Source organism: Rhizobium sp. CB3090, assembly GCF_029714285.1.
In the GTDB taxonomy this organism is placed as follows: Bacteria; Pseudomonadota; Alphaproteobacteria; order Rhizobiales; family Rhizobiaceae; genus Rhizobium.
This window is the reverse complement of sequence record NZ_CP121663.1, coordinates 346,030-807,402: the sequence shown is the minus strand read 5'-3', so window position 1 is coordinate 807,402 and position 461,373 is coordinate 346,030. Positions and strand designations below refer to the sequence as shown.

At 59.0% G+C, this 461,373-nt stretch carries 391 protein-coding genes, 12 pseudogenes and 1 riboswitch (2 of these 404 cut by a window edge); of the genes and pseudogenes, 219 read left to right on the top strand and 184 right to left on the bottom strand.

Annotated features, from left to right (window positions below):
• The 3 genes from QA646_RS22340 to QA646_RS22330 form a co-directional block, all read left to right on the top strand.
• Nucleotides 1–219 carry the 3' portion of a serine hydrolase gene (locus QA646_RS22340; protein WP_283060426.1) on the top strand. It extends 801 nt beyond the left edge of the window, so 219 of the gene's 1,020 nt are visible here — the last part of the coding sequence; its start codon lies beyond the left edge, outside the window; the stop codon is at nt 217–219.
• Between the two features lie 10 nt (nt 220–229).
• Nucleotides 230–1,345 (top strand): anhydro-N-acetylmuramic acid kinase, encoded by a 1,116-nt coding sequence (locus tag QA646_RS22335; RefSeq protein ID WP_283060425.1) that lies wholly within the window; start codon nt 230–232, stop codon nt 1,343–1,345.
• Nucleotides 1,346–1,453: 108 nt separating this feature from the next.
• Complete coding sequence (locus QA646_RS22330) at nt 1,454–2,059, top strand: flavin reductase family protein (RefSeq protein ID WP_283060424.1); 606 nt, start codon at nt 1,454–1,456, stop codon at nt 2,057–2,059.
• A gap of 56 nt (nt 2,060–2,115) precedes the next feature.
• Here the strand turns inward: QA646_RS22330 and QA646_RS22325 are convergent, their stop codons facing one another.
• A complete protein-coding gene (locus QA646_RS22325; protein WP_283060534.1) occupies nt 2,116–3,417 on the bottom strand; it encodes an MFS transporter in 1,302 nt (433 codons plus the stop codon).
• 189 nt (nt 3,418–3,606) lie between these two features.
• Between QA646_RS22325 and QA646_RS22320 the strand changes: the two genes are divergently transcribed.
• A complete protein-coding gene (locus QA646_RS22320; RefSeq protein WP_283060423.1) occupies nt 3,607–4,500 on the top strand; it encodes a LysR family transcriptional regulator in 894 nt (297 codons plus the stop codon).
• Nucleotides 4,501–4,622: 122 nt separating this feature from the next.
• Entirely contained in the window at nt 4,623–5,573 is a 951-nt protein-coding gene (locus tag QA646_RS22315) for a lytic transglycosylase domain-containing protein (RefSeq protein WP_283060422.1), read from the top strand.
• A 60-nt stretch (nt 5,574–5,633) separates the two neighbouring features.
• Here QA646_RS22315 and guaD read toward each other — a convergent pair whose 3' ends face one another.
• The 10 genes from guaD to QA646_RS22265 form a co-directional block, all read right to left on the bottom strand.
• Nucleotides 5,634–6,992 carry a guanine deaminase gene (guaD, locus tag QA646_RS22310; protein WP_283060421.1) on the bottom strand — a complete coding sequence of 453 codons (1,359 nt, stop codon included), beginning with the start codon at nt 6,990–6,992 and terminating at the stop codon, nt 5,634–5,636.
• A gap of 276 nt (nt 6,993–7,268) precedes the next feature.
• Nucleotides 7,269–8,885 (bottom strand): GMC family oxidoreductase N-terminal domain-containing protein, encoded by a 1,617-nt coding sequence (locus QA646_RS22305; protein ID WP_283060420.1) that lies wholly within the window; start codon nt 8,883–8,885, stop codon nt 7,269–7,271.
• 126 nt (nt 8,886–9,011) lie between these two features.
• Entirely contained in the window at nt 9,012–9,944 is a 933-nt protein-coding gene (locus QA646_RS22300; RefSeq protein WP_283060419.1) for a dihydrodipicolinate synthase family protein, read from the bottom strand.
• Nucleotides 9,945–10,057: 113 nt separating this feature from the next.
• Nucleotides 10,058–11,131, bottom strand: coding sequence for a sn-glycerol-3-phosphate ABC transporter ATP-binding protein UgpC (gene ugpC / locus QA646_RS22295; RefSeq protein ID WP_283060418.1), 1,074 nt, complete (start codon nt 11,129–11,131; stop codon nt 10,058–10,060).
• A 1-nt stretch (nt 11,132) separates the two neighbouring features.
• Nucleotides 11,133–13,064 (bottom strand): glycoside hydrolase family 127 protein, encoded by a 1,932-nt coding sequence (locus QA646_RS22290; protein WP_283060417.1) that lies wholly within the window; start codon nt 13,062–13,064, stop codon nt 11,133–11,135.
• A 24-nt stretch (nt 13,065–13,088) separates the two neighbouring features.
• Nucleotides 13,089–13,952: a carbohydrate ABC transporter permease gene (locus QA646_RS22285; RefSeq protein WP_283060533.1), complete on the bottom strand. Its 864-nt coding sequence runs from the start codon at nt 13,950–13,952 to the stop codon at nt 13,089–13,091.
• Between the two features lie 26 nt (nt 13,953–13,978).
• Nucleotides 13,979–14,896 carry a sugar ABC transporter permease gene (locus QA646_RS22280; protein ID WP_283060416.1) on the bottom strand — a complete coding sequence of 306 codons (918 nt, stop codon included), beginning with the start codon at nt 14,894–14,896 and terminating at the stop codon, nt 13,979–13,981.
• A gap of 65 nt (nt 14,897–14,961) precedes the next feature.
• On the bottom strand, nt 14,962–16,203 hold the full coding sequence (locus QA646_RS22275; protein WP_283060415.1) for a sugar ABC transporter substrate-binding protein: 1,242 nt from the start codon (nt 16,201–16,203) through the stop codon (nt 14,962–14,964).
• Between the two features lie 44 nt (nt 16,204–16,247).
• Nucleotides 16,248–17,267, bottom strand: coding sequence for a LacI family DNA-binding transcriptional regulator (locus tag QA646_RS22270; RefSeq protein WP_283060532.1), 1,020 nt, complete (start codon nt 17,265–17,267; stop codon nt 16,248–16,250).
• Between the two features lie 147 nt (nt 17,268–17,414).
• Nucleotides 17,415–18,245, bottom strand: coding sequence for a helix-turn-helix transcriptional regulator (locus QA646_RS22265; RefSeq protein WP_283060414.1), 831 nt, complete (start codon nt 18,243–18,245; stop codon nt 17,415–17,417).
• 120 nt (nt 18,246–18,365) lie between these two features.
• Between QA646_RS22265 and QA646_RS22260 the strand changes: the two genes are divergently transcribed.
• Entirely contained in the window at nt 18,366–19,562 is a 1,197-nt protein-coding gene (locus QA646_RS22260) for an MFS transporter (protein WP_283060413.1), read from the top strand.
• A gap of 342 nt (nt 19,563–19,904) precedes the next feature.
• Nucleotides 19,905–22,931: a glycoside hydrolase family 38 C-terminal domain-containing protein gene (locus tag QA646_RS22255; protein WP_283060412.1), complete on the top strand. Its 3,027-nt coding sequence runs from the start codon at nt 19,905–19,907 to the stop codon at nt 22,929–22,931.
• Between the two features lie 56 nt (nt 22,932–22,987).
• Here QA646_RS22255 and QA646_RS22250 read toward each other — a convergent pair whose 3' ends face one another.
• On the bottom strand, nt 22,988–24,172 hold the full coding sequence (locus tag QA646_RS22250; protein WP_283060411.1) for a DUF1501 domain-containing protein: 1,185 nt from the start codon (nt 24,170–24,172) through the stop codon (nt 22,988–22,990).
• 16 nt (nt 24,173–24,188) lie between these two features.
• Nucleotides 24,189–25,715, bottom strand: coding sequence for a DUF1800 domain-containing protein (locus QA646_RS22245; protein ID WP_283060410.1), 1,527 nt, complete (start codon nt 25,713–25,715; stop codon nt 24,189–24,191).
• Nucleotides 25,716–25,974: 259 nt separating this feature from the next.
• Between QA646_RS22245 and QA646_RS22240 the strand changes: the two genes are divergently transcribed.
• Nucleotides 25,975–26,187: a hypothetical protein gene (locus QA646_RS22240; RefSeq protein ID WP_283060409.1), complete on the top strand. Its 213-nt coding sequence runs from the start codon at nt 25,975–25,977 to the stop codon at nt 26,185–26,187.
• A 151-nt stretch (nt 26,188–26,338) separates the two neighbouring features.
• Here QA646_RS22240 and QA646_RS22235 read toward each other — a convergent pair whose 3' ends face one another.
• Nucleotides 26,339–27,241, bottom strand: coding sequence for a dihydrodipicolinate synthase family protein (locus QA646_RS22235; RefSeq protein ID WP_283060408.1), 903 nt, complete (start codon nt 27,239–27,241; stop codon nt 26,339–26,341).
• A 151-nt stretch (nt 27,242–27,392) separates the two neighbouring features.
• Between QA646_RS22235 and QA646_RS22230 the strand changes: the two genes are divergently transcribed.
• The 3 genes and pseudogenes from QA646_RS22230 to QA646_RS22220 all read left to right on the top strand — a co-directional run.
• Entirely contained in the window at nt 27,393–28,097 is a 705-nt protein-coding gene (locus QA646_RS22230) for a GntR family transcriptional regulator (protein ID WP_283060407.1), read from the top strand.
• A gap of 103 nt (nt 28,098–28,200) precedes the next feature.
• A complete protein-coding gene (locus QA646_RS22225; RefSeq protein WP_283060406.1) occupies nt 28,201–29,343 on the top strand; it encodes a Xaa-Pro peptidase family protein in 1,143 nt (380 codons plus the stop codon).
• Between the two features lie 138 nt (nt 29,344–29,481).
• Nucleotides 29,482–31,166 (top strand): annotated as a pseudogene (locus tag QA646_RS22220) (PAS domain S-box protein); the annotation flags it as partial.
• Nucleotides 31,167–31,191: 25 nt separating this feature from the next.
• On the opposite strand, the gene QA646_RS22215 reads toward QA646_RS22220, so the two are convergent.
• From QA646_RS22215 to QA646_RS22180, 8 genes are all read right to left on the bottom strand, one after another.
• Nucleotides 31,192–31,905 carry a DUF899 family protein gene (locus QA646_RS22215; RefSeq protein ID WP_283060405.1) on the bottom strand — a complete coding sequence of 238 codons (714 nt, stop codon included), beginning with the start codon at nt 31,903–31,905 and terminating at the stop codon, nt 31,192–31,194.
• 132 nt (nt 31,906–32,037) lie between these two features.
• The gene (locus QA646_RS22210) at nt 32,038–32,670 is read right to left on the bottom strand and encodes a J domain-containing protein (RefSeq protein WP_283060404.1); all 633 of its coding nucleotides are present in this window, start codon (nt 32,668–32,670) and stop codon (nt 32,038–32,040) included.
• Nucleotides 32,671–32,965: 295 nt separating this feature from the next.
• The gene (locus tag QA646_RS22205) at nt 32,966–35,122 is read right to left on the bottom strand and encodes a GGDEF and EAL domain-containing protein (protein WP_283060403.1); all 2,157 of its coding nucleotides are present in this window, start codon (nt 35,120–35,122) and stop codon (nt 32,966–32,968) included.
• Nucleotides 35,123–35,454: 332 nt separating this feature from the next.
• Entirely contained in the window at nt 35,455–36,954 is a 1,500-nt protein-coding gene (locus QA646_RS22200) for a DegQ family serine endoprotease (RefSeq protein WP_283060402.1), read from the bottom strand.
• 275 nt (nt 36,955–37,229) lie between these two features.
• Nucleotides 37,230–37,889 (bottom strand): DUF2161 family putative PD-(D/E)XK-type phosphodiesterase, encoded by a 660-nt coding sequence (locus QA646_RS22195; protein WP_283060401.1) that lies wholly within the window; start codon nt 37,887–37,889, stop codon nt 37,230–37,232.
• Nucleotides 37,890–38,037: 148 nt separating this feature from the next.
• Nucleotides 38,038–41,298, bottom strand: coding sequence for a cellobiose phosphorylase (locus tag QA646_RS22190; protein ID WP_283060400.1), 3,261 nt, complete (start codon nt 41,296–41,298; stop codon nt 38,038–38,040).
• Between the two features lie 130 nt (nt 41,299–41,428).
• Nucleotides 41,429–43,900, bottom strand: coding sequence for a glycoside hydrolase family 2 protein (locus tag QA646_RS22185; protein ID WP_283060399.1), 2,472 nt, complete (start codon nt 43,898–43,900; stop codon nt 41,429–41,431).
• 30 nt (nt 43,901–43,930) lie between these two features.
• Entirely contained in the window at nt 43,931–44,641 is a 711-nt protein-coding gene (locus QA646_RS22180) for an FCD domain-containing protein (protein WP_283060398.1), read from the bottom strand.
• Nucleotides 44,642–44,756: 115 nt separating this feature from the next.
• Between QA646_RS22180 and uxuA the strand changes: the two genes are divergently transcribed.
• Nucleotides 44,757–45,950 carry a mannonate dehydratase gene (gene uxuA / locus QA646_RS22175; RefSeq protein WP_283060397.1) on the top strand — a complete coding sequence of 398 codons (1,194 nt, stop codon included), beginning with the start codon at nt 44,757–44,759 and terminating at the stop codon, nt 45,948–45,950.
• Between the two features lie 69 nt (nt 45,951–46,019).
• Here uxuA and QA646_RS22170 read toward each other — a convergent pair whose 3' ends face one another.
• Nucleotides 46,020–47,324 (bottom strand): mechanosensitive ion channel domain-containing protein, encoded by a 1,305-nt coding sequence (locus tag QA646_RS22170; RefSeq protein WP_283060396.1) that lies wholly within the window; start codon nt 47,322–47,324, stop codon nt 46,020–46,022.
• Between the two features lie 452 nt (nt 47,325–47,776).
• Between QA646_RS22170 and QA646_RS22165 the strand changes: the two genes are divergently transcribed.
• The gene (locus tag QA646_RS22165; protein ID WP_283060395.1) at nt 47,777–48,208 is read left to right on the top strand and encodes a glyoxalase/bleomycin resistance/extradiol dioxygenase family protein; all 432 of its coding nucleotides are present in this window, start codon (nt 47,777–47,779) and stop codon (nt 48,206–48,208) included.
• A gap of 43 nt (nt 48,209–48,251) precedes the next feature.
• On the opposite strand, the gene QA646_RS22160 is transcribed toward QA646_RS22165, so the two are convergent.
• From QA646_RS22160 to QA646_RS22140, 5 genes are all read right to left on the bottom strand, one after another.
• Nucleotides 48,252–49,082, bottom strand: coding sequence for an alpha/beta hydrolase (locus QA646_RS22160; protein WP_283060394.1), 831 nt, complete (start codon nt 49,080–49,082; stop codon nt 48,252–48,254).
• Between the two features lie 36 nt (nt 49,083–49,118).
• Nucleotides 49,119–50,366: a kynureninase gene (gene kynU / locus QA646_RS22155; protein WP_283060393.1), complete on the bottom strand. Its 1,248-nt coding sequence runs from the start codon at nt 50,364–50,366 to the stop codon at nt 49,119–49,121.
• A gap of 16 nt (nt 50,367–50,382) precedes the next feature.
• The gene (locus QA646_RS22150; protein ID WP_283060531.1) at nt 50,383–51,306 is read right to left on the bottom strand and encodes an ABC transporter permease; all 924 of its coding nucleotides are present in this window, start codon (nt 51,304–51,306) and stop codon (nt 50,383–50,385) included.
• Nucleotides 51,307–51,313: 7 nt separating this feature from the next.
• A complete protein-coding gene (locus tag QA646_RS22145) occupies nt 51,314–52,093 on the bottom strand; it encodes an ABC transporter ATP-binding protein (protein ID WP_283060392.1) in 780 nt (259 codons plus the stop codon).
• An 87-nt stretch (nt 52,094–52,180) separates the two neighbouring features.
• On the bottom strand, nt 52,181–53,161 hold the full coding sequence (locus QA646_RS22140; protein WP_283060391.1) for an ABC transporter substrate-binding protein: 981 nt from the start codon (nt 53,159–53,161) through the stop codon (nt 52,181–52,183).
• 183 nt (nt 53,162–53,344) lie between these two features.
• On the opposite strand from QA646_RS22140, the gene QA646_RS22135 reads away from it, so the two are divergent.
• Both QA646_RS22135 and QA646_RS22130 read left to right on the top strand, forming a co-directional pair.
• A complete protein-coding gene (locus tag QA646_RS22135; RefSeq protein ID WP_283060390.1) occupies nt 53,345–54,106 on the top strand; it encodes a GntR family transcriptional regulator in 762 nt (253 codons plus the stop codon).
• A 121-nt stretch (nt 54,107–54,227) separates the two neighbouring features.
• Nucleotides 54,228–55,181 carry an NAD-dependent epimerase/dehydratase family protein gene (locus QA646_RS22130; protein WP_283060389.1) on the top strand — a complete coding sequence of 318 codons (954 nt, stop codon included), beginning with the start codon at nt 54,228–54,230 and terminating at the stop codon, nt 55,179–55,181.
• Between the two features lie 31 nt (nt 55,182–55,212).
• Here QA646_RS22130 and QA646_RS22125 read toward each other — a convergent pair whose 3' ends face one another.
• The gene (locus QA646_RS22125; RefSeq protein ID WP_283060388.1) at nt 55,213–56,421 is read right to left on the bottom strand and encodes a TIGR03862 family flavoprotein; all 1,209 of its coding nucleotides are present in this window, start codon (nt 56,419–56,421) and stop codon (nt 55,213–55,215) included.
• A gap of 236 nt (nt 56,422–56,657) precedes the next feature.
• On the opposite strand from QA646_RS22125, the gene QA646_RS22120 reads away from it, so the two are divergent.
• The 4 genes from QA646_RS22120 (at nt 56,658) to QA646_RS22105 (ending at nt 60,766) form a co-directional block, all read left to right on the top strand.
• On the top strand, nt 56,658–57,377 hold the full coding sequence (locus QA646_RS22120) for a TetR/AcrR family transcriptional regulator (protein WP_283060387.1): 720 nt from the start codon (nt 56,658–56,660) through the stop codon (nt 57,375–57,377).
• A 130-nt stretch (nt 57,378–57,507) separates the two neighbouring features.
• Nucleotides 57,508–58,665: a Gfo/Idh/MocA family oxidoreductase gene (locus QA646_RS22115; protein WP_283060386.1), complete on the top strand. Its 1,158-nt coding sequence runs from the start codon at nt 57,508–57,510 to the stop codon at nt 58,663–58,665.
• 13 nt (nt 58,666–58,678) lie between these two features.
• Nucleotides 58,679–59,854: a dihydrodipicolinate synthase family protein gene (locus tag QA646_RS22110; RefSeq protein ID WP_283060385.1), complete on the top strand. Its 1,176-nt coding sequence runs from the start codon at nt 58,679–58,681 to the stop codon at nt 59,852–59,854.
• Between the two features lie 87 nt (nt 59,855–59,941).
• Nucleotides 59,942–60,766 (top strand): sugar phosphate isomerase/epimerase, encoded by an 825-nt coding sequence (locus QA646_RS22105; protein ID WP_283060384.1) that lies wholly within the window; start codon nt 59,942–59,944, stop codon nt 60,764–60,766.
• 82 nt (nt 60,767–60,848) lie between these two features.
• Here QA646_RS22105 and QA646_RS22100 read toward each other — a convergent pair whose 3' ends face one another.
• Both QA646_RS22100 and QA646_RS22095 read right to left on the bottom strand, forming a co-directional pair.
• The gene (locus tag QA646_RS22100) at nt 60,849–61,955 is read right to left on the bottom strand and encodes a branched-chain amino acid ABC transporter substrate-binding protein (protein ID WP_283060383.1); all 1,107 of its coding nucleotides are present in this window, start codon (nt 61,953–61,955) and stop codon (nt 60,849–60,851) included.
• A 320-nt stretch (nt 61,956–62,275) separates the two neighbouring features.
• Nucleotides 62,276–62,980: an SDR family oxidoreductase gene (locus QA646_RS22095; RefSeq protein WP_283060382.1), complete on the bottom strand. Its 705-nt coding sequence runs from the start codon at nt 62,978–62,980 to the stop codon at nt 62,276–62,278.
• Nucleotides 62,981–63,082: 102 nt separating this feature from the next.
• On the opposite strand from QA646_RS22095, the gene QA646_RS22090 reads away from it, so the two are divergent.
• Complete coding sequence (locus QA646_RS22090) at nt 63,083–63,961, top strand: LysR substrate-binding domain-containing protein (RefSeq protein WP_283060381.1); 879 nt, start codon at nt 63,083–63,085, stop codon at nt 63,959–63,961.
• 17 nt (nt 63,962–63,978) lie between these two features.
• On the opposite strand, the gene QA646_RS22085 is transcribed toward QA646_RS22090, so the two are convergent.
• The 7 genes from QA646_RS22085 to QA646_RS22055 form a co-directional block, all read right to left on the bottom strand.
• Nucleotides 63,979–65,364: an FGGY-family carbohydrate kinase gene (locus QA646_RS22085; RefSeq protein WP_283060380.1), complete on the bottom strand. Its 1,386-nt coding sequence runs from the start codon at nt 65,362–65,364 to the stop codon at nt 63,979–63,981.
• Entirely contained in the window at nt 65,361–65,687 is a 327-nt protein-coding gene (gene rhaM, locus QA646_RS22080) for an L-rhamnose mutarotase (RefSeq protein ID WP_283060379.1), read from the bottom strand. The genes QA646_RS22085 and rhaM overlap by 4 nt, the downstream gene beginning before the upstream one ends.
• Nucleotides 65,684–66,697, bottom strand: a complete 1,014-nt coding sequence (locus QA646_RS22075; RefSeq protein WP_283060378.1) for an ABC transporter permease — start codon at nt 66,695–66,697, stop codon at nt 65,684–65,686. The genes rhaM and QA646_RS22075 overlap by 4 nt, the downstream gene beginning before the upstream one ends.
• Complete coding sequence (locus QA646_RS22070) at nt 66,694–67,698, bottom strand: ABC transporter permease (protein WP_283060377.1); 1,005 nt, start codon at nt 67,696–67,698, stop codon at nt 66,694–66,696. The genes QA646_RS22075 and QA646_RS22070 overlap by 4 nt, the downstream gene beginning before the upstream one ends.
• 10 nt (nt 67,699–67,708) lie before the next feature.
• Entirely contained in the window at nt 67,709–69,244 is a 1,536-nt protein-coding gene (locus tag QA646_RS22065; RefSeq protein ID WP_283060376.1) for a sugar ABC transporter ATP-binding protein, read from the bottom strand.
• Between the two features lie 72 nt (nt 69,245–69,316).
• Nucleotides 69,317–70,312, bottom strand: coding sequence for a rhamnose ABC transporter substrate-binding protein (rhaS, locus tag QA646_RS22060; protein WP_283060375.1), 996 nt, complete (start codon nt 70,310–70,312; stop codon nt 69,317–69,319).
• Between the two features lie 53 nt (nt 70,313–70,365).
• The gene (locus QA646_RS22055) at nt 70,366–71,178 is read right to left on the bottom strand and encodes a DeoR/GlpR family DNA-binding transcription regulator (protein ID WP_283060374.1); all 813 of its coding nucleotides are present in this window, start codon (nt 71,176–71,178) and stop codon (nt 70,366–70,368) included.
• Between the two features lie 205 nt (nt 71,179–71,383).
• Here QA646_RS22055 and QA646_RS22050 point away from each other — a divergent pair, with 205 nt between their 5' ends.
• Both QA646_RS22050 and rhaI read left to right on the top strand, forming a co-directional pair.
• Nucleotides 71,384–73,480, top strand: a complete 2,097-nt coding sequence (locus tag QA646_RS22050; protein ID WP_283060373.1) for a bifunctional rhamnulose-1-phosphate aldolase/short-chain dehydrogenase — start codon at nt 71,384–71,386, stop codon at nt 73,478–73,480.
• 236 nt (nt 73,481–73,716) lie between these two features.
• Entirely contained in the window at nt 73,717–75,009 is a 1,293-nt protein-coding gene (rhaI, locus tag QA646_RS22045; RefSeq protein WP_283060372.1) for an L-rhamnose catabolism isomerase, read from the top strand.
• Between the two features lie 89 nt (nt 75,010–75,098).
• Here the strand turns inward: rhaI and ggt are convergent, their stop codons facing one another.
• Both ggt and QA646_RS22035 read right to left on the bottom strand, forming a co-directional pair.
• Nucleotides 75,099–76,688, bottom strand: coding sequence for a gamma-glutamyltransferase (gene ggt / locus QA646_RS22040; RefSeq protein ID WP_283060371.1), 1,590 nt, complete (start codon nt 76,686–76,688; stop codon nt 75,099–75,101).
• 85 nt (nt 76,689–76,773) lie between these two features.
• The gene (locus QA646_RS22035) at nt 76,774–77,421 is read right to left on the bottom strand and encodes a TetR/AcrR family transcriptional regulator (protein WP_283060370.1); all 648 of its coding nucleotides are present in this window, start codon (nt 77,419–77,421) and stop codon (nt 76,774–76,776) included.
• 274 nt (nt 77,422–77,695) lie between these two features.
• Here QA646_RS22035 and QA646_RS22030 point away from each other — a divergent pair.
• Both QA646_RS22030 and QA646_RS22025 read left to right on the top strand, forming a co-directional pair.
• Nucleotides 77,696–77,845: pseudogene (locus QA646_RS22030) on the top strand (aldehyde dehydrogenase family protein); the annotation flags it as partial.
• A 29-nt stretch (nt 77,846–77,874) separates the two neighbouring features.
• Nucleotides 77,875–78,666, top strand: coding sequence for an aldolase/citrate lyase family protein (locus QA646_RS22025; RefSeq protein WP_283060369.1), 792 nt, complete (start codon nt 77,875–77,877; stop codon nt 78,664–78,666).
• Nucleotides 78,667–78,838: 172 nt separating this feature from the next.
• Here the strand turns inward: QA646_RS22025 and QA646_RS22020 are convergent, their stop codons facing one another.
• Nucleotides 78,839–78,988 carry a hypothetical protein gene (locus QA646_RS22020; protein WP_283060368.1) on the bottom strand — a complete coding sequence of 50 codons (150 nt, stop codon included), beginning with the start codon at nt 78,986–78,988 and terminating at the stop codon, nt 78,839–78,841.
• A gap of 95 nt (nt 78,989–79,083) precedes the next feature.
• Nucleotides 79,084–80,277 (bottom strand): Gfo/Idh/MocA family oxidoreductase, encoded by a 1,194-nt coding sequence (locus QA646_RS22015; protein WP_283060367.1) that lies wholly within the window; start codon nt 80,275–80,277, stop codon nt 79,084–79,086.
• A gap of 198 nt (nt 80,278–80,475) precedes the next feature.
• On the opposite strand from QA646_RS22015, the gene QA646_RS22010 reads away from it, so the two are divergent.
• The 8 genes from QA646_RS22010 to QA646_RS21975 all read left to right on the top strand — a co-directional run bounded on the left by QA646_RS22010 (nt 80,476) and on the right by QA646_RS21975 (nt 90,084).
• Complete coding sequence (locus tag QA646_RS22010; protein ID WP_283060366.1) at nt 80,476–82,170, top strand: dihydroxy-acid dehydratase; 1,695 nt, start codon at nt 80,476–80,478, stop codon at nt 82,168–82,170.
• A gap of 101 nt (nt 82,171–82,271) precedes the next feature.
• Nucleotides 82,272–83,333 (top strand): substrate-binding domain-containing protein, encoded by a 1,062-nt coding sequence (locus QA646_RS22005; protein WP_283060365.1) that lies wholly within the window; start codon nt 82,272–82,274, stop codon nt 83,331–83,333.
• A 213-nt stretch (nt 83,334–83,546) separates the two neighbouring features.
• Entirely contained in the window at nt 83,547–84,476 is a 930-nt protein-coding gene (locus tag QA646_RS22000) for a sugar phosphate isomerase/epimerase family protein (protein WP_283060364.1), read from the top strand.
• An 11-nt stretch (nt 84,477–84,487) separates the two neighbouring features.
• Nucleotides 84,488–85,609, top strand: coding sequence for a Gfo/Idh/MocA family oxidoreductase (locus tag QA646_RS21995; protein ID WP_283060363.1), 1,122 nt, complete (start codon nt 84,488–84,490; stop codon nt 85,607–85,609).
• A 215-nt stretch (nt 85,610–85,824) separates the two neighbouring features.
• Nucleotides 85,825–87,072 (top strand): ABC transporter substrate-binding protein, encoded by a 1,248-nt coding sequence (locus QA646_RS21990; protein ID WP_283060362.1) that lies wholly within the window; start codon nt 85,825–85,827, stop codon nt 87,070–87,072.
• 76 nt (nt 87,073–87,148) lie between these two features.
• On the top strand, nt 87,149–88,087 hold the full coding sequence (locus QA646_RS21985) for a sugar ABC transporter permease (protein WP_283060361.1): 939 nt from the start codon (nt 87,149–87,151) through the stop codon (nt 88,085–88,087).
• Complete coding sequence (locus tag QA646_RS21980) at nt 88,087–88,995, top strand: carbohydrate ABC transporter permease (protein WP_283060360.1); 909 nt, start codon at nt 88,087–88,089, stop codon at nt 88,993–88,995. The genes QA646_RS21985 and QA646_RS21980 overlap by 1 nt, the downstream gene beginning before the upstream one ends.
• 3 nt (nt 88,996–88,998) lie before the next feature.
• Nucleotides 88,999–90,084, top strand: a complete 1,086-nt coding sequence (locus QA646_RS21975) for an ATP-binding cassette domain-containing protein (RefSeq protein WP_283060359.1) — start codon at nt 88,999–89,001, stop codon at nt 90,082–90,084.
• A gap of 46 nt (nt 90,085–90,130) precedes the next feature.
• Here QA646_RS21975 and QA646_RS21970 read toward each other — a convergent pair whose 3' ends face one another.
• The 4 genes from QA646_RS21970 to QA646_RS21955 all read right to left on the bottom strand — a co-directional run bounded on the left by QA646_RS21970 (nt 90,131) and on the right by QA646_RS21955 (nt 94,607).
• Nucleotides 90,131–91,192, bottom strand: coding sequence for a class I SAM-dependent methyltransferase (locus QA646_RS21970; protein ID WP_283060358.1), 1,062 nt, complete (start codon nt 91,190–91,192; stop codon nt 90,131–90,133).
• Between the two features lie 181 nt (nt 91,193–91,373).
• On the bottom strand, nt 91,374–91,925 hold the full coding sequence (locus QA646_RS21965) for a glutathione peroxidase (protein WP_283060357.1): 552 nt from the start codon (nt 91,923–91,925) through the stop codon (nt 91,374–91,376).
• 94 nt (nt 91,926–92,019) lie between these two features.
• Nucleotides 92,020–93,462 carry a M81 family metallopeptidase gene (locus tag QA646_RS21960; RefSeq protein ID WP_283060356.1) on the bottom strand — a complete coding sequence of 481 codons (1,443 nt, stop codon included), beginning with the start codon at nt 93,460–93,462 and terminating at the stop codon, nt 92,020–92,022.
• Between the two features lie 8 nt (nt 93,463–93,470).
• Entirely contained in the window at nt 93,471–94,607 is a 1,137-nt protein-coding gene (locus QA646_RS21955) for an ROK family protein (RefSeq protein WP_283060530.1), read from the bottom strand.
• A gap of 373 nt (nt 94,608–94,980) precedes the next feature.
• Between QA646_RS21955 and QA646_RS21950 the strand changes: the two genes are divergently transcribed.
• Nucleotides 94,981–96,477, top strand: a complete 1,497-nt coding sequence (locus QA646_RS21950) for an MDR family MFS transporter (protein WP_283060355.1) — start codon at nt 94,981–94,983, stop codon at nt 96,475–96,477.
• Nucleotides 96,478–96,596: 119 nt separating this feature from the next.
• On the opposite strand, the gene QA646_RS21945 is transcribed toward QA646_RS21950, so the two are convergent.
• A complete protein-coding gene (locus QA646_RS21945; RefSeq protein ID WP_283060354.1) occupies nt 96,597–97,394 on the bottom strand; it encodes a FadR/GntR family transcriptional regulator in 798 nt (265 codons plus the stop codon).
• A 448-nt stretch (nt 97,395–97,842) separates the two neighbouring features.
• Here QA646_RS21945 and QA646_RS21940 point away from each other — a divergent pair, with 448 nt between their 5' ends.
• The 3 genes from QA646_RS21940 (at nt 97,843) to QA646_RS21930 (ending at nt 102,680) form a co-directional block, all read left to right on the top strand.
• Nucleotides 97,843–99,306 carry an MFS transporter gene (locus QA646_RS21940; RefSeq protein WP_283060353.1) on the top strand — a complete coding sequence of 488 codons (1,464 nt, stop codon included), beginning with the start codon at nt 97,843–97,845 and terminating at the stop codon, nt 99,304–99,306.
• Nucleotides 99,307–99,750: 444 nt separating this feature from the next.
• On the top strand, nt 99,751–100,797 hold the full coding sequence (locus QA646_RS21935; protein ID WP_283060352.1) for an NAD(P)-dependent alcohol dehydrogenase: 1,047 nt from the start codon (nt 99,751–99,753) through the stop codon (nt 100,795–100,797).
• Nucleotides 100,798–100,937: 140 nt separating this feature from the next.
• A complete protein-coding gene (locus QA646_RS21930; RefSeq protein ID WP_283060351.1) occupies nt 100,938–102,680 on the top strand; it encodes a cation:proton antiporter in 1,743 nt (580 codons plus the stop codon).
• 32 nt (nt 102,681–102,712) lie between these two features.
• Here QA646_RS21930 and QA646_RS21925 read toward each other — a convergent pair whose 3' ends face one another.
• Nucleotides 102,713–103,621 carry an acetamidase/formamidase family protein gene (locus tag QA646_RS21925; RefSeq protein ID WP_283060350.1) on the bottom strand — a complete coding sequence of 303 codons (909 nt, stop codon included), beginning with the start codon at nt 103,619–103,621 and terminating at the stop codon, nt 102,713–102,715.
• Between the two features lie 274 nt (nt 103,622–103,895).
• Between QA646_RS21925 and QA646_RS21920 the strand changes: the two genes are divergently transcribed.
• Together QA646_RS21920 and QA646_RS21915 are read left to right on the top strand one after the other, a co-directional pair.
• Entirely contained in the window at nt 103,896–105,629 is a 1,734-nt protein-coding gene (locus tag QA646_RS21920) for an adenylate/guanylate cyclase domain-containing protein (protein ID WP_283060349.1), read from the top strand.
• Between the two features lie 88 nt (nt 105,630–105,717).
• A riboswitch (Fluoride riboswitch) is annotated at nt 105,718–105,779 on the bottom strand.
• A gap of 221 nt (nt 105,780–106,000) precedes the next feature.
• Nucleotides 106,001–107,224: an SLC13 family permease gene (locus QA646_RS21915; RefSeq protein ID WP_283060348.1), complete on the top strand. Its 1,224-nt coding sequence runs from the start codon at nt 106,001–106,003 to the stop codon at nt 107,222–107,224.
• Nucleotides 107,225–107,500: 276 nt separating this feature from the next.
• Here the strand turns inward: QA646_RS21915 and QA646_RS21910 are convergent, their stop codons facing one another.
• Together QA646_RS21910 and QA646_RS21905 are read right to left on the bottom strand one after the other, a co-directional pair.
• Nucleotides 107,501–108,706, bottom strand: coding sequence for an MFS transporter (locus QA646_RS21910; RefSeq protein WP_283060347.1), 1,206 nt, complete (start codon nt 108,704–108,706; stop codon nt 107,501–107,503).
• 87 nt (nt 108,707–108,793) lie between these two features.
• Nucleotides 108,794–108,995 (bottom strand): annotated as a pseudogene (locus tag QA646_RS21905) (IS30 family transposase); the annotation flags it as partial.
• Nucleotides 108,996–110,173: 1,178 nt separating this feature from the next.
• On the opposite strand from QA646_RS21905, the gene QA646_RS21900 reads away from it, so the two are divergent.
• The 12 genes and pseudogenes from QA646_RS21900 (at nt 110,174) to QA646_RS21845 (ending at nt 123,389) form a co-directional block, all read left to right on the top strand.
• Entirely contained in the window at nt 110,174–110,764 is a 591-nt protein-coding gene (locus QA646_RS21900) for a YigZ family protein (protein ID WP_283060346.1), read from the top strand.
• 314 nt (nt 110,765–111,078) lie between these two features.
• Nucleotides 111,079–111,168 carry a K(+)-transporting ATPase subunit F gene (gene kdpF, locus QA646_RS21895; RefSeq protein ID WP_283060345.1) on the top strand — a complete coding sequence of 30 codons (90 nt, stop codon included), beginning with the start codon at nt 111,079–111,081 and terminating at the stop codon, nt 111,166–111,168.
• Nucleotides 111,169–111,199: 31 nt separating this feature from the next.
• Entirely contained in the window at nt 111,200–112,903 is a 1,704-nt protein-coding gene (gene kdpA, locus QA646_RS21890) for a potassium-transporting ATPase subunit KdpA (RefSeq protein WP_283060344.1), read from the top strand.
• 219 nt (nt 112,904–113,122) lie between these two features.
• Nucleotides 113,123–115,213 carry a potassium-transporting ATPase subunit KdpB gene (gene kdpB / locus QA646_RS21885; protein ID WP_283060343.1) on the top strand — a complete coding sequence of 697 codons (2,091 nt, stop codon included), beginning with the start codon at nt 113,123–113,125 and terminating at the stop codon, nt 115,211–115,213.
• A 12-nt stretch (nt 115,214–115,225) separates the two neighbouring features.
• Entirely contained in the window at nt 115,226–115,798 is a 573-nt protein-coding gene (gene kdpC, locus QA646_RS21880; RefSeq protein WP_283060342.1) for a potassium-transporting ATPase subunit KdpC, read from the top strand.
• Between the two features lie 61 nt (nt 115,799–115,859).
• Nucleotides 115,860–118,571 (top strand): sensor histidine kinase KdpD, encoded by a 2,712-nt coding sequence (locus tag QA646_RS21875; RefSeq protein WP_283060341.1) that lies wholly within the window; start codon nt 115,860–115,862, stop codon nt 118,569–118,571.
• Nucleotides 118,568–119,260, top strand: a complete 693-nt coding sequence (locus tag QA646_RS21870; protein ID WP_283060340.1) for a response regulator transcription factor — start codon at nt 118,568–118,570, stop codon at nt 119,258–119,260. Before QA646_RS21875 ends, QA646_RS21870 begins: the two co-directional genes overlap by 4 nt.
• Nucleotides 119,261–119,283: 23 nt before the next feature.
• Nucleotides 119,284–119,420 (top strand): annotated as a pseudogene (locus QA646_RS21865) (protein-N(pi)-phosphohistidine--sugar phosphotransferase); the annotation flags it as partial.
• A gap of 156 nt (nt 119,421–119,576) precedes the next feature.
• On the top strand, nt 119,577–120,605 hold the full coding sequence (locus tag QA646_RS21860) for a sulfate ABC transporter substrate-binding protein (protein WP_283060339.1): 1,029 nt from the start codon (nt 119,577–119,579) through the stop codon (nt 120,603–120,605).
• Between the two features lie 6 nt (nt 120,606–120,611).
• Nucleotides 120,612–121,469: a sulfate ABC transporter permease subunit CysT gene (cysT, locus tag QA646_RS21855; RefSeq protein WP_283060338.1), complete on the top strand. Its 858-nt coding sequence runs from the start codon at nt 120,612–120,614 to the stop codon at nt 121,467–121,469.
• Nucleotides 121,459–122,331 (top strand): sulfate ABC transporter permease subunit CysW, encoded by an 873-nt coding sequence (gene cysW / locus QA646_RS21850; protein WP_283060337.1) that lies wholly within the window; start codon nt 121,459–121,461, stop codon nt 122,329–122,331. The genes cysT and cysW overlap by 11 nt, the downstream gene beginning before the upstream one ends.
• Nucleotides 122,332–122,342: 11 nt before the next feature.
• On the top strand, nt 122,343–123,389 hold the full coding sequence (locus QA646_RS21845) for a sulfate/molybdate ABC transporter ATP-binding protein (RefSeq protein ID WP_283060336.1): 1,047 nt from the start codon (nt 122,343–122,345) through the stop codon (nt 123,387–123,389).
• Between the two features lie 49 nt (nt 123,390–123,438).
• Here QA646_RS21845 and QA646_RS21840 read toward each other — a convergent pair whose 3' ends face one another.
• Nucleotides 123,439–124,236, bottom strand: a complete 798-nt coding sequence (locus tag QA646_RS21840; protein WP_283060335.1) for an NAD(P)-dependent oxidoreductase — start codon at nt 124,234–124,236, stop codon at nt 123,439–123,441.
• Nucleotides 124,237–124,340: 104 nt separating this feature from the next.
• Here QA646_RS21840 and QA646_RS21835 point away from each other — a divergent pair, with 104 nt between their 5' ends.
• From QA646_RS21835 to QA646_RS21825, 3 genes are all read left to right on the top strand, one after another.
• Complete coding sequence (locus QA646_RS21835) at nt 124,341–125,090, top strand: FadR/GntR family transcriptional regulator (protein WP_283060334.1); 750 nt, start codon at nt 124,341–124,343, stop codon at nt 125,088–125,090.
• Between the two features lie 88 nt (nt 125,091–125,178).
• Complete coding sequence (gene kdgD / locus QA646_RS21830; RefSeq protein WP_283060333.1) at nt 125,179–126,084, top strand: 5-dehydro-4-deoxyglucarate dehydratase; 906 nt, start codon at nt 125,179–125,181, stop codon at nt 126,082–126,084.
• Nucleotides 126,081–127,214, top strand: coding sequence for a mandelate racemase/muconate lactonizing enzyme family protein (locus tag QA646_RS21825; RefSeq protein ID WP_283060332.1), 1,134 nt, complete (start codon nt 126,081–126,083; stop codon nt 127,212–127,214). The genes kdgD (QA646_RS21830) and QA646_RS21825 overlap by 4 nt, the downstream gene beginning before the upstream one ends.
• A gap of 241 nt (nt 127,215–127,455) precedes the next feature.
• Here the strand turns inward: QA646_RS21825 and QA646_RS21820 are convergent, their stop codons facing one another.
• From QA646_RS21820 to QA646_RS21805, 4 genes are all read right to left on the bottom strand, one after another.
• A complete protein-coding gene (locus tag QA646_RS21820; RefSeq protein WP_283060331.1) occupies nt 127,456–127,749 on the bottom strand; it encodes a hypothetical protein in 294 nt (97 codons plus the stop codon).
• Nucleotides 127,750–127,861: 112 nt separating this feature from the next.
• Complete coding sequence (locus QA646_RS21815) at nt 127,862–128,260, bottom strand: DUF1236 domain-containing protein (protein WP_283060330.1); 399 nt, start codon at nt 128,258–128,260, stop codon at nt 127,862–127,864.
• 250 nt (nt 128,261–128,510) lie between these two features.
• Complete coding sequence (locus QA646_RS21810) at nt 128,511–129,380, bottom strand: endonuclease/exonuclease/phosphatase family protein (protein WP_283060529.1); 870 nt, start codon at nt 129,378–129,380, stop codon at nt 128,511–128,513.
• A gap of 124 nt (nt 129,381–129,504) precedes the next feature.
• The gene (locus QA646_RS21805; protein ID WP_283060329.1) at nt 129,505–130,968 is read right to left on the bottom strand and encodes a phospholipase D-like domain-containing protein; all 1,464 of its coding nucleotides are present in this window, start codon (nt 130,966–130,968) and stop codon (nt 129,505–129,507) included.
• Between the two features lie 334 nt (nt 130,969–131,302).
• Between QA646_RS21805 and QA646_RS21800 the strand changes: the two genes are divergently transcribed.
• The 6 genes from QA646_RS21800 to QA646_RS21775 all read left to right on the top strand — a co-directional run bounded on the left by QA646_RS21800 (nt 131,303) and on the right by QA646_RS21775 (nt 134,060).
• A complete protein-coding gene (locus QA646_RS21800) occupies nt 131,303–131,593 on the top strand; it encodes a DUF2934 domain-containing protein (protein ID WP_283060328.1) in 291 nt (96 codons plus the stop codon).
• 264 nt (nt 131,594–131,857) lie between these two features.
• A complete protein-coding gene (locus QA646_RS21795; protein WP_283060327.1) occupies nt 131,858–132,010 on the top strand; it encodes a hypothetical protein in 153 nt (50 codons plus the stop codon).
• Nucleotides 132,011–132,086: 76 nt separating this feature from the next.
• Entirely contained in the window at nt 132,087–132,401 is a 315-nt protein-coding gene (locus QA646_RS21790; RefSeq protein WP_283060326.1) for a plasmid stabilization protein, read from the top strand.
• A 28-nt stretch (nt 132,402–132,429) separates the two neighbouring features.
• On the top strand, nt 132,430–132,720 hold the full coding sequence (locus QA646_RS21785) for a DUF3175 domain-containing protein (RefSeq protein WP_283060528.1): 291 nt from the start codon (nt 132,430–132,432) through the stop codon (nt 132,718–132,720).
• Nucleotides 132,721–132,747: 27 nt separating this feature from the next.
• Nucleotides 132,748–133,485, top strand: a complete 738-nt coding sequence (locus QA646_RS21780; RefSeq protein ID WP_283060325.1) for a glutathione S-transferase — start codon at nt 132,748–132,750, stop codon at nt 133,483–133,485.
• A complete protein-coding gene (locus QA646_RS21775; protein ID WP_283060324.1) occupies nt 133,482–134,060 on the top strand; it encodes an isoprenylcysteine carboxylmethyltransferase family protein in 579 nt (192 codons plus the stop codon). Before QA646_RS21780 ends, QA646_RS21775 begins: the two co-directional genes overlap by 4 nt.
• A 116-nt stretch (nt 134,061–134,176) precedes the next feature.
• Here the strand turns inward: QA646_RS21775 and QA646_RS21770 are convergent, their stop codons facing one another.
• The 4 genes from QA646_RS21770 to QA646_RS21755 form a co-directional block, all read right to left on the bottom strand.
• Entirely contained in the window at nt 134,177–134,971 is a 795-nt protein-coding gene (locus QA646_RS21770; protein WP_283060323.1) for an SDR family NAD(P)-dependent oxidoreductase, read from the bottom strand.
• 155 nt (nt 134,972–135,126) lie between these two features.
• Nucleotides 135,127–136,332 carry a 3-oxoadipyl-CoA thiolase gene (pcaF, locus tag QA646_RS21765; RefSeq protein WP_283060322.1) on the bottom strand — a complete coding sequence of 402 codons (1,206 nt, stop codon included), beginning with the start codon at nt 136,330–136,332 and terminating at the stop codon, nt 135,127–135,129.
• A complete protein-coding gene (locus QA646_RS21760; RefSeq protein ID WP_283060321.1) occupies nt 136,332–137,102 on the bottom strand; it encodes a CoA-transferase subunit beta in 771 nt (256 codons plus the stop codon). Before QA646_RS21760 ends, pcaF begins: the two co-directional genes overlap by 1 nt.
• A gap of 10 nt (nt 137,103–137,112) precedes the next feature.
• Nucleotides 137,113–137,964, bottom strand: a complete 852-nt coding sequence (locus tag QA646_RS21755; protein WP_283060320.1) for a CoA transferase subunit A — start codon at nt 137,962–137,964, stop codon at nt 137,113–137,115.
• A 292-nt stretch (nt 137,965–138,256) separates the two neighbouring features.
• On the opposite strand from QA646_RS21755, the gene QA646_RS21750 reads away from it, so the two are divergent.
• Complete coding sequence (locus QA646_RS21750) at nt 138,257–139,012, top strand: IclR family transcriptional regulator C-terminal domain-containing protein (protein ID WP_283060319.1); 756 nt, start codon at nt 138,257–138,259, stop codon at nt 139,010–139,012.
• Nucleotides 139,013–139,015: 3 nt separating this feature from the next.
• Here the strand turns inward: QA646_RS21750 and QA646_RS21745 are convergent, their stop codons facing one another.
• Complete coding sequence (locus QA646_RS21745) at nt 139,016–139,903, bottom strand: helix-turn-helix domain-containing protein (protein ID WP_283060318.1); 888 nt, start codon at nt 139,901–139,903, stop codon at nt 139,016–139,018.
• Nucleotides 139,904–140,016: 113 nt separating this feature from the next.
• On the opposite strand from QA646_RS21745, the gene pobA reads away from it, so the two are divergent.
• Entirely contained in the window at nt 140,017–141,189 is a 1,173-nt protein-coding gene (gene pobA / locus QA646_RS21740) for a 4-hydroxybenzoate 3-monooxygenase (RefSeq protein WP_283060317.1), read from the top strand.
• Here the strand turns inward: pobA and pcaQ are convergent.
• Nucleotides 141,186–142,112, bottom strand: a complete 927-nt coding sequence (pcaQ, locus tag QA646_RS21735) for a pca operon transcription factor PcaQ (RefSeq protein WP_283060316.1) — start codon at nt 142,110–142,112, stop codon at nt 141,186–141,188. The genes pobA and pcaQ overlap by 4 nt on opposite strands.
• A gap of 93 nt (nt 142,113–142,205) precedes the next feature.
• On the opposite strand from pcaQ, the gene pcaD reads away from it, so the two are divergent.
• The 13 genes from pcaD (at nt 142,206) to QA646_RS21670 (ending at nt 156,075) form a co-directional block, all read left to right on the top strand.
• Entirely contained in the window at nt 142,206–143,015 is an 810-nt protein-coding gene (gene pcaD, locus QA646_RS21730) for a 3-oxoadipate enol-lactonase (protein WP_283060315.1), read from the top strand.
• Nucleotides 143,012–143,416 carry a 4-carboxymuconolactone decarboxylase gene (gene pcaC, locus QA646_RS21725; RefSeq protein ID WP_283060314.1) on the top strand — a complete coding sequence of 135 codons (405 nt, stop codon included), beginning with the start codon at nt 143,012–143,014 and terminating at the stop codon, nt 143,414–143,416. Before pcaD ends, pcaC begins: the two co-directional genes overlap by 4 nt.
• 12 nt (nt 143,417–143,428) lie before the next feature.
• Nucleotides 143,429–144,178, top strand: coding sequence for a protocatechuate 3,4-dioxygenase subunit beta (gene pcaH, locus QA646_RS21720; protein ID WP_283060313.1), 750 nt, complete (start codon nt 143,429–143,431; stop codon nt 144,176–144,178).
• Nucleotides 144,179–144,180: 2 nt separating this feature from the next.
• Nucleotides 144,181–144,792 carry a protocatechuate 3,4-dioxygenase subunit alpha gene (gene pcaG, locus QA646_RS21715; RefSeq protein WP_283060527.1) on the top strand — a complete coding sequence of 204 codons (612 nt, stop codon included), beginning with the start codon at nt 144,181–144,183 and terminating at the stop codon, nt 144,790–144,792.
• Nucleotides 144,793–144,795: 3 nt separating this feature from the next.
• A complete protein-coding gene (locus QA646_RS21710; protein WP_283060312.1) occupies nt 144,796–145,845 on the top strand; it encodes a 3-carboxy-cis,cis-muconate cycloisomerase in 1,050 nt (349 codons plus the stop codon).
• Between the two features lie 151 nt (nt 145,846–145,996).
• Nucleotides 145,997–147,169 (top strand): ABC transporter substrate-binding protein, encoded by a 1,173-nt coding sequence (locus QA646_RS21705; protein WP_283060311.1) that lies wholly within the window; start codon nt 145,997–145,999, stop codon nt 147,167–147,169.
• A 108-nt stretch (nt 147,170–147,277) separates the two neighbouring features.
• Entirely contained in the window at nt 147,278–148,141 is an 864-nt protein-coding gene (locus tag QA646_RS21700) for a branched-chain amino acid ABC transporter permease (protein WP_283060310.1), read from the top strand.
• Nucleotide 148,142: 1 nt separating this feature from the next.
• A complete protein-coding gene (locus QA646_RS21695) occupies nt 148,143–149,147 on the top strand; it encodes a branched-chain amino acid ABC transporter permease (protein WP_283060309.1) in 1,005 nt (334 codons plus the stop codon).
• On the top strand, nt 149,144–149,908 hold the full coding sequence (locus tag QA646_RS21690) for an ABC transporter ATP-binding protein (protein ID WP_283060308.1): 765 nt from the start codon (nt 149,144–149,146) through the stop codon (nt 149,906–149,908). The genes QA646_RS21695 and QA646_RS21690 overlap by 4 nt, the downstream gene beginning before the upstream one ends.
• Complete coding sequence (locus tag QA646_RS21685; protein ID WP_283060307.1) at nt 149,889–150,605, top strand: ABC transporter ATP-binding protein; 717 nt, start codon at nt 149,889–149,891, stop codon at nt 150,603–150,605. Before QA646_RS21690 ends, QA646_RS21685 begins: the two co-directional genes overlap by 20 nt.
• A 147-nt stretch (nt 150,606–150,752) precedes the next feature.
• A complete protein-coding gene (locus QA646_RS21680; protein WP_283060306.1) occupies nt 150,753–154,379 on the top strand; it encodes a hydantoinase B/oxoprolinase family protein in 3,627 nt (1,208 codons plus the stop codon).
• 54 nt (nt 154,380–154,433) lie between these two features.
• Nucleotides 154,434–154,964, top strand: a complete 531-nt coding sequence (locus tag QA646_RS21675) for a winged helix DNA-binding protein (protein ID WP_283060305.1) — start codon at nt 154,434–154,436, stop codon at nt 154,962–154,964.
• 280 nt (nt 154,965–155,244) lie between these two features.
• On the top strand, nt 155,245–156,075 hold the full coding sequence (locus tag QA646_RS21670) for an MBL fold metallo-hydrolase (RefSeq protein ID WP_283060304.1): 831 nt from the start codon (nt 155,245–155,247) through the stop codon (nt 156,073–156,075).
• Between the two features lie 47 nt (nt 156,076–156,122).
• Here the strand turns inward: QA646_RS21670 and QA646_RS21665 are convergent, their stop codons facing one another.
• Both QA646_RS21665 and QA646_RS21660 read right to left on the bottom strand, forming a co-directional pair.
• Nucleotides 156,123–156,872, bottom strand: coding sequence for a polysaccharide deacetylase family protein (locus QA646_RS21665; protein WP_283060303.1), 750 nt, complete (start codon nt 156,870–156,872; stop codon nt 156,123–156,125).
• Nucleotides 156,862–157,965 carry a glycosyltransferase family 4 protein gene (locus QA646_RS21660; protein ID WP_283060302.1) on the bottom strand — a complete coding sequence of 368 codons (1,104 nt, stop codon included), beginning with the start codon at nt 157,963–157,965 and terminating at the stop codon, nt 156,862–156,864. Before QA646_RS21660 ends, QA646_RS21665 begins: the two co-directional genes overlap by 11 nt.
• 189 nt (nt 157,966–158,154) lie before the next feature.
• Here QA646_RS21660 and QA646_RS21655 point away from each other — a divergent pair, with 189 nt between their 5' ends.
• Nucleotides 158,155–159,879, top strand: coding sequence for an adenylate/guanylate cyclase domain-containing protein (locus QA646_RS21655; RefSeq protein WP_283060526.1), 1,725 nt, complete (start codon nt 158,155–158,157; stop codon nt 159,877–159,879).
• An 85-nt stretch (nt 159,880–159,964) separates the two neighbouring features.
• Complete coding sequence (locus QA646_RS21650) at nt 159,965–160,843, top strand: FkbM family methyltransferase (protein ID WP_283060301.1); 879 nt, start codon at nt 159,965–159,967, stop codon at nt 160,841–160,843.
• Nucleotides 160,844–160,846: 3 nt separating this feature from the next.
• Here the strand turns inward: QA646_RS21650 and QA646_RS21645 are convergent, their stop codons facing one another.
• Nucleotides 160,847–161,326 (bottom strand): class I SAM-dependent methyltransferase, encoded by a 480-nt coding sequence (locus QA646_RS21645; protein WP_283060300.1) that lies wholly within the window; start codon nt 161,324–161,326, stop codon nt 160,847–160,849.
• Nucleotides 161,327–161,462: 136 nt separating this feature from the next.
• Between QA646_RS21645 and QA646_RS21640 the strand changes: the two genes are divergently transcribed.
• From QA646_RS21640 to QA646_RS21580, 13 genes are all read left to right on the top strand, one after another.
• A complete protein-coding gene (locus QA646_RS21640) occupies nt 161,463–162,668 on the top strand; it encodes a DUF3095 domain-containing protein (protein WP_283060299.1) in 1,206 nt (401 codons plus the stop codon).
• Nucleotides 162,669–163,003: 335 nt separating this feature from the next.
• Complete coding sequence (locus QA646_RS21635) at nt 163,004–164,344, top strand: adenylate/guanylate cyclase domain-containing protein (protein WP_283060298.1); 1,341 nt, start codon at nt 163,004–163,006, stop codon at nt 164,342–164,344.
• 161 nt (nt 164,345–164,505) lie between these two features.
• Nucleotides 164,506–166,407 carry an ABC transporter ATP-binding protein gene (locus QA646_RS21630; RefSeq protein ID WP_283060297.1) on the top strand — a complete coding sequence of 634 codons (1,902 nt, stop codon included), beginning with the start codon at nt 164,506–164,508 and terminating at the stop codon, nt 166,405–166,407.
• Nucleotides 166,401–168,317 (top strand): ABC transporter substrate-binding protein, encoded by a 1,917-nt coding sequence (locus tag QA646_RS21625; protein WP_283060296.1) that lies wholly within the window; start codon nt 166,401–166,403, stop codon nt 168,315–168,317. Before QA646_RS21630 ends, QA646_RS21625 begins: the two co-directional genes overlap by 7 nt.
• On the top strand, nt 168,310–169,308 hold the full coding sequence (locus QA646_RS21620) for an ABC transporter permease (protein ID WP_283060295.1): 999 nt from the start codon (nt 168,310–168,312) through the stop codon (nt 169,306–169,308). Before QA646_RS21625 ends, QA646_RS21620 begins: the two co-directional genes overlap by 8 nt.
• Nucleotides 169,305–170,480 carry an ABC transporter permease gene (locus QA646_RS21615; protein WP_283060294.1) on the top strand — a complete coding sequence of 392 codons (1,176 nt, stop codon included), beginning with the start codon at nt 169,305–169,307 and terminating at the stop codon, nt 170,478–170,480. Before QA646_RS21620 ends, QA646_RS21615 begins: the two co-directional genes overlap by 4 nt.
• 98 nt (nt 170,481–170,578) lie before the next feature.
• Entirely contained in the window at nt 170,579–171,790 is a 1,212-nt protein-coding gene (locus tag QA646_RS21610; protein ID WP_283060293.1) for a glycosyltransferase family protein, read from the top strand.
• A gap of 17 nt (nt 171,791–171,807) precedes the next feature.
• Complete coding sequence (locus QA646_RS21605; protein WP_283060292.1) at nt 171,808–173,067, top strand: glycosyltransferase; 1,260 nt, start codon at nt 171,808–171,810, stop codon at nt 173,065–173,067.
• Entirely contained in the window at nt 173,064–174,227 is a 1,164-nt protein-coding gene (locus QA646_RS21600; RefSeq protein ID WP_283060291.1) for a glycosyltransferase, read from the top strand. The genes QA646_RS21605 and QA646_RS21600 overlap by 4 nt, the downstream gene beginning before the upstream one ends.
• 230 nt (nt 174,228–174,457) lie before the next feature.
• Nucleotides 174,458–177,172, top strand: a complete 2,715-nt coding sequence (locus QA646_RS21595; RefSeq protein ID WP_283060290.1) for an ABC transporter transmembrane domain-containing protein — start codon at nt 174,458–174,460, stop codon at nt 177,170–177,172.
• A 52-nt stretch (nt 177,173–177,224) separates the two neighbouring features.
• Nucleotides 177,225–177,701 (top strand): cyclic nucleotide-binding domain-containing protein, encoded by a 477-nt coding sequence (locus QA646_RS21590; RefSeq protein WP_104826668.1) that lies wholly within the window; start codon nt 177,225–177,227, stop codon nt 177,699–177,701.
• Between the two features lie 146 nt (nt 177,702–177,847).
• Complete coding sequence (locus QA646_RS21585; RefSeq protein WP_349254272.1) at nt 177,848–178,306, top strand: ATP-binding protein; 459 nt, start codon at nt 177,848–177,850, stop codon at nt 178,304–178,306.
• 148 nt (nt 178,307–178,454) lie between these two features.
• On the top strand, nt 178,455–178,967 hold the full coding sequence (locus QA646_RS21580) for a hypothetical protein (protein WP_283060289.1): 513 nt from the start codon (nt 178,455–178,457) through the stop codon (nt 178,965–178,967).
• A 77-nt stretch (nt 178,968–179,044) separates the two neighbouring features.
• Here the strand turns inward: QA646_RS21580 and QA646_RS21575 are convergent, their stop codons facing one another.
• From QA646_RS21575 to QA646_RS21545, 7 genes are all read right to left on the bottom strand, one after another.
• Nucleotides 179,045–180,187: a fumarylacetoacetate hydrolase family protein gene (locus tag QA646_RS21575; protein WP_283060288.1), complete on the bottom strand. Its 1,143-nt coding sequence runs from the start codon at nt 180,185–180,187 to the stop codon at nt 179,045–179,047.
• Nucleotides 180,188–180,366: 179 nt separating this feature from the next.
• Nucleotides 180,367–181,737 (bottom strand): alpha-glucosidase/alpha-galactosidase, encoded by a 1,371-nt coding sequence (locus QA646_RS21570; protein ID WP_283060287.1) that lies wholly within the window; start codon nt 181,735–181,737, stop codon nt 180,367–180,369.
• 19 nt (nt 181,738–181,756) lie between these two features.
• Nucleotides 181,757–183,427, bottom strand: a complete 1,671-nt coding sequence (locus QA646_RS21565) for an ABC transporter ATP-binding protein (protein ID WP_283060286.1) — start codon at nt 183,425–183,427, stop codon at nt 181,757–181,759.
• A gap of 13 nt (nt 183,428–183,440) precedes the next feature.
• A complete protein-coding gene (locus QA646_RS21560; RefSeq protein ID WP_283060285.1) occupies nt 183,441–184,571 on the bottom strand; it encodes an ABC transporter permease in 1,131 nt (376 codons plus the stop codon).
• A complete protein-coding gene (locus QA646_RS21555; protein WP_283060284.1) occupies nt 184,571–185,581 on the bottom strand; it encodes an ABC transporter permease in 1,011 nt (336 codons plus the stop codon). The genes QA646_RS21560 and QA646_RS21555 overlap by 1 nt, the downstream gene beginning before the upstream one ends.
• A gap of 155 nt (nt 185,582–185,736) precedes the next feature.
• A complete protein-coding gene (locus QA646_RS21550) occupies nt 185,737–187,824 on the bottom strand; it encodes an ABC transporter substrate-binding protein (protein WP_283060283.1) in 2,088 nt (695 codons plus the stop codon).
• A gap of 134 nt (nt 187,825–187,958) precedes the next feature.
• Nucleotides 187,959–189,425: an alpha-glucosidase/alpha-galactosidase gene (locus QA646_RS21545; protein ID WP_283060282.1), complete on the bottom strand. Its 1,467-nt coding sequence runs from the start codon at nt 189,423–189,425 to the stop codon at nt 187,959–187,961.
• A gap of 246 nt (nt 189,426–189,671) precedes the next feature.
• Here QA646_RS21545 and QA646_RS21540 point away from each other — a divergent pair, with 246 nt between their 5' ends.
• The gene (locus QA646_RS21540; RefSeq protein WP_349254273.1) at nt 189,672–190,541 is read left to right on the top strand and encodes an AraC family transcriptional regulator; all 870 of its coding nucleotides are present in this window, start codon (nt 189,672–189,674) and stop codon (nt 190,539–190,541) included.
• Nucleotides 190,542–190,547: 6 nt separating this feature from the next.
• Here QA646_RS21540 and QA646_RS21535 read toward each other — a convergent pair whose 3' ends face one another.
• A complete protein-coding gene (locus tag QA646_RS21535) occupies nt 190,548–190,967 on the bottom strand; it encodes a DUF983 domain-containing protein (protein WP_283060280.1) in 420 nt (139 codons plus the stop codon).
• 224 nt (nt 190,968–191,191) lie between these two features.
• Entirely contained in the window at nt 191,192–192,598 is a 1,407-nt protein-coding gene (locus QA646_RS21530) for a PLP-dependent aminotransferase family protein (RefSeq protein WP_283060279.1), read from the bottom strand.
• A gap of 225 nt (nt 192,599–192,823) precedes the next feature.
• Here QA646_RS21530 and QA646_RS21525 point away from each other — a divergent pair, with 225 nt between their 5' ends.
• Nucleotides 192,824–195,067: a glycoside hydrolase family 2 TIM barrel-domain containing protein gene (locus QA646_RS21525; RefSeq protein ID WP_283060278.1), complete on the top strand. Its 2,244-nt coding sequence runs from the start codon at nt 192,824–192,826 to the stop codon at nt 195,065–195,067.
• A gap of 17 nt (nt 195,068–195,084) precedes the next feature.
• Here QA646_RS21525 and QA646_RS21520 read toward each other — a convergent pair whose 3' ends face one another.
• The 3 genes from QA646_RS21520 to QA646_RS21510 all read right to left on the bottom strand — a co-directional run bounded on the left by QA646_RS21520 (nt 195,085) and on the right by QA646_RS21510 (nt 197,624).
• Nucleotides 195,085–195,894, bottom strand: a complete 810-nt coding sequence (locus tag QA646_RS21520; protein ID WP_283060277.1) for a PhnD/SsuA/transferrin family substrate-binding protein — start codon at nt 195,892–195,894, stop codon at nt 195,085–195,087.
• Nucleotides 195,895–196,016: 122 nt separating this feature from the next.
• Complete coding sequence (locus QA646_RS21515) at nt 196,017–196,325, bottom strand: type II toxin-antitoxin system RelB/DinJ family antitoxin (protein ID WP_283060276.1); 309 nt, start codon at nt 196,323–196,325, stop codon at nt 196,017–196,019.
• 69 nt (nt 196,326–196,394) lie between these two features.
• Nucleotides 196,395–197,624, bottom strand: a complete 1,230-nt coding sequence (locus tag QA646_RS21510; protein ID WP_283060275.1) for a glycosyltransferase — start codon at nt 197,622–197,624, stop codon at nt 196,395–196,397.
• Nucleotides 197,625–197,941: 317 nt separating this feature from the next.
• On the opposite strand from QA646_RS21510, the gene QA646_RS21505 reads away from it, so the two are divergent.
• The 8 genes from QA646_RS21505 (at nt 197,942) to QA646_RS21470 (ending at nt 209,821) form a co-directional block, all read left to right on the top strand.
• Nucleotides 197,942–199,279: a polysaccharide biosynthesis/export family protein gene (locus QA646_RS21505; protein WP_283060274.1), complete on the top strand. Its 1,338-nt coding sequence runs from the start codon at nt 197,942–197,944 to the stop codon at nt 199,277–199,279.
• Between the two features lie 32 nt (nt 199,280–199,311).
• Complete coding sequence (locus tag QA646_RS21500) at nt 199,312–202,581, top strand: Wzz/FepE/Etk N-terminal domain-containing protein (RefSeq protein WP_283060273.1); 3,270 nt, start codon at nt 199,312–199,314, stop codon at nt 202,579–202,581.
• Between the two features lie 4 nt (nt 202,582–202,585).
• A complete protein-coding gene (locus tag QA646_RS21495) occupies nt 202,586–203,872 on the top strand; it encodes a glycosyltransferase family 4 protein (protein WP_283060272.1) in 1,287 nt (428 codons plus the stop codon).
• Nucleotides 203,873–204,020: 148 nt separating this feature from the next.
• Nucleotides 204,021–204,713 carry a sugar transferase gene (locus tag QA646_RS21490; protein WP_283060271.1) on the top strand — a complete coding sequence of 231 codons (693 nt, stop codon included), beginning with the start codon at nt 204,021–204,023 and terminating at the stop codon, nt 204,711–204,713.
• A 538-nt stretch (nt 204,714–205,251) separates the two neighbouring features.
• Nucleotides 205,252–206,670 (top strand): oligosaccharide flippase family protein, encoded by a 1,419-nt coding sequence (locus QA646_RS21485; protein WP_283060270.1) that lies wholly within the window; start codon nt 205,252–205,254, stop codon nt 206,668–206,670.
• A gap of 52 nt (nt 206,671–206,722) precedes the next feature.
• The gene (locus QA646_RS21480; RefSeq protein ID WP_283060269.1) at nt 206,723–207,544 is read left to right on the top strand and encodes a methyltransferase, TIGR04325 family; all 822 of its coding nucleotides are present in this window, start codon (nt 206,723–206,725) and stop codon (nt 207,542–207,544) included.
• Between the two features lie 335 nt (nt 207,545–207,879).
• The gene (locus tag QA646_RS21475) at nt 207,880–209,064 is read left to right on the top strand and encodes a DegT/DnrJ/EryC1/StrS family aminotransferase (RefSeq protein WP_283060268.1); all 1,185 of its coding nucleotides are present in this window, start codon (nt 207,880–207,882) and stop codon (nt 209,062–209,064) included.
• Complete coding sequence (locus tag QA646_RS21470) at nt 209,051–209,821, top strand: 4'-phosphopantetheinyl transferase superfamily protein (protein WP_283060267.1); 771 nt, start codon at nt 209,051–209,053, stop codon at nt 209,819–209,821. Before QA646_RS21475 ends, QA646_RS21470 begins: the two co-directional genes overlap by 14 nt.
• A 52-nt stretch (nt 209,822–209,873) precedes the next feature.
• Here QA646_RS21470 and QA646_RS21465 read toward each other — a convergent pair whose 3' ends face one another.
• The 5 genes from QA646_RS21465 to QA646_RS21445 form a co-directional block, all read right to left on the bottom strand.
• On the bottom strand, nt 209,874–211,472 hold the full coding sequence (locus QA646_RS21465) for a hypothetical protein (protein ID WP_283060266.1): 1,599 nt from the start codon (nt 211,470–211,472) through the stop codon (nt 209,874–209,876).
• A gap of 49 nt (nt 211,473–211,521) precedes the next feature.
• Entirely contained in the window at nt 211,522–213,999 is a 2,478-nt protein-coding gene (locus tag QA646_RS21460) for a condensation domain-containing protein (protein ID WP_283060265.1), read from the bottom strand.
• Entirely contained in the window at nt 213,996–222,116 is an 8,121-nt protein-coding gene (locus QA646_RS21455) for a non-ribosomal peptide synthetase/type I polyketide synthase (RefSeq protein WP_283060264.1), read from the bottom strand. The genes QA646_RS21460 and QA646_RS21455 overlap by 4 nt, the downstream gene beginning before the upstream one ends.
• Nucleotides 222,113–224,023: a non-ribosomal peptide synthetase gene (locus QA646_RS21450; RefSeq protein ID WP_283060263.1), complete on the bottom strand. Its 1,911-nt coding sequence runs from the start codon at nt 224,021–224,023 to the stop codon at nt 222,113–222,115. The genes QA646_RS21455 and QA646_RS21450 overlap by 4 nt, the downstream gene beginning before the upstream one ends.
• 341 nt (nt 224,024–224,364) lie before the next feature.
• The gene (locus tag QA646_RS21445; RefSeq protein ID WP_283060262.1) at nt 224,365–225,105 is read right to left on the bottom strand and encodes a glycoside hydrolase family 16 protein; all 741 of its coding nucleotides are present in this window, start codon (nt 225,103–225,105) and stop codon (nt 224,365–224,367) included.
• A 258-nt stretch (nt 225,106–225,363) separates the two neighbouring features.
• Here QA646_RS21445 and QA646_RS21440 point away from each other — a divergent pair, with 258 nt between their 5' ends.
• From QA646_RS21440 to QA646_RS21425, 4 genes are all read left to right on the top strand, one after another.
• Nucleotides 225,364–226,800 (top strand): O-antigen ligase family protein, encoded by a 1,437-nt coding sequence (locus QA646_RS21440; protein WP_283060261.1) that lies wholly within the window; start codon nt 225,364–225,366, stop codon nt 226,798–226,800.
• Complete coding sequence (locus tag QA646_RS21435) at nt 226,797–228,059, top strand: polysaccharide pyruvyl transferase family protein (RefSeq protein ID WP_283060260.1); 1,263 nt, start codon at nt 226,797–226,799, stop codon at nt 228,057–228,059. Before QA646_RS21440 ends, QA646_RS21435 begins: the two co-directional genes overlap by 4 nt.
• 232 nt (nt 228,060–228,291) lie before the next feature.
• A complete protein-coding gene (locus QA646_RS21430) occupies nt 228,292–228,999 on the top strand; it encodes a Crp/Fnr family transcriptional regulator (RefSeq protein ID WP_283060259.1) in 708 nt (235 codons plus the stop codon).
• 360 nt (nt 229,000–229,359) lie between these two features.
• Complete coding sequence (locus tag QA646_RS21425; protein ID WP_349254271.1) at nt 229,360–230,046, top strand: response regulator transcription factor; 687 nt, start codon at nt 229,360–229,362, stop codon at nt 230,044–230,046.
• Nucleotides 230,047–230,108: 62 nt separating this feature from the next.
• On the opposite strand, the gene QA646_RS21420 is transcribed toward QA646_RS21425, so the two are convergent.
• Nucleotides 230,109–231,035 carry a GntR family transcriptional regulator gene (locus QA646_RS21420; protein ID WP_283060257.1) on the bottom strand — a complete coding sequence of 309 codons (927 nt, stop codon included), beginning with the start codon at nt 231,033–231,035 and terminating at the stop codon, nt 230,109–230,111.
• Nucleotides 231,036–231,274: 239 nt separating this feature from the next.
• Between QA646_RS21420 and QA646_RS21415 the strand changes: the two genes are divergently transcribed.
• From QA646_RS21415 to QA646_RS21395, 5 genes are all read left to right on the top strand, one after another.
• Nucleotides 231,275–232,780: an altronate dehydratase family protein gene (locus tag QA646_RS21415; RefSeq protein WP_283060256.1), complete on the top strand. Its 1,506-nt coding sequence runs from the start codon at nt 231,275–231,277 to the stop codon at nt 232,778–232,780.
• A gap of 47 nt (nt 232,781–232,827) precedes the next feature.
• Nucleotides 232,828–233,847 carry an aldo/keto reductase gene (locus QA646_RS21410; RefSeq protein ID WP_283060255.1) on the top strand — a complete coding sequence of 340 codons (1,020 nt, stop codon included), beginning with the start codon at nt 232,828–232,830 and terminating at the stop codon, nt 233,845–233,847.
• A gap of 229 nt (nt 233,848–234,076) precedes the next feature.
• Nucleotides 234,077–235,066: an ABC transporter substrate-binding protein gene (locus tag QA646_RS21405; RefSeq protein ID WP_283060254.1), complete on the top strand. Its 990-nt coding sequence runs from the start codon at nt 234,077–234,079 to the stop codon at nt 235,064–235,066.
• Nucleotides 235,067–235,170: 104 nt separating this feature from the next.
• On the top strand, nt 235,171–236,721 hold the full coding sequence (locus tag QA646_RS21400) for a sugar ABC transporter ATP-binding protein (RefSeq protein ID WP_283060253.1): 1,551 nt from the start codon (nt 235,171–235,173) through the stop codon (nt 236,719–236,721).
• A 29-nt stretch (nt 236,722–236,750) separates the two neighbouring features.
• Complete coding sequence (locus QA646_RS21395; protein ID WP_283060252.1) at nt 236,751–237,722, top strand: ABC transporter permease; 972 nt, start codon at nt 236,751–236,753, stop codon at nt 237,720–237,722.
• A 235-nt stretch (nt 237,723–237,957) separates the two neighbouring features.
• Here the strand turns inward: QA646_RS21395 and QA646_RS21390 are convergent, their stop codons facing one another.
• The 4 genes from QA646_RS21390 to QA646_RS21375 all read right to left on the bottom strand — a co-directional run bounded on the left by QA646_RS21390 (nt 237,958) and on the right by QA646_RS21375 (nt 242,294).
• Complete coding sequence (locus tag QA646_RS21390) at nt 237,958–238,959, bottom strand: acyltransferase (protein WP_283060251.1); 1,002 nt, start codon at nt 238,957–238,959, stop codon at nt 237,958–237,960.
• Nucleotides 238,956–240,248, bottom strand: a complete 1,293-nt coding sequence (locus QA646_RS21385; RefSeq protein ID WP_283060250.1) for an O-antigen ligase — start codon at nt 240,246–240,248, stop codon at nt 238,956–238,958. Before QA646_RS21385 ends, QA646_RS21390 begins: the two co-directional genes overlap by 4 nt.
• A 9-nt stretch (nt 240,249–240,257) precedes the next feature.
• Nucleotides 240,258–241,448, bottom strand: coding sequence for a polysaccharide biosynthesis/export family protein (locus QA646_RS21380; protein ID WP_283060249.1), 1,191 nt, complete (start codon nt 241,446–241,448; stop codon nt 240,258–240,260).
• A 165-nt stretch (nt 241,449–241,613) separates the two neighbouring features.
• A complete protein-coding gene (locus tag QA646_RS21375) occupies nt 241,614–242,294 on the bottom strand; it encodes a sugar transferase (RefSeq protein WP_283060248.1) in 681 nt (226 codons plus the stop codon).
• Between the two features lie 749 nt (nt 242,295–243,043).
• On the opposite strand from QA646_RS21375, the gene QA646_RS21370 reads away from it, so the two are divergent.
• Nucleotides 243,044–243,334 (top strand): exopolysaccharide production repressor protein, encoded by a 291-nt coding sequence (locus QA646_RS21370; protein ID WP_283060247.1) that lies wholly within the window; start codon nt 243,044–243,046, stop codon nt 243,332–243,334.
• A gap of 88 nt (nt 243,335–243,422) precedes the next feature.
• Nucleotides 243,423–244,433, top strand: coding sequence for a glycosyltransferase family 2 protein (locus tag QA646_RS21365; protein WP_283060246.1), 1,011 nt, complete (start codon nt 243,423–243,425; stop codon nt 244,431–244,433).
• Nucleotides 244,434–244,445: 12 nt separating this feature from the next.
• Here QA646_RS21365 and QA646_RS21360 read toward each other — a convergent pair whose 3' ends face one another.
• Nucleotides 244,446–245,390 (bottom strand): polysaccharide pyruvyl transferase family protein, encoded by a 945-nt coding sequence (locus QA646_RS21360; RefSeq protein WP_283060245.1) that lies wholly within the window; start codon nt 245,388–245,390, stop codon nt 244,446–244,448.
• 88 nt (nt 245,391–245,478) lie between these two features.
• A complete protein-coding gene (locus QA646_RS21355; protein WP_283060244.1) occupies nt 245,479–246,438 on the bottom strand; it encodes a glycosyltransferase family 2 protein in 960 nt (319 codons plus the stop codon).
• Nucleotides 246,439–247,198: 760 nt separating this feature from the next.
• Between QA646_RS21355 and QA646_RS21350 the strand changes: the two genes are divergently transcribed.
• The 8 genes from QA646_RS21350 (at nt 247,199) to QA646_RS21315 (ending at nt 255,844) form a co-directional block, all read left to right on the top strand.
• Complete coding sequence (locus tag QA646_RS21350; RefSeq protein WP_283060243.1) at nt 247,199–247,408, top strand: hypothetical protein; 210 nt, start codon at nt 247,199–247,201, stop codon at nt 247,406–247,408.
• A gap of 9 nt (nt 247,409–247,417) precedes the next feature.
• The gene (locus QA646_RS21345) at nt 247,418–248,221 is read left to right on the top strand and encodes a glycoside hydrolase family 16 protein (RefSeq protein WP_283060242.1); all 804 of its coding nucleotides are present in this window, start codon (nt 247,418–247,420) and stop codon (nt 248,219–248,221) included.
• Between the two features lie 107 nt (nt 248,222–248,328).
• Entirely contained in the window at nt 248,329–249,534 is a 1,206-nt protein-coding gene (locus tag QA646_RS21340) for a glycosyl transferase family 1 (RefSeq protein ID WP_283060241.1), read from the top strand.
• On the top strand, nt 249,531–250,556 hold the full coding sequence (locus QA646_RS21335; RefSeq protein ID WP_283060240.1) for a glycosyltransferase family 2 protein: 1,026 nt from the start codon (nt 249,531–249,533) through the stop codon (nt 250,554–250,556). Before QA646_RS21340 ends, QA646_RS21335 begins: the two co-directional genes overlap by 4 nt.
• Complete coding sequence (locus tag QA646_RS21330) at nt 250,553–251,467, top strand: glycosyltransferase (RefSeq protein WP_283060239.1); 915 nt, start codon at nt 250,553–250,555, stop codon at nt 251,465–251,467. Before QA646_RS21335 ends, QA646_RS21330 begins: the two co-directional genes overlap by 4 nt.
• Entirely contained in the window at nt 251,464–252,516 is a 1,053-nt protein-coding gene (locus tag QA646_RS21325) for a glycosyltransferase family 2 protein (RefSeq protein ID WP_283060238.1), read from the top strand. The genes QA646_RS21330 and QA646_RS21325 overlap by 4 nt, the downstream gene beginning before the upstream one ends.
• 4 nt (nt 252,517–252,520) lie before the next feature.
• Nucleotides 252,521–253,426 carry a UTP--glucose-1-phosphate uridylyltransferase gene (locus QA646_RS21320; protein ID WP_283060237.1) on the top strand — a complete coding sequence of 302 codons (906 nt, stop codon included), beginning with the start codon at nt 252,521–252,523 and terminating at the stop codon, nt 253,424–253,426.
• 84 nt (nt 253,427–253,510) lie between these two features.
• Nucleotides 253,511–255,844 (top strand): polysaccharide biosynthesis tyrosine autokinase, encoded by a 2,334-nt coding sequence (locus QA646_RS21315; protein WP_283060236.1) that lies wholly within the window; start codon nt 253,511–253,513, stop codon nt 255,842–255,844.
• Nucleotides 255,845–256,027: 183 nt separating this feature from the next.
• Here QA646_RS21315 and QA646_RS21310 read toward each other — a convergent pair whose 3' ends face one another.
• From QA646_RS21310 to QA646_RS21295, 4 genes are all read right to left on the bottom strand, one after another.
• Nucleotides 256,028–256,915, bottom strand: a complete 888-nt coding sequence (locus QA646_RS21310) for a DMT family transporter (protein ID WP_283060235.1) — start codon at nt 256,913–256,915, stop codon at nt 256,028–256,030.
• 128 nt (nt 256,916–257,043) lie between these two features.
• Nucleotides 257,044–257,604, bottom strand: a complete 561-nt coding sequence (locus QA646_RS21305; protein WP_283060234.1) for an NADPH-dependent FMN reductase — start codon at nt 257,602–257,604, stop codon at nt 257,044–257,046.
• 122 nt (nt 257,605–257,726) lie between these two features.
• A complete protein-coding gene (locus QA646_RS21300) occupies nt 257,727–258,041 on the bottom strand; it encodes a MocE family 2Fe-2S type ferredoxin (RefSeq protein WP_283059089.1) in 315 nt (104 codons plus the stop codon).
• Nucleotides 258,042–258,114: 73 nt separating this feature from the next.
• The gene (locus tag QA646_RS21295; RefSeq protein ID WP_283060233.1) at nt 258,115–259,200 is read right to left on the bottom strand and encodes a fatty acid desaturase family protein; all 1,086 of its coding nucleotides are present in this window, start codon (nt 259,198–259,200) and stop codon (nt 258,115–258,117) included.
• A 565-nt stretch (nt 259,201–259,765) separates the two neighbouring features.
• Between QA646_RS21295 and QA646_RS21290 the strand changes: the two genes are divergently transcribed.
• From QA646_RS21290 to QA646_RS21280, 3 genes are read left to right on the top strand one after another with little or no spacing between them, the layout of a single operon-like run.
• Entirely contained in the window at nt 259,766–260,287 is a 522-nt protein-coding gene (locus QA646_RS21290) for a DUF4142 domain-containing protein (protein WP_283060232.1), read from the top strand.
• A gap of 7 nt (nt 260,288–260,294) precedes the next feature.
• Nucleotides 260,295–260,624 (top strand): cupredoxin family copper-binding protein, encoded by a 330-nt coding sequence (locus QA646_RS21285; RefSeq protein ID WP_283060231.1) that lies wholly within the window; start codon nt 260,295–260,297, stop codon nt 260,622–260,624.
• A gap of 18 nt (nt 260,625–260,642) precedes the next feature.
• Nucleotides 260,643–261,401 (top strand): RNA polymerase sigma factor, encoded by a 759-nt coding sequence (locus tag QA646_RS21280; protein WP_283060230.1) that lies wholly within the window; start codon nt 260,643–260,645, stop codon nt 261,399–261,401.
• Here QA646_RS21280 and QA646_RS21275 read toward each other — a convergent pair whose 3' ends face one another.
• Nucleotides 261,402–261,686: a DUF6522 family protein gene (locus tag QA646_RS21275; RefSeq protein ID WP_283060229.1), complete on the bottom strand. Its 285-nt coding sequence runs from the start codon at nt 261,684–261,686 to the stop codon at nt 261,402–261,404.
• Between the two features lie 196 nt (nt 261,687–261,882).
• Between QA646_RS21275 and metB the strand changes: the two genes are divergently transcribed.
• Nucleotides 261,883–263,040: a cystathionine gamma-synthase gene (metB, locus tag QA646_RS21270; RefSeq protein ID WP_283060228.1), complete on the top strand. Its 1,158-nt coding sequence runs from the start codon at nt 261,883–261,885 to the stop codon at nt 263,038–263,040.
• 23 nt (nt 263,041–263,063) lie between these two features.
• Here the strand turns inward: metB and QA646_RS21265 are convergent, their stop codons facing one another.
• From QA646_RS21265 to QA646_RS21245, 5 genes are all read right to left on the bottom strand, one after another.
• A complete protein-coding gene (locus tag QA646_RS21265) occupies nt 263,064–264,065 on the bottom strand; it encodes an acyltransferase (RefSeq protein ID WP_283060227.1) in 1,002 nt (333 codons plus the stop codon).
• Nucleotides 264,066–264,173: 108 nt separating this feature from the next.
• Nucleotides 264,174–265,001, bottom strand: coding sequence for a galactosyl transferase (locus tag QA646_RS21260; protein WP_283060226.1), 828 nt, complete (start codon nt 264,999–265,001; stop codon nt 264,174–264,176).
• Nucleotides 265,002–265,104: 103 nt separating this feature from the next.
• Nucleotides 265,105–266,622, bottom strand: a complete 1,518-nt coding sequence (locus tag QA646_RS21255) for a lipopolysaccharide biosynthesis protein (RefSeq protein WP_283060225.1) — start codon at nt 266,620–266,622, stop codon at nt 265,105–265,107.
• A gap of 265 nt (nt 266,623–266,887) precedes the next feature.
• The gene (locus QA646_RS21250; protein WP_283060224.1) at nt 266,888–268,009 is read right to left on the bottom strand and encodes an HPP family protein; all 1,122 of its coding nucleotides are present in this window, start codon (nt 268,007–268,009) and stop codon (nt 266,888–266,890) included.
• Nucleotides 268,010–268,061: 52 nt separating this feature from the next.
• Nucleotides 268,062–268,967, bottom strand: coding sequence for a LysR substrate-binding domain-containing protein (locus QA646_RS21245; RefSeq protein ID WP_283060223.1), 906 nt, complete (start codon nt 268,965–268,967; stop codon nt 268,062–268,064).
• Nucleotides 268,968–269,102: 135 nt separating this feature from the next.
• On the opposite strand from QA646_RS21245, the gene QA646_RS21240 reads away from it, so the two are divergent.
• The 6 genes from QA646_RS21240 to QA646_RS21215 all read left to right on the top strand — a co-directional run bounded on the left by QA646_RS21240 (nt 269,103) and on the right by QA646_RS21215 (nt 274,259).
• Nucleotides 269,103–269,762 carry a 5-formyltetrahydrofolate cyclo-ligase gene (locus QA646_RS21240; RefSeq protein WP_283060222.1) on the top strand — a complete coding sequence of 220 codons (660 nt, stop codon included), beginning with the start codon at nt 269,103–269,105 and terminating at the stop codon, nt 269,760–269,762.
• A 198-nt stretch (nt 269,763–269,960) separates the two neighbouring features.
• Complete coding sequence (locus QA646_RS21235; protein WP_283060221.1) at nt 269,961–270,275, top strand: hypothetical protein; 315 nt, start codon at nt 269,961–269,963, stop codon at nt 270,273–270,275.
• 119 nt (nt 270,276–270,394) lie between these two features.
• The gene (locus QA646_RS21230; RefSeq protein WP_283060220.1) at nt 270,395–270,610 is read left to right on the top strand and encodes a DUF2945 domain-containing protein; all 216 of its coding nucleotides are present in this window, start codon (nt 270,395–270,397) and stop codon (nt 270,608–270,610) included.
• A gap of 515 nt (nt 270,611–271,125) precedes the next feature.
• A complete protein-coding gene (locus QA646_RS21225; protein WP_283060524.1) occupies nt 271,126–272,229 on the top strand; it encodes a flavodoxin family protein in 1,104 nt (367 codons plus the stop codon).
• A 5-nt stretch (nt 272,230–272,234) separates the two neighbouring features.
• Nucleotides 272,235–273,509 (top strand): cation:proton antiporter, encoded by a 1,275-nt coding sequence (locus tag QA646_RS21220; RefSeq protein WP_283060219.1) that lies wholly within the window; start codon nt 272,235–272,237, stop codon nt 273,507–273,509.
• A gap of 303 nt (nt 273,510–273,812) precedes the next feature.
• The gene (locus QA646_RS21215) at nt 273,813–274,259 is read left to right on the top strand and encodes a hypothetical protein (RefSeq protein ID WP_283060218.1); all 447 of its coding nucleotides are present in this window, start codon (nt 273,813–273,815) and stop codon (nt 274,257–274,259) included.
• 138 nt (nt 274,260–274,397) lie between these two features.
• On the opposite strand, the gene QA646_RS21210 is transcribed toward QA646_RS21215, so the two are convergent.
• Entirely contained in the window at nt 274,398–275,033 is a 636-nt protein-coding gene (locus tag QA646_RS21210) for an outer membrane protein (RefSeq protein WP_283060217.1), read from the bottom strand.
• A gap of 187 nt (nt 275,034–275,220) precedes the next feature.
• On the opposite strand from QA646_RS21210, the gene QA646_RS21205 reads away from it, so the two are divergent.
• Nucleotides 275,221–275,748 carry a DUF4142 domain-containing protein gene (locus QA646_RS21205; RefSeq protein ID WP_283060523.1) on the top strand — a complete coding sequence of 176 codons (528 nt, stop codon included), beginning with the start codon at nt 275,221–275,223 and terminating at the stop codon, nt 275,746–275,748.
• Between the two features lie 39 nt (nt 275,749–275,787).
• Here the strand turns inward: QA646_RS21205 and QA646_RS21200 are convergent, their stop codons facing one another.
• The 10 genes from QA646_RS21200 to QA646_RS21155 form a co-directional block, all read right to left on the bottom strand.
• Nucleotides 275,788–276,798, bottom strand: a complete 1,011-nt coding sequence (locus QA646_RS21200; RefSeq protein ID WP_283060216.1) for a GlxA family transcriptional regulator — start codon at nt 276,796–276,798, stop codon at nt 275,788–275,790.
• 39 nt (nt 276,799–276,837) lie between these two features.
• Nucleotides 276,838–277,836 carry a 4-hydroxyproline epimerase gene (locus QA646_RS21195; RefSeq protein ID WP_283060215.1) on the bottom strand — a complete coding sequence of 333 codons (999 nt, stop codon included), beginning with the start codon at nt 277,834–277,836 and terminating at the stop codon, nt 276,838–276,840.
• Between the two features lie 16 nt (nt 277,837–277,852).
• Nucleotides 277,853–278,710: an ABC transporter permease subunit gene (locus QA646_RS21190; protein ID WP_283060214.1), complete on the bottom strand. Its 858-nt coding sequence runs from the start codon at nt 278,708–278,710 to the stop codon at nt 277,853–277,855.
• Nucleotides 278,707–279,555: a proline/glycine betaine ABC transporter permease gene (locus QA646_RS21185; RefSeq protein ID WP_283060213.1), complete on the bottom strand. Its 849-nt coding sequence runs from the start codon at nt 279,553–279,555 to the stop codon at nt 278,707–278,709. Before QA646_RS21185 ends, QA646_RS21190 begins: the two co-directional genes overlap by 4 nt.
• Nucleotides 279,556–279,569: 14 nt before the next feature.
• Nucleotides 279,570–280,661 (bottom strand): glycine betaine/L-proline ABC transporter ATP-binding protein, encoded by a 1,092-nt coding sequence (locus QA646_RS21180; RefSeq protein ID WP_283060211.1) that lies wholly within the window; start codon nt 280,659–280,661, stop codon nt 279,570–279,572.
• A gap of 90 nt (nt 280,662–280,751) precedes the next feature.
• A complete protein-coding gene (locus QA646_RS21175; RefSeq protein ID WP_283060210.1) occupies nt 280,752–281,603 on the bottom strand; it encodes a glycine betaine ABC transporter substrate-binding protein in 852 nt (283 codons plus the stop codon).
• 78 nt (nt 281,604–281,681) lie between these two features.
• The gene (locus QA646_RS21170) at nt 281,682–283,028 is read right to left on the bottom strand and encodes an FAD-binding oxidoreductase (protein WP_283060209.1); all 1,347 of its coding nucleotides are present in this window, start codon (nt 283,026–283,028) and stop codon (nt 281,682–281,684) included.
• The gene (locus tag QA646_RS21165) at nt 283,025–284,542 is read right to left on the bottom strand and encodes an aldehyde dehydrogenase (protein WP_283060208.1); all 1,518 of its coding nucleotides are present in this window, start codon (nt 284,540–284,542) and stop codon (nt 283,025–283,027) included. Before QA646_RS21165 ends, QA646_RS21170 begins: the two co-directional genes overlap by 4 nt.
• Nucleotides 284,535–285,446 (bottom strand): dihydrodipicolinate synthase family protein, encoded by a 912-nt coding sequence (locus QA646_RS21160; protein WP_283060207.1) that lies wholly within the window; start codon nt 285,444–285,446, stop codon nt 284,535–284,537. The genes QA646_RS21165 and QA646_RS21160 overlap by 8 nt, the downstream gene beginning before the upstream one ends.
• Nucleotides 285,443–286,159 (bottom strand): GntR family transcriptional regulator, encoded by a 717-nt coding sequence (locus QA646_RS21155; protein ID WP_283060206.1) that lies wholly within the window; start codon nt 286,157–286,159, stop codon nt 285,443–285,445. Before QA646_RS21155 ends, QA646_RS21160 begins: the two co-directional genes overlap by 4 nt.
• A 390-nt stretch (nt 286,160–286,549) precedes the next feature.
• On the opposite strand from QA646_RS21155, the gene QA646_RS21150 reads away from it, so the two are divergent.
• Nucleotides 286,550–288,850, top strand: a complete 2,301-nt coding sequence (locus QA646_RS21150; RefSeq protein WP_283060205.1) for a cation:proton antiporter — start codon at nt 286,550–286,552, stop codon at nt 288,848–288,850.
• Between the two features lie 231 nt (nt 288,851–289,081).
• Complete coding sequence (locus tag QA646_RS21145) at nt 289,082–290,086, top strand: YihY/virulence factor BrkB family protein (RefSeq protein WP_283060522.1); 1,005 nt, start codon at nt 289,082–289,084, stop codon at nt 290,084–290,086.
• Between the two features lie 95 nt (nt 290,087–290,181).
• Here QA646_RS21145 and glgX read toward each other — a convergent pair whose 3' ends face one another.
• Nucleotides 290,182–292,257, bottom strand: coding sequence for a glycogen debranching protein GlgX (gene glgX / locus QA646_RS21140; protein WP_283060204.1), 2,076 nt, complete (start codon nt 292,255–292,257; stop codon nt 290,182–290,184).
• A gap of 87 nt (nt 292,258–292,344) precedes the next feature.
• A complete protein-coding gene (gene treY / locus QA646_RS21135) occupies nt 292,345–294,831 on the bottom strand; it encodes a malto-oligosyltrehalose synthase (protein WP_283060203.1) in 2,487 nt (828 codons plus the stop codon).
• Between the two features lie 128 nt (nt 294,832–294,959).
• Between treY and treZ the strand changes: the two genes are divergently transcribed.
• A complete protein-coding gene (gene treZ, locus QA646_RS21130; RefSeq protein ID WP_283060202.1) occupies nt 294,960–296,783 on the top strand; it encodes a malto-oligosyltrehalose trehalohydrolase in 1,824 nt (607 codons plus the stop codon).
• Here treZ and QA646_RS21125 read toward each other — a convergent pair.
• The 5 genes from QA646_RS21125 to QA646_RS21105 form a co-directional block, all read right to left on the bottom strand.
• On the bottom strand, nt 296,761–297,507 hold the full coding sequence (locus QA646_RS21125; RefSeq protein WP_283060201.1) for an ATP-binding cassette domain-containing protein: 747 nt from the start codon (nt 297,505–297,507) through the stop codon (nt 296,761–296,763). The genes treZ and QA646_RS21125 overlap by 23 nt on opposite strands.
• Nucleotides 297,500–298,564, bottom strand: coding sequence for a ribose ABC transporter (locus QA646_RS21120; RefSeq protein WP_283060200.1), 1,065 nt, complete (start codon nt 298,562–298,564; stop codon nt 297,500–297,502). The genes QA646_RS21125 and QA646_RS21120 overlap by 8 nt, the downstream gene beginning before the upstream one ends.
• 106 nt (nt 298,565–298,670) lie before the next feature.
• Nucleotides 298,671–299,660 (bottom strand): substrate-binding domain-containing protein, encoded by a 990-nt coding sequence (locus QA646_RS21115; protein ID WP_283060199.1) that lies wholly within the window; start codon nt 299,658–299,660, stop codon nt 298,671–298,673.
• A 231-nt stretch (nt 299,661–299,891) separates the two neighbouring features.
• Nucleotides 299,892–301,304, bottom strand: a complete 1,413-nt coding sequence (locus tag QA646_RS21110; RefSeq protein ID WP_283060198.1) for an ROK family protein — start codon at nt 301,302–301,304, stop codon at nt 299,892–299,894.
• Complete coding sequence (locus tag QA646_RS21105; protein ID WP_283060197.1) at nt 301,297–302,229, bottom strand: tagatose-bisphosphate aldolase; 933 nt, start codon at nt 302,227–302,229, stop codon at nt 301,297–301,299. The genes QA646_RS21110 and QA646_RS21105 overlap by 8 nt, the downstream gene beginning before the upstream one ends.
• A 238-nt stretch (nt 302,230–302,467) precedes the next feature.
• Here QA646_RS21105 and QA646_RS21100 point away from each other — a divergent pair, with 238 nt between their 5' ends.
• Nucleotides 302,468–303,373: a sugar-binding domain-containing protein gene (locus QA646_RS21100; RefSeq protein WP_283060521.1), complete on the top strand. Its 906-nt coding sequence runs from the start codon at nt 302,468–302,470 to the stop codon at nt 303,371–303,373.
• Between the two features lie 200 nt (nt 303,374–303,573).
• On the top strand, nt 303,574–304,608 hold the full coding sequence (locus QA646_RS21095) for a LacI family DNA-binding transcriptional regulator (RefSeq protein WP_283060196.1): 1,035 nt from the start codon (nt 303,574–303,576) through the stop codon (nt 304,606–304,608).
• Between the two features lie 19 nt (nt 304,609–304,627).
• On the opposite strand, the gene QA646_RS21090 is transcribed toward QA646_RS21095, so the two are convergent.
• Both QA646_RS21090 and QA646_RS21085 read right to left on the bottom strand, forming a co-directional pair.
• Nucleotides 304,628–305,581, bottom strand: a complete 954-nt coding sequence (locus tag QA646_RS21090; protein WP_283060195.1) for an alpha/beta hydrolase — start codon at nt 305,579–305,581, stop codon at nt 304,628–304,630.
• A 20-nt stretch (nt 305,582–305,601) separates the two neighbouring features.
• Nucleotides 305,602–306,744: a Gfo/Idh/MocA family oxidoreductase gene (locus QA646_RS21085; RefSeq protein WP_283060194.1), complete on the bottom strand. Its 1,143-nt coding sequence runs from the start codon at nt 306,742–306,744 to the stop codon at nt 305,602–305,604.
• A 178-nt stretch (nt 306,745–306,922) separates the two neighbouring features.
• Here QA646_RS21085 and QA646_RS21080 point away from each other — a divergent pair, with 178 nt between their 5' ends.
• From QA646_RS21080 to QA646_RS20995, 18 genes are all read left to right on the top strand, one after another.
• A complete protein-coding gene (locus tag QA646_RS21080; protein WP_283060193.1) occupies nt 306,923–308,257 on the top strand; it encodes an ABC transporter substrate-binding protein in 1,335 nt (444 codons plus the stop codon).
• 49 nt (nt 308,258–308,306) lie between these two features.
• Entirely contained in the window at nt 308,307–309,191 is an 885-nt protein-coding gene (locus QA646_RS21075) for a sugar ABC transporter permease (protein WP_283060192.1), read from the top strand.
• Entirely contained in the window at nt 309,188–310,024 is an 837-nt protein-coding gene (locus tag QA646_RS21070) for a carbohydrate ABC transporter permease (protein WP_283060191.1), read from the top strand. Before QA646_RS21075 ends, QA646_RS21070 begins: the two co-directional genes overlap by 4 nt.
• Nucleotides 310,025–310,028: 4 nt before the next feature.
• On the top strand, nt 310,029–310,847 hold the full coding sequence (locus QA646_RS21065) for a sugar phosphate isomerase/epimerase (protein WP_283060190.1): 819 nt from the start codon (nt 310,029–310,031) through the stop codon (nt 310,845–310,847).
• Nucleotides 310,848–310,857: 10 nt separating this feature from the next.
• A complete protein-coding gene (locus QA646_RS21060) occupies nt 310,858–311,934 on the top strand; it encodes a Gfo/Idh/MocA family oxidoreductase (protein WP_283060189.1) in 1,077 nt (358 codons plus the stop codon).
• Entirely contained in the window at nt 311,934–312,752 is an 819-nt protein-coding gene (locus tag QA646_RS21055) for a sugar phosphate isomerase/epimerase (RefSeq protein ID WP_283060188.1), read from the top strand. The genes QA646_RS21060 and QA646_RS21055 overlap by 1 nt, the downstream gene beginning before the upstream one ends.
• On the top strand, nt 312,752–313,579 hold the full coding sequence (locus QA646_RS21050) for an alpha/beta hydrolase (protein WP_283060187.1): 828 nt from the start codon (nt 312,752–312,754) through the stop codon (nt 313,577–313,579). Before QA646_RS21055 ends, QA646_RS21050 begins: the two co-directional genes overlap by 1 nt.
• Nucleotides 313,576–314,301, top strand: a complete 726-nt coding sequence (locus QA646_RS21045) for a ribulose-phosphate 3-epimerase (RefSeq protein ID WP_283060186.1) — start codon at nt 313,576–313,578, stop codon at nt 314,299–314,301. The genes QA646_RS21050 and QA646_RS21045 overlap by 4 nt, the downstream gene beginning before the upstream one ends.
• Complete coding sequence (locus QA646_RS21040; RefSeq protein WP_283060185.1) at nt 314,298–315,272, top strand: ROK family protein; 975 nt, start codon at nt 314,298–314,300, stop codon at nt 315,270–315,272. Before QA646_RS21045 ends, QA646_RS21040 begins: the two co-directional genes overlap by 4 nt.
• A 120-nt stretch (nt 315,273–315,392) precedes the next feature.
• The gene (locus QA646_RS21035; RefSeq protein ID WP_283060184.1) at nt 315,393–316,277 is read left to right on the top strand and encodes a dihydrodipicolinate synthase family protein; all 885 of its coding nucleotides are present in this window, start codon (nt 315,393–315,395) and stop codon (nt 316,275–316,277) included.
• Between the two features lie 19 nt (nt 316,278–316,296).
• Entirely contained in the window at nt 316,297–316,956 is a 660-nt protein-coding gene (locus QA646_RS21030) for a GntR family transcriptional regulator (RefSeq protein ID WP_283060183.1), read from the top strand.
• 50 nt (nt 316,957–317,006) lie between these two features.
• The gene (locus tag QA646_RS21025; protein WP_283060182.1) at nt 317,007–318,338 is read left to right on the top strand and encodes a sugar ABC transporter substrate-binding protein; all 1,332 of its coding nucleotides are present in this window, start codon (nt 317,007–317,009) and stop codon (nt 318,336–318,338) included.
• Nucleotides 318,338–319,267, top strand: coding sequence for a sugar ABC transporter permease (locus QA646_RS21020; protein WP_283060181.1), 930 nt, complete (start codon nt 318,338–318,340; stop codon nt 319,265–319,267). Before QA646_RS21025 ends, QA646_RS21020 begins: the two co-directional genes overlap by 1 nt.
• Nucleotides 319,268–319,275: 8 nt before the next feature.
• A complete protein-coding gene (locus tag QA646_RS21015; protein WP_283060180.1) occupies nt 319,276–320,097 on the top strand; it encodes a carbohydrate ABC transporter permease in 822 nt (273 codons plus the stop codon).
• Nucleotides 320,098–320,325: 228 nt separating this feature from the next.
• Nucleotides 320,326–320,571, top strand: coding sequence for a hypothetical protein (locus QA646_RS21010; RefSeq protein ID WP_283060179.1), 246 nt, complete (start codon nt 320,326–320,328; stop codon nt 320,569–320,571).
• Between the two features lie 346 nt (nt 320,572–320,917).
• On the top strand, nt 320,918–321,862 hold the full coding sequence (locus QA646_RS21005; RefSeq protein WP_283060178.1) for a substrate-binding domain-containing protein: 945 nt from the start codon (nt 320,918–320,920) through the stop codon (nt 321,860–321,862).
• Between the two features lie 87 nt (nt 321,863–321,949).
• Nucleotides 321,950–322,933 carry an ABC transporter permease gene (locus QA646_RS21000; protein ID WP_283060177.1) on the top strand — a complete coding sequence of 328 codons (984 nt, stop codon included), beginning with the start codon at nt 321,950–321,952 and terminating at the stop codon, nt 322,931–322,933.
• Between the two features lie 3 nt (nt 322,934–322,936).
• Nucleotides 322,937–323,704, top strand: a complete 768-nt coding sequence (locus QA646_RS20995) for an ATP-binding cassette domain-containing protein (protein WP_283060176.1) — start codon at nt 322,937–322,939, stop codon at nt 323,702–323,704.
• Between the two features lie 83 nt (nt 323,705–323,787).
• Here QA646_RS20995 and QA646_RS20990 read toward each other — a convergent pair whose 3' ends face one another.
• The 3 genes from QA646_RS20990 to QA646_RS20980 form a co-directional block, all read right to left on the bottom strand.
• Nucleotides 323,788–324,195, bottom strand: coding sequence for a helix-turn-helix transcriptional regulator (locus QA646_RS20990; RefSeq protein ID WP_283060175.1), 408 nt, complete (start codon nt 324,193–324,195; stop codon nt 323,788–323,790).
• A 503-nt stretch (nt 324,196–324,698) separates the two neighbouring features.
• Nucleotides 324,699–325,685: an AraC family transcriptional regulator gene (locus QA646_RS20985; protein WP_283060174.1), complete on the bottom strand. Its 987-nt coding sequence runs from the start codon at nt 325,683–325,685 to the stop codon at nt 324,699–324,701.
• A 189-nt stretch (nt 325,686–325,874) separates the two neighbouring features.
• Nucleotides 325,875–326,935 (bottom strand): IS630 family transposase gene (locus QA646_RS20980; RefSeq protein ID WP_283055739.1). Its coding sequence is split into 2 segments (ribosomal slippage): nt 325,875–326,443 and nt 326,443–326,935, totalling 1,062 coding nucleotides; the frame shifts between segments, so codons are not numbered across the junction.
• A gap of 553 nt (nt 326,936–327,488) precedes the next feature.
• Between QA646_RS20980 and QA646_RS20975 the strand changes: the two genes are divergently transcribed.
• Genes QA646_RS20975 through QA646_RS20965 form a run of 3 tightly spaced genes read left to right on the top strand, consistent with a single transcriptional unit; the run spans nt 327,489 to nt 331,207 of the window.
• The gene (locus QA646_RS20975; RefSeq protein WP_283060173.1) at nt 327,489–328,985 is read left to right on the top strand and encodes a sugar ABC transporter ATP-binding protein; all 1,497 of its coding nucleotides are present in this window, start codon (nt 327,489–327,491) and stop codon (nt 328,983–328,985) included.
• 15 nt (nt 328,986–329,000) lie between these two features.
• Nucleotides 329,001–330,071 (top strand): ABC transporter permease, encoded by a 1,071-nt coding sequence (locus tag QA646_RS20970; RefSeq protein WP_283060172.1) that lies wholly within the window; start codon nt 329,001–329,003, stop codon nt 330,069–330,071.
• Between the two features lie 41 nt (nt 330,072–330,112).
• The gene (locus tag QA646_RS20965) at nt 330,113–331,207 is read left to right on the top strand and encodes a substrate-binding domain-containing protein (protein ID WP_283060171.1); all 1,095 of its coding nucleotides are present in this window, start codon (nt 330,113–330,115) and stop codon (nt 331,205–331,207) included.
• Nucleotides 331,208–331,327: 120 nt separating this feature from the next.
• Here QA646_RS20965 and QA646_RS20960 read toward each other — a convergent pair whose 3' ends face one another.
• From QA646_RS20960 to QA646_RS20945, 4 genes are all read right to left on the bottom strand, one after another.
• Nucleotides 331,328–332,554 (bottom strand): dihydrolipoamide acetyltransferase family protein, encoded by a 1,227-nt coding sequence (locus QA646_RS20960; RefSeq protein WP_283060170.1) that lies wholly within the window; start codon nt 332,552–332,554, stop codon nt 331,328–331,330.
• 3 nt (nt 332,555–332,557) lie between these two features.
• Complete coding sequence (locus QA646_RS20955) at nt 332,558–333,571, bottom strand: alpha-ketoacid dehydrogenase subunit beta (protein WP_283060169.1); 1,014 nt, start codon at nt 333,569–333,571, stop codon at nt 332,558–332,560.
• A 2-nt stretch (nt 333,572–333,573) separates the two neighbouring features.
• A complete protein-coding gene (locus QA646_RS20950) occupies nt 333,574–334,806 on the bottom strand; it encodes a 3-methyl-2-oxobutanoate dehydrogenase (2-methylpropanoyl-transferring) subunit alpha (protein WP_283060168.1) in 1,233 nt (410 codons plus the stop codon).
• Nucleotides 334,807–334,870: 64 nt separating this feature from the next.
• Complete coding sequence (locus QA646_RS20945; protein WP_283060520.1) at nt 334,871–335,998, bottom strand: acyl-CoA dehydrogenase family protein; 1,128 nt, start codon at nt 335,996–335,998, stop codon at nt 334,871–334,873.
• A 410-nt stretch (nt 335,999–336,408) separates the two neighbouring features.
• On the opposite strand from QA646_RS20945, the gene QA646_RS20940 reads away from it, so the two are divergent.
• A complete protein-coding gene (locus QA646_RS20940) occupies nt 336,409–337,632 on the top strand; it encodes an AGE family epimerase/isomerase (RefSeq protein WP_283060167.1) in 1,224 nt (407 codons plus the stop codon).
• Nucleotides 337,633–337,665: 33 nt separating this feature from the next.
• Here the strand turns inward: QA646_RS20940 and QA646_RS20935 are convergent, their stop codons facing one another.
• The 5 genes from QA646_RS20935 to QA646_RS20915 form a co-directional block, all read right to left on the bottom strand.
• Complete coding sequence (locus QA646_RS20935) at nt 337,666–338,676, bottom strand: LacI family DNA-binding transcriptional regulator (protein WP_283060166.1); 1,011 nt, start codon at nt 338,674–338,676, stop codon at nt 337,666–337,668.
• A 133-nt stretch (nt 338,677–338,809) separates the two neighbouring features.
• Nucleotides 338,810–339,142, bottom strand: coding sequence for a hypothetical protein (locus QA646_RS20930; protein ID WP_283060165.1), 333 nt, complete (start codon nt 339,140–339,142; stop codon nt 338,810–338,812).
• On the bottom strand, nt 339,139–340,026 hold the full coding sequence (locus QA646_RS20925; RefSeq protein WP_283060164.1) for an NAD(P)-dependent oxidoreductase: 888 nt from the start codon (nt 340,024–340,026) through the stop codon (nt 339,139–339,141). The genes QA646_RS20930 and QA646_RS20925 overlap by 4 nt, the downstream gene beginning before the upstream one ends.
• Complete coding sequence (locus tag QA646_RS20920) at nt 340,023–340,565, bottom strand: gluconokinase (protein WP_283060163.1); 543 nt, start codon at nt 340,563–340,565, stop codon at nt 340,023–340,025. The genes QA646_RS20925 and QA646_RS20920 overlap by 4 nt, the downstream gene beginning before the upstream one ends.
• A complete protein-coding gene (locus QA646_RS20915) occupies nt 340,534–341,292 on the bottom strand; it encodes an SDR family oxidoreductase (protein ID WP_283060161.1) in 759 nt (252 codons plus the stop codon). Before QA646_RS20915 ends, QA646_RS20920 begins: the two co-directional genes overlap by 32 nt.
• Before the next feature lie 98 nt (nt 341,293–341,390).
• Between QA646_RS20915 and QA646_RS20910 the strand changes: the two genes are divergently transcribed.
• The 3 genes from QA646_RS20910 to QA646_RS20900 are packed head-to-tail and all read left to right on the top strand — an operon-like array spanning nt 341,391 to nt 344,325.
• Nucleotides 341,391–342,338 (top strand): 2-hydroxyacid dehydrogenase, encoded by a 948-nt coding sequence (locus QA646_RS20910; RefSeq protein ID WP_283060160.1) that lies wholly within the window; start codon nt 341,391–341,393, stop codon nt 342,336–342,338.
• Nucleotides 342,339–342,348: 10 nt separating this feature from the next.
• Complete coding sequence (locus tag QA646_RS20905) at nt 342,349–343,380, top strand: L-idonate 5-dehydrogenase (protein ID WP_283060159.1); 1,032 nt, start codon at nt 342,349–342,351, stop codon at nt 343,378–343,380.
• A gap of 54 nt (nt 343,381–343,434) precedes the next feature.
• The gene (locus QA646_RS20900) at nt 343,435–344,325 is read left to right on the top strand and encodes an SMP-30/gluconolactonase/LRE family protein (RefSeq protein ID WP_283060158.1); all 891 of its coding nucleotides are present in this window, start codon (nt 343,435–343,437) and stop codon (nt 344,323–344,325) included.
• Nucleotides 344,326–344,390: 65 nt separating this feature from the next.
• Here QA646_RS20900 and QA646_RS20895 read toward each other — a convergent pair whose 3' ends face one another.
• On the bottom strand, nt 344,391–345,332 hold the full coding sequence (locus QA646_RS20895) for a phosphatase PAP2 family protein (protein WP_283060157.1): 942 nt from the start codon (nt 345,330–345,332) through the stop codon (nt 344,391–344,393).
• A gap of 236 nt (nt 345,333–345,568) precedes the next feature.
• A complete protein-coding gene (locus QA646_RS20890; RefSeq protein ID WP_283060156.1) occupies nt 345,569–346,414 on the bottom strand; it encodes a sugar phosphate isomerase/epimerase in 846 nt (281 codons plus the stop codon).
• Nucleotides 346,415–346,642: 228 nt separating this feature from the next.
• Here QA646_RS20890 and QA646_RS20885 point away from each other — a divergent pair, with 228 nt between their 5' ends.
• Entirely contained in the window at nt 346,643–347,572 is a 930-nt protein-coding gene (locus tag QA646_RS20885) for a sugar ABC transporter substrate-binding protein (RefSeq protein ID WP_283060155.1), read from the top strand.
• 209 nt (nt 347,573–347,781) lie between these two features.
• Nucleotides 347,782–348,816 (top strand): sterol desaturase family protein, encoded by a 1,035-nt coding sequence (locus QA646_RS20880; RefSeq protein WP_283060154.1) that lies wholly within the window; start codon nt 347,782–347,784, stop codon nt 348,814–348,816.
• Between the two features lie 125 nt (nt 348,817–348,941).
• On the opposite strand, the gene QA646_RS20875 is transcribed toward QA646_RS20880, so the two are convergent.
• The gene (locus QA646_RS20875; RefSeq protein ID WP_283060153.1) at nt 348,942–349,979 is read right to left on the bottom strand and encodes a LacI family DNA-binding transcriptional regulator; all 1,038 of its coding nucleotides are present in this window, start codon (nt 349,977–349,979) and stop codon (nt 348,942–348,944) included.
• 213 nt (nt 349,980–350,192) lie between these two features.
• Here QA646_RS20875 and QA646_RS20870 point away from each other — a divergent pair, with 213 nt between their 5' ends.
• From QA646_RS20870 to QA646_RS20850, 5 genes are all read left to right on the top strand, one after another.
• Entirely contained in the window at nt 350,193–350,510 is a 318-nt protein-coding gene (locus QA646_RS20870; protein ID WP_283060152.1) for a MocE family 2Fe-2S type ferredoxin, read from the top strand.
• Complete coding sequence (locus tag QA646_RS20865; protein ID WP_283060151.1) at nt 350,507–351,748, top strand: FAD-dependent oxidoreductase; 1,242 nt, start codon at nt 350,507–350,509, stop codon at nt 351,746–351,748. Before QA646_RS20870 ends, QA646_RS20865 begins: the two co-directional genes overlap by 4 nt.
• A gap of 148 nt (nt 351,749–351,896) precedes the next feature.
• The gene (locus QA646_RS20860) at nt 351,897–353,903 is read left to right on the top strand and encodes an ABC transporter ATP-binding protein/permease (RefSeq protein ID WP_283060519.1); all 2,007 of its coding nucleotides are present in this window, start codon (nt 351,897–351,899) and stop codon (nt 353,901–353,903) included.
• 151 nt (nt 353,904–354,054) lie between these two features.
• Nucleotides 354,055–354,321, top strand: a complete 267-nt coding sequence (locus tag QA646_RS20855) for a type II toxin-antitoxin system ParD family antitoxin (protein WP_283060150.1) — start codon at nt 354,055–354,057, stop codon at nt 354,319–354,321.
• On the top strand, nt 354,318–354,614 hold the full coding sequence (locus QA646_RS20850; protein ID WP_283060149.1) for a type II toxin-antitoxin system RelE/ParE family toxin: 297 nt from the start codon (nt 354,318–354,320) through the stop codon (nt 354,612–354,614). Before QA646_RS20855 ends, QA646_RS20850 begins: the two co-directional genes overlap by 4 nt.
• 116 nt (nt 354,615–354,730) lie before the next feature.
• Here the strand turns inward: QA646_RS20850 and QA646_RS20845 are convergent, their stop codons facing one another.
• From QA646_RS20845 to QA646_RS20835, 3 genes and pseudogenes are all read right to left on the bottom strand, one after another.
• Entirely contained in the window at nt 354,731–355,156 is a 426-nt protein-coding gene (locus QA646_RS20845) for a hypothetical protein (protein WP_283060148.1), read from the bottom strand.
• A gap of 226 nt (nt 355,157–355,382) precedes the next feature.
• Nucleotides 355,383–355,667: pseudogene (locus tag QA646_RS20840) on the bottom strand (efflux RND transporter permease subunit); the annotation flags it as partial.
• An 84-nt stretch (nt 355,668–355,751) separates the two neighbouring features.
• Complete coding sequence (locus QA646_RS20835) at nt 355,752–356,300, bottom strand: cupin domain-containing protein (RefSeq protein WP_283060147.1); 549 nt, start codon at nt 356,298–356,300, stop codon at nt 355,752–355,754.
• 149 nt (nt 356,301–356,449) lie between these two features.
• Here QA646_RS20835 and QA646_RS20830 point away from each other — a divergent pair, with 149 nt between their 5' ends.
• The 7 genes and pseudogenes from QA646_RS20830 (at nt 356,450) to QA646_RS20800 (ending at nt 365,612) form a co-directional block, all read left to right on the top strand.
• Complete coding sequence (locus QA646_RS20830) at nt 356,450–357,784, top strand: aspartate aminotransferase family protein (RefSeq protein ID WP_283060146.1); 1,335 nt, start codon at nt 356,450–356,452, stop codon at nt 357,782–357,784.
• Nucleotides 357,785–358,063: 279 nt separating this feature from the next.
• Nucleotides 358,064–358,960 carry a sulfate adenylyltransferase subunit CysD gene (cysD, locus tag QA646_RS20825; RefSeq protein ID WP_283060518.1) on the top strand — a complete coding sequence of 299 codons (897 nt, stop codon included), beginning with the start codon at nt 358,064–358,066 and terminating at the stop codon, nt 358,958–358,960.
• Entirely contained in the window at nt 358,960–360,867 is a 1,908-nt protein-coding gene (cysN, locus tag QA646_RS20820; RefSeq protein ID WP_283060145.1) for a sulfate adenylyltransferase subunit CysN, read from the top strand. Before cysD ends, cysN begins: the two co-directional genes overlap by 1 nt.
• Before the next feature lie 335 nt (nt 360,868–361,202).
• Nucleotides 361,203–361,943, top strand: a complete 741-nt coding sequence (locus tag QA646_RS20815) for a capsular biosynthesis protein (RefSeq protein ID WP_283060144.1) — start codon at nt 361,203–361,205, stop codon at nt 361,941–361,943.
• Between the two features lie 121 nt (nt 361,944–362,064).
• On the top strand, nt 362,065–363,252 hold the full coding sequence (locus QA646_RS20810; RefSeq protein ID WP_283059954.1) for an IS701 family transposase: 1,188 nt from the start codon (nt 362,065–362,067) through the stop codon (nt 363,250–363,252).
• Between the two features lie 367 nt (nt 363,253–363,619).
• Nucleotides 363,620–364,307 (top strand): annotated as a pseudogene (locus QA646_RS20805) (transposase); the annotation flags it as partial.
• Nucleotides 364,308–364,586: 279 nt separating this feature from the next.
• The gene (locus QA646_RS20800) at nt 364,587–365,612 is read left to right on the top strand and encodes an IS110 family transposase (RefSeq protein ID WP_283059401.1); all 1,026 of its coding nucleotides are present in this window, start codon (nt 364,587–364,589) and stop codon (nt 365,610–365,612) included.
• Nucleotides 365,613–365,868: 256 nt separating this feature from the next.
• Here the strand turns inward: QA646_RS20800 and QA646_RS20795 are convergent.
• A pseudogene (locus QA646_RS20795) lies at nt 365,869–367,056 on the bottom strand (IS3 family transposase).
• 202 nt (nt 367,057–367,258) lie between these two features.
• Nucleotides 367,259–368,062, bottom strand: a complete 804-nt coding sequence (locus QA646_RS20790; RefSeq protein ID WP_283060143.1) for a hypothetical protein — start codon at nt 368,060–368,062, stop codon at nt 367,259–367,261.
• Between the two features lie 190 nt (nt 368,063–368,252).
• On the opposite strand from QA646_RS20790, the gene QA646_RS20785 reads away from it, so the two are divergent.
• From QA646_RS20785 to QA646_RS20760, 6 genes are all read left to right on the top strand, one after another.
• Nucleotides 368,253–368,954, top strand: a complete 702-nt coding sequence (locus tag QA646_RS20785; RefSeq protein ID WP_283060142.1) for a methyltransferase domain-containing protein — start codon at nt 368,253–368,255, stop codon at nt 368,952–368,954.
• Between the two features lie 323 nt (nt 368,955–369,277).
• Entirely contained in the window at nt 369,278–371,713 is a 2,436-nt protein-coding gene (locus QA646_RS20780; RefSeq protein WP_283060141.1) for a hypothetical protein, read from the top strand.
• Nucleotides 371,706–373,145, top strand: coding sequence for a D-glycero-beta-D-manno-heptose-7-phosphate kinase (rfaE1, locus tag QA646_RS20775; protein ID WP_283060140.1), 1,440 nt, complete (start codon nt 371,706–371,708; stop codon nt 373,143–373,145). Before QA646_RS20780 ends, rfaE1 begins: the two co-directional genes overlap by 8 nt.
• Nucleotides 373,142–373,777 (top strand): HAD-IIIA family hydrolase, encoded by a 636-nt coding sequence (locus QA646_RS20770; RefSeq protein ID WP_349254270.1) that lies wholly within the window; start codon nt 373,142–373,144, stop codon nt 373,775–373,777. The genes rfaE1 and QA646_RS20770 overlap by 4 nt, the downstream gene beginning before the upstream one ends.
• Nucleotides 373,777–374,895, top strand: a complete 1,119-nt coding sequence (locus QA646_RS20765) for an AGE family epimerase/isomerase (RefSeq protein WP_283060138.1) — start codon at nt 373,777–373,779, stop codon at nt 374,893–374,895. Before QA646_RS20770 ends, QA646_RS20765 begins: the two co-directional genes overlap by 1 nt.
• A 91-nt stretch (nt 374,896–374,986) precedes the next feature.
• Nucleotides 374,987–375,793, top strand: coding sequence for a sulfotransferase family 2 domain-containing protein (locus QA646_RS20760; RefSeq protein WP_283060137.1), 807 nt, complete (start codon nt 374,987–374,989; stop codon nt 375,791–375,793).
• 139 nt (nt 375,794–375,932) lie between these two features.
• On the opposite strand, the pseudogene QA646_RS20755 reads toward QA646_RS20760, so the two are convergent.
• A pseudogene (locus QA646_RS20755) lies at nt 375,933–376,514 on the bottom strand (integrase core domain-containing protein); the annotation flags it as partial.
• A gap of 92 nt (nt 376,515–376,606) precedes the next feature.
• Between QA646_RS20755 and QA646_RS20750 the strand changes: the two are divergent.
• The 4 genes from QA646_RS20750 (at nt 376,607) to QA646_RS20735 (ending at nt 379,316) form a co-directional block, all read left to right on the top strand.
• The gene (locus QA646_RS20750; RefSeq protein WP_145677531.1) at nt 376,607–376,987 is read left to right on the top strand and encodes a transposase; all 381 of its coding nucleotides are present in this window, start codon (nt 376,607–376,609) and stop codon (nt 376,985–376,987) included.
• The gene (tnpB, locus tag QA646_RS20745; RefSeq protein WP_104826328.1) at nt 376,984–377,331 is read left to right on the top strand and encodes an IS66 family insertion sequence element accessory protein TnpB; all 348 of its coding nucleotides are present in this window, start codon (nt 376,984–376,986) and stop codon (nt 377,329–377,331) included. The genes QA646_RS20750 and tnpB overlap by 4 nt, the downstream gene beginning before the upstream one ends.
• 63 nt (nt 377,332–377,394) lie before the next feature.
• The gene (locus QA646_RS20740) at nt 377,395–379,020 is read left to right on the top strand and encodes an IS66 family transposase (protein ID WP_104826329.1); all 1,626 of its coding nucleotides are present in this window, start codon (nt 377,395–377,397) and stop codon (nt 379,018–379,020) included.
• Nucleotides 379,020–379,316, top strand: coding sequence for a hypothetical protein (locus tag QA646_RS20735; protein WP_283060517.1), 297 nt, complete (start codon nt 379,020–379,022; stop codon nt 379,314–379,316). The genes QA646_RS20740 and QA646_RS20735 overlap by 1 nt, the downstream gene beginning before the upstream one ends.
• 12 nt (nt 379,317–379,328) lie before the next feature.
• Here the strand turns inward: QA646_RS20735 and QA646_RS20730 are convergent.
• Nucleotides 379,329–379,601 (bottom strand): annotated as a pseudogene (locus QA646_RS20730) (IS3 family transposase); the annotation flags it as partial.
• Between the two features lie 133 nt (nt 379,602–379,734).
• Between QA646_RS20730 and QA646_RS20725 the strand changes: the two are divergent.
• The 5 genes from QA646_RS20725 to QA646_RS20705 all read left to right on the top strand — a co-directional run bounded on the left by QA646_RS20725 (nt 379,735) and on the right by QA646_RS20705 (nt 383,626).
• On the top strand, nt 379,735–380,094 hold the full coding sequence (locus tag QA646_RS20725; protein ID WP_283060136.1) for an SPW repeat protein: 360 nt from the start codon (nt 379,735–379,737) through the stop codon (nt 380,092–380,094).
• A 378-nt stretch (nt 380,095–380,472) separates the two neighbouring features.
• Nucleotides 380,473–381,533 (top strand): IS630 family transposase gene (locus tag QA646_RS20720; RefSeq protein ID WP_283055739.1). Its coding sequence is split into 2 segments (ribosomal slippage): nt 380,473–380,965 and nt 380,965–381,533, totalling 1,062 coding nucleotides; the frame shifts between segments, so codons are not numbered across the junction.
• Nucleotides 381,534–381,816: 283 nt separating this feature from the next.
• Nucleotides 381,817–382,191, top strand: coding sequence for a hypothetical protein (locus tag QA646_RS20715; RefSeq protein ID WP_283060135.1), 375 nt, complete (start codon nt 381,817–381,819; stop codon nt 382,189–382,191).
• A 190-nt stretch (nt 382,192–382,381) separates the two neighbouring features.
• Nucleotides 382,382–382,684 (top strand): alkylphosphonate utilization protein, encoded by a 303-nt coding sequence (locus QA646_RS20710; protein ID WP_283060134.1) that lies wholly within the window; start codon nt 382,382–382,384, stop codon nt 382,682–382,684.
• Nucleotides 382,685–383,032: 348 nt separating this feature from the next.
• A complete protein-coding gene (locus QA646_RS20705; RefSeq protein WP_283060133.1) occupies nt 383,033–383,626 on the top strand; it encodes a hypothetical protein in 594 nt (197 codons plus the stop codon).
• Between the two features lie 149 nt (nt 383,627–383,775).
• Here the strand turns inward: QA646_RS20705 and QA646_RS20700 are convergent, their stop codons facing one another.
• Complete coding sequence (locus tag QA646_RS20700; RefSeq protein WP_283060132.1) at nt 383,776–385,467, bottom strand: PAS domain-containing methyl-accepting chemotaxis protein; 1,692 nt, start codon at nt 385,465–385,467, stop codon at nt 383,776–383,778.
• A 465-nt stretch (nt 385,468–385,932) separates the two neighbouring features.
• Between QA646_RS20700 and QA646_RS20695 the strand changes: the two genes are divergently transcribed.
• Nucleotides 385,933–387,465, top strand: coding sequence for an FAD-dependent oxidoreductase (locus QA646_RS20695; protein ID WP_283060131.1), 1,533 nt, complete (start codon nt 385,933–385,935; stop codon nt 387,463–387,465).
• Nucleotides 387,466–387,583: 118 nt separating this feature from the next.
• Here QA646_RS20695 and QA646_RS20690 read toward each other — a convergent pair.
• The 3 genes and pseudogenes from QA646_RS20690 to QA646_RS20680 form a co-directional block, all read right to left on the bottom strand.
• Nucleotides 387,584–388,933, bottom strand: a pseudogene (locus QA646_RS20690) (IS701 family transposase).
• Nucleotides 388,934–389,005: 72 nt separating this feature from the next.
• Nucleotides 389,006–389,769 (bottom strand): IS5 family transposase gene (locus QA646_RS20685; RefSeq protein WP_283060130.1). Its coding sequence is split into 2 segments (ribosomal slippage): nt 389,006–389,637 and nt 389,637–389,769, totalling 765 coding nucleotides; the frame shifts between segments, so codons are not numbered across the junction.
• 108 nt (nt 389,770–389,877) lie between these two features.
• The gene (locus QA646_RS20680; protein ID WP_283060129.1) at nt 389,878–390,792 is read right to left on the bottom strand and encodes an NmrA/HSCARG family protein; all 915 of its coding nucleotides are present in this window, start codon (nt 390,790–390,792) and stop codon (nt 389,878–389,880) included.
• A gap of 129 nt (nt 390,793–390,921) precedes the next feature.
• On the opposite strand from QA646_RS20680, the gene QA646_RS20675 reads away from it, so the two are divergent.
• The gene (locus QA646_RS20675; RefSeq protein WP_283060128.1) at nt 390,922–391,830 is read left to right on the top strand and encodes a LysR family transcriptional regulator; all 909 of its coding nucleotides are present in this window, start codon (nt 390,922–390,924) and stop codon (nt 391,828–391,830) included.
• A gap of 128 nt (nt 391,831–391,958) precedes the next feature.
• On the opposite strand, the gene QA646_RS20670 is transcribed toward QA646_RS20675, so the two are convergent.
• Entirely contained in the window at nt 391,959–392,291 is a 333-nt protein-coding gene (locus QA646_RS20670) for a DHCW motif cupin fold protein (RefSeq protein WP_283060516.1), read from the bottom strand.
• Between the two features lie 247 nt (nt 392,292–392,538).
• On the opposite strand from QA646_RS20670, the gene QA646_RS20665 reads away from it, so the two are divergent.
• Nucleotides 392,539–394,896, top strand: coding sequence for an Orn/Lys/Arg decarboxylase N-terminal domain-containing protein (locus QA646_RS20665; protein ID WP_283060127.1), 2,358 nt, complete (start codon nt 392,539–392,541; stop codon nt 394,894–394,896).
• Nucleotides 394,897–394,917: 21 nt separating this feature from the next.
• Nucleotides 394,918–395,478: a GNAT family N-acetyltransferase gene (locus QA646_RS20660; protein WP_283060126.1), complete on the top strand. Its 561-nt coding sequence runs from the start codon at nt 394,918–394,920 to the stop codon at nt 395,476–395,478.
• A 156-nt stretch (nt 395,479–395,634) separates the two neighbouring features.
• Here QA646_RS20660 and QA646_RS20655 read toward each other — a convergent pair whose 3' ends face one another.
• From QA646_RS20655 to QA646_RS20645, 3 genes are all read right to left on the bottom strand, one after another.
• Nucleotides 395,635–395,931 carry a hypothetical protein gene (locus QA646_RS20655; RefSeq protein ID WP_283060125.1) on the bottom strand — a complete coding sequence of 99 codons (297 nt, stop codon included), beginning with the start codon at nt 395,929–395,931 and terminating at the stop codon, nt 395,635–395,637.
• A gap of 77 nt (nt 395,932–396,008) precedes the next feature.
• Nucleotides 396,009–398,345 carry a PBP1A family penicillin-binding protein gene (locus QA646_RS20650; protein WP_283060124.1) on the bottom strand — a complete coding sequence of 779 codons (2,337 nt, stop codon included), beginning with the start codon at nt 398,343–398,345 and terminating at the stop codon, nt 396,009–396,011.
• A gap of 123 nt (nt 398,346–398,468) precedes the next feature.
• Complete coding sequence (locus QA646_RS20645) at nt 398,469–398,975, bottom strand: GNAT family N-acetyltransferase (RefSeq protein ID WP_283060123.1); 507 nt, start codon at nt 398,973–398,975, stop codon at nt 398,469–398,471.
• Nucleotides 398,976–399,435: 460 nt separating this feature from the next.
• On the opposite strand from QA646_RS20645, the gene QA646_RS20640 reads away from it, so the two are divergent.
• Nucleotides 399,436–401,487, top strand: coding sequence for a flotillin family protein (locus tag QA646_RS20640; protein WP_283060122.1), 2,052 nt, complete (start codon nt 399,436–399,438; stop codon nt 401,485–401,487).
• Between the two features lie 18 nt (nt 401,488–401,505).
• Here QA646_RS20640 and QA646_RS20635 read toward each other — a convergent pair whose 3' ends face one another.
• Nucleotides 401,506–401,670 carry a hypothetical protein gene (locus QA646_RS20635; protein WP_283060121.1) on the bottom strand — a complete coding sequence of 55 codons (165 nt, stop codon included), beginning with the start codon at nt 401,668–401,670 and terminating at the stop codon, nt 401,506–401,508.
• Nucleotides 401,671–401,937: 267 nt separating this feature from the next.
• Here QA646_RS20635 and QA646_RS20630 point away from each other — a divergent pair, with 267 nt between their 5' ends.
• A complete protein-coding gene (locus QA646_RS20630) occupies nt 401,938–402,528 on the top strand; it encodes a BA14K family protein (protein ID WP_283060515.1) in 591 nt (196 codons plus the stop codon).
• A 132-nt stretch (nt 402,529–402,660) separates the two neighbouring features.
• Here QA646_RS20630 and QA646_RS20625 read toward each other — a convergent pair whose 3' ends face one another.
• From QA646_RS20625 to QA646_RS20615, 3 genes are read right to left on the bottom strand one after another with little or no spacing between them, the layout of a single operon-like run.
• Nucleotides 402,661–403,596, bottom strand: coding sequence for a DUF3618 domain-containing protein (locus tag QA646_RS20625; protein ID WP_283060120.1), 936 nt, complete (start codon nt 403,594–403,596; stop codon nt 402,661–402,663).
• Nucleotides 403,593–404,012, bottom strand: coding sequence for a phage holin family protein (locus QA646_RS20620; protein WP_283060119.1), 420 nt, complete (start codon nt 404,010–404,012; stop codon nt 403,593–403,595). The genes QA646_RS20625 and QA646_RS20620 overlap by 4 nt, the downstream gene beginning before the upstream one ends.
• A 19-nt stretch (nt 404,013–404,031) precedes the next feature.
• Nucleotides 404,032–404,595 (bottom strand): nutrient deprivation-induced protein, encoded by a 564-nt coding sequence (locus QA646_RS20615; RefSeq protein WP_283060118.1) that lies wholly within the window; start codon nt 404,593–404,595, stop codon nt 404,032–404,034.
• 249 nt (nt 404,596–404,844) lie between these two features.
• Between QA646_RS20615 and QA646_RS20610 the strand changes: the two genes are divergently transcribed.
• Nucleotides 404,845–405,705 (top strand): tetratricopeptide repeat protein, encoded by an 861-nt coding sequence (locus QA646_RS20610; protein ID WP_283060117.1) that lies wholly within the window; start codon nt 404,845–404,847, stop codon nt 405,703–405,705.
• Here the strand turns inward: QA646_RS20610 and QA646_RS20605 are convergent.
• From QA646_RS20605 to QA646_RS20595, 3 genes are all read right to left on the bottom strand, one after another.
• Nucleotides 405,643–406,359 (bottom strand): hypothetical protein, encoded by a 717-nt coding sequence (locus tag QA646_RS20605; RefSeq protein WP_283060116.1) that lies wholly within the window; start codon nt 406,357–406,359, stop codon nt 405,643–405,645. The genes QA646_RS20610 and QA646_RS20605 overlap by 63 nt on opposite strands.
• A 262-nt stretch (nt 406,360–406,621) precedes the next feature.
• Complete coding sequence (locus tag QA646_RS20600; RefSeq protein WP_283060115.1) at nt 406,622–407,617, bottom strand: aldo/keto reductase; 996 nt, start codon at nt 407,615–407,617, stop codon at nt 406,622–406,624.
• Nucleotides 407,618–407,751: 134 nt separating this feature from the next.
• Nucleotides 407,752–408,951 (bottom strand): ROK family transcriptional regulator, encoded by a 1,200-nt coding sequence (locus QA646_RS20595; RefSeq protein WP_283060114.1) that lies wholly within the window; start codon nt 408,949–408,951, stop codon nt 407,752–407,754.
• A 183-nt stretch (nt 408,952–409,134) separates the two neighbouring features.
• Between QA646_RS20595 and QA646_RS20590 the strand changes: the two genes are divergently transcribed.
• The 6 genes from QA646_RS20590 to ugpC (QA646_RS20565) all read left to right on the top strand — a co-directional run bounded on the left by QA646_RS20590 (nt 409,135) and on the right by ugpC (QA646_RS20565) (nt 415,202).
• Nucleotides 409,135–410,373 (top strand): extracellular solute-binding protein, encoded by a 1,239-nt coding sequence (locus QA646_RS20590; RefSeq protein ID WP_283060113.1) that lies wholly within the window; start codon nt 409,135–409,137, stop codon nt 410,371–410,373.
• 75 nt (nt 410,374–410,448) lie between these two features.
• Nucleotides 410,449–411,333: a sugar ABC transporter permease gene (locus QA646_RS20585; RefSeq protein ID WP_283060111.1), complete on the top strand. Its 885-nt coding sequence runs from the start codon at nt 410,449–410,451 to the stop codon at nt 411,331–411,333.
• Nucleotides 411,333–412,178 carry a carbohydrate ABC transporter permease gene (locus QA646_RS20580; RefSeq protein WP_283060110.1) on the top strand — a complete coding sequence of 282 codons (846 nt, stop codon included), beginning with the start codon at nt 411,333–411,335 and terminating at the stop codon, nt 412,176–412,178. Before QA646_RS20585 ends, QA646_RS20580 begins: the two co-directional genes overlap by 1 nt.
• A complete protein-coding gene (locus tag QA646_RS20575; RefSeq protein ID WP_283060514.1) occupies nt 412,178–413,203 on the top strand; it encodes an SIS domain-containing protein in 1,026 nt (341 codons plus the stop codon). The genes QA646_RS20580 and QA646_RS20575 overlap by 1 nt, the downstream gene beginning before the upstream one ends.
• Complete coding sequence (locus QA646_RS20570; protein ID WP_283060109.1) at nt 413,203–414,132, top strand: PfkB family carbohydrate kinase; 930 nt, start codon at nt 413,203–413,205, stop codon at nt 414,130–414,132. The genes QA646_RS20575 and QA646_RS20570 overlap by 1 nt, the downstream gene beginning before the upstream one ends.
• Nucleotides 414,129–415,202: a sn-glycerol-3-phosphate ABC transporter ATP-binding protein UgpC gene (ugpC, locus tag QA646_RS20565; RefSeq protein ID WP_283060108.1), complete on the top strand. Its 1,074-nt coding sequence runs from the start codon at nt 414,129–414,131 to the stop codon at nt 415,200–415,202. Before QA646_RS20570 ends, ugpC (QA646_RS20565) begins: the two co-directional genes overlap by 4 nt.
• A gap of 6 nt (nt 415,203–415,208) precedes the next feature.
• Here the strand turns inward: ugpC (QA646_RS20565) and QA646_RS20560 are convergent, their stop codons facing one another.
• The 4 genes from QA646_RS20560 to QA646_RS20545 all read right to left on the bottom strand — a co-directional run bounded on the left by QA646_RS20560 (nt 415,209) and on the right by QA646_RS20545 (nt 418,477).
• Nucleotides 415,209–415,958: a 2OG-Fe(II) oxygenase gene (locus tag QA646_RS20560; protein WP_283060107.1), complete on the bottom strand. Its 750-nt coding sequence runs from the start codon at nt 415,956–415,958 to the stop codon at nt 415,209–415,211.
• Between the two features lie 139 nt (nt 415,959–416,097).
• Nucleotides 416,098–416,721, bottom strand: coding sequence for a hypothetical protein (locus QA646_RS20555; RefSeq protein WP_283060106.1), 624 nt, complete (start codon nt 416,719–416,721; stop codon nt 416,098–416,100).
• Nucleotides 416,722–416,805: 84 nt separating this feature from the next.
• Nucleotides 416,806–417,888, bottom strand: a complete 1,083-nt coding sequence (gene ada / locus QA646_RS20550; RefSeq protein WP_283060513.1) for a bifunctional DNA-binding transcriptional regulator/O6-methylguanine-DNA methyltransferase Ada — start codon at nt 417,886–417,888, stop codon at nt 416,806–416,808.
• A gap of 139 nt (nt 417,889–418,027) precedes the next feature.
• On the bottom strand, nt 418,028–418,477 hold the full coding sequence (locus QA646_RS20545) for an ester cyclase (protein WP_283060105.1): 450 nt from the start codon (nt 418,475–418,477) through the stop codon (nt 418,028–418,030).
• Nucleotides 418,478–418,733: 256 nt separating this feature from the next.
• Here QA646_RS20545 and QA646_RS20540 point away from each other — a divergent pair, with 256 nt between their 5' ends.
• The 8 genes from QA646_RS20540 to QA646_RS20505 all read left to right on the top strand — a co-directional run bounded on the left by QA646_RS20540 (nt 418,734) and on the right by QA646_RS20505 (nt 424,902).
• The gene (locus QA646_RS20540; RefSeq protein WP_283060104.1) at nt 418,734–419,036 is read left to right on the top strand and encodes a hypothetical protein; all 303 of its coding nucleotides are present in this window, start codon (nt 418,734–418,736) and stop codon (nt 419,034–419,036) included.
• 500 nt (nt 419,037–419,536) lie between these two features.
• The gene (locus QA646_RS20535) at nt 419,537–419,923 is read left to right on the top strand and encodes a cytochrome c family protein (protein WP_283060103.1); all 387 of its coding nucleotides are present in this window, start codon (nt 419,537–419,539) and stop codon (nt 419,921–419,923) included.
• Nucleotides 419,924–420,154: 231 nt separating this feature from the next.
• Nucleotides 420,155–420,970, top strand: coding sequence for a cytochrome c oxidase subunit II (locus tag QA646_RS20530; RefSeq protein ID WP_283060102.1), 816 nt, complete (start codon nt 420,155–420,157; stop codon nt 420,968–420,970).
• Nucleotides 420,971–421,026: 56 nt separating this feature from the next.
• Nucleotides 421,027–422,805: a cbb3-type cytochrome c oxidase subunit I gene (locus QA646_RS20525; RefSeq protein ID WP_283060101.1), complete on the top strand. Its 1,779-nt coding sequence runs from the start codon at nt 421,027–421,029 to the stop codon at nt 422,803–422,805.
• The gene (locus QA646_RS20520; protein WP_283060100.1) at nt 422,802–423,506 is read left to right on the top strand and encodes a cytochrome c oxidase subunit 3; all 705 of its coding nucleotides are present in this window, start codon (nt 422,802–422,804) and stop codon (nt 423,504–423,506) included. Before QA646_RS20525 ends, QA646_RS20520 begins: the two co-directional genes overlap by 4 nt.
• A gap of 12 nt (nt 423,507–423,518) precedes the next feature.
• Nucleotides 423,519–424,241 (top strand): heme-copper oxidase subunit III family protein, encoded by a 723-nt coding sequence (locus QA646_RS20515; RefSeq protein ID WP_283060099.1) that lies wholly within the window; start codon nt 423,519–423,521, stop codon nt 424,239–424,241.
• A gap of 10 nt (nt 424,242–424,251) precedes the next feature.
• Nucleotides 424,252–424,584 (top strand): cytochrome C oxidase subunit IV family protein, encoded by a 333-nt coding sequence (locus tag QA646_RS20510; protein ID WP_283060098.1) that lies wholly within the window; start codon nt 424,252–424,254, stop codon nt 424,582–424,584.
• A 144-nt stretch (nt 424,585–424,728) separates the two neighbouring features.
• A complete protein-coding gene (locus tag QA646_RS20505) occupies nt 424,729–424,902 on the top strand; it encodes a hypothetical protein (protein ID WP_283060097.1) in 174 nt (57 codons plus the stop codon).
• Nucleotides 424,903–425,004: 102 nt separating this feature from the next.
• Here the strand turns inward: QA646_RS20505 and groL are convergent, their stop codons facing one another.
• Nucleotides 425,005–426,633: a chaperonin GroEL gene (groL, locus tag QA646_RS20500; protein WP_283060096.1), complete on the bottom strand. Its 1,629-nt coding sequence runs from the start codon at nt 426,631–426,633 to the stop codon at nt 425,005–425,007.
• A gap of 55 nt (nt 426,634–426,688) precedes the next feature.
• Nucleotides 426,689–427,003: a co-chaperone GroES gene (locus QA646_RS20495; RefSeq protein WP_283060095.1), complete on the bottom strand. Its 315-nt coding sequence runs from the start codon at nt 427,001–427,003 to the stop codon at nt 426,689–426,691.
• A gap of 305 nt (nt 427,004–427,308) precedes the next feature.
• On the opposite strand from QA646_RS20495, the gene QA646_RS20490 reads away from it, so the two are divergent.
• Both QA646_RS20490 and QA646_RS20485 read left to right on the top strand, forming a co-directional pair.
• Nucleotides 427,309–428,292 carry an acetylxylan esterase gene (locus tag QA646_RS20490; protein ID WP_283060094.1) on the top strand — a complete coding sequence of 328 codons (984 nt, stop codon included), beginning with the start codon at nt 427,309–427,311 and terminating at the stop codon, nt 428,290–428,292.
• Nucleotides 428,264–428,356 (top strand): annotated as a pseudogene (locus tag QA646_RS20485) (esterase); the annotation flags it as partial. The gene QA646_RS20490 and the pseudogene QA646_RS20485, both read left to right, overlap by 29 nt.
• Before the next feature lie 31 nt (nt 428,357–428,387).
• Here QA646_RS20485 and QA646_RS20480 read toward each other — a convergent pair.
• Complete coding sequence (locus QA646_RS20480; RefSeq protein ID WP_283060093.1) at nt 428,388–428,579, bottom strand: hypothetical protein; 192 nt, start codon at nt 428,577–428,579, stop codon at nt 428,388–428,390.
• Between the two features lie 369 nt (nt 428,580–428,948).
• Between QA646_RS20480 and QA646_RS20475 the strand changes: the two genes are divergently transcribed.
• Nucleotides 428,949–431,285, top strand: a complete 2,337-nt coding sequence (locus QA646_RS20475; RefSeq protein ID WP_283060092.1) for a glucose/quinate/shikimate family membrane-bound PQQ-dependent dehydrogenase — start codon at nt 428,949–428,951, stop codon at nt 431,283–431,285.
• Between the two features lie 51 nt (nt 431,286–431,336).
• Here QA646_RS20475 and QA646_RS20470 read toward each other — a convergent pair whose 3' ends face one another.
• Complete coding sequence (locus tag QA646_RS20470; RefSeq protein WP_283060091.1) at nt 431,337–431,927, bottom strand: isochorismatase family cysteine hydrolase; 591 nt, start codon at nt 431,925–431,927, stop codon at nt 431,337–431,339.
• A 175-nt stretch (nt 431,928–432,102) separates the two neighbouring features.
• Between QA646_RS20470 and QA646_RS20465 the strand changes: the two genes are divergently transcribed.
• A complete protein-coding gene (locus tag QA646_RS20465; protein WP_283060512.1) occupies nt 432,103–432,495 on the top strand; it encodes a GFA family protein in 393 nt (130 codons plus the stop codon).
• A 69-nt stretch (nt 432,496–432,564) separates the two neighbouring features.
• On the opposite strand, the gene QA646_RS20460 is transcribed toward QA646_RS20465, so the two are convergent.
• The 4 genes from QA646_RS20460 to QA646_RS20445 all read right to left on the bottom strand — a co-directional run bounded on the left by QA646_RS20460 (nt 432,565) and on the right by QA646_RS20445 (nt 436,337).
• Nucleotides 432,565–433,503 carry an NADP-dependent oxidoreductase gene (locus tag QA646_RS20460; RefSeq protein WP_283060090.1) on the bottom strand — a complete coding sequence of 313 codons (939 nt, stop codon included), beginning with the start codon at nt 433,501–433,503 and terminating at the stop codon, nt 432,565–432,567.
• A 109-nt stretch (nt 433,504–433,612) separates the two neighbouring features.
• Nucleotides 433,613–433,828 carry a hypothetical protein gene (locus tag QA646_RS20455; RefSeq protein WP_283060089.1) on the bottom strand — a complete coding sequence of 72 codons (216 nt, stop codon included), beginning with the start codon at nt 433,826–433,828 and terminating at the stop codon, nt 433,613–433,615.
• A gap of 74 nt (nt 433,829–433,902) precedes the next feature.
• On the bottom strand, nt 433,903–435,183 hold the full coding sequence (locus tag QA646_RS20450; protein WP_283060088.1) for a DUF763 domain-containing protein: 1,281 nt from the start codon (nt 435,181–435,183) through the stop codon (nt 433,903–433,905).
• Between the two features lie 89 nt (nt 435,184–435,272).
• Entirely contained in the window at nt 435,273–436,337 is a 1,065-nt protein-coding gene (locus tag QA646_RS20445) for a glycosyltransferase family 2 protein (protein WP_283060087.1), read from the bottom strand.
• A 453-nt stretch (nt 436,338–436,790) separates the two neighbouring features.
• On the opposite strand from QA646_RS20445, the gene QA646_RS20440 reads away from it, so the two are divergent.
• Nucleotides 436,791–439,535, top strand: coding sequence for a glycosyltransferase family 39 protein (locus tag QA646_RS20440; RefSeq protein ID WP_283060086.1), 2,745 nt, complete (start codon nt 436,791–436,793; stop codon nt 439,533–439,535).
• A gap of 84 nt (nt 439,536–439,619) precedes the next feature.
• Here the strand turns inward: QA646_RS20440 and QA646_RS20435 are convergent, their stop codons facing one another.
• The 6 genes from QA646_RS20435 to QA646_RS20410 form a co-directional block, all read right to left on the bottom strand.
• Complete coding sequence (locus QA646_RS20435; protein ID WP_283060085.1) at nt 439,620–440,900, bottom strand: TRAP transporter large permease; 1,281 nt, start codon at nt 440,898–440,900, stop codon at nt 439,620–439,622.
• On the bottom strand, nt 440,891–441,469 hold the full coding sequence (locus QA646_RS20430; RefSeq protein WP_283060084.1) for a TRAP transporter small permease: 579 nt from the start codon (nt 441,467–441,469) through the stop codon (nt 440,891–440,893). Before QA646_RS20430 ends, QA646_RS20435 begins: the two co-directional genes overlap by 10 nt.
• A gap of 123 nt (nt 441,470–441,592) precedes the next feature.
• Complete coding sequence (locus QA646_RS20425) at nt 441,593–442,570, bottom strand: TRAP transporter substrate-binding protein (protein ID WP_283060082.1); 978 nt, start codon at nt 442,568–442,570, stop codon at nt 441,593–441,595.
• 242 nt (nt 442,571–442,812) lie between these two features.
• Nucleotides 442,813–443,694, bottom strand: a complete 882-nt coding sequence (locus tag QA646_RS20420) for an amidohydrolase family protein (protein WP_283060081.1) — start codon at nt 443,692–443,694, stop codon at nt 442,813–442,815.
• 35 nt (nt 443,695–443,729) lie between these two features.
• Nucleotides 443,730–444,635 carry a 5-dehydro-4-deoxyglucarate dehydratase gene (kdgD, locus tag QA646_RS20415; protein WP_283060080.1) on the bottom strand — a complete coding sequence of 302 codons (906 nt, stop codon included), beginning with the start codon at nt 444,633–444,635 and terminating at the stop codon, nt 443,730–443,732.
• Nucleotides 444,636–444,706: 71 nt separating this feature from the next.
• A complete protein-coding gene (locus tag QA646_RS20410; protein ID WP_283060079.1) occupies nt 444,707–445,447 on the bottom strand; it encodes a FadR/GntR family transcriptional regulator in 741 nt (246 codons plus the stop codon).
• Nucleotides 445,448–445,767: 320 nt separating this feature from the next.
• On the opposite strand from QA646_RS20410, the gene QA646_RS20405 reads away from it, so the two are divergent.
• Complete coding sequence (locus QA646_RS20405; RefSeq protein ID WP_283060078.1) at nt 445,768–445,914, top strand: hypothetical protein; 147 nt, start codon at nt 445,768–445,770, stop codon at nt 445,912–445,914.
• 92 nt (nt 445,915–446,006) lie between these two features.
• Here QA646_RS20405 and QA646_RS20400 read toward each other — a convergent pair whose 3' ends face one another.
• Nucleotides 446,007–446,153, bottom strand: a complete 147-nt coding sequence (locus QA646_RS20400) for a DUF1127 domain-containing protein (RefSeq protein WP_283060077.1) — start codon at nt 446,151–446,153, stop codon at nt 446,007–446,009.
• A 458-nt stretch (nt 446,154–446,611) separates the two neighbouring features.
• Here QA646_RS20400 and QA646_RS20395 point away from each other — a divergent pair, with 458 nt between their 5' ends.
• Nucleotides 446,612–446,938: a DUF6665 family protein gene (locus QA646_RS20395; protein ID WP_283060076.1), complete on the top strand. Its 327-nt coding sequence runs from the start codon at nt 446,612–446,614 to the stop codon at nt 446,936–446,938.
• Between the two features lie 85 nt (nt 446,939–447,023).
• Here the strand turns inward: QA646_RS20395 and yghU are convergent, their stop codons facing one another.
• Together yghU and QA646_RS20385 are read right to left on the bottom strand one after the other, a co-directional pair.
• Complete coding sequence (gene yghU / locus QA646_RS20390) at nt 447,024–447,899, bottom strand: glutathione-dependent disulfide-bond oxidoreductase (RefSeq protein ID WP_283060075.1); 876 nt, start codon at nt 447,897–447,899, stop codon at nt 447,024–447,026.
• 418 nt (nt 447,900–448,317) lie between these two features.
• Nucleotides 448,318–449,379: a porin gene (locus tag QA646_RS20385; protein WP_283060074.1), complete on the bottom strand. Its 1,062-nt coding sequence runs from the start codon at nt 449,377–449,379 to the stop codon at nt 448,318–448,320.
• Nucleotides 449,380–450,057: 678 nt separating this feature from the next.
• Between QA646_RS20385 and QA646_RS20380 the strand changes: the two genes are divergently transcribed.
• Nucleotides 450,058–450,885, top strand: coding sequence for a bifunctional allantoicase/(S)-ureidoglycine aminohydrolase (locus QA646_RS20380; protein ID WP_283060073.1), 828 nt, complete (start codon nt 450,058–450,060; stop codon nt 450,883–450,885).
• A gap of 127 nt (nt 450,886–451,012) precedes the next feature.
• Here QA646_RS20380 and QA646_RS20375 read toward each other — a convergent pair whose 3' ends face one another.
• The 4 genes and pseudogenes from QA646_RS20375 to QA646_RS20360 form a co-directional block, all read right to left on the bottom strand.
• Complete coding sequence (locus QA646_RS20375; RefSeq protein WP_283060072.1) at nt 451,013–452,284, bottom strand: TadE/TadG family type IV pilus assembly protein; 1,272 nt, start codon at nt 452,282–452,284, stop codon at nt 451,013–451,015.
• 193 nt (nt 452,285–452,477) lie between these two features.
• A pseudogene (locus tag QA646_RS20370) lies at nt 452,478–452,627 on the bottom strand (NADP-dependent oxidoreductase); the annotation flags it as partial.
• Nucleotides 452,628–452,692: 65 nt separating this feature from the next.
• Nucleotides 452,693–453,115: a DoxX family protein gene (locus tag QA646_RS20365; protein WP_283060071.1), complete on the bottom strand. Its 423-nt coding sequence runs from the start codon at nt 453,113–453,115 to the stop codon at nt 452,693–452,695.
• 55 nt (nt 453,116–453,170) lie between these two features.
• Entirely contained in the window at nt 453,171–454,010 is an 840-nt protein-coding gene (locus tag QA646_RS20360; protein ID WP_283060070.1) for a class III extradiol ring-cleavage dioxygenase, read from the bottom strand.
• Between the two features lie 153 nt (nt 454,011–454,163).
• Here QA646_RS20360 and QA646_RS20355 point away from each other — a divergent pair, with 153 nt between their 5' ends.
• Nucleotides 454,164–455,081, top strand: a complete 918-nt coding sequence (locus tag QA646_RS20355) for a LysR family transcriptional regulator (protein WP_283060069.1) — start codon at nt 454,164–454,166, stop codon at nt 455,079–455,081.
• A 49-nt stretch (nt 455,082–455,130) separates the two neighbouring features.
• Here QA646_RS20355 and QA646_RS20350 read toward each other — a convergent pair whose 3' ends face one another.
• From QA646_RS20350 to QA646_RS20335, 4 genes are all read right to left on the bottom strand, one after another.
• Nucleotides 455,131–455,532, bottom strand: a complete 402-nt coding sequence (locus QA646_RS20350; protein WP_283060067.1) for a response regulator — start codon at nt 455,530–455,532, stop codon at nt 455,131–455,133.
• 22 nt (nt 455,533–455,554) lie between these two features.
• A complete protein-coding gene (locus tag QA646_RS20345) occupies nt 455,555–456,778 on the bottom strand; it encodes a PAS domain-containing sensor histidine kinase (RefSeq protein WP_283060066.1) in 1,224 nt (407 codons plus the stop codon).
• A gap of 264 nt (nt 456,779–457,042) precedes the next feature.
• Nucleotides 457,043–459,658 carry a hypothetical protein gene (locus QA646_RS20340; protein WP_283060065.1) on the bottom strand — a complete coding sequence of 872 codons (2,616 nt, stop codon included), beginning with the start codon at nt 459,656–459,658 and terminating at the stop codon, nt 457,043–457,045.
• A gap of 401 nt (nt 459,659–460,059) precedes the next feature.
• Nucleotides 460,060–460,752: a hypothetical protein gene (locus tag QA646_RS20335; protein ID WP_283060063.1), complete on the bottom strand. Its 693-nt coding sequence runs from the start codon at nt 460,750–460,752 to the stop codon at nt 460,060–460,062.
• Between the two features lie 251 nt (nt 460,753–461,003).
• Here QA646_RS20335 and bioB point away from each other — a divergent pair, with 251 nt between their 5' ends.
• Nucleotides 461,004–461,373, top strand: the 5' end (the start) of a protein-coding gene (bioB, locus tag QA646_RS20330; protein WP_283060511.1) for a biotin synthase BioB. Its footprint extends 611 nt past the window's final position; only the first 370 of its 981 coding nucleotides appear in the window; the start codon lies at nt 461,004–461,006; its stop codon lies off the right edge, out of view.

The following is a 461,373-nucleotide window of genomic DNA, read 5'->3' as shown; positions in this document are numbered from 1 at the left end:
CATGGATGGGAGCGGCCCCATGACGGCTGGTCCGGCGGCGGGCTGTGCTCGCCGGGTACGATCGGCCATACCGGCTTCACCGGCACCGGTCTCTGGATCGATTTCGACAAGGGCAGGGCGTGGACCTTGCTCACCAACCGTATTCACCCGACACGCCATTTCGACAGCGGCATCGTGGCGCTTCGTCAGACCGTCGGCGATCTCGTCAACAGAGCTTAGGAGCTTGATCATGGAACCAATCTGGGCCGTCGGTCTGATGACCGGAACCGTTCTCGACGGCAATATCGATGTTGCTCTGCTCAAGACGGATGGCGAGCGGATTGAGGAGTTCGGTCCCTATGTGCTGGCACCCTATCCGGAATGGATCAGGACGCTGCTGGAAGAGACTCTGGCGCAGGCCCGGGTCTGGAATTTCAACGGGCCGGAGCCGGAAATCTTCAGAAAAGCCGAGGAAGCATTGACGCGTGCCCAGTCGGACGCGGTGAGGGACCTCGTTGAAAGCTATGGGCTGAGGATGGCCGATATCGGCGTGGTCGGCTTCCACGGTCAGACCGTGCTGCATCGCGCACCGCAAAAGGAACGCCGCGGCGATACGCGCCAACTCGGCGATGGCGAGCTGATGCGTTCCATCCTTGGCACCAAGGTCGCCTACGACTTCCGTTCTGCCGACGTGCGCGCCGGCGGTCAGGGCGCGCCCCTTGCTGCCGTCTACCATACCGCCCTGCTGCGACGCGCCGGCGCCGGAGACGATACCGCTATCCTCAATCTCGGCGGCGTCGCCAATATCACCTGGTCGGATGGCGAGGGCAATTTCGTCGCCTTCGACACCGGACCGGCCAATGCGCCGCTCAATGATTTCGTCAAATCCCACGGCCTTGGCGAGATGGACAGGGACGGCGCGCTCGGCAAAGCAGGCAAGGTGGATGAGGCGAGGCTCGCGAAGTTGCTGGAACACCCTTATCTCAGTGCCCCCTATCCGAAATCGCTGGATCGCTTCGACTTCGGCGCCTCCATGGCCGACGGCCTTAGCCCCGAAGACGGCGCCGCAACGCTTTCTGCCTTTACAGCGGCAGCGGTCGGCAAGGCCTTGGATTTGCTGCCCCGCCGCCCGAAGAAGCTGGTGGTCAGCGGCGGCGGCCGCCGCAATCCGACGATCATGTCGATGCTCAGGACCCGTGCAGGCGTCGAGCCGATTTCGGCAGAAACGCTCGGTTGGCGTGGAGACGCCGTCGAGGCCGAATGTTTCGCATTTTTGGCCGTGCGGGTACTCCGAGGCCTGCCGATCAGCTTCCCCGGCACAACGGGCGTCCCGACGCCGATGCTCGGCGGCCGCCTTGCGGAATAGGCAGGCAGCGGCATCCCGCTTTCCAATCACACTTCGATCGTAACCGAAGCATCCTCGCTGAAATTCATCTATTGATGATGTGAACCTGGTCCGGCTCAGGAGGATGAAATGAGAACCGTAGAGCCAAAGATCCTGTATTTCGGGACGCCGGTCGCACTGATCAGTAGCTTGAATGAAGACGGTTCGACGAATTTGTCGCCGATCTCATCATTTTGGGCGCTTGGCTGGACGATGGCGCTTGGTCTGCTGAATGATGCCAAGCTCGCAGAAAATCTCGCGCGGCATCCGGAATGCGTCGTAAACCTTCCTTCTCCCTCCATGTGGCAGATGGTTGAAAAGCTAGCGCCGCTAACCGGCAAAGACCCAGTACCCGAACTGAAGTCCAAACAATTCAAGACAGAGAAAGACAAATTTGCAGCAGCCGGATTTTCCAGGCTCGACAGTGAGATGGTTCGTCCGGTGCGCGCTGCGGAATGCCCGATTCAGATGGAAGCGCGAGTCTTGTCACGTCATGAGATGGGCGGAACGAAACTCGCTGAGCTTGGAGGCGGCCTCGTTGCCGTCGTCGAGATTTTGCGCGTGCATGCTAGCGAAGAATTCCTGAAAGACGAGAGTGATCACATCGATCCGAAGAAATGGTCTCCTTTGGTTTACAATTTTCGCCACTATTACAACCTTTCCGACACAGAACTCGGGAAAACATTCCGCGCGTGACATGCTGTTTAATGGCCCCGGTGCCGTTTGGGCACCGGAGGCTATAGCAATGATCTCTATCCGACGGTCTCATAACGCGCGCGGCTGAGGCTGACGCAGCTTGCGATCGCTGCGCAGATACCGGCCAAAACAAGCGCGAGGCCAGGCGCACTTGCCTGCGGCACGATTTCGAAAATGATCGACATGCAAATGGCACCAAAGGTTTGCCCGAGAAGACGTGCCGTGCCTTGCATGGCTCCCGCCGCGCCGCTGCGTGCTTTCGGTGCCGAGAGGAGGAGAATGCGGTTGTTCGGAGTCTGGAAAAGACCGAACCCGACACCGGCGATCACCGTTCCGACCAAAAATCCAATTCCTCTCGGATCGACCGGGCAGAGGCCCGCGATGAAAAGGCCTGCAGCCAGGAGCGCGCCACCGGAGGCGCAGAGCCACGCCGTCTTGATGTGATTGGCAAGGCGTCCTGAAATCGGGGCCACGATAATGGTCGCGGCGGGCCAGGGCATCATATAGAGCCCCATCTGAACCGGCGGCATATGCAAGGTGTGCTGAAGGTAGAATGGCAGCGCGACGTAGCTGAGCATCTGACCGGTAAAGCACGCGATTGACGCGATGACGGCAACTCGAAAAGCAGGTTTGGCCAAGAGGTCCGTTGGGACAATCGGTGCAGCGCTCTTATGTTCAAGGCGCAGCAGCGCGATGAGGGACAGAATAGAGCCGGCAATCAGGACGGAGCCGCTGATCGGTGCGGTGGCTATCCGGTCTGCGCCGGAGAAGAACAGGACGAACATCAGCGTATTGGCGAGCAGTGCCGCCACGTTCAACTGCCGCTTCACGCCTGGCAAGGGGCCGAGAAGGCCGCCAGACAAAAGAACAATCATGCCAAGCGGTATGTTGACGGCAAACAGCCAAGGCCAACTGGCTACGGAGAGGATCGCCCCGGCAACACCTGGGCCTGCGGCTGAAGAAATCGCAATGACCATCGCATTGATGCCGATGATAGTTCCCAACAGCCGCTGCGGCACCGCAAAGCGCAGGTTCATTATGCCGAGCGCCATGATCGCACCTGCGCCCAACCCTTGAGCAAATCGCGCTGCGATCAGTACGGGAAGATTTTGAGCGAAGGCGCATGCCGCAGAAGCCGCTGTGAAGAGAGCGACACCCATCAGGAAGACCCGTCGCGGCCCGTGAATTTCACCCAAGGCGCCGCAGGGCAGGAGAGCGACGAGTACGGCAAGCTGGTAGCTGGACACGACCCAGACGGTCTCGCTGGCATCGGCACCCAGCGAGGCGGCGATCGATGGCAGCGCGACATTGGCAATGGCGCCGTCCAGCACGACGAGAACCAACGTCACCAGAAGCACGCCGACCGCCAAGTATCGGCGCGGATAGGGCAGGCCGTCATAGGTAGGAGCTGCGAGAGATGTTACGGACATTGGGCTCACCTTGTATATTTCTTTGCGCCATGAATATCCCGGAGCCATAGTTTGCACCAGACGCAACACAGGAAACTGACTGTTGCATCAAACGCCTCATGTCGCTAAAACTTCCCAATGCCCGAGATAGACTTGAACCTGCTGCCAGCCTTGGACGCTTTGCTTCGTGAGCGGAGCGTATCGGCCGCCGCCCGAAAGCTCGGACTCAGTACGTCTGCCATGAGCCGGACCTTGTCGAGGCTTCGGATTGCGTTGAGCGATCCCATTCTGGTTCCGGCAGGCCGGGCGATGGTCGCGACACCGCATGCGGAAGCGATCGCCGAGCAGGTGCGTTTGCTGACTGCGGCCGTGCAGACCGTGCTCAGCCCGCCGCCGGCGATCGATATTCGCGAGCTGCAGCGCGATTTCACGATCCGCGCCAATGAGGCATTCGTGCTTTTGCATGCAGCGCGTCTAAGCGTTGCCGTCAAGAACGCGGCGCCTGGTGTGAGATTGCGTTTTGCGCCCAAACCAAACAAGGAAATTCAGCCCCTGAGAGATGCAACGCTTGACCTGGATATCGGGGTTATCTCCGGTGATGGCGCGGAGTTGCGCGGCCAAACACTGTTTGAGGACTCCTTTGTCGGCGTCGCGCGGGCGGGGCATCCTCTTTTGAAGGCGAAGCCTATAACGCCCGAGCTATACGCGGCCTGCGGACACGTCATCTCCTCCAGGCGGGGACACATCCACGGGCCTGTTGACGAAGCTCTCGCCGAACTCGGGCTTTCGCGAAAGGTCAACCTCGTGGTGCCGAGCTATCCGGCAGTTATGGCGGTCGCAGCGGCATCCGATCTTATCGGATTGCTGCCGCGTTCGTATTGCCAAGCGGGTGCTCCGAGGCAGATCGAGATGTTTGAGCTGCCCGTGGTCACGCCCGGCTTCATCATCGCGCAAACCTGGCACCCTCGCATGGATGCAGACCCGGCCCATCGATGGCTGCGGGCATTGATCTTCGACGCATTCAGGTCATAGACCGACCATCAACCGGGGGCTACCCGGAGGCGGCTTGCAGCTTGTCGGTTTCCGTCATCGCGCATCGATGCTATCAAGAGGGCAATCTAGCGATTTGACGGGCTTCCAACGGGTTTCGCAGGATGGCAGGCAACCAGCATCGGTCCGGCTTTGTCGGAAGGGTCATAGGTTTCGTTATTGCGTTCGGCTGCGTCGTGTCGGCCGGTTGTCCCGCGAAGGCTCAGCCTGAATGGAGCGTTGCGCCACCGGCTTGCATTTCCGGGCCTTTGATAACGAACACCGGCGAAACGCTTTGCATCCGCAAGGAAAGCTACAATCACGACCTCTGCGACGCGATCGACTATTTCGCCCGTGCCAATCATCTGCCGCCGGATTATCTTGCCAGGCTCATCTGGCGCGAGAGTACGTTTCGCCCCGATGCCGTCAGCCCGAAAGGTGCGCAAGGCATTGCGCAATTCATGCCGGGAACGGCAAAGTTGCGCGGTGTTCAGGACAGTTACGACCTGCTGGAGGCGCTGGGCAAGGCGGCAGCATATCTGGATGAACTGCGCAACCATTTCGGCAATCTCGGCTTGGCGGCAGCGGCCTATAATGCGGGCGAAAACGGCCTCGCAAATTTTCTCAATTCCGGCAATCTCCCCAACGAGACGCGCAGCTACGTGATTGCCATTACGGCGCACACGGTCGAGCAATGGAAGGATGACCCTCCGGACACGGTCGCGCCGGAACTCGACAAAGGCAAGCCTTTCGCGCAGGCCTGCATGGCGCTTGCCGGCAGCCGCCGGCTGAAGCAGGTGGCTTTGGAGCAGGAACGGCCCTGGGCGCCCTGGGGCGCTCAACTTGCGGAGCACTTGCAGCTCGATACCGTCCGGCGGCTTTTCTCCGAGGATGTCAGCAAGCTTCCATCGCCGTTGAATGAAGAGAAGCCGCTCATCGTGCGCCAACGCAACGCCGACTTCGGCTTTCGTATTCGATACGCCGCTCGCATCGGCCGGCAGACGCGCGACGAGGCGGATGCGGTTTGCGCTCAGGTCCGCCAAAAGGGCGGCGTATGTTTCGTCTTCAAGAATTGAGGTTTTGCCTCGCATCCCGATCACTTTCAGGACAAGCAAAGCGGCATAGCATCTTTGCGTTTAAACCTTGCGACCGCTAACCCAAGTGGCCGTGATGTTTGGCCTCGACGCGGTATAGATGATTTTCTGCAGGATACGCTCGCCCTTGTCACGGTCTTCGAACAGCCGCACCGTGCCTTTCTCGGCATCGGCGTGGATGAGCACGGCGTCGAACTGATAGCCGGGCGTGAATTGCCCGATGGGGAGATCAAGCGCAATGCCGCCGCCAGCGGTCGCGATATGGAAGGCCTCGCGAAAATCGATCTGGGCCTGGCCGAACGTCGAGCGGGCTGACGGCGGCAAGTTCGGGTCGACGCCGCTTTGCAGCATCCGCGATGCCAGGATCGCGCCACGGGCGTTCTCGAACATCGAAGCGCTCGGGCCGCCGGAAATATCCGTGCCGAGACCGACATGTAACCCCTTTTCGAGCGCGGCGCGCAATGGAAAGACGGCATTGGCGAAATAGGCATTCGAAAGCGGACAATGCGCGATGGCGGATTCGCGTGCACGAACCGTTTCCATATCCTTCGCCGTCAGAAAATTCGCATGCGCCAAGACCGTCCTGCGGCCAAGCAGGCCGAAGCGATCAAGGCTATCCGTATCCGTGATGCCATGTCTTGCAAGGACATAGCCATGCGCCCAATCGCTCTCCGAGCAGTGGGTCTGCACATGGCAGCCACATTCCCTGGCAATGGCGCCGAGCCCTTCGAGCGTCGCGTCGGTGCAGGAGGGGATGAAGCGCGGCGTGACGACTGGCAGTACGCGTCCTTCGCGATTATCTGGATGGCCGCGGACGTAATCGATCAATGCGCGCGTGCCGTCGAGTGCTTCTTGTGCTGACACGTCGCGGTAATAATCTGGGCACTCCTCTGCATTGTCCATCGCCACCTTGCCGATCAGGGCTCGCTGACCCTTTTCCAGGCAGATATCCACCAGTGCCCGCGTCGCCTCCTGATGGATGGTGGCAAAATAGAGGGCAGTCGTGGTGCCATTGGTCAGCAGATCATCGACCAGCAGACCATAGATGCGGCGCGCGAAGGCGGCATCCTGATAGCGCGCCTCCAACGGAAAGGTGTATTTCTGCAGCCAGACTTCCAAGGGAACATCGAGCGCATCGCCGAGCTGCGGATATTGCGGTGCATGCACATGCAGATCGACAAAACCGGGCAAGATGTAGAAGCCGGCCGGCAGGGTCACGAGTTCGCCGGATGCGTCGCGCGCATCACGGATGCTTCGGTAATTCGGATCGCCGTGACGATGAACGGCGGCAATCACACCGTCGGCATCGATCTCGATCAGCACGTCGTCCAGAACGTCGATGATGCCGCGCGTGGGTGCATGAAATCCCGATGCGCTGAGCGTCTTATTGCGCAAATTCATCAGTATGCCCTTTTCAGGCGGCCATGATCGTCATGCCGTAGATGGTACCCGTCTCCGTCGGCCAATGGCGATCAGGGGGCATCGACGTAGAACGAGTCTCTATTTCTCGAAAATGATGCGGCCCGGTGGGAAGATCAACTGTTGGAAATGCATAGGTTCTTTGTCGTCAAGCATGGCAAAGCGTGGCTTTGTAAAAAAAACCTTATTTTCGATGTTTCGATTGCGGGAAGGGCAAAGCCAAAATTTCATGGGGAGGCCGTTGCGGCTAAGCCATCATCAATAGCTCTTCCCAATCATCTCCGCTGCCTTGGAGCCGATCGCCATCGCCGGCGCATTCGTATTTCCTGAGGGGATGAAGGGAATGATCGAGCAGTCGATGACCCGCAGGCCATCGATGCCGCGCACGCGCAGCTTTCCATCGACCACCGACATCGGATCATCGTCCGGCCCCATGCGCAGGCTGCCGGAAGGGTGGTAATTCGTCTTGACGGTCTGGCCGGCGAATTTGGCGAGCGCCTCGTCGTCCTGCAGCGCCCGGCCGGGTAGGATTTCGTCGGCGATCTTCGATTTGAATGGTTCCGTCTCCAGCAGTTGCCGTGCAACCTTCAATGAGGCGAGCGTCAGGCGCAGGTCGTCGGGATCGCCGAAGAAGTTGCAGTCGACCAGCGGCTGATCCGCAGGATCGCCCGAGCGCAGCTTGACACTGCCGCGTGCCTTCGGGCGCAGCAGGCAGGAGGTGAAGGTGACGCCATAGGTGGGCTTGGCGGAGGAGACGTCACGGTCGAGATAAACGATCGGGGCGCAATAGAGCTGGATCGATGGCCGCTCGCTGCCGTCCGGATCGTAGAACAGGCAGGATTCGATGCCGGTGGTGGTCACCGGCCCCGAGTTGAAGAGCAGATATTGCAGCCCGTTGCGAAGCATCGGCCAGCCCTTGTCCTCGCCGAAATAGCCGGATTTGGCCTTGGTCGTGGCGATGACCGGGACTTCATGATGATCCTGCAGGTTGGCGCCGACGCCGGGAAGATCGAGGGCAACGTCAATACCGTGTTCGCGCAGGTGATCGGCCGGGCCGATGCCGGACAGCATCATCAGTTTGGCGCTGTTGTAGGTGCCAGCAGCGACAAGGATCTCTCGTTCGGCATGGATCGTGTGGCTTTCTCCATTACGCGTGTAGGTGATACCGGTCGCGCGGCCGTTTTCGATGGCGATGCGGTCGACACGGGCGTCGGTGATGATCTCAAGCCTTTTGTCGCCGGCAAGCGGGTCAAGGAAGGCCTTCTTGGCATCGGATCGTTCCGTCTTGCCGTTCCACTGGCCGAAGGTGTGCTGCATGATGCCGACGCCGTTTTGCCTGACGCCGTTGAAGTCGGGATTATAGGGATGGCCGAGCCCCTGCGCGGCCAAGAGGAAGTCCTCCGTCGTCCCGGAGATATGCCCGGGCTCGGAGATGCGCAGATTGCCGGATATGCCATGATATCGGTTGTTGAAGCGCGTATTCGCTTCGATCCCTTTGAAGTGCGGCAGCATGTTGGCATAGGACCATTCTATCCCATGGCCAAGATGGGCGGCCCAGCCGTCATAATCTTCCTTCTGGCCGCGCATGTAGACCATGGCATTGACAGCGCTGCCGCCGCCAAGCGCCTTGGCGACCGGAACGATCGGCCCGCGGCCGCCGAGTTGCGGCTGCGGAACCGTATGGTGCATTTCAAGGAAATCGTCGCGGGCGAGATATTTCATATAGCCGGCGGGAAAAGCCATCAGCTTTGCGGTTTTGCGCGGCCCGCGCTCGATGACGAGAACGGAAAAGCCGAAATCGCGTACCAGCCGCATGGCGGCAACGCACGCTGCCGAGCCACCGCCGGCAATGATGAAATCATAGGTCTTCGCCACCTATCCCCCCTGGTCGATATTCATCGTCTTTAAATTGCACGGATCATGCTTCTGTAGACTCTGATCCGCGCCCCAATTCCTTGCTCGCCCCGAGCGCCAGCGCCTTCTTGCTTTCCAGCACGAGCTTCATGCGCCGATCTCCTGAACCCGCAGCGCCTGCCGGGCAAGGAGACGTTCGATATCTTTCACATCGAGCGGAGAAAGCTTGGCGCCGGGCTTGCGCAGGGCGGCGGATTTGATGACGCCGCGTTTGGCGAGGACATATTTGCGGGCGGCGAGCCCAATGCCTTGTTGCTGCTCGTAGCGCGCCAACGGCAGATAGGCGTCGAAGATCTCGTGTGCCCGGTCGACATCTCCGGCCGTATAAGCCTGAACGACGCCGACCATCATCTCCGGATAGCAGAAACCGGTCATGGCGCCATCGGCGCCGCGGCCCATTTCCTCAGGAAGGAAAAGCCCACCATTGCCGCAGAGAATGGAGATACGCCGCGTTTCGCCCTTGTCGCTGGAGGCTCGCAACGCAGTGATCTTCGACAGGCCTGGCCAATCCTCATGCTTGAGCATGACGCAGTTCGGCACGTCCTTGATGATCCTGTCGATGACCTTGGGCGCGATGGTGACGTTCGTTGTCAGCGGATAGTCCTGCAGCACGAAGGGCGTATCGCCCAGCGCTTCACCGACCGATTGATAGAAGGCAAAGGCCTGGTCGTCCGTCCTGATCGTCCAAGGCGGCGCGACCATCACGCCCGCAGCACCCTGGTCCATCACAGCCTCGGCCAGTTCTCGCATCGGCGCAAGCCCCGGCGCTGATACGCCGACGACAACCGGCAGGCGGCCATCGAGGCGCTTGAGCACGCGCTTTACGACGGCGCGCGATTCCTCCGCCGTCAGTTTCGGAGCCTCGCCGAGTTGACCGAGCACCGTTAGCCCAGTCACCCCGACGCTCTCGTAGAAATCCACCGTGCTGTCGATGCTGACGAAATCGAGCGCGCCTTCGTCGGTGAAGGGCGTTACGGCGATCACATAGACGCCCTTGGCGTTCTCGGTCAGTCTTGCCATCCAGCCGCCTCCCAATTCATTCGCCGAACAGATGCTCCGGTGCTATCCGCAAACATCGTCACAATTTTCGTTGTTCGTCAAATGATTGGACAGCGTAGCTAGGAGATGATGCTTCAACGGAGCCGGTTTCCCTGTCCGTCAAAATAGCGGCGTCTCTCTGGCGAGCAGCGGAGATAAAGGGTGTCGCCGCGCTGAATGTCGGGACCTTCACGATATTCGGCAATTAGGCTCTGACCGTCCTCTGTCTGGCAATAGAGATAGCGCGTGCCGCCGAGATATTCGTCGAAGTCGACGGTCACGCGGATGGCATCATTGCTATCGGAGACGACGATCAGATGTTCCGGGCGCATGCCCAGCATCAGCTTGTCGCCCGGCGCAAGACCGGCCCGCCCTATATTGGTCTTGATGGAACCGCCGGGTACTTTGGCGGAGCCATCGGCCTCCCATTCGGCTTCGATCATATTCATGCGTGGCGAGCCGATGAAGCCGGCGACGAAGATATTGGCCGGATCTTCATAGACCTCGCGGGGGCTGCCGGCCTGCTCGATTTTGCCATCTCTCAGCACGACGATCTTGTCGGCCAGCGTCATCGCCTCGGTTTGGTCGTGGGTCACATAGATCATCGTGTTGCCGAGTTCACGGTGCAGCCGGGCGATTTCGATGCGCATGGAAACGCGCAGTTCCGCGTCGAGGTTGGACAGCGGCTCGTCGAAGAGGAAGACATCCGGCTTCCGCACGATCGCCCGGCCGATGGCGACGCGCTGGCGCTGGCCGCCGGAAAGCTGGCCGGGGCGGCGGTCCAGCAAATGGTCGATCTTGAGGATCGCCGACGCGGCCTTAACGCGCGCTTCGATCTCGCCGGCATCGGTCCGGGCCATTTTCAGCCCGAAACCGAGATTTTCCCGCACGCTCATATGCGGATAGAGCGCATAGGACTGGAAGACCATGGCGATGCCACGCTCGGAAGGGTCGAGATCGGTGACATCCCGGCCCTTGATCGCGATCTCGCCGTCGGTCACTTCCTCCAGTCCGGCGATCATCCGGAGCAAGGTCGACTTGCCGCAGCCGGACGGGCCGACGAAGACAACGAATGCACCTTCCTGCACTTCAAGATCGATACCGTGAATGACCTCCAGCCCGCCGTAATTCTTGCGGACCCCGGTCAATCTCATGCTGTTCTTGCCCATGTCAGGCTCCGTGTTGCGTCTGGCCGGCGCGGACCCAGACGAGCATCTCACCCGGCTCGCGATTATCCCACAGATGGTAGGGAACGAAACGGGCGGTGGCAGAGCGGCTCTTTGGCGGTGCCGTTCGATAGAGGTCCGATCCCCAATCCGCCTCATCGCGGCTCACCGGAATATCGAGTGCGACCGCGCCCTCGAGTGCGGCAATTTCCGTTGTCTGCGCCGCTGCGGGGTTGCCGGCAAGCGAGATGCCGTTGAGATCACGGCCATTATCGGTGGTCTCGACGCAATAGACCAGAGGCCCGCGCATCAGCGCCGCGCGTCCTGCATCCTGGCGTACTTTGGGATTGGCGAACAGCATACGCGGGATCAGCGGAATGTTCAGATCGACCTTATCGCCGCTCTGCCATTCCCGCTCGATGCGAGCATAACCATCGACAGTGATCGAGGAGAGATCGACGGAAGCACCATTGATGGCAAGCGTTGCGCCCTCCGCCCATTCAGGAATGCGCAGCGACAGTGCGAAGCGGGCGCCGCGGTCCGGATTGACCTCGAAATGGATCGCGCCATTCCAAGGGTAATTCGTTTCCTGAGACAGTTCGACCGTCACGCCGCTTGCGAGCGGCACGCGGGCCTTGCTCTCGCCATAGAGATGCACGGCGATTTCGTTGTCGGCAGCCGCATACATGTAGGAACCGACCGAGGCGAGCAGACGGGCGATGTTCGGCGGGCAGCAGGGGCAATTATGCCAGGTCCAGCGATGATGCTTGCCGGCGCTTTCCAGCGGGTTTTCGTAGAAAAATGTTTTCCCATCGAGCGACAGCCCGGCCATCGCACCATTATAGAGCGCCTGTTCCATGATATCGGCATAGCGCCGGTTCGGCCCACGGCCGAGCATTCGGTTCGCCCAGAAAACCAAACCGACCGAGGCGCAAGTTTCGGCATAGGCGCTTTCGTTCGGCAGGTCGTAATAGTCGGTGAAGCCTTCGTTGGAGGCGGCTGGCCCAATGCCGCCGGTGACATACATCTGCTTGGTGGTCAGATCGTCCCACAGTGTCTCCAGCGCCGACGTCAGGCTGTCGTCATTATATTCGGTCGCGATATCGGCCATGCCGGAATAGAGATACATGGCGCGCACCGCATGGCCGACCACCTTCTTCTGCTCCCGAACCGGCTGGTGGGCCTGATTGTACTCATAGGTCTTCTGCACGAATTTTGCCGGATCGCGGCCGTCGCGCAGCGCTTCTTCGGTGAAGAAATGCGGCTCCTGGCCACGCTCGTCGATGAAATACTTGGCGAGATCGAGATATTTCTTCTCGCCCGTGACGCGACCGAGCTTGACCAGCGCCAGCTCGACCTCTTCATGGCCGCAATAGCCTCGCAACTGTCCCTCGCCATGGCCGAAAACGGTGATCATGTAATCGGCAAAGCGGCTCATGATGTCGAGCAGCTTGCGTTTTCCCGTTGCCTGGTAATAGGCGACCGCAGCCTCGATCAGGTGTCCGGCGCAGTAGAGCTCGTGATGATCGCGCAGGTTGGTCCAGCGACGGCCCGGCTGAACGCGCTGGAACCAGGCGTTCAAATAGCCATCCTCCTGCTGCAGCTTTTCATACATATCGATGATCGCGTCGGCGCGGGCCTCAAGCTCCGGATTTGGACGGCGATAGAGCGAATAGGCGATGGTCTCGATCGACTTGCCAAGGTCGCTGTCCCAGAACATCTGCGTCGAACCCGACCAGGTCTGCAGCGGAAGAACAATGCCGGGGCTTGGCTTGTCGACGTCGATTGCCCTGACCATGCCGGCCTCGACGCAACGATCGAGCAGGGTGGCGGCCGTGGAGTTGCAGATCGCGTCCTGCCGGGCGCCGAAGAGGCCGTGAAGTTCGACATTCGGAACGGGCAGGGGGCGGAACTGGCGATTTTGCTTGTCTGACATGGCTTTCATCCGTTTCTTTGAGGTTCATTTCACCGCGCCGGCCATCAGACCGCGCATGTAATAGCGTTGAAGAAGCAGGAATACGATGACGCAGGGAATGGTCATGACGGCAATGCCGGCCTGGACTGCGCCCCAGTTGACGGCGCCGAGCCGCCCGGTCCGGACCGCGATCATCAGCACCGGCAGCGTGAATTTTTCATTGCTCGAAAGCAGTACCAGCGCTGCCAGGAATTCGTTCCAGGCATTAAGGAAGGCGAAGATCGCAACGGTCGCCACGCCCGGCAGCACTAGCGGCAGCAGAACCCGGAACAAGAGCTTCAGGTCGCGCGCGCCGTCGATGCGAGCAGCTTCCTCGATCTCCTTCGGCACCGCGTCGAAGGCGTTGCGCATCATGAAGACCGAGAAAGGTAGCTGAAGGGTGACATAGACGAGTGTCAGCCCGATCAGCGAATTGTTGAGGCCGAGCCTTGCCAGGATGATGAAGAGCGGCGTCAGGATCGACTGGAACGGGATCATCAGCGTTGCGATGATCAGGATGAAGAAGGCGCCCTTGAACGGGAACTGATAGCGCGAGAAGCCATAGCCGGCGAGCAGGCTGACCATGACCGTCAGGATGACCGTCGTCACTGAAACGAACAGCGAATTCAGCGTATGCTGCACGACACCGGCGCCGAAACCGTCGAGGGCACGATAGGCATCGAAGCTGAAGCCCGATGTCGGCCAGGGCGGCAGCGGCGGAAGGCTCGCCTCCGTACCATGCCGGAACGATGATAGGAGCGCGATCGCAAAGGGCGCGAAGAAGAAGATGACGATGATAACGCCGACGCCGTGATAGCTGACGGCACTCCACATTTTCCGCCGCGCACGGCGCTCTTTGGCGGTCCTCACGTTCGTGGTGCTCATGTTGGCGATGCTCATGGGCAATCCTCCCCGACACGCAGCAGCCAGAGCTGGACGATGCTGATCAACACGAGAATGACGAGAAGGGCGATCGATAGTGCCGCGCCATAGCCGAGATTGAAGGACACGAAGGACTGGTTGAAGATGTAGTAGACCACCGAGATCATCTGGTTTTGCGGTCCGCCGCTGGTCATGATGTAGAACTGGTCGAAGGCAAGCACCGAGCCAGTGATGGAGATGATCAAGGCCAGCGCGATCGTCCGGCGCATCAGCGGCAGGGTCAGGAAGCGAAAGCGCTGCCAGCGCCTAGCGCCGTCGATGCGAGCGGCCTCGGTCAGTTCCGAGGGGATCGCCTGCAGGCCGGTGAGCAGGATGATCATGGTGAAGCCGGCGATCTTCCAGACCACCATTACGACGATCGTGGCAAAGGCGGTGTCGAAGTCGGCAAGCAGGTTCGGCCTGCGGTCGATCAGCCCGAGCGCCTGAGCCGCGGGTACAAAAAAGCCGCTATCGACATTGGCGAGCCAAACCCAGAGAAGCGAGGCCGTCGCCAGCCCGACGACGACGGGCAGGAAGATGATGGTGCGGTAGAAGCCGACGAGGCGCCGCTGCTTTTCGACGTAGAGCGCCAGGGGAAAGGCGACTGCGAAAATGACGATGGTGACGATCACGGTGTAATAGGCGGTGAAGCGCAATGCCGCCATGAAGCGAACATCCGACACCATCCTCGTATAATTCCCGAAGCCGATCCAGCGCGGATTGCCGAGCAACGGCCAATTGTGCAGGCTCATCCAGCCGGTAAAGAGCACGGGCAGGACAAAGAAGACCAGGACCAGCGCCATGGCGGGCGCGATGTAGAGAAATCCGTGCCAACCGGCACGTCGCCGCCGCTTTCGACGCCGCAGTGCTCCGATAGCTTCGGGACCAGCCATGGAATGCTCCTGATGTTTTGGTGGGGAGGACCGGGAGGCCAAGCCTCCCGATCTGTGATGGTTTATTACTGCTGTGCGTTGTCGATGATCGACTGCATTTCCGACTGCGCATTGGAGAAGGCCGAGTCGACGTTGTCTCCAAAGATTGCGGCGTTGGTGAAGCCGGCCCATGGGCCATTGGCACTGTTGATCAGGTCATTGAACTGCAGCGTATAGGGCGTCTTGGCGACGGCGATGGCTTTCAGGCCCACCTGCATGCGCGGATCGAGGCCTTGAAGCACCTGGTCGGCGATATCGCCACGCGTCGGTAGACTGCCGTATTTCGCCATGATCTTCTGGCCGTCCAGCGAATAGGTGTATTCGAGAAACTTCTTCACGGCATCGAGCTTCTTGGTGCCCTTGGTGATGACGAAGTTGTCGCCGCCGGCAAAGGAGGACGTCTTGCCGTCGACACTTGGGATCAGCGTCACACCGAAATGGATATCCGGATATTGGGTGATCAGTGTGCCGATCGAGAAGGCGCCGATGCTCTGCTGACCGATCTTGCCGTTGCTGATGCTCAGGAAGTTGGCGCCGGTGTCGCTGGCAGCACCTGCCGGTACCAGATCCTTCTTGACCATGTTGCGGTAGATATCGACCGCCTTGCGCATCTGCGGCGTATCGAGCGTCGCTTTCTTGCCGTCGGCCGAAAGAATGTCGGCGCCTGCACCCCAGACGAGCGGCGTGAAGGTGAAGATCATGCAGCCGCCGCAGCCGCCGCCGGAGAAATAGAAGCCGTAGGTATCGCCGCCGAGCGCGCGGATCTTCTCGGCATTGCTGGTGATCTCGTCCCAGGTGGTCGGCGCCTTGTCAGGGTCGAGACCGGCTTTCTTATAGAGGTCCTTGTTCCAGGCGAAGACGGAGGTCTCGACCGAGAGTGGCAGACCGTAGATGTGATCCTGATAGGTGCCGAGCTTCACATGCGACGGTGAGAGCGAGTTGAAATAAGGCAGGCTCTTGGCCCAGTCGGTCAGGTCTTCCAACTGGCCGGCGGCGGCGAAGGCTGGCGTGTAGATCAGGTCCATCGATAGGGCATCGGGCGCCTGTCCGCCGGCGATCGCGGTCGCATATTTTTGCACGAGCTCGGAGAAGGGCACTTCGGTCATGGTGACCTTGTCGTCATGGCTGGCGTTATAAGCCTCGACGACCTTCTTGAAGGAATCGCCGATGCCGGAGCGCACCCACATCGTAATGTTTTCGGCGGCAGATGCGCCGGACATAAGGCATAAGGATATGAGGCCGGTCGCGGCCAGAAGTCGCTTCATCATGTTTCTCCTCCCATGGGGCATTTCCTTCTGCCCCTCTTCCTCAATTAATGATCGGGGTTTCCCCCACACGACTGCCGCACGACCAATTCGCACGGCAATGTCCTGATCCCCGGTTCGACGGCGCGGCCTTCCGCCAATGCCAGGACCGTCAGCCCGGCCTCTCGCCCGAGAGCCTTGAGATTCATATCGACCGTCGTCAGCGGCGGCCGTGTTTGAGCGGCAACGATCTCCCAATTGTCGAAGCCGACGACGGAGACGTCCTCCGGCACGCGCACGCTGCGCTCGCGCAAGGCGTCGACCACCGCACGCGCGATCTGGTCGTTGCCGCAGAAAATGCCGTCCGGCTTCGGTCCGGGCGCATCCCAGATCTTTGCAACCGCCTCATGTCCCCATGCCTCGGACCACGTGCCGTACATCACCGGCAAGGCGTCGCCGACCAGACCGCGATAGGCCCGGGTGCGCTCGCGCACCGAAACGAAGCTCTCCGGGCCAGTGACATGGGCAATCCGGCGGCGACCGAGACCCATCAGCCATTCGACGGCAAGAGCGGCACCCTGAAAATCGTCGGCGCAGAAGGTAACACTATCGGATGTCCCCTCCGTGAAGGCGTAGACGACGGGCACGGGCAGATTGGACAGATCCACCGGCAGCCGGCGGTCAATCCTCTTTCCTGATGCGATGATGCCATCGACGCTCTTGTCCAGCATGGCGTCCACATGAACCTTTCCGAGCGCAGGATCGTCTTCGATCGTGCAGAGAAATACCGAGACGCCGTGGTCGACGAGCGCCTCGGTAATTCCGGCCATCACAGGGAGAGTGAAACGGCCGTAGGTATCGTTGGTCAAAAGACCGATGGTAAAACTCCGGTTGCTAAGCAAGCCTTTGGCCAAGGCATTCGGCCGGAACCCGATTTCGGTGGCGACACGCTTGACCCGTTCCCGCGTCTCGTCGCCCATTCGCCCGGTATTGTTCAGCGCTTTCGATGCGGTCGAAATGCTGACACCTGCGGCAGCGGCAACATCGTGAATCGTTACCCGACCGTTTCTGATCCGCTGGTTTTCCAGATGTCTTCTCCCAAACTTATTTGCGCTGAGAAAACCTTTTCTCAAAGCGGGAGTCAAGATGGGAAAAGCTTTTCTCAAATTTTTTTTTGATCATGCCCGTGGATGGATGCCTTTGGCTGTAAGCAGGCCGAAATGTCTGCACGGCCTTTACTGTCGGTCGAAAGACCAGCGGTTCACCATATAGGTGCGCGGCGAGGTTCCGAGCATGCGTCGAAACATGGTGGTGAAGGCGGCGACGCTCTCATAGCCGGCCTCAAGGGCAACATTGGTCACCGGCTGTCCCTCTGCAAGCTGGGGCAAGCACGCGAAGACGCTTGCCTGTTGGCGCCAGGTGGTAAAGCTGATGCCAGTCTCCTTGCGAAATTGCCGGGTGAAGGTGCGGCGGCTTATCGCCAGCTTTTCGGCCCAATTGTCCAACCGGGCATTCGGCGTCGGGTTTGCCAGATAGTCGCGGCAGAGGGCTGCCAGCCGCCGGTCGGAGGGGAAGGGAAGGCCAAGCGGGCGCTCCTCAAGCGTCGAAATCTCCTCTATGAGGAGGGAAAGAACAAGTTCGGCCTTGCGATTTCCGAGGGGCGCCTCCCGCAGCCGGATGGCCTCGAGCAGCAGACTGCGCGCGAGATCCGTCACCTCGACGACACGAGGCGCGTCTTCCCGTGGCGTCGGATCGCTTGGCATTACGTAGACCGATTTTATGCTGACATCACTCAGCATCTCGACGGAATGTTCCAGCCCGGCAGGAATGACCAAAGCATGGCCGGGCGGCACCATCCAGCGGCCGCGGGTCGTCATGATCACGACGACACCGGCGAAAACGCAGAGCAATTGCGTGCGGCGATGATGATGCCATGGAACGGTGTAGCCCGGCGGCAACTCCGAGCTGTTGACGAGTACGCCGGCATTCGACCCCTCCATCCTGAGCATATTTTGCTCGTGGTCGTTGTCGAGGGTTGCCAGCAGCTTTTGAGAGAGCTTTTCCATTTTTGGCCCGATCGCGAAAGAACTGGACCAAAACACGAAAGAAGGTCACCCGCAAGCCATGTAAAAGGTTGTTCGAACAGCATGGCTGAAAAGAATCGGCCGGCGCAGGAAGGAATCCCAATGGTTGCGGCATTTTCGGGCGCGCAGGCCCGATTTGAGAAGACGACAATTTCCATCGTCGTGGCGGTCAGCGTCTGCCACCTTCTGAACGACATCATGCAATCGCTGCTGACATCGCTCTACCCGATGTTTCGGGAGAACTACGCCCTCGATTTCGTTCAGATCGGTCTTCTGACGATGACGTTTCAGATCACGGCGTCGCTGTTGCAGCCGGTCGTCGGCGTCGTCACCGATAAATGGCCCATGCCCTATTCGCTGCCGGTCGGCATGGTCAGCACGTTTTCAGGGCTGGTGCTGCTCGGTTATGCCGGGAGCTTCGGTATGCTGATGGTCGCCGCGAGCCTCATCGGTTTTGGGTCCGCCGTGTTCCATCCGGAAGCCTCGCGTGTCGCGCGGCTGGCTTCTGGTGGGCGCCACGGCTTGGCGCAGTCGCTCTTCCAGCTCGGCGGTAATGCGGGCTCGGCCGTCGGGCCGCTGATCGCCGCTTTCTTCGTGCTCCAGCACGGCCAATCAAGCGTTGCGTGGCTCGCGGTCCTGGCGGTGATCGGCTTCATCGTCCTGAGCTGGGTCGGCACCTGGTATGTCAGCCATCGCCGCCAGCATGCCGCACGTCCGGCTCCGAGCCGCGCCTTGCCAATTGCCCGTAATAAGGCCATCTGGGCGCTTGCGATCCTCATCCTGCTGACGGCAACGAAGAACGTATATATGGCCAGCATATCGAGCTACTTCACCTTCTACGTCATCGACAAGTTCCATCTCGACGTTCGCGATGCGCAATTGATGCTGTTCCTTTTTCTCGGCTCGGTCGCGGTCGGAACGATCATGGGCGGTCCGGTCGGAGACCGTCTCGGCGCGCGCTTCGTCATCTGGTTCTCGATCCTTGGCGTCATTCCCTTCGCGCTGATGATGCCCTATGCGAACCTGTTCTGGACCTGCGTCCTGACGGTGGTGATCGGACTGGTGTTTGCTTCGGCCTTCCCGGCCATCGTGGTCTTTGCTCAGGAATTGATCCCCGGCCGCGTCGGTCTGATCGGCGGCATCTTCTTCGGCTTCGCCTTCGGGGCAGGGGGACTTGGTGCGGCGTTCCTCGGCGATTTTGCCGATACGCACGGCATTTCCTTCGTCTACACGGTCTGCTCGTATCTGCCGTTACTCGGCCTGTTCACGATCTTCTTGCCGCGGATACCGAGGCATTGAGCAATAGCGGCGGGGCTGTTAGCCGCCCCGCCGAAGATTTTGCCTCCTGGCTTCGCGCTGAGAGACAAGCCCAAAAAATCGCTACCATTTGAGACTGGTCATCGGCCTGTTCTTCGCCGTAGTCTGTGCCCGCTTCACGCAGGAGGAGGAGACCGTTGAGTGAGCGCCAGCATCAAAGTCCCGGCCGAGGAACGTTTCTCCGGCCGCCTTGCCTTCCTGCTTTTGCCGGTCATGCTCGCCTGATGCCGTCAAACCGTCATCATTCTTGCTTTGCTATGCCTCATTCTCAACGCCACGATCGCCAATCCGGTCCGGCCTGACATCAACCATGTAGGACATGCCATGCAGCTCACCATCGCCCAGCGCCTAGATCGCCTCAAGGTACGCACCGCAGAGCTCAGCCATTGGCGCGAGCGCGCTGTACTTGCGATCGACAATTGGACGTTCGAGGGCGAGGATATCGCCATCGGGGAGGCTTGGCCGCATTGTAAGGGTGTGGCGCATTTTGCCTCGCAAGCGAAGGCGCCTGGCGACTGGCCTCTCGAGGAAACCCGCCTGCAGCTCGATCTCGGTGGTGAGAGCCTAGTCACGCTCGCCTATGAAGAAGGCGAGAGCGAGAGCTTCGGCCTCGATCCCTATCACCAGGAATTCCCGCTCAAGGATCGCAATCTCTCGATCACCACGGACAGCGTGGCGCGCTTTCCGTTCGGCGAACCGAACCGCCAGCCAAAGTTAAACCGGGCGCAGCTCGCCTGGCTGGATATTCCCGTGCACCGGCTGCACCTTTTGCTGCGGCAGATAGTCGAGGCAATCGAAGCGCTTGATGATCATGATGTGGTGCCGCATCTGCTCGATGCTGCCGAGACGGCGCTGCGCGGCCTGGACTGGCCTTCCGCCACGGCTTCTTATGTGTCTCGCACTGCGAACGCCCTATGGCAGCAGAAGATCTGGGAATTGCCCGAGCTGATCGAAAACCCGCCGGGTCTGTCCGAGGATGAGCGCGCGACTGTCGTTGCGGCCTATGATGGCCTGATCGTCCGTCTAAAGACTCTGCAGGAACGCTATCCGCAAAACGGCGAATTGCTGTTGACCGGCCATGCCCATATCGATCTTGCTTGGCTGTGGCCCTATGACGAGACGCGCCGCAAGATGCGCCGGACCTTTCATACGGCACTGTCCTTGATGGACCGCTCGCCTGATTTCCGCTTCAACCAATCGACGGCGCATTATTATGCGCAGATGGAAGTTGACGATCCGCAACTGCTGGCGCGCATCAAGGAAAAGGTAGCCGACGGCTCCTGGGAAGTGATCGGCGGCATGTGGGTCGAGCCGGACACGAATATGCCGACGGGTGAAAGCCTGGTGCGGCAGATCCTGTACGGCCAGCGCTATTTCGAAAAGACGTTCGGCGCCCGTCACACGGTCTGCTGGCTGCCGGATTGCTTCGGCTTTTCCGGCGCCTTGCCGCAATTGCTGCGCCAGGGCGGCATCGACAGTTTCTTCACCATCAAGGTCAATTGGAGCGAGACCAACCGGTTCCCCTATGATCTTTTCTGGTGGGAAGGTCTGGATGGCAGCCGGGTGCTGGCGCATACATTCGACAACCCGATGGAGGGTTATAACGGCTTTGTCCAGCCGAATTGCCTCATGCCGACCTGGAAGAACTTCCGGGGGAAAACCCTGCACGATACCTCGCTGCTTGCGGTTGGCTACGGCGACGGCGGCGGCGGCGTGACGCCGGAGATGGTCGAGCGGGAAGTGCAGTTGCGCGATTTCCCGGCCATTCCGAAGGCGCGTTGGGGCAAGGTCGCCGATTTCTTCGAAAGCGCCCATCGAACCGCCAAGGAAAAACGCCTTCCGACTTGGTCGGGCGAAATCTATCTCGAGCTGCATCGCGCGACGCTGACCAGCCAGAGCGGCGTCAAGCGGCTGCATCGCAGAGCGGAGCGGGCGCTGATCACGGCGGAAACCCTGGCATCGATCGCCCATATGATCGGGGGCGCCGCGCCACAGAGCCTGGAAGCCGACTGGCGCGTAACCTTGAAGAATGAGTTTCACGATATCCTGCCGGGATCGAGCATCAACGAGGTCTATCAGGACGCCCAGCGCGAACTTTCCGGCGTTGTCGACCACGCCAAGATCGCTCAAAAGGACGCTATGGCTGCCATCGTCTCGGCTTTGCCGAAAGGCGGCATTGCGGACGCTCTCGTCGTCGTCAATCCCTCGCTGGACGCCCGACCGTTGCGCACGGTCCTCGCCGACGGCACGGTGCTTTCCACCGGCGACATAGTCTCGCCGCTTGCCATCCATGTCTTCGACCGCGCCGCGTTAAAGCCGCTTGGCGGTTTGCGCGCCGAAGCGAGGCGGCTGGAAAATGAACATCTCGCCGTTACCATCGGCGTCGATGGGGCTGTTCGGAGCCTCGTGCACAAGGCGACCGGCCGCGAGGCTTTGGCGGGATCCGCCAATCAGCTCTGGGTCTATCCGGTCGACAAGCCGCGCAACTGGGACGCCTGGGACATCGACGCCGACTATCCGGAAAAGGGCATTCGTCTCGACAAGCCGGAAAGCATCGAGCTTGTCGAAAACAGTCCGGATCGGGCCGCGATCAAGGTCGTCCATCGCTATCGCGATTCCAGTGTCGTGCAGCATTATGTGCTGACGGCCAATGCGAGGCGGTTGGACATAGAGACCGAAATCGACTGGCATGATCGCCGCACCTTGCTGCGATCGCTGAGCCCGGTCGCGACGCGGGCGCATACCGCCACGTTCGAATGCGCCTATGGCGTCGTCAGCCGCCCGACGCACACCAATACGAGCTGGGATGCCGCGATGTTCGAGGCGGTCGCCCATCGCTTCATCGATCTCAGTGAGCCGGATTTTGGCGTCGCTTTGCTCAATGACGCGAAATATGGCCATAGTGCCCGCGGCAACGTTCTCGGTATCAGCCTCGTGCGCGGACCGATCTATCCCGATCCGCTGGCGGATGAGGGCCTGCAACGCTTCACCTACGCGTTGATGCCGCACGCTGGCGAATGGCATTCCGGCGGCGTGCGCGAGGAGGCAGAAGACCTCAACCAGCCGCTGATCGTTACGGCGGCGGCTAATCTTGCGGAGACGATGCTCACTCCGATTGCGGTAACCGGCACACCGGTCGCGCTTTCAGCCATCAAGCCGGCTGAGGATGGCGACGGTCTCGTGCTGCGCGTCTACGAACCGACCGGCCGGCGCGGCGGACTTACCGTCACGCCAACAAACGGCTGGGCGGTTAGCGAGGCTGTCAATCTGATGGAGGAACCAGCCCAACGCGATGCCGGTCCGGATATCCTGCCGTTCGAGGTCAAAAGCTGGAGGGTGAAACGAGCGTGATGGCTACGACGACCTGGATGGTCCAATAGGGACAACTGGCGCTCTACGGCGACGATTTACACCTTCAGGAATTGCGAGGATTTATCGAAGCTTAGGCCTGGGAAGATCTTCGAGCTGAGGTCGTCGGCACCGAGGTCGAACTGTCGGTAGAGCATCGCGGCCGCGATCTCGCGCACATCTGCGGTGGGCATCAGATCGCGGTCCTCGAAGAGCTGTTCGTCTTTAATTCCCGGCCATTTGCCGAGCACGCGGCCGCCATTGATGGCGCCTCCCGCCAGCAGGCAGCAACCGCCGGTGCCATGATCCGTGCCGCCGGAGCCGTTCTGGCGGACGGTGCGGCCGAATTCGGTCATCGCCAGAACCACCGTCGTCTTCCATGCATCCGGGCCGAGCGTATTCTTCAATGTCAGCATCGCTTGCGTCAGGTCGCCGGCCGCTTTCCGAAACTGGGCTGCCTGTTGAACATGGGTGTCCCAGCCGTTGATGGAGAAGCTCGCGATACGGTATTCCCGCAGCAGCATCTTGGCGGCAAGCGCTGCAACGTCTGCTATCTGCTCGCCGCGCCTGGTGCCCGGTGCCTCGCCGATCTTGGCTGATTGGTCGGCGCGCCTCGCCTCGTCCATCGCCTTGGCGAAAGCGGGATCGTTGGCATAAAGACGTGTCAGGAACTGCATCTCGTCCGCACCCATGGCCAAGCCGGAATCCGAGGCCCAGACGTCGACCATATTGGGGCCTGACAGGATCAATTCGGTCGAGGTGTTGATGTCGATCGCCTTATGTGCCGTCGATCGCGCGATGCTCCCGAGTGCGCGGTTCAGCCAGCCGGTCTTTTCCTCGGCGACGTGACCGCCGCCCGATTCCAACATGTCTTGGCCGTCGAAATGGCTGCGGGCGTCGCGATAGGGCGTCGAAACGGCATGGACGAAGGCGAGCTCCCGAGCCTTCCACAGCGGCAGCAGATCCGCGGCTGCCGGATGCAGGCCGAAGAAGCCGTCGAGATCGACGAGCCCCTTGTCCGGAGCAAGAGCGATGTCCGGCCGCAAGCCGCCGAAGGATGCCTCCCCATAAGGCTGCACCAGATCGAGCCCATCCATGGCGCCGCGCAGTACGATGGTCACGAGGCGGTTGTCTCCGGGCATGGCCGCGAAGGTCACCGGCGTAAAGATCGGCGCAGCTGCCAGACAGCAGGCGGAAGCGAGGAAACCGCGGCGGGAAAGCGAGAAAGCCTTGTCGTCTGCCATGGGAATACTCCTCGCGCTAACGACGATTGAATTCGGGCGAAGCAAGCACGAGCGTCAGGCCCATCATCTTGTTCGGCGCTTGCGATACAACCCCGATCGTGTCGTCGCGAGCCGCATCCGCCAGCGTCTCCTTGAGAAACTGCCTCGGATCATCCAGCTTGCCGTAGCGACCGATCGCGCGCCGCGCCCAGGAAATCCGTTCGGAAAGCTCGCCGGCATTGATCCAGGCGTCGAAACCCTCGGGAAAGCCGGCTGGGCTGGGTGGCCGCCACACCGGTTGCCCCATGCGCTTCAACGCGTAGACGCCAAGACCGCGTGGCACGTAGAAGGTCGCATCGATAGCGGCCTGCCGGCGCCTTGCTTCCTGCGGGTCCGGCGAAACAGTCTTGTCGGGCGGGGCGGAGCTGCTGCCCGGCAAAGGCGGATTGCCGTCGGCCATAGCCTGCCCGGCACCCTCGTCATCGGCGAGCGGATCGACGACTGCGCTTGCTGCCGCGTTCCCGGGGAGAGCGAGCGCCCGCAAGCCGGCGACGACAAAGTCGAAAGGTTGCCGTGCCTTGCTTCCCTCATTTGTCCAGGCCGCCGGATGATCGAGCATCGCGCCATAGACCGCCATCAGGTCGCCGTCCGTCTTCCGCCACGCCTGGGTCATGGCGTCGATCATCGCTTGCGGTGGCGTATCGGAAATGAAGTGGATGGCGAGCTTGCGGCTGATATGCGCGGCCGTTTTCGGGTTCAGCGCCAGATCGTCCAGCATCTGCAGACAATCCCGCTCCGACCGCTGCGTTCGGCCATAGCTGACACCCAGCACCTGATGGCTGCCGGGTTCGGCGACAGCCTTGCGGAAATCCACCCCGACCGACTGCCGGTCGACCGTGATGCCCGTCAATACCATCGCGGCGGCTCGCACGTCGTCCTGCGTATAGCCGCTGCCGGCGCCGAGGGTGTGCAACTCCAGCAACTCACGGGCGAGGTTTTCGTTGAGTCCCTTGTCGCGTTTGAGGCCGGCGGGAGAATCCGGCCCGAGAGACTGCGTCTGATCGAGATAGATCAGCATCGCCGGATGTCGGGTGGCGCTGCGCAGCAGATCCGGAAACGTCCCGCCAATATTGGGCCGGATCGCCTCGGCCTCGAATAGGGGGACTATGAGTTTCATCGGCTGGGTCTTGTCGACACTCACCGAAAAATGGTTCGTCCAGAAGGCGGCCAGACGCTCGTAGAAACCATTCGGTGAGAAGACCGCCTGGGCGATGCGTGCATCGGCATCACGCTGATAGCTCTGCTGAAGTTCCCTAGAGATCGTCTTCTGTTCATCACGCTTGGCGGCATCATCGATGTCGCGGCTGCGGATGTCGCGGAGACGGTCGGCGATGTTGCGGATCGCCTGGCGGCGCGCCTCGATGCCGCCCACCGGAAAGAGGCAATTACCGTCGCCAATTCGCATCGAGTCGAGCAACGAGTCCCTGTTGGCGGGCGGCGTTTCACCGGGGCGAAAGCCGTAGCCGAACCGTAGTGCCGCCATGGTCTGAAATGAAAGGCTCATCGCTTGTCACCGCATCACCGATCAGGTGATACGCTCGCAGGCAATTGTGTCAGGAAAGTTCGGAAATTGTGGCGTTTTTCCGACATGGACAATTTGTAATCCCCTTGCAGGAAGCTTCACCATCAGGCTATTGTCGAGGCGTCAACTGCTTCAACGGGCTGTCGGGAGTGGGGTGGATCAGATTTGCCGCAGGCGTCCGATCCGTCCTAATTCCTCCCTAATTTCTCTTCTATGTGGCGAAGCGGAAAAGAGGTGAGCGATGGTCAAATTTATTCATCGGAACATGGCGTTCGTAGTGGCAATGGTCATGACTGCGCTCGCCATAGCCGGATACAACGCGATTTCCCTGTTGGTGAGACATCACCATGCAGCGCTGCACGACATCCATCGTGCAGTCTCGGTGCTTGTTCTCTTCGGAGTTTTTTACGTCGTCGTGCGCTATGTTCAGGCATTGCCGGAAGACGCTGACTAGAATTCTGCAGAAGTCAAATTGACAATGCCGCACCGCGAGGCTGCAGGACGATCTCGCGATCAAAGACTTTTCTCTGCGACAGGCTCGGAACAGCAAGGCCGGTAACCGCATGTCTGCGATTGCCGGCCTTGGCATATTCGCGGTCAGGCCGCTAACGAGCCTTCGAGGGACGCGTAGCGGCTGCCTTTTCCACCATGGCGGTGACCTCGGCGCGCCGAGCGCCGGACAGCGGCAGCCGCGGCATGCGAACACGCTCGGAGCCACGGCCCATGATCTGCTCGGCGAGCTTGATCGACTGGACGAGATCATGCTCGGCATCCAGATGCAGGAGCGGCATGAACCAACGATAGATCCGGCGTGCCTCTTCCCAGTCGCCGCGCTCGGCGGCGGCAACGAGCTGTACGGATTCTTCCGGGAAGGCGCTGGTAAGGCCGGAAACCCAGCCCTTGGCACCGAGCATCAGCCCTTCGAGCGCAACATCGTCAAGACCGGCGAAGATGTCGAAGCGGTCGCCGAAGGTATTGATGAGGTCGGTAAAGCGGCGCGGATCCGGCGCGCTTTCCTTGACGGCCTTGATGTTTGGCACCTCGGCGAGGGCCTGCAGCACGTCGGCGCCAATATTGACGCGATAGGCCGGCGGGTTGTTGTAGAGCATGATCGGCAGCGAAGTGGCTTCCGCCACGGTGCGGAAATGCGCGATCAGCTCCTCCGGCTTCGGAACATAGACCATGGCCGGCAGGAGCATCAGCCCATCGGCGCCGAGTTTCTCGGCGTCGCGGGCATAGGCGACGGCACGGCGCGTATCGAATTCGGAAACGCCTGTGACGACCGGAACGCGGCCGTTCACCACCTCCACCGCGGCCTTCAGGATCGTGCGCTTCTCATCCGGGTCCAGCGAATTGTTCTCGCCGCAGGTTCCCATGACGATCAGGCCGTTGACGCCGTCGTTGACGAGCGCGTCCTGGACGCGCTGCGTCGCCGCCAGATCCACGGACAGATCTTCGTTGAATTGAGTCGTCACGGCGGGGAATACGCCCTTCCATCCTGTCGTCATTTTGGGTCCTCGATTGAAAGTGCTTGCGTTATATACAAATTGTCGACAGAATTCAAGAATGGCTGAACGACAAATATCGGTCGATTGCTTGCGATTGCTGAAAGCCGTCAAAACGACATAGAAAGACATTTATTTCGAAGAAGGATAGCGCATGCGAAATGAGGCGGAGAATGTGCGGGTACGGGGCTCGGGCACGCAGAGCGTCTATGTCACCTTGCGCAGGGAAATCCTGTCGATGGCGCTCGAGCCGGGAAGTCAGCTCGACGAAGTCCGTCTTTCCGAACGCTTCAAAATGTCGAGGACGCCGGTCCGAGAGGCGCTGCTTCGGCTTGCCGGCGAAGGGTTGGTGACGACGCTTCCGAACCGCAACACCATCGTCGCGATGATCGACTTTGCCAGCCTGCCCACTTATTTCGAGGCGCTGACGCTGATGTACCGCGTGACGACGCGCGGGGCGGCGGGACGGACGGATGCCGAAATCATGCAGCGCGTGCGCGCCCGACAGAAGGAATTCGCCGATGCCGTGACTGCCCGCGATGCCTTCGGCATGATCGAGGCGAACCGCGAATTTCATGTCGCCATCGCCGAACTTGCCGGCAATTCCTATTACACAACGTTCTTTGCACGGCTGCTGGACGAGGGCCGGCGTATTTTGCGTCTTTACTACTCGACCTTCGATGATCGCCTGCCGCGTCAATATGTGGACGAGCACGAGGAGATGATCGCCGCTATCGAGGCCGGCGATGTCGAGCGCGCCGACCGTTTGGCGATCGATCACGCGGCGCAGATCGTGCGCCAGATCCAGGAATACATCGCCCGAGATCTCGAACGTCCGCTTGCCATCGAGATCCCGTGAGGCATTTTCCTATCGAAATATTTGCCCAAAACCGCATTAACGTCGATTCAACAAGCGGTGTCAGCCGCATGAGAGTCGCGCGCAACAGGAACTGGAAAGCAAGATGACATGGTCTCATCCCGTCCCCGGCATCACCGATGACGAGAGGCAACTCCGGCTGGCACGCTTGAGAAACGCGCTGGAGGCGAACGGAATTGCCGGCATGCTGCTCGGATCGACGGAAAGCCTGCGCTATTTCACCGGCCTCGTCTGGCATCCGAGCGAGCGATTCCTTGGCGCGTTCGTCACGCCAGCCGCACTTTATTATATCGTTCCGGGTTTCGAGCGCAGCCGCGTGGAGACATTGCCGCATCTGCCTGGTGAAATCCTGGTATGGGAGGAGGAGGAAAACAGTGCCGGACTCGTGTCACGCCTGCTGGGTCAAGCCGGCACGCTTGCACTCGACGACGAACTGCCGCTCTTCTTCTATCACATGCTCACTGCGAAGATTGGCGCCGGAAGATTGAGGGACGGCGGCCAGATCATCCGAAGCCTGCGGCGCATCAAATCTCCAGCCGAGATCGCTCTTATCCAGTATGCCATGAACCTGACGCTCGATATCCAGAAGCAGGCGCATGCGCTGATGAAGCCAGGTATCAAGGCTTCAGAGGTCATCGACTTCATCGACCGCCGGCACCGCCAGGCAGGCGCAGACGGCGGCTCGACCTTCTGCATCGTTTCCTTCGGGACGGCGACTTCTCTGCCGCACGGTGCCGATGGCGACCAGACGCTTGACGCTGGCGACGTCGTGCTTGTCGATACCGGCTGTCAGATCGACGGCTATCATTCCGATCTTACCCGGACCTATGTGCTCGAAAGCGGCAACTGCGAATTCGAAGCGGCTTGGGCGATCGAACGGGAAGCCCAGCAGGCGGTCTTCGATGCGGCGAAGCTCGGCGCGCCCTGTTCGAGCCTCGACGATGCCGCGCGCAGGGTGCTGTCAAAACACAGTCTTGGACCAGATTACCGCCTCCCTGGGCTGCCCCACCGCGCCGGCCACGGCCTCGGTCTGCAGATCCACGAAGAGCCCTATATCGTGCGCGGCAACGCGACACCGCTTGCCGCCGGCATGTGCTTTTCCAACGAGCCCATGATCGTCTTTCCCGACAAATTCGGCGTTCGGCTGGAGGATCATATCTACATGACGGCGGAAGGGCCGCATTGGTTCACCAATCCCGCCAAAGGGCCGGCCGAGCCGTTTTCGTAATTGACGGCCGCATTCGACAAGGCTGACGGGAACGCAAACACTCGCTTGCGACTTTCAATTCGAGGTGTGCGTCTCTTCGGAACCAAATCCACGTTTCTGTAGTTTACTGGGGCGACTCGAAGACCGAAATGGCATCTGCGAAAGCATGGTTCGCAATATTGAATGCGTTTGGTCATTGATGCAGTCAGAAATGCGGAGGCGTCTTGTTGAGATTTGAAAAGATTGCGCGCGATTTTTCCGGGCGGAAAAAGGTAGAAACTGAGCTCAGGCGGAGTGAGGAGCAGTTTCGCATTCTGGTGCAGGGTGTCGCGGACTACGCCATCTATATGCTCGATCCCCAGGGTTATGTCTCCAGTTGGAACCTCGGCGCGCAGCGGATCAAGGGCTATACGCAGCAAGAAATCCTCGGCCAGCATTTTTCCCGGTTCTACACGGAGGAAGATCGCGCCACGCAACTTCCCTGGAAGGCGCTCGATATCGCCGCCAAGGAGGGCCGGTTTGAAAACGAAGGCTGGAGGGTCCGAAAGGATGGATCGCGGTTCTGGGCAAGCGTCGTCATCGATGCTCTGCGTGATGACGACGGATCGCTTCTAGGATTTGCGAAGGTCACTCGCGATATCACCGAAAAGAGAGAAGCACAGCGCAAGCTGGATGAGATGCGGGAAGAACTGTTCCAAGCGCAAAAGATGGAAGCGGTCGGCCAATTGACCGGGGGAATGGCCCATGACTTCAATAATTTACTAATGGCCGTACTCGGGAGTTTGGAAATCGCGCGCAAGCGGGTTGCTGACAATTCCGACATCACTCCATTGATCGACAATGCCATTCAGGGCGCCCAGCGCGGCGCCGCACTGACCCAGCGCATGCTCGCCTTCTCACGGCGCCAGGAGCTCAAGATCGAGGCGCTGAATGTGATCGAATTGGTTCACAATATGACCGACCTGCTGCAGCGCACGATCGATGCTTCCATAACGATCGAAACACGTTTTCCCCTCAGCCTCCCGAAGGTGACATCTGATCCGAACCAACTTGAAAATGCTCTATTAAATCTTGTCGTGAATGCGCGTGATGCGATGCCAAAGGGCGGGTTGCTTGTCATTGCCGCCGAACTTCGGGAGATTGCCAAGGACGAAGCAGATTACCCGAAAGTGGGAGCCTATGTGTGTCTCTCCGTCAGGGACGAGGGCGAGGGAATGGACGATGCGACGCTTGCCAATGCGACGACGCCGTTCTTCACGACTAAGGGCGTCGGCAAGGGAACAGGTCTCGGACTGCCTATGGTCGACGGATTGATGGCGCAATCTGGCGGTAAGCTGATCCTGAAATCGCGGAAGGGCGAGGGAACCACGGCCGAACTTTGGCTTCCTCTTGCAGCGGAAACGGAGATGTGGAAGGAGGAGCCGGCGATAGAGGCCATGCCGTCAGGCGGAGGACCATTCAATATTTTGGCGGTGGACGACGATGCGCTCGTCCTGATGAATACGGCGATCATGCTGGAGGATCTCGGCCATACCGTGTTGCAGGCTTATTCGGCAGAAGAGGCGTTGAAGCTGCTGGAGAATCGCAACGACGTCCATCTCGTCATCACCGATCATGCCATGCCAAGGATGACGGGTTCTCAACTCGCCGCGGCGGTCGCCGAGCGGCGGCCGGGTTTGCCGGTCGTCCTTGCCACCGGCTATGCCGAGCTTCCGGCGGGCTGCAACAACGATCTGCTCCGCCTGCCGAAGCCGTTCAATCAGGGCCAGCTTGCCGCAGTGATTGCCAAAGCAGTGGCGGAGGCACCAATAGCCGGCACTTTGGCTGCTGCCGGCAAGGCATAGGCATCGCCGAGCAACATCCCTCCGTTCACGCGTTTCCGTAGGCGAGCTTCGGATACCAGTCCCTGGCCCGTCCCTCGGGCGTCATGTCAAGGATCGTCCAAAGCGGCATAAGATCGGGCGCGCCGCGCGGATCCTGGCCGGGATCGGCAGTCACCGGACCCATCTCCTCACTCCAGAAATGCCGGATCGTTCCATCTCTGCGGGTAAAGACATTGACGGCGGCATTGTCGTTGCCATTGGCGCCGAGCGCACGGTAATCGCGGCTGTATTCGCCGGTCGGGTCGGAATAGAGCGGCAAATTCTGCCAGCGGCGCTCCGTCTTGAAATCAAGTAGTCTTTCGATCGGTGATCTGGCCACGACGGCAATCGCCATTCGCTGTTCGATATCGAGGATTTCGCCCTCCAGCGCCGAAAGAAGCGCGGTACACATTGGGCAGGGCCGCGCCCGTTCCGGTCCGAACATATAGCTATAGATCAGCAGGGTTTCCTTATCGTCGAACAAATCCTCGAATTCGACAGGACCGTCAGGGCTGATGAACTGGTAGTGCTTCTTCACCGTACCGCCCGGCGGCAGTGCGCGCCGTTGCGCTGCGACCCGCTCTATATGCCGCCGAAGTTCGATCTCCTCCGCCAGCAGAGCGTTCCGTGCCTGCCGGTATTCGTTGGTTTCGTTGGGAAACCTGGCTCCGTTTCTCTGCGCCAGTTCTGCCGCAGGCGTATATCCATCTTCGTTGATCATGATGTCCTCGCGGTGCGATTCATGGGCCGATACTTAGTCGTATGGCAGTCGCGGAATTCGACTTGACGCCGGAGAAAACCCGATTGCCGATCGAAAGTTCCAGCATTCGGCGGGACATTGGATCAATAGGAATCAATGAGCGGCGGAGCGGACCCTCGTGGTGTCATCCCATTCAACCTCCGATAATTCCTCGTTCTCGAGCATCGGCGCGTCCATGACATAAAGATAGCCGTCGAGCATGTCGCAGGCGCGCTCGGTGGCGTCTATCTTTGCCTCTGTTTCGCTGATCGCAGACGCGATGGCCTTGATGCGGGCGCGCAGCATATGGCCGACGACATCCTTGCCGGGGCGTTTTCCCAAGCGATCCAGATGGAGGCGGATGCGGTCGGAATGACGTTCCAGTTCGCTTTTGCTGAAGTGGGCCTTGCGGATTTCTTCCAAGAGGCTGGCGCGCATATGGGCGACCGGATCGAAGGTTCCGGGCTCGCGCTCGTCCAGGACCATATCGGTGATGAGCTTCTCGATGGCGACCAGTGCCTGCAGATCGACGGCGTCGGTCAGCTCGACATCATAGCCGGTATCGTCAAACAGCTTTCGGCGCACCGGGTCCAGAAGCAGCTCATAGGCCTTCTGCAGCCGTCCGAAGGCATCGACGTCGCCGCCGGAATCCGGATGCGCCGACTTCGCCCGCTTGCGATAGGCGGTCTTGATCTGCTCTTCGCTCGCATCGCGTCCGATGCCGAGAATCTCGTATGGATCGGTCACTCCAACTCCTGCTGCCGCTTAGCCCCGTCCAAAGTCCTGAAGCCCTTATGCCGTCGATGATTTCGGCAGAACGCAGGGCCCGCCGAAGGGCGGTTCGTATCCGTCCCCCGTTTCTTCTCTATCATCACCGAGGCAGAGTTTGGACAAAAACTGTCATGACAAGGCGCAGAAACATTCCTTCTGTTGAAAGCCGCAGGTTTTTGAAGGATTTTGCACGGGATTTCCCATGATCGGAAAACCATGCGGATCATCGCGGCCCGATCACATCAGGCTGACGAATGTGAGACGAAGACTCCTAAGACCGTCCTCGCATTATGCGTGTGATCTCTTCCGCCGGAACGGGTCTGCTGAACAAGTATCCCTGGATGGCATGGCATCCCGCCCCCGATAGAAAGCGGGCCTGCTCTTCCGTCTCCACGCCTTCTGCGATCACGTCCAGTTCCAGCGAGCGTGCCAGCGACACGATCGCGGATGTGATCGCCATATCGTCGGCATCGTCCGGAATATCGGCGATAAAGGACCGGTCGATCTTGAGGCGTGACAACGGGAAGCGTTTCAAAGTGCTCAGGCTGGAATAACCCGTGCCGAAATCGTCGATCGCGAGACTGACGCCGAGGGCGTTCAGTTCATGCATTTTCATGATCGCCCCCTGAACGTCGCGCATTAGAAGGCTCTCGGTGACCTCGATTTCGAGCCACTGCGGTTCAAGGCCACTCTCGGCGAGGGCCGCGGCCACCTGCCGGGTCATGCCGTGTTCCTGGAACTGCCGGGCGGACATATTGACGCCGATCTTCACCGGAGGCAGTCCCTGTTCCTGCCATTTTTTTGCTTGGCCACAGGCCTTGCGCAGGACAATCTCTCCGATCGGAACGATGAGGCCGGACTCCTCAGCAAGCGGAATGAAGTCTCCGGGGAAGACAAGCCCGTCGGTCGGATGATTCCAGCGCACGAGCGCCTCCACGCCGATAATCTCGCCGGAGGTCATGTCTTTCTGCGGCTGGAAGTGCAGGACGAACTCATCCCGTTCGACGGCGCGCCGAAGCTCCTCCGAACGTCCGAGCTTTTGCCGCGCTTTCTCCGCCATTGCCGGATCGAACACCTGGATGCTGTTCCGGCCATTCTCCTTGGCGCGGTACATAGCCATATCTGCGTTGGCGAACAGTTCCGTGGCCGTATTGCCATGTGCGGCAAAGCAGGCCATTCCAATGCTGCATGTAAGCTGCAGGTCCATTCCGGCCAAAGTCAGCGGCCGCGCGACGGCCTCGCGAATGCGCGCCAGCCAGGAGACGAAGTCTTCTTCGGTCTGTTCGAGCGCCAGAATGAACTCGTCGCCGCCAATGCGCGATATCATATTGCCATGCCCGATCTCCTGAGAGATCCGCCTCGCTACGATCTTGAGCAGCTCGTCGCCAGCCGCATGACCGAGGCTGTCGTTCACGAGCTTGAAGTTGTCGATGTCGAGGAAGACGACCGCGACTTTCCGCGACGTTTTGCCGGCCCGCCGCAGCATATCATCGAGCTTTCGGTCGAGCAGTGTGCGGTTCGGCAATCCGGTCAGGGCATCGTGCTCGGCAAGGAAGATGATTCGCTCGGCATCATAGTGACGATCGATTGCGATACCGATCGTTTGTGCGACGCCCGTCAGGAACTCCCACACGCTCGCTTCATAGCTGAAAGATACCTGGACGGCGAGTATGCCATGCTGTCCGCCGTCACCTGATGAGATTGCAAGGCGGCGCCACGATGTCGGGTTGTCGAGGACATCGGCCGGCAAGATAGAAGCGGCGCGTGCGGATGGGGACGCCGCCGCGATATAGAGTTCCTGGTTCCCTTCGTCGTGCAGGAGTATGGCGGCTGCCATACCGGGGATGACCTCTTCGAGCAGATCGGTGACGTCACTGAGGAATGGATCAAGACGTATTCCCTTGGCGACCGCCTTGAGAAGCTGCGCCTGGGCCTTCATCAGGCTTTCCCCGCGTTTGCGGGCCGAGATATCCCGCGATGCCCCAACGACACCGATCACCTTTCCGGTTTTGTCCCTGAGCGGAACGCGCGACATCATCAGCCAGCCTTCGCCTCTCAGGCGACGCTCCTCGAATCCGAGATGGGGTTCACCGCTCTCCATCACCCGTCGTTCGATGGCATCTATCGCCTCGGCCGCCGCCGAAGGATGAATATCGTATTCAGTCTGCCCGACCATATCCTCTACGCGCTCAAGCCCATTGTTCAGCACGATGGCCCTATTGGCGAAGAGGAAGCGGCCTTCCAGATCCTTTGCATAGATGTAGTCGGGCACATGGTTAATCATGGCCTCGAGCCAGTCATAACGCTCCGCGAGACTGGGCTCATTGGATTGCGGAAGCTCCCCCGCCAAGCGCCTGTGCGCAATGGGCTCCTCGGCATCCGCCGATGCCGTCTCCGTAACCTGTTTTCCAACTGCCGCCTTGTGCATGTTTCCCTCACAATCCACGCTACGTTACACTGTGAGCAAATCGTTATGTATCAGTGAAGGGTTCGCTGCAGGAGCGGGGCATGTCAGCCTTCTGTGGCGACATCGTAAATTAGTGGTTGACGACAGTGCTCTCGTCCAAAAATTCCCTCATGTCACAAGATGTTGCGCACCACACAGATGCGCCTCGCCTCCAACGACGGAGACGAGGCGCTGTTGCCTTGTAGAGAATGCCTAGAGCGGCTCAGCGTTTCACGGAATCGCTTCTCCGCTCTATCCTTTTGTTTTTACGCATTCCGGACGGAAAACCGCTTCGCACTTTTCCTGGGACTGCTCTAAGCAGCCGAGAACGGTACGGCCACGAAGGTCTTGTCGCCGCCGCGTTCGATCAGCAGCAGGACCGATTTGCGGCCCGCCTTGCCGGCTTCAGCGACCGCGTTCTGAACATCATGGGCGTCGTGAACCGGCCGGTCGTTGACCGAGACGATAATGTCGCCCGTCTGGATGCCGGCAGCGGCGGCCGGCTTGTCCGGATTGACACTTGCGACGACTGCGCCCTCGGCATTGCGCGGAAGGTTCAGTTGCTCCCGCAAATCGGGAGTCAGGTTAGCGAGACCGACACCGATGCTCGGCTGATTGGACGGCTGAACCTTGCCGTCGCCCTTGTCGTTGGCGGCCTGCTTGCTGTCGTCATTACCGCCAACGGTGACGTTCACATCCATGCTCTTGCCATTGCGCCAGACGGTGAGCGACCGTTTGTCACCCGGGGAAAGATCGGCAACCAGGCGCGACAGATCCTTAGGCGTTTTGACGGTCTCGCTACCGACGGCCGTGACGATATCGCCGGTCTTGATGCCGGCACGGGCAGCCGGCGTTCCGTCATTGACACTGGCGACCAAAGCGCCCTGCGGCTGCGAGAGGCCGACGGCATCGGCGACATCGGCCGTGACCGGCTGAATGGCGACGCCGAGATAGCCGTGATCGATCGAGCCGTTCTTTTCAAGCTTGGCGACGATCACCTTGGCTTCGTCGGAGGGAATGGCAAAGCCGACACCGACGCTGCCGCCATTCGGCGAGTAGATAGCGGTGTTGATGCCGACGACATTGCCCTCACGGTCGACCAGCGGGCCGCCGGAGTTGCCGCGATTGATCGGAGCGTCGATCTGGATGAAATCGTCGTAGGGGCCGCTGTGCAGGTCGCGGCCGCGGGCTGAAACGATGCCGGCGGTGACGGTCGTGCCGATACCGAAGGGATTGCCGATTGCCAGAATCTGGTCGCCGAGCTTCAGCTTGTCCGAATCGCCCCAGGCGATGGTGGCGAGCGGCTTCGGCGCTTTGACCTTGAGCACAGCGAGATCGGACTTGGCGTCGGTGCCGAGAAGTTTGGCCGGCAGTTCGGTGCCGTCATCGAGCGTCACTTTGATATCGGTGGCATTTTCAATGACGTGATTGTTGGTGACGATGACGCCGTCCGGGCTGATGATGAAGCCGGAGCCGAGCGCCATGGCGCGCTGCGATTGACGATGTTGCGGCGTTTGTTGCTGCGGGAAGGGTATGCCCTGGTTCTCGAAGAACTGGCGGAATTGCTCATCCATCGGGGAATCCCCGACATCCGCTCCGGTATCGACCTTCATCGTGGTGGTGATGGTGACGACTGCCGGCTTGTCAACATCGACGATCGGCGCAAAGGAGCCGGCAGGTGCTATGATGCCGCTAGGTTCGGCGGCGGCTATGGCAGTGGGTGGGCTGAAGGCGAAGGGCAGGGCGCCTGCGCCGACGACGATGGCCGCTCCGATAATGGCTGCGGCGCGATGCTTGCGAAGTAGATTTGACATGGCAAATGTCCCTTACGAGATCGTTGCGATATGGCGACTTGGGCCCATGTCGGGAACCAGGCGTCGAACGGAGTGCCGTTTCTATTCCTTCTGCAGAACTGCGACTGTTCGAAATTACTACGGAATTTGCAGTAGAAAGAAAAACTGGCGCAGATGATTTATAGGATCTGCCTGATCGGTTTTACAAATTAAATATTGATCATATTTATATTGCAATTTTGTAAGATATTACCGGAATTTAATGTTTGAGCGCCGGAATTTATCCATATTTATTGTTAAGCACCATCCGCCTGAGGCCAGCGCTTCAATGCTTCCGAACCAAGTTCGGTCAGGGCGTAAATGCCGCGATCGACACGTTCGAACCAGCCATAGACGTTGTGTTGCAGGATCTTGGCTGCTTCAGGAGCGTTGGCGCGAATATCTCTGGGACGCTGCTGTCCGTTCTGGATTGCCATCGCACAGGCAAGTGCCTGCTGGCGGTAGGCGGTCATGATCGGCGCGCGCGTGCTGCCGCCGAGCGCGGGATCGCCTTTCCGCCGCCTATGTTCCTCAACAAGACGTGATCGCCTGCGGATATTCTTGCGTGGTATCGGCGCAACCGGGCTGACGATGATGTCGACGGTGCCGTTGTCCGAGACGGCCAGCATGCCGAAACCGAGGCGGCGGCAGAGATCGCGAAAACGGCGGTCGCTTTCCCGGCCCTTGCCTTTTGCCGAGACACGGGCGGCAATCCATACTTCATCGCTTGCCACCGCGCGATCGACCGCCTGCAGCACGAGTTCGAGATTGAAGGCCAGCTTCAATTCGCAGATGACAACGACGGGCGGCTCATCATTACTCAAGCCGACAAGATCGCAGTTGCCGATTTCGCCCTTTACCGTGTAGCCGGCTGCTTCCAGGAAATTCTTGATCGGAAGATAAAGCGCCGTCTCCAAATCCTGCCCTCTGCTTGATCGATGGTCATCGCTATTTTACGTGATTCGCAATGGCAGAAAGTCGACCGCCGCTCGTGGTGCAGCCTGTCTCCTGCGCCGCCAACTACAAAATTGGGGGGCGAGCCGCTCTAGGTGGCTCTCTTCGCGGTTACGCTTCGAAATTCAGCTCGACTTCGGAAATGGCAATCGATGCCGACAATAGGGGCTGACGGATACGTTTGCCGAAGTGCCGCTTGAAGCCGAAGACATTGCTGATCAGGCTTTTCGTAAAGAGACCGGGGCCGCTCGAATAGATGCGCCAGCCGCCATCGACGGCGATATCGCCTGCCTTGACGCGACCCCAATCATGCGATGCCTGATAACGATCGGCGAAGGCGGCGTCGCTGCTGCTGAAATAGGTGTTGCGCTGGCGCAGCGATGCATGGTCGAGCCGGCCGCTGATCGCGATCGGATTGGCGAGCGCCAGCGCGTTCCAAACGCCTTCGGCATCTCCTTCAATGGCCAGCGCCTCGCAATAGCGCAGATGCGCGTGCACATACATCAGCCCGATCTCGCGCCCAAAGAAGGACGAGGATTCGGCGCGGCGGAACAAAGTCTCGGGGCCGCCGGCATAGGTCGCCGGCTTTTCCATCAGTCTCACGCCATCCGGGAAAAGGAGATTGTCCTCGATCAGCTTCATGTGCTGATGCCGCTGCTCCGGCGTGAAAAGACCACCCAGCATCGGCTGCGTCATGGCGATCAGCGAATAATGCAGACCGGTACGGGTATCCTGCGGATGCAGCAGCAGCTCGACACCATCATGGCTCGGATCGAAGACACCGTAACCCGCGACGATGCCGTCCCGCATCAGGAGGCGGTTGAAATCACTGCGCATGGCGGCGGCGGTTTCCTTGAGCGTCTCCGCCTCTTCGCCGCGGCTCGCCAGCGTCAGAATGGCGGCATAGCGCACCAGTTGCTCGTAAAGCAGCGAAACGGTCCAACTGCTCACCATCCAGTCGCGCAAGTGCGGATCGGCCGGTTGCAGGCTGTCGTTCCAATCGCCTTCGCCATAACGGATAAGGCTGGTGCCGGGTACGAAACGGCTGCGCACGGTGTCGAGCAGCTTTTCGACATGCGCCGAAATCGTCGCCGTTTCTTCGGTCCGTTGCATGGTGTCGTCAGCGCGCCACGGCACGGTTTCAGTCAGGAAAGCAAGATCTCCCGTCGTCTCGATATAATCGCAGAGTGCTTTCAGCGGCCAGACGACGATATCGCCGTGGCTCTCGCCGGCGCGGATATTGGCATAGGGTTCCAGCATGAACCATTGCGGCCAGTCGCCCCGGTCACGATATTGCTCGGAAAAGACAGTGCTCAGAACCTGCTTCACCTCGGCATCATGTTCATAGGCGAGCAGGAATTCCACCGGTCCCTGGCAGACGTCGCGCGTCCCCCAGGCAGCACCCGTATATTGTTCGAGGCCGTGCGGCACGCTCAGATGCACGATCGCGTCATGCGCAAGCCAGGGCAGCATCACTGCCTGCGCGGTAAGATCCGGCCCGTCGCCTTCGATGCGCGCGCCGCGGATCACATGGCTCCAGAAGTTCTGTGCAGGAGTGAGCATTTCTTCGCTGCTGACGCCGGCCTTGTAACGCGCGGCAAGACGTTTGCCTTCCGCCGTATCGGTCATCGACCCGGTGACGGCGAAGCTGAAGCTTTGGGTCAAGCGCGACTTCAGCGCGATGAAAGGGCCATTGCGCGACGTGCCGTCGCTGTAAAGAAGCTCATCGCCGCCAACAGCCTCGAAAGCGTCCGGCGTCGAGGTGACGAGATGGTAGGCGGCATTTGGATAGCGATCCCAAAGCCAGGACGGTTGGGGTCGGAACGATATCTGCTTGGCCGCGGCATCGATCTCGATGTTTGCGACGGCTTCATAGTCACGCTCGCCGAGCACGATATGGCCGAACACCAGAAAACGGCAGGCCGCGCCTTCGACGGTTACCGTCCACCGCATCGACGGGTCGTCGCCGGAAGCGATTGCCGTCACCGTGATCGTACGGCCGGCGAGCTGGTAGATCCAGCGGACATCACTCAACCCGATGTCGAAAGCAGCGGGGACGCCAAGCAGGCGCCAGCCTTCGCCGAGATCCACCAGGATACGCAGGCCGCTCGCCCGCGTCAGATTGTAGGGGTCGCGGGAGACCGAGAAGAGCTTGTGGAAGGATGTATTGCCGATCGTCAATTGGGCAGCGAAGATGCCCTGCATCCAACAGGTTGCGGCCAGCGTCTGATCGTCCAGCAGCATATTCTGGCCGCTGCGGACAATGGCGCCGTGACGGCGAGCCACGACGCGCTCTTTCTCACGCAGAACGATGTGACGGTTAAGCGAGCCTTCCGGCACGAAGAAGGAATAAAGCTGGCCATCGATGCGTTCTTCCAGCATCCGCTTGGGATAAAGCCGCTCGATCGTAGCTTCGTCCAAAGGCTCGGTCACGAATAGCGGCGCATCCTGCACCAGGCTCCGAACGGGCGTATTCCCGGCAATCTCGGTTTTAGCCAGTTCGCTGAGAGCCTGCGGTAAGACGTCAAGCCTTGCAAGGTCGGCATCGCTGGAGGCTGCGGGGTGATCGGCAACGAATAGGCCGAAGAATGTTGCGGCTGCGGCAGTGTTTGGTGTGAGCGCGAGCGGCTTCGATTGGATTGCCGGGCACGCAACCTCGTGCTGCCGGCGCATGCTCGGCAGGCTTACGCCAAAGCCCGGCACCATCTGAGCATCGCCGGTTGGGGCGGGCACCACCAACTGAATCACGTCCGTAGCGTAAGCTGCCGCGCCCTGGAGGCAACCTTGCGCCAGCCAAGGATTGCGCCCGCCGCCTTGTTTAAGATTTTGCCGGTTCATCACGACCGGTCCGAAAGCGGAGTGCTCGGCAACGTGGTGGTCGATATATTGCGAAGCATAGGCTTCGCTGTTCATCAGGAAACCGCGATCGCCAAGGCCGACGTCCTGCACCAGCACGAGATCGGCCGAAAGCGCGTCGCCGGTCGCATTTTCGAGCGAAACCCGCCAAAACCAGGCGCTTTCGCTAGAATGGAGCTGCAGCCGCACCGTATGCCTGATGCCAGCGGTTTCGCCGCTCCAGCAAAAGCCGACCTCGTCACGGCCGAAACGCACCGCGGCCTTTGGACCGACGATTTCGGCGACCTCAGGCCGCGAACCGCCGACGCGAAGATAGAGGCGCCCGATACCGCCATAGACGGGTGATCCGAGCACCTGGTTGATCATGACGCTGCCCTGCTGGTCGGCAAAGTCGATGGCAAACAGCGTGCCGTTCGGCAGCGCCGAAACCGACAGACCGGCACTATTGGAAAGCGTGGAAAGACCGAGTTCTTCGCGCCGTGGCGTCTGAAAGCTGCGATTGGATTCCAAGGACATAAGCGGTTTCTCGCTGATTCATGGGTCGGGTGAGCGATACTAGATCACAAGCCGCCGCTCGATCATAGGAGACAATTTGCCGTTTCAGATCGCAAAGTTTAGCGCGAGCCGTTTCGGCCTGTGACCGGCCTCACCGAGGCCGGGCTGTACCTGCGACCTGATTGGCCGTGCGAACGACAGAGGAAAGATCGGCATCGTCCCAAGCCTCTTTCGACACGCCCTTGATGCGAAACGTCTTGCTCTCGCCCGGCATCAAATTGACCAGCATATCATCGACCTCGGCATTCGGGCTGATGCGGTCGGCAAACAGGCAGAGATCGCGCAGGAAGGATTGCGCCGTGATCGTGACGGCGGTACCGTCGGCGATCTGTTCCGCCTGAAGCTCGAAACGAGGCTCAGGATATTGAAGCTTCATATCCTTTTCGAAAAACCACCATGCTTCAGCATCGCCGAGACGGGTGCGCAGGAACTCGCGTTCAGCATTGCCCGGCGTCGCGACATCCTTGGGGATCGAGATTTCGGCATTTTCGAAACGGTCGCAGAGGATGCGCCAGACCGAATGGCGGGCGAGTAGCGTGCCGTTGAAATCGAAGCGCTCAATGGTGAAAGGGACGCGCCAGAACAGGGTCGTGTCGTTAATGGCGACGGCGGCAAGACCGTCGCCGCGCGGCTGGATGGTGAGGAGATGCGGCGCATAGCTGTTGCGCAGCGCGTACCAGAGCGGTTTCTTGCGGCCTGCGCCGTCGACTGCCGCCCAGGAGGTCACCGGCCAGCAATCGTTAAGCTGCCAGACGATCGCGCCCATGCAGGTGGGGCGATGCGACCGCAGGTGGTCGACCCCGAGGCTGATGGCGCGCGCCTGGTTGAGTTGCGTGACGAAAAGCCAATCGTCGAAGTTTTCCGGAGCGGGAAACCAATTTTCCAATCCCTTGATCAGCTTGTCGTTGCCGCTGGTCGCCTTCTGGTGATGCAGGACGCCGGGGGAGGCGGGCGCTCGGTTTTTCTCCCGCACGGATTCGGTCAGCGTCGCGTAGGTCGGCGGCGCCTGCCAGCCGAATTCGGAGCAGAAACGCGGAATATAGTTGCGGTAGGTCTCGTAGCCGACTTCGTTCCAGACGTCCCAGATGTGCTTGCAGCCATGCTCGTCGGTGTTCAGCGCAATATCCATCGAGCCGGAATAGGGGCTTCCGGGCCAATAGGGTCGCGTCGGATCAATCTCGGCAACCAGTTTCGGCAGCAGATCGAGATAATAACCGGCGCCCCAGGGGCGATTGGCGAGCACATCCTGCCAACCCCAGTCGAAATAGCCCCAGATGTTTTCGTTGTTACCGTTCCAGAGCACGAGCGAGGGATGCGGCATCAACCGGGTGATCGCCTCGCGCGCCTCCGCCTCGATCTCGCCATAGACCGGCTCCTCCTCAGGATAGGCAGCGCAGGCGAAGAGGAAATCCTGCCAGACCATGATGCCGGCGGCATCGCACTCTTCGTAGAAGATATCGGTCTCGTAAATGCCGCCGCCCCAGACGCGAAGAATGTTCATATTGGCGTCACGTGCCTGGGCGATCCGCTCGCGATAGCGTTCCCGGGTCACTCGCGGCAGGAAGCAATCCTCCGGAATCCAGTTGGCGCCACGGGCAAAGACCGGCACGTCGTTGACGACGAGGGTAAAGGCGGAGCCTATATCATCGGGCGTGGTGTCGAGGCGCACGGAGCGAAAGCCGACGCGTCGTTGCCAGCGATCGAGCGTCGCCCCGTCGGAGCCCAGAAGCTGAAGATCGAGATCATAGAGCGGCTGCTCGCCGAGCCCGTGCGGCCACCAGATTTCGGGATTGTCGATGCGGCATTCCACCAGGGCATGCGTTTCGCCCTGCGCAATCCGGACTTCGGATCGCTTGCCGCCGATCGACATCACCAGAGCCGCGCTATCCGTGCCTTCGGCCGCCCATTCGGTCTCGATGCGCAGGCGTGCGACACCGTCACTGCCTTGCAAGGTGATTTCCGGGCGGACAATGGCAAGCCGCGCCTTCGACCAGCTCTCGATGGCGATCGGCTTCCATATGCCTGAGGTGACGACGCTTGGACCCCAATCCCAGCCGAAATTGCAGGCCATTTTGCGAATGAGGTTGCCGGGACCCGGATAATTGGCAGGGATATCGGCGGACGAACCGAGCGCACTGCGGATCGCCTCGCCATGGGCGTAGGCGGAATCGAAATCGACAATCAGCTCGTTCCGGCCTTCCTTGAGATGCTCGCGAATGTCGAACCGATAGCTGCGGTGCATATTGCTTGTCTCGCCGAGCAACGTGCCGTTCAGCTCCAGGCGCGCCGCCGTATCGAGGCCGAGGCAGGAGAGATCGACCCGATCCGCCTTCTCCTTGTTCCAGTCGAACGCCACCCGATAGCGCCAGGCCGAACGGCCGATCCAGTCCTGGGAGATTTCGTTGACATCGAGATAGGGGTCGGTGATCAGCCGGGCCGACTGCAGATCGAGATGGACATTTCCAGGCACAGCGGCCGGGATTGTTGAGGGCAGGGAGGGCGCCGTGGACGGTGCGCGAAGGCGGGAAACGGTCCAGCCCGTGTCGAGTGCCAGCTTCTTCATGATTGTCGGTCCGTCATGAAAGGGATTGTGTCAAATCTGTCGTGGCTCTTTGGGCTGAATGAACTGTAGCCCGGCGTGGAGATGACGATTCATATGGTAGGCATAGGCGATGCGATCCCGCTCTTTCAAAGCAGCGATGATGTCGCAATGTTCGTCGTAGGCGCTTTCGACCGCGATGCGGGACCGCTTGCCGGCCTCCATCAGCCGCTGCAACAGTGGCTGCAGAATACTGTAGACCTGTGATAGCGTATGGTTATCGGCAAAGCTGATCAGCTCGGCATGGAACTTGAAATCGAATTCCGCCGCCTCCGACAGTTCCGGCGCCTTTTTCATGGCGTCGTTGATGGCTTCCAGCCGCGCAATGCCGGCTTCGTCGATAGTCTGAAACAGCAGATCGGAGAGATTGACCTCGATCAACCGACGAAAACCCTGGATATCCAGGAAGCTTTCGGCGGACATGTCGATGGCGAAGGAGAACAGTTCCATCAGCGCCTGTTGGCGGCGGTCGGTGATGACGGCGCCGACCTTTTGCCGGCTTTCGACGATGCCGTAGGCCTTCAGGATGCGGATCGCTTCGCGCACGGTATTGCGGCTGCTGTTGAACATCGCCGCCAGCTCGATTTCCGAGGGCAGGGCGTCGCCGAGCCCGAGATTGCGCTCGCGCATCAGCCGCCGGATCGCATCGACCACCTGGTCTACCGCCGATCCCTTATCCTCGATCTCAGCGGTTTCCATTGCCATCTGTCCTCCGACTGTCAAGAAGATATTGTTGGTCAATAAGGGATGTCAAGAAGGGAGGAGGATAGACTTTCGCCGACTTATGGCTATGTTGACCAACAAATAAGGGAGGCATGGCATGGAGAGCTGTTGGCGCTGGTTCGGGCCGAGAGATCTCGTTCCACTCATTCACGCGCGTCAGGCCGGCGCAACGGGTATTGTCACCGCACTGCACGAAATCTCCCATTCCCGCGTGTGGACGCCTGAGGAGATCGAGGCGCGCAAGGCCCTTGTCGAGGCAGCGGGCATGCGGTGGAGCGTCTGCGAATCGATCCCGGTTCCAAGCGCCATCAAGCTCGGTGGCGCCGGCGCTGTCCAGGCGATCGGTGTCTGGAAGGATACGCTGGTCAATCTCGCCCGAGCCGGCATCAAGACGATCTGCTACAACTTCATGCCTGTGGTCGACTGGACGCGCACCGACCTGCGCTTCGAGATGCCGACAACGGCGCTTGCCCTGCGTTTCGACATGGTGGAATTCGTCGCCTATGACGTCTTCGTCTTGCGCAGGAAAGGTGCTGAGGCGAACTACGGGCCGGAGATTTTGCAGCGTGCCGAGGAGCGGCTGAAGGGGCTCTCGGAAGAAGCAGTTCGCAGGCTGGAGAGCAATATCATCGCCGGACTTCCGGGCGGCGAGGATAGCTACGGGCGCGAGGCGATCCGCGCTGCCATCGAATCCTTTGAAGGACTGACGGCTGGGGATCTGCAGGCGAACCTCGACAATTTTCTGCGCGAGGTCGCGCCGGTCGCCGCTGACGTTGGAGCAAGGCTCGCCATCCATCCCGACGATCCTCCGATTTCGCTCTTTGGTCTGCCGCGAGTGGTTTCGACGGCGGCGGATATCCGCCGTATCGTCAGTAGCGTTGATCATCCGGCCAACGGTCTGACGCTTTGCGTAGGTTCCCTCGGTTCGCGTGCCGACAACGACGTACTCGCCATCGCCCGCGAATTTGCATCGCGCATCAATTTTGCACATCTGCGCGACGTGGCGATCGAGCCGGACGGTTCCTTTGTCGAAGCGGCCCATCTGGAAGGGCGCAGCGATATGTACGCGATCCTGCGCGTGCTCCTGACGGAGGAGGCCCGCCGCCACACCGATGGCCGGCCGGACCACCTCATTCCGATGCGCCCGGACCATGGACACCTGATCGGCGATGATGTCGATAAGCCGACCAATCCCGGCTATTCGCTGATCGGCCGGCTCAAAGGCCTGGCGGAGCTGCATGGCGTCATCCATGCGATCGGCAAAGCCGACGAGTTCTCGAAGAGCTTTTAGAGATTGGAAAGGGAACCAGTCGGACAGGCTGAAGCCTCGGCCGAACGCCAGCCGCGGCAACAGGGTGCTCTATCCGCGTTCAGCGGGGCGCTCGGCAATTTCGACAGGCGTCTTCATGATGATCTCGCGATGCGGGAAGGGGATCGAAATCCCTGCTTGCTTGAAGGCGTCCCATAACGCCATTAGTACCTCGCCGCGAATGTTGGTCAGTCCATTACTCGGATCAGAAATCCAGAACCTCAGCTTGAAATCGAGCGAAGATGATCCGAAAGCTGTCATCCAGCATACCGGTGCAGAATAGGTATTCGCGATCCGAGGGATGCTCCTTGCCGTTTCTATGGCGATGCGCACGACATCATGCGGGTCGCTGTCATAAGATGTTCCAAAATCGACTTCGATACGGACGAAGTCGCTGGAAAACGACCAATTCACCACTTGTTGCGAGATAAAGTCCTCATTCGGGATGAGATATTCCTTGCCGTCTCTGGTGATCACCGAGACGAAACGGGAGCGCAGATCCCTGATCGAGCCGAAAGTTTCCCCGAGCGAAATCGTGTCCCCCGGCTTGATGGACTTGTCGAGCAGGATGATGACCCCGGAAATGAAATTCGATACGACCTTCTGTAAACCGAAACCGATGCCGACGCCCACTGCGCCCGAGAAGACGGTGAGGGCGGTAAGGTCAATCCCCGTGGCCGACAGGGCTATTGCCCCTGCCAGTATGATCAAGCCGATCTTGATGAGCTTGCTGATGAGTACCTTGAAAGAGGGGGAAAGGTCCGTGGACCGTTGAACCCAATGAGAAGAGACGTTTCCCATCAGTACGGCAAGCCAGACCAGCGCAACCGCCAGAACGATGGCTTTCATGATCAGGAGCAGTGAAAGCTTTACCGCGCCGATCCTGACCGCAGCACTGTCAAGGGCTCCAAGGACGGGGCCGTCAAGCCCAACGGTGTAAAGAGCGATGTAACACCAGCTCGCTATCGCGACGACGCGTGCGAGGGTCTGATTGCGGATGATCCTCGTTAGCACCGCTATGACGAACCACGCCGCCGTAAGGGTCAGCGCCGTTTCGACAAGCCATCGATGGGAGGGCCACGCATAGCGCGATAGAGCCCCTTCCACCAGCCACAACCAAACAATCAGGAAGAGCCAACGCAGACGTCTCAGGAAGGCGACAATAACGCGCAGCAGGTCCGGGTTTCCCTTGATTTTGCGTGCGCGCGCGTCGAAGACTGGCTCTATTCGTTTTGCAGAGAATGCCGAAAGAAAGAAACCCAGGACGATCAATCCGCACTGGTAGAGTGTCCATTCATTAAGAAGAACAGTCCGGATCCAAGCCTCAGTTTCTCTGAAGATTTCCTCGAAACTCACCACCTAGCCCTCTCTTGCTCGGTGCTTGCGCCCGACAACCGGCTATCAGTCATTGTTCCCTATGAAACGTAGCACCTGCGCAGTTACGGCTCTACAGCATCATGTCTTTTCAGACGCGTGAAGGTCGTTTTGGCATTTTGAACTGCGGCCTGTTTCTATCGTACCGATTTGAGGAACCGTGCAGTAGTAGGGCGTTATGGGCAATTGCTAAAGCTACCGATGCTGCGCCAAAGGAGAATGCACCGCTGGCGGTATCGATATGATCGAGGCTGCCCTTGGAGCCGTTGCTCCCTGCGTCTTTTCGAGAAGATGGCAGATGCCGGCTCCCAACAGGGGTTCGCTAAAAATCGGAAAAAACTGGCGCCGCCTGTCGGAAAACATCACCGTCTACCGTCCTTAGAACAGCCCGTCCAGTTGGGCACATCAGCAAAATCCGTTCCGAGGAGACGATCATGACCGATGCAGCAGAACAAACGCAATCAGAGCAGCCCAAAGTGCCGGTGCTTGGCGGCTTGGTGCCTTATTTGACGGTGGACGGCGCAGTGAAGGCCGCCGAGTTCTACAAACGCGCCTTCGGCGCCGAACAGGCCTTCATGTATCCGGCCGACGAGCAGGGCCGGACGATGCATATCCATCTTTATATCAACGGGAGTTCGTTGATGCTCGGCGACGCCTATCCGGAACACGGTCACCCGCTGGAAAAGCCGCAGGCTTTTACTCTGCAATTGCTTGTCGACGACATCGATGCCTGGTGGCAACGCGCCGTCGATGCGGGTGCCGAGGTCGTCATGCCCATCGAGGTAATGTTCTGGGGCGACCGCTGGGGCCAGCTTCGCGATCCCTTTGGCATCGTCTGGGCCATGAACGCGCCGGTCCAGAAATAAACTTTGCAGAGCAGGACCTGGGTCCGAAGAGTTCGAATCCAGGTCAATCCGAGAGCAGCGTCCGCGTTAGCGGATGTATCGGATCGGTCAGGCCGTCCAAGATCGTGAAATGATTTTGATCCGGCTCGACGACGGCGGCGGTTGCCGCTCCAAGGCCGGTCCAGATATTGGCAAGCAGGGCATTCTGGCGGATGAATTCGGCGCGTTCCGCGCCTCCGACCCAGCAGGTGAGGCGGACATTTTCCGCGGGCTCAAGCAGCGCCGGGCTTTCGGCCATGGCTTCGGCGGCATCGATGCGCAGATATTCGTTCATGGATCTCTTCATGATCGGGCGCAGGTCGTGCAGTCCAGAAATGGAGACCACATGGCGGATGCGTGCCTGGATTGTGGTGGCGAGCGGAGAGGTCGTGGTCACCATGCGGGTTGCGAGTTGGCCGCCGGCAGAATGTCCGGCCAGCATCAGGGGGCCATCGATCATATCGGCGGCGGTGCCGATCGCTGCGGCTATCTCCTTGGCGATGCCTGTGAGGCGGATCTCGGGACAAAGCGTGTAGGAGAGGATGGCGACCGCGTAGCCATTGGCGACAGGCCCGGCGGCGAGATGCGACCAATAGCTCTTGTCGAGTTCCAGCCAATAGCCGCCATGGATGAAGACCACCAATCCCTTTGGCTTCTCGGCGGGCAGGAAGAGGTCGAAGCGATTGCGCTCATGAGGCCCATAGGCGAGGTCGAGTTTGGCGCGACTGGTCGCGGCCAGGCTATCGCGGAAAGATTGTGCCGGCTCGACCCAGGCTGCCGGCCAGCGATCACCGCCGACCACATAGGCGTCGCTGGTATAGGCACTTTCCCAGTCGGTAATTCTGAAATAATTCATCGCCCATCTCTCAGCTTTGCGAGCGCCAATCCGGTATCAGGTCACGGTCGACCGCACGACAAAACGCGCATCCTTCCACGATCCGTTGGCGAGAATATCCTCCAGCACTTCCGCCGCCTGCCAGACGTCGCGATAGCCAACATAAAGTGGCGTGAAGCCGAAACGGAGGGTGGCGGGCGCGCGGAAATCGCCGATCACGCCGCGTTCGATCAAGGCCTGCATCACTTCATAGCTGTTGCTGTGCGTGAAGGAGACCTGGCTTCCGCGCCTTTCGCTGTCGCGCGTGGTTTCCAAGACGACGCCATATTGGCCGCATTTCGCCTCGACCAACTGGATGAAGAGATCCGTCAGCGCGATGCTCTTCTTGCGAAGCGCGCCCATGTCGACTTCATCCCAGACGCCGAGCACGCCCTTCAGCGCTCTCAGCGACAGGATCGGTTGCGTGCCGCAGAGGAAGCGCTTGATGCCTTCGCCACCGGCAAAATTCTGCTCGAAGGCGAAGGGGCGGGCATGGCCCCACCAGCCGCTGAGCGGTTGGGTGATCGCGTCGTGGTGACGATGAGCGGCGTAGATAAAGGCCGGCGAGCCGGGGCCGCCGTTCAGATATTTATAGGTGCAACCGACCGCGAAATCGGCATCCGCGCCGTCGAGATCGACCGGCAATGCGCCAGCGCTGTGGCAGAGATCCCAAATCACCAGCGCGCCGGCCTCGTGGATCCGGCGCGTCAGCGCCGGCATGTCGCGCAGCTCCCCACTCTTGTAGTTGACGTGATTGATCAGGACGACAGCGACCTGATCGTCAATCAACTCTTCGATATTGTCCGCATCCCTGCCTTCGAGGCGAAGGGTAACGCCGGGCCGCGTCGAGGCAACGCCTTCGGCCATGTAGAGATCGGTCGGAAAGCTATCGCCTTCCGCGACAATGACGCTGCGGCCCGGACGCATGGCGAGTGCGGCGTGCAGGGTCTTGTAGATGTTGATCGAGGTCGAGTCCGTGACCACGGTCTGCCCGGGTGCGGCGCCGATCAGCCGGCCGATACGGTCGCCGAGTTCGAGCGGCAGGTGGAACCAGCCGGCCCTGTTCCAGCTACGGATCAGGCCGTTGCCCCATTCCTCCGTCGCTGCCTGCTGCAATTCGGCGAAAACATCATGCGAGGCGGCCCCAAGCGAATTGCCGTCGAGGTAGATGACACCTTCGGGCAGGGCGAAGCGACTGCGGAAGGAACGCAGCGGATCGGCCGCATCCATGGCCTCGACAGCAGCGAGATCGGGAAGGCTGGTCATAATGTCGGGTCTCACTTCATTCGCGGATGGTTTCCCGGGCGGGCGCGCCGCCGCGGCTGCGCTTGATGCTTGGCAGTGCCAGCATCAGCAGGACGAATAGGCCGGTAGCGAGCTTCAAGTTCGGTGGCGGCATGCCGGCTGCTAGGCAGAGCGAGACGAGCTGGTAATAGATGATCGAGCCGACGAAGGGCGCGAGTAGCTGCCGCAACACGGTCTGCTTGCCCGTGAAGGCTTCGCCGATCATCAGCGCCGCCAGACCGTTGATCAAAATGCCGATGCCCATATTCACGTCGGCGAAGCCCTGCGATTGCACCATCAGGGCGCCGCTGGAAGCGGAAAAGGCGCTTGCCAAGCCCACACCGCCGATCGTCGCGGCCCAGACATTGATGCCCTGTGCTTCGGCCATATCCGGATTGGAGCCGACCGCGCGCATGGCCGTACCCTTTTCCGTCTTGAAGTAGAGATTGAGGGCGATCAACACGATAAGAGCGAGAATGCCGGCGATGACGATCTTACTCGCGGGAAAGCCCGGTTGGGTCAGCGGCACCCAATCGAACACGGTCGGCGAGCCGAAGACCGAAAGGTTCGATTTGCCCATGATGCCAAGATTGACGCTGTAGAGCATGGTCGACATCAGGATGCCGGCGAGCAGCGTATGGATGCGGAAGCGCAGGTGGATGAAGGCCGTGCAGCAACCGGCGGCGAGACCGACGACAAAAGCTGCGGCAATCGCCAGCGGCGGCGCGACGCCGGCGGCCAAGAGGATGCCGCAGACGCAGCCGCCGAGCGGAAAAGCACCTTCGCTGGTCAGGTCCGGAAAGCTCAGCATGCGGAACGGGATCATGATGCCCAGCACGACGAAGCTCAGGATGAAGCTCTGCGCCAGGGTGACCGGGATCAGCGAGACGAAACTCGAAACGGTTGTCTGAATGAAATCCATCATGATGTCAGCTCACCAGCAGCATGCGATCGGTCTTGACGGCGAAGTGGCCGATCAGTTCGGGCACCGTGATGTGCCGCTTTCCGTCGCCGGTAATTTCGAGATGCACGCGGCCGGCATCGAGCATGATGATGCTGTCGCCAAAATCGACGGCATGCTGCATGTTGTGCGTCACCATGAGGGTCGTCAGCTTCAGCGCTTCGACGGTTCGCACGGTTGCCTGCATCACGATATCGGCCGTGCGCGGATCAAGGGCAGCGGTATGTTCATCGAGCAGCAGCACGTCGGGCGAGCCGCCGACCGCCATGATGAGGGACAGCGATTGGCGCTGCCCGCCTGAAAGAAGCTCCACCTTGGTATCCAGGCGGTTCTCGAGACCCAGCCCGAGAACGGCGAGGCGCTCCTTGTAGGCCGCGAGACGGGCGGCATTCAGGCCGGGCCGAAATCCTCTGCTTTTGCCGCGGAGTTCCGCCAAAAGCATGTTTTCGCCGACCGTCATGCTTGCGGCGGTTCCCTTCATCGGATCCTGGAACACGCGGGCGAGGCGCGCGGCGCGCTTGTGGACCGGCATGTTCGTGACGTCATTGCCGTTGATGAGGATCTGACCGGAATCGAGGGTGAGGGCACCGGAAATCGCATTCAGCATGCTGCTCTTACCAGCGCCGTTCGAACCGATGACGACGCCGAATTCGCCGCTCTTGAGGGAGAGTGTCAGGCCGTTGAGCGCGACCTTTTCGTCGGGCTGGCCTCTGTAGAAAACCTTGCGCGCGGATTTGATGTCCAGCATCCGTGCCTCCCCTGCATGTAGGGTTATGAAATGGCGGCGCTTTAAACGCCGCCATGGATCAGAATGATCTCCAGAAGATGCCGCTGATTACTTCGTGAAGCAATTGCAATCGGCAAGCGAGGCCGGAACGTCGGCGCCGAAGGCCTTCAAAACGGTCTTGTTGATCAACGGAGCATGGTCCTCATAGGCAGGGCGCGATGGCGCGATCGTCTTGGGATCGCCACCCTTGAGGATCTTTGCAGCGATCTTGCCGGCATTTTCACCGACCTGCTCGTAGTTGACCGCGAAGCTTGCAGGGACGACACCGCTACGAACGGCGGCATCGTCGGAATTGACGATCGGGATCTGTGCTTGACGGGCGGCTGCGGCAACGGCGGTGATTGCCGGCTGCAACAGGTTGGAGGCGGGCGTGTAGATCACGTCTGCCTTGCCGGCGAGCGATGCGATGCGCTGCTGGATATCGTTGACGTTGTCCACACCGACGGGGACCACTTCGAAACCGGCCGCCGGAGCGGCCTGCTTGACCTTTTCGATCAGGGCTGCGTCATTGGCCTCGCCCGGATTGTAAGGCACGCCGATGCGCTTGGCATTCGGCAGCAGCTTCTTGGTGAAGGTCAAGATGGCGGCAATGTCCTGCAGGTCGCTGGCGCCGGTAATGCCCTCACCGCCGGCATCCCAGGAGGGAACGAGCTTGGCGGCGACCGGATCGGTTACGGCCGAGAACACGATCGGAATGCCGGAGCCGGCGAGCGCCTTCTTGGCGATCTGCGAGACCGGCGTCGTGATGGTATACATCAGCTTCGGATGGTCCGACTGCAGCTTGGCGATCATCTGCGGCACCAGCGACGCGTCGAAGCTGGTGTTGCTCTCGGTATAAACAACATCCTTGCCTTCGACGAAGCCGTTGTCTGCCAGCGCCTTCTTGAAACCGGCGATCGAAGCATTGAGCTGGGGATGTTCACCGAAATTGGCGATCGCGATCTTGATCGGTTCGGCGCTTGCCGTGACGACGCTTGCCATGAACGCGCCGGCGACAATCAGCCCCGACAACCATCTGGATTTTGTCATGATTTCCTCCCGATTTTATAGAGAGCCTTTGCTCTCCGAGCTTTATAGCCAAGGATCATAGCGGCTACGGTGTCCCTGTCAATTTGCGATATATGATATGCCCCATAAACGCATTTGATATATAATTTGGCGTCGAGCGTGATTTATATATAATCTCATGCTGCGGAGACCGGGAACGACGCGATGCAGGACAAGGAACCTCTCACGAAGACGGAAGCGGCCTATTGGCTGCTGCGGCGGGATATTCTCAACACGAAGCTCCGGCCAGGAGCTGCGCTGAAGCTCAGCGCCTTGCGGGATGCCTATGGTGTCGGCTGGACTCCGCTGCGCGAAGCCTTGTCGCGGCTTGAAGCCGAGAAACTGGTAACGGCCATCAGCAATCGCGGCTTTGCCGTCGCTCCGGTTTCCCGCACGGAATTGGAAGACTTGATGCGGGCGCGGATGGTCGTCGAGCTGCCGCTGCTGCTGGAATCGATCGAAAAAGGTGGGGCGGCGTGGGAATCGGCTGTGGTCACCGCGCATTACCGCCTCTCGCGCTGCAAGATCGTGCCCGATGCCGCTTCCGAGGAGATGGCGGACGAATGGGATGAAAAGCATGCGGCGTTTCATGCCGCTCTCTTGAGCGCCGCGACATCAAGCTGGCTCCTGCGCTTTCAGGGCACGATTTCCGACCAGCTCCGCCGTCATCACCGCTTTCTCGGTCTTGCGCCGACGCAGCGCGCTGCCGCCGGCCTGACGATCGGCTACGAGACGGCAGTCGCCGCCTGGCGCGAGGCGATGGCACTCGAGCATCACACGGAGCTGATGGAAGCGGCGCTTGACCGCGATATCGAGCGCGCCAGGGCGCTGATGACCGAGCATATAGGCTATACGCTGCAGGTCTATATCAAGTCCGAGGATGAGGACGGCGAGCTCGAGCCGTTAAGGCTGCGCAGCGGCGTCTAGCAAGAAAGTTCCTTCCCGTAGGATGACAAGGCGACGTATGCGCCTATTCTTTTGGGGGATCATTCTCTTCACTCCAGATTCCGACATCACCCGATTTTGAAAATATCTTTGGGAGGACATCATGACGCGTGCAGTGGTCATTGGCGCAACCGGCCATGTCGGCACTTATCTCGTGCCGCGGCTGGTGGAGGCCGGGTATGAGGTGGTGGCGGTGAGCCGCGGCCAAGCAAAACCTTATTCGCCGAACCGGGCGTGGGATGCTGTCGATCAAATGACGATGGATCGCGCGGCGATGGAAAAGGACGGCAGTTTCGGGCCGGCGATCCGGGCGCTGAGAGCCGATATCGTCATCGACATGATCTGCTTCACTCTGGAAAGCGCCAGGCATCTGGCCGAAGCTCTCTCCGGTCATGTCGGTCATTTCCTGCATACAGGCACCATCTGGACGCATGGTTTTCCGACCGTCGTGCCGACGCCCGAGGAGGCACCGAAGCGTCCATTCGGCGAATACGGAACGCAGAAGGCCGCGATCGAGAGCTATCTGCTGGGCGAGGCGCACAAGAAAGGATTTCCGGCGACATTGATCCACCCCGGCCATATCGTCGGCCTCGGCTGGGCGCCCCTCAATCCGGCCGGCCATTTCAACCTCGCGGCATTTTCGACGCTGGCGCGGGGTGAAACGCTCGTGCTGCCGAATTTCGGCCTGGAAACGGTCCATCATGTGCATGCCGACGATGTCGCCCAGATGTTCATGGGCGCAATTGCCAATTGGCGTGCCTCGACGGGCGAAAGTTTTCATGCGGTATCCAGCGGCGCGCTGACGCTCAGAGGCTATGCCGAGGCAATGTCACGCTGGTTCGGTCACGAGCCGAAACTGGAATTTCTTCCCTATGACAAATGGGCCGAAGGCCAGACGCCGGAGGATGCAGATGCGACGTGGGAGCATATCGCCCGCAGCCCGAATTGCTCGATCGCCAAGGCCGAACGGCTTCTCAACTACGCGCCGCGCTACACTTCGCTGCAGGCGGTGCAGGAGTCGGTGATTTGGCTGATGGCAAACGGGCGGATTGGGTGACCGGCCTTCACTTCAAGAGAGGCCGAAACCCTCATCGCCGTAGCCACGCCTCGATTCCTCTCGCTGCGGCGCGCCCGGTGGCGAAACAGGCAGAGAGAAGATAGCCGCCGGTCGGGGCTTCCCAATCGATCATTTCTCCGGCGACGAATATGCCGGGGAGGGCTTTCAACATATATCCATCGTCGATGCCGCTCCAGCGGATGCCGCCGGCTGACGAGATCGCCTCGGTGATCGGCCGCGGTCTCAGGAGCGGGATCGGCAGGGCTTTGATCAGCCGCGATAGCCGCTCCGGGTCTGCCAAATTGGCAGGCGAAACGAGTTCTCGCAGCAGCGCCGCCTTGACGCCTTCGACCCCCGCACCTTTTCGCAGGCGATTGGAAAAGCTGGCTTTGCCATCCTGCCGTGCTAGATCGCGCGATAGCCGTTCCGCTGTTCTGCCGGGTGCGAGATCGACTGTGAGCGCGACTTTGCCGTCGCTTTCAAGTCGGTCGCGCAGACTGGCGGCATGGGCGTAGACAAGGCTGCCTTCGATACCGTGCCCGGAAATAACGAATTCGCCGGGAAAGGTGCCGGCATCGGACGTCGCGGTCACCGCCTTCATCGGCTCGCCTGCGAAGCGCTCCTTGAAAATCGTGCTCCAGGCGACATCGAAGCCGCAATTGGCAGGTTGGAAGTCACCGATATCGATGCCCTTGTCGCGGAGCCAGGTGATCCAGGCGGCGTCCGAGCCAAGCCTGGGATAACTCGCGCCGCCGAGCGCGAGCAGTGCGGCGTCGCAGCGGATGACCGACCGCCCTTCCGGCGTATCGAAGGCAAAGCCGCCTTCGGCAAAACCGGACCAGCGATGCCGAGTCAGAACTTTTACGCCTTGCGCCTCCAGCCGGCCGAGCCAAGCACGCAGCAGCGGCGAGGCCTTCATGACCTTTGGAAAGACGCGGCCCGAGGAGCCGGTAAATGTCTCCGTGCCAAGCCCTGCTGCCCAGGTTCTGATATCGTCTGGGGTAAAAGCGTCGAGGGCCGAACGCAGACGATCGGAGCTCGGGCCAAAGCGACCGGCGAAGCGGATGTACTCTTCCGAATGCGTGATGTTGAGGCCGGATTTTCCCGCCAGGAGGAATTTGCGCGCGACCGTCGGCATACTGTCGTAGACGGTGACCCGATGGCCGGAGAGCGACAGCACTTCAGCCGCCATCAGGCCCGCCGGGCCGCCGCCGATGATCGTGATCTGCTTTGCTGTCATGAAGCCGCCCGGTGTCGAATTGCTTTTGTTCTCTTGGGCCGAGCCGGCGTTGAAAGCAAGATGCCTCGCCGATGAAGCGTGCGTTCTCGGCCTGCTACGCGTAACCGCTTCGATTTATATAACCATATAGTTACTAACGCCTTTGATTCCCCTGGGACTGTCAACTTGTGCCATGATCGAGTAATTGTCGGCGGTTAGGAGGCCGCATGGCCTAGCCAAATGCAATCGGAGCCGGGATGTCCGAAGCGAAAATCACGAAGGGTCGATCGAAGAGCCCAGAGGCTGAAACTGTGGTCGAGGCCACCGGTCAGGCGGTCTCGAATTCACCCGCCGAGCGACCGCGCCTCAGGGATGCGGAGCGCACGAGCAAGGCGATCCTGGCGGCTGCGACCAAGGAGTTTGCCGAGCGCGGTTTCGGTGGCGCCCGCGTCGACGCGATAGCCGAGCGCGCCAAGATCAACAAGCGCATGCTCTATCACTATTTCGGCGGCAAGGACGCGCTCTATGCTGCTGTCCTGGAAGGCAGTTACGTTGCCATCCGCTCGGCGGAAGCAAGGCTCGATCTCTCGCATCGTAATCCCACTGAGGGGATGCGCGAGCTTGTTGTTTTCACATGGAAATATTTTCTGGATCACCCGGAATTTCTGGGCATTCTCAACACGGAAAACCTGCATAAGGCCCGCTTTCTGAAACGGTCAGCGCGGATTTTCGAACTGCATTCGCCTTTGGTAGAGGAAATTTCCGGCTTGCTGGATCGCGGCGCCGCGGCCGGCGACTTTCGTCCCGGCTGCGATCCGGTCAAGATCTACATGAGCATCGCGGCCCTCGGCTCCTTTTTCCTGACGAACCGCTGGACCCTATCGACGATCTTCCGGCGGAACCTCTCCGACAAGTCGGAGATCGACGCCTGGGGCGAGCATATCGTCGACGTGATCTTCGCCTACTTGCGTCCTTAAGCCCAAAACATCTCGCAATTCCGCCGAATCCGTGGGCTTGCCGCTGCGGTTGTCGATGATCGTCGTTGACAGCGCCGCTTTGGCGTGTCACTCATGTAACTATATAGTTATTTACGGGGAGGAGTGAGATATGGTGACGAAACCGATCGGCATCATCATGCACGGCATCACCGGCCGTATGGGCTACAATCAGCATCTCGTGCGATCGATTTTGGCGATCCGCGAGCAGGGTGGCGTGCTGCTTGCCAATGGCGACAGGTTGATGCCCGACCCGATCCTGGTCGGCCGCAACGCCGAAAAGATCGCGGACATCGCGCGTAAGCATGGCCTCGAAAAAACGACCACCGATCTCGACAGCGCGCTCGCCGATCCTCACAACACGATCTTCTTCGATGCGGGTTCAACGCAGATGCGCGTCTCGCTGCTGGAGAGGGCCATTGCGGCCGGCAAGCATGTCTATTGCGAAAAGCCGATTTCCGAGACGCTGGAGGAAGCGCTTTCGGTCGCAGACTCGGCGGAGCGCCGCGGCGTCAAGAATGGCGTCGTGCAGGATAAGCTTTATCTGCCGGGCCTGCGCAAGATCGCCATGCTGCGCGATAGCGGCTTCTTCGGCAAGATCCTCTCCGTGCGCGGCGAGTTCGGCTACTGGGTCTTCGAAGGCGATTGGGGCGTGAAGGCGCAGCGTCCCTCCTGGAATTACCGCAAGGCCGAGGGCGGCGGGATGATCCTCGATATGCTGCCGCATTGGCGCTATGTGCTCGATAATCTCTTCGGCGAAGTCAAAGCCGTGAGCTGCTATGGCGCGACGCATATTCCGAGCCGCGTCGATGAGAACGGCAAGACCTATGTCGCCGACGCCGACGATGCGGCCTATGCCACGTTCGAGCTCGACGGCGGCGTGGTCGCGCAGATCAATTCCTCCTGGGCCGTACGCGTGCGTCGCGACGATCTCGTGACCTTCCAGGTGGACGGAACGCATGGGTCCGCGGTCTGTGGACTGATGCGCTGCTGGACGCAGCATCGTGTCAACACACCGAAGCCGGTTTGGAATCCCGACCAGCCGCAGCCGATCAATTTCTTCGAAACCTGGGACGAAGTGCCCGACACGCAGGTCTTCGACAATGGTTTCAAGGCGCAGTGGGAGGATTTCCTGCGCCATGTCGTCGACGATACGCCGTGGAAATTCACCTTGCGCGAGGGCGCCAAGGGCGTTCAACTCGCCGAACTTGCTCAAAAGAGCTGGGCGGAGCGCCGCTGGATCGACGTTCCCTCGCTTCCCGCTCGCTAGGAGATATAGGATCATGACGAAGACTCTTCGTTTGCCCGGCGCCGATGGCAAGCTTGCCGAATTCACCGTCGCCAATACGCCGCTTAGCCCTCCGGAGCGTCCTGCAGGCGGCCATCGCTTCAATCGCGTCGCCTATGCCGCAGCCCATGTCGTCGTCGATCCCCTGGCCGACAACGATCCCTGGCTCGACCGTAATATCGACTGGGAGCGGACGATCGCTTTCCGCGAATATCTCTGGGATCTCGGCTTTGGCGTGGCGGAAGCCATGGACACTGCGCAGCGCGGCATGGGTCTCGACTGGACCGGCGCCAAGGAGCTGATCACGCATGCGCAATCGGCTGCCCGCAATCGCTCGGACTCGCTGATCGCTTATGGCGCAGGCACCGATCATCTGACACCCGGTCCAAACGTCACCATTGACGATGTCATCCGCGCCTATGAGGAGCAGGTCGCCTTCGTCGAAGGCGAGGGCGGGCGCATCATTTTGATGGCGAGCCGCGCGCTTGCGGCTGCCGCCAAAGGCTCGGACGACTATATCCGCGTCTACAACCGCATCCTCGGGCAGGTCCGAGAACCGGTGATCATCCATTGGCTCGGCTCGATGTTCGACCCGGCGCTCGCCGGCTACTGGGGTTCGTCCGACGACATGCGTGCGATGGAGACGGCGGTTGCGATCATCAACGACAACGCCGCCAAGGTCGATGGCGTTAAAATCTCGCTGCTGTCGGCGGAAAAAGAGATCGTCATGCGCCGCCGCCTCGATCCGGCGGTAAAGATGTATACCGGCGACGATTTCAACTACGCCGAACTGATCGCCGGGGACAGCCAGGGCTATTCGCATGCGCTGCTCGGCATCCTCGACGCGATCGCGCCGGCGGCGAGCGCGGCTCTCGCGAAGCTTGCCGGAAACGATCTCGATGCCTTCCATGAGATGATGGCCCCGACCGTTCCGCTCTCGCGCCATATCTTCAAGGCGCCGACGCGCTTCTATAAGACCGGTGTGGTCTTCCTCGCCTATCTCAACGGCTTCCAGGACCACTTCCAGATGCTGGGTGGCCAGCAAAGCACGCGATCCGTCGTGCACTTGTCTGAGCTGTTCCGCCTGGCCGATACGGCGCGCGTGCTGAGAGACCCCGATCTTGCCGTGCAGCGAATGAAGACGATCCTTGCGACGGTCGGCGTCGCTTAAAGCAATTCCAGGAAAAGTGCGTGAGCCGCTTTCCGTCCGGAATCGCGTGAAAGCAAAGAGTAAACGGGATCTGAGAGGATCATCAGAATGGCTGTATCCGGCCTTTCCATCAATCTTGCGACCGTGCGCCAGCAATATGACATGCGCCAGGCGGTCGAGGCCTGCCTGAGGCAGGATATCGTCGCGATCGCGCCCTGGCGCGATCAGGTGCATGCGATCGGCTTGGCGGAAGCAGCAAGGATCGTCGCCGATAACAGATTGAAGGTCACCGGATTATGCCGTGGCGGCATGTTCCCAGCGGCCGATGCCGAGGGCTTGAGGGCGGCGATCGATGACAACCGACGGGCGATCGACGAAGCGGCTGCGCTGAATGCCGATTGTCTCGTGCTCGTCGTCGGCGGCCTGCCGAAGGGTTCGAAGGATATCGCCCACGCTCGGGAAATGGTAGCGGATGGCATTGCGGCAATCCTGCCGCATGCGCGCAGCGTCGGTATCCCCCTGGCGATCGAGCCGCTGCACCCGATGTATGCCGCCGACCGTGCCTGCGTGAACACGCTCGAACAGGCCCTCGATATCTGCGACCTGCTCGGTGAAGGCGTCGGCGTGGCCGTCGATGTCTATCATGTCTGGTGGGATCCGAAGCTCTATGAGCAAATCGCTCGCGCCGGCGCCAAAGGCCAGATCCTTGCACACCATATCTGCGATTGGCTGGTGCCGACCAAGGATCTGCTGCTTGATCGCGGCATGATGGGCGACGGCGTCATCGATCTGAAGCGCATCCGCGCTGCGGTCGAGAAGGCCGGCTTTTCCGGTCCGCAGGAAGTGGAGATTTTTTCGGAAGCGAATTGGTGGAAAAAGCCGGGCGAGGAGGTTCTGTCCACCTGCATCGAGCGCTTTCACACCGTTTGTTGACGGCTCACCAGGCAATCGGCCAACCATAAAAATGCCGGGCCGCAAGTGGCCCGGCAGAGTTTGAAGACGTGAGACAAGCGGCTTATTCGACCGGAACGATCTTGCCGGCGTCCCACTTGTAGAGCGAGAAGGTCTGCGAGGTGAGGTCGCCGGTCTCGCCATAGGTGACTTTGCCGATGGCGGTTTCGATCGGTTCCCCGCTCTTCAATGCGGTTGCCACGGCTTGCGCATCGTCGGCGCTGCCAGCCTTCTCGATGCCAGCTTTCAGCACCTGCACGGCGGCATAGGCATTCAGCGTGAAGGCTTCGGGCGGAATGTTGCGCGCTTGCAGCGCCTTTGCGGCAGTCTGGGAATCCGGGTTCTTCAGCGCGTCGGAGGCATTGGTGAAGATCGTGCCTTGTGCGGCTTCATTGGCGATCGCCCAATATTCGGTGTTCGACAGGCCGTCGCCGCCGATAAGCTGCGCCTTGACGGAGATGTCACGCAACTGACGGGCGAGAAGGCCGCCCTCCGGGTGATAGCCACCGAAGTAGATCACATCGGCACCGGCGGACTTGAGCTTTGAAGCTAACGCGCTGTAGTCCTTTTCGCCTGGGGTCAAGGAATCGTCGAGCGCTTCGGTCATGCCACCGGCGTTGAGCGTCGCCTTGAAAGCGTCGGCCAGACCTTTGCCGTAGGCCGCCTTGTCGTTGAGAATGGCGATCTTCTTGTCCTTGAAGTTCTTCAGCACATATTTCGCTGCGACATCGGCCTGCTGGTCATCACGGCCGCAGGTGCGCAGGACATTGGTCAAGCCGCGCTTGGTGAGATCCGGCGCAGTCGCGGTCGGAGTCACCATCAGGATGCCGTTTTCGGCGAGGGCATCCGAAACCGGAATGGCAACGCCCGAAGTTACCGGACCGACGACGAAGCGAATGCTCTGGCCGACGAAGTCGTTGGCGACGGAAACGCCTTGCTTCGGATCACCGGCATCGTCCCCAAGCTTCAGGACCACTTTCTGACCGAGAATGCCGCCGCTCTTGTTGATCTCGTCGATGGCGGTCTGGGTGCCGTTCTTCACCTGCTCGCCGTAAGCGGCCACGGGACCGGTTAGCGGCGCGATCAGCCCGATCACGATGTCTGCATGCGCCAGCGGCGCGAAGGCCAGCGAGGCGACGAACGTCGCAGCCGTCAATGTCTTCAGACTCATTTTTTCTCTCCTTGGATGGGCGCGGCAGCGCCCTTTGAACCCGCCGCAATGGCCTGTCGTCACGCGCGAACTGCCGTAAGGCGCCTTGAAATGGAGACAGGAAATGACATCGAGGCTGATGATCGCCTTCGGACATTTTTGACCTCAAAAGCGCTCATAAGGGTAGTTTCTGTAGAAATACTAATGCGATTCCGCAAGAAAATAACCGTCGCCGGGACAATTTTGACGATTTTTCAGAAATTTCGGGCGCAAGCCTATTGCCGGAATTTGGCGGATATGGGCCTAGCTCCCTAAAGCATTGAAGATGGACCCCGGCGATCTTACACCGAACGCATAAGCCCGCCGTCGACGCGGATATTCTGGCCTGTTATGTAGGCTGCTCCATCCGACAACAGGAAAGCTATGGTCGCTGCGATTTCATCGGACGTGCCGTAACGTCCCATCGGGACCGACGCGCGACGCTCCTCCACCTCGGGAAGGCTGTCGATCCATCCGGGCAGGACGTTGTTTATGCGGATATTTTTCGGGGCGTAGGTATCGGCAAAGATCTTGGAGAAGCTCGCCAGGCCGGCCCGGAAGACGGCTGATGTAGGAAACATGGCTGACGGCTCGAAGGTCCATGCCGTCGTTATATTGACGATCGCACCGCCGCCCTGGGCCTCCATGATCGGTGTGACCAGCCTTATCGGTCGCACCGCGTTCAGGAAGTAGACCTCCATTCCCTGGTGCCAGTCGGCGTCCGTAATCTCCACGATCGCCGCACGCGGCCCGTGGCCAGCCGAGTTCACCAGCGCATCGACGCGCCCCCATTTCTCCATTGCCAGATCGACGAGACGCTTCAGATCGTCGTTCGACTGGTTCGAGCCGGTGACGCCGACGCCACCAAGTTCCTTCGCCAATGCTTCGCCCTTGCCGGACGACGACAGTACACCAACACGATATCCGTCTTGAGCAAGCCTGCGAGCCGCTGCCGCGCCCTGTCCAGAGCCGCCAGCGGTGATCAACGCGACTTTTTCTTGTGTCATGATAGCCTCCGCAGAAGGTTTGAATGAGACTATGCCGAAATTCCGGGCGGCTTTCGCGCTAGAAGTGTTGGTGCTAGGCTAAAGAAAAACTATTGGGTCGTGATGGCATACTCGCGTCGGGAACTACCTCCGTTAAACGCACTTCGCGCCTTCGAGGTTGCGGGGCGAAAGCTCAACTTCCGCGCGGCCGCCGACGAGCTGGGAGTGACGCAGGCAGCCGTCGCCCAGCAGGTTCGCACGCTTGAGCAACATGTCGGCCAGCCGCTGTTCAACCGCCTGCCACGTGGTCTCTCCCTTACCGCGCATGGAGCGATCTATCTTTCGGACATCAGCCGCGCCTTCGATACGCTCAATGCCGCGACCGCACGGTTCTCCGTCCAACCGGAAATGATCACCATCAGCGTCACTCCGACTTTCGCGACCAAGATGTTGATCCCAAGGATCGCTGAGCTCCGGGCGGCGTGTCCGGGTGTGCAGTTTCGAACCATTGCAACAGAGGTTTTGTCCGATTTCGATCGGGATAACGTCGATATAGCCATTCGAGTGACACGCCCCCCGTTTCCGGAAACATGGGACGCCCGACTGCTATTTCGACAGGAGTTGATCGTCGTCGCCAGCCCCGATCTGGTCAGCGGCGTTCCGCTGCCGCTTTCGCCCTCGCAGTTGCGCGAGTTTCCGCTCCTTCACGACGCCTATGATCATTGGCAGCACTATTTTCACGCCAACGACATGCCCTTCGGCTCAAAGTACAATCAAACGGCTCTCGCTCTCGACGCCGCTCTGGCCGGCCAGGGGCTCGCAATCACCTGCAAGGCTTTCGTTGCCTCCGATCTGGAGGCCGGCCGGCTGGTGCAGGTCATGGAAACGAACGTGAAGTCCGAAGCAAATTACTACATGGTTCGGAAAAAGGTCTCATATCCGGGAAAGGCAGCGGAGAGGGTCTGGAACTGGTGCACCGAGCGATATTCCTCAGGTCCATAGCAGGGATATTATTTCTTTTATTCTGCCAATGCTTGACGCCAGGCTTGCCTGTAATTTTGCAGGCCCGGCAGATCCGCCCTGATAGGCCGGTTTTCCGCCACAGCCATCGGTCTGATACCGGTCAGCAGTGCCGCACCCTGGCTGGTGCCTGTCGAGCCGGGCAGGGCAATGACATCGGAGCCGGCTAGCGAGGAGAGCCCGGCAAGATAGGCGCGATTGAGTGCGAAGGGGCCTTCGACGAAAATCGGGCCTTTGGCGCCGATCAAACCCAGACATGCCTCCGTCATCAGTGCCAGATAAAGGTTGGCAGCGGCGAGGTGTTCTGCCGGATTTGCCGAAGCATCGCCGATCCAGCGCCTGACCTTGCCGGGGAAAGGGCCGGAACCGTCGACCACATTCGGCAGCAGCATGATGCCCTTTTCAATAACAGCCGCCAGCATCTCTTCCGTCGTTTCCTGCGATATGGGTCCGATTTCATCCGCCAGGATCTCGAATTCCCGCCCGCCCATGAAGCGCGAGGACGGCACGGCGCGGCCATATGCATCGACATTGGCAAGCGCATCACGCGCTGGATCGAGATGATCGAGATCCCCGCCGACCGCAAAATTGATCACCCAGGTTCCGGTCGACACAACGGAGAAGGGCGCTTCGTTCTCCACCAGATGCGGTAGCAGCGAGGCGTTGGAATCATGGATACCGCAATAGACCGGGACCGGAGCGTCAAGACCGATCTCCTTCACGATCACCGGCAATAAAGGCCCGAGCGCATCGAAGGCGGACCGGATCGGGGCCATCAGCGAACGAATGCCCAGCGTGTCGACCAGCGAGGAATAGACGCCGGTGGTCGGGTTCCAGAGATCGGTGTGGCAGCCAAGCGAGGTCACCTCGTTGGCAGCGATGCCGGTCAGCCGCAGGGCCCAATATTGCGGATAGGTCAGGATCGTTCTGACGCGCGCGAATTCTTTGGGAAATGCGCTCTTCTGATAGTGGATCTGCGCGCCGACATTCAGACCGCCGGAAAGCCTCGGCGAAAAGGTTTCGCTGAACGATGGTCGCAGGCGTTCATAGGCTTCCTGCACGGCTTCCGGATAGCGATGCTCGTAATCGAGCACCGGCAGGGCGAGGCTGCCATCTTCGGCAAGAAGAACGACAGAGGCGCCATGGGTGGTGATCGATATGGCGTCGAAGCCGGGCGTGGCAGCAAAACCCTTCAGCGCGCCGATAACGAAATCCCATAACCGGTCGATATCATAATGGGGATAGGGACCGGTCTTCAATGTCACATTCGACATCCGCACGGCGGCAATCTCTGCGCCGGTCTGCGCGTCGAGCACTACGACCTTGGCATTGGTCTTGCCGATATCGAGGACCGCAATGCGGCGATAGGTCGGCTCTGTGGTCATGGCAGATGGAAGACCGTCACGAGATCGCTTTGAACCGGCGAATTGTCGGGATTGGTGGCCATGATATCCGCCATATGCGCCCACCACTTCTTCATGACGGGATGCTCGGGAAGGCTCTCCATCGTGTGATCCTTCGGCCGCGTCAGAACGCCGAACAGCGTATTTGTCTCGCGGTCGAGATGGATGGAATAGTCGCTGACGCCGGCCTGATGCAGCAGCTCTACCAGCTCCGGCCATATCTCGTCATGGCGCTTCCGGTATTCCGCCTCCATGCCGGGATTGAGCATCATCTTGAAAGCATGACGTTCGAGAGGAGCGGTCATTTCGAGCTCATGGCTTTGATGCGCCGTGCCACGATCGGTAGCGCGATGGTGATGATCAGGAGGAGGCCGATGAAGATCGACATGACGATGCCCGGCACGTTCAGAAGGCCGAGCCCGAAGGTCACCAGACCCATGACGAAAGCGGCAATGACGACACCGCCGATCGTGCCGGAGCCACCAAGGATCGACACGCCGCCGAGCACCACCATGGTCACGACTTCCAGCTCCCAGCCGAGCGCGATCGATGGACGCGTCGAGCCGAGACGCGAGGTCAGGCAGATGGAGGCGATACCGCTCATGATGCCTGTCAGAAGGAACAGGATGAATTTGACCCGTTCGACCGGAATGCCGGAGAAGCGCGCCGCAAAATCATTATTGCCGATCGTATAGACCTGCCGGCCAAAATTCGTCGCATGCAGCAGCACGGCAAAGGCGATCGCCAGCACGATGAAGAGAACGAATTCGAAGGAAAACACCCAAAAGACATAGCCCTGGCCGAAGTAGGCGAAACTATCCGGATAGTTGCCATAGGCCTGGTCGCCGAGGACGATATAGGAAATGCCGCGGAAGAGGCTCATCGTGCCGATGGTCACGACGATCGACGGCAGTTTCAGCACCGAGACGAGGAAGCCGTTGAACAGGCCGCAAACGAGCCCGACGCCCAGCCCGATCGCCACCAGCCCAACCGTATCGACACCCACCTGCGCAGCGGCGCCCATGGCGGTCGAGGCAAGCGCGATGATGGCGGCGACGGACAGATCGATTTCGCCGGCGATGACCAGCAGCGCCATCGCGAAGGCGATCATCGCCTTTTCAGTGAAATTGAAGGTCGCGTCCGAGAGGTTATAAGGGTCGAGGAAATAGGGCGAAGCCAGTGAATTGAAAATGAAAATGCCAATCGCAACGCCAAGCAACAGGACTTCCCAGCTCGCCATCACGCGCTTGAACGGCGTGCCTAGACGGTCAGGAATGCTGCGCTTTTCCGGTGCGGTTTCGGATACGGTGCTCATGCGGTGACCTCCTTGCCCGAGGTTTCCTTCGCCGCCTGATCCCTAAGAATGATGCGGCCGCGATTGCGCTCGCGCCGGGCGTTAAAGACGACGGCGAGGATGATGACAGTGCCGGAGATCGCCATTTGCGTGAACGGCGAAATGCCGATGACGGGCAGGGCATTCTTGATGACGCCGAGGAACAATGCGCCAAGCACAGTGCCGGCGACCGAGCCGACGCCGCCGGCGATCGAGATGCCGCCGATGACGCAAGCCGCGACGCTGTCGAGCTCAAAACCATTGGCGATGTCGACATAGGCGACCGCATAGCGCGATACCCAGAGATAGCTGCTAAGGCCGGCCAGAGCACCCGACAACACGAAGGCGAGGAAGCGCGTCCAGCCGACATCGATCCCCGCATAAACCGCCGCAACCGGATTACCGCCGCTGGCATAAGTGGAGCGGCCGAAGCGAGTGTAGCGCAGCACGAAATACATCATCAGCACGATGGCAATGGCAATCCAGGAGAGGACCGGCAGGCCGAGGAGCGGCGTGCGCGGCACGTTGAGGAAGATCGGCGTGAACTGATGCGCATTCACCCAGGCGCCGCTGGACAAAACGAAGGCCATGCCGCGATAGATGGTCAACGTGCCGAGGGTGACGACGATCGGCGGGATTTCCAGAGCCCAGACGAGATAGCCGTTGATGGCGCCGAGCACCGCGCCCATGACCACTGCCGCAACCACGAGCACGATCAGCGGCAGATCGGGATAGGCGGCATTCAGCATGGCGATAGCCATGCCGGTGAAGGCAAGATTGGCGGCGACGGAAAGATCGATCGACTTCGTCAGGATCACGGTCATCTGCGCCAGCGCCAGAATGATCAGGATCGACGTGTCGTTGAAGATATTGGCGAGATTAGTGGGCTCGGCAAAGCCGGCCGCACGTGTTGCGAAGCCGGCGATCATCACGGCGATGATGACGAAGAGCAGTGTCTCGCGTTTTTTGAGGATACGTAGCATCCGGCTCTCCCTATGCATTGCCCGTGGCGGCGCGCACCAGCGTTTCCGGCGTCAGCCCTTCGCGATCGAAGAGACCAGCCGAAAGTCCCTCCTTCATCACCAGCACCCTGTCTGACATGCCAAGAATTTCAGGCAGTTCGGAGGAGATCATGATGATGCTGAGGCCTTCTGCCGCCAGCTCGCTGATGAAGCCGTGCACGGCCGCCTTCGAGCCGATGTCGATGCCTTTGGTCGGCTCATCGAGGATGATGATCTTCGGCTGTGTCGCCAGCCATTTTCCGATCACGACCTTCTGCTGGTTGCCGCCCGACAGCGTGCCGACGGGTACGGAAAGGGCGGCGGCGCGCAGGTCCAGCCGCTCGGCATATTTGCGGGCAAGCGCGAACTCGTTGGCTGCCTTGAGGAAGCCTTTGCGAGAGGTCCGGCCGAGGGAAGGCAGCGACATGTTCTGGTAGATCGGCATCGGCAGCGCCAGCCCATGGCGGCCACGCTCCTCCGGCACATAGACGATGCCGGCGCGGATCGCGTCATGCGGCGAATGAATATGGATTTCCTGGCCGCTCAGCGTCAACCGGCCGGAGAGCGGCTTCGTGATGCCGAACAGCGATTGGCAAAGTTCGGAACGGCCGGCACCGATCAGGCCGTAAACGCCGAGAATTTCGCCGCGGCGCAGCTTGAAGGAGATGTCCCGAAATTCCGTACGATGACAGTAGTTTTCCACCTCAAGCACGACGTTGCCGATCGTAACCGGCACCTTCGGGAAGGCATCCTTGACATCGCGGCCGACCATCATGCGGACGATCTCGTCCTGCGGCGTCTCCTTCAACCGGCCATGTCCAACGTCGCGGCCGTCGCGGAAAACCACGAAATTGTCGGCGATTTCATATAGTTCGTCGAACTTGTGGCTGATGAACAAGATGGCCTTGCCCTTGGCCTTCAAACCTTCGACGATACGAAAGAGGTCGTCGATTTCCTTGCGGGACAAGGCAGCCGTCGGCTCATCCATGATGACGATGCGGGCATCGATCGATAGCGCCCGGGCAATCGCTACGAGATGGCGCTGCGCGATGGAGAGGTCCTTCAGGCGGATCGACGGATCGATGGTGCTTTCCAGCGATTCCAGCAGCAGCCTTGAGCGGCTGTTCATCGTCTTCCAATCGATCGTGCGGAATTTCGTGCGCGGCGCGTGGCCGAGAAAGATGTTTTCGGCAACCGTCAGCTCATCGAAGAGCACGGTCTCCTGATGAATGGCGGTGACGCCGGCGTCGATTGCAGCCTGGGCGCTATGGAACGTGGTCGGCTTGCCGTCGACGAGAATCTCGCCCTCGTTCGGACGATAGATGCCGGTCAGAATCTTGACGAGCGTCGATTTGCCGGCGCCGTTTTCACCGATCAGGGCGGTGACTGTGCCGGGATAAAGCGAGATGCTGACGCCGTCGAGCGCCTTCACGCCGGGAAAGATCTGCGAAATGCCGCGCATTTCCAGAATGGCGGTATTGCCCAAGCTTGGCATGCCCGTGGCAGTTCGGTGGAGGACAGTGGTCATCAGCAATGTACCGGATAAGTTAACCAAATCCGGCGGCCGAAGCCGCCGGAAAGCTGCGAATGAAGCCGTCGATCAGAAGACCTTGGAGAACTGATCGATATTCGAAGCGTTGTAGACGAAGGGATCGGCCATGGCGGCTTCGCCATTGTCTCCGACCTTGATCTTGCCCATGCGGCCGGCATTGATTTCGCTGCCCGGCTTGCCATTGGTTTCACCCTTGACGAGGCGGTAGGCGATCTGCGTAGCCGAGTAGCCGAGGTCGATCGGGTTCCAGATCGCAAATTCCTTCGTCGCACCCGACTTGATGGCACCGGCCATTTCGGACGGCAGGCCGAGACCGGTCACATAGACCTGGCCGATCTTGCCGGCATCCTTGACGGCCTGCGAAGCGGCAAGCACGCCGACGGTCGTCGGAGCAACGATGACCTTGACTTCCGGATGCGAGGTAAGGAGGCCCTGGGCTTCACGATAGCTCTTATCCGAAAGGTCGTCACCGTAAACGGTCGTTACCAGGTTGAGGCCCGGGAAGTCCTTGAGCTGCTTCTTCATCTCGCCGATCCAGATGTTCTGGTTGGTCGAGGTGGTAGTGGCCGACAGGATGGCGAAGTTGCCCTTGCCGCCGTCAAGATGATCCTTAGCGAGCGTCAGGCACATCTTGCCGATCAGCTCGTTGGACGAGGGATTCAGCTGCAGAATGCGGCCGGCCGGAGCGACACCGGAATCCCAGGAGATAACCTTGATGCCGCGCTGCGTTGCCTTCTTCAGAGCCGGGACGACAGCGTCCGGATCATTGGCAGAAATGGCGATGGCATCGACGCCCTGTGCGATCAGCGAGTTGATGACTTCGATCTGGCCTTCGGCCGTCGTGGAAGTCGGGCCGGTGTAGATGACCTGGACGCCGCCGAGTTCCTTGGCAGCTTCCTGTGCGCCCTTATTGGCCGCTTCGAAGAAGCCGTTGCCGAGCGACTTCACCACGAGGCCGATCTTGATGTCCTTCGCACTTGCCGTACCGGCCATCATTGCGACGGCCAGCGCTACGCCGATCGCCAATTTCTTTGCAATATTCATGTCTCTTCCTCCCAAAGTTGATAGGCTATGCTCACCCCGCCACGCCGCTTATCTCATGCGACGGACGGGGAATCCTCCCTCTCGGCCTGCGCCGTGACGCTCGCGATAATCAGCGACACGCCGGCATCCTCGACCATGCGTACAGTTTCCGCCGAAACGCCGTCATCGGTGATGATCGTCGTCACCTGCTCAAGCGGGCAAAGGATCAGGCTGGAGCGCTGACGGAACTTGCTGGAATCGACCATCACGACCAGCTCGTCGGCCTGGCGCATCAGCTTCTGCTCGCTCTGGATCACCAGCGCGTCGGCTTCCATGATGCCGAGCGGACCAACGCCCTGCGCGCCGACGAACATGCGCCGCGCGTAGAAGTTCCGGGTCGTATCGTTGTCGAAGGGCGACAGGATCAGGCTCTGCTCGCGATAGATCGCGCCGCCCGGGACCGTCACCGTATTTTTGGAATGCTTGACCAAATGTTCGGCGATGGCGAAGGAATTGGTCATCACCTGCAGCCGATAGGCCGAAATATAGTGGACAAGCTGGAATGTCGTCGTGCCGCCATTGATGATGATGGCATCGCCCTGGCCGCATAATTCGGCGGCTTTGCGCGCAATTGCTCGTTTCTTATCGATATTGACGCCTTCCGAAACGCGGAAGGGACGCCCGGCCAAATTGCCGAGTTGCGGAGGATGGATGGATTCTGCACCGCCGCGCACGCGCCGGATTTTTCCCTGCACATGCAGGGCCGCAATATCACGGCGGATCGTCGCTTCGGAGGCCTCGGTCAATTCAGAAATATCCTGAATCGTCACCACAGGCTTTTCTTGTACGGCGCTCAAAATGATGCGATGGCGTTCACGTTCGTGCATCGGCTCCTCCTTCTCGGGTTATTTCGCAAATGTGACAAAGTGTCAATCACAAACGCTCAAAAACTTTCATATTGCATCGCAGCATTATCAAATTTGATCGTTTTCGATTGACAAAGCGACTATGCGTGAGCGATATCGTGATTAACAGGGGCGGTTTGAGCATGTTTCCGACCGTCCGCAAGACTTGATCTTATGGGAGGATGACATGGCGGCTGAGGTTCAGCTTCTGGAAAACCGTTGGGATGATGCATATGCGGCCGGCCTCGATGAGCCAGGCAAGCTTCTCTACCGGTCGAATCTGCTCGGTGCTGACAAGCGTATCACCAATTACGGTGGCGGCAATACGTCCGCCAAGGTCATGGAAACCGATCCGCTGACCGGCGGGAAGGTTAAAGTACTGTGGGTCAAAGGCTCCGGCGGCGATGTCGGCACCATCAAACTCGACGGTTTTGCCACGCTTTATCAGGACAAGCTCGAGAGCCTGAAGAGCATCTATAAGGGCGTTGCCGACGAAGACCGCATGGTCGGCTTCTTGCCGCATTGCACTTTCAACCTCAATGCCCGTGCCGCTTCCATCGACACGCCGTTGCACGGTTTCGTGCCCTTTACCCATGTCGACCATATGCATCCCGACGCGATCATCGCGATCGCGGCTTCCAAGAACTCTCGCGAGCTGACGCGCGAAATCTTCGGTGAAGATATCGGCTGGCTGCCCTGGCGGCGCCCCGGTTTCCAGCTCGGCCTCGATCTCGAAGCCTTCGTCAAGGCGCATCCGAATGCCAAGGGCGTCGTTCTCGAAAGCCATGGCCTCTTTACTTGGGCCAACGATGCAAAGAGCTGCTACGAACTGACGCTTGCGATCATCAACAAGGCCATTCAATGGTTTGCGGCAAAGACTGAAGGTAAGACCATCTTCGGTGGCGCGGTGGTCCAGAGTCTGCCGCGGGCCGAACGCCACGCGATTGCCGCCAAGCTGATGCCGGAAATTCGCGGTCGCATCGGCAAGGCGGAGCGCAAGCTCGGTCATTTCGATGACCAGGATGCCGTGCTGGAATTCGTCAACTCGAACAATCTCCGTCCGCTGGGCGCGCTTGGCACCAGTTGCCCGGACCATTTCCTGCGCACGAAGATCCGGCCGCTGATCGTCGACTTCGATCCGGCCAAGCCCGACGCCGATGCCGTCATCGCCGGCCTCGACCAGGCGCTGGAAGACTACCGCGCCGACTACGCCCGCTATTACAACGACTGCAAGCACGACAATTCGCCAGCCATGCGCGACCCCAACCCGGTGATCTTCCTGGTGCCGGGCGTCGGCCTGCTCTCCTTTGCCCGCGACAAGGCGACGGCGCGCATTGCCGGCGAGTTCTACGTCAATGCCATTAACGTCATGCGCGGCGCATCGACCGTGTCTGAATATCAGGGCCTGCCGGAGCAGGAAGCCTTCGATATCGAATATTGGCTGCTGGAAGAAGCGAAGCTGCAGCGCATGCCGAAGCCGAAGAGCCTTGCCGGTCGCGTTGCTTTCGTCACCGGCGGCGCCGGTGGCATCGGCCGCGCAACGGCGGCGCGTCTGGTGGGAGAGGGCGCCTGCGTGGTGCTGGCTGACATCGATCAGGCAGCATTAGAGAGCACGCAGGACGACTTCGCCAAGAAATTCGGTGCGGACTCGGTGCGCAGCATCAAGCTTGACGTGACCAAGGAGGATGCCGTGATTTCGTCCTTCGCGGAAGCCTGCGTTGAATTCGGTGGCATCGACATTCTTGTTTCGAATGCCGGCATTGCCTCCTCCGCACCGATCGAAAGCACGGAGCTTTCGACGTGGAACCGCAATATAGATATTCTCGCCACCGGCTATTTCCTCGTCTCGCGCGAAGCCTTCCGGCTTTTCCGCCGCCAGAGTCTCGGCGGCAACATCGTCTTCGTTGCCTCCAAGAACGGTCTTGCCTCGTCGCCGAATGCGGCCGCCTATTGCACGGCCAAGGCCGCCGAAATCCATCTGGCGCGTTGCCTGGCGCTCGAAGGAGCGGATGCGGGCATTCGCGTCAACACCGTCAATCCCGACGCCGTCCTGCGCGGGTCCAAGATCTGGAATGGCGAATGGCGCGAGCAGCGCGCCGCCTCTTCGAAGATCGAGGTGGACGAGCTGGAGGAACATTACCGCAAGCGCTCGATGTTGAAGCTCAACGTTTTCCCGGAAGATATTGCCGAGGCAATCTATTTCCTCGCTTCCGACCTCTCCGCCAAGTCGACGGGCAACATCATCAATGTTGATGCGGGGAACGCGCAGAGCTTTACGCGCTAGTCGGTAAGGAAGTGGCAGCCTCGGGGCCATCCTCGTGGTTCGAGGCCCTGCCGCACTCGCTTCGCTCCTGCGACAGTGCACCTCACCATGAGGATGGAGTAGCGACTGCGCCAACTGACGAGGAGATCAGCCCTCACCCTGAGGTGGCCCATAGGGCCCTCGAAGGGCGAGGGCGGGTGATGGCTTGCAGGGTGATCGCACCGTAAGATTTCGAATGACATACCTGGGAGGAAAGAATGGCCGAGTTCAGAATTGCGCCGGATCTGGTCGCTGCAGAAAACGACAAGCGCGCCGCTGCGCTGAAATCCGATTATGAGGCGCTCGGCGCCACGCTTGCGCGCCGCGGCGTCGATATCGAGACGGTGACGAAAAAGGTCTCCGAATTCTTTGTCGCCGTGCCCTCCTGGGGTGTCGGCACCGGCGGTACGCGCTTTGCCCGTTTTCCGGGCACCGGCGAACCACGCGGCATTTTCGACAAGCTCGACGATTGCGCCGTCATCCACCAATTGACGCAGGCGACGCCGACCGTTTCGCTGCATATCCCCTGGGACAAGGCCGATGCAAAGGAATTGAAGGCGAAGGGCGACGCGCTCGGCCTCGGTTTCGATGCCATGAATTCCAACACTTTCTCCGATGCGCCCGGCCAGGCGCATTCCTATAAATACGGCTCGCTCAGCCATGTCGATGCGGCGACGCGCGCCCAGGCTGTCGAGCACAATCTGGAATGCATCGAGATCGGCAAGGCGATCGGTTCGAAGGCGCTGACGGTCTGGATCGGTGACGGTTCCAACTTCCCGGGCCAAAGCAATTTCACCAAGGCGTTCGAGCGTTACCTCGCCGCGATGGCAGAGATCTACAAGGCCTTGCCGGATGACTGGCGGCTGTTTTCCGAGCACAAGATGTACGAACCGGCCTTCTATTCGACCGTCGTACAGGATTGGGGAACGAACTATCTGATCGCGCAGACCCTCGGGCCCAAGGCCTTCTGCCTCGTCGATCTTGGCCATCACGCCCCGAACACCAATATCGAGATGATCGTCGCGCGCCTCATACAGTTCGGCAAGCTCGGCGGTTTCCACTTCAACGATTCCAAATATGGCGACGACGATCTCGACGCCGGCGCGATCGAGCCCTATCGCCTGTTCCTCGTCTTCAATGAACTGGTCGAGGCCGAGCATCGCGGCGTCAAAGGCTTCCATCCGGCCCATATGATCGACCAGTCGCACAATGTCACCGACCCGATCGAAAGCCTGATTTCCAGTGCCAACGAAATCCGCCGCGCCTATGCGCAGGCATTGATCGTCGACCGGAAAGCGCTGGCGGACTATCAAGACTCTAACGACGCCCTTATGGCATCCGAGACGCTGAAGCGCGCTTATCGTGCCGATGTCGAGCCCATCCTTGCGGAAGCCCGCCGCCGCACCGGCGGCGCCATCGATCCGGTGGCCGCTTATCGGGCAAGCGGCTACCGCAAAAAGGTTGCTGGCGAGCGGCCGGCCTCGGCGGCAGGCGGGGGCGGAATTATCTGAGACGTCAAAATTCGAGAAGCCGGCAACGCGCCGGCTTTCTCACAGGAAGATCGTCGAGATGCGCAGATCGCGCAGCATCGATGGCGGTCTCAATACCCCAGCGCGATGCCGTCCTTGCGGTGGTCGGAGGCGCCGAGGAGGACGCCGCGCTCGTGATCGATCCAAATCGCCTGCGCACCGCCGATCGGAGCATCCGCCCATTCGGTCACATGGCCGCGGCGCTCGAGGTCCCGCTTGACGTCTTCCGAAATCGTCGGTTCGAGCGAGAGCTTGCCGTCGTAGCAGAAGCTGCGCGGCTGATCGCTTGCCTGCTGCGGATCGAGATCGCGGTCAAGCATCTGGCTCAGCATATGGGCATGGCCGACGGCTTGGTATTGCCCGCCCATGACGCCGAAGCTCATGCGCGTCTTGCCGTTTTCCATCAGCATCGCCGGGATGATGGTGTGGAAGGGTAGCTTGCTCGGGCCGATGGCGTTCGGGTGGCCCTCCTTGACGACGAAGCCTGCGCCACGGTTCTGCAACAGCACGCCGGCGCGCGGCGCGTAGATGCCGCTGCCGAAAGCGAAGAAGATCGAATTGATCAGCGAAATCGCATTGCCGTCGCGATCGACGACGGAGACATAGACCGTGTCCTTATGCGTCGGCCCATCCCAGATCGCGGCGTCGGCGGCACGTTCGAGGCTGATCTGCGAGCGCATGGCGGCAACTGACCGATCCGACAGCAGTTCGTCGATGCTGAATGTCAGGTGGTCGGGATCGCTGATGAGCTGATCGCGCCTAGCGTAACCGGCCTTGGTTGCTTCGGCGAGCAAGTGGATGCGATCCGCTTCAGTGAGCTTGGGGTCGCGAAGATCGAAGCCGTCGAGAATGCGGGTGATCAGCAGCGCGGCCAAGCCCTGGCCATTCGGCGGGCACTCCAACAGATCGCGGCCACGGTACTTGCCGGAAATCGGCACGGTTTCGAATGCCTTGTAATCAGCGAAATCACTTTCTTCATGCAATCCGCCAAGCGATTGCAGAAGCTCAGTAATTTCTTCCGCGACCTTGCCGCGATAAAAGGCGTCGCGACCGTCCTTGGCGATGGCTTTTAGCGTCGCGGCGAGGGCAGGGTTGGCTACGCGTTCGCCGATGCGCGGCGCGCGGCCATACGGCAGGAAATAGGCAGCAGAAGCCGGGTATTTGGCGACCCGATCGCTGTAGCGGCTCCAGTCGAGTTCGACGCGCGGCGTAACGCAATAGCCGTCTTCGGCGGCTGCGATTGCCGGCGCCAGCACGCGGCCCATGTCGAAACGGCCATAGGAGCCGATCAGCCGGCACCAGGCATCGACTGCGCCGGGAATGGTGACGGCATGCGCACTGTCGTCGGGAATGGCGGTAAAGCCCTTCTCCAGGAAGTAATCGAGCTTCGCCTTTTGCGGTGCGCGGCCGGAGCCATTAAGCGCGATCGGCGTGCCGCCGGCCGGGCTATAGAGAGCGAAGCAGTCGCCGCCGATGCCCGTCATGTGCGGATCGATGACTGACTGCAGCGCCACCGCCGCCACGGCCGCATCGACCGCATTGCCGCCGGCCCGCAGGATATCGACGGCTGCAAGCGTCGCCTGAGGGTGCGAGGTTGCCGCCATGCCTCTGTCGGAAACTGCGACCGAACGGCCCGGCTTGAAAAAATCGCGCTGCTGCATGTGCCTTTCAACGTCCTCTATCGTCTGTTGCTGTCCGCGTCTGCCGTGTCCCGGCACGCTCGATCCGTGCCGGGATTGATACCTATCAAACCTGACAACCTTTCAGGAAGACCTCAGCGCAGATTCGTGCCCTGCGGCTGATCTCCGCAATGTTTGGAGGTGGGAGCTGGCGCAGGATGGCGGCGCGCTGCGGCTCCATGATCATCATTCCACGCAGCATGCCGGAGGCCATATACGGGTCTTCCAGGCGGATCAGCCCGCGTTCGCACTGCGTCATCAGCCACTTTTCGATGATGGCGTTCGAGCTGACTATCGCCGTCTCATAAAAGGACGTGGCGATTTCCGGAAAGCGGTCCGATTCGGCGATGACGAGACGCATGATGTCGATGGTGTCATCCGACATCGTCGACATGCCATAGGCTGTCAGCAGCCGTTCCAAACCTTGCCGCAAATCCATCGTCTCCAGGGTCGACTGATCCAGCGCCAGAAAAAACCGGCTTATGCGATCGGAAACGATGCTTGAAAACAAATCCGCCTTGGTCGGAAACAGCCGATAGAGCGTCTTGGTCGAGACGCCGGCGGATTGGGCGATCGCATTGATGCTTGCGGCTGCATAGCCGCTTTCCCGAAATTGTGCGTCGGCAGCCTCAATGATCAGGCTTTTCGTATCGTCATCGCAGCGCAGTTGCGGTCGGCCGCGCGGGCGCTTCTCAAATATTTGATTTTCGACCATTTTCGTTTTCCAAAGTCTTATTATCGTCCATTTTACAGCGCATATTTTGGAAAACAATAAGTTTCCTAAATACCAGAACGGGAATTTTTGCAGGCCTCCCGTCCTGCTCGTCATCGGCATCTCGCTGACGAGCGCAGCGATCGTCACGGCTGCCGCAGGCCGGCGGGGGCGAGTGCACCGATACGGCATCTACTCTTCCTTCGAAGACTTGATAAGGGCCGAGACCAGCTCCACCCAGCTTGCAGCGGTCGCCGCTGCCGGATAGCCAAGCCCAGACTCCGGTCTTGCTTCTTATTTCTGCGCTCGCGATGCAGGCTGCATCTTTCGGGTAGCCGAGGCGCTGGAATTCGGTATTGTCGGCGACAACGAAAATCTTATTTCCACAGCCGTCGCCCCATTCGACGGCATGAAACAATCCGGCCTTTGTGGGCCTGATAATCGAGGAAAATCACTATGACCAATGATATCGACGGTTTCGCGGGCCGCCTGAAGCGGCGGGAAAATGGCGGCATGATCTCAGCCTGGATCGGTACGCCCGATCCGCTTCTGGTGAATCACCTGTCGCAGGAATCTTTCGATGCCATCGTCCTCGATATGCAGCATGGCATGTGGGACATGGCCTCTGCGGCGAACGGCATTGCCCAGGTGCGCCTCGCCGGCAAACCGGCCATCGCGCGCATCCCGGTCGGAGATTTCGCCTCGGCTTCGCGGCTGCTCGATGCCGGGGCCTCCGCCATCATCGCGCCGATGATCAATTCCGCCGATGACGCCCGTGCTTTGGTCAAGGCAACCAAATATCCGCCGCTCGGCGAACGCAGTTGGGGGCCGTCGCTCGCGCTCAATCATTTCGGCATCGCGGCTGACGAGTATCTGCAGGGCGCCAACGGACTGACCGTCACCATCGCCATGGTCGAGACCCGTGCCGCGCTCGATGCTATCGATGAAATCCTCGCGGTCGACGGCGTCGACGGCATCTTCATCGGCCCGTCCGATCTCTCCATCGCGCTTTCAAATGGCGCGCGTCTGGCGCCCGACAGCGCCGCGATCGATCAGACATTGGCGCATGCCGTGGCGCGCTGCCGCGCCCATGGCAAGTTGATCTGCGCCTTTGGCACCGACGGCGAACGCGCCGGGCAATTCCTGAAGCTCGGCCTGGATCTCGTCATCGCCGGTGCCGAAACAGCCCAGCTCCGCTCCGGCGCTCGCGCTGCTATTACCGCCGCTCGGAAGGTTGCTGTTTCCTGACTATCGTCGGGATTGCGGCCAAGTCAGGCGTGCCGTTCGTAGTCCGGCATTGGACAACCTTTGCGAACGGACGCCTTGGCTTCAAATGGCTGCAGATGCCAACTTTTTTCTTGATGCTGAGGAAGAAGCCAGATGAAAAAGCGCTGGCCAAGGTCCCGGTTATTGGCACCAGTTAAGGAGCGAGTTTGACATAGCAGGGATTATACATGTTGAAGCCGCAGCCATTGCCGACGGCTTGAGCAGGCGTAATAAAATTTTGCACCGCGATGACTACCAGCGCAGCAGCTATCACGGTCAGAATCATTTTCGCATATTTGTCCATAACATTCCCCTAAATATACAACCTATGCGAAATAGGCCTAATATGATTCTCGTAGGAATGCGAGGGTGCTTGCAACAAGGATGGCGATCCACCGATCAGAACCGATCGTGCTCGTACTTCACCTCAGCCCACGTTCCCGTCGCCGTCGAGTCCAGGCAAGCGTCGATGAAGGCGAGGCCGTCAACGCCGGTCCAGGCATTAGGAGTCAAATGGGCCAGCGGATCAGGCTCGGCGCCGGCAATGCGGGCCGCCACCAGTTCGGCGAAATCGGTATAGATATTGGCGAAGGCTTCGAAGAAGGCTTCCGGGTGGCCGATGGGCAGGCGGGTGCCTCGCTGAGCATGCGGATGCAGGCTGGGCAGGCCGCGCGTGCGGAGCTCGTCGGCGCGGTTCAGCCGCATGACTCGCAGATCATTGGCGTCGGCCTGGTTCCACGAGATGCCGCCGTCTTCGCCATAAGCCTCGATGCTGACGACATTCTGCGCGCCGGTCGCCACCTTGCTCACCAGCATCTGGCCCCGCGTGCCGTCATCGAACTTCAGGATCACTTGCGCCGTATCATGTGCCGTACGGCCGGGCAGCGATGGGCCGACATCGGCAAGAACTGCGGCGATGCGGCGGCCGCAAACAAAGCTCATCAGTTGATGCGCATGCACGCCGATATCGCCGAGCACATGGCTCTTTCCGCCCTTGGCCGTATCGAGCCGCCATTTGGTGCGTGGCGCCATCTTGTCCGGCTCGGCCTCGACAGGTCGGCTAAGCGAGCCCTGTACGTAGCGGACATTGACGAGACGGAGCGCGCCGATCTCGCCGCCGGTGACGGTGGCGCGCGCCTCGCGCACCATGGGGTAGCCGGAGTAATTATGGGTGAGCGACAGGATACGGCCGCGGTCGTGCGCCTTGCGAGCGAGCGCCAGCGCGCTATCGTAATCGTTGGTCAGCGGCTTGTCGCAGATGACGTCAAGACCGGCATCGAGAGCGGCCGCGGCGTATTCATAATGGCTATCGTTCGGCGTCATGATGGCAACGGCGTCGATGCCGTCAGCCCGCACGGTTTCGGCTTCGATCATGCTCGGGACATCCGCATAGCCGCGCTTGATGCCGAAGGCATGGGCGGAGTTGAGCGACCGCTCCGGATCGGATGAAAAGACGCCGGCGACGAGATCGAAGCAATCGTCAAGGCGCGCCGCCGTGCGATGTACCGGACCAATAAGTGAGCCCTGCGCACCGCCGATCAGGCCGAGCCGCACCCGCCTGCCAAGAAGTTTGAAAACCACAGCCTGCGACATGTAACCCGCCTTTCATGCTGGCCGATGAGAGAAATGAGATAGCGCAATCCTAACACCAGCACAGCGCCGCGCTCGACATTTCGCAGGCGGCGCGCAAAGGAAACGTGTGTAGTTTACGGGTCATAATTTGATTGACTATTCGCCACCAATCCCGACGGTCGATCCGGAAGTGCATTTTTCCAAAAATAGGGGGCAGATATGAGCAAACCGGGAAAAGGTATCCGCAACGGCCTCACCAATTACGGGGATCCTCGCTTTGCCGCCTACCTGCGCCGCTCTTTCGCCTCTTCGATGGGGTATTCCCGCGCCATGTTGGAAAAGCCCGTGATCGGCATCACCTGGACGGCAAGCGGCTTCAACAATTGTCACCGCAACGTGCCGGAGCTGGTGGAGGCGGTCAAACGCGGCGTGCTGACATCCGGCGGCCTGCCGCTCGATTTCCCCGTGACCTCGCTCGGTGAAGTCTTCCTCAATCCGACCAGCATGGTCTTCCGCAATCTGATGGCGATGGATGTGGAAGAAATGGTTCGCGCCCAGCCGATGGATGCCGTCGTGCTCGTCGGCGGCTGCGACAAGAGCTTGCCGGCACTGGTGATGGGCGCGGCCTCCGCCGGCAAGCCGGCGATCATGCTCGCCACCGGGCCGATGATGACCTCGCGTTATCAAGGCGAGCGGCTCGGCGCCTGCACGGATTGCCGCCGCTTCTGGGGCCGCTATCGTGCCGGCGAGCTGAACGACAGGCAGATCGATGAGGTGGAAGGCGCTCTGGCGACGACGGCAGGCACCTGTGCGGTGATGGGAACGGCCAGCAGCATGGCGATCCTGCTGGAGGTGATGGGCCTGATGTTGCCAGGAACGGCGGCCATTCCCGCCGTTCACGCCGATCGCTTGCGGGCAGCAGAGGCGACGGGTGTTGCCGCCATGGACCTGGTTTCCTCGGGAACGACCATACGCGAGACGGTCACGCAGGCGAGTATCGACAATGCGCTGAAGACCTTGCTTGCGATCGGTGGTTCGACAAATGCCATCATTCATCTGGCGGCGATTGCCGGTCGTCTCGGCCTGAAGGTCGATCTGCAGGCGCTGAACGCGACGTCCGATGCGACGCCTGTCCTCGTCGATCTCAAGCCGACGGGCGACGCCTATATGGAGGATTTTTTCTACGCCGGAGGCGTCGGCGCACTGCTGAATCGTCTTGGCGATCACCTCGACTTATCGGCGCGCACGGTCACGGGCGAAACGCTGTCTGAACTTCTTCCCGATGACGATGCGTGGGTTGACGATAAGATCATCCGCCCTGTCGAGAAGCCGATACGAGCTGACGGCGGTCTCGTGGCGCTGTTCGGAAATCTGGCGCCGAAAGGGGCGATCCTCAAGCGTGCGGCGGCAGACGAGAGGCTTTTCGAAAAGACAGGCCGCGCCGTCGTTTTCGATGGCCTCAAGGATCTTTCAGACCGGATCGACGATCCAGACCTCGATGTCATTGAAGATGATATTCTCGTGCTGAAGAATGCCGGCGCGAAGGCCGCCGGCATGCCGGAGGCGGGCTATCTGCCGATCCCCGCCAAGCTGGCGCGCAAGGGCGTGAAGGACATGCTGCGCATCTCCGACGCGCGGATGAGCGGCACGGCTTACGGGACGATCGTGCTGCATGTCTCTCCCGAATCGGCGGCCGGCGGGCCGTTGGCGCGTGTGCGGAACAGAGATCTGATCCGCATCAGCGTCAAAGAGCGGCGGCTGGATCTGCTGGTCGACGAGACGGAGCTTGCCAAGCGAGATCCGACGCCCGCACCTCCCGTAGAGACCCGCGGCTGGCTTGGCCTCTACAACAGACACGTCCTGCAGGCAGAAGACGGCTGCGACCTCGATTTTCTGGTCGATGAAAGCCATTGATATAGAACGTGATACCGGGCGGCCTGAGAGTGATGCTTGCACGCGCTTCCGACAGCGGGCATTGTCGCGCAGACAACATAAAGCGGTGGGATTTGTCCAGCATGCAGGGATCGGGGATCAGGCGCGGGTTGCGGCGTGATGCGGGTCAGCGGGTGACGTTGCGAACGGTCGCAACCGCACTTGGCCTGTCGATCACCACTGTCAGCCGCGCGCTAAAGGAAGGCCCTGAAGTCAATCGCGAAACGATCGAGCTGGTGAAGCGGGTGGCCGGCGAACTCGGCTATCGCCCAAACCTCGGCGGCCTCAATCTCCGGACCGGCAAGACCCATGCGATCGGCATCGTTCTGCCCTTCGAGCGCGAAGGTGAGATGAACATCGTCGTCGCCTCGCTGGTGGAAGGCGTGTCGCGCCAGATGAAGGGCTGCGGCTATCGGACAACCGTCGTGCCGCAGTTGCAGGCGGACGACCCTTTGGCGACGGTTCGCGATCTTGTCGAAGAGGGCTCCGTCGACGGCATCATCATCACCCATACGAGACCGCAGGACGACCGCGTCAAATATCTGCTGGAGGTCGGCACGCCTTTCGTCACCTTCGGGCGCACCGAGCTCTTGAGCGTCCACCCGAGCGTCGACCTCGATCACGAGACGATCGGTGCGGAAGCGGCGCGGTTGCTCCTCGATGCCGGCCATCGCCGGCCTCTCCTGATCGCGCCGTCCAGCCAGTTCACCTACAGCCTGCAATTTGTCAAAGGCTGGAGCAAGACTTTTACGGCGCGCAATCTCGCTGTTCCCGATGATCTTATCCATTTTGCCGCAACGACGCCGGATAGCGGCGAGGAACTGGCGAAAAATATCATCGCCTGGCATCCGGAGGCGACCGGCGCCTTCGTCGCCAGCGAAGAGGCTGCCCTCGGCTTCCTCGCCGGGCTGCGCAAGACCGGCCGGGACGCGGGCAAGGATTTCGGATTGATCACCTATGGCGGCACCCGATTGCACGATTTCTTCAATCCGCCGCTCAGCGCCTTCTACTATTCCAACTATATCATCGGGGAGCGCTTGGCCTCCCTCTTACATCGCGCGATTGCCGGCGACGATCCGCGCGATCTGCGCGAACTCGTCCATGCCGAATTCGTAGATCACGACAGTCAGGCGCTCTCTTCGTAATTTCAGTTCACTGGCAATATCACGTGATTTGTCGAAGCCATTCGTAACGTTATCATTTGAAAGTGGTTGCTTGACAGAGTTGTGGCTATCTATCATTCGTAACGTTACGAATTGCCGATCAGAGGGGTTTTGAGGCTCTGTGCGGCAGGAAATGTCAGCAAGAGAACGGGAGCCTCGTATCTCGCAGGCGACCGCATTCCGTGGGAGGATGCCGTGGCCACAGGCTCGCTTTTTTTCGGATCACCAATCTGGACGTTCAACTGGAACCCGCCTTATGAGGCGCCGCTGAAGCGGCTCGCGCAGACCGGCTGCAAGGGTTTCGAGCTTACCGCCTGGTCGGTCGATATGCTGGACTATTATACGCCTGCGACGATCCGCGGTCTGAAGGAGATCGCTGAGGGCGAGGGGCTAACGCTCACCAATTTCTTCTTCAACCTGCCCTTCAATCGCCAGGCAGGTGCGGCCTTTTCCACTGTCGATCTTGACGGCTATAAGCGCGGCGTCGATGTCGTGGCCGAGATCGGCGTGCCGATCATGACCAGCATGACACCCTATCCCTTCCAATCCGATGTCAAGCCGATCCTGCAGCGGCCGATCTCGCAGGAGTGGACGGCCGCCGTCGAGCCGCAATGGGACTGGACGGCGGAATACAACGCCGTCGTCGACGGTTTCGCCGAGGCATGCGAAATTGCCGGCGCGGCCGGGCTGCGCGTCGCCATTGAGCCGCATCCTTATCGCTGGGTCAGCTCCGGGCAGGGCATTCTCCGGCTGATCGAGCGGACCGGTGCTTCGAACCTGGGCCTGAACTTCGACCCCAGTCATCTCTTCCCCGCCGGCGATATGCCGCATTATGTCGTGCTGGCGCTCGGCGACCGCATCTACAACACGCATTTCTCCGACAATGAAGGCCATACCAACGCCCACTGGCGTCCCGGCCGCGGCAAGATCGATTGGAAGGCGATTTTCGCCGCTCTGCAGACGATCGGCTATTCCGGCCCGATCACGCTGGAACTGGAGGATGCGCCCGGCGCATCGCACTGGACGCATTTCCGCGAGGCGACGCCCGAATTCGATCAGGAGATGCGGCGCGGCATGAGCTATCTGCGCGACGCCGCCGCTGAACTCAATATCACCATTTCCTAAAGGCCATATCCATGAGCACCGCACCCATGAAAGTCGGCATCGTCGGCGCCGGCAATATCAGCGCCACCTATGTCGCAACCCTGAATATGTTCGATTTCATTCGCGTCAAGTCGATCTGCGACCTCTATGAAGAGCCGGCGAAAAAACTCGCCGCCCAATTCGGCATCGAGGCCGTCACGCTCGATGCCATGCTTTCCGACCCGGAAATCGGTCTGATCATCAATCTGACCACACCGGTTTCGCACTACGCCATCAGCAAGAAGGCGCTTCTCGCCGGAAAGCATGTCTATTCGGAAAAGCCGCTCGGCATCAGCCTGGCGGAAGCCGAAGAGCTGATGTCGATCGCTCGCGCCGGCGACCTGCGGCTCGGCTGCGCGCCCGACACGTTCCTCGGTGGCGGCCACCAGTTGACGCGCCGGCTGTATGATGAAGGCCGCATCGGCAAGGCTGTGTCGGCCACGGCCATGCTGCTTCTGCCCGGTCATGAGCACTGGCATCCGAATCCGGCCTTCTTCTACGGCCGCGGTGGCGGCCCCATGCTCGATGTCGGACCCTATTACGTCACCAACCTGATCGCGCTGCTCGGTCCGGTGCGTGAAGTCTTCGGCACCGCCAAGGTCACCCGCATCGAACGCACGGTGAAGACCGATCCACGCCGCGGCGAGACGATCAAGGTGCTGGTGCCGACGCACCTGACCGGCATCATGGAGTTCCACAGCGGTGCGACGATCACCATTGCCACCAGTTTCGATATCATCAAGCATAAGCACAATCAGATCGAGATTTACGGCTCCGAAGGAAGCATGGTAACACCGGACCCGAACAACTTTACCGGCAAAGTTGAGATCTTTCGCGAAGGCGGTGAAACTTGGGAAGATATCCCGGTTGACCATCCGTACACGGAAGGCGTGCCGGGCCATCTTGGACTGCGTGGTTTGGGCGCGGCCGAAATGATAGATTCCCTTCGCGCTGGACGCCAGCATCGCGTATCGTCGGAACTCGCCTTTCACGCGCTGGAGGTGATGACGGCATTCGAACGTTCGGCACAGTCGCGCAAGGTGATTGCAATCCACAGCAGTTGTGGCCGGCCGGATCCGATCCCGCGCGCAATTAATGAGGGACGTTTCGCATAGGCTGGGTTATAGAGGGTTAGGAGAATTGGCAGTCCTCTCAGACTGCATGCTTGACGAAGGGGCGATGTCGAGGAAGCATTGCCCGTTCGCCGCAGGGAATGGAGGCCCGGCGGCGCAATCTTGGAGGACGACAGCATTCGGCACCCGATGGCCTTTGGACGGCGGTGGCTGAAATACAGGTATTCAGAAGAACGCCATCAAAAGAGGAGGAGCATATGCGTGGATTGTTAATGGCATTGGTTGGCGCCACGGCGCTGATCGCAGTCGGCGTTACCGGCGCTCAGGCTGAGGGAAAGAGAGCCGAGGTCCTGCACTGGTGGACATCCGGTGGCGAAGCCGCCGCCGTGCGCGAACTGGCCAATGCATTCAACGCCGCCGGTGGCCAATGGGTGGACACCGCGATCGCGGGGTCCGGCTCGACCGCACGTCCGATCGGCATCAACCGCATCATCGGCGGCAATCCGCCGACAGCTATGCAGTTCAACACCGGCACGCAGATGAACGACCTGGCTCAGCAGGGCCTGCTGCGTCCACTCGACGATCTCGCCAAGGAACAGGACTGGAAGTCGGCACTGACGCCGGCCTTCTACAATGCCATCCAGTACCAAGGCCATATCTACGGCGCACCGATCAACGACCACGGCCAGAACTGGATCTTCTATTCCAAGGCCGTCTTCAAGAAAGCCGGTGTGACCGAAGAGCCGAAGACTTGGGATGAAATGTTTGCTGCTCTCGACAAGATCAAGGCCGCCGGCCTGATTCCTGTCGCCGTCGGTGGCCAGCCCTGGCAGCTTCAGTCGATGTTCAATTCCATCCTGCTCGGAGAGGGCGGCAAGGAACTCTACAGCAAGGTCTGGAAGGATCTCGATACCGACGCCGTCAAGTCCGACAAGTTCAAGCATGTAGCGGAAGTCTTCGCCAAGCTGCGCAACTATCAGGATCCGGGTAGCCCGAACCGTGATTGGAACGTTGCGACCGGAATGCTGATCGACGGCAAGGCCGGCATCCAGTTCATGGGCGACTGGGCCAAAGGCGAGTTCATTCATGCCAACATGGTTGCCGACAAGGATTTCGGCTGCATTCTCGGACCGGGTGAATCCAACTTCATGATGGGCGGCGACATCTTCGTCTTCCCGGTCCTGAAGGACAAGGCCGCGACCGATGCGCAGACGCTGCTTGCGACTGTGATCATGTCCAAGGAAGGCCAGCTCGCCTTCAACTCAAAGAAGGGCTCCGTGCCGGTCCGCCTCGACGTTGATACCTCGAAGCTTGACGCCTGCGCCCAGAAGGGCCTGACTGCGCTCAAGGATCCGAGCCGCCAGATCCTGGCGCCGGATGTGCTCACGGCTCAGGACATCGTTCAGACCGAACAGGACCTCGTCGCTCAGTATTGGACGACCCCGAGCATGACAGCCGACCAGTTCGCCGACCAGTTCGCACAGGTCATCGAGCAGGCGAAATAAGCCTCATCCGACATCCATGCGGCGGCAGGGCTTACCTGCTGCCGGCTTCCATGAATGCTGAGGAGGAGGTGAAGCCATGAGTACTCCCGAAACCGCTGCCGGAACCATTGCTGGGGCCGGCGCCGGGACGACTGCCACCAGGAAGAAGCGGCATCTTTCCGCCTATGTCGCCTTGTTCCCAGCCTTTATCATCGTCTTGCTCGCCTATGTCGTGACGGTTGTCTGGAACATTTGGATATCGTTCACGGACAGCAAGGTGCTGCCGGTCAACATCTTTGTCGGCACAAAACAATACGAACGACTGTTCACGACAGCACGCTGGTTGATATCGCTGCAGAACGTCATCGTCTTCGGCGTACTCTTCATCGCCGGCTGCCTGATCCTCGGCTTTCTTCTGGCCGTCGCGCTCGATCAGAAGGTCCGGTTCGAAAATACCTTCCGGACGATCTTTCTCTATCCCTTCGCAATGTCCTTCATCGTTACCGGGCTTGTCTGGCAGTGGATCATGAACCCGACGCTCGGCTTGCAGAAAGTTGCAGACAGCATCGGCTTCACCTGGATCCGCTTCGACTGGATCGTCCAAAGCGATCTCGCGCTCTACGTCATCGTGCTCGCCGGCATCTGGCAGTCGTCCGGATTGGTGATGGCGATCATGCTGGCCGGATTGCGCGGCGTCGATCGCGAACTGTGGAAGGCCACACGCATCGACGGCGTACCGGCATGGCGCGTCTATCTCCACATCGTCATTCCGATCCTGAGGCCGACCATCATCACCGCCAGCGTGCTTCTGGCGATCGCCGTGGTCAGGGTCTACGAACTGGTGCTGGCGACGACCGGCGGTGGGCCAGGAATATCTACCGAGGTGCCTGGAAAATTCATCATGGATTACCTCTTCGGCCGCGGCAATATCGCTCTTGCGACCGGGGCCTCGACCGTCATGTTCATCACCGTGGTCATTCTGGTCACGCCATGGCTCTATTACGAATATTTCCGTGAAAAACCGAGGGGGAGCTGATGACAATGCCATCTTCCGTCGCAGTCGCCGCCGGCGGGCCGACCGGGCGCAAGCCGCAGCATCTGTCTCCGGCGCGCATCGGCCTCTACACTTTCCTCGTCATCGCGGCCCTGTTCTTCCTGCTGCCGCTCTATGTGATGATCGTCACCTCGCTGAAATCCATGCCGGAAATCCGCCAGGGCAATATCTTCGCCTTTCCTCGGGTCTGGACAGGCGAAGCCTGGGTGCAGGCGTGGAGCACGGCTTGCACCGGCCTCGAATGCGGCGGCATCAGCGTCGGATTCTGGAATTCGGTGAAGATCCTGATACCGAGCATGATAATGTCCATCTTCATCTCGTCGCTGACCGGCTATGCGCTGTCCTTCTGGCGGGTGAAGGGGGCCAATGTTCTCTTCGCCGTCCTGCTGCTCGGCGCCTTCATTCCCTATCAGGTGTTCATCTATCCGCTTGTGCTCATCTACCGCGGCGTCGGCATCTATTCGACACTGCCCTGCATCATCATCACCCACACGGTTTTCGGCCTGCCGGTGCTGACACTGCTGTTCCGCAACTATTATTCCAGCCTGCCGATGGAGTTGTTCAAGGCAGCCCGCGTCGATGGTGCCGGATTGTGGCAGATCTTCTTCCGGCTGATGATCCCGATGTCGATCCCGATTCTGGTGGTGGCGGCCATCCTGCAGGTGACCGGCATCTGGAACGACTTCCTCTTCGGCGTGGTCTTCGCCGGGCGGGAAAACTTCCCGATGACGGTTCAGCTCAACAACATCGTCAACTCCACCCAAGGCGAAAAGCTCTACAACGTCAACATGGCGGCAACCATCCTAACGGCCCTGGTTCCGCTGATCGTCTATTTCGGTTCGGGTCGCTGGTTTGTGCGCGGTATTACCGCCGGCGCAGTCAAGGGATAATCCATGGCCAATGTTTCCATCCGCGAACTTGCAATCGATTTCGGCAGCATCAGCGTGCTGAAATCGTTGAATCTTGAAATCCAGTCGGGCGAGTTCATCGTTCTCCTCGGGCCGTCCGGCTGCGGCAAGTCCACGTTGCTCAACGCCATCGCCGGCCTTACCGACATCAGCGGCGGCCAAATCTGGATCGGCGACAGGAACGTCACCTGGGAGGAGCCGAAGGACCGCGGCATCGGCATGGTCTTCCAGTCCTACGCGCTCTATCCGACGATGACGGTCGAGGGGAATCTTTCCTTCGGCCTGCGCATCGCCGGCATGGCCAAGGACGAGATTGCCGAACGCGTCGACCGCGCCGTGCGGATCCTGCAGATCGACCCGCTGCGCAAGCGGCGGCCGGGCGAGCTTTCGGGCGGCCAACGACAGCGCGTCGCCATCGGACGCGCTCTTGTACGCGATGTCGATGTCTTCCTGTTCGACGAACCGCTCTCCAACCTCGATGCCAAGCTCCGTACCGAGCTGCGCGTCGAGCTGAAGCGCCTGCATGCCGGGCTCGGCTCTACGATGATCTACGTCACGCACGACCAGATCGAAGCGCTGACGCTTGCCGACCGCATCGCGGTCATGAGCGGCGGCGTCATCCAGCAGTTCGCCGCGCCGAAGGAAATCTATCGCCGTCCCGTCAACCGCTTCGTCGCCGGTTTCGTCGGCTCGCCATCCATGAACTTCCTGTCGGGGCAGGTGGCGAGCAATGGCGATACGCCCGCCTTCATCTTGCCCGATGGACGCAAGATCGACCTTAATGGCTATGAATTCTCGGGCACGCCTGGCGACGGCCGCCCCGCAACGCTCGGTGTGCGGCCGGAACAGATGCAATTCACCGCCGCCAACGGCCGCATGTCCAGCCTGCCGGCAACCTTCAGCATCGTCGAACCCATGGGCTCGGACAATCTGGTCTGGGGGCAGATCGGCATGGAGAGCATGTCGGTGCGCATCGATGCCGATGAGGAGGTCGCGTTGGAAAGCGAGCAACCGGTCTATTTCCAGCCGGCGCTCGCCTCCCTGTTCGGCGAGGATGGTCAGCGTCTGTGAGAGATCAACCTGCGCCGCGCGTTCGATGGAGCGCGCGGCGCGGGCCTCATGCCCTGACTTCGAAGACCATGTTGAACGGCGTTTCGGTCGCCTTGCGGAAATGCGAAAAACCCGCATCCATGGCAACCTTGCGCAGTTTCATCTCGCCGGCTTGCGCCCCCAAACCCAGCCCGACTTCCTGAGATAACGAAGCCGGTGTGCAGATCATCGTCGACGCGCCGTAGAAGACGCGGCCGACGGGATTGAGATTGTCCTTCAGGCAATCATGCGCGAAGGGCTCGACAATCATCCAGGTTCCGTCGTCGGCAAGACTTTCCCTGACATGCTTGCCGGCGCCGACGGGATCTCCCATGTCGTGCAGGCAATCGAACATCGCCACGAGATCATAGCCGGCAGCCGGGAAATCCTTGGCGGTCGCCTGCTCGAAGGTGATGCGGCCGGCGACACCTGCCTCCTTCGCTGCGGCTTTCGCCCGCTCGATAGAGGGCAGATGATAGTCGAAACCGAAGAAGGTCGAGTTCGGATAGGCCTGTGCCATCAGGATGGTCGAGGCGCCATGGCCGCAGCCGACGTCGGCGACGGCCGCACCGGCTTGCAGCTTTTCATGCAGGCCGTCCAGCGCCGGTATCCATTCGGTAACCAGATGGCTGTTGTAGCCCGGCCGGAAAAAACGTTCCGTGCCGCGGAACAGGCAGGCGCTGTGTTCATGCCAGCCAAGGCCGCTGCCGGTCTTGAACGCATTGGCGATCTTCGGCTCGTCCATCCACATGGATTGAACGACATCGAAGGCGCCGGTGAAGAAGGCGGGGCTGTTTTCCTCCGCAAACACCATCGCCTGTTCGGGCGTCAGGTAGAAGCGTTCGGTCTGGTCGTCATAGCTGACATAATCGGCCGCGGCCTGCGCCGACAGCCATTCGCGCACATAGCGTTCTTTCACGCCGACCTTGTCGGCCAGCTCCGCCGATGTCATTGGCGTGCCATCCGCCATGGCCTTGAACAGACCCAAATGATCCCCGAGGGTCACCAACACGCCCGAGACTGCCGCGCCGACATCGCCGACCAGGCGTCCAACCAGGGCGTCAAGTTTTTGCATATCAGGTTCGCGCATGGAATCCTCCTCCCATCCGAACCGATGCAGCTCGGTTCGGATATATTCGAAAGCCGGAAGATACTCCCGGCCGCAAGGGGAGGCAATGATACGACCGGGCTAAGCATGCTTTGCGCCGCTGCCCGGAAGGGGGCGTAACTTATTGAGATAAGGCTGTATTTTTTGGAATCTGTGTCGCGCCTCAACCGGCGCGGGCCAGCTCTTTTTCCAGGACCGAGAGCAGGCGCGGATCGTCTGCCGTAACGTCAGGCGCGAAGCGGGCTGCAACCTTGCCGTCCCGGCCGATCAAGAACTTTTCGAAGTTCCAGACGATGCCGCCATCCTGCCCGGTTTCGAGGCCGTGTTTTGCAAGCCGCTCGCGCATCGGGCCGTCACCGGTCGTCTCGACGCCGGAGGCTATCAGGCTGTTGTAAAGCGGATGCCGCTCTTCGCCTGTCACCGCAATCTTGGAAAACATCGGGAACTGTACGTCATAGGTCAAAGTGCAGAAGCTCAGGATTTCGTCATCCGTCCCCGGCTCCTGGCCTTTGAAATCGTTGGCTGGGAAGCCGGCAATGACAAGACCGTCGTCGCGCTTGTCTTCGTAGAGCTTTTCCAGCCCTTCATACTGCACCGTCAGCCCGCATTTGGAGGCTACGTTGACGACCATGATAACCTTGCCGCGATAGTCGGCAAGCGTCGTCTCGCTGCCATCGATCCGCTTTACCGGAATTTCGAGCACAGTATCAGTCATCGCAATCACTCCACATCATCTTGAAAACAGGTTGCAGATATCAACGTGCGAGAGGTTGAAGTCAACCGCACGATTGCGTGACGCGGCTTCGCGATCAGCGGCATGCCGAACGGGCTGAGAGCGCCATCTCAGGCGTGAAGGTAAAATCCTTGTCGAAGGGGTAGGTCGGTCTCTGCTTGCGCAACCGCGGCAGACGCTCGACAAACTGGTCGACGACGCCGGGGGAGAGCGCCATCAGGTTCGGATTGGCGATCGGAGCCAGCTCCGGAGAAAGATAACCGGACTTCACGACGATGATCTTGGCGCGATGCGGATCGAGGCCGAGACGCGTGAAATCGGCGATATTGTGATAGGGGCGGCGTTTTGCGGACAGCACGAGATTGATGCCTCCGACGGAGACGACCGCCTGCTTGTCCATGGCGTCGTCGGTCTGCAACAGGAACTTGACGTTGAAGACAGCACTCACCGGTTTGCTGCCTTTGCTGTCCAGCGATGCGCCGACGGTAAGGTCGAGCCTGGCGCCGACGCCGGCAGCGTAGCAGGCTTCGGTAGCGGCCTTATCGGCGATACCGGCGAAAACGACGTCAGTGGCGCCCCTGGCGATCAGTTCCGCGAGCACATCGGCCCGGTCGCCGACACCGCCCCCAGTCGGGTTGTCGCCGGATTCCGCAAGCACCACCGGCGCCGTCGGGCTGGCGATCGCCTTGGCGACGCATTCCTCAATGGAGCCAGTCTCACAGCCGAAAACGAAATTCTTGCGGACATCCCAATAGGCCTGCGCCAGCCGTTTTGCCTCGCGTTCGAGAACGGCCCGGTCCGTGCCGGTCATGATGGCGGCCGCCGTGGCGCGGGGCTCATCGGCCCAGACATAGCCGACCATCAGAGAGGCATCCCAGACGCCCTCGATGGCATCGATGCCGGGCAGCAGGTCGTAAAGGCTTTTTGCGGGTTCATCGACCGTGCTGGTGCGCTCTCCGGGTAGCAGGACCGGGATCGGCGCCCAAAGCAGGATCGGCTTCACGCCGGTCTTCAGGCTTTTGGTGAGCATCGTCACGGCGCGGCGCATGGTTTCCTCGACGTCGATATGCGGCGCGGTGCGATAAGTGGAATACATGTCCAGTGCATCGATGATGCGCTGGGTGACATTGCCATGCAGATCGTAGCTGGCCGAGAGCATGCAGTCGTCTCCGACAAGCTCCCTGGCCGCGCTGATCCAATCGCCCTCCGCATCCTCCATACCCTCGACATACATCGCCCCATGCATGGCAAGGTAGAGACCGTCGAGCGGCAAGAGCGGCTTCAGCCGCGCCAGGAATTCCGCCTTGAAGGCCTCATAGGTGTGGCGGGCGACCGGGCCGCCGGCGATGGCCCTGGCGTGGATCGTCGGGAGGAATTCGGCATCATAATCTTTGAGGAATGCGAAATAGGATGCGGCCATCAGCTCTTCGCCACGCACGACACGAAAATCCTTTTCTTCATTGAGGACAGGATTGTACGTGCTGCATTCGATATGAATGCCACCGACGGCGATGCGCATGGAAAACCTCAATTCGGGTTGGGGCCAATCAGGAAATTGTGTGCGGCGATACTGGCCGCACCTCGCGCCCAGATGTCGCCGTCGACGCGTTGCGTGCGAATCGGCGTCTGGCCGGCATAGCGCGGCAACACATTGGCTTCGATCGCCTGTCGTACAGCGGTGCCGAACAGTCCGTCGAAATTGCCTTCGACATGGGTGATCAGGATCATGCCGGGATCATTGAACTGGATGAGATGAGCGATCGCCAGGCCGAGGGCGCCCCCCGCCCGATGCAGGATACGGATGGCGACCGCATTGCCGGCCGATGCCTTTTCCTCCAGCTCGGTGAGGGAGGTGCAGGAAAGACCTGCCGCCTTCGACATGTCCTTGATCGCATTTATCGAGGCGACCGTATCGAGACAGCCGCGCTTGCCGCAGCGGCAAGGCGACCCATTGGGCTCGATGGTGCAATGGGCGATCTCCCCGGCACCGCCATGATTGCCGCGATAGAGCTTGCCGCGGATGAAATGGGCGCAGCCGATGCCGTCGCCAAAGGAGACGACGCTGAAATTCTGGATGTCGCGGGCGATGCCAAACAGCTTTTCGCTGACGGCCACGGCCTTGGCGTCGTTTTCGATGAAGGTCTCGATGCCGGTCTTTTGCCGTATGATCTTGGCAAGCGGCACGTCCCGCCAGCCGAGCAAGGTGGATTGCACGCAATTGGCCCGTTTCTCATCGACAAAACCAGAGAGTGCGACGCCCAGACCGGACAATTTCTCCGCCACGCCTGGCCGCCGCCCGGAAAGCAGCTTCGGTAGCGCATCGGCGATCCGACCCGCTATGATATCCGGATCGCGGGAAAGCGGCATGTTCTCGCGGGCGATAATCTTGCCGTTGAGATCGCTGAGAACCATCGGCGCGGGATTTTCAAGCAGTGAGATGCCAACGAAGAAAGCACCTTCGGGATGCAGATCAAGCAATATCGACGGTCGGCCCTGGCCATAGACCGTCTCGGTCTCGTGCAGGATGCCAAGCGTGATCAGGTCGCGGGCGATACCGCTCATCGCCGCCTTGCTGAGCCCCATCGATGCGGCAAGAACAGTCCGGCTGAGCGGGCCGGATTCGCTGATGACGCGCAGGAGTTGTCGCTGCGAAGAGTTGAGCAATTCGATGTTCCGCCTGGGCATTTCCTTGTTATTTTAGCCTGACGATAAGTTCAGAAAATGAACAAATCAATCGTGATAAATTGCGAAAATGACTTAAATCCATTGTCCAGTCGATTGACCTCCTGAACGTCCTGACTAAGCTTCGAAATGGTGGCTTACAAACCGGAGCAATCACGGAACGAGGCATCCCAGTGTTAAACAGTTGACATATGCTGGCGTAAGTATGCAATGCTTACTATAATGATTCAGCAGGCCAACGCCCCTGTAGTTGTTTGATCCTTCGACGTTGATCCCAAAATTTATCGTTCGCCCATGGCCGTCTTGACGGTCCGCGCGCGTTTGCTGCCGGGCGGAACAGTCAGAAAGGAATGTCATGTCCAGCACGGCCGATCGTTCAAGACGTCCGTTGGTCATTGTCTCGATCATGCTTGCGACCTTTATGGTAGCGGTCGAGGCGACGATCGTTGCCACCGCCATGCCGCGTATTGTTGGTCAGCTCGGCGGTTTCACCTATTATAGCTGGGTTTTCTCCGCCTTCCTCCTGGCGCAGTCCACGACGACGGTAATCTATGGCAAGCTGTCCGACATCTTCGGGCGGAAGCCGATCCTGATCGGCGGCATTCTGATCTTTCTCGTCGGTTCGGCACTGGCCGGCTTTGCCTGGTCGATGGGCTCGCTGATCGCCTTTCGGCTGCTGCAGGGCCTTGGCGCCGGCGCCATCCAGCCGGTGACGATGACCGTGGTCGGCGATCTCTACAAGCTGGAGGAACGCGCCAAGGTGCAAGGCGTGCTCGCCAGTGTCTGGGCGGTGTCGGCGGTTATCGGCCCGCTCGCCGGCGGCATCATCGTCGACAATGTCTCCTGGGCGTGGATTTTTTGGATCAACCTGCCGTTCGGCGTGCTGACCATCATCGGCTTCACGCTCTTCCTGCATGAGCAGATCACGCCGCGCGAAGCAAGGATCGACTATCTCGGCACGATCCTGTTTTCGATATCGATCATCTCATTGCTGGTGATCCTCACCGAAACCAACTCCAGCTTCAGCATCCTCGGCCCGCTCGCGATCGTCTTCGTCGTCACCGGCGTACTGTTTCTCCTGCAGGAGCGGCGCGCGCCGGAGCCGATCATCTCGATCGAACTCTGGGGCCGGCGGCTGGTCGCGACCAGCAATGCGGCCACGCTTCTGGCCGGCATGGCGCTGATCGGGCTGACGACCATCTTGCCGATCTACGTACAGGGTGTGCTTGGCCGCTCGCCGCTGGTGGCAGGCTTCACACTGACGATGCTGATCGTTGGCTGGCCGTTGGCGGTGATGCTGTCGAGCCGCTTCTTCCGCACGTTCGGCATTCGCAAGACGCTGCGCGTCGGCAGCTTCATGTTCCCCTTCGGCTCAGCCTTCCTGCTGTTCCTGACGCCGGAGAGCAGCCCGGTTCTGGCCGGTATCGGCTCTTTTCTGATGGGCTTCGGCATGGGGCTCATCAGCCTCACCAGCATCGTACTCGTGCAGGAGAGCGTGGAATGGGCGATGCGCGGCAGCGCCACGGCGTCGATCATCTTTTCGCGCAGTCTCGGCAATACGCTCGGCGCGACCGCCCTGGGCGCCGTGCTCAATATCGGTATCGTTCATTTCGGCAGCGGCGATCTGGCCGCAAAGCTTCATGACGTTCTGAACCAGCCGACAGGCCTTTCCGATCTCGCCGGTAACCCGGCGATCCGCGGGGTCTTCGATGCGGCCCTGCACTGGAGCTTCTGGGGCGTCGTCATCGTCGCGATCCTGACGTTTGCGACCACCTGGCTCATTCCGGTGGCCCACGACACGGGACGCAAGCAACTATCGAAGACGGATGTACAGGAGGCGATGACGCACTAAAGCTCGTCGCGATCTACAGATTCGCTCCCACGCTTTAGTTCTTTGTTTTTGCATGTCGTTTTCGCAAAACCGCCGCACACTTTTGCGCGACATGCATCAGCTTCTGCCGTCCTGCCGCCTCAGAAATCATAACGATCGATGCGCCAGGCATCGAGCAGGCGGTGCGACGCCTTGAGCGCCGCATCGGGATCGCGGGCGACGATCGCGTCCAGGACGTCCTTGTGATAGGGCAGGGAGCGCTTCTGGCCTTCCGCCACTTCGTCATGGCTCGAAAGCGCACGGTTAGCATAGATCGCGACGGCGATCAGATCGATGAGCTGCGCATAGACCATGTTGCGGGTGGCGGCGAAGATCGCGGTATGGAAGCGCAAGTCGGCATCGGCATTCGTGTTGACGTCGCCGATGGAGGAAACCATGTCGTCATAGGCCGAAGCGATGGCGGCGAGATCCTCCGCGGTGCCGCGCACAGCGGCTCGCGCCGTCGCTTCCGGTTCCACCACTCGCCGGAGATCCTTGATCGAGCGCATCAGCTCCACCGAAGGGCCGGTCTCGTAGTGCCAGACCATGACGTCAGTATCGAGATGATGCCAATTGGAGCGCTCCTTGACGCGCGTGCCGACACGGGTCTTGATCTCCACCAATCCCTTGCCGGCCAGGCATTTCATCGCTTCGCGGATCACGGTGCGGCTGATGCCGAACTGCTCCACCAGTTCCGGTTCGTTCGGAAGCGTCGAGCCGACGGGGTAATCGCCGCCGACGATGCGGCGGCCGAGTTCATGCACGAAGTAGCCGAAGACGCCCCGCCGCGGGATCGTGCCGTATTTGCGCACATAGGCATCGAATGGCGACTGCGTTACGATCAGTTTCGTTTCCGGGCTAAGCCGAGAGGCAGTCGTTGCGCCAATGCCGTATTTCATTATCCGGGACTCTCATTCCTGTTGGGGAGCCGATACGAGTGAAAACTTCAGCTTATGACGGGCTCTTGGAGGCTTCATGCTGATATTCTTGGTTTGCTCGTAGCGGGTCCATAGTTGGTCGATGTCGATCCAGCCGTTCTTATTGCGCCATATCTCGACCGGATGACCCTACCATGTCTTGTGTGCGAATGCCTACTAGAGCCACATCGAGCGATTTGTTCGGCAAAACCAACTGAAATCAGGCGCGGCCTATAGTGGGAAGCTTTGCTAAGGCTGACCGTCTGCGCCGGCGCCGAACTGCCCGCGGCAGATCCCGATCAAGTTCTGAACGGGTCGTTAAGCGAAACGTGATCATTCCGTCGAATGGTAGGACGATTCCGCCTATCGAAAATGGTTCCGAACCGTTTAGATAACGGAGATCAAAAGGCGGATTCGGAGCAAATTGTGAATGACTGATATCTCCACGCGCAAACGAGGGGAGGGAGTGCACGCTTCCAGCTCGCGGCCGTTGCAGATTGCGCTGCTTGTGGCCGGCGCATTTTTCATGGAAAACCTGGATGGCACGGTCATCGCCACTGCCTTGCCGCAGATGGCCGTTTCCTTCGGCGCCCGTCCTGTCGATCTCAATATCGGCATGAGCGCCTATCTCTTGACACTCGGCGTCTTCATTCCGATCAGCGGCTGGATTAGTGACCGGTTCGGCGCCCGCCTGGTTTTCACCACCGCTGTCGTCGTCTTCACATTGGCCTCCGTTCTCTGCGGTTTTGCCAATGGTGTCGGCTCCTTTGTCGCCATGCGCATCCTGCAAGGTATCGGCGGTGCGATGATGGTTCCGGTCGGCCGTCTTCTGGTTCTCAACAATACGCCGAAGGATCGGTTGATCTCGGCAATCGCGACCATCACCTGGCCGGCGCTCGTGGCACCCATTCTGGGGCCGCCGCTCGGCGGTTTCATCACCGATCATGCGAGCTGGCGCTGGATATTCTTCCTCAATCTGCCGCTCGGAATGGTGGCGTTCATCTTTGCCCTGATACTGATCCCGGAGACCAGGAATGCCGCACGACCGCCCTTCGATTGGACGGGCTTCGTCATCAGCGGTTTCGGGCTCGCGAGCCTGATGTATGGTCTGGAGCTGATCGGCCGTCCCGATCCGATCTGGCTGGAAGCCTGGGGTTATGTTGCCGTCGGCAGCGTATTGCTTGCGGGCGCCATCTTCCATTTTTTGCGAACCGATCATCCCCTGATCGATCTTGTGGGGCTGAAACAACAGACCTTCGCCATCACCATCTCCGGCGGCTCGCTGTTTCGCATCGCCATCGGTGCAGTGCCTTTCCTGCTGCCATTGATGTCCCAGGTCGGTTTCGGGCTCAGCGCATTTCATGCCGGCTTGCTCACTCTTGCGGTCTTTGCCGGCAATCTGGCGATGAAGCCGGGCACGACGGCCATCCTCAGGCGCTTCGGCTTCAAGCCGGTGCTGGTGGTCAACGGTATCCTCAACGCCATTTTCATCGCCGCCTGCGCGCTGTTTTCGGCTGACACGCCGCTCTGGTTCATCATCCCCGTGCTGTTCATCGGCGGCATGTTGCGCTCGATGCATTTCACGGCACTGAACACCATTGCCTTTGCCGATATTCCGCCGGAGCAGATGACGGGTGCGAACACGCTGTTCAGCACGGCCTTTCAGGTGACCATGGGGATGGGGATCGCGGTCGGCGCCATCGGCATCCGCATCGGTCAGGCAATCAGCACGCCGCTCGGTATAGACGGGATCACCGCTATCGAATTTCGCCTGGCTTTCGTCATGCTCGGTATCATCGCATTGCTTGCCGTTCTCGACTGCCTGCCGCTCGATCCGAAGGCAGGCGACAATGTCTCGCGCAAGCCGAAACCGAACGCGAAAAAGGCGGCCTGAACGGTCGCCTTGGTAGAAGAGTGCAGGTGGAATGCATCGCCGCTCGGCGGCTCAATAAGGATAGTGGATAAGGTTATAGCGCAAGAGTACGGCAGGCACTGCGATCAAAAGGAGAAGAAGCACTGCTATGCTTGCGGCACGCAACATTTTTAAGCGGCGCGTGCGCTGACCGGTCCAGTCATATACCATTTACATGCCCTCCCGTTCCGTGCGTGCTAAAAGGCAATAAAATCAGGCTCTCGTCAATACTCGTAATAGAATGGCCTTTAACAAGTACCAGCTAATTCATTGGATTGGTGAGGAGTTCGTTCTGTTTGAAGCCGTCTGCTCATTGTTTCGCAGAAAGATCGTTTAGTGACGAGGGTCATGGCTATATAACGGGTGAGAATGTCCCTGTGGCTGCGCGGGGACGGGAATTTGCTGTCCGAACAGAGGAAAGACGTGATGAGCAAGGTGCGTGCCCTGGTACTGGAGCGTCAGCATGAGCTGGCGCTGCGCGATATCGACCTGCCGCAGGAGGTCGGGCAGGGCGAGGTGAAAATCAAGATTCATACCGTCGGCGTCTGCGGGTCGGACGTGCATTATTATACGCACGGCCGCATCGGACCCTTCATCGTGAATGCGCCAATGGTGCTCGGCCATGAGGCGGCCGGCACCGTCGTCGAAGTGGGCGCCGGTGTCACGCATTTGAAGATCGGCGATCGTGTTTGCATGGAACCCGGCATTCCCGACCCCAATTCCAAGGCCAGCCGCCTTGGCATGTACAATGTCGATCCCACCGTCATCTTTTGGGCGACGCCGCCAATCCACGGTGTCCTGACGCCCTTCGTCGTGCATCCGGCCAATTATACCTTCAAGCTGCCGGACAATGTCAGCTTTGCCGAAGGCGCCATGGTCGAGCCTTTCGCCGTTGGCATGCAGGCAGCCACGAAGGCGAAGATCACGCCCGGCGATACCGCCGTCGTGCTTGGCGCCGGCCCGATCGGCACCATGGCCGCCATCGCCGCCCTTGCCGGCGGCTGCGCCCGCGCCATCGTTGCCGACCTTGCCCAGCCGAAACTCGACATTGCCGCTCAGTATCAGGGCGTGATCCCGGTCAATATCCGCGAGAAGAACCTGATCGAAGAGGTCAGGCGTCTGACGGACGGCTGGGGCGCCGATGTCGTGTTCGAGTGTTCCGGTTCACCGAAGGCCTGGGAAACGGTGATGGAACTGCCGCGTCCGGGCGGGGTCATCGTCGCCGTCGGTCTGCCGGTCGCTCCGGTCGGTTTCGATGTCTCGACGGCATCGACCAAGGAAATCCGCATCGAGACCGTCTTCCGCTACGCGCATCAATATGAGCGCTCCATCGCGCTGATCGCGTCCGGCCGCGTCGATCTGAAGCCGCTGATCTCCGAAACCTTCAAGTTCGAGCAATCGATCGAAGCCTTCGACCGCGCCGTGGAAGCACGGCCGAGCGATGTGAAGCTGCAAATCGTGCTGGATCAGTAGGCATGCATGATCTTATCCGAAAACAACCTCAGCCTTTCGGGATCGTGTCCGGATCGGTAGACGTTCCCGCAAAAGCGATGCTAGCTTAGTATTAAATAGAGGGAACGAGGCGGCAACGCCGGAAAACGGGAAGGGCCGCCGTGCCGCACGACGTCGCATTGATAGCACTGATTGCCGCCGGTTTCGTGTTTGCGGCCGTTTTCGGCTATCTCGCCGACAGGCTGCATCTGCCGCCGCTGGTAGGATACCTTGTTGCTGGTGTCATGATCGGCTCGTCGACGCCGGGTTTTGTTGCCGATACCGCTCTTGCGTCGCAGCTTGCCGAGATCGGCGTGATCCTGCTGATGTTCGGCGTTGGCCTGCACTTTTCGGCGGCTGATTTGCTCGCCGTGCGCGGTGTCGCGATTCCCGGTGCCATCGGGCAAATCGCTATCGCCACCCTCTTGGGAGTAGCCCTGGCATCGCTGTGGGGCTGGGGTATAGGAGCCGGCCTGGTCTTTGGCTTGAGCCTGGCTGTCGCCAGTACCGTCGTGCTGCTGAAGGCGCTGGAAGAGCGCAATCTGGTCAGTTCCGCCAATGGCCGCGTCGCCGTCGGCTGGCTGATCGTCGAGGATTTGGCGATGGTACTGGCGCTCGTGCTTCTGCCGGCCTTTGCCGGCGTTCTCGGCGGCCATGATGGTGTGGGCACCCACGCAAGCAGCGGGCCGATCGGGCTGACCATAGGCATCACCCTCGTCAAGGTGGCGGCTTTTGCTGCTGTCGCTATCTTCATCGGTCCCAAGATCGTTCCCTGGCTGCTCACCTCCGTTGCACGGACGGGATCGCGCGAGCTCTTTACTCTTTCCGTTCTTGCCATCGCGCTCGGAATAGCCTTCGGGGCGGCGGAGATATTTGGCGTTTCCTTCGCGCTCGGCGCGTTCTTCGCCGGCCTGATCATGAGCGAGTCCCATCTCAGCCATCGAGCCGCGGCCGATTCCCTGCCGCTTCAGAATGCCTTTTCAGTCTTGTTCTTCGTTTCCGTCGGCATGCTCTTCGATCCGTCGGTGCTGATACGCCAACCGCTGATGGTCTTCGGGGTGCTCGCTCTCATCATTCTCGGCAAGTCGCTGATTGCTTTCTGCGTCGTCCTGCTTCTGCGTTATCCCGCCAGCATGGGTTTTGCCGTCGCCGCAGGACTTGCCCAGATCGGCGAGTTTTCCTTCATCCTGGCGGGCCTCGGCGTCTCGCTGGGCCTTCTGCCGCGCGAAGGGCAGGATCTGATCCTTGCCGGCGCCATTCTGTCGATCACGGTCAATCCCGTGGTTTTTATTGGCATAGAGCGGCTGGAGAAACTGACCTTTTCACGGTGGCCGGTACGCATGGCCAGCTATGGTGCGGCCAAGCACGATCGCCTCTGCCGCGACCTGGCAGTCATTAGCCTGCAGCGTGAGGAGCGGGACCGTCAGCATCACCTGGAGATCGAGCAGTTGATCGACACGTTTCCGATGTTCGCCGAACTTGATGAAAGCGCCCAGGAGGAACTTCTGCTGCTCTTCCGGCCAAGGTCGGCATCGCCGGGCGATCGTGTTATCCGCACCGGCGATCGGGGCGACAGCATGTATTTCATCGCGTCCGGTGCGGTCGAGGTGCAGCTCGAAGACGACGAGATACCTCTCGGCGCCGGCGCTTTCTTCGGCGAAATAGCGGTCTTGACGGGTGCGCGTCGCACCGCCGATGTGGTGGCGGTCGATTTCTGTCAGTTCCTGGTCTTGGAGCGCCGCGATTTCAATCTCTTCATGTCCCGCCACCCGCACCTGCGCGCCGCCGTCAGCAGCTTGGCGCAGGAGCGGCAGGAGATGAACGTGTCTCGCCAAAGGCGGGATCAGTCACTCGACGCGAGTTGATCCCTCTCGGCGGCTCAAGAGGCTCTGAGGCGTTATCGCCTCGGCAGCCAGGCCTTGGACACGCGGCAGGCCATCGTATAGGCCGGATCGAAGACATTGCCGACGTCATAACGCACGACCTGGCCAAGCAGATGGCTGGCGGCGGTCTTATTGAGGCCGTAGTCGGAGGTGAGCCACCGAAGCATTTCGCTGGTCGCATGCTGCAGCGCCTGATCGAGCGGCCGGGCATTGCCGACCGTGAAAATATCCTCTGCCGTTTCGCCACGCGGCCAGACGATCTTCTTCTTTTCGACGCTGAGCCGCACCGTCACTTCGAAGGTGGTCTCGATACCGGTCCCGACGATCTCGCCGTCGCCCTGTACGGCATGGCAATCGCCTAGGAAGAAGAGGGCACCCGGCGCCGAGACGGGGAACCAGATCGTCGTCCCGGGTCCAAGCAGCCGGTAATCCATATTGCCGCCGAATTCGCCGCTGGTGGCGGTGGATATGGCCTGACCGAGGGAAGGGGCGACGCCGAAGCAGCCGATCATCGGCGACAGCGGCAGCACGAAAGACTCAAGACCAGCAACCGGCTCGGCAAGCCGGGCGGTCAACACCTGGCGATCGATCTGCCAGATGACCTTGCTGCTCGGCGGCAGCGTCCGCACGTCTTCCGGCTCGACGACATTGCCGGCAACGACGCTTCGGGTAAAGCCCGTGTCGCGCGTCGGAACCATGCCGAGGATTTCGACCTTCAGTGAATCGCCCCGTTCCGCGCCCTCGACAAAAATCGGGCCGTTCATCGGATTCGGGCCTGAGGCCCGCTGTACGCCTTCCTTGTCATAGCCGGCCGCATCGAGCGTTTCGGTGATGACCGTGTCGCCATCGGCAATGCGCAGGGCCGGGGGAAGGGAGCCGATGACATTGTGATAGGCCGTTGGGGTAAAGCGGTGCGTTGCCATGGACGTCAGCCTTGTCTGGAATTCGGTCCGCCTACCCTATGCCGGCTTCGGCGCGTCCGGAAAGAGCAGAATGGTCGTAGCAGGCAAATTGTCGGCGCTTGGCTCGGTCGCCCCTTTTTTTCGAATTGATCGCGAGGGCCAGCCCCCGAGAGTTCGCCTTCAACCATAAGCAGTTTTGTGCTACGACAATCCAGGCGGGATCGAGTGCGCGCGCGGGGGAGTGGACATTTCAGATTCTCTCATTCTTCAGAACCTAAGGAGACTTTCCGGCTCGATGATCAAGCACTCGATCCGGAGGCGGATCGTCGCGATCGTCGCCGGCTTGATCATCCTCATGATGGCAACTTCTATACTGTCGATGGTGATGGTCGGGCGGCTGGGCCATCTGCTGGATGAGCTGACGACAAGGTACAATCCAGCCAATGAGCATTTGACGCGGATCCATGTTCTGTCGCTCGAAAGGGCTCTCGCACTGCGTCGCATGGTGATCGCGAAGATGCAGGACCCGCCCGACGAGGCAGGATACAACGCTCGCAAGCAACTGTACGATGCCAAAAACGCCGAAGTCGACCGCGAGGCGCAGGCTGCGCGCGAACTCATCAATGCGATCATCGCAGATACGGATACGCCCTCGGACAATGCGGCGCTGGCACGCATCGAGAGCCGGATCGATAGTCTGCTGAGTGACGGTCGCAGCCTTCTGCGAAAGGAGACCGGGGAACTGCTTGCACTCCTTGACGCGCGGGACTTTTCCGCCGTGAGAGATCGCCTCTCCCGCGTCGACGTGCTGCGTGATGAACTCATTCAACGGATCGACGCGCTTCGCGAAGAGATGCTGCAAGTGAGCCGTAACGCCATCACGACGATTAGGGGACAACAGTCCCAAGCGGTCCTGATCTCCGCGATCGCCACGCTTCTTGCCGCCGTCCTCGGATTGATTTTCGCCAACCTTGTGAGCGGTGGCATCATTCGCTCGGTCCGGCAACTGCTGGAGGGAACGCGGGCGGTCGAGGCCGGCCATCTCGATCGATCCATCGATGTAACGACACGCGACGAAATTGGAGAACTTGCCACTGCGTTCAACCGGATGGTCGTGCAGTTGCGCGACAATCAGCGCGTAAGGGAAACTTTTGGCAAATACATCGATCCCCGTGTCGTGGAAGGTCTTATCGATCACCCAAATCTGACCGCAACCGAAGGTCAACGCAGGTTCATGACGGTGCTGTTCTGCGATCTGAGGGGATTTACAAGCCTGAGCGAAGGCTTGGTGCCCCAGGGCCTGGTCCGGATCATGAACCGCTACTTTTCGCTCATGTCCGAACCTATCCGAACCAACCGCGGGATCATCGACAAATATATCGGTGATGGCATCATGGCCTACTGGGGGCCGCCGTTCGTCGACGAGGCCGATCACGCTCGATTTGCATGTCAGGCTACGCTGGAAATGGTTGAACGCATCGAGACCTTGCGTCGGGAAGTTCCCGACCTGCTGGGCGTCCGCGGCACGCCGATGGAGAAATGCGATTTGCGGATAGGCGTCGCGACGGGTGAAGCACTGGTCGGAAGCATCGGCTCCGACATCATGATGAGTTATACGGTGATGGGCGATGTGGTGAATCTCGCCTCGCGCCTGGAAGGCGCAAATAAGGTTTACGGTACCCGGAATCTGATAAGCGGGAGAACAATCGCTGCGGCGGGGAGCGCACTCGAATTCAGGGAGGTCGATCGGATCATAGTCGCTGGCCAAACCCGTCCGGAGGTCGTCTTCGAAGTGCTTGGACGCAATGGCGAACTGACCCCGGAACGGTTGGCATCACGGGACATTTATCGAGAAGGGCTTGCCGCATATCGCGAACGCCAATGGGATGATGCGCTTCGCACACTCAAGGCGTCGCTGGAGGCAATGCCTGGTGACGGACCTTCTTTGGCTCTGCTGGCTCGCATCGAAAGCCTAAAAGCAAACCCGCCATCCGAAGATTGGGATGGGTCGTGGCGCATCGAAAAATAAACATCGATGCGCGGGCCCGCTCCGAAACTGATCGGCAGAGGATCGCCTTCGGTGAGCTCGAAAGTCCTCTCGCCATCGGCGTTCCGTTCCGCCCTGAGAAGTCATCAGCCCCGCGGGCGGTTAAAGGCGAACTCCATCGCCTTGTCCTGCATGAATCGACGTCGAGATAGTCCTCTATAAGAGTCAGAGTTGGCGTGCCGATTGGTCATTGTGCAGCTTGGAGCATCGGGTAACCCGCCTCGGAACTTAAGACGGGATTTACGAGAAGGACCGCTCCGTTTCGGCTGGGTTTACTTCAAGCCGATTGACCACTTGCGCTTGTCGACGCAATGGTCCAATTCGTGAGCTGGACGTATGGACGATTCCGCACAATGACAAATTTCGTCGTTATTATTTTCGGGCTTACCTATCTAGGAATGGCCTTGGGACGCGTGCCCGGACTGAGGGTCGACCGCGCGGGCATCGCGATGATCGCCGCCGTCGTGCTTGCCGCTTTTGCGGCGGTGCCGCTCGACAGGATGGGTGAGGCGATCCATTTTCCGACCTTGCTCCTGCTCGGCGGCTTAATGATCCTTTCCGCGAGGGTCGGCGCGAGTGGCTTTTATGATGCAGCGTCGGTTTGGATCGCCCGGCAGGCAGGCAGACCTTTGCGCCTGCTGGCGTTGACCATTGCGGTCGGCGGCATTCTCTCCGCCTTCCTTGTCAACGATATCGTCGTCTTTGCCATGACGCCGCTGCTTTGTGCCGGCCTCAAGGTGCGCAGACTCGACCCTCGGCCGTTCCTGCTGGGCCTTGCTGCCGCAAGCAACGCCGGTTCAGCGGCGACCCTGATCGGCAATCCGCAAAACATCATGATCGGCCAGGCCGGCGCGCTGGGGTTCTGGTCCTATTTCGCCTATGCCGCCGTCCCGGCGGTCGCGGGGCTCGTTCTGAGTTTCGGATGTATCGCCGTCATCTGGCGATCTAGCCTGGTAGCGGTCGACGGCGTGCCTCTCGAGCCTTCCCCCTTCGACCGCGGACAGGCCGGAATCTGCGCTATAGCCCTGCTGGTGCTGCTTGTGCTCTTTGCCACGCCGCTGCCGCGGGAGATCTCCGCTCTTCTGATCGCCGCCTGCCTTATCGTGAGCCGTATTCTGCCGACCAGGCAGCTCTTCGGCGAAATCGATCTGCCTTTGCTGATCCTTTTCGCGGCCCTGTTCGTCGTCAACGACGCCTTCGCCCGGACCGGAATTCCGGAGGAGGCGGTACGCATCCTCGCCGCGCACGGCCTTCTTCCCGACCGGGTTTCGTTCCTGGTGCCGATCTCGCTCTTTTTGAGCAATACGATAGGCAATGTTCCCGCCGTGGTGATGATCCTCAAGGTCTGGCAGGAAATTCCGCAGGGTGTCTTGATTGGCCTTGCCATTTTGTCGACGTTGGCCGGAAACCTGTTTCTCGTCGGAAGCCTTGCCAATCTGATCGTGGCCGAACGCGCCTCCGCCCAGGGTATTCGCTTGACCTTCCGGGACCATGCAAAAGCCGGCGTACCGATCACGCTGCTTTCCATGATCTTCGCCGGCCTGTGGCTATGGCTTGGCGGATTCATGCCTCTCTAGGCAATGCGCTGTGGAGAAGGTGCATTCCATTCAGGCGCGACATGCCAATGATTTCAATTGCTTCGCTTTGGAGGCTTTAGCGTGTTCCAATGCTGCTATTCGCAACTGACCCTCGCCGATCGGCGGCGCCTTGATCCTTGTCGGGCGCATTGCGTAGCGCGTACGGGGCAGTCTCGATCTTCATGCCCGCAGAGCTTAACTCGGTAAGTTGCATCTGAGCTTAGCCTGCCTCGAACCGGAAACCCGGACCGTCTTACTCAGGCAAGGAGAATGCTTTCAACATTCCTCAGGGGGCTTGAGGTGCCGGAATTGCAGTAACAGCAGCAGGTCATACATGATCTTCAACGCGGCGCAGATGAGGAGCGGCCAAGCGCGAAAGGACGCAGCGAAGAGAGCACCGGCGAGCGCAGGGCTCGCCGCTGCGGCAAGGCTTCGCGGCACGGATGTGAAGCTTGCAGCCGCCGCACGCTCCGCCTCCGACACGACCGCCATTACATAGGAAGAACGGGTCGGGACATCCATCTGCGACAGTGCGGCTCGAACGAGCAGCAAAGCGAGCGCCAGCGGCAAGGTGGGTGCGAATGCTGCGAGGGCCAAAGCGACGCTGGATGGAATGTGGGTAAACACCATGGTGTTGATGAGGCCGATCCGTTTCGAGAGCCGCGCCGCGATCGGAAACGAGAACGCCGACAGCACACCCGTCCAGAAGAAAAACACCCCAGCCTCGGAAACCGAAAGATCGAATCGCTCGAACAGCCACAGGGCAAGCAGCGACTGAACCACGAAACCTCCCGCGAAGGCGTCGAGACTGAAGAGAGCTGCGAGCTTCAAGACGATGGTGCGCGAAGGTCCGAGCGCCGCCGGTTTGTCAATTGCTCGGCGCATCGGGCGAGGCGGTATGCGCGCATAAACAAGGCCGCCCAGGACGCCAACGACCGCGTAGAGAACGAACATCAGCTTGATGGCGCTAAGGTGCGCCAGCCCAAACCCTGCCATAAGTTCCGGCAGTGCCGCGGCCAGCGCGCCGACGGCGCTTGCAAGCGCCCCGACGAGCCTATAGCGCGCGAACATTCGCGTTCGATCGACGTTGGGCACTTCGCCAGCGAGCACGGCATGCTCAAGTGGCACGAAGATGCTCACACTGCCGGCCGATGGATTGATCGTTCCGGCAAATGCGACCACCAATAGCAGCGCATAATCATTGATCATCGACATGAGGAGGCCAGTCACGACCATCACGCTGGCGGCGGTCAGCAGCAAGCCGCGACGGTCTCGGTGGGCGCCAAGAAATCCAATGATGATCGTCAGGAGCGCAGAGCCGAAGAGGGATGCCGTGGCGATGATGCCGACTTGCAGAGGTGAGAAGCCCAGAGCGAGTAGATAGACCGGCAGCAGGATAGCAACAAAGCCATCGCCGAAGTCGCGCAAAGAGCGCGCCGCGAAAAGCCATGTGGCTGGGTGAATGCCTTGCATCTGTCTCATTGCTCTCGATCGCGTTCTCTACACCGCTCCCATGAGCAATGGGAGAAGCTCACCCAAGTGCATCATACCGAAGTTTAGGGTAGGGGATCACCCCTCTTCTTGCAAATGCGCCCTGAACACTTCGGCCGGCATTTTTGCAGCCGAGGCATTTTCGCGGTAGATCGTTGAGTTGATGGGCAAGGTGAATGAGGTCTCGCTGGGAGATGGCTGCAAGATCCGTATCGCGTGGCATGAAGCGGCGAATGCACTTGTTGGCGTTTTCGACTGCTCCCTTTTGGCATGTCGCACTTGAAAATAGAATGTACCCGGCTACCAGTGAAAAGTTCATAATGCGACTTATGGAACCAAAAGCGCTGTCGTATTTCCGTGGGTGTGGAAACGAATCAAGGATCGGATCCTATCAAGAAGCCGAAATGTTTCTGCACAAACGGCCGCTTTCCTGTCATCGTTGAGCGAAAATTGTGCCCCGATTTGAAGTTCTTCTCACACGGGTTCCAACGGTGAGAAAGAGTTCGAGATGACGACAGAGATTTCGCGGTTTATCCGGAGCAAGGTTCTATATCTGGCAGTCGCCGGTGCAGGATTGGGTACATCCTGGTGGATTGGTGCGGGAAACTTGGAAGCGTCCCGCCCTTTGCCGCGGGTATCAGCCGTCTTCGCGGTCGACACACAAAACATCCGGCCTGCGAAGGATGATCTTCTAGCTTCACGTCCGCAGCAGACGCCACCGGACATCTCCATGACTGAGACTGCTTCAACGCCGGCAAACCTTCCGATCCCAACCATCATCAGAACGTCTTCCGAAATTGCGGCAAAGGCAACTTCGAAACGGCACACGGCTACGCGCACGTTTGAATCGTGCCTCCCGGAATGCGAAACCCGCGATCCCCTGGTACCGTCTTTCAATCAGATTTCGTACGCGGAGCCCTCCGATGACCATGACGTTGCCGAAGTGGCAGTTGAGCCGCATAGGACGATCGTGGCCTCGATCGTGAACGGTGGCGAAGTCTTTTTTGCCAACGTTGGCGCTGCCTCGTTGGGAGCATATCGGAAAGGCGAGTCGGCGCTGAAGGTCGTGGTGGACCCTCTGCGATAATATGATGGCCAATGGTGCGCAGATCGGACGGGAACGACGTATGACGCCTGCGCGCGGTCGGCTTCGAGTGCGCGACCCGATACCAACCCTTCTATCTAGCAAGGTACAGTAATGCGCTGACAATGGAGACGTCGCCAACCGGGGCTAAACATAGGAGCATGAGCTCAATTCCGAGCGCCCAAATCAGCAATTTCTGCTGACCTGCAGTCAATCGTGGAGGCTTCTTCTTGGGCTCTCGAGGGCTCTCTCTTCTTTCATAGAACCCGTTTAAATCGCGATACATTTTCGCCTCCATCATTTATGGAGAAACTACGGTTGCCGCACATGGTTCCTGCGATTTAGAAGCGAGCGCCGCACCCATTGAGAGCAAGATGTTTCGCCTGGAAGAACAGAGCAGTTTCGAACAGATCATCAAGAAGAGCACGTTTCGCGCGGTCGCAACCCCTGTCGACAGCGAGGAGGCAGCAAAGGCGGCTCTTCAAACCATCGCCACAGCGGCCGGGGCCAATCACAATTGCTGGGCTTGGCGCATCGGACAAGCCTACCGTTTCTCGGACGATGGTGAGCCGAGCGGTACGGCCGGAAAGCCGATATTGGCCGCAATCGACGGGCAATCGGTCGATTGTGTGCTTCTGGTCGTTTCCAGGTGGTTCGGTGGCGTGCTGCTCGGGACGGGAGGTCTCGTGCGGGCATATGGCGGCACCGCCGCAGCCTGCCTGAGAGCAGCGACGCTGACTGCTTTCACGCCAATGATCGTCGGACAAGCGAAAATTCAGTTTGGCGATTTGGCTCTGGTGAAGGCACGCCTCGCTTCGTTCGATCAGGTTCGCATCGTCGAACAACACTTCACCGACGACGGTTGCGATGCAACTGTCCAGTTGCCCCAAGAGGCTGTGCAAGCCGTCGCACAGCTCATAAATGACCTTACCAACGGGCGCTCGGCGTTTCGCACCGGCGATTGATCTAGCAGGCGACGATGCTGACCGGTCGGCATTTATAAGATTTTTATATCTTTCCCCCTCCCGCCGTCTCGAACCTTAATGCCATTCGGTCGCATATTGATGTCCGAGATATCGGCAAGATGATCTCCTCGCCAGAAAGAAACGAAGGCGCCTCCTTCGGGGAGTGCCATCAATCTATTTTGGCGTTCAACAAGAACAGCTAGGGATCAACGATCGATGATGGACATCTTTCTTATCGGGATCGGCGCTTTATTTTTCATCCTGTGCATCGCTTACACCAAAGCCTGCGACAGCCTTTAGTCGGAAAGACACCAATGCTCCTGGATTACACTCTCGGCGGCGGCGTGACCCTCTTTCTCACCGCTTACCTGATCTACGCCCTCATTCGCCCCGAGCGCTTCTAATTCCATAGCGCCGGGTAGGGAAAGTTACCCCATGACCTTCAATGGATGGCTTCAGATCCTGATCTATATCGGGATCCTCCTTCTGCTCGTCAAACCGCTCGGCGGTTATATGACGCGTGTCTTCACGGGCGAGCGCATAATTCTCTCTTACGTCCTCGGTCCTTTGGAACGGGGGCTTTATCGCATTGCGGGAACGGATGAGCGCGAGGAGCAGCACTGGACGACCTATTCGATCTCCATGCTGCTGTTCAGCCTCGCCGGCTTCATCGTGCTCTATCTGCTGCAGCGGTTCCAGGCGAGCCTACCCTATAACCCCGCCGGCATGACCGCGATCGGCCCGGAACTCTCGTTCAACACAGCCACCAGCTTCATGACCAACACCAACTGGCAGAACTACGGTGGTGAAAGCACGATGTCCTATCTCGTGCAGATGGCCGGCCTTACCGTCCAGAACTTCGCCTCCGCCGCAACTGGCATTGCAATCGCCATCGCGCTCATCCGCGCCTTTTCGCGTGCTTCCGGCAAGGCGATCGGCAATTTCTGGGTCGATCTGACCCGGGCGACCCTCTATGTCCTGCTTCCCGCCTGCATCGTCATGACCCTGGTCTTCGTCTATCTCGGCGTGCCCCAGACACTCGGCCCCTATGTCAGCGCCACGACGCTCGAAGGCGCGCAGCAGACGATCGCGGTCGGCCCCGTTGCCTCGCAGCTTGCGATCAAGATGCTCGGCACCAATGGCGGCGGCTTCTTCAACGCAAACTCCGCGCACCCCTTCGAAAACCCGGATGCGATCTCCAATCTCATCCAGATGCTGGCGATCTTTGCGATCGGCGCGGCGCTCACCAACGTCTTCGGACGCATGGTCGGCAATCAGCGCCAAGGCTGGGCCATTCTGGGCGCGATGGGCGTGCTGTTCATCGCCGGCGTCATCGTCACCTATTGGGCTGAAGCTGCCGGCAATCCGCTCGTGCATGCGCTCGGCGTCCAGGGCGGCAATATGGAAGGCAAGGAAGTCCGCTTCGGCATTACGCTGTCGTCGCTCTTTGCGGTCATCACCACGGCCGCCTCCTGCGGCGCGGTCAATGCCATGCATGGCAGCTTCACGGCGATTGGCGGCATGATCCCATTGATCAACCTGCAGCTCGGTGAAGTCATCGTCGGTGGCGTCGGCGCCGGTTTCTACGGCATCCTGATGTTCGTTATCATCGCCATCTTCGTGGCCGGTCTGATGGTCGGACGCACGCCGGAATATCTCGGCAAGAAGATCGAGGCCAAGGAAGTGAAGATGGCGATGCTCGCCGTACTTTGCCTGCCCGCCGGCATGCTGATCTTCACCGCGATCGCCTCCGTGCTGCCGGCCGCCGTCGCCTCCATCGGCAACCCCGGTCCGCACGGCTTTTCGGAAATCCTCTATGCCTATAGCTCGGCGGCGGCAAACAACGGCTCGGCCTTTGGCGGCCTTTCCGGCAATACGCCCTGGTACAACATCACGCTTGGCATCGTCATGCTGATCGGCCGCTTCCTGGTCATCGTTCCGGCGCTTGCCATTGCCGGCTCGCTGATCGCCAAGAAGACGGTCCCCGCCTCGGCCGGCACCTTCCCCACGGACGGGCCGCTGTTCGTCGGCCTGCTGGTCGGCACCATCCTGATCGTCGGCGGGCTGACCTTCTTCCCGGCCCTCGCCCTCGGCCCGATCGTCGAATATCTGGCGATGATCACCGGGCAAGCCTTCTAAGGAAAGACTGTGATGTCGCAACCCAAACGCATCAGGCTTCGAAAGCTCATCGATCCACGTCCTTCGACAGAGGGCGTGGCCTGGCCCGGATGGCCTGCGCTTCCGACGCCATCCTGGTTGCGATGATCACGCTGTTCCTCGGCCTAGCCGTCTTCAGATTTCTGCTGGGCTGATCGGGCGATCCCGTTCCGCCATTCCCTCTTCACGCTGGAGTCTCTTATGAGCCAGTTAAAATCCACGAGTATTTTGGATTCTCGCATCCTCGTTCCGGCCGTGGGCGCCGCTTTCAAGAAGCTGAACCCGCGCACTCTTGCCAAGAACCCCGTCATGTTCGTGGTTGCCGTTGTATCGGTGCTCACCACCGTCCTCTTCCTGCGCGATCTTTTGACCGGCGGCGGCAATCTCGGTTTCTCGCTCCAGATCAACATCTGGCTCTGGTTCACCGTGCTGTTTGCCAATTTCGCCGAAGCCGTCGCGGAAGGCCGCGGCAAGGCGCAGGCCGAATCGCTGCGCAAGTCGCGCACCGAAACCCAGGCCAAGCTTCTGACCGGCAACAGCCATACCGATTACAAGATGGTACCCGGCACCAGCCTGAAGGTCGGCGATGTCGTGCTGGTCGAAGCCGGCGACATTATCCCTTCCGATGGCGAAGTGATCGAGGGCGTCGCTTCGGTCAACGAAGCGGCGATTACCGGTGAATCGGCTCCGGTCATCCGCGAATCCGGCGGCGACCGCTCCGCCGTCACCGGCGGTACGCAGGTGCTGTCGGATGAAATCCGTGTCCGCATCACCGCCGCCGCCGGCTCGACCTTCATCGACCGCATGATCGCGCTCGTCGAAGGTGCGGAACGTCAGAAGACGCCGAACGAGATCGCCCTCAACATCCTGCTTGCCGGCATGACCCTGATCTTCGTGCTGGCCACTGTGACGATCCCGAGCTTTGCGGCCTATGCCGGCGGCTCGATCCCCACCGTCGTTCTGGTCGCTTTGTTCGTGACACTGATACCGACCACGATCGGCGCGTTGCTGTCTGCGATCGGCATCGCCGGTATGGACCGTCTGGTGCGCTTCAACGTGCTCGCCATGTCCGGCCGCGCCGTCGAAGCCGCGGGCGACGTCGACACGCTACTACTCGACAAGACCGGCACGATTACCCTCGGCAACCGCCAGGCCACCTCCTTCCGCCCAGTCAAAGGCGTGACGGAGCAGGATCTGGCCGACGCCGCGCAGCTCGCTTCGCTCGCCGACGAGACGCCCGAGGGACGCTCGATCGTCGTGCTTGCCAAGGAGAAATACGCAATCCGTGGCCGCGACATGACCAGCCTGAAGGCCACCTTCGTGCCATTCACCGCCCAGACCCGCATGAGCGGTGTCGATCTTGAGGGATCTTCCATCCGCAAGGGCGCGGTGGATGCGGTGCTGGCCTATGTCAACGGCAGCACTCCTCCATCTTCCGACACCGGTGCGACCGTGATGTCGCGCACCATCAGCGAGATGATCCGCGACCTGCAGACCATATCGGACGAAATCTCCAAGGCCGGCGGCACGCCGCTTGCGGTCGCCCGCGACGGTCGTCTGCTCGGCGTCATCCAGCTCAAGGACATCGTCAAGGGCGGCATACGCGAGCGCTTTGCGGAACTGCGCCGCATGGGCATCCGAACCGTCATGATCACAGGCGACAATCCACTGACGGCCGCAGCCATTGCCGCCGAAGCCGGCGTGGACGACTTCCTTGCCCAAGCAACGCCGGAAATGAAGCTGGCGCTGATGCGCGAGGAGCAGTCGAAGGGCAAGCTGGTCGCCATGTGCGGCGATGGCACCAACGATGCTCCGGCGCTTGCCCAGGCCGACGTTGGCGTCGCCATGAACACGGGCACGGTCGCCGCCCGCGAGGCCGGTAACATGGTCGATCTCGACAGCGATCCGACGAAGCTCATCGAAATCGTGGAGATCGGCAAGCAGTTGCTGATGACCCGCGGCGCGCTGACCACCTTCTCGATCGCCAATGACATCGCCAAATACTTTGCCATCATCCCGGCGATGTTCATCGCCCTCTATCCGCAACTAAAGATGCTGAATGTCATGGGGCTGGCAACGCCGCAAAGCGCCATTCTGTCGGCGATCATCTTCAACGCGCTGATCATCATTGCGCTGATCCCGCTATCACTGAAGGGCGTTCGTTATCGTCCGATCGGCGCGGGTGCCCTGCTCAGCCGCAACCTTCTGATCTACGGCCTCGGCGGCATTGTCGTGCCCTTCATCGGCATCAAGGCCATCGACATGGCCGTTACCGCCATGGGCCTCGCCTAAGGAGTTCTTGTCATGCTCAAACAAATCAGACCGGCCATCGTCATGATCGTCGTCACCACCGCCGTCACCGGCCTCCTCTATCCGATCGCCATGACAGGCGCTGCCCAGGCGCTCTTCCCTCACCAGGCGAATGGCAGCCTGGTGGAGAAGGACGGCAAGGTGATTGGCTCGATGCTCATCGGCCAGAATTTCACCTCTGACCGCTACTTCCATGGCCGTCCGTCGGCCGCTGGCACGAACGGTTATGATGCGTCGTCTTCCGGCGGCTCCAACCTCGGCCCGACCAGCCAGAAAATGCTCGACCGCATTAAGAGCGACGTCGCAAGGCTACAGGCGGAAAACCCGAACATGCCGGTTCCGATCGATCTGGTCACCACATCGGGCAGCGGTCTTGATCCTGATATTTCGCCTGAGGATGCCTATTTCCAGATACCGCCTATCGCCAAGGCGCGCGGCATGGATGAGGCCAAGCTCCGCTCGATCGTCGATGCCGCCGTCGAGCCGCGCGAACTCGGTATTCTCGGCGAACCCGTCGTCAAAGTCCTGGCATTGAACCAGGCGTTGGATGCTTCTATGACTCAGTAAGACCAATGGGTTGAGGCGGGTGTGGCCGCCTCAGCGTCCATCCGTCAGGAAAGATCAATCGATGCCAGACGATAGCCGCGACACGCTGAGCAGGCCTTCGCCCGACGCGCTTCTGGAGAAGGCTCGGCAGGAAACGCGCGGCCGCCTGAAGATATTTCTGGGTGCTGCACCGGGCGTCGGCAAGACTTATGAAATGCTGATCTCCGGCAAGGCTAAGATTGCTGACGGCGTCGATGTCGTCGTCGGCGTGGTCGAGACTCATGGCCGGCAGGAGACGCAGGCTTTGCTCGACGGCTTCGAGATCATTCCCCGCGTCCATGTCGACTATAAGGGTCGCGTGCTGGACGAGATGGATCTCGATGCTATCCTGAAGCGTCGGCCTGGCCTAGTGCTGGTCGATGAGCTCGCCCACACCAATGCGCATGGCAGCCGCCATCCGAAGCGTTATCTGGACGTCATGGAGCTGCTCGATCGCGGCATCGACGTCTATACGACGCTGAATATTCAGCATGTGGAAAGCCTGAACGACGTCGTCTCACAAATCACCCGCGTGCGTGTACGCGAAACCGTACCGGATTCGATCATCGATTTGGCGGACGATGTCGAGATCATCGACCTGACACCCGACGATCTGATCAAGCGCCTGCATGACGGGAAGGTCTATGTGCCGAAGACGGCCGAAAGGGCGCTGACCAATTATTTCACGCCCGGCAATCTGACGGCGCTGCGCGAGTTGGCGTTGAGGCGCACGGCGCAACGGGTCGACGACCAGCTTCTGACCCATATGCAGGCGCATGCGATCCCCGGCCCATGGGCGGCCGGCGAGCGCGTGCTCGTCTCGATCGACCATCATCCGCGCTCCACCTCTCTGGTGCGTTATGCCGCCCGCATGGCCTCGCGCCTGCGCGCGCCATGGGCTGCCGTTTTTGTCGAGACCAGCCGGTCGATCAGTCTGACGGAAGCGCAGCGCGACACCATTGCCGCGACGCTCCGGCTCGCCGAGCAGCTCGGCGGCGAAGCAATCACCATTCCCGGCCGCGAAGTTGCCGAAGAATTGCTCCGCCATTCGGCCAGCAACAATGTCACCCACATCGTCATCGGCTCGCCGAAGATCGGCTCCTGGCGGGATTGGTCCAAGCGTTCGGTCTCCTACGAATTGATCCGCAAGGCTGGCGACATCAGCGTTCATGTCATTTCCGGCAGCGACGCGGAAGGTTCGGCGGCAAGCCGCGGCGTCAGGTCGGCGCCCTCGCCTGCCCCGTTCCAGTTGCGCGGCTATGTCCTGGCGACGCTCTATGTCACCGTCGCCCTTGGTTTCTGCGTCATCCTCGACCAGGTGCTAGACGTTCGCAATCTGGCGCTGGTGTTCTTGATGGCAGTGCTGGCTTCGGCGGTGACGCAAGGCTTGCGGCCGGCGCTTTATTCGTGCCTTCTCGGCGCGCTCTGTTTCAACTTCTTTTTCCTGACACCGCGCTACACGCTGACGATCAGCGATCCGGAAAGCGTGCTCGCTTTCTTTTTCTTCCTGGGCGTCGCCATCGTCGCCAGCAATCTGACCGCAACCGTGCAACGGCAGGCGGCCGCCGCACGCCAGCGAGCGCGAACGACCGAGGATCTTTATCTATTCTCGAAGAAGCTTGCCGGCACCGGCACACTCGATGACGTGCTCTGGGCGACGGCTTTCCAGCTCGCCTCGATGCTGAAGGTGCGCGTGGTGCTGCTGCTGCCGGAGGATGGTACGATTGCCGTGAAGGCCGGCTATCCGCCCGACGATACGCTTGACGATGCCGATATCGCCGCCGCGCGCTGGGCTTGGGAACACAACCATGCCGCTGGCCGCGGCGCCGATACGCTGCCGGGTGCCAAACGTCTTTATGTGCCGCTGCGCACCGGCCGCACGGCCGTTGGTGTCATCGGGCTCGACAGCGACCGCCGCGACGGTCCGCTATTGACGCCCGAACAGCAGCGCCTTCTTGACGCGCTCGCCGATCAGGCCGCGCTCGCCATCGAACGCGTGCAACTGGTTGCCGATGTCGACCGTGCCAAGTTGGCCGTCGAGGCCGACCGGCTGCGCTCTGCCTTGCTGACTTCAATTTCGCACGATCTGAAGACGCCGCTTGCCGCGATCCTCGGAGCGGCTGGCACTCTACGCGACTATCTGGAATCCCTGCCGCATGAGGACCGCGTGGATCTTCTGTCGACCGTCGTCGATGAATCGGAGCGACTGAACCGCTTCATCGCCAATCTGCTCGACATGACCAAAATCGAATCCGGCGCGATGGAGCCGAATTTCGCTCTACATTATGCCGACGATATTGCCGGAAGCGCGCTCCGGCGCGGGGCGAAGATCCTTGCCCACCACCGCGTCGACGTGCAGATCCCGGCCGATCTGCCGATGGTGCGGGTCGATCCCGTGCTATTCGAGCAGGTGTTGTTCAATCTGCTCGACAATGCCGCCAAATATGCGCCCGAAGAGTCCGCCATCCGTCTGGAAGCCTGGGCCGATGTCGACAACATCATTTTCCGCGTCATGGACGAAGGTCCGGGCATTCCGCCTGCCGATCTCGAACGAGTCTTCGATATCTTCTACCGGGTGCGCAAGGGCGATCAGGTGCGGGCCGGTACCGGCCTCGGTCTTTCCATCTGCCGCGGTTTCATAGAGGCCATGGGCGGCACGATCACGGCAGGCAACCGGACGGATCGCCAAGGCGCGGTCTTCACCATTCGCCTGCCGAAACCAACGGATGTTCCCAAGCTGGATGAACTGAAATGAACACGACCGCCGTCAAGATACTCGTTGTCGATGACGAGCCACCGATCCGCAAGTTGTTGCGTGTCGGCCTGAGCGCCCAAGGCTATGCCGTCAACGAAGCCCAGAACGCAGCGGCGGCGCGGCTTTCCGTAGAGGAAGATCAGCCCGATTTGATCGTGCTCGATCTTGGCCTGCCCGACAAGCCCGGGCATGACCTGCTGCAGGAGTGGCGCGAGGACGGGTTGCAAGTGCCGGTCGTCATTCTCTCGAGCCGCACGGACGAAGCCGGCATCGTCAAGGCGCTGGAAACCGGTGCCGACGACTATGTCACCAAGCCTTTTGGCATGAACGAGCTCGGGGCACGCATCCGCGTCGCGCTTCGCCACCGCCTGCAGCAGCAGGGCGAAAAAGCAATCTTCCACACCGGCGGCCTGTCGATCGATCTCGTCAAGCGCATCGTCAAGGTCGACGGCAAGGACGTGAAACTTTCGCCGAAGGAATACGACATTCTGCGGGTGCTGGCGCAGCATGCCGGCAAGGTGCTGACGCACCAGTTCCTGTTGAAACAGGTCTGGGGTCCGGCGGCGGATGTGCAGTATCTGCGCGTCTATGTCCGCCAGCTCCGGCAGAAGGTCGAGCAGATTCCGGACCAGCCGCAATACATCACCACGGAGACCGGCGTTGGCTATCGCCTGCGGGAGCCGGAATGAAGCCGTGATCTCCTGATTTACGCCATCGCCGGGGCGAATATCTGAACGTTCTCGCCGCCCTCGCCCGACGGCTCAGAATGAAGGGCGTGTTGGCCGCCATGTGCCAGGCAAAAGTGCCGACAAGCTTTATTCCGTTTTCATGGCAGACTCGGTCCGCTGATCCGCTGCCGGTGTGCCGCAGCCTGGTAAGAGAATGCGATTTCACTTTCCTTGATTCTATGGGACGCCGTTCTATGTAATCGCGATCAGCGGGAACAATCTTCGTTACTTTATACGACTAAGTTGATAGAGTTTAAGGCAAACGAAGGAGGTCACCATGCAGACGATCAAGCTTTCGCGGCTTCTCGCCGCCGCAGTTGTCATCGGCAGTTTTTCGCTCTCAGCGGTAGCGCCGACATGGGCCGCGGATACGACGCTTCTCAACGTTTCCTACGATCCGACGCGCGAATTATATAAGGATTTCAACGAAGCCTTTGTCGCCAAGTGGAAGAAGGATACGGGTGAAAGCATCAAGATCAAGGCCTCGCATGGCGGCTCCGGCGCCCAGGCTCGCTCGGTCATCGACGGTCTTGATGCCGATGTGGTGACGCTGGCACTGGAAGGCGACATCGACGCCATCGCCAAGGCCACGAAGAAGATTCCCGCGGACTGGAAAACCAGGTTCCCGAACAACAGCGTTCCCTACACTTCGACCATCGTCTTCCTGGTGCGTAAGGGCAATCCGAAGGGCATCAAGGACTGGTCGGACCTGATCAAGAACGATGTCCAGGTGGTCACGCCGAACCCGAAGACATCGGGCGGTGCTCGCTGGAACTTCCTGGCAGCCTGGGCCTGGGCCAAGCAGGCAAATGGCGGTGACGACGCCAAGGCGCAGGAATATGTCACGCAGTTGCTGAAGCACGTGCCGGTGCTCGATACCGGTGCTCGCGGTGCGACCACGACCTTCGTTCAGCGTGGTCTCGGCGATGTTCTGCTTGCCTGGGAAAACGAGGCTTATCTTTCGCTCGAAGAACTCGGCCCCGATAAATTCGAGATCGTGACACCCTCCGTCTCGATCCGCGCCGACCCTCCGGTCGCGGTCGTCGATGGCAATGTCGACACTAAGGGCAGCCGCAAGGTTGCCGAAGCCTATCTGAACTACCTTTATTCCGACGAGGGTCAGAAGATCGCCGCCAAGCATTACTACCGGCCGATCAAGCCGGAAGCAGCCGACCCCAAGGATATTGCGCGGTTCCCGAGTGTGAAGCTCGCAACGATTGACGATTTCGGCGGATGGTCTCAAGCTCAGCCGAAGTTCTTCGATGACGGTGGCGTCTTCGACCAGATATACAAGCCGGGGCAATAATTCCGAATGCGTGCAATAACCCGCAAACGGTGGCGGTTTAGGCAGCCGAGTGTCATTCCGGGCTTCGGATTGGCGCTCGGCGTTACCCTGACTTGGCTCATCCTGATCGTTCTCATCCCGCTCTCGGGATTGCTCTGGAAGACCAGCTCTCTGGGCTGGTCGAAATTTTGGGCCATCGCCCTCGATGTCCGCACGCTTTACGCACTCCGCATGAGCTTTGGCGGCGCGTTCATCGCCGCCATTATCAATGCGGTGTTCGGCCTGATCCTCGCCTGGGTTCTGGTTCGCTACCGTTTCCCGGGCAAGCGTATCATCGACGCCATGGTCGACCTGCCTTTCGCCTTGCCAACGGCCGTCGCCGGCATCGCGCTGACGACGCTTTATGCGCCGAACGGATGGATCGGGCAGCTTTTGACGCCGCTCGGCATCAAGATCGCTTTCACGCCCGCCGGCATCATCATCGCTCTGATCTTCGTCGGCCTGCCCTTCGTCGTGCGTACGGCGCAGCCGGTGATGGAAGAGATCGACCGTGAGGTGGAAGAAGCCGCAGCGACGCTCGGCGCAAATCGTTTCCAAACGATCACCCGCGTCCTGTTGCCCGGCCTGGCGCCGGCGGCCTTGACCGGCTTTGCTCTCGCCTTCGCCCGCGCGGCCGGTGAATATGGTTCGGTGATCTTCATCGCCGGCAACAAGCCCTATGTCTCCGAAATCGCACCGTTGCTCATCGTCATCCGGCTTGAGGAATATAACTACGCTGCGGCGACGGCGATCGCGACCATGATGCTGATCATCTCCTTTGTCATGTTGCTCGTCATCAATCTCATTCAATCCTGGAGCAGAAGGAGATACGGCAATGGCGCATGATGCCGTTTCCTCCTCCGATACGGTTCATTCCGTGATCACCGAGAGCAGGTTTGCGCGATTGATTTTCGTCGCCATCTCGCTTGTCTTCCTGGCATTGATGGTGCTGATGCCGCTTGCCGCCGTTTTTGTTGAAGCATTCCGCAAGGGTGTTGAAGAGTTCTTCAGCGCACTGGTTGATGAGGAGACCTTCGCGGCGATCCGGTTGACGCTGATCGTGGCCGGTATCAGCGTGCCGCTGAACCTCGTCTGCGGTGTGGCGGCTGCCTGGGCGCTCGCCAAATTCGAGTTCAAGGGCAAAGCATTCCTGACGACCCTGATCGATTTGCCGTTCTCCGTGTCGCCGGTCATATCGGGCCTGGTTTTCGTGCTGTTGTTCAGCTCGAACAGCGTGCTCGGGCCTTGGCTGCAAAGCCACGGAATCCAGATCTTGTTCGCGGTTCCGGGCCTTGTGCTGGCGACGATGTTCGTCACCTTCCCCTTCGTCGCCCGTGAATTGATCCCGCTGATGCAGGAACAGGGAAACGCCGACGAAGAAGCGGCATTGTCCCTCGGCGCCAATGGTTGGCAGACCTTCTGGCATGTCACCTTGCCGAACATCAAATGGGGCCTGCTTTACGGCGTTCTTCTCTGCAATGCCCGTGCGATGGGCGAATTCGGCGCCGTGTCTGTCGTCTCCGGCCATATTCGCGGCGAGACCAACACCATGCCGCTGCAGGTCGAGATTCTCTATAATGAATATAATTTCTCGGGTGCTTTCGCGGTTGCCACGCTTCTCGCTTTGCTCGCCCTTGTAACACTTGCACTGAAGACGCTGCTGGAAATGCGCTACAGCGAAGAGATCGCAGCCAGCCGGCGTCACTAAAGGAATTGTTGATGGAAGTTCGCGTTCAAAATCTGCGCAAGGAATTCGGTCGCTTTCCCGCGCTGCATAACGTCTCTCTGGATATCCGCTCCAGCGAGCTTATCGCACTCCTTGGCCCTTCCGGCTCAGGCAAGACGACGCTGTTGCGTTTGATTGCCGGATTGGAGTCGCCGACCGAGGGTCGGATTTTTTTCGGTGATGAAGATGCGTCGAAGAAGACGGTACAGCAGCGCAATATCGGCTTCGTGTTTCAGCACTATGCGCTGTTCCGCCATATGACGGTATTGGACAATATCGGCTTCGGACTGAAGGTACGGACGGCGTCACGCCGCCCTCCCCGTGCCGAAATCCATCGCCGCGCCCTCGAGCTGCTGGAACTGGTGCAACTAAGCGGCCTCGAAAAGCGCTATCCGGCGCAGTTGTCCGGCGGTCAGCGGCAGCGCGTGGCGCTCGCGCGCGCCATGGCGGTCGAGCCGAACGTGCTGCTCCTGGATGAACCCTTCGGTGCGCTCGACGCGCAGGTCCGCAAAGACCTGCGCAAGTGGCTGCGCGAAATCCATGATCGCACCGGCCACACCACCGTTTTCGTCACCCACGATCAGGAAGAGGCGCTGGAACTGGCCGACCGTGTCGTCGTGCTAAACAAGGGCGCGATCGAGCAGGTCGGGACGCCGGATGAGATCTACGACACGCCGAACTCGCCCTTCGTCTATGGCTTCATCGGCCAGTCCAACCGCGTGCAGGTACGCATTTCCAATGGCGAAATCTGGTTCGATGATCGACCTCTCGGACTCAGCGCATCGCGCGAGCCCGATGGCGTGGCCTATCTCCATTTCCGGCCCCACGATATCGAGCTTCGTGATGGCGATGGTGGCTGCATCGCCGGACTGTTGACTGCCAGCCGCCGCGTTGCCGGTACTCGTCATCTCGAATTGAACATCGGCACCCAGCACGAGACCATCGAAATCGAGCTGCCGCCGGACAAAGCCGGCGCGCTCGACCGCAACCGCATCGCTTTCAGGCCGACGCGTTGGAGACTGTTTCGGAACGGCGACTGAGGCTTCGTGAGCGGATCGCCGTCTCGGCCCTTGCGGACCCCTTCAGTGCTTAATCTTCCGGATGGCCGGCTGCCGCAAAGCCGCCGCCCTGATAGATGACGGCCGGATCATTCGGGTCTTCCGGCACGGCATTCGCAAGAACTTCCGCGCGCCACGGCGAGGAACTGTCCTGTGGTTTCCAACCAAGGAAGGCGGCGTTGCGGTTGTCCCACCATTGTTCGTCGTTATCGGAGGCGCCGTAGACGATTGTGTGTCCGAGCCGAGGAGCCTCGAAGGCGCGGCCGCAGAGCGTCATCAGATCGCGGGCGCTGAACCATGTCGCCAGCATGCGCGGATTGCGTGGTTCGGGAAAGCAGGAACCGATGCGCACGGACAAGGTCTCCTGTCCGAACTTATCGAAATAGAGGCTCGCCAAGGCTTCGCCGTAGACCTTCGAGACCCCATAGAGCGAATCCGGGCGGGTCGGCACGGCGTTGTCGATGCGCTCATCACGGCGATAATAACCGATCGTATGGTTAGAGCTCGCAAAGACGATGCGCGGCTTGCCGGCGGCGCGGGCGGCTTCATAGAGATTGTAGAGGCCGACGATGTTGCCCTGCAGGATCAGATCGAAAGGCTTTTCCACGGAGATGCCGCCGAGATGGATAATGCCGTCGACGCCTTTGACTAGTGCCTCGACGCCGCCGCGATCGGCAAGATCGCAGGCGACGAAGCGCTCGTTCGGGCGCAAATCGTCAACAGGCGCAATATCCGAAAGCACGACCGTCTCGGCGATCTGCGAAAGAAGCGGTCTCAGTGCTTGGCCGACGCCGCCGGCAGCACCGGTCATCAACAGAGTTTTCAGCATGGTTTTCTCCCATATCGGTATCTTCGGCGCAGAACTTATAATATAGGCTTCCGTTCGTCATCATATATCTGTAGTCTCCATGTTGGAAACTTCGGGACGCTGGAATGCCGCACAATATAGTGATCAAGACAATGGAGCGTAGCGAACGGCCGGCGGGCCGGCGTAATCTCGTTGATATCGTCGGCCAGAAACTGCGCGAGGAGATTCTTGGCGGGATTTTGAAGCCTGGTGAAAAATTGCCGAGCGAAAGCGGCCTCACGGACCGATACAAAGTCAGCCGCACCGTTATCCGCGAAGCGATTGCCTCTATGCGCGCCGATGGTCTTGTCGAGGTGCGTCACGGCGTCGGCGTCTTCGTCCGTCACGCGCCCCCCTTCCCCATCGCAGGCTTACTGAACACCGATTCAGGTCGGATTTCCTCCATCATCGAAATGCTGGAATTGCGTGCTGCCGTGGAAACCGAGGCCGCCGGCCTTGCCGCCGCTCGGCGTTCGCCGGCGCAGGATGAGGCGATCATGGAGCGTTTCGAAGATATCGATCGCGCCATTGAGCGGGGAATCGCAACATCGGAGGTCGATTTCGAGTTTCATCTCGCCATTGCCGACGCCACCAACAATCCGCGTTTCCGCGAGTTTCTGGAGTTGACCGGCAAGCGAGCGATTCCCCGCTCCTTCCTGCAGGACCAGCCGGACGAAATCGCATCCGCCGATTATCTGGCGCGGATCCAGACAGAGCACCGGCGCATCGCTGAAGCCATATCGGATCGCGATGAACACGGCGCGCGAGAGGCCATGCGGCTGCATTTGAAAGGCAGTCAGCAGCGGTATCGCAGCCTTATCCGGAAAGGATCTTGAATCTAGATATATGATAAGAGATTGACTGTTATCATATGTCCTCTATGTTCGCATCAACTCGTTTGGAATTTGGAGAATCGTCGTGTCCATGGACCCGTTAGCTCTCAAGACCGCGCTTGGCGCCGGGCTCTTGTCTTTTCCCGTGACGCCGTTCGGCAAGGACGGCAGTTTCAATCGAGCTGCCTATAGCGATCATGTCGGCTGGCTTTCGGGCTTCAAGGCAAGCGTGCTTTTCGCCGCCGGCGGCACCGGCGAATTCTTCTCGCTGGCACCGGATGAAATCCCGGCGATCGTCAGCGCCGCAAAGGCGGCCGCGGGCGATACCCCGATTGTCGCGGGTTGCGGTTATGGCACGCGCATCGCCGTTCAGATCGCCCAGTCGGCGGAAAAAGCTGGTGCCGACGGCATCCTGCTTCTGCCGCATTACCTGATCGATGCGCCGCAGGACGGTATGTTTCAGCATATCAAAGCGGTCTGCGATGCCGTTTCGATCGGCGTCATGGTCTATAATCGCGATAACTCCATCCTGACGGCCGAAACGCTTGCGCGGCTCTGCGATGCCTGCCCGAACCTCGTCGGTTTCAAAGACGGCTCCGGCGATATCGGTCTGGTGCGCAAGATCACGGCAACGATGGGCGATCGGCTGACCTATCTCGGCGGCATGCCGACGGCGGAGCTCTTCGCCGACGCCTATCTCGGTGCAGGTGTCACGACCTACTCCTCGGCGGTCTTCAACTTCGTGCCGGCCTTGGCGCAGAATTTCTATAAGGCGCTGCGCGCCGGCGACACGGCGACGACCAACAAGCTGCTGGTCGATTTCTTCTATCCCTTCATGAGCATCCGCAACCGTCAGAAGGGTTATGCCGTGTCGGCCATCAAGGCCGGCGTCCGGTTGCTTGGTTTCGACGCCGGCTCGGTGCGCCCGCCGCTGACCGACCTCACCGAACAGGAAGTCGCCATGCTCGATGATCTTATCAGGCCATACCGCCCATGAAAATCTCCGCTGTTCACACCCATTTGCTCGACCACAAGCTGGATCATGCCTTCGAAAGCGCTTCCATGCGCTTCGACCGCCGCCAGCACTGCCTCGTCGAAATCGTCTGTGATGACGGCACCATCGGCTGGGGCGAATGCCTTGGCCCCGCCGGCCCCAACGCCGCGGTCGTGAAAGCCTACACCCCTCGCCTTCTCGGCCGCGATCCCCGTGATACGGAAGTGATCTGGCTCGAACTTTACAATCTCTTACGTGACCAAGGCCAGCGTGGCCTGACGGTGACAGCACTCAGCGGCATCGACATTGCGCTCTGGGATATCAAGGGCAAGCACCATGGCACCTCGGTGTCGCGGCTGCTCGGTGGCCGCTTCCGCGAGGATGTGAAGGCCTACGCGACCGGCTCCTTCCGCAAGGATGGCGTCGACCCGGTTTCCGATATCGCCGCCGAAACCGCCGCCTATGTCGCCCAAGGGTTCCATGCGGTGAAGATCAAGATCGGCTTCGATGTCGAAGAGGATATCGCCGTTATCCGCGCCGTACGCGAGGCGATCGGTCCGAATATCCGGCTGATGATCGATGCCAATCACGGCTATGATGCGCTGGAAGCCTGCACGGTCGGCAATGCCGTTGCGAAATACGGCGTCGATTGGTTCGAGGAGCCGGTCATTCCGGAGCAGCTCAGCGCCTATCGCGCGGTGCGCGCCGGCCAGCCGATCCCTGTCGCCGGCGGGGAGACCTGGCATGGCCGCTTCGGCATGCGCGAGCCGTTGGAAACCCGTGCCGTCGATATCATCCAGCCCGATATTTGCGGCACCGGCGGCTTCAGCGAAATGCGCAGGATCGCCGATATGGCTGCTATCAATGGCGTTCGTCTCGTGCCGCATGTCTGGGGGACGGGCGTTGCTATCGCTGCCGGTCTGCAGTTCATCGCCGCCCTGCCCCCGGACCCGCCACGCCGCAACGGCCGGCCGCCGATCCTGGAATTCGACCGCACGCACAATCCCTTCCGCCAGGCCATACTCACAAAACCGCTGGATCATGTGAACGGCGTCGTCGCCATTCCCGACGGTCCAGGGCTCGGTATCGAGATCAACCGCGACGCGCTGGAGCAGTACCGGCTCAAGGATTGAGACGGCATGTCCGAGATCCCTACAATATATATGCCGGCTGAGCGTGAACTTCCTTAATGACTTGACGCACCTCCGTCTGCTGCTCGACAACCATTGTGACATTGATGGTCGAGCATCTGACGTATCGCCGGAAGGCCAAGTCGTGTTCGTTTTGGCTTTGCGGGTTGTTGCCTGGGCAACCTGCTTGGTCATGCCAGGAGGAACAGTCTATGGGTCACTCTGCGCTCCTGTTGGATTGCCGTCAGCGGCAATAGCGCGTTTCTCTCACGACCAGCCGGCCGTGATGGTGAAACGCGACCCTCCTGGTCATGCAGTGGCCATGACGGTAGCCATCCCAGTCGCGATACATGGTTCGATAGCGATAGCGATAACGGTCGCCGTAATAGCGATCGCCGTAGTGATAGTAGTAGGGATTGTAATGGCGATAGCCATAGCCATCGTCGGTGGTGATCGTCACGGACTGAGCGTAAGTAGGCAGTGCTGTTGCCGTCAGTGCGCCCATTGCGACAAGGCATGAGATAAGAAGTCTCTTCATTGTACTTCTCCATAAGGGACGCAGTTTCGGCGCTCGGCGCCCTTAGGCGCCGAGATCACTGTGCCCGGGTTGTCGGAAATGATCGGAGAGTGCTGCGCACTCTCCGGGTACGTCACTCGAGAATCTCGACGACCCTGCGCGAGCGTGGCTCGACGATGACGCGTTCGTGGTTGACCACAGCGTATGCATATCTGCGGTTATGCGGAACAGGCGTTAGCACAACCGAAGAAGGCAACGTACGGCCAACTACAACCTTTTGCCGGACGACAACCGTATCATCCGGTATCGGCTGCTCCTGCACATAGGTGACGACCCTCTGCGGCGGCGGATCGATAGCCGTGCCGACAACGGCGCCTGCGACGCCGCCGACGGCGGCTCCGACCGGGCCGCCTACGATCGCTCCCGTCACGGCCCCGCCTGCGGCGCCGTTAACGGTCGAAGATTGGGCAAAGGCATACCCGCTCGCCAAAGCAAGGGAGATGGCTGCGATACCAAAGACTCTCGTTTTCATCAGAATCTCCTTTGGTTTCCAGTTTGTCCGCGGGTAACGGAACTGTAGGTAAACAGCGCGGCTGTTGCGCTTGTTCCTTTTTTGAGGCTTCGGTCGGGAAGTGGCTGGACTTTGGTCTGACCGAGATCAGACGAAAGTCTGGGCGATAGCGGGCATAGGCTTGCTTAAGCCAGCACCGCCGCGTGCACGCCACGCAAGCGGGCGGCATTTAAACAGACGCAACTCTCTGACTTTAGGCTACTTTTTACTTTCAATAGCTTGCCTTGAAAGCGGCGCGCTCCAACGCGGTTTCAGTGCGCGCGTCCATTTCCGCCCGCAAGGCTTCCAGGTTGACCGCGGCTTTGATCGGCAGGTGATCCGAAGCGACACGCGCCAATGGAGAGTCATGAACCTCCACCGTCGAGATCAGACCGCGGCGATTGGCCATGATGCGGTCCAGCGCCAGCAGCGGCAGGGTGGAAGGAAAGCTCGGCACAGCCGGCGGCAGCGGGCCGAAGGCAGCCTGAAAGGTGTTGAGCGACGAACGGTCACCGAGCCGCCATTCGTTGAGATCGCCGAGGAGGATGGTCGGTGTGTCATTCTCGGTGCTCATCAGGTCGACGATCAAACGTGCCTGCTGGGCACGCGAACTGTGCAGCAATCCGAGATGGGCGGCGATGATCCTCAGCGCGCCGCCGCGAGCCAGTTCGATTTCGGCGAGCAGCGCACCGCGCGGCTCGAGCCCCGGCAGGTTGATCTGGTGCACATCGCGCACCGTGCCCTGCTTGAACAGCACGACATTGCCATGCCAGCCATGCGCCTTGGTCGTGCCGACAACGGGCACGGGAATAAGGCCGGTCTCTCGCTCGAGCCGCCGTAGGTCGAGCAGACCGGTGCGCTCGCCGAACCGGGTATCGGCCTCCTGCAGGCCAATGACGTCGGCATCGATTTCATGGATAACCCGGCTGATCCGCTCCGGGTCGAAGCGGCGATCGGCGCCGACGCATTTGTGGACATTATAGGAGGCGATCAATGTGCCTTCCGGACGGGTTCGCTCGCCGACATGCGCCGTCCGCAACTTCTTTCTGTTCTTTAAGCTCTCGAAAATGCTTGCACGGAGACTTTCGTTCTTTTTCCGCATCTGTCCGTCGACCATTTCCGTTGTCAAAGCCTGCCGAACTGCCCCTTCGGGAGTATAGGGAGTGATTGCCGGCCTTGTCATGTAAAAAGGCTTGTCTGTAGAAAGACGGTCTGAGCCCTTTTGTTCAGAGATAAGGTGAACCGAGCCATAGGATCTTTTCGATCAGGCGGACGATGAAAGGGCGTGCATGAAGCTTGCCGAGCTCGACCGGGATTGCCGTTTCGAGGACGGCCTCAATACGCGCATCGATCGCGCCGGCGAAGCCGCGGTCCATGACCTCCAGATCGACTTCGAAATTCAGCCGCAGAGAGCGCGGATCCAGATTGGAAGAGCCGACATAGGCCCAGGTGCCATCGATCGTCAGCAGTTTCGAATGGTTGAAAGGGCCGTCGGCGCGCCAGATGCGGCAATAATCCTTCAGCATCTGATCGAACTGCGCGGTCATAGCACGGTCGACAAGCAGGAGATTGTTGGCGGCAGGCACGATGACATCCACGTCGACGCCGCGTCTCGCCGCCGTCACCAGCGCGCTGATCAACTCGCGATCGGGCAGGAAATAGGGCGACATGATGCGGATGGAGGTGCGGGCGACAGAAAATGCGCCGATCAGCATCTTATGGTTCGTCTCGACGCTGCGGTCGGGTCCGGAGGCGATCACACGCATGAAGACCGGCGCGCCGGGTTCGTTCGCCGGTGTCCCAATCCGCCAGTGATCGCCGCTCAGCGCTTCGCCTGTGGCAAAACGCCAGTCTTCGGCGGCGGTGTTGAAGAGATCGGCGACGGCGGGACCGGTGACGCAGAAATGGGTATCGCGGGCGCAGTGATCGCTGGCGAATTCCCGGGTAAAACCCTGGCGGATATTCATTCCGCCGGTAAAGGCAATGCGGCCGTCGACAGCCAGAATCTTGCGGTGGGTGCGCAGGTTGGCATAAGGCAGCCTGAGCCCGATGATCACATTGCCGTTGAAGACGTCCACCTGCACGCCGCCTTCTCTCAGATAGCCCATGATGCTCGGCACCGAATAGCGGGCGCCGACGGCGTCGATCAGCACGCGCACGCTGACGTCACGCTTGACGGCCGCAATCAGCGAGTCTGCTATGCGAAGGCCGATCGGATCGCGATCGAAAATATAGGTTTCCAGCAGGATGCTGCGTTCGGCGCCATCGATGGCGGCTTTCATTGCAGCATAGGCCACATCGCCGCTCTCCAGCATTTCAATGGTATTGCCGGTGCTCATCGGATAGCGCGCCACGCGGTCGCCAAGCGTCTTCATAGAACCGAAGCGCTCGCCAAAAATTCTGCGCACGACATCACCCTGGGCGTCGAAGCTGGCGAGCGCGCCCGAGGCGTCCTTCTGGAACAAGACGTTGCGCTGCGAGCTCAGCGATGCCCGGCGGATGCGGTTAATACCGGCAACGGCATAGAGCACGGCCCCAACGATGGGCGACAGGATGATGACGCCGACCCAGCCGATCGCCGCGCGAACCTCCTCTTTCGTCATCGCCGCATGAATGGCAGCTACCGCCCCCATGGCAATGGAGAGGACAGCGAGGATTTGGCCCCAATGGGCAATCACCAGATCGAACATGGCGGGAGTATAACTTTGCCCGTGAAAGCTGCAATCGACTGCAGGCTCTATTTCCGGTCCCTTCGACGGAAGGCCCTGCGAAAAGGCCGTGTATTAGAAGTTTTAAATTGAATGACGAGCGCACTGTCGCCATATTGACGTTCGGTCGCTTCGCTGTCGTCCAACACGATACACCAGCTTTTTTCATGCGAAGCACCTGCCGCAGGCTGAGCATGGGAACAGGGAGAGTTTCTTCATGGCCCCCTCAGCGCCTGCTCGTGAAGGCATAAAAGCCCGCGTTTAGAGAGCGGGCGTTTTCATCAATCATGTTCAATGATGCAAACGGAGAACGGCAATGTTGGAACCCCGGGACGAATGGATCAAGAAGCGCGCCTACGCCATATGGGAGGAAGAAGGGTATCCTTCCGGCCGTGATACGGTTCATTGGGAGCAGGCGAGCAGCGAGCGCATCGCGCTTGAGAAAAAGGCCGGCAAGAAAGAGAAGGTGGACGCTAAGCCCAAGACAGACGCCAAACCCAAGGCAAAGGGCAAGGTGGCCGCTGTCATGGCTGCGGCCGTTACCGGCGCGTCCACAAAGGCCGCGACGAAACGGACGTCAAAAAAGGCGGCCGACGCGAAGATTTGATGTAAACTTCGCGGTTCATGATATAGCCGAAGACATTAACGGCCTGGCTTAATTACCAGGCCGTTGTCTTATGGTGCCACATTGCCAAAATTTCCCAAGGATTCCGGTAAATTACGCCTACCGCGGGAATAGATGTCACATATCCATGATACTTGGCGAAAAGGGAGCTTCGCCATGTGCAACAACTATGTGAACCGCGTTGAAGTCTTTGCTCTGGGGGTCGCCGGGGCAGGCTGCTGCTTCGCGGCTATACCGATGTAATCCATGCTATCGCTCCTCATTCTCGCCACCCTTTATCTCTTTGCGGCGCTGGTTCTGATCCTCATCATCGACCGTTCCGTCGGCATCATGTTCCCCGCATCGGCCGATGATGCGGACACGGCAGCTGCGCAGCCACTTCCGGATATTTCGAACTAGTCGCCGTGTTCCGCTGAACCGGAACTTTTTCCACGGCGCTGGGTTGGCTTTCTCATAGGCAACGAGGAGAAAGATCATGCCACGAGGAGACAAATCCGCATATACCGACAAGCAGAAGCGCAAGGCTGAACATATCGAGGAAGGCTATGAAAGCCGCGGCGTTTCCGAAGAAGAAGCCGAACGTCGTGCTTGGGCGACCGTGAACAAGGAAAGCGGCGGCGGTAAAAAATCTGGCTCCGGCCGAGGTCATCGCGAAAACCATGCATCCTCTGAAAAAGGCGGACGCATCGGAGGCAAAGCATCCGCGAGCCGCTCTGCGAGCGAACGCTCCGCATCGGCAAAGAAGGCCGCCGCAACCCGCAAACGCAATGAACAGCGCGCTCATCACTGATGTCATATTTGAGGAAAGGAGCCCCGCTATGGCCCGGTCCCAAAAGAAGAAATGGTCACATGAGGTAACCGAGAACAGCGATGCCTTGGATTTGAAAGAGGGCATCTTCAAATCGCGCGATCCTAAGGCTGTTGCCGACTCTCTTAAGCATTCCGCTGAGGCGAGCGATCGCCGCAAGTCCAGCCCCTTCCGTTCCGCCATGTCGATGCTAAATTTCTACATCAATCGCGCCGGCAGCCATCTCAGCAAGCGGCAGAAAAAAACCCTCGAAGCCGCGAAGGATGAACTGCGTAAGGATTTTGGCCGCGAACCGAAATAGATAGGCTAAGGACGGAAGGATTTTTGAATGCCCTATGAGCTTTATTATTGGGACGGCATCCAGGGCCGTGGCGAGTTCGTACGTTTGGCGCTCGAGGAAGCCGGCGCCGACTATGTCGACGTCAGCCGCGGTCCGGCGAGCGAAGGCCAAGGCATTCACGCGATGATGGCGGTGATGAAGAGCAAGTCGGAGGCGCATATCCCGTTTGCTCCGCCTTTCCTGAAAGACGGCGATCTCATCATCTCCCATGTCGCCAACATCTTGATGTATCTCGGGCCGAAACTTGGTCTGACGCCGGAGGATCAGGGCGCGCGCCATGTCGTGCATGGACTGCAGCTCACGATTACCGATCTTGTTGCCGAAGTGCACGACACGCATCACCCCATCGCCACCTCGAAATATTACGAGGAGCAGAAGGAGGAGGCCAAAGCGCGTGCGGCTGAGTTCATCGATAACCGCGTGCCGAAATTCCTCGGCTATTTCGAACGCGTCCTGCGGCACAACCCAAAAGGGCCGGCGCACATATTCGGCGATCGGCTCACCTATGTCGATCTGTCACTGTTCCAGGTGTTCGACGGCCTGCGTTACGCCTTTCCGCGCGCCACGGCGCATCTGGCCACCCAATATCCGCATCTGGCGGCTCTGCATGACGCTGTCGCGAGACGACCGAACATCGCCCGCTATCTCAAATCCGAACGCCGCATTCCCTTCAACGAAGATGGTATCTTCCGGAACTATCCCGAGTTGGATAAGAATGGGGCATGAGCGAAGCAACATTGCTGCCCTTGTTCCTGCCGGTCTGCTGGGGCATATGGGCACTGATCTGGTTCATCGCATCGTTCCGGGTCAAAAAGACGACGCGGAGCGAGGATGCGTTGTCGCGGCTGTCGAATACGGCACCAATCTGGATCGGGGCTTTTTTGCTGGCGGTGCGGCCATCCTGGCTCGGTCCGTTGTCGTTCCAGCTCGTCCCGCAAAATCTGACCTATTATGGCATCGGCGCCGCCTTGACCATCATCGGCCTCGCCTTCGCTGTTTGGGCGCGTTACCACATCGGCCGTAATTGGAGTGGCGTAATCACCGTCAAGGAAGATCATGCGCTGATCCGCACCGGCCCCTACGCCATCGTTCGCCATCCGATCTATTCCGGCTTGCTGCTTGCTGTCATCGGCTTTGCGCTCGCCCGCGGCCACATCGGCGCGATGCTCGCGACTGCGTTCATGCTCTATGCCGTTCTGCGCCGGGTTGGCATCGAAGAGCGCTGGATGGGCGAGACATTCGGCCAGGCCTATGCCGATTACAAAACCAAGACGCCAGCGCTGGTGCCGTTCGTTGCTTAAGCCACCTTGAAGAAATCGGCCTATGGGTCGGCAAAGCGCCCTTTGAGCCGTGAAGTCGCTTTTTACCGAATGAAGACGGAATTGCCCGGCCCAGGGAGCCGATTGCAAGGCCGGCATTATGGCATGAGCTGGCCGCCGTTGACCTCGATGACCTGCCCGGTAATATAGCCGGAAAGGGTCGACGAAGCCAAAAAGAGGTAAGCGCCCACGCAATCTTCCGAAGTGCCCACAAAGCCCATCGGGATGGTCTTGCGCTGCAATTCCATCTGTTCCTCGTTGGTGTAGCGCTCATGGAAAGGCGTGGCGATGACGCCCGGCGCCACGGCATTGACGCGGATATTGTCGCCGACGAACTCCTTGGCATGTCCGTGAGTAATCGTCGAAACGAAGCCTTTGGATGCCGCATAGAGGATCGCGCCGTTGCCGCCGCCATTGCGGGCGGCAATCGAGGTGGTGTTGATGATAAAGCCACCCTGCTTCTTGAGATAAGGATATGCGGCGCGGGTCGCGGCAAGGACCGAGCGGGCGTTGAGGTTCATCACGCGCTCATAATGTTCGTCGGTCATCGCCGAAGTCGGCACGCGGCCGAGCATGCCGCCGGCATTGTTCACCAGGCCGTCGAGGCCGCCGAACGCTTCCGCCGTCTCATTGACGACGCGCTCGGTCTCGCCATCCTGCGAAACATCACCCTGGACCAGATGCACATGGCCGCCCCCGGCGGTGATCTCCGCGGCCAACTTTTCGGCAGGCGCACGGCTGGCGTTGAAATGGATGCCTACCTTCATCCCCTGCTGAGCAAAAGCCCGGGCGACAGCCGCGCCGATGCCCGTGGATGCACCTGATATCAGCACCCGTTTGCCGGCGAGATCGGGAATACGGATGGACGCGAGTAGTTGCGCGAGTTCTGCCATGACGACTCCTCCACACTGTCAAAAAGATAAAGAACGAAAACAATGGGCATTGGTAATATCATTGGCGACCGCGAACAGGCAATGCATTCGGCGCAAACAAAAAGCGGACGACAGGGCAAATGCCCTGCCGCCCGCCGTCAAATTCCCGTGATGCCTCAGACCCGCTCGAGCGCGATCGCGATGCCCTGACCGACGCCGATGCACATGGTCGAGAGCGAGTAGCGCCCGCCGGTCTCCTTCAGTTCCAGCGCCGCCGTGCCGGTGATACGGGCGCCGGACATGCCGAGCGGATGGCCAAGCGCGATGGCGCCGCCATTGCAATTGACGCGGGCATCGTCGTCGGCAATGCCGAGTTCGCGCAGCACGGCAAGGCCTTGCGAGGCAAAGGCTTCGTTGAGCTCGATGACATCGAACTGCTCTTGTTTCAGGCCGAGGCGGGCCATCAGCTTGCGGGATGCGGGCACCGGGCCAATGCCCATGATGCGCGGCGGAACACCAGCAGCAGCCCCGCCGAGGATGCGGGCGATCGGCGTCAGACCGTATTTCTTCACGGCCGCTTCCGAGGCGACAATCAGCGCCGCGGCGCCGTCGTTGACGCCGGAGGCATTGCCGGCGGTCACCGTACCACCCTCCTTTTTGAAGGGCGTGCCGAGCTTTGCCAGCGCCTCCATCGTCGTTGCGCGCGGATGTTCGTCCTTGCCGACAACGATCGCATCGCCCTTGCGCTGTGGAATGGTGACCGCCGTGATTTCCTTGGCGAGACGGCCATTTTCCTGCGCGGCCGCCGCTTTCGCCTGCGAACGAACCGCGAAAGCATCCTGATCCTCACGGCTGACCTTATAATCCTCCGCGACGTTCTCACCTGTTTCCGGCATGGAATCAACGTCGTATTGCTTTTTCATGAGAGGATTGATGAAGCGCCAGCCGATGGTAGTATCGTAGATTTCGGCATTGCGGGAAAAGGCGCTCTCGGCCTTTGGAATGACGAAGGGTGCGCGCGACATGCTCTCGACACCGCCGGCGATGATCAGCTCTGCTTCGCCGGCGCGAATGGCACGAGCCGCGGTGATGACGGCGTCCATGCCGGAGCCGCACAGGCGATTGATCGTCGTGCCCGGAACGGAAACCCGCAAGCCGGCAAGCAACGCCACCATGCGGGCGACGTTTCTATTATCTTCCCCGGCCTGGTTGGCACAGCCGTAGATCACGTCGTCGACCGCTTCCCAATCGATGGAACCATTGCGCGCGATCAGCGCCTTCAGCGGCACCGCACCAAGATCGTCGGCGCGGACGGAGGAGAGCGAACCGCCGAAACGGCCGATCGGCGTGCGGACATAGTCACAGATATAGGCTTCGGTCATCAGGCTGCCTCATGTGCTTTCTTGGTGCGCGCATCGATGTCGCGCAGAACGGAAAGTTCGGTTTCGGTGGGCGCCGGTGTCTCGATCACCGCATCGGCAAACTTGAGTGCCCAGCCGCAATTCTCCGAAATCTGCTCGCGAGTGACACCCTTGTGGATCGACACGACGGTCAACTCCTTGGTCACCGGATCAGGCTCGAGAACGCAGAGATCGGTGATAACCCGAGTAGGACCTTTCGTCTTCAAGCCAAGCCGTTCGCGATGGTTGCCGCCTTGGCCATGGCCCATAGAGGTGATGAAGGGCAGCTTTTCGACAAAACCACGCTTGGAAAGCGCCATGGTGATGAAGATCTGGCCGCAATTGCTGGCGATTTCCGGCGCGCCGCCGCCACCGGGCAAGCGAACCTTCGGGTGGTCGTAAGGACCGACGACCGTGGTATTCAGATTGGCGAACCGGTCGATCTGCGCGCCGCCCAAAAAGCCCGTCGTGATGCGTCCGCCCTGCAGCCAATAGCGGAACATCTCCGGCACCGAGACGGTGAAGAGCGCGGTATCGCAGAGCTCGCCGTCGCCGATCGACAGCGGCAGCACATCCGGTTTGGTGCCGACAGTGCCGCTTTCATAGATGAGCGTAATGTCGGGCGCATGCGTCAGGCGCGCGACGTTGCAGGCAGCCGACGGTGCGCCGATGCCGACGAAGCAGACATCGTCATTGGTGAGCGCGCGGGCGGCGGCGATCGTCATCATTTCCGTGGGGGTGAAATCCGTCATCTGGGCCTCCTCACGCCGCATTCTTTTTTGCATATTTGGCAAAGTCTTCCGGCCGAGCCTCCATGACATTCGCCTTGATCCAGGCCCGGAAGCTGTCGCGATCGCGGGCGATTTCATCCCAGGCGATATAGAAGGCGTTGGAGCGAGCGTAGTAACCCTGCGCATAGGAGGGGAAGGCGCCGCCCGGCACAAGCGCGACCACGGTTACCGCCCAGGTCGGCAGCACGGCGGAATTCGGCGATGGCGGGTTCAGTTCCTCGACGATCTCCTCGACGGTGACGATCGAGCGCTTGGCGGCAAGTACCGCCTCCTTCTGGACGCCGACAATACCTTCGAGCAGAACATTGCCCTTCCGGTCGGCGCGCAGCGCGTGAATGATGGTGACATCCGGCCGGATCGCGGGAACGGCGGCGAGCACCTCGCCGGTGAAAGGGCAGGTCACGCTTTTGATGTTCGCATTGACCTTCGGCAGGTCGGCGCCGATATAGCCGCGCAGCATGGCGAAGGGCAGGTTTGCCGCGCCCGCCTCATAGGCGTTGGCCATGGCGGCATGCGAATGTTCCTCGATCTCCAAAGGCCGCGGCCATTGGTTTTCGACTGCGTCGCGGAAGCGATGCAGCGAGCCGACGCCGGGATTGCCGCCCCAGGAAAATTTCAGGCCGCGCGCGGCACCGACGCCGATCAACTGATCGTAAAGAATGTCCGGCGTCATACGGATCAGATAGAGATCCTTTTTGCCTTGGCGGATGACCTCATGCCCGGCGGCATAGGGAATCAGATGGGTAAATCCTTCCATGGCGACGGTATCACCATCCCGCACATTTTCCGCCACCGCTTCCGAAAGCGATACGATCCTCGCCATAAGACCTCCCAAGTAATTTACCTTCTCCCGCGGGGAGAAGGTCGCGCGGTACGCGCGGGTTGAGGGGGCGTTTCAGGGGAGAGACTGCTTTCGCTTGCCGCTCAAGGCCCGCGTCGCCAAAGCGCCGCGGCCCCCTCATCCGCCCTTCGGGCACCTTCTCCCCGGCGAGGAGAAGGAGATATCGAATTCGCCGTCGAATAAACGCTTCAATCTTAAAATGGTCAATTCGTTTTGTGCGATATTTGACTTTTGTTCGTATATCGCACAAAATGCCTAAGCTTGAGAGAAGACCATGCGAGAAACGGATTTTGTAAGCGGCTTTGCCAAAGGATTGAAAACAATTGAAGCTTTTGGCGAAACTCGTCAAAGACTGTCGATCGCCGAGGCTTCGAAGTTGACTGGGCTCGACCGCGCTACAGTGCGCCGCTCATTGTTGACGCTCGCCGAACTCGGCTATGCCGAATATGACGGAAAATTCTTCACGCTGACGCCGAAGATCCTCCGGCTTGGCCATGCTTACCTTTCGGCCACGCCGCTGCCGACGATCATCCAGCCCTATCTCGACCAGCTTTCGGAGCGCGCCGGTCACAACGCTTCGGCGTCGGTCCTGGACGGCACCGAGATCGTTTATATTGCTAGAGCGTCACAGCGCCGGGTGATGTCGATCAATCTCACTCCTGGCAGCCGCCTGCCCGCCTATTGCGCCTCCATGGGGCGAGTCCTATTGAGCGCCTTGCCGGAAAACGAGGCGCGCGCCGTGCTCGCCCGCTCGGAGATCAAGGCCAACACGCCGAACACCAAGACGGATACTGAAATGTTGATGGCTGAGTTTCGCCAGGTAAAGGCACAGGGCTATGCCGTCATCGACCAGGAGCTGGAAATCGGCCTCTGCTCCATCGCCGTTCCAGTGGAGAACGATCGCGGGCAGGTGGCTGCGGCCATCAATATCGGCGCACCGGCCGCCTATGTTGCCGCCGCCGATATGGCCGAACGCTATCTGCCGCTGCTGCGGGAAACGCAGAAGATGTTGCGGCTGGTTCTGCGGTAGGTGTTACATCCCAAGCTTAGCGCGTTCGGCAATGCGCCAGGCACGCGGCGTTTCACCGGTCTGTTTCAGGAAGAAGCGCGAGAAGTAGGTGGGATCGGTAAAGCCCAGGCGATAGCTGACCTCCTGCACGCTGCCCAGTGTGAAGACCAGTTCGCGCTTGGCCTCGTCGACCAGCTTGCGAGCGATCAACTCATGGGCACCATGGCCGGTTTTGGCGTGTACGATGCGGTTCAGATGTGTCGGTGAGATGCCAAGCGCTTCGGCGTAAAAGGCGGCGGGCTCATGCGAGCGGAAATGCCGCTGGATGAGGTCATACAGCATCTCCATCCGCCGCTCGCCTTCATCGGACGCACCCTGCCCTTCGCCTCCCTCCTGGGAAAGGCGAGCGGTCAGAAGCAGCGCCGAGGTCAGATAGGCTTCGAGCAGGTCATTGCGGCCACTGCTGCGATTGGCGAACTCGCCGCCAAGCCGCTTCAAGGTTTCGGCAACGTAAGCTGCGTGCTGGTCATTGATGTTGAGCCGGGTCAGATGCGGTACCCCCAGCCATTCGCCAAGCCGGCTGCGATCACCGGGCGCTGCCTTGAGATGCGAGATCAGGACGGTGATGACGAAGCCGTCGATATCCCTGGAAAAACGGAAACCGTGGCTGAGGCGCGGCGGGATGGTAATGACAGCCGGCGGCACGATGGTGTGGCTTTCGCCATCAAAAATCGCATCGCCGGACCCGGCATCTATGTACAGGATCTGAAAGAAACGCTCGTGGCGATGCGGTCGGATTTCCCAATGGTGCAGGCTGCTGCGCGACGGTATAGTTTCGCAATGCAGCCAGAAATCCGACTTTTTGCCGATGTTTTCGCCGTAGAGTTCATAGGTCGGCACCGATCTCGACATGGCTTCCTCCCTCCACCATGTTCGATTTGTGCAATTTCTTGGGCGAAATGTCCATTGTTGGCACTCTTTGCACCGCGCAGAATTGGAAAAAAGACGAAGCGCGGGAGGAGATCATGCGCACTCAGGTGGCCATTATCGGTTCGGGTCCGTCCGGCCTGCTCCTTGGCCAATTGCTGACGGAGGCCGGCATCGACAATGTTATCCTCGATCGCGTCGGCAAGGACCATATCCTCGGCCGCGTCCGTGCCGGCGTTCTGGAGGAAGGCACGGTGGCGCTGATGGACAAGGCAAAATCCGGCGCGCGTTTGCATGCCGAAGGCCTGCCGCATGACGGCTTCTCATTGGCCTTTGACGGGCGCGATCACCGTATCGATCTCCATGGCCTCACCAGCGGCAAACGCGTCACGGTTTACGGGCAGACGGAACTCACCCGCGACTTGATGGTCCATCGCGAACAGAACGGTGCCCCGACGATCTACGATGCGTCCAATGTTGAGCCCCATGATTTCGATGGAAGTGCGCCTCATATTACATATGAGAAAGATGGTGTAAGCCACCATATTGATTGCCACTTTATCGCTGGCTGCGATGGCTTTCATGGCGCGAGCCGCAAGTCGGTTCCGCAAAAGTCGATCCGCAGCTTCGAGAAAATCTATCCCTTTGGCTGGCTCGGCCTGCTCGCCGACGTTCCGCCGGTCAATCCAGAGCTGATCTACGCCAACCATCCGCGTGGTTTTGCACTCTGTTCGATGCGGTCGATGACGCGCAGCCGCTATTACATCCAATGCCCGCTCGATGAGAAGATCGAAAACTGGAACGATGATCGCTTCTGGGACGAACTGCGCCGTCGCCTGCCGGCGCATCATGCCGAAGCGCTGATCACCGGGCCTTCATTCGAAAAATCCATCGCGCCGTTGCGCTCCTTCGTCGCCGAGCCCATGCGCTTCGGCCGTCTGTTTCTCGTCGGCGACGCGGCCCATATCGTCCCGCCGACCGGCGCCAAGGGACTGAATCTTGCAGCAAGCGATGTGCATTATCTCTTCTCAGGCCTTGCCGAACATTATCAGGATCGGTCGAACGCCGGCCTCGACGCCTATTCCGCCCACGCGCTCGCCCGCGTCTGGAAGGCCGTGCGCTTCTCGTGGTGGATGACGACGATGATGCATCGTTTCCCCGACACCAGCGATTTCGACCAGAAGATCCAGGAGGCGGAGCTGGACTATCTCACCCATTCCCGCGCCGCTTCGACCGCTCTTGCGGAAAACTATGTCGGTCTACCCTATTAGCCCTTTTTTGCCACCTCGCTTGCCGCCTCACGGATCGTCTGCATCAGGATCGACAGCGGCATGGTGGGGATGGCGTCGGTGCGCATGGTGAGCCCGACGGGGCCTCTGGTTTCGCTGGTGTCGATCGGCAGCAGACTGAGCAAGCCGTCCTCGACGTCGCCGGCGACGACTCCGGTCGAGATGATCCAGACGGCATCGCTCGATCGCACGAAGGCGCGGCCGAAGGAATCCGATACGGTCTCAATCTGGTTCGGCAGGTTGGCGACGCCATTGGCGATCAGGAAGCTCTCGACGAAAGGCCGGATGATCGAGCCCCGCGTCGGCATCAGGATCGTGTATTTGCCGAGATTGGAAAACAGCGATTGTTTCGCCGCAAGCAGCGGATGCCCTGCCCGCACCACGAAAACCACCTGCTCGGAATAAAGATGCTCAAAGGAAAAGCCGGCCATCTTGTCAGGACCGGCCAGACGGCCGACGACGAGATCGAGATCGCCGACACGGAGCTGCTCCAGCAACACTGCGTTTTCACCGGTGACGATCTTGATGCGGCTCCAAGTCTCCTCCTTCAGGAACAATTCCATCGCCCGCGGCATGATCCGCGTCGAAACGGTTGGTAAGGCGCCAATCCGGATCGGCGGCGCTTCGCCGGAACGTTCCTGCGACACGGAGTCGAAGCCATGCCTGAGTGCCGTCAGCGCCGCTCCGGTATGGCGCAGGAAGACCTCGCCGTAACGCGTAATCTTGATGCCGCGCCCGTCACGCTCGAAAACCGCGACGCCCAGAGCCTCTTCCAACTCGCGAATAGTCTTGGTCACCGCGGGCTGGCTGACATGCAGGAGTTCGGCGGCCTTGATCACGCTTTTCTGGCGTGCGACCTCGACAAAGGTCTGGAGATGGCGGAATTTGACGCGGGAGTCGATCACGGCTTTCATAACCTCGGAGTTATTGAAAAGCCAAGAAATATCATTTTACCTAACCAGATTAAACCTCCAATCTCGTTGCCGAGGAGATTTCCAGTGCAGTTTGCCCGCATCAACAATGTTACGATCCACTATCAGATCATCGGCGCTGCCGCCGATAAGCCGGTGCTTGTCTTCATCAATTCGCTCGGCACCGATTTCAGGATCTGGCGTGATGTGATCGTGCGGCTCGCGGGCGATTTCGCCATTGTACTCTATGACAAGCGCGGCCACGGCCTCTCCGATCTCGGCCAGATGCCCTATACGATGGAGGATCATGCCTCCGATCTCGCGGGGCTGCTGGATCTACTTGCGGTGAAAAATGCCGTCATCTGCGGTCTCTCGGTTGGCGGTCTGATTGCCCAGTCACTCTGTCAGAGGCGGCCCGATTTGGTACGGGCGCTGGTCCTTTGCGACACGGCCCACAAGATCGGAACCACCGAGAGTTGGAACAATCGCATCGCCAAGGTCGAGGCCGAGGGCATCGAGTCGATTGCCGACGGCATTCTCGAGCTCTGGTTCACGCCGGCTTTTCGTCGTCCTGAAAATACGGCTTTCGGCGGTTACCGCAACATGCTGATCCGCCAGCCGGTGGAAGGCTATGTTGCCACCTGCGCCGCTCTTAGCGACGCCGATTTCACCGAGGCGGCGAAGAGAATTTCAGTGCCGACCATCTGCATCGTCGGCGATCAGGACGGCTCGACCCCGCCGGAACTGGTGATGTCGACCGCCAAGCTCATTCCGAACGCGCGCTATGAAGTGATCAAGGATGCGGGACACATCCCCTGCGTCGAGCAGCCCGAAGCACTGACCGCCGTCATCCGCGCCTTCATCGATTTCGCCTTGCATGGAGAAAAAGCCCCATGAATGATCCCCTCGCTCCGTCCGAGCGCTATCTCCAGGGCATGGCGACGCGGCGCGCCGTTCTTGGCGATAGCCATGTCGACCGCGTCCAGTCAGGATCGACGGATTTCGACCGGCCGTTCCAGGATCTGATCACCGAGGCTGCCTGGGGGCATGTCTGGTCGCGCCCGACGCTGAGCAAGCGCGAGCGCTCGATCGTGACGATCGCGCTTTTGGCAGCGCTCGGGCAGGACGAGGAGGTGGCGATGCATGTTCGTGCCACGAGCAATACCGGCGCGACGCGTGATGACGTCTGCGAGGCGCTGTTGCACGTGGCGATCTATGCCGGCGTGCCGGCTGCCAATCACGCGATAAAGATCGCCAAACAGGTTTTCGAACAGATGGACGCCGATAAGGCGGCTTGAAACGAGGCAAATATGTCCGACAAAACCAACAGCAAACCGGAGACCGGCGCCTTTTTCGCCCGCGATCGTGCCTGGCATCCGCCGGCCTTCTCGCCCGGCTACAAGACCTCGGTTCTGCGCTCGCCGCAACGGGCGCTCCTGTCGCTGGACGGAACGATCTCCGAAATCACCGGTCCGGTATTTGGACATTCTATTCTCAGTGAACTGGACAACGATCTGATCCATAACTTCGCCAAGCCGGGCGAAAGCGCCATCGGCGAGCGCATTATCGTGCATGGCCGCGTGCTGGACGAGCGAGGCCGGCCGGTCCCAGGCGTGCTGGTCGAATTCTGGCAAGCCAATGCAGGCGGGCGCTATCGCCACAAGAAAGAGACCTATCTCGCTGCCATCGATCCGAATTTCGGCGGCTGCGGCCGCGCCATCACCGACGAGGACGGCCATTATGCCTTCCGCACGGTGCGTCCGGGCGCCTATCCCTGGCCCAACGGCGTCAACGACTGGCGGCCGGCGCATATTCATTTCTCGGTCTTCGGTCACGGTTTTGCGCAGCGGCTAATCACGCAGATGTATTTCGAGGGTGACCCGATGATCTGGAAATGTCCGATCGTCGGCACGATCCCGGATAAAGCCGCGATCGAGCAACTCATCGCGCCGCTCGACTGGGGCAATACGATCCCGATGGATGCCCGCGCCTATAAATTCGATATCGTACTGCGCGGCCGCCGCTCGACGCTGTTCGAAAACCGGTTGGAGGGCAACTGATGGTGCAGAAACTCGGCTACCTCAAGGAAACGCCGTCGCAGACGGCAGGTCCCTATGTCCATATCGGCCTCACCCCGAACTATTGTGAGATCGGTGGCGTCTATGACGCCGATCTCGGCGCGTCCATGGTCAATGACAAGACGCTCGGCGAGCGCATCACGGTCAAGGGCCGCATCATCGACGGTGCGGGTGCGCCGGTGAAGGATGCCGTCGTCGAAATCTGGCAGGCCGACAGCGCCGGACTTTACAACAGCCCTTCGGAAATGCGCGGCACCGCCGATCCGAATTTCGCCGGCTGGGGCCGCTGCCCAACCAATGCCGAAGATGGCGTCTTTAGTTTCGAGACGGTGAAGCCCGGTCGCGTCCCCTATAAGGACGGCCGACGGATGGCGCCGCATATCACCCTCTGGATCGTCGCACGCGGCATCAATATCGGATTGCATACGCGCATGTATTTTCCGGATGAGGCCGAGGGCAATGCGGAGGACCCCTTGCTTGCCAGGATCGAACATCGCGATCGCGTCGCTACCCTGATCGCCAGCCAGGAAGGGTCGGTCTATACGTTCGACGTGCATTTGCAGGGCGACAAGGAAACGGTTTTCCTCGATATATAGGCCATGAGCATTTCCGCCTTCGATCACCCGTTTCTCTCCGGCCTTCTTGGCGATGAGGAGGTCTCGGCATATTTTTCGGTGGAAGCCGATATCCGCGCCATGCTGAGATTCGAAGCGGCGCTCGCAAAAGCGGAGGCGCGCCACGGTGTCGTTCTGCAAGAGGCAGCGCAGCGGATCGCCGAGGTCTGTGCCACTTTCCAGCCCGATATTGCGAGCCTGAAGTCCGCAACAGCGATGGATGGCGTTGTCGTTCCGCATCTCGTGAAGCAATTGCGCAAAGCGGTTGGCGGCGAGGCTGCGCAGCATGTGCATTTCGGCGCCACCAGCCAGGATGTCATCGACAGCAGCTTGATGATGCGTCTGAAGGCGGTGGCCTTCCTGTTCACCGGCCGGCTCGTTGCCGTTACGGCGGCGCTTAGAAAACTCGACAAGCAATGCGGTCCGAATCGTCTGATGGCTCATACCCGTATGCAAGCAGCCATTCCGATCACCGTGTCCGACCGGCTGCGCACCTGGCGCGATCCGCTCGACAAGTACCGCGATCGGCTGACCCAGGAGACTTTTCCCATCCAGTTCGGTGGCGCGGTCGGCACGCTGGAAAAGTTGGGATCCAAGGCTGCGGCCGTTCGTGCCTCGCTGGCGCAGGAGCTTGACCTTATCGATGAGCCACAATGGCAAAGCCAGCGAGCCAAGATTGTCGAACTCGCCGGCCAATTCTCGCTGATTTCAGGCAGCCTCGGCAAGATCGGCCAGGATATTGCCCTTCTCGCGCAGGCTGGCGACGAAATCGAGCTCGCCGGCGGTGGCGGCTCTTCGACCATGCCGCACAAACAGAACCCCGTCGCGGCCGAGGCACTGGTATCGCTTGCCCGCTTCAATGCCGTCCAGCTTTCCGGCCTGCATCAATCGCTGGTGCATGAACAGGAACGCTCGGGCGCTGCCTGGACGCTCGAATGGCTTCTATTGCCGCCGATGGTGATAGCGACGGCCGCGTCGCTGCGATTGGCGTGTGAACTGATCGGCAATGTGAAGCGATTGGGAGTGGCTTCTTAGGCTGAAATCCAAGCGCTAAACATAACTTCCAAATTATGAATATGAACTTTTATTTCATTTTACATTACCATTTCACATGCCAGATTGGCAGTTACAGAGGTTGGTCAAAGCAAGCTGGTTCGGGAGTAGGCTGGCTGTGGGAGGAGAAAATATGAGACGGCTCGTTTTGGCCGCGATTGCGGCTATCGCCATGGGCAGTGCGGCCTATGCAGACACGATCAAAATCGGCGTCGTCGGCCCGTTTTCAGGCCCGTTCGCCCTGCAGGGCAAGAATTTCAAGGCCGGTATCGATGCCTATATGGCGATGCATGGCAACAAGGTCGGCAACGACGAGATCGAGGTGATCTACCGCGACGTGCCGCAGGCCGATCCGGCGCAGTCGAAATCCTCTGCGCAGGAACTGGTCGTCAAGGAGCATGTGCAGTATCTCGCCGGCTTCTATTTCACGCCGGATGCCATGGCCGTGACGCCGATCCTCAAGCAGGCGAATGTGCCGATGGTGATCTTCAATGCTGCCACGTCGGCGATCGTCACCAAGAGCCCGTTGGTGGTGCGCACCTCGTTCACCACATGGCAGACTTCCACGCCGATCGCCAAGGTCGCGCATGACAGCGGCGTCAACAAAGTCATCTCCGTTGTCAGCGATTACGGCCCTGGAATCGATGCCGAAAATGCCTTCAAGGCGGGTTTCGAGAAGGCAGGCGGCCAGGTCGTCGAGGCGGTGCGCATGCCATTGTCGACCAATGATTTCAGCCCGATCATGCAGCGTATCAAGGATTCCGGCGCACAGGGCGTTTTTGCCTTCCTGCCCTCCGGCCCGACCACGCTCGGTTTTGTCAAGGCCTACAACGAAAACGGCCTGAAGGGCGCCGGCATCAAGCTGTTTGCGCCCGGCGACCTGACGCAGGAATCGGACCTGCCGGCGCTCGGCGACGCAGCGCTCGGAATGCAGACCACCTTCCACTATGCGATCTCGCACGATTCTCCGGAAAACAAGGCCTTCGTCGCTGCCGCCGGCAAGGAGATCGGCAATCCTGCCGAACTCACCTTCCCGGCTGTCGGCGCCTTCGATGGCATGTATGTCATCTACAAGATGATCGAGGCGACCGGCGGCAAACAGGATGCGCAGAAGGCCGTCGATGCCGTGAAGGGCCTTTCCTGGGTCAGCCCACGCGGCCCGGTCACCATCGATCCAGAGAGCCGCCATATCACGCAGAACATCTATCTGCGCGAGGTCGCCAAGGCGGCTGACGGCACATATATCAACAAGGAAATCCAGACCTTCGAGAAGCAGGGCGATCCGGGCCTTGCCGCGGCGAAATAAGGTCGGCCTCCGTCCCATTCTCCGGATTGATTAGAAGCGGGCGGCTTGCTCCCGCTCCTATGGAGGAGGATTAAGGTAGGAGCAGAAAGGGTAATCGGACCCAGCACCATGCAAACCGTGCTTAGCATAGCAGTGGATGCCCTCGCCTACGGCATGGTGCTGTTCGTGATTTCCATCGGCCTCTCCATCACCATGGGGCTGATGCGCGTCGTCAACCTGGCACATGGCGCCTTCGCGATGATCGGCGGCTACATCGCCTCCTATGCGGCGCGCGATCTTGGCATGGGCTATGCGGCTGCGGTGCTGCTCGCCGTCGTGGGCACGGTGATCATCTCCATCCCGATCGAGCGGCTGCTTTATCGCCGCATCTATGGCGCGCCGGAATTGACGCAAGTGCTGATGACGATCGGCATCACCTTCTGCATTATCGGTATGGCCAATTATGTCTTCGGCCCGACTTTGAAGACCATTCCCCTGCCGAGCGAGCTGCAGGGCTCCGTCAATCTCGGCTTCCGCACCATCGGTACGCATCGTCTCTTCGCAATTATCTGCGGCCTCATTGTCGCGCTGGCGTTGTGGTACACGATCGAGAAGACCTTGTTCGGCGTGAAGCTCCGTGCGTCGGTCGACAATGCCTCGATGGCCGCCGCCCTCGGTGTGCGCACGGAGATCGTCTATGCCGTCAGCTTCGCCGTCGCCGTCGGACTTGCCGCCTTAGGCGGTGTTGTCGGCGCCGAGTTGTTGCCGGTCGAGCCCTATTATGCCCTGCGTTATATGGTGACCTTCCTTGTGGTCGTTTCGGTCGGCGGGGCCGGCTCGATTTCCGGGGCGCTGCTTGCCTGCCTCATCCTCGGCTGCATAGATACGACCGGCCGTTATCTGATGCCGGAATATGGCGAATTCTTCTTCTATCTTGCCGTGATCGCGATTGTCTGCGTCTTCCCGCGCGGTCTTGCCGGAAGGGCGAAGTAATATGGCGCTGATCATGGAGAGCGCGGCCGTCGCCGCCAACAGCAAACGCCGGGCACTCGGTCGCGACGCCTTCGCCATAGCGGTTATTCTTGTGTTGGCGGCTGCCGGCTATTTGCTGTTTCCCGACAATCTCGCGCTTCTGACACGGTTGATCGCCATAGCCCTCTTAGTCTTGTCGCTCGATCTGGTGACCGGCTATTGCGGCGTGGCGACGCTCGGTCATGCGGCTCTCTTCGGCGCCGGCGCCTATGCCGCAGGTATCGTTTCCGCGCATTTCGGCATCAACGATCCGCTGCTGATGACGCTAGCCGGCATCATTGGTGGAGCGATAGCCGGATTGATCTGCGGCATCGTCATCCTCAGAGCACAAGGCTTGCCGCAGCTCGTTCTGTCGATCGCGCTGATCTATCTCTTCCATGAATTTGCCAACAAGGCCTCAAATTGGACCGGTGGCAGCGACGGTCTTTCCGGCATCTCCACCGATCCGCTGTTCGGCCTGTTCGAATTCGATCTCTATGGGCATACGGCCTATATTTATGCTGTAATACTTCTGCTGATCGTATTGGTGCTGCTGCGTTTTCTCGTACGGTCTCCATTCGGCATGCTCTGCCGCGGCATTAAAGAAGATTCTCTGCGCATCCGCGCCATGGGCGCCTCGCCGAAGGCAGCTTTGATCAAGATGTATGTCATTTCCGGAGCCGTCGCCGGCATTGGCGGTGCGCTGAATGCAATCTCCACGCAGGTGGTCGGCCTCGACAGCCTCTCCTTCACGCAGTCGGCCGAAGCGCTGGTCATGCTCGTACTTGGGGGCACCGGCTCGCTATTTGGCGCGCTCGCCGGCACGGTGATCTTCATGCTGTTCGAAAACTATGTCTCGGCCGCCAATCCTTTCCATTGGCTGACCATCGTTGGCCTGCTGCTGATCCTGGTCGTCTTGTTCGCGCCGAAAGGCATCTACGGCACGGCCGCAGCCTATGTCGCACGCAGGCGGGAGGTCCGGTCATGAGCCCGATTTTCGAGGTCGATCATCTGAAGAAGGCTTTCGGCGGCCTGGCGGTGACCAACGATGTCAGCCTGTCGATGGCGCCCGGCGATCGTGTGGCGCTGATCGGGCCGAACGGCGCGGGCAAGACCACTTTCGTCAATCTGGTCACCGGCAATCTGCGGCCGGATTCCGGTGCAGTCCGACTTGGCGGCGAGACGGTGACCAAAGTCGATGCCATCGGCCGTGTCCGGCGCGGACTGGTGCGCTCGTTCCAGGTGACGCGGCTTTTTCAGGACATGACGCCGGCTGAGCATGTCGGTCTCGCCATCTTGCAGCGTTCCGGCCGCTCCGGCCGCATGTTCGGCAATTTCCTCGCCATGCGCGATGTCATGGCCGAGACCGGCGATCTGCTCGGCACGCTTGGCCTCGCCGATCTGATGCATCGCAAGGTCAGCGAGATCGCCTACGGCCAGCAGCGGCTCTTGGAGATCGCCGTTGCCATGGCGTTGAAGCCGAAGGTGCTGCTGCTCGACGAACCCGCCGCCGGCGTGCCGCAGAGCGATACCGGCCGCATCGAACAGGCGCTCGCCGATCTGCCTGCTGATCTCGCCGTGCTGATGATCGAGCATGACATGGATCTGGTTTTCCGCTTCGCCAAGCGTGTCGTGGTGCTCGCCGCCGGCACCATCATTTTCGACGGCTCGCCTGCCGACGTCACCAGGGATGCACGGGTGCGCGAAGCTTATCTGGGGAGCTACGCCAATGCCGGCCACGCCGCTTGAGGTGGAAAATCTGTGCGCCGGCTATGGGCCGACGCGCGTACTCGAAGGTATCTCCTTTTCCGTTCCCGCCGGTGCGCGGCTTGCTGTGCTCGGCCGCAACGGCATGGGCAAGACGACGCTGCTTGCAACGCTTGCCGGCCAGACGCGCCGCTATGAAGGCCGCATTCGCCTGGGCAGCTCCGATGTAACCGGCCTGCCGAGTGCCAAGCGGGCACATCACGGTCTCGGCTACGTGCCGCAGACACGCGATGTTTTCCCGACGCTGACGGTCGAGGAAAACCTCTGCGTCGGCTTGAAGGGCCGCCCGAAGACTGCCTTGCAGGAAGCCTATGACATGTTTCCCCGCCTCAAGGAACGTCGCCGAAATCTCGGTAACCAGCTTTCCGGCGGAGAACAGCAGATGCTGTCGACGGCGCGGACCATTCTCGGCCGTCCCTCCGCGCTCCTCCTCGACGAACCCCTGGAAGGGCTGGCGCCTGTCATCTGTGAAGAGCTGATGGTCGCCTTCGCCAATCTCGCCAAGACCGGCGACATGACCATCCTGCTCGTCGAACAGCGCATTCAAAGCGCACTGGATTTCGCCGATCAGGTCATCATCCTCGAGCGTGGACGGCTGGCTTGGCAAGGGACGCCCGATGCGCTTTCCCGGGATCATAGCGCCGTTGAACGCCTGCTTGGGGTCGGCGGCCTGCACTGAACAAATCCGCCGACGTTGCCGCAAGCCCGCTGGGGCCTATCCACTCTGGTCTAATCGGTCTTAAGCTCGATTCATCATTGACGACAAAACATCGACGATTTATCGATATTTTATAAATGAAAATTAGGCGGTTTGGTGGAGGCAATCTTGTCGGACAGCACGGCGGGTCATTGGGATTTCTGGATTGATCGCGGTGGCACCTTCACCGACATCGTCGGACGCGATCCCTCGGGAGAATTGCACGCCCGCAAGGTTCTTTCAGAAAATCCCGAGGCTTATCGCGACGCCGCTGTTTACGGCATCCGCCTGCATCTCGGCCTGACGAATGGCGAGCCGATCCCGGCCGGCTTGATCGGCGAGGTGCGGATGGGCACGACGGTCGCCACCAACGCGCTTCTGGAGCGCAAGGGAGAGCGTCTGGCGCTGGTGACCACCAGGGGATTCCGCGATGCGCTGCGCATCGGCTACCAGGAGCGCAAGAAGATTTTTGCGACCGAGATCATCAAGCCCGAAGCGCTCTATGATGACGTGGTGGAGATCGGGGAGCGCGTGCTTGCTGACGGCACGGTGGAGTTGGCCCTGGACGAACAGGCGGCGGAAGCGGCACTGCGGGATCTGCGAACCAAAGGCTATCGCGCCATGGCGATCGTCTTCATGCATGCCTATAAATTCCCGGCGCATGAAGCAGCCGTTGCCAAGATCGCAAGACGCCTCGGTTTCGAGCAGGTCTCAGTCAGTCACGAGGTCTCGCCGTTGATCAAGCTGGTCGGTCGCGGCGACACGACCGTGGTCGATGCCTATCTTTCGCCAGTGCTTGGACGTTACATCAATCAAGTCTCGGAAGAGCTTGATATTGCTCGTACGGGCGCGCGCGTCATGTTCATGATGTCGTCCGGCGGGCTGACCGCAGCCGACATGTTCCAGGGCAAGGACGCCATCCTCTCTGGCCCGGCCGGCGGTGTCGTCGGTCTTGCCAAGACGGGCGAACAGGCCGGGTTCTCCAATGTCATCGGCTTCGATATGGGGGGGACCTCGACGGATGTGGCGCATTTCGACGGCGAATATGAGCGCGCTTTCGAGACGGAAGTTGCCGGTGTCCGCGTCCGCGCGCCGATGATGCTGATCCATACGGTGGCGGCCGGCGGCGGCTCTATCCTGCATTTCGACGGCGACCGTTTCCGCGTCGGTCCGGATTCTGCCGGTGCTTTTCCCGGCCCCGCTTGTTACCGCAATGGTGGCCCCTTGGCGGTGACCGATGCCAATGTCATGACGGGCAAGCTGCTTCCCGAATTCTTCCCGGCGATCTTCGGACCGAACCAGGACCAGTCGCTGGATGTCGAGACGGTGCGCAACAAGTTCGCCGAACTGGCCGCCAAGATCGGCGATGGCCGCAGCCCGGAAGAAGTGGCTGACGGTTTCATCCGCATCGCCGTTGCCAATATGGTCGAGGCGATCAAGAAGATTTCGGTGCAGCGCGGCTATGACGTGACGCGCTATGCGCTCAACTGCTTCGGCGGCGCAGGCGGGCAACATGCCTGTCTGGTTGCTGACGCGCTTGGCATGAAAAGCATTCTTCTGCATCCGATGTCCGGCCTGCTCTCGGCCTATGGCATGGGCCTCGCCGATATCAGAGCTACGCGACAGAAGGCGCTTGGCATACCGCTCGACGATGCTGCGCCGGCGGCCATTGCCGCATTGGGCAGGGAATTGCAGGGCGAATGCGTGCCGGAACTGCAGGCGCAAGGCGTTGATGCTGACGATATCCGCACTGTCCAGCGCGCTCACATTCGCTATGCCGGCACGGATACGATGCTGGCGGTCGAGGTCACCTCCCCCGAGATCGACAATCCCCATCGGCTGCGAAGCGAATTCGAAGTGCTGCACAAGCGCCGCTTCGGTTTCGTCGCCGAAGACAAGCCGCTGGTGGTCGAAGCGGTCGAAGTCGAGACGATTGGTGGTGCTGCGGCCGAGATCGACGCCGAGCGGAAAGAGGCAGGCCAAGGCGAAGCCGATGCGGTCCGCCGCACATCCTTCCATTCTCAAGGCGAAAGCCATGACGCGGCCGTCGTGCTGCGCGAGACGATCCTGCCCGGCCAGACGGTGACCGGACCAGCCATCATCATCGAGCCGAACCAGACCATTGTCATCGAGGATGGCTGGCAGGCAAAGTTGACGGCAAAGGATCACATCATTCTGACCCGCATCAAGGCTTTGCCGCAACGCACGGCCATCGGCACCAAGGCCGATCCGGTAATGCTGGAAATCTTCAACAATCTTTTCATGTCTATCGCTGAGCAGATGGGCGTGACGCTGCAGAACACCGCCTATTCCGTCAATATCAAGGAGCGGCTGGATTTCTCCTGCGCCGTCTTCGATGCCGAGGGCAATCTTGTTGCCAATGCACCGCATATGCCGGTGCATCTCGGCTCCATGGACGCCTCGGTCGCAACTGCCATCCGTGAAAACCCGGTCATCCACCCCGGCGACGTCTTCCTGATCAATGCGCCCTATAATGGCGGCACGCATCTGCCGGATCTGACCGTCTGCACGCCCGTCTTCGACGATGCCGGCAAGGATATTCGTTTCTGGGTCGCCAGCCGCGGCCACCACGCCGATATCGGCGGCATCTCGCCCGGCTCGATGTCGCCGCTTGCCACCCATATCGAGGAGGAAGGGGTCTATATCGACAATTTCAAGCTCCTCGATCGCGGTCGTTTCTGCGAAGACGAGCTGGCGAAACTCTTGACCGGCGCCCGCTATCCGGTGCGCACGCTGGCGCAGAACGTCAACGACCTGAAGGCGCAGGTCGCCGCCAATGAGAAGGGCGTCGCCGAACTGAAGAAGATGATCGTCCACTTCGGCGAAGAGGTGGTCGACGCCTATATGGGCCATGTCCAGGACAATGCTGCCGAGAGCGTCCGCCGTGTTCTCGATCGCCTGCCGGATGGCGAATTCAGCTACGAGATGGATCAGGGCTGCAAGATCGTCGTCAGGATTTCGATCGACAGGGATAAGCGCGAGGCGACGGTGGATTTCACCGGCACCTCGGAGCAGCGTGCGGACAATTTCAATGCGCCGCAGCCGGTCACGCGCGCTGCCGTCCTCTATGTCTTCCGCGTGCTGGTCGAAGCCGATATCCCGATGAACGCAGGATGCCTGAGGCCGATCCGGATCATCATCCCCGAGGGGACGATGCTGACGCCGAAATATCCGGCTGCGGTCGTCGCCGGCAATGTCGAGGTCAGCCAGGCCGTCACCAACTGCCTGTTTGGCGCGGTCGGCACGCTTGCCGCAGCCCAGGGCACGATGAACAATCTCACCTTCGGCAATGACGCCTATCAATATTACGAGACGATCTGCTCCGGCGCGCCGGCCGGTCCCGGCTTCAATGGCGCCGACGCGGTGCATACGCACATGACCAATTCACGCCTGACCGATCCGGAAATCCTGGAAACGCGCTTTCCCGTGGTGCTGGAGGATTTTCACATCCGCGCGAACTCCGGCGGACGTGGCAAGTGGAATGCCGGCAACGGCACGCAGCGCACCATCCGCACCCGCGAGAAGCTGGAATTTGCGATACTCTCCGGCCATCGCCGTGTCGCGCCCTTCGGCGTCAAGGGCGGCGAACCCGGCCAGACCGGCCGCAACTTTGTCCGGCGAAACGACGGCGCGATCGAGGAACTAATCGGCGCCGCCCACACGGTACTGGAGGCCGGCGAGGCCTTCACGGTCGTCACACCGACCGGTGGCGGTTACAGCAAGCCAGAGGCATAGAAAATTGTCTTTGACGAATAGTCTGCTTCTTCAATCCGGATATGTGAGGGTTCTTTGGGCAAGCTAAAAGAACGGAAATCGCCCCGTGAATTGATCGTGTCATCCGCTCATCTGGCGGTTGGCAGTTCTCCGGCCCTCTCCGAACTGGAGTATGGATTGATCCTCTTTTCGCATGCGTTCAACCGCTGGACGGTGCGCTGCATGGCGGCGGCCGGCGTGCCCAGCCTCTCGCCGATCGAAATCCTGATCATCCATTCCGTGCGGCATCGCGGCCGGCCGAAGACGCTGTCCGATCTTTGCCTCGTGCTCGACATCGAAGACACTCATGTCGCCAACTATGCCGTGAAGAAGCTGGAGACCGCCGGCCTCGTCAAGACCGGCAAGACGGGCAAGGAAAAGATGATTGAGGTGACCGACAAGGGCCTGGAGGCGCTGACGCGCTATTCCGAAATCCGCGAGCGGCTGCTCGTCGAAGCGACCAAGGTTTCCGGTCTCTCTCAGGACGATCTTTCCAATATAGCATCACATCTGAGAGCCCTGTCGGGCTATTACGAACAGGCAGCAAGGTCAGCGGCAACCCTGTAAGGTCATGTCGACCTTCGTAAGGCAGCCCCGAACGCATCCGGCAGATCCGAGGCGGCGCATCCCTCGGCGCCAAATCTATCACCTGTATTCGAGGCTTTATCTTTTTTTGTCCTTTCATACCTATATTAGTTCTGTGCGATCCATTGTTGAACATTGTCCGAAGCATAAAGCGTCAGGATTTGGTTTTCACGGGAGCATGACTTTTACGAAAATTGCTGGCTTCGCACGGTAGGAAAAGTGTGCTTACGTTGACGGAAAGGGGAATGGTGTCAAAACTTCTATGAAAAACGATAGTTTCGAGCTTAAATTCTGGGGTGTGCGGGGAAGTATCCCCGTATCGGGACCAGAATTCGAGCGTTACGGCGGGAATACATCCTGCATTGAAATACGGCACGACGGCAGACACATTATTTTCGACGCGGGCACCGGTGCGCGGGAAGCGGCACTGTCGCTTGCGAAAGACGGTGTTCGCGACGTCGATGTCTTCTTCACTCACTCGCATTACGACCACATTATCGGTCTGCCCTTCTTCAATCCGATCTACGATCCCAAGGTCAGCGTCGATATCTGGTCGGGCCATCTGGCCGGCAAGACGACGACGCGGCAACTGATCGGTCAATTCATGCGACCGCCCTGGTTTCCGGTGGAACCGGATATTTGTCGCGCGACCATGAAGTTTCGCGATTTCGTCGCCGGCGATACGCTAAAGCCGCATCCGGGCATCGTGATCCATACCGCCAAGCTCAATCATCCCGGCGGCTGTATCGGCTACCGTGTCGAATGGGCGGGCCGGATCATCGCGCTGGTCTACGATACCGAGCATATGGCCGGTCGGCTGGACGAAGCCGCCCTTTCGCTGATGAAGGATGCCGATCTCGCTGTCTATGATACGACCTACACCGAGCCGGAAATGCCGAAACATCTAGGCTTCGGACATTCCACCTGGCAGGAAGGGGTCAAGCTGGCAAAGAAGGCGGGCGTAAAGCGCCTCGCACTCTTCCATCACGCGCCGGCACGTACGGATAAGGAACTGGATGATATGGAGCGGGATGCACGAGCAAGCTTTCCGGGCGCCTTTGCATCCTTTGACGGTCAACTGCTAGAGCTTTGAAGCGCCAACCCCGAAGCAATGCGGGATAAAATCGGGCCTTCCAGCAGCTAGCCCATGAAGTCGCCAACGTGGCACCAGTCGATGGCCGCATGCGCAGCCGTCTCTTCGAACAGCGCTGCGATGAAATCCCACGCCAAGGCGTCGTGAACAAGGTGGTGGGTGAGGATGCCGATCGGCTCATTGTTGCCGTCGAAACGATTTTGCAGCTCCCGCACGAGATAACCGACCAGCTCTCCATGCGGCCGGCCGCCATGTGTCTCGTGCCAATCCATGATATCGACATGGGTATTGACCAGCGCAATCGGCTGATCCGGCTTTGCCAATCCGTAGACCGAAACGGCGCGGTATCCGAAAGCAGCCAATTCGGGCAGCAGCGCCTTGTCGATCCGGTTCCACGGCGGCACCAGCATTGGCGCGAATTGCTTGGGATAGAGCGCCTGCAGCTTGTCAAAGCCGCGGCGGAGTTCATCGAGGACGATTGCTTGCGGACGATGCGGGCCAAGTTCCTGTTTTTTCGTCTCGTCCGGTGCGTAGTTATGATGCGTCCAGCCATGGACGGTCACGGTCAGAGCTTTCTGACTAGCCAGCCGACTTGCAAGCGGCTCGTCCGTATAAGCGGGAATCACCGCCAATGTCATGGGCACTTCGTAATGATCAGCAAGAGACAGCAGATGGTCGAGCGCCTCGGTCGGCTCGATAGCGTCGTCATCGCGAAACCATAGATTCGCCCTTCGGCCGGCATCGGCCCAGCGCTGCAATTCATCGCGCAGAGGCTGCCATGCGGCTCTATCGCTCATAATAGGAATCTCCCAAATGCTTCCGCAGGATGGCTTCAACTCGTTTCGAAGCGGCGGTCAACGACCGTTCCTCATGAACGAAGCGGTAGGCCGCTTTGCCCATCGCCCGGCACTTCCGGTCGTCGTCGAGCAAACGCACGATCGCGTCGGCATAGGCTCTCCGATCGCCCTCGGGCGTCAGAAAGCCCGTGACATCGTTCATAACCACTTCCGGCACGCCGGCGGTTGCCTGCGCGACCACGGGCAGCCCGGCGGCCTGTGCTTCGAGATAGGCAAGCCCATAGGCTTCGCCGCAGCCCGGCCAGACATAGATGCCCCCTGCCCGCAACTCGGTCACGATTTCCGGCGTTGAACGTTCTCCAAGCCAGGTAATGCGGTCGGCATCGAACACGGAGAACAGCGTCCGCACCTCCCCTCGCATCGGCCCGTCGCCGATGACGGTCAGCGTCCAGTCTCGGTCCCGGATCAGCGCCAATGCCTGTGCGAGCATCGCATAGCTGTCGAATTTGTCACCGCGCCGCATCATTGCGACTGATATCAGCCGGCGCGGGGCGACGTCATCAGCCAACGGCCCAAAGGGCGCCGTATCGATGAACGGCAGGAAGCGTTCGTAGCGACCCTCGGGAACGGCATCCAATAGGCCGATCCGGTCGCGCTCGGTAAAACAGAGATTGACGGCGGCCTGGCGTACGGCTTCGGCGACCAGACGCTGATTTTCGCCCCAGCCGCTATTATCGTGCCGCCTGCTATAGGATGCCTCGGCGGTTACGTAGGGAATGCCGAGGGATGCCGCGGCAAGCGGGCCGATCAGGTCGGGTGTCTTATAGTAGGGATGGTAGGTGAACCAGAGATCCGGCGACGGCTCTCTCCGCCATGTCTCCAGCAATCTGTCGGTCTCATCAGCCGCGTTCCGATCGATCTCGACACGCGAGGCATCCTGCGGAGTCGGGGTGAAACTGCGCAATTCTGAAGCGATCTCGACCTTGTGTCCCGCCATCTCCAACGCCGCGATCATCAGGCGCGCCATCAGCCGGTCGCCCGACGGCACGGGATGATTGGGAGATTTCAAAGGAGCATAGAAGGCGATCTTCATGGCGCGCACGAATAGTTGACAATAAAGTGATAGTTTGGCCGGGAAAATGCCCGAATTCCGACGGCTTGCTTGACAATAAGGCTCCCGCTTCAAAAGCCGCATCCTCGACAGCATGCGGCATTGCAGCTAGAGGATTAGGCGATAACTGCTTTCCGTTCGTTTGTGAACGGGCAATATAAATTGGATTTGATGACTACCGAGGCGAGAACACCCATCATCTCCGATCGTATTGCGCGAAAGTTCCGCCTCGGCTCCGGTTTGGTCATCTTCGTCTTCGTGACCATGCATCTGGCCAATCATTCGCTCGGGCTGATTTCGCTGAGGGCTGCCGATCATGCGCAGCACTGGTTCATGGCCGTGTGGCGCAATCCGGTGGGCACCATCCTTCTCTACGGCGCACTGATCGTTCATATCCTGCTCGCGCTCCGCATGCTTTACAAGCGCCGCACCCTGGTCATGCCGGCCGGCGAGGCCTTTCAGATCGTCACCGGCTTGCTGGTTCCGGTTCTCCTGATCGACCACATCATCGGTACGCGCATTCTGCACGATATCTACGGCTATCAGGATAGCTACCGCGCCATCGTCCATAGCCTATGGATCACGTCGCCGGCAAACGGCGTACGCCAGACGATCGTACTGATCGTCGTCTGGATTCATGGCTGCATCGGCATACATTTCTGGCTGCGCTATCGCTCGTGGTATACGGCCGTAGCGCCCCTCATGCTGTCTTTCGCCATCGTTTTACCAGTGCTCGCTCTGCTCGGCTTCGCCGCCATGGGCCGAACGGTGTCGCATGAGGCGGCGCAGAACGACGAGCGTGGCTTTGCGGGCGGTTATTACAGCGACATGCGCAGCTATGGCGAAAGCGGATCCGTACCCGGTCGCCAGATGGTCAGCGCCTTGTGGCCCTATCGCGCCGGTTTCTATGGTGCTTTCAGCGCATCGATCATCGGCCTTTTCGCTTTTCGCACCCATCGCAAGCTGCGCGAACGGCAACATCAGATCGCGGTCCGCTATGCGAGCGGCGAAGTCGTGCATGCGCCCCGAGGCTTCACCGTGCTCGAAGCAAGCCGCCTCGGTGGCATTCCGCATTATTCCGTCTGCGGCGGCAAGGGTCAGTGCTCCACCTGCCGCGTCCAGATCATCGAAGGCGCGGACAATCTGCCGCCACCCGAGGCGCTGGAGCAGAAGACGCTGAACCGCATCGGCGCCACGCCGGATGTCCGCCTCGCCTGTCAGTTGCGTCCGACGGGAAACATCAGCGTCGTGCCGCTCCTGACGCCGATGGCGGAATCGGCCATTCCCGTTTACAGCCAGACGGCAAGCCCTGGCCGCGAACGCGAGATCGTCGTCTTTTTCTGCGATCTGCGTCATTTCACGACGCTGACCGAGTCGCGCCTGCCTTTCGATATTGTCTTTCTGCTCAACCGCTATTTCGCGATCGTCGGGCGTATCATCGAGAGCAATGGCGGCCGGATGGACAAGTTCATCGGCGACGGCGCCATGGCATTGTTCGGTCTGCGCACCACACCGCAGGAAGCCAACCGGCAAGCGCTCAAAGCAGCCGCCGAGATCATCAGGGAAATCGACAAGCTCGGCGAAGAGCTGGCAGATGAGCTATCGGTTCCGCTCGAAATCGTCGTCGGTCTTCATACCGGCTTGGCGGTGGTCGGTTCGATGGGCTATGGCAACGTCAAGAACGTTACAGCGATCGGCGATACCGTGAACGTGGCGAGCCGCCTCGAAAGTGTCGCCAAGGAATTCAACCGCGCGCTGGTCTTCTCCGAGCCGGTGGCGAACCTTTCCGGCGTCGATATCACCGGCATCGAAAGCCGTGAGATCGCCGTTCGCGGCCGCGGCGAGCCTTTGCGCGTCTATATCCTGCCGAAGGAGGAGATCGGCCGCTTTGCGTAGACCTTGCACGCTAATTCCTTGAATCCAGAACATTCCTTCAGCGGTTCCATTTGAAAGCGCGATGTTCTGGTGTAGGGATGGCGCGATGTCCGACCGCAAGATTTTGACTGCGAAATTCTGGAAACGCACCCTTCGCAAGATGAGGGATCGCGTCGCCACGCGGCTGTTCGATACCCGCCTCGGCCGCGACGTCCTGATCAGCGCCATCGGCCCGCGCGTGAAGACCATGACGGTGGATTGTGGCGATCATCTCCTGAGCTTTTCGCCCGCCGACTACATCGGCCGCAAAGTGTTTCGCAAAGGCCACTTCGAGCGCGATCATGTCGACCGGCTACTGGCGGTTCTGCGCGAGCGCGGTATGCTGCGGAAGGGCACCGTCCTGCTCGAACTCGGCGGCAATATCGGCACGCAGACCAGCTATTTCGCGCTTAGCGGCGCCTATCGTCATATCGTCACCGTGGAGCCCGACCCCCGCAATTTTCGGCTGCTATCGATCAATATTGCCGATAATGGGATGCAAGATATGATAACGGCGGTCAATTGCGCCGCTGGCGATCGCAAGGGACTGCTCGATTTCTATCTGAACCATAAGAACCACGGGAAAAGCAGCGTCTTTTGCCAAAGCGCAGGCGATGAAAAGATTTCCGTACCTGTCCGTCCCGTCGCCGATATTCTTGCTGATGCCGGTGTCGAGGCCGCCGATATCGGGCTGATTTGGATGGATATCGAGGGCTACGAGCCCGTTGCCGTCAGGTCGATGCAGGCGCTGATGGCGCGCAAGGTGCCGCTCTACATGGAATTTACGCCGGCCTTTTATGGCAGGGATCAGGCTACCGCCTTTGTTGCCGATCTTGCCGGTTATTATGCCGAATGCCTGGTCTTTTTCGAAGACCGCACCGTAGCGATGAAGGCTGCAGACCTGCCGGTCGAGGGCGACCAGTTCAACGTATTGTTCCTGCGCTGACGGCTACCGACGCCGATAGATGAAATAGCGCCCTTCTTTCACGCCTGATGGCAAGGCTAATGCTTCGAGATCGGGATGTTCAAGCGGCAGGCCGCTGACGGCGAGGCCATGCGAGGCAAGAACGCCGGCCATGATCTCAGGCAGCCAGGTCAGAGTTACGGCGTCCTTGTCCTCGTAACCGGTTCCGATATCGGCATGGGCGAGCGATGCGCCGATGCCGATGAAATCTCTGGCGGTGTCCTTGATTTCGCCGAGGACGAGATTGCCTTCCTCCGGCATCGATGAGCCATAGGCATTGGCAGCCCGGTCGAAAGCGACGACGCGGCGGTCCGGAAAAAGCTCGCGCAGATGATCGAAAGTGCGGCCATTGCCAAGCCCAAGCTCCAACACAGGGCCGTCGAGCGTTTTGACCTCATCGGCAACGGTATTGAGAATGTCTCGCTGTGCGGTCAGGCGGCGGATGAAACTATCCAGGCGGCTCATTCGTATAATTCCTTGGCGTCGTGGCGTCTCTCCCGCAGCCGGAGTAGCATGGTGGAGGATACCGCGTCGACCGCTTGCTAGTTTTTCGATGCAGTTGTTGTAGAGGTGTTGCGGCGCACGCCTAAGGGGGATGATTATGACCGATCTATCGAACGACGATTTCTTCCGTTCTTTGCCGGTTTTCACCGATTTCGAAGGCGTCACCGACAGCAACAACTATCAGCCGCTTCCTAATGATTGGTTCCTGGCAGTGGCCGATATCGTCAGCTCGACAAAAGCGATCGCATCGGGCCACTACAAATCCGTCAATATGGCCGGCGCCAGCGTGATTTCAGCCGTGCTCAACGCGCTGGACAATGGCGACTATCCCTTCGTCTTCGGCGGCGACGGCGCGCTGGTGGCCATTCCTCCCTCCGGCGAGGATCGTGTCCGACAGGCCCTGGCCGCGGTGCGGACGTGGGTCACTGAGGAGTTGCAGCTCAGCCTGCGGACTGCGCTGGTGCCGGTGGCGGACATCCGCGCTGAGGAGCTGGATGTGCGGGTCGCACGGTTTAGCCCAAGTAATTTCGTCTCCTATGCCATGTTTTCCGGCGGCGGCGCGAGCTGGGCGGAAAAGCAGATGAAAGCGGGACGCTTTGCCGTCGAAGCGGCGCCGCAGGAGACACGGCCCGATCTGACTGGCCTCTCCTGCCGATGGAATCCGATCGACGCCCATAATGGCGAGATCGTCTCGATCATTGCCGTTCCCGATGCTGTCGGCAACGGCCCGGAGTTCCAACGCCTCGTTGCCGATATCATCGCCATTTCCATGGAGCAGAATCGCGGCGGGCATCCTGTCCCGGTCGAAGGCCCGACACCGGTGCTTGCCTTTGACGGCGCCGAGATCGAAGCGCGGGCAACGGCGTCGGCCGCCAATCGCTGGCTGCGGAAGCTTTCGATCGCTGCCCAGATCGTGGTCATCTACCTCCTCGACAAATTCGGCATTCGCGCAGCAACCTTCGACGCCAAGATCTACCGGCGTGACCTGGCCGCAAATTCCGATTTTCGCAAATTCGATGATGGCTTGAAGATGACTATCGATGTGGACGCTGCGCATCTTTCCCGTATCGAAGCCCGGTTGCGCGAAGCCGAAGCCGCGGGCATCTGCCGTTACGGCCTGCATCGGCAGCAAAGCGCGCTGATGACCTGCTTCGTGCCAACGCCGCTGATGCGTGACCATATGCACTTCATCGACGGAGCAAGTGGCGGCTATGCGATGGCGGCGATGGCATTGCGGGAGAAGTTGCGCGCTGCCGTTTCATCCCCATTGGATGCGCCCATGGCGTCGCCCGGTACACCATGAGGTTTATTCTCTCTGGCGAAATTTCTTGAGCTGCATCTTTTTTGGCCATTGTTTCAGCGGCATGAGAGGCTTATCTAAACAAGAACAAAACGAGAGCCGGCAATTCTGGCGGCCCTTTTTTGCTGTGCCATATGTCCGCCAGGACGCGTAGGAGGCGCAGCAAAATCTTTCACGGCGCTGGCGCTACTCAAACTTTCTGGGAAAATGTGCCGTCGCCTGCTGCATGGTTCGCTCATCCGACCCGTGCCAAAAATGTTTGGACACGACCTTATCGCCGCGCCCACATCATTTGGTACACGGAGGAGCATTTGGGATTGCAAGGATAGGCCGCAGGGATGATGACCGTTCATTCGAGTGTTTCCGATATTTTTCTCGACAAGGTCGCCGAATGGCTGACACAGTCGGCACTGACAGGCGAAAATCTCGAAAGCATCGTTCGGGGTTTTTGCGAACGCATCGCTGCCTCCGGCCTGCCGATCGCCCGCGTCCATCTGACTTTTTCGATGCTGCATCCGCTTTACGACGCTCTCGGCTTCACCTGGCGCCGCGCCGGAGGGCTGACGATCGAAGGCTATCGGCATGTGAACGACAAGCCTGAGCGCTTCGTGCAAAGCCCCTATTATTATCTGCTCTCCAACAACCTCCTGCACCTGCGCCGCCGCATCGATGTTGACGGGCCGTTGGAGTTCCCCGTCTTCGAGGATTTGCGCAGGGAGAAGATCACCGACTATATCGCCTTCGTGCAGACCTTCGGCGCCGGTTCTGCACAGGGAATGATGGGCTCCTGGTCGACCGACAGCATCAGCGGTTTCAGCGAGGAGATGATCGGTGCGCTGATGCGCATGCAGAACCATCTCGCCATGGCAGCCAAGATGGCGGTGCTCGGCAAGCTCGCCAACAACATGCTCACCACCTATCTCGGCGGCGATGCCGGCAAGCGTGTGCTGAACGGACAGATCCGTCGCGGCGACGGCGAAACGATCCGCGCCGCTCTCGTCATGGGCGACATGCGGCAATCGACCCTCTATGCCGAGAAGGAAGGACGCCAAGCCTATATCGATACGCTGAACGAATTCTTCGACGCCATTGCGGCGCCGTTCAACCGCAATGGCGGCGAGATCTTGAGTTTCCTTGGCGACGGCTTTCTTGCCGTCTATCCTTGCGGCCGACACAAGGACCCCTCCAAGGTTGCTTGCGAGGCCGCACTGTCAGCGGTTTTCCACGCGCAGAGCCGCGTTGCCATGCTGAACAAGGATCGCAAGACCCGCGGCTTGAGCGAAGTTCGTTATGGCATCGGCCTGCATGTCGGCAATGTCATGTTCGGCAATGTCGGGCTGAAGGATCGCTTGACCTTTTCCGCCTTCGGCGCCGCCGTCAATGAAGTGCAGCGCCTGCAATCGCTGACGAAGAAATATTCGACTGAAGTCATCGCGAGCCAGGCCTTTGCCGGCTACACCGGCGGCGAGTGGATCACGCTCGGCGAAGAGAGGTTGCGCGGCGTCCGCCAGCGCTTCACTGTCGTTCATCCGAAAGTCATTGCCGGGGCCAACGGGACGACGGAAATCTTTTATGATGCGGCGGCCGATGGGCTGTCGGAGGCGGAACAGGTCATCCTGTTGCATCGGGACGCCAAGAAGTTGGAGAACCGCCCGCAAGTCGAGAAGTTCGTGCAGTGACACCTCAGCAGCCGTAGTTGAGCATCCTCCGATAGATCACTGGAAAAGCGACGGTTTTTTTACAGTTGTAGCCTCCCTTTGACTAACTGGACACCCGTTATGGCCTACGTTAGTGTGCCATATGGGGCCATAAAGGTCGTGCAAGCAGGAACTACTTCAGTATGGCGTCTGGGACTGATTTATTGCGTATCGAGAACCTCGACGTCTCGTTCTCGATCTACGGGGACAAGCTGCGCGTAGTGAAGGGCGCCAATCTCCGGGTGCTTCCCGGAAAGGTCACGGCGCTGGTTGGCGAGTCCGGTTCCGGCAAATCGATCATCAGCCAATCGATCATGGGCATTCTGCCGACACCGGCGCAGGCGACCGGCCGCATTCTTTTTACCGATCCGCTCAAGGGTGAGACAACGGACATTCTCCAGTTGCCACGCGACAGCATCGAGATGCGCCAGCTTCGCGGCGCGCGCATGGCCAATATTTTCCAGGAACCGATGACCTCGCTTTCGCCGCTGCACACGGTCGGCAATCAGATCAGCGAGGCGCTTCGCATCCACAATCCGGCCATCAGCAGGACCGAGCAGCGCGAGAAGACCGAGGAGATGCTGGGCCTCGTCGGGTTTCAGAATCCACACCGCACCTTCGATATGTATCCTTTCGAACTGTCCGGCGGCATGCGTCAGCGGGCGATGATCGCCATGGCGCTGATTTGCAATCCGGCGCTGCTGATCGCCGACGAACCGACGACGGCATTGGACGTCACGATCCAGGCGCAGATCCTCGGCCTGCTGCGCAGCCTGCAGCAGAAGTTCAACATGGCCATGCTGCTGATCACCCATGATCTCGGCGTCGTTGCCAATATGGCCGATGAGGTCGTGGTCATCTACCACGGCGAGATCATGGAGGCCGGGCCGGTCGATGCGATCTTCCGCCAGCCACAGCATCGCTATCTCAAGGCGCTGATGTCGGCGGTACCGCATTTCGATATGAAACCCGGCGAGCGGTTGAAATCGCTGCGCGACGTGCCGGTCAATCTCGGCACGTTCTCGGGCAAGAAGAAATTGGTCAAAGCCAATGGCAAAGCTCCGCCGCAGGTGCTGCTCACGGTGCGCAACCTCACCAAGACCTATACCTCGAAAGGAAGCGGGCTATTCGGGCTGCAGGCGGGCACGAAGTTCCGCGCCGTCGATGATGTCAGCTTCGACATCCGGCGCGGTGAATGTCTGGGTCTCGTCGGAGAGAGCGGGTGCGGAAAGACGACGGTCAGCAAGATTTTGATGCGTGCCGTCAGCGCAGATGGCGGTTCGGTAACGTTCGAAGACGGCGACGGCAAGATCGATGTGCTGGCCGTCAAGGGCGATGAGCTCATGGACCTCCGAACCAAGATCCAGATGGTGTTCCAGGACCCGGTTTCATCCTTGTCGCCGCGCATGACGATCCGCAATATCCTGAGCGAACCCCTTGAAATCCATCGGCATGGCGACAGCAGTGAACGCAAGGAGAAGGTCAAGGGACTTATGCAGGCAATCGGCCTCGACCAGCACTATCTGAGCCGTTATCCGCACAGCTTTTCCGGCGGCCAGCGCCAGCGCATCGGCATTGCCCGCGCTTTGGCGCTCGGCCCGAAGCTACTGATCCTCGATGAGCCCGTCTCGGCGCTCGACGTCTCCGTGCAGGCGCAGATCCTTAACCTTCTCAAGGATTTGCAAAAGGAACTTGGCCTTACCTATCTCTTCATCTCACACAATCTCGCCGTCGTCGACTACATGGCGGACCGCATCGCCGTCATGGCTCGCGGTCGCATCGTCGAAATCGCGCCGCGCGAGATCATCCTGCGCGATCCCGTCCACCCCTATACCCGGTCCCTGTTGGCGGCAGTCCCCTTCCCCGATCTCGACCGGCCTCTTGATTTCTCCATCGTTAATGCTGAAGGTCCCGCCGCCAAGCAGAGCTGGGGCCCGCATTTTGCGGAGGATGAAGGCGGTGATCTCGCCTACGCCGATCTTGGCGGCGGTCATTTCGTGCGCGCTCGCCGCGGCGCCGATGCTCAGGAATTACGCACGTGGTAACCCGTCGAACCTTTCTCGGCTTTCTCGCATCTTCCGTGCTGCCACTGCCGGCCCTTGCCGCGGATGCCGACAACGAACCCGAGTTCCTGCACGACTGGCTCAGAGCCGGGCAGATGCCACCGCTGGCGCAGCGCCTGCCGAAGATGCCGCGCATCATCAATCTCGGCGCGCTCGGTCGCGAGCCCGGCCGCTACGGTGGTTCGATACGCATGCTCATCGGCGGCCAGAACGACCTGCGTCTCATGAATATCTATGGTTATGCCCGCCTTGTCGGCTATGATCAGACGCTGACGCTGCAGCCGGATATCCTCGAATCTTTTACCGTTGAAAACGACTGTATTTTCACCTTCAAGCTCCGTGAGGGTCACAAGTGGTCGGACGGCCACCCCCTCACATCCGACGATTTCCGTTATTGGTGGGAAGATGTCATTCTCAACAAGAAGTTGACACCGGGAGGCGGCGCGCTGGAGCTGCGCCCGCACGGCGATCTCCCACGCTTCGAAGTCATCGATCCGTTGACCGTGCGTTATAGCTGGGACCAGCCCAATCCGTATTTCCTGCCGAACCTTGCCGCGCCGCAAGCTTTGGTGCTCGTCGGCCCCGGCCATTATCTCAAGCAGTTCCATCCGAAATATCAGGACGATATCCGCCTTTCGGCGCTGATGAAGCAGTATCGTGTCAAGAAAGTCGCCGACCTGCACATCAAGATGGCGCGCGTCTATCGCCAGGAAAATCCGGAACTGCCCGTGCTGGAACCTTGGCGGAACATGACAGCGCCGCCGGCGGAGCAATTCGTGTTCGAGCGCAATCCCTACTTCCATCGCATTGATGAAAACGGCAAGCAGTTGCCATATGTCGACCGATTTGTTCTGAACGTCAGCTCGTCGGCAATCATTTCGGCCAAGGCCGGCACAGGCGAAAGCGACTTGCAGGCGACCGGCATCGATTTTGACGACTATACTTTCCTGAGGGACGCCGAGAAACGCTACCCGATCAAGGTCAATCTCTGGAAGGCGACGCGGGGTTCGCGCGTGGCGCTGATGCCGAACCTCAACAGCGCCGATCCGGTCTGGCGGCAGGTGTTGCGCGATGCGCGCGTGCGCCGCGCCTTGTCGATGGCTATCGACCGTCACGAGATCAATATGGCGGTTTTCTACGGCCTCGGCACCGAAAGCGCCGACACCGTGCTGCCGGAAAGCCCCCTCTATAGGCCGGAATATGCCAATGCTTGGATCGCCCATGATCCGGAGCAGGCCAACGCGCTGCTCGATGCCGCCGGCCTCGACAAGCGCGACCAGGACGGTATTCGCCTGCTGCCGGATGGTCGGCGGGCGGAGATCACGGTCGAGACCGCCGGCGAAAGCACGCTCGACACCGATGTGCTGGAGCTCGTCACCGACCACTGGCGCAAAGTGGGCATCGCGCTCTTCACCCGCACGTCGCAGCGCGACATCTTCCGCGCCCGCGCCATGGGCGGGCGTATCATGATGTCGATCTGGTATGGCCTCGACAACGGGGTAGCGACCGCCGACATGAATCCCGGTCAGCTTGCGCCGACCATGGACGACCAGATGCAATGGCCGCTCTGGGGCATGTATTATCTCTCCCGCGGCACTCAGGGCACCGCGCCCGATCTGCCGGAGGCCGCCAAGCTAGTCGAGCTGCTGGAGCAGTGGGGCAAGTCGACCTCATCCTTTGAGCGGGCCGAAATTTGGCATCAGATGCTGGGAATCTATACCGATCAGGTCTTTTCCATCGGCATGATCAATGGCACGCTGCAGCCGATCGTGCATGCTTCACGTCTGCAGAACGTGCCGGAAAAGGCGCTCTACGGTTTCGATCCGACCTGCTATCTCGGCGTTTATATGCCGGACACCTTCTGGCTGAAGGAGGATCAACCGCGTGTTTAAATATATTCTCTGGCGTCTTGCGGTGATGGTTCCGACGCTGCTCGTCATTTCGATGCTGGTTTTCACCATCATCCAGTTGCCGCCAGGCGACTTCTTCGAAAGCCAGATCGCCGAACTTCGCGCACAGGGCGAGAGCGCCAATCTGCAGGAGATCCAGGACCTTCGCCACGAATACGGGCTCGATAAGCCCGTTGCTTTGCAATATGTCTATTGGGTCGCCGGCATGCTGCACGGCGATTTCGGCTATTCCTTCGAATATCAGCTGCCGGTCTCGGAGGTCGTCGGCGACAGATTGTGGCTGACGATCCTTGTCTCAATGACGACGATCCTGTTGACTTGGCTGGTCGCTTTCCCCATCGGCATCTATTCCGCCACCCATCAATATAGCTGGGGCGACTACGGCCTGACTTTCCTGGGACTGCTCGGCATCGCCATTCCGAATTTCATGCTGGCGCTGATCCTGATGTATTTTGCCAATGTCTGGTTCGGCGTCTCGATTGGCCACCTGATGGATCAGAAATATCTTTCGCAGCCGATGAGCTGGGAAAAGGCGCGTTCGATCCTCTCGCATCTGTGGATTCCCGTCATCATCGTCGGCACTGCCGGCACCGCCGGCATGATCAGGCGCCTGCGCGCCAACCTGCTCGACGAAATGCAGAAGCAATATGTCATCACCGCCCGCGCCAAGGGGCTGCATCCTCTGAGAGCACTGGTGAAATATCCCCTGCGCATGGCGCTCAACTTCTTCGTCGCCGATATCGGCTCGATCCTGCCGTCGATCATTTCCGGCGCCGAGATCACCGCCATCGTTCTCTCCCTGGAAACAACCGGGCCGATGCTGATCAAGGCACTGCAGAGCCAGGATATGTATCTTGCCGGTTCGTTCCTGATGTTCCTCGCTTTCCTCAATGTTATCGGCGTATTGATCTCCGACCTCGCCCTTGGTTTCCTTGATCCCCGTATCCGCTTGCAAGGCAGGAGTACCAAGTGAACGCACCCCTGCCGCGCCCCGGCGCCCCGTTAGAGCACTACGTTTCCACCGCCGCCTTCGATCCGGAGCAGTTCGAAGCCATGTCGGCCGGTCAGGCGCGTTACTACAAGGCTTCGCAGAAGCAATTGATGTGGTGGAAGTTCAAGCGGCATAAGCTCGCTCTCGCCTCCGGCATCTTCCTGCTGCTGCTCTATGGCATGATCCTGATTGTGGAATTCCTGGCCCCGTACGGCCTGCACACCCGCAATGTCGATTACATCCATTCGCCGCCGCAGAGAGTCCATTTCTTCAACAACGGCGAATTTGTCGGCCCCTTTGTCTATGGTCGCAAGATGACGCTCGACATCAATACGCTGCAACGAATCTATATCGACAAGACGGATGACGTGCAGCCGATCCGCTTTTTCTGTCGTGGCGATGCCTATCGATTCTGGGGGCTGGTGGACGCGAATTTCCATTTGGTCTGCCCCGCCATTGGCGGCCAGATGCACCTGCTCGGCACCGACCGCCTCGGGCGCGACGTATTGTCCCGGATCATCTACGGCGCGCGCATCTCGCTCACGATAGGGCTGGTCGGCATCTCCATCAGCTTCGTGCTGGGGATCGTCATCGGGGGCTTGGCCGGATATCATGGCGGCATTTTCGACCTTCTCGTCCAGCGGGTCATCGAAGTGCTGCAATCGTTGCCGAGCCTGCCGCTATGGATGGCGCTCGCGGCGATCATGCCGGTGACCTGGAGCCCTATCATCATCTATTTCGGCATCACCATCATCCTCGGCATTCTCGATTGGACCGGATTGGCGCGCGCCGTTCGTTCCAAGCTCTTGTCTTTGCGCGAAGAGGACTATGTACTTGCTGCACAATTGATGGGTGCAAGTTCGCCGCGTATTATCGGTCGTCATCTTGTACCAGGGTTCATGTCGCATCTGATCGCGACGGCAACGATTTCGATCCCCAGCATGATCCTCGGCGAAACGGCGCTGAGCTTCCTGGGGCTCGGTCTTCGCCCACCGATCACTAGCTGGGGCATCCTGCTCACCGAGGCAAGAGACGTCAGCGTCATTGCATTTTACCCGTGGCTCCTCTTTCCGATGGTCCCGGTGATTTTGGTCATTCTGGCGTTCAACTTTTTAGGAGACGGCTTGCGCGACGCAGCCGATCCCTACAAATAGCGAAAAGCGTGGCCAAGAAATGGATTGCAATTCGAAGAGCGGCCGCGGACGTCGTTTGACCAACCGCGAAAATGACTTTCATTCCTGAGGTTTTGCCCATGAAGCGGCGCTTAGAAGATGCTCGAATCCTCATGTATAGCCATGACACGTTCGGTCTCGGTCACCTCCGGCGGTGCCGAACCATCGCGCATGCGTTGGTCGAGGACTATCGTGGGCTGACCGTCCTGATCATTTCCGGCGCGACGATCGCCGGTGCTTTCGATTATCGTGCGCGAGTCGATTTCGTGAAGGTGCCGAGCGTCATCAAACTGCGCGACGGCGAATATACGTCGATGGCGAGCCACGTCGATCTTCAGGAAACGCTGAAGATGCGCCAGTCGATCATCCGTCATACGGCGGAAACCTTCCAGCCCGACATCTTCATCGTCGACAAGGAGCCAATGGGCCTGAAGGGCGAGGTCGAAGAGACCCTGCAATATCTGAAGGCGCGCGGCACGACGCTCGTGCTCGGCATGCGCGACGTCATGGATGCCCCCTATCTGCTCGACGCCGAGTGGAAGAAGAACAATGCATTCCAGAAGATCGACCAATTCTACGATCGCGTATGGGTTTACGGCCCGCCGGACTTCTACGATCCGCTGGTCGGTCTTGACGTGCCGTCGGGCGTGCGCCGGAAGATGGAATTCGTCGGTTTCCTGCAGCGCAGCGTCTCGCACGGCGCCAAGTCCGAACATGTGCCGGATGAGGACTATCTTCTCGTCACGACCGGCGGCGGTGGCGACGGCGCCGATCTCGTGAACGATGTCGTCAGCGCCTTTGAGCAGGACGACACGCTTCAACACAAGACGCTGATCGTGCTCGGTCCCTATATGCCGGCCAAGGAACGCAACCACTTGATCGAACGCGCAAGCAAGATTGCCTGTCTAGAGGTGATCGAGTTCGACAACAAGATGGAAGAACTGATTGCCGGCGCCAAGGGCGTTGTTGCCATGGGTGGCTACAACACCTATTGCGAGATCCTTTCCTTCGACAAGCCGGCACTGATCATTCCACGGACTCGTCCACGCGAGGAACAGTTGATCCGCGCTCAAAGGGCGAGCGAGCTCGGACTCGTCGACATGCTGCTGCCGGAGGAGTCCGCCGATCCGAAACTGCTTGCGGCCGCACTGAAGCGCCTGCCGACCCGCGCACCGCCATCGGCAAGCGGCGAGAACATGCGGCTGGAGGGGCTGGTGCATATTTCCCGTATCGTCGGCGAATGGTTTGACGACCGCGACCACTATCCGCCACTATCGATCGTCGCCGAATAGAGCATCGGAACCGATCGATGCGGAAAAAAATCCTGGTGGTCCTCAAGGGCTATCCCCGTCTGTCCGAGACCTTCATCGCGCAGGAGTTGCTTGGCCTGGAAAGGGCCGGCTTCGACCTGACGCTGATTTCGATGCGCAAGCCGACGGACAAGAAGCGCCATCCCGTCCATGACGAGATCAAGGCGCGGGTCGTCTACCTGCCGGAATATCTGCACGACGAGCCGTTGCGCGTGCTGCGCGCCTTCCTGGCCGGGATGAGGAAGCCCGGCTTCAAACCGTTGCTGCGGCAATTCTGGGCCGATCTCAAGCGCGACATTACGCCGAACCGCGTTCGACGCTTCGGCCAGGCGCTGGTGCTGGCGCATGAATGGCCCGACAACGGCGAATGGCTGCACGCGCACTTTATTCATACGCCGGCCTCGGTGACGGCCTATGCCAGCATCATGGCCGGCATTCCCTGGACCTGTTCGGCGCACGCCAAGGATATCTGGACCTCGCCGGATTGGGAGCTTTCGGAAAAGCTTGAGCGCGCGCGCTGGACGGTGACGTGCACTCGTAGCGGCTTCGAGCACATGCAAAATCTGACGGCGGTGCCCGAGAATGTGCACCTCAGCTATCACGGCCTCGACCTCGCACGTTTCGCGCCCTTCACGGGCCATCATTCCGATCGTGACGGCGCGCGGGCATCGGAGCCCGCCGTCCTTCTCAGCGTCGGGCGTGCAGTGGAGAAGAAGGGTTACGACGTGCTGCTGAGGGCATTGGCGCTGCTGCCCGCCGATCTCCATTGGCGCTTTACTCATATCGGCGGCGGCGATGGGCTGGCGAAGCTGAAGGCGCTCGCCGAGACGCTCGGCATTGCCGACCGCATCACCTGGAAAGGCGCGATGGCTCAGGAGGATGTGCTGGCGCATTACCGTCAAGCGGATCTCTTCGCCCTTGCCTGCCGTGTGGCGGCAGATGGGGATCGCGACGGTCTGCCGAATGTGCTGGTCGAGGCTTCCAGCCAGCGCCTCGCCTGCCTCTCCACCAATATTTCCGGCGTGCCGGAGCTGCTGATCGATGGCGCTAACGGTTTTGTCGTGCCGCCGGAAGATCCAAAGGCGCTGGCAGCGGCAATGGAACGGGCGATCCGCAACCCGGCGCTGCGCCACCGGCTTGGCGACGCCGCCGAGAAACGGGTGCGTGAGCATTTCGACCATCATTCCAGCATTTGGCAATTGACGCGGCTGTTCGAGGAACAGTGGCAAAAAGAAGAGCAATGGCGCAAATCCGCATGACGGCCCTCCGTAGTTCATCCTCCTCTGCTTCGTCTCCACGTGTTTTTTTCTATGTTCAGCACTTGCTCGGCATCGGCCATATCGCCCGTGCCAGCCGTATCGCCAGCGCCTTGGCGAAAGACGGCTGCGAGGTGACGGTCGTCACCGGCGGCGTGCCGATAAACGGCTTTCCAGGTCCGGATGTCACCTCCGTCACCCTACCGCCGGTCGTCGCGAGCAGCGCCGGTTTTTCGGGGCTTGCCCATCAGTCGGGAAACGCCGTCGGCGAGGAATTTCTGGCCGCGCGCCGCGACCGGTTGCTGGCCGCTTTCCGAACTGCCGCGCCTGATATCGTTATCATCGAGGCATTTCCTTTCGGCCGCCGTCAAATGCGCTTCGAACTCCTGCCGCTGCTCGATGCCGTCGCCGGGGCCAACCCGAAGCCGAAGCTCTACACCTCGGTGCGCGATATCCTGCAGCAGCAGAAGAAGCCGGGGCGCGACGAAGAGACTGTGGCGCTGCTGCGGGATCATTTCGACGGCGTTCTCGTCCATGGCGATCCCAATTTCGTTCGGCTGGAGGAGACATTTCCGCTCACCTCGGCCATTTCCGACAAGATCACCTATACAGGTCTGGTTGCGCCGCCGCTGCCGCCCGCACCGGCAGAGATCTTCGACATCGTGGTTTCTGCCGGCGGCGGTGCCGTCGGGCGTGATCTAATCCGCGCCTCGCTGGAGGCGGCAAGCCGGGTGGCGCTCGACCGCCGCTGGCTGTTGGTCACCGGGCCGAACTTGCCGGAGCAGGATTTCGCCCCTTTGGCAAAGGATGCCCCCGGCAATGTCGATCTCGTCCGCTTTCGCAAGGACTTCCCCTCCTTGCTGAGAGGGGCGGAATTGTCGATCTCGCAGGCGGGCTATAACACTGTCGGCGATCTCCTCGTCACCGGCTGTCGCTCCATCCTGGTTCCGTTCACGGCCGGCGGCGAGACGGAGCAGTCGGTGCGTGCCGAGCGGCTGGAAAAGCTGGGGCTGGCATTGGCCTTGCCGGAAGCGGGCTTGACGACGGATCAGCTCGCCGACGCGGTGGAGATGGCGCTGTCGCGGCCGAAGCCGTCGAACCCCGGTATCGATCTCACGGGCGCCGAGCGAACCTCGGCGATCATTCGCGAGATGCGACGGTGACTGCCATGCGTCTGTCATAACAGCTTATCGTTTTGCCCTCCTCGTTTTCTGCAATCTTGTGATATAAATCGAAAATTCAATGAATCGGGAGGCACCTGGGCGAACGACCGGGCAACGTTCCGTTTTCAAAATGGGGCCGCGCATCCACGATGAACTCCTTACGCACCTCTGCAACATCGACGCCCACACCGGCGGCGAAGACTGTTGAATTTGGAAGCATGCAATAAGCGATGGAAAAAAGTCTAGCGCGTTACATCTGGTCGAATACCCGGCTGGAGCAAATCTGGATCCTGACGATCGTCGCCGCTTCGATGATCCCCTACTTTCTGTCCTTCGACTTGCCGAAGCAGATCGTCAACGGACCAATCCAGGGTAAGGGTTTCGAACATCCGGGCCAAACCCAAACCTTCATGCATATCGCTTTCGACGTGCCCGTGCTTGGGCACTTCGAAGTATATCAAGGCGTGCAACTCACTCGTTTCTGGATGTTGATTGCACTCAGCCTGGTGTTCCTGGCGCTTGTCGTCCTCAACGGCCTCTTCAAGTTTTACATCAACACCTACAAGGGCCGGCTGGGCGAGCGCATGCTGCGCCGCATCCGCTTCGAACTGATCGACCGCGTGCTGCGTTTCCCGCCAGCTCATTTCAAACGAGTGAAGCCGGCTGAAATCGCCACCATGATCAAGGACGAGGTGGAGCCCATGGGCGGCTTTACCGGCGACGCGTATGTAACGCCGGCGCTGCTCGGCGGCCAGGCGATCACCGCACTCGTCTTCATCATCATGCAGAACTTCTGGCTGGGCATGATCGCCGCCGCCATCGTCGCGGTGCAGGCGATTGTCATCCCGCGCATGCGCAAGCGACTGCTGGAACTCGGGCGCCAACGGCAGCTCACGGCGCGCGAATTGTCCGGTCGTGTCGGCGAAATCGTCGAAGGCATCGGCACGATCCATGTCAACGATACCACCAATCTGGAGCGCGCCGATATCGCCCATCGCCTCGGGTTGATCTTCTCGATCCGTTACGATCTCTATCAGTGGAAGTTCCTGGTGAAATTCATCAACAACTTCCTCGCTCAGGTCACACCTTTCCTGTTCTATTCGATCGGCGGCTTCTTTGCGCTGCAGGGCAGGCTCGATATCGGCCAGCTCGTAGCTGTCATCAACGCTTACAAGGATTTGCCGGGGCCGCTGAAGGAACTCATCGACTGGGATCAATCGCGCCAGGACGTGCAGGTCAAATACAATCAGGTGGTCGAGCAGTTCAGCGTGGACGGCCTGATCGAACCGAAGATCCAGCTTGTCTCGCCAGCGCCGGCCGGCCGCATCACCCACCCGCTGGTCGCAACCAATCTCACGGTGATCGACGACAGCGGTGCCCGTGTGCTGGATCACGTCTCGGTCGAGATCCATCCCGGCGAAACGGTAGCGATCGTCGGTGACAGCGGCGCCGGTGGCGAATATCTCGCCGAGGCGTTGGGCCGGCTGGTCTGGCCGGATACCGGCCGCATCACCGTCGACGGCCACGACCTGTTGGAACTGCCGGAATCGCTGACAGGGCGGCGCATCGCCTATGCCTCGTCGGATACATTCTTCTTCCACGGCACATTGCGCAGCAATCTTCTCTATGGCTTGAAACATGCACCGCTGACCGCGAAGGATTACGACGACGAAGCGGCCAACGAGATCAAATGGCGGATGATAGAGGCGCGCCGCGCCGGCAATCCGGAGTTGGATATCAGCAGCGACTGGGTTGATTATGCCGCCGCCGGCGCCACCGGCCCGCACGATATCTATACGGTCATCCGCCCTGTTCTCGATGCCGTGGCCATGTCTCAGGATATTCTCGATATGGCGCTCCGCTCCAATGTCGACACGGCCGCGCATGAGGATCTGACCTCACGCATCGTCGAGCTGCGCCAGGCGTTGCGTCTCAGACTGCAGGAGGAGAATATCGAGGGGCTTGTCGTGCCTTTCGAATTCGACACCTATAATCCGCAGGCGACCGTCGGCGAAAACCTGTTGTTCGGCACGCTGAAGCGGCCGCTGATGACCAACCGCAAGCTCGCAGCCCATCCCTATTTCCAGAAGCTGTTCACGGAGACCGGCCTCGATACCGATCTCTACGATATGGGCCTGGAGATCGCCGAGAACGCCGTCGAACTCTTCACCGATCTGCCACCGGATCATCCCTTCTTCCAGCAGCTCACCTTCATGACGGCGGAGGATATCCCGACTTATGAAACGTTGCTGCAGAAGCTGAACGGCAAAGGCTTCGGCGCCGCGACGCCGGACGAGCGAGTGGCTATCATCCGCCTCAGCTTCTCCTATATCGAACCGCGTCACCGCTTCGGTCTCCTGACGCAGACGCTGATGGACAAAATCGTCAGGGCACGCGCCAAGTTCCACGAAAACATCCCTGCCGATCTGTCTCGCGTGATCGAGCGCTACGACCCCGAACGCTTCACTGCTTCAGCGACATTGATGGACAACATGCTGTTCGGCCGTATCGCGCACCAGCAGGCCGACGCGCCCGAGCGCATTCGCTCCATCATGTACGATGTCTTCGAACGGCTGGGCATGCAGGATAGCGTGTTGTCGATCGGCCTTGATTTTGACGTCGGTTCCGGCGGCAAGCGGCTGACCAATGTGCAGCGGCAAAAACTCAATCTTGGCCGCGCCTTGTTGAAGCGGGCGGATTACCTTATCTGCAATCGCCCACTGCCGGCGCTCGACCATCGCGTCCAGGACCAGATCGCCCGTGCGATCCTGACGGGGATCGACAGAAGCGAAAATGCGCCTGCCGTCATTTGGGTTCTATCCAATCCGGGTTTTGCGGAGTTGTTCGAACGCGTCCTGGTTTTCGATCGCGGCAGCCTGGTTGAAAGCGGCACAACCACCGATCTTTTGGAGAAAAACGGTATGTTCAAAGAACTGTTATCGTAATATCCTATTGCAGCGGTGGTATCTGGGGCCCGACACTGGGGGTTTGAAGCTCATGCTTCTGAAAGACGAAGTTGAAATGCTGAAGCGGGTGCCGATTTTTTCGCGCATCGCACCCGCAAAGTTGAAGCTTTTGGCATTCACGTCGGATCGCGTCAGCTACAATGCCGGTCAAGTTCTGTTTCATCAGGGCGACCAGGGCGATGCCGCTTACGTTGTTCTTTCCGGAACTGCTGATATTCTTGTCGATAGCCCGGCTGGAGAAATCAAGGTCGCCGAAGTCGACATCAACTCCATCGTCGGCGAAATCGCCATTCTCTGCGACGTATCACGCACCGCCACCGTCAAGGCCACGTCTCGGTTGGAGGCACTGAAGATCAGCAAGGAGCATTTCCTGAAACTGCTCAGCGATTTTCCCGAAATGGCCGTCGAAATCATGCGCGTCCTCGCCGACCGCCTCAATCACACCACCTCCGAACTCACCGCCGCCCGCAGCCGCCAGAACCAACAGCAGTCAGTATCGACGCATTGAGGTCGAGATATTGGTGCCCGCGCCTTTGAGTAGCGGGCAAGGCCCGAGGTGTCGTGGCCGATATTCTAGGCGCTGATGAAGAAACTTCCGATCAGCAGCGCAATTCCGGCCCAGCGGGTAGGCGTCCGCGATGGAGGGGACAATGTATGGCAACATTATACATGTTGATGGGACTGCCAGGGGCGGGGAAGACAACAATTGGCAAACGCCTTGAACGGGAATGCCCTGCATTGCTGCTGTCTCCAGACGTATGGATGGCGCGAGTTGTTGGGGACGGCTACGACGCCGACAGACGACGTGCGGTACAGCAATTGCAGTTGGAGTTGGCCGATAAGGTTCTTCGTCTGGGGCGCGACGTAGTCTTGGAATTTGGATTCTTCCGTCGAGTAGAGCGAGACGTTGCACGAACGCTGGCGTCAAACGCAGGCGCCGAGGCTCAACTAATCTTCCTAGATCCCCCTTTTGAGGAGCTGGTTAAGCGTGTCGAAGCGCGTAACCGGGACTTGCCGGCCGATACATTTTCTATAACGCAGGAGCACCTCGAATTGTGTGCCACCTGGCTTGAGAGGCCGCTACCCGAAGAGGAGGCTTCCGTATATCGGTAGCGCTACAGCAGGGCGTGAGATCATCGGAAATGCAGCGCGATTGCTTGCAACTACCCTTGGCTCTTGAAAAGCCACGAATACGGCCTGCCTGTTTATCGTTTCAGTAGCTATTAAGATTTGGAATTGGCATTTTCTGGATGTGTCGAATATGGCGAACTCAATTCCGAAATATGCGCGGCCCGAATATGAGCGCCGATTTCTCGTCAACGAAGTTCCAGACCTTTCCGGTGTGGCATTTCGGTTGATCGAGGACCTATATCTCGATGGGACAAGTCTGCGCTTACGGAAGATCATTCATGATGACGAACGGGATACTCTATACAAGCTTTGCAAGAAATACCCCGGCGAGGGCACCCCTTCCCTCGCCATAGTCAATATCTACCTGACACCGCAGGAGTATGATCTATTCTCCACACTGAGCGGCAAAGGCATTCGGAAGAGACGATACAACATCGCTTCCTCCGCGCTCTGTATCGATATCTTCGAGGATCATCTTGCCGGCTTGGTTTTATGCGAGATCGAGGCGGAGTCGGCCACCTCGCTTGAAGCGTACGTGCTTCCGCAGTGGATTGGGCGCGCCGTTTCAGACGATCCGTTTTTCGCTGGCGGCAATCTTGCGTCTATCGACGCTGCGCAATTGGCGAAGAAGTTATCATCTTAGCAGCCTGAATGCTTTGCGAAGGACAATCGCCAAGCAACTATTGGCGATTGCCAGTTTAGTGTTCCACCATCAGCGCTCTAAATCAGCCCACGCCCTGCCAAATTGCGCATCAAATGCGACGTTCCGAACGTCCACGGTGGGCATTCCGTCGACAACAGCACCCGGTTTTTCAATGCGCCGAGCTTGTCGTTGGAAATGGTGACGATATCGCCGACCTTATGGGTGAAGCCCTGGCCGGGTGTGTCGCGGTCTTCGACTGGCGCAAAGAGCGTGCCCATGAAGAGCACGAAGCCGTCCGGGTATTGGTGATGGCGGCCGATGGTCTGGGAGACGAGATCGAGAGGATCGCGGCTGATTTCCTTCATCGATGAGCGGCCGTGCAGCACATAGCCGTCTTCCCCCTCGACCTTGAGGTCGAGATCGGCGTTGCGCACGTCGTCGAGCGTATAGGTCTCGTCAAACAGGCGGATGAAAGGGCCGATCGAACAGGAGGCGTTGTTGTCCTTCGCCTTGCCGAGCAGCAGCGCCGAGCGTCCCTCGACATCGCGCAGATTGACGTCATTGCCAAGCGTCGCACCCTTTACGCGGCCCTGGCTATCGACCGCCAGCACGATTTCAGGCTCGGGATTGTTCCACTTCGAGATCGGGTGCAGGCCGACATCGGCGCCCGTGCCCACGGAGGACATGACCTGCGACTTGGAGAAAACCTCGGCATCCGGGCCGATCCCGACTTCGAGATATTGCGACCAGACGCCTTCTTCGATCAGTGCCGCCTTGACCTTGGCAGCTTCCGGCGAGCCGGCCTTCAGGTTACGCAGGCTGTCGCCGATGAGGGCCGTGACCTTGCTTCGGATCGCTTCCGCAAGATCCGGATTGCCGGCCGCACGCTCCTCGATGACGCGTTCCAGCATCGACCGGGCGAAAGTGACGCCGCAGGCCTTGATCGCCTGCAGATCGATGGGGGCAAGGAGATGGACGGCCGAAATATCGGCTTTGGCGGCGAGCAGATCGTCGGTCTTGGCGACGGCTTCGCCTTTTTGTGCGCGGACAAAGCCGACCGGATCGTCTTTCTCCAGGAGGTCACGCATGGTCGGCGCGTCCTTCGACGTGATGTCGTAAAGCGCGCCGTCGCGGACGACGACAAGGGCGGGCCCCTTCATCTCCGGCCGCCAGATGCGGCCAACGAAGGTTCCCGTGCTGAAAATATCTGAACTCGCCATGTATTTGATCTCTCCCCAGCTTCGTCTCGTTTTTAGCGCAGGCGGAAAGGCTTTGCCATCTCAGATCGGCTCAAAGGATAGCAGGGTTTGGATTTTCACCTTCTCCATCACGGCAAAAAGGTAGGGCCTCGCAGCGATACTGCGAGGCCCATCCGGCCGCAAAACCGGGAGAGAGGGTTTCAAGCGGCCTGAACCTTGCGGTCGCTGCGCGCCCATTCCGGCAGCCATGTGCCATGGGCGGCCAGCAGTTCGTCGACCAGCGACCAGATCTGGTCGAGATCAAGTTCGGCGGCGGTATGCGGATCCATCATCGCCGCATGGTAGATGTGCTCGCGGTTCTCGGTCATCAACGCCTGTACCGTCAGTTCCTGTACGTTGATGTTGGTGCGGATCAGCGCGGTCAATTGCGGCGGCAGGTCACCGATGAAGGTCGGCTGGATGCCGGAGGCGTCGACCAGGCAGGGAACCTCCGCGGCGCAATTATAGGGCAGCGAAGTGATGCAGCCATTGTTGCGGACATTGCCGTAGATGACCGAAGGTTCGCCGGTCCAGATCGAATTGATGATCGAGGAAGCATATTCCTTCGATTGGGTCACTTCGATCTTGTCGGCGCTGCGATATTCATCGGCCTGGCTCTTCCAGCGCGCGATCTGCTCGATGCAGCGCTTCGGATATTCATCGAGCGGAATACCGAATTTCTCAATTAGGTCCTCGCGGCCTTCCTTGATGAAATAGGGCGTGTATTCGGCAAAATGCTCCGAGCTTTCGGTGACGAAATAGCCGAGCCGGGTCAGCATCTCGTAGCGAACCTTGTTCGGGCAGCGCGGGTTCCAGCCGGGCTTCGGCGCCCGCCCCTCGCGATAGGCCCGTACGAGATCGGGATAGAGATCGCGATAGGATCCGTCCGCCTGGCGATGCTCGAATTTCAGGTAGAAGGCCATGTGGTTGATACCGGCCGAGCGGTAGCGGATTTCCTCGTAGGGAATATCGAGATCCTTCGCCAGCTCCATCGCCGTGCCCTGCACGGAATGGCAAAGGCCGACCTGCTTGATCGTCGGAAATTTCTCGGCAATCGCCCATGTGTTGATCGCCATGGGGTTGACGTACTGCAGCATGACCGCTTCTGGGCAGACGGCAAGCATGTCCTCGCAGATCTTCCAGAGATGCGGCACAGTTCTGAGCCCGCGCATGATGCCGCCGACTCCGAGCGTGTCGGCGATCGTCTGGCGCAGACCGTATTTCTTCGGCACTTCGAAATCGGTGACCGTGCAGGGCTCGTAGCCGCCGATCTGGAAGGCGACGACGACGAAATCGGCGCCGTCCAGAGCCTGGCGCTGATCGGTAAAGGTCTCTACAGTTGCCGATGCGCCCAGTGTCGAAGCCAGTTTGCGGGCAACGATGGCGCTTTCTTCCAGCCGCTGAGGATTGAGATCCATCAGCGCTATTTTCGCACCCGTCAGTGCCGGACGCTGCAAAACGTCGCCGATGATGTTCTTCATGAAAACCGTCGAACCGGCGCCAATGAAGGTGATCTTGGGATTGCCTGCCATGTAGAAGTCTCCTGAATGCTTATGAGGCTACCTCGAACGCCGCCTTAACCAGGCGTTCGGTGTAAGCGGTCTTGGGATGGGAAAGAACGTCGTCGACCGGCCCCTCTTCCATGATCTTGCCATGCTGCATGACGATGACGCGGTGGCAAAGGGCGCGGACGACCTTGAGGTCGTGGGAGATGAAAAGATAACTCAGGCCCCGTTCGTCCTGCAGCTTGCGCAGGAGATCGATGATCTGTGCCTGGACGGAGAGATCGAGCGCCGATGTCGGTTCGTCGAGCAGGATGAATTCCGGTTCGAGCGCGATGGCCCGCGCAATGGCGATGCGCTGGCGCTGGCCGCCGGAGAATTCGTGCGGAAAGCGTGACAGGATATTCGAGGGCATGCCCGCGCTGACCAGTGCTTCCTTTACCCGCTCCAGCCGCTCCGCCTTGTTGGCGCCGATATTGTTGACCACCAGCCCTTCGGCGATGATCTGGCCGATCGGCATGCGCGGATTGAGCGAGGAGAAGGGGTCCTGAAAAACGATCTGCATGCGCGAGCGCAGGGGCCGCATCTCGGCCCGCGAACGGCCATGGATTGCCTGCCGGTCGAAGTAGATTTCGCCGCTCTCGGCATCGATCAGCCGCAGCAGCGCCTGGCCGAAGGTGGTCTTGCCGGAGCCGGATTCGCCGACGAGCCCCAATGTCTCGTGCCGGCGAAGCTCGAGGCTGAGGCCATCGACGGCGACCAGCTCGCGCATGTCCGGCTTGAGGAAGGTGCCGTGGCGCAGCATGAAGGCGACCTTGACGGATTTGCCCTCAAGAATGGTGTCGCAGTCCGGCGGCAACGGCTTTGCCTGCCCCCGCGGCTCGGAGGCGAGCAGATGCTGTGTATAGGGATGCTGCGGACGAGCGAAAAGCTCCTCCGTCGTATTGTGCTCGCGCATCTCGCCATGTTGCATGACGTAGACATAATCGGAAAACTGCCGGACCACGGTCAGGTCATGGGTGATCAGGATCACCGCCATGCCAAGCTGCTTCTGCAAATTGCGGATCAGGTTCAGGATCTGCGCCTGCACGGTCACATCGAGCGCTGTCGTGGGCTCGTCGGCGATGAGCACATCCGGGTCATTGGCGAGCGCCATGGCGATCATCACGCGCTGGCGCTGGCCGCCGGAAAGCTGGTGTGGATATTGCTTTAGCCGCGCCTCCGGATCGGGAATCTGCACCTGCTGCAGCAGCGCCAAAGCCCGCCTTTCCGCTTCGCGGCGGCCGATCTTGCGATGGACGCGGATCGCCTCGACGATCTGGCTGCCGATCGTATAGATCGGGTTCAGAGAGCTCATCGGCTCCTGGAAGATCATCGAGATACGGTCGCCACGCAGTTGCCGGCGCGCGCGTTCGGAAAATTTCAGCACATTCTTGCCGTCATAGCTGACCGTGGATTTCTCCGAGACGACGGCGCGTTTGGTAAGCAACCCCATCACCGTGCGGGCGGTCACCGATTTTCCCGAGCCGGATTCACCGACAATCGCGATGGTCTCACCCCGGTAGAGCTGGAAGGAAATGTCCTTGACGGCGTCGACGATGCCATCTTCCACCTTGAATTTGACAGCAACGTTGCGGGCGTCGATGACGGGCGGCACGGTCTTATTGGCCGCATCGAGCCTGATATCGGGGGCGAAGGGATTGACGAGTGCGAGAGCCATGGTCCGTCTCCTCTCAATAGGGATCGATGGCGTCGCGCAGACCGTCGCCGAGCGCATTGAATGCGAAGACGGTGACGAGCACGAAGGCGACGGGCGATAGGATCCAGGGATAGGAGCCGATGACCGAATAGGTGGACGTATCCTGCAGCATTAGCCCCCAAGAGATCAGTGGCGGCTTGACCGCGAAGCCAAGGAAGCCAAGGAAGGATTCGAGCAGCACGACGCTCGGAATTGCCAGCGTCACGGTGACGATGACATGGCTCATCACATTCGGAAAAATGTGCTGCAGGATGATACGTCGATCCGTCGCCCCAACCGCCATGGCGGCGCGCACATAGTCGATCCGCGCCAGGGCCAACGTCTTACCGCGCACTTCTCGCGACATCTGCGCCCAGCCGAGTGCCGACATGACGATGATGACGAAGGCGAGGAAGACGTTGGTCGGCGCCGTCACGGGGATCAATGAGGTCAGCGCCAGATAGAGCGGCAATTGCGGAAAGGCCAGCACCAGCTCGACAAAACGCTGGATCCAGGCATCCAGCGTGCCGCCGAAATAGCCCGAGACCATGCCGACGGTGGTGCCGACGATGGTGACGATGGCAACCACAGTCAGCGCGATCATCAACGAGATGCGAGAGCCGTAGATGGCGCGCGAGAGCACATCGCGGCCGAATTTGTCGGTGCCGAGGAAATGCACCGGCCGGCCATCGGTCGAGCCGAAGAGGTGGCGGTTGCCTGGGATCAGGCCAAACAGGTCATAGGGCGCGCCCTTGACGAAAAAGCCGAGCAGACGCGGATTGTTGTAGTCCGGCCCGACGATCGGCTGAAACGTGACCGGGTCAAGCTCATCGGTTTCGGCCAGCGCATAGACCCTCGGCTGGAAGACGAAATTGCCGTCCTTGTCGTGGAAGCTGATGACTTGCGGCGGCGCAAAGCCGGTATCGGTCGCCTTGGGATCGTCAGGGGCGATGAATTCGGCGAAGAGCGACATCAGCAGCAAGAGGATAACCAGGATCAGGCCGCCCATGCCTGTCCACGAGCGTTTCAGGCGACGCCAGACAAGCGCGATGTAGCTCTCATTGCCGCTTTTCGGCTTGATCTTGTTTTCATCGAGCGGCGGCGCGGATGTGCTGAAGGCGAGCATCAGTGGATCCCTCCCTGTTGACGGACGCGGGGATCGAGCAAGGCGAGCAGCATGTCGGCAATGATGTTGCCGACAATCAGCGTCGCCGACAGCACCATCATGAAGGTGGCAGTGACATAGACATCGCCGATCGCCATCGAGCCGACGATCGCCGGCCCTACGGTCGGCAGCGCAAAAATAATGGCGGTTTCGATCTCGCCGGTCAGCATGTAGGGCAACACGACACCCTGATACATGACAAGCGGATGCAAGGCGTTCGGTACCGCATGACGCATGACGACGGCGCCGCCGGAGAGGCCTTTGGCGCGGGCGGTCTCGACATATTGCGCATTCAGCGTGTCGAGCAGATTGCCGCGCATGACGCGCATATTATAGGCAAGCCCGCCGAAGGTGGCGATCGCCACGACCGGCCAGACATGCTTGACCAGATCGACGAACTTGGCCCAGGACCACGGCGCCCCACCATATTGCGGCGAATAGAAGCTGCCGATTTCCGAGACGTTGAGTTGGAAGACGAGGATATAGACGATGATCAGCGCCATCAGGAAGCGCGGCACCGTCATGCCGAGAAATGAGATGCCGGAAAGCAGGCTGTCGATCCAGCTATATTGCCTGGTAGCGGCCCATATGCCGAAGCCGATGCCGAGAACGGAAGCGAAGAGATGGCAAACAAGCGCAAGTGCCAGGGTCCGCGGCAGGCGCTCTCCGACGACGTCGGCCACGGGCTTGTTGTAGAACATGCTGTAGCCGAAATCGCCCTTGGTGACGATGCCGCCAATCCAATTGAAATATTGTATGACCAGCGGCTTATCGAGCCCGTGTTCATGACGATAGATTTGCGCCTGCTCGTCGGCCTGGGCGAAGGACGCGCCCCCCTGGTTCATCAACTGCGAGCGGATGAAGTCTGCATAATCCCCAGGCGGCGCCTGGATGATCGCAAAAGTCACCACGCTCAGAATGACGAGCACGGGTATGGCAGAGGCTATGCGCACGAGCAGGAATCGCAACATGGGACGGTTCGCTTCTCTTCTTGCCGCCGGTGGTCTGCATCCCCTGAGGATAGCACGGACCGGCTGGGTTCAGCTTTGCCCGGCTGCATCGCAATGCAGCCGGAATTTTTGGCTTGAGGCGGGCAGCCGGCCTGATGGCCGACTGCCCGGCTCCATTAGTTGATCGGACCTGCGCTGCCCGGCGCACCCGGAAGCTGCTCGGGGAACAGTTCGTATTTGCCCTGCTTGTCAGCCGCGACCCACATGCGCTCACGAATGATGGAGTCTTCAGCCCAGTTGAACATGAAGATCGGCGTACCCGGAGGAACGTTCGAGAAGCGCTTGTTGATGATAAGCGCGCCCGGATATTCCGTCAGACCGATATTGTAGAGATGCTCGGTCGAGAGTTTCTGGTACTGCTTCATCAGGGCCACACGCTCGTCGCTATTCTGCGAGGTCGTGAACTTGTTGACGACGTCGACCATCTCCTTCTCGAAGGGCATCAGGTCCAACTGGCCGCTTTCGGGCGCGCGGTGATTCCAGCTCGTGCGCGGACCGACCGGAGCGAGCTGTTCGGTGTTCTGCACCACCGAGGCCAGTTCCGTGGTGTTGCGCCGGACCATCCAGTCGAAGCGACCGCTATAATTGGCATCATCGCGCTTCGGTCCGTCGAGCGCGTTGATAATCACGCGAAGCCCGAGCTTTTCCATCTGCGCTACGACACCCTCGGCAAGGCTCTTGTCGGTCGTGTAGTCATTGTTGACCAGCAGCGTGATCTCGACATCCTTGCCGTCGGCGGTGCCCGCCGGGAAGTTGACGATGCCGTCTCCATCCGTGTCCTTGAGGCCCGCCTTGGCAAGCAGTGCCTTGGCGCCCTTCAGATCGAACGGGTAGTAGACCGTCGAATTGCGGTCGTAGAAGCTGGTGCCCGAGGACAGACCGCCGGGATAGATCGCCGTAAACGGCCCTTTTACCAGGGAGTCACCGATCGCCTTGCGATCGAGCGCCATGGTCACGGCCTTGCGGAAATCCTCGTTGCGGTTCAGCTCGCGAATGGCCTGACCGCGGGCGTCCGGGTTACCCCAGCCATTGGCGGAGAAGTTCATCTGCAGATTATAGCCGATAAGGCGCGGACCGAAGGCGAGACGCGCCGGGGCGTCCGGTTGGGCAGCGCGCTTCAGCGAAGCGACGAAGTTTTCCGGCTGCTCCAGATTGGAGAGGTCGCCGGAGCCGGCAACTGCCTGCACGTCGCGATCGGCCCAGGTCGAAAGCTTGTAGTGCAGCTCGTTGAGGTAAGGCAGTTGATTGCCCTTCTCGTCGACCTTCCAGTAATAGGGGTTGCGGCGGAGCACGATAATGTCATCGGATCGGTACTCGACCGGCACCCACGCACCCATGACCGGCATGTTCATATATTCCGGCGGGAAGGCATTCTTGAACTGGTCGTAGGTATTCTTCGAATATTTCGGATGCTGCGGCTTCAGAATATGCGACGGGCCCGGGCAGAAGTTCGGATAGGCCATCGTGTAGAGATACTGTTTCGGGAAGGCATCCTTGAAGGTCCACTCGATCGTGTAGTCGTCGATCTTCCTGAGCGTCGTGCCCTCGCCAAAAGCCTCCGGCGATGCGCCGCCGCCGAGCGGCGAGACGTTCGGATCGATGACTTCGTCTTCCCAATAGAACATGATGTCGTCGGCATTGAAGGGCACGCCATCGGACCATTTCGCGCCTTCGATGAGATGCATGGTGAGCTTGTGGCCGTCCGGCGACCATTCCCAGCCCTTGGCGAGGTTCGGCAGCGGCTCGGTATCCTTCGCCTCGACCTGGAACAGCGGCGCAGTGCGCGTCAGGCATTCGGAGAGGCCGATATCGATGCCGCCCCATCCCTGGGTCTGGCCGGCGCCGTAGTTCCAGCCTTCCGGCCGACCGCCGATGACGTGACGCAGCGTGTCGCCATAAACACCGATGCCGTCTGGCATGTTACCGGTTTTGAAAACGAGCGGTTCCTTCGGCAAGCGATCCGTGACGGGCGGCAACTTGCCGGTCTTCACGAATTTTTCCGTAACCCAGGCTGGCTCGTGATATTCCGGCAGCGCCTTGAACTCCAGGATGGAGTCGCGTGCCACATATTTGATCTTGCCTTCAGCCGGGAAGGCCGGCGGTACGGGCGGCACTGTCGGTTCGGATGCATAGGCGCTCATGGCGATCGCCGATGTGGCAATCGTCAACGCCGCAAGAATGCTTATCGGTCGAAAATGTCTCATCGTTTTCTCTCTCCCAATGTCGCGAGCGCCCCGTAGGTGCGCCGCACTCCTCCATTCAACGGCACCGGCTGGCGTGCTGGCAGGTTTCCTCCTGAAAATCCCGCCGAAGCCAACCAGTCCCGAATGCCCGGTCCTTAGCCAGCCTGCTTCATGGCTGCTTTTTCCGCTCTCAGCTCCTCGATCGAACGTACGTTACGGCTGGCCGCACCCTTCCAATCGCGGGTCTTAACATTGCTGCGCGACAGACGATCCTTCGCCCCTTCGACCGCATGTGCATATTGCGGCAGCCAGCGAGCCTCGGCCACGATCATTTCGTCGACCATCTGCCAGACCTCTTCCGGCGTCGATACGGCGCCGACCAGCGGATCGTGCAGAACCGCGAGTTTCAGCAAATCGAGATCACCGCTGACGGCGGCGTGAACGGACATGCGCTGGACGTTGATCGAGGAAATGCAGGTCGCGGCGCAGGCTTCCGGCAGCGTGACGCCAGCCACCATGTTGATGCCGAAGCGATCGACAAAGCCGGGCGATTCAATGATGGCGTCCGCAGGCAGATTGGTGATGACGCCGTTGTTCTTGACGTTGAAGTGACCGCGATAGACACGATTGGTCTCCAGCGCCTCGAGAATGTGGCTCGCATGCTCGTTCGAGCGCTTGGCCGGATCGATGGGCTTCGAGGCGCTTTCGAGGATCTGCGGGAATTCCGTCTCGAACCAGTTGCGAGTCTCGGTCGAATGGCGGAGATAGCCGCCCGTCTCGCCGTGGATCCAGTCGGACATGTCGATCCACTTGTTGATCTCGTCCGGCCGCTTGCGATACCAGGGAAGGTATTCCGAGAGATGTCCGTTGCTTTCGGTGGAATAGACGCCGAAACGCTTCAGCACGTCGATGCGCAATTTCTCCTGCTGCGAATAAACCGGATGCGCCTCGAAAGCGGCGATCAACTCGTCCTTACCGATCTTGCGGCCATTGAGGCGCAGATCGACGAACCAGGTCTGGTGATTGATGCCCGAGCAGATGTAGTCGAGCTCCGATTTGTCCTTGGCGCCGAGAACTTCGGCAATCTGCTCGGCCCCGTGCTGGACGCCATGGCAGAGACCGATCGTATCGACCTTGCCGTATTCGATCGCCGCCCAGGTGTTCATCGCCATCGGGTTGGCATAGTTCAGGAACTTCGCGCCGCTTTCAGCGACCTTGCGGATGTCCTTGCAGAAGTCGAGAATGACAGGAATGTTGCGCTGGCCGTAGAGAATGCCCCCGGCGCAAATCGTGTCGCCGACGCATTGGTCGATACCGTATTTCAAGGGAATGCGAATATCTTCGGCATAGGCTTCCAGCCCTCCGACGCGCACGCAACTGATAACGTAGCGTGCACCGTCCAGCGCCTTGCGGCGCTCCGTCGTCGCCGTCACTCGGGTCGGCAACTTGTTCGCCTCGACGATCCGATCGAGGATCGCCTTGATCATCGTGAGATTGTGCTCGCTGACATCGGTCAGCGCAAATTCGACATCCCGGAACTCCGGCACGCAGAGAATGTCGGTGAACAGTTTTTTCGTGAAGCCGACGCTGCCTGCGCCGATAATGGCGATTTTGAAACTCATGATCCTCACCTTGAAGTCGGTCGAACAATCAGCAGCGGAGAAGAGGATGGTGTTTTCATCCCATGATCGCACAGGCGGCGCGACACAGTAAAATCAACACTTTCTCCTCCTCCTGCCGGTCCTCATCGGCAGGTGCATGCTGTTTTCTGAGCGGAATTATGCCTATAATCATCGGGCCGACCAGAGAACTATTATGCTTTCAAGGGTAATTTTGTGCTGCAAGATTTGATCACGAACGGCCAGACCATGCGGACTGTCTCGTTGCCACGCGGACGCCATCGGCTGCATGCCATGCCGACAAGCGCCGGCTACGAAATAAGGGACAACGAGCCTTATGATTGGGACGGCCGCAGACGCGGCCAGACGCCGTTCACTGTGCTGCAGCATACGATCGGCGGCAGCGGCCGGCTACGCTATGAAAACCGCAACTACCGTCTCGGCGCCGGTGATACGCTGATGGTGCTGGTGCCGCACAATCATCGCTACTGGTTGGAAAAAGGCGAGCGCTGGGAGTATTTCTGGATATCGATGAATGGTGAGGAAGCCCTGCGTATCCATCGCCTCATTCTGGATGCCGCAGGACCACTCTTGAAACTGCAGCAATCGACAATCGATCATCTTGCCGATTGCAGCCTGCGGCTTGTCAGGGGCGCCACCACGCCTGCCTCCGCCTCGGCGGTGGCCTACGAGGCCGCAATGGCGCTTTATGACGATGTCTTCGGTTCGCATGGCGTCGCCACTGACCGATCCGCCATGCAGACGGTGATCGACTATATCGACGCCAATCTGGAGAAGCCCTTGCCGGTCAGCGAACTTGCCAGGGTCAGCGGCCTCAGCCGCGCTCATTTCTCCCGTGTCTTCGCCGACAGCGAAGGTCTGCCGCCGGCGGAATTCGTCCTGCAGCAGCGCATGCAACGCGCCGCCAAGCTCTTGACCAAGGCGGCCTTCATTCCGGTCAAGGAAGTGGCGATCATGTCTGGATTCGACGATGCCAACTATTTCTCGAAGGCTTTCCGACGCACCTACGGAATCAATCCTACAGAATTCCGCACCACCGGCATGTATGCGGCAGTGCGGAGCCCCGGTGAGGAAACCAAGAACATGCGAGCCAGATAGATCCGGCTATGCGGAATGCGGATGCAGGTCGTCGTTACCGGGCGTTTCCAGCCGCGCCAGCTTTCCTTCTTCGGCCTTGTAGAAATATTGGCTCGCGACCAACCAGCCCTTCAACGGACGCAGCGGCGGGATGCAGGTGAGCAGCATGAACGGCAGCGTCGTAAAGGCATGCACCCAATACGGAGCCTGGAACGCGACTTCGAGCCAGACCGCAAGAGCGACGCTCGGAATGCAGGCGAAGCAGATGACGAAGAAGGCCGGGCCGTCGGCCGGATCGGCAAAGGAATAATCGAGGCCGCAGACTTCGCAGGACGGCTGGAGCGTCAGGAAGCCCTTGAACAGATGACCTTGCCCACAGCGCGGGCAGTGGCTCCGCAAACCGGTCTGGAGCGGGGGAAGCGGCGGCCATGCGTCTTCGGATGACATTGTTTTGTCCCTTCCAAGAATCGGGCATTCGCTTGGAAGCGTATTGCCCGCAAACCTCGCAGGCGAAGCGCCTCATGCGGATCGTCTCGAAGCGGGGCGGCACTGTCAGCGACTCTCAGGTCGCTGACATCCGTTGAAAGATGTATGGCACAACAAGGCATACACAGTCAATTATTGTATGCATATTGTTTGAAGAACCTATATAGGCGCGGCAATTTGTCCGATCAGATGACGATCGCCGAAGCGGCCGGCGTCTCTGAGAGCAGATCAGCGACAATGCCGAGGCTCTGGCGCAGATGTTCGCGATCTTCCGCGACACCGAGCCCAAGGCGGACCGCTTCCGGCGCCGGACCAAGGGCAAAGGCATCGCTCGCGACAACGCCAATGCCTGCAGAGCGCAGCCGCGCCGTGAATTCGCCGCGCGACCATACGGGCGGCAGCCGCAACCAGGCATGAAAACCCTCGGGATCCGCCAAGAGATCGGCGGCAGGCAACAACTCCGCCGCAATCGCTTGGCGCGCCTTGGTTTCCCGTCGGATGGCGGCCAGCACAGCCTCTGCCGTACCATCTTCGATCCAGCGGCTGGCAATCGCGGCTGACAGCGGCGAGGCCATGGCGGAGGTCGCTCGGATGATACCAGCAAGCCTGGTCGCCGCGCGCAAATTCGGCACTGCGAGATAGGCGATGCGCAGCGCGGGTGAAAGGCATTTGGCAAGACCGGCGATATGATAAACCCGCTCCGGCGCAAGCGCCGCCAGTGGCGCGACCGGCTGCATCGGCAGCGCGCCATAGGCATCGTCCTCGATGACATCGACATCGTAACGGGCGGCGATCTCCAGGATGGCTTTGCGCCGCGACAACGGCAAGGTGATCGTCGTTGGATTGTTGATGGTTGGATTGCAATAGAGCGCCTTGGGCCGCCTGCTAACGCAGATTTGCTCAAAAGCCTCAGGAATCAAGCCATTATCGTCGATTTCTACACCTGCTATAGTCAGCCGCGAGTGCGCTGCGACAGAGAGAAAGCCCGGATACGTCAATGTCTCGGCGCAGACTGTGTCGCCCGGAGCCGTCAGCATGCGGGTAATCGCCAGTAGCGCGCCTTGAGCGCCGGGGCAGACGAGGATGCGTTCCGGCCGGATACCAGGCAGCCGGCTTGCGAGCCATTCCGCTCCGGCCTCGCGGTCGCGGGCAGCGCCGCCCGGTTGTTGGTAGCGCAGCAAGAGGTCCAGCCCATCGCTGATTTCCAGCCCGCCGATCCCCTGCCACATCCGCGCTGTCAGGGCCTCGTCGTCGAAGCGCGGCGGCAGATTCATGCTCATATCGACCAGTCCGCCGGGAACAGGTTTTTGTCGCTGGGGCGGCGCTGTCCGGCCCTGGCTGACATAGGTGCCCTGTCCGATCCGACCCTCCACCAGACCTCGTTTGCGCGCTTCGGCATAGGCGCGGGTGACAGTGGTGAAATCGATGCCGAGCGTCTCTGCCAGCGCCCGTTGCGGCGGCAGGCGCGCGCCGGTCGCCAGACGGCCAGCACGGATGTCGGCCTGCAAGGCATCGGCGATCGCCAGATAGACCGGCCCCATCGCCCTGCTGATGGAGGGGGTCCAGAAGGACGTTGCCTGATCGTCGCTCATGTTGGTACCTCCAGAGGAATGTATGTATATTGTATGTTTTTTAGATCGCGGGCAAGAGGGCGGCCATCAGGAAATGCCGATCCGATAGCCGATTTCGTTGCACCATCGCGAGAGGCCTGTATAGATATCGCCCGGCTGCGACCATGCTTCGCATCGCAACCGCGCCTTTTTCCAAGCAATACGCGTTCGTCGAGGCTGCGACGAGCTCCATCAATAGGAATGAACATGCGTTCTGTTGTCGCTTTCAACGAATCCTGGACCTTTCAGGAAGGATTCTCGCTTGCCGAAGTTGGCCGCCGTCAGGAGGGACAGCCGGTCACCCTGCCGCACACTGCGGTCGAGCTGCCGTTCAATTATTTCGACGAGAAATCCTATCAACGCGCCTTCACTTACCAGAAGATCCTGACCTGGAGCGCGGATTTCGTCGGACGTGAAGTGTCGCTAGTGTTCGACGCCGCCATGGCCGATGCGGTGGTCTATCTCAACGGCGAGGAAATCGTCGCCCACAAGGACGGCTATACGCCCTTCGAGGCACGTCTGACCGGCCGCCTCAAGCAGAGCGACAATCTGATCACAGTCAAGATCGACGGCAGCGAAAATCCGGAAATCCCGCCCTTCGGCGGCCGTATCGACTATCTCACCTATGCAGGCATCTACCGCGATGTCTGGCTGAAGGTCGCAGCACCCGTCTCGATCGCCAACGTCAAGGTCGAGACCGGCAATGTACTTGCCGCCGCAAAATCAGCCACCGTTCGCTGCGATATCGCCAATCCGCAAGGCCTCGCCTTCAACGGCACCGTGACGGCCAGCCTTCGCGCGCCCGATGGCACCGTGCTGGCCTCGACCGTCGCCGAGACCTCCGGCAGCAGCCTCACCTTCGACTTCGACAATCTGGCCGGTATCTCGCTGTGGGAACTCGACAACCCAGCGCTCTACACCGTCGATGCCGAACTCAAGACCGACCATGGGTCGGACCGGTACACGGCAAATTTCGGCTTCCGTACCGCCGAATTCACCGCCGAAGGCTTTCTGCTGAACGGCCGCAAGCTGAAGCTGCGCGGTCTCAACCGTCACCAGGCCTTCCCCTATGCCGGCTATGCGATGGGCCGCTCCGCGCAGGAGCGTGACGCCGAGATCATGAAGCATACGCTGAAGTGCAATGTCGTGCGCACATCGCATTACCCGCAATCGACCTGGTTCCTGGATCATTGCGACCGAATCGGTCTCCTGGTCTTCGAGGAAATCCCCGGCTGGCAGCATATCGGCGGCGAAACCTGGAAACAGGAATCGATCCGCAATGTCCGTCGCATGATCGAACGCGACTGGAACCATCCCTCGATCATCATCTGGGGCGTGCGCATCAACGAATCGCAGGATTCCCACGATTTCTACGTCGAGACCAACAGGCTTGCGCGCGAACTCGATCCGACCCGTCAGACCGGCGGCGTGCGCTACATTACCGAGAGCGAACTGCTCGAAGACGTTTATACGATGAACGACTTCATTCTCGGCAACGAGGAACTGCCGGGCGTCAACCGTCCGCGCACGCCTCTCCGGCCGCAGCAGGAGAATACCGGCCTCTCGCAGAATGTGCCCTATCTGATCACCGAGTTCGGCGGCCACATGTATCCGACGAAGATCTACGATCAAGAACAGCGCCAGGCCGAACATGTGCGCCGGCATCTGGAAGTGCTGAACGCGGCCTATGGCGATCCGTCAATTTCCGGCTGCATCGGCTGGTGCATGTTCGACTACAACACCCACAGCGATTTCGGCTCCGGCGACCGCATCTGCTATCACGGCGTCATGGACATGTTCCGCGAGCCGAAATTCGCGGCCTATGGCTACATCAGCCAGTGCGATCCTTCCGACGAGATCGTGATGAAGCCGGTGACCCAATGGGCGCGGGGCGAGCGCAACATCGGCGGCGTGCTGCCGCTGATCGTGCTCACCAATTGCGATGAAATCGAGCTGCGCTACGGCTCCATCGTCAAACGTATCGGCCCTGATCGCGAGAATTTCCCGCATTTGCCGCATCCGCCCGTCGTCTTCGACCATCGCCATTTCACGAAGGACGAACTGGGTGTCTGGGGCATGGAATGGGAGGACGCGCATTTCACCGGGCTCATTGGCGGCAAGGCAGTCGCAACGCTGCATATGGTCGCCGATCCCGTGCCAACGACGCTCGAGGTGAAGGCCGACAGCCTGAAGCTTCGTGCCGGTGATTGCGACACGACACGCGTCATTATCCGAGCGCTCGATCAGGCGGGCTCCCGCCTGCCCTTCCTCAACGATATTGCAACGGTTGAGGTGACGGGCCCCGCCAAGGTCATCGGCCCGAAGACGATGGCCTTCCAGGGAGGCACCACCGGCTTCTGGCTGCAGGCGACCGGCGAAGCGGGGGCAATCACCGTCGACATCTCGTCCTCGCGCTTTGCGACGCAAACGATAAAGCTGACGGCGGAGTGATGGGCTGAAGGAGCGGTTTAGGCGATGACGGGATAGCCCAACGCGATCGCCTGCCGCTCCAGCTCGGCCAACGGCTTATAATCGGCGTCACCAAGCACCTCAAAGCGCCGCAGCGACAAGGTATTGCGGACATCCGCAAGCATGGGTTCGCTTGCGACGTCGGCGAGAATTTGGCGCAGCAACAGCAATTCTTCCGGCGATGTTTCCGAACCGGTGATGAACGGCAGGCCCGGCCCGCTGACCGTTTCCGCTAGAATACGGACGCCTCCGATACGGCCGGGATCGAAGCGTTTGGCGTTGCCGAAAGTGATGCAGTCGATGGCGGCGACATCGGCTCTGCCCGCGGTCACGGCATCGATGCTGCGCAGATGTCCGCCGGTTTCGACGACATGGCCGAAGAAGTGGCCGTTTTCAGCGAGCGGCGCAATAGCGGCACGGAAGAGATTGGCGCCGGAATTGCTGCCGGGATCGTTGATGGCAGCGGTCAGCCCGCGAAGATCGGCAAGCGTCCCTGCCGGCGAATCTCTGCGGACAATGATGAAGCTGCGCATCGACGGGCCGTCGCAGCCCGGCAGCTCATAGACTGGTGTCGCGACGAGCTGCACCTTGCCACGCAGGTGTTTCACGTAGGGAAAGCCGCAGGTTTGCGCCAGCAGAAGCCCAGGCTGCACCCAGGCCTCGTCATGCGTGATGCCCTTCTCCAAAGTCTCGGGGACATCCGCAATAGCAGCTCTTCGCAGCCGGTCGCGGATATAAGCCCATAGAGCATCCGTTGCGGCAACGAGCGGCGCTTGGCCGGTGTACATGGCAATGTTGCTGAGGCGCATAAGGGAAAAATCTCTGGAGATCGGCGGGTCTTGCCGATCCCATTACACCGCTCCGGATGCTGGTGCACCCAGGAAAGTGCAGATGTCATCTGAGATCCGCGCGTGTCGCGTCTAAACAAGTTTCAATGCTGGCGCACCACCGCCCTGCCAAGTGCGATGGCTCGTCGTTGCGCGAAATGTCTCTCTTCATCGGCATCGTTGATATCGGGTCTGACATCTTCGAGTGCTTGGAGAACTTTCGCGCGGAGCCATGCATCCTGGGCATCGCTATTGCCGACGAGTTCGAATGGTAGGGTGCCCTCATTCGCCGTGCGGGTCAACAGGATGCGGACGGCGTCCGACACCGTTAAACCCATACCTTCGAGAACGGCCGTAGCACGTTCCATGATTTCGGCGTCGATTCGCATCTGGACCAATGCATTCCGTGCCATTTCAGCCTCCCTTGGCTGCGGGACAATATAATGCCTTCGAGCGACATCTCCCAGTGGCCGAACATGCATTCAAAAGGTCGGTGCATGCACCGTCACTGGTTCGGTAGTGGCAACCCGTTGCTGCGTTTCCACCGTCGGCGCGGGGAATTGCCCCTCGAACAGGCGTTGGATGGCGGCAGTGCTCCGGTCGTTGCGCGGCAAGACCGGTTTGTGTGCCAGCAATTCCTCATCGATGATCGCCTGCATGCCCGACGTGAAATTGCATAGGCTGAATTGAGCCGCATGAGCGCGCAGCACATCAGGGCGGAACATATTCTCATGGTCTTCGAAATCATGCACCGCGTCGATCAGCGCCTTTTCGGATTGCTCTTCGAACAATATGCCGCTGACGCCTGGAACGACCGTTTCCAGCGCGCCGCCGCTGCCGAAGGCGATAACCGGCCGGCCGCTGGCCATGGCCTCGACCGGAACGATGCCGAAATCCTCTTCGCCGGGGAAAATCAGTGCGCGACAGCGAGCGAGCTTCTCCTTCAGCACCGAGAACGGCGCACGGCCGAGGAAGGTGATGGTCGGTCCGGCCAAACGTTTGAGTCTCTCCATTTCCTTGCCCTCGCCGATGATGACCAGATTGCGGTTCATCTTGGTAAACGCCCGGACAGCGAGGTCGATCCGCTTGTAGGGAATAAGCTGGCCAGCGCAGAGATAGAAATCCTCGGTTGCCGCCGCCGGGGTGAAATCGTCCACGGAGACCGGCGGATAGAGCACCGTCGCCGGACGACGGTAATATTTGCCGATGCGGGCGCTGACGTGATGGGAATTGGCGATGAAGCGATCGACGCGCAGGCTGGTGTTGACGTCCCAGGACCGCAGCAGCGGCGCAAGTACCGGCAACATCAGCCGCGAAGGGAGGCCGGCGTTGGAGCGATAGAAATGATAGTGGTCCCAGAGGTAGCGCATCGGCGAGTGGCAGTAGCACACATGTGTCGCTTGCGGCGGCGGGATAATACCCTTTGCCGGGCCTGATTCGCTGGAGATGATCAGGTCGTAGCCGCTGAGATCGAAACTCTCCAGCGCGAAGGGCATCAGCGGCAGCAGCGACTGGTAGCCTTTGGTGGCGCCGGGGATACGCTGCAGGAACGATGTCGTGACCTTGTGTCTCTTGATCTTTTCGGAAACGCGGCTCTCATCGTAGACGAGCGTGAAGATATCGGCATCGGGATACATGTCGCAGAGCGCTTCGACCACTTTCTCGCCGCCCCGCATCGACACCAGCCAATAGTGAACGATCGCTACCCGCATCCTTCTTCCTCCGCCGTTGGTCGAGACATCATTGTGCGGGCGGCGGGCAATGCGACAGAACCCACATCGGTCCTCAATCGCATCCAAATGGCTGAACGTCATGACCAAAAGGTCTAGGCGGCCAAAAACAGTTTAAACTCAATGATATATTCGCTGCTACCCTAACGCTTGGCCCCACCCGTTGCTTCCTCAGAAGGGATTAGCCGTAACCCTACGGCAGGGGATTTACTCGAAAAGCGTTCAAGGGATGATCTCAGTCCATAGCGCTGCGGCAGGTTGCCGGCGGCGCGACCGACACGAAAACGAGATCGCGCCTCATGTTGACAGTTTCTGCTCTTCACGCACAAGCCCGCCGGAAAGCGCCGGGCACCATCCTCGGCCTGTTCCTCGCTTTGGCACTTTCGGGAACCGCCTTTATCGACAACGCGAATGCCGCATCGGACGATGTCTATCACATCAGGCCCCAGACGCGGATGAAGGTTGCGATCGTCGAATGGGTCGCCTCGACCGGCGAGTACAAGGAGTGGACGGCGCTGAACGGCGAATATGTCGTTTCTCAATCCGGCACGATCTCCATTCCGATGATCGGTGAGATGCCTGTCGTCGACAAGACCACCGCTGATGTCTCCGCCGAAATCGGTGACCGGCTGAAGCAGATCACCGGTCTTGCCACCGCCCCCACGGCGTCCGTCGAAGTGGTGAAATACCCGATGATCTATGTCACGGGCTCGGTGGAGAAGCCGAGCGAGCAAGAATTCCGACCGGGGCTTACGGTCAAGCAGGCTGTCGCCATGGCCGGCGGCCGCGAACGCCGCTCCAATCCGACCGGCGAATATAACGACGCGCAACAGATCAGCTATGCTGGCGAAATCAACCGGATGGAGCTGCAATTGAAGCAGCTCGGCGCCCGGCGCGCTCGGTTGATGGCTGAGCTGAATGACCAGACCACCATCGATTTCCCGCCGGAAATCAAGGCGGCGCCAGAAGGTTCGGCCATCAGGCAAATCATGACCAGCGAAGTCGAAGTATTCAATGCCAGGGCCGAAGCGATGCGCCAACAGCTTCAGGCCGCCGCCGAGCTCGAAACCTTGCTGCGCAACGAGATCGACATTCTCGACGAGAAAATGGCATCCCAGGACGAGCAGGTGAAGATCGCCCAGGGCGAATTGGAAGACATCTCCAAGTTGGTCGATACCAAGATCCTCACCACATCGCGCAAGACCTCCCTCGAGCGTATCGTCGCCGACATGCAGAGCGGCAAGCTCGATCTCGTCGTCGCTTCGATGCAGGCCAAGCAAAAGCTGAGCGAGACCGAACGCGATGCGCTGAACCTCAAGGGGCAGCGCAAGACCGAGGTCGGACAGCAATTGCAGGCGACCGAAACCGAAATCGAAGACACCAAACTGAAGCGCACCACGACGCTACAACTGCTGCAGATCGCCGGCGCTTCGCTGTCTCGGCTGCAGAGCATGAAAGCGATCGATCTCCAGCCGCTCGAATATTGGATCACGCGCGGCGGCGACGCAGGTTCCACCACCGAAGTGCAGGAAACGACGGAGCTGCAGCCGGGCGATGTGCTGGACGTTCGCTACAACGTCTCCAGCAGCCTGGACGGCGCGATGCTGTCGTCGGCCGATCCCACACAATCCCAGTAACAATCATCGAAGCAAGGTCGGGCGGATATATCATGGCAGTTCACGAGATTGGTAAAAGCGTACCCGGTGTTCAATCCGAGGCCAAGCGATCAAATGGAAGCGAATACATCTCCTTCCGCGATATTTGGCGGTTCCTGCAGCGGCATGTGTTGATCTTCATAGCCTTCACGGCGATGGGGCTCGGCATCGGCTCATACTACGTGATGACTACCGAGCCGATCTATCAGGCTACGACCCGCTTGGTGATGGATCCGGAACAGGGGCGCATCGCATCGCAGGATGCCTTCAGCGGCACGGTCATTATCGAGGCCGCCGAGATCGCCAGTCAGGTCGAGATCGTCAAATCGGAAGCGATCGCCAGAGCTGTGATCGAGAAGCTCAATCTCAGCGAGGATCCGGAAATCGTCGGGGGAATGTCATGGCAGGGAGCTCTGCGCGACTCACTGCATAGAATCAGCGCCTATTTCACCCGCTCGCATGACGCAGAAGACGCAAAACCCGTCCCGACCGAAGACGATCTGATGCGTCGCACCATGGCGTCTTTCCTCTCCAGGGTCTCGGTCAACCGGGTCGGCCAATCCTATATTCTGGAAATCGGCTATAGCTCCACTGATCCGCGCAAAGCGGCACTGGCCGCCAACGCGATCGCCGCCGCTTATATTCGTACCGGCCTCACCGAGCGCGCCTCGGCCGCACAGAGCGGTGCGAAGTGGCTGGAAACCCGCCTGATCGAAGTCGGACGACAGGCACGCGAAGCCGCAATGAGCGTCGAAGAATTTCGCGCCAAAAACGGCATCATGGAGATCAGCAGTTCCTCCTCGCTCGACCAGCAGCAATTGTCCGAGATCAGTAGCCAGGCGCTGGCTGCCCGGGCACAGACGGCAGCAGAATCCGCCAAGCTTGCGACCCTCAACCGGTTGATGGCCGGAGAGAAGGTCGAGGGTGATGTCGACGAAACGATCAACAATCCGCGCATACAGAAGCTGCAGGAAGATCTCGGCACGGCAACGACCAAGCTCAACAACCTGACCAGCCGGTACGATGCCGGCAATCCGGCAATCGCGGCCGCTCAGGATGAGATCGATCGGCTGAAGGGCGAGATGCAGAAGGAGTTTGGCCGCATCCAGGCCGTCTACCGCTCCAATCTGGAAGTCGCGCAAACCCGGGAGAAATTGCTCAACGATGAGCTGGCGTCGCTGACGGAAACCGGTACAGACAAGAATCTGGCGCGTGTCGAACTCTCCGAGATGGAGAGCCGGGCGACGACCTATCGCCGCATGTATGAAAGCATCCTGCAGCAACTGATCGGCGCACTGCAGAAGGAATCCTTCCCGCTCGGCAATGCCCGCATCGTCACGGCTGCCGCCGTGCCGCTGACGAAGACCTGGCCGAAAACCTCGATCGTCATTCCCTTCTCCGCCATGCTGGGCCTCGCCTTGGGAGTTGGGATGGCGCTGTTGCGCGATGGCATGGATCGGCGCGTCAGTTCCAGTGAAAAGCTGCGTCGCGAACTCGGCATCACCTCGCTCGGCCATGTGCCCGTCTATGCCGGCCCGTCCTACGTGCCCGGTCATATCGTAGGCGGCGGCGCGACATGGCGACGAACTATGTCGCCGCTCAGATCCGTTCTAGACACGCCCTATTCGCAATTTTCCGAAGCTCTGCGCGGGGTAAAGCATTCGGTCGACTCCGCCTTCCAGCCGAATGCTCCGATGGTGATCGGCATCACTTCGGTCGGCACGGGCGAAGGCAAGACGACGATCGCGACCAACCTCGCCCAGCTCTATCAAAATGAGGGCGCGTCCGTGGTGCTGGTCGACGCCGATTTCCTTAATGCTCGCCTCAGCGGCGTGGCAGTGGAATCTGGCGCGGATTTCGGCATGGAGCTGCTGCGCATGAACGAGGTGCCGCGGCGTTATTCCGTTGCGCATGAAAACGGCCTGTCCATCGCGACGATCGACCATGATCCGGAGGCCGATAGATTGTCATCGCAGTCCTATGGCAACGGCATTCCGGTCGTCACCGTCGATGAAACGGAAAAATCCGTAGCCGCATTCCAGCGCTATGGCCATCTGCCGGCGCTGAAGGCGGAAATCGATCTGCTGCGCCGGCGCTACAAGGTGGTCATTGTCGACATGTCGGCCTTTGAAGATTCTGCCGATACACGCGTCATCTGCAGCTATCTCGAAGGCATCGTCGTCGTGGTCGGCCATACCAATAAAATGACGGTGGAGCGGCTGTCCGATGCGCTGGCAAGCTTCGGCACGACGCCGATCAACATCCTTGGCATCATCGCCAATCGCAGCAGTGAAAAGCGCCGGCATGGCGAGCGCCGTCACTGGTGGCGCAAGCCGCAGCTTCGCGAAACCCGCTTTTCCGCCAAGCGGCTCGAAGGCCGCCCGCCGGGCCGGCCGCTCAAGCTGGCCGTCGGGATCGCCAGTGCCGGCCGGCGGGATATCCTGTCCTCGATCCTTCCGCACATTGCTCGCCAGACGCGCAAGCCGGACGAGGTGGTCGTCTGCCTCGCCTCGCCGGAGGACATCGATCCAAGCTGCCTGCGCGATCTCGATTTTCCGGTGCGCGTACTGATTTCCGAACGCGGACTTTGCCGCCAGCGCAATCGGATCCTCGACAACATCCCGGATGCGGACGTCGTCCTCTTCCTTGACGATGACTTCCTCATGACGCCGAATTACATCGAGGAGACGGAACGGCTGTTCCAGTTCCATCCGGATATCGTCATGTGCACCGGTACGGTGCTCGCCGACGGGATCAGCGGCCCTGGCATCTCCGTCCGCGACGGGCTGCGGCTGGTCGAATCGAAGGGCCGCCGCCGGTCGGATCCGACGGCGCAGTTCCAGCCGGTCTACAACGCCTATGGCTGCAACATGGCGATCCGCACCACGATCATCAAAGCCGGCAATCTGCGCTTCGACGAGAACCTGCCCTTCTACGGCTGGCTCGAGGATGTCGATTTCAGCCGCATCGTCGCCCGCTACGGCCAAGTGGTCAGCGCCAAGCAGTTGGAAGGCGTGCACCTCGGCACGAAGGTCGGCCGCTCGGCCGGTGTCCGGCTCGGCTATTCACAGATCGCCAATCCGGTCTACCTGATGCGCAAACGGACCATGAGCGTCCGTCATGCGTCGACCCAGATCAGCCGCAACCTGCTCGCCAACTTGGTCAAGTCCTGGCGGCCCGAGCCGTGGGTCGACCGCAAGGGGCGGCTGAAGGGCAATGCGATGGCCTGTCTCGATCTGTTGAAGGGCAGGCTCGCTCCGCAAAACGTCGAAGCGCTGGAGTAATCTCGTGAGTTCACCTCGTCCCGATCGGGTCGTCATCATCAACGATCGCTCCGTCAAAGTTGGCGGAGCGTCGAACCTGGCGATCCTGTCTGCCGATCTGTTGCAACGCGCTGGAATTCCAGTCACCTATTTCGCCGGCGATGCCGCCGGCGACGATCCGCCAGCATTCGACACCATCAATCTCGATGGCCTGCCCCTGACGCAACAGGGCCGTATCAGCGCTCTTGCCGGCGGGCTCTACAGCAAGAGCGCCTATGCCGCCCTGCAGGATCTCATCGCCCGAAAGGACACGGCAGCCACGATCTACCATGTACACGGTTGGTCGAAGATCTTGTCGCCATCGATCTTTCGAGCCCTGTGGCCGGTGCGCGAGCGTGTCGTGCTGCACGCGCATGACTATTTCCTGTCCTGTCCGAACGGCGGCTTTGCGAATTATCGAAAAAACGATGTGTGCCGCCTCACGCCGATGTCGATGCAATGTCTTACGACTCAGTGCGACAAACGCGGCTATCATGAGAAGGTCTGGCGATCAGCGCGGCATATGCTGCGCGAACATTTTTACCCCACCCGCCAAACACCGGCCAATATCGTCATCGTGCATCAGCGCATGCGCGACTATTTCGATCGCAGCGGTATAGAGACAGACAATATCGAGATCATCCGCAATCCGGTCGAGCCCTTTCTGAAGCAGCCGATGAGTCCCTGGAATAAGCACGATTTCTTCTTTGTTGGTCGGCTTGAACCGGAAAAGGGATTCGAAGACGCCGCCATGGCGGCGCGGCTTGCCGGCATAAGCCTCCACATCGTCGGCGACGGCGCAGGCCGCGCGCTGTTGGAGCGCGACTATCCCGAGGTGGTCATCCATGGCTGGAAATCCAAGGAGGAGATGCGCGCCATCATCGGCAACGCCCGCGCGCTCGTCGTTTCCTCGCGCGTTCCGGAACCTTTCGGGCTCGCGGCGCTGGAAGCGGTGACCAGCGGCATTCCGGTTATCCTCCCCGACGCGGCGCTTCTCGGCGACGAGATTGCCGAGCTTGGCTGCGGGCTGACTTTTCAAAGCGGCAAGGTGGAAGCGCTTGCCGGCGCGATGCGCCGGCTTGCGGGCGACAACATGCTGATCCGCCTGATGAGCGTCAACTGCATGCGCCGTTCCAGTGGCCTCGCCCATACGCCGGCTTCCTGGCGGGATGCGCTGATTACTCTCTACAACCGCATTATCGAGCGCACAGCAGCTTCCACAGCCGTCGCAGATGACTATCCGGAAGCTGCCGAACAGTCACCAATCGGGTAGTCGAGTAGACGAATTACCCGCTGATCTAGCCGTGCCTTCCCGGCTTTACGTCAATGGGACTAGGGCAATACCCGCAGGGTCAATTGTCAAGTTTAAGGGCAACTGGCAGCTTTGTGGAATGGTTCGGAATGTCGAGAGGTTCCAAGAGATGCTGTCGGCTTTTGATGGCTTTGCTCATGACGAGCAATCGCTCCATGATTTGAAACAGACAGCGAGACGCAGCCGCGCCAAGCGTGCCGTCGATATATTGCTTTCGGCCGCGGGGCTGTTGTTTCTTGCCCCCGCACTTCTTGTCATCGCCGTCGCTCTGCTGCTGGTCGACGGCCGCCCCATCATCTACCGCCACACCCGTATCGGCCGCGAGGGCCGCACATTCCAGTGCTTGAAATTCCGCTCCATGCGCAAGGATGCCGATAGGCGCCTGGCCGAACTGCTGGAGCGCGAGCCGGAGCGGAAGCGGGAATGGCTGGCCACTCAGAAACTGATGAACGATCCGCGCGTGCACTGGCTTGGCAAATATCTGCGCATGAGCAGCGCCGATGAACTGCCGCAGCTTCTGAACGTGCTACGGGGCGAGATGAGCCTGGTCGGGCCGCGCCCGGTGGTGGCCGCAGAACTCGAGCGTTACGGATCCCAGCTCTACTGCTATCTGGCGCTGCAGCCCGGCATCACCGGCCTATGGCAGGTCAACCGCTGCGCCGACACCTCCTATGAGGAACGGGTACAGTTCGATGTCGATTACTACCACACATGCTCGTTCTGGACGGACGCCAACATTCTCTGGAAGACCGTCGGCGTCGTGCTGCTTGCCCGCAATGAAAAGGAACGACTCACCAAATGAAGAAGATGGCGACCGCAGCCCAGACAGCGAGACAAAACAATATCAGCAACCAGCGAAGCACGAATTTCCGGCGCAGAAAGCGCCGCCGCCCGGCTGTAGTGCGATCGGGATCGACGTCCTTCATAACCTGTTCTGCATGTTGTCTCATGACAGTTTACGAAAAACCCTCTGTTGGGCGAATACCAACCAAAAACATCCTTACAGGCCCAGGCCGCAACTTACGTAACGTCAGGCCGTTCAGCGCCAATTTGCTTGGTTTTTGGAGTGTTCCCCTTGGCGCAAGATTGTGTTCCGAATGGGAACAATACATGAGTCCTCTTAAGAAAATCTGGTTTTTCTTAAAGAATCCCACTCAATATTGTGGGGTTGCAACGGATTGGCTGTGGAAAAACGAGGGGATCCCGCCGTCCTTTCTTCCGATTGAGGCGGTGTGCTGATGGACGGATTGCCCCACCCCCCGTCACCTACGGGTCGATTCGGCTTGCCGCGATGGCTCCGCCTGCGCTTGCCGTCCGTTATCGGCGACGGTGCTTCGACCTTGGGTTCGAAAATCGTCTCCCAGGTCGTGCAGCTCGTCGTTTTCCTCGTCGCTGCGCGCGCGCTGGAATCGGCGGAATTCGGCCTCTACGCCTATAGTTCCGCTATCGTGATCCTGCTCGTCGTCGTTGCAGAGGGCGGATGGGGCGAGTTCATCATGAAAACGGAGTGCACTGAGGACGAACTCGACCAGGTCGGCACGATCTCGATCATCTCCGGGATCCTGATAACGATCGTCGGCTTCTCGATTGCCGCGGTCGTCTGGTTTGTCTTTCATCAGCCCTGGGAAGGCATGCTGCTTTGCCTCTTCAGTTGCTGGTTCCTGCCCTCGTCGCTTTCGGTCGTCTATGACGGACTGCTGGTCGCAAGGGGGCAGTTGCGCAAACAGGCGGCTATCCGTATCGCGTCCGAACTTACCGGGCTGGGCGTAACCATGCTCGGCCTGTGGATCGGTTGGAATATCTTCTCGCTCGTGGCGGGACGGCTTGCAACGCTGCTCGTCGGCGTATTCGCCGCCGCCATCGTCGCGCGCTGGTATCCAAAACTACGCCTGACCTTGCCCTTCGCGCGTGAAATCCTCGAATTTTCTCGTCATATCCTGGCAAACCGGCTGATCATCTTCCTGCGTTCCTATTCCGGCACACTTGCGATCGGCAGCTTTCTCGGCCTCGCCGAAGCCGGTTATTATCGCGTCGCCGAGCGGATCATCGCCGCCTTCTCGGAACTCATCGGCGAGCCGGCGCGCATGCTCGCCTGGACGTTGTTCCGCCGGACGGCCATCAAGATCGATGCCAACGGCAAAACGTCCCGCGATGTCGGCGCCTCCGCGACCACCTTCATGACCCTGCTGATGGCGATCTCGGCGCCGATCTATCTCGGCCTGTCGCTGATCTCATCCGGCTTGATCGACGTGGTGCTCGGCAACAAATGGGCGCCGGCGGCGATTCTCGTCACGATCCTGTCGGCCAAGCAGGTGCTGCTGACGCCCGGCTACGTCACCGAGCCGTTGCTGTCGCTGTCCGGCAACATCAGGCATATGCCTGCAGCACTCCTGCTCAACGGCGCCATCTCGGTCGGCCTGATCGTCCTCCTCGCCCCCTTCGGCGTCGAGGCGGCGGCTTTGGGCCAATGCCTGGCGTCGCTGATTTCCTTTGCGATATCGATGCACCTGCAACGCAACTATGGGGGCCTTGCATGGAGGCGGGTAATCGGCGACTGCGCCTACGTCGCGGTCGCCATCGCCGCTATGGCAGCGACGGTCTATTCGCTCGGTTATCTCGCCGAAGCGTCTGCGCTGCGGCATCTGGTGACGCTGGCGATACAAGTCGTCTCCGGCGGAGCGACCTACGTTCTCACCCTTGCGGTCCTTCAAAAGGTGATCGGCATCCCGATCCCGATCTTTGCAGTTGGCCGGCGATAGGCGTGAGTTTTTCAACTGAGATAGGCCGTTTGGGCCAGTTGAGGAAACAATAATGGCGACTGCATCCTTGTCAGAGAACACGCGCTCATTCCTTGGCGGGACGGTTCGAAGCCTTGGCCGGTCTTTGTCACCGCTGCGCGCCGCCGGCGGACGCCTGCGCTACCTATCGCCCTTTCCGCGGCGATTTACCGGAGCCTATAGCTCCTATGAGGCTGCCTTTGCCGCCGCCAAGACCATGCCAATGGCCGGTTACGACCATGAGGAAATCGCCAATGCCGGCTTCTCCCTTATGTGCCAAGTCTTACCGTGGGACTATCCGGTGATGTTTTGGATGCGCAACCTGATGCAGGAGGTAGATGGCGTGATCGATGCCGGCGGCCATATGGGGACGAAATACAGAGCTTTCCGTCCGTTGCTCCCGATCGATGAATCCTTCCGCTGGGTCGTTTACGATCTTCCCTCCATCATCCGAGTCGGGCGGCGTCTGGCGGAGCGCGACGGGCTGACCGGCCTCAGCTTCGTCGACCGGATCGAGGACGCGGGCGGCATACCGCTTTTCCTCGGGTCCGGCCTGATGCAATATCTGGACGTGCCGCTCTCCAGACTGTTGCAGCGCCTGCCCGCTTTGCCTCGGCATCTGATCCTCAACAAGGTCGCTCTTCACAAGAGGGGCATGGTTGTGACGCTGGAACGAATAAGCGGCACCTATGTGCCCTATCAGATGCGGGATGAAGCCACTTTCCTGAGCGATGTGACGCAGCTCGGCTATAGGCAGGTCGACCGCTGGGCGATCCCATCCCTGTCTCACCTCATCGACACTCATCCGGAATTGGGACGAAGCGAAAGCGCGGGTTTCTATTTCCGCCTCGACTAACAGGGAAAGGCGAGCAGCGAGTTTTCGCGCGGTCTTTTAGTCGAGGCCGCCGTCAACGATGGCTATATCAGCATGCAACTCCATGTCGTCCGGGGCCGATCTGAGGTCGCGAATCGCCGTGATAACATTCACCCACAATTCTTTGTTTTTCTATCGGAATCGCTGCTTCGCGGACAATCGTCCAATCGGCATAGACGAGCATATCAGCTACCGATTTTGGATAGGTCGCTTCGCTGCGCGTGCGGCCTTTCTGGCCGGAAAGCCATGCTGAAAATGCGGTGAACGGGCGCTAGGCTCAAAGACGAGAGCCGCTGATTTTATCGGGAGCGAAAGATATGGCCAAGGTCGGATTGCGGGAATGGATGGCGCTTGCGCCGGTGTTTGCCTCGGGAAAATTGGCGCGCTACGGCGATGATACCGGCGGTCCCCTCCTGCGGTTCGAGGCCGACTTCTGCGCCAAATTCGGCGTTCAGCATGCCCTCACGATGAGCAGCGGTACCGGGGCACTGATTTCGGCGCTGGTCGCGGCCGGCATCGGCCCCGGCGACGAAGTGCTGGTGCCGGCCTATACCTGGATCGCCACCGCCGCCGCCCCTTTGGCCGCCGGGGCCGTGCCGGTCCTGGTCGATATCGACCAGACACTGACGATGGATCCTGCCGATATCGTCCGGAAAATCACCCCTCAGACGAAGGCGATCATCCCCGTGCACATGTCGAACATGGTCTGCGACATGGACAGCATCATGCAGATCGCCCGCGAGCACGGTCTCATCGTCATCGAGGATGCCTGCCAGGCCGTCGGGCTGACCTATAAGGACAAGCGGGCGGGCACGATCGGCGATCTCGGCGCCTATAGCTTCAACCAATTCAAGAACATGAACATCGGCGAGGGCGGTGCCGTCGTCACCAATGATCCGCAGCTTTTTGCCCGGGCGCGCATGTATCACGACATCGGCTCGCTGTTTCGCGGCCATCTCGATAATGCCAACGAACCGCCGATGCTCGGCGTGAATTTCAAGGCGAGCCAAATCCAGGGTGCCATGCTGAACGTGCAGCTCAAGCGGCTCGATCCGATGATTGAGCGCATGCGCAAGCGCTACGATCTGATGACCGGGATCCTGTCGAAAAGCCACAGAATGCGCATCGGTCCGCACAATGATGTCGCCAATGCCGCCGGCCTGCATGTCATCTTCGAAACGCCTGACGACGCCAGGCAGTTTGCCGAGGAGAACAAGCGTGGCGTCTACCGGCTCTATGATTCCAGCCGCCATGTCTACACCAATTGGCAACCGGTACTGCAGCAGCGCAGCGGGCACCCGGCGATGAACCCTTACAATTGGACTGATCGGAAGATCGAATATACGCCCGATATGTGCGCACAAACGTTGGATATCTTAAAGCGCACCTGCCGTATCAGTCTCGGCGAGAACTATCCGGCAGCGCTGATGGCCTATCTGGCACGGCGTATGGTTCGCCAAGGCCCGACAGCCAGCGGCAAGCTCTCCTATGCAACAACCTAATTTCGAAGTCATCGGCCCTGACCTTATCGACGTCTGGACCTGGAGCCTCGATGCGCCGCGGTCTTCGGTCGATGAGTTCGCAACGCGGTTGTCCGCTGAAGAGCTGGCGAGAGCTGCGCGCTTCGTGCGCGAGCGCGACAGACACCGGTTCATCGTCGGAAGAGGACGGCTGCGATCCATCCTGGGGCGGTATCTGGACCTGCCGCCGCAGGAGGTGTCCTTCACCTATAACGACTATGGCAAGCCCGATATAGCCAGCCCTGGCGGTACGCACTTCCACTTCAATCTCAGTCACAGCGCCGATCTCGCGGCACTCGCCATCTCCGACCGCTACGAACTCGGTATCGATATCGAGGAAATCCGCTTTCTCAAGGAAGATATCGCCGGCCGTTTCTTTTCCCGAAAAGAATGCCTGACCCTGCGGGCGCTGCCGCCGGAGGCATATCTCGACGGCTTCTATCGTTGCTGGACGCGCAAGGAGGCCTTTGTGAAGGCGCATGGCGAGGGGCTCTCCCTGCCGCTCGACAGTTTCGACGTGACCTTCGATTGGTCAAGCGAACCAAGGCTGGAGCGACTGGAGGGAGATCCGGATGCGCCTTTCAACTGGCGGATCCTGGAAGTCGAAACGCCGATCACGTTTGCCGGCGCCGTCCTCGCCCTGACAAAGGGCCATCCAGTTGGCCTGCGCTATCGCAGCGACGAGGATGAGATGCCCAAAACGCATTGCGATCTCTGGGATTCGCTTCGCGCATTTTAGCTATTCATTTGCGCATGCCGTTGTCGCGAAACCGCTTTTGCGCACTGGCGCCTTAAATGCTCAATCTCGCATCCATAATATAGCGTCCACCCGCTGCATCGAAATGATGGCAGCCGAGAAGTCCGGTCTTGAAGTCCGGCTTGATCGTGCGGATGCAGCGCTCCTTATAATCATCGAGTGTGAGCTCTTCGATTTCCATGATGTTCAGCCCGTAGCCATAAATTCCATAGGCATTTCGCTGCGATGGCCTATAGATCTTGCCATCGCGCTCGAAGATGCGCCCGGCATTGCGCGCCACGGTGCTGCCGATGACGACGGGGTTGCGCTTGTGCGGCACGACCCGCTTCAGCTCGGGACCGTCGACCTCGAAGATGTAGAGTTCGCTGCAGTGGTCCTCGTAGGCGTGGTGATCCGAGAGATTGGTGAAGAGCCACCATTTGCCGTCGTAACGCATCAGAATGCTGTCGGCGGCCGATTGGCCCTCGAGGGCAGTCGAATAGAGCTCCCATTTCAGCGGAAATTCGGTGCAGCGCCAGATCTCGAGCCGACCCGACTGATGCGTCTCCGGCATCATGAAGATATCGTCGCCTTCCCGAAATACGAATGGATAGGAGAGATGGTGCGGGCGGTCGAGTGCCACGCCGATCCGCTCCACCTTGTCGCCATTGAAGCGGCCGACAGCGATATGCGCCTTTCGGTCGCCATCGGCGTAGGCTTCGTAAAACAGGTAGCATTCGCCATCGTGCTGGAAGAGGAATGGATCGGCCTTGATGTCGCCCTTGGTCGGCGGAATCTCGATCGCCTGGGTGGGATCGAAATCATCGATCCGCCCGCGACCAGTGTAGAGCGTCCAGATGGATGAACCGAAGCGTAGCTTTGTTTTCAACGCTTTGAGCGTTTTTGCTGAGAGATAGCCTGACAACGCGCCGGCGTAGCGGATGAGATCGCCGGATGATGGGGCAGACGTTGGCCCCAGGCGCGCCACCGAAGAGCCGAGCTTGCGGGTGTCTGCGAGACGCGCAAGCTCGCGCATCAGAAGCGTCACGCCCCGCTCTCGCACAAAGGCGGCATTGCGAGCCGCGCTGAACTTGATATTGAACGAGGAGGTGGCAATTTCGGCGATGGGCGTTTCGCCGCCACGCTTGGCATAAAGCACCAGCTCCGTCGTCGGAGCATTGGCGATAATGCTGCCATAGCTGAACCAATCGACATGTTCCGATCGCTGATCGGAGAAGTTGAAGGCCCATTCGCCGAACGGCAGTGTCCGTATCGCGTCGTCGGACAAGCCCTCCGGCGTGGTGCGTATGACCAGATCGAGATCGAGACGCTTGAGCAATGCGCTAGCGACACTGCCATCGGCGGTGTCGCGGCCGTTGATAGCTTCGAGATAATCGACACGCTGACGACCAGCATCGAAATGCTTCGGAGTATAGGCAGGCTGCCGGGCCAGGAATTTACCCTCCAGCCGTGCACCCAAAGCAAACAAGGACGACGTCTTCCGATTACCGAAAGCGCTGGGATGAACGAGCAGCGTAACGAGCTTGAAGCGCGGATCGGCAACAATCCGGTCGAAGACCATCAGCTCCCAATTCTCGAAGCCATCCTTATGTCCGGCAAGGATGCCGATCCTCAAAGGCCTGGTCATATCCATGATCGCGTTTCCTGTGCGGTTTCGCCGGATACATTTCGATGCGGCGCCTTTAGGCGCCGCCGAACTTCTTGGAGACGACCGATGCCAGTTCGGCCACCGAGTCCTCATGCCAGCCTTTGATGTCGACAACGGTGGTATCTGCCGCCACCGCATCGCCCCAGCCGAACAGCAGCTTGCGGGCGCGGGGATGATTGGCCTGGCTGCGCAACAGTATCACAGACGGGTCCTTGTTCTGCACCGGCTTGTAGCTGCGCGCAGCCGCCACCAGCAGATCCGTCACCGCAGCATTAGCCTCTTCGTCAGCTGAATATTGCCCAGCTTTGACACCGAACATTTTGAGGAGCGCCAGCGAGAAGTTGAACTCCTTGAGATAGACGATCAACGGCATCCGGCCCGACAATACCTTTTTGGTGAAATAGATGAGACGTTTGACGCGCCGCTCCCTGTTCCAGCGCTTCTGCTCCTTTTTCGGCAACGAGGCGAAATATCCAGGCGCCCACGTGTCGATGATGGCGGTGAAGCTGACATCAGCCCCTTTCTCCCGCAACTGCCTGGTCACCTCCATAGCCAGCGTGCCGTTGACGCAGAGCCCGGCGAGAGCAATAGGCCCCGCGTTGACGTCGATCTGCATGGCATCGACCGCATAGCGAGCGATGTCTTCCAGACGCAGATCAGCCAGACCCTTTCTGAGATCGGGATTGAACATGTTGACGTTATGAACCGATATCGTATCCGGCAATGCGTTTGCCAGGCGGTAAAATAGCAAGGGGTGGTTCAGCGTATAAAGCGAGGCCGGGCCTGTGCCCTGTTTGCAGGTGAGCAACTCCCAAGGGTTGACGATCCCGGTGGCGGGCTCCTGCGTCTTCGGCGTATCGAAGATCGCAGCGGCAAAGCCTTCGAGCGTCGGCTCTTTGAACAGGAGCTCCAGCGTTGGTTTGACGTTGAATTTATCCCGCACCGCCGACAGCAGCCGCAGCGCCAGCAGGGAATGACCGCCAAGCGCGAAGAAATCGTCCTGCGGCCGCACCTGCGGAACCTGGAGAATGTCCTGCCAGAGGGCGGCAAGCGCCGCCGTCTTCTTCGCCACCGGCGTATCGGCCGAAGCTTGGCTTGCGGAAAGCTCTGCCGATGTGTCCTTGACGGCAGCGATCGCCTGCCGTTCGGGCACAGTCAGCGAAGACAGCAATGCCTCGGGATGATCAAGGGCAATCTCATAGGCCTTCTGCCAGAGCTGCAGCAGACTTTCGATCGTGCGTGCATCGAAGAGATCGGCATTGTATTCGATCGACATGCGCCAACCCGACGGCCGGCCGATCATGATGAAACTCAGATCGTAGATGACGCCCGGCGATTGCGACGGTGAGCTGATCAGCTCGAAGCCGCCATAGCGGTGATCCTCCAGGAATGCCTTCTGCAGGTTGAAGTTCACCGAGATCAGCGGATTGCGTGAGGGATCGCGGACCGGATTGATCAGCTCCACCAGCTTGTTGAATGGCATGCGCTGGTGGTTCAGCGCCCCCTCCACCGTTTCGCTGACCGAATGGATATGCTGCGCGAATGAGATGTCGGAAGAGAAATCGCATCGCAGCACGAGGTTGTTGATGAAGACGCCGATCAGGTCTTCGAGATCGGAATGTTCGCGGCCCGCCACCTGCGAACCGAACATCACGGTTTGAGCATTCGTCAGCCGATGCAGCATGGCGCTGATGATGGCAGCGCCATAGCTGTATTGCGAGACACGATGAGCGCGTGCGGCGGCGTCCATGCGCTCGCTGAAGGCGAGAGGCTGCGCGACGGAGAGAATATTGCCGTGATTGGTCTTCACACGGCCGCGCGGATGATCCGGCGTAACCTCGAAGTATGGCGCGCCGGTAAGTTTCTCCTTCCAGAAGGTCTTCTCCGTCTCGAAGCCATAGCTCTGCAGATATTCCTGTTGCCAGAGGGCGTAATCGCCATATTGCAGCGGCAACTCCGGCAGCACCGGGGGCCTGCCGGCATCGATAGCGGCGGCGATTTCCCCCACTTCCCGTCCGAGCACGCGGATCGACCAGCCGTCGAAGCAGCTCTGATGGGCGGTAATGAGGAGAACCCCGCGGTCATTCTCTGCCATCAGTAGGGAAACGCGAAAGAGCCCGGGCTTGCTGAGATCGAAAGGAGCTTGCGCCGTCTCCTCGCCGATCGACATAATTCTCGCCTGGCGCTGATCGGCCGCCATGCTGCGAAGATCGATCACCGACATCTTGAAATCGATCCTGTCGACCGCCTGCTGATAGGGGCTGCCCCCCCTTTCGATGAACCGCGTCCGCAGGATCTCGTGGCGCTGGATCACCTTGCGAAAGGCCTGCTCGATAGTGGCAGCTTTGAATGCGCCGCGAATTTCCCAGCGAACCGCAACATTGAGGGCTGGATTGCCGGGGAGCAACTGATCGAGAATCCAGCAGCGCAATTGCGTCTGCGTGCAGGGAAACTCGCCGATGATCTCCAGATCGGCAACCTGGCCTACGGGGCTGTTTTCGACAGTACTCATATTGCCCTCTCCAATCCGCGGCGTGCGCCGTTACGGAAGTCTCTCAAGGATGGAACGTGAAATTGCGCCGGATCAGTTTTGATCTCGCCCTGGCTGTCGGCGAAGGCCGCCAGTTCGACCACCGACGGGTGACGCAGCAGATGCTTCGCCTCCAGCGGCAGGCCGGTATCGAGCATGCGGGCGGCGATGCGGAAGATGGTCAGCGAGTCGGCACCCAGCGCGTAGAGATTGTCGTCGACGCTGATGTCGCCGAGGTTCAGCACCTCCTGCCAGATCGTCAGGATCCGCCGCTCCGTCTCCGTCTTGGGTTGGACCTTGACGATTGCGGCTTCGCGCTGCGGCACGCCGCGCAACTGCAGGGTCTTGCGATCGAGCTTGCCATTGGCCGTCTGCGGCAGCTCACTTTCGATCACCCAGAAGCTCGGCACCATATGGCCGGGAAGATTGGCCTTGGCGTATGCGGCGAGATTGGCTGACGAAAGCTCGATGCCGCTGATGGTGGGTACGACGTAGCAGACGAGAGAGCGGTCGCCCTTCTGGTTCTCCGCCACGACGACGGCGCATTGGCGGACACCTTCGGCCTTGGAAACGACGGCTTCGATATCGCCGAGTTCGATGCGGAAGCCGCGAAGCTTGATCTGCTGGTCGCGCCGGCCGAGCAATTGCAGCGACCCGTCGGCCAGGCGGCGTCCGACATCGCCGGTCTTGTAGAGCCGCTTCGGCCTGCCGGTCGCGAAGCAGAACGGCACGAAAGCTTTCTCGGTCAGGTCAAGCCGGTCGAAATAACCGTTCGCCAGGCCGTCGCCGCCGATATGCAGTTCGCCGGTCACGCCGATCGGCGCGATCCGATTGTTCTGGTCGAGGATGTAGAGCTGCGTATTGGCGATCGGATGACCGATGGTGATCGGCTGGTCCGCATCGGTGATCCGCTGCAACGAAGACCAGATCGTCGTCTCCGTCGGGCCATACATGTTCCAGAGCTCACCCCCGATCGTCAGCAGCGATTTCGCCAGTTCCTTCGGCAAGGGCTCGCCGCCGCAAAGCATTTTCAGGTTCGGCCGTTCCTTGAGGCCGGCCTCCGTCAACATCTGCCAGAGCGTCGGAGTTGCCTGCAGCACCGTGGCATTGTGCTCGTTGACCAGCCTCACCAGTGCGAAACCATCCTGTACCTGCGTGCGGCTGGCGATGACGACCTTTCCGCCCGATATCAGCGGCAGGTATATTTCCAGCCCGGCTATATCGAAGGAGATGGTCGTCACGGCAATCAGCGTGTCGCTGGCGGTGAATCCCGGTTCCTTCGCCATGGAGAGTAGGAAGTTCGTCAGCGCCCGGTGGGACACTTCGACACCCTTCGGCATGCCCGTCGAGCCCGAGGTAAAGATGATATAGGCCGGAGCGGTGGTATCGGTCGGCAGGTTCTTCAGGGTAGCACCCGTCATCGAGCCGATGGCCTTAGCGTCCTTGTCGACACGGATGATGGGCGTGCCCGAGGCGGCAAGCCGTGCCATCTCGTCGCTGTCGCAGATCAGGCCGCCGACGCGGGCGATATCCAGCGTCTGACGCAACCGCGGCTCGGGATGGGCTGGGTCCATGGGCACATAGGTGTGCCCGGACTTCATGACCGCCATGAGGGCGACGATCATTTCAAGCGAGCGCTCGACGAGAAGCGCGATACGCTGGCCAGGTTCCGGGATCGCCATCTGCAGATAAAGGGCGAGCTGGTTGGAGCGGGTTTCGAGTTCGCCGTAGGTGATCGTGTGGCCGTCATGTTCGGCGGCGACGGCATTCGGATGTTGCGCTGCCTTGCGGGCGAAGAGCGAGAAGGCGAACTCGTCGTGATTATAGTCCATCGCCGAATGATTCAGGCTGTCGATCAGCCAGGATTTCTCCTCCGCCGTCAGCAGCGACAGGTCGGAGACCTTATGATCCATATCTTTCGCGAGTGCTTCCGCCAGCGTCGCGAAATGGCCGATCCAGCGCTCGATGGTGGCGCGGTCGAAGACGTCGGCATTGTAGTCGACATCAATGCGAATGTGATCCGTTGCCTCGATCATGTTGAAGAACATGTCGAAGTTGGAGAATGCCTTCGCATTCGGCTCGATCGTGGGCTTGAGGTTGCCGAAGGCGGAGCCGCCGGCCATCCGTTCCAGGTTGAACTGGATCTCGGTGAGCGGCAGGCGCCGTGAGTCGCGCTTGATGCCGAGTTTGCGCACCAGCGTGCCGTAGGTGTAGTCCTGATGCTCGAACGCCTGGAAGACCAACTGCTGCGTTGCCTTCAGGTGGGTCACGAAGGATTCTGCCGGCGTCACGGTCTGGCGCAACGGCAGAAGATTGACGCAGTGGCCGACGAGGATCTGGTCACCGATCAGGCTCTGGCCGGCAGACGGGATAGCGATGACGATGTCCTCCTGGCCGGAAAGCCGTGAGATCGTCACCTGCAGGGTGGCAAGCAGGGTGGAGAACAGCGTTGCACCCGATTTTGCCCCTGCCTTCTTCAGAGCCTTGTAGACGTCTTCGCCGATGAAGCCGGTGCAGGTTCCGCCGGCAAAGCTGCGATATTCCGGGCGCGGCCGGTCAAGCGGCATTTCCGGCAGATCGGGAACCGTTTTGAACTGGTCGAGCCAGAATTGTTCCGTTGCACCTGATTTCTCAGGCTTTGGTGCGAAGTCGGTCGAATAGGTGGCGAAGGACAGAGCCGGTTCGAAGCTCGGTGTGTCGCCCTGTTGGTAGGCGGCATAGGCCGTCGACAGCTCGTCCACGAAGACGTTGATCGACCAGCCGTCACAGACGATGTGGTGGCCGGTGAAGACGAAGACGTGCTTGTCACCGCTAAGTTTCACAATGCTGGCCCGGACCAAAGGACCGTTCACGAGGTCAAAGGGTGTCAGCGCTTCGTCTTCGACGATCTGCCGCAGATCTACTTCGCTGGCACGATCGACCAGCGGCACGTCAAGTTTGAAATCCGGAATGAAGTGGAAGAACTGGCCGCTGCGATCAAAACGGATGTGGAAGGCATCGTGGCGGTCAACGACAGTATCAATGGCTTTGCGGAATGCCTTCTCGTCGAAAGCGCCTTCGAGCTTCAATGAAAAGGACTCGTTGAAGGAGCACGAGGCTTCGTCGCCGGCCTGCGCCGCCAGCCAGATTTCCGTTTGCGCCTCGGTCAGCGGTGCAGATTGAGGCCGCGGAGCACGGGCTACGACGGGTGCTTTCGTTTCGACCACTGGGGCCGGCCTATCTTCGGCAGGCGCGAGAATGCCCACCGACTGCAGGGCATCGAGACTGTCGCGGAAGGCCTTGGCGATGGTCTGGAAATCCTCTTCGCTATGGGCCGTTGTCAGGAAGCATGGATAGCCTTCCTGGATGTGGACGCCGTTCAGGCGCATCTGAGCGTAGAACAGCGATCCCAGCGAATCCTGGCTGCTGAAGTCGGCGGCGAACCAGCTCTTGTAGCCGTGAATGACATCGGCAATGCCGCGCGTTGCGAGGTCCGCCTTCATCTCGGCGACTAGGGCCTCGGTCCGTTCGGCGACCCGTCCATAAAGTTCCGCACCCTCGCCCTTGATGTGATGCAGGACGGCATTTGCCGCGGCAAGCACCAGCGGGTGACGTACGAATGTGCCGGCAAAAAAAGTCGGGGCGGTCATGGGAACGGAGTCATCGCCGTAATTCCAGTGGCCGCCGTCGAGAGCATCCATGAAACGCGCGCTTCCAACCAGAACTCCAATCGGCATGCCGCCGCCGACAACTTTGCCATAAGTCGCCATATCGCCCTTGATGCCCCAAATCGCCTGCATGCCGCCGGGATCGACGCGGAAGCCGGTGACGACTTCATCGAAGACCAGGGCGAATTCAGACTTGGTGGCGACATCGCGCAGCTCACGAACGAATTCGATCGGCTGCAGTTCGGGATGGCGGCTCTGGATAGGCTCAATGATAACGGCTGCAATTTCATCGGCATTGTTGCGGATGAAATCGAGGCTTTCCGGCGCGCCGTAGCGCAGCACGGTCATGTTGGATACCGAGGCCATCGGAATGCCGGAAGCGATCGGCAAAGCGATCGGCCGGTCAGCCCGGTTGCGGCCCTTGACCAGTACTTCGTCGAACTGGCCGTGATAGTCATTGGCAAAGACCACGATGCGGTCGCGGCCGGTAACGGCACGGGCGAGACGCATGGCGGCCATGACAGCTTCCGAGCCGGTGTTGCAGAAGGTGACCCGCTCATGGCCGGTCACTTCGGCGATCATCCCGGCAACGTCGCCGGCAAGCGGCGTTTGCGGACCGATGGCAAAACCGATGTCGGCCTGGGCTTTGATCGCATCGATGACGAAATCCGGTGCGTGACCGAAGGCGGTCTGACCGAAGCCGTTGACCAGATCGACGTATTTGTTGCCGTCGACATCCCAGATGTGTGCGCCTTTGGAATGGTCGCAAACGATCGGGAAGACCATTTCCTTCCAGTCGGCGCGGAAACCGGAAGCCGTGCGCGGGTCGGCAAGCCAATGGCGATTAGCCTTGGTGAATGCCTTGGACTTGGGATTCTTCGCCTCATAGGCAGCGGTCAGGTCGGCGATGAAGGCCCGTTTTGCGTTGGATATTTCCGGCGCGAGGCTCTTTGCGCCCGGGCGATAGAGTTTGATGCGTTCAGTGCCGAATTCGGTTTCCGTTGCCTCCGTTGCCGGCTTGGCGGGGATTGCAGCGGCAGGCGCGGGAGCGGGAGCAGCCGCGACGGCCGGTATCGGCTGCGCGGCGGCTGGTATCGCTGCAGCAGCAGGCGGGACGAGTGCCGTGCCGCCCTGCAGGATCAGCAACTGCTGGGCAAACAAGGACTGCGCGAGCTGGATCTGCGATTGCAATACGGCTGCCAAATCAGACGAAGCGCCTGATACCACCGGCATCGGAGCGACCGGAAGCGCCATCGGAATTGCGGCTGGCGACGGTGCCGTGGCAGCGGGCGCGGCAGCAGCGACAACTGGCGTCGCCAGCGGTGCAGCGGCTGGCTTCACCGCGTCCGGCGGCATCTGCTGGTCGAGATGCAGTGCCAGATCGGCGACTGACGGAATGTTGCTGAGCAGCTCGCGGAAGGAGAGCTTGACCTTGTATTCCTTCTCGATGCGCTGTGCGAACTGCCCGACGAACAGCGAGTCGAAACCGAGTTCGAGGAAAGTCACGGCCCGTTCGCTGATCCCCAGCGTCTCCCCTGACATTTCGCTGAGCAAGGTCAACAGGGATGTTTCAAGTGTGAGGACGCGATCCGAAAGGGAGAGTGGTGTTACGACGTTCATGGCGTTGTTCTCATCGACAAGGTTGACATCGGCTGCGAAAGAGGCAGCGGGCACGGGAATTTCAGCGGGCAGAGCCCGTTGGCTCGACGCACGGCGGGAGGATTGCGGTGCGTCGATCCAGTGGCGCTGGCGCTGGAACGGATAGGTCGGCAGTGCAAGGCGCTGCTGGGCGCTGGCAGGCAGGGCCGGCCATTCCAGCGAGTAGCCCGCCATCCAGAGCTTGCCATGTGCCTCCGCCAGGGTCTCGGCAGCGGCAAAGGCACGATCATGCTCGGGCAGCGACTGCACGATGGCGGCGACACTGTCGCGGGCAATCGTCTGCGCGGCAAAGACTGAGAGCGTCCGGCCGGGACCGACTTCCAGAAGGACCGGTTTCCGGCCACGGCAGAGAGTCATCAGACCATCGGCGAAGTGAACCGCATCGCGGCAATGGCTCGCCCAATAGTCCGGCGATGTTCCGCGTTCGCTGGTCTGCCAGTCGCCCGTGACGCAGGAAATATACGGCACGGTGGCGGTGCCGTATGTGGTCTTCGCCGTTTCTTCACGCAGGGCAATGACGGCGTCATCCATCATCGCCGAATGGAAGGCATGCGAGGTATGCAACCGGCTGAAGGCGATGCCGGCGGATTCGAGAATGGTGCAAACCGTATCGATATCTTCGAACGGCCCTGAGATGACAGAGAGTTTCGGCGCGTTGATTGCGGCGATTTCCACCTTACCGCGCAGATGCATGGAGACCGTTTCGGCATCGGCGCGGACCGAAACCATCGCACCGTGCGGCTGGTTCTGCATCAGCCGTCCGCGATTGGCGACCAGCCGCAAGCCGTCTTCGAAGGAGATGACGTTGGCGAGCGTTGCGGCGACGAATTCGCCGACGCTATGGCCGATCATCGCATAGGGCTTGACGCCGCGGCTCAACCACAGCCGCGCCAGCGCATATTCGACGAGATAGAGGCAGGGCTGGGCGATACGCGTTTCACGCTGCTCGTCGGCCATCGACTGTGTCACAGGGCCGGTGTGGCAGATATAATCGCGCAGATCGACGCCGAGGGTCATCTTCAGGATCTCGGCGCCGCGATCGATCCAGCGGGCGAATTCCGGCTCCGAGCTGTAGAGACCGGCGCCCATGCCGGGGTATTGAGCGCCCTGCCCCGGAAACATGAAGGCGACCGGCGGTTGATCGGCAGCGACAAGCGGCTGGTAGCGCTCCGCCGTCAGGCGATCAATCGCTTCCCCCGTGGTGCTGGCGGTGATCGCAAGGCGATGATTGAACTCGCGCCGGCCGGCCTGCAGCGTGTGCGCCAATTGCGCCAAAGGCAGCCCAGGATTGTTGGCAAGATGGTCGGCGAGATTGGCGCGCATCGCCGACAAGGCGGCCGGATTGGATGCCGAAAGCGGCAGAAGATATGGCCCTTGCTGCTCATCCGCGGGCTCGGCGCGATGCGCCGGCGCTTCTTCGACGATGACGTGAATGTTCGTGCCGCCGACACCGAATGCACTGACGCCGGCGCGGCGCGGCCCTTCCGTTTCCGGCCAGTCGATCATTTCGGTCGGAATGTAAAAGGGGCTGCGATCAAGATCGATGCGCGGGTTCGGCTTTTCGTAGTTGGGCATAGGCGGGATCTTCGCCTTGCCCAACGCCAGCGCCGTCTTGATGAGGCCGGTAACGCCGGCGGCTGCGTCGGTGTGGCCGATATTGCCCTTCACCGATCCCAGGGCACAGCTTGCCGGCGGCGGTGGATCGTCCGAAAAAGCACCCTTCAGGCCGCTGAATTCGATGGGGTCGCCGAGCGGCGTCGCGGTGCCGTGGCATTCGACATAGCCGATCGTTGCGGGCGAGACGCCGGCATTCGCAAAGGCCGCAGAAATCGCTTCGGCCTGGCCTTCGACACTGGGTGCGACAAAGCCGACCTTGTCGGAGCCGTCATTGTTGACGCCATAGCCGCGGATGACCGCATAGATATGGTCGCCATCCCGGATCGCATCCTCCTGGCGCTTCAGAAGAACGACGCCGGCGCCGCTGGCGAAGACCGTGCCGGCGGCGTTCGCGTCGAACGGACGGCAGGTTCCATCCGGCGAGGCCATGCCACCTTCCTGATAGATGTAGCCGCGCCTTTGAGGAATGGTAATCGAAACGCCACCGGCAAGCGCCATGTCGCAGCCATAGGTCAGCAGGTTCTGGCAGGCCTGAGAGACGGCGAGGAGCGAGGTCGAGCAGGCCGATTGCACCGTGAAGGCAGGACCACGCAGATTGAATTTATAAGCGATGCGTGTGGCAAGCGTGTCGTTAAGTGCGCCGACAAGCTGTTGGAAACAACCGATCTGATAGTTGGAGGTGAATTCCTCCGCCTTGGCGCGATCGCCCAGAACGTTGTTGATGAGGTAGGTCGGCATCGAGGAGCCGGCGAAGACGCCGATCATCCCCGGATAACGCTGCGGATCGTAGCCGCCATTTTCGAGCGCTTCCCAGCAGATTTCCAGGAAGACCCGATGCTGCGGATCGGTCAGCGCCGCCTCACGCGGATACATGCCGAAGAAATCGGCATCGAACATCTCGACATCGCGAAGATGCGGCCTGGCCGGAACAAAATTCGGCTGCGCGCGCTCTTCGTCGGTAAAGGCATCTTCAAGTTCTTCCGGCGAGAATTGCGAGAAGGCATTGCGCCCCTCGCAAATCAGTTGCCAAAGCGCCTCTACCGAAGGCGCTCCCGGAAAGCGACCGGACATGCCGATGATTGCGATACCGCCCGAATCCTGATTGTCCCAATCCTGATTGCTATCGAAATCACTCTCATCGCCACTGGCATGACCGGTATCGAAATCTTTCGTCATGAAGAGCTCCTGCGGAATTGGGACATAGTCTTTCTCTGGAGAGCGGCGCGCTGGGCGGCAGCGATCGCCCGTGCTGAACCCGAAGCCTTGCCGTCGACATAGCGAGCCAATTCGCGGATCGTCGGATGCCTGAACAAGGCGACGACGTCGACGGAACGTTCGAGCTCGGCCTCAAGGCCTGCATGGATCTCCATGAGCTGAAGCGAGGTTCCGCCGAGGTCGAAGAAGTTCCTGTCGAGATCGATCTTCCCCGCGCCCAGCGCGTCCTGCCAGAGCCTTGTCAGAAGAGTTTCCGTCTCGCTCTTGGCGATGGCGTCCGGTGCGATCTCGATCTGCTCCACCGGCGGCGGCTGAAGCTTGGAACGGTCGACCTTGCCGGCCGGCGTCAGTGGAAATGCATCGACGACCACGGCGGCGCTCGGGATCATGTAGGCCGGAAGTGCCGCCCGCAGCGTCGCCATGACGCTCGGCACGAAATCGGGACCCGCGCTCCCCTGACGGGGGCATAGGTAGGCGACGATGCGCTTCAGCGTCGGGCTCTGGACGTGGCAAAGGACGATGCCGTCGGCAAGGCGCGGATCGCGTCTCAGCGTTGCCTCGATTTCATCGAGTTCGATACGCTTGCCGTTGATCTTGATCTGCCGGTCGCGGCGTCCTTTGAAGGCGACCATGCCGTCCGCATGCAGAACGGCAAGATCGCCCGTCAGATAATATCGCTTTTGGCCGCTATTCGTGCTGATCGTCACGAACTTCTCCGCGGTCATTTCCGGACGTTTGAAATAGCCGATCGCAAGCCCGTCGCCCGAGATCGCCAATTGCCCCTCGGTCCCATGCGGGACCTCCCGCAATTCCTCGTCGAGGACAGCAATGCCCGTATGCGCGATTGCCCTGCCGATCGGCAATTCCTGGCCGGAAAAGTTCGCAGGCACCTCGAAGGCTGTCGCAAAAACCGTCGTTTCGGTCGGTCCGTAGGCGTTCGTCAGCTTGCAGCCGGGGTGACGGTCAAGAAAACGGCGCGCATGAACCGCCGATCCGACATCGCCGCCGAACAGGACATGACGAAGCCTGGGCAGATCGCCGTCCGCGTGGTCGGCAAACAGATTGAACAGCCCCGTCGTCAGAAACGTGATGCTGACGCCGGTTTCGCGCATGAGATTGCTGAGCCGGGCCACGGAGAAGCTGGTATCCGGCATGCCGACAAGCGTGCAGCCATTCAGCAATGCTCCCCAGATTTCGAGGGTCGCCGCGTCGAAGGCGATGGTTGCGGTGTGGAGGACCACATCATCCGGCTGGAAATCGACATAGGTCTGATCCAGGACGACCCGGGAGATGCTGCGATGCGCGATCGCGGTGCCTTTCGGGCGGCCGGTCGAACCGGAGGTGTACATGACATAGGCCAGATCGTCGCCGCCGACTTTGACGGAAGGCTTCGGCTGCGGCGGGCTGATGGTCATTTCCGCGATGATCGCGCTAGCCTCGATAACTCGGCCGCGCATGCTGGGAACGACGCTGATCTTGTCGCCATAGGCCGAATCGACAAAGACCACTTTCGGCTCGCATTCGCCGATGACGTAATCGAGGTGCTCGATCGGAAAGGCGGGATCAAGGGGAAGATACGCGCCGCCAGCCTTGAGAATGGCGAGCTTGCAGACGATGGCATTGAGGCTGCGCGGCAGGAACAGACCGACGATGTCCGCTTTGCGGATGCCGAGTTTTACGAGGTAGGCCGCCAATGCGTCTGAAAGCCGGTCGAGATCGTGGTAGCTGAGCGCCGTATCTCCAAAGACGACAGCCGTCGTGTGCGGCGTGGCCTGGGCCTGCTCACGCACCATGTCGTGAAGGCAGCGGTCCCGGTCGTAGTGCATGGCTACGGGAAAATTGGTTTTCTCTTCATCGTAATCGATCATCGCTGTGCTCCGGGCTACGTTTGCCGACTGCGACGGCACGGTCTGCGTGCCTTATCGTCGCCAGCAGAATTTCACGCTGTCGGAAAATCACCAGTTGATCATTGGGATGACTGCCGTCCTCAACGAAAGTCTTAAGCCTTAGCCGACGTAGACATTTCGTCGGAAGAGAGCACCGAGGCGACCGCGAGCTGGCCAAAAGCATTACGGGTAGAGGAAACCGAGCGCCTCACGCGCGAAAAATACCGCCGTCCCAAAAGGAGGAGGTTGCCATTCTGCGCTTGTTGAAAGGGTACAGGCTGAGAATGTCGCCGCTGCAGAAAGAAGGCATGGAAGCCAGGTGCCTACTTGAATTGGTAGGCCCTGACATAGTCGACAAACATGAAGGACGGATCCGGGGCCACCATGCTGGTGACGCCTTCGACGATGCCGAGATTCAAAAGTATATACATCGGCTGGCGATGTTCCGGCAGGACTTTGGTCTTCCAGACGAATTTGCCGTCGAAATACATGCGGATGAAATCCGTATCGATCTTTACGCCGTAAGTGTGCATGTCCGTTGGGCTTGCCGTTCCAAAGACATTGATGCGCGAAAAATCGGAATCATGTTTGCCGCCGCGATGCCAGACATGCACGGTGGCGGAGTAGGCACCCGGCTTGTCACCATAATATTCCAGGGCATCGATCTCGGCCGTGGATTTCGAGCGGTCCTTGCCGATCAGCCAGAAGGCCGGCCAGACGCCGGGACCGTCCGGCAACCGGGCGCGCATTTCGAAATAGCCGTATTCCTGAGAAAAGCCGTTGCCCTTCGCATCGACCGAGGCGAGCAGACCGGAGCGCCATGCGCCCTTGCCGTCACGCGCCGCGGTGATGCGCAGCATGCCGTCCTGGATCATGAAGGGGAAATCGCCCTTGGGGTCGGTAAAGCGCGCGCCGCCGAAATCGCCGTTCCACGGTGTATGCGCGATCCAGCGGGTGCCCGGCCCCCAGGGTGAGACGCTGAGACTGTCGAAATTATCTTCGAAAGTCAGCGTCATCTTGCTGGTGTCGAGCGCGTCTCCGGTATCGCCAGCACGGGCGGCCATGCCGCTGCCGAGCAATGCAAGGGTGGCGCCAAAGCCTGCACGGAGAAATCCGCGGCGGCCGAACGACCATGGTCGTCTATGTCTAAACGAGACTTTATCCATACCCAGACGCTAACGCAGCGGCATCTATCCGGTACAGAACCCATTTCGGTTTATGCGGTACCCCAAAGGGCTTAAGCGCGGCGGAAATACAAGCCAGCCAGCACCGTGATAGTTTTTGCTCCTGTGAAATAGACGATATTTCGGAGCGGATGGCATATGAATTTCATGGGTGTACTCACGTTTGTCGTCGGCATGGCCATGCTGGCTGCGCCCGTTCGATGGTCGTTTACCGTCATGATCCTGTCTACGGTGTTTGGCGCGGCCGCAGCCTTCAGCGTGCCCGGCCTTGGCGGCGCATCCGTGCTGGTGCCGAGCCTTTTTCTGCTGTTCTTCGGCATACGCTTGTTTCTGGCCTATGGCGAAGGACCGCTCTTTGCCGCCTTGGCCCCGCCGCGTCCTGGTTTCTGCCTTCTGGTGCTGACCGTCTTCGGCCTGACGACAGCCGTTTTTTTCCCGCGCTTGTTTCAGGGCATGACCGAGACGATGACCGTCGAGCGGGCGGTGGGCGGACGTAACTTCATTTCGCTGGTGCCGTTGAAGTTCTCATCCAACAATATCACGCAATCCGTCTATGCGGTCGGTGGCCTCGTCTGCTTTGCCACTACTTTCGCCTTCATCCGGAAAGGCGGCACTCCCACCAATTTGATCAACGGAATGTTGGTGGTCGCCAGCGTCAACCTCGGTTTCGCCCTTGCCGACATCATTACTTATTTCAGCCATACGGAATTCCTTCTCGGTTTCGTGCGAACGGCCAACTACGCGCTGCTGACCAATGCCGAGAAAGGCGGATTGAAGCGGATATCGGGGACATTTCCCGAAGCGTCGGCCTTTGCCGATTTCACGCTCGTGCTCTTTGCAATGATCGGCAGCCTATGGCTTAGCGGCGTCCAGTCCCGCGCCACCGGCATTATAGCCACCCTTCTTCTTGTGGCCCTTATTCTCTCGACATCGGCAACGGCCCTCGTCGGTCTCGGCGTGGTCTTGCCGGTTCTTTGCCTGCAGTCTTTCCTCGCCTCGCGCAGCGAACCGGGCACGGGGCGCCCCGTCATGATCGTCGCCATCATGGCCGCAATGCCGCTTGTCGTTCTTTTCGTCCTGATCGCCATGCCCGATCTTGCCAACGGCCTGCACGAGTTTCTCGATGAGATGCTGTTCTCGAAGGCCGACAGCCAGTCCGGGCGCGAACGCTTCATGTGGAATGCCATGGCCTATCAGACGTTTATCGACACGCAAGGCTTCGGCGCTGGATTGGGCAGCGCGCGCGCATCGAGCTTCGGCCTCGTGCTGCTGTCCAATCTCGGCGTCATCGGTGCGCTGATCTTTGCTCTCTTCGTGCTGCTGATCCTGAAAGCCGATACGCGGCCGGGGCGTATATCCTCCCGGGAGGCCGCAGCCGTTGCCCGGGCCGCCAAGGCCGGATTTATCACAGTGCTGGTGTCTGCGGCCACTTCGGGCACCGTCTATGACCTCGGATTGATGTTCTACATTCTCGCAGGCAGCGTCTCCGCCCTCACGGCTCCATCTCGGGTTCGCGCAAACGACGCGCCGGCGGCGCGCATGCGACATATCGGTGTTGTGGGGAGATTGCAGTGAAGATCGTCGTATTCAATGTCAAATACAGCGAAAATCTTGGAGACGGTCTCCTGGCGCAATGCGTCGAGGCAGGCCTGACCAAGGATGCCAGCCATATCGAGGTGGAGACGATCGATCTCGCCGGACGGGAAGGTTTCGGCAGGGGCGGAAGTAGCGGTAGGCGTCAGCAGGCGCTGAAGGTGCTGCATCGGCTGCCTGGTTTCGCACGACGCTGGGCGGTAGGCTACGTCCTCGGGCGTACGCTGCGGAAATTGCGCGGCCAATGGGATGCCAAGATCGCCGCTGCGGATGCGGTGGTGATTGGCGGCGGCAATCTCTTTCAGGATGACGATCTCAATTTTCCCTTGAAGGTCGGCACTGTCCTCGATTGCGTCCGGCGCCACAATAGGCCATTGGCGATCTATGCAGTCGGTGTCAGCGGCCATTGGTCCGCACCGGCGTCACGCCTCTTTGGCCGGCTGAAGCAAGCCAATCTCGTGCACCTCTCCGTGCGCGACAGCTTCGCCCAAGATAGCTGGCGCCGCCATTTTCCCGATGGGCCGGAAGCGAAGATGGTTCACGATCCGGGTTTGCTGACCCGGGCGCTCGTCAGCGACGATTGCAGTCCAGCGTCAATGCGCCAGCCGACCATCGGCCTCTGCGTGACGGAACCGGTCATTCTGCAACGGCATGCCAGCCAGAAGGCTTCGGCCATTCCGCTGCAGGATATTGCCGAGTATCGGAATCTCATTCGGCTGTTGGTCCGGGACGGATACCACGTCTGCCTGTTCTGCAACGGCGCCAGCGAGGACCAGATATTCGCGCAACGAATAAGGGATGAGGCCTCGATGCACCGTCTCGCGAAATCCGGTGCGCTGCAACTCGCCTCGCGCCCGCGGGCGCCGGAGGAGCTGATCCGGATACTTCGCTCGACCGATGTCATCCTTGCCCACCGGCTGCATGCCTGTATCGCCGCCTATTCCCTGGGGATTCCTCATGTCGGGCTTGGCTGGGACAAGAAGGTGGAGGGTTTCTTCCGATCGGTTGGCCGGCAGTCCTATTTCGTCAACGGCAGCGGAGCATCGCCGTCCGATATCGCCGCACTATTAAGGGCGGCTGATTCGGAAGGAATCGAATCGTCCAGCCATCAGGTGATTATGGCCGAGGCAGAAGCTGGAATTGCCGATATGCGCCGGAATCTCACCCGAAGGGATCAGAATATTGTCGCCGAGATGTCATCCGTAATACGAAATGATCATCACGCCGCAGCATCGAATTAATACCAAGCAATTCCGGGGTAACCATCATGTATAATGAGCGATGTTAGACACTTTTATCACATGATGAACAAATTAATCGCTGTGTGAGTTTGAAGAGAATCCACATAAGCAATATAGACTACGAGCCACGCCGAAAGTTGCGTGCTATATACTTGCCATACGTAACGTGATATACCTTCCGGGACAGGTTAATTGGAACCGTCCCGATATGGTATGTGGTTCGGGGGCATATATGACCACGCAGGTTTCCATAGGGCGCCTTCAGGCTTCGAGTCCTGATCTTTATCGCCAGAAATCCGAGCTGACGGGCGGCATTCCGCGCACATATGCTCCCGGTGAAACCATCTACGATTATGAGGATGACACACCGCGTCTTCTTTTCCTCGTCAGCGGATGGGCGGTTTCCAGCAAGATGCTGCCGAACGGCACGCGTATCGTGATCGAGTTTGCGCTCCGCGGTGACATGATCTCCACACCTTCGGTAGAACTGGCGCGCGAGACGGTGCAAGCGATCTCCAAGGTCACCGTCATGGAGTTCCCGGACTTCACCTCGCATGCCACCCTGGACGTCTCTTCGCGGCTCTATCGCATCGTACTCACCGAGATGATGCGGCGGCAGGCACGCATGTCCGAACGGCTCGCCAATATCGGCCGCCGCGACGCGCTCGAGCGCACTGGTCACCTGCTGCTCGAGCTTGCGACGAGACTTGGTCCGTCGCGGCTAAGACCCAACTTCGATGGTTTTGAATGCCCGCTGACACAAGCCGATATTGGCGATGCGGTCGGTCTGTCGACGGTACATATCAACCGCGTTCTCAGAGATATGAGAATGGGCGGACTTCTATCGTTCCGTAACGGCATCGTCGAATTTCTCGACCGCCACAAGCTCGCGGAACTCGTCGATTTCGATGAAACCTATTTCGCGCCGCATATGATCTAAGTGCGGCGCAAGCCGCACTCGCGTTGTTTCAAGTCGATAACAATCGTGAGGCGAATTTTTTTAGAGTTTATTAACTTATGTTAATGTCCGCATAAATAGAATCGGCGATTATCCTTCTTGTGGTCAGGTAAACTTCGTTTCAAAGACAGGAGGGATGCTATGAGTCAACACGAAATTCATCCATTTGATTCGGTATATCTATTCAGTTACTTTGAAATACTACCTAATCATATGAGTTCTGAAGAATAGAGGCCAAGTGTGGAGTAAGGAGTAACGGCCATGGACAGACAGTCTTTAGCGAATGAGAAATTTGGGACAGAGACAGCAACCCGTCTTATTTCAGTCCGCGCGTCGGATTCAGTGAGGGTTTTCAGCGCGGCAGGTGCGGTCAGCACCGACGAATGCGAGGACTATCTTCTCCTCATCGATGCTCGCGCCTTGGACAGGGAATGCCTGTCCAGAAGCCTCACCGAATATGACGAGAACATGAATATCGTCACCGTCGGATCATTCGAGGAATGGCAGAAACGCCGCATGCAGAACGAACCGTCTGCAATTCTTTTCATGATCGGCGGACGCAAGGCTTCGGACGCAGATGTCTGCGATAAGATCTCCGCTCTGGCGGAGAGGTTTAAGGCAAGCCCTGTTATTGTCGGGGCCGAGAGCGACGAGCTTGCGCAACTTCTCAAAGCGCTGGAATGCGGCGCCCGCGGCTACATTCCGACCAGCGTCGGCATCAATGTCGCCGCCGAAGCCGTAGCGCTCGCCCGTGCAGGCGGCGTGTTCATTCCAGCCAGCAGCATTCTCGCAGCCAAGGAAGTCATCGCCTCCGTGACCAATGGAACACGCTGCGCCGACAGTCTCTTTACGCCGCGTGAAGTCGTCGTCGCCGAAGCTCTTCGGCGCGGCAAGGCAAACAAGATTATCGCCTATGAAATGGACCTTTGCGAAAGCACGGTCAAAGTTCATATCCGCAATATCATGAAGAAACTGAATGCGACGAACCGAACGGAAGTCGCCTATAAGATCAGGGAATTCGTGAGATAGTGCCAGCTTCGTGAGAACAAGCTTCGCCGGTGCCGTTTGAAGGCGGCGCTGGCGAAATACGTTTAACTTCGAATATCTTGAACACTTGAACCTGCAGCTTCGCTCGCATTCTGCGGGATCGATTGCAGGAGCGTCTGCCGTGCCGAGGCAAGATGCGTACGGCAAGCCTTGTCGATCCGCTCAGGATCGCGGGATTGCAAAGCCTCGATATAATCGAGATGTTCCGTAATGGCGCGCAAATTGCGCTCGCGGGCGAAAGCCTTGTTCCACTGATAATGATAGTGAAAGACGATGGCGATCGCATCATAGAAATCGGCAATGAAGCGGTTATTCGAAGCGCGATGGATGAGAAGGTGGAAGCGCTCGTCGAGCTGCGAGAAATCCCGATAACGCTCGGCGAAATCATCCTGCAAATCATAATGCTCCTGCTGGATCGCCGCGAGATCGGTCCAAGCCGGATGCCCTGCCGGCAAGCGCCCGAACTCGGCGGCCGAATGCAGTTCGAACATTTCGCGCACCTCGGCAAGCTCCAGAGCGAATTCGCTGGTGAAACCCTTCAGGATCCAATGACTGTTCGGCCGCTTTTCAATTAAACCGAAACGGCTGAAGCGGATGAGGAACTCGCGCACCACCGAGGTCCCCGTGCCGATTTCACGCGCCAGTTCCAGCTCGTTGATCTGCATGCCGGGCTGCGCTTCGTCGGAGAGGATGCGCAGCATGAAGCTGCGCTCGATGATGTCATGCAGCGAATTGGTCTCCTCTTCCGGAAAGAAGTCGGCTTCGGTCGGCTGGCGCAGCACGATCTTTTGCCGCTTGTTCCAGCGGATGATGCCAGCGTCACTTAGACGCAGCAGAATGGCGCGCGCCGTGCTGCGGCTGATGCCGAGTTCGGCAGCGATTTCAGGCTCGGTCGGCAAGGCGGCGTCCGGCTTCAAACCGGCGACATAGCGATTGTACGCGTCCTTGAAGAGCGTGTTTTGTCTCGCCATTTCCCCTCTCTTATAATCCGCAGCCCTGCGTCGGCGACGATGTCTGAACCATACTCGGTTGCCAGTCAAACTCGCCGGCTCCGCCGCGATCATGTCCACTCCTGTCGCGCACGACCTCCTCCCAGATTGGTGAGCGATTTCCTCGTTGACACCAAAATGTTTATTGTAGATAAAAAACAAAATCAATCGGTGACGCCCTCTAAGCGAATGCCGAAAAACAAGATTGCTAGGAGAGGACGTTGAACAGCCAACCTTGGATCCTTCTGTCGGAAGGCGACAATGTCGCGGTGGCGACGGCGGCGATTGCGGCTGGGACTGCGGCCGCCAACGGAGTAGTGACGCGGGACAAGATCGATCCCGGCCATAAATTCGCCATTCAAGACATCGCCATCGGCATGCCTGTCGTGAAATATGGCCAGGCGATCGGCCGCACGACGGCCGAGGTCAAGGCTGGCGATCATGTCCACAGCCACAACCTGCACTTCGAAAACGATCGCCTGGCGGCAACCGCCAATACGGCGCCCGAAGCAGCTACGGAAACCGACAAAGCGCGGACGTTCATGGGTTATCGCCGTGCCGACGGCCGGGCGGCTACGCGCAACTATATCGGCATCATCGCCAGCGTGAACTGTTCCACCACGGTTTGCCGCGCCATTGCGGAAGAGGCAAACCGCACGCTCCTGCCGCATTATGACGGCATCGACGGTTTCGTGCCGATCGTCCACGACCAGGGCTGCGGCATGAGCTCGACCGGTGATGGCATGCAGACGCTGCATCGGACACTTGCCGGCTATACGCGCCATGTAAATTTCGGCGGCGTGTTGATGATCGGCCTCGGGTGCGAGGTCAACCAGCTAACGCTTTATGGCCAGAGCGGCGCCGGCGCCAACAAGCGGCACTTCAACATTCAGGATGCCGGCGGTTCGCGCCGCGCCGTAGCACTTGCCATGGGTGTCCTCAAGGAGATCGCCGAGGAAGTCGGCCAGGGCCGTCGCGAGCCGATCTCGATCAGCGAAATCATCGTCGGCCTGCAATGCGGCGGTTCCGATGGCTTCTCCGGCATCACGGCCAATCCGGCGCTGGGTGCAGCCGCCGACCTGCTGGCGGCTGCCGGCGGCACGGCCATCCTGTCGGAAACCTCGGAAATCTATGGAGCGGAGCACCTGCTGCGCAGCCGTGCGGTCAGCGACGCGGTGGCCGCCAAGCTCGACGCGAAGATCGAGTGGTGGGAAAAATATGTCGCTATGCACGGCGCCTCGCTCGACAACAACCCCTCGCCCGGCAACAAGCGCGGCGGGCTGACGACCATTCTGGAAAAATCGCTCGGCGCCGTCGCCAAAGGCGGGCGCTCGCCGCTGACCGCCGTCTACAGCTACGCCGAACGGGTAACGGACCACGGGCTCGTCTTTATGGACACGCCCGGTTATGATCCGGTTTCGGCAACCGGCCAGGTGGCAGGCGGCGCGAATATGATCGCCTTCACGACAGGCCGCGGCAGTTGTTTCGGCTCTCGCCCGGCGCCTTCGTTCAAGCTGTCGAGCAACTCGGCGCTTTACCGATCTATGGAGGAGGACATGGATATCGATTGCGGTACCATTGCCACCGGCGAGGCAACGATATCGGGCAAGGGCCGCGAGATCTTCGAACTGATCATCGAGATCGCATCCGGCAAGAAGACGAAAAGCGAAGCGTTTGGCTATGGCGACAACGAATTCGTACCCTGGCATCTCGGCGCGACGCTTTAGATAAGTCGCATTAGATAAGTAATGCATGCCATCACAAGGGAGAGGTGATGAAGAGGAGAAGAATCGGCAGGACAAGCCTGGAGGTCACCGAATTCAGTTTCGGGGCCGCAGCGCTCGGCGGTCTTTACCGCGCCTGCCCTCGCGACCAGGCCATGGAAACCCTGCAGGCGGCGTGGGATAGCGGCATCCGCTATTTCGATGTTGCGCCTTGGTACGGCTTCGGTCTCGGCGAACGCCGCGTTGGCGATTTCCTGCGCGACCAGCCGGAAGACAGTTATGTCCTTTCGACCAAGGTCGGGCGGCTGATGCGGCCGGTTGCAAGCGACAAGGTGCCAAGCTATGGCTATGTCGATCCCCTGCCCTTCGATGCGGATTACGATTATTCCTACGACGGCATCATGCGGTCGGTCGACTTCAGCTATGCCCGCCTCGGCCTCAACCGTATCGACATACTCTACGTTCACGATATCGGTAGCTACACTCACGGCAAGGCGCTGAACGAGCATTATCTCGGCCAGCTCCTGGGCTCCGGCCTGAAAGCATTGGAAGAGCTGAAGTCGTCAGGCGCGATCAAGGCCTATGGTCTCGGCGTCAACGAGGTGCCTGTGTGCCTCGACGTCATGCGTGAAGCCGATATCGACTGCATCCTGCTCGCCGGCCGCTATACTCTGCTCGACCGTTCGGCGGTGGCCGAACTGCTGCCGCTCTGCGAGAAGAAGGGCACGTCGCTTGTGGTTGGCGGTGTCTTCAATTCAGGCATTCTCGCGACCGGTCCCGTACCCGGCGCACATTTCGATTATCTTCCGGCGACAGCGGATGTTCTGGCCAAGGTCGGGGCGATGGAGGATATTGCCCGCCGTCATGGCGTGCCGCTTGCCGCACCGGCAATGCAGTTTCCGCTCCGCCATCCGTCCGTCGCTTCGGTGCTGATCGGTACGGCGAAGCCGGAAAGTCTCATCCGCAATATGCAGCTCGTGGAGCCAGAGCTTCCGGCCAGCCTTTATGCGGAATTCGAAGGATTGACGCTGGTCGCACCACCGTTGGGAGATGAAGCCGTCCGGGTTTGAAAGAATAAGGAGCTATCGGGCCGTCGCGAAAGGCGGCTTCGAAGAGGAGGAAAGCCTGTCTTGGCGTGGATGAGGCCGCATGATCCCGAAAACCATGCAACGGTTTCGGATAAGATCATGCGCAACAAACATCTCCGCGATGCGTGAGCCCGTCAGGTGCTCACGATACCGAGCCGCAAGCGTTCAACGGCCGGTGTGCAGGAGCAGAGCGCGTTGAGAGGAGATATCAATGAAAATCGCCAAATCCCTTCTGTCCCGCCGCACTTTTGCTGGCCTTGCCGGCGCGGCCATCATCGCGGTCGCCATGCCGGTGCAGTCCTTTGCTGCCGATGTGACCATTCCGATCATCGTCAAGGACACGACATCCTTCTACTGGCAGATCGTTCTTGCCGGCGCTCGCAAGGCGGGCAAGGATCTTGGCGTCAACGTGCCGGAACTCGGCGCGCAATCGGAATCCGACATCAACGGCCAGATCAGCATTCTCGAAAACGCCGTTGCCGGCAAACCGGCCGCCGTGGTGATCGCACCGACCGAATTCAAGGCGCTCGGCAAGCCTGTAGATGAAGCCGCCAAGTCTGTGCCGGTGGTCGGCATCGACTCGGCCGCAGACTCCAAATCCTTTGTCTCGTTCCTGACGACCGACAACGTAGCCGGCGGACGCATCGCCGCCGACGGTCTTGCCGCGGCAATCAAGGGCATGACCGGCAAAGAAGAAGGCGAAATCGCCATCATCACCAGCCTGCCGGGCGTAGGCTCGCTTGACCAGCGTCGCCAGGGCTTCCTCGACGAGATCAAGAGCAAGTATCCTGGCCTGAAGGTCGTCGCCGATAAATACGCCGACGGTCAGGCCACGACCGGCCTCAACATCATGACCGACCTGATCACGGCCAATCCGAAGCTCGTCGGCGTCTTTGCCTCCAACCTGATCATGGCGCAGGGCGTTGGCCAGGCGATCGCCGAAAACAAGCTCGGCGACAAGATCAAGGTCATCGGCTTCGACAATGACGACAAGACCGTTGGCTTCCTGAAGTCGGGCGTTCTGGCCGGCCTCGTGGTGCAGGACCCCTATCGCATGGGTTATGACGGCGTCAAGACGGCGCTCGCCGCTTCCAAGAAGGAAAAGGTCCCGGCCAATGTCGATACAGGCGCCAATCTCGTCACAAAGGCGAATATGAGCGATCCGAAGATCGACGCCCTGATCAATCCGAAGGTCAAGTAACGGTGTAAGGCCGCGCCTGGAAAACCGGGCGTGGCCTGTTTTCATTCCGGCTCCGTTTGCATGGCGGCAAACGGAGTGAATGATCGGCAAATGGAGGAGACCTCATGACGAACCTTGAAGAGATCAGTCATCGGCACGATGACAGCGTCCGGACGGAAGCAAACCGCATTCCGACAGGTTCGCCAATCCTCGAACTCAGGGGGCTGCAGAAGCGCTATGGCTTTGTCGAAGCGCTGAAGCCGGCGACGATCACCTTTCTTGCAGGCGAAATCCACGCGATTGTCGGCGAAAACGGCGCAGGCAAATCCACCCTTATCAAGCTCCTGACAGGCGTCATAACAAGGACGGCCGGCGAGATATTCTGGTGCGGCCATCCGGTCGCGCTTGCCAATCCGAACGAGGCGATCGCCCGCGGCATCAATGCCGTGCATCAGGAGGTCGTACTCTGCCCGCACCTTACGGTCGCGGCCAATCTTTTCCTGGGAGACGAGGTCAACCGCCTCGGGCTGATGCGCAAGAAGCAGATGGAGAAGCTGGGACAGACCGTGCTCGACGATCTCGGTTTCGGTCTGCCGGCAGGCGCACTGCTGAGCTCGCTCACCATCGGCCAGCAGCAGCTCGTAGCCACCGCCCGCGCCGCGATGCGCGGCACGCAATTCCTGATCTTCGACGAGCCGACGGCTTATCTCACCCGCAGGGAATCGGCGCAGCTCTTCAAGCTGATCCGCCGCCTGCAAAGCGAGGGCGTCACCATCGTCTATATCAGTCACCGCATGGAAGAGGTCTTCGAACTGGCGAACCGCGTCTCGGTGTTGCGCGACGGCACGCATGTCGGCACACGCGAAGTCAGTGAGACCAACGAAGACGAGCTGATCAAACTGATGATCAACCGCTCGATCGAACAGATCTATCACAAGGAAGAGATTCCGATCGGCGACACCATCCTGGAAGCCCGCGGCCTCTCCGGCCCAGGCTTCGAAAACATCTCGCTGAGTGTCAGAGCCGGTGAAATCGTCGGGCTCTACGGGCTGATCGGCGCAGGGCGCAGCGAGTTCGCGCTTGGGTTATACGGCCGTCAGCCGCTTTCGGCAGGCGAGATCTACTGGCAGGGCCGTAAGGTCGATATCCGCAGCGAGCGCGATGCCATGGACCTCGGCATCGCGCTGGCGCCGGAAAGCCGCCGTGACCAGGGGCTCTGCCTCAACCTGCCGATCGGGCTCAACATCAACCTGCCGGTGTTCAAGCGGCTTAGCCAGGGACCGATCATCAATCGCGGCGGTGAAGCAGCCAATGCCGATAAGCAGATCCGCGATCTCAGCATCAAGACGCCGAGCCGGCGGGTTCTCGTTTCTGCCATGTCCGGCGGCAACCAGCAGAAGGTCGTCATCGGCAAGTGGCTCAGCCACGGCGCCAAGCTCTTCATTTTCGATGAGCCCACCGTGGGCGTCGACGTCGGTACCAAGGCCGAGATCTACAGGTTGTTCGCCACGCTCTTGCGGGGTGGCGCGGGCATCATCGTCATCTCGTCCTACCTGCCTGAGGTCTACGAACTCGCCGACCGGCTCCATGTCTTCCGCCGCGGCCAGCTCGTCGCCAGCCATGATTTCCACGCTGCCACGCATGAGGAAGTCCTCAGCGAGGCGATCGGCGTCTGAACGATAAGATAAGAAAGAGGAGAAAAACAATGGCCGCCAATACCACCGAAGGCCCCACCGTTGCACCGCGGCGCAAGATGAACATCCTCTTCAGCCTGACGCTGATCCTTCTTCTTCTTGCTCTTTGGGTCCTTCTGGGCTTCTGGACCGACAAGTTCTGGACGCCGCTCAACATCACCAACCTGATGCGTCAGGGTTCGATGACGGCGATCCTCGCCCTCGGTCAGACCTTCGTCATCATCACCGCGGGCATCGATTTGTCCGTCGGCGCCATTGTCGGCTTCTGCACCGTCATCATCGCCTGGCTGCTGCAAGCCGGCTTTCCAGTGTCGGCCGCCATTCTCATAACCCTGCTGTTCGGAGTGCTGATCGGCGCATTCCATGCCTTCGGCATCGTGCGCATGGGCCTGCCGCCCTTCATCATCACGCTCGCGACGCTGACATCCTTGCGCGGCATCGGCCTGCTCATCACCAACGGCGCGACGATCAACATCGTCAACGACGACTTCACCAATTTCGCCGTCGCCGATTTCTTAGGGATTCCGAGCCTGTTCTGGATGGTCATCCTGGTGGCGATACCAGCTTTCATTTTCCTCCATCTCAGCCGCTGGGGCCGCTATCTCTTCGCCGTCGGTTCGAACCGTGAAGCCGCACGTCTCTCCGGCGTCAACGTCACCTGGATGATCTACCTCGCCTATATTCTGTCGGGAACCTGCGCGGCTTTTGTCGGCGTCCTGCTCGCCTCGCGCATCGCCATCGGCAATGCGACGCAGGCGGATGGCTGGGAATTGCAGGCGATCGCCTCGTCTGTGATCGGCGGCACCAGCCTCTTCGGCGCGGTCGGCTCAGTATACGGCCCGCTGATCGGCGCCTTCATCCTCGCCACCATCAACAATGGCGCCAACCTGCTGAATTTGAATTCCTTCTGGCAACGCATCATCACCGGCGTTCTGATCATCGTGATCGTCTATTTCGATCAGTTGCGCCGCCGTCGCCTCTAAAGGTATTCGACGTCAGTCTCTCGCGGATGGTATGCTAAACGCATGCCATCCGCTTTTGATTACACAACAGAAGAATTGCAGGCTCTCGTGACTAAAGGCTTGGCCAGTGGCCCAAGTGCGCATGAGTCTATGACAGATGTAAAAGCCGAGGCACGACGAAGATTGCGGGCGGCTCCCGAAAAGACCCACCGTTCATGCAGCCAATAAAACGAACAAGCCGCGCGGATGCAGGCGATCACGCCGGCGACGGGCGTGACTTTTGCCAGCTCAAATTCCTCAACAAGTTGCGCAACGGCTTTTCGACCGCTTCGTAGGCGCAGACGCCAAGCAATGTCCCCGCGATGACACTGAGGAATGTCGCGACGTCGGAGGGCATCTGCGTGTATGCCACCATTTTAATAGTCACCGAGATCGCCAGCGTGTGCCAGAGATAGATCGAATAGGAGCTGTTGCCGAGATAGGCGAGCAGCGGAATATTCGGCAGCTTTCCGCTTCTTTCCAGCGATACCATGCCAAACACAAGTGCCACGGCGAGCGGTCCGCAGGTCACTTCGTTGAAATCGAGGCCGATAAGCGCGATGGCGGTAAAACCCGACAAGGCGGCGACGACCAGGGCGAGGCCGAGGCCGGCGCCGGGCACCCTCCCCGCGAGCCACAGCCGACCAAGAATAGCACCGGCGACGAACTCGAGGATGATGGGCCGTGTGTAGGTGAGCAGCGCGGAAGATTGCGGATTGAAAATGTTGCCGGCGATGACGAAGGCAAGAAAGATGCCTGCCATGCTCGCAAGCTGCAGTCGGCGCGGCAACAGCAAGGTCGCGGCGAAGATAACGTAGAAGAACATCTCGAAATCCAGCGTCCATCCCTGCACGAGAACCGGCCAGATCTCGCCGCTGCTCGGCGAGCGCATGGGGATGAAAAACAGCGAGGCGAAGGTATGCGCGGCAGTCAGCTTCATGTTCGGAAACAGTCCGGCAAGACCGCCCGCAACCATGATGCCGGTGACGATCCAGTAAGACGGCGCGATGCGCTGCAGGCGGTCGAGCAGGAAGCGCAATGGCGTTACAGGCCGGCGCTCGCTCATCGTCCACATGATGAAGCCGCTGATGACGAAAAAGACGTCGACTCCGGCCGCCCCGATGCGGAAGTGGCTGTCGGTACGTTCTGCGGCGTGGAACAGGACCACGGCAAGAGCGGCAAAGCCGCGCAGATATTGAATGCCATAGAGAGTCTTCATCGGCTAATCCGCGGCTCCCAGTTCATCGATGGCGCAAACTCCATCCGATCGTCGGGAACAAGCGGAACGGCCATTGGCGCCCACGTCTTCATCGTCAGCTTGCCCGCCGTGAAATAAAACAGGAACGAGCCGACATGGTATGGATTGAGAATATCGATCTCGACGAAGGCGCGGATCAGAAGCAGCGTCGCAATGCCGAGCAGGACATAGGATTCGTCGTTTCTGATGTCGCTCAGAAACCGCCTGATATGGCCGATGACGGCGGTGAGCAGGATCGAGGCAAGCAGAAAGACGCCGATCAGCCCGGTCTCGACGGTTGTTTCGATGAACGTGTTGTGGAAATGGAAGCCGGCGCGCGACGTGATGAAGAATTCGTTCCACAAGCGCTCCGGCTCGGAAAAGCCCTGCACCCAATAGGCTTGGTAGCCGATGCCGAAGAAAGGACGTTGCCAGGCTGCTTCGATGCCCTGTTGCCATAGATAGGTGCGACCCGTCAGTGTCGAGTCCTTGCCGAAGGCACCGAGCACGAGATCAACGCCGCCGAAATTGACACCGGCGACAGCGACCGCGACGATAATGATGACCAAGACGCCAAACAACCTCTTCCGCTGCCGGGGCGACAGGAACAGGATGCACCGCAAGCCGATGGCGAGCGCGACCACCAAGCCGGTGGTCAAGACCGAGGTCGCCGATTGCGAGGCGTGAAGACAATAGGCCGATAGCAAACCTGCGATTCCCGCCCCGAGCAGCCAGATGCGGCGCTCGCCGAGAATGAAGACGGCGGCAAAGGCGAAATAAATGCCGAGCGAGGCATAGAAGCCGAGCTGGTTCTTCGAGTCGAAGGCGCCAACGAAGCTATAGGTGCCGTCGAGCGGGTCATAGTCATAATAGCCGAAAAGCATAGAATAAAGCAGCACAAGGCCCACGCCGGCAATCGCGCCGCGTGTGAGCGTGCGGATGTCGAGCGTGCGCATGGCGATCAGTGCGCAGACGATATGCGTCATGTACTGGATCGCGGCGCGGGCCGTCACCGATGGAACGGCCGACCAGAAGATCGAGAGACAGGTAAATATGCCGAAAGCGAAAAGCCAGAGCTGCTTTTGATAGTTGCCGAGCGTACTGCGATAGCCGATCAGCACCAGCGGAAACCAGAGGCCATAATAGGCAAGGATGGAGACCTGCCCGAAGCGGGAGGAGTAAGCGAAGACGAAGAAAGAGAGCGCAATCGCCACCATGCCGTAGGTGGCGTTGCTACCTGGACGAATAAAGGTCGATTTCGCGATCTGCATCGACCCTCCTTAACGCATGGCAAGCGCGGTGCTGATCTTGATGAGGTCGCCCGGCAGGACCTGGGTGTTCTCTTGAGCCGGAATTTCCTTCGTCTGACCGTTGTCATCGCGCATGATGGTATAGGCGACGTTGACGCTCTGCCCGTTCGCATCAAGATTGCTGGCATCGGCCGATTGCGCGACCGCTTCCTGCATCAATGCCTGGCTGGTGGAGAGCTTCAGCTGCAGGGTTTCCAACTGGGTATCGGTATCCTGTAAGTCCTGCGCGAGCGAGTTTTGCCAATCGTTGCGCAGCGTGGTCTCGTCCTGCTCAGCCTTGCTGATGCTCTGCTTGGCGTTCAGCGCTGCCGTGTCGGTATCCAGCAGATTGGTCTCTACGTCGGCAGCGCGCTGTTCAGCCGAGATCTTGCGTGAGGCAAGTTCCAATCCTTTTTCCGCGAGGCTTTCGACCTTGTCTCGGTCCGCCTTGGCCAAATCGAGCTGGCGGCTCAGCGTATCGGTCTTCTTTCCCAGAGCCTCGACCTCGCTTTGCAGCAGCACTTTCAGGTCGGCCAGCGCCTGCAATTGCGTTTTCATGCGCTGGCTGCGGGCTTTCATCAGGGCATCTTCGCTGGCAAGCAGGTCGGCCGATTGCGGCAACTTCTGCAGCTCCGGCGGAACATCGATTTGATCTTTGCCGGCGACTTCTGCCAGCAGACGCGCCTTGCGCATCAGCAGGCGTCCGCGCTCCGCCATCAGGACGACGGCATCGCCCTTGGCATTGATGTAATCACGAGCAAAGCGCTGACCGGCATCGGCACGGCGCAGGCCGCCGCCGAGGCTGACTGCCTTGAGCACCGTGAGGTTGGGTACAAAGGGATATTGCCCCGGATTCTGAACCTCGCCGGTGAGATAGATGGGCCGGAATTGCGAAAGCTCCACCGAAGCCGACGGCCGGTCGCGCAGGCCGAATTGTTTTTGCAGCCCGATGCCGATCGCTTCTGCAATCTCGTCGGTCGTCTTTCCGCTGGCTGGCATGTCACCGATAAAGGGAATGGAGACCGAGCCGGAGGGGCCGACGGTATAGTCGCCCGAGATCGTCGACCAGTCGCGGACGGAGCCCTCCGCAGTCTGCCATTCGGCAACGCGAATATGCAGTTTGTCCATGACGCCGAGGTGGTATCCAGGAAGCTTATCAGCACGGGCATTACCCGATACCATGCACAGGCTGAGGACTATAAGAGCTGCGCAACGAAAAGGTGTGGCTGTGCCAACGGACTTACCAGGAGACTGAATTTCAATCATGCGGGATTTCCCTGTTATTGGATTGCAGCCCCGCATTGCGGGGAAACCGCAGGCGCTTTCCTGCGGTATCTGCGTTCGCCATCAGTAGCTGCCGCGCGATAGGCAGACCGCGGGAATGGTTTTGGCGATGATGACCACGTCGCTGCTGAGCGACCAGTTCTTGACGTAATGCGTATCGAAGGCGACACGGCTGGCATAGGACACGTCGTTACGACCGCTGACCTGCCAAAGGCCTGTCAGGCCGGGGCGGGATTGGAGGTAATAGATCGCTGCGTTTTCGTAGAGTTCCAGCTCGTCTTCGACGACGGGACGCGGCCCGACGACACTCATTTCACCGCGAATGATATTGATGAGCTGCGGCAGCTCGTCGAGGCTGAGTTTGCGAAGCACCGCCCCGACAAGGGTGACGCGAGGATCATTCTGCAGTTTGCGTGTTGCTCGCCATTCTTCCATTGCTCGGGGATTGGCCTGCAGATAGGCCTTGAGAACCCTGTCTCCGTCGACGACCATGGTACGGAACTTCAGGCAACGGAAGGCCTTGCCATTATGTCCGATGCGGCGATGTCCGTAAAAAGCGGGACCGCCATCCGAGAGCTTTACCAGGAGCATGAGCATAAGAAAGATGGGGCTGATGAAAATCAGCGCCGTCAATGCGGTGGTGACGTCGAACGTCCTCTTCAGGATTCCACCTGTTGGCGGAAAGACGTCGCGTTCCGGAGCGCTGAAAAAAGCCGATGTGGCCGATCTCGTCGCAGACTTCATAGAGATGACTCCATTCATGTTGGCGAATTGGTCGGAAATGTCTCGGGCGCCTAGTTAGGGCTATGCAGAGGGGAGTGTAGGTACGGATTATGATTTTTTAAGCCAAATTTTTGTGGCAGTGCGGAATCGCGGCAGGGTTTTACCCTCCACGCATTAGATTTCATAAGTTTAGATGTTGCTTATATAATATTTATACTAAAGAGCGTATTGTATAGACGGCTAAAAAATACGCGTCTTACGTTACGTCCGGCGACAAGAGAGAATGTTAACGGCTATAAAGGCCGATTTGTTCATTAGATCTTATTGGAATAGGCTTTGCTCACTCTTGATCGCTCATGCACAATCTTGATTATTCGCGAAAAATATTGCGACGCAGCACCATATTGCGCCGCACATATTGGCGCTCGCGGCGACCGAACTTTGTAATAAAAGTTGATTGAATTGATTAAAATTCTAAATCGATTGCATCGACAAGTTCTGATCACTAAAATTGTATGCTCCCTTCGACGCCACAACCCTGATGAGAAACCTGGCAAAAGAAAAAAGACATCAACTGCAATTGCACGTATTATGGAGGAGTAGTTTTAACGAGTGATGCGCTAAAGTCGTATTCGTTTCGTATTGGTAATAGACCACCTGGCTTGGTTGAATCTAAAGGATTCATTAAATATATTTGCCTTGTGGGTCTATTGAGGGAGGCAAGGCCTTGATCGCTCTTTTCCTGATGACTATGCGCCCGAGGTAACATCATGTATGCGCCACGCGTTTTCATCAGCATGGTCGGCGCCCTGGCCGTATTTGCCATCGCGACCTACCTCCTGACGCAATCCGTCTCGACCACCTTGATTGAGACGGTGATTTGCGCCGTGCTGCTGCAGATCGGTTACTTTATCGGCATCCTCTTCCTGGTCTGGAAGGAACGGCGCGCGCGCGAGGCACTGCTTGCTCAAGACGCGACGACAACGTCGTTGCGCGATGGCGACAAGGTCACCAGCCTGCCCGCTTCAAATCTCAATCGTTCCGAGCCCTTCAATCCCTAAGGTTGCCGCCAGGCACATCTTTTGGCGATCGCATGGTTGCCGATGGCCGACGCCGTCCTAAGTCTCCGGCAGAATGAAGGAGACTGATGTGACTGATAGCGCCGAAAACAATGTCTGCGTAATTGTCGCCGCGAAGAATGCCAGCGACACCATTGGCCTTGCCGTCGCTTCTGCGCTCCGCGAGCCTGAGGTGGCTGAGGTCGTTGTCATCGATGATGGCTCGACAGACGGTACTGCCGCCTCCGCCAGCCTCGCCGACGACGGTAGCGGGCGTCTTGTCATCCATGAATTCGAGAAAAATCGCGGGCCTGCGGCGGCGCGCAATCATGCCATCGCAGTTTCGCGCGCGCCCCTGATCAGCATCCTCGATGCCGACGATTTCTTTTTCCCGGGACGGTTCAGGCCCTTACTCGCAAGCGATGATTGGGATTTCATTGCCGACAACATCGCCTTCGTCAATGCCGATACCGTTCCCGACGCTGTTACCATGCTCGATCATTTCGATCCGAAGCCGCGCTTCCTCGATCTGATCGCCTTTGTCGAAGGCAATATTTCCAAGCGCGGCGTCCGACGCGGCGAGATAGGCTTTCTGAAGCCGTTGATGCGCCGATCGTTTCTGGATGCTCACGGCCTCCGCTACAACGAAGCCCTGCGTCTCGGCGAGGATTACGATCTCTATGCGCGGGCGCTTGCCAAGGCTGCACGCTATAAGGTCATCCATAGCTGCGGTTATGGCGCCATAGTGCGCAGCAACTCGCTGAGCGGCCGGCATCGCACCGAGGATCTGTATCGGCTCTGCGAAGCCGATCGGGCAATCCTCGCCGGCGGCGGTTTGTCCTCAGCCGATGCAGCGGCCATCCGCCGCCATGAGCGGCACGTTCGCAGCCGCTACGAGCTGCGGCGCTTTCTCGATATCAAGGGACAGTCGGGTCTGGCGGCGGCCGCCTCTTATGCATTGGGCAATCCCGCCGCCATTCCGGCGATTGCCGGCGGCATTCTTGCCGACAAAACGGAACGTTTTCGCAAGAGCGGCGACGCCCCTATTGCGCATTCGGGAACGAACGGCCTGCGCTATCTGCTGCAGGCCGCTCCAGAATGATCCGTCCCGAAATCAGAAGTAGTCGCGTCGCACGCCTTCGATAACGTCGAAGAGGCGTTGCTTGCGGCTGGCAAGTGTCGCGTCGGCACTCAGTTGCGGCTTCGCTTTGCTGGCCTGCCAGAGCGCCAGCGCCGAGGGTACGGCGAGCGCCTGTTTCGCCATCACTCGGAGACGGGTCTGCTCGGGGTCGGCGAGCACCACAGTGCCCCCATGCCGGTGCTTCTCCAGCTCTTCGGCGGCCTGCGCGTCCCGTTCGAAACCGACACCCCAGAACCGGGCACCCTTGGCGATAGCTTCCGCGCGGGTGGAAACCGGAATGTGTTTCGGCGCATAGGTGACACCGAGGGAGCGGGCCCAGTCGTTCCACTTGAAGCTGTTGATCGCCCGCGACGAGCTGACGGCGATCCACGGTACGCGGAAGGCGTCGGCAAGGATCGCGCCATGCATGGATTCGGCGACGATCAGCTCGGAAGTCGCGATCTCGCGGATCACGGCCTTGGCCTCGCCGCGCGGGTCGAGATAGGAGAGGCCGACGGTCTTGCATATCTCCGGCCAGCGCCCCGCTGCTGCCGACTCCCAATGCGGAATGAAGGTGTGGCGATTGGTTTTCGGCAGGTTTTTGAATTCCGGCATTTCGGTCACCATCACTGCCGGATCGATGATGCCCATGTCCTGCGGAAGGCCGACTTTTTCCGCGGTCAGCGGGCCGCGCACACTGCGGATATCCCACTTGGTCTTGTCGCTCATGTCGGGAAGGGAGCCGTAGCCGAAGCCGCTGCCGATCACGAGTTTATGTCCGTCCAGCGGCAGGATCAGGGTGTTGAGAACGGTGCCGACACCGACCAGCAGTTTTTCTTCATGAACGTCGCGCAGGCCGGGGAGCAGGAAATCCCAGAGCCAGAGATTGAGATCGTCACCGAAATTGCCATGGGTGGATTCCCAGTGGAACGGCTTCATTAAGGTCTCCTTGGTGATTTAGATAATAGCTGAACATGCTTTGGCTCTTGAGGAATAGGCATGGACAGCTTTGCTGCAAGTGCGAAAGCTAGGGCGCGAACTTGCCCGCGGCAAGTTGCACTGCACTCTGCAATATTGCCGGGTCGCGCCATGCCCATTTCGCCAATAGCCCGAGCTGCGGTAGGCGGCGGCGCCGCAACTGTCGTGCCTGGCTCCACAGTGCCTGCTTGCGGGCGCGGTTTTTGTAGATGCGAATGGACGCGATGTCCTGCGGGCGGCGCGAAAAACGCTGTTCCAGCGTGTTAAGAGCTGTCCAGGTATTGAATTGCTGGCGCAGGAACTGCGGTGAATCGTTGTCTACGCTGTGAAAGATATTCATGCCCTCGCCGCGCAGCGCGCCGGTATCTTCACAAAGCAACACGCGTTTGGCCGCCAGGATGCAGTCGCAGAAGAACAACACATCCTCTGCCGCCAGCCGCAAAGCGGCTTCGAAGCGGATTTTCTCGAACAGCGGCCGGCCGATCAGCATGCAGGAGAGATGCAGAAAGCTCCAGTCCTTCAGCATGACGCTGGCGATATCGGGAATTTCGATTAGCGGCGGCGTTTGGGAGAGACGGGTGGCATTCACCGATTTCGCCAGTTCCGCCATGCTGAAATGATAGAAAAACTCCTCGCCGCCATCGATCGAGTCCCAATAGCAATCGGCATCGTGCCGCGTGAGGGCCTCGAAAGCGTTGCCGAGATGTTGCGGCGCCCATTCGTCGTCGGAATCGAGGAAGGCGACGAAGCGGCTTGAGGCCGGCACGTTATCGAGGCCGGTATTGCGTGCGCCACCCGGTCCAGCATTGGGCTGACGGATGACCCGAATTCGCGCACGGTCTTCCTCGCTAAGCGATCGAAGCTCGTTTTCCGCCGGAAGCGGCGATTCATCGTCGATGATGAGAATATCGAAATCCTGAAACACCTGCTTGGATATCGACGTCAATGCACGTTGCAGAATGCCTGTCTGCCGCTGGTAGAAAGGAATAATAATCGTAATTGACGCCATTTTCTCGCCCTTGTGGTTTCAACAAAGAGTTTCCGGCCCCCTTTGCGGGGACGCAGCCATGCGCTTTTTCGACAATCTCCATCGCTGAATTTCAGTCGGCCCCTAAAGGCAGGTTATCGTCGTGGCCTCAACAGTTAGGGCCCGTTCGGTCGCGAGCAATGCTAGATAGCGCCTTTTATCGAGCGCGGTGCGTTGCCATGGTTGGCATTCGTGACCGTTTCTCAGCAGCCGACCGATGTTTCCCGTCTTTGTCGTCGTCCTCACCGTTGGCAGCAGAGCGTCGTTTTGTTGACCGAGGGCACGCTTGTCCCGCAAGTTTTTGGAAGTCGTCGGCTTACTCAGGATATCGAAGATGAAATATCAACCTTTAGATGAGTTATCTTATTCGTATTTTCTCAATAAGCTTGTATTGTCGCCCTATTTTGATCATGATTGGCGGGAGCATCTGCGGCACCGCAAAAAAATCCTCGGCCAGTGGAAAAAAATTTGGTGCGGCTAAAGCGTGCAATTCCATGCCGCCTCCCGAATATGATATCACTCTTAAATCCATTTAATACCAAATACCTATACGGGCACTAACCCGATTGAGTTAGATTTTTTTCTCTCTTTTTGTCGTCGGATGATGGGTCCCAGGGCGCGCGAATCCCGGTTTTTTGCTGCAGTGCCATATTTCCTTTCGGGAGATCGCCCTAGCTTACGTCTGCGGGCTCTAGTCTGCGCTGGTTGAAACGGCTGCATGGGGGAGCAGTCTGAAAAAGGGGTGACAGATATCGTGAATGTGACTGCCAACGTGTCTTCGCGGATCAATGTCATGCGCATAGCTGCCGCCATCACCCTGACGGTGCTGCCTAGGACCAACAGCATGGCGCGTTCCGCCCCGCCCTCCTTCTACAATCTGCTGACCGGCAGCCGCATGCGGCCGCACGCTGAAGCTCTGGCTGTCGGCGGCCGATGGGTGATCTCCGAGTAAAGGTGACATATGATGAAACAGATCTTTCATTCGCTAAGACCCAGCTTCGTTTCCTTTGCCCTTTTGAGCACGGCCCTCATCCCTTACGCGGCCTTCGCGCAGGAGGATCAGCCGAACGGTAAGTCTTTCGTCGATAATTTCGACAAGATCGACAGCGGCCGTTGGTACATCTCGGACGGCTGGAACAACGGCTCGTTCCAGAACTGCACGTGGTCGAAGAAGCAGGTCAGTGTCGAGGGCGGCCTGCTTCAGCTTCAATTCACTCAGGCTAAGACCGGCCAGCGCGACTATGCCTGCGGCGAGATCCAGACGACCAAGACCTATGGCTACGGCACCTACGAGGCGCGTTATCGCACAGCGGCCGGTTCCGGCCTCAACTCCGCTTTCTTCACCTATATCGGTCCGACCGACAAGAAGCCGCATGACGAGATCGATTTCGAAGTGCTCGGCAAGAACCCCGCACAGGTTCAGGTCAATCAATATATCGGCGCTAAAGGCGGCAATGAGAAACTCGTCCCGGTCGCGGGCGGCGCCGATCAAGGCTTCAACGATTATGCCTTCGTCTGGGAGAAAGACCGGCTGCGCTATTACCTGAACGGCAAGCTCGTTCAGGAAGTGACCGATCCATCGAAGATCCCGACGCATGCCCAGAAGATCTTCTTCAGCCTTTGGGGCACGGATACGTTGAGCGGCTGGATGGGCAAGTTTGCCTATGGCGGCGCACCGGCGACCATGCAGATCGATCGCGTTGCCTTCACGGCAGCGGGCGATAAATGCCAATTCCCGGAATCGATCGCCTGCAAGCTCAACTGAAACGTTTCGGCTGCGAAGCGGATTTCGCGGCCGGAACAATGAACCCGATGCAACACGAACGAAACGAGGTGCCTGGCTTGCCGCCGGGCACGAAAGCGAAAGTTTTCATGCTGCATATTCTTTATTTCGTCCACGATCTCGCCGATCCCGCCATCCGCAGGCGGGTGCTGATGCTGCAGGCGGGTGGGGCGAAGGTGACGCTGGCGGGTTTTCGGCGCGACGACAACGCGCTGGCCGCCATTCATGGTGTCGAGCCGATCGAACTCGGTCGGACGCGCGACGCGCACTTCGCGCAGCGTATCGCTGCCGTTGCCAAGTCCGCCCTGCAACTGCGTGGACTGCTGCGCTCGGTCGAAAAGCCGGACGTGATCATCGGCCGCAATCTTGAAATGCTGGCCGTGGCCAACCGCGCCAAATCCCTCTTCGGCGGCAATATGCCCGTTATCTACGAATGCCTCGACATTCACCGGCTGCTGCTGCGCAAGGATGTCTTTGGCGGCGCCCTTCGTGGTGTGGAGCGCCATTTTGGCACCGACGCGGCATTGCTGCTGACCAGTTCGCCGGCCTTCGTCGAGCATTATTTCCGCCCTCGCTCCGGTCTCGACCTCCCGATCGTCCTTCTCGAGAACAAGGTCTTGGCGATCGAGGATCTCGGGGCCGAGATTGCCCGCGCTCCCCGATCGCCGGCCGACGGCGAGCCCTGGAAGATCGGCTGGTTCGGCGCGCTTCGGTGTCGCAAATCGCTGGAATTGCTCGCTGAATTTTCGCGCCATATGGAAGGCCGCTTCGAAATCATCTTGCGCGGCCGCCCTGCCTATTCGGAATTCAGCGATTTCGACGGATTCGTGCGCGATGCGCCTTTCATGCGCTTCGGCGGTCCTTACAAGAATCCCGAGGACCTCTCAGCGATCTATGGCGAGGTGCAGTTCTCCTGGGCGATCGACTTCTTCGAAGAAGGGCTGAATTCCAGTTGGCTGTTGCCGAACCGTCTTTATGAAGGCGGCCTGCATGGCGCGGTGCCGATCGCTGTCGATGGCACCGAGACCGCGCGGTTCCTGGCAAAGCGGAAAATCGGACTGGCACTCGAAAAGCCGGATGCTGCACACTTGGTTGCTCTCTTGGGCGACATGAACAGGGAACGTTACCTCGCCGCTTTCAATGAGTTGGCCGCGCAGGACCGCAGGCAATGGATGACTGATCGGGCCGAGTGCCGAGGACTGGTGCAGCGGCTGGCTTCCCTTACCCGCGCCGAGCAAACCGCCGAATTAAAGGCCTCCCCACAACTGCATCGCAATAGAGGTGGATTGCAATGAAGACCGGAATGCCCATGGATATGCGTTGCTTGATCGTTATCCCCTGCCTCAATGAAGAGAAACATATCGAGCCGCTGATTGCCAAGCTTGGCCGCGCTCTGGACGAACTTGATGCCCGCATCGTGGTTGCCGACGGCGGCAGCACGGACAGAACCCGCGACATCGTCAGGGAGATCGCCGCGGCCGATCCGCGTATTCTCCTCCTCGACAACCCGAAGCGGCTGCAAAGTGCTGCGATCAATCTCGTGGTCGAAACCCTGGGCAGTGACTACGACTATCTCATTCGCATCGATGCCCATGGCGACTATCCCGGCGACTATTGCCAGATACTGGTGCAAGAGGCCGACGTGACTGGAGCGGATTCCGTTGTGGTTGCCATGCGCACCATGGGCTTCAGCGCCTTCCAGAAGGCCACGGCGGTGGCGCAGAATTCAAAGCTCGGCAATGGCGGATCGAAGCATCGCGAAGGCGCCAAGGGGCATTGGGCCGATCACGGCCATCATGCGCTGATGCGTATCGCTGCCTTCCGCGCGGTCGGCGGCTACGACGAGGCCTTCAGCCACAACGAAGATGCCGAGCTCGACTATCGCTTGCGGAAGGCAGGTCATCGCATCTGGCTGACCGACAAGACGGCAATGACCTATTATCCACGCTCCAGCATTCCGACGCTTTTCCGGCAGTATCTCGGCTATGGCCGCGGTCGTGCCCGCAACATCCTAAAGCACCGCAGCATGCCGAGCATCCGCCAGATGCTGCCGTTGGCCGTGGTGCCGATCTTCGTCGGCGCATTTCTCGCGATCCTCAATTGGATCGCGGTGGTTCCGATCGGCCTTTGGGCTTTCGCTTGCGTGGCCTATGGCTTCTGGATCGCGCTCGGCGAGCGGAACCCGTATGGGCCTCTCGCTGCGATCTCGGCCATGGTCATGCATTTTGCCTGGTCTATGGGTTTCTGGATGGAAGTCTTCAGCTTCCGAGCGCGCAGGGCGATATCATCCCACAGAACCGGGAGCATCGCCCCGTGAGGATCGATATCGCCGTCTGCACCTATCGCCGCGCCGAACTGGACCAGACACTGTTGTCGCTGGCGGTCCTGACCGTTCCGGCAGGCACTAGCGTCCGTATCATCGTTGCCGACAACGACGTGACGCCAAGTGCGCGCGACCGCGTCGAAGCCATGCGTTCGGCGGTGCCTTTCGAGATTGCCTATGTGCATTGCCCCGCTTCGAACATTTCGATCGCCCGCAACACCTGCCTCGAGCATTCGACCGGCGATTTCGTGGCCTTTATCGACGATGACGAGACCGCGTCCGAGGATTGGCTGGCGGAATTGCTGGTGACGGCGGACACGACAGGGGCCGATGCCGTTCTCGGCCCCGTCCGCGCCGTCTATCCGAACGTTGCGCCCGCCTGGATGCGGCGTGGCGACTTCCATTCGACATTGCCAGTCTGGGTCTCGGGCGACATCCGCACGGGCTACACCTGCAATGCGCTGCTGCGACGCAACGCGCCGTCGCTTGTCGGCCGTCGCTTCAACATCACGCTGGGGCGCAGCGGCGGCGAGGATACGGAATTTTTCGCCCACATGCACAGGGCGGGCGGAAAGATCGCCTTTGCCGAGGACGCCTTGGTCTACGAACCCGTGCCGAACGGGCGGGCGACGCTTGCTTGGCTTACGAAGCGACGTTTTCGCATGGGGCAGACGCATGGGCGGATGCTTCTGGAGACCTCAGCCGGTCTTGGCCGGTGGAAGGCAATCGCGCTGGCCGCCACCAAATCCGGCTATTGCTTTGCCGCCGCTGCGCTTTCAGCCGCTTTCCCTGTGCCGTGCCATCGCTACGCCCTGCGCGGCATCATGCATGCCGGCGTTGTCAGCGGCCTGCTCGGTGTCCGCGAAATCGAACAATACGGAAATTTGGAGAAAGCACCGCAATGACGGATTTCATCCCTGATGTCAGTTTCGTCATCGCAGCCTACAACGCCGAGGATACGTTGGAGCGCGCCATTGACAGCGCGCTGGCGCAAGGTGCCGTCAGCATGGAGGTCATCGTTGTCGACGATTGCTCCAGCGACAACACCCCGATCATTGCCGGTAACCATCCCGATCCCCGGGTTCGACTGGTCGCCATGCCCCGCAACAGCGGTCCCGCCGCCGCACGTAATGCCGGCCTTGACGCCGCCCGCGGCCGTTGGGTTGCCATACTTGATTCCGACGACGCACTGCGCCCGGATCGCATGGCGCGGCTGATCGCACGAGCCGAAAAGGCCGAAGCCCAGATCGTCGTCGACAACCTCGATATCATCAGAGGACAGGATGAGGCCGCGAGCGCGATGTTCCCGGAAGCTGTGCTCGCGAGGGTGCCGGTTCTGACGCTGACGAAGTTCATCGCCTCGAACATGATCTTCCGCGCCGAGCACAATTTCGGCTACATGAAGCCGGTCTTCGAGCGGGCCTTCCTTGAAAAGCATCACCTGCGCTTCGACGAAGCCCTCAGGATCGGCGAGGACTATATTTTCCTCGCCTCCGCACTGGCCAAAGGCGGCGTCTGCGCCGTCGAGCCGATGGTCGGCTATCTCTATTACATTCGCGAAGGCTCAATCTCGCGGGTATTGAAGCGGCAGGATGTCGAAGCGATGATTACCGCCGACCGGAAGTTTTTCGCCGGACATCATTTCGGTGCCGCCGCTCTTGCCGCCCAACGGCGCCGCACGCGGAATCTGAAAGAAACACTGTCCTTCCTGATGCTTGTCGAAAGCATCAAGGACCGCTCCTTGCCGAACGCGCTGAAAATCGCCTGCCGCGATCCACTTGCGGTTCGTCATTTGAGCATGCCGATCGCAGCCCGCCTTCGTCGCTTAGCTGCCGTTTTTCGCGATAGCGGCGAGGCAACCGTCCTTGGGGACGGCGGCCAAGTGGCTGCAGCATCCCCTATCTCCCCCTCCCTCCCGAGTTTGGGCGCAGGCCCTCACTCTAACAAAGGATAGAGCTATGGACCCTAAGCATCCTGTGAGAAAAGCAATCATTCCGGTTGCCGGCAACGGAACCCGCTTCCTGCCCGCCACCAAGGCGATGCCCAAGGAAATGCTGACGATCGTCGATCGTCCAGTGGTGCAATATGCCGTCGATGAAGCCATCGAGGCTGGCATTGAGCACATCGTCTTCGTCACCAGCCGCAACAAATCGGCAATCGAAGATCATTTCGACGACACGCCGGAGCTTATCTCCTCGCTGCATAGGGCGGGCAAGACAAAGCAGGTCTCCGAACTGGAACGGCTTCTGCCGCCCGCCGGCTCGATCAGCTTCACCCGCCAGCAGGCGCCGCTTGGCCTCGGCCACGCCGTATGGTGCGCTCGAGACCTGATCGGCAACGAGCCGTTTGCGCTGCTGCTGCCCGACATGGTCTGCCATGGCCTGCGCGGCTGCATGGCCGGGCTGATGGAGCTTTACGACGAAGTCGGCGGCAATATCGTCGCAGTCGAGGAATGCGCGCCCGAAGAAACCTCGAAATACGGCATCATCGGCCGGGGAGCGCCGGTTCGCCACGGCTTCGGCGTGACCAAAATGGTTGAGAAGCCGCATCCGTCCGAGGCACCTTCTAACTTTTACCTCAATGGGCGCTATATTCTCCAGCCCGAGATCTTCGACATCTTGGCGCGGCAGGAGCGCGGCGCCGGCAACGAGATTCAATTGACCGACGGCATGCTGCGCCTATCTCAAACACAGGCCTTCCATGCCCAGGCTTACAGCGGAAAGACTTTCGATTGCGGATCGAAGCAAGGCTTCATCGAGGCGAACGTCGCCTTCGCGCTGGCGCGCGCGGATATTGGCGGTCTGGTCTACGACTCGATCCGAAGCCTGGTTCTCTCGCACGAAGCGCAGATGACCGCAGCTTAAATCGCGTCACACTTTCGCCTGCGGCTTTGATCGCCGCAGGCGAGAGCCGTTATTCATTCAGGCTTCTCCGACAAGGTGGTCGCCATGCATCAGAAGAATTTCACCTTCCACAGCGCTCTTCCGAAAGACGAGCAGGATGGTTTCATTGACCTGGACCGGCTGATGGCGGTCATCACCCGTCGTATCCGCACCATTCTTACCGGCGTGGTCATTTTCGTCGGATTAGCGGTCGCCTATCTGGTGACCGCGCCTTCGACCTATACGTCTGCGACGCAGATATTGCTCGATGAAAACATGACGAAATATGCGGAGGATCAGCCGCCGCCGACCAGCAGCCAGCAGGCCGATATGGAAATCGCCAGCGCTGTCGAAATCCTGAAGTCCAACGAGATGGCATTGCGCGTCGTGGATGCGGCCGGCCTTGTCGACAATGACGAGATCCTCAACCCGCCGCAATCGCCGATCGCTCTGGTCAAATCAGGTATAAAGCTGATTGCCAGTGCCTTCAAACCGGCAAAGCCGCCGCTGACGGCTGAAGAGGCACGTCAAGCGCAACGCCAGAAAATCGCCGCCGCATTGCAGGACGATCTGAAGGTCGAGCGCGTCACCCGCAGTTCCGTCGTCTCCGTATCGTTCGAGTCGACCGATCCGCAATTGGCCGCCAAGGTCACCGGCGCCTATGCCGACGCCTATCTGACGGATCAGCTCAACGCCAATTTCGATGCGACCGAACGGGCGTCCGTCTGGCTGCAGGAGCGGCTGAACGACCTGCGCGAGCGCTCGCAACAGGCTTCGCTCGATGTCGAAAAATACAAGGCCGACAACGGGTTGACCTCGACTGGCGGCGAGCTGATGTCGGAGCAGCAGATTTCCGATCTCAACAAGCAGTTGATCATCGCCCAGGCCGATACCGCCAGCGCCTCGGCGCGCTACTATCAATATAAATCGATCATCGATCAGGGCCCGGACAATGCGGTGAAAAACGCGACGATTTCGTCCAGCCAGACCGACAACAGCGTGCTGCAGGATCTGAAGACGCGCTATCTCAATGTGCAGAAGCGCGAGCAAGACGTGACGCAGAATTTTGGCGCCAATCATCCCCAGGCCGTAGCGCTTAGGGCGGAGCGCGAAGACATCACTCGGCAAATCTATCAGGAACTCCAGCAACTGACGGCGAGCTACAAGAACGAGTTCGACGTTGCTCAGTCGCGTGCGGAGTCGCTGCGCAACAGCATCGAGGGCGTGGTCGGCAAGAATTCCGAGGCCAATAAATCCCTTGTGCGGTTGAATGAGCTTAATCAGAAAGCGACCGCCCTGAAGACGCTCTACGAATCCTATCTCAGCCGCTATGAAGAGGCATCGCAGCAGCGCTCGTTCCCGATCGCCAAGGCGCGTGTCATCTCCACCGCCGGCGTTCCGACCGCGCCGTCGAGCCCGAAAAAGACGCTCGTGCTCGCACTTTCGATCGTACTCGGCTTCATGGCCGGTGGTGCCTTTGCTGCGCTTCAGGAATTCCGTGATCGCTATTTCCGGATCGAGGCCGATGTGCGGGCAGCACTCGGACTTAAATTCCTGGGTTATCTGCCGCTGCTCGGCCAACAGGCGTTCGACAAGAAGAAAGCTCGCAGACAAAAAGCCGGACCGGCGACGGCCGAAGAGGCCGAGAACGGTGTCGCTTTCGAGCGGATCATGCGTGTCTCGGTCGAGGCTCCACGCTCGATATTCGCCGAAACCTTGCGCAACGCCAAGCTTGCCAGCGATGTCATGCTGCAGGGACGAGACAACCGGGTGATCGGCGTCGTCTCGGCACTCCCCGGTGAAGGCAAATCGACAACGGCAGCCAATTTTGCCGCCCTGCTCGCAAGCAGTGGCAAGCGCACGCTGCTGATCGACGCCGACCTGCGCAATCCTGGTTTGAGCCGGATGCTGAAGTCGCCGCCGCAGACAGGCCTTATCGAAGCGGCGCTCGGCGAAGTCCCCTGGGCAAGTGCCGTCAGGGTCGATCCGCGCACCAAACTTGCCATTCTGCCTGTGGTACTGCGGGATCATCTGCTGCACACCAGCGAACTCCTGTCTTCGCAGGGCATGCTGAACCTGATGGAAAGCGCGCGGAAGATGTTCGACTACATCGTCGTCGACCTCGCGCCGCTGGGACCGGTCGTCGACGCCAAGGCATTCGCGCCGCAGGTGGACGCCTTTCTGCTCGTTGCCGAATGGGGTGCGACGCCGACCAATCTCGTCAGGGATCTGCTCGAACAGGAGCCGCAGATCAATTCGCGCGTTCTTGGCGTCATCCTCAACAAGACGGACATGTCGGAACTGTCGCGCTACAGCGACTTCGGCGGCACGGAGCGCTATCGGCAGAAATACACCAGCTACTACACCGAGGAGCGGCCGAAGGTGGAGATCGACGCCTAATGCATGTCGCGCAAAAGTGTACGGCGGTTTTGCGAAAGCGACATGCAAAAACAAAGAGCGTGGGAGCGAATCTGAGAGATCGCGACGAGCTTTAAGAGCAGCGGTTTCCGTCCGGAATTGCGTCAAAACAATAGGATAGAGCGGTTCAGCGCTTCCGTAAGCATTGAACCGTTCTGAGTTTCCCTATGCTTTCGACGTCCTGGCACCGGCGCGTGCCAGGACGTGTTCGCGCCAGATTGTGAAGATGCCTGCAGCCACGACAATGACGGCACCGATGATCATGTTGATATTGAGGGTCTCTCCGAAGACCGACACGCCTATGATCGCCGAGAAGACAAGCTGCAGATAGGTGAGCGGCTGAATCACGACCGCGTCGAGAAGGTCATAGGCGCGGATGAGAAAATAGTGACTCGACATGCCGGTGAGGCAGAGCACGCCCAGAAAGGCCCAGTCATACGGCGCAACCGGTGTCCAGAAGAACGGTCCGATGCAGCTCATGGCAATCGCCCCGACGACGCCGGTATAGAAGAAGCTCGTCATGGCGGAGTCGTCATGGCTGACATAGCGGGTGATGACGACATAAAGCGAAAATAGCAGAGCACCGGCAAGCGGCACCAGGAAACGAATGTCGAAAAAGCCGCTTTCCGGCTTCAGGATCAGCAGCACGCCGGTAAAGCCGATGCAGATTGCCAGCCAGCGCCGCCAGCCGACCTTTTCGCCAAGGATCGGCACGGACAGCAACGCCACCATCAAGGGTCCGGATGAGAAGATCGCCTGCGAACGGGCAAGACCGACAATGACGAAGGACGAGATGGCGACGACGATCTGCGAGGCGAGCAGCAGCCCACGGGCGACCTGCAGGCGCGGCCGTCTGGTGCGGATAGCGACAGGCAATCCCCCCGGTGAGCGTGATGCCAGCGCCACGGCAAAGAGCATGAAGGCCCAATAACGGATCATCGCCACGAAGAGCGGCGGATAGACACTTACCAGATGTTTTGAGATGCCGTCCTGTAGGGCGAATATGCTGATCGCCAACAGCGTGAAGACATAACCGGCAGTATTGGATTTCATTTCGGCTCGAAGGAAGGATGGTATGCGGCTCGGAGGCGGCGGCCGAACCGACGCCGCCGGTCACCATAGGCTATTCGATCTTTCGATCATAGGCTTCGGCACATGCTTCACTACACGAAATATGTCGATCAGCTCTTTTGCGTGCTTTCGACAAAAGCGGCGAAACCTTCGATGAAGATGGCGAGGCTTTGCTTCACTTTCTCGTCGACAATTTTACCGTCCGCATCGAAAACGCTGCCGGCACGCGAAACCATCAGCCGGCCGCCGAACCAGGGATGGGTGCCAAGTGTGCGCAATACGGGCAGCCAGGCGGTCTGGCTGAGGACCGTGCCGAAATTGCCGGGCGAGGCGCCGAGAACGGCGACGGGTTTTGCACGGAAGATGCGGGCAATATCGCTGGATGGCCGGCTCATCCAGTCGATCGCGTTCTTGAAGACGCCGGGAAGCGAATTGTTGTATTCCGGCGTGAACAGGATTAGGCCATCGGAGGCTGCGGTAAGTTCCTTGAGCTCGCTCACCGTCTCCGGAATACCCTCGGCCGCCTCGATATCGGCGTCGTAAAGCGGGACACCGTGGATGGTCCTGGCGATGAACTCAACGCCCGGCGGCGCCAGTTCGACGGCGGCGTTCAGCAGTGCCGTGTTGAAAGAGCCCTTGCGAAGGCTGCCCGATATGCCCAGAATTCTCATCGCGTTCCCCTTAAGGATTAGATGGGGAGAGATCTATGGTTCGGTGCCATTCGTCAAGGGCTGGTAACCGTCTGAGCGGATCGCTCCGCACAAGCGTTTCGGTAATAGGGATATCGCCGCCCTCACACCGCGATGAAGACGGTGCCGTCTTCGACCTTGACTGGATAGGTCTTGAGATTGACGCAGACGGGGGCGCCCTTGGCCTCGCCGGTGCGATAGTCGAAGCGGCCGTTGTGCTTGGGACATTCGATGATGTTGTCCATCACCAGCCCGTCGGCGAGATGGACCTGCTCGTGCGTGCAGAGACCGTCGGTGGCGAAATAGTCGTCTTCCGGACTGCGATAGACGGCGAAGGTTCTGCCGCCATGGTCGAAGCGCAGGACGTCCTCCTCGTCGATCGCATCCGCCGCACAGACCCTGATCCAGTTGCCGCTCATTCCTGCCTCCCTGTATATGCCGTTGTATGTGCCGTTCCTGGCTGTTGTTATCGTTTGCTGTTCTTGCCTGTCGTTATTGCGCTGCTTCGGCCAGCGTCGCGTGGAATTCCTCGCGATAGGGCCGCGCCGTCGGCGGCAATTCCCGCTTCAGGAAATAATCTTCATTGCGCAACTGCCGCAGGAAGGCCGGGATCATTTCGCGGTAGCCCGACCAGATCGAGGGATTGGGCTTCGGCAGATCGTGTTTGATCATCGCATGCAGCTTCGGCAGCGCATGATAAGGCACCATCGGGAACATGTGGTGTTCGACATGGTAGTTCATGTTCCAATAGATGAAGCGGCTGATCGGGTTCATCAGCACCGTGCGGCTGTTCAGCCGGTGGTCGGTGACATTGTCGGCCAAGCCGCCATGCTGCAGCAGGCCGGTCAAGACATGATGCCAGGCGCCATAAAGCCGTGGCAGGCCGATCAGCACCAGCGGCAGGAGCGAACCCATATAAAAAGCGGCGGCGATGGTGGCGACATAGATCGCCAGCCAGATGCGGGCGATGCGGATCGCCTTCGGCTGCTCCTGTTCGGGAATGAAGGTCTTCTCAGCGGCGCTGACGATGCCGAAGGCATTGCGGATCATGTCGAGCATCGCATGGAAGACATCGACGATGCCGAAGAAGTTCAGGACGAGCCGCAATAGATCCGGCGGCCGCATGACGGCGATCTCCGGATCGCGGCCGACGATGACGGTGTCGGTGTGGTGGCGGGTATGGCTCCAGCGCCAGGTCACCGGATTGCGCATGATCATGAAGCAGGCGATCTGATAGACCGCATCGTTCATCCAGCGGGTCTTGAACGCCGTGCCGTGGCCGCATTCATGCCAGCGGCTGTCGGAGGCCGAACCGTAAAGCACGCCATACGCCAGGAAGAAGGGGATGGATAGCCAGGAGCCCCAGAAAGCGATGCCGAGGCCGGCCAAGACCGCCATGCTGCCGAGCCAGACGATCGTGTCGCGGATGGCGGCCTTGTCGGAGCGCTGCATCAGCGCCTTCATCTCCTTGCGGGCAATGTCGGTATGATACCACTCGGCCGCCGCCAGCCCGGTTTCGACCGCCTGCCGGCTGCTCGGGCCGAGCAGGCTGTAATCGCGCTTGATGATCTCGGTCATTGCTGTTCCTGCCTCCCGCGATGCGCAAGTGCCGCACCGCCTCAGATGTCAGCAGGATAGGTCGAGTTTTCGCTTGCCTCAATGCGGCGATGATGGAATCTATCATATTCCATCAATCCCCCATCTCATTCATGATGGAATACCTCAGGACCAACCATGCGCCGACCAACCATTTCCTTCAGCGTCTGAGCAATCGATGGCGCCCGGAAATCGGCCTGAAATCAGCTCCATGGACAGCAAACGAGGTTCGGCGAGTGGCGGATCAGGCAAATTCTTCCCTTTGACATTTATGTTTGGGAAAATATCGGAATGATAGAATTCTATCATTTAGAGCGAAACTCTTCCCGCGCCTGACATCGCTCAGGCGACTCGTCGCCATATTTTGGGGAGCGATCACAGCGCCCATTCGCCAAAATGCATGTGCCCGAAAAAATCCCAAAATTTTTTCGGGAACCTTTTTCTCCCAACTCCATCCAATGGCTAGTTCCGACACGGGACAAACGGATCGAAGGACGACATTCCATCCAATATTCGCTCCGGATTAGCCACGAACAGGAGAGAAATCATGTTTAAACCGATTCTGACTGCGGCATTCCTGCTCGGCCTCGCCGGCACCGCGGCAATCGCCGCCGAGACAAAAATCACCGATCCCCAAATCGCCCATATCGCCTACACCGCCGGACAAATCGACGTCACCGCTGCCGAGCAGGCACTGAAGAAAAGCAAGAATCCGGAGGTCATCGACTTCGCCAAGACCATGGAGCGCGACCACAAAAGCGTCAACGAGCAGGCATTGGCGCTGGTCAAGAAACTCAAGGTCACGCCTGAGGACAATGACGTCAGCAAGTCGCTGAGCGCGCAGGCCAGCCAGGAACTGACCAAACTCGGTGCATTGAACGGCAAGGCCTTCGACAAGGCCTATATCGAAAACGAAGTAGCCTATCACAAGACGGTCAACGAGGCGCTCGCCAAGCAACTGATCCCATCGGCAAAGAACGCCGAACTCAAGTCGTTGCTGGAGACCGGCCTTACGCTCTTCAAAGAACATCAAATGCACGCGGAACATCTTGCCGCGACGATGAAATGAACCGGCAATGAGCGCGATGAATAGAAAACATGCGCTCGCAGTCGTCGCGGGGTTGCTGGCAATGACGGTCAGCACGGCAGCAAAGCCAGCCGAATATCAAATCGCCATAGCGAATATGAAATTCGGCTCCCCGCCTGCGACGCTACACGTCGGCGACGTGATCGTCTGGCGCAACGATGATATATTCCGCCATACTGCCACCGCGCGCGACGGCAGCTTCGACATTGACCTTCCGGCGAAGTCGCAAGGCAAGATGACGATCGAGCGCGCGGGAACGGTGAAATTTTACTGCCGCTTTCATCCGATGATGACCGGAGAGCTGGATGTGCAGCCGTGAGGATAAAGAGGAGCCGAGATGATTGCCGTCCCCGCCGCAGCCAAGCGACATCGACCGGATCCTTCAATCTACTCGGAAGCCGAACTCATCGCTCGCGCCAAGGCGGGCGATGAGGATGCGATCAGGATCATTATTCAGCGCAACAATCAGCGCCTGTTTCGAACGGCACGCGCCATCGTCGGCAACGATGCGGAGGCGGAAGATGTGGTACAGGCAGCCTATGTGCAGGCATTCATCAATCTCTCGGCTTTCCGTGGGAACTCAAGAATGTCGACCTGGCTGACGAGGATTGCGCTCAACGAAGCGTTCGCCCGCGTGCATCGGAGACGCGATTTTACCGGGCTTGAGGAGATCGACATGCAGAACAAGACGTCCGGCGGCGGTTTGTTGCACTTTCCCTCCTCGCTGGGGTCAGCCGATCCGGAGGCTGAACTGGCGCGAAATCAGACGCGGCATTTGCTGGAACACGCGGTCGATGCCCTGCCCGCTGAGTTCCGCACGGTCTTCATTTTGCGCGATGTGGAAGGCTTCAGCACGGAGGAGACCTCATCCCTTCTCGGCATCAAGCCGGAGACAGCCAAGACGCGGCTGCACCGTGCCCGTAAAATGATGCGGCTCTCGATCGAAAAGCAGTTTTCCGGGGCGTTCTCCGCCCTCTTTCCCTTCGATGGAGCCCGCTGCGCCGACATGGCCGACCGAGTGGTTACGGCGCTCCGCGCAATACAGGCCGGGAAAAAGGACGCCTCCATCCCATCGCCAGGCGGAACCACGTTCTAATTATTTGCCCGAGGGCCTGGGTGTCGCATGATGTCTGCCGAGGAATGTCATTTCCTCGTGCCGCACCTTGTTCTCGTCATCCAGAATCACACGCCATATCCGGTTGCCCAATCGCAGGGATAGGCGCCTCGTCCCCTCATGATCCTCTGTGCCCACCTCTACAGAAGAGGTGACGGAGCCGCGTTGCATGTAGCGGCGAAATTCGGCCAGCGACAGGCCGAACCGATCGGCGATCTCAATGGAATCAACGATAAAATCGCCATTTTGCGCGCGCTCGACAAACATTGCTTTACCCTCTTCGCCACAGACGCACTCATATATCAAAACAAAATAGAGAACGATCTTTTATTGTTATTCTCGAAACAGAAATTATAGTTGCGCCGCGAGCCGCTCCGATGGCTCGTATCGAGCGTGGAAAGCGCCGTTGCCCTTCAATCCACGCGCATCTCGACGAGACCGCCCAAATCCGCAAAAGGCATATATGTCAATGATCAAGGACTTCAGAACGATCGCAGCCGCCAACGGGATCGCAGGCGACACTGCCTTCGGCGCCGTAAACCCGCCACTTTATCTGTCGAGCAACTTCGCGTTTCGAGAATTCGAACATTCGCAGGCCTATGAATATTCCCGGACCTCCAATCCCACACGCGATCTCCTCGCCGATACATTGGCAAAGCTGGAAGGCGGTGCCGGGGCTGTCGTGACCTCATCCGGGATGGCTGCCGTCAATCTTGTCCTTTGTCTGCTGAAGCCCGGTGACCGGGTGATCGCGCCGCATGATTGCTATGGCGGAACCTACCGATTGCTCATCGCCTTGAGAGACAAGGGCCATTTCCACGTGGAGTTTGTCGATCAAAACAACGATGAAGCGCTGACCGCCGCCATGACTCGCGGCGCGGCCCTGGTCTTCGTTGAAACGCCGAGTAATCCGCTCATGCGCATCGTCGATATCGAAGCCGTTGCCCGGCATGCGAAAACCGTGAATGCGCGGCTGGTGGTCGACAATACCTTCCTGTCGCCAGCGCTGCAGCGGCCCATTGCCCTTGGTGCGGATTTCGTCATCCACTCGACGACGAAATATCTCAATGGACATTCCGATGTCGTCGGTGGCGCCGTGGTGGCGGCAGATTCAAAAGACATCGAGGATCTGAAGGGCTGGGCGAACATGATCGGCGTGACGGGATCACCCTTCGATTCCTATCTCACCCTTCGCGGCATCCGCAGTCTCTTTGCGCGCATCGAGCGGCAGCAGACGACCGCTGCAGCCGTCGCCCGGTTCCTCGCCGAGCGCCCGGAGGTCAGCGTCGTCCACTATCCCGGGCTAACCAGCCATCCCGGGCATGAACTGGCAGCGCGGCAACAACTCGGCTTCGGCGCCATGCTGAGCTTTGAGCTCAAGGGAGGAATCGAAGCCGTACGCCGCTTCGTGGCAGCACTGACGGTCTTCACTCTGGCCGAATCCTTGGGCGGCGTCGAAAGCCTCATCGCCCATCCGGCCAGCATGACCCATGTCGGCATGGGCGAGGAGGCGCGCCGTGCTGCTGGCATCAGCGACGGATTGCTGAGAATGTCGGTCGGCCTGGAGGCCGAAAAGGACCTGCTGTCGGATCTCGCGTTCAGTCTGGCAAAAATCGAATAGTTTGCCGATGGTGGCGACAGCCCCTACGGCGCTCGCAACTTTGCGGCAAACGCAAATCTCGGCACGATCGAGACAAGCTGGGCAGACAAAAGCGATACCACCGAAATCAACGCCAGAAAGCCTCCGATGTAGATCAACGGGGGCACATGATCGCTGTTGACGAAGTGAGCGTATATTTCCGTAAAGCCTCTATGACACATATAGATCGGATAGGATAGATAACCGAGAAATATGCCAAGCGGCTGAATTGTCTCCGGAATTTCCAGGAATGTCCCGGCGAGGACGATAAGCGGCGAAATGACGATGCAGAACAGCAACGCAAATTTCAGCGAATAGATCGGCAGAAACAGCAGGCTGAAAATCAAGAGAATCGGCAGGAGCGCCAAATAAGTGACGGTGGGCGGCCTGGCTTTCTGAATCCTGAATATGATCATGCCGACGACGAAGGAGAAAAAGACGCGCGCCATTCCGCCGTCGACCGATCGCCATTCCCAGCCGAGGTCGAGGGACCTGTGCGCCGAGACCGATGCAACCAGGCAGGCAAGCGAAACCGCCGCGAGAACAGCCAGATATTTCGTTCTCATCCTGAAAAGCATCAGAGCAAATACCAGATTGACGAGCAGCTCCCAAAACAGCGACCAGGCCGGTCCGTTCAAAGGGTATAGCGGCCACAAATCCGTTGCGGATCTCGTCAGAAAGCTCGGGGACGGCAGCATGAATACGGTCGAGATCAGGCTTGCGAGCAAATCGCCGATAGTGTCGTTCGACGATTTCCAATGGGCGAGCAGTTGCACCAGTCCGAAGAAGGTTCCGAGCAGGAACAACGGATAGAGGCGCGCGTATCGGGCTCTCATAAAGGCTTTCAGCGGCATTCCGCCAGCGAGCTTTTCACTATAGGCCCTCGCAATGACAAAGCCGCTGAGGACGAAGAAGAAATCAACTGCGACATAGGCCAAAGGCGCATAGGGTCGTTGAAGGTGATAGACAACGACCGCAAATGCCGCCAGGCCGCGCATCGCGTCCAACGATGCATATCGATGGCTCCGACCCTGAGACGGGCGTTGCGGCCGCTGGATAGGGATCGGCCTAACGCCTTTTCCCGTCGCTGATAAATCGGATGCTTCCACCGCTGGTCACCATTTCGCGTTGTTGGCGCTGACGGCACCGAAAAATTCATTGCGCAGGCCGCGATCGAGCGGACGAACCCGCCTGAGATTGCGAAGAAGTTGGCGAGGGCGCCGAAGCGCGCTTGGATTGAAAAAATAGGTCGCGAGAAGGCTGGCGGACTTGCTGTGCGCGCCGCTGTGCCCGACCCGGTAGATTGCGCCGCGAAACGGCAGCGCCTCAAGCGGCGTGCCGCGCTCGGCCAATATGTTTCCGATGCGGACATGGCTGCCCAGCATCGACTTCACATAATCGATGTCGGCTGCCTCCAACGTCGCCGGGAGATCATAGAGACGCGATTGTATGATCAACGATGTGCCGCAATAATTCGCGAAATCATCGTAATGCATGATCAACCGGCCGCCTTCGTTCCAAAGATAGCCCTTGTCGATCTTCCAGCCGTTCGCTTGGGGATGTTTCGCAACGTAGCTGACGATGTTGGCGCTGACGAAATCGTCGTCGTCGACGATCATGAAAAACCGCGAATCCCGGGCTGAAAGCATGCCGCTCAGTACGCGGCGCCCCTTGTCCAGGCGGAACGCGTCGTAGACCTTCTCTCTGTCCGCGCTATCCAAATCGTGGAGCTGGTTCGGCGGGAATGTAACGCGCGTGATGGAAAATTGCGGCGGCAGATCGGGCAGGTCCGCGCCTTCATTCGCAACGATCACAGCGCTCCAGTCGGGATTCGATTGACCGGCAATCGACGCCACGGTCTGGGACAACCGCTCTTTCAACGCTGGCCAATCTTTCGCATTGGCCTGATGTCGAACCGGAATGATGAACGTGACGAGTGGCATAATTCCCTCTTTTGCGATCACATCAGCCCTGGCGCATCGTCCGGCAGGGACATTGGAAATGGACAATCGATTCACTCGCTCGGCCGCCGGGCCGAACGCAGGTTCATGACGGATATCTGTGCCGCCGGAGCATTGTCGTTACCAAGAAAAGAGCTCTCTCCCGGCAAAGGATGAAAATCAGGCCCGTATAGACGATGGCGCCAAGCGGGATTTCGATTGCAAGGCGCAATGCCGGGTGCCAGTCCTGCAGCAATGCCGAAGCGCCCAGCACCGCAGCCAGCATTCCGACATAGGCGGCTATCGGTCTCAGAAACTGAGCAAAATAATTTCCGATGCTGAGGGCAATAAGGCGCGAAACCATCCAAAGCGTGACCGGCCATAGGAGCAGCACTTCGAGCATCAGCGCGAAGACGATGGTGGTGACGCCATAGGGGTAAAGCAGGAGTACGGTGACGATCGTGACGATGTTGCGCACGAGCTGGTAGTAGAACCACCAGTCCGACCTGCCCTGACTGGTGATCAAGGATGCCTGGACGACGCCTATGCCGCTCATCAATCCGATGACGCAGAAGAACCGCACCGGCCAGATCGCAGCCGCCCAATGCTGTCCGAAAATTAGCGGAATGGCATCGTCGGCCACGGCGGCAAGCCCCATGAAGGCCGGAAACGACACAAGCGAGCAGCCGAACGTTGCCATGAGGAATGCCTCGCGGACCTTGTTCTGATCATGCTGCAGCGACGACAGGAGAACGTGCGTAACCGAGGTCAGGCCCCCGGCAACGACGTTGTTGATCATTTCGAAAAGCCGCCGGGCAAAATTATAGATGCCGAGTGCCGCCGGGCTGACCAGCGTACCGATGATGAGCTGATCGAGGCTCATGGACTGCAGGAAGCGATTGCCGGAAGCAAATATGCCGTAATGCAGAAGCTCGCGGAGACTGCTCCACTTGATCCGCAATCCCGGCAGCCATCCCGCGCCCCAAAAGGCGGCAATGCATCCGGCGGCAGGTGCGGCGATCTGCGCGATCGCCAGTGCCCATAGTCCGAAGCCCGCGAAAATCAAGGCCAGGCATACGAGGCCGGATACGACCGTGGCGATCGCCGTGCGGACGGCGGCAAGATGAAAAGACATCGTGCGGCCGATCAACGCATTGGGAACGATGATCATCATGTCGAAGAATATCTTCAGTCCGATGATCATCAAGAGGCCGACGATTTCGTCATGGCCTAAGGCATGGGCAATGTGGGAGGATCCCGCGAAAAGGACGATGTAAAGGATCGCCGCCGACGCGAAGGACAGCCAGAATACGGTATCAAGGTGGCTCTGCCGAATGGTCTTCTGCTGGATCAACGCTTCGCCAAATGCAGTCGGCCCGAGGCCGGCGGCAAAGCTCACGATGCTGAAAGCAAGCGCCACGAGGCCAAAATCCTGTGGCAGCAGATATCTCGACGTGACGATGAAGACGAGGCTGTTCAATGCCGTCGGTATCAGCGTATCCAACGCCGACCAGAATGCCCCTTTCAGCGCCGCGCCGGACCGGTTCTCGCTCAAATGTTCGAAGACGATTTCATCCGACTTGAGAACAGGGCTTCCCGTTTCCCAGGAAGACGGCAACCTCAAGCTTTCATCCGATTCATGTGCGATGTTAAAACTCCATCTGATTTCCGCCGAGGCAGCCGTGCAAGGTCACGAGGTCGAAGGCTGTGGGCTCAAATGGCGCCGAAATCGAATTGGTCAAGCGGGCTTTTTACGCAGTGCAATGCATTTCATATCTTTTTGCTGCAATGCACATTTCGCGGTAGCACCGGACGATGAAAATCGCCCCCCGCCTTTCCGCTGAGTTATGGGTGCACACAAATGACGGCCACAAAATGGCCGTCACGCCTCAAGCATCGACCAACGCCGCGGTATTGTCATTTGGCAGAAGTCTCGCCATAGCGCTCAGAAGGTCCGTCTGCGATATCAAGCCGAGGACATGGTAGTCGGCGTCCACGACAATCACCGCATGCGTGCGCCCGTCGGTCAGAACGGGCAACAGCGACAGTGCAGGATCGGCTGCGGCTGCCACGGCCGGTTCCGATATCGCGCCTGCGATGCTGTCGATGCTTCCAGACAACTCGCGTAAGCCGATCGTACCGATCAGGCGGCCTTCCGAGTCCTTTACCGGCAACGTGCGGATATTATGTTTTAAGAGGAGATGCCTTGCATGATCCGGCTCGGCGCTCGCGCTGATGGCGATAACGTCGTACGACATGATGTCGGCGCAGCGTATGTCTCCGTGGGATCGCATCGTTGCCTGCAACTCGACCTGCCGCAACAGGCGGCTGAGGTCTGCCGGGTCGATGTCGAAGGTCTCGTCGAGCGCTGCCAGAGCAGCATCGACGTCTTCTTCCCGAAAGCCCACGCGCAAGATCGACGGCAGATCGCGCGTCTGATGGGTATTCTCCGCCGGCTTTGCGACAACATGCGGATAGTTGCGCTTGGAGAATTTGTGGAACAGCAGGCCAAGGCCAACGAGTATGCAGGAGTTCAAGGCCACCGGGATGAACGGAAACAAGAAGCCCCAACCCGCAACGACCGGGCCGCCGAGAACAGCGGTCAGAGCTGCGGCACCGCCGGGTGGATGGAGGCATCGGGTGAAAGACATCGCGCCGATCGCGAGCGAGACTCCGACCCCGATCGCGATGATCGGATCGTGAATGAAATAGGCTGCAATTATGCCCATCATGGCGGAAATGGTATTGCCGCCGATAATCGACCACGGCTGGGCGAGCGGACTGGAAGGCACGGCGAAAAGAAGCACCGCCGATGCGCCCATTGGCGCGACGATGAGCGGAAGATGGGGTCCTTGCCCAAAGAGATAACCGCTGATGACGCCAGTAAGACCGATACCGATCAGGGCACCAAGACAGGCCATCAGTCGTTCACGAAGGGTTGCCCCGGCGAGGATCGGCGAAAACAAGCGGAAGCGGCTGGGCCCCATCTTCTGGGAGTCTGGATGCTGCATGATGAAACCAGTTGAGGGAAAACTGTTTGTGAGCGGGTGGAGGTCTTGGCGGCTAGTTTGTTGCCAACCGCGGGTCCCGGCCTTTGGCTGCGCTGAGGACTTCATGGAAGGCCTTGAACGCGATTGGCCGATCATTCCTGCGATAGATGAGGATCGTGTCGACGGATCCCAGTTGATGGGTCGGAGAACTGGTCGGCCAATGCATGAGATCGAGAACCGATTTCGGCATGACACCTGCTGCGCTCCCGGTTGCCACGCTTGCCAGGATCGCGTGGTAGGAGCCAAGCTCCGTCGTCCGCAAACCACTCGATTTTCGCGCCCAACTTTCAGCAATCCTTCGATAGGTGCATCCAGGTTCCAAAGCGGCAAGCGACCCGACCCGCAAGTCGGCGGCGGAATGAATGGGTGGATGCCCGGACGGCAATACGAGCAATAAATCCTCGACAAAGACGGGTTCTATCTCAAGCCGCTCAAGCTCCGCATTGAAATCTGCGTCTTCGTCAAGCATCGTCCCGGGCGGACGGGCGATCAGTGCACAGTCCAATACCTCGCCAAGAACGTCGCGGGTGAGTTCCCGCGATGCACCCAACGTCAAATGAAGCGACACATCAGGCCACATCCGGTTGAACTGGGTCAGCGCTGCCGGCAATCGACTTGCCGCCGTGCTTTCCATAGTGCCCACCCGCAACACGCCCGAAGGCTGCAGGGGCCTGACTGCTTGCCGCGCCTCGAGTGCCAATGCGGCAAGGCGATTGGCATAGACCAGAAACGTCTCGCCTTCACGCGTCAACGTCATCTTCTTGCCGTCGCGGCTGAAGAGCAAGACGCCGAGATCATCCTCCAACTGCTGAATCCGTGTCGTCACGTTCGACGGCGCGCGGCCGACGGCTTTGGCCGCCTTGGTCACGCTGCGGTCGCTGGCGACGGCGAGGAATATCTCGATTGATGAAAGGTCCAAAAAGATCTCGATTCAGGAATTAAACTGCAATATCGTTCCCTATATAAAAATCATTGTCGCGGCTCAAGCGGGTTTTCACCTCAAACGATGAAACGGGAGGGGTAAGAGCAAATGACAAGACCGGGTCGATCGGAGATGGACGAAGCACCCCACGAATATGCGTCGCCTGCGTGTATGCTGCACGAAGTCGATCCCGCTTATAGTGGTATTTCGCCCGGTTTTGCCACCAAGTCAGATGTCTTTGCCTGGCGAAAGATACAACGACAAAGGCTGATCGATGAGCGCAAGGCATTGCCCGTAGCCGATCGCGAAGACCATACGCGCGCGATTGCGAGCCATCTTGACCGGATTGTCACCAGCGTAGCCGGTAAGCACATAAGTCTGTTTTGGCCGTTCCTGGGTGAGCCCGATCTCAGAGGATGGATGGCGAGCCTGACGGCCCGCGGCGCTGTTTGTCTGTTACCGGTGGTCATCGCCAAAGCCACGCCCTTGCTGTTCCGATCATGGAAAATGGGCGATCGGCTTGAACGTGGAGTCTGGAATATCCCGGTGCCGGCAGAGGGCAAGGAAGCGGTTCCGGACATCGTCATAGCGCCCCTCGTCGGCTTCGATGCAGGATGCTTCCGGCTTGGTTATGGGGGCGGCTTTTTCGATAGAACACTGGCCTCTCTCGGCTGCAAGCCTCTTGCTATCGGCGTCGGTTTCGAGTCCCAGAAGATCGACACCATTCATCCCCTTGCTCATGACATTCCCATGGATGTGGTCATTACCCAAACGGGAGTGCGATACCGATGAGCTGGCACGAGATCGATCGCAGCCCGGGCTTCATGCTCGGCCGGTCGCTTCGATCCGAATGCTGAACAGAAAGGCAGATAGACTTCAAACAGGCAAGGAGGCATCCCGGCGCCCCGACTTGCCTTTCCGAATAGCCGTTTCTCTCCTTTGGCACGTGGATTGCTTCTCTGAGATCGACACCAGAAGAGACGATATTTCATGTGGCATATTCTCCCCTCCTTGCTTTTGAGCATTTCTCTCGGACTGAGCTGGAACAGGTTCCTGCTGACATTCACGAGCCGAACCGAGCGTCTTCAAAACCAGATGCCGGTAACAATGGTCGCCGCAGCCGTCAGTCTGTCCGCCCTCGCCCTGTCCGTTGCCGATAAAGGATTGTTGCTGGGAGGAATGATCGTCCTGCTCGGCCTGGCACTTGCGACCATCAGCAAGAACCTCCCGCATCCTGTCATCATTGTCGGACTTTCGGCCGTCAGCCTTGCCACCTACCTGCAATTCACGATGCATGCGCTTTAATGGCGGCCTTGCCGGTGCCAATCACCGGCGATGCTGCCACCTTTCCTTCCTGTTGAATGAACAAAGAGCATGAGCTTGCGTTAATGGCGTGAAAGCGCTCAGTTCGGAAGCAGCACGCGATGGGAAAAACTTTCAAGGTTGGCGATCATGTGAGCTGGAACTCCGAGGCGGGTCACGTAAGCGGGACGATCACTAAAGTTCACACCCGCGATTTCGATTATAAAGGCCATACGCATCACGCTTCCGCTGACGATCCGCAGTATGAAATCAAGAGCGACAAGACCGACCATATTGCTGCGCATAAGGGAAGCGCGCTTCACAAGGTACCGAAGTAAGCGTCCCGTTCCGCGCTGCCGCGCCCGCTTTCCCAACCTTTCGTAATGGTTCTGTTCGACAAGTTCGTCTGCGCGATCCGCCGGCCACAGCGGCATCCCTGTGATGCAGCAGGCTTTGATCGAGGCGGGCAATGGTGAGATCAGCGACTGAAGAAGCACGGATATCTTCTTCAACAAAGGGTATCAGACGCGGCAGGGAACGTTGGAATAAGGCGCATGGCGTATTCCCTGCCGTGTTTTATCGAGGGCTGCCGTTGATTGAGTGGAAAGGGCGCGAGGTCAACGGCGACTCTCTGGCGGCCGCCTGATGGAGCGGCGCATTGGCGGGTCAAGGGACAAACTCGCCAAGCATCGAACATCCGGCTGCTTCATTTGTTCCCGGTGGCGCATGCGATTTCGCGGCCGCGAACAGACTGAATCCCCAACGCATTTTCCGATCTTACCATCGACATCGCGCATCCAACGGAACGCTGTGTTTGCCAATGCGTTCAGCAAATCACTACCCAGGAGTTCCCATGTCCCCCACTAAGCCCGCTTCAGCCTCTGATCTCGAACCTCGCAAAGGTAGTCCCAGCCGGAGATTGAGCGAAGACGAGTTCAAGCGGCGCTTCCTAAACCAATTTCACGACCCGGCGTACGGCCGGCTACAAATGGAGCTTTCAAAGCTTGCATCGGCTGCGTGGGACGCCTACGCAAATTCGAGAAAGAGTCCGAACACCAGAAAGGCTGGCCCGAGCTTCTCCGATCCCAACTATGATCTGGCGATAGACTGGCTGGCGGCGCGCGACGCCGTCAGCGATGCCAAGCAGCGGTATGACGATCCGAACGGTCCCATCCACCTGCTCCTCATCAATGGTTCCCCCCGCAGTGAACACACCTGTCCGGGCGAGGTGTCCAAAAGCTACCGCCTGCTGGAAACCGCGAAGGCGGCACTCGAACAGCAGCCTAACGCCAAGGTCGAAATGCTCGACCTCAGCCGGTTGGCTTCCGAATATGGCCGACACATTCATCCCTGCAAAGCCTGCTTTTCAACGTCGGCGGCGCTCTGTCACTGGCCTTGCTCCTGCTATCCCAACTACTCGCTCGGCCAGATCCATGACTGGATGAATGATATCTACCCGATGTGGGTCGAGGCAGATGGCATTATGATCATTACGCCGGTTCACTGGTATCAGACCTCGTCCCCCTTGAAGCTGATGATGGATCGGCTCGTCTGTGCCGATGGCGGTAATCCGGATCCGACCAGCACCCATGGTAAGCATGCCAGGGAGGCAAAGGAACTGGAGATGAAAGGCTGGGACTATCCCCAACATCTGGCCGGCCGATTGTTTTCCGTCATCGCCCACGGTGACACGGAGGGAGCGGAGAACGTTCGCAGAAGTCTCGCCGATTGGCTGAAATCGATAGGGCTCATCCCAGCCGGACCTCTTGCGGAGATCGATCGCTACATCGGCTATTGGGAACCCTATGCGACAAGCCATGCGGCCTACGAAAAAGATCCGGCGATACAGCAGGAAGTCCGCAACGCCGCTCGCACACTTTACGAAGCCTCCGCAGCAAAGCGTCAGGGCCACCAGATTTCCGCGGGGGCCGATCTACCGCAACCGCGCAAGAAGTAGCGGACATGAATAGCTATTCCGTGACGCTCTTCATATTTGGCCTGGTCGTGCTTTTGACTGCGTGGCTGCCTATGGTCCTGAAGCGTATGCCGCTCTCTTTTCCAATCTGCTGCGTTGCCATCGGAATGCTTCTTGCGTGGTCGCCATTCACGCCGTTGCCTAGCATGAATCCGCTCGAAAACAGGGAACTGGCGGAACATCTCTCTGAAATCGTCGTAATCGTGGCCCTCATGGGCGCGGGATTGAAGATCGACAGACCGTTAGGTTGGGCAAGATGGGCAATAACTTGGCGTCTTCTCGGCATCGCCATGCCGCTTTCTATATTCGCGATCGCCGTTCTTGGATGGAGCCTTCTCGGACTGGGCGCAGCTTCGGCACTTCTGCTTGGGGCCGCACTCGCACCCACGGACCCGGTGCTTGCCGCCGATGTCCAGGTGGGTCCGCCACAAACGGGCGAGGAGGATGATATTCGGTTTGCACTGACATCCGAAGCGGGCCTGAACGACGGCCTGAGTTTTCCGTTCGTCATGGCCGCGATCGCAATTGCCTCCCAACCGGCTTTTGGTTCCGATGCCGGGTGGATTTGGCATTGGCTTGCCGTCGACATCCTCTGGAAGCTAGCTTCAGGAATCGTCATGGGGTGGATAATCGGCCAGTTCCTCGGGTACCTGACTTTCAAGGTTCCAGAGGCGGGGCGGATCGCCAAGACCGGAGACGGATTGGCCGCGCTCGGCTTCACATGCCTTGCCTATTCCGCCACTGAACTGGTTCATGGCTATGGCTTCGTCGCTGTCTTCGTAACGGCGCTCACACTGCGCAGCGTCGAAAGGCACAGCAGCTTCCACGGCGAGCTTCATGATTTCGGAGAGCAACTGGAACGATTGCTGATGATGCTCCTGCTTGTCTGCTTCGGTTCCGTCATCGCCGAGGGGGCGATTCTGTCGCATATCGATTGGCGTATCGCTGCCGTTGCCGTAATGACCCTGGCCATCGTCAGGCCGATATCGGGATGGATCAGCCTGATCGGTGCCGTCCAACCGCGTGCGGAAAAGGCAATCGTCTCGATCTTCGGCATCAGGGGCCTCGGCTCGATATATTATCTTGCCTATGCTTCCGGAAAGGCATCGTTCGAACACATCGAGATCGTCTGGAATACGGTTTTTCTGATCGTTCTGATTTCCGTCGCCGCTCATGGCATAGCCGTCACGCCGGTCATGCGATGGATCGATCGCGAGCGAGGCGTCGACAGTATGCGACCCATGGGACGACAGGGCCGATAATCTCGATGATAAACTTCATAGCAGATCGGCTTGACGTTGCCAGTCCTCGTACCGGTTGTACCTCCCGACACCGCCTTGGCCGAAGTCTTTGGAAGGCCACGCTCTGGGTGGAACAGATGCCCCGTCTCCGTCGTTGTTGACGCATCGCGGTACTGATTCCGGCGGAAGAGCGTTGACACGCCGATAGGCTCAGATCGCTCATCGACCTCCGATGAAGCAGCGGATGGCGTAAGTAGTCGCACCCTTGCACCCCTATCCATATGAGCACTGGCTGTCCGTTATAGACGCGAAGAGGATGAGAACATGTCCAACGTCGTCAAAACACAGGGAACCGATCCTAACAATGCAACCAGCCGCACGACATTCGGTCGGTCGGTCGAGAGCCGTGCCCAGATAGAGGATGCGAAGATGAAGGGCGCATCAACGGCCGGTGAACTGCTTAACGTTTATCGTCTTATCCCTATCGCAGAGCCTGACGATCCGAATTGGCAAAATGCGCCTTCCCATGGCGAGATAGTAGTGGCCGCCCGTACCTCCGGGGACGCCCGTATTGTCGCCGCCTCGCGTGAATTGGATTACATGGAAGTCGATTCAGCGCCGGCCGAGGACGTCAGCACGGCAAACGCCAGCGCATTCCGCAGCGAGAAGCTGTATACGGTGGTGGAACTCGAGCACGGCCGGGCCGACTTACGCCGCGGCGTTCTGGAGGGGCAGGTCCGCACGGATAATATCAAGCCAACTCAGTCATAAGGTGGCAAATGTTTTGCCGCCGATGAGACGAAAGTCATCACAGGCGGCACTTCTGAAAGAACTGCGGCAACCCCAAAATCAGTAGCGGTCAAGAGCCAGATGGCCCCGATTGCGAGGCATCTGATGCGCTGAAGCCGATCACCAGAATTTGACGCCGACGCCGACGACAACGGCGTTCTGTTTGAGATCGACGTTCACGCCGTTGATATCCTTACTGCCGAAATCGGTATAGCGGTATTCCACGCGACCGAAGACCCGATCGGTGAAGGCGTAATCAACGCCGGCGCCGAGAGTCCACCCGTTGAAGGTCTTGGTGTCTTTGCTGCCCGTGTCGACAAACCCACGCGTCGCTTCCCAGCCGCCTGTCGCATAGATCAAAGCGCGATCGAAAGCATAGCCAAGGCGGGCGCGGACGGAACCATCGATGTCCGTCCCGACATCGATGCCGGGTGCGATCGTATCCTTGTTCCAATTATAGTTCAGGTCGCCTTCGAGGCCGAGCACGACATTATTCTGAAATTGCCAATTGTAGCCGATAAACCCACCGACCAGGCCGCCGCTCAGATCTTCAGACGTGCTCGCACCGGGAATGCTGAAATCTCCATTGACCCAATTGCCGCCGCCACGAATACCGGCATATGCACCCGCCCAAGTGAACCCCGCCGGAGTTTCAACGGCAGGTGCTTCCGGCGCCTGGGTTACAACATCTGCGGCCGAGGCCGTACTGAAGCCAACGATACTGGCAATCGCGGTAGAGACGAGTAGCTTATGCATCGGTGTATCCTCGGTTGTTGTTATGAAACGGGATATAGGTCGGCACCGTCGAAAGGCTGTAGCAGAAGTATCACACTTTAGCCGCAATGCATATTGTCGCGTCGAGATTTCCCGGAATGCATTCGCTTGGAGGCAAGGAACTTTCTCCGCGGTCGTAGGTTCGAAATTGCAACCACAGGAGAGCATCATGAGAAGGATTGCCATCACGACTGCCGCTTTGCTCTTTGCGGCGCCGGTTCTCGCTCAATCGACCGCGGAAAAAAGCGGCGTCAATTCGCTCGTCGGCATTGCCCCGAAAACGGAGGATTTCGTCAACGAGGCCGCGAGAAGCGACATGTTTGAGATCGAATCCAGTAAGCTTGCGCTCGAACGCGCCGATGACGCGACAAAGTCATTCGCAAAGCAGATGATCACCGACCATCAGAAAACCACGACTCAACTAAAGCAGTTGGTAACGAGCGGGAAAGTAAAGGCGCCCCTCCCAACGGCTATGTCCTCCCCCCAGCAGAAGATGCTCAATAAGCTTAAGAGTCTGCAGGGAGACGACTTCACCAAGCAATACCATTCGGATCAGGTCTCGGCTCACAAAGAAGCCGTCGACCTTTTCAAGCGGTATGGCAATAAGGGCCAGAATGCCGATCTAAAGACCTGGGCGGCAACCACGCGGCCGGCTCTGGAACACCATCTGCAGATGGCGCAGGATTTGAATAAATAGTCCGCTGTGGGCTCAACGATCGTACCAACCAGGCGTATTTCAGCGGGTTCTCAAAACCTCTGCGCGATGTTGTGACGGCGTCTGTCCGAACGTGCGCTTGAATGTCCTCGTAAACTGCGACGTGTTCTCAAACCCCACATCCAGCGCGACCTCTATGAGAGGCGCCTTCGATCGGGAAAGGATCGACTTCGCCCGCTCCATGCGGACACGGTTATAAGCTTTGGCAGGAGACATTCCCGTCTTTTCGAGGAAGATTCTTTCCAGTTGCCGCCGTGACAAGCCAACCTTGGCAGCCAGCTTGGGGATCGGCAGGCTGCCATCGACGAACTGTTCCATTGCAATCATCGTCGCCTTCACGCGAGCGTCGGCATAGTCCTCGTAGAGTGGACGACGAGGCTGTATGTCCGCGGTCGTGCGGGCCTTCTCGATCTGAAGGACCTCCAGCGCATTTCGCTCCGCATCGCGACTGATGTATTTCCTGACGAGCAATGCCGCCATGTCGGCAGCACTGCTACCGCCCGCGCACGATCCCCGCTGACGATCAAGATTGAACAGTCGGTCAGAACGGACCTTGAGCTCAGGAAAGCGCTCTCGAAATCCTTCGTAATGCAGCCAGCTTACACAGGATTCGTGCCGCTTCATCAGGCCCGCCGCAGCAAGAATGAACGACCCGGTGCACACGCCGATCAGTGGCACCTTCTTGGCGTCCGCCTGCTTGAGGTATGCGCATGTCGCCTCGTCGACGGGATTTTCGACGGTCAAAAGGCCCCCGACAACCACGATATAATCAAACCTCGACGGATCGACGAGATCCGACGTCGGAGCGACCTGGACGCCGCAGCTCGAGGTGATGAGATGCCTGGTGCTACCGAGTACCTGCCAGTCCGCAAGAACTCTTCCGGAACGATCCTGTTTGTCGCTTGCGAGCCGCAACGTATCTACGAAGAGTGCGAAGGCGGACAATGTGAACGACCGCGCCAAGATGAACCCCACCTTGAGACGACTGGCGGACGTTGTCACGTCTTCTTCCGGCCGATATTTCTCAGGCATCTTTCTATCCCCCTGCCGCTTCTGAAAACCGCAAAGACCTTATCGAATCTGAAAGCCGTATGCGAGCGGATCGCGATCGTCGACAAAAATCGTGTTGTGGCCGATGATGCGCGCCCAGCCTCCTACGCTCGGAAGAATGCCTTTATAAGCTCCGATGTTAACCTCCGCTTCGACCCGGCCTTCGAAGATGGTTCCGATCAGGCTTTCGTGCCGATATGCCGATCCGACGGCCAGACGGCCCTTTGCGTGCAATTGCGCCATCCGAGCCGATGTACCGGTGCCGCCCGGCGACCGGTCGATGGCCTTTTCACCGTAAAACACGGCGCAACGGCCATCGGAGACACCGTTGATCGGACGATCGCACCATATCGCGTGATGCACTCCACGAATACGGGCATCATCCGGATGGATCGGATCACAGATATCGGCGAGAGCCGCCCTGAGCTTCTGGCTGCAGCCGACGATGTCAGTCGCGCTCATGCCATCCAGACCGCTCCAATTTTCCTGCGGCTCCACGACGGCATAGTAGTTGCCGCCATAAGAAATATCGACGCGCAGACGTCCCATGCCGGGTACGTTCACCTCAACGTCCGCTTTGTGGAGGTAACTCGGCACATTGAAGAGCCGGACGGAATCGACATGGTTTCCGCTCGTTTCGAACGTCAAGTCCACTCTTCCGGCGGGTGTCTCGATCGAGAGTTTTCCGGGTTCACGCGGCTGAACCAGGCCTTCCTCGATCGCAGCGGTCACGAGCCCGATTGTGCCTGCCCCGCACATCGGCAGACAACCGCTTACTTCGATGAACAGGACCGCTATGTCGCAATCGTCGCGATAGGCCGGATATATGATCGCGCCGGACATGATGTCGTGTCCCCTCGGCTCGAACATGAGCGCCTGGCGGACCCAATCATGGTCTCGAAGAAATATCTCTCGCCGCTCGCCCATCGGAGCGTGCGGCAGAAGCGGACCGCCGCCGGCGATGAGCCGCACAGGATTGCCGCAGGTGTGGGAGTCGATGCAGAAGAAGCTATGACGCATTCTGAAAGTCTTTCCGCTAGGCGCTCTTGGCCGGTGATCGTGCGCGTCCCTGAAGCGCACCTTTTGAGAGCCTGTCGAGCAGGATCGCGATGGCAACGATGGCGAGCCCGGCGCGCAGGCCAAGACCCATTTCCATTCGGGTCAGGCCTCGGGTCACCTCAGCCCCCAACCCGCCGGCCCCGACAAGCCCGGCAAGGACGACCATGGCCAGCGAAAGAAGAATGCACTGGTTGAGGCCTACAAGCAGGGTTGGCATTGCTGACGGTATTTCGATCTTGAGCAGGATCGCACGCGGCGGTGCGCCGGTTGCCTGGCCGAGTTCGAGAAGATCCCTCGGCACCTGATTGAATGCCAGCGTCGTCAGACGAAGCATCGGCGGCACGCCATAGATGATCGTGGCGATGATCGCCGGCACGCGGCCGAGACTGAAGATCATGACAGCCGGGATGAGATAAACCCACGGCGGCACCGTTTGCATGATGTCGAGCACCGGCCTTACGGCGACCTCGAAGCCTTTGCGGCGCGAAGCAAGTACGCCGAGGGGGAAGGCAATCAAGACCGAAATGGCGACCGCCACCGTGACCAGCGCGAGTGTCTGCATGGACGCAGCCCAAAGGCCCGCCAGAAGACAGAAGGCAAGGGCGACGGCTGTAACCACGGCGGCTCGAATGTTGATCGCGAAGGCGACGATGAGGACTGCAGCGATAATGAGCGCATAGGGAAGTGGGTAAAGCAGCGCCGATTCCAAGGCGCCAAGAACTGCCTCGATGAGCTTGGTGATGGCGTCGAAGACCGGATGGAAATTGGTGTTCAGCCAGTCGACGGCCGGAGCAAAATATTGACCGGGTGAGAACCGAAGAAGGTCGAGGTTCATCTTGCACCTACCTTGGTGCGGCGGGCCGCACTCTGCGTCAGTCTGTCGAGTATCATGGTCAATATGACGATCGCGATCGCGGCATTGACCGATGTCGCCATGTCGAGCGTGCGTACGGCGCCGTAGATGGTCTGGCCAAGGCCGCCGGAACCGACGATGCCGGCGATCACCACCATGCCGAATGCCATCATCAAGCTCTGGTTAATGCCTGCCATGACGCTTGGAATGGCAAATGGCAGCCGGATTTTCGTAAACATCTGCCAAGGCGTCAGACCGCTTGCCTGACCGAGTTCGATGAATGCTGGCGGCGTCATGCGGATGCCGAGCGACGTCAAGCGAATTGCAGGGGGCGCTGCGACGACGAAAGTCGCAACCAGCGCGGTCGCAGGACCAAAACCAAGAAGCGCAATGGCAGGAAGAAGGTAGATATAGGGAGGCATCGTCTGGATGAGATCGAGGACCGGCTGCAGGAGCCTGTCGAACCACTGCAAAAACCCAGCGACAATCCCCATCGGGATTCCGATCATCAAGGCGAAGATCGTGGCGGTGGTCACAAGAGCAAGGGTGCTCATGGTTTCGCTCCAAAGACCCATGACCGCACAGAAGAAGAGAGCCAAGCCGGCGAGAAGACCGGATCCGATATTGATCAGTCGCCAACCAAGCAGCGCGCCGATAAGCGCGATGACATAGAAAGGCGGGAGTTGAAGGAGCCAGAGGACGCCATTGTAAGTTCCCTCCAGTGCCGCCCTTAGTGGGTCGAACAGCCAGTCGCCGTTGTCGCTGATCCAGCCTAGCGCGTCGTCGGTCCAGGCATCGAAAGTATCCGCAATGACCGAGATGTCCATTTGCGTCCGTCCTCTCAGGCTGTCACATGCGGTTGCTCTGGGGATCCGGCGACACCGCGAAGCAGCCCGCGGGTCGTGACCACGCCGACGATGGAACCATTATCGACGACGGCCAAAGCATCACGCTCCGATTTCATCGTGAGATCGATGAGTTCGCCGATATCAGCTTCCGGAGTGGTTTTGAGGAGCGCATCCACGTCATGCTGCGGCTGCAGGCTCTTATATTCTGCGATCGGCTGCATCACCGAATGCGCCTTGACGAGATGAACCCTGGATATGCCAGCCACGAAATCGGCGACATAAGCGTCGGCGGGCTTCGTTACGATCTCTTCTGCGGTTCCGACCTGGACGATGACGCCGTCCTTCATGATGGCGATCCGGTCACCAATACGAATGGCCTCTTCGAGGTCGTGCGTGATGAAGACCGCAGACTTGCCGAGCGATTTCGTGAGCTGCCGGAACTCGTCCTGCAACTGGCGGCGAATGAGTGGATCGAGCGCGCTGAACGGCTCATCCATGAGAATGATCTCGGGATCGGCCGCCAATGCGCGGGCAAGACCGACGCGTTGCTGCATGCCGCCCGACAATTCCGAGGGATAGCGCGCCGTCCAGTCGGAAAGGCCGACCTTGTCGAGCGCCGTACGCGCCGTTTTGTTGCGCTCGTCCTTCCGCACGCCGCGGACTTCCAGGCCGAACGCTGCATTCTCGAGGACCGTGCGATTGGGGAGCAGGGCCACGCTTTGGAAGACCATGCCGATATTGCGCGCGCGCATGTCGCGCAGTTCCGCAGCATTGAGCCTGGCAATCTCCTTGCCCTTTATGGCGATGTTGCCAAGGCTCGGCTCGATAAGACGGTTGAGGAGGCGAACCAAGGTGGATTTGCCGCTTCCGGAGAGCCCCATGATGCAGAAGATCTCGCCGCGGCGGACCTGGAGGCTGGCGTCGGCGACACCGACGACGCAGTTGAATTCGTCCAGGACCTGCTTTTTGGAAAGGCCGCGCTCTGAAACGGCTTTCACGGCAGCCGGAGCACGGGCGCCGAATATCTTCCAGACGTTCTGGCAGTCGACCAATAGGTCGTTGGCATCATTTATCACAATGTTCATCGCGTTCCCCGCGAGCCGGCCTGATGCCGGCTTTCGTGTTATCGAAATGCCAGGGCGGGCCGCCGCTGCGACGGCCCGCCGGTTCGCTCGTCACTGGGTCTTGATATTTTCCCAGCGCTTCAGGAGGTCAGCATGGCTGTCGGTCCAGGCTTTGACGGCCTCATCCATCGTCTTGCCGTCATTCACGGCGCTGTTGATCGCGGTGATATCGGCAAGCGGCACATAGACGCTGGCAATGACCTCGCGAGCATGCGGGTAGTCGGCGGAGAAACCTTTCTTACCGATCCAGTAGTAGCTCTGCGGCGGCGGGAAGATGCCCTTGGGGTCCTTCAGGAATTTCACATCGTATTTCTGCATCATCCAGGACGGCTCCCAGATCGTCACGGCGATCCATTCTTTCCGGTCGACGGCGGACTTCAGCGCCGCGGTCATGGCTGCGGTGCTGCCTTCGACAAGCTGCAGCTTCAAGTCATAGCCTTTGACGGCGTTGGCAGTATCGCGCATCAGGCCCGAGCCCGGCTCGATGCCGACGATCTTGCCGCCGAACTTGTCGGCATTGGCGTTCAACTGATCCATTGAATCGATCGGTACGTATTTCGGGACGGCAACGCCCTGGAACAGGCCGTGCGAAACGGGCGAGATCTTCTCGAGGCGCTTCTTGTTTTTATCCCAATAGTCCTGTGCCACATAGTCGGTCTGAGAGGCCAGGATCTGGATATCGCCCTTGCTGAGCGCCGCATAGGCAATGCCCCATTCGGAGAACGGCACGACCTTTACCGTGTAGCCCGCATCCTCCAGCACTTTTTTGGTAATTCCGGTGATCGGCGTCAGGTCCTCCCAGGACATCGTGCCCACGGTGATGCTCTTGTCTTCGGCATGTGCTGGAAGCATGCTCATTCCGACCATCGCAGCGGCGCAAAGCGCCTTCCACAAAGCTTTCATTATTTTTCTCCTAGTTCACGTTCCCGTTCTTCTGAAGATCAGCCCTTGACCCGATCCTCATTATTGCGCGGCGACGGATCATCCCTCGCGGCCTGCACGCAACTCCTGAAACCGGATGACCGAATTCACGCCGAGCCATGCGATCGGCTCGGGCGGCAACCTGGTCGGCTCCGGTTGATTCCTGTATTGATCGAGCTCACGGCTATTGACGCCAGCCGCCAGATCGGCAGCCATCATCCCGGCCAGTGTGCTCTTGACCGTGCCGAGGCCATTTTCGCAGCATGCGGAAAAAAGCCCTTCTTCGACCTCGCCGAAGGCCGGCACATGATTTCTGCTGAGGCACAGCGCGCCGGCCCAGCTATATTCCATCGGCAGGTCTTTCAGTCCGGGGAAGCGGGCATCGAATGACCGACGCTGCTCGGCAGCCACGCCGGCGACGCGTCTCTCCGACACCCTGAGGCTTGGGTCGTATGTGAACCGCGTCCTGATGACGATCCGGGACAGTCCATTTGTAGTGACCTTGCGGACCGTCGCCCCCATGGGATCCGCCGGTAGCAGCGCCCACCGCTCGACGCCAGTAATCTCTCCACCGAACTCGTTCTGGGAGAAGGCGGCGGTCATGGAGGCATAGGTGAAGATATGCATCAGCCGTCCGCGGAAGTGGCCGAAGCTTTCAATATGGCCGTTCACACCGAGGATGACCTTCGGTGCGGACACGGACCCACGGTTTGACCTGGCCTTCCAGAGTTTTCCTTCGCGTGAAAGCTCCAGTACCGGCGAATGTTCGTAGAGATCGATTTTCGACCGCAGCCCCCGCGCCAGGCCGCGGATATAATCCGCAGGCTGGATCATCACGGCCCCCGGCGTGTAGAGCCCTCCTCGATAATAGTACGTGCCGGTCATTTCCCGCATCTGATCGGCATCGAAGACGCGATGGTCTTCACCAATCTTTTCGAGCGACTTTCTGTAATTTTCGTTGAGCGCCAGGCCTCTGTCCGACGCTGCAGCGTTTATCTTGCCTGACGGATCGAATACGTCCCTGGACAGACCGTACTCGGCCGCGACATCCGCAGCGAAGGCAATTGCCAAGCGGTTCTGTTTGATCTCGCCCTTGGTAGACTGCTCGTCGGCAACCGAGTACTCGCCGGAGGAGAGATTGTGCGGCACGTCGATCATGAAGCCGGAATTCCTTCCGGCTGGTCCCTTTGCGAGTTCACGAGCCTCGAGAACGACGATCTTGTCTTGCGGCCGCAATTGCGAGAGGCGTCGGGCCGCGGATAGCCCGGCAAAACCTCCGCCGACGATCAACCAATCCGCCGTGACGTCGTGGTCAAGCGCCGTGGCGGGATAGGTGCGTTCGCTGATCGCCTCCCATCCCGAAACGCCGGTATCGATCGGCAGGCGCTTGATCACATGTCGGCTCATCGGACCGTCTCGTCGACGGAGCGTTCGGAGACATCGATCCAGATGGTCTTCAGTTCGCAGTAGTTGTCGTGGGCGAAGATCGACTTGTCGCGGCCGCCGAAGCCGGACTCCTTGTAGCCGCCGAACGGGGTGCTCGCATCCCCCTCGCCGAAGCAGTTGACGGTGACGAGACCCGCACGGATGTCGCGCGACACCCGGATCGCATGGCGCAGGCTGCCGGTATAGACCGATGCCGTCAGGCCGTAATTGGTGTCGTTGGCCAAGGCGACGGCTTCGGCGAGCGTCTCGAATGTCGTCACCGACAGGATCGGCCCAAAAATCTCCTCCTTGAACAGGCGGCTTGCCGGCGTGACGCCGTCGACGACCGTCGGTTCGATAAAGACGCCGCCCAAGGTTTCGCCACCGAAGGCCAGCTTGAGCTTCTCGCTCGTCACGTCGTCGAGGAACGAGCGCACCTTTTCGAAATGGCTCTTGCTGACCAGCGCGCCGATGCGGTTTTCCGGATTAAGCGGGTCGCCGGTCTTCCACTCGCGCAGATAGGCGCCAATCCGTTTCAGGAGGTCGTCCTTGATGCTGGCGTGAACGATGAGGCGCGAGGAGGCGCTGCAGTTCTCGCCCATGTTCCAGAAGGCGCCGTTGACCACCTGTTCGGCGACGAGATCGAGGTCTTCGGCGTCGTCCAGCACGACGGCCGGGTTCTTGCCGCCGCATTCGAGCACGACTTTCTTCAGGTTGGAATCGGCCGAATAATGCAGGAAGCGACGGCCGGTCGGGGTCGAGCCGGTGAACGCCACCATGTCGACATCCATATGCAGGCCGAGCGGTTCGCCGACTTCCCTGCCGCTGCCGGTGACGACATTGAGGACACCGGCCGGGATGCCGGCCTCATGGGCAAGCTCGGCGACGCGCAACGTCGTCAGCGTCGTTTCCTGGGCGGGCTTGACGATCACCGAGCAGCCGGCGGCAAGCGCCGGCGCGATCTTCCAGGCCAGCATCAGCAGCGGGAAGTTCCACGGCAGCACGCAGGCGACGACGCCGATCGGTTCGCGAACGACCATCGCCAGGGCATTGGGACCAACGGAATTGGTGTTGTCATAGAGCTTGTCGATCAGCTCGGCATGCCAGCGGATCGTGTGGATGGTGTCCGGCACATCGACGGTCTGGCACTCGCGCACCGGCTTGCCGCTGTCGAGGCTTTCCAGGACCGCGAGTTCGTGGCGGTTCTCCTCCAAAAGCTTGGCGAGCTTCAGCAGCGTTTCCTTGCGCTCGCCGGGTGTCAGCTGACGCCAGCGGCCATCGTCGAAGGCTGCGCGGGCCTTGGCGACGGCATAGTCGACATCGCCGGCATCACAGGCGGCAATCTCGGCCAGCAGCGCGCCGGTCGCCGGATTGGTGGTCTTGAACGTCTTGCCGGAATTGGCCGGACGGAACGTGCCGTCGATGAAGGCATTGGTCGGGACCTGAAGGCCGGCGGCGATCGCCTTGTATTCGGCTGCGGTCAAGGGTTCATGCATAGTTGGCTCCCGCGGTGATCTGGGCGACCGTGCGCTTCAGGGTGGCAACGACGGTCTCAAGGGTACGCTTTTCGTCGGCGATCAGGCCGCGCAGCGGCGCGCGCACCGGACCGGCCTTCAGGCCGATGATCTCGCAGCCATGTTTGATCGACTGCACGAACTTGCCGCATTCGAGGAAATCCATCAGCGGCAGCATGGCCGTCATGATCGCCCGGCCCTTGTCGAAGTTCTTTTCGAGGACGCAGGCCTCATAAAGCGCCACATGTTCGCGCGGCAGGAAGTTCGAGCCGGCGCAGACCCAGCTCTTCGCACCCCAGGCGAAGAATTCCAGCGCCTGATCGTCCCAGCCGCAGGAGAGCGCGATATGCGGAAACTTCCGGGCCAGCAGATGCAGGTTGCCCATGTCGCCGGAGCTTTCCTTGATCGCCCTGACATTCTTCGACTTGCCGACGCGGGCAAAATAGTCCTCGCCCATCATCACGCCCATGCGGGCGGGATAGTTGTAGAGCATGATCGGCAGGTTGGCGGCGCGGTCGACGGTCAGCGCATGCACGGCATTCTCGCGTTCCGTCGGCAGGGCATAAGGCGGCGACGACACCAGGATGGCATCGGCGCCGATCGCCTTGGCCGCCTTGGCATATTCGACGGAATCTTCGGTGCGCGTCGCGCCGGTGCCGATGACGAGCGGCAGCCGGGTGCCGATCACCTCCTTGGCATAGGCGCCAAGCTCGAAGCGCTCCTGGCTGCTCTGGGCGTAATACTCGCCGGTCGATCCGCCGACGATGATGCCATGCACGCCGGCCGCAATCAGCGATTCCAGCACGGCCGCAAACGCCGCCTTGTCGATCTGCCCGTCCGGGCTCAGCGGCGTCACCGCAGGCGTATAGATGCCTTCAAACTTCACGATGATTTCTCCAATGATTGCACGTTCGGACCGCCGATCAGCGCATCCGCCTTAAGTCCTTGTGGCGCTATGAACATTTCCATGTTCTCGCGGGACAGCTCCCAGTGCTCGAAAACCAGGTCGACGACGGAATCCTCATCGTGAGCACCCAAGGCTTCGATGAAATTGTCATGGTGTTCGACCGCCACCTGCAGGCGCCGCGTCATGTCCTGGGTTCTCGGACGGAAGAACGTGTGCCCGATGCGCGCATGGTCGATCAGGAGCCGGCCGAGGCTCGCCTGCAGATAGACGTTGGCCGACATCTCGCCGAAGATTTCATGGAAACGGTTGTTCTCGAGAACCATCGTAAATGCATCCATGTCCTTGCTGGCCTGGCGAAAACGCTCCTGCGTCTGCTTCAGGTCGGCAAGCTGGGACGGCTTGAAGTTCTGCACCGCGAGACGGCCGATCGCCGCGTAAATCATCGGCGCCACCAGGAAGAAGTTCCGCAGCGTGGCGTGGTTCATCGGAATGACCCGCGCCCCGCGGTTCTCGCGGATATCGATATATCCCTCCCCTGCCAGACGCCGGAAAATGTCGCGAACCGGAGTGCGTGAAAGGCCATAGCGCACGCTGAGGCTCGCCTCATCGAGATCCGCGTCGGGATCAAGCTCCATCGTCAGGATTTGACGCTTCAGATCCTCGTAGAGGTTGCTCTTAACGGTCTTCGCCATGGGAAATTCCCGCCCCCTTCTTCCTGATGATGGGGATCATCGCACACGCCGAAGTTTGAGTCAATAATTGTGTACTTTGTGTACACAATGAATATTTGATAAAAATACAATTGCCAAAAGCGTCAGCCATCCGCTTCGGTCCTGGCACCGCCGAAAGCCATCTTTTGAAGTACGAAGCCCGATGTGACGGGCAAACTCACCGCAACAACCGTCAGGCAAATACTCGGTCAAAGGAGCGAGAACTGAGCCTGGAGATTAGCGAATTGATGTCGTGATTGCCCAGCCGCGCAGCACAACTGTCGGCGTCTGGCCTGGAGCTGCATCATCGAAAGGAACTCCGCCTCGGGGGCCGCGTTACCTCGCCATGCCTCCTGCATAAGAAAGAGCCCCATGGCGACCCGCGGTGAGCAAGGCTTCATGAGATCAATGAATTTCGGAAAACATCACCCAAATTCTATTTTGATCGCCTTGCTACTCTCTGCGGGCGTTGCGACATCGGCTTTCGCCGCAAATGGAGAGAACGCCACCACGCCCTCCGAAGGTCTTTTCCTCACTCAAATTGTCATCCTCGTCATCGTCGGGCGATTGCTCGGGGAATTTATGGTGCGCATCGGGCAGCCTTCGATCATGGGCCAGATCATCGGCGGGGTATTGCTTGGTCCGTCCGTTCTCGGTGAGATTTTGCCGGATTTTCAGGCCATGATGTTTCCGGCCGGCGATGCGCAAAAAAGCATGATCAACGCGGTGGCCCAGTTAGGCATCCTCTTTCTGCTTCTGCTCGCGGGCATGGAAACGGACCTGGGCCTGGCGCAACGGATGCGACGCGCTGCATTTGGCGTGTCCTTCACGGGCATCGTCGTCCCTTTCGCGGCGGGTTTTGCGCTGGGCGAACTCCTTCCAGCCAGCTTGCTTCCCGATCCCGAGAAAAGGCTTGTTGCCTCGCTTTTCCTCGGAACGGCACTTTCCATCTCGTCGGTGAAAATCGTTGCATCCGTCGTTCGCGAAATGGACTTCATGAGGAGGAACATCGGCCAACTGATCGTCGCATCCGCCATCATCGACGACACGGTGGGCTGGGTCATCATCTCGGTTACCTTCTCCCTTGCGGAAAAGGGGGCCGTCGAGCTACCGACACTTGCGAAGAGCGTCGTCGGCACGCTTGTGTTCATGGGCTTGAGTTTTACGATCGGACGACGTGTCGTCTTCGAGATCATCCGCTGGACGAACGATAGATTTAAAAGCGACCTGCCTGTCCTGAGCGCCATTATCGCCACTATGGGCGTCATGGCGATCATCACCAATTTGATTGGCGTTCATACGGTGTTGGGTGCATTCGTGGCCGGAATCCTCGTCGGCCAATCGCCCATCCTGACACGTCAGATAGACACACAGCTTCGAGCGCTCACGACGGCTTTGTTCATGCCGGTGTTCTTTGGTCTCACCGGGCTTCAAACAGATCTTACGGTCGTCAGAGATCCCGCAATCCTATTGCTGGCGAGTGGCTTGATTGTCATCGCCAGCATCGGAAAGTTCGGCGGCGCATTTCTCGGCGGCCGTTTTGGGGGATTCTCGACTTCAGAAGCCATTGCGCTTGGCTGCGGTATGAACGCCAGGGGTTCTACCGAAGTGATCGTTGCTTCTATCGGATTATCCGTCGGCGTCCTCGATCAACGATTGTTTTCCATCATTGTGGCGATGGCCGTCGTCACGACAATGATGATGCCGCCGACTTTGAGATGGGCGCTTGCGCGGTTGCCGGTTCGGGAAGAGGAACGAAACCGGCTGGAGAGCGAGGAATTCGAAAAGGCTAGCTATCTCGCCAACTTCGAACGCATATTGCTGGCGGTCGATCGGTCTAAAAACGGCAACTTGGCCTCCAGAATTTCGGGGTTCCTCGCCGCAGTCAGGCAAATGCCTGTGACGGTACTGCGCATTGACGACGAAACAAAGCGTCCGCCGAACGCCGAGCGATCGGACGCAGACGGCGTGACAACATTTGTGGACCAGGTCAAGGCAACCGCAACGAAGGCGGTGGCGCAATCCGACACCGATTCTGCCACACCCGCGGACGTTCACGTCACGGGAAGGAAGAAAGACGGTGATTTGGAGCGAGCGCTTTCCGAGAGCGCCGAGAAAGGACACGACCTGATGATCATCGGGGCCGAACCAGCCGTTGCCGACGCCGGCGGACTCGACGAGCGTTTTACGAAGATGACATCTTCGTTTCAGGGAACCGTCGCCATCACCTTCAGCAGAGGGCGAGTACCCGAAAATGACAATGAACTTCGTATCCTTGTTCCAGTGTCAGGGACGGAGCGCTCCACCCGCGCTGTCGAGTTCGCTTCGGCAATCGCAAAAGCTGCCGGTTGTGAAATCGCGGTCGTGTACGTGACCGATCCACAGCAGCTTGTCCGGATGCCACGCCTCAGTGATATGAGCGATCTTCATAAGGAAGCCTTCAAAAGGGTCGACAAAATTGCAGCCTATTATGGCCTCGACATTGGCAAGACGGTTGAACGCGGAACTTCGCCGGAGCTGGCCATATTGCGAAACGCGAGGCGACGTCGAGCCAATCTGATCATCCTGGGCGTCAGTAGGCAAGCGGGCACAAGGCTTTCCTACGGAGGGATTGCCAATTCGCTGATCGATGCCGCCGACAGATCGATCATCGTCATTGAAGCAGAAAAATGACGTCGCGATCCTACTCCTCTCTTTCCGCACTGAAGTCGCAATCAGCGCCGCCTCCTGGCAGAGGACATCCGGGCGCATCTTTTCATTGGGTCAAGCGTTACCGCAAAACGATGGGCAGTCTGATGGAGTAGCCTGATGAGAAAACGTGTCCACCGTGGCCGACCGCAACACACGCATTCCCTATTCCGAATTAGTAGCTTTGCGATTGCCGCCTTGCTTTTAACTCGTGCATTGGGGAAGCGAGCACATGTCGAGACCGGGTCTCCAAATGCTACTAACCACAGGCTCAATCCGGAACTGGGGCGACTTGCAGCCGTTCCGGAGCACATACCGCGCCGTGGCCTGCGCGATGTGTTCTGGCGTGTCGTCCACGAAATCAGTGATGATCGCATTTCGCTCGTTGCGGCAGGCGTGACCTTTTACCTTCTCCTGGCACTCTTTCCAGCGCTTGCAGCACTTGTCTCGCTCTATGGCTTCTTTGCCGATCCCGCGAGTATCAGCGAGCATCTCCGTTCCCTTTCCGCACTCCTGCCTCCCGGCGCCTTTGACATGATCGCCGATCGACTGAACGATCTCGTTCAGCGGCGAAACGGGACGCTTAGCCTCGCCTTGTTTCTTGGTTTGGGGGTCGCCTTGTGGAGCACGCACAGCGGAACATTGGCAATCTTCGATGCGATGAACATTGCTTATGAAGAAACAGAAAAGCGCGGGCTGATCCGCCTCAATCTCGTTGGGCTCTGTTTTACGCTGTGTTCAATATTGGCGGCAATCTTGGTCATCGGATTAGTCGCTATCATGCCGCTGGTTCTCTCTCTTTTTTGGCTCGATCAGTGGAAGGAGAACCTCGTGCTAATCCTGCGCTGGCCAATTTTGTTGATCCTGATGATCATTGCGGTTACGGCAATCTATCGGTTCGGCCCGAGCCGTGAACCCGCGAAAGTGAGATGGCTTACCTGGGGTGCTGCCCTGGCAACCGCAGGCTGGATCGCCATGTCCTTGCTGTTCTCTGTCTACCTTAAGAACTTTGCCAACTACGACGCCACATACGGCACTCTGGGAGCGCTCATCGGTTTTCTGATCTGGATCTGGCTATCCGTGGTGATCCTGTTGGTCGGGGCGGAAATCAATGCGGAACTGGAGCACCAGACCGCCGTAGACACGACGACCGACGCCGCACTTCCCATGGGAAGTCGCGGCGCTCAGGTTGCCGATACGATCGGAAAATCCTCCACTTGAGCGGCAACGAAACAACCGGCTGACGGTGCTACCGCTGCGGCTGCGAGATTTAGCAGCCAATGCCTAGTCGAGGTAGCCTCCTCAAAGCAGCCGATTCAGACCGGCCTCAAGACCGCCAGGCTTCGGGCTTCGAGCAGCAAGCTCTGGCTGGCGATTTCTTCTGCCCCATTCGCCATCGGATCTGATGTGGTGAGCTCCAAAGCCCAGCGCCTGTCATCCGGCAGGTTGAAAGTGACATCTTCATCCTGAGGGTTGAACAGGAGCAGCACGTCGTCCCACCCCTCCTCCACGGGATGGTCGCGCGACAGCCGCAGACCGATGGTCGTGCTTGCCTCGTCGTCCCAATGCTCCTCGGCAAAGGCTCCGCCGTCGGGATTGAGCCACGTAACAATGAGGCCGTCGCGCCAATTCTCCCGCCGGAAGATCGAATGATCCTGTCGCAGAGCAATCAGGCGTTTGGTGAAGGCGCATAAGGCTTCGGCGCTTTCATAGGGGTCTTGCCAATGTAACCAGCTAAGCTCGTTGTCCTGGCAATAGCCGTTATTATTGCCCATTTGGCTACGGCCGAACTCGTCGCCGGCAAGCAACATCGGCGTCCCATGCGACAGGAACAAGGTCGCCAGGAAATTTCGCTTCTGACGCTCTCGGGTCGCGTTGATGCTCTCGTCTTCCGTTGGCCCTTCGGCACCGTAATTGAAACTGCGATTGTCGTTGTGGCCGTCCTCGTTGTTCTCGCCATTCGCCTCGTTATGCTTACCGTTGTAGGAGACGAGATCATTGAGAGTAAAGCCATCGTGGGCGGCAATGAAATTGACGCTAGCCCATGGTCGGCGCCCGCGCAGATCATAGACATCGCCTGAGCCGAGGATACGCGCAGCAAACTCTCTTGTCGTGCCCGGAGTGCCGTTCCAGTAGTCACGGATCGTATCGCGATATTTGTCGTTCCACTCAGCCCAGCCCGGCGGAAAGCCGCCGACCTGATAGCCGCCGGGGCCGATGTCCCACGGCTCGCCGACAAGCTTGATTTTGGAGAGGACCGGATCTTGGCCAACCGCATCGAAAAAGCCGCTGCGCTGGTCGAAGCCCTGCGGTTCCCGCCCGAGAATCGTGCCGAGATCGAAGCGAAAGCCGTCAACCTCCATTTCTTCGGCCCAGTAACGAAGTGAGTCCGTCACCATCTGCAACACGCGCGGATGCGACGTATTGATGGTGTTACCGGTGCCCGTGTCGTTGATGTAATAGCGAGGCGTGTCGGGCAGCGTGCGATAATATGAAAAATTGTCGATGCCTTTGAACGAGAGCGTCGGACCAAGTTCGTTGCCTTCGGCCGTATGGTTGTAGACGACGTCGAGGATCACCTCGATGCCGGTATCGTGGAAGCTCCGCACCATGTCGCGGAAGCCTCCGAAGCCATTCGGGCCGTAATAGCGGGAAGCCGGGGCAAAGAAGGCGAGCGTATTGTAGCCCCAATAGTTGCTGAGACCCTTGTCGAGCAGATGGCTGTCGTCCGGAAAAAAGTGGATCGGAAGCAGCTCGATCGAGGTAATGCCAAGGCTCTTGACGTAATCGACGATCGCTCTTTGGCCGAGCCCGTCAAACGTACCGCGTAGCTCCTCCGGAATCACCGGATGCAGCATCGTCAGTCCCTTGACGTGAGACTCGTAGAAAATCGTCCGCGACCAAGGGACGGACGGCTTTTGGCTCGAAACCTTGTCTTTCCCGTTGAAATCGATGATACGGCACTTCGGCATCGCCGGTGCACTATCGGTTTCGTCGAAAGATAGATCTTTCAGTTCGTCATCCAGAATGTAGGCGAAATTCGCTCGCGACCACGCCACGTTGCCCACAAGCTCGCGGGCGTATGGGTCGACGAGCAACTTGTTCGGGTTGAAGCGATGCCCGCTCTCCGGATCAAACGGTCCATGGACGCGATAGCCGTAGAGAGCACCGGGCTGCAGGCCTGGAACATAGCCATGCCAGATCTCGTTGGTAAATTCCGGCAGGACGATCCGCTCGATTTCCTGCTTTCCGGTCTCGTCGAAAAGACAGAGTTCAACCTTCTCCGCATAGGCGCTGAAAAGCCCGAAATTGACGCCCTCGCCGTCATAGTTCGCCCCCAGTTTCGTGAAATCGCCCTGCTCAATTGCATATTGCTTTCCGTCCTGGGTCATGGGGGCCTCTTCATAGGTGCAACCACAACACGGCAACACGACGCTTTGTTCCGGCCGGCCGAAGGCCACGGATTGCCGGGCGGACAGCTAGTCGGGTGTGACGAGGAAAGAGACGGGATGATCCTCAAGCAACAGCATGGCCGAAATATCGCCAGCGGGCCACGGCTTCCCCGTCAGTAGATCGCGCATTTGCCCATCAAGGCGTTGCGGTATCGAGACAACCGTGTCCTTCCAGAAAGAAGCTCCGCTGCTGTCGGCATCCGTCAATCGCGGGACGATGGTGATTGTCGCCTCCTTCCGGTGAATTCGCGCGAAGGCGAGAATGTTGTCCGATCGCTCGCCCTTAATCTCAAGGGGTCGATAGCTGCCCTCGAGAAAGAGTTCTGGGTGACCGTTACGATGGCGAAGGACGCTTCGGATGATCTGCCGTTTCAGGGACATGGCCCATGGTTCTTTGAAGGGCGATCGAACCTGCGGTGCACCGACCGGCCGAAAGTCGACCGGCCTTCGGTTATCGGGATCGACCAGATTGAAATCGAGTCCCTCGGCGCCCTGGTAGATGTCTGGAATGCCTGGGGCCGTAAGCTTGATCAGGACCTGAGACAGGCTGTTCAAATAGCCAAGCTTCATAAACGGTTGCACTGTCTTCCCGAAGTCGTTCCGAAAAGCTTGGTTTCGAGGCGAGAGCAAAGCGCTGGCGTAGTCCAGAACAGCTTTTTCATATGCGTGGTTTTCCTCCATCCAATCCGTTCGCAGCTTTGCCTCGCGTATCGCCTTCAACACATAGGCCGTGAACCGATCTCTCAATACATCCTGATCGCTTAGCTCGACATCAGCCGGCCAGATTCCCGCCAGCGCCTGATACAGCATCCATTCGATATTGGGTTCCGGCGCAGGTCCATCAGCAAGATCGGTGCGAAAGGCCGCATTCATGGCACGCCAGCGCGAAAACCCGCCGATCCATGCCTCAGGATACTGTGAAAGGCTGTAGAGACGTGCACGCGCATCTTCTCCGCGCTTCGTATCATGCGTCGACGTGGCGGAAAGCCCATTTCGTTGACGCTGAAGTCGATTCGCCATCATCTGGTGAAAGGCGACGACCCCGCGTGGCGGCATTGCAGGTTCGCCACCAACTTCATTCATCGCGATTAACCGGTTATAGCGATAAAAAAGCGTATCTTCGACAGCTTTCGCCATGACTGGGCCGCTGAGTTGCTGAAATCTCGCTCGAAATTCCCCGGCCCGCTCACCGGCGATTTCTCCTCGCAGTAGGCTTTCTATCGCGTTCAGGACGTCGGCAGCCGGCAACTTGGCCTGCGCTTTGTCGACGGCACCGCGAACGACCGCTTCATCCTCGGCAGAGAGCGCTCCTCGGTAACCGTAGGTGCGATAAACGGGAAAGGCCACCAACAGTTCCCGAAGCGCCGACGATATCTCCACTTCGTCGAAGGCGGGAAAAATCAAGCGGGCCAGCTTCGTCAGACGTGCCATCTCGCCCGCGAAATTGCGCTCGACCATCAACAACTTCGCATCACGTAGCCCAGCGGAAAAATCGGCATGCTCGTTGTCGACGATCTGGTACACCGCCTCAATTTTTTGCAGCCCATCTCCTGCAAGGAAAAGGTCGGGCATGGCGGAGATGAACTCGTATCCTGTCGTTCCCGACACGGGCCAATCCGGCGGCAAGGTCTCGCCATGACCAAGGATTTTTTCGACCACGATGAAGGTATCGGCACCGGCTGCTCGCCGCAGCCGCTGGAGATAGGCTTTCGGATCCGCCAGCCCGTCGATATGATCGATGCGCAAACCCTGGACTTGCCCGGAACGGATCAATTCGATCGTCAGCCGATGGGTCGCTTCAAAGACCCGCTCGTCTTCCACCCTTATGCCGACCAGCCCTGCGACCTCGAAGAAGCGGCGATAGTTGAGGTGCCGAGCGGCATCCTTCCAATACAGCAACTGCCAGTACTGCTTCTCGATCAGCTCATTCATCTTGGCTGCATCCCTCGAGAAAGCCTGCAGTCGCTCCGCATTTCTTCCTGTCTGCGCCATCACAAATCTGGCGCTGTCTTCGGAAAGCGGGAAGCAATTGTCGAAATAAGCCAATTGCAACAGATCCTCGGTGGCATCGTAGCGCAGTTGAAGCTCACCAGCAGCGAGAGCTTCTTCGAAGGGCTTTCCAAGCTGCGGCAATGTCAGCTTCTCGCTCCAATCGATATCGAAATAGCCCGCATAAACGCTCTCCTGCCCATATCGCAGAACGTCCCGCCACCAGGGGTTTTCCAGTGAGGCAGCCATATGGTTCGGAACGATATCGACGATGAGCCCTAGCCCGGCTTTCTGCAAACTTGCCGTCAGGGTGTCGAACCCCTTTCGGCCGCCTATCGCCGGATCGATCTCGTTTGGATCGGTGACATCGTAGCCGTGTGTCGAACCCTTTGTGGCGGTGAAGATCGGCGAGGCGTAGAGGTGGCTGATGCCGAGGTCTTTCAGATAAGGAACAAGCCCGCTCGCCCGCTCGAATGTGAGATCGCCGCGAAATTGCAGCCGATAGGTGGAGGTCGGAACACGCATGGCTTTCCCTTGCATAAGAATGGCTTCTATCAACGGAGCCGAACAAGATCTGTTCCGGCGCAGGAACACTCGCCGACAAGATGCGTTGGAGAATCCGCAGAGTTTGAAGCGACTGACATGGAGGCGACATGCAAGACAGCTTCACCTTCGGGCCTGATATCAAAGCGCATAGCGTCATATTCCGGCTATGGGCGCCATTGCGGGACCGCCTGAAAGTCAGCATTGAGGGCCAGGAATGGGAGATGCGACCGCAACAAGACGGTTGGCATGTCGCCGAAGTAGCCGAGGCACGGCCGGGCGATCTTTACAAGTTCATTCTCCCCGACGGCACAGAGGTGCCGGATCCAGCCTCCCGTTTCCAGCCGAACGATGTTCATGGCGCGAGCGAATTGATCGACCACGCGTTCGAGTGGCGCGTGCAGCATTGGCGCGGTCGACCTTGGGAGGAAATCGTCATTTACGAACTGCATGTCGGGGCGTTTACGGAAGCCGGCACATTTCTATCGGCTATCGAAAAGCTCGATCACCTGCAGGGACTCGGCATCACTGCGATCCAGCTCATGCCGCTCAGTGATTTTCCGGGTCGGTACAACTGGGGCTATGACGGCGTTCTGCCCTACGCGCCGGACAGCAGCTACGGCCGCCCCGAAGATCTGAAAATGCTCGTCGATGCCGCGCATGAGCGCGGGATCTGTGTCTTCGTCGATGTCGTTTATAACCATTTCGGACCGGACGGAAACTACCTGCCGACCTATGCTCCGATCTTCAACGAGCGGCACAAGAGCCCCTGGGGCAACGGTCTCAACTACGACGGCGAAGGCAGCCGGTTCGTTCGCGATTTCGTCATTGAAAATGCAATCTACTGGCTAGGTATCTTTCGTATGGATGGTCTGCGGCTCGATGCCGTTCACGCGATCAAGGATGATAGTGATCCGCATATCCTCAAAGAGCTGGCAGACAGCGTCAGACGGGCGTTTCCCGATCGCCACATTCATCTGATCCTCGAGAATGAGGACAACAACTCAGACCTTTTGGCTCGCGATCCCCACGGCAAGCCACGTCACTTCACGGCGCAATGGAATGACGATATTCACCACGCTTTTCATGTGGCCGCGACCGGCGAGACCTTCGGCTACTACCAGGACTATCTCGATCATGGATCGCATATAGGCCGGGCGCTTGCCGAGGGCTTCGTGTTTCAAGGGGAGCGTATGGGATATCGCGGACGAACGAGGGGATCGCCGAGCGCCGGCCTGCCACCAATGGCTTTCATCTCATTCATCCAGAACCACGATCAAATCGGCAACAGGGCAATGGGCGACCGGATGGTTGCGTCCCATTCGATCGAAGCCATGAAGGCAATTGCGGCGATTTATCTGCTCTCACCGCAAATCCCGATGCTGTTCATGGGCGAGGAATGGGGAGCCACGACACCCTTTCCCTTCTTCTGCGATCTCGGCAAGGAGCTGAACAGCAAGGCGAGGCTTGGCCGCAAGGAGGAGCTGTCGCGCCTGCCCGGCTTCGATGCAGAGGATGCACCCGATCCGACCAGCGAGGCCACGTTTCAAAGCGCGAAATTGCGTTGGGGCCAAGCGGAGCAGGGCAAGGCTCTCAACGAATACTATGGACGGTTGATGACACTCCGGCGCGAAAAGATCGTGCCGCTTCTCAAATGCGCACAGGGTTACTCGGGCGTCCACGAAAAAGGCGAGCTACTGGTGCGGGTTACGTGGCGGCTGGGCCAGGCCACCCTCGCTCTTGCCGCCAATTTGACGGACAAGGCTGTTGCTATAGCAATTCCTTCCGAGGGACAGACGCTCTTTACATCAGGCACTATTTCAAGCGATTGGATCGGGCCTTGGACTGTCGCTTGGGGCCTGTCGTCGGGCATCCTCGATGACCAAGGCGGTAACCGGCACGCTCAATCTGTTAGCCGCCGATCATCAGCTTGACGACTTCCTCATGGGTCGTTTCGCTGATCTTGCGCTCGCCGGCAACGATGCCGCGGCGAAGGACGATAATGCGGTCGGACACCGCGAAAATATCCTGCAGATTGTGCGAGATGAAGATGACCCCACGACCTTGTGCCTTCAACGACTTGATCAACGCCACCACCTTGCGCTGTTCCGGCACGCCGAGCGCTGCCGTCGGCTCGTCCATGATCAGGATTCTGGCGTTCCAATAGACCGCGCGGCCGATTGCGACCGCCTGACGTTGGCCGCCGGAAAAGTTGCTGACCGGCGCATCGAGCCTTTTCACATGGAAGTCGAGTCGCGCCATCGTTTCCCGGGCCGCCTCTGCCATCGCCTTCCGGTCGATGACCGGCAGGAAGCCGAAGAGCTTCTTCATCGGCTCGCGTCCAAGGAAGATGTTGGAGCCGATGGTCAGATTGTCGGCAAGCGCCAAATCCTGATAGATCGTCTCTATTCCCTTTTCGCGCGCATCCTGTGGAGAGGAGAAGGTGACTGGCTGTCCCTCGATCAGGATTTCACCGGCCGTTGGCGGATAAACGCCCGAGATCGTCTTGATCATCGTCGTTTTGCCGGCGCCATTGTCTCCTGCAAGCGCGACAACCTCGCCGGGGTGGACCACCATCGAGCAATTGTCCAAGGCTTGGACGGCGCCGAAATAGCGCGACAGGTTCCGGACTTCGAGAAGAGGCGCTGCGCTATTCATCCTGTTTTGCTCCGCTGAAGCGGCGCTGCGCCTGGTCGATGAGCACCGAAATGATGATGACGATACCGACGGCGATGAACTGCCAGAACGGCTCCACATTCATGAAAACCAAGCCGTACTGAATGACGGCGATGACCAGCGCGCCTGCAATGGTGCCGGTGATCGTGCCCGAGCCGCCAAACAAGCTGGCGCCGCCGATGACGACCGCAGCCACGCTATCGAGCAGCAGCGGTTCGCCGGCCTGGGCAGCACCCGCGGTAAAGCGCGCGGCATAGAGCGCGCCACCGAGACCGGCGCAGATTGCCGAAAGCATATAGAGCCGCAGGAGATGGGATTTTATATCGATGCCGGCCCGCCGTGCCGCCTGAGCATTGGCGCCGATCGCATAATTGTGCTGGCCAAAGCGTGTCTGGCTCAGCAGGTAATGCATGATCACCACAAAGATCAGCGTGACGATGACGAGATAGGGCACACCGTAGAAACGGCCATTGCCCAGCTCTGCGAAATAGGAGTTCTTGACGGGCACCGTCGTGCCGCCAGCCAGAAGAAATGCTGTCCCGCGCGCCACGCCGAACATGCCGAGCGTACCGATGAAGGGCGGCACCTTAAGCCGGGAAATCAAGAGGCCATTGATGCAGCCGGGCACCGTTGCGGCAGCCATTGCGACGAGTATGCCGAAGACCATAGCTATCGGCAGCGGCATATAAAGGCCGACCATATTGGTGACATGCGCGGCGACGACCGCGGCGAGCCCCATGATGAAGCCGGTCGAAAGGTCGATACCGCCGGATATGATGACAAAGGTCTGGCCGATGGCAAGCAGGAGCGGTGCCACGGCAAAAACGGCGACCGACTGCCAATTGAAGGGTGAGCCAACAAAGGTGCCGCCGAAACTGGCGCGTGCCCAGATCTCGAAAATCACGATCAGCGCGGCAAGGAAGAGCCATGCGCGCAACTGGGCGATGCGGTTGACAATGGTTTTGGCCTGATCGCCGTGGTCCGCCTCAGGCGCCACATGCTGATCTGCCTCGCGGGTCTCGATATTGTCGATGCTCATAAATCAACCCGAACTAGAGCGGGGACGCACAAAAGTCGCCACGCCAGTCCCTCTACTATGACCAAAGATGCGCCCCGCCCATAAGCGAGGCGCAGACTTCATCCGATCAATCGGAGTAGATGAATTTCGCGACGTTCTTATCCGCGACATTCGACTTATCGATGACCGTGAAACCGGTACCGATCGAGGTCGGGATCGAGTTGCCGGTCAGATGGGCATAAGCCGAGATCAGACCGAAGTAGCCGATTTCTGCCGGGTGCTGGGCAATCGCGAGGTCAACAAGGCCGGAATTGATATTGTCGACGATCGTCGTCGGCGCATCGAAGGCGACGACGCGAATCTTGCCTGTCTGGCCGGTCTGCTGCACGCCGTTTGCTGCACCGAGAGCAGAAAACAGGTTGGCACCGAAAACACCATCGAGGTCCGAGTTGCGAGCGTAGACGGCCTGGAGCTGCGACGCCGCCTTGTTCGCATCGTCGTCATTATACTGTGTTTCGAGAACGGTGATGTTCGGATATTTCTTCATCTCGTCCTTGAAGCCCTGCTCACGCTGGTCGGTCGTCGAGATACCGGGCTTGACGTTCGAAACGTAGACTTTGCCCTTCTCGCCGACGGCTTTTGCAAGCGCGCGCGCAGCAATAGCCCCTCCGAGCAGATTGTCCGAGGCAATGTAGGAAAGCGGAAAATCGGCGTCGCCGCTGCCGGTTTGATAAACGCCGGTGCCGATGAACGTATCGACGGTGATCATGGGAATACCCGCATCGAAAGCTTTCTTCAGCGGCTGGATCAGCTGATCCTTGTCGGTTGGCGCAATCAGGATCGCATCCGGCTTCTTGGCGATGACGGCATCGAGAACGGGAACCTGTGTGACCGGATTGAAATCGGATGCGCCCTGGAACATGAGTTCAGCACCCACCGCCTTGGCGGCGGCCTCAGCGCCCTTGCGCATGGTGATATAGAAGGCATCCGTCGTGAGACCTGGAATTAGGGCAATAGTAAACTTCTTGTCTTGTGCCTTGACGCTTCCGGCGACAGCCGAAACACCGGTGGCAAGCGTTGCCACAGCAGTGGCCTTGAGAAATGAACGGCGCTCCATAATTACCTCCTCTTGAAACCAGACCTCCCCTGTCCGGCGGAATGGATAATCAGCGGCTTACAGCGGGCCGTCAAGTAATTTTTTTCTGCAACGAATTTCCATCATCTATTTGAAATTCCTAATCAATTAACCGGATTGGAGACACGACGTCCCCTGCCGTTGACGGAGTGTCTCACAGCGTTTTGAAGCCAGGTCCGAGCTTTCGTCGACCGCCCTGAAAGGCGGCAGTTTTCATGCCTGGCCGAACACCCTCGAAATCCAGGCCATCACATCGTCCATGTCCGGCTCCCTTGTTTGATCGACAGTCATCCACGGGCCGCATCCCATGGGTTCGGCACGATCGGCGAGCGCCACCAGTTCCGGGATGTATTCCGCTCCCGGATGGCCTGGCAGCCGGTCTTTTAAACGACTGCCGTACCGCTCCCCGGCAACGACGCCCGGGACCTTGCACCAAAGTTCTGCGACGCGGTCGACGCCAGCATCTTTGATATAGGCTTCGAGCACGGTCTTGGGCTGAAAGCCAAACCAGGCGTCGATGATGAAAGTAGACCCGGCCGGCGCCTCGCGAATTGCCAACCAAATAGCCTGATAGCTTGCCTTTCCGAGCATCCGGTTGAACTCCCGGTCTACGCCGCCGATGTGCTCCAGGAAGGGATTCTTGATGCCGTCGAGGGAAAGGACCGGCCATCCGGTGCGTTCAGACAGCAATTTGGCAAGACGGCTTTTCCCTGATGCAGGCACACCATTGACCAGCACGACACGCTTTTCGGCACAGCGGGAGACGCCTGAGAATGTCGATAGGGCGGCTCCGATGACCCCTGCGTCATCTCCGAGTTTGGCCGGTACGATCATTGGGCGAAACCACGGCGCCACCGCCGGAAGATCTGCAAGCGCTCGCGCCGCGTCGGAGCCGAGGCCGCCTCCCAATAGGATGATTTCCGGATCCATCGTTGCGGCTATGTTATCGAGCGCTACACGCAGGGGTCCTGCCCAAGCGCGTAACACCGCCCTGGCCGTCGCATCTCCGCTTGAGGCCATTTCAAAAATATCGGCAATGGATAAGGCCGACAATCCCGCTTCGTTTATGTGCCGGCGCAGCGCTGTTCCCGAGCTGAAGGTTTCCACGCAGCCGCGTCTTCCGCAGGCACATTCGGGACCATCGTGTTGAACGCAGATATGGCCGAACTGCCCGGCGGTCCTGTGGCCGTGATAGATGCTGCCGTCCTGGGCAACCGCGCCACCGATCCCCGTTCCGATGGTCAGCATGGCGACGCTTTGAAAACCTTTGGCAGCACCGATGCTCATTTCGGCAATGAGCGCCATGCTGCAATCATTTTCGATGACGACCTTCTTGCCGAGACTTGTCTCCAACTGATCGACGAGGTCCATGCCGGCCAGATTCAAAATGCCGCCGGATAAAACCGAACGATTTGCAATGTCGACACGGCCGGGAACGCCTACGCCAAGACCGACAACATCGGCCATGTCGAGTTCCTGCACCATCGCCTTGACGCGCTCGAAGACCTGCCGCGGATCGGCCGGTGTCCGCTCCGACAGCTTTTTAAGGATTTCGCCTCGCTTGGAGACGAGAGCCGCACGAATATTCGTGCCGCCAATGTCCACGCCAATGGCTAATTCAGACATCTGCCTTCTGTCCCTGATCGGACTTAACGCCTTTGAAATGTGCTGCGATGACAGCTTGGATTTCGCGAAGCCGCGGAACAGCGACCGCTTCCAATCGGTCTCGCGTGACGGAACGGTCGAGCGAGATACAGTCTTTCCATAAGGACCGACCCGCAATGACGCCGGACGCACCGTTGCGCATGGCATCTTCCACCTGTCGCAAGAACGTCGAGTGGTCGACACCGGCCGACAATACCGCCCAGGGGACGTCCCCAGCAAGCCTCGTCACTTCCGCACAGGCTTCGGCAGTTCCAGGATACGGAATCTTCAGGACCTTCGCTCCGCAGTCCAGACAAATCTTGCTGCCGCCGACGACGAGCGAAGGCAACTTGGCCTTATAGTCCGCCTCGTCTTCGTCATCGAATTTATATGTCAAGAATTCGACGACCAGCAGCAGGTCTTCGCGGGCGAAATCCTCGATGCATTGGCGGAGGAGGTTGATGTTATGGCTGTTCGCCTCCTCCCGGTCCGCGCGGAAATAGACCATGATCTTGCCGCCGGTGGCGCCGAGTTGACGGACGCGACGGGCGGAAATGCCGGAAACCAGTTTGGAAAGGCGATACCCTTCTGACGACGTATCCCATCCCGATGCATCCAAGCCGATCAGAAGTGCGGTATCGCGTCTGATAATCCGGTCGTCGACCAGTGCGGGAACGGCACAGATCGGATCGACGAGAACGCAAGAGGCTTTGCTTGCAAGGAACATGGCAATATCGGCTTTCGTGTCGCCGAGGGTCTTGTCGGATATGGCAGCCTGCTCCTGCGGGTCGCTCGCAAGCAGGCTGCGCATGCCGCCGCGCTGATCGCAGGCGATCACCATCATGGCGCCGTCATGACCACAAATCTGTTGGTAGCCTCGCATTTCGGCTGTCGTCAACCTCGACATCTGATCCTCCCTTTGCCCATCCGAAACCGGATGCTGAAAGCGCGTCCCACCCCTCGGTTTGGAGGGGATGGTCAACGAAAACATGGAGAGCGCTCAGGAGCCTGCATAATCGTTGCGAAACCGGCTATTTTGAGCGATAACACCTCACGCGCCGACTATGTAACACATTGCAGAAAGGAATTTCAATCTGAATTCGTCTCAGTCGCAGGAGCCTGCAACGAACCGTGCATTGCTGCATATGGTTGCGAAGCTGCATTACCAATCTGATATGTCGCAAGTTGATATTGCCAAAAAGCTTGGATTATCAACGGCTACGGTCTCGCGGCTGCTCCAGAAAGCACGCTCGTCCGGCATCGTTCGGATCGAGGTAATCGATCTTTCTCCGTCGGAAGATTTGAGCGCGGCATTGGTTGAGGGCTTGAAATTGCGCAATGCTGTCGTGATCGATACGCCATCGTCGAACGTCCTTAGTGCACTTGCCCCGCCGGTCGGCTCCATGCTGCAACAGGCGGGACTGCGATCAGGTTCAACGCTTGGCATCGGTTGGGGACGGGCTGTTCGGGAAGTTACCTTTGCTGGTCTGCCGCAGTTGCCAGGTATTGCGACCGTTGCTCTTAACGGAGGGATGCAACAGGCAGCTCCGCATTTTCAGATCAACGAGTTCGTACGTCAGGCTGCGGAGCAAATGGGCGGAATTCCGCATTTTCTGCACGCTCCCTACATTTCATCCTCAGAGTTGCGCGATGCATTCCTCGCCGATCCCACGGTTCAGCAGGTGACGTCGCTATGGAACAAGCTGGATGCCGCGATCGTCGGCGTCGGTTTACCGCACGCTGCCAATCCATCCGAAGCGACGGCAGCCCTGCCGGGTGAAAAGGCCCTCAGTCACGCGGCAGGCGATGTTCTGCGCCACTACGTCACCGAGGCGGGCGAAATTCTTCATTGGGATGGCGAGGAGCGCATGATCGCCGCCTCCCCGCAACAACTGCAACGGATCCCCTTATGCATTGCGGTTGCGGCAACACCTGCCAAGGCACCCGGCATCATTGGCGCTGCGCGGTCGGGCATGATCAATGCTCTGGTAACGGACGCGAATACGGCCCATGCCATTCTCGATCGCTTATCCGCCGCCGACAAAAATTGAATCTTCGGCAACGCCAAGCAGTTTTCTTATGACTTGTATTTTATACGCTAATTTATAAATTTACGCATGCAATGTTTTTGCGTGACACAAAGCTCGAAAGAACTTGCTTTGAAATTGCGTTTGCCAGTTGCGCCTGTTTTCACGCGGACGCATAACAATCATTGGCGGGTATAGCGATTTAAAAAATTGGTCAACTACTGATGGAAAAACTGACGCATAAGACCATGGAGGATTTTGCGAAGTCCTGCGGCGTCTCTCGCCCTACTCTTTCCAAGTATTTTGATGATCCGACGAGCGTGAAGCCAGCGACACGCGCGCTCATCGAGGCGGCACTTCAAGCATCGGACTACCAGCCAAATCTTTACGCTCGAAACCTCAATCGGAAGAGAACCCGCAATATCGGCATTCTCGTTCCAGCCCTGACCGATCCCTTCTACGCCGAGATGGTCAACCGCTTGGAACTGCGGCTGCGCGATGAAGGCTATTGGCCGATCGTGATCTCCTCGCACGGCCTGCCGGAGCTAGAGGTCGAGGCAGTCAGCACCATGTTGTCATTGAAGGTGGCGGGTGCGATCGCAGCACCACTCGGGCAAAAATCCGATCCGCGCGCCTTTGAGAAACTCACGCAGAATGTCCCGCTCGTCTATTTCGACACCTATATCGAGGGCAACACCCCATTCATCGGCAACAACAATCACCAGAGCGTCGCGACAATCGTGGAATATCTCTGCCGATCCGGAGAGCCGCCGGTCTATTTCGATATTCCCCACGTCAATCACAACTCTCCGGAGAGATTGGCGAGCTATGTCGCCACTATGAAGGCTTCGGGCCACGAGCCGAAAGTGATCAAGACCATTGCTGCCTACACATGGGATTTCGAGCGCGTTGGGTACGAGCAAATGGACGCGATGCTCAAAGCCGGGAAGCTGTCATTCAAGACCATTCTCTGCGCCAATGATCGTCTTGCCTTCGGCGTCATGGCCGCCGCTTTCGCGCATGGGCTGAAGATTGGACGCAAAAAGGGCGATGACCTGCGCATAGCCGCGCATGACGATCACCCGTTGAGCCGCTATACCTGTCCGCCGCTGACGACGATGGCACAGGATTTTGCCTCCATGACTGCAAGCAGCGTCGACACGCTGCTGGCGCTCCTCGGAGATACGGACGCGCCAGTTCGCACGATCGCAAGCAAAGTCTCGCTGGATGGGACGCTGGTCATGCGGCAATCGGCATAGTGCAGCGTCGCGATCTCGCTTAGTCGGGATTTCTTTCGAAGTTCCACCAGGCCGCGACTGCTTCCTCGACAGCCGGCCGTGCGGCCGGTATGAACCGTCCCATCGACACAAAGCCATGAATCTGGTCCGGCCAATGGCGCGCCACCACACGAACCCCGGCCTCCTGCAACCGCGTGGCATATGCCATGCCTTCATCCACGAGAATGTCGTGGCCGGCCGTGGCGATGAATGCCGGCGCCGCCGCCGCAACAGTTTCAGCCAGCAAGGGTGAGACCTTCCAATCCACGACATCGGCTATGGTGCGGATGTAGTGGTCGCGAAACCATTTCATCGTCGCCGCCGTCAAACCGAAGCCTTCACCGTAGCGGCGATAGCTCTCGGCCGTCTGCCTGGCATCAGTGTTGGGATAGAGCAGCAGTTGTGCAGCAATGTGCGGGACGTCACCTGAACGCGACATCAATGCCAGCACGGCCGCAAGATTGCCGCCGGCGCTGTCGCCGGCGACCGCGAGCCGTTTGGGATCAACGCCGAGTTCCGTAACAGTCTCCGCCATAAATGCCAGGGCCGCCGCACATTCCATCAGTCTAGCGGGAAACTTGTGCTCGGGTGCCAAGCGATAGTCCGGGCAGACCACGGTGCATTCGGCGAGATTGGCGAACCATCGGCAAATCTCGTCGTGAGAGTCGAGATTGCCGATCACCCAGCCGCCGCCATGAAGATAAAGTAGACCGGGACCATTCTTGGAAGGCGCTCCAATGCCGCGATAGATGCGCACGGTGATCGGGCCATTGGGGCCGCTGATCTGACGATCCTCTACCGATGCAACCGCTTCGCGGGAGCCCTGAAGCGCCGGGATCGCAGCATTGTAGTCCATGCGAGCTTCCGAAGGTATGCGGGCTTCAAATGGCCGAGCTTTTGCCATCTTGCCGATATCGAGAATGCATTGCGCGCCTTCGTCGAGATGGTCTGCCACGTCAATCCTCCGTTCGGCGATCAGGCCAAAAGGCTGTGCGCCTCATCTTCACCAAGAAGCGACGGCGGTTCCAAGCCACCGGTGACTTCAACCGACCGTCCGCTCTGCCCGGAGGCGAGAATGGCCTCCATGATCTCGAGCACATGAAGGGCAAGCTCCCCGGATGCGCGCGGCGGCCTGTTTTCGGTAAGTGCACGCGCCATGTCGGCAACGCCGAGCATACGATAATTTGCCCGGTCCGGCGCCGCAAACGGCCAGTTTCGCTCGCCGTAAAGCTCACCATCACTTTCGAAATCTTGCCACTCGGCGCCCTGTTCGAACAGAGAGACAGTACCCCCGAACGTATCCGGATCCGGCAGGCGCAGCGAGCCTTCGGTGCCGTGCAGCTCGATCGGATGGTTGGAATGGCGAAACACATCCCAGGATGCGCCGAAATTGACGGTCGCACCGGATTGAAATTCGAGCAGCGACAGAACGTTGGTCGGCGTCCCAACCTTGAACGTGGTGTTCTTGAAGGGGCCTTCCGCGGTGATGAGGCGTTCGTCCTGACCTTTCGTTGCCATCGCCATGACGCGCACCACCGGACCAAGCAAATTCACCATCATGGTCAGGTAATAGGGTCCCATATCGAAAACCGGGCCGCCGCCAGGTTGATAATAGAATTGCGGATTGGGGTGCCAGTGCTCCATACCGCGCCCCATCATGAAAGCCGTGCCGCTGACGGGGCGACCTATCGCGCCCTCCTCCATCAGGCGGCGTGCCCGCCGGCCTGCCGCCCCGAGGAACGTATCGGGCGCCGAGCCGAGCAGCAGGCCCCGGCTTTTCGCCTCCGCCACCAAAATCCGACCATCTGCCGCCGATGTTGCCAGCGGCTTTTCCGTGAAGACATGCTTGCCGGCGGACAAGGCCGACATGGTGACGTCGAAATGCACCGCAGGCACAGTCAGGTTGAGAACGAGATCGACCTCGGGATCTGCAAGTAGCTGATCGACGCTTAGGCTGCGAATGCCGAATTCCCGTGCGCGAAGAGCCGCAGCGTTAGCCGAAATATCGGCGCAGGCGCTGAGCTCGATATCGGCAAACAGCGCGGCATTGCGCAGATAGGTCATCGATATGTTGCCGCAGCCGATGATGCCAATTCCAAGCTTTGTTTTTCCGTTCATTTTTCACAATCCTCCCTGGATCTGACGGCCGACGGATCATCAACAAGTGAACCGACCCGATGCGTCTTAAAGTGATTTAAAGCATCTTATTTCTTGACGCGCGACAATTTTTTATCAAACATGTGCTAATGCTGGCGCGGAGATTTTGGAGGGCGTCAGTCTTTCCTGGGAGGGAAACATGAGCGACTTCAAGAAAGTGCCGGCCGCTTCAAACGTGGCCGCAGGTTCCGTAATGCTCGACCGTCGCCAGTTGCTGCTAGGAGCCGCGGGCGCGGCGACCCTCGGTATCGCATCGGGCCTTGGAATGCGCCCGGCGCGCGCTGCCGACCGTACGGAGATCAGCTTTGCCAGCGCAAGTTTCTTCGGCAAGGAAGGGATCGGCGATCTCGTCAAGGCTTATAACGAGTCGCAGGACCGCATCATGGTCAAATTCATCGAACTCCCGCCGCCAAGTTCGTCGACCGAGGTCTACCAAGGCCTGATCCAGCAATTGGCGCGCCGCAACGGGACGCCTGACGTTTTCAGCCAGGACGTGATCTGGATCGCCGGCTTTGCGGCAGCAGGCTGGGCATTGCCGCTCGATCAGTATTTCCCGAAGGAAAAACGCAGCGATTATTTTCCGGGAACGGTCGCAGCCTGCACCTACAATGAAAAGCTGACTGCGCTTCCGTGGTTCGTCGATTCCGGCATGTTCTACTATCGCAAGGATCTCGTGGAAAAGCATGGCGGCAAGGTACCAGAGACCTGGGACGACATGGCGACGATGGCCGCTGCCGCTCAGAAGGCTGGTGATGCCAAGTTCGGCTATCTCTGGCAAGGCAAGCAGGCCGAGGTCCTCATCTGCGATGCTGTCGAGGTCATCACCTCGAATGGCGGCTCCATTCTGGCAGCCGACGGCAAATCGTCTGTGATTGGCGAGAAGGCAGCGGTCGAGGCGATCCAGTTCCTTTACGACACGATCAACAAGACGAAGATCAGCCCGCAGAACGTTCTTTCCTGGGATGAAGAGCCTTCCCGTCAGCCCTTTACCTCGGGCGAAGCGATGTTCATGCGCAACTGGTCCTACGTCTATCCGATCGCGCAGGACCCGAAAGCCTCGCATGTCGTGGACAAGGTCGCGGTTGCACCGCTGCCACATTTTGTCGGCGGGAAAAGTGCCGCGTGCCTCGGCGGCTATCAGCTTGGCGTCAACGCCAATTCCAAGAAGCGGGAAGCCGCGATCGAGTTCCTGACCTGGATGTCGTCTCCGGAAACACAGACCCGTCTTGCCTTGAATTTCGGCCTCGCGCCCTCGCGCCCCGCAATCTTCGAGAACGCGAAGCTGAAGGCCGAACAACCCTTCATGGCAAGTTTGCAAAACGTCTTCACCGGAGCCACGCCCCGGCCGATCACCCCGCAATATGCTAAGGTGACGCTGGCGTTGCAGTCCAGCATCTCCAAGGCTCTGGTCAGCGGCAACGTCCAGGCTGAGCTCAAGGCTGCCGCCGAACAAATTAACAAGATCGTTGCCTGATATGGCCACGGCATTGACGGCCCCCGCCGACAGCAGGATGCGAAGGTCAATGGGGGCGCTTCCGAGCGCCCTCTGGCCTTGGCTCCTGCTGTTGCCGGCCTTCATGTCGCTCGGATCGGTTTCCTTCTATCCAATCATCAACGGGGTCTATCTTTCCTTCACCAACCGGTCCCTGATTACGCAGGACAATGATTTCGTCGGCTTTGCCAACTATTTGCAATTGTTGGCGGACCCGCCGTTCTGGAATGCCTGGTGGCACACGATTTGGTTCACCGCCGCATCGACGGGGCTCGAGACGCTGATCGGCCTGGCTATGGCGCTGATCCTTTGCGAGCATTTCAGCGGCCGCGGCGTCGTCCGTGCGGCGATGCTCGTTCCCTGGGCAATGCCAACCGTCGTCACGTCTAAAATGTTTGGGTGGCTGTTCGACGGGCAGCACGGCATCATCAATTTCATCCTGCTCCACCTCGGTTTGATTGATCAGAATGTGAACTGGTATGGTGCGCCCGAAACAGCGCTGACGACGATCATCCTGGCCGATGTCTGGAAGACGACGCCCTTCATGGCATTGCTCCTGCTGACCGGCCTTCAGACCGTTCCGAAATCGTTGATCGAGGCGGCCCGTATGGACGGCGCCGGGGCATGGACGATCTTTTGGAATATCCGCCTGCCGCTGCTGCTGCCGACCCTGCTCATTGCCGGTCTTTTCAGGGCGCTGGATGCATTTCGCGTTTTCGATCTGGTCTATGTGCTGACCGGCGGCGGACCGGCCGATTCCACCGAAACGCTTTCGACGCTGTCCTGTAAGGTGCTCTTCTCGACACTGCAGTTCGGTTACGGTTCGGCCGTTTCGACCGCAATGTTCATCACCGAAGGCGTGATTGCGCTGGTGTTCTGTCTCTTCCTCGTCAGGCAGCTAAGGAAGACGACATGAACGGCAGCCGCTCCATCGTTCAGAGTGTCACGATCTATGTTGGCGCACTTCTCATTCTCATCTGGTCCGCAGGCCCGTTCCTGTGGCAGTTCTCCACCTCGTTCCAACTCGACAAGGCACTGACGGAAGGCACGCCGTCGCTGATCCCGCACCCGTTCACGCTGGAGCATTATTACAATGCCTTCGTGGAAAAGGGCCTGCACCATTATGTCTTGAACTCGCTTATCGTATCGCTCGCGACCACGGCTCTCTGCCTGATCGTCGGTTCGCTTGCCGCCTTTGCGCTGTCCCGTCTCGATGTAAAGGGGCGATTTGGAATCCTCATGGTCATCCTGTCGGTCTCGATGTTTCCGCAGATCGCGCTCGTCGGGCCGCTTTATCTGATCGCATCCGAGCTCGGACTTCTCGACACCTACCGAGCCCTGATCATCACCTATCTGGCGCTTGGGCTACCGCTCGTGACCTGGGTTCTGTTCGGCTATTTCGAAACGCTGCCGCGGGAGATCGACGAAGCGGCGCGCATGGATGGCGTGGGCGTGATCGGCCTGCTTTGGTATATCATCCTGCCGATGTCCCTTCCAAGCCTCGTGACCACTGGCCTGCTTGCGTTCATCACCGCCTGGAACGAGTTTCTGTTCGCGCTCGCCTTCACTTCCGACATCGACAGCCAGACCATTCCGGTGGGCATCGCCAATTTCACCAACCAATACTACGTGCCCTGGGGAGACATTGCCGCCGCGTCAGCGGTCGTCACCGTGCCGCTGATTGTTTTGGTCCTCTTCTTCCAACGACACATTATCGAAGGCCTGACGCAGGGCGGAATCAAGGAATGACGACATGACCAGGGATCTGAAGATCGGCTGCCAGACATTCACGTGGGAAATGCTTGGCGACGCGTGGGCCGGAACCCCGGACGACCTGCTCTCGGCGATATCAGCCGGCGGTTATTCGGGCATCGAAATTACCGACACGATGATCGGCCATTACGGCACAAAGCCCGGCGAGTTCGCGAAGGCTCTAGGCGATAAGGGGTTGCAGCTCGTCTCCTTCGCCTTCGGCTCCAAAAGCGGTTTCACGGTTGCCGACGCGATGGAAAAGGACTTGGCCACGGCGCAACGCTGGATCGATTATGCCGCACAATTTCCGGCTGCGCTCGTCTCTATCGGCTCGGCGACCCTCGTCTCGGAAGGCGTGCGCGACGACAAGTTTGCCATCGCTGCCGAGTACTACAATCGCGCCGCCGCGCTCGGCAAAGCATCCGGCGTCGAGGTCGCCGTCCATCCGAGTTCACATCACAACACCTTGCTGTTCAATCGAGCCGATTACGATCGGATCTTCGCGCTGCTCGATCCCGCACTGGTCGGCTGGGTTCCCGATACCGGCCATATCCTGCGTGGACATGACGATATCCTCGACACGATACGCACCTACCGGGATCGCATTCGCTATCTGCACCTGAAAGACGTCGACGCACACGGCCGATGGGCGATGCTCGGCAAAGGCGTTCTCGATACGCTGGCGGTGATCGATCTCGTTTCCCAGGCACCGCTCTTCAACGGATGGCTGGTGCTGGAAGAGGAATCCGAGACGGCCGCGGCTGATCCAGCCGCAGCCATAAAGGCCAACCGCGAAACGATGCACAGATACGGCGCCTAAGGAAAAGATAATGATCGAGAAGGAAAATCGTCGTCTTCGCGTTGGGGTCCTCGGCTGCGGCCCGATTGCGCAGTTTGCGCATCTGGAATCCTGCGTGAAGGCCAGGAATGCCGATCTCTACGCTATCTGCGACGCCGCACCCGATCTCCTTGCACGTATGGGTGCGACCTATGAGCCGCAGAAAATCTTCAGCGACTACGACGCTATGCTGGCCGACCCCGATCTGGAAGCGGTTATCGTCGCCACGTCAGACACCTATCACGTGCCGATGTCCATCAAGGCACTCGAGGCCGGCAAGCATGTATTGTGCGAAAAGCCGATTGGCGTTTCGGTCGAGGAAGGCCAGCAGCTTGCCGACGCCGTGAAGCGCTCAGGCAAGATCCTGCAGGTTGGGCACATGAAGCGTTTCGATCCCGCGCTTCAGGCGGCGCGCAACTTCGTTCACAATGATATCGGCCAGATCTTCGCGCTGAAGGCGTGGTATTGCGATTCCACCCACCGCTACACCAACACCGACGCGGTGCAGCCGCTACCGGTTACCAGCAAACTTGCGCGCAAGCCGGCCGGCAATCCGAAAGCCGATCTCAGGCAATATTTCATGCTGGCGCATGGTTCACATCTGGTCGACACCGCCCGCTTCTTCTGCGGCGATATCGTCGCCGTGCGCGCCCGTCTTCTCGAGCGTGCCGGCGCCTATTGCTGGTTCGTGGAAACCGAATTCGCCAATGGCGCACTCGGCCATCTCGACCTGACGGTCGCCGTCCGCATGGATTGGCACGAAGGCTTCCAGCTCTACGGCGAAAACGGCTCCGTTCTCGCAAAGACCTTCAATCCCTGGTACTTCCGCGCCAGCGAAGTCGAGATCTTTCATGAGAAGGACGCGACGAGCAGAAAGCCGCTCGGTGCGGATGGGCATTTTTTCCGCCGGCAGCTCGAAGGCCTCGCCGATACCGTGCTGAACGGCGCACCCATGCGCGGCGCCGATGTCGAGGACGGTATCGCCTCCATCCGCGCGATGGTGGCGATCGCGCGGTCGGTGGAGACCGGCGAGCGCCTCGAACTCGCGTCGGTGACGGGGGTCGTCTGATGCAGATCGGGATCTTCGCCAAGACCTTTCCCGGGACTGATCCCCTGAACGTCCTCTCGGCAGTGCGCGACAGCGGCTATGCCGGCACGCAATTCAATCTTGCCTGCTGCGGCCTGCCCTCGATGCCGGACGCAGTGCCCGAAGCCGCCGTGGCGGCGATCCGCGCAGCGGCGCAGGCAACGGGCGTCTCACTTGCCGCCTTGTCCGGAACCTACAACATGGCGCACCCTGACGTGTCGATCCGGCAAACAGGCCTTCGCCAGCTCGCCGTCATCATCAAAACAGCGGCGGCACTTTCTGTTCCACTCGTCACACTTTGCACCGGCACCCGCCATCCCAGCGATCAATGGGCGCATCATCCGGACAACGCCGACCCTTCGGCCTGGGCCGATATGGCGGCGGAGATGTCGAAAGCACTGGTGCTGGCCGAAGATCATGGCCTTGATCTCGGCATCGAGCCCGAACAGGCGAATATCGTGAGATCGGCGGCGGATGCCCAGCGGCTGATTACAGAAATGGGATCGAAAAGGCTGCGGATCGTGCTTGACCCGGCCAATCTTTTCGAAAGCGCCACGCCACCCGAAGCGCGCTCAATTGTCGAACGCGCGGTCGAGACCGCGGCCGGGCACATCGTCATGGCACATGCCAAGGATCGTTATGCCGATGGACGTTTTGCGACGGCCGGCCGGGGCATCGTCGATTTTCCCGATTTTGTCGCACGACTGAAAGCTACCGGCTTCGATGGTCCGCTCGTCACCCATGGACTTTCAGTAGCTGAAGCACCGGGCGTCGCCGCCTTTCTCAAGGAATTGGTGTGATGGACGAAAGCACGGCTTTCATGCGTGACGATGCCACCCTCGCCGTTTTCGACAGTGGGCAAGGACTGCCGGTGCTTTTCCAGCACGGCTTGGGCGGCGATGAGGCGCAGGTTGCGCAAACCTTTCCAATGGGAAAGGCGCGACGCATCACGGTCGAGTGCCGCGGACACGGGGCTTCCGCGCTCGGCGACATCAAGCCTTTTTCATTTCGGATGTTTGCCGAGGATGTGCTGGCCGCGGCGACCGATCGAGGCTTTGATCGCTTTGTCGCAGGCGGCATTTCCATGGGCGCGGCAATTGCCCTGTATCTCGCTCACCACTACCCCGACCGCGTCGCTGCCCTCATTCTTGTCCGGCCCGCCTGGACCTTTACCGCCGCGCCGGCCAATCTGGAGCCAGTTCGCACCGTTGCGGCCTTGCTCCGTTCGGATTCGATCGGGGAGGCCAAGGAGCGCTTCGCGGGTTCCGAGATCGGCATGCGCATACGCGCGAACGCGCCCGATAATTTTGCCTCCCTGCTCGGCTATTTCGACCGGCCGAAAGCGGTCGCTTTCGCATCCGTGCTGGCCGACATCGCGGCTGATGGAACGGGAGTGACACAGGCGCAAGCCGCTGCCCTCACTGTCCCGACCCTCATCATCGGCAACGAACGGGATGCGATTCATCCCCTCGCCTGCGCACGGACCCTAGCCGATACCATTACCGATGCCCGCTTTGTCGAAGTCGCCCCAAAGGCGGCCGACAAGGCGCGGCATTTTGCCGAAGTTCAAGACGCCATCGCTACCTTTCTCAAATCGAAGACCATCCGGAGCCTTTTCCCATCATGACACTCAAGATACTCTCCGGCCCGGCGGCCATTGCAGCGCTCCCCCGCAACCGGCTGCTGGGCGAATTTTCACTGTGGTCTGCCGACCTTGCCAATATGGAGGCCGATCTTAAGCGCATCGAACCCTATGCCGACCTGCACCACATCGATGTCGCCGATGCACGCTTTACACCGGGATTCCTGTTCTTTCCGGATTTCGTCGCGCGCATCGCAAAAGCAACCGCAAGGCCGATCCATGTTCACCTGATGGTCGAAGCCGAAATCGTCGAGGAGCAAACGCGCCAGTTCATCGAAGCGGGGGCCGATCTTATCAGCGTTCACGCCGAAAACGGTGAAGCGGGCTTACAGGCCATTGCCCTGGCAAAGAAGTTCGGGGCCGAAGCCGGCGTCGTCCTGCGGTTGGAAACCTCCGTTTCAGCGATCCGGCCGTTCATCGACCATGTCGCCTTCGTAACACTGCTTGGCACATCGATCGGCGTCAAAGGACAAAGCCTTTCCGAGAAGGCCTGCGACCGCCTGATCGAAGCACGCGCGTTGCTGAAACAGTCCGGCCGGGAGGATCAGGTGATCTTGGCGGCCGATGGCGGCATTCGCGAACAGACCGTGCCGCTCCTACGCGCTGCGGGAGCACAGACGGTCGTTCTCGGATCCCTGGCCTTCGGCGACCAAAATCTGGGCGAGCGGATGGCTTGGCTGCATGGGTTGGAGAGCCGCGTTTCGTGAAAAAGGTTGCCCTCGCATTTGATCTCGGTGGAACGGAACTCCGCGCTGCGCTGGTGGATAGTGAGGGGAGCCTCCTGTCATTCTCCGCCGTGCCGACCCATGCGGCGGGAGGACCGGCTGCGGTGATACAGCAGATCGAATTGCTGGCAGCCGCGGCGCTTGCGGAAATGCCCGATCTCATTCCTGTCGGGATCGGGATCGGCGCCCCCGGCCCGCTCGATCCGGAAGCCGGCATCGTGATCGCCCCGCCGACCCTGGCGGGCTGGTACGAGGTTCCGCTTGCCGACATTCTTTCCAGCCGTTTCCAACTGCCGGTGCGGCTCGAAAACGACGCAAACGCAGCAGCACTTGGCGAATGGCGATACGGCGCTGGCCGCGGCGCGCGATCGATGGTCTTCGTCACCGTCTCGACTGGCATCGGCGGCGGCGTGATCGTCGACGGGCGAACCTTGCACGGCAGACGCGGTCTGGCTGCGGAAATCGGTCATATGACGATCACGAGCGAAGGCGAGCGATGCTTTTGCGGAGCGATCGGTTGTTTCGAAGCCGTAGCCTCCGGAACGGCCCTCGGCAGACGGGCAACGGCGCGGACCCGCCAATCTGACGGCTCGATGCTACGCAAGCTATCCGCCGATGGCGAAGTGACTGGACGCCACGTTGTCGACGCCGCGCGCAATGGCGACGTCCTGGCGCTGGAACTGCTAAGTGCGGAGGCTCGCTGGCTGGGGATCGGCTTCACCAATCTGCTCCACCTCTACTCCCCGGACATTTTGGTGATGGGCGGCGGCATATCGCACGGTTTCTATCTTTTACATGATACCATTGTGGCGACGGTTCGCGAGCGCGCCATGCCAGCCTATCGCGACGTACCGATCGTCCCGGCACAGCTCGGACGTCATGCAGGCCTGATCGGCGCAGCCAGTCTCATCCTCGAAGACGAAGCCGTCTCATCCTCTGGAAACGACCTATAGGCGATGTGCCGGTGTAGCAATCTCTCCGATCGGACGGAGCCAATACCAGGTGTACGATTCTGGCTGTACAGCTAACATGTTAGCCTGTATAAGCTGACTACTCATCTGGAGGAATGAAATTTGTCTCGCAAATTCGGCTTGTCAGTCGCGCTCACGACGCCCTTCGATACCAATGGCGATATCGCGATTGGCCCAATGATCAAACAAGCCGAACTGAGCCTTGCATCGGGATGCTCGAGCGTCACGCTTTTCGGCACCACTGGCGAGGGCTCCTCCATTGGAACGCAGGAGCGCGAACAGGTGCTCAACGCCTTCCTGGAAGCAGGGATAATGCCAAACCAGATCATCGTCGGTGTGATGGCGAATTCGGTCGAAGATGCTGCCGCACAAGCGGGATCTGCGCTGACAAGAGGCGTACGCAATATCCTCCTTGCACCACCTTTCTATTTCAAGAATATCAGCGACGAAGGATTGTTTGCCTGGTTCTCGGCCGTATTCGCGCGGTTGGCCGACAAAGCGCGTGACATTATCGTCTACAACCTTCCATCCGTTACCATGGTGCCGCTCTCCGTAGCGCTGATCGGCAGGCTGCGCGCCGCCTTTCCCGGCATTGTCACCGGCGTCAAGGACTCCTCCGGCGATTGGCCATATACGGAGGCGCTGTTGAAGGCGCATGGCGATCTCGTCATCCTGATCGGCGATGAACGCCATCTCGCCAAGGGCGTCCGGTTGGGCGGCCAGGGAGCGATTTCCGGCATGGCAAATTTCGTGCCCCATGAGGTCCGGCTGATGGCCGAAGAAGGAAAGGATGATCCGCGCGTCGTGGATTTTGTGCCCGAACTGCTGAAATTCCCGGTGACTGCGGCCGTCAAAGTCATGGTGGCACACGTCTCCGGAGATGAAATCTGGCTTGCGGTTCGCCCGCCGCTCGTTTCAATATCCGACGAAGGACAGAAGCACCTTGCCGACGCATTCAATGCGCTTTTCATATCCAAGGCGGCTTAAGCGAACCGGAGAGGTACGGATGGACGGTGTGAACGAGCAGCCGACCTTGCGGGAAAAAGCCTATGCGAGCTTTACCCACCATCTGCTTGCGCGCGATGTGCGGCCAGGCGAATTCGTCTCGCAGCGCAGGCTTGTGGAACTCACAGGCCTGCCGCTTGGCGCCATCCGTGAACTGATCCCGCGGCTCGAAGCCGAAGGCCTGATCAAGACCGTGCCGCAGCGCGGTCTCCAGATTGCCCATATCGATCTCAATCTGATCCGCGAGGCGTTTCAGCTACGCATCTTTCTGGAAAAGGAAGCGGTTGCACTCTTCACCCATACGGCCTCGGACGAAACGATCGCTAAGCTCTTGAAACAGCATCGCGATATCGCCGCCGCCATCCAGGCAGGCGATAGTTCGCAGGAGCTTGAGGTCCATGCGCAATCGGTGGACTGGGGCATGCACGATGCCTTCATCGACGCGCTCGGCAACACGATTATCTCGAACGCTTATCGCGTCAATTCGATCAAGATGCGGCTGATCAGCCAGGACCGCTTCCGGATCAACGGTCACGTCGGTCCAGTGATGAACGAGCACCTGCGAGTGCTTGAAGCGATCGAAAGACGATCCGCTGAGGATGCCGTCGCCGCTCTCGTTTCGCATATCAACGGAGCAAGAGATCGTGCATTGAAAATTTAGATGAAACAGGCCGCAAATGAGGAGATTTCGGCCAAAGGAGGAGGAACAGCATGTCATCGTCATTCATCAATCCCACACGCCGCCGCTTCATGGCGGGTACAGCAGCCTTGGGCGCGGCAAGCATGCTCGGCGTGCGCACGGCATCGGCGTCGGTGGAATGGAAGCGGTTTTCGGGAACCACGCTGGAAGTCAATCTGGTCAAGAGCCCGCGCAGCGAAACCATTCTCAAATATCTCAGCGAGTTCGAGGCGCTGACCGGCATCAAGGTGAATGCCGAGGCGACGCCGGAACAACAGCAGCGCCAGAAGACGACGATTGAGCTCAGCTCCGGAAAGCCGAGCTTCGACGTTGTGCATCTCAGCTACCACGTCCAAAAGCGGCAGTTCGAAAAGGGAGGCTGGCTCGCCGACATCAGCGGCTTCCTGAAGGATCCATCCTTGACGGACCCATCGCTGGTCGAAAGCGATTTTGCCGAGGCTGGCTTGAAGTTCGCCAAGGATTCCAATGGAGTCCTGCGGTCCCTGCCCTTCTCGGTCGACTATTGGATCGTCTATTGGAACAAGGCTCTTTTCGAAAAGAAGGGGCTCACCTATCCGCAGACCTTCGACGAGATGGCCAATGCCGCGGAAGCACTCACGGACAAATCGACCAACACCTACGGTTTCGTCGCCCGCGGTCTGAAGAATGCCAACACGCCGGTCTGGACAGCCTTCATGCTCGGCTACGGCATGACGCCGCTTTCGCCGGACGGCAAATTGCGCACCACCTCGCCGGAAGCGATCGAGGCTGCCAAGCTCTATCAGCGCCTGATGACCAAGGCCGCACCTCCCGGCGTCTCCGGCTTCAACTGGGCCGAGTCGCAATCGGCATTCCTGCAGGGCAAGATCGGCATGTGGTTCGATGGTGTCGGCTTTGCGCCGCCGATCGAAAATCCGGAGAAATCCCGCGTTGTCGGCCAGGTCGGCTATAGCGTCATTCCCAAGGGGCCCTCTGCACAAGCGGCCGCCACCTTCGGCGACGGTATCGGCGTGACGGCGGCGAGCCAGAAGAAAGAAGCCGCCTATCTCTTCTGCCAATGGGTGATCTCGCATGACATGGGCGCGCGGCTGTTGCAGGCTGGCGCCGGCGTGCCGTTCCGCCAGTCCGTCCTCGAGGATCAAAAGGTCCGTGAAGGCGTCAAGATGCCGGGGGCCTGGCTCGACGCCGTGGTCGGCTCCGGCAAGGTCTCCGCACTCGGCCTGCCGGTCATCATCCCGGTCACCGAGTTCCGCGACATCTACGGCGTGGCACTCACCAACATGATCGGCGGCGCGGATCCGGCAAGCGAGCTGAAGAACGCAACAGCGCAGTTTGAGCCGGTGCTGGCCCGAAGCGAGGGGTGATGGCGTCCGTGCACATCGAAGATACCGCAGCGACCGCTGCCAAGAACAAGAGCAAGCCGAAAACTCGGCTTGCTCCCAATTATTGGCCTTTCGTCATCCCGGCCCTGGTGGTCATTGCCGCGGTCATCGTATTTCCGTGGGTCTTCACCCTATGGATGAGCGTCAATAGCTGGACGCTCGGGCAATCCCAAACCTTTACGGGCTTTGCCAACTACGTTCGCCTGGCAACTGATGCCCGCTTCTGGGAGGCGCTGTGGCATACGGTGCTCTATACGGGCCTCTCCGTCATCGCGCCGGTTTTTTTGGGCACACTTGCCGCTCTGATATTCGATGCGCAATTCCCTTTCCGCGGCTTTCTGCGCGGCATTTTCGTCATGCCGATGATGGCGACGCCGGTTGCGATCGCGCTCGTCTGGACCATGATGTTCCATCCGCAGCTCGGCGTGCTCAACTACCTCTTGTCCTTTGTCGGCATCGGTCCGCAGGAATGGATCTACAATCAGTTCAGCGTCATCCCGTCACTGGTCCTGGTGGAGACCTGGCAGTGGACACCGCTGGTCATGTTGATCGTGCTCGGCGGCCTCGCCGCGGTTCCGCGCGAGCCTTACGAAAGCGCCGAGATCGACGGCGCCAATGCATGGCAGAAGTTCCGGTACCTTACCCTGCCGATGATTGCGCCCTTCCTGATGATCGCTGTCATCATTCGCAGCATCGACGCGATCAAGAGCTTCGACATCATCTATGCGATGACGCAGGGCGGGCCGGGCACCGCCTCCGAGACGATCAACATCTATCTCTACAACACCGCCTTTTCCTATTACGACGTGGGCTACGGCTCGGCCATGGCGGTCATCTTCTTCATCCTCATCGTCGTGCTCTCCTTCGTCCTTCTGATGGCGAGACAGCGCGCGAACTGGTCGGATAGGTAGACACTTCGATGAAACGCAAGACGCTCGACCGGATCGGTCTCCTCTTCGTGGCGCTGGTGATGGTCTCGCCGGTCATCCTATTCTTCCTGTGGATGATCTCGCTTTCGTTGAAATACGAAATCGATAACGGCGCCTATCCGCCGATCTTCATTCCGGAGCGCTTTGCCTGGTCGAACTACGTCAAGGTTTTCGAGGAAAACAACTTCTTCCTCTATTTCTGGAACTCCATTCTGGTGACCGGATCCGCAACATTGCTCGCGCTGCTGATCGGCGTTCCGGCTGGCTACGGCATTGCACGCCTGAAGGCGGAGAAGTCGGCGATCGTCATCATGATCGCGCGAATGACGCCCGGCCTCTCCTTCCTCATTCCGCTGTTTCTGCTCTTCCAATGGCTGAACCTGTTGGGAACGCTTTGGCCGCAGATCATCATACATCTGGTGGTCACGGTCCCGATCGTCGTCTGGATCATGATCGGTTATTTCGAGACGACACCGATGGAGCTCGAGGAAGCGGCCAGCATCGACGGCGCGACGCCGTGGCAGATCTTTCGGCTGGTAGCCCTGCCGATCGCCAAGCCGGGGATTGTCGTCTCCTTCATCCTCTCGGTCATCTTCTCGTGGAACAATTTCGTCTTCGGCATCGTGCTCGCAAGCCGCGAGACGCGTACCCTGCCGGTCGCCGTCTATAACATGCTGTCTTTCGAGCAGGTGAGCTGGGGGCCGCTTGCGGCCGCAGCGCTGATCGTGACGCTGCCGGTGCTGATTCTGACGATATTTGCCCAGAAGCAAATCGTTGCCGGCTTGACCGCCGGCGCCGTCAAGGGTGGCTGACTACAGCAAGTGATTGCAGAAGCCCCTATCCCGCCGCAGCGGTCAGAAGTCCTTTTGAAGAGGTCGGTGAAGCCACCGTCCGCAATCATGCAGCCACGTCTTAAAGCATTGAACTGCCTCGGATGAATCTCAGATTAACGTCACCGTCAGGTATCGTTCATTCCCTTGGAGTTATCTTTGAACCAACGTCGCTAAGCAACGTTGTCGCATAGTAACCGGAGGAAACTCATGAACAAGTTCTTCATCGCTTCTGCAATCGCGCTCGCCTCCCTTGCAGCCACAAGTCTCCCATCCCAGGCCGCTTCGGTCGTCGTTACCACGGACGGCGGCGGTCCCTATTACCATCATCGCCATTACTACCAAGACCGCGACGACTGGTATTATCGCCATCATCGCCACCACTGCTTTACCAGGGTGGAAAAGGGATGGCACCATGGCCACAGGGTCGTGACGAGAGAGCGAATCTGCCGCTAATCGTCTTTTGTCAGGCCCGGCCTTGTGCCGGGCCTTATGCCCTGCACTTTTATTGGGGGGTGACCAGGGCATGGGAAATTCCTATCTTCATCCACGCCAGCGTTTCGACATGAACTTTTCGAGCACCGTCATGATGTTGTCGTTACGCATATGGTCACTCCTTCGTGCTCATATTCTGCTCGACCGGCTGAGATTCGAGACCGGATTCACTTGACAACTCCCTCTACCTCCGGCTGGCTTCTGAACGTCAAAATGACGCAGGATGCCAGGCATTTTGATGCTGGCTGGGGAGGTCAGCGAATCAAACCGTCCGGTCAACCAACCGGGCCAAGGGAGGAGTTTTCACATGCTGAGGAAAGCTATTACCCTACTCACGGCGATCTTCATTGCCGCAGCAGCGGGCTTCGTTTCGACCGCCTACGCACAGGGGAAAACATATTATTGGATCTCACACGGCTCGCCGGCGGATCCTGTGTGGACCTATTTCCTCGCCGGAGCCAAGCTCTGGGCGGAAGACACCGGCAACAAGGTCAACACATCGTTCCATAACGGCGATGTTCCTGCGCAACAGGAAGCTGTGCGGGCTGCAATTTCGGCTGGGGCTGCCGGGATCGTGACCACCAGCCCGGATCCGGGCAGCCTCCTCCAAGTCGTCAAGGAAGCCAACGCGGCCAAAATCCCGATCATCAACTTCAATACGCCCGATCCGCAAGCAAGCTTCAACGCCTATGTCGGAGGTGATAACAAGACCTTCGGCCACAACTGGGCACAATATCTGGTCGACAAGAAGCTGGTGAAATCCGGTGATTTCGTCTGGATGCCAGTCGAGGTTCCGGGTGCGACCTACGGGGTGCAGGAGGAAGAAGGCATATCCAGCGTCTTCAAGCCGCTGAACATCACCTGGGAAATCACCGACTCCACATTGGACCAGGCGGAAATCATCACGCGCATGTCGGACTATCTCACCGCCAATCGCTCGAAGATCAAGGCGATCATCGGGCTCGGAGACCTCGTAACCGGAAGCATCAAGCGGGTGTTTGATCAGGTGGGCGTAAAGCCCGGCGAAATTCCGGTCGTCGGTTGGGGTAACTCGCCCGATACCACGCAGGAAGTCCTGACGGGTTACGTAAATGCCGCTCAATGGCAGGACCCGCAAGCAACCAGCTACATGGCTCTATCAATGGCGGCCATGGCGGCCAGCAAGATCCCGCCCGGCTTTAACATCATTACCGGCGCTCTCTATGAAAAGGACAAGGCCGAGATCTACGACAAAATTCTTTCGGGCAAATAACGTCGTCGAAAGTCGTAATGGCTGCGCCACCCGGTTCAAACTGGGTGGCCATCCCAATCGGTGTGCATCCCAAATCGGTGAGCGACCATGCAACATTCCTTCGTTCAACGCTTCGTTTCGAAACCCGAATTCGGTCCGCTCGTGCTGCTGATCCTTGAGCTAGTGATCTTCTGGTCATTCAATTCGGACTTTCTCTCACTTCCAAACATCAGCAACACTCTCTCGTTTACCGTCGAACTGGGGCTGATCGCGTTGGCAATGACCCTGCTGATGACCGCGGGGGAATTCGATTTGTCCGTGGGATCGGTGTTCGGCTTCTCCGCCGTGTTGATGTGGACGGTGTTCAACGGCAATCTGATGCCGCTCGGTGCCGCCTTCCTGGTCACACTCGCACTCAGCCTATTCATTGGGTTCGTAAACGGGTGGTTCGTTACAAAGCTGAACATCCCGTCCTTTCTGGTCACGCTAGGTATGCTCCTGGTGGTGCGAGGCACTGCTCTTTACATCACCGACGGCTTTCCCCAGCACACCTGGACAGCCGGAAACAACTGGTTTGCCAATCTTTTGGCCGGCAGCTTCTTCATCGGCAGTTTCCGAATGTACATGTCGGTGCTGTGGTTTGCGGTCGCGGCGTTGGCCGCGCACATTGTCCTCACTCAAACGAAATTCGGCAATTGGATACAGGCTTCCGGAGGCAATCCGAACGCGGCGCGTGCTCGCGGCGTCAATGTCAGCCGAACCAAGGTTTACTTGTTCATGGCGTCTTCGGCCATGTCGTCGCTTGCAGGGGTGATCAGTTCGATCCGTACCTCGGCGGCAAATCCGAACAGCGGAACGGGTTATGAGCTCGAGGTGATCGCGATGGTCGTCATTGGCGGAACGGTGCTGACGGGCGGGCGGGGAACCATTGTCGGCACGGTGCTTGGCATCTTCATTCTGCGCATCATGCGAAACGGTATCGTGATGGTGGGGGTACCCGGGCTTGCCTACAATATTTTCATTGGAGCGATCATCCTTGGCATGATGGCGCTTCATTCATGGCTTGAACGCCGGCATAGCGCGGGAGTGTAGACCATGGCCGAAGACCTCGTTCGCATGGAGAAAATCAACAAATTCTATGGCCGTATTCATGCGCTTCGCGACGTCAGTCTTGCCGTCAAGACCCATGAGGTGGTGGGCCTGCTCGGCGACAATGGCGCTGGAAAATCAACCCTGATCAAAGTGTTGTCCGGCGCCGTGCCGCTGACGAGCGGCGAGATCATCATCAAAGGGAAAAAAGTCGAGCTTAAAAATACGGCCCAAGCGATTGCGAATGGAATTGAAACGATTTTTCAAGATTCCGCGCTTGTTCCCCAGTTGTCGATCGCCCGAAATCTCTTTCTGGGGCGGGAGCCGATCAAGGGAAGCCGCTTTTTTGGCCGGTTGGATCAGTCGGCAATGAATGCGTCGGCGCGAGACTTGTTGAAGCGGGTCGGCATAACGAAGGATATTCCGCCGGAGACCGCCATCTCTGCCCTATCCGGTGGCGAACGCCAAGCCGTCGCAATCGCCCGCGCCATGCAGTTTGATAGTGATCTGATCATCTTGGATGAGCCTACCAACAATCTGGGCGTCGCCGAAACACAAGGCGTTCTGCGTTTCGTTCGCGAAGCGCGCGACACCGGTCATTCCTGCATTTTCATCGCCCACAATATCCACCATGTATTCCAGGTGGTCGATCGCATCATCGTGATGCGCGGCGGAAGGGTTGTCGCAGACGACGTAGATCCGAAAAAGACGACAATCGCCCAGGTCGAACGGATCATCACCGGCGAGGAAATGCTCAACGCGATCAAGGGTTGAGCGTATTTCCGCCGTTCAAAAGCTTCGACCGGCTTCGAATACTACCCTGCTGGTGCCTTGCCGAGATACGGTACCGATCGCAGTCAGCTATAAGAACCGACCAGCGATTTGACCAGACCTATGATCTTAAGCCGCGTTCGCGGATCTTTGATCTTAGCAAACGCGCGGTTTAGTTCGATCCCCTCTCCCGAGGCCAGAAATCCAGCTAAATCACCTCCGCCGCTGAAAATCTCTTCGCCTGTATTTTCTACCGGCACAGAGACGCCTTCGAAGAAAAACGAAACCGGCACGTCGAGGCAATCCGCGACGTTTTGCAACCGGCTGGCGCCTACCCGGTTTTTGCCTTTTTCATATTTCTGAACTTGCTGAAACGTCACATTCAGCCCTTCTGCGAGCGTCGTCTGGCTCATGCCCAATATGCGACGCCGCATTCGGATGCGCCTACCAACCTCGACATCTATCGGGCTCGGATCTTTTTTATTCAGCTCCATGCGCACGGTTCTCTCTTTCTGGCAGACAGTGCCTCGCGCTTAACGACACAGCAATCTTGGTGGGAAAAGACTGGTCGCAGGCACAGACCTGTTGAGTTCCGGCTCCACTGCCCACAACGTTGAAGGTGTTGACTTCATTTCAGCGAAGGCTTGCTCAATCGAAAAGTCTGAGTGGTCAAAAGACCGCCCATCGAACCTGGGGAGCCGATGGGCGGGGGGCTGCTCTGGGACCTACGCTCATCATGATCGCGAGTCCCAAAACAATGACTGCCGTGGCGCAGCTCAAACTTCAACGAGATTACGCCATGCCATGATCTTGCGTTCCGCTTTCCTGCGCATTCGGGATAGTGCTTGCGTTATGCGAACAGCCCCGCCTCATTAATCAACAGCCAACGGCGGATGCGTTCCGCCTCGCATCAGATTCTGCCGATCAATAGCTATCTGTTAGCAGCCACGGCTCCCATCGTTCGTCCGAACCGCACTGTCAGCAACGTCGCTGCGATTTACTCATTGTCGCCCCGACGCATTTTCGCTGCGTCTGATGGCATTTCACCGAAGGATTGCTGATAAAGCGCTGCGAAACGTCCCATGTGAGAGAACCCCCAGCTCCGCGCGACTTCAGCGACCGATAAAGAGCTGGCCGGGTCCGTTAGTTCTTTGCGCACGCATTCCAAACGCGTTGTCCGTATATAATTCAGAGGCGTTGTGCCTTTGAACTGCTGAAAGGCGGCCTGCAGTGCGCGCACGCTCGTACCAGCGGCCTCGGCAATATCGGTGATGGTCATCGGAGACGAAATATTGGCATGCATGTATTCGATGGCTCTCTTCAAACGCTTTGGAATTGCAGGAGACGCCGGTTTTGCCAGCCGCGCGGAATAATTATTTGGGACAGTTTCCAGCAGCGTGATCATCATTGCCTGCAACAGGCGTTCGACGAACGTTGAGGAGGACTGATGCTCGTCATCGACGTCGAGGCAACTCCAAATGAGATTTCCGAGTGATGTTATCCGCAAACCTTTTACACTCGCCAAATCGACCGTGTCGGCGAACTCGATGTTGCCGTTGACCGGCGCATCAAGCAGTTCACTTAATTGGCGGATCATTGCGGACTTTTCGAACGCAATGCCTATATGACTGCGGTCTTCATGAAGGACCAGCCTATCGAAGCGCGACATATCACCCAAGAGGCCTATCGATGGCTCGGACACGAGCTGATTTCGGCCCGTGTCGATGGCCATTACACCTGAGGACGGCAGGTAAAGAGCGTATGCGTCTGGCCCGCTGGAGAGGGTGACCCTCATTCCGGAATGGCACTTTCCATTCCAGACGCTGCAACGCCCCACGGCGTAATGCCGGTCTTCCACCGAGATTAGCGAGCCTCGCTGAAGCGGCTCCACTTTCGCAGGCGACAACGTCCTTGCATAGTGTTCCGTCATTTCGTCGGCATCGGCGTCCACGATCTTGAAAACGGAATGAGTGGCGTATCTCATTGGCTCCCCCAAATGACCGATCCCCGGGAGCGCTTTCAAGGGTCGGTCAAACCGCATGAAAGCAGATCGTGGATCGCTATTATCGCTCCATGCAATATTGAACAAATCATTGCACGACTGCCCCGGCAGAAACACTATCCAAAACGCGTACGTTACTGCTCACATTCATATTATACCAACGCTCAATGATTAGAACTCATCGGCCCATTTTCTGTGGCCGATTGACATGACGCGCCAAGGCTGGCGTTGGAGCTTGTGCCAAGCATCGCAGCAGTGATCGACGATGTCCTCGTAAGATTTGAAGACGCGGTTGGAGAGCCAGTTTTCGCGCATGAACTGCCAGAGGTTTTCAACCGGGTTGAGTTCGGGCGACTTTGGCGGCAGCGGCAAGATGGTGACGTTTTCGGGCACGGTGAGATTGTTGGACATGTGCCAGCCCGCCTGATCCATGATGAGGATAGCGTGGGCGTCTTCGGCGACATGGCGGGAGATTTCCATCAGATGCTGGTTCATGGCATAGGTGTCGCACCACGGCATGACGAGTGCGGCGGCCTTGCCGAGCTTCGGGCAAATCGCACCGAAGATATAGGCCGATCTCGTGCGCTGGTCGTGCGGCGCTGAGGGCCGTGTTCCGCGCTTGGCCCAGCGACGGGTGATCTTGTTCTTCTGGCCGATGCGGGCTTCGTCCTGGAACCAGATTTCTATTCGTTTTCCTTTAGCGGCTCCGGCAGCGATTTCCGCCACTGCGGCGGGGAAGTTTTTTTAAATTCCTCGATCGCTTGCGGGTCTTGTGCATGGTGCTTGGGACGTGCGGTGAGTTTGCGATAGCCCATGGCATTCAACTCGCGCCCCAGCGTCTGGCGGCTCACCAAGACACGATGCTCCTGCCAAAGCCATTGCACCAGATCAACGAGCCTCCAGCGCACGACGCCATCGAGATAGGGAACAGGACCTTTCTCGACCGCCTCGGCAAGCGCCTTGCGCTGCTTGTCATCGAGCAAGGGCTCCCGCCCCGTCGCCTTGCCTGTCTTCAGACCATCAGGACCGTGCAGATTGAAACGCTCAACCCAATCGCGGATGATCTGCAAACCCACCCCGCCAATCGACGCCGCCTGGCTCCGCGAACCGCCCTCGTAAATGACCGACAAGGCAAGCAACCGGCGGGACCAATCTGCATCCCGGCTCTGCCTCGCCAGCCGACGCAATTCATCAGCCGTATAGTCCTCGCGGATCTTCAGTGCTGTTCCCATGGCGAAATCTCCTTCCGCCATGTTGAATCATGATTTGACCAAAAACGGAATCCGTTGAGTCAACATCATTGAGCCTCGGTATTACTACCTGCAATAAGCAATATATTTTCGGGAACTCGGGTCGACTTACCGCGCAACGCAATCCATTTTCAGTGCTTATCCAGTTGAATTTATGCCGTTTTCTTGACACTCCCGAAAACGCTGAGAAAACTCCCCGCTGAAGCGGCGCTTACCTTTCCTGCCATGAATACTCAAATAATGAAAGGTAGAAAAAAATAATACAATCGGCTTCGATGTGGCTTCGCAAATGTATTTTAAGTATTAAATAACGCTTGCCACATTTGCGTTCCGTTCAGCCGAGCTTCACTTGGCCATCCTCAATGCGACATGTCCTGGAGCGACTTACCATTTCTTGCCCCGGCCTGCGCGATAAGGCGCAGGCTCCCTCCGCCAGCCATCCATAGCCGGGAGTTCACGCTTACGACGCGAAGCCTCTTGACGGAATGTTATCGATAACATAGCCTCTTCTCACCTGAACTTTGGGAGGAGCAGGATGGACGACGGAAAGCTGCTCGAATTTTGCGATATCACCAAAGAATTTGGTGGAACACGCGCCCTGTCGAATGTCTCACTCGATCTGAAACCCGGAGAAATCCTGGCACTTCTCGGTGAGAACGGCGCTGGAAAGTCGACCCTCATCAAGACGCTGGCGGGGATCTACAGACCGGATGGCGGACAGATCCTGTTTCGCGGCAAGCCGTACCATCACCGTCCGCCGAAACCAAACCAGCGCCAGCCGATCGCCTTCATCCATCAGGATCTAGGCCTGATCGAATGGATGACAGTCGGCGAAAATGTCGGCCTCGCGCAAGGCTATTCGTTGCGCGGCCGACTGATCGACTGGCGCGCAACCGAACGCCGCACGGCGGAAGCCCTGAAGCTTGTGGGCTGCGATTTCGATCCGTCGACGCGGATCCAGGAGCTGACCCGAACCGAAAAGTCCCTGGTGGCGATTGCTCGCGCTCTCGCCGTCGAGGCGGACGTTTTAGTTCTCGACGAGCCGACGGCGAGCTTGCCGGCCGATGAAGTCGAAAAGCTGTTTGCTGCCATCCGCCCGCTCAAGGAGCGCGGTGTTGCAATGATCTATGTCTCGCACCGGCTGGATGAAATTTTCAAGATCGCCGATCGGGTCGCCGTGCTGCGCGACGGCCAACTGGTCGGGCAAAAACCGGTTTCCGACACGTCGCCGGATGAGCTGATCCGAATGATCGTGGGACGCAAGGCCGACCAGCTTTTCGTCAAGGCAGAACGAACCGCCGGTCCTGCCATTGTCTCGGTCAAAAGTCTTACCTGCCGCGGCGCCGGTCCGGTGTCCTTCGACATTCGGCAAGGAGAGCTTCTCGGTCTTGTCGGATTGCGAGGTGCAGGCCAGGAATTGATCGGGCGCGCCCTCTTCGGCTGCGAGACCTCCAGCGGAACGGTCCTGCTGAACGGCGCAAGTCCCGATCTCTCCAGCCCGGTCGCAGCCATGGCTTCGGGTATTGGCTTGATTGCCAGGGATCGAACGGAAGAGTCTGTCGCCATGTCTCTTAGCCTGAGAGAAAACACCTTCCTCAATCCCGGTGCATCCGGGCGGGGCATGATGTCCTTCCTGCCGCCGCAGCGCGAGGCCGACATGGCCTATTCGCTCGGCAGCCGTGTCGGCCTTAGACCCAACGATCAGAACCTGGCGATCGAAGCCTTGTCCGGCGGCAATCAACAGAAGGTGGTCGTCGGTCGGTGGCTTGCGACGGGCCGAAAGCTGTTGATCGCCGAAGACCCGACAGCCGGCGTGGATGTCGGCGCCAAGGCGGACATCTACAAGCTGATCGCAGAAGCCGTTGAAGATGGGCTGGCTGTGCTCGTCGTTTCCACGGACTTCGAAGAAATCGCTCATATCTGCCATCGCGCCCTGGTGTTCTCGCGCGGCCAAATCGTCCGGGAACTGAGCGGCGCCGAGTTAACAACACCGGCGGTCATCGCCGCGGCATCCGCATCCGAAGCGGCCTGATCCAGGGAGGAACTCATGCAATCGATCGAATCCAATGCGCTCGAACCCACCAGCGCCGAGCTTGCGGGAATGAGCTTCGGCCAGAAAATCCAGCGCCTCCTGCCGGTCTACGGCCTCGTTATTCTTACGGCCCTTCTGATCCTGCTGTTTTCCATTCTGCTGCCGCAGACCTTTCCGACGCTGCTCAATCTGCGCTCGATCATCTCTGACAAGACGATCATCGCCATTCTGTCATTGGCTGCGATGATCCCGATGGCGGCAGGACGCATCGACCTGACGATCGGTTACGGCATCGTGCTCTGGCATGTCCTGGCGATCAGCTTGCAGACAATGTTCGGCCTGCCCTGGCCGGTGGCCGTGCTGATCGTCATCCTGCTCGGCGCCCTGACCGGCTTCCTGAACGGGTTGCTGGTGGAAATCGCCAAGATCGACAGCTTCATCGCAACGCTCGGAACCGGCACCGTGCTCTATGCCATCGCTTTGTGGCATACCGGCGGACGACAGGTGGTCGGCATGCTCCCGCAGGGCTTTTATGCGCTTAACGGGACGATGGTCTTCGGGCTTCCGATCACCGGGATCTATGTGCTCGGCCTCGCCTTCGTCATGTGGATCGTACTCGAATATCTGCCGATCGGCCGTTACATCTATGCCATCGGCGCCAATCCGAAGGCGGCCGCCTTGAACGGTATTCCGGTCCGCCGCTTCGTCATCGGCGCCTTCGTAACGTCGGGCACGCTCGCTGCCATCGCCGGCGTATTGCTCGCTTCCAAGCTGCGCATCGGCCAGGCCAGCGTCGGGTTGGAATATCTTCTGCCGGCGCTCGTCGGCGCTTTCCTTGGCTCCACGACCATCAAACCCGGCCGCGTCAATGTCTGGGGCACCATGATTGGCGTCATCATTCTGGCCGTCGGTATTGCCGGTATCCAGCAGTTCGGAGGCTCGTTCTATGTGGAGCCACTTTTCAACGGCGTGACCCTGCTCGTCGCCATCGGGATCGCCGGCTACGCGCAGCGTCGCCGGAGCCATGCCGGACGAATGGCTCCAGCACAAAAACCGCAGCTATCGGCTAAGGCGATCGATAACTGAAGATCATCTTGGTTTAATTTTTTCAAAGGGAGGAGAATGAAATGAAACGCAGATTTTTCCTGCAAGCGACTACCGGTCTGTTGATGCTGTGTGCAGGCCAGGCCTATGCGGATCCGATGGCCGATGCGAAAGCCGTCGTTGAAAAATATGCAACGCCGGTCACCAAATGGGACGGCCCGACCACCGGCCCGAAGGCACAGGCCGGCAAGACCATCGTCGTCTTGGCTGGCGACCTCAAGAATGGCGGCATTCTCGGCGTCAGCAACGGTGTCGAGGAAGCAGCAAAGGCGATCGGCTGGCAGGTGAAGGTTCTTGACGGCGCGGGCTCTATCGGCGGACGCACGGCTGCCTTCGGTCAGGCCATAGCGCTGCAGCCTGCCGGCATCATCATCGATGGCTTCGATGCCGTCGAGCAGGCCCCGGCCCTGGAACAAGCAAAGGCCGCCAAGATCCCGTTGGTCGCATGGCATGCCGGACCGGTCATCGGTCCCGATGACAAGAACGGTCTCTTCGCCAATGTCAGCACCGATGCGATGGAAGTCTCGAAAGCGGCGGCCGACTGGGCCTTCGTCGATGCCAAGGGCAAGCCCGGCGTCATCATCTTCACGGATTCTACCTATGCGATCGCCATCGCCAAGGCGGACAAGATGAAGCAGGAAATCGAACGGCTTGGCGGCAAGGTGCTCGAATATGTCGATACCCCGATCGCCGAGACATCGCAGCGCATGCCGCAGCTTACCACCTCGCTCCTGCAGAAATACGGTGATAGCTGGACCCATTCGCTTGCGATCAATGACCTCTATTTCGACTTCATGGGCCCGTCTCTCGCCTCCGCCGGCAAGAGCGGCACCGATGCGCCGATCAATGTCGCCGCCGGCGACGGCTCGCAATCGGCCTATGAACGCATCCGCGCCGGTCAATTCCAGAAGGTCACGGTGGCCGAACCCCTCAACCTCCAGGGTTGGCAACTGGTCGACGAACTCAATCGCGCGTTTTCCGGCGAAAAATGGTCCGGCTATCTCTCGCCGCTGCATGTGGTAACGGCAGACAATATCCAGTCCGATGGCGGCCCGAAGAACACGTTTGATCCTGATAACGGCTACAAGGACCAATACAAGAAGATCTGGGGTAAATGATCCCTTTTCGATCGAGAACAGCGCGGCCTTCGGGCCGCGCTCAGACTGCTGACAACCTCCTGCGTCAACAGCGGAAAAACGGCTCTGCATACGACAAGAGTTTCGAACGCTTTGATGATCTCAACCTTCGATGAAAATGAGCGCCGGCGTTTCGAGCAGCGTGCGGACGCGCTGCACGAATGTCGCCGCATCCCAACCGTCCACGATGCGATGATCGAAGCTGGACGAGAGATTCATCATCTTGCGCGGTACGAACTGCGTGCCGTCCCAGACCGGCCGTATGGCGATCTTGTTGACGCCGATAATCGCCACCTCCGGATGATTGATGATTGGCGTGGAGACGATGCCGCCGAGCGCCCCGAGCGAGCTGATGGTAATGGTCGAGCCGGAAAGCTCATCACGCGTCGCAGTGCCGGATCGCGCCGCCTCCGCCAGCCGGTTCATCTCAGCGGCGCAATCCCAGATGCTGCGTGCTTCCGCATGCCGCACGACAGGCACGGTCAAACCGGCCGGCGTCTGCGTTGCGATACCCATATGGACCGCGCCATAGCGCGTGATGATGCCGGCTTCGTCATCAAAGGTAGCATTGACATCGGGCTGCTCGGAAATGGCCTTCACCACCGCCTGTACCAGAAAAGGCAGAACCGTCAGTTTCGGATGATCCGGCTTGCGGTCGGCGTTCATGGTGGCGCGCAATTCCTCGAGCGAGGTCATGTCCACCTCTTCCACATAGGTAATGTGAGGAATACGCGAGGCGGAGAGTGCCATTTTCTCGGCGATCCGGCGGCGCAGCCCGGTCAGTTTGATCTCTTCGTTCGGAGCCACCTTGGCAAAGCCGCCCCTTGGCCTTGTGGGAGCGGCCTCGTGGCTCAAGAATTGCTCGATGTCCTCTCGCAGGATGCGGCCGGCTGGTCCAGTTCCTTGCACTTGTGCGAGGTCGATACCGCTTTCCTTGGCGAAGAGCCGCACCGGCGGCGCGGCAAGTGGCTTTTCGGTTTGCGGCGTCACTGAATGCGACGCTGTTGGAGCAGGCTTTGGAAGCTCCGCCTTCGTCACTTCGATAGTTGTCTCTAGGCCCTCCTCGGACCGAGCTCCGCCGGTATCTCCGGCTGTATCGATACGCACCAGCGCGGCGTTGACCGCGATACGCTCTCCGACCTCACCGGCAAGCCAGGTGACAATACCGTTGACGGGAGATGGGATTTCCACGGTGGCTTTGTCTGTCATGACGGCGGCAACCACCATGTCCTCGCGAACAGGATCTCCTACCTTCACGAACCACTCCACGAGCTCGGCCTCGGCAACTCCCTCCCCTACATCAGGCATCTCGATGACAAATTCGCTCATGGCTCAGGCCCCTATGATTTCGATAAGCGCCTGTCCGAGACGGGCAGGGCCTGGGAAGTAATCCCACTCCTGCGCGTGCGGATAAGGCGTGTCCCAGCCGGCAACGCGCACGATTGGCGCCTCCAGATGGTAAAAGCAATTTTCCTGAACCAGCGCTACGACCTCGGCCCCAAAGCCCGAAGTCAGCGTTGCCTCATGCACGACAACACAGCGTCCGGTCTTCCGGACCGAATTGACGATCGTGTCCAGATCGAGCGGCAGCAAACTCCTGAGATCGATCACTTCGGCATCGATGCCGGCATCCTCGGCCGCGGCGAGCGCCACATGCACCATCGTGCCATAGGCGACGACGGTTACCGCTGAGCCTGCCCGCCGAATCTCGGCCTTGCCGATCGGGATCGTGTAGTGGCCCTCAGGCACCTCTCCGAGCTCATGTTTGGACCAAGCCGTCACCGGCCGCTCGTGATGGCCGTCGAAGGGGCCGTTATAGAGCCGCTTCGGCTCCAGAAACATCACTGGATCCGGATCTTCGATCGCAGCGATCAGCAGGCCTTTGGCGTCGTAGGGATTGGATGGCACGATCACCTTCAGCCCGCAGACATGGGTGAAAAGTGCCTCCGGGCTCTGGCTGTGCGTCTGGCCGCCAAAGATGCCGCCGCCTGTCGGCATGCGCACAACGATCGGACAGGTAAAATCCCCGTTGGAGCGGTAGCGGATGCGTGCCGCCTCCTGCGTTAGCTGGTCATAGGCCGGATACATGTAATCGGCGAACTGGATTTCGACACAGGGTCTCAGGCCATAGGCGGCCATGCCGATTGCCGTGCCGACGATGCCCGATTCGCTTATCGGCGTGTCGAAACAGCGCGTCTTGCCATATTTCGCCTGAAGCCCCTGCGTGCATCGGAAGACGCCACCGAAATAACCCACATCCTCACCAAAAACGACGACATTGTCGTCCCGCGCCATCGAGACGTCCATGGCGCTGCGCACCGCCTCGATCATCGTCATCCTGGTCATTCTCAGTACCCTGCCTTCTGCCGCTGGCGCCGGATGTGCGGCGGCATCTCGGCATAGACGCCCTCGAAGATGTCTCGAACGGAGGGCTTGCCGCCGGCATGCAACGTGCCGTGCTGCTCTGCCTGGCGCTGGGCCTCCATCACCTCATCCATGATTTCAGCTTCCGCCTGCACATGCCGCTCCTCGGACCATGTGCCCCTGACGATCAGATGTTTCTTCAACCTCAGCACGGGATCGCCAAGTGGCCAGGCCTCGGATTCCGTCTTCGGACGATAGGCATTCGGATCGTCCGAGGTCGAATGCGCCCCGACACGATATGTCACATATTCTATCAGCGTCGGGCCGAGATTGCGCCGCGCACGCTCCGCGGCCCAGCAGGCAACGGCATGGACGGCGAGATAATCGTTTCCATCGACTCGCAGCGCGGGAATGCCGAAGCCAAGGCCGCGCGCGGCGAATGTACCGGAGCCGCCGCGCGCGATACCCTGAAAGGTGGAGATCGCCCACTGATTGTTGACGATATTGAGGATGACCGGCGCCTTATAGGTCGAGGCGAAGACGAGCGCTGAATGGAAATCCGATTCCGCCGTCGAGCCATCGCCGATCCAGCCCGCGGCAATGCGGCTGTCATTCTTGATTGCCGAAGCCATGGCCCAACCCACTGCCTGCACGTATTGAGTGGCGAGGTTGCCAGAGATGGTAAAGAACCCATGCTCCTTGGAGGAATACATGATCGGTAGCTGCCGCCCGTGCAGGGGATCACTCTCGTTCGAGTAGATCTGATTCATCATCTCGACCATCGGATAGCCGTCGGCAATCAGAAGACCTGCTTGACGATAGGTCGGAAAATTCATGTCTCCCTTCTTGAGCGCCTTGCGGAAGGCACAACTGACGGCTTCTTCGCCAAGATGCTGCATGTAGAAAGACGTCTTGCCTTGCCGCTGAGCCATCAGCATGCGGGCGTCGAATGCGCGCAGCTTCATCATGTTGCGAAGGCCGATCAGCAACTCCTCGTCGGAGAGCGTGCCAGCCCAGGGACCGACCGCCTCGCCCTCGCGGTTCAGCACGCGGATGATGGAATAGGCAAGATCCCGGATTTCCTCAGGTTCAACATCCACTTCCGGCCGCGGCACCGAACCGGCTTTGGCGATCTTGACGTTGGAAAAGTCAGGCTGGCCGCCCGGGCGGACGGCAGGTTCAGGAACGTGCAGGGCCAAATGAGAAGAATCCACCATGTTATTCTTTCCTCCTTCGCCGGCCTTGCTCCTCTCCTCCAGAAGCGGGGGCCACATGTGGTTCTCACAGATTGCGGGCGATCACCATGCGCTGCACGTCGCTCGTTCCTTCATAGATCTGACAGATGCGCACATCGCGATAGATGCGCTCGACCGGGTAATCAGCCATGTAGCCATAACCGCCATGTATCTGGATGGCGTCGGAGCAGACGCGCTCCGCCATTTCCGAGGCAAAGAGCTTCGCCATCGACGCTTCCGACAGGCAGGGCAGCCCGGCCTCCCTCAAGGAGGCCGCGTGAAAAACGAGCTGCCGGGCCGCCTCGATCCGCACCGCCATATCGGCAAGGCGGAATGCAACCGCCTGATGCTCGATGATCGGCTTGCCGAAGGCCGAGCGCTCGCGAGCGTAATCGCGCGCCGCCTCGAAGGCCGCCCGCGCCATCCCGACGGCCTGCGCAGCAATGCCGATCCGGCCGCCCTCGAGATTGGCGAGTGCTATGCGATAGCCTTCGCCTTCTGAACCGAGTCTCAAATCGATCGGAATGTGCATGCTGTTGAAGGCAATCTGGCAGGTGTCGGAGGCATGCAGCCCGAGCTTTTCCTCTACGCGGATCACCTCATAGCCTGCCATATCCGTCGGGACGATGAAGGCACTTATGCCCTTTTTGCCGGCGTCAGGGTCGGTGACGGCAAAGACGATGATGACATGGGCGTTCTTGCCCGAGGTGATGAATTGCTTGGCGCCATCAAGGACATAGTGATCGCCATCGCGCCGCGCCCGGGTCTTCAGGTTCGAGGCATCCGAGCCAGCCTGGGGCTCGGTGAGTGCGAAGCCGGCAATCCATTCGCCGCTCGCAAGTTTCGGCAGGAAGCGCTGTCGTTGTTCCTCGTTACCGAACTTCAGGATCGGCACGCAGCCGACCGAACTATGCACGCTCATGATCGTGGAGCACGGGCCGTCACCCGCGGCAATCTCCTCAAGTGCCGCCGCATAGGCGACGATACCGGTATCCGACCCACCATAGACTTCCGGCACCAGCATGCCGAGCAGACCGAGTTCTCCCATTTCCTTCAGCTCTTCGCGCGGGAAGAGATGCTCTCGGTCCCGCTTGGCTGCGCCTGGCGCCAGGCGCTCGCGGGCAAAGTTGCGGGCAAGATCTCGGATCTGCTCCTGGAGTTCGGAAAAGATCATCTGTTCCTTCCCTTTCCGCTCGCGCTGCCCGATTGCGACGGTGGTCGTCTCTGTAGCCGCCACGAGCCCTATCAAAGAGATAGGGCGCATTCGTCGTGCTTTCCATGCCACCGCAGCGGCAACCGAGGGCTCGCAATCGGCTTTTTTATAGGGTCACTTTAACGCATTCGAAAACAACTACTCACCGGTGTTTATGCTCTTTTATCGGAGCTGTGCGATTTGAATTTCACGCCTTGATTGTGACAATTCGAGCGGATACAGGCACTTGGGTTCTCACCGTTCAGTGATTTTTTATTGGGCACCTTACTAAATGAATTCTTGAAGCCAACCGGTGCTCCCCTTTAGCCCACACCGTCTCCAAGCGATTGCGGCATTTTAAGTCAGCAACGTAAAGACCCGATCAGATCCGAGTGACTTTCAAAGAACTTATTATGCCGTTGCTTGCTCTTAAGACACATCTGATCGACACTATACTTCCAGCTTGGCTCAAATTGGCCTTCGATGACGACGCCTGCCAGTTTGTGGAAGCGTTGGCCCTTGATGGATCTCGGACGGGCAGCACGGTAGTGCGAACTCGGACCTCTGCGCGCCAGATTTATGTGTTCGCCCATGCCTATTGCCAAAATGCTGCGCCCAGAGAGGCATTGGATAAAGCGCAAATTGCATTCGATAGCTTAAGAAGTACCTGTTGGATGCCTGGCGAACGGTCCGGATTTGTCCGCTCATTCGATCGAAAAGCCTCTCGCGTGGTGGATCCGGAGATAGATCTTTATGATCAGTCCTGTGTTCTTCTCGCTCTTGCGTGGCTCTTCAAGGCGACCGGAAACAACCTCTATAAATCGGTTGCGGATGAGACACTGTCTGCAATCGACAAAACGCTTGCAGCAGATTTTGGTGGTTGGGCAGAGACCGCGAGCGGTAATCTACCGCGCCGACAGAATCCTCATATGCACTTTTTCGAAGCTTGTCTTGCGCTGTGGGAGACGGATGGATCCTACCGCTATATCGCTCGCGCCCACGACATTTTCGCACTATTTCAGACGCAGTTTTACGATCGGAAATTTGGTCTGCTCCGCGAGTTTTTTGGCCCTGCGTGGGAAATCTCAAAGGAATATGGCTCAGATCGAATTGAGCCCGGCCACATGGCAGAGTGGGTTTGGTTAATTCGGCGATATGAAAAGCTGGCGAAAGAAGATCATACGCAACTTTGCTCGAATCTCCTCGCTGCATCTCAGCGTTGTCTCAGTGAAGCGACCATTCCGTTTATTCTCGATGAGTTTTTTGATGACGGACGCATTTCCAAAAATACGAGGCGCCTGTGGCCACAAACTGAATTGCTCAAAGCTTATATCACCGAGTATGCAGCGCAAAACGATCCAGTCAATTTAAAGAATGCGCGCGAACTCGCGACACAAATTATGACGGAATATCTAAGTCATGCGCCATACGGCATGTGGAGAGACTGTTTCGACAGTTCTGGAAATCTGGTCGCGAACTCGATACCAGCCAGCTCGCTCTATCATCTCTGGACAGTGGTCGCCGACCTCGACCTTGAAGGTATGGAAATTGAGCGAACGGATAACGGCTCTATCGTCAAAAAGACATTGGCCATGCCGAGGGCCGCGAGCATGTAATATGAACACAGACCGATCGAGATCACCTAATCTCTATCGGCTGCTGTCGCGCACAATCAGTTCGGGCGAGATCCTGACATTGACACCCTGCTTGCCATCGAGGATATCGAGGATCAATCGTGCGGTCTTTTCACCGATTTCGCGTGCGAAGGCATTGATCGTGGTCAATGTGGGCACGCAGACTTCGCCGATCTCGTAATTGCCGAAGCCGCCGATCGCAAAACGCTCCGGCACGGGAACGCCCAAGCGACGACATTCGGTCAGCGCGCCATAAGCCGCAAGGTCCGATACACAGACGACGGCTTCGGTATCCGGATAGATCTCGATCAGCTTTGCCATCGCGTTCGCCCCTTCCCGCATCGAAATGGGCGGCAGTCCGGCGGCGATCAGGCGCGATGCATCGAGCCCGTGCACTTGCATTGCGGCGGCAAAGCCAATCCGCCGCTCGCTGCCGCGCGTGTCGCGCCCGACATCGCCACCGATGAAGGCGATGCGACGATAGCCGGCGCGGACGAAGTGATCCACCATGTCGCGAACTGCGTTGGCATTGGAAAATCCGACGTAATGGTCGATCGGCTCGGCGGGAATATCCCAAGTCTCGATCACCGGGATATTGACCGTCTCCAACAGACGTCGGCCGCGTTCCGTATGCCTGCCGCCGGTCACGACAATGGCCTGCGGCTTGCGGCGCAAGAGCTGCTCGATGAGCCGCTCCTCCTCCTGCATGTTGTAGTTGGTGTACCCCAACAGGATCTGCATGTCGCGCGCGGCGAGCGTATCCGAAAGCCCGCCGACGGTGTCGGCGAAATTGGCGTTGTTGATCGAAGGAATCGTCACCGCGACGAAACCGGACTTCTGCGAACGCAGGTTGGAGGCCGTGCTATCGAAAACATAACCGAGATCCTCGGCAGCCCGGAGGATGGCCTCTCGTCTCTCCTTGCTGATCAGGCTATCGGCCTTGAATGCGCGCGATACCGTCATCGGGGAGACCCCGGTGACGCGGGCTACGTCTGCCATGGTCGGCGGTTTGCGAGTGTTACTCATTGATGGCCTATGTTATCGTTACCATGAGAGTAATATGCCTTTACTTTAAATAGCAAGAGGCACCCTTCGCCATCCTGAAATGAAAATGCGGAGCCTTCCGGCTCCGCACCAGCATTGGCAGGGCAGAATGAGTTTAAAGCACGAATTCGTGGGCGACCGTGACGTGGTGATGAATGCGTCCTTCAAAGAACCGGGACAGCACTGCCTCTGTCGCCGCGCGGGCTTCGGCGCGAACCGGGCTTGCAAGTGCTGCTTCGACTGCAGCCATGTCGGGATAGTTGACGGCCAGAATCATCGGATATTCCGGTGCGCCTTCGTCTCGGGCTTCTGCAAAGGACACGCGCACATCCAGAGCACCGGGAAATTGCTTCCATTTCGGCAGAATGGTCTCAATGACGGCGTCGCGAAATGCGTCGGCCTCGCCATCCTTAACCTTGCCTTCGAATAGTGCGTATCGAGTAATCATTCGGCGATCTCCTTGTTCGGCCCTTTGAAAAATTCCATCAACGCCGCCTGGTCCTCGCCGCCGAGACCGGCTGCCGTCAGCATGCGGTGTATTTCCGCGCAGACGGCCGTCAGCGGCATGGCTGTGTTGGTGCGTCGGGCGAGATCTTGCGCACCGTTAAGATCCTTGACCATGTTGTCGATGCGGCCCGTCCGGCGGTAGTCCTTGGCGACGTAACGCGGCATGTATTCCTGGAGGATGGCGCTGTCGGCTCGTCCGCCTTTCAGTGCCTGCGGGATCTTGGCGGCATCGACGCCGGCGTCGAGCGCCAGTTGGGTCGCTTCCGCGACAGCGAGAAAGTTTAGCGCGCAGAGCACCTGGTTGATCAGTTTCGTCGTCTGGCCGGCACCGGGCGGGCCCATATGGGTGTAGTTCGAGGCGACGTGTCGAAGCACCTCATGCGCATCCTTGACGTCCTCATCGCGGCCGCCGGCCATCAGCGTCAATTGGCCGATCAGGGCCTTCGGCGCACCGCCCGAAAGCGGGCTATCCACCCAGCGCAGGCCTTTCTCCTGAGCGTCCGCCGCTAGCTCCTTGGTTGCATCGGGATCTATAGAGGACATGTCGATAATCAGCGTTCCGGGCTTGGCGCCCTCCGCGACGCCGCCAGGGCCGAAGACCGCAGCACGCACGATCCGCGGCGAGTTCAGGCTGAGAATGACATAGTCCGATACGGAAGCGGCCAAGGCGGCGCTTGCCGCAGCACTGGCTCCCTTGGCCGTCAGCGCGCCCACTTTTTCGCTGTCGAGATCGAAGACCGTCAGGTGATTTCCGGTCTCCACAAGGCGCGCGCCGATGGCTCCGCCCATCGCGCCCGCGCCGATCAGCGCAACTTTGCTGCTCATAGGTCTTCCTCCTCCAGCGCGGCGATAACAGCCGCTATGACCGCATCAAACGGTTGATCGATATCGACGGTGATTGCGTGCTCCCCCGGCCCAGGCGGCTCAAGTGCAGCAAACTGGCTCTCGAGCAAAGCCGCCGGCATGAAATGTCCCTGCCGCGCCTGCAGGCGAGCAGCAATCACTTCCTTTTTCCCAGCAAGATGGATGAAACGCACGGGCCCATCGACGGCTGCGCGAATCCTGTCGCGATAGATCTGCTTCAGCGCCGAACACCCGATCAGCGCCGTTCCCTCGGCTTGGGTAAGACGCTCCCCGACGCTGTTCAGCCACGGCCACCGGTCCGCGTCGGTGAGCGGCACACCCGCACTCATCTTGGCGACGTTCGCCGCGGGATGAAGGTCGTCGCCATCGATATATATGCCCGACAACTGATAGGCGAGCGCTGCGCCGACAGATGATTTGCCGCAGCCGGAAACGCCCATGATAACGAACCGTTGCGGCCGCATCATTTTAGAGTGACGCTGTGATGCCGCCGTCAACATAAAGCACATGTCCGTTGACAAAAGAGGATGCATCGGAGGCAAGGAAAATGCAGGCGCCGACCAGTTCCTCGACATTACCCCAGCGCCCGGCCGGCGTGCGCTTTTCAAGCCAAGCCGAGAAATCGGCATCGGCGACCAGCGCCGCATTCAATGGCGTGTCGAAGTAGCCCGGCGCGATGGCGTTACATTGCAGTCCGTATTTCGCCCAATCCGTCGCCATGCCCTTGGTGAGATTGCCGACTGCGCCCTTGGTGGCGGTATAGGGTGCGATGGAGGGCCGCGCCAGCGCGGTCTGGACGCTGGCAATATTGATGATCTTGCCGGCGCCACGTTTGATCATGTGGCGTGCAACAGCCTGACCGACATTGAAAACGCTCGATATATTGGTTCGAAGAAGCCGTTCGAATGCGTCCGCGGGAAAATCTTCCAGGGGCGTGCGGTACTGCATGCCCGCATTGTTCACCAATATGTCGATGGCGCCGGTTTTGCTTTCGAAATCATCGATGGCATGACGAGCAGCCTCATGATCCGTTGCGTCGAAGGGCAAGATCCGGGCTTTGCCGTCAAACAGAGCCGCGGCTTTCGTGAGCTTTTCTACGTCGCGGCCGTTGAGCACCAGTTCGGCGCCCGCAGCCGCCAATCCCTGGGCAAGAGCCAAACCGATGCCTTGCGACGAACCCGTCACAAGCGCGCGCCGTCCTTTTAGATCGAAGAGGCCAAGAGACACCATTTTCTCCTTTTTTCATCTCGACAAATGCCGGTGGCCTTGTTTATGTTATCGATAACATCCAGTGTCAAGCCAGTATCAAGGGAGGAATCGAAAAGATGGAAAAGCCGGCAATCCTGCAGGTAGGTCCCTATCCGCAATGGGACCAGGAACCCCTCGACGCGGCGTTTCGCGCCCACCGTTATTTCGAGGCCGCAGACAAACTCGCGTTTCTGGCGGAAGTCGGGCCATCCATAAGAGCAATTGCCACGCGCGGCGAGCTCGGCGCAAACAAGGCCATGATCGAGGCCTGTCCAAACCTTGAACTGATCTCTGTCTACGGTGTGGGCTTCGACGCAGTCGATCTTAACGCCTGCCGGGAACGAGGCATTCGCGTGACGAACACGCCCGACGTGTTGACCAACGATGTTGCCGATCTAGGTGTCGCTATGATGCTCTGCCAATCGCGTGGCATGCTCGGCGCCGAGACATGGGTGCGGGACGGAAGCTGGGTCAGCAAGGGTCTTTATCCGTTGAAGCGGCGTGTCTGGGGACGGCGAGCCGGCGTTCTCGGCCTTGGCCGGATCGGCTTCGAGGTCGCCAAACGGCTGAAAGGCTTCGACATGAAGATCGCCTATTCCGATGTCGAGGCGAAACCTTACGCAAACGACATGGAATTCGTGAGCGATCCGGTCAAACTTGCGGAGCAATCCGATTTTCTATTCGTAACGCTGGCCGCCTCGGCCGCGACCCGCCATATCGTCGGGCGCGATGTCATCGAGGCGCTTGGTCCGGAAGGCATGCTGATCAACATATCGCGCGCTTCCAATATCGATGAGGAAGCGTTGCTCGACGCGCTCGAAGCAGGCAAGCTCGGATCGGCGGCACTCGACGTCTTCGAAGGCGAGCCGAAGCTCAATCCGCGTTTTCTGGCGCTGGACAATGTGCTTCTGCAGCCACACCACGCCTCGGGCACGATCGAGACGCGCAAGACCATGGGCCAGCTTGTCCGCGACAATCTTGCCGCCCATTTTGCCGGCCAGCCGCTGCTCACCCCGGTTCTTTGAGGAGAAAGACATGAAGGCCATCGTCGCTCACGCCGCCAAGGATGTGCGGATCGAGGAGTATCCGGACGAGGAGCCGGGTGCAGGTGAAGTCAAGCTGCGGCTCGCCACCGGCGGGATTTGCGGCAGCGATCTACATTACTACAACCATGGCGGCTTCGGCACCGTGCGCCTGAAGCAGCCGATGATCCTGGGCCACGAGGTTAGTGCAACGATCACGGCCCTCGGCGCTGGCGTTCAGGGTCTCGAAGTCGGCCAGCTCGTTGCCGTCTCGCCGTCGCGCCCCTGCCGGACCTGCCGCTATTGCCAGCAAGGCCTGCATAATCAATGCCTGAATATGCGCTTTTATGGCAGCGCCATGCCTTTTCCGCATATTCAAGGCGCGTTCCGCGAAACGCTGGTCGCCGATGCCATTCAATGTGTCCCCGCCGACGGCCTGACGACCGGTGAAGCTGCGATGGCCGAACCGCTGGCCGTCACCTTGCACGCGACGAAGCGCGCCGGCGAAATGCTCGGCAAACGCGTTCTCGTCACCGGCTGCGGACCGATCGGCGTCCTGTCCATCCTGGCCGCCCGCCGTGCCGGTGCTGCGGAAATCGTCGCGACCGATCTATCGGATTTCACGCTCTCGGTTGCGAAACAGGCCGGCGCGGACAGGGTGATCAACACCAAGGAAGAACCGGAAGCGCTTGCCGCCTATTCGGCCGACAAGGGCACCTTCGACATCCTTTATGAATGCTCGGGAGCTGCCGCTGCGCTTGCCGGTGGGATTGCGGCGCTCAGACCTCGCGGGATCATCGTGCAGTTGGGCCTTGGAGGCGACATGACGTTGCCGATGCAAACTATCACGGCCAAGGAACTGGATCTGCGCGGCTCGTTCCGCTTCCATGAGGAATTTGCCGTGGGCGTCGAGCTGATGCGCAAGCGTTTGATCGACGTCAGGCCCCTGATTACTCATTCCGTGCCGCTTGCCGACGCGATCGGTGCTTTCGAGATTGCCTCTGACCGCAGCCGGGCTATGAAGGCGCAAATCGTCTTCTCCTGAGGCCGGCTTAAGGAGCGACGCCGTACTGAGGCATGATGAAAGGTAAAATAAGAGATGTCGTTCTTCGAGATCATGGATCCCGCTTTCGGTAAGTTCGTCCTTGGCAACGCACCCGTCAAACCGATTGCCAATGGCTTCGATTGGGTTGAGGGCCCCGTCTGGTTCGGCGACCTCAATTGCCTTCTCTTTTCCGACATCCCCAACAATCGCATCATGCGCTGGATACCGGGCGTCGGTACCAGCGTCTTTCGCGAACCGTCGAACTTCGCCAATGGCCATACCCGTGACCGGCAAGGCCGTCTCGTAAGTTGCGAACACGGCAGCCGGAGCGTGACCCGCACGGAATTTGACGGTTCGATCACGGTGATTGCCGACCGCTATGAGAGCAAGCGGTTGAATTCGCCGAACGACGTCATCGTGGCATCCGATGGCGCCATCTGGTTCACCGACCCGCACTACGGCATCGCCACGGATTACGAAGGATACAAAAGCGAGCAGGAACTGCCCTGCAACGTCTATCGCGTCGATCCTTCAGGTTCGATTGCAGCCGTGCTCACCGATTTCAATTGTCCGAACGGGCTGGCATTCAGCCCGGACGAAAAGAAGCTTTATGTTGCTGACACCGGCCGCATGCACAGCGACGATCCGCGCCATATCCGCGTCTTTGACGTCGGGGAAAACTGGCGTTTGACCGGTGGCAATGTCTTTCATGCAATCTCGCCCGGTTGCGCCGACGGGATGCGGATCGACAGTGACGGCAATCTCTGGTCCTCGGCCGGCGACGGCGTCCATTGCATTGCCCCAGATGGACATCTGATGGGTAAACTATTGGTTCCCGAGACCGTATCCAATCTTTGCTTCGGCGGACGCGGCAAACACAAGCTTTTCATCACGGCCACCACGAGCGTTTACGCGATTTCACTCAACAGGCGCGGAGCGCTTTGATTGAAATGGTCGGCTTGTACTAAAATCTTAATGCTAGTACAGCTTGGACCGCAGCATCCAGACAATCACTCAGCGAGGACCCCGCTACTCGCCGGAACCCGTAGGTCGCCGCTCGAATGCGAGCGCGTGATATAGAGAACGAGCGAAATCGTAAGCCCTGCTACGCCAATCCCGGAAATGAGATCGACAATATAATGAGCGCCTTCGGTGACAGCAGAGCAGATCATCAAGACATTCAGTAGCACGAAGGGCCATCGAACCCATTTGATTTCCCATGCCGCCCAAGCGCATAGGACCGCAACCGCAGCATGGACAGATGGAAATGAAATGATGCCGCTTGCACTCTCGAGGCGGAGAATGAAATTCGGATCGTCTCGCACAGCCACAAGTTGTTTCGCAAACTCTATGCCCAGTGAGCCGTTGATATTCTTAAATTGGTGAATATCGACTGAGAATGCCCTGTAAGTACCGAGAGCTGGATACCAGATTGAGATAATGCTGGCGAAGATACAAATGAGCCCATAGGCTCCTATCATCTGATAGGCACGTGCATCTCGCCCCAACATGCTCAATACTGTCGGTACTAATAGAAGCTGAAATCCGAATGTTTGATAGGCGAACGTAAGCGTCTGAGCGAGCATGGCGTGCGCGTCGATAGCCGTTATCAACTCGTGGCAATCAATCCCAAGAGACCGGTCCATTCGTATGAGATACCGATCCTGCAGCGGCTGGCTTGCAGTCGCAGCAACGTATGTCAACATCACGAGAGGCCCCGTCAAAGCCAAGCCAAATCCCGTGGTTTCGGCCGCGGATCGAAGCGACGGCATTTCCCGCCAATGGCAAAGAAGGCTGAAGAATATCAAAAGGGCTACGGAGAAACCTCCCAGCTCCATGAAGCCCGCTGGATCGACCTTGACGCCGACTATACGCACCAAGATCAATGCCGACGCGCAACAAACCACGGCAAGGCCAATTAAAAAAGATCGCGCTTTAGATGTTTCACTCATGCAACGTTCTCGCTGAAGCTGCTAAGCTCATAGCTGCTTCGCGTTAAGAATTCGTGCATAGGATGAGAATTCGATAGGCGGCTAAACTAACGCGCTTAGGCAATAAATGATAAAAGAAGATAAGGCCGTGCAGTAGGGGACTTCCCAGGCCCTCTGTCAGCAAGCTGAGCGGTCACGATTTTTTTCCGCAGACAAACGGCGGTGGCGCGTGTGTCCAAGATAATCTGCCTATTATTTCAGTTGATTTGCCACCCGGCAGTTCTTGCCCATACGGCGCGCGCCTCCCGCATGAGAAGCAAGGATTCCTCCCACCGGTCGGTGCTATCTTCCCCGTCTCTTCCCGTGATCGCATAGGGCTTCGGCCCCAATTCGCAGGTGAAAGCGAGGACATCGTCGCTGCCGGAGCGCTTGCGCCAGCTTCTGAAGCCGTATTCCCACCAGCCGAGGAAGAGATCGACCCAGGGCCGGTGATGCGGGAAGGAAATTTCGATCTGGACCTGCTCGCGCGAAGCCACGCGGCCATGAAAAGCCCAGGAACTGTCGAGTATCCGGTGGATGAGCGCATGATTTTCGTCGGATATTGGCCAAGCGAATTCGCGACCGACGAGGAAATGCGAGACATCGCCCAGCAGCCGCAAATCGGGAAGGCGATCCAGCAGATCGAGCGTGAAGAACAGATCGGTCGTCATACGGTCGCGGTGCGTCTCGATGAGGACATCGATGCCCGCCTCCTCGCCCAGCCGTTGCCAGCCCTCGAGCAAAGGAAGGCAATCCTCCAGGCGTCGCAATCGCACATCGGGCTGCAGGCAGATGTGATGCACATTGCATTCGGCTGCAATCTCAAGCACCGGTTTCAGATCGTCGATGGTCTTGGGAAAGCATTGTCCTTCCGCCTGCAAATCATGGTGCTTGAGTAGGCCCGCAACCCGACGCACGACATCGCGATCGGTCCAATGGGTGCTGATGCCGTCGAAGCCGGCCGCCGCGATCTTTTCCAAGTTCTCTTCGAGGGTGAGCTCCGGATATTTCGCGCTGCGTCGCTCCATGGCCCAGAGCGACTGAAATATGAGCATGTTCTGCATATTGCCTCCCCATCATTGGGCTGCACGGATCACGAATCCCACCTCTTTGCCAGATGGCCCGGTGATGGGTTTTGATCATGGCAGCATTTCATTGCAAAGCGGATGTGTTTGCACGCGGCGAGCCGACGGCCTGAGGTTTTTTCATCAAAATACTCTCGGACGCTAACCAGGGCTATCGCTAACTCTTTTCGGGCGACCGATTGGGTCGTTGTTTCCTGGGAGGAGAACATGCTGAAATTTCTTGGCGCAACTGCGCTGGTGCTCGTGCTGTCGTCGCAAGCCTATGCCGCCGACCGGATCGGCGTTTCGATGGGCTACCTGACGACCAATTTCCAAACCCTGATTGCCAACGGCATGCAGGATTATGCCAAAACCAAAGGCATCGATCTGCAGGTGGAAGATGCCGCCAATGACGTCAACAAGCAGTTGGACCAGGTCCGAAACTTCGCAGCCGGCGGCGTATCGGCCATTATCGTCGATCCGGTGGATTCGGACGGCACGCCGGCGATGAGCAAAATCGCCGAAGAGGCGGGCATTCCGCTGATCTATGTCAATATCCAACCCACCGATCTCTCGAGCCTCGGTAAGAAGCAGGCCTTCGTGGGATCGAACGAAACCGAATCCGGAACGCTGCAGACTAAGGAGGTCTGTCGCATGCTGGGCGGAAAGGGCGACATCGTCATCATGGTCGGAGACCTCACCAGCCAGGCGGCACGGCAGAGGACTGCTGACGTTCATGACGTCCTGAAGTCCGGTGAGTGCAGCGGCATCAAGGTCCTTCGCGAGCAGGTCGGCAACTGGAGTCGCGTCGACGGCGCCGACCTTGTTTCGAACTGGTTGACCAGCGGCCTGAAATTCGATGCCGTGATCGCCAACAATGACGAGATGGCGCTTGGCGCAATCGCCGCGCTCAAGAGTGGCGGCGCCTCGACCGACAAGACGCTCGTTGCAGGCATCGATGCCACGCCCGACGCGCTTCAGGCAATGAAAGCGGGCGATCTCAAGGTCACCGTGTTCCAGGATGCCAAGGCACAGGGTCGAGGCGCCGTCGACACCGCGCTAAAGGCGATCAAGGGCGACCAGATCGACAAGGAAGTCTGGATTCCCTTCAAGCTGGTGACGAACGAGAACATGAGCCAGTTCGAGCACCTCAACTGAGCCGAATCCCGCAATCTCCTGTCACCAGCAATACAGGCCATCGTGGTTTGACACATTGGGAGGCCGGCGGCCTCCCTTCCCACCCTGCCAAATGGTGCGGCGAACGCCTCACCGTTGGCCATGAGTAATTTTCATCAAAACTGTGCTGTCGTTTCGCGCCGACGTCGGTGAGACTGATCGCATAAATTCCGTTATCTGGGACACAACACATGGACGACACGCTCTACGGCACGCGCGACAAACGAGGAGACTGGAAGCCCAACAAACTCCTCAAATATCCCCCGGTCTTCATCTGGCCGGCGCAACCGGTCGCCTTCCTGAAATGGTTTTTTGGATATCCTGGCTACCTCATGCCTTGGAATGTTGTCTACGCAGTCGTCGCAACATTGCTGTGGTTCTATGCAACACCCTCGATGGAGACGATGAAGACCCTTGAACCGGGCTGGATCGGCTATCTTCTGGCGCGCAATGCCATCCTCGTCTTCCTGTTCTTCGGTGCGTTTCATCTGCGGCTTTACATGCAGAAGAAGCAGGGCACGAGTTTCAAATATAACGGCAAGTGGCCTTCAAAGGGCAATTCCGCATTTCTCTTCGGCAATCAGACCATCGACAATGTGATCTGGACATTCGCCAGCGGGGTACCGCTTTGGACGGCCTTCGAAGTGCTGACCCTATGGGCTTTCGCGAACGGCGTCATTCCCTATGTCGATTTTGCCGAACATCCGGTCTACTGCGCTGTGGTGATGCTTTTGGTCCCGGCCTTCCGCGACCTGCACTTCTATCTGGTCCATCGCCTCATTCACTGGCCGCCGCTCTATCATACCGTTCACAAGCTGCATCATAACAACGTCAATCCCGGCCCTTGGTCCGGTCTGGCGATGCACCCCGTCGAGCATCTGTTGTATTTCTCGGGCGTGCTCATTCACTGGATCGTACCCTCCAGTCCGATCCATGCCCTCTTCCATCTGACCCATGCGGCCCTTGCGCCTGCCCCTGGTCATGCAGGCTTCGACAAGATCGTGATCGCAGATGATACCGGCATCGATACCCATGCCTACGACCATTACCTGCATCACAAGTTTTTCGAGTGCAATTACGCCGACGGCGTCATCCCGCTCGACAAATGGTTCGGCACTTTCCACGACGGCTCGAAAGAGGCCGAAGACCGCATGAACAAACGGTTTATGGAGCGGGCAAAGAAATATGCCGAAAAGCGGGCGCGCAGTTCTGGAGCCGCTGGCTGATCCAAGGCCCAAGCGCGTCTGGAATCGTCCCGGTCGTGCAACTATCTCCCCCCGCCTCAGCGGCCTGTTGAAAGCGGGAAATGCCGGAGCCTGCGAGCCCTCCTTCGCAGGCTCCACTTTGTCCTTCAGGTTGGCGGCGAAAAATGTCCGATATTTTCCGCTGTATAGGTCAGGAATGGGACCGGATCCCGGCTGACGGGCACGTCGATGACACCCATTCTCGAAAGGACGGTGTCCAGTGCACGCCTCGCCTGAGTTTCCGGAGCTTGATCCAGTACAAGCGTCATCAGCCCTGAAACGATAAAGCGGCGCGTTTCGTCGTTGAGTTCATGCGCGATCCAAAGGAATTCCCTCTTCTCCTGCTGCCGGTAGCGCTGAAGAACCGATCCAACCCCGAGATTGGCACCACCTGCCGTATAGATGCCGACAACATCTGTACCGCGGCGTAGCGTCTGGGTGAGCGTTTCTGCGGATTTCACATCGTCATCGAAGCCGAATACGACCTCCGAAAACCGATGCGCTGGGTTGCCGTGGGCAGCGAGATAATCGGAAAAGCCGCGAATGCGTTCCTTATGAATTTGATAGGCCCAGCTATGACAGATGGCAACGATGCTTCCGGCGGTAGGTCGAAGCATTCGTGACATATAAAAGCCTGCGGTTCGTCCGGCGGCATAATTGTCGATACCCACGAACACATCGTCCCTGCCCTCCGTATAGGACACGATCTGGACGACTTCGATACCGGCTTTTCGAGCCTGGTCCAGGCTCTCCCTGATTTTCGGATGGTCGAGGGCAACAACAATCAGGGCGTGGCGGCGAATAGCGCTGTTGGATATGTGTGCGGCAAATTTCTCGGGATCATTCTCCTCGACGAAGGTTCTGTGCACGGTGATGGAACTGTCGAGCGAGGCCGCAATCCGTTCAAACGCGCGATTGAGCCTGCTGAAGAACGGCGACTCCGGTCTGACCAGGATCACCTCGATGCGGATCGTTCCGCGATAGAGATTTGGGATCACTCCCTTGTACCCCAACCGCTTTGCCGCCAGCACGACTTTTTCCGCAGTGTGCGGCTTGACGCCTCCTCGCTCATTGAGAACGCGCTCGACAGTTGCGATGCCGACGCCTGCGGCGGCCGCGATGTCGATCAAACGGGCTTTCTTCATTCCGTTCCTCCCTTTGATGAAAAATGATCATAATCGCAGTGGAATGTGAAGCGCTATTTCGCGCATGGTGGATGGTGTTCAGGGAGGAAAAGCTGAGCGCGATCAAGGCTCAACGCCCGTTGGGCGCGGAATCCGGCGCGATGCACCTCCAGTAAGGCGACACCTTTGCGCACGGCGGCAAACCGTGGGCGGGCAATAGCGAGGAGGCAAGAAATGACGACATGGATCGAGGCGTGTGCCGCCAACGATATCGATCAGGAGGACGTCGTCCGGTTTGATCACGCCGGACGAACTTTCGCGATCTACCGAAGCCCGGATGACGAATATTTCGCGACCGATGGGCTTTGCACCCATGAGAAGATCCACCTGGCCGACGGACTTGTCATGGACGACATCATCGAATGTCCAAAGCACAACGGACGCTTCAGCTACAAGACGGGCGAGGCTCGCGGTGCGCCGGTATGCGTCAATCTGAGAACCTATCCGGTCAAGCTGGATGGCGATCGCATCATGATCGGAATCGGAGCATGAGCGACGACGCGGGCATCGTCATCGTCGGCGCAGGCGAATGCGGCGCACGCGCGGCTTTGAGCCTGAGGGAAAACGGCTACGCCCATCCCATTACCCTCATCGGCGATGAGATTTACCTCCCCTACGAGCGGCCACCTCTTTCCAAGCAGGTGCTGCTTGCCGCCACAACGCCGCAGGCACCCGCCGTTCTCAGCGAGATCGTGCTGAGCGAACGGGCGATCCAGCATATCGGCGGCGCGTCGGTGAGCACCATCGACGCCGCTGGCAAACAGGTAACCTTGTCGGACGGCCGAACGTTGCCCTATCACAAATTGCTGCTGACGACGGGGGCTATACCCAGGCGCCTGCCGAACATTCCGGCGACCCGGCGGATACTCTATCTCAGGACGATCGACGATGCGCTTGCGCTTCGCCCCTGGATCAGCGGTGATATGCATGTGGCCGTGCTCGGTGGCGGGTTCATCGGCCTGGAGGTCGCCGCATCGGCACGCAGCCGTGGCGCAAGGGTCACGGTGATCGAAAGCCAGGAGCGGATACTCAAACGCGGTGTGCCCGAACCCATTGCCGCCGCGATCACCGCCCTGCACCAGCGCAATGACGTCGCGGTGAAATGCGGCGTGGCGGTGGGCGACATCGATGCCAACGAACAATGTGTCAGCATCTCGCTCTCGGACGGAACCGAGGTTGTAGCGGACGTGCTCGTGGTTGGCATAGGCGCACAACCACGCACGGAACTCGCCAAGCAAGCTGGTATCGCCCTCGACAACGGCATTGCCGTCAATGAACGCCTCGAAACTTCGGTGGCTGATATCTACGCCGCCGGCGACTGCTGCTCTTTCCCGCATTCGCTATACGGCGGACGCCGGCTCCGCCTGGAAGCGTGGCGCAACGCGCAGGATCAAGGTATCCTTGCAGCGGCGAATTTGGCGGGCGCTGCCCGCAGCTACGACGCCGTTCCCTATTTCTGGTCCGATCAGTTCGATTATACCCTGCAGATCGCCGGCCTCGTCGACGAAGGACGCATGGTGGTTCGAAGAGACTTGAGCGACGGTGTGTTTATTCTCTTTCATCTCGATGACACTCGGAGGCTGGTAGCAGCAAGCGGCATCGGTCCCGGCAACAGGATTGCCAAGGACATCAAGTTGAGCGAGATGCTGATCGCAAAGCGGATCACGCCGCCAATCGAGGCGCTGGCCGCTGACACGAACCTCAAATCTCTGCTGCCAAGAGCTGCGTAACAGGCTGCTGTTGTTCGGGTTGATCGAGACCTCGTAGAGGTCTTGTGAGCTCCAGCGGCGGCGGCCTCATTTTCTCGACGAGCCCTCCAGTGCCATGTTCGAGACCGGCATCATGAAACCTTTCTATTTTTAAGCCGTTCTCGTGCTTATGATCGACGCTAAATCCAACCCGAAATCGGTCGACGGCACCGAACGGGACGGTGCCGGGAAGTCGCGCCAAGAGAAGGCATCGACTGTCGAGGTCGCGTCGCCGCCAAATGTCATCGAACCCGATCCAAAGCTGACGCCTGAGGAGGCCGAGCTGGCGCGCAGGAGGTATTTGCTCAGGCGCTTCTGGATCAGCGCGCGCGGTTATTGGGGCCGCAGCGGCGACTGGTTCGCCTGGCCGTGCTCGATCGGGCTATTGATCCTCATCGGCACCAATGTCGGTTTCCAGTATGGGATCAATATCTGGAATCGTGCAATTTTCGACGCCATAGAACAACGCAATGCCCACACCGTCTATTTTCTGAGCGCCATATTCCTGCCCCTCGTGCTCGGAAGTGTCACCCTTGTCACGATCCAAGTCTACATCCGCATGATGATCCAGCGGCGTTGGCGTTCTTGGCTCACCGCCAGGGTTATCGCGCGCTGGCTCGCAAACGGTCGTTACTATCAGTTGAACCTCATCGGCGGCGACCACAAGAACCCCGAAGCGCGCATCTCGGAGGATCTACGGATTGCCACGGAATCACCGGTCGATTTCATCGCCGGCGTCGTTTCCGCATTTCTGTCGGCCTCGACTTTCATCTTGGTGCTCTGGACGATCGGCGGAGCCCTCACTCTGACGGCCGCAGGTTGGACAGTCGTCGTTCCCGGCTTCCTTGTCATCACTGCCGTCCTTTATGCCGCGATCACGTCCAGCTCGATGGCGGTCATCGGCCGTCATTTCGTCCACGTCTCCGAGGTTAAAAATCAGGCGGAAGCCGAATTTCGCTACACGCTGACGCATGTGCGGGAAAACGGCGAGAGTATCGCATTGCTCGGGGGTGAAGAGGAGGAGCGTAACGATCTCGACAAGACATTCGCCAATGTGCTCAGGCAATGGGCGCTCCTTGCACACCAGCACATGCGCACAACGCTTGTGTCGCAGGGATCGAGCCTGTTTGCGCCAGTTGTGCCGATTTTGCTTTGCGCTCCCAAATTTCTCGAAGGCAGCATGACGCTTGGACAGGTCATGCAGGCCGCCTCTGCTTTCGCCATCGTTCAGAGTGCATTCGGATGGCTGGTCGACAATTACCCTCGTCTTGCCGATTGGAACGCCTGCGCACGGCGCATTGCTTCGCTGATGATGTCGCTCGACGGACTGGAGCGCGCGGAAACGAGCAACGCCCTGGGACGCATCAAGCACGGTGAGACCGAGGGCGATGCGATGGTCAGCCTAAACGATCTCTCCGTGTCGCTTGACGACGGCACCGCTGTGGTCAAGGAAACCCAGGTCGTGATCCAACCGGGCGAGCGGGTGCTCGTAGCCGGAGAGTCCGGCACCGGAAAGAGCACGCTGGTCCGGGCCATCGCAGGTCTTTGGCCCTGGGGTGACGGCAGCGTCAATTTCCACGCCGACAGGCGACTGTTCATGTTGCCGCAACGGCCTTACATCCCTTCCGGGACGCTTCGCCGATCGGTCGCCTATCCCAGTGCCGCCGATAGCTGGACGCTGGATGAGATCAAGGCGGCCCTCGATAAGGTGGGACTCGATTATCTGAACGGCAAGATCGAAGAAGACGCCCCATGGGACCAGACATTGTCGGGTGGCGAAAAGCAGCGGCTCGCCTTTGCGCGTCTCCTGCTCCACAATCCCGATATCATCGTGCTCGACGAAGCAACGTCGGCACTTGATGAGAAAAGTCAGGACAAGATGATGGAGATGGTGATCCGGGAATTGCCGAAGGTCACCATCATAAGCGTCGCACATCGCGCTGAGCTGGAAGTCTTCCATAGCCGCAAGATCACACTGGAGCGGCGCGAGGGCGGCGCAAAGCTTGTCAGCGATATTGATCTTGTTCAAGGCGATAGAAAACGGAACTTGCTTTTGCGCCTTGTGGACAATCGGCGCTCCCTGCCGAAGCGCAACACGACACCGAATAAAACGTCGCTGCCTGCGAATAAAAATTGAAGTCCGCCTGGTCTTGGGCAAGCCCGCGTTGGTGGAAGTCGTGTCGGATGCATCACTGCGCGATTCAAGAAAGCTAAGGTTAACAGGTGGAATTGATAATAGTTGATAAATGCACTATTTTGGGGGCAAAGGGAACGACGGAGAACTTCGCATGATAAGTGCTGACCTTGGGAAGCAGCTTGAAAGCTATGTTCAAAACCTCGTTGATACGGGCCGTTACGGATCCAAGAGCGAGGTTCTGCGTGAGGGCGTGCGGCTTATTCAGGATCGCGAGACGCGCCTTGCCGCGCTTGATGCTTCGATTACGAGGGGGCTAGCCGACGCCGACGCTGGTCGCACAACACCCGCCCAGGAAGTGTTTGACCGATTAGAAGCCAAGTATCGAGCACTGGCTGAAAAGGCTGAAAAATCGGTATGATGGTCGAGTTCTCGACCGAGGCGGAAAGCGATCTGTTCCAGATCGCGGACTTCATTGCTCAAGACAATCCGCGCCCCGCGCTGTCCTTCGTTCAAGAGTTGCGCAGCAAGTGCTTTGCTCTGGCGGATTCGCCTCTCAGCTTTCCCTTGGTGCCTCGGCATGAACGACATCGAATCCGGCGTCGCGTGTACGGAAACTATCTAATTTTCTATCGCGTGGATGGGGAGCGGGTGGTTATCGTCCATGTGCTGCACGGTGCGATGGACTATGCGGCCATACTGTTTGAGAGCTGAACCGGTGACGGAAGTTTCCAATCGCCAAATTTTCGGGTAGTGCGAACCAGCGCGATGAGCGCGAGATGAGCTCAGGACTAGAGATACGCGCTGACGCGCGCGCTACTTTTAGCCACCTACTTGTGTTTGCCACCACCGTGTCCTCTGCCTGAAGCAGGGCTGGACCGAGTGCCTGAGATGGTTGCATCCGCCGGTGCGGAGTTGTCCTCTATCAATGCGTTGCCTTGATATGCCTGCACATTCGCATTTTTTAGGCCGACATTACCTTCGCCGGTGGCGCAGCTATAGGAGGTGGAAACGCCGTTCCGAATGAGAGTGTCGCTACCGGGACCATTGTGAACAAAGACCATGTCGTGCCCGACGAGACGCGCCGTCTTCTTGGAGATTTTCTCCTTTTTCATCTGGAAGAAGGTGCCGTCGACTTCAATGATTTGCTTCTCCCACATCACACGAAGATGCGGGTGTCCATTGCACTCCTGAAAAGCGTAGGCAGTGTCGTACGCGAAACCAGTAAGAAGAAGCAAAGTCGCTACCCGACGCACTTTCGATCCCTCCGCGCTTTGTACTTGGAAGACAAAAAATGTTCTTGATGTTTATTACATTATAAAGCCGACGCGCGGTAAAGTACCCTACGGTGATTAGTCCGAAGGGACGGAATACGGACTGCGTTAAGCGATAAGGAGTTGTATTTCACTCGCTCTGTTTGCGCGAGAGAGGCTTCAGAAAATTCCGGCATTATGGAGCAAATGTCTGAAGGACATTCACCCCTCAAGGGTGCACGCCTTCGCTTTCATCTTTCGCAATCACCTTGACCTTCACCCCGAACACCCGGCGCTTGATGCCTTCCCGCATCGTCTGAACCAGAACGTAAAGAACGGGGATCATCAAAAGTCCGACGACCGTGCCGATGAGGAGCCCGCCGAATACGGTCATGCCGATCGCTCGGCGACTCCCTGCCCCGGCACCGGTCGCGATGACGAGCGGTATGACGCCAAGGATAGACGCCATCGCGGTCATCAGGACGGGGCGGAACCGCTGCGCCGTGCGGGCGCTGCCGTGAAGAATACTTCCCATAATGCATCCTCTTCCTGACGATTCAGGATCAATGATGCACCATCACACTCAGGGACTACACACCTAGAACGTCGGCGGCGTGCAGGCGCTGATGACCTCGCAGGGGACCGGCCCGACGCATCGGAACCGATGTGGGCGCCGGCTTTCGAAGTAATAGGCATCGCCTGGTCCCAGGATTCGCCGCTCGTCATCGACCGTAACCTCGAGCCTTCCCGATAGCACGATCCCACCTTCCTCTCCATCGTGGACAAGAGGGACCTTTCCGGTATCGGCGCCGGGCTGGTAATGCTCCTTGAGGATCTGCAGACTGCGCCCGAACAGGTTCTCTCCAACCTGCCTGTACGAGATGGCCCCTTTACCGATCTCGACCAGCTCTTCCGCGGCATAAAACGCCTTCTTTGGCCGCTCGGGCTCGAACGCGAAAAATTCCGCAAGGCCAATCGGGATACCGTCCAGGATCCGCTTCAAGGCGCCCACCGACGGGTTCGAGGCGTTCGATTCGATAAGAGAGATCGTCGAATTCGGCACGCCGGTACGCTTGGCAAGCTCGCGCTGCGAAAGATTGTGCGCAATACGCAGATGACGGAGACGGTTGCCGATATCGACGGACATGATGTGGTGCGTTCGTGTTGTTCAGAATAAATAAAACACTATCTACCGCTCTTATAAATTTCAATAGGTTATCGGCATAAAGAAAAGGACTTGTTTGAAGAACAGAAATCGCCGATCTGATTGTCATCATCCCCAAGGAGGAGGCAATCATGGACCAGGTCAGCAAGCCGAACACCCCCGTTCTCGATAATTTCTGGATGCCGTTTACAGCGAACCGGCAGTTCAAGGCAGCACCGCGCCTGTTGGCCTCCGCGGATGGCATGTACTACACTGATGTCGATGGGAATCGAGTCCTCGACGGCACCGCCGGCCTCTGGTGCGTGAACGCCGGCCACGGCCGCAAGAAGATCTCACAAGCCGTCGAGCAACAGCTCGCCACCTTGGACTACGCGCCGGCCTTCCAGATGGGCCACCCCATCGCATTCGACTTCGCAGCGAAGCTTGCTGCGAACGCACCTGGCGGCAGTGAAGCCAAACTCGACCGCGTGTTCTTCACCGGTTCCGGCTCCGAATCGGTCGACACAGCTCTGAAAATCGCCATCGCCTACCAGCGCGCCATCGGCCAGGGCACCCGTACGCGGATCATCGGACGCGAAAAGGGCTACCATGGCGTCGGCTTCGGCGGCATCTCGGTCGGCGGCCTCGTTAACAATCGGCGCGTCTTCCCGCAGATTCCGGCTGATCATATGCGTCACACGCTCGATATCGAGCGCAATGCTTTTTCGAAAGGGCTTCCGCAGCATGGCATCGAGCTTGCCGATGATCTGGAACGGCTCGTCGCGCTTCATGGCGCCGAAACCATAGCAGCCGTGATCGTCGAACCGATGTCCGGATCGGCAGGTGTGGTCCTGCCTCCCGAAGGATATCTGGCAAAGCTGCGCGCGACGGCGGACAAATATGGAATTTTGCTGATCTTCGATGAGGTCATCACCGGCTTCGGACGCCTGGGAACGCCCTTTGCCGCCGATTATTTTGGGGTCGTGCCCGATCTCGTCACCACCGCCAAGGGCATCACCAACGGCACGATCCCGATGGGTGCCGTCTTCGCCAGCCGCAAAGTCTATGATGGGCTGATGGTCGGACCGGAAAACGCTATCGAACTTTTCCACGGCTACACCTATTCCGGCCATCCCGTCGCCTGCGCCGCCGGCCTCGCCACGCTGGAGATCTACCAGGAAGAAGGACTGCTGACGCGGGCGGCCGATCTGGCCGAATACTGGCAGGAAGCCCTCCACTCGCTCAAGGGTCTTCCGCATATCGTCGACATCCGAAATCTTGGATTGGTCGGCGCCGTCGAGCTTGCTCCTCGCAAAGATGCTCCCGGAGCGCGCGCCTACGAGGTGTTCGTGGACTGCTTCAACAGGGGTCTGCTGATCCGCGTCACCGGGGATATCATAGCGCTTTCGCCACCGCTGATTATCAGCAAAGCGGAGATCGACACTATTGTCTCCACGCTGTCTGACGCGCTGAGGCGCGCAAGCTGAAGGCTTTAGGAAAAAGGAACTGTGAGGGGGCGCGCACCTCGCCCCCTTACGCGACCTTCGCGGCCCTCAAGATCTTCCAGCGATCCTTTGATGCCGCAGCCGCGCCCTCTACGCCTCCATTGCAAACGGCGCAAGTTGCATCCTTCGTCGAAATCCTGCACAAAGTTCGAGGACGCAGGCGGGAGTCGCGTCCGATTTCAGGAAGAATTTTTTGCTCAATATCTTTGGCAAAAGACCGGGCTATGGCTCTAGCGTCGCGGCTACTCCGCAAAGGCAATAATAAGCATGCATATAGATCGGCTTGAGGCGGAAAGCATAACAATCATTCGCGAAGCGGTTGCGGAAGCAGATAGACCAGTCCTTCTCTATTCCATCGGCAAAGATAGCTCGGTTTTGCTTCATCTTGTCAGGAAGGCATTCTTTCCGGCTAAGCCACCATTGCCGCTATTGCATGTGGATACGAGATGGAAATTCCAGGAAATGTACCGGTTTCGAGATCACATTGCGCACCAAACCGGAATGGATTTGCTGGTTCACATCAATCCGGAGGCAATCGAAAAAGACATAAACCCCTTCGATCATGGCGCCGCGCTTCACACCAGCATCACCAAAACGGAGGGATTGAAGCAGGCACTCGATCACCATGGCTTTGATATGATTTTCGGAGGCGCCCGACGCGATGAGGAGAAGTCTCGGGCTAAGGAGCGAGTATTTTCCTTTCGCACGCGCAATCATCATTGGGATCCCAAAAATCAGCGGCCGGAACTCTGGAACCTCTACAATACCCGCAAAGCGCCCGGTGAAAGCATACGCGTCTTTCCGCTCTCCAATTGGACGGAGTTGGACGTGTGGCAATATATCTTCCAGGAGAGCATTCCCATTGTGCCGTTGTATTTCGCCAAGGAGCGCCCTGTCGTTATACGTGACGGTATGATTCTTGCCGTTGACGACGATCGCATGAGGCTGTTGCCTGGCGAGGAGATCACCAGCAGCAAAGTCCGTTTTCGGACATTGGGCTGCTATCCACTAACGGCAGCTATCGAATCCGATGCTGATACCGTTGAAGGAATAATCGCGGAACTCCTCCAAGCGAACGTGTCCGAGCGACAGGGCCGGCTGATCGACACCGGTTCATCGGCGAGCATGGAAAAAAAGAAGCTGGAAGGTTATTTCTGATGCGCGGCCTGGGGCAGAACAGTAACCAAGATATCATACCCTCTGAAGAGGTATTTGCCCGTTTTCAGCATCAGGAACGGTCTCGGGATCTTTTGCGCCTTATTACATGCGGCAGCGTAGACGACGGCAAGAGTACCCTCATCGGTCGCCTTCTTTGGGAATCGCAGCATTTGCTGGACGACCAATTGGCGGCATTGGAAGTCGAATCGAAACGCTACGGTACTCAGGGCGGTGAGATCGACTTCGCTCTGCTGGTCGATGGCCTATCCGCCGAACGCGAACAAGGCATCACCATAGACGTAGCCTACCGCTATTTTTCCACGCCGAAGCGAAAGTTCATCCTCGCCGATTGCCCTGGTCATGAGCAATACACGCGTAACATGGCGACAGCAGCCTCTACCGCCGACGTCGCGGTCCTGCTTGTCGACGCGCGCAAAGGTGTTCTGACACAGACGCGCCGGCATGCGTATCTCGCCTCCCTGCTGGGCGTTCGGCACGTGGTCGCCGCCATAAACAAGATGGATGCGGTCGGATATGACGAGCAAATATTCGATCAGATATGCGACGAAATCTCGACGTTCACTGCCACATTTGGATTTGAGAGCATTACGCAGATCCCGATCAGCGCTCTTCACGGCGACAACATCGTCAGGCGCACCTCACATACCCCATGGTATCTCGGACCAACCCTGATAGACCTGTTGGAGACCGTCGAGATAACCCGCACGCCCACTGACCGACTTGTTATTCCGGTACAGTGGATAAATAGGCCAAATACGGATTTCCGAGGCATCTCGGCGACAATCGTCGAGGGAACGTTGAAAGTCGGGGACGAGGTCCGTGTGACGGGTTCAGGTCAAGTTGCGCGTGTAGCGGAGATCGTGACGATGGACGGAACCGCCCAGCAAGCGGCGGAAGGAACGGCGGTCACATTCAGACTAGATCGAGACATTGACGTTTCCCGCGGCGATATTCTTTCATACGCGCAAAGACCCCTGGAGATGTCTGATCACATCGAGGCGACCGTGATCTGGATGGATGCAGACGCGGGTCTGATCGGCCGCAACTACGATATCAAGCTGTCAACTCAATGGGCGTCGGCCTCGATCACCAGCATTAAATATCACATCGATGTCGACACACTAGCCCATGCAGCCGGTCGAACCCTGGCACTCAATGACATTGCCGTCTGCAACGTATCCATAAGCCGCCCGCTTGTTTTCGATAACTATTCGACATCGAAAACACTGGGCGCCTTCATTCTCGTAGACCGGTTTACGAACGCTACCGTGGCCGCCGGCATGATTCGCCACAACCTCCGACGTGCCCAGAACGTGCATCGCCAGATGCTATCGATCGCTCGCCAGGATCGCGAACGGTTGAATGGGCATCGGGGCAAAGTGATTTGGTTTACGGGGTTGTCTGGTTCGGGCAAATCAACACTGGCCAATGCCCTCGAAATGGAACTGCACAATCAAGGCAAGCGCACATATATCCTGGATGGCGACAATGTCAGGCAGGGTCTCAACAAGGACTTGGGCTTTACCGACGCGGATCGCGTGGAGAATATCAGACGAATCGCCGAAGTTGCCAAGCTGATGATGGACGCAGGCCTGATCGTTCTGACCGCTTTTATTTCACCTTTCCGCCGAGAAAGAGAGATGGCGCGCGAATTGATCGGCGCCGAGAATTTCCTGGAAGTTTTTGTCGATACGCCACTCAGCATCTGCGAAGAGCGCGACCCGAAAGGTCTCTACCGAAAGGCTCGCGATGGGAAATTGCCGAATATGACGGGTGTTAATAGTCCATATGAGGCGCCGACATCGCCGGATTTTACGATAGAAGGTGAAGGGATGCCGTTGGCGGAGAGTGTCAAGCGTTTGGTCAATTGCGTAATCTCCGATTAGATGATGACAACTATTATCGCCGCCACATAGTTCCGGTTAGGTGGCGCATCACACAATCGCAAGAATGCCGCATTGCTCGACGCATGCGGTTGGCCACTGCAGACGTTAGCTGGCATTGCAAACCGATGGCCAACACAAGCTATCTGGCTCTCATGCCCTTGAAACTTCAAGCACTAAAATGGAATGCCAGAACACGTAGCTGTTGCAATTCTATATCGGTTTGATAACACACTTTCTCATGAATATTCTGGCAAAGAACGTTCTCATCCATGGCACGCCCATCTTCAAGCTACCGCCATCCGATATTGGAAGCACTAACCATTAAGAAAAACGTCATGAGTGCTGTCGTTCTTCGCGACATGCGTACCCGTTTTTTCAATCACGGTTTGGGCTTTCTTGTCGTCTCCATATGGCCTTTGGGGCATATGGCGGGCCTTTTGGTAATATATCACCTCACCGGACGCAAAGCGCCCGTCGGCCAGAGTATCAACATCTTCTTCGCGACCGGCCTCATTCCGACTTTAGCCTTCATGTATGTATCGCGATTTATGTCACTTTCGCTTATCGCGAACCGCGCTTTGTTCGCATTTCCCGTAGTAAAAGTAATTGACGTAATGATGGCCCGCGCATTTCTAGAAATCATCGCGGCGGTGATCACGATGACCATCATGATAGTCATTCTTTATATTGTTGGCGACGATCCGGCTCCATACGATCCGGAACAGGCTGTTCTCGCTTACTTGGCAACGCTGCTGTTTGCTATCGGCATTGGCAGCCTCGTTGGTGTCCTTGTTATGTTTTTCGAGTTCTTTGTCACTATCTACGCTCTACTGATGATTGCAGTCTACATATCCTCGGGAACCCTGTTCCTTGGTTCTGCGTTGCCGGACACACTCTCAGTACCACTGTCGTGGAACCCGATTTTTCAATGTACGGAATGGATGCGATCCGCTTATTTTGAAGGCTATGATACTAGGCTACTAGGCAGGGAATATCTCGTTGCAGTCGGGCTTTGCAGTCTGTGTTTAGGACTTTTCCTTGAAAGGGTGTTCCGTCGAAAGATGTTTGAGGGATAGCATCACTAGTCACAAAGGCGTAATGCGAATGTAGGCGACGACTATGGCGCTGAGCTAATACTACAGTTGCGTTTGATTTGAAATCATGATTCATTTCCCGCATTTGACGGGAGGGAATCGAATGTCGGTAGCGGGTTGGTCCGGGTCCATGCTGGCGTGGCAGCGTGAGCTCGATGCCTTGAAGGTGCGGTTGGGTCCGGTGTTTGGTCGCCGCGAATTGCGCGTATCGTGTGGTGCCTTTCTGGATGGGTTATTGTCGGGAGCAGAGCGCAAGACCGGCTGGTTGATGGCTGAACAGGCAGGACTGGATCGCCCTTATCGGATGCAGTCGCTGCTGGGGTGCAGCCATTGGGATGCTGACGCATTGCGCGATGCGGTGCGCGCTTATGCAATGGAGTCTCTAGGTGACGCGGACGGCGTTCTTGTGGTCGATGAGACCGGCTTCCTGAAGAAAGGCGTTCATTCGGTGGGTGTCGCGCGACAATATTCCGGCACGGCCGGCCGGATTGAGAACTGTCAGGTCGGTGTTTTCCTTGCCTATGCAAGCCGCTACGGTCAGACCCTGATCGATCGGCAGCTTTATCTGCCGAAGGGGTGGGCTGAAGATGAAGCGCGCCGTACTTCGGCTCACGTCCCCCAGTCCCAGACCTTCGCGACCAAACCGACCATCGCTGCCAAGCTCATAGCCGATGCGCTGGATGCCGGCGTGCCTTGTGCCTGGGTATTGGCCGATGCGCTCTATGGTTCGGATTCGAAGCTACGCCGGATGCTGGAAAGCCGTGGCCAGCCTTATGTTCTAGCAGTTCGCTCCAACCATTGCCTGCGCTTCGTGCGCGAGCAATGCTTCGAGCAAACTGATCCGGAGACGATGGCCGCGGAATTAGAGGCGGAGGCCTGGTCAAGTCATCCAGCAGGCGAAGGCGCCAAAGGCCTTCGGCTTTATGATTGGGCCCGTATTCCTCTCAGCTCTCGTCCTGATGCACAATGGGAGCGCTGGCTTCTGATCCGCCGCAGCCGACGCGAACCCGATGCGCGCGCCTATTATTTTGTCTTTGCGCCTGCCGGTACGGAACTGAGCGAGTTGGCTGGCGCTGCCGGGCTGCGTTGGACGGTAGAAGAATGCTTCCAGCGTGCGAAGGACGACCTCGGCCTGGATCATTGCGAGGCGCGATCCTGGCATGCCTGGAACCGGCACATGACGCTCGTCATGGCGGCCGCTGCATTCCTCGCCAAGCTCGGCGCCGACCTACGCCGTACCGCTGCTGGCAAACCGAACGAAACGAGTCCAAACCCGCCAATCGCCGCCTGACCAACACCCTGGCGCTCCTGCCTAGCGTCGCAGAGATCCGCTATATGATCAAACGGCTCTTACTGCCGCCCCCAATCAGAGTTCGCCTGATCTTGGCATGGTCGCTCTGGCGACGCATGCATCAAGCGTCCGCAACCCTCGCTCACTACAGAGCCAGGAATCAAACGCAACTGTAGTATTAGGGCTCATTCGTTAGCCGTGAAGAACTCGGAAGATTGATATTTCGACGAATTTTGACGGTTTGAAGTCGTATCTTTTGCCAGAAACGCCGTGTTTTGTCTCTGTTTCCTTGCGATATCAGATTTCGGTTACGCTCCGAGCGAAGTCTGATTCACGGCTGCTTCTGTGTGGCAAACCGGAGCCCATCATGTCCAAGCCCAGCAAACGGCGCGAGACCGGAGAACAGGACCTTTTCCGGTCCCACCTGGACCAGATGATCGATATGACGCACGAGATGGGGCGGCTGGCGCAGACGATCGACTGGCAGTTCCCGGAAGAGCGTTTTGGTGAGGTTTATCGGGATGGCGGCGGCATGCCGCCGTTGCCGACGCGGCTGATGGCGGGGCTTGCGATCCTCAAGCATACGTTCAACCTGTCGGATGAGGCCGTTTGCACTCGCTACCTCGACAGTCCGTATTGCCTGTATTTCTGCGGTGACGAGTTCTTCCAGCACCGGTTACCCTTTGACCGTTCGTCGATGACTTCTGCGCAAACGCAATTAGTCGCCTTGCTGGCGGCAGCGCATGGGCGAGAAGCGGATCAAAGCCCTGCTTCAGGAAAGCCTGTCGGTTGCGGTCAAGACCGGAGCGATGAAGCCCGCCGATACACGGCGGTGATCGTGGACACCACGGTGCAGCCAAAGGATGTGATGTTCCCGACCGGCGCCAGGCTCATCCACCGGCGCTGGAATGGCTGGTGCGCCTGGAAAAAAGACCGGCCTGGAATTGCGCCAGGCCTATACGCGGATCGGCAAGTTCGCCCTGATCCAGCACCAGCGCTATGCCTATGCGAAGCAGTTCAAGTGCGCGGGCAACGCCCTGCGTAAGCTGAAGACGGACTGTCAGGAATTCTGTGCGTGAGGCCGGTTCGTCATCAGTTGAGGAACCTTTCGCCGAAGACGACGGCGAATTGCGTTTTAGCCTCCAACCATTCGGGCTATGGCATTCACACATTTAGAATTGCCTATGGGATGGAGTTTTGATTCTCTTGTTTGGAAGCAGGAGAATTAAGCAATGGGTGATTTGAACTGACCTGATGTGGTGGACGGCCTCCGCTCCCGGCATCGCAATGTGCCAAAGTGTGGCTGTCGAAAGTCACATAAGGGAGAGCCGTCCATGGAGAAGATTACCATAATTGGTCTGGATATCGCCAAGCATGTATTTCAGGTTCACGGGATCAATGGTGCTGGCGCGATCGTGTGCCGCCGCAAGCTGCGCCGCGACGATGTCGTTGGATTCTTCAAAGCATTGCCGCCATGCCTGATCGGAATCGAGGCATGCGCGACTGGACACCACTGGGCTCGGGTTCTTATGGCGCTGGGTCACGAGGTTCGGCTGATGCCGGCATCTTACGTCAAGCCATACGTGAAGCGGCAGAAGAATGACGCCACGGATGCTGAGGCGATTTGCGAGGCGGTGACGCGGCCGACGATGCGCTTTGTTCCAGTGAAGAGCGAGGAGCAACAGGGCGTGCTGATGCTGCATCGGGTCCGCGAGCTTTTGATCCGGCAGCGGACAATGCTGGTGAACGCCTTTCGCGGCCACTTGGCGGAGTTCGGCATCGTAACGCGACAGGGCCTTGCCGGCGTCGGAATGCTGATGGCGTTGGTCGACGACGATGATCACGATCTGATCCCGCCGCTTGCGCGGTCCGCGCTTCTTCCACTGATCGGGCAGTTGCGGGAGGTGCACGAGAAGGTCAGCGAGTTGGATCGCCAAATTCATGCTTGGCATCGCTCGAACGAACTGAGCCGCCGCCTTGAGGCGATCCCTGGAATTGGCCCGATCACTGCCAGCGCAATTGCCGCAACGGTGACCGACGCGTCGCTCTTCAAATCCGGCCGACAACTGGCGGCATGGATAGGCCTGGTGCCGCGGCAAAACTCATCGGGTGGCAAGGACCGCCTCGGAAGGATCAGCAAACAAGGCGACCCTTATCTCCGCCGGCTTCTCGTCGTCGGGGCGCACGCGGTCCTCCGCTTCAGCCGGAACGGCAAAACGGCGCCGACGCGTTGGGCTGCCGAGCTTCTGGCGAAGAAGCCGTACAACGTCGTCGCTGTTGCTTTGGCAAACAAGATGGCGCGGATCGTCTGGGCGTTGATGACGACGGGCAGGCGCTTTGAGGCGACCGCCGCCGTTTGAATGCTCACAGAGGATGCAGAAACTGGTGAGGTGCTGATGGCGTGATGGCGAACGGTCGAGCCGGGATCGGACAAACCCGATCAGTGGGTGCCGCTTGAAAGCGCGTTGACCTGTCTGGGATCCGATCCGCGGACTACATCAGGGCCAGCGGCATGAACACGCCGCATTCAAAGGCCGAATACATGCCTGCACCCGACCAATCCGTCAGAAACACCAACTTGCCCCTTGCCACGCGTCCATACATGCCACTGAACTTTCATCCAACGGCGATTAGAGCCCCGGCGGTTTTCGATACGCCACTTGGCGCGGTGGGAGCAACCGGCGGAAACGCGTAGCCTTCATCTTGCGCAGCGTTGAAGCCGGTTGCGGCAATGGTTCCGGCATAGCTGGCCGGGGTCTGATATCCGAGCGATGAGTGCGGCCGGGAATGATTATAATCGTGCGCCCATTCGGCGATGGCGTTGCGGGCATGATCGAGACCGAAGAACAGGCTTTCGTTCAGCAGCTCGTCGCGCATCCGTCCGTTGAAGGATTCAATATAGCCGTCTGCATGGGCTTTCCCGGTGCGATGTGGTGCCACTCGACCTTGTGCTCCTTTGACCAAGCGAGGATCGCGTTCGACGTGAATTCCGTGCCGTGGTCGGAGACAATCATGCCGGGTTTGCCTCGCCGCTCGAGGAGCGCCGTCAATTCGCGAGCAACACGACGGCCGGAGATCGAGGTGTCCGGGATCGCCGCCAGGCATTCGCGCGTCACGTCATCAACAATGTTGAGCACACGAAATCTTCTTCCGCAGGCGAACTGATCGTGCACGAAATCCAGCGACCAACGGGCATTGGCCTTGGCTTCGACGAGTATCGGCGCACGCGTTCCGACGGCACGCCGCCTGGCCTTCCTCTTGCGAACCGACAGGCCTTCCTCTCGGTATAGCCGGTAGACGCGGTTGACACCGGACGGCTCTCCCTCCCGCCTGAGCAGGACAAACAGTCGCCGGTAGCCGAAACGCCGCCGCTCGTTGGCGAGGTCGCGCAGTCTTGTCCGCAGTTCGGCCTCTGACGGACGGCGTGACCGATACCGCACCATCTTCCGGTCAGCCGATATGATCTGGCAGGCCCGCCGCTCCGAGAGGCCCATGACGGCCTTCAGATGCGCGACGGCTTCACGCTTGGCGGCGGGCCCTACCATTTTTTGCAAGAAGCTCGCGGAGTGCAGCAGCATCCAGCATCTGCTCGGCGAGCAACTTCTTCAGCTTGGCGTTCTCTTCTTCGAGAGCCTTCAGGCGCTTCGCCTCGGAAATCTCCATGCCGCCGTATTTGGCTTTCCAATTGTAAAATGTCGCGTCCGAAATCCCATGCTTGCGGCAGAGGTCGGCCACCTTCGCGCCAGCCTCCTGCTCCTTCAGCACCGCAATAATCTGCTCTTCAGTAAATCTCTGCTTCTTCATTCGTCCGTCCTTTGATGGGCCGGACTCTAATGCAATCTGGAGGAAATTACCCGTGGCAGGTCAGTGCAAGTGTGCCGGAGACGGGGCGGTTTACATCAGCCGATCAAGACGTTGGCCGTTCAATCGTGCGAACGAAAGCCTTAAATTAAGTTGCGAAGAGCAGAGATACTTGTGGCAATTTTCGTAGCAGAAAATCTGGCGACTAGATAGAGGGCTTCCGACAGACCAAAACATGTGATTTGGAGCGCCTGCCTCTCCATAAAGGACTCTCAACACTCCCCTCCCATAAATAGCCGCATTCACGATCGTTGGCAGGAAGGTCAAGAATTTCGTCAAAGCCAACATGTCGTAGCATTGACAAAAGATCGCCTTCACCAAAGATTCTCATTTCGAGCACCGTGCCCGGTCCGCCGTGGAATGCCGGATTGACATAGTGCTCTATAGCGCCGTCCGGTCGTCTATTGACGATCGAATATAAGCCCCCCGTATGTACGATTTCAAAGGACTGGAGGTGCGGGTAATGTTCAATCGTCTCGTATCCTTCAAGAGATGGTACCGTTAGCACTAGAATCCCGCCGGATTTTAACATGCCGAAAATATTCTGAAGCGAATTCGTGACGGGGCCAAGCACGTGTTCCAATACTTCTGAGCATACCACGAAGTCTAAATCCGTATAGTTTGTCGAACTGATCGCATCAGTCACGTCCAAGAACGGCTCCATGTGATAATACGTATTTTGGAAATCACATATTCTAGAAAACTCGTCGGCGTAGCCTCTCCAATCCGACATACCGATACCGCGTATGTTTGGGATTGGCGGTTGAATGTTAAGGGGACGAGTGGCGTCCTTAAATACGAATTGCTGCACCGCCTTCACGACACCGCGGAAACGCGCGCAGCTACCGCACTCCACGCAATTCAACATCTCGCGATGAATGGCAGCTGTCGACAAGTCATTGGAAAAACCGCAGACATTGCAGCAAAAGGTAATCCGTTGATCATCCATAGCCAGCGCCTAAAATATATAGAAGAGAGTTGAGGATACGTAGCCCGCAGGCTTCAGAAATGCAACCGCCCGATATCTCGTGCCTGTTATCGCTGCTTGACTCGTTCGTGCGACTTTAGGCTTAATCTATCCGTAGCAAGCGCTCTGGCGTGGCTCCGCCACAGCGATCTTTTTGAACGGAGAATCATTGATGGAAGTCGAAGCAAGCGGTTTGCAGAAATTAATTTCCGATCGAAGATTGGTTGATCGTGAGAAAGTGTTGGAAGCCGCGAGGGAAGCGTACGACAACGCAGATAGATTTTCAGCGCTTTGGAATCCGGGGCGTGGCGAGATTTCAAAGTCTTACAATGAAAAAGTCGCGAGCGGCTTTTTTGAAAAATATTTCAATGGTGGGACTGTTCTGGATATCGATTATTCAAATGAGGATAACCCCTTGGGTTTGGCGATAGTTAAGCATGCTGTACGCATTGATTGGGGGCTGCCGGGGATGAGTCGAAACTCGCTTTCATATGGAGGAGAGAGTGTCGATACGGTTTCATCAAGCCATCTGCTCGAAATGGTGATGCATCCACATTCTACAATCCAAGAATGGTTCAGAGTGTTGAAAGTGGGCGGGTTTCTAGTTTGCTTCACCGCGCATCAGTACCTCTACGAGAAGCGCAAATTTTTGCCGTCTGCTTTTAACCCTTTTCACGCACATTTTTTCACGCCAGCCAAGCTGCTCCAGTTGTTTGAAGAGGCACTCGAGCCCAACAGCTACCGGTTGCGCCATCTACAAGACAATGACTTGGACTATGACTACACCGTCGGGCCGGAACAGCATTCAATGGGATGCTACGAGCTTGAAATCGTAATTGAGAAGATTGCGAAGCCTCAATGGGACCTCGCGTAGAAACGCGGTTCCTATTTTCTCCTTGAGTTCCCTTCGAAGTGGCTTGATCACCCTATTTCTGTGGAGTAATTGGAGATGTCCACTCTCCGCCAGGTAGTTTTAAAACGATAGAAATAATGCGATTTTCGCGTGCAATAGGATGTTGCATTTTAGATTTTAGCAATGTCTATTTTGAATTTAACGATGCGAATATTCAACGACAAGGTTGCTGAAAAGATATCACCGGCGTGCGTTGCATGCACCGGATCGTGGTACTTGCTGGTCAATCCTTTAGGCAATGTTCGCCGCTGAAGTTTAGCTACGAATTCTAATCGGGAAGAAACATGAAAAACCACAAGAACCAAGAAACTCTTCTAGTGTCAATTCTCATTTTCAGTGGCACTGAGAGCATAAATAACCTACTTCACAGCCTGCCAGAGCATCTTATTTCGCTAGCGGCTGATCTTGATCTGGCGATCAGCGTGCGAATTCGAAAGAACAACCCCAGCTTAAATACAGATCAACTGGAAGCACACTTAAGGGAGTGCAATACCATATACTATCCCGTCTCCTTCGAAATATTAGATGGAGGTCAAAACAGCGGGTTTGGTCGCGGCCACAATCTGAATTTTCTTTCTTCCCGATCTGATTACATGCTTATCCTCAACGATGACTTGGATTTCCCAAGCCTAGATTGGATTAAGGTCGCAATTATGCGCATGCGCTCTCGGGAGGACTTGGCCCTACTTGGTGATATATCAAATCCTTCCAGCATTAATCCAAGCTTCGCAAACGGAACATTTCCGGACGACCATAGATCCCATTCTCTGCGTTATGCTGAAGCATCGATTCTCTTGGCCAAAGGGGCCCTCTTCGAGGCGATCGGAATGTTCGATGAATCAATCACCTGGGCAATGGGTGAGGATTCCGACCTCTCTTTCAAGGCGCAGCAGATGGGTTACGCTATCGATTGGATGCCCATTCCGCATCGTCATTTTCGTTCGACATCATTCAACTCTCTGCCACCATATCAAAAGTCTTCGATCTTGGAACATAACAGAGCACGGTTATTTGCGAAATGGGGCGCTTCGCTGGAGAGCGGGGTAATAGGGAAGTTTGAGATATTCGATCTATATAGTGATGGGCTCGGAGATATGCTCTGCGCTCTTTTGCATGTTAGAGCAGAATACGAGCGCTTACCGTCGAGTGTTCACGAAAACATTATCGTCAATGTTGGTAATGTTGACCTCGCGCGGCTAGTACTCCCGGCTCACGCAAGAATTACTTCAATGCGTGACATTGATCTTCTGAAGGACAGCTTAAAGCCATACAAACCTATCGGCGTACGTTCTATACGCACCACTAATTATGCCCTTCCGATTAACATACACCCACTCCTGGCCGGCTCACTCAGCATACCGCTTTGCGATACCGATACATTGTCGAAGATTGCAGCTTTACTGGCGGATGGCGTGCCAGAGATTCTACAAGGGCGTAGCTATGCTGTAGTGCATTTGGAGTTCGTAAGACGTGGGCATCACGGGCGCGGTCCGAGCCTGCATACAGTGCAGCGAATAATGTCTCTATTACATGAGCTCGACTGCGATATTGTTATTGTTGGAAAATCTGAGAGCGTTCCGATCGACTACTTCGTTTCGGAAAACAGGCAAGTTATTGACTTGCAGGGCAAACTTGAACTCGCAAGCTTGATATCAACAGTTGCAAACGCGAAATATTTCGTCGGCATAGATTCATTTCCCTTCCACGTCGCGCAAATAACGCGCGTCAAGAGCGCTGTCTTCTTTGGTTCGGTGAATCCGCTTACTCGCTTAATACATGAGAACACCGTTTGGCCAATCGTGGCCGCTTTGGATTGCATCGGCTGCTATCATGATCAGATTGAGCCGGGAGCTCCCTTCTGCATGCGGATGAACGATCAATGCACTTACGACTTAGCGCAAGAGGATATTGAAGCTTCTATCCGGGGGATGCGAGATAATAGCAGGTATGATTGGTCAAGTCTGAGGAGATTGCTCGAGCGAAAACAGGCCAAGCTGATTGAATATACAAAATTCCATCCAGCGCCGACGAAGCGACTCTTTTCGGCGGCAATTTCCAATCACAAAGTCAGCGAGCTAATTTATGAGTTCACTGAGAGGGTGGCGTCCCTCCACGGGCAGCACGCTGAACATGCTTTGGTTTCGCAATTGAAGGCTGAAAATAAGCGCATGCGTTCTGAGTTACTTGATGTAAATACTCGAATGGCTTCGTTTCAGATGAGGAACTCGCCGCCCGAGCGAAGCGCACAAACGTTAAAGATGATCGCAGGCGCCGATGCGATTGTGAAACAGGCGGATTGCTCGCTTCTATTCGAAAGCGATGAAATAATATGTCGCTCTCAATCCATCGACCCGAGGATAGAGTTCAAGCCATTTGTGCTTCGGGGGAACCGATTTGGTGCGTCAATCACTGCAAGCGCATCTCCGCAAACAATTCTTCGCATATACTGGCGGCAGGCGTCAGAAGCGTTCGCAGAGGAACGCAGCATCGCCTATGAGGTCGGTGAGTTTTCTTCTTCAAGAACTTGGTGGTTCAGCGGGGACGTGAGCCGGCCCGTTTACGTGCGTATCGATCCCGGTGACAGAGCTGGCCAGGTTCGCTTAAAGCTAAATTTTTTTGGTGATTTAGACGTTGACGCCACAATGTCGATGCAGTTCAACACGCCGACGGTAAAACGCAAATTTCGCCTCGGTACCATAATGAGAAAGCGCAATGTTTGATTTGTCTCTTTTTGACGATCGCAAAATTTTAATTGTAGGCGACATAATACTCGATCGTTATTTCTTGGGAACGGTAGAGCGGATTTCGCCAGAAGCCCCTGTTCCGGTCCTGCATCAAAAAACCAGTTTTAATAGAGCCGGAGGAGCTGGCAACGTCGCATGCAACGTGGCTAGCCTAGGCAGCCGCGCAACTATCATATCGGTTGTCGGAGATGACAAAGAAGCTGGTGATTTGGGTTCTATTTTGGCAACCCAGGGAGTACGGTTCCGCGCAGTTGTCGACAGGGAGAGGCCTACCATCTGCAAGACTCGCTTGATGGCCGGAACTCATCAACTTGCCAGGGTGGACAACGAAAAAACAGACCAAGTGTCCGTCGATATTGAACGCGAGATAATGAATGCGATTTTGGCTGAAATGCCAGACCATTCGATAGTTGTAATCTCCGACTATGGAAAAGGCTTGTTTTCGCCGGCGCTGCTATCACAGTTGATATCTATGGCCAAAGAGCGTGGCTTGCCCATTATTGTTGATCCAAAGAACATTGATTTCCGAGTTTATAAGGGCGCGAGCGTTATCACGCCGAACCAAAAGGAACTGTCGTCGGCCACCGGAATGCGGTGTTTCACAAACGCCGAGGCAGAGCTGGCAATGCGGACAGCGGCAGATCGCACTGGCTCGGCAATCCTGCTCACGCGGTCGGAGCGCGGTATGACCTTGCTCGACAATAATGAATATTTGCATATTCCGACACAAGCAATAGATGTCTTTGATGTTTCTGGAGCAGGCGATACCGTAGTCGCCACTCTTGCCGTTGGTATCGCTGCCGGGTTTTCACTACCGCAAGCCGCCAGACTTTCCAATGCCGCAGCTGGGATAGCAGTATCTCGCGTAGGTACTGCCACCGTCAGCCAAAACGATCTCCAAAGTACGTTTTTCTTACCTGTCCAATTTCCCGACGAAAATCAAACCCTCATCGGATTAATTAAAAAACGCGAAACGTGGGCCAGCAAGGGATTGAAAGTTGGCTTTACTAACGGCTGTTTTGATCTCGTTCATCCGGGGCACGTCGCGTTGTTAGAGTTTGCGCGCCAGAAATGTGATAAACTTATTGTTGCAATCAACTCTGACGCGTCGGTGCGTCGTCTAAAGGGGACGTCGCGCCCTTTGCAAAACGAGATGGCACGTCGCAGAGTATTGCTTTCGCTGCGTAGTGTTAGCGAGGTTGTGATATTTGGTGAAGACACTCCACTTGATTTGATCAAGCAGTTGATGCCAGACGTGTTGGTAAAAGGTGAAGACTACCGCGGAAAGCTTATCGTAGGCGCAGATGTTGTGACGGCGAACGGGGGGACTGTTCTCTTAGCCCCTCTTGTCGAGGGGCAATCAACGACAACGCTCGCCGCGAGAGCAAGTGGTGGTCTCCGTCAGTGACATTCCGTTCTGTGGCAATTGAAGACAACGGGTTTTGTTATCGATCATTCAGGTCGTCCGGTATCAGCAAAAGGCCCTGCATATTTTTCGATCGAGACGGCGTATTGATTGTGGATTCCGGTTATATTGGAAATCCTCAGAGTGTCATCCTGACTGAAGGTTGCAAGTTGGCCGTTTCCGCAGTGCGGGAGAGCCGGTATGCGTCTGCTATTGTGACGAACCAATCGGGAATCGGTAGGGGCTATTACAGCTGGTCTGATTTTGAGGCTGTTCAGAAGGAACTCTCGCATCACGTAGGTAGCGATGCTTTCGATGCTGTCTACGCCTGCGGATACCACGAGCGCAGGGATGTTGTACCTATGACCAGTCATTCGTGGCGAAAGCCTAATCCTGGCATGTTGCTGGCTGCTGCGACCGACCTCGATCTGGATATGCGAAATAGCTGGATCATAGGAGACCGCTACACCGATCTTCTCGCAGGCGCACGTGCCGGCCTCGCGGGTGGCTTCATACTAGGCTCGCCGTTGAAGCGTGAGATCTCGCAGGAATTCGGATCTTTGTTCCCGCAGTTCAAAGTGAGTTGTGAACCCGATGTATATCGCGCATGCTTGCGGATCATAAAGAGCTTCTGATGTTGTCCGATATTTTTTTGAAGAACGAGGCAAAAAGGGCGGAAGGCTGGCTTCTGGAACAAGCATTTCCACTTTGGCTTACAAGAGGTGTTGATTGGGAACACGGCGGCTTTTTTGACGATCTCGACTCAAAGGGTCAGCCTAATTCAAAAATCAAGCGGCTACGGTCGGTTTGCCGGCAAATCTACGTTGCGTGCGCTGCTCATGAACTAAAAAGTCCATTGGCCGCGCCTTGTATCGAGCATGGACTGAGCTTTCTCGATCGCTTTGCAAAGTCCGCAGATGGCGGATACTACTCCACTTTCGACCATTATGGCGTCGCGCTATCTGACCATATTGATACTTACGATCTTTCCTTCGTGTTATTTGCGTTTGCCCACGTTTATAGGCAACTTCGACTGGATGGAGCTCGTCAATCTGCGCTTGAGTTGTTAGGTTTTATTCAGCACAATTTGGCGCATAGTGAGGGCGGATTCAAAGAAGGAATTCCAAGCCGACAGCCAAGGCGTCAGAATCCGCACATGCATTTATTCGAGGCATGCCTAGAGTGGATACCATTCGACGAAACTGGAGCCTTTCGAAGGCAGGCACTCCTGCTAAAGGAGCTTTTTGACACTCGGTTTCATCTACAGAATGCGGTAGTAGAATACTTCGACGACGACTGGAAAGTTCTTCAAAAGAATGGCGAAATTGTCGAGCCGGGGCATGTTTTTGAGTGGTGCTGGTTGTTATATAGATTTGGATGCCATTTTGAGATCAATCCTTCCGACATAAGCGGTTTGTTGCAATTCGGTCGGCGGCATGGCATTGCGTCCAACGGACTCCTGAGCGGCGAGGTCACCCTGGATGGTCGTTCCATAAGCAATGAAGTCAGGCTATGGCCTCATGCAGAATGGGTTCGAGCAGAGGTTGTCGCAAGAAGAACGACGCCTTCCGACAAGCTCGTTGAAGCATTGGCCGCCTTATGGCGGTTTTTAGATCACGGCGGACCTGGTCTCTGGGCAGAGCGGTATAACGCAATCAGCGGTTTCGACAAATCACCATCGCCCGCTACCTCCTTATATCATATAACGGGAGCATTCCTGTCATTGATGGCATTCTCGGCCGGAACTCAATAAAGTCAGAAGATATTAAATGCAGCGGCTCCCGTGGCATTCCAAAGTACACGCAGTACGTTTCTATATCCAAATCGAGTCGGGTGGCTATGCTATGAACAATTTGATTTCTGAATCCACATTGCCGCGACTTTGCTTCGTTCACGTCCCTAAGACGGCCGGGTCATCATTGAATAAATTATTTTCCGAATTGTATGGCGATTTGAAGCTACCAGCGCTGACAACCCTCGACTACGGCCTCTACTCTCAAGATAAATTAAAAGCCTACAGGTTTTATTCAGGCCATTGCTATTGGCGCGACTACAGTAGACTCCCGTCAGATGCTCGTATATTTACAGTATTGAGAGACCCTGTAGCTCGTGTTGTTTCCCTTTATAAATACTGGGGTTCAATATCCACTGAACACCTCACTGACAAAACGATGATTGAAGCAATGCAGACTGCGCGAGATTCGTCGATATATGATTTCATCAGTTCGGAAAATCCTTTTATTCGAGAATCAATCGTATGTGGTCAAATCCGGCAGTTTCTTCGGCCCGATTTGGAGCAAAAAATTGAAGTGTTCCGTCAAACGGACAGCGGCCTGTATCAAATGGTGACACAGATATATGATACCTTTTCTAGGTTCGAAGCGGTACTGACTGTTGAAAGACTCTCGGAGTCATTGCCCATCTTTCTAAAGAAGCTTGGAATAGCGACTCGTAGGACCATTCCTCATGTGAATTCTTCACCATCCAGAAATGATGTTGATTTTAGTCGCGTAAGAGAGCTTCTTTTCGATTCGTCATATGTCGACTTTCTAATTTACGATCTCGCGCAAGCACTTGAAGAGCAATTTGTGCGGCAGTGGAAACTTGAAACTCCGGTACTGGAAGAGGAGATCGGCCGCGATTGTCTATAAGCGATGCATAGAGCCCGTCTGGCGATAGCGAGTGACCTTGCCCCCAAGTTTTATCCAGTTTTGAGTTCGCTCCAGCGGTTCAATTGAAGTGCTCCCCGAAGTTGGGCCAGCGAGAGCTGGAATTTTCCGGGGTTGAGGCTCAGGTCGGCGGGGATGCCGATGAGCCGTTCATGAGCGAAATCGGCACCTTATTGCCGATCGCGCTATGTGGCCGGAACTCGTTATAATCTCTACGCCAATCCTCCATCTTTGCCCGTGCGTCGTCAAGGCTCATGAACCAGTGGCCGTTCAGGCACTCGGCGCGGAACTTACCATTGAAACTCTCGATGTAGCTGTTGTCGGTCGGCTTGCCAGGCCGGGAGAAGTCGAGCACCACGCCCTTATGGTAGGCCCACAGGTCGAGGTCGCGCGAGATGAATTCGCTGCCATTATCGACACGGATCGATGCTGGATACCCGACCTGCCGGCATACCCGTTCAAGCGTCTGGACCACGTCTTCGCCTTTGTAGCTGAAGCGGGCATCGACCGTCGGCGAGAAGCGCGAGAAGGTATCGACAACCGTCAGAACCCTGATCTTGCGGCCCGTGGCCAACTGGTCATGAACGAAGTCCATTGCCCAAACATGATTGGAATGGGTCGGCTCCGTGCGATCGGCCCATAGCTTCGCCTTCACCCGCCGCTTGGGGACTTTGTTGCGCAATTGCAGGTCCATCTGTAACCGCCCGATTGTGGCCGCCTGTCGGAGATCGGCTTACTTGTTTATGACCCGTCTATAACGACGTCGTTAGCGACGTGCTTTAGGCGAGACCTGCGATGCGCGTGGAAATTCTCGGCGATGAACGTCGCCGACGTTGGAGTGATGAGAGCAAGCTGGAGGTCGTGCTGTCGGTAGGCGTCGACGGCGCGTCGGTGACAGAGGTGGCGCGCCGGTATTCGGTCACGCGGCAGCAGGTTTACACCTGGCGGCGTGAATTGCGGAAGAAGGGCCTGCTGTCGCCGCCGTCGACGACGGTGTTTCTGCCGCTGGACATGCCGCCGGCAGGGGACAGCAAAGAGGCTCGGGCTTTTGATGGCATGCAGGTTTTGCCTGCAATGATGGAATTGCAACTGCGCTGCGGACGAAGCCTTCGCTTCAGTGGCGATGTTGATGTGGTTGCACTGAAGCGCCTGATCCGGGCAATCGAGGCGGCATGATCGGGCCTGGGACAGGTGTTCGGGTTTATATCGCCTGCGGTGTCACGGACATGCGCAAGGGGATAGAGGGGCTGGCTGCTCTTGCCCAGGATGTGCTGCGCCAGAAGCCGACGGGAGGTGCGGTCTTCGCGTTTCGGGGCAAGCGGGGCGACCGTTTGAAGCTATTGTATTTTGACGGCCAGGGGTTCTGCCTTTATTACAAAATCTTGCAGAAAGGGCGGTTTCCATGGCCCTTGGCAGCAGATGGAGCAGCCCGGTTGACGTCTGCTCAACTGGCAATGCTGTGGGAAGGGATTGATTGGCGACGGCCCGACTGGGGCGTTCCTCCGGCCCGTGTCGGTTGACTTTATCTCACTGAATTTGCGTGTTTTTATGGATATTGACCCTGACCTGTGGTAGTCAGGTTCATGTCAAACGCGAGCCAAAATCTTCCCGATGATCCGGCCTTCCTGAAGGCGATGATCGCCTCGCTTGAGGCGAAGAACGCGAAGATGTCTGCGACCTTGCAGGCGCATGATCAGTTGATCCAGTCCCTGCGGCTGCGCATCGCCAGGCTGAAGAAACATGGCTTCGGCAAGTCGTCGGAAAAGATCGAGCGGGAAATCCAGCAGTTGGAACTGGCGCTCGAGGACCTGATGATTGCCGCTTCGGAAGGCAGCAGCGAGCCACTCGCCGAGGACGAAGAAACGGAGCCTGCCGCGCCTGAGGAAAGCATGCCTGAAAAGACCATGCGCCGCCGTCCGCGCGTGTCGGACAAGGCCGCTCGCGAGCGCAGGGAACTTGATCCCGGAACGTGCTGCCCCGCTTGTGGTGGCGAACTGCGGCTTGTCGGCGAAGACGTCAGCAAAATCCTCGACATGATCGCCGCACAGATGAAGGTCATCGAGATCGCCCGGCTGAAGAAGTCCTGCCGCTGCTGCGAGAAGATGGTGCAGTTGCCCGCGCCCAGCCGTCCGATATCGGGCAGCATGGCGGGCGCTGGTCTTCTGGCCTATATCCTGGTCTCGAAGTTCGACGACCACTTGCCGCTCTATCGCCTGAACGAAATCTTCGCCCGCATGGGCGTTGATATCCCCGACAGCACGTTGGTCGATTGGTGTGGCCGCGCCATGCAGGTGCTCCTGCCGCTGATCGAGTTGATCGAAGCCGCGATCATGAGCAGCGACCTTCTCCACGCCGACGACACGCCGATCCGGGTTCTGGATCGTTCTCTACGCGACAAGGGGCTGGGGAAAGGGGTGAAGAAGGGCAGGCTCTGGACCTATGTCCGGGACCAGCGCCCATGGGCGGGCATAGCTCCGCCCGGTGCGGTCTATTATTTTGCTCCCGACTGGAAGGAAGAGCACGTTCACCGTCACCTCAAGGAGGCGAGCGGCATCCTTCAGGCCGATGGCTACAAAGGCTATGCGAAGTTATATGAGGCCGGAACGGACGGGAAACGCCGCTTCCGGGAGGCTTCATGTTGGGCGCATTGGCGGCGCGACTTCCACGATATCTGGACCTCGAACAAATCCGAGATTGCCCGCGAGGCTCTCGACCGTATCGGCGCGCTTTACGACATCGAGCGCGGCATTGCAGGCAAGTCTGCCGATATCCGTCTTGCCGCGCGCCAGAAGCACAGCAAGGCAAAGGTCGAAGCATTCCGCGTCTGGGCCGAAGCGCAACTGACCCGTATCCCCGGCAAGAGCGATCTGGCGGGCGCTTTCCGGTACGGCTTGAGCAGGTGGTCTTCATTCTGCCTGTTCCTGGAAGATGGCCGTGTCGCAATCGATAACAACGCCGCCGAGCGGGCGTTGCGTCCTATCGGCGTTGGAAGACGAAACTGGCTCTTCGCGGGTGCCGACACTGGAGCAGAAACCCTGGCGCGGGCCATGACGATTATCGAAACCGCCAAGATGAATGGCCTTGATCCGCAGGCCTATCTGGCTGATGTGCTCGACCGCATTCAGGATCACAAGATCAATCGCCTCGCGGAGCTGCTTCCATGGAACTGGAAGCCGACAGCGGCAATCATCTGCGCCGAGGCCGCTTGATGGCAACGGTCAGCTTCGTCTTCACCATCGACTATGTCGCCGAAATCCTCGATGAGGACGTCGACCTCCTCAGGGAGATCATCAGCAATGATGACAACCTGACCTATGGGAATATCATCAGCGTCGTGACCGGAGATGACGAGAGCACACCCGCTCTGACAGACGATGGCATCGACGAACTTAGGCAGATGCTGACTGAGGCGCGTCGGTCAGCCGAAAAATGGCAGGAGTTCCTCGGTTGCTTTGTCCTCGACGAAGAGATCGCCGCACGCGTCAAGCCATATTCCCCGCGGTAGCAATCGGGCCGTTACGTCCATCTCCTTGTAAAGGCGATAGATTCGCTTCGGATTGACGGGCCATCCGTCACGCTTGAGAAGGACATGGACACGGCGGTAGCCGTAGCGCACACGTGTCTGGCAGATGTCCTGGATCTTTAGCTTCAGTTCGGCCTGCTCGCCGCGCCTGGACTTGTAGACATAGAGCGACCGGTCGATCTTCAGAACCGCGCATGCGCGCCGGACCGAGACCTTCCAGTCCGCCTTGACCGTGTCGACAAGCTTGCGCTTGCGGGCAGGCCTCAGATTCCAGGCGTCAAGATGGGAGCGCCCTTGGCACCCATCTTGAATCAAGACCTGTTGTAACTATCTACATACTCAGGCGTGTAGTTCACGCTGGATGGAGCCGTGCAAGGCTTTATAATGGGAGGAGGTTGTCATGGCAATCACTCTGATGGAAGGAAAAAGGCCCCAGGATTGGGCAAATCTGGTCCTGGCAATATGTTTGTTCATCTCCCCATGGGTCTTCGGCTTCACAGCCGAGACAATACCAAGCTGGAACGCGTGGATCGTTGCCGTCGTATTGGCTGTGTTGGCGATTGCGGCGCTTTCGGTATTTGTCGAATGGGAAGAGTGGGCAAATCTGGTGGTCGGTCTATGGTTGATTGCGTCTCCATGGCTGCTCGGCTTTGCTGCTAACACAAGCGAGAGATGGACGAACGTCGTTCTCGGAGCGCTTGTCGCTATCGTATCGCTGTGGGCAGTCTGGGACGTTCATCATCCCCACGCGCACGCTTAGGCGGAGATGCGAGCTTGATATTGAATAGACCCGCCGCGCGAAGCGGCGGGGGGTGAAACTGTTTGAACGATGACCATCAATCCCTTGTTGGCATCGATGAGACAGTTGCCAGACCCAGTTCGATCGCCTTGTTGAGATTCGCGCTAGCGAACCCTTTCCAGGTTCAATTAAATAACTATAGCCATTACGAAATTTCGAAGTCGGCAGATTTCGAAAGCGTTCGATCTGCCGCTTCCCTTAAGTCTCGTCACTAGACGCCAACAACATTCAGCCTCCCACCCGGAAGCCGAGAGTTTATACCGAGGCTCAATGATGTTGACTCAACGGATTCCGTTTTTGGTCAAATCATGATTCAACATGGCGGAAGGAGATTTCGCCATGGGAACAGCACTGAAGATCCGCGAGGACTATACGGCTGATGAATTGCGTCGGCTGGCGAGGCAGAGCCGGGATGCAGATTGGTCCCGCCGGTTGCTTGCCTTGTCGGTCATTTACGAGGGCGGTTCGCGGAGCCAGGCGGCGTCGATTGGCGGGGTGGGTTTGCAGATCATCCGCGATTGGGTTGAGCGTTTCAATCTGCACGGTCCTGATGGTCTGAAGACAGGCAAGGCGACGGGGCGGGAGCCCTTGCTCGATGACAAGCAGCGCAAGGCGCTTGCCGAGGCGGTCGAGAAAGGTCCTGTTCCCTATCTCGATGGCGTCGTGCGCTGGAGGCTCGTTGATCTGGTGCAATGGCTTTGGCAGGAGCATCGTGTCTTGGTGAGCCGCCAGACGCTGGGGCGCGAGTTGAATGCCATGGGCTATCGCAAACTCACCGCACGTCCCAAGCACCATGCACAAGACCCGCAAGCGATCGAGGAATTTAAAAAAACTTCCCCGCCGCAGTGGCGGAAATCGCTGCCGGAGCCGCTAAAGGAAAACGAATAGAAATCTGGTTCCAGGACGAAGCCCGCATCGGCCAGAAGAACAAGATCACCCGTCGCTGGGCCAAGCGCGGAACACGGCCCTCAGCGCCGCACGACCAGCGCACGAGATCGGCCTATATCTTCGGTGCGATTTGCCCGAAGCTCGGCAAGGCCGCCGCACTCGTCATGCCGTGGTGCGACACCTATGCCATGAACCAGCATCTGATGGAAATCTCCCGCCATGTCGCCGAAGACGCCCACGCTATCCTCATCATGGATCAGGCGGGCTGGCACATGTCCAACAATCTCACCGTGCCCGAAAACGTCACCATCTTGCCGCTGCCGCCAAAGTCGCCCGAACTCAACCCGGTTGAAAACCTCTGGCAGTTCATGCGCGAAAACTGGCTCTCCAACCGCGTCTTCAAATCTTACGAGGACATCGTCGATCACTGCTGCGATGCTTGGCACAAGCTCCAACGCCAGCCTTGGCGCGTCATGTCAATCGGCCACAGAAAATGGGCCGATGAGTTCTAATCATTGAGCGTTGGTATTAGGCTAGCCTGTCTTCCAGCAACAGCACCTCCCCTCCGATAACCGTATCCTGGCGGCAGCCAAGCCGGAGCAACCAAGAGAACGACGGGGGACAGGGGCTGGTTAAGCACATAGGCAGGGCCATCCGGAGCGGGTCTTTGCCGGTGCTCGACGCCCGGCATCACCTCGGCGGCACGCATCAGGTCTCTGATTACGGCGGTTTATATCCCTTGTCTTTGCCGGCTAAACGCTAAGTCAATCTGTAGCGCACTCGGGGGAGTTTATCATGTTTAACCGCGCAGTTTTACTTGTCATAACTTTGCTTCCGACAGCGGCCTTAGCGCAATCACCTGATCTTGAAGCGACGTGCAAAACAGTGGCCAAAAACTTCTTCTTAACGGACGGACTTGCAATCGGGACGGTCCAGTCCTTTCCGGAGCTCAAGCCGCCAGGCGTCCGTATGAGCTATTCCACACGGCAAGGAACGGCGCCTGCCGAGATGACGGATATGTTCGAATGCGAATTCAATAAAGCAGACAAACCCCACGATCTTGTCAAATTCTGTGTATCGACCATCTGCTACACGCCCAATGACAACGACGCCGACCGCAAGCGGCGATTTGAGGAGATGCGTATCCTTCTGCAGCGAGCGGAAAAGTAGGTCTGGCGAGAGATTCAGATCGGCATCGATACTGATCATGATTGGCTCCAAGCAAGCCCCGGCCTTAAACGACGATCAGCAAGGTTTACATGACCGCCTCTACCCAATAGAGGCTCGCAGTGCCCGGTCCGGCGCTGCCGGCAAACGATCGTGCGGACCGCACCTCATCGAAACACGAGAAACGACGGATATGAACGACCAAGATGACGATTACATCTATGACGAGGCAACCGGCGAGTGGCGGCTTGCTTCCGAAATCGCTGCGGAGAAGGCCAAGGCCGCGGAGGTTCGCGATGCGGCGGGCAATGTTCTCGCAGGCGGGGATTCCGTCGTGCTGATCAAGGACCTCAAGGTCAAGGGCGCCGGCCAGACGCTGAAGCAGGGAACCGTGATCCGGTCGATCCGGTTGACCGACAACCCGGAAGAGATCGATTGCCGCCACGACGCGATCAAGGGCCTTGTCTTGCGCACCGAGTTCGTCCGCAAACGCTGATTTTAGCCACGATCTTGCGTTTGGTTCCTGGATCGAATTTTACCGATGAAGGCATTGGCAAGTGGTGGGATTGCCGCTTGCAAGGTGAAACCGTCATTGCTCGGCAGACCTTGCCATGTCTTCCCAACCCGCTGATCGCCTCAGAGCAGTTCACATTACGCAAAATGCAATAGGTTCTGTTTATCGGTTGGCAGTGCTTTTGATTTATCGGGATAGTCGTGACTGACGGCCGCTCTGCGATGGCGCAGGTGCAGCCGCCAGCCACAACATAAAACCCATCCATCTGCCAACCAGCTCCTTTAGGGCGGGTCACTCGGACAACCGCCCCCTCTAATTTTCAGGTATGTGATGAAAGCACAATTTCGCTCTTGGGCCATTTCCATTGTCACCGTTGCAACTTTAGCGGGATGCCAAACTGCAAAGCCTATCGCGATGAGCGTTGTGGCCACGCCGACCGCAAAGGGCACGCAATACGGCGACGTCCTAGCGCCACAGCGCGCCGCCGGTCAGGACATCCCGGCGCTCAAAGGCCAAAAGATCGTCACGGTACGAACCTATGAAGATGTCCGGAAGAAGGGCGCACAATTCTCCAGCCGAACGGAATTGGAAGGCATCGATTGCGCGCTGGACAGTGAGGGGTACCGTGCTTCCGTGAAGACCCCTGCGGAAATTAGAGTGCCTGACTACGGCTATGCCTCACGCCCGGTTTCCGTCCATTGCCAAGCCCCCGGCTACAGGACCGGCTATGCGAGCGTGCAGCCCTTCGATGAAACATCCCATGAGCGGATGGCGGCGGCGAGCAACAACGGCCTCGTAACCATGGTGGCAGTCGCCCTGGTCGATGCAGCGACAGACAAGAAAAAGCATGACTACAGCTATCCGCCCGTATTCGTGACGATGAACCGGATTGGATGTGAAAAAGACAAGTCAGGATGCCACTAGCGCATAGATAATGCAGGTGCGCTTGGCTGAAGAAACGGGATCTGCTTTTCGCAGATCCCAAATCACCGGGCGTTGATGCCTGCCCTCGGCTTTGACACTACCCTGTCACCGCGCTTTGCAATCTTGTCATAGCCAATAGTTTTCAACTCTTAGGCCGCCACTTTCCCCCTTTGAACCGACATATTTCCATATCTGGAAACATCATCGAACCGGAACTGCTCCAACAATTCGAACAGGGCGGCAGCCTCACGTGCTAGGCCGTGGCTGGCGGCCGTCTGTTCTTCGACCATCGCTGCGTTCTGTTGCGTGCTCTGGTCAACGGTGTTCACCGCCTGATTGATTTCGCCAAGCGCCGTCGATTGCTCGCGCGCCGCCTCGACGATCGCCGACACATTGACGTTGATCTCTTCCACTTGGGAAGCAATTTCCTGCAGAGCCGAGCCGGCCTTGGTAACAAGAGCAACGCCGTTTCCGACATGAGCGCCTGACGCTGTAATCAGGCTTTTGATTTCCTTTGCCGCAGTCGCGGACCTTTGCGCCAGCTCACGGACCTCCTGCGCCACAACGGCAAAGCCCTTGCCCGCTTCGCCGGCTCTTGCCGCTTCGACACCGGCGTTCAGCGCCAAAAGGTTCGTCTGGAAGGCAATCTCATCGATTACGCCGATGATGTTGGAGATTTCGCGGGACGAGCTTTCAATCTGGCCCATGGCCGTAACTGCATCACGAACGACCTGACCGGAATGCTCTGCATGATCCCGTGTCCGGGTGACCAGCCTGCCGGCCTCTTCTGCACGACGGCTTGAATCCTTGACGGTCGTTGTGATCTCTTCGAGCGCCGCAGCCGTCTCTTCGACGGATGCTGCCTGCTGCTCGGTTCGTTTTGCCAGATTGTCTGCTGCTGTCCGGATCTCGTTTGAACCGGCTGAAATCGCCTTGGCATTTTGAGCGACGGTTCCCATCGCATCTTTCAGCTTCTCGGATGCGCCATTGAAGTCTGTCCGCAGACGCTCCAGCGACCGGATAAAGGGCTTCCCGATTCGCTGCGACAAATCCCCATCTGCGAGATTGGTCAGGCACTGTGCGAGCTGTTCGACGTTTTCGACCCGGCTTGTCACATCGGTTGCAAATTTTACGACCTTGAAGACCTTGCCGTTCAGATCGACAATCGGATTGTAGGAAGCCTGGATGAAAACCTTTCGGCCGCCTTTGCCGATGCGCATGAACTCGTCGGCAACCAACTCGCCATTTGCAAGCTTCTTCCAGAATTCCTTATAGGCGGCTGATCCCATATATGCGGGATCACAAAACATCGAATGATGTTTTCCCTGTATCTCCGAAAGGGAATATCCGAGCGCGGACAGGAAGTTGTCGTTTGCGGTCAGAACTTCGCCGGCCGGCGTGAATTCAATGATTGCCTGCGCTCTCGAAAGAGCATCGATTTTGCCTGCATCTTCTGCCGATTTCAGCTTTTGGGCCGTGATATCCGTGGCGATCTTGATCACCTTGACCGGCTTTCCACGACGAAAAACGGGATTGTAGGATGCCTCGATCCAGACTTCGCGACCGCCCTTGGCGATGCGCTTGTATTGACGTTGATCGAAGCTACCGGCCGACAGTTTCGCCCAAAAGGCCTTGTAATCCTCGGAGGACGCATAGGCTGGTTCAACGAACATACTGTGGTGTTTGCCGACAATCTCGCGGAGATCGTAACCAAGCGCGCGGCAAAAGCTCTCGTTCGCAGTAAGGATTTTACCCGCCAAGTCGAACTCGATCATGGCTTGCGATTTCGAGAGCGCGGCAAGAACCGCCACAGCATCCGCACCACGACCTAGAATAGTCATGATCATCCTCCAAAATTGTTCCGGCCCCATTGAAAGGCGCAATGTAAATATCCGCATGGAAGGTTTAATTAATATTAAATCAGATACTTATTCTCCGTTATTTCTTATAATATCAACTATTGCGACAATTCACGTCACAACTATAAAACCAAGGATATTTCTCTTTATCTATCCTTAGGTCTGTCACCGCTCATTTAATTGTTAAAAAGGGACGCGGCTAGCTGAAACGGTTGCCGCCAAAAACTTCGAGAGAAATATCTCTTAACATCAAATCAAACAGTGATACATGCAGTCGCAACGATCCTATCAACCTCGCCCGCCCGACCTCATCACAAAAATTCTGCTCGACTGCACACCAAATTCATTTGCCTCAGAGTTGGATTAGCGGAAAATCGAAGGGACGCTTCCTGCCGGGCAACCGAGCGCCGCAAGGGACGACACAGGCAGGCCTTTGAGGAGGAGAAAATGGCCGGTAACCATTCAGACCCGAGCGGACCCGATCTGGCCCTCGGCATTGCACTCACCGATCTTCCCGATGGCGGTAAGCTCGTCGGCCATCGCGATGGCGAGCCCGTGCTGCTGGTGCGCCGCGGAGCAGAGATATTCGCAGTTGGGGCCACCTGTTCGCACTATAGCGGGCCACTGGTCGACGGTGTCATCGCCGACGACAGCGTCCGCTGCCCCTGGCATCACGCCTGCTTTGATCTGCGCACCGGAGAGGCCCTGCGCGCGCCGGCGTTATCACCGCTCGCTTGCTGGTCGGTCGAGCAGCGCGGCGGAAAGATATTTGTTGGCGAGAAGCGAAAGAAGCCGCCGCCTACTCCGGGCGAAAGCGGTGCCGGGCCGTCTCCGGAAAGGATCGTCATCGTCGGCGGTGGCGCTGCCGGTTTTGCTGCCGCCGAGAGATTGCGGCGTGAACACTATCAGGGCGCGATCGTCATGATCAGCGACGACGCGGCACCGCCTGTCGATCGCCCCAACCTCTCGAAGGATTATCTCGCGGGCAAGGCTCCCGAAGACTGGATTCCACTGCGTAAGGAATCCTTTTATGCCAAGAACGACATCGACCTGCGTCTCGGAACAAAAGTCGCCGGTATCGATGTCCGTGCCAGCGAGGTCGTGCTTGCCGATGGGACTAAGGTCGCCTTCGACAAATTGCTGCTTGCGACCGGGGCCGAACCGGTGCGCCTGACCATAGCCGGCGCTGACCAGCCTCACGTACATACGCTGCGCTCCCTTGCCGACAGCCGCAGCATCATCGCGCAGGCCGGCGCGGCGCGGTCCGCTGTCGTGCTCGGCGCCAGCTTCATCGGGCTCGAGGTCGCCGCTTCTCTTCGGACGCGCGGCATCGAAGTGCATGTAGTTGCGCCCGAGGAGCGGCCGATGGAACGGGTGCTCGGACCCGAGATGGGTGACTTCATTCGTACCCTGCATGAGAAAAATGGCGTCGTCTTCCACCTTGGGGACACGGCTGCGAGCATCAGCGCGAGCGAGGTCGTGCTACACAGCGGCGGTACGATCGCCGCCGATCTGGTCGTTGCTGGCATCGGCGTGCGGCCACGGGTCGATCTCGCCGAAGCGGCCGGCCTCGCCACCGATCGGGGCGTCCTGGTCGATGCCTATCTCGAAACCAGCGCGCCGGGCATATATGCGGCCGGCGATATCGCGCGATGGCCCGATGCCTACAGCGGCGAGAACATCAGGGTGGAGCATTGGGTGGTAGCTGAGAGGCAGGGTGCAGCCGCGGCGCTCAACATGCTCGGACGCCGGAAGAAATTTACGGATGTGCCGTTCTTCTGGAGCCAGCATTACGACGTTCCGATCAACTATGTCGGCCATGCCGAGGGTTGGGACGCAATCGAGGTCGAAGGCGACATTGCCGCAAAAGACTGCCTCCTGCGCTTCAAGCGCGGCGGACGCGTTCTGGCTGTTGTCACGATCTTCCGCGACAGCGAAAGCCTTCAGGCCGAACTGGCGATGGAGCAGAGCAAGGCGTAGATCGAGTGGGATCAAGCGGCATGACCTACTGGGTCTATGCCGCTACTTCCGCGGGGCCATCCGATGTCGGTCGCGTTTGGGGATAGGCAGTCTTATGAAGATCGCCTCCATCCGTGCCTTAATTTAGCACTACTTTGGCAGAATTGAATTTGGGGTCATTTGGAACCTGATACGGCAGTGAGGACATCGTTGTGGTGGATGGTGGTTTGAGAGCGCTATCACAGCGCGCCGGATGGCCGGCAGTGTCGGCTTAGGCGGACCGTGCCTCTTCCTTTTTTTCCCGCTTTGCCTTGTTGAGGCGTTGATGTTGAAGAAAGGCATAGGCAATCATCGTCATCAACGCGTGTCGGTGTAGGCCCTGCCACGATCGGCCTTCAAAGTGATCGAGGCCGAGTTCTTCCTTCATCTGCTGATGGGCCTGCTCGCAGACCCATCTTGCTTTGATGGCGGCCGCGAGAGCTTTCAAGGTCGCCTCGGCCGGCAGATTGGAGAGATAATATTTGCGCTCGTCGTTTGAACGCCATTCACCAACGAGCCACGCTTCTTCGCCCGGCATGTGCTGCTGTCCCTTGTCGAGGATGCGTTGCGGGTTGCCATCAGCAATCCGAATGCGTAGGGCCGCGAAGCGTGCGGTCAGTCGAGCTTTGGTGCCATGACGCCAACTGACCTTCTTCCAGGTCGCTCCTTCCAGGATCGCTTCGGCTGCGGTCGACAGCGTATCGGGGATCGAATGCTTGCGCGGTCTTCCATGGCCGGCGACAGGAAAGATCAATGCGACATCATGAGGATAAACCTTCTGATGCTTGGGAATGCCGACGGCCCAGGTGAGATTGCGTGCACTGAGCCCCTGGCGAAACGCAGCCGACAGACCATAGCCGGCGTCGGCAAGGACAGTACCAAACCGCACGCCTGCAGCCATCAGCCGATCGATCTCGTCGAGCGCGATCTCCGGTTTGGTGCGGGATCGGCGCATCTCCTCGGGAATGCCGGCCTTCGCCATCCGATCCTGATCACTAGTCCAGCTCTCGGGCAGGAACAGCCGCAGGCCAACGGGAACAGGAACCTCGTCGCGGGCCAGCGTCAACGACACTAGCGTCTGGCAATTGGCGCGCTTGCCGAGCATCGACGCATACTGCGGGGCGACCCCAACGGAATGGTCGCCCTTCTTCGGAATAGCCGTGTCATCGATCACCAGAAAAGCATCTGAAGCCCCGACAATCCTGTCGGCCCGCACCGCCAGTTCCGCCTCAAGAGGACCGGCATCCCAAATCCCATCCGAGATGAAATGATGCAGGCGGTCGTAGCGATCAAGCGCAAGCCGTTCCGCCATCGGCTCGATACTCTTGCGATCACCAGGTCCGATAAGGCCCGAAATATAGACCGGGCACATCTGCCGCCGCTTCTTGTGACCGAGCTTCTCAACAAACGGCTTCAGCCAATCCGCCAGTGCAACATCCAGTTCCGCCATCTCGCGCACCCCTGTGAAAGTGCCCAAGATGGCCCATCATCGTAAATGGCCGGTTAATCTGCCAAAGTAGTGCTAGGCCGTAGACTCATTAGCGCGCAACCACAGCCACATTGAGGCGAGCTGGACCATGGCGAGGAAGTTGGCGGCGAGCTTGTCGTAGCGGGTGGCGATGCGGCGGAAGTGCTTCAGCTTCGAGAAGAACCGCTCAATCAGGTTGCGCTCGCGGTAGAGCCGCTTGCAGAAGAATGGCTTCCAGCGCCGGTTGCTCTTGGGCGGGATGTTGGGCGTGGCGCCCTTGTTTTGGATCAGCTCGCGGATACGGTCGGCATCATAGGCCTTGTCGGCGAGAACAATGGTGTGCGGCCCGAGACGGTCGAGCAGCTTGTCGGCGATCTGCCCGTCGTGTGTCTGTCCTGCCGTCAGGCCGAGCCTGATGGGGAGGCCTTGCGCGTCGACGACGACGTGGATCTTGGTCGTGAGCCCGCCGCGTGATCGACCGAGGCAGTGATCTGCCCCCCTTTTTGCCGTCGTCGCCTGCTGGTGGGCGCGAACGGAGGTGCTGTCGATCATCTGGATGTCGCCGTCGTGCGCGGCGGTGACGGCATCCATCAGCCGGTCCCAAACGCCCGCCTTTCGCCATCGCACGAAGCGGTTGTAGCAGGTGGTCCGCGGGCCATAGCGCGCCGGCAGGTCACGCCACGGGCACCAGATCGCAACACCCAGAAGATGCCGTTCAGCACGCGACGGTCATCGACACGCGGCACACCCCTTGGCTTGTTGGGAAGCAGCGGCTTGATCACGCGCCACTCGAAGTCGGTCAGGTCATATCGGGTCATGCCAGTGCTGAATCAGAGTTTGGTAGCTGCCAGTCACGTCACATTGGGTGGGAACGCGCGACGAACGGGCAGACCGTTCGTCGCGATAGTGATTGTCCCGATAGTGATTCAAGCGGCCGACGTGTCGAGGCGGAAATTCTCCGCTGCCCATGCAGCAAACGTCGTCGGCGTCTTGCCCGCCACGCGATTTGCGAGCGCGATTTCATGCTCGAACGAGCGCGTGCCGAGGTAGGTATAGTTCTCGTAATAGGTCAGGTTCTCGGCAACCGCAGCAGCTCCCGGGAAGAAGCCCGCAAAGACCTCTGTCGGTACCTGCGTGAACGAAAACTGATGACCCTGCTGGTTTAGGGTGTTCACGATGTCGCCAAAGCTCAGAAAATCACCGACGAGCGGGAGATACACGCCTTTGCCGGTTTCCTCGGGGTGAGCGAACGCACCGGCCACAATGCGGCCGAGTTCGCCAATGTCACCCATGTGGAAGCAGCGTACGCTCGGGTCGATTGGCAAAACCCAGCCGTATCCTCCGTCCTGCTGCTTTTGTGGGCCAACCGGTCCCGAAAAGTTCTGATAATAGGCAGGGGGCACGACAAAGGTGTGGAGAGCGAATCCGGCGGCTTCAACGATCGGATCGATTTTCGCCTTGCCCGTGAATTGTGGAAGGCTGATCTTACCTCCGCTGATCGCTTCAACATTGGGGAGGGTGGACCAAACCATGTGGTCGACACCCGCCGCCTTGGCGGCATCGATCGCGGACGTCGCCTGCTTCATCTCGTCGGTGCCATCCTGCCAGTAATTGGTGACCAGGAAAACGCCGTGCGCGCCTGCCAGCGCCGCCGCCAAGGTTTCTGGCCTGTCCAAATCTGCGGCGATCACTTCGTCAGCAGGGCCTTGGTACGTGTCGGGCTGACGGGTAAGGGCTCGCACCTTGAACTGGTCATTTGCCTTGAGGGCTCGTACCACGCCGGCGCCTTGATGGCCGGTTGCACCAAACACGGCGATCGTCTTCTTGTCGCTGGAATTCATCTTACTCTCTTTCAGGTTTTGCCGGGCCACGCGCACGCGAACCCAGTCATTCTCAAGAGCATCTTGCGCTTGAACGAAATCCGGTACAATTCATCAGATTGTGGCATCACCTGCTAGGATTTGATCCAAATGTCCGAACCCGTAGAAACATCCGAAATGGTGGCGTTCACCAAGACCGTCGAGGTGAAATCCCTCTCACGCGCCGCTGCCGAACTGCGCGTTCCCAGGGCAACGCTGAGCCGTCGCCTTGCCCGCCTCGAGGAACGGCTGGGCATGCGTCTGCTTCGTCGCACAACGCGCAGCCTAGCGCTGACCGATGCGGGTGAGTTGTTTTACCGCCATGCATGCATTGCGCTCGAGGCGGTTCGGCAGGCCGAGCAAAGTGTGCGAATGACGAACGACGTGGTCCGCGGCGATCTGCGTGTGTCCGTACCGCCGATGATGAGCGCCAGTTTTAACGCTGCTGTGTGTGATTTTGCTGCCTGCTATCCAGAGCTGCGCGTCCACGTCCACACATCCAACCAGAGGGCAGATCTTCTTAACGGCAACTACGACGTTGCACTACGCGCCAGCAGCCAAATCGAGCCGGGCCTTGTCGCGCGCACTCTCTTGCGCGATCCGATGATTTCCGTTGCCTCACCGGACTATCTCAGAGCCCGTGGGACTCCCCAAACACATCTCGATCTGAAAAACCATCGATGTCTTCTTGGATTTGCCAGAGGAGAATTGGCAGAAACGCACTGGCCTCTCACGTCTGGAGGCAAGTTTAAGGTCGAGGGCGCATTCTACGCGAATGACATCGAACTTTTGTGTGACGCAGCCCTGCGCGGCCTCGGTATCGCGCTCCTGCCGCACGGGTTGGTCTCAAGGCACCTTAAGAGCAGCGCGTTGGTGCAGGTGCTCGACGGCGCAATCGGTTCAGGGATGCAGATCGCGCTCGTTTATCCCGAGCGCACGTACATGAAGCCGCAAGTGAGAGCCTTCATCGATGCGATCGCCGCTTGGGCCAGGGGCAAAGTCGATGTAGATGCGGAGTGACAGGGAATGGGTGTCGCCACCCTTAGCTGATGCAATCCATTGGAAGTCGGCTCCATTTTGCGTTTTGCCAAATGCTGACTGTCCGAAAACCACCCCATGCCGGTCATTCCCCTTTATGGGTTCACGACTTAGTCAACGATGAAAAGTTTCGCACCGGTTTTCGTGGATGAACGATGGGCGGGATCGCCGAAGTCGGAAACCTGATAGCTCATGCCGGCTTTCAGGGTGAACCGCCGCCCGTCTCGCAACTCGGTCTCGAGCTCGCCTTCCAAGACATAAAGAATGTGCCCTTTGTCGCACCAATGATCTGCAATGTATTCGGCGGTATATTCGACCTGCCGGATACGGATGTCGCCCATCATGACCGTGCGCCAAAACGCTTTTCCCGTGTCGCCCGTATGCTCTGTCGTCTCAATGTCGCTCCAGTCGATAAGGGTGAAAGGATGAGTAGGAAGCTTCATGATTTCTCTATTGCCTTGTTGTGTTGTCGTGAGCGGCCGGAGATCGTGGGCATGCGGGATTGTGCGTGGACAATGATCATGCAATTCGCATGAAAAATCGCAAGTCCAACCCCGCTGAAGACACCGCTTCCCGCTTAAGCCGTCCAAAATGCTATTCTGTGCAGGTATTTCGGACATTCGATATTCTGTCACATCCATGTCATGAAATGCGCCGACACCTCCTGCCAGATCAAGAGCGGGTATCCCAATGGATTATTTCAGACGTTTCAACTTTCTGTTCGCAACGCCGACCTTCGACAGCGAGGATCTGGAGGGAGCCCGCTACAATCAGATCGTCGAGGAGATCGAACGCTCCGGCTTTGAGGTGGTGCGCGCACGCAATCTCGAAGATGCCGAGATCGCCGTACAGACGGACGCCGCCATCGGCTGCATGCTGGTCGACTGGGGTAAAAAGGGGCTCGAGGGCAAGACGGCCTCCCTCATCAACCTGATGCGCCGCCGCGGCCTCGAGTTCCCGATCATCCTTCTGATCCGCCGTAAACGCTTCGAAGATGTGCCGGTAGAGGTGCTCGATTTCATCGACGGCTATGTCTTCCTGTCTGAGGAAACGCCGGCCTTCATCGCCAAAAGCCTTATCAGCCGGCTCAAGCAATATGCAGAGACGTTGAAGACACCATTTTTCGGTGCGCTGGTCGATTATGCCGAGGAAGGCAACCACCTCTGGACCTGCCCTGGGCACAATGGCGGCATCTTCTACAGCCGCAGCCCGATCGGCCGGGTCTTCATGGAACATCTGGGCGAGGCGGTGTTTCGCGACGATCTCGACAATTCCGTGCTCGACCTCGGCGACCTCTTGACCCACGAGGGACCGGCATTGGCTGCACAAAAAGAAGCGGCCAAAATCTTCGGCGCCGAGAAGACCTATTTCGTCCTGAACGGTACCTCCACCTCGAACAAGGTCGCGCTCTCCGCCCTCGTCACCGATGGCGATCTCGTGCTGTTCGACCGTAACAACCATAAGGCCGCCCATCACGGCGCTCTGATGATCTCCGGCGGCATTCCAGTCTATCTGCCGACCATACGCAACCTCTATGGCCTGATCGGTCCCATCGATTTCATGGCCATGGACGAGGAAGCCTTACGGGAGCGCATCCGCACTCACCCGCTGGTGAAAGACCCCGAGGCCTACAAGAAGCCCCGCCCGTTCCGCGTCGCTGTGGTGGAGCAGTGCACCTATGACGGCACCATTCACAATGCCGAGATGATCCTCAAGCGGATCGGGCATCTGTGCGACTACATCCTCTTCGACGAGGCATGGGCGGGCTTCATGAAATTTCATCCGCTCTATGCCGGGCGCTTTGCCATGGGCCTTGCCGACCTCGGCCCGGACGCACCGGGCATCATCGCCACGCAGTCCACCCACAAGCAGCTCGCAAGCTTCTCGCAGGCCTCCCAGATCCACATGAAGGACCGGCATATCACCGGCCAGAAACGCCGCGTGGAGCACCGGCGGTTCAATGAAAGCTTTATGCAGCACGCCTCGACCTCGCCCTTCTATCCGCTGTTCGCCTCGCTCGATGTAGGCGCTCAGATGATGAAGGGCCGCTCGGGCGAAGTGCTGTGGGACGACACGATCCGCCTCGGCATCGAACTGCGCAAGAAGATCCGCGCCGTGCGCCGCGAATTCGAGGAAAAGGAGCATCGCCCCGAGCGCCGTTGGTTCTTCGAGCCTTTCGTGCCGGATCGGGTAGCAATTCCGGATGTGTCGAGCCCTGGCGCAGTGCATGACGTGCCGTGGGAGAGCGTCGCCACCGACCAGCTCGCCACCAATCCCGCCTTCTGGCACCTGACACCCGACGCGGCATGGCATGGCTTTTCCGCAATGGAGCCGGGCTTCGCCATGACCGATCCGAACAAGCTCACCCTGCTCACCCCCGGCTTCGACCGCAAAAGCGGAAAATACACCGAGCACGGCATACCGGCGCCCGTGGTCGCACAATACCTGCGCGAAAACCGCATCGTCGCGGAAAAGAACGACCTCAATTCGCTGCTGTTCCTTCTCACGCCCGGCGTGGAGGCCAGCAAAGCCGGAACTTTGATCAGCGGCCTCGTCGCCTTCAAGAAGCTCCATGACGACAACGCGCTGATCGAGGAGGCAATCCCGGAATTTTATCGTCGCCGGCCGGGTCGCTATGCGGGCGTGCGGCTGCGCGATCTCTGCGCGGACATGCACAACTTCTTCCGTCAAGCTGACGTCAGCACGCTTCAGACAAAGCAGTTTTCCGCCGACCACCTGCCGCCGATGGCCATGTCGCCCCATGATGCGGCACGCTGCCTGGTGCGCAATGATGTGGAGTATCTGCCGATCGACGCCATCGCCGGCCGCATCGCAACCACGCCCTTCGTGGTCTACCCCCCGGGCATTGCAACCATCGTGCCGGGCGAGCGCTTGACGGAAAGGGCAAAGCCCATGATCGACTATCTCAAGATGTTTGAAACCTGCTTCAACACCTTCCCCGGCTTCGAGGTGGAGATTCAGGGGCTCTATCGCGAGATCGATGCATCCGGCCGCATCCGGCTCTATACCTACGTCGTCGCGGAATAGGCTGGGAAATTCAGGTCAGTGATGAAGCAGGATAAAACGATCGTCATTCGCCCCTCTCGGGAATCCGATGTCGATGCCATGTTGGCGATCTATCGCCGCCATATTCGCCGCGGTGTCGAGGTTGGAGTGGACGACAGCGACACGCCGCAACCGGACGATCTGCGGGAACGGCGCAAGAATTTGAAGAACCGCCGCTTTCCGCATGTCGTTGCGGTCGAGGGTGAAAAGGTCGTGGGCTATGCCTATGTGGTGTTGTTCCGCAAACGCCCGGCCTACCGCTATACGGTGAAGCACTCGATCTATGTGCATCACGACCATATCGGCCAGGGCATCGGGAGCCTGCTCATGCGCGGGCTGATCGACGCCTGCGCCGCGGCCGGTTTCCGGCAGATGATCGGCTATATCGCTGCCGACAATGCCGCGTCGCTCGCCCTGCACGAACGCTTCGGCTTTGTTCGCGTCGGCCTGTTGCCCGGAGTTGCCTATCGTTACGGCCGCTGGGCCGACAGTGTGATGGTCCAGCGCTCACTCGCCTCCGGCTCGACCACCCCACCACCTCCGCCACCGCTCTCCACCCGCTGAAACCTACGGGATTGATGCATGCGATAAGTATGCCGATTTTTGTGATACTGCTCTCGGTCGCTCTGGAAGCGGTAGCGCGTGATAGCGCTTAATACCCAGACTATGTGGTGAGTGAACCTTGCAGCGGATGTCTGCTCTGGAAAACAACCCCGTCGCTCAGTGAAATGCCGGCCCGACAATCTCTCGCCCGACGCAAGTCCGCATTGCGCGAATTATATTCTGCACATAGCCAATGATGGCACGATTGTGGGGATCGTCGATCATGGCGAGATCTTCGCGCATGACCTGCAGCATCCGTTTGATGTCGAGTAGCGTACGTACGATATCGTCAGCGTACTCCGCGCCCATATCATCGATGATATCGGCAACGGCCGCTGCCAAAGAGTCGACCCAGACGAGACGCTGCGCCGCGCTCAGCCGCTCAAAGAGTGTGATGTTATCGACTGCCGGCATACTTGTGCCTCCGGCACGAGAAATGCGACCTTAGCGGTTAGCGGTCAAGTCACAAAATCGGCATACAAAAGCGAAAATCACTTTTCACAAAGTCGCCGTCCGCCGCCATAGGGCTGGTAGGTGCAGTCCGCTGGCCGGAAGGAGCGGTAACTGCGTGAACAGGCCGTGATGTTGCAGGACTGTGTTGCCCCGGGGCTGTCGATCACCGCTTCTGTCGATTGCGCTCCGCGCGGCCCAGGCACTGCCATCGCCTCCCGCATGAAGTCTCGCCAAATATGCGCTGGCAAGGCTCCGCCTGTGACCCCGTTCATTGGCGTGCCGTCATCATTGCCGACCCATACGCCGGCGACGAGCGACTGCGTGAAGCCAACGAACCAAGCATCGCGATTGTTCTGGCTGGTGCCGGTCTTGCCGGCCGCAAACGTGCCGGGGTCGGCTCCGCGCCCAGTGCCGCGCTCGACCACCAACTGCAATAGGCCGAGAAGATCGGACTGGTAGGGGGAAAGATCCACATTCGGTTTTACTTGTGAGCCAACGCGAAACGCCTTTGCCTGCCCTGCCGCCTGAAACTCGACGATGCCCCAAGGCTCGACGGGCGCCCTACCAAGTTGGACAGACGCGTAGGCGCTGGTGAGCTCAAGCAAGTTTACTTCGGATGTGCCGAGCGTCAGAGATGGCGTGTTGGCAAGCGGCGTATTGATGCCGAGTTCGCGCGCAGCGGCGATCACCTTGTCGAGCCCGACCTCTTCAGCAAGCGCCACCGACGCGGCATTGAGTGACCGGGCAAAGGCTTCGGCAAGTGTCACCCAACCGTGATAGCCGCCGCCAGAGTTTTCCGGCGACCAGCCGTTGATGTCGATCGGTGCGTCCAGAATCCGGTCGGACAACGAGAGTCCAGCCTTCAGCGCTGCATAATAAACGAACAGTTTGAAGGCGGAGCCCGGCTGCCGCATCGCGGTGACGGCGCGGTTGAACTGGCTTGCCTTGTAGTCGCGCCCGCCGACCATCGCGACGACCGCGCCATCGGGTCTCATCACAACCAAAGCGGCCTGCGATGCGCCGACTGACTTTCCTTCACCGTCCAGGGCGTTTCTCACGACCCTTTCGGCAATCTGTTGAAGCTGCGGCACCAGCGTCGTGCGCACCGTGGTTGACCCCGGCGAAGAGCCGGCAATTTCGCCGGCCCGCGGCGAAATCCAGTCAGCAAACCAACTTCCGGAGCGCGGTGTCGGCGTCGTTGGATGCAGTTTGGCGAAGCTCGCCTTGGCTTCGTCTGCCTTCGCGGCGGTGATTTTGCCATTGGCCACCATGGCGTCCAGAACAACAGCGGTGCGCTGCCGGGCACCCTCGAAATTATCGATCGGATTCCATTGGCTCGGCGCTCGCAGCAATCCCGCGAGCATCGCCGACTCCGGCAGGTTGAGAGCGTCGATATCTTTGTTGAAATAGATCCGTGCGGCGGCAGGCATGCCGGTCGCGCCAGCGCCGAGATAGACGCTATTGAGATAGCGCGTCAGGATTTCCTGCTTGCCGAGCTTCCACTCCAGCCAAATGGCTATGACAACTTCCTGTATTTTTCGCTTTATTGTCCGATCGCTATCAAGATATTCCAGCTTGATGAGCTGCTGGGTAATCGTGCTGCCTCCTTCTACCACCGAGCCAGCTTCGAAGTTCCGCAGGAGTGCTCTTCCGATCCCTCTGGGGTCGACGCCGAAATGATCCATGAACCGGCGATCCTCAATTGAAAGGACAGCGTCGATCAGCTGTGTTGGAAACTGGTTATATTGCGCGTACGGTCCTTGATAAGGCCCCTGTCTTACCAAGGGTGCACCGTCAGCGGTCTCCAACACCACGACGGGCTTCAACGTTCCATCCCGGATCTCGGCCCAGGGCACGTCTTTCAGTGCCCACACCAGTACGCTTCCCGCAAGGAAGAGGCAGGCAAGAAGCGCCAATCCTGCACCGATTTTCCACCGGCCCATATTTGACGAAGCATGCCGCCGATTTTCGAACTGTTTTATGCGCAGGCCACGAATATTGCTCCCCGCTTTGGACAGAGCAGTGGCGAACCATCTGCCAAGACCGCGGATTGTTGATGGGCTTTCCGGCCCGCTTGGCGTCCTAAGCTTCGTTCTCAAGTACGAAGCGGCCGCCTTGGTCCTGGCCCTTGCGAAGATCGTACTTGCGCGCAAATCGTGACCGAGTGCTCGCAGTAGATTGTGCGTTGCCCGTCTGCTTTGGCCAAAGGGTCCGTCAGCCTGTCGCGGAGGATCGACCGATGAACTGGACGCTGAGTCCGACGAGGATGCCGGCGCCTCAATTTTGTCGGCAGCGAACTCCGAATCCGGCGGGCGACTGGCACCCGTGCTCGGGCCGCTGGTACTTTGGGCTGAGGAGTTGGGAGGGCTTGGCATCGGTTCCCGCTAAAAGGCACTTTTCCCTAATGTAGGGCAAGCTTATAACGTCGCCATGTGGAATGCTCCATCGCAAAACCAGCCCATTTATGTCAGTCTCCGCTCGGAGATCGCCTTCTCGCTTCATTCGCGAGACGTGTGGCGACTTGCCCCTAATTTGAAGCGCTTCTTGATCCGATCGACCGGCGTTCCGTCCAAAAGGGGAACCTGGATGAGCCGGTCATAGTCCTCAAAACCCATCCTCGTATAATAGGCAAGGCCGCTGACATTATCGGCACGTATGGTCGCATTGATAAATTCGAATCCGAGCTCTTCGGCTGCTGTCCGGGTCGCGGGAAAAAGGGCGCTGCCGACGCCGGGTATCTTTGGATTGGTGCGGGCAAATGTCGCTATATCCGCAAAACCCTTCGGCGGATCGCCATATAGACTCAGGGACTGAAAGCCGGCAAGCAACTGATCGTGCTCCGCAACATGACAGGCAAGAACAAACTCGCCGTCGATGAACCAATCTGCGAACTCGGCAGCCGAAAGCGGCGTCTCAAGCGCAGTTGTTCCGCCAATGCGGATAATCTCATTCAGGAGGCTACACAGTTCCTCCGCGTCGGCTGCTACAGCCCTTCGGATATGCATGACCAATGTCCTCGTCTCGGGATGACACCGTACGAATGGCCCTGGGAGAACGCAAGTGGTCCACACAGGCGAACTGACGGTGGCAGCAAAGGAAACGCCCGCCGAAACAAACGGGCGGGAACGATGTAATTCAGTAGAATTGAATGCTCGAAATAGCAGAATTGTTGGAAGTACTTATCCGATTTCCATATCGAACGTCTTCAAACCTATAGGCGCAATCCTTACGTGCTCTATCGCTATGTCTATCAAGGCAATACCGATGTGAGAGCACTCACGACCACGCCGTCTCTCAGTGGGGACTGGGGCACGCGCGGTCATTTTCCCAGACAATGAGCGGCCCAGGTGTTCGACACGCTTTTCGTGTATCGAACGTAAGGCGCACGCAATCTCCCCGTCTTAACAACAATACCAACCGGGCGGCCGTCGGGTGGACGAACCCGTGCGCCCATAGGAGAGAAAGATGGAATCACTGCAATATCTCAGCCCGACCGAATGGATGGCGATCGAAATTGCCGTCCCGGTCATCGTGCTGGCAATCCTTTTCCGGTGGAGCGGCCTGATCCGCTATATCCCCAACGACAGGCTCGGCATCCTCGAAAAACTTTGGAGTTTTCGCGGCTCTGTCGAGAATGGCTTCATTGCGCTCAACGGTGAGGCCGGCTTCCAGCCGGAAGTCGTGCGCGGCGGGCTGCACTTCTTCATGCCGTTCCAGTATTCGATGCATCGCGCCGATCTCGTGACTATTCCGCAGGGCCAGATCGGCTATGTCTTCGCCCGTGACGGCAAGCCGTTGCCGCCGACCCAGACGCTTGCATCGAATATCGAAGCCGATGACTTCCAGGACGTGCGCGGCTTTCTCATGAAGGGCGGCCAGAAGGGACCGCAGCGCAAGATCCTGCGCGAAGGCACCTATGCGATCAATCTCGCACAGTTCATCGTGCTGACTGCGCAATCAACCTATGCAGTCAACCTGAGTTCGTCGGAACAAAAACTGTTTGCGGACATGTCCAGGCTGATCACGGAGCGGAATGGCTTCGAGCCCGTCGTCATCCATGACGCCGAGGACATGATCGGCATCATCACCATTCACGACGGTCCGGCGCTGCCGGACGGCGAGATCATCGCGCCGACCGTCGCCAACGATCCGAAGGATCCGAACTTCCACAACAATTTCCAGGATCCGGAGAAGTTTCTCAATGCCGGCGGCTATCGCGGCCGGCAGTTGCAGGTGCTTGCCGACGGCAGTTATTTCCTCAATCGCATCTTCGCGACCGTCGAACTGGTCGAAAAGACGATCATCGACGTCGGCACAGTGGGCGTCGTCGTCTCTTATACCGGCCGGCGCGGTGCGGATATTTCCGGCCAGTCCTATCGCCACGGCGAATTGGTCGAGACCGGCGCTCGCGGTGTCTGGTCGACGCCGCTTCTGCCGGGCAAATATGCATTCAACACTTATGCCGGCAATATCGTCATCGTGCCGACCACCAACTTCGTCCTCAAATGGTCCAGGGAACAGTTCGGCGAGCACAGGCTGGACGAGAATCTTTCCGAAGTGTCGCTGATCACCAAGGACGCGTTCGAACCAGTGCTGCCCCTCTCGGTGGTCGTGCACATCGACTATATGAAGGCGCCGCTCGTCGTGCAGCGTTTCGGGGATATCAAACGGCTGGTGGAACAGACGCTCGATCCGATGGTCTCGGCCTATTTCAAGAATATCGCCCAGACCAAGACGTTGATCCAACTGCTGCAGGAGCGCAGCGAAATCCAGCGCAAATCCGGCGAGGAAATGCGCGAGAAGTTTGCTTCCTACAGCCTCGAACTGCAGGAAGTGCTGATCGGTACGCCGCGCGCCAACAATGGCCAGAACAGCATAGAGCAGATCCTGATCCAGCTACGCGAGCGCCAGATCGCCGTTGAAAAGGTCGAGACCTATAAGTTGCAGGAAGCGGCTGCGATCCAGGAGCGCACATTGCGCGAGAAGGAAGCGCTCGCCGAACAGCAGGCCAAGATCACGACATCAGCACTCACCATCGAAATCAGCGAAAACGAGGGTAAGGCGCAACTCGCCCGCACCCGCCAGCAGGCAGAAACCATTCAAGTCACCGCCAAGGCAGAGGCCGAGAAGGTGCGCCTCGCCGGCCTCGGTGAAGCCGACCGGATCAAGGCCATTGCGCTTGCCGATGCCGAACGGATCAAGGCGACCGGTTTTGCGGATGCCGAGAAGGTGCGCGCCGTCGGTCTGGCGGAAGCCGAGGCCACCGAGAAGAAGGTCGCGGCCTTTGGTGGACCGGACTATCAGCTCAACTCGCAGGTCCTCATGCGCTTCGCTGAAGCGATCGAGAACGGCAGGCTGCCGCTCGTGCCGCAGATCCAGGTTGGCGGCGCCGGCGGCGAGAAGGGTGCAACCAATGGTCTTGTGGAAATGATGCTGTCGATGCTGGTCGCTGACCGGCTTGGACGACAGGATTCGCCGGCTGCGGTGCCGGCGCCGGCGCCGGTCGAGCAGCATTGATTATCGATGGGCCGGGTACTACGCCGGCCCATTTTTGCATCCGCTTTCCCTCTTCGAACCTAGATATTCCATACCTGGAAGCATCATCGAACCGGAACTGCTCCAGTAGTCGAACAGGACGTTGGCTTCGCGTGCCAGGCTCTGGCTGGCGGCCGTCTGCTCTTCGATGATCGCAAGATACATTGGCGTCGATCTCTTCTACCTGAGAGGCGATCTCATCGATCACGCCGCTGATGTTGGGGATTTCTGCATCTATCCTTCGGCCCTGACATTCTCCCTTTGGTTGACAGACACGCCCGCACACATGGACCAAAGTCCTGGATCCATCAGACTGAAGACCGAGTGGTGGAACACCTGTGGGTTTCGGCTCGTTCGTTTGACAGCGGTCACAAAGGCGGCCTCGTGCGCCTTCTGAATGCCGCAGCGGATCGATGGCCAGAAGGTGTCAAAATGAAAGCCATAGCATTGGCCGCGTTCGGAATCGCAAGTTCGATAGGCGCCTGTATCGCTGTTGCGTCCCTTGCTTCCTACGTCGTGGCGGAACCGGAACGACATTCATTCGCCAATCTCACAGCGCCTGATCTTTGGACAACGGAGCCGCGACGCGTCGATCCCAGAACGCAACATTACGAGCGGCTTCCACCCCTTTATTCGACATATGTTACCAATGCCACTGCCGTTAAAACCGCAAAGCCATCGAAAGAAATAGGATCGACTGCAACCGAGGTTGACCAGCAAAAGCCATGGTTCTCCGCGGAGCACATCCAGACGTGTGCCCGACGCTACCGCTCGTTCGATCCCTCAACGAACACCTATCGCTCCTATGATGGGCGGATACGACAGTGCTCGCTGTCATCAGACGTGATCCAGCCGGACGAAGGCACACCGCCCGGACCATCGATATCTGCGCAAGCAGTCGATTGGTGCGCAAGCCGTTATAGGTCCTATCGACGGGAGGACAATAGCTATCAGCCTTTCGAAGGGCCTCGTCGGGCATGTCAGCCGCCTGGCGAATCGGAGCCGGTGGTAGCGACGAAGTAACATCGGAGCGACGGCTCGTTCAAACAACCAGTCGTCGGGCTGAAGCTCCACTCGTGTGCATCTCGACCATATCGTATGCCGCTGGCACCTGCGCGGGCAACATGCATGTCGCGACACTGGGGCGTCCCTCAATCAGTCATACTTTATGCTGCCGTCTCCCGCCTTGTTCAGGACCTCTCGAGCAGTCCCCACTGTTTCTTGGGCCGCTTCACTCGCATTCGATATGATATCCCCGCGCAGCTTATCGGAAACGTCGCCCACGGCCTGATCCTCGAGCTCCGTATGCGGCAGCGCCGCTCCTATGGCTGCGCCGACCGCAAAAGCAAGGGCGCCACCGACGAGAGGCTGATCGCGGAAATGCCTGAGAATGGCGTCGTTAAACTGCGCGCTTCGATTCTCAAACGTTCGCGCCGCGTCCTGAACACTGCCGGCGACGGAACTTCCGGCTTGCGCAATCGAACCGGTCAGCCGACCGGTGGAGGTACTCACCTGTCGCCAGGTATCAGAGGCCCAACCGGAAGCCCCATCGAACAAGGTGCCAGCCTCGTCGCGGATATCCTTCACCTGCTTGCCGGCCGCGTCGGCAAAGCCGCGATAGGCCTTTCCGCTTTGGTCAACGAAATGGCCGGCCCGGCGGCCACCAGCGTCCGTTAGGGCTCGGAAACGATTGCCGCCTTCATCCGTGAAGTGGCTGTACCGTTCGCCGAAGCTCGCCTCGACAGGTCCGGTGCGCCTTACGGCACCCGTCACGGTCGCCAGCGGGTATTCCTCCTGGGCTTCGTCCCGCTCGCTGGTTCCTGGAGAGCGGGTGCCGGGATTGGCAAACAGCCAGGCAAGGCTCACTCCCAACAATGTAACGGGAATAGGGTTGGTCCTGAGCGCCTTGCCCAGATTGCTGACATATTCAGCGCCGCCGCTTTGCCTTGCATATTCGAGCAGTTCGTCCATAAGCTGACCGGGAGACATGCGCTCCTCGATCGCGTGGAGCTTTTCTTCGATCCGGTGGCGATCCGCTTCGATCTCTCGCTGCAGCTCGGCAGCCGAGTGGGAGTGAGAATTGTCGTTCATTGCACTCTCTCCTTCACGACGTCCACATCACGCCGCAGCGATGTTGTCGTCTTATCCAGCTTGAGGCTGCTGCCTCTCAGCGTGGAAATACCGCGCGCCACCATTGCCCAGGCAAGGAGGGCGACGATCACTCCGACAATGAGAGCTGCCAGCGTGTCAGCACTCGGCTCAGCTATGTTCCGCGCCACGAGAAAAGCGGCTAATCCGTTGACCGCCGCGGTCAACAGCACGCCTATAGCGCCGATTGCAAATACAAGACCGACGAGCAGGATTTCGACGCCTCCTAGCGCACGGTTCAAATTCTCGGATGCCTCCGCTTTCGCCAAGTCGATTTCCTTGCGAAAAAGTCCAGATATGTCGGCTACCAGACCGGTCATTAGTTCGGTCAGAGAGCGGTCATCTCGGTGATTTGCCATTGTGGCGATCCTCCTTGTACTACAACCCGCTTCCAATGGACTCGATGCCTCCTGGCGTTGAGGAGGCGGAGACTCGGGAACCCGTCTGGCTACTGGGACGGCGGGCTGATGCCGTCAGCAGCCGGCTGGCTGTCAGGCCGGCAATCGCCGCCAAACCGAGAAAGGCAAGCGGCTGCCTGCGCCCGAAATCTTCAATCATGCCAGCGATTTCGCCGAGATCGCGATCCTCTATATCGCGCGAGAAACCCTGAAGCGAACGACCAATCTGCTTGGCATAACGGCCGACAAACTGTTGGTCCGTCCGTTCGAGTTCGGCGCCGATTTTTTCGAATGCCGAGGCGACGCCGCCGAGTTGCCGTGCGGCCAGGTTTTTCTTGTCTTCGGCCGCGTCGCTGAGGGCGGCCTTCGCCTGCTCCGTCTGCTCGCCGGCAAACTGTCGGAGCTCTTCTAGGTTCTCACGGACTGCTTCCCCCGAACTGCCCGTTTTCGGGATCTCGTTCGTGCCCGCTCCGACGCTTGGCTGATCACTCCCATCCTGCCACGTCTGACCGCCGGGGCCTGGGTCATCTGGTTGATTGTTCATTGCCGCTCTCCTGTCGGAAATCACTAGACCCATTCTAACTGGACAACCGAAGCATGGTTCCTTTCTTAGCCGGGCTGATAGCGTTCCATCGCTTACGCGCTCGCTCAGCGCCCTCTGCCGCTCTGTGGAGAGGGACATCTATTCCTGCAAACAATCAGCTCATGCTCCAAATTCCACAATTGACGGCTCGCTATCAGCGGCGGATAACTCCGCGATGGTTATGCTCGGGAGCATCTGGATGGCGTGCGCATGAAGGAAAGTGAGCGTTTGGCGATCATTGCAGACGCGGTAGCGGCGTTCAATGCGAGCAATCGTGCGGTGGCAAGGCAACTTTGCGAAACCGGTTTAAAGCAGTTTCCGTCCGATCCGTCCCTCTCTCATCTCTTGGCAGCCATATTGTTTGCGGAAGAGGATTTTGCCGGCGCTCGGCTAAAGATAGACACCAGCCTTGCTGCTCAACCATGGAACGTGCCGGCCCTCATTCTCGCGGGCAAGATTTATCGAGCCAAACATAGGCTGGAAGCGGCATTGGCGCAGCTCGATAAAGCGGCAAGCGTTGAAATCCGGTTGGAGATTTTCGTCGAGAAAGCTCGAATTTTCGACCAGATGGGCAACAAGTCGGCTGCACGCGACGCTTGGAACATGGTTCTCAATGCCATGCCGACGTCCCGGGAGGCTTTAAGCCGCCTCAGCAATCTAGCGAGGGAACGTGGCGCCCTCGTCGAAGCCGAACACCTGCTTGAACGCGCCGTTGCTCTCGAAGACCATCCGGGAATCTGGTTTGAGTTGGCACTCGTGCGACACGATCTGCAGAAACTTGATGGCGCAGCCCAGGCTTATCGACGTGTGCTCGAAATCAATGCAGATGCGCCCGAGGCTGCGGTCAACCTGGGTGTCGTGTTGCAAGAAGCGGGCAATATGGACGAGGCCATGGCGGCCTTTTCGACCGCTTATGCGCTGGACGCATCCACGTTCGGAGTCATTGCCATGGCCCTGACCTCGGCGCCTTGCGGCAGGCTTTGGCTCGATGAGACGGTTCTGCGTCAATCATTGGTGGGCGGAGCGGCCGCGCTTGGCTCGAAATCGCTTGCGGTAGACGCCCGGTGTTGAAAGTACGGTGGCAACCGTCTCGGTGTAGGCATTCTGCCGCTGCTCATCCAATTCTTCGAAAACAAGTTCCGGCATGCTGCGCGGAACCGCAAAGCACTGTGCGACAGGCGTTCCACGGGCGAGGACCCCTGAGAATTCGGGTTGAGTCCAGATTGCCGGGAAATTGATCCCGCCATCGGTAAATCGATCGGAATCCACAAGGCCGGTGACAAGGCGGAAGGGAAGATCGGCGCGATTGATGGGATGTGTTGCAAAGAGCGACCAGCCATCGTCGACCTGGATTGTCCAGAAGCTGTTGAATTTGATCGCCGCCTGCCCGGCGATCTCGAAGGGACTGCCGGTCAATTGCCCCGGCGTATGGAAACTCAGCGGCGACCGAGGATGTTGCTCCGTGGCTGGGGACGGAACGTCCCAATTCCAGGAGAAGACGCCATTATCGACAAGCACATCGCAGGGCAGAAGTATCATGAAGCCATATGTCATCGCGTCCACCACCGGAGGACACTGCTTCAAAGTCCGCACTTCGCGGCCATGAATTGCCGAATACGCAGTGTTGGGCATGGCGCGCAACCAGTCCGGCAGCGCGCCACGCGCCGGGACGGGACGCGGCAAATATTCCGCCAAAGCCGGATCACACCGAAAAATGATACGCATTGTGCCCGCCTCCAGTGCTTTCTGCCGATCAAGGCCGATCGGTTGAGGCGACGCTATCATCGGACTTTCCGCAATGATACGGCCAAGGGTCAAAAAGAGCGGGACTGGCGATTTCTCGCGGGCGGGCAGCACTCCCATTTCGCAGCCTCTTAACCGCCTTGATTGTCGCGCGCCATCTTCTGGCATAGGTCGCCGCCCGTAAAGGCCTTAGCCCATGGCACAAACATAGCGCGCGGCGTGATCAGTAGCCCATAGTCCGACGCTAGAGGTCGGCCAGCGCTTCGTCGATTTTCGCCATCACATTTGTCGGCAGCGGTCCTTTTGCGAGGGCGCCGGCATTTTCCTCGACCTGGGCAACCGTGCGGAAGCCGGGAATTGGCAGCGTACGGGGCGAGCGCGCCCACAGCCAGGCGAGCGCACCCTGCGTCAGCGTGCGGCCGTCTTCAACCAGCAGGTCTCTGACCGCTTCCAGGCGAACAGCGAATTCAGGAGCGATCTTACCGTCCTTGAAGTAGATCATCCAGCCGAGGCTTGCACCACGCACATCCTTCTCGCCGACGGTTTTGTCGGGGGTGAACTTGCCGCTGAGCAGCCCCATGGCGAGCGGGCCGCGATTGATGGAAATCAGGCGGTTGCGCTCGACGATATCGATCATCGCCGGAACCGGCTCAAAAACATTCATCGTATGCTGGATCGACACGAAGCCCGCGCGATGAACATGGCGTGCAGCGCGATCCGGATGGTCGGTGCTCCAGCCGAAGGCGTCGATCTTGCCTTCGGACTTGAGCGTTTCGAGCGTTTCAAAAACCTCATCGGACGCTTCGAGCGGAAAATCGTTGAGATGGAACTGCAGCAGGTCCAAACGATCACGGCGCAGACGGCGCAAAGATGTCTCGGTGGACTGACGGATATAGTCGGGATCGGCGCGAGGACCTGTCGCTTGTTTGGTCTTCTCGTCCGTCGAGGAGCCGAATTTGGTGGCGATGACGATATCGTCTCGATTGCCGATCGCCCTACCGAGGACCTCTTCGGAATGCCCGGCCCCATAATTCGAGGCAGTGTCGAAGAAGCGAATGCCGATATCCACGGCGCGCTCGATAGCGCGAATTGATTCATCGTCATCGACTTCGCCCCAGCCAAGTGGCACGTCGCCGGCATAGAAAGGGCCGCCGATCGCCCAGCATCCCATGCCCAGGCGCGGAATCTCCCGCCCGTTCCAGAGGGTTATTGTGATAGCATTATCGGGTTTAGTCAGCATGTCATCCTCCGCGACCATCTGCCGTCATCCGCAGAGATAGGGAGAGCGGCCCGGGTGGTAAACAGCAAAATCCGCAAGGTATTTTTCACGGATGAAAAGCGACGGCTTGTGGCTGCCCATCGGAACGCAAGAAGCTAATCCTTCAAAATCGCAGCATAGCGCGGATCGAATTCCCGGCTGATCGGTCCGGCGGCGGCTCCGAGTGCGACGGACCAGGGGTCGGCCATTCCGATCTGCAGGCGTGGAACAGTGCGATCGCGATGCTCGGCGATCGACGGCAGCAACGGCCCCATGGCCGCAATGAGCCGGTCCACCAAGATGCGCGGTGCGCTGCCGCATAGGATGACGGTCTGCGGATCGAAGAGGGTTTCTATCAAATGCACACTCCATCTCAGGTCGGAGGCGGCGGCTTCGATCCATGCAACAATCCTGCGATCGTCGACCGACACGAGATCGTGGATTTTGACATAAATATCCGGGTCAGCCGGATCGAGAGATAGATACTTATAGAGCGACGCCAGCGACGCCCGATGTTCGAGCGGTGTCGACTTGCCTCCGACTGCGAGCAAGGCCATCCCGATTTCGCCGGCATTGCCGTTCGCGCCGGTATAGAGCTCGCCGCCGAGAATAAGGCCGGCTCCGATGCCGTAGCCGACATACAGGCAAACCGCGTGATCCAGCCCGTGCGCGGCGCCCACTATTCTCTCAGCAATCGTCGCCGCGGCGGCGTCGTTTTGGATGCTGACATCAAGACCGGTGCCGACGGCCAGGGTTTCAAGCAAGGGAAACTTCTGCCAAGCCTCCATCATCCAGGGATCGTCGCCATTGCCGGCAAGGCCGAAGGGACCTGGCATCGCCGCGCCGAGGCCGACCAGCTTCTCTTCGGATCGCGTCGCAACCGCTGCCAGTTGCTGCCGAACATCTGCGATAAGGTCGAGGATGACCGCAGCACCCGTCGTCGGTCCACCCGAAGGAAGCTTCGCCTCCAGACGGACAAGCACATTTCCAATGAGATCGACGGCAATCGCTCGCGTCATGTGCCGGTCGATCTGAAGGCCGATCGCAAATGCACCTTCCGGGACCAGAGCGTAGGGCGTCGAAGGCTGGCCACGGCCATTGCGCACCGTCTGCTGCGACGCCACGAGACCATCGCGTTCAAGTTCGTCGATAATGTTGGAAACCGTCTGCTTCGTCAGTCGGGTTGCGCGTGCCAGGTCCGCCCGTGAAAGCGCTCCATTGACGCGCAAGGCATCGATCATCACCCGGCGGTTATGGGCGCTGGTGCCTTCGTGATTGGTGCCGCTCTTGGCCCGGATCGGACGGCTATCGTTCATGCGCAATTCCCTCTTGACAGCAGTAGAATATTGAAGAAGTAATTAAGTCAAGACAATTGACTTAATGAGAAACCAAAGAGTTTCGTGGGAACAGATGGGCCGGCTCTCGGCTGCCTTTTAACAACCGGTCGCGACGAACGCCGCCATCGGAAATCATATGAAAGTCGAAAACTGGAGGGTGGAATGTTGAAATCCCTAAGCAAGACGTTGTTTGGCGCCGCACTGATCGGCGCGTCTTTTGCATCGCATGCATTGGCCGAAACGACGATCAACGCGCTTTTCATGGCGCAGGCCGCCTATAGCGAAGCCGACGTGCGCGCCATGACCGACGCCTTTACCAAGGCTAATCCCGATATCAAGGTCAATCTCGAGTTCGTTCCCTATGAAGGCCTGCACGATAAGACTGTGCTGGCACAGGGTTCCGGCGGCGGCTATGACGTCGTCCTCTTCGACGTGATCTGGCCGGCCGAATATGCGACGAACAAAGTGCTCGTCGACGTGTCCTCGCGCATCACCGACGACATGAAAAAGGGCGTGCTGCCCGGCGCCTGGACCACCGTCCAATATGACGGCAAATATTTCGGCATGCCGTGGATTCTCGATACCAAATACCTGTTCTACAACAAGGAAATCCTGGAAAAGGCCGGCATCAAGAACCCGCCGAAAACCTGGGATGAGCTCACAGAACAGGCAAAGGCCATCAAGGACAAGGGACTGCTCGCAACGCCGATCGCCTGGAGCTGGTCGCAGGCCGAAGCCGCGATCTGCGACTACGCGACGCTCGTCAGCGCCTATAAGGGTGATTTCCTGAAGGACGGCAAGCCCGCCTTCCAGACGGGTGGCGGCCTTGATGCCCTGAAATACATGGTTTCGAGCTATAAGTCCGGCCTGACCAATCCGAATTCCAAGGAATTCCTGGAGGAAGACGTCCGCAAGGTCTTCGAAAACGGGGACGCCGCTTTCGCGCTGAATTGGACCTACATGTACAATATGGCGAACGATCCGAAAGACAGCAAAGTGGCCGGCAAGGTCGGTGTCGTGCCGGCGCCGGGCGTAGCAGGTAAGAGCGAAGCCTCCGCGGTGAACGGTTCGATGGGCCTCGGCATCACCGCAGCCAGCAAGCATCCGGACGAAGCCTGGAAATACATCAGCTTCATGACCTCGCAGGCGACGCAAAACCAATATGCCAAGCTCAGCCTGCCGATCTGGGCCTCCTCCTATAGCGACCCTGCCGTCACCAAGGGACAGGAAGAACTGATCGCCGCGGCAAAGGTCGGCCTTGCAGCCATGTACCCACGCCCGACGACGCCGAAATATCAGGAGCTTTCGACGGCGCTGCAGCAGGCGATCCAGGAATCGCTGCTTGGTCAGTCCTCGCCGGAAGATGCGCTGAAATCGGCTGCCGAAAACAGCGGTCTCTAAGGCCGCCATCAACGGGTGGCGCAAGGCGCCGCCCGTTTCCAATCCAGTCCGACAAATAAAAAGGGTGGCCTAAAAATGTCCGGCACCTGGATGACAACCCGCGCGTGGCTTTTGATGCTGCCGCTCCTCGTGGTCATGATCGCCGTCATCGGATGGCCCCTGGTGGATACCGTCCGTCTCTCGTTTACCGACGCCAAGCTCGTCGGTACGGAAGGCAATTTCGTCGGGATCGACAACTACACGAAGATGATCTCCGGTTCGAACTTCCAGCGGACTCTCGTTACCACGGCTTTGTTTGCCATCATTTCCGTTGCCGCCGAGATGGTGATCGGCGTGCTTGCCGCATTGCTGCTCAATCAGGAATTCCGCGGCCGCACCGCATTGCGCGCATTGATGATCCTGCCTTGGGCACTGCCGACGGTTGTGAACGCGACGCTCTGGCGGCTGATCTATAATCCGGAATATGGCGCCTTGAACGCGGCGCTGACGCAACTAGGCCTGATCGACGCCTATCGCTCGTGGCTCGGAGAACCCGCCACCGCGCTGTCAGCGCTGATCGTCGCCGATTGCTGGAAGAACTTTCCCCTCGTCGCGCTGATTGCACTGGCGGCGCTGCAGGCCGTTCCGCGCGATATTACTGCCGCCTCGCTGGTCGACGGCGCCGGACCGATCGCCCGCTTTCGTTTCGTGATCCTGCCCTATCTCGCGGGTCCGCTGATGGTGGCGCTGGTGCTGCGGACCATCGAAGCCTTCAAGGTGTTCGATATCATCTGGGTTATGACGCGCGGCGGCCCCGCCAACAGCACGCGGACGCTGTCGATCCTTGTCTATCAGGAAGCCTTCTCTTTTCAGCGGGCCGGATCCGGTGCGTCACTGGCATTGATGGTGACGCTGCTGGTGACAGTGCTCGCCGCCGGATACGCCGCATTGGTGCGAAAGACGGTGGGGAGTGCCGCCTGATGGAACGCAGGAGCCCGATCTTCACCGCCTTCATCTATATCGCGGCGCTGCTGCTAGCCGCCGTCATTCTTGCGCCGATCCTCTGGCTTTTCGTCATGAGCATCTCGCCGGCCGCCGATCTCGCAGCGAAACCGCTGCGCTGGTGGCCGCAGACAGCCGATTTTTCCCGTTACCGGCTGCTGTTCTCGACGATCGAGAACAGTACCGGCGCCGCATTCACCTCCTCGCTGCGCAACAGTATCGAAATCGCGGGCATGGCGACAATTGCAGCAATCGCGCTTGCCATTCCCGCAGGCTGGGCCGTATCGCGCACGCCGTCCGTCGGCTGGTCGCTCTCCATGGTGATCGCCACCTACATGCTGCCGCCGGTGGCGCTCGCCGTACCCCTCTATATGGGCCTTGCCTATTTCGGCATGCTGAACAACGTCTTTGGGCTCGCGCTCGTCTATCTCACCATCCTCGCGCCGTTCACGACCTGGCTGATGAAATCCGGTTTCGATTCCATTCCGAAAGAGATCGAATCCGCCGCCATGATCGACGGCGCCGGCCTCTTCCAGACGCTGAAGATCATCACGCTGCCGCTTGCCATGCCGGTGATCGCGACATCGGCGCTCTTCGCGTTCCTGCTGGCCTGGGATGAATTCTTCTATGCGCTGCTCTTTACGTCAGACCAGCGGGCGAAGACCCTGACCGTCGCCATCGCCGATCTGGCGGGCGGACGTGTATCCGATTACGGACTGATTGCGACCGCCGGTGTGCTTGCCGCCCTGCCTCCGGTGCTGGTTGGTCTCGTCATGCAACGCGCCCTGATCTCGGGGCTGACAAGCGGCGGCGTCAAGGGATGATGACCATGACCGGACAAAAGACACGACCGACAGGACTTGTTGCGATCGATCGCGAGATGGCCCGCCAGCATGCGGATGCTATTGCCTCCTATGAAGGCGCTGCCGAAATGGCCGGAAAGGCAGCCTCTTCACTGAAGAAAAAAGGCAAGCTCCTGCTCCTCGGCATGGGTGGATCGCATGCGGTGAACCGCGCGGTGGAGCCGCTTTATCGCGCCCTTGGCGTCGATGCGATCGCTTTGCCGCTGTCCGAGCAGCTCGGTCAGCCATTGTCGCTGGAGGGCCGGACAGTCTTCGTCACCTCGCAATCCGGCGAAAGCGCCGAAGTGGTCCGTTGGTTCAATGAGACTGGCGGCGGCACGACCGAAACATTCGGGCTGACGCTGGAAAGCAGCTCATTCCTGGCAAAGGCTGCGCCGTCCGTGGTCGGTGCCGGCGGCACGGAATTGGCCTTCGCTGCAACACGCAGCCTGACCGTCACCTTTGCTCTTCACCTCGCGATCCTAGCTGCGCTTGGTGAAAGCCCGTCGGCGGCGCTTGCCGTTTTGAAATCCCCTCAAGACATCGATATTGCGCCGGCACTTTCCGCACTTGCAACTGTCGAAACGGTTGTCACATCTGGCCGAAGATTGCAGGGCGTCGCCGAAGCGCTTGCACTCGGTTTGACGGAGCTGTCCCGCCGCCCATGCTTCTCGCTCGAAGGCGGACAGCTTCGCCACGGCCCGATGGAAATGCTCGGACCGAATATCGGCGTCGTTCTCTTCCGCGGACGAGACAATACCGCGGGCCTTGTCACCGCGATGATCGTTTCCGCTGTGGAAACCGGTGCACCGACCGTCGTCTTCGATACATCCGGCGAGGAGCCCGTGGCGGGCGCAGTGACGCTCCGCTTCGAGCCGGCGACCGGCCTTGCGGCAATCTTTGCCATGCTGCCGGTCGCGCAACGGCTGATGATCGCCTTTGCCGAGGCCCGCATCGACAATGCCGGAACGCCGGTCCGCTCGACGAAAATTACCCGGAGTGAATGATGAAGCCGCTTGCAGTCATCGGCAATGTCAATGTCGACCTGATCCTCGGGCCGGCCGCGCCTTGGCCGAAGGCGGGCACCGAGATCATCGTTGACCATGACGAGCTGCGTGTCGGCGGCGCGGCGGGCAATAGCGCGCTTGCCTGGGAAGGCATGGGCGTCGACTTCGAGATCGCCGCGAGCGTCGGCAGTGACGAGTTCGGCCACTGGCTGAGCCAAGCTTTCAGCGAACGGGCCGCGAAGTGGCCGGTGCACCCTGAGCGCACGACGCTGTCGGTCGGGATCACCCATCCGGACGGCGAACGGACATTCTTCACGACACGCGGCCACCTGCCACGTCTCAGCCTTGCCGATGTCTTTGCCGTTCTCGACGGATCGACGCTTTCCGGTGGTTATGCCCTTCTCTGCGGCCCTTTCCTGACCGACGACCTGACACGGGATTACGGCACATTGTTCGACTGGGCCGATAATCACAGGATCACGCTCGCACTCGACACCGGATGGCCGCTCGATGGTTGGACGGATGAAAATTGCGCCGCCACGCGCGGGTGGCTATCGCGCTGCGGCATTGCCCTGTTGAATGAGGTGGAAGCGACCACGCTTGCAGGTTTGGACAATCCCGTGGATGCCGCCCGCCATCTTCGCTCGCATATGCCTGAAGGGGCAATCGTCGTCGTCAAACGTGGCCCTGACGGTGCGATTGCCATCGACAGGGATGGAGCACTCGTTGCAGCCACCGCGCCTCAGGTGAAAGTCGTGGATACGATCGGCGCCGGCGATGTCTTCAATGCCGCATTCCTGGCAGCACTTGCCCGCGGCGAAACGCTTTCCACCTGTTTGGCTGCAGGAACGGAGGTCGCCTCGCGCGCCATTTCCACCCTGCCCCGCAGCTATGGCGAGCTCAAAGCGACGAAGGAGGCCGCACGATGAGCGCGCTCGAGATCCAGAATATCCGCAAGACCTATGGTCAGGTCGAGACGCTGAAGGGCATCGATATCGCGCTTGAGAGCGGTGAGTTCCTGGTGCTGCTCGGCTCGTCCGGCTGCGGCAAGTCCACGCTGCTGAACATCATCGCCGGTCTTGCCGAGGCGACCAGTGGCGACGTGCGGATAGGTGAGCGCTCGGTTCTTGGCGTGCATCCGAAAGACCGCGACATCGCCATGGTGTTCCAATCCTATGCGCTCTATCCAAACCTGACGGTCCACCGCAACATCGGCTTCGGCCTTGAGATGCGCAAAGTGCCGGCGGCGGAGCGTGACAAGGCCGTGCGCGAGGCCGCAAAACTGCTTCAGATCGAAAACCTGCTGGACCGCAAACCAAGCCAGCTTTCCGGCGGTCAGCGGCAGCGCGTCGCGATCGGCCGCGCTCTTGTGCGGAAGCCCGAGGTCTTCCTTTTCGATGAGCCGCTTTCGAACCTCGATGCGAAACTGCGCATGGAAATGCGTACGGAGCTCAAGCGTCTTCATCAGATGCTGAAGACCACGGTTGTCTATGTCACCCACGATCAGATTGAGGCGATGACGCTCGCCACACGGATCGCGGTCATGCGGGACGGGAGGATCGAGCAGTTGGGCACACCAGAGGAAATCTATAACAGTCCTGCGACGCTATATGTGGCAACCTTCGTCGGCGTCCCGCCGATGAATCTCCTGAAAACCACGGTTCACGCAGATGGGCTGCAGTTACAAGGCGGAGGCGCTCGCCTGCCGCTCCCCGAACGCTTCAAAGGCAAGGTCAAAGAAGGCCAGCATGTCATTCTCGGCATACGGCCTGAAGCACTGCGTCTGGAACAGGCCGCTCTCTCGATCGAAGCAATGCCCGAGATCGCGGAATTGACCGGCCCCGAACTCGTGGTTACCGCTATTGCCGGAGATCAGCGGCTGACCGCTTGTCTTGCTCCCCGCACGCCGATCAGCACCGACCGCAAGCTGACGCTGTTCTTCGACCATGAAGCAATACATCTCTTTGACGCGGAAACGGGCCTTAGCTGCCTCCGTTAGGCTCGCTCATTTCGCGTCGTGAAAGATGATGCCGACGGTATGGCGCATCCCCGACCGGAGACGGCTGACGCCGTGCCGGAGGTTGACGCGATAGTTTCCCTTGGAGCCTTGGACCGGACGATTGTGGACCGCAAAGGCGACCGCATCGCCCTGGCGCAGCGGCACGACCTCGACGCGGCTTTGCATACGCGGGCGCTGTTCCGTCAGAACGAACTCGCCGCCGGTGAAATCCTTACCCGGTTCGGAGAGCAGGATCGCCACCTGTAGCGGGAATGCGAGATCGCCGTAGAGATCCTGATGCAGGCAATTGAAGTCACCCGGGACGTATTGCAACAGCAGCGGCGTTGGCCGTGTCTGGCCTTGGTCATGGCACTGCTTGAGGAAGGCGGCATGGCTTGCAGGATAGCGCTGATCGATGCCCATGCGGGCGTTCCAGTCGTTGGCAACCTCGGCCAACCTCGGATAGAGCGCCGTGCGCAGACCGCCAAGCAGATCCGGCAGCGGATATTTGAAATAGCGGTATTCGCCTTTGCCGAATCCATGGCGCGCCATGTGAATATGGCTGCGGAAATGCTCCTCCTGCGGATAAAGGCCGGCTAACTCCCGGCACTCCTCTGGCGATAATAGCTTCTCCATGACGGCGCAGCCGAACCCGCTCAGCTCCTGCGACAGTGTCTGCCAGTCATACCGGGCAACGCGCTCTTCTGCAGACAGGACCGAAGAGACCGATGGATGGGGTTTCGAATGAGCATTCATGACTAGCCTCCTTAGCAATGAGCGCTTTCATAGCCGGACAGAGCGCCGTTGCTGTGGATGACAATAGAGCTGCCGCCATCCATCCTCACTCCGGTCCTTGCTTTCAAATCGGCAAGCCTCCGGCTGAGAAAAGCTAATTTTATTTCCGGATCAAGGGATGAAGGATCGGCCGGTAGCCGGCGCGAAGGGCCATGAATGTGGAGGGTGGCGTCAACATGCCTTCGGCGTGGACAAGCTCCTGCGGCGGTTCATAACCATGCTCGGCCCAACGAAAGGCGCGGCCGCCGGCGATCGTGAAGGCCGAGCCGGAAGCCACGACAACCGTACCATTCGGCAGTTCGGAAAGTGGTCCCGCAAGCGGATGCATCCGCTTGCGGCCGCGCTCCATGCGTTCACCATGGAGAACAGCGTCCATAGCGGGGGCCAAGGGTTCAGCCTGTCCCCTCGCACCGGCCCATGCTGCGCGAAATGCCTTGGCGGCATCACGCCGGCAGAAGAAACAGGGACGGTGACCGGCGGCCAGCGCCACCGCCTCGTCCAGAAAAAAGAGTTCGGTCCAGCTCCGGTTGGCCATGACATCGCGACGGCGACCTTTGTATTCACAACTGCAAACCAGCCAAGCCTTACTCGACCAGCGCTTGTTCAGCAGCGTTTTGGTCGCCGGATCGTGGATGATACCGCGGTTGCCCGTGAACAGCCCTCGCTGCGAAATCGCCACGATATCGCCGAAAGGAGTGACGCGGTTCTGAAGGGGAGCGCTCATATCGGCATATTGCCTCGCTTGCACGGCATGCGCCAGGTGTACCGCGAGATGAAAGCGCCCCGCGGGAAGATGTTCATTGGGTTCTCAGCGGCTTGGGGGCGCTTCGCGGTCAAGCAGAACACGTTTTCGCTCCACTCCCCAGGCGTAGCCAGAAAGCGAGCCGTCGTTCCGCACCACCCGATGGCAAGGAATTGCGACGGCCAGATTGTTGGCCGCGCATGCTCCGGCGACGGCTCGCACCGCCTTGGGCGAGCCGATCCGGCGGGCGATTTCCGCGTATGAGACGGTCCGGCCCGCCGGGATTTCCTGGAGCGCCTGCCAAACCCGCTGCTGAAACACTGTGCCGCGAACGTCGAGCGGCAAGTCGATTCCAAGGCCGGGCGCCTCCACAAGGCCGACGACACGCGCCACAAGAGCTTCGTAGTCTCCATCGGCGCCGATCAGATTGGCATTGGGGAAGCGATCCTGAAGATCGCGCACCAGCGCGTCGGGGTCGCTGCCGAGGAGAATGGACGCCACCCCCTTCCTGCTCGACGCGACAAGGATCGCGCCCAGCGACGATTGACCGACCGCGAAGCGGATCTCTTCATTGGCACCTCCCGACCGATACTGCGTCGGCGTCATTCCGAGCATATCGGTGGATTTCTCGTAGAAGCGCCCGCTCGAATTGAAACCGGCATCGTAGATGGCCTCGGTCACGCTGTTGCCATTCGCAAGGCCTTCACGGACTTTCGCCGCACGGTGCGCCGAGGCGTAGTCCTTGGGCGTCAGACCGGTTGCCGATTTGAACAGCCGATGAAAATGACTGGCGCTGCGGCCGGCCGCGTCGGCGAGCTCGTGCAAAGACGGTTCCTCCTCGCTCTCTTCGATCAATCGGCAAACGCGCGCAATGATGGCGGCATTTTCACGATCTGAGGAAAGACTGTCCGGCTTGCACCGCTTGCAGGCGCGAAAACCGGTCGCTTTGGCGGCTTCGAGTGAATCATGCAGTTGCACGTTCCTGGGGTTTGCAGTTCGCGATGGACAAGACGGTCGGCAATAGACGCCGGTCGTTGCCACGGAATACCAGAGGTGGCCATCGGCGGTTCGATCTCGAGCGACGATACGCGCCCAACGCGGGTCATCGGCCACCGTGGTTTGTATAAAAGCTGTCCGGTTTCTGGGCATCACGGTCATATCGTTTGTCCCTATGTTCCAGCAAAAGTACGTCATTCTTGGCAGCGGAAGAGCCGCACAGCCACCCGATTCCTGCGCGACCGGAGATCATCCGAAGGTCGCCGCCCGGATAATGGGCGGCGACCTTCCTTCACGCGGCCTTGATAAGGCCGAGCTGCGTGAGCGCCGTCACGCCATCGTCGAGGCCGATTTCCTCGGCGATCTTGCCATTCTCGATGCGCAGGATGGTGGTGCCGGTGAAGCGCATCTTGCGACCGGTCGCAGCCGGCAGCGATCCGACCAGAAAGTCGGCAAAGGCCGGACCGGTATGCGTACCGCCGCCCTCCCACTGCCCGACGACATAGTCGCCTTCGGCAATGAGATCGGCAGTGCCCCAGAAATTGAGGTCCGGGAATGCCGTGCGGAAGCCGATCATGAAAGCCCTGATATCGTCATGGCCGCGACGCGGCTCGTGCAGCGAGTATTTCAACAGCATGTCCGGCGCGGCGAGGTCGGCGACGACGGACAGGTTGCAGGTCTCACCCCAGAATTCGGTGAACCAGCGCGCGACGATAGCCTTGTTGTCTTCTTCTTTGCTCATGTGGATTTCCTTCTTGATGTATCCAGCGGATCATCGATCCCGATCGACGACCTGAGCAAAGGGATAGGCCGATCCGGCAGGGCCAAAACTCCGGTTCTTGCTGCGCAATCGAATCCGTCCGGCGAACCAGTGCGCTTTCAGCCGCAGATGATGACAGATGCCGCATAAAGGAGATGGTTTGGTTTGAAGGCAAGAAACGGGGTGCGGGCCGACCGGATCGGTGGGAAAGTTCGCCGGCTACAGAGGGAGAACGTAGATGAAAGCTCACGTCACCGTGCTTGCCGCCTTCGCGGTTTTCGCCGCCTCTCCGGTATCCGCGATCGAGCGGCTGCAGACGACTACAAGGTCGTGCGCCGAGATCCAATCCTTCGTTCGTGCGCACCGCGTCGTTATCCTGCAGTATCCGGGAACTCGGGGTAATCTGCTCTATAATCGTGCCGTCGCCGATTCCGACGTCTGCCTTGGAAACGGCTTCGGTGAAGGAAGCTCTGTGCCGTCGAGGGACAAGCGCAATTGTGCGATTTGGGTTTGCCGCTCCAGCACCGATCTGCGCCCGTGACCGGGCGCAGCTAGCCGCACGCATTTTCCCCGCGCTCGCTTTTGCTGCGTCGCATCAAACGCCCGCAAGAAATGACGAACATCTAATTTAAGGAATAGGCGACAAAGGCAAAGAGATTTGATAAAACTAGACTACCGGTTGCGGTTTGACGTGTCGGTAAATTTGCCGGGCGTATTCTCACTGCCAGCCGGGACCGTGGTGGAGGAGAAGAGGTACTATGGCGGCGTTTCACGTCATGGCCGGCCGCGTTTCGGGGATCGATCGTTGCAGCACTGCTCATCATCGGCACGATCCCGATCTTTGCCGGCCTTGCGGTCGCCATGCCTATCCTCGGGCATTTGACCTGGTATTTGCATCGAAAATTGATTGTCCCCGCCTATCCGAGCCGCACGCTTTGAATTCGCAAGGAAATTTCCCGTGGAATCATCCTCCAAGCCGTTGCGAACTGTCAGATGACGGTCGCCCCGGTTGGGATAGCGATGAAGAGAATGAGGATTGCCATGTCTTACCGTTTTCTTCCGATCTGCTTGCTCTTCGCTATTGCTTTGCCGCTTGACGCCCTCGGGCAGGAGGGTGACGCCACCGCAGGCGCCGCCGTCTTCAAGAAATGCGCCATCTGTCATATCGCCGAAACCGACCAGAACAAGGTCGGCCCCTCACTGCATGGCCTGTTCGGCAGGACGGCTGGAACACATCCGAATTTCGCCTATTCGCCGGCAATGCAAAAGGCAGGCAAGGATGGCCTCGTGTGGAACGAGACGACGCTGCGCGACTATTTGCATGCGCCCCAGGCAAAGGTGAAAGGCACGAAGATGACCTTCACTGGGCTGAAGGACGATACCGAAATTACCAATCTGATCGCCTATCTGAAGCAATACTCCAAATAGCGAGATGTCTGATATGGACGAGCTGCTTTCTATGTCGCAGGCCGGATCGGTGGGAGTTCAGCTCAATGACAGACTCCACCGATCCGGTCGGCGGCGTCGATATGCCCCGCGCTTGTCGGGATGAACCGCTACTTTTGCCGCAATTGCCCGTGTGATTTGTTCATGAGATAATACTAAAACGTTTCGCGATGGGATTGTGGAAACGTTCGCGGCCGAGTCAGGGAGGAGACGATGGCTGTCGTATTGATTCTCGTTCTGCTGGTGGTGGGATCGATCGCTTTCCATCTGCTGAGCCCTTGGTGGTGGACGCCGATTGCTTCCAATTGGAGCTACATAGACAACACCATTACCATCACGTTCTGGATCACCGGCTTCGTCTTCACGGCCGTTGTGTTGTTCATTGCCTATTGCGTCTTCCGTTTCAGGCACCGTGCCGGAAATCAGGCGGCATACCAGCCCGAAAACAAGCGGTTGGAATGGTGGCTTGCCGGTGGAACCGCAATCGGCGTGGCAGCAATGCTCACGCCGGGCCTGTTCGTGTGGAAGCAGTTCGTCACGGTTCCGCCCGATGCCAGCCAGGTCGAAGTCGTCAGTCAGCAATGGCAATGGAGTTTCCGTCTTCCGGGGGCCGACGGGCGGCTCGGACGGGCAAATACGCGCGATGTTACGCCGGATAACCCCCTCGGTTTGGACAGGAATGATCCTGCGGGCTTGGATGACGTCGTCGTCGAAGGCGGCGAACTGCATATACCCGCCGGCAAGCCGGTGAAAATGCTGCTGCGCTCCATCGATGTCGTGCACGATTTCTACGTGCCGGAATTCCGGGCCAAGATGGACATGATCCCCGGCACGATCACCTATTATTGGTTCACACCGACGCGGACGGGAACTTTCGAGGTTCTCTGCGCGGAACTATGTGGTGTCGGCCACCCGCAGATGCGCGGCACGGTCGTCGTCGATACTGATGCCAATTATCAGGCCTGGCTGCAGCAGCAGCCGACTTTCTCGAAATCGCTGGCGTCTGCGGAAAAGTCGGCGGCCAAGTAAGTGCGACCGGAGCCTCAGGAGGAAGGCCGCATCGGAGGGAATAGGGAGGATGGAATATGGTCGACATTGGATCCGGCACCGAGCAGGTCATCCAGCCCGCTGAAGTCGAGGATGTGGAGCTTTATCATCCGAAAAGCTGGTGGACGAGATATGTCTTTAGCCAGGATGCCAAGGTCATCGCCATTCAGTATTCTATGACCGCCATTTCGATCGGCATGGTGGCGCTGGTGTTGTCCTGGCTAATGCGCCTGCAGCTCGGCTTTCCCGGCTATTTCTCCTTCATCGACGCGGACCACTATTACCAGTTCATCACTATGCACGGCATGATCATGGTCATCTACCTGCTGACGGCGCTCTTCCTCGGCGGCTTCGGCAATTATCTGATCCCCTTGATGGTCGGCGCCCGCGATATGGTGTTTCCCTATGCGAACATGCTGAGCTACTGGCTCTATCTGCTTGCGGTCATCGTGCTGGTCGCCGGCTTTTTCGCACCTGGCGGACCGACAGGCGCCGGCTGGACGCTCTATCCGCCGCAAGCTCTTCTGTCGGGTACGCCGGGAGGACGCGACTGGGGCATCATTCTGATGCTGTCGTCGCTTATCCTGTTCATCATCGGCTTTACCATGGGCGGGTTGAACTATGTCGTGACGGTGCTGCAGGGACGCACTCGCGGCATGACGCTGATGCGAATGCCCCTGACCGTGTGGGGTATCTTCACCGCAACCGTCATGGCGCTGCTCGCCTTCCCGGCGCTCTTCGTCGCTGCCGTCATGATGTTGTTCGACCGCCTGCTCGGCACGAGCTTCTTCATGCCAGCGATCGTCGAGATGGGCCAGCAGTTGCAGCAAGGGGGCGGCAGCCCCATCCTGTTCCAGCATCTGTTCTGGTTCTTCGGCCACCCCGAAGTCTATATTGTCGCACTTCCGGCCTTCGGCATCGTCTCGGATCTGATCAGCACGCATGCGCGCAAGAACATCTTCGGCTACCGGATGATGGTCTGGGCGATCGTCATCATTGCCGCGCTGAGCTTCGTCGTATGGGCGCATCATATGTATGTCAGCGGCATGAACCCGAACTTCGGGTTCTTTTTCGCAACGACAACCTTGATCATCGCCATTCCGACGGCGATCAAGGTCTATAACTGGGTGCTGACGCTCTGGCACGGCGATATCCATCTGACATTGCCGATGCTGTTTGCCCTGGCCTTTATCGTCACATTCATCAATGGCGGGCTGACCGGCCTCTTTCTCGGCAATGTCGTCGTCGACGTGCCGCTCTCAGACACCATGTTCGTCGTTGCCCATTTCCATATGGTGATGGGGGTCGCGCCGATCCTGGTGATCTTCGGGGCAATCCACCATTGGTATCCGAAAGTCACCGGGCGCATGCTGAACGTGACGATGGGCCATATCCACTTCTGGATCACCTTCCTCGGTGCCTACGCGATCTTCTTCCCAATGCACTATCTCGGACTGATGGGCGTGCCGCGCCGATATTACGAGCTCGGCGAAACGGCCTTCATTCCGCCGTCGGCACACACGCTGAACATGTTCATCACCGTCGCCGCCCTGATCGTCGGCGCTGCGCAGATTCTGTTCCTGTTCAATCTCGCTTGGAGCCTTCGCTGGGGCAGGCAGGCGGGTGGCAATCCATGGCGGGCAACGACGTTGGAATGGCAGACGCCGCAAACACCACCTGCACACGGGAATTGGGGCAAGGAGCTGCCGATCGTCTACCGCTGGCCGTATGACTACAGTGTGCCCGGAGCAGATCAGGACTTCCTGCCGCAGAACGAACCAGCGCCGAGCCGATTGTCCGAAAGGGCTTCGTCATGAGCGCCATTCTCATTTTCATGGCAGGGATTGCCTGCATCGTCGCCTGGTGGATGGCGCGGCAGCGGCTGACCTCGAAACCCTGGCTGGAAACGGCAGTGGCGGGCGATGCGCCGGAGATGCGGGGATCGTCGGAGACAACGGCAAAGGTCGGTCTCGGCATCTTTCTCGCCGTCGTCGGCGCCTTGTTCACGCTCCTCATCAGCGCCTATCTGACACGCCTCGGCAGCTCCGATTGGTGGAGCATCCCGATCCCGCGATTGCTTTGGGTGAATACCGCCGCCCTTGCGGCCAGCAGCGTCGCGCTGCAATGGGCGAAAACCGAAGCACGGCTTGACCGCAGCGAGATGCTGAACACTGCTCTTGCCGTGGCATTGGTGCTCGCCGTTCTCTTCCTTGTCGGGCAGGTCTTGGCATGGCGGCAATTGGTTGCGGCGGGCTATGTGCTCGCCGACAATCCATCGAACAGCTTCTTCTACATGATCACCGGGCTGCACGGCCTGCATATTCTGGGCGGGCTTTTCGTGCTCGGGCGAACGACAATCCGTGCCCAAGCCAATCTCGGACAGGCGAGAATCCGCCTGAGCGTCGATCTCTGCGCCATCTACTGGCATTTCATGCTCGTTGTCTGGCTGGTCCTTTTTGCGCTCTTCGCCGGCTGGGCCAATAGTTTTGCCGATCTCTGCCGTCAATTGGTCACCTGAGGAGCTTCGACGATGACCGAATCCATAGAAAGACCGGTACACGATCCACTTCTGCGGCCGGCGGGATTGCGCGGCGTCGCGGCCGATCTGTCATCGGACCAGCGGGCGTTCAAGAACGTCTCCTGGGGCAAGGCGATGATGTGGATATTCCTCTTGAGCGATACCTTCATTTTCGGCTGTTTCCTGCTGGCCTATATGACGGCGCGCATGTCGACCAACGTCCCCTGGCCCAATACCAGCGAGGTCTTCGCCCTAAGGATCGGAGGCCAGGACATTCCGCTGATCCTGATCGCCATCATGACCTTCGTCCTCATCAGCAGCAGCGGCACGATGGCCATGGCCGTCAACTTCGGATACCGGCACGACCGCCGCAAGACGGCAGCGCTGATGTTGGCGACGGCGGTTCTTGGCGCGACATTCGTCGGAATGCAGGCATTCGAATGGACCAAACTGATCATGGAAGGGGTCCGTCCCTGGGGAAACCCATGGGGTGCGGCGCAGTTCGGCTCGTCCTTTTTCATGATCACGGGCTTTCACGGCACCCACGTCTCGATCGGCGTCATTTTTCTTCTGATCACGGCGCGCAAAGTATTGCGGGGCGATTTCGATCACGGAAGACGGGGTTTTTTCACCAGCCGCAAGGGCCACTATGAAATCGTCGAGATCATGGGGCTTTATTGGCACTTCGTCGATCTCGTCTGGGTATTCATCTTTGCATTCTTCTATCTGTGGTGAGGATGGCATCATGGCACAGACGCAGGCGCATTCCGGACAGCAGCATCCGATAAGACTGTACATGGTAGTGTGGGGGCTGCTTTTCGTCCTCAGCACCTTTTCCTATCTCGTCGACTATCTCGGCATCCAGGGCAATCTCAGATGGTTTCTGATCCTGCTGTTCATGATCCTGAAGGCGGGGCTGATCGTCGCCGTTTTCATGCACATGGCCTGGGAACGGCTGGCCTTGATCTACGCCATCTTGGTTCCGCCAGTCCTGGTGCTTGTCTTCGTCGCGCTGATGGTGTCGGAATCGCACTATACCGCGCTCACCCGGCTGGCCTTTTTCGGCGGCGACCAATAGGAGACGAGGCGGCCATATTGCCGATACCAGCCGACTTTCGAAGGTTGGCTCACCTTAGCGTGAAGATTCGATCTCAAAAATCCGGGGAACCCATCTTGTCCGGGCCAGTTGTTCAAGTGTACGACTTGAACAACGGAGACGGAAATGAGCAAAAGCGACGTTCATAAGCTCCAGAAGCGAGCCGAACGACAAGTAAAGAACACCAGCGCCGGCGGCCATCTCGGCGGAACCTATTTCGGCCAGCAGCCCGACGGCAAAACAATCTCGTCATCCAGCAATGACAGCGCCAAAGCGCGCAAAAACGATGGAACCAACTAGCTCCATTTAAGTTAGGCCCCAACTACCTGACGGTTATTCGAACCTCCTCCCAATCCGCGCCGACAATGGCCCGCCCTTCCGGGCGAGCCACCATAACAATGCTTAGAAGTCCATCCCGGCGCCGGGAGGCAAGGCTGGCGCGGTTTCCTTCTTCGGCTTTTCGGCGATCATCGCTTCCGTCGTCACCAATAGTCCAGCAATGGAGGCAGCGTCCTGCAGCGCCGTGCGCACGACCTTGGCGGGGTCGATCACACCCATGGCGTAGAGATCGCCATATTCGTTGGTCTGAGCGTTCCAGCCGAATGAAAAATCGGCATTTTCGCGCAGCTTGCCGACGACGATGGACCCCTCGGCGCCGGAATTCTCGGCAATCTGGCGGACAGGCGCTTCGATCGCCCGGCGGACGATCTCGACACCGACGCGCTGATCGTCGTTTTCGGCCTTGAGGCCGTCGAGCGATTTGACGGCACGCAGCAGCGCCACACCACCGCCCGGCAGGATACCTTCCTCGACGGCGGCGCGTGTCGCATGCAGCGCATCATCGACGCGGTCCTTTCTTTCCTTCACTTCGACTTCCGTCGAGCCGCCGACGCGGATGACGGCAACGCCGCCAGCGAGCTTGGCAAGACGTTCCTGCAGCTTTTCGCGGTCGTAGTCGGAGGTGGTTTCTTCGATCTGAGCACGGATCTGCGTGACACGCCCATCGATCTCGCCCTTCGATCCCGCTCCATCGATAATGGTGGTATTCTCCTTCTCGATCATCACCTTTTTGGAGCGGCCGAGCATATTGAGCGTGACGCTTTCCAGTTTGATGCCGAGATCTTCGGAAATGACAGTGCCGCCCGTCAGGACGGCGATGTCTTCCAGCATGGCCTTGCGGCGATCGCCGAAGCCCGGAGCCTTGACGGCAGCGATCTTGAGGCCACCGCGCAGCTTGTTGACGACGAGCGTTGCGAGAGCTTCGCCTTCGACGTCTTCGGCAATGATCAGAAGCGGGTTGCTCGATTGCACAACAGCTTCCAGGATCGGCAGCATGGCTTGCAGGTTGGAGAGCTTCTTCTCGTGGATCAGGATATAAGGGTCTTCCAGTTCCGCCCGCATCTTGTCCGGATTGGTTACGAAGTAGGGGCTGAGATAACCGCGGTCGAACTGCATGCCCTCGACGACTTCGAGTTCGGTGTCGGCGGTCTTGGCTTCTTCGACCGTGATGACGCCTTCGTTGCCGACCCTTTCCATTGCCTGGGCGAGATAGCGTCCGATTTCCGGATCACCATTGGCAGAGATGGTGCCGACCTGAACGATTTCGGAATTGTTGGATATCTTGCGAGCGTTGGTTTTCAGTTCCTTGACGACGGCGTCGACGGCAAGGTCGATGCCGCGCTTCAGATCCATCGGGTTCATGCCTGAGGCGACCGCTTTAGCGCCTTCGCGAACGATGGCCTGGGCAAGCACGGTTGCAGTCGTGGTCCCGTCGCCGGCGATATCGCTGGTTCTGGAGGCGACTTCACGCAGCATTTGTGCGCCCATGTTTTCGAACTTGTCCTCCAGCTCGACTTCCTTGGCGACGGTGACGCCGTCCTTGGTGATGCGCGGAGCGCCGAAGGACTTGTCGATCACGACGTTACGGCCCTTCGGCCCGAGCGTCACCTTCACCGCATTGGCGAGAATATCCACCCCCTTCATCATGCGATCACGAGCATCGGTGTGGAATTTGACTTCTTTGGCAGCCATTTTTTTACTCCTCCATAGGCAGCGCAGTTTTGATTGATGCTAGAAAAAAGACGGCTCAGGCAGCCCTCTCGTCTGCCGCCTGGACCTCGATAATGCCCAGGACGTCGCTTTCCTTCATGATCAGCAGATCTTCATTGTCGATCTTGATCTCGGTGCCGGACCATTTCCCGAAAAGGATGCGGTCGCCCGCCTTGACATCGAGCGGCTGGATTGGTCCGGCCTCATTGCGTGCGCCGGCACCGACGGCAATGACTTCGCCCTCCTGCGGCTTCTCCTTGGCGGTATCGGGAATAATGATGCCGCCCTTGGTCTTTTCTTCGGACTCGACGCGGCGAACGAGAATGCGATCGTGAAGCGGTCGGAACGTCATGTTCTCCTCCATGGCAAACGATGATGATCAATGTCCCCTGACCGGACCGGACGACGCCCGGATAGGTGCCGAAGCCCTCCGGCCTCCGGCGAAATTTGATCTGGTTCCGGAAACCACGTTTTCAAGGACATGAGCGAATTTTAGCACTCTACACCTCCGACTGCCAATACGGTCGAAAGAACCATGGATGCGATTCAATGGCCCGATGCTTCGCAGCCCAAGGGCCGCCGCGGATGACGCTGTTTTGTCGGCATGACGGACGTTCCGGTCTTGCGTCGCCGATCCTTTCACGGGACAAGCATCAGATGAGCGTTCCAAAGACACATCCCTTCGCCTTCGATCCAACCTATGGTATGCAGCTTGAGCAGCTTCTGGCAATCGAGCCGCCCGATGAGGTCTCTGGTTTCGATGTTTTTTGGACCGAGCGGTACCGGCGCGCGATCGCGGTCGATCCCCAGCCGAAACTCCGCCGCAGCCAAATCCGGCATCCCGACTGGCATGTTCTCGACATCACCTACACATCGACCGGCGCGTTCAATATCCGCGGCTGGCTGCTTCTTCCCCGCACTGGGGCTGTGCGGCGCGGTCTCGTCGTAGGCCACGGTTATGGCGGGCGGGATCAGCCCGACTTCGATTTGCCGGTGAAAGACACGGCCATACTGTTTCCCTGCTCTCGCGGCCTATCCCTCAGCGCTCATCCACCTATTCCGGCCGATCCCGGCGGACATGTGCTTTACGGTATCGAAAAACCCGCTTCCTATATTATCGGCGGCTGCGTCGACGATCTTTGGCTCGCCGTCTCGACTCTTGTTTCCGTCTATCCCTGGCTTGCGGGACATATCGGCTATAGCGGCATCAGCTTCGGCGGCGGCATCGGGGCGCTGGCGATCCCTTTCGACAACCGGATCGATCGCGGGCACCTTGTCGTGCCGACCTTTGGGCACCGGTCGCTATGGCTGAGTTTGCCGACGATCGGCAGCGCGCAATCCGTCCAGGAATACCAGAAGACGCATGCAAGCGTGCTTGAAACCTTGCGCCTGTTCGATGCCGCGAACGCGGCCACCCACATCAAGGTGCCGATGCTCGTCGCTGCAGCCCTCTTCGATCCTGCGGTAGCGCCGCCCTGCCAGTTCGCCGTGGCGAACGCGCTGGCAAAGTTTAACGAAATCTTCATCCTGGACGCCGGCCATTTCGACTATGTTGGCAGCACCGAACAAAATGCGGTGCTTCGCGAAAAAGTCGAACGATTTTTTAGGTGCCGTGAACCAGGAATACCTGCGCTGGTATAGCCAACTTCTGCATGGAGAGACAAAGCTGTTGGTGCCTTGTCATGCCGGCGCCAACGTCTTGATGCTTTCAGTTAAGGCATCAAGAAGCGGCCGGCTTACACGAAGCCGACCGGAATGGGCGCAAGCTTTTTGCCAGCACCATAATCGCGCTCATGAGATCTGCGGTTACGGATTTCCCGACTTGAGGAAAAGTCAGTACGATCGCGCTCCATCATCCCATCCGGATAGGTTCCGGTGTCTTCGGTTTCCACTTCGGACTGAGCGGTGACGATTTTGAAATTCATCATGTTTCCTCCGGTGCGCCGCGGAAACGATTAGTCCCGCGCTTAGTTCCATGAGTAAACACAAAATTATTAAAAAATTAACTACGTTCGTTAATCAATTCGGGTGATCCGATCATTCTCAGCCTGCGACGCCAAGCCCCACCGCGGCGGCTCGCTTTGCCGGGAACATTTCGCCCAGCCCCACGTTTCAACTCACGATTTTGTTTTGGAGGTCTCCATGGATCGATCCAAATCGGCGACCCCAATCGATATCGTTCCAATCCTTACTCTGACGAGTTTCAGCTACGCCGGCCGTAATCCGGGGAGATCGTGATCGGCGCTGTCGCATGCGCTCGATCAATTGCCAGCGGCGAACAGATACTGGAGTAGACCATGGCCGTTCTTATAACATCCGCACTTCTGGCGATTATCGGGTTATTCCTTGGCGGCGGCGGACTATGGCTTGTCCTGCTTGGCGGCAGCTTCTTCTATCTCTTCGCCGGCATCATGTTTATCGCCACTGCGATATTGCTGTTGACGCGCAAAGCGGCTGCCCTTTGGCTCTACGCCTTTCTCGTGATCGTCGCACTCCTCTGGGCCATATGGGAGGTCGGCTTCGATTGGTGGCAGCTTGGTCCGCGCGGTGGCATCATCATCCTGATCGGGCTCTGGCTGCTCACGCCCTGGATCAGACGTCCGCTTGGTTTCCGCAGCCCGACCGGCACCGACTACGCGGCAAATCCCTGGCCGCTTGCCGTGCCATTGATCGTCTCCATCCTAGTGGCGATCTATTCGATGACCACCGATCCGCACGATCGTTCCGGCGATCTGCCGACGACGGTTACGGCTAATGCGCCGATGGGCGGCGATGTACCGAATGGCGAATGGCATCAATACGGCCGGACACCGTTCGGTCAGCGCTACTCGCCGCTCGATCAGATCAATGTCCAGAACGTCGGCAATCTGAAGGAAGTCTGGCGATATCAAACCGGTGACGTGAAGCGCCCGGACGATATCGGCGAGACAACCTATCAGGTGACTCCGCTCAAAGTCGGCGACACTCTCTACCTGTGCACGCCGCACAATCTGGCGATCGCGCTCGATGCGCAGACGGGCAAGGAGAAATGGAAATTCGACTCCAACTCCGGAATGAACCCTGATCGGCAACATCAGACATGCCGCGGCGTCACCTACTATCATGACCCGGCGGCAACCGCCGGAGCACCTTGCGCTGACCGCGTCTATCTGCCCACGTCGGACGCGCGCCTGATCGCGCTCGATGCCGCCAATGGCAAGATATGCACGAGCTTTGCCAATCAGGGTATGCTCCATCTTGAGACTGGCATGAAGTATAACCCGGCCGGTTACTACTACTCGACCTCGCCTCCTGTTGCCGTTGCGAACAAGCTGATTGTCGGCGGGGCCGTCAACGACAATTATTCCACCCAAGAGCAATCCGGCGTCATCCGCGCCTTCGATATCAAGACCGGCGCGCTGATATGGAACTGGGACTCCGGCAATCCCGATCAAACCAATCCCTTGCCGGCTGGGCAGACCTACACCACCAACTCGCCCAATAGCTGGTCGGTATTCAGCGTAGATCAGGCCCTCGGCATGGTCTATATTCCGCTCGGCAATCAGGTCCCCGATCAGCTCGGTATGGGCCGAAGCGCAAATGTCGAGCGGTTCTCCTCTTCCGTCGTTGCGTTGGACATCAATACCGGCCAGCTCAAATGGGTGCAGCAATTCGTCCACCATGATCTCTGGGACATGGATGTTCCGGCCCAGCCGGTGCTTTTCGATATGACGAAATCCGATGGCACAGTGGTGCCCGCGCTTGTCGCTTCGACCAAACAGGGCGATATTTATGTGCTCGACCGGCGCACCGGCGCGCCGCTCATTCCATTCAAGGAGATACCCGCACCCGGCGGTGCCATTCCCGAAGATCACACTGCTCCGACGCAGCCCATTTCGGATCTGACCTTCTCGCCCCCGCCGCTGCGGGAAAAGGACATGTGGGGGGTGACGCTCTTCGATCAGCTCGCCTGTCGCATCGCATTCCATCGGTACAAATATGAGGGCCGTTACACGCCGCCATCGCTACGGGGATCGATCATCTATCCTGGCAATTTCGGTACCTTCAACTGGGGCAGCGTCGCCGTCGATCCGGAGCGCCAGATCATGTTCGGCATGCCGACGTATCTCGCCTTCACGTCCAAGCTCGTGCCCCGCGCAGAGGTTCCGCCAAGAGGTCAGGACCAGAAGGGCAGCGAGCAAGGCCTGAATAGAAACGATGGTGCGCCATACGGCGTCTACATGGGGCCGTTTCTCGGACCGCTCGGGATTCCCTGCCAAGCACCGCCATGGGGTTACGTCGCCGGCGTCGATCTCAGGAGCGGCAAGATCGCTTACAAACACAAGAACGGCACAGTGCATGACATGACGCCGCTGCCTCTGCCCTTCAAGGTGGGCGTTCCGGGGATCGGAGGACCGATCATAACCAAAGGCGGCATTGCCTTCCTCGGCGCGGCCGTCGACGACTACCTGCGCGCTTATGATGTCACCAGCGGTCGGCAGCTTTGGGAAGCCCGTCTGCCGGCGGGTGGCCAGGCGACGCCGATGACCTATACGGCCGGTGACAACAAGCAATATGTCGTCATTGTAGCCGGCGGCCACGGCTCGGTCGGTACCAAGCCCGGCGACTATGTCATTGCCTACCGCTTGCCTTAAGCCAAATCGGAGGTGTGAACGTGCACTGCTTCCGCTATGGCGGAAGCAGGCCTATGTACGCATGGCGACGCTGAGGAACTCCTCCGTGGTACTGAGGTCGAGCTGGACTGAGAAACGGTCGTTGAGCAGCTCGAGCGAGGCGTCGTGCGTTTCATCGGCGCCACTGCAAACCGCATCCTTGAGCAATACGATCCTGTAGCCGAGATCGATGGCACCCAGCGTCGTCGCAAGCACGCAGACATCGGTCTCGCCACCACTGACCACAAGGGTCGTGACCTTTTCATCCACGAGCGCAGCATGAAACCGGCCACCGATCCAGGGCGAATAGACCCGTTTGTCGAACACCCGTGCCGGGGGTACGAGATCCGCGAGCGGCTGGACGAGCTCTACCATCTCCGAAGGCAGATGCTCGCCCGTCATCATCCACCACTTCTTGTAATAGTCTCGCCATTCACCCCATAACTCATCGGCCGTGCGAGGCGGCAGGAACCGAGTAAAGATCGTGCGCTCTGGGTATGTCCCGCTCACTTCCGTGATCCGAGGGAGAATGCGGTCCATCCAAGGAACGAACCACGGCGTCTCTTCCGCAAACATGCGTTGCATGTCCACACATATATGCCGCCAACTGCCAAGCGCCTTCATCTGCTCCTCCAGTTTTCAGCCATAACAATCGCAACAACGGCAAGTTCCTGAACGGCCGGCCGGATGAGGCTGTCAATATGGGGAACATTTCTCACATGTCGCGTGTTTCCGGTTCGTCCGGGACGTCAGGTTGCGCTTATCTTGCCGGCAATTAATGGGTACGGAGGCTTTAGAAATGACATTGCGACATGGATCATGCCGCTGCGGAAGGGTTCGCTATTCCGTCAGCGGTGAACCGAAACGCGTCGGTATCTGCCATTGCACCGACTGCCGTCAAGAAAGCGGTTCGGCCTTTACTTTTTTCGGGATCTGGGAGGCCGAGGCTTTCTCGACGACGGGCGAGACAGCCGTCTACGAAGGCCGGAGCTTCTGCCCTCATTGTGGGTCGCACGTTTTTGCAACTAATGACGTCGAGGCCGAGATCAAGTTCGGATGCCTCGATTCCGCACCGACCGATATGGTTCCAACCTACGAACTTTGGGTAAAACGACGCGAACCCTGGCTGAGGCCTTTGCCGGGCGCGGAGCAATATGATCAGGACCGACCAGCCGATCAGCCTGTACTTTAACGAAAAAGGTCATGAACAACTGCTGCGCATATCATAAGGGCGCGGATCTCCAGGAGATTGACGCGTGCCTTAATGCTCGACGCGCAAGACGATCTTGCCGCGGCTGTGTTCGTTCATGATCGCCTCTTGTGCCGCGCGCGCCTGCTCAAGCGGATAAACGCGGCGAACCTCCACGCACACCTTTCCGTCGTCGATGAGACGGCCAATTTCTGCAAGCTGCAGGCCGTTCGGCTGCGCCGTGTAGCGAACGGCGCGTATCCCGAGCTCGTCCGCACGGTTCTTGTCGGGCTGGGCCAACGTCGAAACGAGGATGCCGCCCGTCCTTATCACGTCGAATGAGCGATCCTGGGTTTCGCCGGCCACGAGATCGAACACCATGTCCACCGGCTGTATCGCCTCCTCGAAGCGCTCGCTTTTGTAGTCGATGATTTTGTCAGCCCCGAGTGAGCGCGCGAAATCCAGGTCGGCGCCGGAAACCGTCGTCGCGACCCAGGCGCCTTTCGCCTTCGCAAATTGAACGGCCAAGTGACCGACGCCGCCCGCACCGCCATGGATGAGGACGCGCTGGCCAGCCTGAAGTCCGCCATGATCGAACATGCCCTGCCATGCGGTAATGCCCGCCAGCGGAATTGCGGCAGCCTGCACCGGATTCAACGAACGCGGCTTCGGCGCTATTTCCTCAGGCCTGGCGATGACGAATTGTTCGTAACCGCCGTGCCTTGGATTGAGAAAAGCATAGACCGCGTCGCCGGACCGAAACGCGGCGACCCCTTCGCCTACCTTCTCGACCGTTCCGCAGACGTCTCGACCGAGCACGTAAGGCAAATCCTCGTTCTGAACGGCCGGATAGTTTCCTTCACGCATCTTCCAGTCTACAGGATTGACGCTGGCAGCCTCGACCCGGATCAGGATTTCGTCGATCTTGGGCTCAGGACGTTCGATTTCTTCGAGGCGAAGGACTTCCGGACCGCCAAATGAATGGATGCGCACAGCTTTCATGACGCTCATCGTTTCTCTCCTCGCGGTTTGAGAATGAAATCCCGCCGGTCGCAATCGGCTTTCGCTGCCCTGTGCGGACGCTGAACATTTTCAGGGATTGCCGATAGGCCGGCTCGGATCAGACGGCGTTGATTGATGGCAGGAAGGACATGACCTCGTTGCGGCGTCTGAGGCTCAGCGTCTCGATACGCTCGTTCCAAAAGCTTTCCGCTTCCGGCGGGTCCGGCTCCCAGCTATTCGTCGACAAGAGGTTGTCGTCCATCACCAGCAGACGATGGCCGCCCAACCGCAAATATTCTGTCGCCAGTTCTTTCGCAGCATTCGTCATCATCATCCTGCTCCTTGCGCCGATCATATGGACGTCAACAATCGAGCTGGGATTATGTTCCCTTTGGCGCAGAAGCCCTCTCAGCCTTTCGATGGCTGCCGGGGTCTTTCGATCTCGTCGGGGTGGGCAGGAGGCTCCCAGCCGAACACGCTGCGTCCGCCATAAAAAGCGGACCTGTCGAATTCGCCGGCAACGATCTCCTTGAGATCAGGGCCGGTGACATATCGCTCGAGAATGCGGGACTGATCATCCAGGCGCTTCAGCGCCTGCAACTCCTCGTCACGGCCAAGCCGCCCTTTGCGCACCGCCGATTTCATCACGTTGATGGTCTCGTCGTAGACTTTCAGCGGCACCGGGAAAGGGTGGCGATCCTTGCCGCCATGCGCCAGCGAAAACCGGGCGGGATCGGAGAAGCGGTAGGGAGCGCCATGCACGACCTCGGCAACCATTGCCAGCGCCTTGACCGTTCTTGCCCCGACGCCGGGCGTAAGCAACAGGTCCTCAAAATCGACCGGCCCGCGATCGGCGGCAGCCGCCAGGTTTCCGTGCAGTCGCCGCATATTCACATCGGTTTCGCGAACATCATGATGAGCCGGCATGATCAGATGCGGCAGCATGGGTTGTGCCTGGTCTTCAGCGACGGCCTTGGGCTCCGTTTCCAGTGCTGCGACTTCGCGCACGATCCTGTCCGGCCCTAACGATGACAGCAGATCGAGCTGACCTGCGCGCGACCGGTCGGCGCGCCGATCGGCGAGATTGACGATCCGGCCCTGGTCTCTTCCCTCGATGGCCGCATGCGGGGAATCGAGAAAGCTTGTCAGCCCTTCGGACAGCCAATGATAGCGCCGTGCCTGCCGCCGATCGCCGTTCATCCCCTGCTGAACGACGACCCACTTGCCATCGTCCGTCACGATAAAACCATGCAGATAGAGATCGAAGCCATCCTGCAGGGCAGCGCTGTCCACCTTGGCGACCAGCCGGCTCGTCGCCGCGAGCGCAGCGCCGTCGATACCGACGCGATTGCCGATGGCTGAAAGTTCATCCGGCGTCTTGCGCGACTGAGCGCCGCGGCCGCCGCAGACATGGATTCCAAGTTCGCCGGAGAGCGGCGTCAGACCACGTTTCAACGCGCCAAGCACGCTGGTCGTAATGCCCGAGGAATGCCAATCCATGCCCATGACGGCACCGAAGGATTGGAACCAGAAAGGGCTCGCCAGCCGCCGCAAGAGTTCGTCGCGCCCATAATGCTGAACGACCGCCTCGGTAATCACGGCGCCCAAACGCGTCATTCGGTCGCCGAGCCATTTCGGCACCCGCCCTCCATGCAGGGGAAGGTCTGCGTTGCCAGCTCTTTGCGCCAAGTTCAGAGTCTCCGTCTCAGATCGGACGCAATGTAATACGGTCGACCGGATTACGCCACGCACCGATTTGCTCTCAGGCAGTCTGGACCCTATCCGATGGCATTGCGAATAGTCCTCGAAAGCCGCAACAGGAAGGCGGGCCGGGAGGAGGCGACGAGTTTCCACGACAAAATCGCCCTCGCCATGCGGCCGGGAAGGACGCCGACGGAAAGAAACCATGCCGCCAGCACCGCACGCCGTCGGAGCGATGCGTTCATTTCCAAGCTCGCGACAGCGCCGGCCGTACCGAGTGCAAATCTGGAATCGCTGATCATAGGATGTCGGGATTTATCCATGGTCAGTGACGCCAGTCGCTCTTCCAAATGAACCGGATCGTGGAGATTGACATCCTCAGGCACCCTCAGGCCGATTTCGGCTGCCTGATCCGACAAGGCATCGATACGATGGAAGTCATGTTTCATTCGCCAGCGCGCGCGCTGACCAAGTTTCTCCGCAAAGACGGAGTGATTGGCACCATGGATGCGGTAGGCTCCAAGGCAGGATTCGATCGACGTCACCTTTCCATGAAGGGGCGCTACGGTGACCAGATAGCCATCGGCGCCCTGCCGGAAAGCCGTCTCCGGAACAGGCATGACCACCTCCAGAGCCGAGCGCTTGAAAGCCAGGCCGCTGGTAACGGTCGTCTGATACCGTCCCCTCTGCAGCAGTTTCGGGGTAACGTCACCGGAGTCGAACGGGAGTTCCGGCGGCGGGAACACATCCTTTACCTGCATGTCTTCATCGACGATATGCAATCTGAACTGCATCTGGACAGCATCGTCTTCCCAGGCCTCGACAATCTCGGATATGGCGTTCGGGTAAAGGTAATCGTCGGCATCGAGAAAAAGGACGATCTCACCGCGGCTCGCCGCAAAACCGGTATTGAACGCCGCTGCATGCCCGCCGTTCTTCTCTCTCAGGCAGGTCCCAATTCGAGACCCGTATGAAGCAACAATATCGGCCGTGTCATCGGTCGACGCATCGTCGACGACGATGACTTCAGTATTGTCGTAACTTTGCTCCAACGCGCTGTCGATGCAGCGCGGCAGAAAGCGAGCGTAGTTGTAGTTCGAGATGATAATGGAAACTAAAGCACGATCTGGGATGGAGTGCATCGCATTGAACCTCGCAAATTTGCTTTGGTCGCGGCGAACCTACTCATTCAGGTCCTGTGGATTAAAACCCAATTCCGGCGAGCACAGCTCTTCAAAGCTGAAAAGCTGCCGTCACAGACATGCTGGCCGATGGGTCGCGAAGATAGATTTGATCTGTCTGTACCGTCGCGAGCCTCCTCAGCTTTATGGCTTTTGAATGACTATGGCATCCGAACACCTCGACGGAATGCCCGGCGCGTCTCATGTCCTTCCGCTTCAGCAAAGACTAAAAAAGGTCTTCAGGTGGCTGTCAGCGTCATTGCCGATAGTCGCGCCCCATCGGAACAGGAAGCGATTTCTCATGAAGCAAGTGCAGACACAAACTTATTATTCGGGCACTCAGCTCCCATTATGCCCATCTACGGCTGTTCTAGCGTCCCTGCGCTTCGGCGCTTTGTCATCGTCTGTAAGCCTGTGAACTATTCGCGCAATATTTCGGACCGGTCACAGAAGTCGGCCGGCGAAGCTCTCGTATCCGAGCTCGACGTTGCCCCTCACAATGCAGTGAAGCATCAGGAATCCATTTCGGTCGTCGTTCCAACTCTCAACGAGACCGACAATGTCGATATCCTGCTGTCTTCTCTGCTTTCGCAGTCGGGTGGCGACATCGTGCTGGAGGTTTTGATCGCCGACGGCGGATCGACCGACGGCACGATCGAACGCGTCCGGGCATGGGAAGGCAAGGCACCCGTCAGGCTCATTTCCGCGGGCGGCAAAGGAGGCTTGGCCGGAGACGTGCTCTGGGCAGCGAAATATGCCCGCAGCGAGATCGTGGTGGTCATGGATGCCGATCTCAGCCATCCGCCGGAGGAGATCCGCAATCTTGTTCGGCCTATCATCGACGGAACCAGCGACATGGTGGTCGGAAGCCGCTATGTGCCGGGTGGCGCTACGCCCGATTGGCCTCGCTCGCGCCGGCTCCTCTCCCGCCTCGGCGGCGCCTTGGCGTGGCCCTTGACCGATATGCGGGATCCGATGTCCGGGTTCTTTGCCGTGCGCAAGGAGCGGCTTTTGACGATCGATCCGACCGCAATCGGCTTCAAGATCGGTCTCGAAATCATTGCCGAAGGCGGTGATACGCTTCGGCTGACCGAGATCCCGATCATCTTTCGCGATCGAGTGCATGGGCAAACGAAGATCGGATGGGGGCAGATGATAGACTATGCCCGCCGTCTGATGGTCCTTGCCGGAGGCGCAGTTTCCTTTGGAAACGCGACGCGTTTTGCAGGCGTCGGCCTCATTGGCCTCGCCATCGACTTGCTGATCTTCCAGATTCTCTTCGGGACGGGGTTCGGCTTGGTGACCGCCCATCTCGTCAGCTTCGCCGTCGCGACGATCTCCAATTACGTCCTCAACTCCAGATGGGCGTTTGCAAGCGACGGACCACGGCATCGCGAACGGGATTGGAGGCGTTACATCCGCTTCATGACCATCTGCCTGCTTGCTTTCGCCTTGCGGGGCGGCGTGCTGGCCGGTGCCGTCGACCTGCTCGGATGGCCTCCCCAGGCCGCCATCATCCTGGGCGTCGGGGCGGCGGCCATCGTCAACTATCTCGGCAATGCCTTCTTCGTATTCCCATATGACCGCCCGCGCATGCCCGCTGACGTGCGATGGCGGGTGGCGGCGATCGGCGTACTGGGCTACGTCCTCGCTTTGCGACTGGTCTTCCTTGGGCTTGTCGATCTCGTGCCCGAGGAAACTTACTATTGGAATTACGCGCAGCATCTCGACATCGGATATCTGGATCATCCACCGATGGTCGCCTGGCTGATATGGGCCGGAACGAGCCTGTTTGGCGACACGGGATTTGGCGTTCGCATCGGCGCCTATCTCGCCTGGATCGTGACCTGCTTCTTCGCTTTCCGGTTCTCGCGCAATCTATTCGGCAAGTCGGCCGCATTGGTCAGCGTGTTGCTGGTCGCCATCCTGCCGTTTTTCTTCTCCACCGGCTTCATGATGATGCCGGACGTACCCCTGACCGCTGCTTGGGCAGGAACGCTCTATTTCCTCGAGCGCACCCTGATAGCGGGAAAGCGTCGGGCCTGGTGGGGCGTCGGCCTGTGTGTCGGCCTTGGAATGCTCTCCAAATATACGATCGCGCTCCTCGGACCCGCCACGCTGATCTTCGTTCTTCTTGATGCCAGGGCGCGACGTTGGCTGCTGCGACCGCAACCTTATCTTGCCGCCGTGTTCGCTGCGGTGCTTTTCTCGCCGGTGATCTACTGGAACGCGACGCATCACTGGGCTTCGTTCGCTTTCCAGAGCGCGGATCGCCTGGAAGGCACGACGACCTTCTCGCTTCCCTCCCTGATCACCAGCGTCGCAATCCTGCTGACACCATTGGGATTGGTGGCCGCGATAGCCGCGCTGGTGACCAGAAACAGCGTGACGTTTGCGGTGAAGACGGACTCGGAGGCTGCCCGCCGATCTCTTTTCATCAAGGTCTTTACGATCATTCCCCTGCTGGTCTTCGTCGCATTCAGCCTGTTTCACGAGGTTAAGCTGAACTGGACGGGACCGCTCTGGCTTGCCCTTCTGCCGTCGATCTCGGCCACCATCGTCGCGGCCGGCAGCAGCGTATCGAGGTTCGACGGCCTGCTGCGGCGGCTATGGGTTCCGACCGTAATGACCACGCTCGTCATCTACGGACTTGGTCTGCATTATCTCGTCCTCGGATTTCCGATGGTCGGTCATTTCGGCAATATCCGGACACTGCCTGTCGCCTGGCAGGAATTCGGTCGCCAAACCGAATTGATCGAACATAACGTCGAGCAGGAAACGGGTAAGCAGGTACTGTTGGCCGGAATGGACAAGTATTTCGTGGCAAGCGAGATCGCTTTCTACAATCGCGCCGACGACGATGCGGTTCAGACGTCCGTGGGACGGGGCGCTCTCGGCCAAGATAGCTTGATGTATGGCTACTGGTTCAAACCCGCCGACCTGCAGGGGCGCAACGTCATTCTCTTCGGACTGAAGCGAGGCGACCTGGAACGGGCTTCTCTTGATCCGCTGTTTTCCCGAATAACGGAAATCAAAGAGCAACAGGTGACGAAGCATGGAGAGCCTGTGGGCAGCTTCTTCTACAGGATCGGATATGATCTTCGCAGTTGTCTTCCGCCTACAGCCCAAACCGCAGGAATATCATGCCATGGGCAGTGAGCCGGCGCGAACCCAGGCAAAAAAGTGCAGGCCAGGGCGACTGACCCTGGCCTGATAAGCACACCCTGAGAGCAACCTCCCGGCCTACCGGAAGAGGTCCTGGATAAACATGGAGGTTTCCGGGATGAGGGTGACGATCATGAGCGTGGTCCAGAGCGCGACCATGAACGGCCAGATCGAGCGGATTACCTTGCTGACCGGCACCTCGCCGATAGCACAGCCGAGATAGAAGGCCGCACCGACCGGCGGGGTGTTGAGGCCGATGGTCGAATTCAAAAGCACGATGATGCCGAACTGAACCGGGTCCATGCCGTATTGCGTGACGATCGGCAGGAAGATCGGCGTGCACACCAGAATATGTGCGGCCATGTCGAGGAATATGCCGAAGATGAACAGCGCTATATTGACCAGGATGAAAATCACCCATGGCTGCGTGCTGACATGGCTGAGCGCTTCGCCCACCATGTCGGCGACGCCGTAAATGCTCATCAGATAACCGAACATCGTCGAAATGCCGATCAACAGCAGCACGACACCCGTGGTCTTGGTAGCCTTCGCCACCGCTTTCAAAAAGTTTTCGAAGGACAGGCTGCGATAGACGAAGATCGTCAGCAGCAGAGCATAGAGGACGGCAACGGCGCCCGCTTCCGCCGCGGTGAAGACGCCGGACAGAATGCCGCCGACGATGATGACGATGATGAAAAGGCCGGGAACCGCGGCCGCGAGACTGCGCCAGACCTCGATCCAACCCGGAAACTCGCCACGGCTGTAGCCGCGCGTGCGCGCGACGAAATAGGCGGTCAACACATTGGCAACCGTCAGGATCATTGCAGGAATAGCGCCCGCCATGATCAAGGCATTCATCGACACCAGACCACCGGCAGCCAGCGAATAGATGATCATATTGTGGCTGGTCGGCATCAGCGCGCCGACGAGCGAGGAATAGGTGGTGACGTTGACCGCATAATCCGCATGGATCCCTTCCTTTTTCATCAGGGGGATCAGAGCCGAGCCCATGGCCGAGACATCGGCGACCGGCGAACCGGAGACACCGCCGAACATGGTGCAGGCAACGACATTGGTCATGCCGAGACCGCCGCGCACATGGCCGACCATCGCCTTGGAGCTGCGGATGATCCTATCGGCGATGCCGCCATACATCATCAGCTCGCCGGTGAAGATGAAGAACGGAATGGTGAGGAAAGAGAAGGTGCCCATGCCGGACGCCATGCGCTGGAAGACGACCGCGAGCGGCAGCCCTTCGTAGAGCACGGTGGCGATCGACGACAGGCCGATGGCGAAGATGACCGGCATGCCGAGCACCAGCCCGCCAACGAAGACTGAGCAGAGAATGATCAATGCCATGAGGGGATAACCTTGATTTTCAGGACGGCGGCAACGATCCGCTCGACGGCGAAGAGCGCGATGAGCACGCCGCCGGCCGCAAGCGGCACATAGCTCCACGCCTGCGAAATCGGCAGGCCGGGATTGATGTAAGGCGCCATCTCGATGCTGAGTTCGCCGCCGCTCCAGGCCATCGACAGACCAAAGACGACCATGCCGAGATAAACGACGATCTCGGCCGCCAGACGAACACCCTCGGGCGCAAAATTCAGGAGCGAGTCCATGCCGATATGACGTCCGTCGCGAACGCCGACTGCTGCCGCGAGGCAAGTGACGTAGAGAATGACCACGAGCGCGAATATCTCGGTCCAGGCTGGGGAGTCGTTGAGCACGTAGCGCCCGAAGATTTGATAGAGGACGGCTGCGACAATCAGAATTGTCCCGACGATCGCAATCATAAGGCAGATGCGCGAGAGCCACGCATGAAAGGCGAAATAGACGCCGAGCATGCCGGTTGTGTTGGTGGTGGTACGGACCGCTTGCGAACGCGCGGTGAGATCTACCGGCAGTGCATGCATATGCGCGCCCATTGCTTGTCTCCTCGGATTGATCATTTAGGCCCGACGTATCGATTGCCGCCTTTTCGGCGTCTCTTAGGCGTCGGGCGACGGCAGGCAGTGCGGGGGCGCATCAAACGCCCCCGGCAGACTTCGTTATTTCGTTGCCTTGATCTTGGTGATCATATCCTTGAGGGCCGGATCGGTGATGAACTGGTCATAGATCGGCTGCATGGCGGCTTCGAACGGCGCCTTGTCCAGCGGGATCACCTCGACGCCGGCCGCCTTCACCTTCTCCTCAGACGTCGTTTCCATCGCGTCCCAGAGTTGGCGCATGTAAACGACGGACTGTTTGGCGAGCTTGCGCACCAGCGCCTGCTCTTCTGGGGTGAAGCTGTCATAGACACGCTTAGACATCAGCAAGACGTCTGGCGCCATCGAGTGTTCGCTCAGCGAATAATACTTGGCGAGCTCGTAGTGATGGAAATTGTAGTAGCTCGGCCAGTTGTTCTCGGCGCCGTCGATCAGCCCCGTCTTCAGGCCGGTGAAGACCTCGCCCGTCGGCATCGGCGTGGCGTTGGCGCCGAGCGCCTTCATCATCGCCACCCAGATATCGGACTGTTGCACGCGGATTTTCAGGCCCTTGAGGTCCTCCATCTTCCGCACCGGCTTGGTGGTATAGAAGGAGCGCGAGCCTGAATCGTAGAAGGCGAGGCCGACGAGGCCATGAGCATCGCAATCTGCCAGGATCTGATCGCCGATCGGTCCGTCGAGAACCGTGCGCATTTGAGCCTTGTCGTGGAACAGGAACGGCAGGACCGGCACCATCATCGCCGGGCAAATAGTGTTCAGCGTTCCCGCATTGACGCGGATGAAGTCGAGGGCCCCGAGCTTGACCTGCTCGATGGTGTCCTTCTCGCTGCCGAGCTGCGAGTTCGGGAAGACCTTGATCGTGTATTTGCCATCGGTCGCCTTGCTGAGCTCATCGCTCATATATTGCACGGCCTTGACGGTCGGGTAATCCGGCGCCTGCACGTCGGCTGAACGGAACTGACGGGCCTGTCCCGTCGTGAACGTGCCGAGCGCAAGAAGGCCGGCAAATGCTGTCGTGATGATTCTGGTGCTGCGCTTCATTGTTTCCCTCTCTCCTAGTCACAAAACAAAAATGACTGCCTGCTTCCGTGCCCGGAGATCCCGGTCACGGCTGGGCTGAAAACGGCGGTTATTTTTTGAATGGCAATGGCGGTTTGACCGGTCCGGTCTGCGCCACGTTCGGCGCGGGCGCTGCCCCCCAATGGCAGCTCCCAAGATGCCGGCAATAGTCATCATCTCCCCTCCTCAACGAAAGCCGGAACCTCCTCGTCCCGGCCGAAATCTCACTGCATTGCGGCCCTGAACGGCCCAAAACCAAAAAGCGCCTCGGGATTGTCGACGAGGGCAAGCCTGAGGGCGGCGACACTCGGCAGCCAGCCAAGTACGGTGTCCGTCAGGCTTGCATCGTCAGGATAATCGGCGTTTTGCCGCGCCAGATTGTGAGGCCAGTTCGTGCCCCAGATGATCCGCTCCGGCGCATGGGCAGCCAAGTCGCGGGCGACGGCGGCAATATCCTCATAGGCGTGGCCACCGCTTTTCGAGGATTCGTAGCAGCCGGCAAACTTGAACCAGCAATTGCCCCTGTCGATCAGCCGCTTCACCGCCGCGATCTGCGGGCTCTCCGGCGTGACCCCTGAAAAGAACTTGCCGTGATGATCGAGCACCCAACGGGATTTCAGCCGCGCCAGCCGAGCCTCGTGCTCAAGAATGTGGCTACCGTCGAACTGCACGGCCAGCATCCAGCCGCGCGCGATCGCTCTGTCATCAATGGCTTCGAGCGCGTCCAGACCGACGGCGCCGCCCGGCAGGTCCATAATGCGGGCGCCGACGACGCCGGCCTCCGCGAGCCTGTCGAGCTCCGCCTCCGGCGTCTCGGCGTCGATGACGGCGACGCCGCGGGCGATGTCGCCCATTTCGGCGAGGCAGGCATAAAGATTGCCATTGTCGCGCTGATGGGCATTGCCCTGCGTGATGACCACGCGGTCTATGCCGAGCCAGCCCATCACCTGGCGATATTGGTCCGGTGTGGGCAGGCTGCCAGCCGGCAGGTCGGGACCGCCAGGCTGTGCCGGAAAACCGGGCAGATACATGTGCATCTGCGTGTCCACCGTTCCCTGGGGAAGGACGGCGCGAGGCGGAGCGCCTGAGAGCTTGCGCACCAGCATATCACCTGTCCTCTGTACAAAGTTCAACCGCCATTTCACCGCTTCCAGGGCGAGATGAGCTTGTCGAGCATGGCTTCTTCCTCGGCGGTCAAATCATCCAGAGGCGGCCGCACCCCGCCGGCTTCGAAGCCCTGCAACCTGACGCCGGCCTTGATGGCGGAAACCGCATAGCCCTTGCGGCGGTTGCGAATGGCCATGAAGGGATAGAAGAAGTCCTTCAGGATCGTCTCGCAGCGCACGCGTTCACCGGCGCGAAGCGCCCTGTAGAACTCGACGGCCAACGCCGGCACGAAATTGAAGACGGCCGAAGAATAGGTGGTGAAGCCGGCGCCGAGATAGGCTTCGGCAAAGAGTTCGGCTGTCGGCATGCCGCCAAGATAGGTCAGACGGTTGCCAAGTGTGGCGGTGATCTGACGCACCACACCGATGTCGCCGGTGCCGTCCTTGAAACCGACCAGGTTCGGGCATTCGTCGCAGAGGCGCCTCAGCGTATCTACCGAAAGCACCGAGTTATCGCGGTTATAGACCATGACGCCGATATCGACCGACTGGCAGATGCGTTTGATGTGGGTATAGAGCCCTTCCTGCGGCGCATCGATCAGGTAGTGCGGCAGAAGCAGGATACCATCGGCGCCAGCCTTCTGGACCGCCTGCGCCAGCTCGACGCCGACATGCGAGCCGAAGCCGCAGCCCGAAACGATTGCCGTCTTGCCCGCGGCCTCCTTGGCTGCCCTGACAATGGTCGGGATCTCGTTCGGCGACAGTGAGAAGAACTCACCTGTGCCCCCGGCTGCAAACAGCACCGGCGCATCATAGCCGGAAAGCCATTCGATATGACGCTGATAGCTGTCGGAGCGGAATTTCTCCTCCGCATCGAAATGCGTAACAGGAAAGGACAACAGGCCTGCACCCAGCGCGGCCTTGATTTCTTGTGGCGTCATCAGGAATTCCTCTTCTGCCTCCTCAGGCAGGAGTTGTCATATATGTATGACTCTTTCCTGTCAACAACTCATCATACAGGTTTGCGCTGTTCGCGCAGAAGCGCGCGATAGCGCTCCTGACTGCCCCGCAGATGCCTGCGCATCGCCTCGCGGGCGCCCTCTTCATCGCCGTTCGATATTGCGACGACGATCTGACGATGCTCCTCGTCGATCAGCAGGATGTAGGCATCCTGATCGGGCTCGGGCTCCCCCTCGCGCATGGCTGCGCGTGGAATGATTCGTGGCCCGATCATCGAAAGAAATTCCCGGAAACGGGAATTGTTCGTCGCCTCGGCGATGGCGAGATGAAGTGCGAAATCGGCTTCGCTTGTCGGAGCCCCCGCATTGAAACAGTCGCGCAACGCATGGTGCCGCTCGAAGATCGTCTCTTCCTGCGCCGGTGACCGCCGCAATGCGGCAAGCCCGGCAGCTTCGACCTCCACGGCGGTTCGAAGCTCCAAAAGCTCGATAACAGACGAAACCCGGGCCTGATCGAGATTTCCGAAGGAAAGGACCGGCAGCGCTGACTGCTCCAGCACGAAGACTCCTGCCCCCTGTTGCGCCTCGACCAGACGGTCAGCCCTCAGCGCCGCGATCGCCTCGCGCACGACCGTACGGCTGACACCGTGAGTCTCCGTGAGTTGCGATTCACTCGGCAGCTTGGTTCCCGGCGGAAACTGTCCGCTCGCAATAGCCCGACGCAGCGTATTGGTGAGACGCGCAACCAGTGTCTGCGACCTGGCTTCAGTCTGGGACTTTGGCTGAACGGCCACGTCGGTACCTCTCTTGATCGGTTTCGGCCTTGAGAAAAGCACCGCGCGAAGTCGTATGTCAAGTTGATGCCGACGCATGCGTTCAGTAAACTTGTAGGCAAAGATTATCAACATGTATGATGACTTTGCAAGATAGGCGTATCCACCCAAAATGGGCGATCCCGACGCCGCCGCCTGATCTGCCAACATGTGCATCCGATACTGGAGCAACTCGCCGGTTTCGCAATGTCTTGCTCTCGGATGCCTTACAGTTCTATTTATCGTCCGATGGATTTGGAGCGAAAAGAGAAGCCTGGACAATGCCCGATAGCCGAGGCCAAATGAACGACAACGTCATTAAATTTCGAAGACCGAAGCCACCCAAAACGCCGCGCCCTGGCCTGCGCAAGTTGCTTGTCATCCTCGTCATGATTGCGGTTTTCGCGGCCGCTTGGGGATATTTCCAGATCTTCGGCCAGCCGGTTTGATGAGAATGCGACCATCCTGACAAAATAAAACGCCCGCTACATGAGAGCGGGCGTCCGAACATCACACCGTCACGGCCTGAGAGAATTCAATATTACCGTGCGAGCGCTTCGCGGGCGATGCGCGGAATATCCGAACGCTCGATACCGATGTCGCTCAGCCTGTGGTTCGACATGCGGCCGAGTTCCGATACGGTCCGACGATATTTGCGCCAGTTGTTGAAGGAATGTGCTACCTTCATGTTCATCCCCTTTCTGCGGGCTTGAAAGAGCGGCTGCCATCCAGGCGCCGCCGTGTTTTCGATGACTGGCATATAAGGTTTGACTTCCCTGGTTAAAAGCGCCGTTCCATCAATACACCATTGCAATACGCGCATATCTTTCATGGTATCGCATGTTTTTTAGACGTTATACGCCTGATCGAGCCCGGTCGAATTGCCGGAAATGACGCGAGTTCCGGCGCATCCGCCAAGTTTCGAGGCTTTGAGCTTCATCGCTCCTCCGACATTCGATATATTTGACATGCGAAAAACGCAGACCTGATCCTACGCATTGTTCCACCTCTTAACGCCCTTCGTCTTAGCAATTACCGCCGTGAACAGCGGCTATATTGACGCCGAAGCTGACCACAAAGGTCTGACCTATCGATCTACCAGGCAGGATCGGGTAAAATTACTCACAGACAAGAGGATATCCGTTCATGAGCCTTCGTCTGCCGCAGTCTCTGAGACAGTTCAATTCGAGTGGTGGGTTCAATGTTCTCGAATACGAACTCATGTCCGAACGGGCCAGCTCCCTTGGACGCCTCGGGCTGAAGGTAGAGTCCGTGCTTGCGGAGCTGCGGGCTTGGGACGCGCCCCGCCACAGCCAGGCAGAGCGCGAGAACCTTGTAAACAAGGCTTCCGATGCAGTCTGGGCCTTTTTCATTCAGCGCGAAATCTGCGGCCTACGAAATGGTCGCGACGTCATTCAACGTTATGCTATCCCCAAGGAGGTGCTCGCGAGGGTTGGCGTTGTACGCCGATGAACCGGGTAGCCGGCGACGCCACCGAGTTCACGGGATTCTCGCTGGGCGCAGCAGCGCCCAGCTTTGGCTCTAGCGAAACGATCGTTCAGCTCACGGCCTCGAGCTTATCCTGCGTCCTCATTTCGAAATCGCTGGCGTCATGACGCTCATGCAATTGGCTTGAGGGCTCGCCGGATACCCGGTTGACCATCCGTCCGCGTTTCACTGCCGGCCGCTCGAAGATGGTGTCGGCCCAACGCTGGACGTTCTTGTAGTCCTGCACCTGAAGGAACTCCGCCGCACCGTATTGCCAACCCTTGACCAGGCCACCATACCAGGGCCAAACGGCCATGTCCGCGATTGTATAATCCTTACCGCCCAGATATTCGCTTTCGGCAAGGCGGCGATCGAGCACGTCGAGCTGGCGCTTCACCTCCATGGCAAAGCGGTCTATCGCATATTCGATCTTCGTCGGCGCGTAAGCGTAGAAATGGCCGAAGCCGCCGCCGAGATAAGGGGCGCTTCCCATCTGCCAGAAAAGCCACGACAGGCACTCGGCACGTGCGGCGGCATCGGTCGGCAAGAAGGCGCCGAACTTTTCGGCGAGATAGACAAGGATCGAACCGGACTCGAAAACCCGAATCGGCTTCGAGCCACTGCGGTCCATCAGAGCGGGTATCTTGGAGTTGGGATTGACCTCCACGAAGCCGCTTCCAAACTGCTCACCCTCGCCAATCCTGATCAGCCAGGCGTCATATTCCGCGCCGCTATGGCCGAGAGCCAGCAACTCTTCCAGCATGATCGTGACTTTCACACCGTTCGGCGTCGCGAGCGAGTAAAGCTGGAGGGGGTGGCGGCCGACCGGCAGTTCCTTGTCGTGTGTCGGTCCTGCGATAGGACGGTTGATATTCGCGAACTGGCCGCCATTCGCCTTGTTCCAGGTCCAGATTTTCGGCGGCGTATAATCGGTAGAACCGGTCATGCTCAAACTCCTGATATTTGACAGGGACATACAATCGATATCGCTTCGATGGTCTGCCTTGCACCTAGCAGAGGTAGCGATGTTTTGTCAGGGGGGAAGGGCGCCACTTCACGCAACAGTGAGACAATCATCGAATTGAGGGTGACAAACACGCGCGTCACGGCGCCTCGCAGGTGCCCGAGCGAGGGGCTGGATTGTCGATGATTAATGCATGTCGCGCAAAAGTGTGGGAGCGAATCTGAAAGATCGCGACGAGCTTTAGAATGATCTACGTAGACTTTTGGGCTGCGAAGGGCAAGAAAACGCATCATCCAGCGCGATGCAGCCCTACGGGTTTTCTTGCGACAAGCACGAAAAAAGGCCCGGAGGGAAACCGGGCCTTTTCCCTTTTCTGATCGGAGGTCAAATTCAGATCAGATTAGAAGCTGCGCTCGAAGCGGAGAACGCCAGCCCACTGATCTTCGTTGATCGAATCCCAGTTGGTGTAGGTGATTTCCGGCTCGACGAGCAGGTTCTTAACCGGCTTCCACTTCAGGTTCGTCGTAGCGGAGAAGATCTTCGAGTCGGTGTAAGCGGCCTGGAAGTTCCACTTCAGCTTGTCGTTGATCGGAACGCCGATGCCGCCCCAAACTGCCCAGTCGCCCCAGCCGATACCAGCAGCGTCGCCGCCACCGTTCGCGCCAGCATACTTGTTCAGCTTGTCGCCGTCCGTGTTCCAGCCGCCCATGACGAAGGCAGAGAAGACACCGAAGTCAGCGTCGACACGAGCCTTGATAGCGCCTTCTTCGACGATGGAGTCATAACCACCGACGACCTTGAAGGACCATGCGCCAGCCTTGTAGCCAGCACCGGCAACGACGTCCGGAGCGTAGTGATCCGAGCTGTCTTCGCCGTTAGCGCCGGTTGCGCCAACGCCGGAATTCGTGTCTTCCACCGAGATCACAGCCGTGAAGCCATTGCCGGCGTCATAGTTGTAGGTGATCTGGTTGAGTTCGTACGGGCCGTCATAGACCACGTCGTCGTTGATGACGTCGCCGGCGTAACCGGTGAAGACGTTGAACTGCGAGTCTTCCTTACCGATGGTGAAGCCACCGAGGCTGATGCTTGCGTGCAGCAGGTTGGTGCCCGTGGAGCCGCCTTCCTGCCAATCCCAACGCAGTTCCGTGTTGGTCTTCAGCGGACCGTATTCGGTGTCGGTAGCCGTCTGAAGCTGCAGTTCAGCGCGGGTGTGCCAGAGCGTGCCGCGAACGTTGTTCGGGTTGTAAGCGTCGTACCATTCACCTTCCGTACGAACCTTGCCGCCGATCTTGAGGCAGGTTTCGGTACCCGGGATGAAGAAGTAGCCTGCACCGTAGGCGTCGCAGATGCGAACGTATTCGAGCGGCTCCGGTTCAGCAGCAACAACAGCGTCAGCCGCGTGTGCACCGGAAACTGCTGCAAGCGCAGCAGCGGAGCCGAGAAGAAGGCTCTTGATGTTCATTTTTTCTCCAATCTGTGTGCCTGATCGGAACGACCCGGAAATTATCCGTTACGTTCATTCATCCGGCTGTTCCCTATAATTGAAAGTTCTCGAACTTCCGGGCGCAAGATAGCCAGAGAAGCACCATAGCCAATATAGTATTTTGGCAAATACAAGAAAATAACCGACATAAATCCGTCATAGATGCAGAAATACATCAGTAAAATAAGGATAATCGAATATATAAGTCTTGTTTTGGCATTATAAATATTCAGAAACATACCTACTGTACGTATAACTATACAGACTATACATACGATACTGATAAATAGCGTTCATATTGTAAGGTTTTATTATCATTTTTCGCGGGGTTATTGCGAGAATTTATCGTCCCATAGCTGTTAGCAGGCGACCCTCATCGCTTCCATGGGTTGTCAGCGATGAGGGTTGCCGAAGGATTGCCGGGTTACCGTCAGTTCCAGCTTACAGATATCCCAGCCGCGGAGAGGCAAGCAGCCGCGAAGACAGCTATGCGCCAAAGGCGCCACCTCAGTCATCACAGGCCGGCCGAAAGCTTGTTGCAGGACAGTCAAAGACTGGACAAACCCATCGGATATGGGCAAACCGATACCATATTCGCCCTGCCCTGATGCCAACGGTCAGGTGGGATCACATGCGCCATATTTCGCGGAGTGCAAAATGACAAAACCAACCTATTTCGCGCCGACAGGTGGCGCTCCGAAGCAGACGGAACTCCTAACCGGCCGCGCGGTCTTCACCGAAGCCTATGCCGTGATCCCCAAAGGCGTGATGATGGACATCGTCACGAGCTATCTGCCTTTCTGGGAAAGAACACGCCTTTGGGTGCTCTCACGCCCGCTTTCCGGCTTCGCGGAAACCTTCTCACAATATATCATGGAGGTCGCCCCAGGAGGCGGCAGCGAGCAGCCGGAATTGGATCCGCACGCCGAGGGAGCGCTCTTCATTGTAGAAGGAGAGGTGACGATCGAACTGGGAAAAGAAGTTCACGTGCTCCATCCCGGCGGCTTCGCCTTCTTGCCACCCTCGTCCGGTTGGCGGCTTCGCAATCGCGGATCGGCGCCTGCGCGATTCCATTGGGTTCGCAAGGCCTATGAGGCCGTTCAGGGCATGGACGCGCCAGAGCCGATTTTCACCAATGAGCAAGAAATCGCACCAACGCCGATGCCTGGGACCGACGGGAAATGGGCCACGACCCGGTTCGTGGATCCAATGGACCTGCGCCACGACATGCACATCACGATCGTCACCTTCGAACCCGGCGCCGTTATCCCGTTTGCGGAAACCCATGTAATGGAGCACGGTCTCTACGTACTCGAGGGCAAAGCCGTTTACCGGCTGAATCAAGATTGGGTGGAAGTCGAGGCCGGCGACTTCATGTGGCTACGCGCCTTCTGCCCTCAGGCCTGCTATGCCGGTGGCCCGGGGAAATTCCGCTACCTCCTTTATAAGGACGTCAATCGGCATATGAAGCTGTCGCGGTATTGAGGACTGGCATGTGATGTCCGACTCGCGCGCGGAGTTTCGTAGAACCGGGCATTGAGATAGGCCCGGATTTCGCCGTAGCCGACATGGCGGCCTTGTCCGCCTCCTTCCGCAACGACTGTGCTGACGGCTATTGAACCAACCGCGGCGATGCACTTCCGCTGCTTGCCGATGATCCACTCGTGCCCGCCAATGGCGTCAGGTTCCAGTTGGTGCCGTCGAGGCTCAAGTCGTCGAGGACGATCGCCGTGCGGTCGTTATTCATCGCAAAGGTGGAGTTGAAGTGAGCATTTCGGCTGGGCAAATAGATAATGCCGTTCAGTATGGCATTCTGGTTGCCGTTGAAGAGCATGTCGGTCTTCTGCAAGCCGGCTTGCTCGAAGATCAAGATATCCTTGTATTTTCCATCCGTGGGCGCGGACAGATCGATATTCACATTGCCGTTGAAGAATATCTTGGACGTATCGGCGAAATAGAGCGTCACGTCGTCGCCGACCAACGTGGTTCCGGAATTGAAGAACCAATCTCCATTCTTGATCACGTAGAGACCTGGGGCCAGTTCAATTCGCGGTGAACCATTTGCGCTAAGGCCGTTGCAGTAGATCCCCGGTGTGAGCTTGTCGACCGCCTTATTGTCCGGCAGATGTCCGCCCAATTGCTGGTCGCAACCGAGCGAACTCACCGCCGGGAGCGTGCCCGCAAAAGGATCGTCCGCAACCGCGCAATTTTTCTCCACCACCGGATTAAGCTGATTATTGTAGGAGACCTGGGAACCCTTGATACAGATGCGCGCGAGCTTCAATCCGTTGCCGCCATCCGTGAAAGTAGCGGCTGGATAGGCGGCCGACTGAACGTGCATCTCACATGACGTTTTTTGGATTCCTGCGCCCGAATTGACGTAAAGCGCATTCTGGCCGGCATCAAGGAGGAGGATGCAAGGAGCACCGTTGGAGACGGGATCGGATGATGCGGCAATTGCGGCAGAGTGAACGGTGACTGGCACTCGATTGACCCCGACCACGCCGAGAAGCGATGTCGAGAGTGACGCGGTCACGTTACCGGAAATGGTGCCGTCGGAATTAATCGCGAATGTCGCCGAAGGGGAGTATTCCGAGAGAGAGGAAATGCTGTCCTGAAAAAACGTCTGCGCTTCGGCAATTTGTTGAGACTGCGCAACCTTTGCCCCGGCAAGAACTGCCGCATCAAGCCTTTCCTGCAAATCGACCCGCAGAAGGTAGGCGCGACCGAAATCGACAGAGCCTCCGGCGGCTGCCGCCAGGAAGACCACCATCAAAGCGGTGAGGATTCCAAAATTCCCTGCTTTGTCGGCTGCAAAATTCCGGGAGAGAATGATGATGAGACGTCCAAAGGGTGGGAACCTATCAAACTTCGAAATGCGCATGCTTCACCAATCGTTCAAGAAATGACCGGCAAAACACGCGCAAGAGATAAACACAGTGTTGATTTCGGATGCCAAGATGACCACAACTGCGCGTATATTGCGCAACCTGGCTTCAATCGCGCAATTTGGATAATTAGCAGCCTCGATAGTGAGGCCGGCAGGCGGAGAAGGCCGGAAGAGTGCTGCGGCGTCGGAGTTCATGAATGATCACGCGACCATCCCTCTTGGCGCCCTCCGGCACCGGAACGATGCTCGTGACCTGGCCGCCGTCGCGAGCATGAGCGATGAGGTTTTCGGCTACGGGTGCCGCAGCACTGATCGCGTAGTCGAAGCCGGGGCTTTCCGGTAAGGGCGGCCGGACCACCGGCCGGTGATGCGCTCCCGTGGCGTGACGGGAGCGCATTGGCTCTATGCGCCTTCGGTAAGCGATACCTGCCTCGTGGACGAGCGCAGGACATTGTCGAGTGCCCAACTGCCCGGACCGGCGAAGGCGATATAGAGGAAGATAAAGCAGAACATGATGGCGGCCTCGCCCATGTTGAGTGCCGGCCAGAAGCCTTGCGGCGCGTGAGCCATCCAGTAAGCGGCGGCCATCTCGCCCGAAGCGATGAAAGCCGCGATGCGGGTGTAAAACCCGGCTGTTATCAGCAATCCGGTCACGATTTCGATAGCGCCGGCGACCAGCATGATGGCAGGCAGCGGATAGGGTACGCCGGGGATGGCGGCTGGGAACTGGAAGAATTTCATCGTGGCATGTTCAAGGAACAGCAAGGCGGTCACGATTCGCAAGATTGCGAGGACATGAGGCGTCCACTTGGTTGTGTTCGGCATGGCATTACTCCTGTTTGGCTGTTGATACGTTCAAACGGCTTCGACGGATCGTCGCTCATTGTCCGGATGAAGGGATTTCGGGCACGTTGCCGAAGCGGAAGCTGGAGGCGGTAATGCCGCCTGCGAAATCGGTCTGATGGTAGGTGACGGCACCCGGTTCGTCCCTCGCCGCGCCGACCACCACCATCAGCGGAATGAGATGATCCTCGCGCGGATGCGCGGCGCGGGCGGAGGGGGCTTGCTCCCATTCGAGCAGCCGCTCGGCGCGCTCATACGGAGACGAATGGACCAGCGTCTGCTGGAGCCAGGCGTCAAACTGGCGGGATGGCTCGTAGCCGCTGGTTCCCCTGATTTCCCTGAGGTTGTGATAGCTGAGGCCGCTGCCAATGATCAGCACACCCTCGTCGCGTAATGGCGCCAGGGCCCGCCCTACCTCGAGATGCAGGGCCGGATCGTACCCCACATCCAAGGAAAGCTGAACCAGCGGAATGTCCTCGTCGGGGTAAAGCGGCTTCATGATGCTGAACGTGCCATGGTCGAAACCGCGCGTCGGATCGAGGTTGGCATCGATTCCGCGCACATGCAGAAGGTCCTGAACACGCTTAGCAAGCTCCGGCGAACCGGGCGCGCCATATTTGATATGATAGAGGTATTCGGGAAAGCCGTGATAGTCGTAGACCATTCCCGGTTTCGCGCCGGAGGAGATGGCAAAGCCCTGTTCTTCCCAATGGCCGGAGATCACCAGCACCGCCTTTGGCGCATTGGCGAGTTCCGCCCGCATCCCGATCAGAGATTGCTCGAGTTTATCAAAGTTGCGGCGGAAACCGTCGGTGATATACGGCCAGGGGCCGCCGCCGTGACTGACGAAATAGGTCGGAAGCCGAAATTTGCTCACCTGTAGCATCCTTGTTGAGCCGCACCAGCCAACGGGTGCGAAATCGGGGAGAAAACGAGCTTTGCCCGTGTTCCTGCGCGCAATGTGAGCTTTTCATAAATGTTGATCAATGCGGCTTATATTGAAGAAACATTTCCTATACGTTGATGATCCATGGATAGTTTGACGAGTCTGCGAGTCTTTTGCACGGTTGCCGAGCTTAGGAGCTTCACGGCGGCCGCAGAGCGCCTTGGCCTTTCGCCGGCCATGACCAGCAAGCACGTTATGCACTTGGAAAACCGGCTCGGAACCCGGCTGCTGAACCGAAGCAGCCGCCATGTCAGCATGACCGAAACCGGCACGCTCTACTTCAACCAGGCCAAACAAATGCTCGACGGACTGGACGAGGTGGAGGCCGCCGTCAGCAACGTCACCGTCATGCCACGCGGGGTTCTGAAGCTCAGCGCTCCGGTCTGGATTGCCAATACTCTCATCGCCCAAACCTTTGCCGAATATCATCAACGCTATCCCGACGTGCGCTTCGACATGGATCTGAGCGGCCGGATCGTCAATCTCGTGGACGAGGGATTTGATCTGGCCCTGCGCGCGACGGCTCCCGAACGGCTGGATCCCAGCCTCGTTGCGCGCCCGCTGATGAAGGTCACCTTTCAGCTCGTCGGATCGCCCGCCTATCTGTCGCGCACCGGCCGTCCGACCCGGATGGCCGATCTCAACGGTCACTCGCTGCTGGCCTACAGCGGCATGAATGCCAGCGGCAGCATAACCATCGACGGAGCGGAAGGTCCCGCAACGGTGAACCTTCGGCCCGTCATGCAAAGCGAAAACGAGAGCATGCTGCATTTGGCAGCGCTCGAAGGCATGGGCCTCGTCTTCCTGCCGGTATGGATGACCCAAACCGACGTCGCCGAAGGCAGGCTGGAGACGGTTCTGGCCGAAGAGGCGAAATTCACCGCGACCCTGCACGCGGTCTATCCCAGCAGAAAATATCTTTCCGCCAAGGTTCGCACCTTCATCGATTTCCTCGCCTCAAGGAAAAAACTTTGTTCGGGGGCAACCGAACGGGAAACGTGAACAAAATTTCCGCCCCCCAATTTAGGGGCGGAAATGCGGTCCAAATTGATCAAAACGCTCGATTGTTTCGGATATCGCTTTGAATGCGCGCGACACAGCCTTCGATTTTTGCCAGTAGAATTTCAAAATCGATAGGCTTGGTCAGATAGTCGGCAGCACCCGCTCGCAAGCCCATGACCACGTTCTGCTTATCGGTCATCGCCGTTAGGAATATGAATGGGACATTGGCAAGTTCGGGATAGTTGATCTGAATTTCCGCCAGCAACTGATGGCCATCCATTTCCGGCATGGTGATGTCACAAATGACGATATCCGGCCATTTCGATACCAGGATTTCCAAGCCCTCACGGCCATTCGACGCTTCGAGCGTCGTAAAGCCTGCCTCCGCCAATTCTTCAACGATCAGGCCCCTGATTTCCGCCTCGTCGTCAATGCATAGAACAGTCGTCATTATTATTTTACCCTTGTCATGATCACGCAACGTTGGTGCGGTCTGTGGATGGCGGAGAGGCTTTCAGTGAAATCGGAAGCGTGATGATCAGCGAGGTGCCCTTGCCTTTTTTGCTCTCGATCTCGATCGACCCACTATGCAAATCTACAATCTGCTTGACCAGGTACAGACCAAGGCCTGTGCCTGGGATGCCGGTGGACGTCCGCGCGCGAAAATATCGCTGAAAGATCTTGGGCACATCCTCGGCATCGATACCGACGCCGTTGTCCCGCACGACGATTTTGACCGCGTCGCCCACCTGCCATCCGGAAACATGGATGTCGGGTTGATTGGGAGCATACTTGGCTGCATTCGACAGGAGATTCGAGAACACCTGCTCAAGCGCAAATTTGTCGGCCTCGATATATTCAGGCAGGGAATCGATATCGCTTAGGATGCGGTGTGACTTGGTGATCGTCGATTGACGGTGACAACAAGATTCGATCATCGCTCTCAGCGGAAATCGCTCATGTCGAATTTGAATTGTGCCGTTGTCCATCCGGCTTGCCGCAAGAATGCTTTCCATCAAATCGACGATTCTGAGGACCGACGACCGTATTTGTTCGGCCTTGTCTCGAACAAACTGAAGCGAGATCTCGCCTTTTGTGCGTAACAGACGTTGAGCCGCCCCATCGATGATCGCTAGCGGCGTGCGAAATTCGTGCGATGCCAGCGCAACGAATTGGCGCTGCAATTCATTGATGTTTCGTTCCTGCGCCAGAAGTCGTTCCAATTCTCGTGCCTGTTCTTCGACTTCCTTCGTTCTCAAAGCCACGGTCGCTTCGAGTGTATCCTTATGTCTGACGAGCGCTTCGGCGTTTCGGATGCTCTCGGTGATATCTTCGTGGGTTGCAACATAGCGGCCATCCTCCATCGAACTATGGGTGATGCGTACCACTCGTCCGTCCTGAAGCGTAATGTCCTGGCTGGCCCTGCCGCCCTTCTGGGCCGCCAATCCTACCACATCGAAATATGTGGCTGCATGAAGCGGCCCGTTGCCGAGGCTGGCACGATAGTCGAGTATGGCAGACAGCGGCGTCCCCGCGACGGTCAGATCCCCCCGCAGCTTGTACATATGTGCATAGGAAAAATTGCACAAAATCAGCTTCTTATCAGCGGAAAACATGCAAAGCCCATGGGGCATGTTATCCAAGGCGACATCGAGAAGGCCATCCTGCTGCCTGGTGACCCATGTTTGCGCATCCATCACGACGAACTCCCCAACCAGTTCGGGCAGGATAGATTTACAATACTAATTTTATGTTGCACTTCAGAGTGGTTCGTCCATGGTCACCACTCGCCTGATTACTGCTTGCATAAAGACGTGATCGAAAGGGCGGCGTTCCTATTGGAATATCCGCAAGGCGATTTCTCCAATCCTTCAACGTCGTCGCCTTGATGGTGGTTGAACCGGCCAGTCGGCATCACGAAAGAGTCTGCGCAAACGACTCCATCATCACAGGCGCCGTAGTTAGCTAAACGCAGCATAGGCAGCAATGATCGCCTCGACTTGCGCCGCGTCCAACGCCGCCGCCTGGGCTGTCGTGATAGCGTTCAATTGCTCGCTGGATAGGATGGAAATATCATAAGTCGACAGTCCCGCCAGGCCTCGGGTGCCAATCGCTTCGATCTGAGAGGTCGACAACGTCTCGATATCCTTTGACGACAGGGCGCCGATCTCTGCCGAGGTCAGCGCCGCGATCTGCGCCGTGGTTAACGAACCGATCTGCGCCGTCGATAGCGCGGCAATCTGGCTGCTGGTCAGCGCCGCGATCGAGGCAGACTTCAGCGAGGCGATCTGCGCGGTCGAGAGTGCGGCCACGGCGATGGTGCTCAGAGCTGCGACCTGCTTCAGGCTCAAAGCGCCGATCTGCGTGGAGCTCAAGACGTCGATCTGAGCGGTCGTCAGCGCAGCAATCTGACTGGATGTCAGCGCTGCGATCTGCGTCGTCTTCAAGGCGGAAATCGTGCCGGTGGTGAGCAGCGCGACGCTAGCAGTGGAGAGCTTCGACAGGGCGGTCGCGCTGATGGCTCCGATCTGGCTGCTCGACAGTGCCGCAATATCCGTCGTCGACAGGGCGCCGACCTCCGTAGCAGAGAGAGCGGCGATCTGCGTCGTGGTCAATGCGTCGATCTGCGTCGTCGACAGCGCCGCGATCTCACTGGTGGTCAGCCCGGTGATCGAAGCGGTCTTCAGCGCAGCGATTTGTGCGGTCGAGAGCGCGGCCACGCCGTCGGTGCCCAGAGCCGCAACCTGCTTCGCGCTCAAAGCACTGATCTGCGTGGAACTCAAGACATCGATCTGACTGGTCGTCAGTGCAGCGATCTGGCTGGTCGTCAGCGCAGCGATCTGCGTCGTCGTCAGGCCTGCGACCGTGCTGGTGGTGAGCAATGCGACATTATCGGTGGAAAGCTTCGATAGCACCGACGCGCTGATGGCCCCGATTTGGCTGCTCGACAGCGCCGCAATGTCCTTCGACGACAAGGCGCCGACCTCTGTAGCAGATAGAGCGGCGATCTGCGTCGTCGTCAATGAACCGATCTGTGTTGTGGACAGCGCCGCAATCTCATCGGTGGTCAGACCGGTGATCGAGGTAGACTTCAGCGCGGCGATTTGCGTGGTCGAAAGCGTAGCCACGGCGTCAGTGCCCAAAGCCGCAACCTGCTTCGCACTCAAGGCACTGATCTGCGTGGAACTCAAAACGTCAATCTGGTTAGTCGTCAGTGCAGCAATCTGGCTGGTCGTCAGCGCTGCGATCTGAGCCGTCTTCAAAGCGGCGACCGTGCCGGTGGCGAGCAATGCGATATTATCGGTGGAAAGCTTCGATAGGGCCGACGCGCTGATGGCTCCGATTTGGGTGGTCGACAGCGCCGCGATATCGGCGGACGAAAGGGCACCGACCTCCGTAGCAGACAGAGCGGCGATTTGGGTGGTCGTCAATGAACCGATCTGCGTCGTCGACAATGCCGCGATCTCATCGGTGGTCAGCCCGGCGATTGAAGTGGTCTTCAGCGCCGCGATTTGCGCGGTCGAGAGTGCGGCCACGCCATCGGTGCCCAAAGCCGCAACCTGTTTCAGGCTCAAAGCGCCGATCTGCGTGGAGCTCAAGGCGTCGATCTGAACGGTCGTCAGCGCTGCGATCTGGCTGGTCGTCAGCGCTGCGATCTGCGTCGTCTTCAAGGCGGCAATCGTGCTGGTGGTGAGCAACGCGACATTAGCAGTGGAAAGCTTTGATAGGACCGACGCGCTGATGGCTCCGATTTGGCTGCTCGACAGTGCCGCGATATCCGCCGTCGACAGGGCACCGACCTCCGTAGCAGACAGAGCGGCGATCTGCGTTGTGGTCAATGAACCGATCTGCGTCGTCGACAGCGCCGCGATCTCATCGGTGGTCAGCCCCGCGACCGAGGTAGACTTCAGCGCCGCGATTTGTGCGGTCGAGAGTGCGGCCACGCCGTCGGCGCCCAGAGCCGCAACCTGCTTCGCGCTCAAAGCACTGATCTGCGTGGAACTCAAGACATCGATCTGTTCGGTCGTCAGCGCCGCGATCTGGCTAGTCGTCAGCGCAGCCACCTGCGCCGTCGTCAAGCTGGCGACCGTGCTGGTGGTGAGCAACGCGATATTGTCAGTGGAGAGCTTTGACAGAGCGGCCGCGCTGACGGCTCCGATTTGGCTGCTCGACAGCGCCGCGATATCTTCCGTCGACAGGGCGCCGACCTCTGAGGCAGAGAGAGCGGCGATCTGCGTCGTCGACAGCGACGCGATCTGCGTCGTCGATAGCCCCGCGATCTGAGTGGTGGTCAGACGTTTCACATCGACCGTGGAGAGCCCTCCGATCTGGACCGACGATAGAACAGCCAGTTGGTCCAGCCCCAAGCCCACAATGGCGCTCGCCGATATGGCGTTCATTTGCTTCGAGCTAAGGACAGCAACGTCCTCGGTATCCAACGCGGCGATCTGGGCTGAGGTTAGCGCATTGATTGCGCTCGTGCTCAGCGCGGCGACCTCTTCCGTGCTCAGAGACGCTATCGTGTCAGTGGAAAGAGACCGGATCACACTGGCGGACAAAGAGGAAATGATTGTCATAGATGAGCGTTCCAAATGTTAGCTTGATCACGCCTTTGCCGGATCAGGCCGCCACAGTCGCTTTGGGATAGATGGCGACAGCGACAGAGGCGCGGAAATAAACGCGATGCGAACTAGCTGACTGCTTTTATTTTCATAGTGCCTGCGCTACTCGCTAGGATGTTTCTTGTTACACTCGTAACAGCGGCACCTGATCCGAAGCTTGCGCGTGCTGGCCTTTTGCCGCGGTCATCTGCCGCAAGTGATGTCCTCCTGATAAGGAGTAGGAAGCCCTCAATAGGGATAGACACCACGCGCTCGGCCAAGGAAAAATCAGGGCGAGCGACAGCCCCGGTTCATTCGCTGATAAAAATCTCGCCCTGATTGTCAGATATGAAGCCGCGGACGCTCTGGACGGCCTGTCACGGCTGCTTCCGAACTGAGCCAACGACCAGTCGACCGGCGCTTCCGTCAGACAGCTTCACCTTTCCCCAGGCTGACATGAGGTCCGGCGCTCTAGTGACCTCGGCTTGCCCCGTGCGACCGTCCGAGCATTTGATCGGAAGACTAACTGTCAGGCGTCGATCCTTCAGATCGTAGGTGCCGGAACATTTCACCGAATGCCGAGACGACTGGACCGAGAAGCGGCCGTTGCCGTGCGACGCGATCGTGGAGCCTTTGAACGTCTCACCGGAGTCCATTTTCGCCGAAACCGGAAGAACTATATCGCCTTGCCCAGGGCTCTGCGGCTTCGAAAGGGCCGAACCGGAGATCCTCAAAGCCCTCGAAATGCTGGGAGCCATGACGTGACCTTGGACGAACTGAACATAGTCGTCGTAAGGGATGGTTCCTTTTGCGTAAGCGGTGAGGATCCGGCGGCAAAACTCAAGGCGGACCTTGGCTTCCGGAACGCCCATCAGCTTCGCAAGTTTCTTTTGCGTTTCCGGCTCGATGCCACTGTGGCTGCATGTCTGGATGTTCCAGTTGAGGACCGTGGCATCGCTCAGTTGATTTTTGTCATATTCATACCCGCCTTTGGTCGTGACCGACTGGGCGTTTGCCGACACAGAAAAAGCCGCCATAGCGACGGCCGCCCAAACCATAAGCTTTTTCATTCCCACCCTTTCCCTTGGGAGCTTAGCGCTCGCAAATCGCTTCGATTTCGCGCCTCGAGTCACTCTCCTAAAGCGATCAATACACGGTATGATTTTAAAATCAAAGCCTACACGCTACTTGAAGGTTCCTTGCTGTTTGGACTGCCGCTTAACTCCCTTCGCATTACCCCTTGCAAAATTATCGATAAAATTATTTTCTATCCATAATTTGAATCTGGAGGACGAGAAAAGTGGGCGAAATCACCCCAGCCTTGGAATATTCGGCAACTTCCGCAGTACTGTCGCCTGGCATTGCGTTGGACGAGGCCAAAACTATCTATAATTTGCCATTCAACGATTTGCTCTTCCGGGCTCAGACCGTCCACCGCGCACATTTCGATCCCAACGCCGTGCAGATGAGCCGACTTCTGTCCATCAAGACAGGCGGATGCGCCGAGGATTGCGGTTACTGCAGCCAGTCCGCCCACTATCCGACCGGCCTGAAGGCCTCGAAGCTGATGGAAGTCAAACGCGTTCTCACCGAGGCGCGCAAAGCCAAGGATGCGGGTGCGACCCGTTACTGCATGGGAGCGGCATGGCGCAGCCCGAAGGACCGCGATATGGACACGCTGGTCGCCATGG

Coding starts and splice junctions, on each gene's coding strand:
- QA646_RS21570 (WP_283060287.1), bottom strand. CDS start 181,737: ATGGCAGGCAATCCCAAGATCACCTTCATTGGCGCCGGTTCGACGGTT.
- QA646_RS20870 (WP_283060152.1), top strand. CDS start 350,193: ATGACGACATGGATCGAGGCGTGTGCCGCCAACGATATCGATCAGGAG.
- QA646_RS22230 (WP_283060407.1), top strand. CDS start 27,393: ATGCGAAATGAGGCGGAGAATGTGCGGGTACGGGGCTCGGGCACGCAG.
- QA646_RS21560 (WP_283060285.1), bottom strand. CDS start 184,571: ATGCTCGCCTTCAGCACATCCGCGCCGCCGCTCGATGAAAACAAGATC.
- QA646_RS20445 (WP_283060087.1), bottom strand. CDS start 436,337: ATGCACTCCATCCCAGATCGTGCTTTAGTTTCCATTATCATCTCGAAC.
- kdgD (WP_283060333.1), top strand. CDS start 125,179: ATGGACCCGTTAGCTCTCAAGACCGCGCTTGGCGCCGGGCTCTTGTCT.
- QA646_RS20955 (WP_283060169.1), bottom strand. CDS start 333,571: ATGACCAGGATGACGATGATCGAGGCGGTGCGCAGCGCCATGGACGTC.
- QA646_RS21845 (WP_283060336.1), top strand. CDS start 122,343: ATGGAAGTTCGCGTTCAAAATCTGCGCAAGGAATTCGGTCGCTTTCCC.
- QA646_RS20470 (WP_283060091.1), bottom strand. CDS start 431,927: ATGAAGGCGCTTGGCAGTTGGCGGCATATATGTGTGGACATGCAACGC.
- QA646_RS20340 (WP_283060065.1), bottom strand. CDS start 459,658: ATGACAATCATTTCCTCTTTGTCCGCCAGTGTGATCCGGTCTCTTTCC.
- QA646_RS21315 (WP_283060236.1), top strand. CDS start 253,511: ATGCATCAGAAGAATTTCACCTTCCACAGCGCTCTTCCGAAAGACGAG.
- QA646_RS21805 (WP_283060329.1), bottom strand. CDS start 130,968: ATGTTCGATCTGGTGATTGCCCATTGGGGCCAAATCCTCGCTGTCCTC.
- pcaF (WP_283060322.1), bottom strand. CDS start 136,332: ATGACCGAAGCCTATATCTGTGACTATGTCCGCACGCCGATCGGCCGT.
- QA646_RS20910 (WP_283060160.1), top strand. CDS start 341,391: ATGGAAAAGCCGGCAATCCTGCAGGTAGGTCCCTATCCGCAATGGGAC.
- QA646_RS21280 (WP_283060230.1), top strand. CDS start 260,643: ATGATTGCCGTCCCCGCCGCAGCCAAGCGACATCGACCGGATCCTTCA.
- QA646_RS22240 (WP_283060409.1), top strand. CDS start 25,975: ATGGTCAAATTTATTCATCGGAACATGGCGTTCGTAGTGGCAATGGTC.
- QA646_RS21600 (WP_283060291.1), top strand. CDS start 173,064: ATGACGGCCCTCCGTAGTTCATCCTCCTCTGCTTCGTCTCCACGTGTT.
- pobA (WP_283060317.1), top strand. CDS start 140,017: ATGCGCACTCAGGTGGCCATTATCGGTTCGGGTCCGTCCGGCCTGCTC.
- QA646_RS20680 (WP_283060129.1), bottom strand. CDS start 390,792: ATGAATTCCAGCGACAAGAAGACGATCGCCGTGTTTGGTGCAACCGGC.
- QA646_RS20735 (WP_283060517.1), top strand. CDS start 379,020: ATGGCAACGGTCAGCTTCGTCTTCACCATCGACTATGTCGCCGAAATC.
- QA646_RS22095 (WP_283060382.1), bottom strand. CDS start 62,980: ATGACACAAGAAAAAGTCGCGTTGATCACCGCTGGCGGCTCTGGACAG.
- ugpC (WP_283060108.1), top strand. CDS start 414,129: ATGAGCGCGCTCGAGATCCAGAATATCCGCAAGACCTATGGTCAGGTC.
- QA646_RS20880 (WP_283060154.1), top strand. CDS start 347,782: ATGGACGACACGCTCTACGGCACGCGCGACAAACGAGGAGACTGGAAG.
- QA646_RS21935 (WP_283060352.1), top strand. CDS start 99,751: ATGAGCAAGGTGCGTGCCCTGGTACTGGAGCGTCAGCATGAGCTGGCG.
- QA646_RS22320 (WP_283060423.1), top strand. CDS start 3,607: ATGCCCGAGATAGACTTGAACCTGCTGCCAGCCTTGGACGCTTTGCTT.
- QA646_RS21985 (WP_283060361.1), top strand. CDS start 87,149: ATGAGTACTCCCGAAACCGCTGCCGGAACCATTGCTGGGGCCGGCGCC.
- QA646_RS20490 (WP_283060094.1), top strand. CDS start 427,309: ATGAGCGTTCCAAAGACACATCCCTTCGCCTTCGATCCAACCTATGGT.
- kdpB (WP_283060343.1), top strand. CDS start 113,123: ATGAGCCAGTTAAAATCCACGAGTATTTTGGATTCTCGCATCCTCGTT.
- QA646_RS20520 (WP_283060100.1), top strand. CDS start 422,802: ATGAGCGCCATTCTCATTTTCATGGCAGGGATTGCCTGCATCGTCGCC.
- QA646_RS21610 (WP_283060293.1), top strand. CDS start 170,579: ATGAAGCGGCGCTTAGAAGATGCTCGAATCCTCATGTATAGCCATGAC.
- QA646_RS21305 (WP_283060234.1), bottom strand. CDS start 257,604: ATGAGAATTCTGGGCATATCGGGCAGCCTTCGCAAGGGCTCTTTCAAC.
- QA646_RS21300 (WP_283059089.1), bottom strand. CDS start 258,041: ATGAGCGGCAACTGGATCAGGGTCTGTGCGGCGGATGCGATCGACGAG.
- QA646_RS21540 (WP_349254273.1), top strand. CDS start 189,672: ATGCGGACTGTCTCGTTGCCACGCGGACGCCATCGGCTGCATGCCATG.
- QA646_RS20635 (WP_283060121.1), bottom strand. CDS start 401,670: ATGTATCTTGCGATCATCGAAGAGCAGACGGCCGCCAGCCAGAGCCTG.
- QA646_RS20920 (WP_283060163.1), bottom strand. CDS start 340,565: ATGTTGACGGCGGCATCACAGCGTCACTCTAAAATGATGCGGCCGCAA.
- QA646_RS20395 (WP_283060076.1), top strand. CDS start 446,612: ATGAGCCTTCGTCTGCCGCAGTCTCTGAGACAGTTCAATTCGAGTGGT.
- QA646_RS20895 (WP_283060157.1), bottom strand. CDS start 345,332: ATGAGTGAAACATCTAAAGCGCGATCTTTTTTAATTGGCCTTGCCGTG.
- QA646_RS21580 (WP_283060289.1), top strand. CDS start 178,455: ATGGCGAACTCAATTCCGAAATATGCGCGGCCCGAATATGAGCGCCGA.
- QA646_RS20650 (WP_283060124.1), bottom strand. CDS start 398,345: ATGCCAAGCCCTCCCAACTCCTCAGCCCAAAGTACCAGCGGCCCGAGC.
- QA646_RS22125 (WP_283060388.1), bottom strand. CDS start 56,421: ATGACAGCAAAGCAGATCACGATCATCGGCGGCGGCCCGGCGGGCCTG.
- treY (WP_283060203.1), bottom strand. CDS start 294,831: ATGCGTGTTCCGACCTCCACCTATCGGCTGCAATTTCGCGGCGATCTC.
- QA646_RS22180 (WP_283060398.1), bottom strand. CDS start 44,641: ATGGCAATGGAAACCGCTGAGATCGAGGATAAGGGATCGGCGGTAGAC.
- QA646_RS21980 (WP_283060360.1), top strand. CDS start 88,087: ATGACAATGCCATCTTCCGTCGCAGTCGCCGCCGGCGGGCCGACCGGG.
- QA646_RS21460 (WP_283060265.1), bottom strand. CDS start 213,999: ATGAGTACTGTCGAAAACAGCCCCGTAGGCCAGGTTGCCGATCTGGAG.
- QA646_RS20660 (WP_283060126.1), top strand. CDS start 394,918: ATGAAGCAGGATAAAACGATCGTCATTCGCCCCTCTCGGGAATCCGAT.
- QA646_RS21770 (WP_283060323.1), bottom strand. CDS start 134,971: ATGGCAGAACTCGCGCAACTACTCGCGTCCATCCGTATTCCCGATCTC.
- QA646_RS21420 (WP_283060257.1), bottom strand. CDS start 231,035: ATGGCGAGACAAAACACGCTCTTCAAGGACGCGTACAATCGCTATGTC.
- QA646_RS21085 (WP_283060194.1), bottom strand. CDS start 306,744: ATGAACGGAAAAACAAAGCTTGGAATTGGCATCATCGGCTGCGGCAAC.
- QA646_RS21925 (WP_283060350.1), bottom strand. CDS start 103,621: ATGGCAACGCACCGCTTTACCCCAACGGCCTATCACAATGTCATCGGC.
- QA646_RS21975 (WP_283060359.1), top strand. CDS start 88,999: ATGGCCAATGTTTCCATCCGCGAACTTGCAATCGATTTCGGCAGCATC.
- QA646_RS20670 (WP_283060516.1), bottom strand. CDS start 392,291: ATGAAGCTTCCTACTCATCCTTTCACCCTTATCGACTGGAGCGACATT.
- QA646_RS21820 (WP_283060331.1), bottom strand. CDS start 127,749: ATGAAGAGACTTCTTATCTCATGCCTTGTCGCAATGGGCGCACTGACG.
- QA646_RS21325 (WP_283060238.1), top strand. CDS start 251,464: ATGACGGATTTCATCCCTGATGTCAGTTTCGTCATCGCAGCCTACAAC.
- QA646_RS22245 (WP_283060410.1), bottom strand. CDS start 25,715: ATGAGCCTTTCATTTCAGACCATGGCGGCACTACGGTTCGGCTACGGC.
- QA646_RS21195 (WP_283060215.1), bottom strand. CDS start 277,836: ATGCGTCATAGCTTCTTCTGCATCGACTCCCACACCTGCGGCAATCCT.
- QA646_RS20760 (WP_283060137.1), top strand. CDS start 374,987: ATGAACAATTTGATTTCTGAATCCACATTGCCGCGACTTTGCTTCGTT.
- QA646_RS22160 (WP_283060394.1), bottom strand. CDS start 49,082: ATGAATTATTTCAGAATTACCGACTGGGAAAGTGCCTATACCAGCGAC.
- QA646_RS22205 (WP_283060403.1), bottom strand. CDS start 35,122: ATGCACAAGGCGGCAGTTGGAAAACAGGTTACGGAGACGGCATCGGCG.
- QA646_RS21395 (WP_283060252.1), top strand. CDS start 236,751: ATGGCCGCCAATACCACCGAAGGCCCCACCGTTGCACCGCGGCGCAAG.
- metB (WP_283060228.1), top strand. CDS start 261,883: ATGTCAATGATCAAGGACTTCAGAACGATCGCAGCCGCCAACGGGATC.
- QA646_RS22075 (WP_283060378.1), bottom strand. CDS start 66,697: ATGAGCACCGTATCCGAAACCGCACCGGAAAAGCGCAGCATTCCTGAC.
- QA646_RS21875 (WP_283060341.1), top strand. CDS start 115,860: ATGCCAGACGATAGCCGCGACACGCTGAGCAGGCCTTCGCCCGACGCG.
- QA646_RS22335 (WP_283060425.1), top strand. CDS start 230: ATGGAACCAATCTGGGCCGTCGGTCTGATGACCGGAACCGTTCTCGAC.
- QA646_RS21505 (WP_283060274.1), top strand. CDS start 197,942: ATGTTGACAGTTTCTGCTCTTCACGCACAAGCCCGCCGGAAAGCGCCG.
- ggt (WP_283060371.1), bottom strand. CDS start 76,688: ATGCAGCAGCGCGATTTTTTCAAGCCGGGCCGTTCGGTCGCAGTTTCC.
- QA646_RS21965 (WP_283060357.1), bottom strand. CDS start 91,925: ATGACTGATACTGTGCTCGAAATTCCGGTAAAGCGGATCGATGGCAGC.
- QA646_RS20480 (WP_283060093.1), bottom strand. CDS start 428,579: ATGATGAATTTCAAAATCGTCACCGCTCAGTCCGAAGTGGAAACCGAA.
- QA646_RS21640 (WP_283060299.1), top strand. CDS start 161,463: ATGACCGATCTATCGAACGACGATTTCTTCCGTTCTTTGCCGGTTTTC.
- QA646_RS20785 (WP_283060142.1), top strand. CDS start 368,253: ATGGAAGTCGAAGCAAGCGGTTTGCAGAAATTAATTTCCGATCGAAGA.
- QA646_RS20580 (WP_283060110.1), top strand. CDS start 411,333: ATGGAACGCAGGAGCCCGATCTTCACCGCCTTCATCTATATCGCGGCG.
- ada (WP_283060513.1), bottom strand. CDS start 417,888: ATGCCCAGAAACCGGACAGCTTTTATACAAACCACGGTGGCCGATGAC.
- QA646_RS21775 (WP_283060324.1), top strand. CDS start 133,482: ATGAGCGAAGCAACATTGCTGCCCTTGTTCCTGCCGGTCTGCTGGGGC.
- cysT (WP_283060338.1), top strand. CDS start 120,612: ATGCGTGCAATAACCCGCAAACGGTGGCGGTTTAGGCAGCCGAGTGTC.
- QA646_RS20430 (WP_283060084.1), bottom strand. CDS start 441,469: ATGGGCGCGCATATGCATGCACTGCCGGTAGATCTCACCGCGCGTTCG.
- QA646_RS21860 (WP_283060339.1), top strand. CDS start 119,577: ATGCAGACGATCAAGCTTTCGCGGCTTCTCGCCGCCGCAGTTGTCATC.
- QA646_RS22300 (WP_283060419.1), bottom strand. CDS start 9,944: ATGGCAAGACTGACCGAGAACGCCAAGGGCGTCTATGTGATCGCCGTA.
- QA646_RS21785 (WP_283060528.1), top strand. CDS start 132,430: ATGGCCCGGTCCCAAAAGAAGAAATGGTCACATGAGGTAACCGAGAAC.
- QA646_RS20365 (WP_283060071.1), bottom strand. CDS start 453,115: ATGCCGAACACAACCAAGTGGACGCCTCATGTCCTCGCAATCTTGCGA.
- QA646_RS21380 (WP_283060249.1), bottom strand. CDS start 241,448: ATGGTATCGGGTAATGCCCGTGCTGATAAGCTTCCTGGATACCACCTC.
- QA646_RS20585 (WP_283060111.1), top strand. CDS start 410,449: ATGTCCGGCACCTGGATGACAACCCGCGCGTGGCTTTTGATGCTGCCG.
- QA646_RS21355 (WP_283060244.1), bottom strand. CDS start 246,438: ATGGCGTCAATTACGATTATTATTCCTTTCTACCAGCGGCAGACAGGC.
- QA646_RS22330 (WP_283060424.1), top strand. CDS start 1,454: ATGAGAACCGTAGAGCCAAAGATCCTGTATTTCGGGACGCCGGTCGCA.
- QA646_RS20640 (WP_283060122.1), top strand. CDS start 399,436: ATGGAATCACTGCAATATCTCAGCCCGACCGAATGGATGGCGATCGAA.
- QA646_RS22090 (WP_283060381.1), top strand. CDS start 63,083: ATGGCATACTCGCGTCGGGAACTACCTCCGTTAAACGCACTTCGCGCC.
- QA646_RS21780 (WP_283060325.1), top strand. CDS start 132,748: ATGCCCTATGAGCTTTATTATTGGGACGGCATCCAGGGCCGTGGCGAG.
- QA646_RS20850 (WP_283060149.1), top strand. CDS start 354,318: ATGATGGTCGAGTTCTCGACCGAGGCGGAAAGCGATCTGTTCCAGATC.
- QA646_RS21155 (WP_283060206.1), bottom strand. CDS start 286,159: ATGGCGAAGACCGTTAAGAGCAACCTCTACGAGGATCTGAAGCGTCAA.
- QA646_RS20695 (WP_283060131.1), top strand. CDS start 385,933: ATGGCCGGTAACCATTCAGACCCGAGCGGACCCGATCTGGCCCTCGGC.
- QA646_RS20930 (WP_283060165.1), bottom strand. CDS start 339,142: ATGATTACTCGATACGCACTATTCGAAGGCAAGGTTAAGGATGGCGAG.
- QA646_RS21375 (WP_283060248.1), bottom strand. CDS start 242,294: ATGAAGTCTGCGACGAGATCGGCCACATCGGCTTTTTTCAGCGCTCCG.
- QA646_RS21205 (WP_283060523.1), top strand. CDS start 275,221: ATGAGAAGGATTGCCATCACGACTGCCGCTTTGCTCTTTGCGGCGCCG.
- rhaI (WP_283060372.1), top strand. CDS start 73,717: ATGGCCGAGTTCAGAATTGCGCCGGATCTGGTCGCTGCAGAAAACGAC.
- QA646_RS21240 (WP_283060222.1), top strand. CDS start 269,103: ATGGACGAAGCACCCCACGAATATGCGTCGCCTGCGTGTATGCTGCAC.
- QA646_RS20590 (WP_283060113.1), top strand. CDS start 409,135: ATGTTGAAATCCCTAAGCAAGACGTTGTTTGGCGCCGCACTGATCGGC.
- QA646_RS20645 (WP_283060123.1), bottom strand. CDS start 398,975: ATGCATATCCGAAGGGCTGTAGCAGCCGACGCGGAGGAACTGTGTAGC.
- QA646_RS21535 (WP_283060280.1), bottom strand. CDS start 190,967: ATGTCATCCGAAGACGCATGGCCGCCGCTTCCCCCGCTCCAGACCGGT.
- QA646_RS21915 (WP_283060348.1), top strand. CDS start 106,001: ATGACAAATTTCGTCGTTATTATTTTCGGGCTTACCTATCTAGGAATG.
- QA646_RS20835 (WP_283060147.1), bottom strand. CDS start 356,300: ATGTCCGTCGATATCGGCAACCGTCTCCGTCATCTGCGTATTGCGCAC.
- QA646_RS21100 (WP_283060521.1), top strand. CDS start 302,468: ATGGTTGCGAAGCTGCATTACCAATCTGATATGTCGCAAGTTGATATT.
- QA646_RS21260 (WP_283060226.1), bottom strand. CDS start 265,001: ATGCCACTCGTCACGTTCATCATTCCGGTTCGACATCAGGCCAATGCG.
- QA646_RS21285 (WP_283060231.1), top strand. CDS start 260,295: ATGAGCGCGATGAATAGAAAACATGCGCTCGCAGTCGTCGCGGGGTTG.
- QA646_RS20605 (WP_283060116.1), bottom strand. CDS start 406,359: ATGCGTATCATTTTTCGGTGTGATCCGGCTTTGGCGGAATATTTGCCG.
- QA646_RS21685 (WP_283060307.1), top strand. CDS start 149,889: ATGCCGGCCACGCCGCTTGAGGTGGAAAATCTGTGCGCCGGCTATGGG.
- QA646_RS21410 (WP_283060255.1), top strand. CDS start 232,828: ATGAAGAGGAGAAGAATCGGCAGGACAAGCCTGGAGGTCACCGAATTC.
- QA646_RS20885 (WP_283060155.1), top strand. CDS start 346,643: ATGCTGAAATTTCTTGGCGCAACTGCGCTGGTGCTCGTGCTGTCGTCG.
- QA646_RS22260 (WP_283060413.1), top strand. CDS start 18,366: ATGGTTGCGGCATTTTCGGGCGCGCAGGCCCGATTTGAGAAGACGACA.
- QA646_RS21335 (WP_283060240.1), top strand. CDS start 249,531: ATGAAGACCGGAATGCCCATGGATATGCGTTGCTTGATCGTTATCCCC.
- QA646_RS20815 (WP_283060144.1), top strand. CDS start 361,203: ATGAGTGCTGTCGTTCTTCGCGACATGCGTACCCGTTTTTTCAATCAC.
- QA646_RS20945 (WP_283060520.1), bottom strand. CDS start 335,998: ATGATCTTTTCCGAACTCCAGGAGCAGATCCGAGATCTTGCCCGCAAC.
- QA646_RS21345 (WP_283060242.1), top strand. CDS start 247,418: ATGATGAAACAGATCTTTCATTCGCTAAGACCCAGCTTCGTTTCCTTT.
- QA646_RS21690 (WP_283060308.1), top strand. CDS start 149,144: ATGAGCCCGATTTTCGAGGTCGATCATCTGAAGAAGGCTTTCGGCGGC.
- QA646_RS22035 (WP_283060370.1), bottom strand. CDS start 77,421: ATGGTCGAAAATCAAATATTTGAGAAGCGCCCGCGCGGCCGACCGCAA.
- pcaH (WP_283060313.1), top strand. CDS start 143,429: ATGTCCGACAAAACCAACAGCAAACCGGAGACCGGCGCCTTTTTCGCC.
- kdpC (WP_283060342.1), top strand. CDS start 115,226: ATGCTCAAACAAATCAGACCGGCCATCGTCATGATCGTCGTCACCACC.
- QA646_RS20710 (WP_283060134.1), top strand. CDS start 382,382: ATGAACGACCAAGATGACGATTACATCTATGACGAGGCAACCGGCGAG.
- QA646_RS21700 (WP_283060310.1), top strand. CDS start 147,278: ATGCAAACCGTGCTTAGCATAGCAGTGGATGCCCTCGCCTACGGCATG.
- QA646_RS20665 (WP_283060127.1), top strand. CDS start 392,539: ATGGATTATTTCAGACGTTTCAACTTTCTGTTCGCAACGCCGACCTTC.
- QA646_RS20830 (WP_283060146.1), top strand. CDS start 356,450: ATGGACCAGGTCAGCAAGCCGAACACCCCCGTTCTCGATAATTTCTGG.
- QA646_RS21385 (WP_283060250.1), bottom strand. CDS start 240,248: ATGCAGATCGCGAAATCGACCTTTATTCGTCCAGGTAGCAACGCCACC.
- QA646_RS21320 (WP_283060237.1), top strand. CDS start 252,521: ATGGACCCTAAGCATCCTGTGAGAAAAGCAATCATTCCGGTTGCCGGC.
- QA646_RS21705 (WP_283060311.1), top strand. CDS start 145,997: ATGAGACGGCTCGTTTTGGCCGCGATTGCGGCTATCGCCATGGGCAGT.
- QA646_RS21655 (WP_283060526.1), top strand. CDS start 158,155: ATGACTACCGAGGCGAGAACACCCATCATCTCCGATCGTATTGCGCGA.
- QA646_RS21150 (WP_283060205.1), top strand. CDS start 286,550: ATGGCGACCCGCGGTGAGCAAGGCTTCATGAGATCAATGAATTTCGGA.
- QA646_RS21970 (WP_283060358.1), bottom strand. CDS start 91,192: ATGCGCGAACCTGATATGCAAAAACTTGACGCCCTGGTTGGACGCCTG.
- QA646_RS21835 (WP_283060334.1), top strand. CDS start 124,341: ATGCCGCACAATATAGTGATCAAGACAATGGAGCGTAGCGAACGGCCG.
- QA646_RS21520 (WP_283060277.1), bottom strand. CDS start 195,894: ATGCGCCTCAGCAACATTGCCATGTACACCGGCCAAGCGCCGCTCGTT.
- QA646_RS21500 (WP_283060273.1), top strand. CDS start 199,312: ATGGCAGTTCACGAGATTGGTAAAAGCGTACCCGGTGTTCAATCCGAG.
- QA646_RS21445 (WP_283060262.1), bottom strand. CDS start 225,105: ATGGCCGCCCGTGCTGGCGATACCGGAGACGCGCTCGACACCAGCAAG.
- QA646_RS21250 (WP_283060224.1), bottom strand. CDS start 268,009: ATGCAGCATCCAGACTCCCAGAAGATGGGGCCCAGCCGCTTCCGCTTG.
- QA646_RS20725 (WP_283060136.1), top strand. CDS start 379,735: ATGGCAATCACTCTGATGGAAGGAAAAAGGCCCCAGGATTGGGCAAAT.
- QA646_RS22190 (WP_283060400.1), bottom strand. CDS start 41,298: ATGTCCTTGGAATCCAATCGCAGCTTTCAGACGCCACGGCGCGAAGAA.
- QA646_RS21180 (WP_283060211.1), bottom strand. CDS start 280,661: ATGAACATTGTGATAAATGATGCCAACGACCTATTGGTCGACTGCCAG.
- QA646_RS21075 (WP_283060192.1), top strand. CDS start 308,307: ATGGGGGCGCTTCCGAGCGCCCTCTGGCCTTGGCTCCTGCTGTTGCCG.
- QA646_RS20865 (WP_283060151.1), top strand. CDS start 350,507: ATGAGCGACGACGCGGGCATCGTCATCGTCGGCGCAGGCGAATGCGGC.
- QA646_RS20530 (WP_283060102.1), top strand. CDS start 420,155: ATGGCTGTCGTATTGATTCTCGTTCTGCTGGTGGTGGGATCGATCGCT.
- groL (WP_283060096.1), bottom strand. CDS start 426,633: ATGGCTGCCAAAGAAGTCAAATTCCACACCGATGCTCGTGATCGCATG.
- QA646_RS21645 (WP_283060300.1), bottom strand. CDS start 161,326: ATGAGCCGCCTGGATAGTTTCATCCGCCGCCTGACCGCACAGCGAGAC.
- QA646_RS20780 (WP_283060141.1), top strand. CDS start 369,278: ATGAAAAACCACAAGAACCAAGAAACTCTTCTAGTGTCAATTCTCATT.
- QA646_RS21465 (WP_283060266.1), bottom strand. CDS start 211,472: ATGGATATGACCAGGCCTTTGAGGATCGGCATCCTTGCCGGACATAAG.
- QA646_RS21945 (WP_283060354.1), bottom strand. CDS start 97,394: ATGAAATACGGCATTGGCGCAACGACTGCCTCTCGGCTTAGCCCGGAA.
- rhaS (WP_283060375.1), bottom strand. CDS start 70,312: ATGAATATTGCAAAGAAATTGGCGATCGGCGTAGCGCTGGCCGTCGCA.
- QA646_RS20700 (WP_283060132.1), bottom strand. CDS start 385,467: ATGACTATTCTAGGTCGTGGTGCGGATGCTGTGGCGGTTCTTGCCGCG.
- QA646_RS21800 (WP_283060328.1), top strand. CDS start 131,303: ATGTTGGAACCCCGGGACGAATGGATCAAGAAGCGCGCCTACGCCATA.
- QA646_RS21755 (WP_283060320.1), bottom strand. CDS start 137,964: ATGGCGAGGATCGTATCGCTTTCGGAAGCGGTGGCGGAAAATGTGCGG.
- QA646_RS20750 (WP_145677531.1), top strand. CDS start 376,607: ATGCGCGTGGAAATTCTCGGCGATGAACGTCGCCGACGTTGGAGTGAT.
- QA646_RS21025 (WP_283060182.1), top strand. CDS start 317,007: ATGTCATCGTCATTCATCAATCCCACACGCCGCCGCTTCATGGCGGGT.
- kdpA (WP_283060344.1), top strand. CDS start 111,200: ATGACCTTCAATGGATGGCTTCAGATCCTGATCTATATCGGGATCCTC.
- QA646_RS21750 (WP_283060319.1), top strand. CDS start 138,257: ATGCGAGAAACGGATTTTGTAAGCGGCTTTGCCAAAGGATTGAAAACA.
- kdgD (WP_283060080.1), bottom strand. CDS start 444,635: ATGACGCCACAAGAAATCAAGGCCGCGCTGGGTGCAGGCCTGTTGTCC.
- QA646_RS20890 (WP_283060156.1), bottom strand. CDS start 346,414: ATGCAGAACATGCTCATATTTCAGTCGCTCTGGGCCATGGAGCGACGC.
- QA646_RS20740 (WP_104826329.1), top strand. CDS start 377,395: ATGTCAAACGCGAGCCAAAATCTTCCCGATGATCCGGCCTTCCTGAAG.
- QA646_RS21220 (WP_283060219.1), top strand. CDS start 272,235: ATGAATAGCTATTCCGTGACGCTCTTCATATTTGGCCTGGTCGTGCTT.
- QA646_RS20375 (WP_283060072.1), bottom strand. CDS start 452,284: ATGCGCATTTCGAAGTTTGATAGGTTCCCACCCTTTGGACGTCTCATC.
- QA646_RS21225 (WP_283060524.1), top strand. CDS start 271,126: ATGTCCCCCACTAAGCCCGCTTCAGCCTCTGATCTCGAACCTCGCAAA.
- QA646_RS22115 (WP_283060386.1), top strand. CDS start 57,508: ATGGTGACGAAACCGATCGGCATCATCATGCACGGCATCACCGGCCGT.
- QA646_RS20975 (WP_283060173.1), top strand. CDS start 327,489: ATGGACGACGGAAAGCTGCTCGAATTTTGCGATATCACCAAAGAATTT.
- QA646_RS21310 (WP_283060235.1), bottom strand. CDS start 256,915: ATGAAATCCAATACTGCCGGTTATGTCTTCACGCTGTTGGCGATCAGC.
- QA646_RS20405 (WP_283060078.1), top strand. CDS start 445,768: ATGAACGACAACGTCATTAAATTTCGAAGACCGAAGCCACCCAAAACG.
- QA646_RS20560 (WP_283060107.1), bottom strand. CDS start 415,958: ATGAATGCTCATTCGAAACCCCATCCATCGGTCTCTTCGGTCCTGTCT.
- QA646_RS20790 (WP_283060143.1), bottom strand. CDS start 368,062: ATGGATGATCAACGGATTACCTTTTGCTGCAATGTCTGCGGTTTTTCC.
- QA646_RS22265 (WP_283060414.1), bottom strand. CDS start 18,245: ATGGAAAAGCTCTCTCAAAAGCTGCTGGCAACCCTCGACAACGACCAC.
- QA646_RS22215 (WP_283060405.1), bottom strand. CDS start 31,905: ATGATCAACGAAGATGGATATACGCCTGCGGCAGAACTGGCGCAGAGA.
- QA646_RS20455 (WP_283060089.1), bottom strand. CDS start 433,828: ATGATGATGACGAATGCTGCGAAAGAACTGGCGACAGAATATTTGCGG.
- QA646_RS21910 (WP_283060347.1), bottom strand. CDS start 108,706: ATGAGACAGATGCAAGGCATTCACCCAGCCACATGGCTTTTCGCGGCG.
- QA646_RS21235 (WP_283060221.1), top strand. CDS start 269,961: ATGTGGCATATTCTCCCCTCCTTGCTTTTGAGCATTTCTCTCGGACTG.
- QA646_RS21695 (WP_283060309.1), top strand. CDS start 148,143: ATGGCGCTGATCATGGAGAGCGCGGCCGTCGCCGCCAACAGCAAACGC.
- QA646_RS20525 (WP_283060101.1), top strand. CDS start 421,027: ATGGTCGACATTGGATCCGGCACCGAGCAGGTCATCCAGCCCGCTGAA.
- QA646_RS21670 (WP_283060304.1), top strand. CDS start 155,245: ATGAAAAACGATAGTTTCGAGCTTAAATTCTGGGGTGTGCGGGGAAGT.
- QA646_RS20925 (WP_283060164.1), bottom strand. CDS start 340,026: ATGAGCAGCAAAGTTGCGCTGATCGGCGCGGGCGCGATGGGCGGAGCC.
- QA646_RS20540 (WP_283060104.1), top strand. CDS start 418,734: ATGAAAGCTCACGTCACCGTGCTTGCCGCCTTCGCGGTTTTCGCCGCC.
- pcaC (WP_283060314.1), top strand. CDS start 143,012: ATGAATGATCCCCTCGCTCCGTCCGAGCGCTATCTCCAGGGCATGGCG.
- QA646_RS21960 (WP_283060356.1), bottom strand. CDS start 93,462: ATGCGCATCGCCGTCGGTGGCATTCATATCGAATGCAGCACGTACAAT.
- cysW (WP_283060337.1), top strand. CDS start 121,459: ATGGCGCATGATGCCGTTTCCTCCTCCGATACGGTTCATTCCGTGATC.
- QA646_RS20855 (WP_283060150.1), top strand. CDS start 354,055: ATGATAAGTGCTGACCTTGGGAAGCAGCTTGAAAGCTATGTTCAAAAC.
- QA646_RS21110 (WP_283060198.1), bottom strand. CDS start 301,304: ATGTCTGAATTAGCCATTGGCGTGGACATTGGCGGCACGAATATTCGT.
- QA646_RS21210 (WP_283060217.1), bottom strand. CDS start 275,033: ATGCATAAGCTACTCGTCTCTACCGCGATTGCCAGTATCGTTGGCTTC.
- QA646_RS20800 (WP_283059401.1), top strand. CDS start 364,587: ATGGAGAAGATTACCATAATTGGTCTGGATATCGCCAAGCATGTATTT.
- QA646_RS20970 (WP_283060172.1), top strand. CDS start 329,001: ATGCAATCGATCGAATCCAATGCGCTCGAACCCACCAGCGCCGAGCTT.
- QA646_RS21010 (WP_283060179.1), top strand. CDS start 320,326: ATGAACAAGTTCTTCATCGCTTCTGCAATCGCGCTCGCCTCCCTTGCA.
- QA646_RS21490 (WP_283060271.1), top strand. CDS start 204,021: ATGCTGTCGGCTTTTGATGGCTTTGCTCATGACGAGCAATCGCTCCAT.
- QA646_RS22025 (WP_283060369.1), top strand. CDS start 77,875: ATGACCAATGATATCGACGGTTTCGCGGGCCGCCTGAAGCGGCGGGAA.
- QA646_RS21190 (WP_283060214.1), bottom strand. CDS start 278,710: ATGAACCTCGACCTTCTTCGGTTCTCACCCGGTCAATATTTTGCTCCG.
- QA646_RS20615 (WP_283060118.1), bottom strand. CDS start 404,595: ATGAACAATCAACCAGATGACCCAGGCCCCGGCGGTCAGACGTGGCAG.
- QA646_RS21120 (WP_283060200.1), bottom strand. CDS start 298,564: ATGAGCATCGACAATATCGAGACCCGCGAGGCAGATCAGCATGTGGCG.
- QA646_RS20400 (WP_283060077.1), bottom strand. CDS start 446,153: ATGAAGGTAGCACATTCCTTCAACAACTGGCGCAAATATCGTCGGACC.
- QA646_RS22135 (WP_283060390.1), top strand. CDS start 53,345: ATGCAGGACAAGGAACCTCTCACGAAGACGGAAGCGGCCTATTGGCTG.
- QA646_RS21215 (WP_283060218.1), top strand. CDS start 273,813: ATGTCCAACGTCGTCAAAACACAGGGAACCGATCCTAACAATGCAACC.
- QA646_RS20630 (WP_283060515.1), top strand. CDS start 401,938: ATGAAAGCCATAGCATTGGCCGCGTTCGGAATCGCAAGTTCGATAGGC.
- QA646_RS20715 (WP_283060135.1), top strand. CDS start 381,817: ATGTTTAACCGCGCAGTTTTACTTGTCATAACTTTGCTTCCGACAGCG.
- QA646_RS21065 (WP_283060190.1), top strand. CDS start 310,029: ATGACCAGGGATCTGAAGATCGGCTGCCAGACATTCACGTGGGAAATG.
- QA646_RS20905 (WP_283060159.1), top strand. CDS start 342,349: ATGAAGGCCATCGTCGCTCACGCCGCCAAGGATGTGCGGATCGAGGAG.
- QA646_RS20950 (WP_283060168.1), bottom strand. CDS start 334,806: ATGGTGGATTCTTCTCATTTGGCCCTGCACGTTCCTGAACCTGCCGTC.
- QA646_RS21370 (WP_283060247.1), top strand. CDS start 243,044: ATGTATGCGCCACGCGTTTTCATCAGCATGGTCGGCGCCCTGGCCGTA.
- QA646_RS20675 (WP_283060128.1), top strand. CDS start 390,922: ATGTCCGAACCCGTAGAAACATCCGAAATGGTGGCGTTCACCAAGACC.
- QA646_RS22315 (WP_283060422.1), top strand. CDS start 4,623: ATGGCAGGCAACCAGCATCGGTCCGGCTTTGTCGGAAGGGTCATAGGT.
- QA646_RS21990 (WP_283060362.1), top strand. CDS start 85,825: ATGCGTGGATTGTTAATGGCATTGGTTGGCGCCACGGCGCTGATCGCA.
- QA646_RS21810 (WP_283060529.1), bottom strand. CDS start 129,380: ATGCGGAAAAAGAACGAAAGTCTCCGTGCAAGCATTTTCGAGAGCTTA.
- QA646_RS20995 (WP_283060176.1), top strand. CDS start 322,937: ATGGCCGAAGACCTCGTTCGCATGGAGAAAATCAACAAATTCTATGGC.
- QA646_RS22055 (WP_283060374.1), bottom strand. CDS start 71,178: ATGCACGAACGTGAACGCCATCGCATCATTTTGAGCGCCGTACAAGAA.
- QA646_RS22005 (WP_283060365.1), top strand. CDS start 82,272: ATGCAGGGATCGGGGATCAGGCGCGGGTTGCGGCGTGATGCGGGTCAG.
- QA646_RS21055 (WP_283060188.1), top strand. CDS start 311,934: ATGCAGATCGGGATCTTCGCCAAGACCTTTCCCGGGACTGATCCCCTG.
- QA646_RS20620 (WP_283060119.1), bottom strand. CDS start 404,012: ATGGCAAATCACCGAGATGACCGCTCTCTGACCGAACTAATGACCGGT.
- QA646_RS20595 (WP_283060114.1), bottom strand. CDS start 408,951: ATGAACGATAGCCGTCCGATCCGGGCCAAGAGCGGCACCAATCACGAA.
- rfaE1 (WP_283060140.1), top strand. CDS start 371,706: ATGTTTGATTTGTCTCTTTTTGACGATCGCAAAATTTTAATTGTAGGC.
- QA646_RS21575 (WP_283060288.1), bottom strand. CDS start 180,187: ATGGCGAGTTCAGATATTTTCAGCACGGGAACCTTCGTTGGCCGCATC.
- QA646_RS21590 (WP_104826668.1), top strand. CDS start 177,225: ATGCTTCTGAAAGACGAAGTTGAAATGCTGAAGCGGGTGCCGATTTTT.
- QA646_RS20515 (WP_283060099.1), top strand. CDS start 423,519: ATGACCGAATCCATAGAAAGACCGGTACACGATCCACTTCTGCGGCCG.
- QA646_RS22225 (WP_283060406.1), top strand. CDS start 28,201: ATGACATGGTCTCATCCCGTCCCCGGCATCACCGATGACGAGAGGCAA.
- QA646_RS22120 (WP_283060387.1), top strand. CDS start 56,658: ATGTCCGAAGCGAAAATCACGAAGGGTCGATCGAAGAGCCCAGAGGCT.
- QA646_RS21585 (WP_349254272.1), top strand. CDS start 177,848: ATGGCAACATTATACATGTTGATGGGACTGCCAGGGGCGGGGAAGACA.
- QA646_RS20555 (WP_283060106.1), bottom strand. CDS start 416,721: ATGAGCGCTCCCCTTCAGAACCGCGTCACTCCTTTCGGCGATATCGTG.
- kdpF (WP_283060345.1), top strand. CDS start 111,079: ATGCTCCTGGATTACACTCTCGGCGGCGGCGTGACCCTCTTTCTCACC.
- QA646_RS20705 (WP_283060133.1), top strand. CDS start 383,033: ATGAAAGCACAATTTCGCTCTTGGGCCATTTCCATTGTCACCGTTGCA.
- QA646_RS21400 (WP_283060253.1), top strand. CDS start 235,171: ATGACGAACCTTGAAGAGATCAGTCATCGGCACGATGACAGCGTCCGG.
- QA646_RS21555 (WP_283060284.1), bottom strand. CDS start 185,581: ATGTTGCGATTCCTGCTCGTGCGCATAGCCTCTGCCATACCCGTGCTC.
- QA646_RS20535 (WP_283060103.1), top strand. CDS start 419,537: ATGTCTTACCGTTTTCTTCCGATCTGCTTGCTCTTCGCTATTGCTTTG.
- QA646_RS22050 (WP_283060373.1), top strand. CDS start 71,384: ATGGCGGCTGAGGTTCAGCTTCTGGAAAACCGTTGGGATGATGCATAT.
- QA646_RS20385 (WP_283060074.1), bottom strand. CDS start 449,379: ATGAACATCAAGAGCCTTCTTCTCGGCTCCGCTGCTGCGCTTGCAGCA.
- QA646_RS21630 (WP_283060297.1), top strand. CDS start 164,506: ATGGCGTCTGGGACTGATTTATTGCGTATCGAGAACCTCGACGTCTCG.
- QA646_RS22020 (WP_283060368.1), bottom strand. CDS start 78,988: ATGGACAAATATGCGAAAATGATTCTGACCGTGATAGCTGCTGCGCTG.
- QA646_RS21760 (WP_283060321.1), bottom strand. CDS start 137,102: ATGACGGATTTCACCCCCACGGAAATGATGACGATCGCCGCCGCCCGC.
- QA646_RS21900 (WP_283060346.1), top strand. CDS start 110,174: ATGTTTCGCCTGGAAGAACAGAGCAGTTTCGAACAGATCATCAAGAAG.
- QA646_RS21480 (WP_283060269.1), top strand. CDS start 206,723: ATGGCGACTGCATCCTTGTCAGAGAACACGCGCTCATTCCTTGGCGGG.
- QA646_RS22185 (WP_283060399.1), bottom strand. CDS start 43,900: ATGAAGAAGCTGGCACTCGACACGGGCTGGACCGTTTCCCGCCTTCGC.
- QA646_RS20475 (WP_283060092.1), top strand. CDS start 428,949: ATGGCCGTTCTTATAACATCCGCACTTCTGGCGATTATCGGGTTATTC.
- QA646_RS20460 (WP_283060090.1), bottom strand. CDS start 433,503: ATGAGCGTCATGAAAGCTGTGCGCATCCATTCATTTGGCGGTCCGGAA.
- QA646_RS21080 (WP_283060193.1), top strand. CDS start 306,923: ATGAGCGACTTCAAGAAAGTGCCGGCCGCTTCAAACGTGGCCGCAGGT.
- QA646_RS21920 (WP_283060349.1), top strand. CDS start 103,896: ATGATCAAGCACTCGATCCGGAGGCGGATCGTCGCGATCGTCGCCGGC.
- QA646_RS22255 (WP_283060412.1), top strand. CDS start 19,905: ATGCAGCTCACCATCGCCCAGCGCCTAGATCGCCTCAAGGTACGCACC.
- QA646_RS20495 (WP_283060095.1), bottom strand. CDS start 427,003: ATGACGTTCCGACCGCTTCACGATCGCATTCTCGTTCGCCGCGTCGAG.
- QA646_RS20465 (WP_283060512.1), top strand. CDS start 432,103: ATGACATTGCGACATGGATCATGCCGCTGCGGAAGGGTTCGCTATTCC.
- QA646_RS20965 (WP_283060171.1), top strand. CDS start 330,113: ATGAAACGCAGATTTTTCCTGCAAGCGACTACCGGTCTGTTGATGCTG.
- QA646_RS20510 (WP_283060098.1), top strand. CDS start 424,252: ATGGCACAGACGCAGGCGCATTCCGGACAGCAGCATCCGATAAGACTG.
- QA646_RS21525 (WP_283060278.1), top strand. CDS start 192,824: ATGCGTTCTGTTGTCGCTTTCAACGAATCCTGGACCTTTCAGGAAGGA.
- kynU (WP_283060393.1), bottom strand. CDS start 50,366: ATGACCAGCCTTCCCGATCTCGCTGCTGTCGAGGCCATGGATGCGGCC.
- QA646_RS22250 (WP_283060411.1), bottom strand. CDS start 24,172: ATGGCAGACGACAAGGCTTTCTCGCTTTCCCGCCGCGGTTTCCTCGCT.
- QA646_RS21995 (WP_283060363.1), top strand. CDS start 84,488: ATGAGCACCGCACCCATGAAAGTCGGCATCGTCGGCGCCGGCAATATC.
- QA646_RS21045 (WP_283060186.1), top strand. CDS start 313,576: ATGACACTCAAGATACTCTCCGGCCCGGCGGCCATTGCAGCGCTCCCC.
- QA646_RS21815 (WP_283060330.1), bottom strand. CDS start 128,260: ATGAAAACGAGAGTCTTTGGTATCGCAGCCATCTCCCTTGCTTTGGCG.
- QA646_RS20625 (WP_283060120.1), bottom strand. CDS start 403,596: ATGAACGACAATTCTCACTCCCACTCGGCTGCCGAGCTGCAGCGAGAG.
- QA646_RS20575 (WP_283060514.1), top strand. CDS start 412,178: ATGACCATGACCGGACAAAAGACACGACCGACAGGACTTGTTGCGATC.
- QA646_RS21390 (WP_283060251.1), bottom strand. CDS start 238,959: ATGAAGACTCTCTATGGCATTCAATATCTGCGCGGCTTTGCCGCTCTT.
- QA646_RS22110 (WP_283060385.1), top strand. CDS start 58,679: ATGACGAAGACTCTTCGTTTGCCCGGCGCCGATGGCAAGCTTGCCGAA.
- QA646_RS21825 (WP_283060332.1), top strand. CDS start 126,081: ATGAAAATCTCCGCTGTTCACACCCATTTGCTCGACCACAAGCTGGAT.
- QA646_RS21710 (WP_283060312.1), top strand. CDS start 144,796: ATGAGCATTTCCGCCTTCGATCACCCGTTTCTCTCCGGCCTTCTTGGC.
- QA646_RS20985 (WP_283060174.1), bottom strand. CDS start 325,685: ATGAGATACGCCACTCATTCCGTTTTCAAGATCGTGGACGCCGATGCC.
- QA646_RS21515 (WP_283060276.1), bottom strand. CDS start 196,325: ATGGCACGGAATGCATTGGTCCAGATGCGAATCGACGCCGAAATCATG.
- QA646_RS21475 (WP_283060268.1), top strand. CDS start 207,880: ATGGCCAAGGTCGGATTGCGGGAATGGATGGCGCTTGCGCCGGTGTTT.
- QA646_RS21030 (WP_283060183.1), top strand. CDS start 316,297: ATGGACGGTGTGAACGAGCAGCCGACCTTGCGGGAAAAAGCCTATGCG.
- QA646_RS20875 (WP_283060153.1), bottom strand. CDS start 349,979: ATGAAGAAAGCCCGTTTGATCGACATCGCGGCCGCCGCAGGCGTCGGC.
- QA646_RS22290 (WP_283060417.1), bottom strand. CDS start 13,064: ATGTCAGACAAGCAAAATCGCCAGTTCCGCCCCCTGCCCGTTCCGAAT.
- QA646_RS21295 (WP_283060233.1), bottom strand. CDS start 259,200: ATGACCGAGATCATCAAGCGCGATTACAGCCTGCTCGGCCCGAGCAGC.
- QA646_RS20545 (WP_283060105.1), bottom strand. CDS start 418,477: ATGAGCAAAGAAGAAGACAACAAGGCTATCGTCGCGCGCTGGTTCACC.
- QA646_RS20600 (WP_283060115.1), bottom strand. CDS start 407,617: ATGCTGACTAAACCCGATAATGCTATCACAATAACCCTCTGGAACGGG.
- QA646_RS20960 (WP_283060170.1), bottom strand. CDS start 332,554: ATGAGCGAATTTGTCATCGAGATGCCTGATGTAGGGGAGGGAGTTGCC.
- QA646_RS20505 (WP_283060097.1), top strand. CDS start 424,729: ATGAGCAAAAGCGACGTTCATAAGCTCCAGAAGCGAGCCGAACGACAA.
- QA646_RS21545 (WP_283060282.1), bottom strand. CDS start 189,425: ATGAGTTTCAAAATCGCCATTATCGGCGCAGGCAGCGTCGGCTTCACG.
- QA646_RS21940 (WP_283060353.1), top strand. CDS start 97,843: ATGACTGATATCTCCACGCGCAAACGAGGGGAGGGAGTGCACGCTTCC.
- QA646_RS21165 (WP_283060208.1), bottom strand. CDS start 284,542: ATGCATGAACCCTTGACCGCAGCCGAATACAAGGCGATCGCCGCCGGC.
- QA646_RS20610 (WP_283060117.1), top strand. CDS start 404,845: ATGAAGGAAAGTGAGCGTTTGGCGATCATTGCAGACGCGGTAGCGGCG.
- QA646_RS22150 (WP_283060531.1), bottom strand. CDS start 51,306: ATGGATTTCATTCAGACAACCGTTTCGAGTTTCGTCTCGCTGATCCCG.
- QA646_RS22140 (WP_283060391.1), bottom strand. CDS start 53,161: ATGACAAAATCCAGATGGTTGTCGGGGCTGATTGTCGCCGGCGCGTTC.
- cysN (WP_283060145.1), top strand. CDS start 358,960: ATGCGCGGCCTGGGGCAGAACAGTAACCAAGATATCATACCCTCTGAA.
- QA646_RS21430 (WP_283060259.1), top strand. CDS start 228,292: ATGACCACGCAGGTTTCCATAGGGCGCCTTCAGGCTTCGAGTCCTGAT.
- QA646_RS21665 (WP_283060303.1), bottom strand. CDS start 156,872: ATGAGCGATAGAGCCGCATGGCAGCCTCTGCGCGATGAATTGCAGCGC.
- QA646_RS22065 (WP_283060376.1), bottom strand. CDS start 69,244: ATGACCACTGTCCTCCACCGAACTGCCACGGGCATGCCAAGCTTGGGC.
- QA646_RS22145 (WP_283060392.1), bottom strand. CDS start 52,093: ATGCTGGACATCAAATCCGCGCGCAAGGTTTTCTACAGAGGCCAGCCC.
- QA646_RS21095 (WP_283060196.1), top strand. CDS start 303,574: ATGGAAAAACTGACGCATAAGACCATGGAGGATTTTGCGAAGTCCTGC.
- QA646_RS21440 (WP_283060261.1), top strand. CDS start 225,364: ATGAATTTCATGGGTGTACTCACGTTTGTCGTCGGCATGGCCATGCTG.
- QA646_RS21595 (WP_283060290.1), top strand. CDS start 174,458: ATGGAAAAAAGTCTAGCGCGTTACATCTGGTCGAATACCCGGCTGGAG.
- QA646_RS22105 (WP_283060384.1), top strand. CDS start 59,942: ATGGCTGTATCCGGCCTTTCCATCAATCTTGCGACCGTGCGCCAGCAA.
- QA646_RS20990 (WP_283060175.1), bottom strand. CDS start 324,195: ATGGAGCTGAATAAAAAAGATCCGAGCCCGATAGATGTCGAGGTTGGT.
- QA646_RS22200 (WP_283060402.1), bottom strand. CDS start 36,954: ATGTCAAATCTACTTCGCAAGCATCGCGCCGCAGCCATTATCGGAGCG.
- QA646_RS21105 (WP_283060197.1), bottom strand. CDS start 302,229: ATGTCGAGGTTGACGACAGCCGAAATGCGAGGCTACCAACAGATTTGT.
- QA646_RS21470 (WP_283060267.1), top strand. CDS start 209,051: ATGCAACAACCTAATTTCGAAGTCATCGGCCCTGACCTTATCGACGTC.
- QA646_RS20810 (WP_283059954.1), top strand. CDS start 362,065: ATGTCGGTAGCGGGTTGGTCCGGGTCCATGCTGGCGTGGCAGCGTGAG.
- QA646_RS22130 (WP_283060389.1), top strand. CDS start 54,228: ATGACGCGTGCAGTGGTCATTGGCGCAACCGGCCATGTCGGCACTTAT.
- QA646_RS20380 (WP_283060073.1), top strand. CDS start 450,058: ATGACAAAACCAACCTATTTCGCGCCGACAGGTGGCGCTCCGAAGCAG.
- QA646_RS20355 (WP_283060069.1), top strand. CDS start 454,164: ATGGATAGTTTGACGAGTCTGCGAGTCTTTTGCACGGTTGCCGAGCTT.
- ugpC (WP_283060418.1), bottom strand. CDS start 11,131: ATGGGCAAGAACAGCATGAGATTGACCGGGGTCCGCAAGAATTACGGC.
- QA646_RS21005 (WP_283060178.1), top strand. CDS start 320,918: ATGCTGAGGAAAGCTATTACCCTACTCACGGCGATCTTCATTGCCGCA.
- QA646_RS22100 (WP_283060383.1), bottom strand. CDS start 61,955: ATGAGTCTGAAGACATTGACGGCTGCGACGTTCGTCGCCTCGCTGGCC.
- QA646_RS21450 (WP_283060263.1), bottom strand. CDS start 224,023: ATGATCGATTACGATGAAGAGAAAACCAATTTTCCCGTAGCCATGCAC.
- QA646_RS20655 (WP_283060125.1), bottom strand. CDS start 395,931: ATGCCGGCAGTCGATAACATCACACTCTTTGAGCGGCTGAGCGCGGCG.
- QA646_RS20935 (WP_283060166.1), bottom strand. CDS start 338,676: ATGAGTAACACTCGCAAACCGCCGACCATGGCAGACGTAGCCCGCGTC.
- QA646_RS22015 (WP_283060367.1), bottom strand. CDS start 80,277: ATGTCGCAGGCTGTGGTTTTCAAACTTCTTGGCAGGCGGGTGCGGCTC.
- QA646_RS21070 (WP_283060191.1), top strand. CDS start 309,188: ATGAACGGCAGCCGCTCCATCGTTCAGAGTGTCACGATCTATGTTGGC.
- QA646_RS21635 (WP_283060298.1), top strand. CDS start 163,004: ATGATGACCGTTCATTCGAGTGTTTCCGATATTTTTCTCGACAAGGTC.
- QA646_RS21795 (WP_283060327.1), top strand. CDS start 131,858: ATGCTATCGCTCCTCATTCTCGCCACCCTTTATCTCTTTGCGGCGCTG.
- QA646_RS20425 (WP_283060082.1), bottom strand. CDS start 442,570: ATGAAGCGCAGCACCAGAATCATCACGACAGCATTTGCCGGCCTTCTT.
- tnpB (WP_104826328.1), top strand. CDS start 376,984: ATGATCGGGCCTGGGACAGGTGTTCGGGTTTATATCGCCTGCGGTGTC.
- QA646_RS21360 (WP_283060245.1), bottom strand. CDS start 245,390: ATGAAGCCGTTCCACTGGGAATCCACCCATGGCAATTTCGGTGACGAT.
- QA646_RS21605 (WP_283060292.1), top strand. CDS start 171,808: ATGCGGAAAAAAATCCTGGTGGTCCTCAAGGGCTATCCCCGTCTGTCC.
- glgX (WP_283060204.1), bottom strand. CDS start 292,257: ATGACCCAGGACGGAAAGCAATATGCAATTGAGCAGGGCGATTTCACG.
- QA646_RS20335 (WP_283060063.1), bottom strand. CDS start 460,752: ATGAAAAAGCTTATGGTTTGGGCGGCCGTCGCTATGGCGGCTTTTTCT.
- QA646_RS21340 (WP_283060241.1), top strand. CDS start 248,329: ATGCTGCATATTCTTTATTTCGTCCACGATCTCGCCGATCCCGCCATC.
- QA646_RS20900 (WP_283060158.1), top strand. CDS start 343,435: ATGTCGTTCTTCGAGATCATGGATCCCGCTTTCGGTAAGTTCGTCCTT.
- QA646_RS22275 (WP_283060415.1), bottom strand. CDS start 16,203: ATGATGAAGCGACTTCTGGCCGCGACCGGCCTCATATCCTTATGCCTT.
- QA646_RS21175 (WP_283060210.1), bottom strand. CDS start 281,603: ATGAAAGCTTTGTGGAAGGCGCTTTGCGCCGCTGCGATGGTCGGAATG.
- QA646_RS21275 (WP_283060229.1), bottom strand. CDS start 261,686: ATGTTTGTCGAGCGCGCGCAAAATGGCGATTTTATCGTTGATTCCATT.
- QA646_RS22070 (WP_283060377.1), bottom strand. CDS start 67,698: ATGCTACGTATCCTCAAAAAACGCGAGACACTGCTCTTCGTCATCATC.
- QA646_RS21185 (WP_283060213.1), bottom strand. CDS start 279,555: ATGGACATCTCGGTCATTGCGGATACTTTCGATGCCTGGACCGACGAC.
- QA646_RS20420 (WP_283060081.1), bottom strand. CDS start 443,694: ATGCTGGTGCGCAAGCTCTCAGGCGCTCCGCCTCGCGCCGTCCTTCCC.
- QA646_RS21020 (WP_283060181.1), top strand. CDS start 318,338: ATGGCGTCCGTGCACATCGAAGATACCGCAGCGACCGCTGCCAAGAAC.
- QA646_RS21840 (WP_283060335.1), bottom strand. CDS start 124,236: ATGCTGAAAACTCTGTTGATGACCGGTGCTGCCGGCGGCGTCGGCCAA.
- treZ (WP_283060202.1), top strand. CDS start 294,960: ATGCAAGACAGCTTCACCTTCGGGCCTGATATCAAAGCGCATAGCGTC.
- guaD (WP_283060421.1), bottom strand. CDS start 6,992: ATGAATTTGCGCAATAAGACGCTCAGCGCATCGGGATTTCATGCACCC.
- QA646_RS21565 (WP_283060286.1), bottom strand. CDS start 183,427: ATGGCTCTCGCACTCGTCAATCCCTTCGCCCCCGATATCAGGCTCGAT.
- uxuA (WP_283060397.1), top strand. CDS start 44,757: ATGGAGAGCTGTTGGCGCTGGTTCGGGCCGAGAGATCTCGTTCCACTC.
- QA646_RS21950 (WP_283060355.1), top strand. CDS start 94,981: ATGTCCAGCACGGCCGATCGTTCAAGACGTCCGTTGGTCATTGTCTCG.
- QA646_RS21650 (WP_283060301.1), top strand. CDS start 159,965: ATGTCCGACCGCAAGATTTTGACTGCGAAATTCTGGAAACGCACCCTT.
- QA646_RS21660 (WP_283060302.1), bottom strand. CDS start 157,965: ATGAAGATCGCCTTCTATGCTCCTTTGAAATCTCCCAATCATCCCGTG.
- QA646_RS22235 (WP_283060408.1), bottom strand. CDS start 27,241: ATGACGACAGGATGGAAGGGCGTATTCCCCGCCGTGACGACTCAATTC.
- QA646_RS21550 (WP_283060283.1), bottom strand. CDS start 187,824: ATGAGACATTTTCGACCGATAAGCATTCTTGCGGCGTTGACGATTGCC.
- QA646_RS20435 (WP_283060085.1), bottom strand. CDS start 440,900: ATGGCATTGATCATTCTCTGCTCAGTCTTCGTTGGCGGGCTGGTGCTC.
- QA646_RS21510 (WP_283060275.1), bottom strand. CDS start 197,624: ATGCGGGTAGCGATCGTTCACTATTGGCTGGTGTCGATGCGGGGCGGC.
- QA646_RS20860 (WP_283060519.1), top strand. CDS start 351,897: ATGATCGACGCTAAATCCAACCCGAAATCGGTCGACGGCACCGAACGG.
- QA646_RS22165 (WP_283060395.1), top strand. CDS start 47,777: ATGACCGATGCAGCAGAACAAACGCAATCAGAGCAGCCCAAAGTGCCG.
- QA646_RS21000 (WP_283060177.1), top strand. CDS start 321,950: ATGCAACATTCCTTCGTTCAACGCTTCGTTTCGAAACCCGAATTCGGT.
- QA646_RS20350 (WP_283060067.1), bottom strand. CDS start 455,532: ATGACGACTGTTCTATGCATTGACGACGAGGCGGAAATCAGGGGCCTG.
- QA646_RS21060 (WP_283060189.1), top strand. CDS start 310,858: ATGATCGAGAAGGAAAATCGTCGTCTTCGCGTTGGGGTCCTCGGCTGC.
- QA646_RS21530 (WP_283060279.1), bottom strand. CDS start 192,598: ATGAGCGACGATCAGGCAACGTCCTTCTGGACCCCCTCCATCAGCAGG.
- QA646_RS21170 (WP_283060209.1), bottom strand. CDS start 283,028: ATGAGCCGACATGTGATCAAGCGCCTGCCGATCGATACCGGCGTTTCG.
- QA646_RS20765 (WP_283060138.1), top strand. CDS start 373,777: ATGTTGTCCGATATTTTTTTGAAGAACGAGGCAAAAAGGGCGGAAGGC.
- QA646_RS21405 (WP_283060254.1), top strand. CDS start 234,077: ATGAAAATCGCCAAATCCCTTCTGTCCCGCCGCACTTTTGCTGGCCTT.
- QA646_RS21125 (WP_283060201.1), bottom strand. CDS start 297,507: ATGAATAGCGCAGCGCCTCTTCTCGAAGTCCGGAACCTGTCGCGCTAT.
- rhaM (WP_283060379.1), bottom strand. CDS start 65,687: ATGACCGCTCCTCTCGAACGTCATGCTTTCAAGATGATGCTCAATCCC.
- QA646_RS21870 (WP_283060340.1), top strand. CDS start 118,568: ATGAACACGACCGCCGTCAAGATACTCGTTGTCGATGACGAGCCACCG.
- QA646_RS21230 (WP_283060220.1), top strand. CDS start 270,395: ATGGGAAAAACTTTCAAGGTTGGCGATCATGTGAGCTGGAACTCCGAG.
- QA646_RS21200 (WP_283060216.1), bottom strand. CDS start 276,798: ATGCCTGAGAAATATCGGCCGGAAGAAGACGTGACAACGTCCGCCAGT.
- QA646_RS22280 (WP_283060416.1), bottom strand. CDS start 14,896: ATGGCTGGTCCCGAAGCTATCGGAGCACTGCGGCGTCGAAAGCGGCGG.
- QA646_RS22085 (WP_283060380.1), bottom strand. CDS start 65,364: ATGACCACAGAGCCGACCTATCGCCGCATTGCGGTCCTCGATATCGGC.
- QA646_RS21455 (WP_283060264.1), bottom strand. CDS start 222,116: ATGACGAAAGATTTCGATACCGGTCATGCCAGTGGCGATGAGAGTGAT.
- yghU (WP_283060075.1), bottom strand. CDS start 447,899: ATGACCGGTTCTACCGATTATACGCCGCCGAAAATCTGGACCTGGAAC.
- QA646_RS21745 (WP_283060318.1), bottom strand. CDS start 139,903: ATGTCGAGATCGGTGCCGACCTATGAACTCTACGGCGAAAACATCGGC.
- QA646_RS20345 (WP_283060066.1), bottom strand. CDS start 456,778: ATGGATGCGCAAACATGGGTCACCAGGCAGCAGGATGGCCTTCTCGAT.
- QA646_RS22010 (WP_283060366.1), top strand. CDS start 80,476: ATGAGCAAACCGGGAAAAGGTATCCGCAACGGCCTCACCAATTACGGG.
- QA646_RS21015 (WP_283060180.1), top strand. CDS start 319,276: ATGAAACGCAAGACGCTCGACCGGATCGGTCTCCTCTTCGTGGCGCTG.
- QA646_RS21050 (WP_283060187.1), top strand. CDS start 312,752: ATGGACGAAAGCACGGCTTTCATGCGTGACGATGCCACCCTCGCCGTT.
- QA646_RS20570 (WP_283060109.1), top strand. CDS start 413,203: ATGAAGCCGCTTGCAGTCATCGGCAATGTCAATGTCGACCTGATCCTC.
- QA646_RS21790 (WP_283060326.1), top strand. CDS start 132,087: ATGCCACGAGGAGACAAATCCGCATATACCGACAAGCAGAAGCGCAAG.
- QA646_RS21115 (WP_283060199.1), bottom strand. CDS start 299,660: ATGGAGCGCCGTTCATTTCTCAAGGCCACTGCTGTGGCAACGCTTGCC.
- QA646_RS21290 (WP_283060232.1), top strand. CDS start 259,766: ATGTTTAAACCGATTCTGACTGCGGCATTCCTGCTCGGCCTCGCCGGC.